Raw genomic sequence first — 439,120 nt, 5'->3', positions numbered from 1 at the left:
GTGACTGGTACTAATAGGCCGAGGACTTTCTAACGAAGGTGCTACGCGTCCACTGTGCGGTTTCTGAAACAGCACACACATGCACTTCTTTCCCTTTGGGGTGGGGGTGTGTGCGTGGAGTTTCATAGAGTTACGGTGGTTATAGCGTGGGGGAAACGCCCGGTCCCATTCCGAACCCGGAAGCTAAGCCCCATTGCGCCGATGGTACTGCACTCGACAGGGTGTGGGAGAGTAGGACACCGCCGAACACCCGTTACCGAAAGGGGACCCAATAATTGGGTCCCCTTTCGTGTTTTTATCGTGCTTTTATGAAAGGATTTTTTCTGTGTCCGACAACAACGGTGAGCGTCGATCCTTCCGGAGTGGAGGATCTACTCCCTGGTCGGGCCGGGGCGAAGGCAAAGAAGGCTCGCAGACCAATCGCGGCAACGACGACCGCAGGCAGAGCGGCGACAGGCGTGACGATTCCTCCGCCGGGCGCGGAGACGACCGCCGGCCACAGCGGAGCGGTGAACGCTCCTACCCGGATCGCGCACAGCGCGGCCGAAGCGAGGATGCGCGCCCCCGCCGAGAAGGCGATGCACGACCCGACCGCAACAACGACTCCCGGCCTCGCCGTGAAGGCGATGCGCGTCCGCCCCGCAGCGACGACAGGTCCGACCGCGGCTACCGGCCGCAGCGCGACCAGCCGTCCGGCGACCGCCGACGTGACGACTCCCGTCCCGCCCGTAGTGGCGACTCGCGACCGAATCGCGACAGCGATCCTCGGCAGAGCAGGGGTGACGACCGCGGACGGCAGTTCGGTGATCGGAACCGACCTGCGTCGGATCGGTCCCGCGGAGACGCCGGTCGCAGCGAGCGTCCGAATCGCCCGACCGGTGACCGCAGCCGCGATGACGCACGCGGCGGAGCCCGCAGCTACGGCGGCGATCGCCGTGGCACCGACGACCGCCGTGGAAGCGACGATCGCGGAGCCCGCAGCTACGGCGGTGATCGCCGCGGTGGCGAAGCCCCTCGTCGTCGTGGCGGCGAAGGCGGATTCGGCCCGGCAGGGGGACGTGACGGTTCTGCTCCCCGGCGCGATGCCCGCCCCGACGAGCCGGACCTGCCCGAGAACGTCGAAGCCTCGGAACTGGACCCGGCGATCCGGCGCGACCTCCTCAGTCTCGACAAGCTGAACGCCAACGCCGTCGCACGTCACCTGGTCATGGCGGGCAAGCTCATCGACGACGACCCGCGTCTCGCATTGGCGCATGCCCGTGCCGCACGTCAGCGTGCCGGCCGGATCGCAGTCGTCCGTGAGGCCGCCGGTATCACCGCGTATCACGCAGGCGAATGGGCCGAGGCGCTCTCCGAGCTCCGTGCAGCACGCCGGATGTCCGGTGGAACAGCACTTCTCGCTGTCATGGCCGATTGCGAACGTGGCCTCGGACGGCCGGAGAAGGCCATCGAACTCGGGCGCAGCGAAGAAGCACGTGCCCTCACCGGCGACGAAGCCAGCGAACTGCGGATCGTCGTCGCGGGTGCCCGCATGGATCTCGGCCAGTACGACCAGGCCGTGGTGACACTGCAGACCTCCGATCTCGACCCGACCCGCACCGGTACGCCCGCGGCACGGCTCTTCTACGCGTACGCCGACGCACTCGTCGCAGCGGGACGCGCGGAAGAAGGCGTGCAGTGGTTCCTGCACTCTGCGGAAGCCGACATCGAAGGCGTCACCGACGCCGAGGATCGGGTGGAGGAGCTCACCGGAGGAGACTTGTGACCTCGTCGAGCGGCGCCTTCGGCGACGCGGCGGCCGAGTACACCGGTGACTCTCTGCGTTCGCTCTACGATGTCCTCCTGCTCGACCTCGACGGCACGGTCTATCGAGGCGCGGATGCCGTTCCCGGTGCCCGCGAGGCGTTGACCGCAGGCGACAGGCTGTTCTATGTCACGAACAACGCGAGCCGTCGCCCGAGCGAAGTCGCCCGCCATCTCCGCGACCTGGGGTTCCCGGCGGACGACGCGTCGGTGGTGACGAGTTCGCAGTCCGCCGCCCGTCTGCTTGCGGAACAGGTGCCGTCGGGATCACCTGTTCTGGTGGTCGGTACCGACGCTCTGGCAGAGGAGGTCGCCCGGGTGGGATTGAACCCGGTGCGGACCGCCGACGCAGATCCCGTTGCCGTGGTCCAGGGACATTCACCCGAGACGGGGTGGCCGATGCTCGCCGAGGCGACACTCGCCATTCGTGCCGGCGCCTGGTGGGTTGCGACCAACATCGACTCGACGCTGCCCACCGAACGGGGACTGGTGCTCGGAAACGGGTCTATGGTCGCAGCGGTACGTCACGCCACCGGCGCCGAGCCCGTCGTGGCAGGCAAGCCGGCGGCTCCTCTGCTCGAGGATGCGATCCGGCGGGGTGCCGCACAACGGCCGTTGGTCATCGGTGATCGGCTCGACACCGACATCGAGGGTGCCAACGCAGTCGGCGCGGACTCCCTCCTGGTCCTGACCGGCGTCAGCACGGTCGACGACCTGTTGCGCGCTCCCGTGGAGCAACGCCCCACGTACGTCGGTGCCTCGCTCGGGTGCCTCGACGCTCCGGCGTCGGAGGTCCGGGTGATGCCCGCCGAGGGCTGGTCGGTACGGCTCGAGGACGGCGATCTGCATCTCGAGTCCACCGGGGTGGTCGGCGACGCGATGGAGGTCTTGCGCGGACTGCTCGATGTTGCCTGGTCGAACCCCGGTTTCGGCCGGCTCCGGCCGGTCGACGAGCACGCGCGCACTGTGCTCGCGGAGTGGGGCATCGCTTCCTGAATCGGGTCGTGCCGTGTGCCGGTCGTGGCGTGGATGCACTAGCGTGGTCGGTGATGAGCACGTCTATTCCACGCCCCGGCGAACACGTTCCCGGCCCACGAGTCGCGATCGATCCCGACCGTATCCACGCGGAGGTCGATGCGCTGCTGATGCGCGCGCGCGACAGCGCGGACACCTCCGACACGGCCCAGGGGATCTCCCGCCAGGCCCAGCTGCTCGACCAGGCCCACGACGTTCTCGTGCAGGCGCTGGCGACCGTGGACAAGATCTGACGTGGCGCGCCGAGCACGGGTCGACGCAGAACTGGTACGACGCGGATTGGCGCGTTCGCGGGAGCACGCGAGCGAGCTGATCGCCGCGGGCCGGGTGTTGATCGCAGGCACGGTGGCGACCAAAGCCGCCACCGCAGTCGAGCCGAACACCCCGCTGCTCGTCACGGAGGTCGCGGACGAGGTGTCCTGGGCCTCACGTGGCGCGCACAAACTCCTCGGAGCACTCGAAGCCTTCACCCCGCAGGGCCTGGAGATTTCCGGGAAGCGATGCCTGGACGCAGGTGCGTCGACGGGGGGATTCACCGATGTCCTTCTGCACGAAGGCGCGTCGGAAGTGGTCGCCGTGGACGTGGGGTACGGGCAGCTCGTCTGGAGACTGCAATCCGACCCGCGTGTCCACGTCATCGATCGAACAAATGTGCGTACCATCGACGCGGATCTCATCGGAGGACCGGTCGAATTGGTGGTGGCGGATCTGTCGTTCATCTCTCTGAAGCTGGTGTTGCCCGCGTTCGTGCGTTGCGCGGCTCCCGGCGCCGACCTGCTTCCGATGGTGAAACCCCAGTTCGAAGTCGGCAAGGACCGGGTCAGCAGCGGCGGCGTCGTGCGAGACCCCGAACTCCGGGCCGAAGCGGTGCTCGAAGTGGCACGCGAGGCCCAGCGAGCGGGGCTCCGCACCCGGGGAGTGGTCGCGAGCCCGCTACCGGGTCCGTCCGGAAACGTGGAGTACTTCCTCTGGCTGCGGGCCGGAGAGCCGGGCGCCGAGGACCTGGACCCGAACGTGATCGATCTCGTCCACCGCGCGGTACAGGAAGGACCACAGTGACAACAGGGCCGGCGCAGCCGAACCCGGGGACAAGAGGGCCGGCGCAGCCGAACCCGGGCACCCCGGCGCCGACGGGTCCCGGAGGCACCGAACGCGAGATCTTGCTCGTCTCGCATGCGGGTCGCGACGAGATCGCCACCACTGCCCTGCGGGTCGCCAAGGTTCTGGGCGAAGCGGGCATCGGTCTACGGGTACTCGAGGACGAGGCAGGCAGCAACGGGCTGGGAGTTCTCGCCATCCCGGGCAGTTTCATTCGCATCGTCGAACCCGGTCCCGACGCCGCCGCAGGCTGCGAGATGGTCATCGTGCTGGGCGGGGACGGAAGTTTCCTCCGCGCTGCCGAACTCGCACAGTATGCGTCGGTCCCTGTGCTGGGCATCAACCTCGGACGAATCGGGTTCCTTGCCGAGGCGGAAGCCGAACACCTCGAAGACGCGTTGCATCAGGTCGCCCACCGCGAATACCGCATCGAAGAACGAATGACTCTGGACGTGACCATCCGCGTCGACGACAGGATCGTCGACCGCGGCTGGGCGCTGAACGAGGCGAGCCTCGAGAACAAATCCCGGCTCGGGGTGCTCGAGGTCGTGCTCGAGGTCGACGGCAGGCCGGTCTCGTCGTTCGGTTGCGACGGGGTGCTCATTGCAACCCCCACGGGTTCGACCGCCTACGCGTTCTCCGCGGGCGGTCCTGTGGTGTGGCCGGAACTCGAGGCACTGCTGGTGATCCCGAGCAACGCACACGCGCTGTTCGCGCGCCCGCTGGTGACGAGTCCCGAATCGATCATCGCCGTCGAAACCCTCGCGGGTGGTCACGACGGGGTGGTGTTCTGCGACGGCCGGCGCACGCTCGAACTGCCCGCGGGCGGACGCCTCGACGTGGTGCGCGGCCGGCACCCGGTGCGCTGGGTACGGCTGGATTCGGCACCGTTCGCAGACCGGATGGTGCGAAAGTTCGAACTTCCGGTGAAGGGCTGGCGGGGAAGGAAGCTCTGAGATGCTCGCTGAGATCAGGATCGACAACCTGGGCGTCATCTCCGAGGCGAGCGCCCGGTTCCACGGTGGTCTCACCGTGCTGACCGGCGAGACGGGTGCCGGCAAGACCATGGTGGTCACGAGCCTGCACCTGCTGTCCGGGGTTCGGGCGGACGCGACACGGGTCCGCGTCGGCGCGAACCGTGCCGTGGTCGAGGGACGCTTCAGCGTCGACGACGGTGCCAGTCATGTCGAAAAAGAAGTCGCCCGGCTTCTCGAGGCCGCCGGCGCGCAACGCGACGAGGACGGCAGCATCATCGCCGTCCGCAGCGTGGGCAGCGACGGCCGGTCCCGCGCCCACCTCGGGGGACGCAGCGTCCCGGTGGGTGTGCTCTCCGAATTCACCGACCCGCTGCTCACCGTGCACGGGCAGAACGACCAATTGCGCCTGCTCCGCCCGGGCGAACAGCGTTCCGCGCTGGATCGGTTCGGCGGAAAGGCGATCGCTCCGCTGCTCGACCGGTATCGCACGCACCGACGTCGGTGGCTCGACGCCCGCGCCGAATTGCACGAACGTACCGAGCGGTCGCGGGAGCTGGCGCAGGAAGCCGACCGTCTCCAGTACGGACTCGACGAGATCGAGCGCGTCGATCCGGAGCCGGGGGAGGACGCCCGGCTCGTCGACGACGTCCGTCGTCTGTCCGATCTCGATTCCCTCCGCGAGGCAGCGATGGGCGCACACGCGGTGCTCGCCGGACAGGACGCCGCCGACGGTGACGAAGCCCGCTCCGCACTCGACTTGCTGGGTGAGGCACGCTCGCGCGTCGACGGCAGCGACGACCCGGCCCTTCGTGACCTCGGGCCGCGCTTGGACGACGCCATCGCGGTGGTCACCGACGTGGCCGGCGATCTGTCGGGCTACCTGGGGGATCTTCCCTCCGACCCGGGTGCGCTCGAGACCCTGCTCACCCGGCAGGCCGAACTGAAAACCCTCACCCGGAAATACGCGGCGGACGTCGACGGAGTACTCGAGTGGGCGCGCAGCGCACGAGAACGACTCTCGGGTCTCGATGTGTCCGCCGAGGCCCTCGACAAACTCGCCGCCGAGGTCGACGCCGAAGCCGCCGCCACCGCGGAGGCCGCGACGGCACTGTCGGCGGCACGCCAGAAGGTGGCGGGGAAGCTGGCGAAAGCGGTGAGCAAAGAACTCGCCGGACTGGCGATGGGCCGCGCGGTGCTCGAGGTACAGATCCGCGAACAGCAGGCCGCGGCGGCAGATTCCGCGCCGCTGCCGATCGGCGATCGCGTCCTGCACGCCGGTGAGTCCGGCGTCGACGAGGTGGAGTTCCGGCTTGCCGCGCACGGCGGCGCTCCGGCTCTTCCCCTGGCGCGCAGCGCGTCCGGCGGCGAGCTCTCGCGGGTGATGCTCGCGCTCGAGGTGGTCCTCGCCGGATCCGAGCGTGGCGCGACCATGGTCTTCGACGAGGTCGACGCCGGCGTCGGAGGCCGCGCCGCTGTCGAGATCGGCCGTCGGCTGGCTCGGTTGTCCCGCACCCATCAGGTCATCGTCGTCACACACCTCCCGCAGGTCGCCGCGTTCGCCGACACGCACCTGGTGGTGGACAAGGTGGACGATCGCGCCGGGGTGGTGAGCAGCGGCGTGCGGATGTTGTCGGACGCCGAACGTGTCGCCGAACTCGCCCGGATGCTCGCGGGACTCGACGACACCGAGACCGGTCGCGCCCACGCCGAGGAGTTGCTCGCCGTCGCGCACGCCGAGCGGGCACAGTGATCGGGCCGTCGACGCGGCGTCGTCTCGGCGCGCCTCCGATAACTGACCGGAACTCCGGAGCATCATCTTTGCCATGAAGATGCCGGCGCTGCTGTCACGTACCAACGAAACGTTGCCCGGAGTCAGCGGTATCGCGAGGGTCGATACGAACTCCGCGAAGCTGTTGCGTCGGGTCGGTCCCGGCGACGTGGTGGTCCTCGACGCGCTCGACCTCGATCGTGTCACCGCCGACGCTCTCGTCGAAGCAGGCGTGTCGGCCGTAGTCAATGCATCGGCCTCGATTTCGGGCCGGTACCCGAATCTGGGGCCCGAGGTGATCGTCGCCAACGGCATCCTCCTCGTCGACAACACCGGCGCCGAGACATTCAAGAAGATCAAGGACGGCGCCAAAGTCCGGCTCTACGAGGGTGGCGTATACGCCGGCGAGCGACTGCTGGTGCAGGGCGACGAACAGACCGAGGCCGAGATCTCCGATCGGATGATCGAAGCCAAGACGGGTCTCGTCGACCATCTCGAAGCGTTTTCCGGCAACACCATCGAGTTCATCAGGTCAGAAAGCCCGCTGCTCATCGACGGCGTCGGCATCCCGGAGATCGACCTCGACCTGCGCGACCGGCACGTCGTGGTGGTGTCCGATGGGCCCGGCCACGTCCAGGACCTCAAGGACCTCAAGCCCTTCATCAAGGAATATTCGCCGATTCTCGTCGGCGTCGGACCGGGTGCGGACGCGCTCACCAAAGCCGGATACCGGCCTGATCTGATCGTCGGTGATCCGGACGGGATCGGCACGGCGACCCTCAAATCCGGTGCCGAAGTCGTGCTGCCCGCCGACCCGGACGGCCACGCTCCCGGACTCGAACGCATTCAGGACCTCGGTATCGGCGCGATGACCTTCCCGGCGGCCGGAACGCCCACCGACCTCGCGCTGCTGCTCGTCGACCATCACGGCGCCGCGCTCGTGGTCACCGTGGGCAGCACCGTCTCGCTCGACGAGTTCTTCGACCAGGGACGCCGCGACACCAACCCGTCGGCGGTCATGACGCGCCTCAAGGTCGGACCGAAACTCGTCGACGCCAAAGCTGTCGCCACCCTGTACCGCAGCCGCGTCTCCGGCGGCATCATCGCCTTGTTGATCTTCGCGGCGCTGATCGCGATCATCGCGGCCCTGGTCGTCTCCAATCTCGGGGGCGATGTCGTCGCCCTGGCCCAGGAATGGTGGGACAGCGCCGTCGACTGGGTCCGGGGCCTGCGCGCGTGATCTCGCTGCGTCACCACGCCGTCTCGCTGGTGGCCGTGTTCCTGGCCCTGGCGCTCGGCATCGTGCTCGGATCGGGACTGCTGTCGGGCAGCGTGGTCTCCGGCCTGCGCGACGACAAGTCCGAGATGCGGCGCGAACTGCAGGAGGCCGAGGACCGTGCCGCCCGGCTCGACGGACAACTCGTCGCCGCCGACGGATTCGACGCCACCGTCGCGCCGCGCGTGGTGCGCGATGTCCTCACCGACCGCACCGTCCTCGTCGTCACCACCCCGGACGCCGATCCCGCCGACGTCGACGCACTCGTACGCACGGTGGGGGACGCCGGAGGCAGGGTCACCGGCCGGCTCGCGCTCACCGAGTCCTTCGTCGGCGCGTCCGGAGCCGACCAACTTCGCACCACCGTCACCAACGTCATCCCCGCCGGGGTGGAGCTGCAGACCGGCGCCATCGATCCGGGCAGCCTCGCCGGGGACCTTCTCGGCGCAGTGCTGCTGGTCGACCCGGCCACCGGCGAGGCTCGCGGCACACCGGAGGAACGCGCACTGGCCCTGACCACTCTGCGCAGCGGCGGCTTCATCGGCTACGACGACGGAGAGGCCGAACCGGCGCAGACGGCGCTCGTCGTCACCGGAGAACCCCCTACCGGGAGCGATACCGCCGGCGGAAACCGCGGGGCGCTCGTGGCCCGCTTCGCCGCCGCTGTCGACGCGCGCGGAGCCGGCGCCGTCCTCGCCGGTCGGCCGGGCGCTGCAGCCGGAAACGGCCCCGTCGCCGTGGTGCGTGCCGACGCGGCACTGTCCTCAGGGCTGTCCACCGTCGACAATCTCGATCGGGAAGCCGGCCGGATCACCACAATTCTCGCGGTCCGGGAACAGCTCGACGGAGGCGCCGGACGCTACGGCACCGGTCCCGGAGCGAGCGGCGTCACCGTCGGTTCCGCGGCGCGCTGAGCGCACCCGTCCGCCCCGGTGCGCGTGCTCCAACCGCCCGGGAAATGTGACGTCCACAGCACCGGAGGGCGATACAGGCGAGTCGAGTACGCCCCGGACGCAGAAGGTGTTACCGTGAAGTTCCGTGGGTCGGCAGGCCCCAGCTGCATCACATCAGTCCAAAAGCCCTGCACCTGACGTCACGGGAGCTCTTTTGCCACAGTCACGCCATTCGCGTACCGCTACCAAGCACATCTTCGTCAGCGGGGGCGTCGCGTCCTCGCTCGGCAAAGGTCTCACCGCGTCGAGCCTCGGAGCGCTGCTCACCGCGCGCGGGATGCGGGTCACGATGCAGAAACTGGACCCGTACCTCAACGTCGATCCCGGCACCATGAATCCGTTCCAGCACGGTGAGGTCTTCGTCACCGAGGACGGCGCCGAGACCGACCTCGACGTCGGCCACTACGAACGTTTTCTCGATCGCGATCTCAGCGCCGATGCGAATGTCACCACCGGCCAGGTGTATTCGACGGTCATCGCGAAGGAACGCCGCGGAGAGTATCTCGGCGACACCGTGCAGGTGATCCCGCACATCACCGACGAGATCAAACGGCGCATCCTCGCGATGGCCGCACCCGACAACGAGGGCCAGATCCCTGACGTCGTGATCACCGAAATCGGTGGCACGGTCGGTGACATCGAATCCCAGCCGTTCCTCGAGGCCGCACGCCAGGTCCGTCACGAGGTCGGCCGCGACAACTGCTTCTTCCTCCACGTGTCGCTGGTGCCGTACCTCGGCCCGTCCGGCGAACTGAAGACCAAGCCGACCCAGCACTCGGTCGCGGCGTTGCGCAACATCGGCATCCAGCCCGACGCTCTCGTCCTGCGGTGCGACCGCGACGTGCCGGCCACGCTCAAGGCCAAGATCTCGCTGATGTGCGACGTCGACCTCGCCGGGTGCATCTCGTGCCCCGACGCCCCGAGCATCTACGACATCCCGAAGGTGCTCCACAGCGAGGGCCTCGACGCCTACGTCGTGCGTCAGCTCGGCCTGCCGTTCCGCGACGTCGACTGGACGGTGTGGGGTGACCTGCTCGAGCGGGTGCACAACCCTCGCGAGACCGTCGAGGTCGCACTGGTCGGCAAGTACATCGACCTGCCCGACGCCTACCTGTCGGTGACCGAGGCGCTGCGCGCCGGTGGATTCGCGCACCGCGCCAAGGTGAAGATCCGCTGGGTCGCCTCCGACGAATGCGAAACCGAAGCCGGCGCCGAAAAGCACCTCGGTGACGTCGACGCCGTGCTGATCCCCGGCGGATTCGGTATCCGCGGCATCGAAGGCAAGCTCGGCGCGATCCGCTTCGCCCGTATCCGCAAGATCCCGCTGCTCGGCCTGTGCCTCGGCCTGCAGGGCGTCGTCATCGAAGCCGCCCGGTCCGTGGGAATCACCGATGCCTCCTCCACCGAGTTCGATCCCGACACCACAGCACCGGTGATCTCGACGATGGCCGACCAGGAACAGGCCGTCGCCGGCGAAGCCGATCTCGGTGGCACGATGCGGCTCGGCGCCTACCCGGCCACGCTGAAGAAGGGCTCGGTCGTCGCCAAGGCGTACGGCTCCGAGCACGTCTCCGAACGGCACCGTCACCGGTTCGAGGTCAACAACGCCTACCGCGACGAGATCGCGAAGTCGGGACTGGTGTTCTCGGGCACCTCGCCCGACGGCCGCCTGGTGGAGTTCGTCGAGTACCCCGCGAGCACCCACCCCTACTTCGTGGCGACCCAGGCGCATCCCGAACTGAAGAGCCGCCCGACCCGCCCGCACCCGCTCTTCGCCGGGCTGATCGCCGCGGCACTGCAGTACAAGGCCGCCGAACGGCTGCCCGTCGACGTCCACGGCGGTGACCCGGCCGCCGCCGAGCCGGTCACGTCCGCGTCCGGCTCCGGCGACGCCGAGTAGATCGATGGCGCAGCGACACGAATTCAGCACCCGGTCCAGCAGACGGATCTACACCGGCGCCATCGTGTCGCTGCGCGTCGACGAGGTGGTCATGCCCGGCGGGCAGACCGCCGAACGGGAAGTCGTCGAGCACCACGGCGCCGTGGCCGTGGTGGCCGTCGACGCCCACGACCGGGTTGTGCTCGTCCATCAATACCGCCATCCGCTCGGCCGGCGGCTGTGGGAGCTACCCGCCGGCCTGCTCGACGCCCCCGGTGAGGACCCCCTCGATACGGCACGCCGCGAACTCGCCGAAGAGACCGGACTTGCCGCCGCCGAATGGGAAGTCCTCGTCGACATCGCGCTGTCGCCCGGATTCACCGACGAGGCGGTCCGTGTCTTCGCCGCACGCGGTCTCACCTCGGTCGACCGCCCCGACCCTGTCCACGAAGAGGCGGACCTCGAGGTGGAATTCGTCCCTCTCGACGAGGCCGTCGCGATGGCGTTGCGCGGAGAGATCTTCAATGCCACGGCGGTCTCGGGCATCCTGGCGTTCGCCGCCACTCGCGCCACCGGGGGAGCGTTCCTCCGCGCCCCGGACGCGGCATGGCCGGACCGGCCGACCGCGTTCGCCCGCACTCGCGCCGAACAGTGAGAACCTAGAGGGCGTGCTCGCACGACACCTCGACGCCTATCTCGATCACCTCACCGTCGAACGCGGTGCTGCCCGCAACACGATCACGGCCTACCGGCGGGACCTGACCCGATACCTCGACTACCTCGCGGAGCGCGGGGTCGGTGAGCTCGCCGATGTCGAGGAACAGCACATCGCCGATTTCGGGGTCGCGCTCCGCCGCGGCGACCCCGAAGCCAGCCGTCCTGCGCTCGCTGCCGGTTCGGTAGCCCGCGCACTGATCGCGGTTCGCGGCCTCCACCGGTTCGCCGCCGCGGAAGGCCACACCCCGGTGGACGTCGCGCGGTCCGTCACCCCACCGAGCCAGGGCAGGCGACTGCCGAAGTCGCTCACCGTCGACCAGGTCACCGCGCTCCTCGACGCCGTCGGAGGGGAAGCGGACGGCGCGCGCGGCCTGCGTGACCGTGCGCTGCTCGAAGTGCTGTACTCCACCGGAGCGCGGATCTCCGAAGCCGTAGGGCTCGACATCGACGACATCGACACCGAGTCGCGTGCCGTGCTGCTGCGAGGCAAGGGAGGAAAACAGCGCCTCGTTCCCGTCGGGCGACCCGCACTCGCCGCGCTCGACGCCTATCTCGTACGGGGCAGACCCGCCCTCGCCGGCGGACACACGCCCGCGCTGTTCCTCAACGCGCGCGGCGGCCGGCTCTCCCGGCAGAGCGCCTGGACGGTGCTGCGAGCCGCCGCGGACCGAGCCGGAATCGACTCGAATGTCTCCCCTCACACCCTGCGCCACTCCTTCGCGACGCATCTCCTCGACGGCGGCGCCGACGTACGGGTGGTACAGGAGTTACTGGGGCATGCTTCTGTGACGACCACTCAGATATACACGCTGGTCACAGTGGGTGCGCTGCGCGAGGTGTGGGCCGGCGCGCATCCGCGCGCGAGATGAGTTACACCGCGTAGCGGCGCGTGTCCGTGCGGTAAACGGGGGCACGAGGCGGTAGCGTTCGTGTAACGGAACGGCCGCCGGACCATGGCTCCGGTGACAGACAGACTCCGGTGAGACAGAGACCGGGTCGCCAGACAGGGGGAGTACCGAACGTGGGCACACCTCAGCCACCCGCCACGGAAACTACACAGACCCGGACACCCGCATGGGCGCTCGCGGCCACCGGATCGCGGGACGCGGAGTCCGCGCCGCCGGTCGCCGATGTCGAACTCGGACCTACCGGACGGCCGCGCCGGTCGATACCCGAACCTGCCCCGCTCTCGTCCCACGGTCCCGCGAAGATCATCGCGATGTGCAACCAGAAGGGTGGGGTCGGCAAAACCACCTCCACCATCAACCTCGGCGCATCACTCGCCGAGTGCGGCCGCCGCGTGCTCCTCGTCGATCTCGACCCCCAAGGTGCGCTGTCGGCCGGTCTCGGTGTCGCCCACCACGACCTCGACATGACGGTGCACAACGTTCTCGTCGACCCGCGGGTCACCGCCGACGACGTCCTCGTTCACACACGTGTCGAGGACCTCGATCTTCTGCCCAGCAACATCGACCTGTCGGCCGCCGAGATCCAACTCGTCTCCGAAGTCGGACGCGAACAGGCACTCGGACGCGCTCTCTACCCTCTGCTCGACCGCTACGACTACATACTCGTCGATTGCCAGCCCTCGCTCGGGCTTCTCACCGTCAACGCGCTGGCCTGCGCCGACTCGGTGCTCATCCCGATGGAATGCGAATTCTTCAGTCTCCGCGGGCTCGCGCTGCTCAACGACACGGTCGCCAAGGTCCGGGACCGGCTCAACCCGAAACTGACGGTGGCGGGGATTCTCGTGACCATGTACGACTCGCGCACCCTGCACGGCCGCGAAGTGATGTCGCGCGTCGTCGAGGTGTTCGGGGATCTGGTCTACGACGCCGTCATCAACCGCACCGTGAAATTCCCCGAGACCAGCGTCGCGGGCGAACCGATCACGCGGTGGGCTCCAACCTCCGCCGGCGCGGAGGCCTATCGGGGCCTGGCGCGAGAAGTGATCCACCGGACCGGCCGCTGATCCGTGTACACCGCCACCCCGGACACGGCTCCTCCGAAAGCCACTCTTCCGGAGACCGTCGACCGGAATCTCACGCCGGGCGCCCCGGAAATCCCGGCTGCCCCGGACACCACGAATTCACCAGCGATCGCGGAGACCTCGGCGCCGGTCGCCGCGGAGCCGGACAGGCCCGCCGGTTTCCACCTCAGCCTCCGCAACTTCGAAGGCCCCTTCGATCTGCTGCTCAGCCTGATCTCCCAACGCCGCCTCGACGTAACCGAAGTAGCGCTCCATGAGGTCACCGACGAATTCATCTCCTACACCCGCCGGCTCGGATCCGAAATGGGTCTCGATCAGACCACGGAGTTTCTCGTCGTCGCGGCGACCCTGCTCGATCTCAAAGCGGCGCGGCTGCTTCCGTCCGGCGACGTCGACGATCCCGAAGACCTCGCCCTCCTCGAAGCCCGCGACTTGCTGTTCGCGCGGCTCCTTCAGTACCGGGCCTACAAACTCGTCGCCGAGCAGTTCGCCGCTCTCGAAAGCGCTGCCCTGCGCCGCTACCCGCGCGCGGTCTCCCTCGAAGAATGCTTCGAGAACCTGGTGCCCGACGTCGTCCTCGGCGTCGACGCCCAGCGCTTCGCGGAGATCGCGGCTGCCGCGTTCCGCCCCAAGCCGGTTCCCACGGTCGGTCTCGACCACCTGCACGTGCCGACCGTGTCGGTGCCCGAGCAAGCGGCCCTGATTCTCGCTGTCCTGGAACAACGCGGCGCCGGGGTCTGGGTAGGGTTCGACGAACTGATTTCCGAGTGCGAGCACGGACTGCAGATCGTCGCCCGGTTCCTTGCGCTGCTCGAGCTCTACCGGGAACGCGCCGTCACGTTCGAGCAACCCGACCCCTTGGGACCGTTGCAAGTGGCGTGGACCGGGGAGAACGACGACGCCGTCATCGACTTCGAGGAGGACTACGGATGAGCCAGGACCACGTCGCGGATGCCGCCGGTACCGCCGACGAGCGGGCCTGGGACGCGGAACTGCTCGAGATGGCCGACGACGAACTCGTCGCCGCGCTCGAAGCGTTGCTGCTCGTGGTCGACACCCCGGCACCCACCGAACAACTCGCCGCCGCCATCGGAGTCACCACCGAACGTGCGGAGACCGCACTGCGCGGCCTCGCGCAGAGTCTCACCGCGCGGGGCTCCGGCATCGACCTGCGGATCGCGGGGGACGGCTGGCGCTTCTACACACGCCGCGACTTCGCACCGTACGTCGAGAAACTGCTGCAGGGCGGCGCACGCACGAAGCTCACCCGCGCGGCCCTGGAAACGCTGGCCGTCGTCGCATACCGGCAGCCGGTGACCCGTAGCCGGGTCAGTGCCGTGCGCGGCGTCAATGTCGACGGCGTGATGCGCACCCTGCTCGCCCGGGATCTCATCGCCGAGGCGGGGACGGATCGCGAGACCGGCGGCACGCTCTACGTCACGACGGATCTGTTCCTGGAACGGCTCGGGCTGGCGTCGCTGCAGGATCTCCCGCCCGTCGGACCCCTGCTTCCGGACGTCGATGTGATCGATGCCATCTCTGAGAGTCTCGAGTCGGACCCACGATTTGAGAGAATGGGAAAGAACGCGCGTCCCGAGACACTCTCGCCCGCGGAGTTCGATCCAGAGAATTGACAGGAATCAAGTGAATACACCCGCTCGCCGTGATGGCACACCGGACCGCAATCGTAGTAACCCCCGCGCCGCGAAGGCTCAGAATCCTCGCGCTCAGCGCTCCGACAATCGGACGGACGCTCGTCCCGATCGTCGCACCGACTCCCGCCCCGACCGCCGTACCGAAGGTCGCTCGGATTTCCGGACGGATCGTCGTACGGAGGGGCGTCCCGATCGCCGTACCGAGGGTCGTTCGGATTTCCGTTCGGATCGTCGTACGGAAGGCCGTCCCGATCGTCGTACCGAAGGTCGTTCGGATCACCGGACCGATCGTCGTACGGAGGGTCGTTCGGATTTCCGTTCGGATCGTCGTACCGAGGGTCGTTCGGATTTCCGGACGGATCGTCGTACGGAAGGCCGTCCCGATCGTCGTACCGAAGGTCGCTCGGACCATCGGACCGATCGTCGTACCGAAGGTCGGTCGGACCATCGGACCGATCGTCGTACCGAAGGTCGTCCCGAGTACCGGACGGATCGTCGTACGGAGGGCCGTCCCGATCGCCGTACCGAGGGCCGTTCGGACCACCGGACCGACCGTCGTACCGAAGGCCGTCCCGAACACCGGAACGACGCCCGTCCCGATCGTCGTACGGACTCTCGTCCCGATCGGGCTGAGGGACGTACGGACTCTCGTCCCGATCGCCGCACCGACGCTCGTCCGGATCGACGGGCAGAAACCTCGACGCCGGACGCCGGGAAGAAGCCCCACCGCAAGGGCGCCACGCTGAACAAGCGCGGCCGTCCGGCCGCGCCGAAACCGGCGGCCAAGCGGCCCGTGCCCAACCCGACGATCAGCAACGCGAAGCCCGCGCGGCACCAGCACAGCGATGCCGGCCCCACCCAGCTTCCCGCAGGTGAGGGCGTGCGCCTGCAGAAGGTGCTCGCTCAGGCCGGTGTCGCCTCACGCCGGGCCGCCGAAGAACTCATCGATGCCGGTCGCGTCGAGGTCGACGGCAAGATCGTGGTCGAACAGGGCCTTCGCGTCGACCCGGAGAACACGGTCATCCGTGTGGACGGAACGCGCGTGGTCGTGAAGAAGGACCTCGTGCATCTCGTGCTCAACAAGCCGCGCGGATGGCAGTCCACGATGTCCGACGATCTCGGCCGCCCGTGCGTCGGCGATATCGTCTCCGAACGCATCGCTGCCGGTCAGCGGCTCTTCCACGTGGGCCGGCTCGACGCGGACACCGAAGGTCTGCTGCTGCTCACCAACGACGGTGAGCTCGCTCACCGGCTCATGCACCCGTCGTTCGAGGTCACCAAGACGTACCTGGCGACCGTCAAGGGCGAGTTGCCGCGCGGCGTCGGCAAGAAGCTCAAGGAAGGCATCGAGCTGGACGACGGCCCCGCCTCGGTGGACCAGTTCGCACTGCTCGAAGTCTTCAACGGCCAGTCCCGCGTGCGTCTCGAATTGCACGAGGGCCGCAAGCACATCGTCCGCCGCCTGCTCGACGCGGTGGGTCACCCGGTGATCCGCCTGGTGCGCACCAACATCGGTGCGGTCGCGCTCGGCGACCAGCGGCCAGGCACTCTCCGTGTGCTCGGACGCAAGGAAGTCGGCGGACTGTACGAGGCGGTCGGCCTGTGACCGGCTCCGCCCCGCTCGCCGGGGAGGGCCCGCTGATCGTCGCGATGGACGGACCGTCCGGGACCGGAAAATCCACCGTGTCCAAGCGCCTGGCGAAGCACCTGAAGGCGGCATACCTCGACACCGGGGCCATGTACCGGATCGCGACCCTGCACGCGCTGCGTCGCGGCACCGATCTGACGGACCCGGCCGCCATCGCGGCGGTCACCGCAGGTCTGCCCTGGTCCATCGGCACCGATCCGGCAGTCGAGGACATCCGCCTCGACGGTGAGGACGTCCGCGAGGTCATCCGCAGCGGGGAGGTCACCGCTGCGGTGTCCGCAGTCTCCGCAGTGCCCGAGGTGCGCACGCTCCTCGTCGAGGCACAGCGGCGACTCGGTCGCGCCGCGGGCCGTGTCGTCGTCGAGGGACGTGACATCGGCACCGTCGTGTTCCCCGACTCGGACGTGAAGATCTATCTCACCGCCTCTCCGGAGGCCCGCGCCCACCGGCGCAACAACCAGAACATCGCCCAAGGACGCGGCGACGACTACGAGGCTGTGCTCGCGGCGGTACAACGCCGCGACCACCTCGACTCCACCCGCGCGGTCTCACCGCTGCGCGCGGCGGACGACGCGGTCGTCGTGGACACCAGCGATATGAACATCGACGAGGTGGTTGCCGCGCTGGTCGCGGTGGTCACCGAGCAGACGGGAGCGACGCTGTGAGCGACGACGTCACCACAGAATTCGCCGGAGACGGCACATGGTCGGAAGAAACCGACTGGGATATCGACCTCACCGACGGTGACGCCTTCGAAGAGTTCGTGCCGGTTCCGACCGTCGCGGTCGTCGGCCGACCCAACGTCGGCAAATCAACTCTGGTCAACCGCATCATCGGTCGCCGCGAGGCGGTCGTCGAGGATGTGCCCGGAGTCACCCGCGACCGCGTCTCGTACGAGGCGACGTGGGCAGGGCGCCGATTCATGGTGCAGGACACCGGCGGCTGGGAGCCCGACGCCAAGGGCATGATGCAGTCCGTGGCGCAGCAGGCCGAGGTCGCGATGCGTACCGCCGACGCGATTCTCGTCGTCGTCGACGCGACGGTCGGTGCGACCAACGTCGACGAGGCTGTCGCGAAGGTGCTGCGGCGCTCGAAGACCCCGGTGCTGCTCGTCGCGAACAAGGTCGACGACGACCGCGTCGAAGCCGAAGCCGCCGCCCTGTGGTCGCTCGGGCTCGGTCAGCCCTATTCGGTGTCCGCCACCCACGGACGCGGCACGGGCGACCTGCTCGACGACCTGCTCGAGAAACTGCCCGCGACGCCGCGTGAAGGCACCGGCGGGGGAGGACCTCGCCGCGTCGCACTGGTCGGTAAGCCGAACGTCGGCAAGTCGAGCCTGCTCAACAAGCTCGCCGGCGACGAGCGTTCGGTGGTGCACGACGTAGCGGGCACCACCGTCGACCCCGTCGACTCGCTCGTCGAGCTCGGCGGCAAGCCGTGGCGATTCGTGGACACGGCGGGCCTGCGCAAGCGTGTCACGCATGCGTCGGGCGCCGAGTTCTACGCATCGCTGCGGACGCGCGCGGCGATCGAGGCCGCGGAGGTCGCGGTGCTGCTGATCGACGCGTCCCAGCCCATCACCGAGCAGGATCAGCGTGTCATCACGATGGTCGTGGAATCGGGCCGGGCGCTCGTGATCGCGTTCAACAAATGGGATCTCGTCGACGAGGACCGTCGCTACGAACTCGGCCGCGAGATCGAACGCGACCTGTCGCGGGTGCCGTGGGCAGCGCGCGTCAACATCTCCGCCAAGACGGGCCGCTCGGTGCAGCGTCTCGTCCCGGCCATGGAGACGGCGCTCGAGTCGTGGGACAAGCGCATCTCCACCGGACGTCTCAACAATTGGCTCAAGGAGATCGTGGCCGCGACGCCTCCGCCGATGCGCGGTGGCCGGTTGCCGCGTGTGATGTTCGCGACGCAGGCCGCGACGCGCCCGCCGACCTTCGTGTTGTTCACCACCGGATTCCTCGAGGCCGGTTACCGCCGGTTCATCGAACGGAAGCTGCGTGAGGAGTTCAACTTCGACGGCAGCCCGGTTCGTGTCTCGGTTCGCGTCCGGGAGAAGCGTGACCGTCGCAAGTGAGCGGTCCGCGCCCATGACCCCGTGACGGTCACAGTGCCCTGACCAGGCGATTAGCGTTTCCCGCCGTCCCTGTTGTAATCTCAACGAGCGTTCGAGAGAGCGCGGGACGGGCTGTGGCGCAGCTTGGTAGCGCACTTGACTGGGGGTCAAGTGGTCGCAGGTTCAAATCCTGTCAGCCCGACCGAGGAACAGCATGTCAGAGGCGGTTTCGGAGAAATCCGAGACCGCCTCTACTGCGTTCGAGCCCTGATTCAGCGCGGATCGCTGCCGAGTGGCGCATAGTCCTCGAACGGGTCTCGTGGAGCTCCGAGAGCCCATTTCCGGCGCAACTACGTCAGTGTCCAGCGCGAAGCCAGAGCATCGCAGATGGTGCGTTGCTGAGATTCGTTCTGATGGTGCGCGAGGAGTCCTTCGATGGTGAAAATTCCGATCATCACTTCGGCGTCCACGGTGGGGGCGGCGACTCCGGCCTTCTCGAGCTCGTAGCGGAACAGACTTCCGGTGATCGCATGGAAATTCTGATGCCATTCGGCGACGGCCGGAGAGTGCTCGACGCGGGCGTGCACCGTCGTCACCAGGTGACTCATGTCCGTGAGTTGTCCGACCACCCAAAGCAACCGGGCGGCAATGGGTTCGGCGGCGACGTCCTGGTAGCGCGGCCACACGTCGGCCATGACCGCTGTGAGAACTGCGATCAAGACGTCGTCCTTGTTTCCGAAGTACCAGTAGATAGTGTTCGGGGCCACCTCGGCTTCCTTGGCGAGTCGGCTCATCGACGTGGCGTCGTAGCCATCCTCGACGAACAGCCGCCGGGCGGCCGCCACGATTTCTGCGCGCTTCTCGTCGGCGGGTTGCGGGCGCTTGTTGCGTGCCATGGCGTGGTTCCCCTCGGGCGGTCCAGGTGCCATTCCTCGATGCCGTTCACGGCGCTGCTACTTTGTGTTGAATGTCATTCAAGATACTCGCCGGGGGGACACCGTGACTCACCCATACAGCTACGTCCGACACGACGTGACATTCCTGTCCGATGGGACCCCCTGCGCCGCATGGCTGTATCGGCCCGATGGCGTCGAGAATCCGCCCGTCGTCGTGCTGGCGCACGGCTTCGCCGCGTTCCGCGAACTGCGACTGGACGCCTACGCTGCACGGTTCGCCCAAGCCGGATACGCCGCGCTGGTGTTCGACTATCGCCACTGGGGGGCCAGCGGAGGACAACCCCGCCGCATCCTCGACATCGGTCGGCAGCACGCCGACTGGCGTGCCGCCATCGCCTACGCCCGCAGTCTGCCCAACGTCGACACGACGCGCATCGTCGGGTGGGGATCCTCATTCGGCGGTGGACACGTCTTGGACCTGGCCGCCCAGGATCACGCGCTTGCTGCCGCGATCGTGCAGGTGCCCCACGTGACCGGCCCAGCCTCGGCGTTCGCGCAAGCCCCCACACTCCTCGCCCGCCTTGTCGTGGCGGCCGTGCGCGATCAGGTAGGGGCGTGGCTGGGCCGCCCGCCCCATCGGGTCAAGTCCATCGGCATACCCGGCGACCTCGCGATGATGACCTCCCCCGGTGCCTACGCCCTGGTCGAGCGAATGGCCGGTGACCAGTTCGAGAAACTACTGGCCGAGAATGATGTGGCCGCTCGTATCGCGCTCCGAGTCCCGTTCTACTCACCGGGGAGGAAGGCAGCCGACATCACTGCTCCGACGCTGGTTCAGCTCGCCACGAAGGACGACGTCACCCCGTATGCGAAGGCTCGGAAGATCGCGGGGCGCATCCCGCGGGGTGAAGTGCGGTCCTATGACTGCACGCACTTCGAACCCTATCTGGACCCGCACTTCGAGCAGATCGTGACCGATCAGATCGCTTTCCTGGATCGCCATGTCAGAGGCGCTCGGTGACGACACCGTCGACAACGGCCTTGCCCTTCCCTCGAACCGGAGGGGCTTCACGCTGACGGAGTCCCGCGCCGCCGTACCGCTCCCGGGGTTGTCCCCGTCGCCCGCTTGAACGCACGCGCGAATGCAGCCTCGGATTCGTATCCCGATCGCGCGGCGAGTTCGGACACCGTCGCGCCCCTGTGCAACGCCACGGCCGCTGTTTCCATCCGCCACCGGGCGACGTACCGCATGGGCGGCTCCCCGACGAGTTCGGTGAACCTCGCAGCGAACGCAGATCGTGACATCGATGCCTCGCGAGCCAGCCCGGCGACACTCCACGGTCCCTCCGGAGCGCGGTGTACCGCCGCGAGCGCGCGGCCCACCTGCGGGTCCTGCAGCGCCCCGACCCACCCGTCCCGTGCTGCGGGGTCGGATTCGACCCAGCTTCGGATCGCGAGGATCACGAGGATGTCGGCGAACCGGGTCAGCACTGCCTCGCCACCGGGCCGAACCCCGCGCGCTTCGTCCGCCATCAGCGCAAGTACCTGCGACGCGGTTCCCCGCGCCGAGTCGATCCGCAGGACCGGTGGCAGTAAGGACACCAGTCTCCGAGCGGTCGGATGGTCGAATTCGACGATGCCGCATACGAGCACGGTGGGGTCACCGCCCCCACCGTGCCGCAGAACCGAATAGTGATCGCCGATCATCTGCTGTGGCAGCGTGTCGACGCGACCGGTGCGGGACGCGTCCGGCTCGCTGCGGATCAGGTGGCCCGTACCGTGGGGCACCACCGCGAATTCGCCGGGAAGCATGCGCGCCGACGGTGAGCCGGGGACATCGAGCCATGCCTCGCCCGAGACGACCAGATGGAAGCTCGAACTGTCGGCGAACGCCGGCATCTCCAGACCCCACGGCGCACTCAGCTCGGAGCGGCAGTAGAACCCCCCGCGCATCCGCAGCAGGTGCAGTGCTTCGCCGAGGGGGTCCACCGGCGTCCACGGATATGTGGCCGCACCGGTCGCGTTCGTCATAGGGCCACAATCCCGCCCTTGCGACCCGTCGTCCAGTCGCACCGGACGAACGGGCATGAAACGCGGGCTCCGGGGCATGGAGTGTCCTGAATCCGCTGCATAGCCTGGATTTTGAACCCAAAACTATGGACGCGAACGAGGAGGACAACATGAAAGTACTGGTGGTCGGTGCAACAGGAGGTTCCGGGAGGGCGGCGGTGAACGCGCTGCTCCGCCGTGGTCACGACGTCACCGTGTTCGTCCGGAACGACGCGGCACTGGGAGATCTCGCCGGTCGATCGACGGTCGTCGCCGGGGACGCCACCCGGCCGGAGGACGTCGATGTCGCGGTGCGCGGTCAGGACGCGGTGGTGGTCACACTCGGGATCAGTGAAAACCCCGTCCGTGTGCGGATGCGCGGACCGGCAGGGACGGCTCTCGATGTGCGCTCACGCGGCACGCGCAACATCGTGGCCGCGATGGGACGCCACGACGTTCGGCGCCTCGTCGTGCAGACCTCGTACGGCGTGGGGGACACCCGCGGGAAGCTGCCCCGGCGATATGCGTTGATGTTCCGGGCGCTACTCGGTCCGCAGATCGCCGACACCGAGAAGCAGGACGCTCTCGTGCGGGGCAGTGACGTCCTCTGGACACTCGTGCAACCGGTCAATCTCACGGACGAGGAATCCGGTACGGCGACGACGTCCGACACGGGGGAGGTCGCCGGTTGGCACGTGGCCCGCGGTGCGGTCGGTGAGGTCCTCGCCGACGCCGTCGAGCGGCCGGACTACGCCGGAAAGACGATTGCGGTGTCGTGAGTGTGGGAAGACGGTCACGATGAGAAAGTGCCACGCCGCGGGTCTGTCACGGCGTGGCACTGCCACACCGCGACCGAGCATTTCCCGACACAGAAGGAGTTGGTGACCGTGCCCACCACACTGAATCCGTATCTCGGCTTCCGCGACACCGCGCGTCACGCGATGGAGTTCTACCGAGACGTGTTCGGAGGTGAACTGACGATCTCCACGTTCGGAGAGATGCAGGCGAGCGAGGACCCTGCCGAAAAAGACAAGGTCATGCACTCGATGCTCACCACCGCCGAAGGCTTCGTGCTCATGGGTTCCGATACCCCGGCGGCGATGGAGTACATCCCGGGGACGAACCACTCGGTCTCGCTCAGCGGCGACGACGAGGCCGAACTCCGCGGCTACTGGGACGGTTTGATCGAAGGCGGCCGAATCGACGTGCCGCTCGAGCGGGCGCCGTGGGGAGATTCCTTCGGGATGTGCACCGATCGATTCGGCGTCAACTGGATGGTCAACATCTCCGGAGCCTCCGCGTAGGAGACCGGCTACTTCGGACGGGCGTCGAGCTCGTGGACCAGGCGCGCGGGGGCGGTGACGCGGAAGGACATATCCAGCAGCTCGGCAACCTCGCCCCAGTCCACGGTGGCGCTCTCGAGGTCGAACCCGATCCAACCCGACGGACCCATGTAGGCGGGGTGGTAGGTGCGCGCGTCCTGAAGCAGCGCTTCCCGTTCGGAGGCGTCCGGCTTGAGGATGAGCGAGCGCGGGTAGCTTCGTCCGGTCTCTTTCACGGTTCCGCCGTACACCGCGAACGCCGTCTTCGTGTGGAAGAACGGACGGCCATGTGAGATCTTCTCCCCGGCGCCGGGAAACGCCAATGCCAGCTCGCGCACCCGCGCGAGCAGCGGATCGTTCTCGTCGAACATGATCGGGTGCGACATGCGGGCAGCGTACCGCCGACTTCGCGGGGGCAGCAGCGTTCCGCGGCAGGTCGAACGCTCGTCGTGTGGCCGGCGCCGGGGGACAATTGTGTCCGTTCAGCGGAGCACGGCGATCCCCTCGCGAAGGAGTGGTGTGACTCCGTCGCCGATCTTGTCGAAGCCTTCACCGACCGTCTTGCCCTGCCGGTAGCGGAAGTAGATCCCCTCGAGGATCACCGCGAGTTTGTAGTACGCCAACGCCAGGTGGAATGCCATGTCGGACACGTCGCGTCCGCCGGCCGCGTCGTAGCGGGCGAGCAGCTCATCGTCGCTCAGGAAGCCCGGCGCCTGCGAGACCGTGGAGACGGGGAACCCGGCGTCGAGCCGCGCGAGACGCTGGTAGACGAGTAGCAGCGCCACGTCGGTCAGTGGGTCGCCGAGCGTTGCCATCTCCCAGTCGAGGACCGCGGCGACCTCGTCGTGGTCGTCGACGAGGAGATTGTCGAGCCGGAAATCCCCGTGCACGATGCCTGCGGCACCGTCGCGGGGGAGTCGTGCGACGAGCAGCCGATGCAGTTCGTCGGCTTCGGGCAGGTCCCGGCTGCGGGAGTTCTCGAGCTGGGTGGTCCAGCGTCGCACCTGCCGGCCGAGGAATCCTTCCGGCCGGCCGAAATCTCCCAGTCCGACCGCGTCCGGGTCGACTGCGTGCAGGGCTGCGAGGGTGTCGATCATGCGTTCCGAGATCGACCGTGCCCGTTCGGGTCCGAGGGGGAGGAGTTGTTCGACGGTGCGGTAGGGCGTCCCGTCCACGAGGTCCATCAGATAGAAGGGCGCGCCGATCACGTCGTGGTCCTCGCACAGGTGGTGCGTCCGGGGGACAGGCACTGCCGTTCCCGCGAGGGCGGTCAGCACGCGGTGTTCGCGCGCCATATCGTGTGCTGTCGCGAGGACGTGACCGAGTGGGGGGCGGCGCAGGACGAGCCGGTGGGATCCGTCCGTCAGCTCGTAGGTGAGATTGGAACGTCCACCGCTGATGAGCCGGGCGGAGAGGGGACCGTCGAACTGCCCGAATCCCACGGTGCTCAGGTGGGCGGCGAGCTTGTCGAGGTCGAGACCTGCGGGTGCGGCTGTGTCCGTCATCCGGATCCTTTCTGTTTCGACACACTATGGCGTGCAGCGGATCTCGGTGTGGGCGAAACGACCCGTCGATCCTGGACGAAATCCGGACTCTACGGAAACGATTGATTTACCGAATCGCGAGCTACTGGACACCCCGCCTTGCCCCGACACGCTGTGCCGCGGCTGGTTCGACCCACCAACTACTGTCGTCGCATGAGCGCCCCACACCCCCTCGACCGCGACCATCTCACCGCGGCACTCGCCGCGTTCGAGTCACGCCGGTTGCCGCTCGAGGGCAGGCGCCATGCCGCGGTGGTCGTCGCCGTCCTCGACGACCGCACCGGGGAGCCCGTGATGCCGCTGACCAAACGACCCGCACGACTCCGCGCGCACCCGGGTCAGTTCGCCCTCCCGGGCGGGCGTCTCGACGACGGCGAGACCCCCGAGGACGCCGCGCTTCGCGAACTGCACGAAGAACTCGGCCTCGCCCTCGAGCCCGACGCGATCCTCGGCCGCCTCGACGACTACGTCACCCGATCGGGATATGTCATGTCGCCGTTCGTGGTCTGGTCCGGCGCCGCCATGGCCGACCTCGTCCCGAGCCCGGACGAGGTGGACATCCTCTACGCGGTCACCGCATCCGAACTCGACGTCGCGCCGCGCTTCGTCGCGATCCCCGAGTCCGACAAGCCCGTGATCCAATGGCCCTTCCGCGGACATCTCATCCACGCCCCCACGGCAGCGGTGGTGTACCAGTTCCGGGAAGTGGCACTGCACGGCCGGCACACCCGCATCGAAGGACTCGAGCAGCCAGTCTTCGCCTGGCGCTGACGCCCCGGACGGAGACCCGGGACGAATGTGGAAGGCTGTGAGAGACCGACGGTGAAGCCGAGAAAACTGCGAAGAACAAGGGATGACGCGACGATGACCGATGCGACCACGGGCGCCGGTACGGGCAGCGCCGACCGCATCCTCACCGTTCCCAACGCCCTCAGCTTTCTCCGGCTGCTCGGGGTCCCGCTGTTCCTGTATCTGGTGCTCGTCGTCCACGCCGACGCCTGGGCGCTGATCCTGCTCATCGTCAGCAGCCTGACCGACTGGGCGGACGGCAAGCTCGCCCGGTTGCTCGACCAGACCTCACGCCTCGGCGCGTTCCTGGATCCGATGGTCGATCGCCTCTACGTCGTGACCACGCTCGTCGCACTCGTCGCCCGCGACATCATGCCGTGGTGGATCGCCGCCATCCTCATCGGGCGTGAAGTCGTCCTCGCGCCCACCCTCGCCGTCTACCGACGCAGGGGACTGCCTCCGCCGGAAGTGCTCTACCTCGGTAAAGGCGCCACCTTCCTGCTGATGTTCGCGTTACCGCTCCTACTCGCCACGGTGGCGGTACCCGCATCGGAACCGATCACGGGCCCGCTCGGCTGGGCCGCGCTGATCTGGGGCACCGTGCTCTATGTGTGGACCGCAGTCCTGTATCTCGCTCAGGCCGTCACCATCGCGCGGACGGTCCCGGTGACGGGCCGGCCCGGATGAGCCGCAAGTGGGAACGCGTGCGCCGCAACCCGGTGCCGTCGCTTCTCAAATCTCTCCTCGAGGACCATCTCGACCCCGGTTACGCCGCGGCTGCCGCCGACCGGCGCGCCGGACGACGACCGACCTCGCCCGCCACCGCCCGGGTATGGCTCGTCGTGGGAGTCGTGCTCGCCGGCCTCGTACTGGGAACCGCGTACGCCCAGAACAACGCGGGAGAAGCGGGGACCGACCAGGCGCGCGCCGAGATCCTTGCGTCTCTGCGCGCGAGCGACGAGAGGAACGCCGCGCTCGTCGCGCGTCGCGACGAACTGACCCGGACGATCCAGGACCGCCGCGATGCTCTCTTCGCCGACGACACCGAAGGCGGCACCGTGCTCGACCAACTGCGCGCGGCCGAGGATGCGGCCGCGGCGCTGCCGGTCCGGGGTCCGGGACTGACGGTCACCCTCACCGATCCCGCGGCCCGCCCGAACCTGTCCGACTCGTCCCAGCAGACAGAAGGCCGCCCGACCGCCGCGGTCTTCGACCGGGATCTGCAGGCAGTGGTCAACGCACTGTGGGCCGCGGGTGCCGAGGCCGTGTCGGTCGGCGGGGTTCGTGTGGGTCCGGGCGTGACCGTCCGTCAGGCCGGGGGAGCGATGCTCGTGGACAACCAGCCGGTCTTCTCTCCGTACGAAGTCTCGGCGGTGGGGTCTCCGGGCCGGCTGCAGACCTCGTTCGTCGTGAGCGATGCCTACCTGAGGATTGCGGGGATCGCGCAACTCTACGGGGTAGGTTTCACCCTTGCCGACGAGGACGAACTCGAACTCCCGGCCGCGCCGGCGCGAAAAATCGGATCAGCAGGGGAAGTGGGGAATCGGTGAATCGGGTCAATCATGCTCAGGCGCTGTATGCGGCGCTGGCGCTCGCGATCGGGATCGCAGCCGGCATCGTGTTCAGCCCCCAGGTTCCCGACATCGTGCAGCCGTACCTGCCCATCGCGGTGGTTGCCGCCCTCGACACGGTGTTCGGCGGTCTCCGCGCGTACCTCGATGACATCTTCGACGCGAAGGTGTTCGTGGTGTCGTTCGTGTTCAACGTCCTCGTCGCCGCACTCATCGTGTGGCTCGGCGATCAGCTCGGCGTCGGCACGCAGCTCTCCACCGCGGTCATCGTGGTTCTGGGTATCCGGATCTTCGGCAACGCCTCGGCGCTGCGCCGCAGATTGTTCGGTGCGTGACCCATGTCCGACGACACACGCGGCGGCGAACACGAACCACGCGGCGGTCCCGAACGGGACGGCCCCCAACCGGACGCCGTCGAACCGGCTCGGGACTCGGATGGCCGGGACTCGGCGGCGGCGAAGCCGGGGCCCAAGCGGACCGCGCCGGTCTTCGCAGTACTCGCCGCACTCCTCGTCTTCCTGCTCGGCACGGCGATTGCCACACAGGTGAGGAACACCGGTACGGGCGACACCCTCGATTCGGCGCGCCCGGCGGATCTTCTGGTCCTACTCGACAACCTCAATCGGAGAGAGGCCGCGCTGCGGCAGGAGATCACGGCACTCGAGCGCACACTCTCGAGTCTCGAGCGGGACGGCTCGGACGCCGCTCTTGCCGAGGCACGCGAGCGGCTCGACGACCTGTCGATCCAGCTCGGCACTGCTCCGGCGACCGGCCCGGGAGTCGTTCTCACGGTGAACGATCCGCGAGGTGGCGTCGGTGCCGAGGTCGTGCTCGACATGATCCAGGAACTGCGCGCGGCGGGTGCCGACACGATGCAGATCGCCGGTGCGGGCGGCGAGACCGTACGGATCGGGGTGGATTCGTGGGTGACGGGCTCGCCGGGCGCGATCACGGTCGACGACACGCCGCTCCGTGCGCCCTATACGGTCACCGCCATCGGTGACGGACCGACCCTTGCGGCAGCACTGAACATCCCGGGAGGTGTCGTCGACGCCGTGGCCCGAGCGGGCGGCAGCCTCACAGTGGAACAGTTTCCGCAGGTCGACGTGCCCGCCTTGCGGGAGATCAAGCCGCGCCAATACTCTCAGCCCGGATAGTGAATCCGACGTTCGCCCGGAACGTCGCCCCCGAAAGGATCTACCTTGAGTGAGTTCGAAACCCCCGGCGAGTTGCGCTACACGGCGGAGCACGAATGGGTGCAGAGGACCGGAGCGACAACCGCGCGGATCGGGATCACGGACTACGCACAGTCTCAACTCGGCGACGTCGTCTTCGTGCAGTTGCCCGAGCCGGGTGCCGACGTGACCGGAGGCGACTCCTTCGGTGAGGTCGAATCGACCAAGAGCGTCTCGGATGTGTACGCGCCTTTCAGCGCGAAGGTCACCACGGTCAACACCGACCTGGAGACCAACCCGGAACTGGTCAACAGCGCTCCCTACGGAGCCGGATGGCTGGTCGAGGTGGAGGTGGACACCGAAGGTGACCTCGACGGCGCCCTCGGGAAAACGATGGATGCGGACGGCTACCGCGGCATCACGGAAAGCTGACGGACCCGGCATGTAACGTGGCCGCGACTACCTGCACCAGTGCCCCCGCACAGGGTACGGTCAGATATGGCGTGTGCCGTGTCGATTTGATCGGGGCGAACGACTCAACGATCGCCCGGGAGTTCCCGGGCGATCGAACGGATAAGGAGAAACGGTGAGCGAGAACGGCAACGCGGGCTACGAGGAGACTCCTGCGGAGACGACTTCGGTGTTTCGCGCCGACTTCCTGAACGAAGTGGAAAGCGCCGGGGCCGGAACGGCTACGACCGACGCGCCCGTCTCAGGTGTCGAAGGGCTCCCTGCCGGATCAGCGCTGCTCGTCGTCAAGCGTGGACCCAATGCGGGTTCGCGCTTTCTGCTGGACCAGCCGACGACGTCGGCGGGACGGCATCCCGACAGCGACATCTTCCTCGACGATGTGACCGTCAGCCGCCGGCACGCCGAGTTCCGTCAGGACGAGGGCGACTTCCAGGTGGTCGACGTCGGAAGCCTCAACGGCACCTACGTCAACCGGGAACCGGTCGACTCCGCGGTACTCGCCAACGGCGACGAGGTTCAGATCGGCAAGTTCCGGTTGGTGTTCCTGACCGGTCCTCGCGGTTCGCAGGGCGCGAGTAGCTGATGACCGCAGCCCACCAGTCGGCGCCGGCCGGCATGTCGATCGGGTCCGTACTCGATCGACTGCGGCCCGAGTTCCCGGATGTCACGATCTCGAAGATCAGATTTCTCGAGGCCGAGGGGCTGATCAGCCCGGAGCGCACTCCGTCGGGCTATCGCCGGTTCTCCATCGCGGACTGCGAACGGCTGCGCTATGTGCTCACCGCACAACGGGATCAGTACCTTCCGTTGAAGGTGATCAAGGAACAGCTCGAGGCGATCGACCGCGGCGCTGCGACGGTGGGATCGGTCGAGACCCGGCCCAAGCGGCCGCGGCCGCTGGCAGTTGCCCGCGGCGAGGTCTCGCCGGAGGATCTGCGCACCGACCGGGAGATCCGCGTCAGCCGCGACGACCTGTGCGAGCGGGCCGGTGTGGATGTTGCGTTCCTGACCGAACTGGTGGGGGCGGGCCTGGTCACGCCGGGACCCGCCGGATTTTTCGACGACGACGCGGTGCTGCTCGCACGCACCGCGAAGGCAATGGCCGAGTTCGGCCTCGAGGTACGGCATCTGCGCGCATTCAAGCTCGCTGCCGACCGCGAGGCCGGACTCGTCGCCCAGATCGCGGGTCCTGTCGCGAAGGGGCGCGATGCCGGGGCCCGGCAGAGAGCGGAAGAGATGGTGCGCGAACTCGCCGCACTGTCGTTGACGCTCCACACCTGCCTGGTGAAGGCTGCCGTCCAGGGCGCTCTCGACCGCTGATCGCCCCGGGCTGCGCCGGCCGGCACCTGACGGATGTTCGGGAGCGCACTAGAATTCAGGCAATATCGATTCGGGTGGTACGCCACTGACGAGCAGCGGGACGGAGGCGCCGCGATGAGCGAGATGCGAGTGGTGGGGATCCGAGTAGAACAACCCCAGAACCAGCCTGTCCTACTGCTCCGCGAGGTCGACGGGGAGCGGTACCTGCCCATCTGGATCGGCCAGAACGAAGCGACCGCGATCGCGCTCGAGCAGCAAGGTGTGGAACCCGCCCGCCCCCTCACGCACGACCTGATCAAGAATCTCCTGGACGCATTCGGTCACGCACTCCTGGAAGTCCGCATCGTCGACCTCCAGGAAGGCACTTTCTTTGCCGATCTTGTTTTCGACGGCGACATGCGCGTGTCGTGCCGTCCGTCCGATGCCGTCGCTGTAGCCTTGCGCATCGGTGCGCCGGTCTTCGTCGACGAAGCTGTGCTCACCGAAGCAGGACTGGTCATGCCGGACGAGCGTGAAGACGAGGTCGAGAAGTTCAAGGAATTCCTCGACAACATCTCTCCGGACGACTTCAAGGCGACGGACGGCTGAGCGGTCGTTCGTCGACCGGCGACGGACGCGTTGCAGCTTCGAGCAGCAGCACAGTCCGACGCGAGTAGTGTCGAACGTTGCCTTTCCGGTGGGCGTGTTGCTGCCCCGCGCCCCACGCCGGAGCGTACGCTGGGTAAATCCGAATATGGGTTACTTGGTGAGCCTGAGAGCGCTCGACGATTGGATGTGGTGGGGGATCCGCCGGTCGGTCGTTGCGAGGTACAACAGGGCGCGCGAGAGGAAGTCACACAGTGCGAGATCGGCCGCAGGGACAGCATTCCACCGTTGACGCCGGCGACCGCGCGAGTTCGTCACCCACACCGCACGACGACGAGATCCAGCCCGGGCTGTTCCCCGACGATTCGGTGCCCGACGAACTCGTCGGCTACCGGGTGCCCATCGCGTGCCAGATCGCGGGAATCAGCTACCGCCAACTCGATTACTGGGCCCGCACCAACCTCGTGGTCCCGTCGATCCGGGGCGCGGCAGGATCGGGAAGCCAGCGGCTCTACTCGTTCAAGGACATCCTGGTTCTCAAGATCGTCAAGCGACTCCTCGACACCGGTGTCTCGCTCCAGAACATCCGCGTCGCCGTCGATCACCTGCGCAGCCGTGGGGTCCGTGACCTCGCCAGGATCACGCTGTTCTCCGACGGCACCACCGTGTACGAATGCACGTCGCCCGAGGAGGTCGTCGATCTTCTCCAAGGCGGGCAGGGCGTGTTCGGAATCGCGGTCAGCGGCGCAATGCGCGAACTGACCGGAAGCATCGCCGACTTCCCCGCCGAGCGTGCCGACGGAGGCGACGTCGAAGAGCGGCCGGAAGACGAATTGGCGTCCCGGCGCCGCAGTCGCATCAACCGCCGAATCGGCTAGACGAAGATCACCCGCGAGGGTGGTGCGGCGGCGTCGACGGAAGACCGTCGTGTTCTAGACTTGGGCTCGCGTCGCCGTCGTGCGGGAGAGTTCCGGACCTGATCCGGGCGCCGAAGGAGCAGCACCTCCCCGTCAATCTCTCAGGCATACAGGACCGTGCGAGCTACGACGTCTCTGGAAAGCGGTGGGAGCACCCACCCGCCCACGGGGAAACGCCCTCCACGGGCCGAATCTCTCAGGCGCTCGCACCGCGAGCTCACGACAGAGGGGGAGGAAACGCCCCGTGCGCCCACGCCCGGTGGTGGACCTCTCCGATCAGCCTGGGAGCTGCGATGTCAGAAGATGTCACCTCGAACTTCGCCGACCGTCACATCGGTCCCGACACCGCGGGCCTGCGCCGCATCCTCGAGGTGATCGGCGTCGACTCGCTCGACGCACTCGCCGCGCGGGCCGTTCCGGCGACCATTCTCGACGAGCGCGACGGTGCCGTCTCCGACGGGCTCGACGTCCTCGACGCCCCGAAGTCCGAACACGAGGTTCTCGCCGAGCTGACTGCTCTCGCCCGGAAGAACACCGTCGTGACCTCGATGATCGGGCAGGGTTACTACGACACGCTCACGCCGCCGGTACTGCTCCGCAACATCATCGAGAACCCCGCCTGGTACACCGCGTACACGCCGTACCAGCCCGAAATCAGCCAGGGCCGCCTCGAAGCCCTGCTGAACTTCCAGACCATGGTCGCGGACCTGACCGGCATGGAGGTCGCGAACTCGTCGATGCTCGACGAGGCCACCGCAGCAGCCGAGGCCATGACACTGCTACGCCGCGCGAACCGCAAGTCGAAGAGCAACCGGATCGCGGTCGACACCGATCTGTTCCCGCAGACCGCCGCCGTCCTCGCGACCCGCGCAGAACCCCTCGGCATCGAAATCGTCACGGCGAACCTCGTCGACGACGGCCTTCCCGAGGGCGACTTCTTCGGGATCATCCTGCAGGTACCCGGAGCGTCGGGACGGGTGTACGACGTCACCCCGATCATCGACGCCGCCCACGCACGCGGCGCGCTCGTCGCGGTGGGCGCCGACCTGCTGGCACTGACCTTGATCACCCCTCCCGGAGAACAGGGCGCCGACGCGTGCTTCGGCACGACACAGCGTTTCGGTGTCCCGATGGGATTCGGTGGTCCGCACGCGGGCTACCTCGCGGTGAAGGCGTCCGATACACGCACACTGCCGGGGCGGCTCGTCGGCCTGTCGGTCGACGCCGACGGCGACCCCGCCTACCGCCTCGCATTGCAGACCCGCGAGCAGCACATCCGGCGTGAAAAGGCGACGAGCAACATCTGCACCGCGCAGGTGCTGCTGGCCGTGCTGGCCGCGATGTACGCGTCGTACCACGGTGCCGAGGGACTGACGGCGATCGCGCGCCGTGTCGCCGGGCACGCGGATCACTTCGCGTCGGCGCTGCGTGAGGGTGGCGTGGAGGTCGTGCACGAGTCCTTCTTCGACACCGTGCTGGCCCGGGTCCCGGGCCGGGCCGACGAGGTGATCGGTGCCGCAGCAGCGGCAGGTATCAATCTCTACCGCGTGGACGCCGACCATGTTTCGGTGTCCTGCGACGAAGCCACGACGCCGGCGCACATCACCGCGGTGCTGGAGGCGTTCGGTGTCGCCGAAGGGCACTCGGGATCGGGTGGGGGCGCGTCGCTCGCCGCGCCGGCGCGGACGAGCGCCTTCCTGCAGCACGAGGCGTTCACGCGCTACCGCACCGAGACCGCGATGATGCGGTACCTGCGGCGTCTGTCCGACAAGGATCTCGCGCTCGACCGCACGATGATTCCGCTCGGCTCGTGCACGATGAAGCTCAACGCCGCTGCCGAGATGGAAGCGATCACCTGGCCCGAGTTCGCGGGCTTGCACCCGTTCGCACCGGCCGAGCAGACCGCCGGCATCCGGAGTCTCATCGCGGACCTCGAGGGATGGCTGGCGGCGGTGACCGGGTACGACGCGGTCAGTCTGCAGCCGAATGCGGGCAGCCAGGGCGAATACGCAGGGCTACTCGCGATTCGCCGGTACCACCTCGACCGGGGCGACGACCGGCGCGACACGTGCTTGATCCCGTCCAGTGCCCACGGCACCAATGCCGCATCGGCAGTGATGGCCGGGATGCGCGTGGAGGTCGTGGCGTGCCGGCCGAACGGCGACGTCGACCTCGACGACCTGCGTGCCAAGATCGCCGACCATGCGGAGCGTCTCGCGGCGATCATGATCACGTACCCGTCGACGCACGGCGTGTACGAGGAGGACATCGCCGAGATCTGCGGGGCAGTGCACGACGCCGGTGGGCAGGTGTACATCGACGGCGCGAACCTCAACGCGCTGGTCGGGCTCGCGCGGCCGGGCAAGTTCGGTGGCGACGTCAGTCATCTCAATCTGCACAAGACGTTCTGCATCCCGCACGGCGGCGGTGGGCCGGGTGTCGGACCCATCGGAGTGCGCGCCCACCTGGCGCACTACCTCCCCGGACACCCGGCCGAACCGGGCCTCGGCGGTGGCGGACCGGTGTCGGCGGCGCCCTTCGGCTCGGCGTCGATCCTGCCGATCACCTGGACGTACATCAAGCTGATGGGGGCGGAGGGCCTGCGGAAGGCGTCGCTCACCGCGATCGCCTCGGCGAACTACATCGCCCGTCGTCTCGACGAGTACTTCCCGGTGCTGTACACCGGCGAGAACGGCATGGTGGCGCACGAGTGCATCCTCGACCTGCGGGGCATCACCAAGGCCACCGGCGTGACGGTCGACGATGTGGCGAAGCGACTGGCCGACTACGGGTTCCATGCGCCGACGATGAGCTTCCCGGTGCCAGGCACGTTGATGGTCGAGCCCACCGAAAGCGAGGACATCGCCGAACTCGATGCGTTCATCGACGCGATGATCTCGATTCGCCACGAGATCGACCGGGTCGGGGCAGGGGAGTGGCCCGCCGACGACAACCCGCTGCGCGGTGCTCCGCACACCGCTGAATGCCTGGTGGGAGAGTGGGACCACCCGTATTCGCGCCGGACCGCGGTGTTCCCGATGGGGAAGGCCCGCGCAAAGGTGTGGCCGGCGGTCCGTCGTATCGACGGTGCGCACGGTGACCGGAATCTGGTGTGCTCGTGCCCGCCGCTGGAGGCGTACAGCAACTGATCTGTCCGGGGGCCGACGGGAGAACCCGTCGGCCCCCGGCAGTAGCTCTCCTATCAATATTCTGGACTGTACGGAAACCCTAGAAAACCAGAACACTCCTCACCTGAACGACGAATCCCGCCTCAGCGCATACCCGAGGGCTGATTTCAGGAGGCGCCGGCGGTGAGTTCGACGATCGTGATCTCGGGGGGAGCGCCGACCCGAACGGGCGGGCCCCAGGCGCCGGTGCCCTGCGACGTGTAGATCAAGGTGTCGCCGAACCGGTCGAGCCCGGTCACCGTGGGATTGGCGAGCGAGACCAACGGACGGAGCGGCCACATCTGTCCGCCGTGCGTGTGTCCCGACAATTGCAGGTCCACGCCGCGCTCACGCGCTTCGAGGACATGCTTGGGCTGGTGCGCGGCGAGCACCACGACCGTGCCGGGTTCGATGCCGTCGAGCGCGGCCGACATGTCAGCGGTGTGGGGTTCCGGAGCCGTGTAGTCGTGAACTCCGGCGAGCGCGATCGTGTCGCCGCCCCGCGTGAGAACAACGTGCTCGTTCCGCAATGTCTGTACCCCGAGGGTTTCCCAGTGGTCGAGCCACGAAATGCCGTCGTCGGCGTAGTACTCGTGATTGCCACTGACACCGAAGACGCCGAGAGGTGCACGCAGGTCGCGAAGCGGCTCGAGGTCCTCTCCGGCGAGGGCCACGGTGCCGTCGACCAGGTCGCCGCCGAGGACCACCAGGTCGGGTTGCTGCGCGTTCACCAGGTCGACGACGCGGCGCACGAAGTCGGCACCGCGAGCGGGTCCGACATGCAGGTCGGTCACGAGCGCGACGCGGGTCCCCTCGAATCCGGCGGGGAGCCGGCGCAGGGGTACGCGGACGTCGACCACGCGTGGACGCGCGGCCTCGACGACGCCGTAGGTGACGGCACCGACCGATGCGACGACGAGTGTCGCGGTTGCGATGCGGATGGCTCGGCGCCGGGACGGGTCGGCAGGTTCGCCGGTGCGGGGCCTCGAGCGGTCACGAACGCGCCGGACGAGCCGTGCCCCGAGAGCGAAGAGGCCGATGAGCAGGACCCCGAGCCCGAGGTACAGCACGACGGCGAGCCAGGTCCACCCGAGGAACCCGATGGGTCGTGCCCACGACGGGTCGAGCGTGGTACCCACCGAGCCGGCGGCGATGGCGAAGACCGCGAGCACTACGAGGGCGAGGTCGGCGCCGAGGGCGGCGCGACCGGTCACACCGGGCGCGCGGACGAGCCGGCGATGCAACCAATACGTGATGAGGGCGAAGAAGCTCGCCATGACAAGCAATCTGAGCACGGTCAGGACGCCAGCTTCCGGATGATGTCGGCGAGGGCGGCACCCTCGGTGGAGAGGACGGTCTCGAGCGTTCCGCCGGTGCGGTCGGCGACCGCTCGCAACGCGGAGAGGTCGTCGGCGGACTCGCCCAGGACGACGAGGTTCACACGGACGGGTTTGTCGGGGGAGGCAAGCTCGTCGACCGTGGCGAGGAGACCGGCCACGTCGGTGTCGCTGCTGTCGATCACCGCGAGAACGACGTTCGGGCGGGTCGGGTCGTACTTGTCCACCGCGTCGCGGTACGCGGCGGACAGCGCGGCACTCACGGGTTCGTCGTCGGTGAGGGTGACGGCGTCCAGTGCGCTGCCGAGCGCCGTTCTCTTCGCCGCGGTCAGGCCGTCCCGTTCCACCGCGATCCGGTATCCGGGTGCGGCGTCGGAGAACACGTACATGCCGATCACGGACGTGTCGGGGGAATGGCGGACGAGGAGATCGAAGGCGTCGCCGGTGTGCGCGAGGCGAGTGCCGTCGCCGTCCACGGTCGACATCGACTGCGACGTGTCGACGACGAAGGTGACCTTGCTGGGCGGCACCGGCTCGATACGGGTGCGGAGCAGTGCCTCGGTGACGACACGGGGGGCGGGAACGAGTGTCGAGTCCACGCGGGGAAGGCGGATGGTGTCGATGGGCGCGGGCACTTCGTCGCCGACCCGGAATCCGTTCTCGATCAACAGGTGCGTCTGCTCGGGCTTGCGCATGTAATCGACGAACTCTGCCGCGGCGCGCGAGAGGGTCTCGTCGACCCACGGGGCGTCCACAACGGCAGCCGGGAAATCCGCCACCGGGGTGGCACCGACGGGCAGGTAGCCGGACAAGCCGCGTACCGCGTCGCCGTCGAGCGAGGTGTACAACTGCTGCTCGACGACCGGCACCGCGTGGACCGGGGCCGAGACGTCGGCCCGGGTGCCCAGGGCCGCGAGTGCGTCGGTCGTCGTGGGCCCGGCGGTCGGCCCGAGCGCATTGGCGCCGAGCGCCAGTTCGGTGACGGCGGTGACAGCGGCCGGGGACTCGGCCTGTTCGACGGTGAGCGGGCCGGTGCCGGCGCCGGTGACCGCCGCGGCGACTCCTTCGAGGGCGAGCGCGGTGGCGTCGGTGCGTTCGCCGGTGGGCAGCGCGAGTGCGAGATGTCCCCACGCGTCGAGGCCCACGGCGCGCATCGCAGCCGGGTCGCGCTGGAGCTTCGGGAGATCGTCCCATCCGACCGCTGAGCTGGTCAGCGCGCGGCCGAGATCGTCGGGAACGGCGAGCACGACCGGGGAGGTGGCGAGGGAGCGGGCTTGCCCGTCGACGGCGGTGGTGGCGCGTTCGGCGGCGCGGGAATCGAGGGGCACCCACAGGGCGGGCTCGGGCCCGAGGGCGGTGTTCCACGGCGTGTCGGAGCCGAGGCTCGCGGCGACGGGAGCCGATTCGGCGGCGAACACCTGCGCGGTGACGCAGTGGTCGCGGATGACGGGAGCGACGTCGGTGCTCCACCGGTCGGCGAGTGTGGTCAGTGTCGGAGCGATCAGAGGGTCGGCGGCGATCCGGAGTACGGCGTCGCCTTCGACACATGTTGCGGCGGCGTCCGCGCCCTGCCTGTCGATTCGTTCGCGTAGCTGGAACCAGCCGAAGACGGCGACCACGAGCAGGAGGAGTGCCACGACCACCACGATCACGCTTGTGCTGATGCCTCGCGCACCGTCGCCGCGATGTCTCCCGCTCACGTGTGGGTTCGCCTCGTTTCGTCGTGAATCCGGTCGAATCCGACCGGCTACAGCAGTCTAGTGATGCCGCCGAAGGCGCTGTACGCGGTGCAGCCCGTAGTGCGGACGGGTATTACAGGGCAGGGCCCCGGTCCTTCTCGGATCGGGGCCCTGCTGCGCGAGGCGGGTGTGCCGGTGCCGGCGTTCTGTCAGGCGAACGTGGCCTTGTACTCGCGGCGGCGGCGGTGCAGGATCGGCTCGGTGTAGCCGCTGGGCTGCGTGGTGCCTTCGAGGATGAGTTCCTTGGCTGCCTGGAACGCGATGTTGCCGGCGAAGTCCGGGCCCATCGGCCGGTAGGTGGCGTCGCCCTCGTTCTGACGGTCGACGACGGGTGCCATGCGTTCGAGGGATTCGATGACGTCGGCTTCGGTGACGACACCGTGGCGGATCCAGTTGGCGAGCAGCTGGCTGGAGATGCGCAGGGTGGCGCGGTCTTCCATCAGTGCCACGTCGTGGATGTCGGGGACCTTGGAGCACCCGACACCGTGGTCGATCCACCGCACCACGTAGCCGAGGATCGACTGGCAGTTGTTGTCGAGTTCCTCACGCTTCTCGGCGTCCGACCAGTTCGGGTTCTCGGCGAGCGGGATGGTGAGGATGTCGTCGAGCGTGGCCCGGGTCTTGCCCTTGAGCTCGTCCTGCACCGCGAAGACGTCGACCTCGTGGTAGTGGGTGGCGTGCAGCGTCGCCCCGGTGGGGGACGGCACCCAGGCGGTGTTGGCGCCGGCCTTGGGCTGGCCGATCTTCTGCACGAGCATGTCGTGCATGAGGTCGGTCATGGCCCACATGCCCTTGCCGATCTGTGCCTTGCCCTGCAGGCCGGCGGCGAGACCGGTGTCGACGTTCCAGTCCTCGTAGGCGGCGATCCACTTCTGCTGCTTCATCGCGGCCTTGCGCACGACCGGGCCCGCCTCCATGGAGGTGTGGATCTCGTCCCCGGTGCGGTCGAGGAAGCCGGTGTTGATGAAGGCGACGCGCTCGGATGCGGCTTCGATGCAGGCGGCGAGGTTGACCGTGGTGCGGCGTTCCTCGTCCATGATGCCGACCTTGAGCGTGTTGGCGGGCAGGCCGAGGATCTCCTCGACGCGGCCGAACAGTTCGGTCGTGAACGCGGATTCTTCGGGGCCGTGCTGCTTGGGCTTGACGATGTAGATCGAGCCGGTGCGGCTGTTGAGCAGCGGCCCGTGCTCGTCGTCGCCGTAGAGGCCGTGGCTGGCGCACAGGCTGGTGACGAGAGCGTCGAGGATGCCTTCGGGCACCTCGTTGCCGTCGCGGTCGAGGATCGCGGGGTTGGTCATGAGGTGACCGACGTTGCGGACGAACAGCAGCGAACGTCCGTGCAGTTCGAGGTCGCTGCCATCGAGCGCGGTGTAGACGCGGTTCGGTGCCAGGGTGCGGGTAAGGGTTTTGCCGCCCTTGGAGAACGATTCGGACAGGTCGCCGCGGTTGAGGCCGAGCCAGTTGCGGTAGCCGATGACCTTGTCCTCGGCGTCCACGGCGGCGACGGAGTCTTCGAAGTCCATGATCGTGGTGACCGCGGATTCGAGGACGACGTCCTTGACGCCGGCGGCGTCGGTGCTGCCGATGGGGGATTCGGCGTCGATCTGGATCTCGATGTGCAGGCCGTTGTTGCGCAGCAGCACGGAGGTGGGGGCGGCCTTGTCGCCGAGGTAGCCGACGAGCTTCTCGGGCTGGGCCAGACCGGTGACGGTGCCGTCCGCCAGGGTGACCCGGAGTTCGGTGCCGTCGATGGCGTAGTTGGTGGAGTCGACGTGAGATCCCTCAGCGAGCGGGACGGCCTTGTCGAGGAAGTCGCGGGCCCAGGCGATCACCTTGTCGCCGCGCACCTTGTTGTATCCGGTGCCCTTCTCGGCGCCGTCGTCCTCGGGGATGGCGTCGGTGCCGTACAGCGCGTCGTACAGCGAACCCCAACGGGCGTTGGACGCGTTGAGCGCGAAGCGGGCGTTGAGGACGGGGACGACGAGCTGCGGTCCGGCCGTGGTCGCGATCTCGCTGTCGATATTCGCCGTGGTGATCTCGAAGGGCTCGGGGGCGGGGACGAGGTACCCGATCTCCTCGAGGAACGCCTTGTACGCGACGGGGTCGTGGGGCTGCCCGGCGCGGTCGCGGTGCCAGGTGTCGATGCGGCTCTGCAGATCGTCGCGCTTGGCGAGCAGCTCTCGGTTTTTGGGGGCCAGCTCGTGGATGATCTTGTCTGCACCGTCCCAGAACGCGGCTGCGTCTACCCCCGTGCCGGGGATCGCTTCGTCGTTGACGAAGTCGTAGAGCACCTTTGCGATGTGGAGTCCACCGATTTGCACGCGTTCTGTCATTAGCCTCACTCTTTCCGGTTGCGGTGCGCCCGGGGCAGCGCCACGGGTGCTTGCACGAAAAACTCCAGTTATGTTACCCGCCGGTAGCAGTAGGGGTGTCGGGTCGACACGCGCGCAGGGCGGAGCAGCGATTGAGCAGTTCCTCACGGAGGGCCGCGGCGCGAGTGGTGAGCGCCGACTGCTCGCGGACGTACTGTGCGCGTCCGGCGGCAGTCTCGATGGCGACGGGCGAGTAGCCGTAGCCGCTCAGATCATACGGGCTGGCCCGCATGTCCAATTCGCGAGCCGCCGACGCCAGCCGGAAACAGTCGAGCACCAGATCGGAGTCGACCAGCGGGGAGAGCTTGAAGCACCACTTGTAGAGGTCCATCCCCGCGTGCAGGCACCCGGGTTGTTCCCGGTCCGTCCGGCTGTCCTGGGTGAGTGCCGAGGCGTTGCGCGACGCGGCCTCCGGGGTGAAGAAACGGAACGCGTCGTAATGGGTGCATCGAAGCTGCATTGATTTCACCACGTCGTCCGTGCCCTGGTGGCCGAGCCGCAGCGGCACCGACGAGTGCCGGACGTCCTCGGTTCCGGTGCGGTACACCATCGCCCATTCGTGCAGACCGAAGCACCCGAGCTGGGCCGGACGGGACGCGGTGGCCGCGAGCAGACCGGCGACGAAGTCCACCGTGCCGGAGCGGTGTGCAAGGACCGCCTCGCTCACCCGGACCGCGGGCACGCCGTCCACCTCGAGCCGCTCGTAGCCGGGATGATCCCGGTAGTCGCGGGTCGCGGCACCGAGCAGGATCGTCCCGTAACCGGGATGCCAGAACCGCAACTTGCCGGGCCGGTAGTTGTAGTAGGTGAACAGGAAGTCGTGCACCGGGTGCGTCTCGTCGGCCGCGCGCCGCCGCAGATGGTCGGCCAGCAGGGCGTCCACCGCGGCGTGGTGACGGTCGCGGCGACCGGTCCAGTCCGCCTCCGCGAGCACGGTCGGGGCGGCACCGGGGGTGGGATCGGTCATGGGGCGCGGCGCTCCGGGGGTTCTGCGACGCGGTGGGTGGCGTCGCGGACGGTACCGACGAACTCCTCGACGAGATCTTCGAGCGCCACGATCCCGATCACGGTGCCGGCGGCATCGACGACGCCGCCGAGATGCGAACTGGTGCGGCGCAGCACCGACAGCGCCTCGTCGAGCGCGACACCCGGGCGGATCGACGGCAGCGGCCGGATGGTGTCGGCGGCGATGACGGCGTCGGGACCGGCGTTCGGATCTCCGACGAGGTCGAGGACATCCTTGATGTGCACGTAACCGTTGATCGTGCCGGTCGGTGCCTGGGCGGGGTAGCGGGAGAACCCGGTCGCGATGACCGCCTGCTCGATCGCACCGAGCGTGGTGGTGCCGCTCGCCGTGACCGGCACGGTCCGCACGGCCGCGAGGGGGATCATGACGTCGGCGACGGTGCGGTTGCTGGTGCTCAGCGCCCGGGTGAGGCGGCGGTGCTGTTCTTCGTCGAGCAGACCCTCGGAACGGGACTCACCGATCATCTCCGACAGTTCGAGGGCGGTGACGGTGACCTCGAGTTCGTCCTTGGGTTCGACACGCATCAGCCGCAGCACCCCGTTGGCGCACACGTTGTAGAACGCGATGAGCAACCGGGCCGGTCGCATGAACATCAGATGGGCGGGGACGAGCAGCATCGCGGTGCGTTCCGGACCGGCAATGGCGATGTTCTTGGGGACCATCTCGCCGAGCAGAATGTGCAGCACGACCACCAGGCTCAGGGCCAGGGTGAAGGCGATGGGATGCAGCCACGCCTCGGAGATCCCGACGAGGTGCAAGGGCCGTTCGATCAGGTGCGCGAGCGCGGGTTCGCCGACCCGGCCGAGCAGGATCGAGCAGATGGTGATGCCGAGTTGGGACCCGGCGAGCATCAGCGAGAGGTGCTCGCCGGCGTCGACGACGGTCTGGGCGCGTTTCCGGCCCTGGGCGACGAGCGTTTCGAGGCGGTCCCGCCGGGCGCTGATGAGTGAGAACTCCGCGCCGACGAAGAACGCGTTGCCGGCGAGCAGTACGACGGTGAGGGCGACGGCGATCCAGTCGTTCATCGGGCGTCACCGTCCGGTGTCTCCGAGGAGCCCGTGTCACCGAGGTGCCCGGATTCGGGGTCACCGGATTCGGGGTCGTCGTCCGGTTCGCCGGGGACGAGGAGAACCCGGTCGATCCGGTGACCGTCCATCTCGAGGATCTGCGCGTACCAGGGCCGGTGTTCCTCCCCGGGGCGGGCCGGCAGGACGATCTCGTCCCCGACGTCCGGGATGCGGCCCAGTTCGGTGAGGAACAGGCCCGCCAGAGTTTCGTAGTCTCCCTCGGGGGCCTGGTAGCCGGTCAGCTGGGCGAGTTCGTCGGTGCGGAGCAGACCCGCGCACGACCAGCCGATGCCCTGCGGGTGCGCGTCGAGTTCCGGTTCGTCGTGCTCGTCGCGGACATCGCCGACGATTTCTTCGATGAGATCCTCCATGGTGACCAGGCCGGCGGTGCCGCCGTATTCGTCGACGACCAGCGCGACCTGCATGCCGTCGGCGCGGACCCGTTCCATCACGGCGTCCCCGTCGAGACTGGAGGGCACGTTCGGAACCCGGCGGGCCAGGGTGTGGACCGGCGTGGTGGCCCGTGCGGCGGCCGGGACGGTGAACGCGTGTTTGACGTGGACGACACCGAGGGTGTCGTCGAGGTCGCCGTCGACCACCGGGAACCGGGAGTAGCCGGTGCGGTCGGAGCGGTCGATCAGGTCGAGGACGGTGTCGTTGCGGTCCAGCGACTCGATGGTCACGCGCGGAGTCATCAGATCGGCGGCGGTGCGCTCACCGAACTGCAGGGACCGGTCGACGAGTTGGGCGGTGCTCTCGTCCAGGACGCCGCTGACGGCGGACGCGCGGACCAACGAGCCCAGTTCCTGCGGCGACCGCGCCGAGCGCAGTTCGTCGGCGGGTTCGATGCCCAGGCGCCGGACGATGTAGTTGGCGCTGCCGTTGAGCCCGTTGATGGCCCACTTGAACACGAGGGAGAACCCGGCTTGCAGGCCTGCGGTGGCGCGGGCGGTCGCCAGGGGCCGCGCGATGGCGAGGTTCTTGGGGACGAGTTCGCCGAAGATCATCGAGAACGAGGTCGCCAGGATCAGCGCGACGATCAGCGACACGGTGCCGGACGCGGACTCGCTCAGCCCGACCGCGGTGAGCAGCGGGTTGAGGAAGCGCGCGAGGACAGGTTCGGCGAGGTAGCCGGTGATGAGGGTGGTGATGGTGATGCCGAGCTGTGCCCCGGAGAGCTGGAACGACAGGGTGCGGTGTGCGTGCTGCACCTGCCGGGCGCGCAGGTCGCCGTCTCGCGCTTCGGCGTCGACGGTGCTGCGTTCGAGGGCGGTGAGGGAGAATTCGGCCGCGACGAAGAGCGCGGTTCCGGCGGTCAAGGCGACGAAGCCGACCAGGCTGAGGACGGACAGGATCACGGAAGTCACATCCGCTCCCGTGGGCGCTGAGTATCGCCGGGGTGGTCACCCGGCTCGGTAGGGGAGCCCTCCGGACCGGCGGAGTCGGGCTCCGCAGTGGCTTCGGGTACTGACCTGCGGGAAGAGGGTGCCGCGGGCACCTGGTTCCTTTCGTCTGGTCCGGGACGGGGAGAGGAAGCGGCCGCCCGGACATCGTGTGAAAGTCCTCATTCTACTGAGAGGGATGCGGTGTTGTCGCCGCGGCGCCGAAGCGCACCCGGTCGGCGGTGGGTGCGACGGTTCGCCGGCCGTCGGCCTACGGTGTGGGCGGGACCGCGGAACGGATCCGTGCTCGCGCCCTCGGACGAAGGAGTATCGACCATGACTGCAGGAACCCCTGGCGGACGTATCCCGAGCCGGTGGGAGGAGATCACGGCGGCAGATCCGTCGCATTCGACCTGGTACGTGGAGCGGTTCCGGGAGTTGGCGGCACAGGGCCAGGACACCGCCGGTGAGGCCAGGCTGGTCGACGCCATGGTCGAGCGCGGGGCGCGGGTACTCGACGCGGGCTGCGGGCCGGGCCGGCTGGGCGGATATCTGCATCGCGCCGGACACCAGGTCGTCGGCGTGGACGTCGATCCGGTGCTCATCGCCGCGGCGGAGGAGGACCATCCCGGTCCGCGCTGGCTGGTCGGGGATCTCGCGGAACTGGATCTGCCGGCGCGGGGGGTGACGGGCGCGTTCGACGTGATCGTCTGTGCGGGCAACGTGATGACGTTCGTGGCGCCGCCGACACGGGATGCGGTCCTGGCGGGATTCGTCCGGCACCTCGCCGACCGCGGGCGTGTCGTGGTGGGATTCGGTGCCGGTCGGGACTACGAGTTCGCGGAATTCTTCGCCGATGCGGAACGGGCCGGACTGACGGTCGACCTGCGACTGTCGACGTGGGATCTGCGTCCCTTCACCGAGGATTCGGACTTTCTGGTGGCGGTGTTGTCGCGGGCGTAGCGACCTCGGGGGTGGGAGCCTCCGCCCGGGACAGCGCGATGGTGGTGACGAACATGACGAGCACCGCCGCGGCGACGAGGACCACGCCGGCGCCGCCGACCTGCAGGTGTTCACCGAGCACGACGACACCGAGGAACATCGCACCGAGCGGTTCGCCGACGGTGAGGGCGGGGAGAGACGCGGACAGCGGCCCCACCTGAAATGCTCGTTGTTGCAGGTAGTAGCCGCCGACACCGGCGACGACGAGCATCCAGACCTGCCAGGAGGTCAGTACCGCGACAGGCCCGTCCTCGAACAGGTCGGTGACGTGTTTGGTGAGGGCGGCCACGACCCCGTACAGCAGACCGCCGGCGGTACCGAGCAGGGTCGCGCGGACGCCGGGGGTCAGTCGCGTGGTGTGGGCCGGGGCGGCGCCGAGCGCCGCGGCGGCCGCCGTGACGGCGAGGACTGCGCCGAGGGGCAGCGCCCAGCGGGTGGCGGCCGCGTCGGTGGTCCCGGCGGCGGGGTTGCCGACGATCAGGAAGATCGCCAGCGCCGCGCAGAGCGCTGCGGCGAGCAGCCAGGTGCTGCGGGTGAGGCGGTAGCCGCCGAAATAGGCGGCGAGGGGCAGCGCGAACAGCAGCGAGCTCACCATCAGCGGCTGCACGACGAGCACCGAGCCGAGGGCGAGCGCCGCGATCTGGAATCCGTAGCCGGCGGTGTCGCCGACCGCGCCGGCCCACCAGCGAGGGTTGCGCAGCAGTGAGCTGACCAGGTTGCCGGTTTCGGGGACGGCGGCGGCGGATCGTTGCTGCGCGACCCCGGCGATCGCGGTCAGCACCGCGGCGGCGAGTGCGCACGCCACGGATGCTGCCGCGAGGCCGTTCACGGCGAGGTCAGGCGCTGACTTCGCTGTGGTCGCCGCTCCACAGGGTATGGAACTTGCCCGGCTTGTCGATCCGCTCGTAGGTGTGCGCTCCGAAGTAGTCGCGCTGACCCTGGGTCAGGGCGGCGGGGAGCCGTTCGGCGCGCAGCCCGTCGTAGTACGACAGCGACGACGCGAACGCGGGAATCGGGATGCCCAGCGTGGTGGCGGTGACCACCACCCGGCGCCAACTGTCGATGCCCGCTTCGATGGCGTCACGGAAGTAGGGGGCGAGGATCAGGCTGGGCAGGTCGGGGTCCGCGTCGTACGCCTCTTTGATGCGGTTGAGGAACTGCGCCCGGATGATGCAGCCGCCGCGCCAGATGGTGGCGAGGGCGGCGCGGTCGACGTTCCAGCCGTACTCGGCGCTGCCCGCCGCGATCTGGTCGAACCCCTGGGCGTAGGCGACGATCTTCGACGCGTACAGGGCGGCGCGGATGTCCTCGGTGAACTGGGCGGCGTCGGTGGGGGCGGCGCCGAGCGTGCCGCCGGTGAGTCCACGGGCGGCGGCGCGCTGGTCGCGGGAGCCGGACAGGGCGCGCGCGAAGACCGCTTCGGCGATGCCGGTGACGGGCACACCGAGGTCGAGGGCGGATTTGACGGTCCAGCGGCCGGTGCCCTTCTGTTCGGCGGCGTCGACGATCACGTCGACGAGGGGCTTGCCGGTCGCGGCGTCGGTCTGGCGGAGCACCTCCGCGGTGATCTCGATGAGGTACGACTCGAGGGTGCCGGTGTTCCACTCGGAGAACACGTCGGCGATCGCTGCGGCGTCGTGGCCGAGCGCGTCGCGCAACAGCTGGTAGGCCTCGCCGATGAGCTGCATGTCGGCGTATTCGATGCCGTTGTGCACCATCTTCACGAAGTGGCCGGCGCCGTCGGGGCCGATGTGGGTGCAGCACGGGATGCCGTCGACGTGGGCGGCGACGGTCTCGAGGAGCGGGCCGACGGCGCTGTAGGACTCGGCGGGCCCGCCGGGCATGATCGAGGGGCCGTTGAGTGCGCCTTCTTCGCCGCCGGAGATACCGGCGCCGATGAAGTGCAGGCCACGCTCGCGCAGCGCTGCTTCGCGGCGGATGGTGTCGGTGTAGAGGGCGTTACCACCGTCGATGATGATGTCGCCCGGCTCCATCGCCCCGGCCAGTTCTTCGATCACCGCGTCGGTGGCGTCGCCGGCCTTGACCATGATGAGGACGCGGCGGGGTTTCTCGAGTGCGGCGACGAATTCTTCGATGGTTTCGGTGCGCACGAACGTGCCGTCGGAGCCGTGCTCGGCGAGCAGCGCGTCGGTCTTGCCGATGCTGCGGTTGTGCAGGGCGACGGTGTATCCGTGGCGGGCGAAGTTACGGGCGATGTTCGACCCCATGACGGCCAGGCCGGTCACGCCGATCTGGGCTTGGGGTGTCGCGGTGTGTTCGACGGTCATGGGTACAGCTTCCCCCGAAACGGGGTGGGATCGAAATCGGCGCGGGGTCAGTGCGCGAGCAGGCGGCTCAGCTCGGTGAGCCACGGTACGGCGACGGCGACGGTGGGCACCACGAGGATCGCGGCGGCGGCGATGTAGGCGCCGGCCGAGATACGCAGGTCGGGTCCCGGATCGGCGAGGCGCCGCACCCGGAGCACGGTGCTCGGCCCCCCGGCGGCCAGGGCGCCTTTCGGGGTGGAGGTGCCGGCGCACGCGACCAGTGCCCGGGCGAGGGGGGTCGGCCCGGTCACGCGGACCGCGGAGTCGTCGGCGAGCATCTCCACGAGCGTCTGCACCGAGCCGAGAGCGGAACGGGACCGCACCCAGCGGGGGAACGCTTCGTACACGGCGGTGAACGCCTCGAGGACGAGGTCGTGGCGGGCCCGCAGGTGCGAGTGCTCGTGGCAGAGGATCGCGCGGAGTTCGGCGTCGCTGAGGTTGTCGAGCGTGCCGGCGCTGAGCACCACGCGGTGGCGCAGGCCGGGAAGGCAGTATGCGATGGGGTCGGCGGAGTCGAGGATCCGGACGTGCGGGTGGCGTCGGACGACCTCGCGGGTGTCGCGGTTGTCGAGAAGGTCGACGAGCATCCGGTGCCGGGACCGGCGACGGCGGGTACGGACCGCGACGCGCAGCATGGAGTAGATCAGGCGCGCACCGATGAGCAGGGTCAGGGCGAGCACCACGACGTAGGTGAGCCAGAGCGGCAGACCGAGCGCTTCGATTTCGCGGAGCGGCTCGGTGGTGGGCCGGCCGTCGGCCCCGGGGACGAGGAGCCGGCTGGCGATGGCGAGCCCGCTGCTGAACGCGGACAGGACCGCGGCCAGCGCGATCGCCTGCCAGAGCACGAGCGCCGCACGCGGGTTGCGGTGCGGCCAGGTGGCGCGGGCGAGGAGCCCGGGCACCGGTCCCGCGAGAAGCAGCGCGAGTATCCCGAAGAACAGCGCTGTGGGGGCGTTCATGGCATCGAGTGTGTCAGCTCGCGCGCCCGGAGCCGTGTTCGCCCAGCGTGGCGGTGGTGCCCGACTGCTGTGCTTCGAGTTCGGCGAGTGCGGCGCGCAGTGCTTCGGCTTCGTCGGCGCCGACGCGGCCGACGAAGTGGACGAGGGCGGCGGCGCGGCCGGCGGTTTCGTCGGCTTGATCGAGGGCGTCCACCATGAGGTTGGCGACGAGTTCGTCGCGGCCGTGGACGGGCATGTAGCGGTGGGCGCGGTCGTCGCGCTGCTGGACCACCAGGTTTTTCTTCGCGAGCCGTTGCAGCACCGTCATGACGGTGGTGTACGCCAGGTTGCGGCGGGTGGACAGGGCTTCGTGGACCTGCCGGACCGTCTGGGGTTCGGTGGAGGACCACAGGTGGTCCATCACTGCTCGCTCGAGTTCGCCTAGTGCTGCCATGGTCCGATTCTACGGATTTCTCCGACGTTTGTGCGTACTACCCCGGGTCGTAGCCTCGGCGGGGTCGTGATCAGGGAGTTTCGGCAATTCCGGGCGTGTGCGCCGGGGCCACGGGACCCCCGACTGCGCCGTAGACGTGCCGGGTGCCGATCGGGATGATCAGCGGCCGGCCGGACACCGGATCCTCGATCACCGACGCGTCGAGGTCGAACACCTCGGCGAGCAGTTCGGCGGAGATCACCTCCGAGGGCGGACCGGAGCGCACGATGCGGCCGTCCTTCATCACCACGAGGTGGTCGCTGTAGCGGACGGCGAGGTTGAGGTCGTGCAGGACCATCACGACGGTGCGGCCGAGTTCGCTGTGCAACCGGTCGACGAGGTCGAGCACTTCCACCGAGTGCGCGAGGTCGAGGTAGGTGGTGGGCTCGTCGAGCAGCAGGATGTCGGTGCCTTGCGCGAGTGCCATGGAGATCCAGGCGCGTTGGCGCTGACCGCCGGACAATTCGTCGACCGGCCGGTCCGCGAGGTCGGCGATGCCGGTGCGGTCGAGCGCGGCGGCGACTTCGCCCTCGTCGTCGGACGACCATTGGCGCAGCCACGACTGGTGGGGGTGCCGGCCGCGGGCGACGAGGTCGGCGACGGTCAGTCCTTCGGGGGCGAGGGGCGCTTGCGGCAGCATCCCGAGCACGCGGGCGACGTCGCGGGTGCGCATCGTGGTGATGTTGCGGCCGTCGAGCAGGATCTGCCCGGTGCGGGGTTTGAGCAGTCGGCTCAGCGACCGCAGCAGGGTCGATTTGCCGCAGCCGTTGGGTCCGATGATGGTGGTGATGACGCCGGTGGGGATCTCCAGGTCGAGGTCGTCGATGATCAGCCGATCCCCGTAGCCGAGCCCGATGTGTTCGGCGACCAGACGGGTCGCCGGGGTTGCCTCGGGGTGTTCGGTGTCCGAGGCGGCGGGGGTGTGGGTGTCGGTCACGCGGAGACCTTCCGGTTGGAGCGCACGAGCAAGTACAGCAGGAACGGGCCGCCGAGCGCGGAGGTGACGAGACCGACGGGCAGTGGTACGGGCAGGATCGTACGGGCGATGAGGTCGGCGCCGACGACGAGCAGCGCCCCGGCCAGTGCGGACGCGATGATCGGCGGCCCCGCGGACTTGACCAGACGGACTGCGATCTGGGGGGCGGCGAGCGCGACGAACCCGACGGGTCCGGCCGCGGCGGTGGCGACCGCGGCAAGGGTGCAGGCGGTGATCAGCAGCAGGGCCTGCTGCGTTTGCAGCGGCACCCCGAGGGAGCGCGCCGTGTCGTCGCCGAGGCGCAGCGCACCGACGGTGAACGACGAGACGGTGGCCCACGCGCCGAGGACGAGCAGAACCAGGGCGGCCGGGGCCACCTGGTTCCAGGAGACGCCGTTGAGTGATCCGGTGAGCCACACCTGGGCGCGGGAGACGTCGTTGATGTCGGCGGAGACCAGCATCCAGTTGGTGAGGGCGAGCAGCATCGCGTTGATGCCGATGCCGATGAGGACGAGCCTGAACCCTTCGACGCCGTTGCGCCAGGCGAGCAGGTAGATGACCGCGGCGGTGAGCAGGGCACCGGCGAGGGCCGCCAGCGGCAACCCGAGGGTGGCGAGGATGCCGACGACGGATCCGCCGCCGGTGAGGACGATCAGGGCGACCGCGGCGGCGCTCGCACCGGCGGTGATGCCGAGGATGTCGGGGCTGGCGAGGGCGTTGCGGGACAGCGACTGCGTGATCGCGCCGGCCACGGCGAGGGCGGCGCCGACGACGATCGCGCCGACCGCCCGGGGCAGTCGCAGGTCGAAGACGACGAATCGCTCGAGGCGGGAGCCGCCGCCGAAGAGCACCTCGATGACCTGGGGAACCGACATCGGGTAGTCGCCACGTCCGAGCGACACACAGGTGAGCAGGAAGGTGGCGACAGCGATCAGGGCGCACACCAGCACCATGCGGCCGCGCCAGACCACCGAGAACGGTCCGATGCGGAACGCGTGCCGGCCGGGAACGGCGGTGGAGATCTGGATCGGCGAGCGGCGCCGCGCGCCGTCGACGGGGGCCGTGAGGGGCGTGGGGGTCTCGGTGCCGGGGGTGGTGGTCACAGTGCCACCAGCTTCCGGCGTCGCACCAGGGCGATGAAGAACGGGGCGCCGATGAGTGCGAGCACGATCCCGACCTGCAGTTCGCCGGGGCGCACCACGATGCGGCCGATCACGTCGGCGAGTACGAGCAGGACGCCTCCGAGCAGCCCGGCGTAGGGCAGCAGCCATCGGTAGTCGGGCCCGGTGATCGCGCGGGCGATGTGCGGGACGATCAGGCCGACGAAGGCGATCGGTCCGCAGGCTGCGGTGGCTGCGCCGGTCAGGACGGTGATGGCGGCGATGCCGACCACGCGGGTGAGGACGACGTTGGTGCCGAGGGAGCGGGCGACGTCGTCACCGAGGCTGAGCACGTTGAGCGACGGTGTGCCCGCGATGGCGACGACGAGTCCGGCGACGAGGAACGGGAGGACCTGCCAGAGCACGTCCATGCCCCGGCCGGCGACGGAGCCGACCACCCAGAATCGGTAGCCGTCGAGGCTGGTCTGGTCGAGCAGGACGATGGTCTGGATCATCGCCTGCAGGAAGAAGGCGACGGCTGCGCCGGCCAGGGCGAGGCTCAGTGGGCTCGAGCGGCCGTTGCCGACGGAGGCGAAGCCGAACACGACGATGCTCGAGAGCATGGCGCCGGCGAACGCGAACCACAGGTATTGGGCGGGGGTGGTGACGCCGAACAGGTAGATCGCGAGCACCACCATGAACGCGGCACCGGCGTTGATGCCGAGCAGGCCGGCGTCGGCGAGGGGGTTGCGGGTGTGCCCTTGGATGAGCGCTCCGGCGACGCCGAGTGCGATGCCGACGATCAGGGCGAGCAGGGTGCGGGGGATGCGGAGCGAGTGCACGATCAGGTCGGTTTCGGCGCCGTCGTTGACGGCGAGCGCGTGGTAGACCTCGGCGAAGGACATGGGCCGCGCGCCGACGGCGATGCTGGCGAGCACGACGAGCACGAGGAGAACTGCCAGGACGGCGAGGCCGAGGAGTCGGCGGCGGCGCATCGCGGGGAGGCTGGTGTCGGCCGGTCGGGGCGTGAAGCCGTCGTGGACGGCGGCCTTGACGGTGACGGTGTCGGTGCCGCGCCGCAGGAGTGCGGCCCGGGCGCCGACCGGCGCGCTGGTGAGGGTGTCGCGGGTGACCAGGCCCAGCCACTGTTTGCCGAGGCTCTGTCCGGTGCGGCCTTCGCGGAGTCCGCGATTCCACCACAGCGCCGCTGCGGCGATGAGGACGGCTGCGGTGCCGAACACGATGCGGTCGGCCTGCCCGCCGCCGTGTGCGTCGCCGAGGGTGTCGACCACCAGGGCGCCGATGGCGAGGGGGAGGGCGACGAGTGCGAGGTCGAGGAGTTCGGCGGCGACGCGACGCCCCGTGGTGGGCGGGGTGGACGCCGGTGGGGCGGCGTCGCGGTGGGGGGTGGTGGTCACGTGCGCGGGGTGCTCCTCGGGAGGGATCGCGAGTGGGACTGCGGATCTAGGAGTTAGGTTACGGAATCCTATGTGGCGGCGGGAGGGGGTGCCCGGGGGAACGGGAACGGGAGGGTTGCGCGCTCCCGCCCGGACTGCAATGGTTAGGCTTACCTAATTAACGGGACCCGTCGATCAGGAGGTCGGATGACGACTCTGCTGCTGCCGTCACCCGCGGCCGCTCTCACCCCCGTCCGCGCGTTCGACGACACGCGCCGGCGACTGGAATCACTCACCGCGGGAGCGCCGCGCGTGTACGCGGTCGCGTGCGTGGACGAGGAACCGCGGCGACGCTGGTGGTACCTCGGGGGAATGGAACGCACGCACCGCATCGAGTTGCTCTACGCCCGGGCGCGCGAAGACGTCGAGGATCCCCGCATCGCCGCGGAACAGGTCGCCGCAGCGCTCATCCATGCGGTGACCGGACGCGTGCTCGCCCCGTATGTCTTGGACGGCCGCGTGTGGGATCCGGGACTGGACAATCTCTGGCTGCATCAGGACAGCGACGGCTGCATCGACTGGGCGGGTGTCGCCGACGACACGCTGCGGGTTCTGCCGGACGATCCTGCCGCCGACTCCGGCGACGTGGTGGTGCTGCCGTGCGAGGAGGCGATGGCCGTGTGGACGGCGCATCGCGCCGTCACTGCCCTGACGGCGGTGCACGGCGCCGTCTGCCGGTCCGCGCCCCTCGACGGTCCGCGATTCTGGGCCATGGTGGGCCGGTCCGTGGTGACCGGTGCGGCGCAACTGCCGATTCTCGGCGGCGGATCCCGGCGGGTCGCCGCGCGCCGGGGGCAGATTCTCCTCGACGCGTTCGTCGCAGCAGGGTTTCCGGTTCGAGGTCTTGTGAAATAAGGGCAGCCTTCCCTATAGTGGGGATGTTCGCGCAACAACGGACCGCGCCGGAGTCCTGAGGGCTGCAGTGATTCCCGGGTCCATACCGACGGCGGGTCCCACGAGCACTCGTGGGGCCCGCCGTCGTGCGTATCCCGTGGCCCCGGTCCAGGGATGGGTACGGCGAACGCGCCGCGCAACCGAAACACGCGACGTGACCGAAAACCGCGATGCCCTACCATCGTTCGGTGGCCACCGGCGCCCGGATCCACCGGACGCGGCCCCGCACGCAACGGAGAGACCGCATGACCGACCAGCCCCGGCTCGACCCCACCTCGCTGCACGACCCGGCCGCCGCCACAGCGCTCAACGCCAACGGGTTCGGCACCGCCCTCGGCCTCGAATTCCTCGAGATCGGCCCCGACCGGGTGGGGGCGCGCTGGACGGTGACCCCGAACCAGCACCAGCCGTTCGGAATCGTGCACGGTGGCGTGTACTGCGCGGTGATCGAGACACTCGCGAGCGTGGGTGGCTCCGCGTGGTTCGCCGACCGCGGCACCGTCGTCGGAGTCAACAACAACACCGACTTCCTCCGTGCCACCCGCGAGGGTGTTCTCACCGCGGTCGGCACGCCCGTGCATCGTGGTCGCACCCAGCAACTGTGGAAGGTGATCATCACCGACGAGCAGGATCGCCTCGTCGCCCAGGGTCAGGTGCGACTCGCGAACATCACCGACGCCGCGCATCTCGGCGGCTGACCGCCGCCGAACCCCACGCGACACCGGGATCGGGTCACACGGGCTCTCGGTAGCGATCCGCGACCCTCTGCGCCCGGCTGCGCAGGGAGGCGCGGAGCTCCGGCGGTGCGAGTGCCTCGGCCTGGGTGCCGAGTTGCCACAGCGCCCACTCCGCGTGCCGGAGATCTTGAAACGTGACGTCCAGGCGCAACCGGCCGTCGGCGTCGGGTTCCTCGGTGCGGACGGCTTCCGCCATGTCCAGCAGGTCGTCTCGTCGCACCGGGTCGACCCGCACATCGACGGCGATGTGGTCCTCGGACAGAAACCGGGCGCAGCGTTGCGCCCAGATGCGTGCCAGGTCGACCCGATCCGGACGCTCCGCCGCTTCGGGCATCTCGTGCGCGGCGAGGATCCGCGATATCCGCAGCGTCCTGTCGGAGCCGAACTCGGTGGCCAGCAGGTAGGCCTTGTCCCGCACCGTGACCAGACCGATCGGGTCCACCGTGCGCCACTGCGGTGCCCGGCCCGCGGAGGAGTAGTGAAGGCGCAGCTTCCGTCCGCCGAGGACCGCATTCCGGACCGCGACCAGGATCGGTCCCGCAACCTCGTCGCGGGCCGTGCGGCGGGAGAGCAGGTCGGTCTCGGGGTCGACGAGCAGTCGTCGGGCGGCATTGCTCGCGGCGATCCGGTGGCTTTCGGGGAGTGCATCGACGATTTTCCGCACCGCCGACGCACGAGCCGTGCCGAGTCCGAGAATCTGCCCGCCCGGACCGGAACCGGCAGCGAGCAGAGACAGAGCTTCGTCGTGGTTCAGCCCGGTCAGCTGGGTCCTGAACCCGGGGAGCAACGAGAAACCGCCGTGCCGGCCCCGTTCGGAGTACACGGGGACACCCGCCGTGGAGAGCGCCTCGATGTCGCGCAGGACGGTACGGACCGAAACCTCGAGTTCCTCGGCGAGGACGTCCGCCGTCAGCCGGCCGCGCTGACGCAGCAACAGCACCAGAGACACCACTCGGTCGGCCCGCACGCATCGGGACGTTACCGAATACCTGACACAAGGTGTCGTGATTCAGCGGAAGGCTCCATGACGCGACGCCGCATCGGCGGTGTCGCGGTCGGGGGATGCGCCCCGCAGGATCCGAATGGAGTCGAAGTGACGATCGAACGAACGGTCCTCAACCCGGTGACGTGGTCGGTGGAGATGGGGTTCAATCAGGGTGAGGTGGTCAGCGGGCACACCAGGACGCTGTACTGCTCCGGACAGACGGCAATGAATGCCGACGGCGCTCCTCAGCACGAGGGGGACATGGCGGCACAGGTCGCGTTGAGTCTGAACAATCTCGAGGGTGTGCTTGCCGACGCGGGCATGTCGCTCGCCGACCTCGTCCGGCTGAACGTGTACACCACCGACGTCGACCTGCTTTTCCAGCACTACGGCGTGCTCGCCTCACGGCTTGCGGCCGCTCGGGCAGCACCGACCACCACGATGCTCGGCGTGGTGCGACTGGCGATACCCGGCCAGATGATCGAGCTCGAAGGTACCGCTGTCGCCTGACGTGACGCCGTTCCGCTGCCCGCGCCGGGCACCCGGCGGCGCGGGCAGCAACCGAGAGGGGTGAGTGCCGGTGCCCGATCTGTGGACGATCGGCGTCTACGGCTTCGACGTGACGACGTTCCTGGAACGACTGCGTCGAGCGGAGGTGAGGATGCTGCTCGACGTGCGTCAGCGTCGAGGGGTTCGCGGACCCGACTACGCCTGGGCGAACTCGCAGCGACTACAGACCTCACTCGCCGCGAGCGGGATCGCATACCGCCACCACCTCGAACTGGCACCGACCACCGAGTTGCGCGAGCTTCAGTACGCCGAGGACGCCCGCCAGGGTGTCGGCAAACGCACCCGCCGCGAACTCGCCACCGGGTACGTCAGCCGCTACACCGCCGAGATCCTCGATCCGGCCGATCTCGAGGCGGTCGTGTCGGTGCTGCCGAGCACGGGACCAGCCGCATTGTTCTGCGTCGAAGGTGATCCCGAAGCCTGTCATCGTTCCTTGGTCGCGCGACGGCTCGTCGAGCAGCACGGCTTCACGATCGAGCACCTGCGGCCGTCGTGAGTGCCGTCGTCGGGTCAGGCGGAGCCGAGCGCATCCTCGTCCACCCGTGAGTCCTCGGCGGACCACGTGCTCGCCGGTGGATTGTCGAGGTGCCACCGCACCGATTCGGCTACCCGTTGCTGCGGGTCGCCGGGAGACCAGCCGAGAAGGTTCTCCGCCCGGCTGACGGAGACGAGCACATGCTGCGCGGGTGCTCCCATCAGCGCCAGTTCGCCGGGCAGTACCGACTCCGGTACCCGTACCGGCTCCAGCGCGGAGCCGGCGGCCGCGATGATCTGTTCCACCCATGCGATCACCGGCACCGTGGCAGGCTCGCCCAGATTCACCGCCATGCCGTCCGCGGCCCGCGTGTCCAGAGCGGCCAGTACGCCGGTGGCGACATCATCGACATGGACGCGGGTCCACAGCAGATTTCCGGCACCGACCGGGATGTGCTGCCGTCCGGCGCGGATCCGGCGCAGCACCGGGTCCTCCCGGCGCTGCGGATCGTGCGGTCCATAGACCATGGGAAGACGCAACACCACGGCGCCTCGAGGGAGCCACCGCTCCTCGACATCGAGCTTGTCGTAGGCGTCCGGGATCCCCGGCCTCCGGGCCCCGCGGTAGGGATAGCGCTCCCGGCGCACTTCGGAGTCCTCGGTCAGAGGCACCGCGGATTCGCAACGCCCCGAGGTGAGACCCGTGAACGCCTGGTACACGTCCACGCTGGACAGCACGACCGTCGGCACCTCCGGTATCGCCGGCAGGACGGCATCGACGTGGTCGGCGGTCAGCGCATAGGTGTCGACTACGGCGTCCGGATCGAACCGGCAAACATCGTCGGCGTGATCGCCCAGTGCGAGCCGATCGACCCGTAGGTGATCGACCGCCACCCAGGGGGACGGCTCGTGGTGTCCGCGGTGGACAACCAGCACCCGATCGCCGCGCTCGTGGAGTCTTTCCACGATGCGCCGGCCGATGAATGTCGTACCCCCGAGAACCAGAACCCTCATGTGCTGCCGTCCCTTCGACACTGCTGGTCACCACCGGGTGCGGGAAGCAATAGTGTCGAAGATAGCCGGATCGGCGTGACGCCAACCGTATTCGCATGTGACCGACGATCGGCGGGACCATGCCCGGTGGTCCGGGCACCGGTGGGGCGGCGGATCTGCAGCGGCCGGACGTCACGCCAATCGTCGGTGGGCGCCGAGAGCCCGAATCCGCCCGAGGTTTCCGACCGGCGACGAGGCCACTCCGCCGGGCATGCGCCCCTCTTTTGCTCGAGCAGAGCGAAAGGGTTTCCGCGCGGTTCGGGGGAGCGAAGGATGGCGGGTGCCCGTGCCGACCGCGGGAACCGACAGCGCAGATCCGAAAGGTGGCCGTATGACGATCGCCGTCGTCACGGGTAACCCCGAGCCGTACTCCCGCACTCGCGACGCCGGGACCCCGTCGCCGGGCCGGTACCTTGTCGACGCCGGCTACATCACCGACGGCCGGCACGCGGAGCATTGGACGCCGGCCCTGCCCGTGGCCATCCGAACCGGGGCGTCATGAGCACGTTCGACAGCACCGCCCTGCGGCACGCCTTCGCGCACATCCCTTCCGGGGTGGTCGCGATCTGCGCCGAGGTGCACGGCGAGCGGGTGGGGATGGCTGCGAGCACGTTCGTGCCGGTGTCGCTCGACCCTCCGCTCGTTGCGTTCTGCGTGCAACGTACCTCGGGTACGTGGCCGCGACTGTCGGCTCTGCCGCACCTGGGTATCAGCGTGCTGAGTGAGGAGCACGACGGTGCGGCGAAGGTGCTCGCCGCGAAGAACGGTGACCGGTTCGCCGGTATCGAGACCGAGATCCGTGATGGCGGTGCCCTGTTCGTGGCAGGCACGAGCGTGCGCATGGACGTGACCGTCGAACAGGAGATTCCGGCCGGTGATCACGACATCGTCGTGCTGCGCATCAACGAAATGCTTACCGACGCAGAGGTGGAACCGATCGTGTTCCATCGCAGCGCCTTCCGCCGGTTGATCGCTTCCTGACATTTCGAGAACATTCCACTCGCCGCAGAAGCCGGGTCCGGTTTCGACGTCACCGAAGGAGTCCGTGTGGATCGCGACAACCCCGTTCCCGTCGTCCGGCGCACCGAACGGAATCCGCTGACACCACGCGACGGGAGACGGGCGCGGAACATCCCCGGAGACGAAACGGCGGGGCAGGAGCAGCCCACAACCGCCGGGTCCTGGTGGCTCGTCCTGCCCAGCGTGGCAATCGGTCTCGCGGCCTCGGGCTGAGCACCGTTCGCCGAACTCCGACACACCGACTGCTGTAGCGGTCCAGGCGTGATGCTTCCATCGGAACGACGCACCCCTCAGCACAAGGGAGACCCCACCTCCCGCCGCCGGCCGCGGAGATGACCGCGGTTCATGGCGTTCCCGCGGCGGGAGATGGGGGTCAGGTCAGATTCCTGCCGTGCCGGCGCCCACGACGCCGGCGACACGCCGCAACGCCGTGTTGGTCTGTCTCGCCGCGTCGAGTGTCTCCACCGCCGGAGTGGTGGGGAGGTCCGCAACGTTCCCGCCCACCTTGGCCAGGACGGACCGTGACAGCAGGTAGTTCTCGTCCACGACCTGATCCAGCGTCGGTACCGGTGCGGGACGCGGGATATCGGCGTGGACCGTGTGCCGGTAGAGATTGACCTGGTACGGCCAGCCGTCGCGGGTATCCCACTGGGAGACCAGAACATAGAGCTCGTCGAGCGTGGAACCGGCGAGGACGTACCCGCCGTAGCACTGGGCGAGAGTGTTGTTCCGGTCCAGGTGCTCCTGGTCGTGGTCCACGTGACGGACCACGGTCGTGGTCGGAGCATCCCCGATATGGGATGTCGGCCCGTTGCGAAGGCCCTTCACGTTGACGCGGATGTCCGGTGCGGTCTGGGTGTAGGTGAGCAGCCACTGGCCTTGGACCGAGCGGAGATTCATCTCCCGGACCTTCGTCCCCGCCGGGAAGATGTCCGAGCATGCCCGGTTCCATCCCCAGTCCGTCCCGTTCCATCCCCAGCCGGACCACTTGGAGCGGTCCGCCACCTCGTTGGGACGGCAGCGGTACAGATGAACGTTCGATCCGCCGTCCACCAGCCACTTGTTGCCCATGATGTAGACCCAGCCGTCGGTCCCCATCTCCCAGGTGATACCCATCTGGAAAGCGCCCTCGTGATGCCAGTCGCGTTGTCCGGCGGGGCCCGCGTGATGCCAGCTCTGGCCGTTGTCGTCGGAATACTGGATCTCCGTCCAGAGGACCTCGGAGAGGGACCGGCAGATCGTCACGAACAGGTAGATGCGGGAGCCGATGACGAGGAGGTCCGAAGGCAGGACCGTGGCGAACCCGCCATTGGTCCACGGGTACCTGTCGTGGGTGTACGGCCACAACTGGCGGGCGTACGAGCCGCCGACGGCCCCATGGAACGTCAGTCCATTGGCGTAGTCCGCCGGGGACTTCTCGTTCGTGAAGAGCATCACCGGAGACCGCCACCCGGGGCCACCGACGCCGGCCTGGTCGAAGGTGTCACCCAGGACGACGGCCTGGCTGCCGTTGGGAAGGCTGCGGGCAATGCCCAGGTCCGTACCGCCGACACCGTACTGCGTCGACGACGTATTCGGCCCGGTCACCGGTCCGATCTTGGTCGTCGTTCCGGGAACTGCGTTCTGCTGGAAGGGAGACGGGACCTGCTCCGCCGTCGCAGTAGCCGTCGACGACGGTGTGACCGCGGGGAAACTGCCCGACGAAGGGTGCAGAGAAGTTGCTTTTCGCATGGTGGGTGCCTCAATTCGATGACCGAATGGATGGGGTACCCCGACGTTGGAGATGTCGCAGGGACGCCGACCTCCGTTAACACGTCCGGAAGTCGAGACCGACCCGACGCACTTCCGAAACCGTGCTGTGTCCTCTCCTGCGGGCGCGCCGACCCCTCGGTTTCGCAATACCGTTGAGATCAGGCCCTTTTCGAACTCGGCGCACCACTGACCTGCCAGGTCGGCTCAGGGATCTGCACGCGGTCCCGATTGTTCTTCTCGGGCAGACCCCCGGAGGTCGGGCGTACCATGCCCCCATGACGGTGGTCGCGGTCGAGCACTTGGTCAAGACGTTCGGTCCGACGCGGGCCCTCGACGGCCTCGACCTGACCGTCGAAGCGGGCGAAATCCACGGATTTCTCGGCCCCAACGGCTCCGGTAAGTCAACGGCCATCCGCGTGCTGCTCGGGCTGTTGCGCGCCGATTCGGGACAGGTCCGGTTGCTCGGCGGCGATCCGTGGCGTGACTCGGTGTCGTTGCACCGGCGCCTCGCCTATGTGCCCGGCGATGTGAACCTGTGGCCCACCCTCACCGGCGGCGAGGCGATCGATCTACTCGCCGGGTTGCGCGGCGGACTGGACGAGGCCCGCCGCGCGGACCTTCTCGACCGCTTCGAACTCGACCCGACGAAGAAAGCCCGCACCTACTCCAAAGGCAACCGGCAGAAAGTCGCGCTCGTCGCCGCGTTCGCGTCGGACGTCGAGTTCTACATCCTCGACGAACCCACCTCCGGACTGGACCCACTGATGGAATCGGTGTTCCAGGACTGCCTCGGTGAGATGTCCGCGGCCGGGAAGACGGTGCTGCTGTCGAGCCACCTGCTCGCAGAGGTCGAAGCGGTCTGCGATCGGGTCAGCATCATCCGGGAGGGCCGCACCGTCGAGACCGGCACTCTCACCCAGTTACGGCACCTCACCCGCACGTCGATCACCGCCGAAACCGGCCGTCCCGTCACCGGGCTGACCGAACTGGACGGAGTACACGATGTCCGCATCGACGGTGTGCACACCCGCTGCGAGGTCGACACCACCGCACTCGACGCGGTGCTGCGCCACCTGCTGACCTTCGGGATCACCTCGCTGACGTCCACTCCACCCACTCTCGAGGAACTGTTCCTGCGGCACTACGGCGACGAACGGGTCCGCGAGAGCGAGCGGCACCGGCGAGCCGAACCAGGAACGTCTCCGCGATGACGACGGCAGCCGCCGCGGCCCCGACGTCCACGACCGGGGCCGAACGATTCGCCGGTACCGGGCGGCTCGTCCGACTCGCGTTGCGCCGCGACCGCATCCGGTTGCCGGTGTGGCTGCTCGCCCTCACCGCGATCCTCGCGTTCTCCGCAGCCAGCGTGGCGGGGCTGTATCCCACCGTCGCCGAATTGCGGGGTTTCGCAGCCGCGTCCGCGGCGTCCCCGGTCGCGCTCGCCACCAACGGACTGGTGTCCGGCTACAGCACGGGCGCTGTAGTCGCCAGCCAGACCGTCATGCCGCTGGCGCTGGCCGCCGCGCTGATGACCACGCTGCTGGTGGTGCGGCACACCCGCCAGAACGAGGAGACCGGCGCGGCCGAGCTCATCGGAGCAGCGGTCGTCGGACGCCGGGCGCTGCTCGCCGCCGCCCTGCTCGTCGCCGTGGGCGCCAACCTCACGCTCGGTGTTCTCAGTGCGGCCGTGCTGACACTGCAGGGCCTACCGGCGGGCGGGTCGGCAGCGCTCGGCGCGAGCGTCGCGGCCGCCGGTATCGCCTTCGCCGCGGTCGCCGCAGTCACCGCGCAGGTCACCGACAGCGCCCGCACCGCCAACGGGCTGGCCGGTGCCGCCCTGGGTGTGGCGTTCCTGCTGCGCGCGGTGGGCGACATGACCGGAACGGTTACCGGTGACGGCACCCGCGTGGAAAGCGGATGGCCCACGTGGTTGTCGCCGATCGGCTGGGCCGAGCAGATGCGGCCGTACGACAGCGACGACTGGTGGGTGTTGGCGCTGCCGATGGTGTTCTCGCTGGTGCTCTGTGTCGTCGCCGTCGCGCTCACCGGACGCCGCGACCTCGGTTCCGGGCTGGTACCGACCCGGCCCGGACCGCCCCGCGCGTCACGGGCACTACCCACAGCGCTCGGATCGGCGTGGCGGATGCAGCGCACGATCTGGTTCTGGTGGGCCTTCGGGATCGTCGTCCTGTCGCTGGTGTACGGCGCGATCGCCGATCAGATCGACGACTTCCTCGGCGACGGCGAGCAGGGTGGTGATGTGCTCACCGACCTGGGCGGCGGTGTCACCGATCTGATCGACGCCTACTTCGCGGCGATCTTCGCGCTGATGGCAATCGCGGTCGCGGGCTACGCCGTCCAGGCGCTGCTGCGGATGCGCAGCGAGGAAACGGCCGGCCGGCTCGAACCGGTCCTCGCCACCGCGCTCTCCCGGCCCCGGTGGATGCTCGCACACGTGGGTCTCGTCGCCGCAGGAATCGCGACGCTGCAAGCACTCACCGGAGCGGCGATGGGTCTGGCCCACGGCGTGATCGTCGGGGATGTGCCCGGACAGGTCGCGGCGCTGACCGGGGCGGCACTGGTCTTCGTACCCGCGGTCCTGGTGGTCGCCGCCGCGGTGGTGCTGTTCATCGGGGGACTGCCCGCCTGGTCGGCCGGGCTGTCCTGGGCACTGCTCGCTTTCTGCCTCGTCGTCGGATTGTTCGGTCCGCTCCTCGGGGTGCCCGACGCCGTCCGGGACGTGTCGCCGTTCACGCATGTGCCGGCGGTCCCGGCCGCGTCGGTCACGGCCGGTCTGCTGGTCGCGCTCTCGTTGATTGCCCTGGCTCTCTGCGCGGGTGGCGTGATGCTGTTCCGCCGCCGCGATCTCACCACGTCGTGAGAATTCGCGGGCGGGTCCCTTCGAGAGCGCTCAGGCAGGCATGAAGCGAGGTCACGAGTCGGACAGCACCGGGGCGGCACGCTCGGTGCGGCGGTAGCGGGCCAGACTCAGACCGCCCAGCACGACGGCGATCACTCCCAGCACCACGGCGAACAATGCGCCGACGACCCCGTTGCCGGTGTTGGGACCACCGGCGGCATTCGCGCCGTGCATCCCACCGACGATCACACCGATCGCTCCCGTCGCCAACGCGACGACGATCCACGGCAGGGCGAGGTGCGTGCCGGAGCGGCGGGAACGCCTCAGGGCCACTGCGCCGGCGACCACGCCGATCAGCGCGAGCACGGCCGCGGTCGTGGGTACCGCCCGGCCGACACCGAGTTCGTAACCGGCGGCAACGATGGAGGTGGGCTCCGGAAGCGGGGCAACAGAGACCTCGAAGACAGACATGACGATCCTTTCGGTCGGACGGGTATCCGTCGAGATGGGGCACCTTCGATCGTCGTGCCACGGGGACGGCAGGTCATCGGCCGACGGGCGTCGGCGACTACGGCATCGGGTGTACGCCGCGCGCATCGATCCGCAACCGCGGACGTAGGTGATCGAGCCGCAGACCTCGGGTGCTGCGGGCGCGGGAAACCTATGATCACTGCATGCAGGATCGCGCTGCGTCGTTCCGCCTGCCTACCCGCGTTCAGGACCTGCTGTTGGCGCTGTTCGTCACCGTCATGCAGGTTCAGGGCACCGTGGTGCGCAACAGCGGGCAGCCCGAAGTCGTGCTGCGTCCCCTGTCCGACCTCGGGAACCTCGGCTATCTCCTGTTGATCGTCCCCGGCGCGGCCCTCGTCGTACGCCGCGACCGACCTGTCGCCGTGTTTGCCGTCACCGCGCTCAGCAGCGTCGTGTACTACGGCCTCGACTTCCCGGACGGGCCCGGGTGGCTCGCCCTGTTCGTCGCCCTCTACACGCTCACCGCGCACGGCGACGGGCACCGCACGCTCCGGCTGGCCGCCGTGGGCATCGTGGTCCTGTCCGCGGCATGGCTCATCGCCGCGTCCGACATCGAGCCACCCGCCGCCATCGGCTGGGTCTACTTCCGCATCGGCGCGTCGGTCATGAGCGCGGCTCTCGGTGAAAGCGTGCGGGCGAGGAATCAGATCGCGGCGCAGGCACTCGAACGCGCCGCGGTGGCCGAACGCACCCGTGACGAGGAAGCCCGTGCCCGGGTCGACGCGGAACGGCTCCGGATCGCACGCGAGGTACACGACACCGTGGCGCACGCCATCGCCGTCATCAACGTCCAATCCGGTGTCACCGCACATGTATTCGACAAACGACCCGAGCGCGCCCGCGAAACCCTCGAGGTCATCGAGCAGACCAGCGCGCGGGCACTGGCGGAGATGCGCGCAATCCTCGACGTACTCCGGGACGACAACGTCGGAGACGACAGAACTGCCGGCGTCGGGGGAGACACCGACGGGCGGGCCCCGAACCCGGGCCCGGCGCAGATCCAGGACCTTGCCGACCTGGCGCGCGACGCGGGCCTCGATCTGACCGTGGATGCGCCGCCGCCTCAACAGCCGGTACCCGCTGCGGTCGGCACCGCCGTGTACCGGATCGTGCAGGAATCGATCACGAACGTGATCCGTCATGTCGGAGCGACCCGCGTGACGATCACCGTCACCTACGGCGCAGACGCTGTGGAAGTGGGCGTCGTCGACGAAGGCCGAGCACTCTCGGCGACACCCGCGGTCTCGCCGTTGTCGGCCCCGAGTCGGGGGAGTGACCGTCCGGCGCAGCAGGAGAGCAGACGCGGGTACGGCCTCGCCGGGATGCGGGAACGCTGCCGCCTTCTGGGAGGGCACCTCGACGCGGGTCCCCGGCCGGACGGCGGATTCGCCGTCACCGCGTGGCTTCCGCTGACGTCGACCGAAACGGCGGCCACATGACCGGAAAGGAAGCGACGCCCAGCGGCACAATCAAGGTGCTGCTCGCCGACGACGAGCAGTTGGTGCGCTCCGGGTTCCGGCTCCTCCTCGACACCGAGGACGACATCACGGTGGTCGGGGAAGCGACCACCGGCACGGACGCGGTAGCGAAGGCCTACGCGCTGCGGCCGGACGTCGTCCTCATGGACATCCGCATGCCGAACCTGGACGGCATCGAAGCCACCCGGGAGATCACCACTGCCGGGCTGGGAAATGTACGCATCCTCATCCTGACGACCTACGACACCGACGCCTACGTGTTCGAGGGTTTACAGGCCGGTGCCAGCGGTTTCCTGCTCAAGGACGCCGGTCCGGCCGAACTCCTGCATGCCATCCGCGTGATCGCGGCGGGTGATGCACTGCTGGCGCCGCGCATCACCCGCCGCCTCATCGGCCGCTTCGCCACCCGGCAGGCGGCGGACAGGGCCGGGGAAGATCGGCTCTCCGTCCTCACCGAACGCGAGCGCGAGGTTCTCGCGCTGGTCGGGGAGGGTCTGAGCAACCAGGAGATCGGTGCCGCCCTGTTTCTCAGCCCGGCCACCGCCCGCACCCACGTCAGCCATGCCATGGCGAAACTCGGCGCCCGTGACCGCGCACAACTGGTGGTCATCGCCTACCGGAGCGGACTCGTCACCCCGTAAGCAACGACGCGTGTCACGCCCGGAGGGTTATCCCGCTTCGCGTCGCGCGACAGCCTCGCGTGCCTCGGCCGCGTCCTCCTCGGTCCGCAACCGCTGGATCGCGAGCCGACCGAACACCTGCTGCTCGGTTGCCGCCATCTGGTTGCGCCCGGTCGAGAAGAACGCCTGTGCCCACGACAGCAAGGTCGACACCTTCGACGAGAATCCCACCAGGTACAGCAGGTGCACGAACAGCCACGCGATCCATCCGAGGAACCCTGTGATCTCGAGTTTGCCGACCTTCGCGACCGCACTGAACCGTGAGATCGTCGCCATGCTGCCCTTGTCGAAGTACCGGAAGGGCGCACGCTGCGCGGGATCCTGCCCCTCTTCGACCGAGGCGGTGATCTGCTTCGCCGCATACTTGCCGCCCTGCATCGCGACCTGCGCGAGACCGGGCAGCTTGTCGAGCGACATCATGTCGCCGATGACGAACACGTTCGGGTATCCCGGCAACGAGAGATCCGGCAGCACCTCCACCCGGCCCGCTCGGTCGATGCCCGCTCCGGACTGCTCAGCGAGTTGCTTGCCCAGTGGGCTGGCCGCGACACCTGCCGACCACACCTTGCACTGCGACTCGATGCGCCGTTCGGTGCCGTCCTTCTCCTTGACGGTCAACCCGTCGGCATCCACGCCGGTCACCATCGCGTTGAGCTGGATCTGCACGCCCAGGCCTTCGAGAGTCTGGCGGGTCTTGCGGCTGAGTTTGCCACCGTAGACCGGAAGGACGTCCGGTGCCCCGTCGAGCAGGACGACCCGCGCTTCCGTGGAGTCGATGTGGCGAAAGGCCTCCCGGAGCGTGCGCCGCGACAGTTCTGCGATCTGCCCGGCGAGTTCGACTCCGGTCGGTCCCGCACCGACCACCACGAACGTGAGCAGCCGTGCCCGCTCCTCGGGGTCGTCGGACAGTTCGGCCTGCTCGAATGCGCCGAGAATGCGGCCCCGCAACTCCAGCGCATCGTCGATCGTCTTCATCCCGGGTGCGAACTCGGCGAAATGATCGTTACCGAAGTACGACTGGCCGGCACCCGCCGCCACGATGAGGCTGTCGAACGGGGTGACGGTGCGCCGCTCGAGGAGTTGCGAGGTCACCGTCTTGTTCTCGAGGTCGATCGTTTCGACGTCACCGAGCAGAACCCGCGCGTTCTTCTGCTTCCGCAGGATCATCCGCGTCGCCGGTGCGATGTCGCCCACCGACAGAATGCCCGTGGCCACCTGATAGAGCAGCGGCTGGAACAGATGATGGGTGGTACGCCCGATCAACGTGACGTCGACGTCAGCATTCTTCAGGGCTTGGGTACCGAACAATCCACCGAACCCGGACCCGATGACGACGACACGATGACGAGACTCACCCGACTGGACACTCATGCATGCTCCTTCACTGTTGTCGGCACGACCACCCCTGGGTACCCCCACGGCAGCCCGCCGACGCGGGTGGGACTGCATCCAGTCTCGCAGTTGACACGCCGCAGCACAGGGGGATCGCGCCGGATGCAGGTGTGCCGGGCGGTCAGTGCGGGCCGGGTGCCGAGTCGCCGAGCAGTCCGTACACCGGGTTGTGCTGCGCGGCGTGCCGCACCGCGTCGCCGGTCGCCGACGTGTAGATCTGCACGGTCTGCAAGGACCGATGTCCGAGCAACTGCTGCAACTCGACCATGGTGGCCCCGCTGTCGGCCAGGCTCGTCGCGAACGTGTGCCGCAGCGCGTGCGCGAGCGCTCCGCGTTTACGTTCGGACTCGATGCCGGCGCGCCGGTAGAGACGACGCACCCGGTACTGCAGGGTGCCGCGGGTGATGCGCTGTCCGTCGCTGCCCACGAACAACGGATCGGTTCCCGGGTAGCGCTCCCACACGGCCGGATCGTCGCGCTCGCCGCGCACCTGCCGTCGCGGCGCCGGGAACCGCGCGTACCGTTCCTCGAGATAACTCGAGACGATGGCCGTCCAGCTGTCCTCGAGCGGAATCTCCCGTTCGATCGCGCCCTTACCCAGCACCCGCAGCACCGGCGTGCCCGCTCCGCCGAGAATGCTGCCCACGTCGAGGCGGATCAACTCGTCCGAGCGGATGCCGGTGAGCAGCAACGTCGCGATCAGCGCGAGGTCGCGTTGCGGCCACTCCCGCGACGATTCCGCCGGGCGCTGCGCCTCGACGGTGACGGTCTCGACGAGTTGGTGAATCGCACTGGGGGAGAAGGACTTCGGTGTGTGCTGAGGTTTCTTCGGCTGGGTGATCGAGGCCATCGGGTTGCCCTCCGACACCCCCTCGGAGACCAGGAAATTGCAGAAGTTGTTCCACACCGACCACGCGCGCCGCACCGAGGCCGGCTGCCGCTCGGCGGCGAACGATGCGAACGCCGAGCGCATCGCGCGGATCGAGATGTCGCCGACTGTCAGGTCCGCGGGCGGCCGTTCCCGCAGCTCACCGAGGTGTGTGCACACCGCATGCAGGTCCAGGCGGTACGCCTTCAGGGTGTGCGGAGACCGCTTCGCGGTCTGCAGCGTTTCCAGATACGACGAGACCCACTCGATCAGACCAGGATCGTCCCGGCTCGTCATTCCCACGTCCTCCTTCGGTCACCCTGTCGTACGCATGTGCGATTCCAGTGTGACAGGAGGGAGTGACGTGACGGACCGGGCGATGAGCCCACCCCTCAGGATCCGGTGCTGGAACCGATCGACGATCCGCCCCCATCGCTGGAGCCCGAGCTCCATGCCGGGCCGAGGACCAGCGCGCCGGCCGCGCCGAGCAGGTCGGAGTTCAGGTTGCAGATGCTGACGACCGCATAAACACCTCGCGGGATGTCCTGGAACGTTCCGGACACCACGTTGTCGCGGTTGGCGCCTTGCAGGGGCTGTATCGCGGTGATCGCGTCGGCATCGCCGAGTTCCCGGAGCAAGGCGAGAACATCGATGTCGGGGTTACCGACGAGATAGTCGAGCAGTACCGGTCCGACGACCGGCGCGGCCCGAACCGCGTCGACCACCGCGGTGGTGCACGAGCCCGGCAACGTGAGCGACCCGACGAGCGGCACACGCGGCACATCGGTGGCCGTGTAGGTGATCGACAGCCCGTCGACCTGAACGGAATAACCGATCCCCCGGGCAATTGCCACTGCCGGAACGGGTTCAGCGGGCGTCGCGTCGACGAGTGCCGGCGCCGCGAGACCGGTCGCAGACACGGTCGCAAGGACGAGAACGGTTCGTGCCAGAGCATTACGAATCATCGCTGCATCCCTTGTGTCGGACCGCCCGATACCGCGTCGTTCGGCAATGCTAGCCGCGCACCTCCGTCCGCACGGTGAACTGCGCTCAGCGTGTCGGCTCCGCTAGGGCGTGATCGAAGCGAATACGAGTGCCTCACACTCTCGGAGCGGGTGAATCCTTGCTTCCCTCACCGAAACTCCCGGACGCGGTCTTTCCTTCTTCGACGACGGGTGAGGTGATGACCACCGGTGCCATCACCATCGTCGGGCTCCGATCTGCGGTCGGCACCTGTTCTTCTTCGGGCACGGCAGCGCGTGTCGGCGCGCGACCGTAGGCGATCAGGACGACGACGATCAGCACCGCGAACACGATGGGGTACGCGGATTGGAGAAGGGTGCGCACCAGTGGCTCACCGGGGGTCATGAAGACGCCGATCGCGACGACACCGTCCGGGTAGGAGCGGTACCACGCGGACAACGGCACCGCCGCAGCAATGGGAAGCAGATAAGCCCACCATCGGCCCCACCGCACCGCCTGGTCCAGGCACACCACCAGCAGCGGCACCACCCACACCCAGTGATGACCCCACGAGAACGGTGAGACCATCGGCGCGGTCAACCCACACACCGTCAGGCTCAGGAGATGGCGGCCGTGCCGGTGGGCGAGCTGCGCGGCCCACAGCCCGACGCCGGCCACTACGGCGGCGCACAGCAACCACAGCCACATCGGAGGTTCCTGCGTGTGGAGCGCCCGCGCGAGGATGCCCCGCACCGATTGGTTCGCCGGTGAGGAAATCAGCCCGATGCGGTCGGAGCGGATGATCGCCGAAGTCCAGAATTGCCACGCGTCGGTGAAGATCACCACGAAACCCGCCACGATCGTCACGGCAAAGGTCACGGTCGCGACCATGGCGGCACGCCACTGTCGCACCACCACGAGATAGGCGATGAAGAACGCCGGCGTCAGTTTCAGGCCCGCGGCCAGGCCGACGCCGATCCCACGCAGGCGGCTTTGCTCCGGACGGGACAGATCCCAGAGCACCAAGACGAGCAACACCAGGTTGATCTGACCCAGCCACAGGGTCATCCGCACCGGCTCGATCCAGGTGAGCGCCACCGCCGATCCCGCGCTGACGACCCGCATCCACACCGAATCCTCGTAACCGAGCGCGCGCCAGCTCAGCCGGACCACCAGGTACAACAGCACCAGATTGACCAGGTTCACCGCGATGGTGGTGCCCGCCGCGGAGAGCAGCGACAGCGGCACGAACATCAGCGCAGCAAACGGCGGGTACGTGAACGGCAACGAGTCGAACAAAAAGAAGGAGTACAGCGGTTCGGGGCTGCGCGCGGTCAGGCCGCCGTGCCGGTACACCAGCGCGTCGACGCCGTTGCCGAACAAGCCGTAGTAGTCGGTGAACCCCAGCAGCCGGTCGTGGGCGAGAAACGCGGCGCCGGCAAGAATCACCGCCGCAACGGGCCACCACCTCGGCACCGTCGATCTTGTTTCGTGTGTTCGACTCCTGTCTCGACTCCCCATGCGTCGAACCTAGGGGGAGGAGACCGACGGGTGCTGCACCGACACAGCGTGAGGCCGGAGTGTGCGGTTCGCCGACACCGACGCGAGGCAGGGGTCCCGGTCGTTCCGTCTCCGACGTGCGGGCGATGTGTCAGTCGCCGCGGACGGGCAACCGCCGCGGGCCCGGACCTTCCTTGGCAAGCACATCGCCCGGGTTGGCCAGCGGACAGATTTTCAGACTCAGGCATCCACACCCGATACACCCTGCGAAATCGTCCCGGAGTTCGGTCAACGCGTCGATACGGCGGGTCAACTCGTCGTGCCACAACGCGGACATCCGTGCCCAATCCTCGGCGGTCGGCACCCGGCTGTCCGGCAACGAATCCAAGGCCGCCTTGATGTCGTCGAGCGACACTCCGACGCCCTGCGCGATCCGGATGAACGCCACCCGCCGCAGTGTGTCGCGCCGGTACCGGCGCTGATTTCCGGTCGTCCGGCGACTGTCGATGAGCCCCCGCGACTCGTAATAGTGCAGCGCCGAGACCGCCACACCCGACCGAGCGGCCAACTCGCCGGGGGTCAACCACACGGCAGCAGACATCGTGAGCCTTCCGACGATCGGGATTGCACGCGTCGATCTGGGTGCACAGTACCCACATCCGAGGTGCGACGGCAGCGCTCGGCAGACACGGCAACGGCTCACCCGCGTCGGCCTCCGGGTGAGCGGGGGATGCGATTGTGCCGGGCTACTTACGCCAGAACAGGTGATGGGTGACGCCGCTCGGGCTGGGAACGACGTCGTGATGGAATCTGTCGTGCAATTCGTCCGGTGACTCCCAGAGGTGCAGGCCGGACCCGAATTCGAGCGGCGCCACTGCGATGTGCAGGGTGTCGATCAGGTCGGCGTCGAGGAATTGCCGGATCGTGGTGACCCCGCCGCCGAGTCGGACATCCTTGCCGCCCGCGGCGTCGCGTGCTTTGTCGAGGACGTCGGATGGTTCGCCGCCGACGAAGTGGAAGGTGGTGTCGGAAAGCGTGAGGGAGGGGCGGGGGTGATGCGTCAGGACGAACACGGGGGTGTGGAACGGTGGTTCGTCGCCCCACCAGCCCCGCCATTCGGGGTCGGGCCACTGTCCGAGCTTGGGAGCGAATTTGTTGCGGCCCATGATCTCCGCACCGATGTTGTGGGAGAAGTCGCGGGTGAAGTAGTCGTCGATGCCGCGGGTGCCGCCGGGATCGGCGCGGTTGGGCCAGCTCGCGGTGGCCCCGGCCCACTCGAACATTTCGCTGTGGTCGAGACCGAAGGGGTTCTCGAGGGTCTGATCTTCTCCTGCGGCGATTCCGTCGCTCGAAACGGTGAAGTTCTGTACGCGCAAAAGCTGGGACACACTGTTCTCCCGTGTCGTCTCGGATGGATACGCAGAGGTAGACCGGGCGCGGCGGGCAAACTCATCGGATGCTGCTCGGAGGATGGGGGACAGGGCGCTGTGCCGGCCGGGTCAGGGGAGTGCAGCGTGCCGATCGTGCCCTGGCCGGCCGGGGAGCGTCGACCGGATCCACCGAGGAGGAGGTGCCGAGGTCGACGGTCGCGTGTCCGGTGCAGGCGGTGCCGTCAGGATCGCGGGATTGCGGGTCGCACATTCCGAACACCGAAACTGTTGTGCAGCAGTAGTATTCATGGATAACGGTGATTATCCATCAAAATTGGATAGGGCAGATGAGGCGCATCCTCGGTTTCCCGACCCCGGGGGACGGGGTACGTTCGCGGGCCCACATGGTGCGGCCGAGGCGCGCGGGGTCGGCGCGCTGCGGTCGTCCGCCGTCTCCACGGTTGGTGCCGGAAGGGCTTGTGCGGAGATCGCAGTGTTCTCGCACGCGGCGTTCGCGTGCGCAGCGTCATCCGGGATATCGACCGCCGATGCCGATGGTCCACGAATCCCGCGAGATCCACGGGCCGGCCGCTCGAGCGTCTCGGGATTCATGTGCCGAGCGGGCCGAAGGGTTAACCGCGCCACTCGTCGGCGCATCACGTGACGCGCCGGAGTCGGGTGTGCCGGAAACGGCATGGGTTGCTCGGCGGGCGTTCCACTCCCTCCGGGGGCGGGCCTGATCCGCGTTACTTGACATAATGTAGATTATCGGCGAAACGGTGACCTGCGGAAACGGCAGTGTGTAATCCCTGAGTCCGCCGGAGACGTTGCGTATCGCTACGCAGCTGATGCGACGTCGTCGCAGCTTTTCGCATCGCGCCTCGGCGCGCGCTGGTCGCTTCCGGTCTTCCGCCCACCGGCGCCGATCGTCGGGCCGAATCGTCCTCGACGCCTGGTGGCCGGCGATCCGATCTCCGGCTCCCGCCTCGGCTGTCCGATTCGAATACACCGGCACTCGAGCCCCGGCGACCCTCCCCGCCCCATCCTGCCCGTGGACATCAAAACGTCACAGTGACGTTTTATGTCCACCCTCCGGCTTGCTGTATTTCATCGTCTCCGGCGCCCGCTCCGGAAAATGCACCAGGACGATCTTCGGTCAGATGCCGGGGTCCGTCGCCGCTCGCGTCCACACGTCACGTGACGAGCTGTGGAATGGGGAAGTTATCGGCCCGACGAGTGACAATCGACCCTCGTCGGGCCGAGGTCGACAGCCGTAAGGTTGGGCAACTTTCATCCGAGGAGAAGCCGTGAGCCACGAAGTGAAGATGATCGTCCTGTCGACCGACAACCTCGACGAGTCGATCAAGTTCTACAGCGAGGGCCTGGGAATGCGACTGAAGTTCCGGGACGGCACGCATTTTGCCGCGCTCGACGGTGGCGCGGTCACGGTCGCGCTCGCGACATCGGTCGATCATCCGATCCACGGACAGGTCGTCGTGGGCATCAAGACCGATGATGTGGATGCCGCCGCGAAAGCCACCGAAGAAGCCGGCGGCGGCATCGTGCAAGGTCCGTACGACGACGCGCACGAGCGGCGTGCGGTGGTGTACGACAACAAAGGCAACGGCTTGGTCTTCTACAGCCCGTTGAATCGTTGATCGTGAGTTGACCCGTCGGGGGGATGCGGCCGGGTGCTTCGAGGGGTCTTCCTCGCAGCACCCGGCCGCAGCGGTTCCTCCCCGCTCCTACTCCCCTGCCGTGCGTGCCGTGAACGGCAGCACGAGTCGGGAGTGGTGCGCGGCATCCCGGTAGATCTTGTGGGTCACCGGGCGGCCGACCGGAAGGTGGAAGGCGTCAGGCGGGAGCAGCGCATTGTGCTCGTCGGCGAGCGGTTCCCCGTTCGACAGTTCCACCGTCAGCTTGTGTCCCGGCAGGAACGTATTCGCGAACGGGTACAGACGCAGCACGTACTCCTCGATCGCGCCGGGCTCGACCGGCACCGCCCGCGTGTGCGGATGGTACGGGTTGCCCTGGGTGGTGCGCTCCTCGTCCAGTTCGCGGTGCGACGCTTTCAGGTACCCGGTCGTGATCAACTGGCGCTTGCCGTTGGGAGCGTAATCCCACAGTCTCAGAATGAAATTCGAATCCGGCTGATCGAGTTCGGCGAAGATGTGCGCCGCACCGGTGCCGATCATCTCCGTGGGTTCCTCGAAGACCGGGGTTTCCCACTTCAGGATCTCGACCTTGTCGGTGACCGTCAGCGGCGCCTGGTAGAAACCGTCCGGCGCGGCGTACTGCACGCCCATCGGTTCCGGTTCGGTGGACAGCTTCCCGCGCGGACGCAGATACAGCGACCGGTACTCGACATCCTTCGGGGGCCATTGGTCACCGGTGACCCGTTCGCGGGAGCCCTCGACGAAGACCTGCACCGCGGGTTCGTCCATGATCCCGTTGTCGATGCCCTTGATCCAGTAGTCGTACCACCGGAACATCTTGTCGTGCTCTTCGATGAAGGGCCGCGACTGCATGGGCGGGTACGGACCGATGTCGAGTTTCTTCGGCCCGCGCAGTGCGTCGAAGAGTTCGATCGTGCCGTCCATCGTCCACCCGCGCCCCTGATCGATCTGCAGGTAGACGGGGATGTCGATGTTCGGAGCGAGCGTGATGGGGTTGCGTTCCTCGTACCACGGTCCGTCGAGTTCGTTCATGACGATGTCGAACCAGGCTTCGTGGTGCTTGGGGTAGTTGAGCACGTGGACCAGGTTCGGCCATGCGGCGACGTCGGGGTCTTTCAGGCGCTGCGCGACGCGCTCGGCGATTTCCTCCGGAGAGTACGTCTCGAGCATCCGGGATTTGACGCCGTCGGTGAATGCCCACCCGGAGTCGCCACCGCGGCCTTCGCGGGCGGCGCGCGGCATGAACCACATGATTCCGCCGTGGTAGGTGGTCTCGTAGAAGTCGTAGTGTCCGCCGCTGACGAAGATCGCCTTGAGGTGCGGGGGCCGTTCCGCCGCGGCGAGGACCTGCATCGAGCCGAAGTAGGAGATGCCGATCATGCCGACGTTGCCGTCGCACCACGGCTGGGCGGCGACCCACTCGATGAAGTCGTAGGCGTCTTGTCCGAGGGAAACCCCGCCGGCGTTGTAGTTGCCGATGTGCTCTCCCCCGGAGTGACCCGAGCCGCGGAGGTCGCCGATGACGTGGACGTAGTCTTCGGCGACGACCCGGGCGATGTCGCCGGCTTCGATGCAGCCGTCCCACATGGGGCTGGGGCGGCGCTGCGGCGGAGTGGTGAGGGCGAGAGCCTGCAGTTCCTTGCCGTAGGGGCTGAGCGCGACGAGCGCCGGGCGGGGCTTGTCGTCGACGCCCTGATAGGCGTCGGCGGCCAACTCGATGCCGTCGCGCATCGGGACCCGCAGATCCTTGCGGATGTGGATGGTGCGGCCACCTGCGTCGAACGTTTCGAATTCGGCCATGAGGCTACGACTCCTCTTCTCTGTCAGGGTTTCTGGGTGAACTGCGTGCGGTAGCCGTGCAGCGTCGTGAAGAACGGGGACGGCTCGAGGGTGGGGTCGCCGTCGTAGCCGAGTTCGTCGGCGACGGACGCGAACGGTGAGTACACCGAGTCGGTCTCCCCCAGTCCCTGACACAGGCACCGGTGCGCGGCGTGGTGGACGCTGCTTTCGATGTCGGTGCTTTCGCGCAGTGCTTCGGCGGCTTGATCACGGTCGAGTTCGACGCCGTACGCCACGCCGTCGGCGCGTCGGTAGGGATGGCCGAGGTACAGGTGCCGGGGCCGGATCTGTTCGCGGAGGTAGCGCAGGCTCGTCCGGTACGCCTCGGGGTCCGAGTAACCGGGGAATCCGTTGGCGGCACCGTGGACCTGCACGGCGTCGCCGACGAAGACGTCGTCCTGGCCGTCGAGGACGTACGCCACCGAGCCCGGGGTGTGTCCGGGGATGGAGTGCACCGAGACGGTGACGTCTCCGCCGAGCGAGAGGGTTTCCCCACCGCGGACCAGGACGGTGGGTTCCATCTCGCCGGAGATGACGGCCTGGGTCGCCGCCGCGACCTTGGCGGCACCCTCGGGATCGCCGAGGTAGGTGCCGCGCGCGCCGAGATAGTCGTCGACGTGGGCTTGCCGGGAACGCAGCAGTGGGGCGTCGGCTTCGTGGATGACGACCTTCGCCTTGCGGCCCGTGGCCTCCCACAGGGCGTGCGCGCCGCCGATGTGGTCGATGTGCCCGTGGGTGAGCAGTATCCATCGAATGTCTTCGATGCGGCGGCCGAGGGCTTCGAGTGCCGGTGCCATGCCTTCGGCGGGTGACGATGCGATGCCGGTGTCGACGATCGCGGGTTCGGGGGCGTCGATGAAGAACGTGTACAGACCGAACCGTCCCCACGGCGAGACGATGGGGTGGATCTTCACCTCGCTCGCCATGTCACTGTTCCTGTCGGGTGGAAAGGTCGCTGTGCAGGAACTCGGCGGTCTCCTCGAAGACCCCGGCGAACTCGGGGATCCACGAGAAGTTCTGCACGAACCCGTGGTTGGCGCCGGCGTAGCGGCGGACCGTGGCCGGTACCCCGGCGTCGGTGAGTCGAGCGCCGTACAGTTCGCCCTCGTCGCGCATGGGGTCGTATTCGGCGGTGACGATCAGTGCCGGGGGTAGTCCGGTGAGGTCGTCGCGTTTGATCGGCGAGACGCGGGGGTCGGCGGGGTCGGCGCCGCTGTCGAGGTAGAAGGAGTTGAAGCCCTTCAGCCCGGCGGTTTCCACGCCGTATCCCTCCGCGTTGTCGCGCAGCGACGGGTAACGCTCGGTGTCGAAGTCGAGGTCGAGCGACGGGTAGTACAGGATCTGGTGGGTGATGCGGTCGAACCCGTCGTCGTGTGCGAGGGCGGCGACGGCGGCGACGAAGGTTCCGCCGGAGCTGTCCCCGGCGAGAGCGAGCGTGGTGCCGTCCCACCCGAGGGTGTCACCGTGGTCGGCGGCCCAGCGCACGGCGGCGAGGCAGTCGTCGAGTCCGGCGGGGAACGCCGCTTCGGGTGCGCGGCGGTACCCGACGGAGACGACCTTCAGGCCGGTGGCTTTCGCCAGGTTCCGGGCTACGTGGTCGTGGGTGTCGAGGCTGCCGAGGAAGAAGGCACCGCCGTGGAAGTACACGAGCAGTCCATAGCTGTCGGTCTCGACCGGGGTGTAGATCCGGACGGGCACGTCCCCCACCGGCGTGGTGGCGACGGTGTCCTCGACCCGGTGCAGAGGCAGACGGTCGGCGAGGGGCGGGACCTGGGATTCTTCGACGGCGCGCAGGATCTGCGGGTCGAGCGGTCCGTCGGGCGGTGCCGGCAGGTCGGCGAGGAAGTCGGCGATTCGGGGGTGGAGCGGCATGGCGCGTTCTCCTCTAGTGGGCGGCGGGCTGCTGCGAGGCGGGCTTCTGGCCCGGGAAGACGTCGTTGACTTCGTCTTCGGTCCAGCCCTGGCGGGAGATGCGCTGCAGTTCGTCGGTGACGGGCTTGCGGGTGGCCTGGAAGTCGGCGAGTGCTGCGGCGACGGTGTCGGCGTCGCGCAGGGCGTCGGCGAGGGCGCCGGCGTCGAGGATCGCGGAGTTCGCGCCCTGTCCCTGGTGGTGCAGCATCGAGTGGGCGGCGTCGCCGACGAGGACGGCGGAGTCGGAGTGCCAGGTGTCGACGGGGTCGATGTCGTAGACGGCGCGGAGGTTGACGGTGTTCATGTCGATCTCGCGGGCGATCTGCACAATGCGTTCGTCGAAGCCCTCGAGGGTGGCGAGGAGATCTTCGCGGGTGGCTTCGGGCGACCAGGTGCTGTCGGGGCACAGCGCGGTGACGTCGAAGGACACGTCGTTGCGGTGACGCAGCGGCAGGAAGTACACCTTGGTGCCTTTGCCGATGTACATGCGCAGGTTGTCGTCGGTGGCGAGGCCGTGGGTGGCGTCGGCGGAGATGACGGCGCGGTAGGCGTGCTCACCGGAGAAGACGGGCTGCTGGTCGCTGAACAGTTGCTTGCGGACGACGGATTTGATGCCGTCGGCGCCCACGACCAGGTCGGCTTCGACGACGGTGCCGTTGGTGAAGGTCAGGACGGTCTTGTCGCCGCGGTCTTCGACGGTCTCGAGTTTGTGGCCGAGTTTGACCATGCCGTCGGGCAGCACGCTCACGAGGGCGTCGATGAAGTCGCCGCGGTGGATGAGGTGGGTGTGGGTCTTGACCTCGTAGTCGTCCATGCCCGGCCAGTCTTCTTTCATGATCGGCTGACCGGTGGCGGTGAGGATCTCGAAGTAGTCGCTGGGCGAGCTGACTGCGGCGATGGCGTCGAAGGTTCCCCACTCGCGGAAGCGCTGCATGCTGGAGGGGCGGAGTCCGATGCCGGCGCCGACCTCGCGGATTTCGGTGGCCTGTTCGTACACGGTGACATCCGCGCCGAGCAGACTCAGAGCCTTGGCGGACGCGGCGCCGGCGTATCCGGCGCCGACGATGGCGATGGTCAGGTTCTTCAGGTCTGCAGACTGCATGGTCTTGTCTCTCTGGTGGGGCGCGGCGGTGCGCCGGGAAGATTGGTGGGTCAGGCCTGGATGGTGAGGAAGTCGGCCGGGTTCTCGACGAAGAGCTTGGTGATGGTGGCGTCGTCGAGACCGGCCTCGCGCAGGTCCGGAATGAGGTCTTCGAACAGGTAGTTGACGGTGTGGCCTTTGACGCCCGGCCAGCCGAGTGGGCTGCAGTTGGCGTCGACTCCGGCGAGTGCCTGGTCGAGGTGCCCTGCGCGGAGGAAGCGGAGGAAGTGGTCGAGGCGTTCTTTGCGGGGCCGGGCCCAGAACGGCGGGTCTTCGAGTTCGGTTTCGTAGCCGAAGGTGTCGAAGCCGACGCGGCCGCCCTGGGAGGCGATCCACGTGTCGCGGGTCTTTTCGGCGTTGATGCCGTCGTCGGCGTGGCCGAACAGGACCCGGTGCAGCGGCAGGCCTTCTTCGTTGAAGATGGCGATGGCGTTTTCGGCGTCGATGGCCAGGTGGGTGAGGATCGGGACGCCGGTGTCGAGGGCGGCGCGGGCGGCGGCGCGGTAGATGCGCTTGTCGAGGTCGGTCATGCGGCCGCCTCGGCTGACACCGACCTTGATGACGCCGGCGCGGCTGCCGGTGTTGCCGATGCCCACGGTGATTTCGTGGACGAACTGGGCGGTGAGGTAGTCGACGTCGGCGCGTTCGAAGAACGGCAGGGCGGTGTCGCCGCCGACGAAGCCGGTGCAGGCGATGATGTGGACGCCGGTCTTGGCGGACAGCGACTTGTAGTAGTCGATGTCGCGGCCGTTGCAGATGCCGGTGACGTCGACGAAGGTGCCGCCGCCGTACTCGTGGAACTTACGGAGTTTCGGGACGGTCTCCTCGTAGCGGACCTCGGGGGTTTTCCACCACTTGGTGTCCAGTTCGGAGCCGGGCATGCCGTATCCGATGTGTTCGTGGATGGCGACGATGCCCAGTTCCTCGGTCGCGATGGGACCCAGGACGGTGTTGACTCTCGACACAGCTACTCCCCTTCGGGAAAAGATTCGGTGGTTTCGGCGGGGGTCAGTGCACGGCGGGGTGCACCGACAGCAGGTCGCGCGGGTTGTCGACGAGGATGCGCTGGATGTCGGCGCCGGGCAGTCCCTGGGCGGCGAGCAGAGGCACGAAGGTCGACAGCACGTGGCCGAAGGGCACGTCGCGGCCGGGATGTCCTTTGGCGACGCCGGTGGCGTTGCACGACAGCAGGATCCGGTCGCCGTAGCCGGCGTCGACAAGGTCGCGGACGAGTTCGGCGCGTGCGGTGTCGGTGAGGTGCGCGGCGTCTTCGGTGCCGACGTGGTCGAGGGCGACGTACGCGCCGCGTCGCGCGATCTCGAGGGGTGCGCCGGCGTCCACGGCGTCGCGGCGGTCGAGACCGCCGACGACGATGCGATCGGCCGGCAGGTTCTCGTCGAGGGCGACGTCGAGGTCGGCGAGCGGGTCTTTGCCGTAGCGCAGGGACACGGCGACCCCGGTGGTGCGGGCCGCGCGGGCGGCACCGCGGAACAGGCTTTCCTCGGTGGCGGTCATGCCGGTGGGGTCTGCCGCGGTGGTGACCAGACCGGCGGCGCCGCGGCGTTCGATGCGGGGTACCACCATGCCGTCGGTGATCTCCGCGGCGAACAGGTCGGCGAACTTCTCGGCCGGCCACGGGGTGGGCGGGTTGGTCTGCGGGGTCAGGAAGTATCCGCCGAGCAGGTTTTCCGGCCCCATGCCGGTGGACGCGACGATGTGCACGCCGGTGGTGCGGGACAGCGCTTCGTACAGGGTGACGTCGCGGCCGTGGAACATGCCGGTGCTGTCGACGATGGTGCGGCCGCCGTGCTCGCGGAAGTCGGTCAGTTTCGCCGCGAGGGTGTCGAAGATTTCTGCGCGGTCGAAGGTGATGTCGAAGGCGTGTTCGGCACCGGGGACTACCGACAGCAGTGCCTCGTGGACCGCGACCACTCCGAGGTCCTCGGCGGGTACGGGTCCGAGGACGGTGTGGACGACGGCGTTCTCGGCCGTGTGGGTGCCAGTCATCGGCACTTCCTTTCGTCAGCGTCATGTCAGCACGACGTGGTGGCAGTCACAGTAAGCTTTAGCATTACATCATGTCAAGTGAGTGGCCGCAGCGATATTTTACTGAACGAGCTGGTATGTGGGTGTACTGCCGCTAGGATTCGGTTCCATGTCACTCCGTGCGGCGCAGAAGCAGATGACCTACGACCTCTTCCTCGCGAAGGCACTCGAGCTGTTCTCCGAGAAGGGATACGGCGCCACGACGATCGACGACATCGCCACCGCGGCCGGCTCCACCCGCACCACCTTCTACCTGCACTTCTCGTCGAAGGCGGACGTGATGATCGCGTTGCTGACCAAGGCCGACCAGATCCTCACCTCAGCGGACAAGCCGACGCTGACCGCGGTGGTGGCGTCGGGATCGCGCGAGTTGATCAGGGAATGGCTCGATCGCAAGTTCTCGCAGTGGGACGAGATCAAGCCCTACATCACCGCCTCGTACCAGGCCGCCCATGAGCAGGAGGTGGCGGCGAAGACCGAGCGCTGGTTCGAAGACTCGGTCGGACAGATGATCCAAGGACTGGACCAAGCGAACCGTTTCCCGCCGGAGCGCCGGCGGGTCCGCTGCGTACTCGCGTTCGGGCAGCTCGAGTACCTCTCGCGCCGCTACTTCTCGCTCGGCTGGGTCACGCCGCGAGAAATCTGCCTCGACGAAACCGTCGATTCGTGGTGCTACCTGCTCACCGCGGACCACTGAGGCCGGTGCGGGGAGCCGGGATCACGCGGGCGACCCGAAGGTGGACGCTTCGACGAGAATCTGCCGCAACCAGCCGATGAACTCCGCGTCCGCCAGCCGCGGGTTCCACACCATGTCGATGCCCAGCGGTGCGACCGGCAGCGGAAACTCCTCGATACGCAGAGGCGTGCGCTCGGACATGACGATCGCCACGAGGTAGGTGTGCACGGCGACCCCGCCGCTCTTGGCGACCAGATGCGGAACGAGCAGAAAATCGGAGATCAGCTGCCCGATCCGGTAATCCAGACCGTGCGCGTCCATCGCCGCATACGGAGCGACCCGATTCCGGGCGTCGTAGGTCACGTGCGGCAGCGACGCGAGCAAGTCGAGCGCGGACGCGTCCGGGTCGCTGTCCGGGTGGGCGACGACCACCCACCGGTTCTCGTAGAGCCGTTCCCGCGGATACGGCGAGGAGAACGCCCCCGACACCAGCACCACGTCGACGCCCTCGTCGGTGAAGTCGCTCGGCTGCGGCTCGACGAAGTTGCGGATGCGCAGGGTGGACTTCGGTGCGCGCTCGGCAATCAGGCGCGCCAGATGCGGCCCCAGCACGAACGCGGTGCTGGTGGTCATCGCCACCGTGATGGTCCGGCTGTCGCGGGACGGGTCGAAGCCGGGGAAATCCACCACCCGCGACGTCCGGCGCAGCACATCACGCAGCGGCCCGATCAGCTCCCGTCCCCGCGGGGTCAGCACCAGCCCGCTCCCCTGGCGCGTGACCAGTTCGTCCCCGAGGAGGCGGCGCATCCGGGCCAGTGCGTGACTCATCGCGGGTTGGGTGATGCCCACCCGCGCCGCGGCGCGGGTGACCGATTGTTCCTCGAGCAGTGCCAGCAGCGGCACCAGCAGGTTGAGGTTGACCGACGCGAGCCGTCCCAGATCGGGGTCGCTCGGATGGTCCGGCAGCTGGTTCATCCACACGGATGGTACGCATCCGCTCGGCGGGACCGCAGGATGTCGCGCCACCGGCGACCGGGCGGGCTCACCCGGTGGTGGACGCCAGGCGGCGCAGTTTCGGAATCGGGATGCGCTGGTTGACCGCCACCGCGACCGCGTGGCCGTCCTCGTGGGTCCAGCGCATCACCGCCGGGCCTTCGGGCCGGTCTCCGGTGAGAAATTCCGGTTCCCCGGCTGCCGGCAGGTGCCCGACCGCCTTGAGATTCAACCCGAACTGTTCGGTCCAGAAGTACGGCTCGAGGTCCAGTTCCGGGGCCGCGTCGCCGGTCAGCAGTGCCACGGCCGCTACCTTGGCCTGTTCGATCGCACTGTTCCACAGCGGGATCCGGCGCACCCCCGACCGCGTCGGGATGGCCGCGACGTCTCCGGCGGCGACGATGCCCGGTGCTACCCGCCCGCGCGTATCCGCCACGAGTCGGCCGCCGGTCAACAGGCCGCTGCCGGCCAGCCATTCCGTGTTGGGGATGTCACCGATCGCCGTGACGACCAGTTCCGCCTCGACCCGCGCGCCGTCGTCGAGGAGCACGGTGTGCGGGCCGTCGAGTCCCACGGCGGTCCCGTCGACCAGTTTCAGTCCCCGGGCGACCGCGGCCGTGGTGAACGCATCGGACAGGTACGGCCCCAGATGGACGCGCATCGGCGGTCCGTCGGCGACGAGGGTGACCTCGCACCCTGCCGACAGGGCCGCCGAAGCGATTTCCATGCCCAGGGGGCCGGCCCCGACGACTGCGACCGACGGCCGCGTCGCCAGCCGGTCCCGCAGTGCCAGGGCATCCTCGACGGTGCGCAGGGTCAGCTCGGGGCTGTCGGGGCCGCCCAGTCGGCGGGCCCGCGCACCGGAGGCGATCACCAGTCCGTCGTAGGACAGTTCCGAGCCGTCGTCGAAACCGACCCGCCGGGTGTGGGTGTCGAGGGCGAGCGCCGCCACCCCCAGGATCTCGGTCGCGCCGTGGGTGGGGGACGCCAGTTCGTGGGAGCCGCCGTCGACGAGCAGCGCCTTCGACAGCGCCGGTCGGGAGTAGGCGGGGTGCGGCTCGTCGCCCACGATGGTCAGTTCGCCGTCGAATCCTGCCGCACGCAGGGTGTCGCAGGCGGTCTGGCCGGCGATGCCGTTGCCGACGACGACGATGCGGCGGGCAGCGTCGGTGCGGGTGCTGTTCATGTGGGGTCCGTTCGTGCGGGCGGGTCAGGCCAGTTTCAGGGCGGCGACGGGGCAGACCCGGACGGCGGCGCGGGCGGCGGCGAGTTCGGTGCTGTCGTCGGGAAGCTCGCCGACGTCGATGATCAGTTCACCGTCGTCGTCGAGGTGCATCAGTGCGGGTGCGGCTTCTTCGCACAGTCCGTGGCCTTCGCAGCGGGGCCGGTCGAGGATGATGTTCATGCGGGGACCACCTTCAGGATGTCGAGTGCGTCGATGGAGCGGGTGATGTTGCTGGGCAGTCGCACCGGTTCGGCGGCGTCCAGACGCTGCGCGTGCGTTGCGAGTGCCGCGATGACGGCGTGGGCTTCGAGACGGGCCAGGCCTTGTCCGGCGCAGCCGTGCGAGCCGTAGCCGAAGGACAGATGGTCGGCCGGGTTGCGTTCGACCAGGAAGGCGTCCGGGTTGTCGTAGTGCCGCGGGTCGCGGTTGCCTGCGCCGAAGAGGATGGCGACCTGGGATCCGGCCGGGACGAGGACGCCGTCGATCTCGACGTCGCGGGTGACCTCGCGGCCCCAGGCGTGCAGGGGCGCCCAGAAGCGGAGCACTTCGTTGAATGCCGCGGGTACGAGGCTGGGGTTCTGGCGGACCAGGTCGAACTGGTCGGGGAAGGCGGCGAACAGGGCGACGATGTTGCCGAGGGCGGTGATGGTGGTGTCGACGCCCGCGCCGAGGTACTGGTGGATGATGTGGCCGGCGGTGCCGGGAGGGATGGTGCCGCGGGCTTCGGCGTCGAAGATGCCGCGGCCGACCGACCCGGGGGCGAGGTCTTCGGCCTGCACTCCGGCGCACCATGCGTACAGTTCGCCGGCGATCGGGAAGTTCTCCAGGGTGCGGGGATTCAGGGGGCCGATGACTTCCATGGCCGCTTGTCCCCAGCGCAGCATGTTGTCGCGGGCGGCGCCGGTGAAGCCGATCAGGTCGGCGACGACCTCGAGGGGAAATGCCCGGGCGAGGGCGTCGATCGCCTCGAAGGTGCCCTGGGCGACGAGGTCGGCGACGAGGGCCTCGGCCTTGGTGTCGATGCGGGTCTTGAGTCCGCGCAGTGCGCGTGGGGTGAGGTTCTCGGTGAGGGCGGCACGCAGCTCGGTGTGGACCGGTGGGTCGGAGGCGAGCGATGTGCCTTGGAGTGCTTCGTTGACCATCGGGTTGAAGCCGATGGTGCGGGAGGAGAAGGTGGCGGGGTCGGCGAGCGCGGCACGGATCGCGTCGTAGCGGGTCAGCGCGTAGACGTTGTTGACGGGTAGGTGCACCACCGAGCCGAGTTCGCGCAGTTCGGTGAACGTCGGGTAGGGGTCGGTGAGGATCGAGTCCGCGAAGAGGTCGATCTGGGAGATCGCGGGAGCGCTGGGGGTCATGTGTTCAGTGAAGGGACTCCCGTCACATAAAGCCAACTCATCTTTGGCATGTCAGAACATGAATGAAATCGATAGTGGAGTGTCGGTGCCTTGGTGGGGCCGCTCGGGCCCGCTCAGACCCACTGCACGAGTTGCCATACGAGACCGTTGGGATCGGCGAACTGGCAGAACCGCTCCCCCCACGGCTCGGTGTCGGGCGCGGTGACCACTGTCGCGCCGGCGGCGGCGATGCGGGCGTATTCGTCGTCGAGAGCATCGACGACGAAGGCGATCAGCATGCCCTGGCCGGCCGGACCGGCGATCGAGGCGGGCTTGAAGGTGCCGAGTCCGGTGCGCAGGAATACGACGTTGAAGCCGGCGTCGGGGTGGGTCAGGGACACGAAACCGTCGGCGGACATCGCTTCGGTGAAGCCGAAATGGGTGGTGGCGAATTCCGCGGAGGCCGCGGGGTCGGCCACGTTCAGGGACAGGGCGGTGTCGGTGATCTTCACGGGTACCTCCAGGTGACGGAGACGAGGGTGTGTTCGGGTGCGAGGGAGCCCCAAAACCTTGTGCAGTGTATAGAGTAGCTCGTATCCGACCCGCGGAGGAGAGATTTGCAATGGCGCGCGAACTGCTCGATCTGCTGTGGCGGGACCACCCCGCCGCCCCTCGAGGCGGCGCGCGGGGACCCCGGGCGAAGGTGACCACCTCGCAGGCCGTCGACGCCGCGATCGCTCTGGCCGACACCGAAGGACTAGAGCACCTCACCGTGCGTCGCCTCGCCGCCGAACTCGGCATCTCCGGTATGGCGCTGTACACGCACGTCGGCTCCCGCGACGACCTGCTGGTCCTCATGGCCGACTGTGCGCACGCCAGGCAACCGCGCGCGCCGTACGCCACCGGCCACTGGCGGGCCCGGGTGCGTGAGGTCGCCGACGCCGACCTGACCCTCTACGGCGAACACGACTGGCTCCTCGATATCGCGGACCAGCGAGTGTCGTTGGGGCCGGGGACGATTGCGAAGTACGACCACGATCTGCACGCCTTCGACCACACCGGCCTCGATGACGTGGACCGCGACGCGGCGCTGACCTTCGTCGCGGACTTCACCCGCGCCGCGGCGCGGGCCCGCCGGCCCGATCCCCGCGCGGTGGACATGGCCGAGGTGTGGTCCGCGTGGAGCGAGCGTCTCACGGTCTATGTCGGAGACGACTTCCCGCTCGCGCGGCGGGTCGGCGCGGCAGCCGGTGCGGTGCTGAACTCGTCGTACAGTCCCGGTGCGGCGTGGGAGTTCGGGATCGAGCGCCTGCTGGACGCGCTCGCCGTCCTCGTCGGCACCGCGTCGGACGATCCCGGGCCAACTGTGTAGCAGATTGCTACACTGGGAGGAACGGTAAGGCGCGTCGCGCGAAGGAGTACGTCATGACGAACGTCGTCGACAAGGTAACCAGGTTCTCGTCGGAGCTCGTCGACGCGGCCGCATCCGAAGGTGAACGGGAAAACCGTTCGGCCCGTCAGCAACTCGAACACTGGGCGCGCGTCGGCCGCGAGGTGTCCAACCAGCGGCAGGTCGCGCGGCGCCGCGTCGAGGCCGCGCTCGCCGGGCGGGTACCGCTGCGCGAACTCTCCGACGAAGAAGGCGTGGTGTTCAACGCCGAGATCGCCGCAGCCCTCGAAGAATCCCTCGCGACCGGTCACCACGTCACCGATCGCGCCGCGCGGGGCCTCGCGTCGGTGGTGCTCGACGACCAGGGCCGCGTCGTCAAGCATCTGCCTGACGGCACCCAGATCGTTCTGTGAGGCGACTCGATCTCGTCGTCGGACCCAACGGATCCGGAAAAACGACGTTCGTCGAGCAGCGTCTCGCTCCCCTGCTGCCCGGCAGCGTGTTCGTCAACGCCGATGTGATCGCCAAGCAGCGATGGCCGGACAGCCCCGAGGAACACTCCTACGAGGCCGCGCAGATCGCCTCGACCATCCGCGACACCCTCATCGACCAGGGTGAATCGTTCATCGCCGAGACGGTGTTCTCGCACCCGTCGAAACTCGACCTGATCGACCGGGCGCACCGCGCCGGCTATGTGGTGGTGCTGCACGTGGTGCTGGTGCCCGTCGAACTGTCCGTCGCCCGTGTCGCCGAACGCGTGGTCGAAGGGGGCCATCGGGTCCCCGAAGAGAAGATCCGTTCCCGCTTCCAGCGGGTGTGGCCGCTGGTGGCGGACGCGATCGAGCGGGCCGACCACGCGACCGTCTACGACAACACCGCCGCGGACGTCACCCGCATCGCCGCGCGTTTCGTCGACGGCGACCCGGTCGGGGAGGTGGCGTGGCCGTCGTGGGCGCCGACCGCGCTGACGGGAGCGCCGACCGCACCGACCGCGCAGACCTGACGGCGACCCGGCCCGACGTGCCGGGCGCGGTTCACCGCCGCGATCCGGTACCGATGCGCGGGTACCGCCGCCCTCGCCGCAGGTGCGAATCGCTCTCCTCGAGCCGGGCGCGGAGCACCGCGGCGATGGTGTCCACCGCCGGCGCCGCCACCATCTCGTGGTGTTCGACGTCGAGACGGTACTGGTGCAGCATCCCGTCGACGAGGTCGTGCCACGCGGTGACCGCCGGCACCGAGGTCGACGACCGCAGGGCGGTGAAGAACAGCGCGTCGCCGAGAAAGGTGTCCGGCGAATGACGCCGCACCGCGCGGGTGGCCGCGGCCGACCCGAGGTGCAACCGTTCGAGATGGCGCGGTGTCAGTCCGGTGGGACCGCCGAGCGTGTCCTCGAGCAGGTCCAGCGCATCGTCGTAGCTGGGGTCCGGCCCGCCGTTGGTGGCGACCCCGAGATCGCGGAGCATGTCCTTGACCTCGACCGGCGCCGAACCGCCGGGAACACCGAGATGGCTGTCGATCAGCGCGAGGGTGTCGACGGGGGCTCCGCCGCGTTGCAGTTCGACGGCGACGGCGTGTGCGACGACCCCGCCGAGGGACCAGCCCAGCAGGTGGTAGGGACCGTCCGGCTGCGCGCGGCGGATCTCGTCGGCGTAGCGGCGGGCCAGCGCCGGGATCGATTCGACGATCTCTCCCGTGCTCAGCGCCGGTAGTTGCAGGCCGTAGACGCCGCGCCCGCCGAGCCGTTCGGTCAGCCCGGTGTACGCCCAGGCCAGGCCTGCGGCCGGGTGGACGCAGAACAGCGCCGGTCCGGTGCCGGTGCGGAGCGGGACCAGGATCCGCAGCGCGTCGTCGATGGTGTCCTGCTCCCCCGGTGCGCGCAGATGGGCGGCGAGGTCGGCGACGGTGGGATGGGCGAACAGCACCTGTAGCGGGATCCGCCGGTCCAGGCGGCGGGACAGGTCCGGTACCAGCCGGGTCGCGAGCAGTGAACTGCCGCCGAGGGCGAAGAAGCTGTCGTCGACCGACACCGTGTCGAGCCCGAGGTGGTCGGCGAAGACGTCCGCGACGGTGCGTTCCAGTTCGTCGGCCGGGGCGCGGTGTGCCCCGGAGATGCCGGCGAACTCGGGGACCGGGAGCGCACCCCGATCGAGTTTGCCGGCGGGCGTGAGGGGGATCTCGTCGAGCGCGACCACGGCGGTGGGCACCATGTGCGCCGGGAGGCGGGCGGCGGCGAAGTCCCGGAGCGCGGACGGGTCGGGTGCGGGGACGGTGGTGGCCCGCACGTAGCTGACCAGCACGGTTTCGCCGGACGGTGCGGTGTAGCCGAGGGTGTGGGCGAAGTCGAGGTCGTCGTGGGCGGTCAGGACGGTGTCGATCTCCCCCGGTTCGATGCGGAACCCGCGCACCTTGATCTGGAAGTCGGAACGGCCCACGTAATCGAGCCGGTGGTCGCCGGTCCAGCGCACGACGTCGCCGGTGCGGTACATGCGGGCGCCGGGACGGTCGCTGTACGGATCGGCGACGAACCGGGTGGCGGTCAGGCCGGGCCGGTGGTGGTAGCCGCGGGCCAGTCCTGCGCCGGCGACGTAGAGTTCCCCGGCCACCCCCACCGGCACGGGCCCGAGCCGGGCGTCGAGGACGGCGGCGGTGGCGCCGCGGGTGGGACGGCCGATGGTGACGTGGTCGCCGGCATTCAGCGGCTCCCCGAGCGAGGTCATGATCGTCGCCTCGGTGGGGCCGTACGCGTCGATCATGCGATGCCCGTCGGCCCAGCGCGTCACCAGTTCCGGTGGGCACGCCTCCCCCGCGACGAGCAGCACCTGCAGGTCCGGGACCTGGGCGGGGTCGAGGGACGCCAGCGTGGTGGGCGTGACGAACGCGTGCGAGACGCGGTGGTGCCGCAGCACAGCGGCGAGGTCTTCCCCGCCGTACACCTCGGAGGGCACGAGCACCAGGGTGGCGCCCGCGCACAGCGCCATCATCTGTTCGAAGATCGACGCGTCGAAGCTCGGTGAGGCCAGGTGCGAGACGCGGCTGTCCTGCGCGACCCGCAAATGGTGCCGTTCGTCCGCGGCGAGGTTGCCGAGACCGCGGTGGGTGACGGTCACTCCCTTGGGCCGGCCCGTCGACCCGGAGGTGTAGATGAGGTAGGCGGGATGGTCAGGGCCCAGCGGTGCGGCGCGGTCCGCGTCGGTGACCGGGCCGGTACTGCGGTGTGCCAGGTCGTCGCGGATCTCGTCGTCGTCGAGGACGAGCCACTGCACCGTGCGGGGCAGGTGTTCGAGGTGGGCGGCGACGGTGACACCGAGTGTCGCGGCGCTGTCGTCGAGCATGTAGGCGATGCGGTCCGCCGGGTACGTCGGGTCGACCGGGACGAACGCGGCGCCGGTGCGGGTGGTGGCCCACACCGCGGTGATCTCCTCTGCCGAACGCGGCAACGCGAGCGCGACCACCGTGTCCGGGGCAGCTCCCCGGTCGAGCAGCAACCGGGCCAGCGCAGCGGAGCGCGCCTCGACATCCCGGTAGCTCAACACGGTGTCGCCGTCGACGAGCGCGGTCCCGGTGGGGTTCGCCGCGACGGCGTCGTCGAGCAGGTCCGGCCACAACCGTGTCGGTTCGTCCGCCGGACCGGTGGCGGGCACCAGCGCCGCCCGTTCGGAGTCGGTGAGCAGGTCCAGATCGCCGACGGGGACGCCGGGATCGGTGGTGACGGCGTCGAGGAGCCGGAGGAAGCGGTCCGCGAATCGGGCGACGGTGTCCTGATCGAACAGGTCGGTGGCGTAGACGAACGCGGCGTCCATGCCGCCGGCCGGGTCGGTGGATTCGCCGAGGAGCAGTTCGAGGTCGAAGTTGCACGACTGCGGGTCGAGCTGGACTCCCTCGACGGTCAGGTGCGGCAGTTCGAGGGCAGGCCGTTCGGTGTTGTGGAATTCGAGCGAGACCTGGAAGAGCGGGGAATGCGCGGTCGAGCGGGCCGGTTCGACCGCCTCGACGACCCGTTCGAACGGCAGGTCGGTGTGGGCGAACGCGTCGAGGTCGTCGTGGGTGACGGTGTCGAGCAGGGTGGTGAACGGTGCGGCGCCGGGGACCCGGGTGCGCAGCACGACGGTGTTGACGAACATGCCGATCAGGTCGTCGAGTGCGCGGTGCCCGCGCCCGGCGATCGGGGACCCGATAGCGATGTCGTCGCTGCCGGACAGGCGGGCCAGCAGCACGGCGAGCGCGGTGTGCACGGTCATGAACAAGGTGGTGCCGTGCGCGGAGGCCAGCCGGGTGAGCCGGCTGTGCAGCGCGGGATCGATCGGGAACCGCACGATGTCGCCGCGGAACGACTGCTGGGCCGGCCGCGGCCGGTCGGTGGGCAGGGTCAGCACGTCGGGCAGGCCGTCGAGGGTGGTGCGCCAGTACTCGGCCTGCGCGGCGGCGAGGGACTGCGGGTCGGTGGGTTCGCCGAGCCGGTCGAGTTGCCACAGCGTGTAGTCGGGGTATTGGACGGGCAGCGGTGTCCAGGTGGGGGCTTCGTTGCGGCTGCGGGCCTGGTAGGCGCCGAGCAGGTCGCGGGCGAGCGGGACGGTGGAAGCACCGTCGGCGGCGATGTGGTGCACCACGAGCACGGCGAGGTGCTCGTCGCGGTCGAGGGCGAACACCCGGGCCCGGAACGGGATGTCGACGGTGACGTCGAATCCGGTGGCGAGGAAGTCGGCGACGGCGCTGTACACGCCGTCGGCGTCGGCCGGCACCACGTCGACGGTCAGCGGGACGTCGTCGGCGTCGAGGATGCGTTGCCGCGGCCCGGCGGCGGAGGCCGGGTAGACGGTGCGCAGACTCTCGTGCCGTGCGATGACGTCGTGCAGCGCGGTGCCGAGCGCGGCCGCGGACAGGTGGCCGCTGAGCCGGATGGCGAGTGGAATGTTGTAGGAGGCGCTAGCGGGGTCGAACTGGTTGAGGAACCACAGGCGTTGCTGCGCCGGGGACAGCGGGATGTGGTCGGGGCGGGGCCGCGGAACCGGGCCGGCGGTGTCGCGGCCGGGGGCGGTGTCGGTATCGAGCCGGGTGGCGAGCATCCGCACGGTGGGGGCTTCGAACAGGGTGCGGACGGCGATGTCGCGGCCGAGCCGGTCGCCGAGGCGGGCCACGGCGCGGGTCGCGATCAGGGAGTTGCCACCGATGTCGAAGAAGTTGTCGGTCACGGAGATGCGCTCGAGGCCGAGAACGTCGGCGAAGTCGTCGGCGACCGCGGTTTCCAGGTCGCCGTCGGGTGGCTCGTAGGCGCCGGTGGCGGCCAGGTCCGGGACGGGCAGGGCACGGCGGTCGAGTTTGCCGACCGGGGTGAGTGGGATCGTGTCGAGGACGGTGACGGCGGTCGGCACCATGTGCTCCGGAAGGAGCTGTGCCAGATGGTCTTTGATGTCGTCGGGGTCGATGGCGCTGCCGGCTGCGGGGTGGACGTGCCCGACGAGCACGGTGTCGCCGCTCGGTGCGGTGTGTGCGACGGTCACCGCGAACGACACCGCAGGATGGGCGGTCAGGGCCGCGTCGATCTCGCCGAGTTCGACGCGGAACCCGCGGATCTTGACCTGGAAGTCGGCGCGGCCGAGGTATTCGAGACCGGGACCGTCGTCCGGATCGCCGGTCCACCGCACAATGTCTCCGGTGCGGTACATGCGCTCCCCCGGCGTGCCGTACGGGTCGGCGACGAACCGGGAGGCGGTCAGCGCCGGCCGGGCATGGTAGCCGCGGGCGAGCCCGAATCCCGCCAGGTACAACTCCCCCGCGACGCCGTGCGGGACCGGGCGCAGCGCGGGATCGAGCACCACGGCGTGCACTCCGCGCAGCGGACCGCCGAGGGTGAGCGGGTCGTGGGGACCGAGCGGGTCGCTGATCGCGGCCATGACCGTTGTCTCGGTGGGGCCGTACCCGTTGACGAGGCGGCGGTGTGGCGCCCAGGTGTCGCGCAGTTCGGGGGGCCACGCTTCGCCGCCGACGGCGAGGTCGACGAACGCGGTCAGGTCGGCCGGGTCGAGGGACGCGAGCGCGGCCGGGGTGAGGAACCCGTGGGTCACGCCGGTCTCGCGGAGCAGGCGACCGAGTTCGGCGCCGCCGTACACGTGCGGAGGAATCACGACGAGGGTGGCACCGGACCCGAACGCGAGCAGGTATTCGAAGATCGACGCGTCGAAACTCGGGGACGAGAAGTGCAGGACGCGGGCGCCGGGTCCGGCGCGGAACCGGTCCTGCTGCTCGCGCGCGAAGTTGTCGAGACTGCGGTGGGTGGTGAGCACCCCTTTGGGGCGGCCGGTCGAGCCGGAGGTGTAGATCACGTAGGCGGCGTGGTCGAGGCGCAGCGGCACGATGCGGTCCCGGTCGGTGATCGGTGCCGGATCGGTGGCGGCGAGCGGCCCGGTCAGGGCGGGGTCGTCGAGGACGAGCCAGCGGACCGTGCCGGGCAGGTCGGCGACGTGCGCGGTGGTGGTCAGGCCGACGGTGGCACCGCAGTCGTCGAGCATGAACGCGATCCGCTCGGCCGGGTAGCGGGGATCGGCCGGGACGAACGCCGCACCGGTCTTGGTGATCGCACACAGTGCGACGAGGGATTCGACGGAGCGGGCGATGCCGAGCGCGACGAAGGTTTCCGGCCCGATGCCCTCGTCGAGCAGGACCCGGGCCAGCCGGGTGGAGCGCTCGTCGAGGTCGCGGTAGGTGACGGTGCGGTCGGTGCCGCCGGGGGCGGGGTCGAGCACCGCGACGGTGTCGGGATGCGCGGCGGCCGTGGCGGTGAGCAGGTCGGGCAGGGTGGCGACGCTACCGCCGACCGGTCCGTGGACCGGGGTGAGGGTGCGCCGTTCGGTGGTGGTGAGTACGTCGATGCCGGCGGCGGGTGCGGTCGGGTCGCCGGCGAGCGCGTCGAGGGTGCGGGCGATGCGGTCGGCGATGGTGGTGACCTCGGTGCGGTCGAACACCTCCGGGAGGTACTTCATCCGCAGGTGTACCGCGTCGTCGGTGTGCACCACGACGCTGAGCGGGTAGTGCGCGGCGTCGCGGCCGGTGATGTCGGCGACCCGGATGCCGCCGATGTCGGTGTCGCGGTCGAGGCCGGCGCGTTCGACCGGATACGACTCGAAGACGGTGAGGGTGTCGAAGCGGGCGGCGGCACCGACGTGCCGGTCGAGGGTGCTCAGATCGATGTGGTGGTGGTCGAGCAGCGCGGTCTGTTCCGACCGGACCCGGTCGACGAGCCCGCCGACGGTGTCGCCGGGGCGGACCGCGACCCGGACCGGCACGGTGTTGATGAACAGGCCCACCATCGATTCGATGCCGGCGACCTGCGGTGGACGACCGGAGACGGTGGCGCCGAACACCACGTCGGTGCGGCCGGTGAGCGCTCCGAGGACGAGCCCCCACGCGGTCTGGACGAGGGTGTTGACGGTGACGCCGCGTGCCACGGCGATCTCGTCGAGGCGCGCGGACAGCGTCGGGTCGAGGTCGATGTCGAGGTCTTCGGAGATGCCGGCGCCGTGCGCGGACCGGTGCTGCGGGGCGAGCAGGGTCGGTTCGTCGAGACCGTCGAGGGCATGTCGGTAGGCGTCGATCGATGCGGCCGGGTCACGGTCGGCAAGCCACTGCAGGTACGTGCCGTAGCTGTGCGGACGGTCCAGGACGGCGGGGTCGCCGTCGGTGGCGTAGAGCACCAGCAGTTCGCGGATCAGGACGGGGGTGGACCAGCCGTCGAGCAGCAGGTGATGGTTGGTCAGGGCGACCAGGTGCCGGTCGGGGTGGGTGCGGATGACGGTGGCGCGCAGCAGCGGTGGGTGCGTGGTGTCGAAGCGGGTGTGCCGGTCGGTGTCGAGCAGTTCCGTCGCGGCGGCGTCGGGATCGGGGTCGTCGGTGGTGTCGACGACCGTGAACGGGACGTCGACGTGGGTGGGGACGACCTGCAGGTGGCCGTCGGGGCCGGTGGTGAACGCGGCCCGCAGGTTGGGGTGCCGGTCGAGCAGCATCTCGAGGGCGCGCCGCCACCGGGCGGGGTCGAGGGGGCCGCGCAGGTCGAGGACGAGTTGCACGATGTAGGCGTCGGGGTCGTCCCCGGCGAGCAGCGCGTGGAACAGCAGCCCGGTGTGCAGCGGCGCGGTGGGCCACACCGTGTCGAGAGGCCCGTAGCGCTGTTCGAGATCTTCGATGGTGTCCTGCGGGAGCCGCACCAGTGGCAGGTCGGACGGGGTCAGTCCCCCGGTATGCGGGTTGCGGGTGTGCCGGGTCAGCGCGGTGGCCGCGGCGGTGAACCGGTCGCTCAGTTCGGTGAGGTCGGCGGTGTCGAGCAGACCGGCGGGGGCGGACCAGTGCGCGCGCAGGACCGGTCCGTCGGGGGTGTCGACGGTGACGGCGTTGATGTCGACGACGGCGGCGGCCGGCATGTCGGGGTCCTGGGTGCCGCCGTGCGGGAACCCGGCGACGGGCAGCCACGGGATGTCGGTGCCGCCGCCGGTGCCGGCGGTGGGACGTCCGAGGTAGTTGAAGCTGATCTGGGGTGCAGGGTGGGCGGCGAGCTGGTGGCCGGTGTCGGCGTCGAGGTAGCGCAGCAGCCCGTAGCCGATGCCGTGGTCGGGGACGGCCGCGAGGTGTTCCTTGACGGTTTTGACGGCGCGGCCGGCGGCGCGACCGGCGGCCAGCGCGTCGTCGAGGTCGATGCCGGACAGGTCCAGACGCAGCGGGTGGATGGTGGTGAACCAGCCGACGGTGCCCGACAGGTCGGCGCCCGGGGCGGCGGCGGTATCGCGTCCGTGCCCTTCCAGGTTGAGCAGCACGCTGGTGGTGTCCTCACCGCGGTCGCGTCGCCATCCGGTCACGGCGAGGGCGACGGCGGTGAGCAGGCCGTGGTCGACGCTGCCGTGGAAGGCGGCGGGCACGGTGGTGAGCATCGCGTCGGTGACGGCGGTGGGCAGATCCGCGACGACGGTGGTGACGGTGTCGTTGGTGTCGCGGGCCGGGTCGAACGGCCGGTGGCCGAGCGGCGGGTCGTCGCCGGTGAGCATGTCGCGCCAGTAGTCGGCTTCGGCGCGGCACGCCGGATCGTGGGCGGCGTCGACGAGGGCGTGTGCCCAGCGCCGCACCGAAGTCCCGGCCGGGGGTGGCAGCAGCGGCCCGGCGGGGTCGTCGTGGGCGGCGACACCCCAGGCGGCGGCGAGGTCGGGTACGAGGATGCGCCACGACACGCCGTCGACGGCGAGGTGGTGGACGACGATGAGCAGCCGTCCGGCGCCGCTGGTGGCGTCGAACCACACGATCTGCAGCACGTGCCCGGCGGTCGGGTCGAGACGGTCGGCGGCGGCGTCGAGTTCGGTGGCGGCGAGGGCGAAGAAGTCGTCGGTGTCGGCGGCGCTGGTCACCGGGACCCGGTGGACGACGGTGCCGGCGGTGACGGTGCCGGGTGGGTCGACGTGCAGGCCGTATCCGGCGGGTGAGGCCGGGTCGGGGACCAGGCGGGCCCGTAGCATGTCGTGCCGGTCGAGCACGGCGTCGACGACCGCGGTGAGGGTGGCGTCGTCGAGTTCGGTGGGCAGGCGCAACAGCACCGCCTGGGAGTACCGGTCGAAGTGGCCGCCGCGGTCGAGCATCCAGTGCACGATCGGGGGCAGCGGCAGCGCGCCGACTCCCCCGCCGGGCAGTTCGGGGAGCACCGCGGGGGCGTCGGTGGTGCCGGCGACCGCGGCGAGACCGGCGGGGCTCTTGTGCTCGAACACGGCGCGCGGAGTCAGGTCGAGGCCGAGAGCTTTGGCGCGGGAGACCAGTTGGATGGACATGATCGAGTCGCCGCCGAGGGCGAAGAACGAATCGTCCACCCCGACGGTGTCGAGTCCGAGGACCTGCGCGAACAGATCGACGAGGGTCCGTTCGACGCCGTCGGTGGGTGCGCGGCCGGAACTGGTGCGGTCCGCGAAGTCGGGCGCGGGCAGCGCCCGCCGGTCGAGTTTTCCGGTGGCGGTGACCGGCAGCGAGTCGAGGACGACGAGGGTGGCGGGCAGCATGTAGGCGGCCAGATCGGCCGCGGCGCGGTCGAGGGTGGCGGTTACGTCGAGGTCGGTGCCTGTTTCGGGGACGACGTAGCCGACGATCCGGTCGGTGCCGGACCGGTCGTCGGTGTGCACGACGGCGATGGCGCGGGCGACACCGGGGCAGCGCAGCAGCACCGTTTCGATCTCGCCGAGTTCGATGCGGAACCCGCGCAGTTGCACCTGGAAGTCGCTGCGCCCCAAGTACTCGAGGTCACCGTCGCGGGTACGGCGGGCGCGGTCGCCGGTGCGGTACAGCCGCGCCCCGGGCGGACCGTACGGGTCGGCGACGAACCGGGTCGCTGTCAGGTCGGGACGCCCGAGGTAGCCGTGGCTCAACTGCTCCCCCGACACGTACAGTTCTCCCGCCACGCCGGGCGGTACCGGGTGCAGCCGGGCGTCGAGCAGATGCAACCGCAGTGCGGGCAGCGGATCGCCGATGAGGCTGGCGGTGGCGGTGGCGGCGCGGTGCCGGTCCAGAGCCAGTGCGGTGACGTGCACGGTGGTTTCGGTGATGCCGTACATGTTCACCAGCGTCGGGGCGGTGTCGTCGTATCGGCGGTACCACCGTTCGAGTTGCGCCAGGTCGAGGGCCTCGCCACCGAAGATCACCCGGCGCAGCGGCAGGGGCGCACCGCCGGCGGCGCGGTCGGCTTCGATGAGCTGATAGAACGCCGTGGGGGTCTGGTTGAGGACGGTGACCTGCTCGCGGCGCAGCAATTCCAGGAAGTCCTGGGGGGCGCGGGCGGTGTGGTAGTCGACCACGACGAGCCGGCCGCCGTGGGCCAGGGCGCCCCACAGTTCCCAGACCGAGAAGTCGAAGGCGTAGGAGTGGAACATCGTCCACACGTCGCGGTGATCGAATCCGAACATCTCCCGCGTGTCGTCGAGCAGCGTGACGACGGTGCGGTGCGGCACGACAACGCCTTTGGGCCGGCCGGTCGAGCCGGAGGTGTAGATGACGTACGCGGTGGATTCGGGGTGCAGCGGGCCGTGCCGGTCGGCGTCGGTCAGGGCGGTACCGGGCAGCACGGCGAGTTCCGCGTGCACCTCCGGGCTGTCGAGGTGGATCGCCGGTGCGGGCGTGTCCGGCAGCGACCCGGCGTGATCGTCCGTGGTGACGGTGCACACCGGTTGCGCGTCGCGGTAGATGTGGGCGAGCCGCTCGGCCGGGAAGCTGACGTCGACGGGCAGGTAGCCGGCCCCGGTCTCCAGCACCGCGAGGAGCGCGACGACGAGGTCGGAGGTGCGGGGCAGCGCGACGGCGACGAGGGTGCCCGGCCCGGCGCCGTGGCCGAGCAGCAGCCGCGCCAGCCGGTGCACCCGCGCGTCGAGGTCCCGGTAGGTGAGGCCGCCGTCCGCGGCGGTGACGGCGACGGCGTCGGGATCACGGTCGGCGCCGCGGCGGAACAGGTCGAGCAGGGTGTCGGTGCCGGGGACGCGTAGTGCGTCGGCGCGGCGGGGATGTTCGCCGGGGGCGAGCAGGTCCACGTCGCCGACGGGTCGTTGCGGGTCGGTGGTGACCGCGTCGAGCAGGCGCACGAACCGGTCCGCGAAGCCGGCGACGGTGTCGGCGTCGAACAGGTCGGTGGCGTAGGTGAATCCGCCGGTCATTCCGGACGCGTCCGGCTCTTCCTGCAGGGACAGTTGCAGGTCGAACTTGGCGACGGGCAGGTCGGTGTCGAGTGCGTCGACGGTCAGTTCGGGCAGGTCGAGGTGGGCGCGCTCGTTGTTCTGGAATTCGAGGACCACCTGGAACAGAGGGGAATGGTCGGTGGCGCGGGTGGGGGCGAGCGCGTCGACGAGTTTTTCGAAGGGCAGTTCGGTGTGCCCGAACGCGGACAGGTCGATTTCCCGGGTGCGGTCGAGGTGATCGGCGAACGACAGTCCCCCGGAGACGGGGGTGCGCAGCACCACGGTGTCGACGAACATGCCGACGAGGTCGTCGAGGGCGCGGTGTCCGCGGCCGGCGACGGGGGTGCCGACGGCGATGTCGTCGGTGCCCGACAACCGGGCCAGCAACACCGCGAGCGCGGCGTGCACGGTCATGAACACGGTGGCGCTGTGCGCGGCGGCGAGCGCGGAGATCCGGCGGTGCAGGTCGGCGTCGAGCGTGAATCGCACGATGTCGCCGCGGAAGGTGCGGTGCGCCGGTCGGGGCCGGTCGGTGGGCAGGGGCAGCAGTTCGGGGAGGTCGGCGAGCGTCTCGCGCCAGTACCGGAGTTGGGTGGCGGCCAGGGACTCGGGGTCGGTGGGGTCGCCGAGCAGTGCCTGCTGCCAGAGCGCATAGTCGGCGTACTGCACGGTCAGCGGCGCGGCGGACGGCGCGGAGCCGCGGGTCCGGTCCAGGTAGGCCCCCATCAGGTCACGGGCCAGCGGCGCCATCGATGCCCCGTCCGCGGCGATGTGGTGCACCACCACGGCGAGGACGTGCACGTCGGAGTGGTCGGTGCCGGGGTGTTCGGTGCCGGAATCGGTGTCCGGCTCGTCGGGGAGCACGCGCAGCAGTCGCACCCGCACCGGCACGGCCGAGGCGACATCGAAGCCGGCGGAGACGAACTCGAGCAGCGCGCCGGGCAGATCGGCGGCGGTGATCGGCACCGGGGTGGGGTCGGCGAGAACCCGGCCGGTGTCGGTGACCACCTGATGGGGGCCGTGCTCGTCTTCCGGATACCAGGTGCGCAGGATCTCGTGCCGGTCCAGGACGTCGCCCACGGCGGCGATCAGGGCGGGCAGATCCAGGCGGCCGGTCAACCGGATCGCGAGCGGAATGTTGTACGCGGCGGAGTCGGTGTCGAACTGGTTGACGAACCACATCCGTTGCTGCGCCGGGGACAGCGGAAGGCGCTCCGGACGCGGCCCGGCGGTGAGCGGCACCCGCCCGTGGCCCCCGTGGTCGTCGAGGACACGCACCGCCAGCGCCCGCACCGTGGGTGCCTCGAACAGCGCGCGCACCCCGGCGTCGGTACCGAGCGCGGTGTTGATGCGGGCCACGACACGCGTCGCGATCAACGAGTTGCCGCCGAGATCGAAGAAGTTGTCGTCGACGGAGACGCGCGGGTGGCCGAGGACCTCGGCGACGATCCCGGCGAGGACCCGTTCGACGTCGGAGGTGGGCGCCCGGTAGTCGCCGCCGGTGGCGGCGAGGTCGGGGACGGGCAGGGCGCGCCGATCGAGCTTCCCGACCGGGGTCAGCGGAATCTCGTCGAGCACCACGACGGTGGCGGGCACCATGTGCGCCGGGAGGGACGCGGCGAGATGGGTGCGCAGGGTGTGCGGGTCCGGGTCGGCGGCCGGTTCGGGCAGCACATAGGACACCAGTACGGTGTCGCCGCTCGGTGCGGTGTGCCCGAGGGTGTGGGCGAACACCACCTCGGGGTGGGCGGTCAGTGCCGCGTCGATCTCGCCGAGTTCGATGCGGAACCCGCGCACCTTGACCTGGAAGTCGGAGCGGCCGAGATATTCGACGGTGCCGTCGGAGCGCCAGCGCACGATGTCGCCGGTGCGGTACATCCGCTCCCCCGGCGCGCCGTACGGGTCGGCGACGAACCGGGCGGCGGTCAGGTCGGGGCGGTGATGGTAGCCGCGCGCCACACCGGCACCCGCGATGTACAGTTCGCCGGCCACCCCGGTCGGGACGGGCCGCAGCCGGTCGTCGAGCACCACCTGGTGGAAGCCGATGGCGGGGCCGCCGACGGTGACGGTGTACCCGGGTTGCAGGGGCGCGCTGACGCTGGTTTCGATGGTCGCTTCGGACGGACCGTACCCGTTGAACATCTGCCGGCCCGGCGCCCACCGGGTCACGAGGTCCGGGGGGCACGCCTCCCCCGCGACGACGAGCACCTGCAAGGTGTCCAGGCCCGCCGGGTCGAGCGAGGCGAGGGCGGTGGGTGTGACGAAGGCGTGGGTGACCCGTTCCTCGCGCAGCAACCGGGCCAGTTCGTCGCCGCCGTACACGTCCGGCGGCACGATCACCAAGGTGGCGCCGGCGCAGAACGCCTTGGTGAACTCGAAGATCGAGGCGTCGAAGCTCGGGGACGCCAGGTGCGAGACACGGGCGGTGTGGGTGAGCGTGAAGTGGCTGCGCACCTCGGCGTGCAGGTTGGCCATGCCCCTGTGGGTGACCACCACGCCCTTGGGCCGGCCGGTCGATCCGGAGGTGTAGATCAGATAGGCCGGGTGGTCGAGATGCAGCGGCGCGGTGCGGTCGAGGTCGGTCACGGGCGCATCGGAGGTCTCCTCGATGCGGCGGCGCACGCCCGGATCGTCGAGGATCAGCCACGGCACCGTGTCGGGCAGCGCGGCGGCATGGTCGGTGGTGGTGATGCCGATGGCAGCGGAACAGTCCGCGAGCATGTAGGCGATGCGGTCGGGTGGGTACGCGGGGTCGACGGGGACGAACGCCGCACCGGTCTTGGTCACCGCCCACACCACGGCCGCCGACTCGACCGAACGCGACAACCCGAGGGCCACCACCGATTCCGGTCCGATGCCGGAGTCGATGAGCAGCCGCGCGACGCGCGTGGACCACTCGTCGAGTTCGCCGTAGCTCACCTCGCGGCCCCGGAACGACAGGGCGACCGCGTCCGGCACGATGGCCGCGATCGACGACAGCAGTTCCGGCCACGACTGGGGGGAGACCGGCGGCAGGCCGCGGGCGGGTGCCAGCGCGGCGAGTTCACGTCCGGTGACGATGTCGATGTTGCCGACCGGCACGGTGGGAGTGGTGCCGATGGTCTCGACGATCCGCACGAACCGGTCGGCGAACGACGCCACGGTGGTCTCGTCGAACAGGTCGGTGGCGTAGGTGAACGCGGCGCGGATCCCGGCGGGTCCGTTCTCGTCGGCGGTTTCGGCGATCGACAACTGCAGGTCGAAGTGCGACAGTCCCGGTTGCAGGTCCAGCACCGAGGCGGTCAGCCCCGGCAACCGGACGTCGGGCCGCTCGGTGTCCTGGAACTCGAGCAGCACCTGGAACAGCGGTGAATACGCCGTGGACCGGGGTGGGTCGAGGACTTCGACGAGGCGCTCGAACGGGACGTCCGCGTGCCCGAAGGCGGCGAGGTCGGCGTCCCGGAGATGGCCGAGCAGGTCGGCGAACGTGTCGGTTTCGTCGACGTGGCTGCGCAGCACGACGGTGTTGACGAACATCCCGACGAGGTCGTCGAGGTTGCGGTGGCCACGTCCGGCGACGGGGGTGCCGACGACGACGTCGGTGGTGGCGGCGAGCCGCGCGAGCAGCACCGTGAGCGCGGCGTGCACGACCATGAACACCGAGGCGTCGTGGCGGCGGGCCACCGCCACCAGCTGCCGGTGGGTGGCCGCGTCGACGGTGAACGGCACCTGGGCGCCGCGCAGGCTCTGCTGCACGGGGCGTGGCCGGTCGAGGGGCAGTTCGAGCAGTTCCGGGGTGTCGTCGAGGGTGGTGCGCCAGAACTGGAGTTGCCGGGCGGCGACCGAGGTGGGGTCGTTCTCGTCGCCGAGGATGCGGTGCTGCCACAGGGTGTAGTCGGCGTAGTGCACGGGCAGCGGGGCCCACTGCGGTGGCTGCCCGGCGCGGCGGGCGGTGTACGCGGCCATGATGTCGCGGGCCAGGGGGCCCATCGAGAACCCGTCCGCGGTGACGTGGTGTACCACCAGCACCAGGATGTGTTCGGTTTCGGAGACGGCCAGTACCCGGATGCGGGTGGGGATTTCGGTGGCCACGTCGAATCCGGCGCCCACGATGCGGGCGATCTGCGCGTCGGGGTCCGCGGCGTCGGGGGTGCCGTCGAGCGGCACCACCGCGAATTCGGGCGGGGCCGCGGCGGCGGGCACCACCACCTGCACGGGACCGGCGTCGGTGAACGGGTAGCGGGTGCGCAGGGATTCGTGCCGGGCGACGACGTCACTCACGGCGTGCCGCAGCGCGGTGAGGTCGAGGTCCCCGGACAACCGGAGGGCGACGGCGATGTTGTAGGCCGGTGAGCTGGTGTCGAACTGGTTGATGAACCAGATGCGCTGCTGCGCCGGGGAGAGCGGGATCGGGTCGGGCCGGGGGCCGGCGACCGGTGCGGGCCGGGTGGCGGCGGCGCGGTCGGGGGCGCTCAGGTGCGCGGCGAGGTCGGCGACGGTGGGATGGTCGAACAGGTCCCGGATCCCGACGTCGGTGTCGAGGGTCGCGGCGAGCCGGGCGGCCAGGCGCATCGCGAGCAGCGAGGTGCCGCCCAGGTCGAGGAAGTTGTCGTCCGCGCCGACGGTCGGGCTGCCGAGCAGGTCCGCGAACGCCGCGGCGACGAGTTCTTCGTGCGGGGTGCGCGGGGGCCGGTAGGGGGCGGTGGCTCCGGTGCGTGCCGGTTCGGGTAGCGCGCGGCGGTCGAGTTTGCCGTTGGGGCCGACGGGGAGCCGGTCGAGCACCGTCAGCGCGGCGGGCACCATGTAGCCCGGCAGGCGGGCGGCGGCGAACGCGGTCAGGTCCGCGGTGTCGACGGCGCGGTCGGGTCGCGGCACGACGTATGCGGCGAGTTGGTCGTCCTCGCGCCGGTAGACGACCACGACGGCCTGCGCGACATCGGGGTGGCTGCGCAGCACCTGTTCGACTTCACCGAGTTCGATGCGCAGGCCGCGCACCTTGACCTGGAAGTCGGTGCGGCCCAGGTACATCAGGGCGCCGTCGCGGCGCCAGGTGGCGAGGTCGCCGGTGCGGTACATGCGGCTGCCGGCGGGTCCGTACGGGTCGGGGACGAACCGTTCCGCGGTGGGTGCGGGACGGTCGAGGTAACCGCGGGCGAGCTGGATACCGGCGAGATACAGTTCGCCGGCCGCACCCGGGGGCACGGGATGCAGGCGCGCGTCGAGTACGTAGGTGCGGGTGTTCCACACCGGGGTGCCGATGGGTACCGCACCGGTGTCGGCAGGGCCGGTGGGCCACGCGGTGACGTCCACGGCGGCTTCGGTCGGCCCGTACAGGTTGTGCAGCGCGGCGCCGGGTAGCGCCGCGCGGGTGGCGGCGGCGGTGGTCGCGGGCAGCGCTTCGCCGGAGGCGAACAGCAGCCGCAGCGACCGGCCGCGTCCGGCGGTGACGGCGTCGACGAACACTTCGAGCATCGACGGGACGAAATGCGCGACGGTGACGTGTTGTTCGTCGATCAGTTGCAGCAGGTAGGCGGGGTCGCGGTGGCCGCCGGGGTCGGCGAGGACGAGATGCGCCCCGACCTGCAGCGGCCAGAAGAACTCCCACACCGACACGTCGAACGTGGCGGGGGTTTTCTGGACTACGGTGTCGGCGGCGGTCAGCGGGTACGTGTGCTGCATCCAGCGCAGCCGGTTGACGATGGCGTCGTGTGCGACCGCGACACCTTTGGGCCGGCCGGTCGAACCGGAGGTGAACAGCACGTAGGCGAGGGTGTCGCCGGTCGGGTCGGGCCGGTGCTCGACCGTGGGGGCGGTCGCGGGTGTGGTCGCGGTGTCGAGGCTGTCCAGGTCCAGGACGGGGGTGCCGGGCGGCAGGGTGAGGTGGTCGCGGTCGCGGGTCAGCACCGTCACCGGGTGCGCGGTGTCGAGGACGTAGCGCAGTCGCTCGGGTGGATGCTCGGGGTCGAGCGGCAGGTAGGCGGCACCGGTCTTGACGATGGCGTACATGCCGACGAGCAGGTCGAGGGAGCGGGGTACGGCGAGCGCGACCACCTGTTCGGGTCCGGCGCCGGCGTCGACAAGCACATGGGCGAGGCGGTTGGCGGCCGCGTCGAAGTCGGCGTAGTCGAGGGTGCGGCCGTCCGCTGTGACGGCCGGGGCGTGCGGGGTCGCGGCGACTTGTGCGGCGAACAGTTCCCCGAGTGTCGCGTCGCTGCGCGGCGCGGTGGTGGTGTTCCAGTCGTGGAGGATGCGGGTGCGCTCGGTGGGGGTGAGCAGATCGACGTCGCCGACGGGGGTGGCGGGTGCGGCGACGAGCGCGGCGAGCAACCGCACGAAGCTGTCGCCGAAGGCGACGGCGGTGTCACGGTCGAACAGATCGGTCGCGTACGACAGGGCTCCGGCGAGGGTGACGGGGGTGCCGTCGTCGCCGGGAACATCGCTCAGGAGCAGATGCAGATCGTATTTGGTGGTGGCGGTGTCGATTTCGGCGATGTCGATGGTCAGGTCGCGCAAGGCGAGGTGTGCGGTCTCGTTGTTCTGGAATGCCAGCATCACCTGGACCAGTGGTGAGTACGCCTCCGAGCGGGCGCCGGCGAGGGTGTCGGCGAGCCGGTCGAACGGCAGGTCGGCGTGCGCGAACGCGTCGAGGTCGTCGTCGCGGACGGCGGTGAGCAGGTCGCTGAATGCCCGGTCGCCGCGGATGGTGCTGCGCAGGGCGACGGTGTTGACGAACATGCCCACCAGGTGGTCGAGCGCGGGGTCCCCGCGACCGGAGACCGGGGTGCCGATGGTGATGTCGTCGCTGCCCGACAGGCGTGCCACCAGCACCGCGAGGGCGGCGTGCACGACCATGAACGGGGTGGCGCCGGCGGTGCGGGCGAGCGTGTCGACCGCACGGTAGAGCTGCGGGTCGAGGTCGAAGCGGACGGTGTCGCCGCGGAAGGATTGCCGCGGTGGGCGGGGCCGGTCGGTGGGCAGGGTCGTCAGGTCCGGGGCACCGGCGAGCCGGTCGCGCCAGTAGTCGAGTTGCGTCGCGGCCCGTGACTGCGGATCGGCGGGGTCGCCGAGCAGCCGATCGAACCACAGGGTGTAGTCGGCGTACTGGACGGGCAGCGGTGTCCACGCCGGGGCGTCGCCGTCGATGCGGGCGGCGTAGGCGGAGACCAGATCACGAGCCAGCGGCGCCATCGACGCGCCGTCCGCGGCGATGTGGTGCACCACCACCGCCAGCACATGGTCGTCGTCGGCGGTAGTGAACAGGCGGATCCGCACCGGCAGGTCGGTGGTGACATCGAAACCGGCGGTGGTGAATTCGGCGACGGCGGCGTCGAGGTCGGCGGCGTCGATCGGGACGGCGGTCAGGTCCGGCTCGAGGTCGCCGGTGGGCACGACCCGCTGGATCGGTCCGTCGGGGGTGGCGGGAAAGACCGTGCGCAGCGTTTCGTGCCGGTCGAGCAGGTCGGTGACGGCCGCGGTGAGCGCCGCGGTGTCGAGGGGGCCGGCCAGGTGCAGTGCCACCGGGATGTTGTAGGCCGCGGAGCCGGGGTCGAGTTGGTTGACGAACCACAGCCGCTGCTGCGCGGCCGATACCGGGATCCGGTCCGGGCGCGGCCCGGCGATCAGTGGGATGCGGTCGGTGGGGGCCTCGCCGAGCTGTGCGGCCAGGGTGTGCGCGGTGGGCGCCTCGAACAGTGTCCGCACTCCCAGGTCGGCGCCGAGCGCATCGTTGAGCCGTGAGATCACCCGGGTGGCGATCAGCGAGTTGCCGCCGAGGTCGAAGAAGCTGTCGTGGATGCCGATGCCGGGGACGCCGAGTTGGTCGGCGAACACCTGCGTGATGGTCTCCTCGGTGGCCGTCGCCGGTGCCGTGCCGGCCGGGCCGGCGGTTCCGAACACCGGTTCCGGTAGGGCGCGGCGGTCGAGTTTGCCGACCGCGGTGAGCGGGATCTCGTCGAGTTCGACGAGCGCGGCCGGCACCATGTGGGCGGGCAGGCGGCGCGCCAGGTGCTCGAGGAGTGTGTCGTGGTCGACGGTGCGGCCGGGTTCGGGCAGCGCGTAGGACACCAGGACGGTGTCGCCGGACGGTGCCGTGTGGCCGAGGGTGACGGCGAACGCGATGTCGGGATGGTCGGTGAGGGCGGTGTCGATCTCGCCGAGTTCGATGCGGAACCCGCGGATCTTGACCTGGAAGTCGGAGCGGCCCAGGTATTCGGCGGTGGCGGCGCCGTCGGGGGTGGGCCGCCATCGCACCACGTCGCCGGTGCGGTACATGCGGCTGCCTGCGGGGCCGTGCGGGTCGGCGACGAACCGGGTTGCGGTCAGTCCCGGGTTGCGGTGGTAGCCGCGGGTCACGCCGGGTCCGCCGACGTAGAGTTCGCCGGTCACCCCGGTGGGGACCGGGCGCAGCCGCGCGTCGAGGATCACCTCGTCGACGCCGCACACGGGCGTGCCGATGGTGATCGGTTCGCCGGGGACGAGCGGGTCGGTGATGTTGACGACGATGGTGGTTTCGGTGGGGCCGTAGCCGTTGAACATGCGCCTGCCGGGAGCCCACCGGGTCACCAGTTCCGGGGGGCAGGCCTCGCCCGCCACGGTGATCGCCTGGCAGTCGATCCCGCTCGGGTCGACGGAGGCTAGTGCGGCGGGCGTGGAGAAGGCGTGGGTGATCCGCTCGTCGCGCAGCAACCGGGCGAGTTCGTCGCCGCCGTACACGTGGGCGGGGATCACCACCAGGGTCGCGCCGATGCCGAACGCGGTCATGTATTCGAAGATCGAGGCGTCGAAGCTCGGCGACGAGAAGTGCGAGACGCGGGCCGTGGGCTCGGGGGCGAGCCGCGAGTGCAGTGTCATCGACAGATTCGCCAGGCCGTGGTGCGGAACCACGACCCCTTTGGGGCGGCCGGTGGAGCCGGAGGTGTAGATCAGGTAGGCGGGATGGCCGGTGCGCAGAGGCGCCCGGCGGTCGATGTCGGTCAGTGCGGGCGCGTCGGTGCCGGCGATGCGGGTGCGCACCGCCGGGTCGTCGAGGACGAGCCAGTCCACGTCGTCGGGCAGCGCGTCGCGGTGTGCCCGTGTCGTCAACCCGAGGGTGGAGCCGGAATCGCCGAGCATGTATTCGATCCGGTCGCGGGGATAGGCAGGGTCGATCGGCACGAACGCGGCACCGGATTTCGCGACCGCCCAGATCGCGGCGACGGATTCGAGGGATCGGCCGATTCCCAGCGCGACGTATCGCTCGGGGCCGGCACCGGCCGTGACGAGCATTCTCGCGACCCGGTTGGACCACTCGTCGAGTTCCCGGTAGGTCAGCGTGTCGTCTCCGCAGGCCAGCGCCACCGAGTCGGGCACGATCGCCGCGACGCCGGTCAGGATCTCCGGCAGCGTCTGCGGGGAGGTCGCGGGACGGCCACGTGCGGGCAGGAAGCCGTCGAGTTCGTCGGCGCCGACGACAGGAAGATCACCGAGCGGGGTCGCGGGGGTGGTGACGGCGGTATCGAGGACGCGGGCCAGGCGGGTGACGAACCCTCGCGCGGTGTCTTCGTCCACTGCGTCGGGCCGGTACCGGCCGTGGATGTGCACCCCGTCGCCGCCGGCGGTGAGGCGCAACATCAGCGCGGTGGTGTCGCGCTGCGGGAGTGCTGCGGACGAGTCGGTGAGGCCGACGGCCACGGGGACGGCCACGCCGGTGAGCACCGCGGGGTCGACGTCGGCGTGGGTGGCGGCGTCGCGGGCGAGCCCGCGCATCCGGTTCAGGTACTGCTCGAACGGCACGGTGGGGTCGACGTCGCTGCGCAAGGGCAACACGGCGGTGCCGGACGGGGCGCCGACGAGGGTGTCCCGGCTGCCGGTGAGGACCGAGGTGACCACCGACGTCGCGGCGACCAGCACGGACTCCGGGTCGGCGGCGTGGTCCCGGAGCAACTGTGCGGTGCCGGGCGCGACGGGCAGGTCGGTGTCGAACTCGGCAAGCCCCGTCTCGGCAGCGGCGGAGTCCGGGCCGGCGGCTGCGGGCCGCGGCAAGGCGAGGTGGTCGGGAGCGTCGGCGAGGACGGCCTGCCAATAGGTGGCGGCCTCGGCGGCGCGCGCACGCTGGACACCGATCGCTGCAGTCTCCGGGTCGATCCCGGCGACGGGAGCGTCGCCGTCGGCCTGCAGGAATGCGGTGAGCAGTCCCACGAACCGGCGATGGTGCGCGCGCAACTCCGGGTCGTCGTACCGGTGCGGATTACCTCGGAAATCGATGAAAGTCGTAGCTGGGGTGCCACTTTGGTAGATGTTGACGAGCAGGTCCTCGACCGGTCCGGACGTCATGATGTGGAATTCGCCGCGCAGGTCGCCGAGCAGGATCTCCTGCCGGAAGAGCATCACGTTGATGGTGGGACCGGCGTACGCATGCGGGGCGGTGGTGCCGGATTCCCGGCGGATGTCCTCGATGCTGCACCGCTGGTGCCGCAGCGCCCCGGTCAGTTCCAGCTGCACGCGCCGCACCAGCGCGGTGCGGGTGTCGTCCGGGTCGATGTGCAGGTGCAGCGGTGCGGTGTTGACGAGCATGCCGCCCGACCGGCGGGCCGAGGCGGTGGTGCGGGCGGAGACCGGCAGGTTCACCACCACATCGTCGGTGCCGGACATCCGCGCCAGGTAGCACCCGAACGCGGCGACCACCGCGGCGGTGGACGACGATCCGGCGTCCTCGTCGACGGCGGTCAGGGCAGCCACCAGGTCGCCGGGCAACGGGATGCTCGACAACAACGACACCGGGGCGAGCGGGCCGGTGCGGGTGGCCAGCGACGAGCCGTCCTCGAGGCCGGCGACGCGCTCCATCCAGTAGTCCCGGTCGGAGGCGTACCGGGAGGAAGCCCGGTAGTCGCGGTCCCAGTCGTAGAGGGTGCGCAGGTCGGCGGCGCGCGACGGTTCGGGATCGCGTCCCTCGACGGCCGCGGTGTAGAGCGCGGCGATGCGGTTGACCATGGTCATCGCCGCGTAGCCGTCGAGTGCGACGTGATGGATCCGGCCGTACCAGAGATAGCGGGCATCGCCGACCCGCAGCAGCGTCATGTTCACCAGCGGGTCGTGCGCGAGGTCGACCGGACGGGAGTAGTCCGCCGTCATCCACCGGTGCGCGGCGTCGAGCGGGTCCGGGTCGGCACGGAAATCGACCAGATCGATCGGTTTCGCTGCCAAGGCCGGGTCGACGTACTGGTACGGCTCGCCGTCGACCTCCACGACCCGGAGGTAGGCGGACTGGAACTCGCCCCCCGCGACGTACCCGGCCTGCCGTACCCGGTCGATGTCGAGTTCTCCGGGCAGATCGACGTACTGGGCGATGCAGATCGGCACCTCGGGTGCGAGTTGCTGCGCAAACCAGATCGAGCGTTGTGCGGACGAAAGCGGAAAAGCATCGAGTGGTAGCTGCAGACGACGCTGTCGCAACGACATGTCCCCTCCGAGAGCGATGTTGGCGTAAACGGCGCGCCCCCGACATCGCGTCGGGGCCGATGCTCGTCGAACTTCTCTCGCCGAGACCGGCCCCCGTGTCGTGTTCCCGGGTGTAACCGGGAGCACTCCCCCAAGTTAGACCAGAATGGCGCGGGATTGCCCGCATTCGGTCAGAGGTAGCCGGAAATACATCGGATATCGAAATTCGATCTTGGATGTGCGCGGAATTCTTTACCGAACATTTCCTCGACCCTGTCACAACAATTACGCGAAATGTCCCGGAAGCGTGCCGGCGGCGCACCTGATCTTCCGGTGTGGGGTAAATGTCCCGAATGCTCGGAGATATCAGCGAAATCCCCCGGAGCGGAGGGGTGAATCCCTATCCTCAGGTTTTGGTACCCCCGTACGCGTCAGAAGGTTTCCCGCTGCCGCGCACGTCCGCGTCACGCACTCCCGCCTCACCGTGTGCCCGGGCCCCGTCGCCCGCGGATCACGCTGCTCGCCGCCTTCCCGCACGACTTCTCACAGCCGACCCGAAGGAGCCTCAGATGCCGCGTCGCCGGACCGTTCGTATTCTCGGCGCCCTGTTCGCCACCGCACTGGCCGTCGCCCTGCCCGCGCAGGCCGCCGCCGAGCCCGCCCCGCCGGGCCTGCCCCTCGACCAACTGCGGGCCGCTGCCGCACCCGACCCGGACGCCCTTCGCGCCGTGGACGACATGCTGGGCGCCGGAACGGGGTCGGCGCTGTTCGCGCCCCCGCCGCGCAACACTCCGCAGCCGTTCATGCAGCCCGCCCCCACCCTCGGACCCGGCTGCGGTGGCGGCATCGTGCCGTACGCCATGACCACCGGATGGGTGCAACCGGGCCCCAACGTGAACCCGGACGTGCAGATCGGGCAGCTGAAGATCTTCGTCGCACCGACCATCCCCGTCACCCCTGCGGCCGCCGACCTCAAATTCGTCTGGCTCAACATGGAGACCTTCCGCGGCGGCATCGAGACCCTCGACGACAAGGCCGGCGGGGTGCCGCAACTGTCGAAGACGGTCAACACCGGCACCGGCCCCGTGCTGGCGGCGCTGTTCGGTTCGATCAACTACACCAATGGTGCGTTCTGCCAGGTGGTGTTCACGATGGGCGGGTTCTTCGCCTGACGCCCGGCCGGGCGGGTTCGGTCAGCGGATCCGCTCGGCGTCCCGGGCGAGGGACACCAGATCGGTACACAACCGGCCCAGTTCCACCGCATCGGCGCCCTCGGCAACCGCAGTGGCGACATCTTCGGCGGCGCAACGCACCAGATAGGCGCGGTCCGCCAGCGATTCCACCTCGGCGGCGGTGAGTACCACCGCGTCCTCGGGCAGCCCCGCCTCGCGGGTGGTGTTGCGTTGCTCGTACGCGCGTTGCCGGCACGACTGCCGGCAGTACCGGCGGCGCCGGCCCGTCCCGATCTCCGGGACCGGACGTCCGCACCACAGGCAGCTGCCCGGCGGACGGGTGCGGTCGGTCATGTCCGGACACTTTACCGACGCTGAGGAGGCGGCCGGTAATGTGGTGTATCCGGCCTCGAGGCGGGCCGCGGGAACGGAATCGGCCCCGTCGACGTTGACATGAGGTGAACGTTGATCCCGCGTGGGCGCCCGCCTGCAAGGCGGACCCACCAGCGGGTGGAGCACACAAGAGAGGACACCACCATGGCAGATCGTGTACTGCGAGGCAGCCGGCTCGGCGCGGTGAGCTACGAAACCGACCGTGACCACGATCTGGCGCCGCGGCGGATCGCGCGCTATCGCTGCGACAACGGCGAAGAGTTCGATGTTCCGTTCGCCGACGAAGCCGAGATCCCCGGCACCTGGATGTGCAAGAACGGGCTGGAAGGCACCCTCGTCGAGGGCGCGGCACCCGAGCCGAAGAAGGTCAAGCCGCCGCGCACGCACTGGGACATGCTGCTCGAACGCCGCTCCGTCGAAGAACTCGAGGTCCTGCTGCAGGAACGCCTCGATCTGATCAAGGCGAAGCGCCGCGGCGCCTGACAGGCCGCCGGCACCACCTCCGAATGCCGTTGCGGGACTTGTTCCCGCAACGGCATTGGCCTTTCTGTCTGCGGTATCGCCCGGCACGATTTTCAGTCCCGGACGCAATTGCATTGCGGAGTGGCACAAATCCATCAATTGTCGGCACCCCGTTCGGCTGCGTGCAATCATGAGCGAATACCAACCGACGAGTCGGGCACCGTCGAACACTTCACGATCCGACCCCCACCCCGGGGGCTGCACAGGGGTGAGCGCACGTGAACGACAGGCAAACCGCGGCGGACACGACGACCGCACCGACACCGGAAACCGAACTCGATGCTCTGCGCACCGAACTCGACCGAGTCGACCGCGCACTGCTCGACGACGTCCGCGACCGGCTGGCGCTGTGCGCCCGCGTGGCGGAACTCAAACGGCGCCACAACATCGCGGTGCTCCAACCCGACCGGATGCAGACTGTGCATCGCCGCGCCCAGGACTACGCGCACCGTAACGGACTGTCCGGTGACTTCGTGGAAGCGCTCTACACCCTGCTCATCGGAGAAGCCTGCCGGCTCGAAGACGACATCGTCGCCGCCGCGGGCGCCGACGCCGGTCCGCGCCCGGCGCTCTCCGGGGACCCCCAGATCTGAGGCCGCCATGTCTGCGCCGCCACCGACCCGAACCCTGCTGGTCGACAACTACGACTCGTTCACCTACAACCTCTACAGCGTGCTCTCCCGCGTCAACGGAGTTCCCCCGGTCGTGGTCACCAACGACACCGTGTGGGACGAACTGGGGCTGCACCGGTTCGACAACATCGTCGTCTCCCCCGGCCCGGGACGCCCCGACCGGCCCCGCGACTTCGGGATCAGCGACCGCATCCTCGCCGACTCCGGGCTCCCGGTCCTGGGCGTGTGCCTCGGCCACCAGGGGTTGTGCCACCTGTTCGGCAGTGCCGTGGTGCCCGCACCCGAGCCGGTGCACGGCCGGATCAGCCGGATCGTGCACGACGGGACCGGTCTGTTCGCCGGGATCCCGTCCCCGTTCGACGCGGTCCGCTACCACTCGCTGATCGCCGAGCACGTCCCCGACCAGCTCGTCGCCACGGCCTACACCGACGACGGGCTGCTGATGGCGGTCGAGCACCGGAACCGGCCGCTGTGGGGAGTGCAATTCCATCCCGAATCGATCTGCACCTGCTACGGCACCGAACTGCTCGGCAACTTCCGGGCCGCCACCCCGGCCCGGACACCGATCACCGTCAGCGCCCCGCCGCCACCGGAACCCGCCCCACCCCGATATGTGCTCGACACCCGGGTCCTCGACTTCCACCCGGCGCCGCACGCCGTCTACGAAACGCTCTTCGCCGACGGCCCGCACAGCTTCTGGCTCGACGGCTCCGTCACCACCGAACCCGGCTCCCGGTTCACGGTGATGGGCGACGGGTCCGGCCCCCGCGCCGAGTTCGTCACCTACAGCGTCGCCGAGACCCTGGTGCGCGAACACCGTGCCGGTGCTCCCGTCGCCGAATACCACCGCACCTTCTTCGACCACCTCGATGCGCGGCTCGCCGAACGGCGCATCACCCCCCGCGACGATCTGCCGTTCGCGTTCGCACTCGGATACGTCGGCTACCTCGGTTACGAACTCAAGGCCGACGCCGGCGGGCAACTGGTCCACACCTCCCCGATCGCCGACGCCTCGATGGTGTTCGCGGACCGCGCGGTCGTCCTCGACCACGAGGCGGGCCGCTGTTATCTCCTGGCGTTGTCCGACGAACCCGACGATCCCGCTTCCGTCGCGTGGTTCGACGCCACCGCCGCGGCGCTTGCCGCGCTCGCCGACACCGATGTTCTCGCCCCGACGGCGGTGCCGCTGCTGCGTGACGAAGACGATCTGCAGATCCGGTTGCGGCACACACCGGCGCACTACCTGGAGATGATCGAGCAGTGCCAGAGCGAGATCCGCAGCGGCGAGACGTACGAGGTGTGCCTGACCAACACCGCGACCGTCGACCGGACCATCGACCCGCTGCGCACCTACCGCACTCTGCGGGAGATCAGCCCCACCCCGTACAGTGCGCTGCTGGACTTCCCGGAGGTGGCGGTACTCAGCGCCTCCCCGGAACGGTTCCTGCGGATCGGCACCGACGGCATCGTGGAGTCGAAACCGATCAAGGGCACCCGGCCCCGGGGCCGCAGCGCAGCCGAGGACGCCGCACTGCGCGACGGTCTGCTCGTCAGCGAGAAGGACCGCTCCGAGAACCTGATGATCGTCGACCTGGTGCGCAACGACCTCTCCCGGGTGTGCCAACCGGGTTCGGTGCACGTGCCGAAACTCTTCGACATCGAAACCTATTCCGCCGTACACCAACTCGTCTCCACCGTGCGCGGGACCCTGCGCCCCGACGTTACCGCCGTGGACTGTGTGCGCGCCGCATTCCCCGGCGGGTCCATGACCGGCGCACCGAAACTGCGCACCATGGAGATCATCGACAAATTCGAGGACGGTCCGCGCGGGGTGTATTCCGGGGCGATCGGCTACCTGTCCCCCACCGGCACCGCCGACCTGTCGATCGTGATCCGCACGATGGTCGCCACCGACCATCAGGTCACCTTCGGTATCGGCGGCGCGATCGTCGCGCTGTCGGACCCGGACGACGAACTCGAGGAAACGCTCGTCAAATCGCTGGTGATGCGGCGCTGCCTGGCCGAGACCGACGCCGATCCCGCCGACGGCAACGCCGCACTCCGCGCCCGACCCGACGGCACCGCGCCGTGACCGCCGGCGGACCAGGCCGCGTCGTCGTGGCGGGGGGCTGCGGTGCGGTCGGCGCGATGCTCACCGCGGCCCTGTCCGGCGACGGCCACCGCGTGCTGGCGATCGACCCCGGCGCTCCGGCCCCGACGACCAGCACAGCCGGCGCCGCGGTGCTGCCCGGTGACATCGCCGCGCCCACCCCGGACGTCGCGGCGGCGGTGCGCGCGGCGCCGACGGTGATCCTCGCCGTCCCCGACGCCGTCGCCGTGGCCGCGCTGCCCGCCCTGGCCGGGTTGCTGCACCCCGAGGCGCTGCTGGTGGAGACGTTGTCGGTGAAAACCCCGTTCGCTGCGGCGCTTGCGACCTGCCTCCCGGACCGGGAGGCGCTCGGTATCAATCCGATGTTCGCTCCGGCGCTCGGCTGGGCCGGGCGCCCCGTGCTCGCGGTGCGGCACCGGGACGGTCCCGCAGTCGGGGTGTTCGTCGACGCGGTCGACCGCTGGGGTGCGCGGGTCGTGGAGGTCGGCGCCGCCGAGCACGACCGCGCGACGGCGACCACTCAGGCGCTGACCCACGCGGTGGTTCTCGCCTTCGGCGGCGCCCTCGACCGGCTGGGACCACCGACGGCCGCGACCGCCGCTCCCCCGCCGCACGTGCTGCTGCGGGCACTGCTCGCCCGGATCGCGTCCGGCACACCGGCGGTGTATCACGAGATCCAGGTGGCCAATCCGTACGCCGTGGACGCCCGCCGCGCCCTGCGCGCCGCCCTGGACGACCTCGACGCGGCCGAGGACCCGGACCGGTTCGCGGCGCTGACCGCACGCGGCTACCGCGCCCTCGGCGACGACCGCGAGCAGTACCGGGCACTGTGCGGGGAACTGTTCGGCCTGCTCCCGTCGGACCTGCACGAACCGGACGCCGTGCGAAACGGGGTGTCGCCGTGACCGATCGCGAGGCAGCGAAGCTGCGGGCCCGGCTGCGGCCCCCGGAGCTTCCCGGCAACGACACCGGCGACCCGGTCGCCGCCGCGGTGATTCGCGGCCTGACCCGGTCGTGGCCGCGGCGCGCTGCGGTGAAGAAATCCGAACCCGACCTGGATGCGCTGTTCGAACCCGCGCGCGACGATTTCCCCGACACCCTGCTGCCGTTCCACACCCATCCCCGGTACCTCGCACTCGACGAGCCCGCCCGCGCGCGGCTGCGGGCGTGGGGGTGGATCGCCTACAACAAGAACGTCATCGACATCGAGCAGTACGTGGTCAATCCCGGTTTCGGGCTGATCACCTCCGACGTGTTCGGTCTCGCTCCGCCGGACACCGTGGTCGTCGGGGTGATGCAGGCGATGGTCGACGAGCAGTACCACACCCTCATGCACCAGAACGCCAATGCGCTCACCCGCCGCGGGCGTGGCTGGGCATTGCCCGACGCGGTGCTCCCCGCGTGCCGCACCCTGCGCGCACACCGCGCGGAGTTGCAGCGCGCCGTCGATCCGCGGCACGCGGCGCTGGTGCAACTGGCGTTCACCACGGTCGCCGAGACGTCGATCAGCGCGTATCTCGCGCTGTTCACCGGCGACGAGACCGTGCAACCGGTCAACCGGGCCACCGTCGCGGTCCACCGGCGCGACGAACTGTGCCACGCCACCCTCACCGGGGAATTGTTCACCACGGTGTTCGCCGAACTGGACGCCGCAGACCGTGAGTTGTTGTTCGACGCGCTCGCCGCCGGGGTCGATGCCTTCACCGGCGGCGACATGACCACCTGGGCGGCGATCGTCGCGCACGAACAGGTCCCCGGCGGCCGGGAACTGATCGCGGACACCGCCGCGGCGACCGCGCACCAACCGGTGGTACAGGACTGCAGCGCGATCCGCCGCCTGTGTGCGTCCGTCGGCGCCGGCGACACGTTCGACGCGCACCGTGCCCGGCGAGGCCGGTCCTGACCGTGCGCGGCCGGTTCCGTCCGGGCCGCGGCCGGTCCGGCGGTCAGTTGCGCTGCAGCAGCGCCCGCACCCGCTCGTAGCGGCTGCGCAGCCCCCACAGCGTCACCCGCAGCAATGCCTCCTGCACGATGTTCCCGCTCATCTTCGACTCGCCGATCTCCCGTTCGGTGAACGTGATCGGCACCTCGGCGACGGTGAACCCCGCCTGCAGCGTCCGCCACGCCAGATCCACCTGGAAGCAGTAGCCGTGGGAGGCGATCGCGTCGAGATCGAGGGTTTCGAGCACCTCGCGGCGGTAGGCGCGGTATCCCCCGGTGATGTCGCTGACCTTCACCCCGAGCGCGAGACGCGAATAGATGTTGCCGCCGCGCGAGAGCACCTCGCGGTGCCACGGCCAGTTCACCACGGTGCCACCCGGCACGTACCGGGAGCCGAGCACCAGATCGGCGCCCGCGTCGACGCGCTCGAGCAGCAGATGCAGCTGTTCGGGGGCGTGGCTGCCGTCGGCGTCCATCTCCACCAGCACGGTGTAGTCGCGGTCCAGTCCCCATCGGAACCCGGCGATGTAGGCGGCGCCGAGCCCGTTCTTCTCGGTGCGGTGCATCACGTGGATGCGGTCGTCCGCGGCGGCGAGGCCGTCGGCGATCGCACCGGTGCCGTCGGGGCTGCCGTCGTCGACGATCAGCACGTCGGTGCCGGGCAGGGCGGCGTGCAGCCGCTCGACGATCCGACCGATGTTGTCGCGCTCGTTGTACGTCGGAATGATCACCAGGGTGCGGGCGCTGGGTGCGCTGTCGTTCCCGGCCGGCGTCGCCGATGCCATCAAAGGTCCTCCCTGTCGAACCGGCCGGGGGCCGGTGCTCCTGCGGTGCCGGACGCGGGGTGTGCTCCCGGACCGGCGTTCTGACGTCGGCTACGCACGAGGGCGAGACCGGCGGCGACCACGGCACCGACACAGAGCACGAGCTCCGGGATCGGTCCGAGCCGACTTGCCAGCGTAACGTCTGCCCGCAACGGCACCTGCGCCACCAGGGCTGCGGGCTCGAACAGCGGGGTGCGTTGCTGCACCGACCCGTCCGGATCGACGATGGCGCTGACCCCGCTGGTGGCGGCGACCACAACGGTGCGGCCGTGTTCGACCGCCCGCACCCGTGACATCGCCAGCTGCTGATACGTCATCTCGGTGTCGCCGAAGGTCGCGTTGTTGGTGGGCACCGCGAGCAGTTGCGCACCCGCGTCCACCGAGTCGGAGAACGCCCGGTCGAAGGCGACTTCGTAGCAGGTCGCGACCCCGATGGTGATGCCGTCCGCGGTGACCGCCCCGTCCCCGTCGCCGGGTACGAAGTTGCCCGCCCGGTCGGCGTACTCGGAGAACAGACGGAAGAACGAGCGGTAGGGCAGATACTCCCCGAACGGCTGGATGATCCGTTTGTCGTGCTGCTCTCCGGGTCCGGCTTCCGGGTCCCACACGATCACCGAGTTGCTGGTGGTGCCGTCGTCGTTGCGGAGCACCGTGCCGACCAGGATCGGCGCCTGTACCGCTGCCGCCGCGGCCGTGATGTCGCGGGCGGCGTCGGCGTTGCGCAGCGGGTCGATGTCGGATGCGTTCTCCGGCCAGATCACCACATCGGGTTGCGGCACCGCGCCGGCGCGCACGTCCGCGGCCAGTTCCAGGGTCCGCGCCACATGGTTGTCGAGCACCGCTTTGCGTTGCGCGTTGAAGTCGAGGCCCAGTCGCGGCACGCTGCCCTGGATCGCCGCGACCGTCACCACCGGCGAGTCGGCGGGGTCGGTGCGCAGCAGCGGCCATACCGCCAGCGCGGCCAGTGGCGCGAGCGCTGCCCACGCTGCGGCCCGCACGGCGCCCCGCCGGTCGAGGCGGGCACCGTTGCTGCGCACGACGACCGAGACCAACGCGGCGAGACCGGTGCCGGTCAGCGCCACGGCAAACGACACGAGCGGGGCGCCGCCGAGCGCGGCGAGGGACACGAGCACCCCGTCGGGCTGCCCGAACGCGAGCCGCCCCCACGGGAATCCGCCGAACGGTACCGACGCGCGCGCGAATTCGGTGGCGCTCCACGCTGCCGCGATCCACAACGGCGCAGCGGGCAGGGTGCGCAGATGCACCGCCAGTGCCCCGAACAGGCCGACGAACACCGCCTCCGCGGCGGCGAGCGCCAGCCACGGCAGCGGCCCCACATAGACCCCTACCCAGGGCAGCAGCGGTACCAGGAACCCGAGTCCGGCGAGGTAGCCGTATCCGAAACCGGCGCGTCGCCGCATCGGTTGCACCGTGAGTACCGCGGTGAGCAGGGCGATGCCGACCGGTGCGAGGAACCACAGCGGTCGCGGCGGGAAGCTTGCGAACAGCAGCACTCCGGCGAGCAGCGCCGCGGCCATCCGCAGGCCCACCACGGTGGCGGTCCGCCTCCGTGTCGGGCCGGCCGGTGCGGTCACCGTGCGTACACGACGTGGCCCCGGTGCACGCTGCGCACCAGTACCGGATCGTCGGTGCCGTCGGCGAGGTCGGGCAGCGGCGCGACCCGCGAGCGCGGGTCGGTCGACCAGCGCTGCACGCTGTCCTTGGGGGCGCGTATCACCAGGTCCCCCGCCTCCCACAGCGCGTACGACGCCGGGGCACCCGGATCGAGAGTTCCGGCCATCCCGTCGCGCACGCCACCGGCGCGCCACGCACCGCGGGTCGAGGCGGCGAATGCGGCTCGCGGTGAGATGCCGCTTCCGGGGGTGCGGTGATGCACTGCGGCGCGCAGCATCTGCCAGGGCCGGGGCGGAGTCACCGGCGCGTCGGAACCGAACGCGAGGGACATCCCGGTCGAGGCGATACCGGCGAACGCGTTGAGGGTCGCGGCGCGCGCCGTGCCCAGGCGCTGGGCGTACATCGCGTCGGGTCCGCCCCACAACGCGTCGAACATCGGTTGCATGCTGGCGATCACGCCGTACCGGGCGAGCTGTTCGGCTTGTGCGCCGGTGATGGACTCGACATGCTCGAGACGGTGGCCGCGTGCACCGACCGCCGGTCCGCCCAGTTCTGCGGCGACCGCGTCGAATGCCGCCACGGTGGCGGCGACGGCGGCGTCCCCGATGACGTGGAATCCGGCCTGGATGCCGGCGGTGGTGCAGGCCCGCACGTGGTCGGCGAGTTCCTCGGTGCTCAGGTACGCGGTGCCGTGGCAGTCCGGCCGGTCTGCGTACGGTGCGGCGAGCCACGCGGTGTGCGAACCGAACGCGCCGTCCACGAACAGGTCACCGCCGAGTGCGTGCGCACCCGTCGCGGCGAGCAGGGCGGTGGCGTCGTCGGCGGTGCGGACCGCCTGTCCCCAGTAGCCGCGCACCTCCACCGGGTGGTCGGTGGCGAGCAGTTCGGTGAAATCGTCGCGGCCGGAGATGTCGGGGCCGCCGCATTCGTGGACGGCGACGATGCCGTGCGCGGCGAAGTCGTCGAGCGCGGCGTGGCGGGCCTCGGCCCGTTGCGCTGCGGTGAGCCCGGTGCGGGCCGCGGCGCGCACCGCGTGGTGGGCTGCGGCGGTGACCGGGCGCTGCGGGTGGTAGCCGCCGAGCATGTCGAGCGCGCCGGCGGCCACGCGCAGCGCCGTGGAGGCCGCCGCCGAATGTGCGTCGATCCGTCCCAGGTACACCAGGCGGCCGGGTGCGGCGGCGTCGAGTTCGTCGGTGGTGGGCGGGGTGGGATCGGGCCAGCGGGTTTCGTCCCAGCCGTGCCCCCAGATCACGGCGTCGTCGCGGCCGGCGGCGTACTCCCCTACCCGGCGGAGCACGTCGTCGCGGTTCGCGGCGCCGGTGAGGTCCAGTCCGGTCAGGGCGAGCCCGTGGGCGGTGACATGCACGTGGGTGTCGACGAATCCCGGTGCGACGAACGCGCCGTCGAGGTCGACGATCTCGGCGTCGGGGTGCAGGACGCGTCCGGTGCGGTCCTGCCCGACCCACACGATCGTTCCGTCCGTGACGGCCATCGCGGTGGCGTCGGGTGCGCTCGCGCTGTAGATGCGGCCGCCGACGAAGAGCTGGGTGTGCGGTGCTGGACTCACAACTGCCCAGTCTGCCCCGTCACGGGCGGCGGGGCTGCCGCGGGGTCTCGACGATCTCCCCTTCGAGGATTTCGCCGTCCACCACGTCCGGCCGGGTCGTGCCGACGGGGCCGCGGCCGGGGCCACCGGGCAGATGGGGCGCCGCCCCGACGACGGTGTTCTCGACGACCTGACCGTCGACCACCACCAGGCGTTGTCCGCGCCAGGTGGCGGCGTGGGTGCGGGCGGTGCGGGCGGCCACGGCGCGCACCACCGGGCGGAGCAGTGCGCGGCTCGGCAGCAGCAGCACGATGCCCAGGACGGTGGTGATCAAGCCGGGAAGCAGCACGAGGCCGGCTCCGGCGCCGATGAGCGCACCGTCGGTGAGCATCTTGTCGGGTGAGCCGGTGGGCGGGAGGGGGCCACTGCGGAGCCGGCCGAGTCCGCGCAGCGCGCGGCGGCCCTGGGCGCCGAGCACCAGATACCCGGCGACGTTGACAGCCAGGAAGATCAGCACGGTGGCGAGGGCGCCGACGGTGGAGCCGAGCCAGGCCAGCACAGCGATCTCCGCGGCGACGTAGACGACGAACAGCAACAGGTACACGCGGGGTCCTTCCGTACGCCGGGTCCGGCGCGAACGTCTCTCGGGCGAGGGACTCGTCTGTTCAACGTACGAGAAGCCGAGTTTGCTCCCGGCGCGGCGCACAGACGCGGAGCCGATCCGGTCGGCGTGCTCGCCCCATGATCGAATGGCGCGCATGGATGTGGGCGACTGGGCCGTGCTGCTGGCCGCGGCGACGGCCGCCGGATGGGTCGATGCGGTGGTCGGCGGCGGCGGGCTGATCTTGTTGCCGGCGCTGCTGCTGGTCGCGCCGCAGTTGGCGCCGCAGGCGGCGCTGGGCACCAACAAGCTCACCGCGATCTTCGGGACCGGCGCGGCGGTGTGGACCTTCGCGCGCCGGATTCCGTTGCGGTGGTCGGTGCTGGCGCCGGCCGCGCTGGTCGCGGCGGTCTTCGCCGGGGCGGGCGCGGCCGCGGTGTCGCTGATCGACCGCGAGGTGTTCATCCCCATCGTGATCGTGGTGCTCGTCGGGGTGGCGGTGTTCGTCGCGGCCCGGCCCAAGCTCGGCTCCGGAACGGAGCAGCACCGCCCGAGCGCGACACGCATCGTGACGGTGATCGTCGGCGCAGCCGCGGTGATCGGGTTCTACGACGGCATCCTCGGCCCGGGCACCGGCACCTTCCTGATCCTCATCTTCGCGGCGATGCTCGGCAGCGAGTTCGTCAAGTCCGCCGCGATGGCGAAGGTGATCAACCTCGGTTCGAACGTGGGCGCACTGGCGGTCTTCGCGATCGGCGGGCACGTGTGGTGGACCCTCGGGCTGACCATGGCGGTGTGCAACGTCGCCGGGTCGATGCTCGGCTCCCGGATGGCGTTGCAGCGCGGTGCCGGGTTCGTGCGGGTGGTGCTGCTGGTCGTGGTCGTCGCGATGGCGGTGCGGCTCGGCTTCCAGCAGTTCGGGTGAGACAGTCGCTACGGTAGGCCGGTGACCGGTGTGGACGACGATTTTCTGGCCCTGCCGCTGCGGGCCGCCGCCGATGCGGCACTGTCGGTGGCTCGCGCCGCCGGGGCCACGCATGCCGACGTGCGGGTGCAGCGGGTACGCACCCACTCCCTGACGCTGCGCGACGGAGCGGTGCAGGCCGCGGTGGACGGCACCGACTGTGGGCTCGCGGTGCGGGTCCTCCTCGACGGCACCTGGGGGTTCGCGTCGCACCCGGTGCCGGGACCGGCGGGGGCGGCGGACGCGGCGGCGCGGGCGGTGGCGGTCGCCCGGGCGGTGCGGCCGCTGAATCGGGACCCGGTGCAATGGGCGGACGAGCCGGTGTACCGGGACGCGGTGTGGACCTCCTCGTACGAGATCGACCCGTTCGCCGTGCCCACCGCCGACAAGGTGGCGCTGCTCGGCGATTTCTCCCGCCGCCTCCTCGACGCGGCCGGCGTCGACCACGTCACCGCCGGCGTGGAGGAGGTCAAGGAGCAGACGTTCTACGCCGATCTGGCCGGATCGTCGATCACCCAGCAGCGGGTGCGGGTGCACCCCCAACTCGAGGCCGTCACCGTGGACCGCCGGGCGGGCACCTTCGAGTCGATGCGCACCCTGGCGCCGCCGGTCGGGCGCGGCTGGGAGTACCTGAGTTCCGACACCCACTGGGACTGGACGGACGAACTGGACCGGCTCCCCGGCCTGCTGGCCGAGAAAGCGCAGGCACCGTCGGTGACGGCCGGTCCGACGGACCTGGTGATCGACCCCACCAACCTGTGGCTGACCATCCACGAATCGGTCGGGCACGCCACCGAGTACGACCGGGCGATCGGCTACGAGGCCGCGTACGCCGGCACGTCGTTCGCGACCCCGGACCGGCTGGGCACGTTGCGGTACGGCAGCGACGCGATGCATGTGACCGCCGACCGCACCACCGCGCACGGCCTCGCCACCACCGGGTTCGACGACGACGGGGTCGCCGCCCAGTCGTGGGATCTGGTGCGCGACGGGGTGCTCGTCGGCTATCAGCTCGACCGGGCGTTCGCGCCGAAACTCGGGGCGGCGCGATCGAACGGCTGCGCCTACGCCGACTCCGCCCACCACGTGCCGATCCAGCGGATGGCGAACGTCTCGCTGCAACCGGACCCCGTCGTCGATCGCAGCACCGCCGACCTGATCGCCGGTGTCGAGGACGGCCTGTACGTCGTCGGGGACCGGAGCTGGTCGATCGACATGCAGCGCTACAACTTCCAGTTCACCGGTCAGCAGTTCCACCGGATTCGCGGGGGCCGGCTCGTCGGGCAGGTCCGCGACGTGGCGTATCAGGCGACCACCACCGAGTTCTGGGGTGCTCTCGAGGTGGTCGGCGGGCCGTCCACCTGGCGACTCGGCGGCGCCATGAACTGCGGGAAGGCGCAACCGGGCCAGGTCGCCTCGGTCAGCCACGGGTGCCCGTCGGTGCTGGTGCGCGGCGTCAACGTGCTCAACACCGTGCAGGAAGGCAGCCGATGATCCCCGCAGCGGATCTCGTGGAGGTGGCGCTCGCCGCGTCCACGGCCGACGAGACGATCGTTCTGGTCGACGACACCGAGGAAGCAGCGCTGCGGTGGGCGGGCAACTCGATGACCACCAACGGATCGACGCGTGCGCGGACCGCGACGGTGATCGCGCTGCGGCACACGACATCCGGCACCGGGTGCGGCATCGTCACCGCGCCGCTGGTGCACCGCGGTGAGGTCACCGCGGTGACCGAGGCCGCCGACGCCGCGGCCCGCGCCGCCCCACCGGCCGGCGACGCCGTGCCGCTCGTCGCCGGCGACGGGACACCCGCCGACTGGGACGCACCGGCCGGACGCACCGGCATCGACGTGTTCGATCCCGTCATAGGTGCTCTGGCACACGGTTTCGACGGATCCGATGCGCTGTACGGGTTCGCGGAGCATCGGGTGCGCACCACCTGGCTGGGGACCTCGACGGGGCTGCGGCGGCGCTGGACGCAACCCGACGGGTCCCTCGAGATCACCGGCAAACGTGGCGGACTCGACGGTGCCAGCGCGTGGGTCGGGGCGGGGACCACCGATTTCACCGATGTTCGGATGGACCGGTTGCTCGAGGACCTGTCCCGACGACTGGACTGGGCCGCGACGTCGGTGTCGGTGCCGGCGGGGCGTTACGAGACGGTGTTGCCGCCCTCCGCGGTGGCCGACCTGATGATTTCCCTGATGTGGTCGATGGAGGGCCGCGGCGCGCACGAGGGTCGCACGGTGTGGTCGGGTCCGCACGGCACCCGCCTGGGCGACACACTCACCGGCCTGCCGCTGACCTTGACCTCCGATCCGGCGGCTCCGGGCCTGCAGTACGCGCCGTTCGTCACGGCGACCACCTCGACAGATGCGGCGTCGGTGTTCGACAACGGGTTGCCCGCCGGCCGCGTCGACTGGATCCGGGACGGTTCGGTGCACGCGCTGGCCTATCCGCGTGCCGCCGCCGCGGAGTTTTCCGCCGAGCCCACCGCACCGGGTCACAACCTGCTGCTCACCGGCGGTACCGGCGCGTCCCTCGACGAGATGATCGCCGGGACGGAACGCGGGTTGCTGCTCACCACGCTCTGGTATCTGCGCGAGGTCGACCCGGCGAGCCTGCTGATGACCGGACTGACCCGCGACGGGGTGTACCTGGTCGAGGACGGGCAGGTGCGGGCCGCGGTGGACAACTTCCGGTTCAACGAGTCCCCGGTGGCGCTGCTGGGCCGGGCGACCGAGGTCGGACACACCGAGCGCACGCTGCCCCGCGAATGGAAGGACTGGTTCACCCGCACCGCGATGCCGCCGATGCGGATCCCGGATTTCCACATGTCGTCGGTCAGCGCGGCGCGCTGACCACGGGTACCCGGCGGGGCGTACGGAGCCCCGCCGGGGCGGTGCCGGACCGGCGGGGCGGGTACAGCTAGAGCAGCTCGGCGAGCTGGGCGCCGATGGCCTCGGGGGCGACGGTCGGTTCGAACCGGGTGACGACCGCACCGGCGGGGTCGACGAGGAATTTGGTGAAGTTCCACTTGACCTCGTCGGTGCCGATGGCCTCGGGCCGCGTCCGGCTGACGTGCTCGAACAGGAAACCGTGATCGGGCCCGAAGTCGCCGGGCGCTGCGCTGCGCAGGTACCGGTACAGCGGGTCCGCGTCGTCGCCGTTGACCTCGACCTTGCCGTAGACCGGGAACGTCACGTCGTAGGTCAGACTGCAGAATTCCTGGATCTCCGCGTCGGTGCCCGGTTCCTGCTCCCCGAACTGGTTGCAGGGGAACCCGATGATCTGCAGTCCCTTGCCGGCGGTCGCGCGGTGCAGCGCTTCGAGGCCTTCGTACTGCGGCGTCAGACCGCACTTGCTGGCGACATTGACGATGAGCAGATACGAACCGGCGTACTCACCGAGCGAGACGGCGTCTCCTTCGGCGGTACGAACGGTGAAGTCGTGCACGGTCATGCGGTCTCCTGGCGGATGTGATGCTGCGAGTCGGAAAGCAGGGCGGGCGGAAGAAAGATCGGTGTCGAACAAGAGATCGGGGTCGAACAAGATCGGTGTCACAGCAAAGCTACGACACCCTGATCCTCTCGCCGCTGTGTCCGATGTCACGGCGGGATCCCGGTCGCTGCCGTATCCCGGTCAGGGCAGCGTGCGGCGAAACCGCGCCGGACTGCCCATATACAGCGAATCGGCGGCGCAGTCGCGCGTGACGAGAGAATTGGCGCCCACCACGACCCCGGGACCGATGGTCACTCCCGGCAGGATCACCGTGCCCGAGCCGATCCACGAGCCGTCACGGATGGTCACCGCTTCCCCGGTCAGGGTGGAGGCCCGCTGCTCGGAGCCCCCGGTCAGGTGGCTGCTCGTCAGCACCCGCACATGATCGCCGAGGAACACCCGACACCCCACGGTGATGTCGGCGACCGTGTCGAAGTAACACCCGACGTTGACGAAGGTCCCCGCACCGAGAGACAGCCGGCCCAACCCCTGCACGACCACGTTCCGGCTGATCGCACACGGTGCGGCGGCCTCGACACCGGCTGCGAGCAGCCATCGGCCGCGCCGGGTCTCGGGGACCAGCGGACTGTTCGCGAGCGCGACGGCAACCGCCTGGGAGTAGTAGGTGTGCCGCATCGGTCCCCCGTTGCCGTCGGTTACTGCGTGTCGGTAGTTCCGGTGTCGGTAGTTCCGGTGTCGGGATCGAGGGAACACGCCAGCCCCACCGTCCCGGTGCGGCCGCGGCGCAGCACACTGGCCCCCACGGTGATCCGGCCGAGCAGTCCGTACTTGCGGGCGATCACCGAACGCGCATGGGCGGTCTGCTCGGCGTCGAGGATCACGCCGGTGCCGGGGACCGCCGCGGACTTCGCGTTGCCGCGCGCGTCGCACACCGCCAATGTCAGGCGCGGATCGCGCCGCAGCCGGCGCACCTTGTAGGCATCCGCCGCCGTCCACACCAGCAGCCGGTCGCCGTCGGGTGCCGCCCACACCGCGGTGCCCACCGGGGTCCCGTCCTTCCGGAAGGTGGTGAGCAGGATGTACTTGGCCTCGGAGAGCTCTGCGAACGAGGGGCGCTCGGAGCGAGTGTCGGACATGGCCGACACCCTACGGTCTTTTCCCGGCCCGGACGTGCATCGACACCGGACGGGACGCAGCGGAAGATGTGGTCGGTGACCGCACGACGATCTAGCCTGGTGACATGCCCGACGCCGAGGTCGAAGTCCACCTGTCCGGTGGCGTGGTCACCGCAGCGCAGTTGCGTGCGCTGGCGGAACTCGCCGAGTCGCACGGCGGCGGCGAACTACACCTGACCGAGCGGGCACAGATCCTGCTGCGCGGTGACGCCGAACCGATCGTCTCGCGGCTCGACGCGATCGGGCTCACCGTCGACGCGCCGACCCGGCCCCGCGTCCTCGCCTCACCGCTGAGCGGCCGCCTCGAGGGGCACCGTGACATCCGTCCTCTCGTCCGGGCGGTCGCGGCGCGGCTGCACGCTTCCCCCGACCGCGCCGCCCGGATCTACGGCATCGACGACGGCACCGGCGACATCGTCGCGCTGGCCCCGCACGTCGCGGTCCTCGCGCGACCCGACGGGCGAATGGCGTTGGTGCGCGACGGCGTCGACACCGGCCTGCGCATCGACCCGGACACCGCCGCCGAGATCCTGCTCGCCGGGACCCCGCCCTCCGGGGAACCCGATGCGGCGGAACCGTTGCCGTCGCCGCCGCCGGCTCCGATCGGGTGGCTCGACCAGACCGACGGCGCGGTCACGCTCGCCGGCGGTCTCCCCGGCGGGGTGCTGCCGGCGCGGCTCGCCGAGTTCCTTGCCGCGGTGGAACGGCCGGTCGTGATCACCCCGTGGCGATCGGTGTTGCTGTGCGACCTGGACGAGTGGACCGCCGAGCAGGTGGTGCGGGTGCTCGCACCGATGGGGCTGGTGTTCGACGCCCGGTCCCCGCAACTGGACTGACCGCGCCGGAATTGCCCGGTCGATCCTCCGGAACCGGTCCGCCGACGCTCCTCGCCGCCTACCGTGAAACGGGTGACCCGCGCCGACAGTCCTTCCGGGCCCCGCGACCCCGATGACGACACCTACGACGTGATCGTGCTCGGAGGTGGGCCCGCCGGCGAGAACGCCGCGCAGTATGCCGTCGCCGGAAGCGACCGCACCGTCGCCCTTGTCGAACACGAACTCGTCGGTGGGGAATGCTCGTACTGGGCGTGTATGCCCTCCAAGGCGCTGCTGCGCCCCGCCCAGGTGCTCGCGACGGCGCGGCACGTGGCAGGTGTGGGCGACAAGGTCAGCGCACAAGGCGTCGATGTGCCCGCCGTCCTTGCCCGCCGCGACGGCTTCACCAGTCACCGGGACGACAGCGGGCAGGTGGAGTGGGCCCGCTCCGCGGGCATCGATGTGGTGCGCGGGCGCGGCTGCCTCGCGGGGGAACGCACCGTCACCGTCACCGACGCCCACCCCGATCAGCCCCGCACCCTCCGTGCCCGGCATGCGGTGGTGCTGGCTACCGGCACCGTCGCCGCGATTCCCGACACGACCGGCCTGCGTGCGGCGTTGCCGTGGACCTCGCGCGACGCCACCAATCTGCTGGAGATCCCCCGCCGTGTGCTTGTGGTCGGCGGTGGCGTCGTCGCGTGCGAAGCCGCCACCTGGTTGCGGCAACTCGGCGTCGAGGAGTTGACGATGGTGGTGCGCGGATCGCGCCTGCTGCCCCGCGTCGAGCCGTTCGCGGCCGACATGGTCTCAGAGGCGCTGCGGGCCCACGGCGTCACGGTGCGTCATCACGCGGCGGTGAAGCAGGTCACCCGGCCCGACGTGCGGGAAACCGGCATCGGCCGGATCCATGGTGGCACGGTCACCGTCGACCTCGACGACGGCAGCACTCTCGACGTCGACGAGATCGTGGTGGCGACGGGCCGTCGCGCCACGACGGCGGCGCTCGGGCTCGACACGGTCGGTCTGTCCGCCGACGCGGCCGTCACCGTCGACGACCATCTCACCGTCGAGGGCGTGGACGGCGACTGGCTCTACGCCGTGGGCGATGTCGCCGGTCGTGCCGCACTGACCCACATGGGCAAATATCAGTCGCGGGTGTGCGGCGACGTGATCGCCGCCCGGGCCGAGGGTCGCCCCCTCGGTGGGCCCCGCTACCGGGCGAGCGCCGACCATCACCAGGTTCCCCAGGTGATCTTCACCGACCCGGAGATCGCTGCGGTGGGGCGCACCGCCGAGCAGGCCCGCGCCGACGGCTTCGACGTGGAGGTGCTCGAAGCGGACATCGACGTGGCCGGCGCCGCGTTGTCGCGCGACGACTTCACCGGCCACGCCGCGCTGGTCGTGGACCGTGCCACCGACACCCTCGTCGGGGCCACCTTCGTCGGCACCGACGTGAGCGAACTCGTCCATGCCGCCACCGTCGCCCTCGTCGGGCACGTCACCCTCGACACGCTCTGGCATGCGGTGCCGTCCTACCCGACGGTCAGCGAAGTGTGGTTGCGGCTGCTCGAATCCCGCCGGGCCTGAAACACGCTCGATCGCAACAATATTCGCAAGGGCTGAGGTGTCGGCCCGGTCGTCGCATCCGGGCCGTTTACCGTCGCTGTCCGCGGGTAGACGTCCCGGCAGAGAAGCGTCACGCAGCAATCCTGCATGACACCTCGAGTGAGGAGGCGACCGTGATCGACATCAGCAGGGCCGTCGGCAACGCCGGTCAGGCGGTGAGCGGCCTGGTCCGCCGCGCCGCCGACCGGCCCGTCGACGCCGGACGACCGCAGACCGTCACCGTGGCTGCGCCCCGCGCGCAGGTCATGCAGTTCTGGCGGGATCCCGACAATCTGACCCGGCTGTTCGGCGACCGCGTCCGGGTGGAGACAGCGGAGGAGGCGAACCGCCTGCGGTGGCACTGGGACACCGGCGGAGATCCCGTGACCTGGGACACCCGCGTCGACGTCACCGAGGAAGGACTCGCCTTCATCGGTGAGGACGACGCCGACGCGCCGGGTCCGCGTCTGGTGCTGGCCGTGGCCGATGCCCCTCGTGGGCGCGGCACCGAGATGACCCTGCGTGCCGACACCCCGGCACCCGACCTGGTGACGGGAGCGCTGACCTTCACCGCGCTGTACCGGGCCCGGGCACTGATGCAGACCGGGGAGATGCCCACACTCCACGGAAGTCCGAGCGCACGCGGCACGGAAGGAGACCGATGATGAAGGCCCTGTGCTGGATGGGTGTCAACGACCTGTCCGTCGAAACAGTCGACGACCCGGGGTTGGTCAACCCGCACGATGTGATCGTGCGGGTGCGCCTGACCACCACCTGCGGTTCCGACCTGCATTTCCTCGGTGGGTACCTGCCCGGCATGCGGGAAGGCGACGTCATCGGCCACGAGTTCATGGGCGAGATCGTCGAGACCGGCCCCGAGGTGACGTCGGTGCGGGTCGGTGACCGCGTCGTCGTGCCGTCGTTCATCGGGTGCGGCAGTTGCCCGTACTGCGAGGACGGGATGCACGCGGTGTGCGACACCACCAACCCGAACGCCGCGATGCAGCAACCTGTCCTCGGCTACCCCACCGGCGGGATTTACGGCTACACCCATCCGTTCGGCGGCTACCAGGGTTCCCACGCCGAGTACATCCGAGTGCCCTTCGGCGACGTGAACTGTTTTCCGGTGCCCGACGGTGTGAGCGACGAACAGGCCCTGTTCCTGTCCGACGCGGTGCCCACCGGCTATATGGGCGCCGACTTCTGCGACATCTCGCCGGGCGACACCGTCGCGGTGTGGGGTGCGGGAGCGGTCGGGCTCATGGCCGCCGCGAGCGCGAAGATCATGGGCGCCGAACGCGTGATCGTGCTCGACAGGTTCCGCGACCGCCTCGATCTCGCCGAGCAGAAGGTCGGCGCCGAAACGGTCGACTACACCGTCGCCGACAGCGTCTACGAAACGTTGCGTGAGCGCACCGGCGGTCGCGGGCCGGATGCGTGCATCGACGCGGTGGGCATGGAAGGGCACGGTACCGGCGTCGGCCAGGTCTACGACAAGGTGAAGCAGGCACTGCGCATGGAGTCCGACCGCGCGACTTCGCTGCGGGAGGCGATCCTGGCGTGCCGCAAGGGCGGTGTGGTCTCCGTCCTCGGCATCTACGGGCTGACCGACAAGTTCCCGATGGCCGCACTGACCAACAAGAGCCTCACTCTCCGCACGTCGCAGCAGCACGGCCAGCGCTACATGCCGCAGTTGTTCGAGCACGTGACGGAGGGCCGGCTCGATCCGAGTTGGCTCATGACCCACGACCTGCCGCTCAGCGAATCGGTGCGCGGCTACGAGATGTTCAAGAACAAGGAGGACAACTGCCTGCGGTCGGTGTTCCGCCCGTGAGCATCGCGGTTCGACCCGAGGTTCCGCGCTTCGTCCGCGATTGAGGTCATCTTTGGTGGATCAGTGCCCGCATAGCGGGCAGTTTTCAACCTGATCGGAGCTGACCCGCGACGACCGGAGACATCGCCCGCCGACACCACCAGGCCAAACACCGCCCAGCGCAACGCGCCGGTCCCGAGATCACCGCGAAATGTAGAGCCGCTCCATCGGTCTGGTGCCGTCGGACAACGTCCAGTCCGCAGGCCGCCGCTCGAGCAGTGTCCAGCCGGTGCGCTCGTACAGTGCGATCGCCGACGTGGACTGCTCGATGACGTCGAGCATCAGGACGCCCCGCTCGCGCGCCTTGTCCAGCAGACGTTCGCCGACGTGCGATCGCCTGGCGTCCGGTCGCACGAACAGCCGGGATACCCACAGTGCGTCCTCGCGCCCGACCAGAGCGAGGTGCCCGACCACCCGCCCCGCCCGCTCTGCGATCCACGCGCTGTCGAGGTCCGCGGGGCTCAGCCACCCGACCGGGTCGTCGGGCGACCGATGCGGGTAGCCGTCGACTGTGTGAACCTCGGACAGCGCCTCGACGCACTGTGCGAGGTCTTCCGGGCGGCGGGGCCGGATATTCACCGGCCGGACGCTACCGCTGTGAATCCCCCGCCGCGAATCACCCGCGAGCGGCGGCCGCGGACGGGCGTGCCGCGCTGCACCGCCGCGGACGCCGGACCGCGGCACTCGAGGAGATCGCCCCGAGCGAGCGGGCCCCCATTCTGCGCCGCTACCTCGACCTCGCCCCGGGTGCGCGGCCACACTTCCCGATCGACCGGCGCGCCGCACCCGCCGAGTTCGCCGCGGTCGCCGACCGGTACCCGGTCTTCCGGATCCACGCCCTCTAACGCGGCAGTCGCCGCCAGATCGCCCGGGGCAGCAGCCGCATCCCGAAGAACACCGGACGCAGCAGGGCGGGCACCCACACCTCACCGCGACCACGGCCCAGGGCGCGCACCACCGCGTCGGCGACCTGCGGTGGGGTGCTCGAGAACGGTGCCGGACTCATCCCCTCGGTCATCCGGCCGATCACGAATCCGGGACGCACCAGGAGCAACGACACTCCGCTGCCGTGCAGCGCGTCCGCCAGCCCGGAGGCGAACCCGTCCAGGCCTGCCTTCGCCGATCCGTACACATAGTTCGCGCGGCGCACCCGCACACCTGCCACCGACGAGAACACCACCATCCGGCCCGATCCCTGCGCGCGCAGCAGGTTCGCCAGCCGGGTCAGCAACGCGACCTGCGCCACGTAATCGGTGTGCACGATCGCCGCTGCGTGTGCGGCATCGGTTTCGGCGCGGGCCTGGTCGCCGAGAATCCCGAACGCGAGTACCGCGAGATCGATCGGTCCGTGTGCGGCGACCAGGTCGTCGAGCACCTGCTGGTGGGTGCCGAGCGCGTCGGCGTCGAATTCTGCGGTGTGCACAGCGTCGGCACCGGCGGCCAGCACCGAGTCCCGGGGTCCGGCCAGGTCGTCGGCGCGGCGCGCGGCGAGGATCACGGTGCGCCCCGGCGCGAGCCGGCGAGCCACCTCCACTCCGATCTCGCTGCGGCCCCCGAACACGACGATGGTTCCCTGTGCGCTGTTCATTCCGCCAGTGTCGCGGGAACGGCTCGCGCAGGTGTCGCCGGGTCCCTCGTTCCGCGGCGGCGGCGCCCGGCCCTCTAGGCTTCCGGGCATGGTTCACACCCCCGGCGCGCTCGGCGACCGTGCGCTGCAGTTCCTGTCCGAATACCACCTCGGCACCCTCACCACGCTGCGGTCCGACGGCACCCCGCACGTCGTCGCTGTCGGGTTCACCTGGGATCCCGACGCGCAGGTGGCGCGGGTGATCACCAACGCCGGGTCGCAGAAGGCCCGCAACGCCGCCCGCGGCGGCTACGGCGCGGTGTCGCAGGTCGACGGGGGCCGCTGGCTCACCCTGGAAGGTCCCGCGCGGGTCCGCGACGACGCCGACGCCGTCGCCGAAGGGGTCGCCCGCTACGCCCGCCGGTACCGGCAGCCGCGGGAGAACCCGACCCGGGTCGTCGTGGAGATCGCCGTGGCCCGCGTGATGGGTTCGGTGCTGGACTGACCGGCGCGCCCGGTCTCAGGCGGGCAGCACCGTCAGGCCGTGCGGCCGCAGGTTCACCGGCTCGCAGCCGTCTGCGGTGACCACCACGATGTCTTCGATGCGTGCCCCCCACTGCCCGCGGAAGTAGATGCCCGGTTCGATGCTGAAGGCCATGCCCGGCTCGAGCGTCTCGGTGTTGCCGCCGACGATGTACGGCTCTTCGTGGACCGACAGGCCGATGCCGTGCCCGGTCCGGTGCACGAACACCTCCCCCAGCCCTTCGGCGGCGAGCAGATCGCGCGCGGCGGCGTCGACCGCTTCGGCGGTGACCCCGGGCCGCACCGCGTCGACCGCGGCCTGCTGCGCCGCTTCCAGCACCGCGATGCGGGCGGCGATCGCCGGGTCGGGTTCGCCGATGCTGTAGGTGCGGGTCGAATCGGAGTTGTAGCCGGGCTCGACGGGACCGCCGATGTCGATGACCACGATGTCGCCGGGTTCGATGACCCGATCGGACACCTCGTGGTGCGGGTCGGCGCCGTGCGGGCCCGACCCGACGATCACGAAGGCCGCCTCGGTGTGCCCCTCCTCGAGGATCGCGGCGCTGATATCGGCGGCGACCTGCGCTTCGGTGCGACCGGCCCGCAACCACTCCCCCATGCGGGCATGCACGCGGTCGATGGCGGCACCCGCGCGGCGCAACGCGTCGATCTCGTCGGCGTCCTTGAGCATCCGCAACTGCCGGATCACCGGGGTGGCCAGTACCGGGGTGCCGCCGAAGCGCGCGGCGAGCGGCACCAGATGCAGCGCCGGCATCGCCTCGGCGACCGCGACCGCGGACGCACCCGGCAGCAACTCGGCGACCAGCGCATACGGGTCCTGTCCGTCGACCCAGTCGCGGACCGGCACCGCGAGTTCGGCGACGGCCGACTCGTTGAGGGACGCCAACTCGAGGCGCGGCACCACCACGGTGGCGGCCGACCCGTCGGTGGGGATCACCAGGCAGGTCAGGCGTTCGAACGACTCGGCGCGTGAACCCACCAGGTACCGCAGGTCCGGTCCCGGGGTGATCAGCAACGCGTCGAGCCCGGCGGCGGCCCCCAACTCGGCGGCGCGAGTCAGGCGTGTTCCGTAGCGGGCGGCGGGAAATCGGGAGTCGGCGGTGCTCATGATCCCCAGCGTATCGGTCGCGCACGGATGGCAGGATGTGGTCCGTGACCCCATCCGAGACGTCCCCGCCGCCGACCGCCCCGCAACCGGTGGTGCTGCTGCTCGACGGTGCCAGCCTGTGGTTCCGGGCCTTCCATGCGTTGCCCGAGTCGATGACCGCGCCGGACGGCACGCCCGTCAACGCGGTCCGGGGTTTCGTGGACATGGTCGCGTCGCTGATCCGGCGGCACCGGCCCAGCCGACTGGTGGTGTGCCTGGATCTGGATTGGCGCCCGGCGTTCCGGGTCGCCGCGGTGCCGAGCTACAAGGCGCACCGGGTCGCGGCCGGGTCCGACGGCACCGTCGAAGAGGTCCCGCCCGCGCTGCTTCCGCAGGTCCCGGTGATCCTGGACCTGCTCGCCGCCGCCGGAATCGCGACCGGCGGCGCCGCCGGATTCGAGGCTGACGACGTGCTCGGCACGCTCGCCGCGCAGGAACGCACCGACCCGGTGATCGTGGTCAGTGGTGACCGCGACCTGCTGCAGGTCGTCACCGACACACCGGTGCCGGTGCGGGTGCTGTACGTGGGCCGCGGACTGGCCAAGGCAGAACTGTTCGGTCCCGCCGAGGTCGCCGAGCGCTACGGCGTTCCCGCCGATCGCGCCGGCGTCGCCTACGCCGAACTGGCGGTGCTGCGCGGCGACCCGTCCGACGGGTTGCCCGGCGTCAAGGGCGTCGGCGAGAAGACCGCCTCCGGATTGCTCATGCAGTACGGATCGCTCGCAGCGGTCCGCACGGCGGTCACCGACGAGACGTCCCGGCTCTCGCAGGGCATGCGCGCGAAACTCGCGGCAGCCGCCGACTACCTCGACGCCGCGTTGCCGGTGGTGCAGGTCGCCACCGACGCGCACGTGCAGATGTCGCGGCCCGACGTGTTGCCGACGGTGCCCGCCCACCCGGACCGGCTCGACGAACTGGCGCGCCGCTGGGGTGTGGAACGGCCGGTGACCTCGCTCGTCGCGGCGCTCGCCGGTCAGTGACCGGCGGCGGCCCGGTCAGTTGGGGCGGCTGACCTCGTAGGTGCCCGCGTCGTCGGTGAAGGTCAAGGTCACCGAGCGGTACTGGCCGTCGACGGTGACGGTGCACGCGAAACTGTTGCCCGCCTCGACTTCCTGGCCGGTCGGGCAGGACACGTCGCCGACCTCGGTGGCACCGTACGACTCGGTGAGCACCTTCGCCACGCCCGCTTCGGCGGCTGCCGCATCGAGGGTGGTCTTGGCGCCGAGGGTCGCGACGGCGATCACCGCGCCGATGACGAGGACGAGCGCGACGACGCCGCCGATGATCAGCGGCAGTTTCGATTTCTTCGGCGGCGGGGTGGGCTGGCCCCACTGCTGCGCGCCGGCGGGCGGCGGTCCCCACTGCTGTCCGGGCTGCGGCGGCGGGGGCTGCTGGCCCCACTGCTGCGCCCCGCCGGGCAGTGGGCCCCAGCCGGGTGTCGCGGCCGGTCCGGGCTGCGGTGCGCCCCACCCCGGTTGTCCCGGCTGCGGTCCCCAGCCCTGCGGGCCGGGTTGCTGCGGAGACTGTTGCTGGGGCGCCGGTCCCCAGGGCTGCTGCGGCGGACCACCGGGCTGTCCCCACTGCCCGGCGGAAGAGCCGGGCTGGGCGCCACCCTGCTGCCACGGTGACGGGCCGGGATTCGGCTGGGCGGGGTGCTGCTGTCCCCAGCTACCGGGCGGGGGCGGCGGTGCCCAGGACTGTCCGCCGGGAGCGGCGTCCCACGCCCGGCCGGAAGCCGGGTTCGCCCACGGATCGGACGGTCGGGACGGTTGCTGTCCGTCCGGGTCCTGCGGTTCGTTCGGCCCGGTCATCGTCGCCTCCAGCTGCCCTTCACGTGTTGTCTCACCGTAGCGCCACCGGACCACATGGCACCGGTACGGCAGCGCGTATCAAATCACACCAGCCGGACCGGTCGCGCCCCGGAGGGTCGCGGCGCCGACGCTCACGCCGAGGCCGGATCGATGGCGACCACGCCACGCCGGATCGCCCCGACCGCCCGGCCCGCGGTCCGCACCAGTTCCGGGTCGTCGGCGCACGTCCGGACCTGGTCGAGAATATCGATCAACTGCCGGCACCACCGCACGAAATCGCCCGGGGACAACTCCCGGCCTGCGACGTCGGCCGCGATCAGCGCCTCGGCGAGCGAACCGGAGTTCGCCCAGGTGTATGCGGCGGTGACGAACCCCAGGTCGGGTTCGCGGGTGGGCGGCAACCGGTGCCGCACCTCGTCGGCCCGCAACGTGTCGCACATCCGGATGGTCTCCACGAGCGCAGTGCGGATCGGCCCGGTCGGGCCACGCACGGTGACCACGTCGTCGGTGCGCGACTCGTAGATCACCGACGACGCCACCGCCGCCAGCTCGGCCGGGGACAGCCCCGCCCAGATGCGTTGCCGCAGGCATTCCGCGACCAGCAGATCGGCCTCGGCGTACACCCGGGCGAGCCGGTCGCCGGCATCGGTGGTCTCCGGGTCGTCGCCGCCGGTGAGGTAGCCGCGCTCGGTCAGGAGCGCGACAATCCGTTCGAACGTGCGCGCCAGCGAATCGGTGGTCGCCTCGGCGCGGCGCCGCTGCTGCTCGGTTTCTCGCAGCAACCGGTGGTACCGCTCACCGAGCCGCGCCAGCGACTCGAGGTCGGGTTCGTCGCGCGCCGGGTGGCTGCGCAACCGGCGCCGCAACGCGTCGATCTCCCGGTTGTGTCCCTTGGATTTGCCGCGCTTCGGGCGGCGCGGTGCCGACAACCCCTTGGACCGCAGCGCCGACGCGATGTCGCGGCGACCGCGGCCGGTGCGATGGTCGATGTGCCGCGGCAGCCGGAGCCGTCCGAGCACTTCCGCCGGTGACGGGAAATCGCCCGCCGACAACCGTCCGGACCACCCGTCGGTGGTGACCACCGTCGGACGCGGGTCGGTGACGTCCTGATCGGGGATGACGACGACGGCGAGCCCGGTGCGTTTCCCGGCCGGCACGGTGATGATGTCGCCCGCGCGCAACCCGACGAGCGAGGCTACCGCCGCCTGCCGGCGGTCCTGCCGGCTGCGTCGTTCGTGCTCGCGCTCCGCGGCGGTCAGATCCGCGCGCAAGGTCAGGTAGTCGAGGATCTCGCTGTCGGCGCCGCCGAGTTCTTCGCGCAGCTTCGCCAGCGTCGCCTCGTTGCGTTCGATGCTGCGGGTCAGGCCCACCACCGATTTGTCCGCCTGGAACTGCGCAAACGACATCTCGAGCAGTGCCCGGGACCGGTCCACGCCGACCGCGTCGATGAGATTGACCGCCATGTTGTAGGACGGCTTGAACGAACTGCGCAGCGGGAAGGTGCGGGTGGAGGCGAGACCGGCGACCGTCGTCGGCTCGACACCGGGCTGCCACAACACCACGGCGTGCCCCTCGATGTCGATGCCGCGGCGCCCGGCACGGCCGGTGAGCTGGGTGTATTCACCAGGGGTCAGTTCGGCATGGGTTTCACCGTTGAACTTGACGAGTTTTTCGAGCACCACGCTGCGGGCCGGCATGTTGATGCCCAGCGCGAGGGTTTCGGTGGCGAACACCGCGCGCACCAGGCCCCGGACGAACAACTCTTCGACGGTGTGCCGGAACGCGGGCAGCATGCCCGCGTGGTGCGCGGCGATACCGCGTTCGAGGGCGGTGCGCCACGTGCTGTAGCCCAGGACTTCGAGATCGGCGGCGGGCAATTCGCGGGTGTGCTCGTCGACGATCCGGCCGATCTCGGCGGCTTCCTCGTCGGTGGTCAGATGCAACCCGGACCGCAGGCATTGCAGCACGGCGGCGTCGCACCCGGCGCGGCTGAACACGAACGTGATCGCCGGCAGCAACCCGTCCCGGTCCAGCCGGGTGATGACGTCGGGGCGCGGCAGCGGACGGAAGTTGCGTGACCCGAAGCCGCGGCCTCCCCGACCCTGCCACCGATCCGCGCCGTCTGCGCTCAGCCGGCGGCGCACCGCGGCGAGCAGTTCGGGATTGACGACGATGCCGCGGCGACGTTCACGCCTCGGCAGGTCGGCGGGTTCGGCGCTGGTGTCGAACAGGTCGTAGATCCGGGGTCCGACCATCATGTGCTGATGCAGCGGGATGGGCCGCACCTCGTCGACGACGACGGTGGTGTCGCCGCGCACGGTGGTCATCCAGTCGCCGAATTCCTCGGCGTTCGAGACCGTCGCGGACAGGCTCGCGAGCCGCACGTCCTCGGGCAGGTGCAGGATCACTTCCTCCCACACCGCACCGCGGAACCGGTCGGCGAGGAAGTGCACCTCGTCCATCACCACATGCGTCAAACCGATCAGCGAGGTCGACGATGCGTAGATCATGTTGCGCAGCACCTCGGTGGTCATCACCACCACCGGAGCATCCGCGTTGATGGACTGGTCGCCGGTGAGCAATCCCACTGCGTCCCTGCCGTGCCGGGCACACAGATCGGCGTACTTCTGGTTGCTCAGCGCCTTGATCGGAGTCGTGTAGAAGCATTTGCTGCCGGCCTGCAACGCCAGGTACACCGCGAACTCGCCGACCACGGTCTTCCCCGCGCCGGTCGGCGCGCACACCAGCACCGAATGGCTGTCCTCGAGTGCGCGGCACGCGTCCTGCTGGAACGGGTCGAGGGGGAAGTCGAGGGACGCGGCGAAATCGGTGAGCCGGGGTCCGGGGCTCTGCGGGACGGCCGGTTCCACGTGCGGGTGCTCGCTCACAGAGTGTCCGAGAAGTCGGTCCGGGTCGGGCCGGACGGTTCGACCGGTGCCGGTGCCGGGATGGTGGAACTCTCGTCGTCGTCGAGTTCACCCCAGCCTTCCGCGCGGCGACGGCGCGCACGCCGCCGGTCGGTGATCCGGGAGATCTGGATGGCCACTTCGAGCAGCAACGTCAACGCCATCGCCAAGGCGATCATCGAGAACGGATCCTGGCCGGGGGTGGCGATCGCGGCGAACACGAACATCGCCATGATCAGGCCGCGGCGCCACGCCTTGAGCTTCTCGTACGGCAGCACGCCCACCGCGTTGAGGGCGACGATCACCAGGGGAATCTCGAAGGACACCCCGAAGATCACCAGCAGATTGATGATGAAACCGAAGTATTCGGAACCGGACAGGGCCGTGACCTGCACGTCGTTACCGACGGTGAGCAGGAACGACAAGGCGTGCGAGACCACCAGGTACGCGAGCACGGCGCCGGCGACGAACAGCACCGCCCCGGAGACGACGAACCCGATCGCGTACCGCCGCTCCTTGCTGTAGAGGCCGGGGGTGACGAACGCCCACAGCTGATAGAGCCAGACCGGGCAGGCCATCACGATGCCCGCGGTCATCGCGACCTTCAACCGCAACATGAACTGTTCGAACGGGCCGGTCGCGAGCAACCGGCAGGCCCCGTCGGTGCTCAGATCCGCGCGCGACGACGGCGGCAGCGCACAGTACGGTCCGCGCAGGATCTCACCGAGGCTGTCGAAGCCGAACACGCCGCGGCTGTACCAGAGGAACCCGAGGATGCTGGTGAGGAGCACCGCGGCGACCGCGATGAGCAGCCGCGTGCGCAGTTCGTACAGGTGCTCGACCAGCGACATCGTGCCGTCGGGGTTGGTCTTGCGCCGACTGCGGCGGGGATCGAACGGGATGCGCACGGTGCGGTTCTCAGCTCCTGATAATGGCCGCCGGGGTTCGAAATCCGGGCCCCTCGGGACCAGCGGAACCGGGACACCCGTGTGGGTGCCCCGGAGGGGAGAGCACGGTCAGTAGGACCGCGGTTCGCTGTGAGGCGCGTTCTGCTGCTGCGGCGGAACGACGGTGGGCTCCACCGGCTGCGGCTGCTGCTGCACCGGCGGCAGGGGCTGCTGGACCTGCGGCTGCTGCGGCGCGGCGGAACGCGCGTCGTCGTTCTGCATTTCCTTGACTTCGCTCTTGAAGATTCGCAGCGAACGACCCAGACCGCGTGCGGCGTCGGGCAGCTTCTTCGAACCGAACAGGATCACCACGACCAACGCGACGATGGCCCAGTGCCACGGGCTCATTGCACCCATTTACAACCTCCACAAATCGGCTGGTGTCGATGCTACCGGACCCGTACGGCCCGTTTTCGCGGGTGAACCGAATCCGCAGGGAGTTTGCGCAAGGTTCACACGAACGTTTCCTGCCGGCGCGTTCACGCGGGCCGTCCCGCGTCGTCGAGCGCCGCATACGCCTCGAGGGCCTCACCGGCGCGGGTCCGCACCGCGGACACCAACTCGGCGGGCGCGAGGACCGTCACGCCGCTGCCCAGGCCCACCAGCAGTCGCACCATCCAGTCCCGCGACGCATATCGCAGTACCGCCTCGCAGCTACCGTCCGGGAACACCTCCACGTCGGTGAGCGGGTAATAGTCCAGCAGCCACGTGTAGCCCGGTTCGAGACGCAGCCGGGCGGCGGGCAGTGCGGGGTCGCCCTCGAACAATTCCAGGTGCTCGTCGCCGCTCAGCGCCTGCTGCGGCGGCTGCGCCGCCTCGTCGAGCACCGTCGCCTCGTCGATGCGGTCGAAGCGGAACAGCCGCACTCCCTCGGCGGTGCGGCACCAGGCCTGCAGATACGTGTGCTCGTCGATCAGCACGATGCGGATGGGGTCGACGACACGTTCGGACACGGTGTCGCGGGAGGCTGAATAGTAGGTCAGGTGCAGTGCCCGGCCGCGGCGCACCGCATCGCGCACCCGTCCCGCCACGGGATTCTCCGTGACCGCGGCACCGGCGCCGTCCGGGGTGTGCGCGGTCGCGGCGGTGCCGGCGGCCGCTTCGATCTTCGCGATCGCCGATTGCGCCGCCGCGGGTTCCACCACACCGGGCATCTCCAGCAGCGACCGCAGCGCGACGAGCAGCGCGGTCGCCTCGGTGGAGGTCAACCGCAGCGGCCGGTCGATGCCGGCGGTGAACGTGACGACGATGCTGTCTTCGGAGAACGACAGGTCGATCAGGTCGCCGGGTCCGTACCCGGGCAGCCCGCACACCCACAGCTGGTTGAGGTCGTCCATGATCTGTTTGGGGGTGACTCCCAGGTCGCGGGCGGCTTCGGCCGCACTGATCCCCGGGTGCGCCTGAAAGTAGGGCACCAGGTTCAGCAGCCGGGCCAACCGCCCGGACAGTCGTGCACTCATGGCGCGTGGTCCCCCTCCGTGTCGTCCCCCGCTGTCTCGTCCCTCTCGGCGGCGGCCCCGTCGCCGACCACCCGTGCCAGGATGCGTTGCACTTCGGCCCGCAATTCCGCCGGTTCGAGCACCAGCGCGTCGGCGCCCTGCCCGGCGATGATCCGCCCGATCCATTCCCAGGACCGCACCGGCACCTCGAGGACCGTGCCGTCGCGGGGGGCACTGCCGTCGTGGCCACCGATCTGCCGCTGCTCGATCTCGTCTCCGAGGCGGCGTAACTCGTAGGCCTTCCCGGCTGCCACCCACACCCGCGCGGAGCCGGAGATCTCCCCCTGGCTGGTGGTGGCGAGGACCCGGGCCCGCAGGTCGATCCCCGCGGGGATCTGTACCGCTCCGGCCGGACCGATCGCGGTGACGTCGTCGCCGATGCGGGAGAGCCGGAACGTGCGCGGCGCATCCCGATCGCGGTCGTGGCCCACCAGATACCACCGGCCGTGCACCGTGACCACTCCCCACGGGTCGACGGTGCGGGTGGTCCACGGTTCGGTGGGCGAGCTGCGGTGCGAGAACCGCACCGCGCGCCGCGCATCGATCGCGGCGAGCAGTTCCTGCAGTGCCGGTTCCGAGCCGCGGGCCCGCGCCGGGATCGGGGCGACCGTCCCCGGATCCACGTCGACCTGCACCCCGGCGGCCCGCAGTTTCAGCAACGCGCCTTGCGCCGCCGAGGTCAGTTCGGGCGACTCCCACAACGCGGATGCCACCGCGACCGCGGCCGTTTCCTCACGGGTCAAGTCGATTTCGGGCAATTCGTACGCGTCGCGGTTGATGCGGTAGCCCTCGACGGTGGAGAACCGGGACGGCATCCCCGTTTCCAGGGGCACCCCGAGATCGCGCAGTTCGTTCTTGTCGCGCTCGAACATCCGGCTGAACGCCTCGTCGCTCGCGCACTCCGAGTATCCGGCCACCGACGTGCGGATCTTCTCCGCCGTCAGGAATTGCCGGGTGGACAGCAACGCGATGACCAGATTGACCAGCCGTTCGACTTTCGAGATCGCCACGGCCCAACCCTAATGCCCCGTCGCCCCGGCGCCGCCCCGGAATCTCTCACCGGAGCGCGCAGAACCGTCACATCGACGCGATGAGCCGCTCGACCCGCTCGTCCACGGACCGGAACGGGTCTTTGCACAACACGGTGCGCTGCGCCTGATCGTTGAGCTTGAGATGCACCCAGTCGACGGTGAAGTCGCGGCCGGCGGCCTGCGCCGCGGCGATGAAATCGCCGCGCAGTTTGGCCCGGGTGGTCTGCGGCGGGGTGTTGACCGCCGCCTCGACCGCCTCGTCGTCGGTGGCGCGTGCCGCCAGGCCCTTGCGTTGCAGCAGGTCGAAGACTCCGCGGCCGCGTTTGATGTCGTGATACGCCAGGTCCAGTTGCGCGATCTTGGGATCGGACAACTCCATGCTGTACCGGTCCTGGTAGCGCTGGAACAGTTTGCGCTTGATCACCCAGTCGACCTCGGTGTCGACCTTCGCGAAATCCTGCGTTTCGACGGCGTCGAGCACCCGTCCCCACAGGTCGACGACCTGCGAGACGTACCGATCCGGTGTGCGGGTGTCGAGGTACTCCACCGCACGCGCGTGGTATTCCCGCTGGATGTCGAGGGCGCTGGCCTGCCGGCCACCGGCCAGCCGGACCGGTCGCCGGCCCGTCAGGTCGTGGCTGACCTCGCGGATCGCGCGGATCGGGTTGTCCAGCGCGAAATCGCGGAACTGCACCCCCGCTTCGATCATCTCCAGCACCAGCGCCGCGGACCCCACCTTGAGCATCGTGGTGGTTTCGGACATGTTCGAATCGCCCACGATCACGTGCAGGCGGCGGTACTTCTCGGCGTCCGCGTGCGGCTCGTCGCGGGTGTTGATGATGGGGCGGGACCGGGTCGTCGCCGACGACACCCCTTCCCAGATGTGCTCGGCGCGCTGCGACAGGCAGAACGTGGCTGCCTTCGGGGTCTGCAGCACCTTCCCGGCTCCGCAGATCAGCTGCCGGGTCACCAGGAAGGGCAGCAGCACGTCGGAGATGCGGGAGAACTCCCCCACCCTCGCGACCAGGAAGTTTTCGTGACAGCCGTAGGAGTTGCCCGCGGAGTCGGTGTTGTTCTTGAACAGGTAGATGTCGCCGCCGATGCCCTCTTCGGCGAGCCGCTGCTCGGCGTCGACGAGCAACTCTTCGAGCACCCGCTCCCCGGCATGGTCGTGTTCGACGAGCTGGAGCAGGTTGTCGCACTCGGCGGTGGCGTACTCCGGATGCGACCCGACATCGAGGTACAGCCGCGCACCGTTGCGCAGGAACACGTTGGAGCTGCGCCCCCAGGACACGACCCGCCGGAACAGGTAGCGGGCCACCTCGTCCGGACTGAGCCTGCGGTGCCCGTGAAAGGTACACGTGACGCCGAACTCCGTCTCGATACCCATGATTCGTCGCTGCACACTTCGACAGTACCGCGCGGGTCCGACCACCATGGGTCGCAACGACATCTACGGTTCAACGTGTGACCCTTCGCGAGCGCCGCCGGTCCGCCGACCGGGCCCTGTTCCACCGCAGCGGAGCGCTGCGCGCCTCCCCCGCGGATCCGTTCTTCCGCGACCTGGGGCGCGCCGCGAACCACAGCGTGCTGTGGGTGGGGTGCGCCGCGGTGTGCGCGGCCGCCGGTGGCCGGGCCCGCCGCGGCGCCGTCCGGGGACTGTTGTCGGTCGCCGCGGCCAGCGGCCTCGCCAACGGCGTCCTCAAACCGCTGTTGCCGCGGCGGCGTCCCCCGGCGCGCACGGACCCGAAGTTCGCCCGCCGGATCGTGCCGACCCCGCGGTCCTCGTCGTTCCCGTCCGGGCACGCGGCCTCTGCCGCGGCGTTCGCGACCGGGGTCGCCCTGGAATCGCCGGTCGCGGGTGCGGTGCTCGCCCCGGTCGCGGCGGCGGTCGCCTACTCCCGCGTGCACACGGGGGTGCACTGGCCCAGCGACGTGGTGGTCGGCGCCGCGGTCGGTGCGGCCGTGGCGTTGTCGACGCGCCGCTGGTGGGCGGTGCGCGACGACGAGCCCGCCGCGGTCCGCACCGTGGTCGCCGCGCCCGCCCTCGACGGCGGCGACGGCTTACTGCTGGTGGTCAATCCGGGTGCCGGGAGCAGCGACGAGACCGCGGAGTTGTTGCGGCAGGGACTTCCGCGCGCCGAGCAGATCGCGCTCGACACCGACACCGACCCGGCCGGTCAACTCGACACACTCGTCGCCACCCACCGGCCCCGGGCCCTGGGAGTGTGCGGCGGCGACGGCACCGTCGCCGCGGTCGCGGCTGCGGCACGGGCACACGACCTGCCGTTGGCGGTGTTCGCCGGGGGCACCCTGAATCATTTCGCCCGGGATCTCGGCTCCGACGATCACGCCGCCACGATGCGGGCGGTGACCGGCGGGCACGCCATCGCGGTCGGACTCGGCGAGGTCACGGTCACGGGCGCGGCCGGCACCAGCACCCGCGTGTTTGTCAACACCGCCGGCATCGGTGGTTATCCCGACACCGTGCGGCTGCGGGAACGGTGGGAACCGCGCATCGGCAAGTGGCCGGCGGCGGCACTGGCGATGATCGACGTGTTGCGGACCGCGAAACCGATGCGGGGCCGGCTCGACGGCGCCCCGGCGGCCTGGTGGCTGCTGTTCGCAGGAAACGGCCGGTACACGCCCCGTGACCAGGTGCCGATGTCGCGGACGGCGCTCGACACGGGCACCCTCGATGTCCGGTATCTGAGCGCGGATCGCCGCTGGTCGCGGGTGCGGCTGATCTACGCCGCGGCCACCGGCACACTCGGGGCGTCCCCGGTGTACCGGCAGTACGACACCGCCACCCTGACGGTGCGCGTCGAGGGACCCGCCGTGGCATTGGCCACCGACGGAGAAGCGCCCGGCGACGGCACCGTCTTCGGTTTCCGGGCGCTACCGTCCGCGTTGCGGGTGTACCGGCCGCCGGCCGATCAGTCCGCGCTCTGACTCGACGTGCTGTCCGGGCCGGAGTCGGACTCCCCCGCCCCGGACTCCCCCGCCCCGGATTCGTCGGTGCCGGATTCGGTACCGGCCGGCAGCAGTGCCTCGAGCGCGGCCCCGGAGATCCGGCGGAACGCCCGGCGTGGCCGCGCCCTCTCGAGCACCGCGACCTCGAGTTCGCCGCGGCCCAGAGCCCGCGGCGTCGCGTCGTTGCCGACCGGTTGCTGCAGGGCCCGCACCGCCACACCCACGGCGTCTTCGAGCGACATCCCGGGACGATACGACGACCGCAACGCCGTGAGGATCGGTTCGGTGTTGCCCCCCATCACCACGAACTGCGGCTCGTCGACGATCGACCCGTCGTAGGTGATCCGGTACAGCTGCGACACCTCGTCCCCCTCGGCGCGAGCCACCTCCGCCACACAGATCTCCACCTCGAACGGCTTGGGCTGATCGGTGAAGATCGACCCGAGGGTCTGCGCGTAGGCGTTCGCGAGTGCCCGCCCCGTCACGTCCCGCCGGTCGTACGAATAGCCGCGCATGTCGGCGTGCATGATGCCGGACCGGCGCAGGCTTTCGAACTCGTTGTACTTGCCCACCGCGGCGAATCCCAGCCGGTCGTACAGCTCGCTGATCTTGTGCAGCGCCTTCGACGGGTTCTCCGCGACGAACAGCACGCCCTCGGAGTAGATCAGCGCGATCACGCTGCGTCCCCGGGCGATGCCCTTGCGCGCGAGCTCCGAGCGATCGCGCATGATCTGCTCGGCGGACGCATAGTAGGGAAGCGTCACAGGTCACCTCCAGCGGTACGTTCGGCCACGATCTCCCGGGCCAGCGCGGACAACGTTTCCTCGGGCACCTCCACGGCGCCTGCCGCGGTGATCACCACCGCGGTCGGATAGATCCCGCGGGTGGTGTCCGGCCCCCCGGTACCGGTGTCGTCGTCGGCCGCGTCGTACAACGCCTCCACCGCGTTGCGCAACGCCGCCGGCTCGTCTGCCTCCGCCCGGTACAACTTCTTGAGCGAAGACCGGGCGAACAACGATCCGGACCCCACCGCGTGGTACCCGGCACGTTCCTCGTACCGGCCGCCGACCACGTCGTACGACACGATCCGGCCGGCGCGCATCGCGTCGGTCGCGTCCAGATCGAATCCGACGAGCAGCGGCACCACGGCCAGGCCCTGCATGGCCGCACCGAGGTTGCCGCGCACCATCGACGAGAGGCGGTTGGCCTTGCCGTCGAAGGTCAGCGGTACGCCCTCGATCTTCTCGTAATGCTCGAGTTCGACCGCGAACAACCGCACCAATTCGACCGCCAGCCCGGCGGTACCGGCGATACCCGCCGCCGAGTACGAGTCGGTGACGAACACCTTCTGCACGTCGCGGGAGGCGATCATGCTGCCCATGGTGGCCCGCCGGTCCCCGGCGATCAGCACACCACCGGCGAAGGTGAGCGCGACGATCGTGGTGCCGTGCGGAGCCATGTCCACCCGGTCAGCCGCTTCGAACCGGAACCGGTTCTCCGGCAGCAGCTCCGGAGCGTGGATCCGCAGGTGATCGGAAAACGAGGACAGAGGTGACGCGAGGTGCAGCCGGGGCTGCACCTCGCGAGAAGAAAACGACGACCGGTCCGCTGTCACTGGCCACCCTTCTGTACGTATGCCCGCACGAAGTCCTCGGCGTTCTCCTCGAGCACGTCGTCGATCTCGTCGAGAAGATCGTCGGTTTCCGAAGCGAGCTTCTCGCGACGTTCCTGACCGGCACCGCCGTCGCCGACGCCCTCGTCGTCGTCTCCGCCGCCACCGCGTGTGGTCTGCTCTTGCGCCATAGCCGCCGACCTCCTCCTGTATCCGTGCGATTCCCGTCACCGGTCGACGATCGGTGAGGCCACCGCTACTTCAGACCCCCACCCTACCGAGCCGCACCCCTCCGGGGCGACGACACGACGAGGCTCGCGTGCTTACCGTCCCGGTGGGTCGCGGTCAGTGCGTGAGCTGATCGACCAGTTCGGCGGCCGACTGCGCATTGTCGAGCAGTTCCCCGACGTGGGCGCGGCTGCCCCGCAACGGTTCGAGGGTGGGGATGCGGACCAGCGATTCCCCACCGAGATCGAAGATGACCGAATCCCAGCTCGCGGCGGCGATGTCGGCGCCGAACCGGCGCAGGCACTCGCCGCGGAAGTAGGCCCGGGTGTCCGACGGCGGGGTGTGCACCGCGTCGAGCACCTGCTGTTCGGTGACGAGCCGCTGCATCGAGCCCCGCGCGACGAGCCGGTTGTAGAGCCCCTTGTCGAGTCGCACGTCGGAGTACTGCAGGTCCACCATGTGCAGTCGCGGCGCCGACCACGCCAGGTTCTCGCGCTGCCGGAATCCCTCGAGCAACCGCAGCTTCGCCGGCCAGTCCAGCAGATCCGCGCACTCCATCGGGTCGCGTTCGAGCAGGTCCAGCACCATCGCCCACTTCTCGAGAATGTCGAGAATGCGCTTGTCGTCGGTGCCGTCGTGGAACCGCGCGGCCCGCTCGTGGTAGATCCGTTGCAGTGCCAGCCCGGTCAGTTCCCGGCCGTCCGTGAGCGCGACGGTCTTGCGCAGTGTCGGATCGTGGCTGATGTGGTGCACGGCGGTCACCGGGCGAGCGAGCTGCAGGTCGCTCAGGTCCACGCCCGCTTCGATCAGGTCGAGCACCAGCGCCGTGGTGCCCACCTTGAGGTATGTCGACATCTCCGCGAGGTTGGCGTCGCCGAGGATCACGTGCAGACGCCGGTACTTGTCGGCGTCGGCGTGCGGTTCGTCGCGGGTGTTGATGATCCCGCGCTTGAGGGTCGTCTCCAGACCCACTTCGACCTCGATGTAATCGGAGCGCTGCGACAGCTGGAACCCGGCCTCGTCGCCGTTCTGGCCGATCCCGACCCGGCCCGACCCGCAGATCACCTGGCGGGAGGCGAAGAACGGGGTCAGGCCCGCCACGATCGACGAAAACGGGGTCTGGCGTGCCATCAGGTAGTTCTCGTGGGTGCCGTACGAGGCGCCCTTGCCGTCGACGTTGTTCTTGTACAGCTGCAGTCGCGGTGCGCCGGGCACGCTCGACGCGTGCCGGGCGGCGGCTTCCATCACCCGCTCGCCGGCCTTGTCCCAGATCACCGCGTCGAGCGGGTCGGCCACTTCGGGCGCGGAATATTCGGGGTGGGCGTGGTCGACATACAGCCGGGCCCCGTTGGTGAGGATCATGTTCGCGGCACCGACCTCGTCGGCGTCGATCACCGGGGCGGGACCGTTGAACCGGCCCAGATCGAAGCCGCGGGCGTCGCGGAGGGGGGATTCCACCTCGTAGTCCCAGCGGGTGCGCTTGGCGCGTGGCACCCCTTCGGCGGCGGCATAGGCGAGCACCGCCTGGGTGGAGGTGAGAATCGGGTTCGCTGTGGGGTCGTGAGGCGAAGAGATCCCGTATTCGACCTCGATACCGATGATCCGCTGCATAGCGTCGAGCCTAGGCGATGCGGGTGCGCGCGGCGTCGGGACGCCGATCCGATGGGCCGAGGGCCGGTGCCCGCGCGTGGCGGGCACCGGCCCTCGGTGCCGATCGGAACTCTCGGTGTTCCTACAGGTACTGACCGGTGTTCGACTCGGTGTCGATCGCCCGGCTGGCGCTGGCGTTCTTGCCGGTGACCAGCGTGCGGATGTAGACGATGCGTTCGCCCTTCTTGCCCGAGATCCGGGCCCAGTCGTCCGGGTTGGTGGTGTTGGGCAGGTCCTCGTTCTCCGCGAACTCGTCGACGATCGAGTCGAGCAGATGCTGCACCCGCAGACCCGGCGCGCCGGTCTCGAGCACCGACTTGATCGCGTATTTCTTGCCGCGGTCGACGATGTTCTGGATCATCGCGCCGGAGTTGAAGTCCTTGAAGTACAGGACTTCCTTGTCGCCGTTGGCGTAGGTGACCTCGAGGAAGCGGTTCTCCTCCGACTCGGCGTACATGCGGTCGACGACCCGTTCGATCATCGCCCGGATGCACGCGGCGCGATCGCCGCCGAATTCGGCGATGTCGTCGGCGTGCACCGGCAGGGTCTCGGTGAGGTACTTGGAGAAGATGTCGAGTGCCGCTTCCGCGTCGGGCCGCTCGATCTTGATCTTCACGTCCAGCCGGCCGGGCCGCAGGATCGCCGGGTCGATCATGTCCTCGCGGTTGGACGCGCCGATGACGATGACGTTCTCGAGTCCTTCGACGCCGTCGATCTCGCTGAGCAACTGCGGCACGACGGTGGTCTCCACATCGGAGGACACCCCCGAGCCGCGGGTACGGAAGATCGAATCCATCTCGTCGAAGAACACGATCACCGGAGTGCCCTCGGACGCCTTTTCCCGCGCCCGCTGGAAGATCATCCGGATGTGTCGCTCGGTTTCACCGACGAACTTGTTGAGCAGTTCGGGGCCCTTGATGTTGAGGAAGAAGGACTTGGCGTCCTTGGAATCCTCGCCGCGGGCCTCGGCGATCTTCTTCGCGAGAGAGTTCGCGACCGCCTTGGCGATCAGCGTCTTTCCGCAGCCGGGCGGCCCGTACAGCAGCACGCCCTTCGGGGGCCGCAGCGCGTACTCGTGGAACAGGTCCTTGTGCAGGAACGGCAGTTCCACCGCGTCGCGGATCTGCTCGATCTGCCGGCCCAGGCCACCGATGTCGCCGTAATCGACGTCCGGGACCTCCTCGAGCACCAGGTCTTCTACCTCGGCCTTCGGTACGCGTTCGAAGGCGTACCCGGCCTTGCTGTCGACCAGCAGGGAGTCGCCCGGCCGCAGCTTGAAGTTGTCCGGTCCGTCGGTCTCGTCGGTGTTCGAGGTGCTCGCCGGGTCGAGGGTGCGGGCCGCCGCGGCGGCCAGGGGCGCGGCCAGCCACACGACGCGTTCCTCGTCGGCGTGCCCGACCACCAGCGCGCGGCGCCCGTCGTCGAGCAGTTCGCGCAAGGTGGTGATCTCGCCGACGCGCTCGAACTCGCCTGCTTCGACGATGGTCAGAGCTTCGTTGAGCCGTACGGTCTGCCCGGGACGGAAGTCCTCGAGTTCGAGATTCGGCGACACCGCCACCCGCATCTTGCGGCCCGAGGTGAACACGTCGACGGTGTGGTCGTCGTAGGTCTCGAGCATCACTCCGTAGCCGCTGGGCGGCTGTCCGAGCCGGTCGACTTCCTCCCGCAGCGTGATCAACTGCTGGCGGGCGTCCTTGAGGGTCTCGAGCAGCTTGCCGTTGCGCACGGTGAGGGACTCGAGGCGGGCTTCGAGGTCGCGTACCCGATCGGACGGTTCGGCGAGCATGCGGCGCAGCGTGGCAACCTCCGCGCGCATCTCTTCGATCTCCCGTGCCGCCGCAACCGCATCCGGATTCTGTGAGTTCATGAGCGACTCCCTCCATGTGGTTATTCCACGCTACCGGGCGTTGGCCGAATGTGTACGACGACACGAAATCGTCGGGTACCGAACAGGTGTCGGTGTGCTCGACCGGCACCTCCCCGGCACCCGGTCAGCGCTGTTAGGCTAACCTAACTATCTGTTTCGTCCCTTGTCCCGAAAGGACCCACTCCGTGACCACCCGAACCCTGTTGGCCGCCGCCGCGGTGGCCGCCGTGGCACTGCTGCCCGCCTGCTCCGACTCGTCGTCGGACACCACCACCACCGACAGCACAGCGACGAGCGCGACCACCACCGCCACCACGACGACTGCCACCGCGGCGGCCCCGGTCGACGCGGCGGTCCTGCAGCAGCCGGTGGACGTGTTCTTCGACCCCGCCGCGACCACCGACGACCGCGTCGCCGTCGTCGAGGACGGCGACGAGCACCGCGCCGAACTCGACCAGTTCACGGGCGTGCTCGCCGGCTACCCGCTCACCGGCACCGTCGGCGAGGTCACCGTCGTCGACGACGACACCGTCACCGCGACCACCGAGGTCGCCGGGCCGCACGGCGGCGCCCCGATGCCTCTGCAATTCAGCCGCACCGACGACGGGCGCTGGGTCCTCGACGACGACGCCGCCTGCTCGATCCTCGAAATGGGCCGGATCACCTGCGCATAATCGCCCCCCGGCCCCCCGGCCCCCCGGCCCCCCGGCCCCCCGGCCCCTCGGACTCCCGGCCCGACGGACTCGCAGCCGCTGGGTCAGCCCTTACCGGCCCGGCGCTGCGGCTTCGGGGTGACGGTGCCCTCGGCGAGTTTGCGCGCCGACACCAGGAACGCCGTGTGCCCCTGCATCCGATGCTCCGGCCGCACGGCCAACCCCACCACGTGCCAGCCCCGCACGATCGACTCCCACGAGCGCGGCTCGGTCCAGCACGCCTGCTCCCGCATCGCCTCGACCACCTTCGACAACTGCGTCACCGTCGCCACGTACACGATCAGCACCCCGCCCGGTACCAGCGCGTCGGCCACCGCCGGCAGCGCATCCCACGGCGCGAGCATGTCCAGCACCGCCCGGTCGACGTGTCCGTGCGCCTCGAGGTCGTAGTCGGCGACATCCCCGAGCGTCAGCTTCCAGTTGGCGGGCCGCTCCCCGAAGAACGTCTCCACATTGCGCACCGCGTGGACCGCGTGGTCGTCGCGCACCTCGTACGAGATGACGGTGCCCTCCGGGCCGACGGCCCGCAGCAGCGAGCACGTCAGTGCGCCCGATCCGGCGCCCGCCTCGAGCACCCGCGCACCGGGGAACACATCACCCTCGTGCACGATCTGCGCTGCGTCCTTCGGATAGATCACCTGCGCGCCCCGCGGCATCGAGAGCACGTAGTCGACCAGCAGCGGTCGCAACGCCAGATACGGGGTGCCGTTCGTGGAGGTCACCACCGAGCCCTCGTCCGCGCCGATCAGCGCGTCGTGCACGATTCCGCCGCGATGGGTGTGGAACTCCTTGCCCGCCTCGAGCACCACGGTGTATTTGCGGCCCTTGGCGTCGGTCAACTGCACCCGGTCCCCGACCTGGAAGGGTCCGCTGCGCCCGAGTCCGCCTTCTGCCATCACCGTGTCCACCTTCGTCCGATCACCGCGCCGACCTCGGCGCGCGGGACCCCGCATGGTGCCGGTCCCGGGTCTCTAGCGTGCCAGGTCGCGCCCGGCGGCCGACCACGCCCCCCACCGACCACGCCCTCACCGGCGGCGGCGCACCCGGTGTGCGCCGCACGGCGCCGCGACTGCCATCATCGGATCCGGCGCCCGGTTCCCACCGGGCGCCGTGCCGTCCCATCCCCACAAGGAGTTCCTGCAGTGAGCGCCGCCGCGTACTACGTGCCCGTCCCCGTCCCCGCCGATCCCGGGGCCGACCCCGACGTGAGCATCGAACGTTTCCGGCCCACCGAGCACACCGTGAGCACCTGGGGACCCGACCTGCAGCACGGCGCGCCGCCGTCCGCGTTGCTCGCCCGCGCGCTCGAACGGCACCGGCCGCGCCCGGGCACCCGGCTGACCCGCATCACCGTCGACCTGCTCGGTCCGGTTCCGCTCTCCGACCTCGAGGTGCGCACCCGGATCGACCGGCCGGGCCGCAAGATCGAACTGGTCGTCGCCGAACTGTGGGCCACCGCCCCCGACGGCACCGCCCGGGCGGTCGCGCGGGGCACCGGCTGGCGGCTCGAGACCGTCGACCTGCCCGACGTCGCTCGCACCTCGGAGCCGCCGCTGCCGCCGGTCGACACCGTTCCCGCGGGCTCGGTCGGTCACCCGGCGTGGTCGGGCGGGTACATCTCTACCCTCGAGTGGCGGGTCGTCACCGAGTTCGGGGTGCCGGGCCCCTCCGCGGCGTGGGTGTGTGCCCCGCTGCCGCTGGTGGACGGCGAAACCCCCACCGGGCTGGACCGGCTGATGACCGTCGCCGACGTCGCCAACGGTGTCGGCTCCAAGCTCGACCCCACCCGCTGGCTGTTCCTCAACACCGAACTGACCGTGCACCTGTTCCGCGCTCCCGACCCCACCTGGGTCGGGATTTCCGCCGAGACGTCCGTGGGTCCTGACGGCGTCGGTATGACCGCCGGGGTGCTCTACGACGAGGCCGGTGCACTCGGCCGCATCGCCCAGAACGTGCAGGTGCGGTCCCGCTGATCGCGAGACCGCACCTGAGGTGAGAGACGGGATGTGCCCGCCGGTAGTTCTTCTCCGGAGAGCTATTCGGCGGCGCGCATCGCGCGGCACGACCGGATGTTCGACGCGAGGATGGCGTGCGCCCCGATCTCGGCGAGACGATCCATCACCGCGTTGTGGCCCTTGCGGGGCACCATGGCCCGCACCGCGACCGACGAGTCGTTCGCCAGCGGGGAGATCGTCGGGGACTCGAGTCCCGGCGTGACCTGCACCGCCTGCTCGAGCAGGTGCTTCGGGCAGTCGTAGTCGAGCATCACGTACTGCTGCGCGAAGACCACGCCTTCGAGCCGGGCGATGAGCTGATTGCGGGCCCGATCGGCACGATCGGAGCCTTCCCGCTCGATGAGCACACCTTCCGAATCGCACAGCGAGTCACCGAACGCCACGAGATCGTGCTGCCGCAGCGTGCGACCCGACCCGACCACGTCGGCGATCGCGTCGGCCACCCCGAGCTGGATGGAGATCTCCACCGCCCCGTCGAGCCGGATCACGGTCGCGTCGAGACCGCGGGACTCGAGGTCCCGGCGCACCAGATTCGGGTACGACGTGGCGATCCGCAGCCCGTGCAGGTCCTCGACCGTCCAGTCGCGTCCCTTGGGGCCGGCGTACCGGAACGAGGACCGCCCGAACCCGAGCGAGAGCCGCTCCGCGACGGGCGCACCCGAATCGAGGGCCAGGTCACGGCCGGTGATCCCCAGGTCCAGCTCACCGGACCCGACATAGATCGCGATGTCCTTCGGGCGCAGGAAGAAGAATTCGACGTCGTTGACGGGATCGATGACTGTCAGATCCCGCGAATCGGTGCGGCGCCGGTACCCGGCCTCCTGCAGAATCTCGGCGGCAGACTCGGACAACGAGCCCTTGTTGGGAACTGCGACGCGCAGCATGACGAACGTCCTTTCGGAAAGGGAGGGAAGAATCGACGAGGTCCACGGGCACGGACGGCAGCCACCTCGAAGCGGCGGCGCCGGCCGTCACAGATGCTTGTAGACGTCCTCGAGCTTCAGACCGCGCCCCACCATCAGAACCTGCACCCAGTACAGCAACTGCGAGATCTCCTCGGAGAGCTCCTCATCGGACTGGTACTCGGCGGCGATCCATACCTCGCCGGCCTCCTCGATCACCTTCTTGCCCTGCGCGTGGACACCGGCGTCCAACGCGGCGACGGTGCCGGACCCCTCAGGACGGGTCACAGCACGTTCGGACAGCTCGGCGAACAGGGAATCGAAGGTCTTCACAGGGGTTGATTGTTTCATGCCGCGCCGCTCCCCCCGAATTCAGGACACCACCGCGCCCGGCGCGCGGCTCACCACCCGAGGTTCCGGGCGCTGACGAACCGCCGCGTCGCCCCGCTGATCGGATCGGGGAACTCGAGCGCACGTGCCAGCAACCGCAGCGGATCGGTGAAGTCGTCCGGGTCGCGGCGCCGGAACACCGGATAGAAGTTGTCCCCCACGATCGGGATCCCCAGCGCCGTCAGGTGCAGACGCAACTGGTGCGTGCGCCCGGTGCGGGGGTGCAGCCGGTACCGGGCCCGATCTCCGTGTCGCTCCAGCAGTTCGATGCGGGTCTCGGAGTTCGGGTCGGTGAAGCTCTGCACGGCGGTCAGCTCACCGTGCTGCTTGTCGATGCGGGTGCGCACGACCTGCGGGAATGCGAGCTCCGGCCGGAACCCGGCGACCGCCTCGTACTCTTTGACCACCAGGTGCCGCTCGAACAGTTCCTGGTAGGGCCGCCGCCAGCGCGGGTCGGTGGTGCACAGCAGCACACCGGCGGTCATCCGGTCGAGCCGGTGCACCGGCACCAGATGCGGCAGGTCCAGTTCCCGGCGCAGCCGCACGACCACCGTTTCCCGGATGTGGGTGCCCCGCGGGATGGTCGCCAGGAAGTGCGGTTTGTCCACCACCACCAGTCGGTCGTCGCGGTGCAGCACCTCCACCGGAAACGGCACCGGCACCTCCGGCGGCGGGTCGCGGTAGAAGTACACGAACCGGGTCGGCTGATAGCGGGTGCCGGCGTCCACCGGTCGGCCGTGCTCGTCGACGAGTTCACCGGCGCTCACGCGGGCCTGCCAGTCCTCCGCCGGGTGACGGGACTGCAGAAATTCGACGATGGTGGCCGCGTCCGTCTCGGCGGGCATACGCAGCCGGTCCGGGCCGAGACCGTCCCGCACCGGCAGCGGGGCTCCGCGCACCTCAGGCCTCGACGGGGTCCGGTACGCACCCCGCGCAGACCAGCGTCAGGTCGCGGCCGTCGCGATCGGGATGGTTGCGGTACCGCGACGTCGGCGTTCCGCACTCGGTGCACCGGCCCAACACTGTTGCGGCCGGGCTGAATTCGACGTTCATGCGGCCGTCGAAGACGTACAGCGAACCTTCCCACAGCCCGTCGTCGCCGAAAGTCTCGCCGTAGCGCACGATTCCGCCGTCGAGCTGATACACCTCTTCGAAACCGCGGTTGCGCATCAACGCCGACAACACCTCGCACCGCACCCCGCCGGTGCAATAGGTCACCACCGGACGGGACTTGAGATGGTCGTAACGGCCGCTGTCGAGTTCGGCGACGAAATCGCGGGTGGTCTCCACCTCGGGCACCACCGCATTCCGGAACCGGCCGATCTCCGCCTCGAACCGGTTGCGGCCGTCGAAGAACACCACCTCGTCGCCGCGCTCGGACACCAGTTCGTGCACGGCGCGTGGCGAGAGCGGGGTGCCGCCGCCCACCACACCGTGGTCGTCGACCTTCACCTCGTGGGGCACCCCGAACGTCACGATCTCCGGGCGCACCTTGACCGACAGGCGCGGGAAGTCGTCGCCGGTGCCGTCGGACCACTTGACGTCGGTGTCCTTGAACGCCGGATAGCCGCGCAGTCCGCGCACGTAGCGCTTCACCGCGGCGATGTCCCCACCGACGGTGCCGTTGATGCCGTGCTCGGAGATCAGGATCCGGCCCGTCAGCCCCAGCGACGACGCGAGGGTGTGCTGCCACAACCGGATCGCCTCCGGGTCGGGCAGCGGCGTGAACGCGTAGAACAACACGATCTTGGGAATCGCCATGTCAGCGCGATCCCGATCCGTGCAACTCGCGCAGGTCCGCCACGGTCAGCCCCTCGAGCGTCGACCGGAACACCCGGCGCGGCGAGCCGGGCACCTCCACCAGCGACGGCACCACCAGTACCGCGCAGCCCGCGGCCTCGGCGGACGTCGCGCCGGTCGGGGAATCCTCGATCGCCAGGCACTGCGCCGGATCGAGCCCGAGCAACTCCGCGGCCCGCCGGTACGGCGCCGGGTCGGGCTTGCCCGCCGGCACCTCGTCACCGCACACCGTGTGGTCGAAGCGGTCCCGGCCGAGCGTCTCGAGCGCGACGTCGCACAACCGGCGGCCGGTGTTGGTCACCAGCACCTGGCCCAGTCCCGCCGCACGTACCGCATCGAGTGCCGCCTGCGCGCCGGGCCGCCACCGCAGACCCTGGGCGAACAACCCGGCCATGTACGCGTTGAGCCAGTCCTCGGCGGCGGTCTGCTCGTCGGGGGTCGGTTCGAGACCGAGACCGGCGAACGCTCGCCACACCGACAGGTCGAGCGGTCCGCCGATCGTCGCGCGCCGGGTCTCCTCACTCATCGGGCCACCGAGATGCAGCGACAACTCCCGCATCCCGATGTCCCACAACTGCTCGGACTCGAGCAACGTGCCGTCCATGTCCCACAGCACCGCTTGCAGTCGGGTGGCCCCGATCGACGGTGCAGCGCAACCGGATTCGAGCTGATCAGACATTGAAATACTTGGCCTCCGGGTGGTGCAGCACGAACGCGTCGGTGGACTGCTCGGGATGCAACTGCAATTCCTCCGACAGTTCCACGCCGATACGTTCGGGCTCGAGCAACTCGACGAGCTTGATGCGATCCTCGAGATTCGGGCACGCGCCGTACCCGAACGCGAACCGGGCCCCGCGATAGGCGAGCTTGAAGTACTCGGCGATCTCGTCGGGATCCTCGTCGGCGGCGGTGCCGCCCCCGGCGAACGCGAGTTCCTGCCGGATCCGGCGATGCCAGTACTCCGCCAACGCCTCGGTGAGCTGCACGCCGATACCGTGCACCTCCAGATAGTCGCGGTACGCGTCCGCGGCGAACAACTCGTTCGCGAAGTCGGCGATCGGCTGCCCCATCGTCACCAGCTGGAACGGCCACACATCGACCTGCCCCGACGCGAGCGCATCCTCCCGGGACCGCACGAAGTCGGCGATGCACAGGAACCGGGACCGCTGTTGCCGCGGGAACGTGAACCGGAACCGCTCCGGCGCGTCCGGGCGGGGCTCGGTGAGTACCACCACGTCGTCACCCTCGGACACCGCCGGGAAGTAGCCGTACACCACGGCGGCGTGCTGCAAGATCCCCTCGGTCGCCAACCGGTCCAGCCAGTACCGCAACCGCGGCCGGCCTTCGGTCTCCACCAACTCTTCGTAGGTCGGGCCGTCGCCGCCCCGTTGCCCGCGCAGACCCCACTGTCCGAGGAACAGCGCGCGCTCGTCGATCAGCGACGCATAGTCGGCCAACGGGATGCCCTTGACCACTCGGGTACCCCAGAACGGCGGGGTCGGCACCGGAAGATTCGCTGCGACATCGCTGCGCGCAGGCACCACCACCGGTGCCTCCGCCGCCTTGCGCTTCTCCGCGATCCGCTTGCTGCGCTCGTGCCGCTCCTTGCGCTCGGCGGCCTTCCGGGCAGCTTCCAGCGCCTCCGGGCTGTCGGGCGCCGGAGCCTCACCGCGCTTGACGGCCATCACCTTGTCCATCAACGACAAGCCCTCGAACGCATCGCGGGCGTACGACACCTGACCCTCGTAGACCTCCGCGAGATCGTTCTCCACATAGCTGCGGGTCAGTGCCGCGCCGCCGAGCATCACCGGGAACTGCTCGGCCACCCCGCGGGCATTGAGTTCCTGGAGGTTCTCCTTCATCACCACGGTCGACTTCACCAGCAGACCGGACATCCCGATCACGTCGGCTCTCTTGTCGACGGCCGCGTCGAGAATCGTGGCGATGGGCTGCTTGATCCCGAGGTTGACCACCTCGTAGCCGTTGTTCGACAAGATGATGTCGACCAGGTTCTTGCCGATGTCGTGCACATCGCCCTTGACGGTCGCCAGCACGATCCGGCCCTTACCGTCGGCGCCGGTGGACTCCATGTGGGGTTCGAGGAACGCCACCGCCGTCTTCATCACCTCGGCGGACTGCAGCACGAACGGCAACTGCATCTGCCCCGACCCGAACAGCTCACCGACCGTCTTCATCCCCGACAGCAACGTGTCGTTGATGATCGTCAGCGGCGGTGTCGTCGTCATCGCCTCCGTCAGATCGTCCTCGAGGCCGTTGCGCTCGCCGTCGACGATGCGCCGCTCGAGCCGTTCGAACAGCGGCAGCGCCGCCAGTTCCTGCGCGCGCGACTCCCGCGCCGACGCCGCCGACACACCCTCGAACAGTTCCATCAGCTTCTGCAGGGGGTCGTATCCCTCGCGGCGACGGTCGTACACCAGGTCCAGCGCGACCTGCCGCTGCTCCTCCGGGATGCGGGCCATCGGCAGGATCTTCGACGCATGCACGATCGCCGTATCCAGCCCCGCTTCGGTGCACTCGTTCAGGAACACCGAGTTGAGCACCTGCCGGGCCGCCGGATTCAAACCGAACGACACATTCGAGATGCCGAGCGTGAAGTGGATTTCGGGATGTCGCCGGTGCAGTTCGCGGATCGCGCTGATCGTCTCGATCGCGTCGCGGCGGACTTCCTCCTGCCCCGTCGAGATCGGGAAGGTCAACGCGTCGACGATGATGTCTTCCGGCGCGAGCCCCCAGTTCTCCGTCAGATCGGTGATCAGGCGCTCCGCGATCCGCACCTTGTGTTCGGCGGTACGGGCCTGACCCTCCTCGTCGATCGTCAGCGCGACCACGGCCGCGCCGTGCGTGACGACGAGCTGCATGATCCGCTGGAACCGCGAGCCGGGGCCGTCGCCGTCCTCGTAGTTCACCGAGTTCACCGCGCACCGGCCACCGAGGTGCTCGAGACCGGCCTGGATCACGTCCGGCTCCGTCGAGTCGATCATGATGGGCAACGTCGAGGCCGTCGCGAACCGGGACGCCAGTTCTGCCATGTCGGCGGCACCGTCGCGTCCCACATAGTCGACGTTCAGGTCCAGCATGTGCGCGCCGTCGCGAATCTGGTCCTTCGCGATATCGAGGCACTTCTGCCAGTCCGCGGCGAGCATCGCCTCCCGGAACGCCTTCGACCCGTTGGTGTTCGTGCGCTCGCCGACCATCAGGATCGACGCGTCCTGCTCGAACGGCACCGCCGTGTAGAGCGACGACACACCCGGCTCCGGCACCGGCGTGCGCGGGGCGGGCGTCACCTCACGTACCGCCGCGGCCACCTGCCGGACATGCTCGGGAGTCGTGCCGCAGCACCCGCCGACGAACGCGAGCCCGTAGTCGGCGACGAACCCGGCCAACGCCGACGCCAGTTCCTCCGGACCCAGCGGGTATTCGGCGCCGTTGGGCCCCAGCACCGGCAGCCCCGCGTTCGGCATCACCGACACCGGGATCCGTGCGTGCTGCGTCAGGTACCGCAGGTGTTCGCTCATCTCCGCCGGGCCGGTCGCGCAGTTCAGCCCGATCAGGTCGATGCCCAGCGGCTCGAGCGCCGTCAGCGCCGCACCGATCTCCGAACCGAGCAGCATCGTGCCCGTGGTCTCCACCGTGACATGGGTGACGATCGGCAGTCGCCGGCCCGCCTGCTCCATCGCCAGGCGGCTACCCACGATCGCGGCCTTCGCCTGCAACAGGTCCTGGCAGGTTTCCACCAGGATCGCATCGGCGCCGCCGTCGATCATGCCCAGAGCGGCCTCCGCGTAGGCATCCCGCAACACCGCGTAGGGCGCGTGCCCCAAGCTGGGCAGCTTGGTGCCCGGCCCCATCGAGCCGATCACCATCCGGGGCATCCCGTCGTCGCTCGGGCCCATCTCGTCGGCCACCTCACGGGCCAGACGGGTGCCCCGTTCGGACAGGTCACGGATGCGGTCGGCGATGTCGTAGTCGGCGAGATTGGGCAGGTTGCAACCGAAGGTGTTCGTCGAGACCACATCTGCGCCGGCCTCGAAATACGCCCGATGGATCCCCCGGATCACATCGGGCCGAGACTCGTTGAGAATCTCGTTGCACCCCTCCAAACCGCGGAAATCGTCGAGCGAAAGATCCGCGGCCTGCAACATCGTGCCCATCGCCCCGTCTCCGATGACAACGCGCCGCTTCAACGCATCGAGCAAGACAGAGTGCAATGGGGTGGACATGCCCACCAGACTAGTGGGCGGACGAACCGGCCCGGGTCGTAGGCTGGACGAGTGAATGCACGCGAGAACTCCGACACCCCGGACCAGGACGTACCCGTCCTCCGTGATCCGGTGCTCGTTGCCGCGTTCGAAGGATGGAACGACGCAGGCGACGCCGCCAGCGGAGCCGTCGAACACCTCGAACTGATCTGGGACGCCGAACCCTTCGCCGAACTGGACTCCGAGGACTACTACGACTACCAGGTCAACCGTCCCCAGGTCCGGCTCGTCGACGGCGTCAGCCGCGAACTCGACTGGCCCGCCACCCGGCTGTCGGTCTGCGCACTGCCCGGCAGCGACCGCGACATCGTGCTGCTGCGCGGCATCGAACCCAACATGCGCTGGCGCAGCTTCTGCGACGCCATCATCGAACTCATCGACGACATCGGCGTCCACACCGTCATCCTTCTCGGCGCCCTGCTCGCCGACACCCCCCACACCCGGCCCGTCCCGGTGACCGGCACCGCGTACAGCGCCGAAGCCGCCAAACGCTTCAACCTCGAAAAATCGCGCTACGAAGGACCTACCGGGATCACCGGCGTCCTCCAGGACGCCTGCGTCCGCGCCGGCATCCCCGCCGTGTCCTTCTGGGCAGCGGTCCCCCACTACGTCTCGCACCCGCCCAACCCCAAAGCCACCGTCGAACTCCTCCGCCGGCTCGAAGACATCCTCGACGTCGAAGTTCCCCTCGGCGAACTGCCCGTCCTCGCCGAAGAATGGGAAGAGGCCGTCACCGAGATGACCGACGACGACGAAGACGTCGCCGACTACGTCCGCGGACTCGAAGAACGCGGCGACGCCGAAGCCGAATCCGACATCACCGACGACATCTCCAACATCGACGGCGACGCCATCGCCGCCGAATTCGAGCGCTACCTGCGTCGACGCGGTCCCGGCGGACTCGCCCAGTGAGCGCCCTGCGCGCGGCACTCCCGCGCGCGGCGCTCTACACAGGCGGCTTCCTCGGCCCGTTCGGCGGCAGCGTCGTCGTCTCGATGCTTCCCGAGATGGGCGCCGACCTGGGCGTCACGGCCGCCACCGCGGCCACCTCCGTGACCGCCTACCTCGGCGTCTTCGCCGCCGCCATGCTGTTCTCCGGCACCCTCGGTGCCCGCTGGGGCCGGGCCCGCACGGTCCGCCTCGCCTACCTCGCCTACGCGGTGGTGTCCGTCGCCGCCGCGCTCGCCCCCACTCTGACCGTGCTGCTCGGTGCCCGCATGCTCCAGGGCGCGGCCAACGCCTTCACCACACCGCTGCTGCTCGCGGCCCTCGCGTCCCTGACACCGCAGAATCGGCTCGGTCGCGCACTGGGTCTCTTCGGTGCCCTGCAAGCCGCCGGGCTGACCTTCGCGCCGCTCGTCGGCGGGCTCGCCGCCGAGATCGACTGGCGATGGGCCTTCGTGGTGCTCGCCGCCGCCGCACTGGCGCTCGCGTGCATCGGACTACCGGGCACCGTCGACGAGGACACCGCCGGCGAACCCGCCCGGCTTCGCGACGCGCTGCGTCCCCGCATCGTCCGCATCGGCATCGTGGCGCTGCTCGGCTGGGGTGCGATCGGCGGACTCAACTTCCTCCTCGCCTTCCGTGCCGAGGACGTGTTCGCTCTCACCCCGTCCGAGCGCGGCGCGCTGCTCACCGTCCTCGGTTTCGCCGGCATCCTCACCGCCCGGCGCGTCGGGATCCTCGTCGACCGGATCGGCGCGCGGCGCACCGTCCTCATCGGTGCCTTCGCCGGCGCAGTGCTGGTGGTCACCGTCGGTACGGTGACGAATCTCATGGTCGTCGCCGTCGCCTGGTTCCTCGCGGGCGTCGCCTCGCAATGCGTGCTCGTCGGCGTCAATGCCGCCGTCCTGGGCGATCCCGGAGCCAACCGCGGCGGCGCGGTGTCGGTGGTGCAGGCCTTCCGGTTCGGCGGTGGCGCGTTCGCTCCGCTGGCGCTCACGCCCGTGTACTCGGCGGATCCGACCGCTGCGTTCCTCGTGCCCGCGGTGCTGCTCGCCGTCGTCACCCCGCTCGCGATGCCTGCGTCGCCGCGACCTGACAGTTCCGGCAAGGACGGGGTGAGGTCTTCCTGATCGGCATGTAACGCGCCGGCAGCCGATCCGTCACCGACGCGGCCGACCCTCGAAGTATGACATCGACCCAGCCCCAACCGGAGACACCGCGTCGGCGGCTCCTCGTCGTGGGCAACGGCATGGCAGGTGCTCGCACCGTCGAAGAGATCCTCGCGCGAGGTGGTCGAGACCTCTTCGACATCACCATGATCGGCGACGAGCCGTACGGCAACTACAACCGGATCATGCTCTCGCACGTCCTGTCCGGCGAAGCGACCGCCGACGACGACGATCTCGTGCTCAATCCGATGAGCTGGTACCGCGAGCACGGCATCACCCTCTTCGCGGGCGACCGCGCGGTCCGCCTCGACCGGTTCGCCAAGACGGTCACCTGTGAATCCGGCCGGGTGGTGGGCTACGACGTGCTTGTCGTCGCCACCGGATCGTCGACCTTCTTCCCCAACATGGACGGCCTGCGCGAAGCGGACGGCCGCCTCGGGCGCGGCGTGTTCGGTTTCCGCACCCTCGCCGATACCAACGGCATGCTCCAGATGGCGGAGTCCCGCGACGACGTGTCGGCAGTGGTCGTCGGCGGCGGCCTGCTCGGCCTCGAGGCCGCGTACGGGTTGCGCACCCAGGGACTCGAGGTGACGGTCGTGCATTCGCCCGGGCACCTGATGAACCAGCAACTCGACGAGCGCGGCGGCCGCGTCCTGCGCACCGAGATCGAGAAACTCGGGATCACCGTGCACACGGGTACACGCACGATCGGCATCGAGCGCGACGGCCACGGCGAGGTGGTCGGGGTCCGATTCGCCGACGACACCGTCGTCCCGGCGGACATGGTGGTCGTCGCGGCAGGTATCCGCCCCAACACCGAATTCGCGCGCACCGGCGGTCTTCTCGTCGAACGCGGCCTGGTCGTCGACGATCAGTTGCGCTGCGACGGCGAATCGAGCGTGTACGCCGTCGGGGAATGCGTGCAGCACCGCGGCGAGGTGTACGGACTCGTCGCACCCGTGTGGGAGCAGGCCGTCGTGCTCGCCGAGCATCTCACCGGCACCGACCCGCACGCCGCGTACGAGGGCTCGCGGACCACCACCAAGCTCAAGGTCGCCGGTATCGACGTCGCCGCGATGGGCGTGAAGGGACCCGAACGTGAAGACGACGAGTTCGTGCAGTTCTACGACCCGCGCAGCGGTGTGTACAAGGCCGTCGTCGTGCGTGACGACCAACTGATCGGCGCGATGCTGCTCGGCGACATCGGCCGGGCGTCGATGCTCGGACAGGCCTTCGACGGAATGATCGAGGTCCCCCAGGATCGCGCGGCACTGCTGTTCGATATCGGAGAGCCCCAGGGCGCCGACGTGGCGGCAGATCTGCCCGACAGCACCCAGGTGTGCAACTGCAACGGCGTCACCAAGGGCGACATCGTCGCCTGTGTCCGCGGCGGAGCGGCCAGCCTCGCGGACGTCTGCGCCACCACCCGGGCGGGCAAGGGCTGCGGGTCGTGCAAGGCGCTCGTGGGTGACATCGTCGCGTGCGCGGCCGGCGGCGCACTCGCCGAGGACCCCGCCGCGAACTGGTATGTGCCGTGCATCCCGCTGACCAAACCCGACCTGATCGCCGCTATCCGCGAGCACGACCTGCGCGCGGTGTCGCAGGTGTTCGCGAAACTCGCGACCGGGGGCAGGGAGGATGCCTCCGCGAAGATGCCGCTGGCGTCGCTGTTGCGCACACTGTGGGGCCCCGACTGGGTCGACGAGCGTGGCGCGCTCTATATCAACGACCGTGTGCACGCCAATATCCAGCGGGACGGCACATTTTCGGTGGTGCCTCAGATGAAGGGCGGGGTGACCACACCGGATCAGTTGCGCCGGATCGCCGATGTCGCCGACAAGTACCGGGTGCCCATGGTGAAGGTCACCGGTGGTCAGCGGATCGATCTCCTCGGCATCAAGAAGGAGGACCTGCCGAAGGTCTGGGCCGATCTCGATATGCCGTCGGGCTTCGCCTACGGCAAGAGTTTCCGCACTGTGAAAACCTGCGTGGGCAGCGACTTCTGCCGGTTCGGTCTGGGCGACTCCACGAATCTGGGTATCGCACTCGAGGAACGCTTCCAGGGGCTCGAGACACCGGCCAAGCTCAAACTGGCGGTGGCGGGGTGTCCCCGCAACTGTTCCGAGGCGCTGTGCAAGGACCTCGGGGTGGTCGCCGTCGGCGACGGGCGGTGGGATATCTACGTCGGCGGCGCCGCCGGTGCACACGTCCGCAAAGGTGACCTTCTCGCGACCGTGGACTCCGCCGACGAGGTGCTTTCCGTGGCGGGACGGTTCATCCAGTACTACCGCGAGAACGCGCAGTGGCTCGAGCGGACCTACGCCTTCGTGCCGCGCATCGGTCTGGACCGACTACAGGACCTGCTGATTCGAGACGAGGAGAACCTGGTGTCCGGACTGGACGAACGCGTCGAGATCGCCGTCGCCGGCTACCGTGATCCCTGGCTCGACCGTTCGGACCCGAAGTCTCCCGCGCAGTTTGCGCCGTCGCTGCCGTTGCTGCCTCTCCCCCAGGTCCCCGTTCGATGACCGCCGTGGACGACAGTGCTGTCGTCGACCTCGGACCGGTCTCGGGTCTCACCCGCGGCGAGGGGCGCACCTATACGGTCGACGGGCGGCAGATCGCCGTGTTCCTGTTGTCCGACGGTTCGGTCCGCGCGACCGACGCCGTGTGCCCGCACAAGGGAGGGCCGTTGGCCGACGGGCAGATCGACCACACCGGTGTGGTGTGCCCGCTGCATCAGTACGCGTTCTCGTTCGACACGGGTGCGTGCGCCGCGCACGGGATCGGATCGGTACGCACCTACGCGGTGCAGGTGAGCGAAGGCCGAATCCTGCTGTCCTCGTCCTTCTCGGGATCGCAGTAACACTCCTGCTATCGTCCTTCCCCCGAGGGAAGGGTGCCCACAGTGGGATGTGTCGTCGTCGAACACGAGTCGGTCCTTCCCGCCACGATCCCCGCGGTCTGGGCCCGCATCACAGATCCCGGCGGTATCAACGACGAACTCGCTCCCGTGCTGTCGATGCGCATGCCGCGTGCGGTCCGGGGCCTGTCCATCGACGAGGTGCCGGTCGGCGTGCGCCTGGGCCGTGCACCGCTCCTGCTCTTCGGGGTACTGCCGGTCGAATTCGATGACCTCACCGTCGCTGCCGTCGAACCCGGTCGCCGGTTCCACGAGAAGTCCAGCATGGTGCTCCTGCGCCGCTGGGAGCACGAACGCGAACTACAACCGCTGCCGTCCGGCGGAACCCGTGTCCACGATCGCCTCACCTTCGAGTTGCGCGCGCCCTTGTCGGGTGTACCGATCGTCGATTCCGTGGCGCACCGCGTGATCGCGGGACTGTTCGCTCACCGGCATCGCAGGCTCGCCCGCTACTTCGACAGACCTCCGGCGTAGGTTGCGAGTGACGTGAAGTGTTGGTGAGTGGCGGGATCGAGACGAGTTGGTGGTGGAAATGGCGGATATTTCTGTTATTTGTTTATTCCGTCCGATCCAGAATATCCAGGGTCGCGTCCTCCGCCGAACCCGCATGTCGGGTGCGCCCTACTCCCATGTCGTCGTCCTTCCCCGCCGCGAATACCGTTCCCCCTGAAAAGGATCAAGCTGCCTATCCTTCATCCACGCACTCCCCTGGCCCGCCGGCCCGGAGTCGTTCCCGTCCACCTCGTGAAAGCTACCGTGAAGCTCGACGCGTCGGAATACCCCAGGCGGTGCGCCACCCGCTCGACCGACAGCCCCGCACCGAGAAGTTCTTCGGCCACCGCGCTGTACGTCTCCGCCACGACCTCCCGGTACGACGTTCCTTCCTCCTCGAGCCTCCTCCGCAGCGTCCGCACGCTGAGCCCCAACTCCCCCGCGACACGCTGTTGCGTCGCACCCGACGACGCGGCACGAAGCAGGATCTCACGGACCCGGAATGCGGTTCCACTGCGGAATCGCCGCCGCTGAAGGAGTTCTGCGCACTCTTCGAGCAGCACCGACGACGCGGCCGCGCTGGCGGTGGGCATCGGACGTTCCACCGCCGCCGCGTCCACCACGACCGTGTGCGGCCCGGATACAGACACCACCTCGTAGCCGTGTTCACGCACCATCGGTGCGATGCGACCGAACAGCGACTCGTTCACTTCGATCCGCCGCACCTCGACCGGGTTGCCCCACAACGCCGTCCAGTGCGCCAGGATTCCGGACAGGTCGCGTTCGAGAAGGAATCCCCGTACATCGCGCGGCACCTCACGATCGTCGAGCGAGAACCGCACCTCACCGTCGGCGTACGCCAACGTTGCCCGCGAGAACGCGTACGAGAGGTCGAAGTAGCGCGTTCCCACCTCGATCCCCTCTCGGACGGTCGCACAACTCATCAACGCGTACCCGTAGATGCCGTGCACGGCGGCCTGATACGACGCACCGAGCGTGAACCCGCACCCTGGAGCATCGTCGAGTTCCGCCACCAGATTCCGGATCAGCGCAAGTTCCTGTTCGTCCGTGATCTCGCTCGTGGGATCCGAGAGTCCCTCGGCCGGTAGTCCGGTGCCGCGGAGAACCAGATGGGTGTCGATACCGCGTTCCCGGGCGAAGTCCACGAGAAGCCGTGCGCTGGTCGCGGCACGGCGAGGGACCAAGGTCGTCACGACGTGCCATCATCGGCCACGTGGCCGAAATTCACAAGAAACAGCCGCTTTCGGCATGGATCTGCGGCGATCCGCTTTCTAGCGTGAGCACACGGCAATACCCGCTCGAGAGTTAAGGACGGCAACACATGACCCGAGGTGCACAGGGCAAGCGCGTCGCGATCACCGGCGGCGCACGCGGTATCGGACGATCGACCGCGGAGGCCCTTCTCCGCGCCGGAGCACAGGTCGTCATCGGCGACATCGATACGGCCCTGGTGGACGAAACGGCTGCCGCGCTGACCGCACGGTTCGGTTCGACCGTCCTAGGGTTGCCACTCGACGTCACCGACCGCGGCTCGTTCGAGCAGTTTCTCGATCTCGCCGCAATCGAACTCGGCGGACTCGACGTCGTGGTCAACAACGCCGGCATCATGCCGACCGGACGGTTCCTCGACGAGTCCGACGCGGTGTCCGACCGCCAGATCGACATCAACGTGCGGGGCGTGATCATCGGCTGCAAACTCGCGGCCGCGCGCTTCACCGAGCAGGGGCACGGTCACATCGTCAACCTCGGGTCCATCGTCGGCATCGAGGGCGCACCGGGGATCGCCGTGTACTCGGCCACCAAGCATGCGGTGATCGGTCTGGGCTCCGTGCTGCGGCAGGAACTCGCCGGTTCCGGCGTCACGGTCTCGACGATCGCGCCGGGATTCGTACGCACCGAACTGATCGCGGGCATCAAGCCCAACGCGTTGATCCAGCGCGTCGCGATGGTGGGTCCCGAGGATGTCGCCCAGGCGATCACCGCGGTGATCGGCTCGGGACGTCCGGGTCTGCGTTACGTGCCCCGGACCGCGGGCGCCATCCTCGCCGTCCTGCGTTTGATGCCGGAGGCGGCCCGGCACCGGATCTCCGGCGCGTTCGGACTGCAGTCCGTCGTTCTCGAATCGGACGAGAACGCCCGGGCCGCCTACCGGAATCGCACCGAGTCCACCCCCGCTGTCTCTCCCGTCGCCGACAGTCCCGTCATCGAGAGTGAGACGCAGCGACCGGTGCGGTAAATGCCCGACGCGTTGCCGGCCGCGGATCAGTCCGCGGTCGGCAACGCGCGCAGCGACGTGACGGTGGCATCTAGTGCGCGAGCCGCTTCGGCGCCCTTCGTCACGAAGTGGCGGGTGTAGTACGAGACGTGCTCGTCGTGCTCGTGGAAGTGATGCGGAGTGAGCACGACGGAGAACACCGGTACATCGGTGTCGAGCTGCACGCGCATCAAGCCGTCGATGACGGCGGTGGCCACGAAGTCGTGGCGGTAGATCCCGCCGTCGACGACCAGTCCCGCGGCGACGATGCCGGCGTACCGGCCGGTGCGCGCCAGACGTGCGGCGTGCAGGGGGATCTCGAACGCCCCGGGGACCTCGAAGTAGTCGATGTTCTCGGCGGACCATCCGAGCGAGACGATCTCGTCGGTGAACCCGGCCTTGGCCTGGTCGACGATGTTGCGATGCCATGTGGCCTGGATGAATGCGATCCGGCCGGCGCTGTCAGTCATGCGAAAGACGCTAGCGCATGGATTGTTCGTCTTCGTCGAGGGCACCGGGTGGACCGCCGCATCGGAAATTCGAGAAAAAGCCTTTTCCGTCGTGCACAGAGTGACTACTGTGGTGGATGTGACACAACTGGACTCCCTGGCCACCGTCGAGAATCCGGCCGGGCCGCGCCCCGAACGCCACATCGACATCTACCGGCGCGCCGCCGCGGGTCTCGAAGCCTGCCTGCCGCTCGGATGGAGTCTGAGCGCCGACCGGTCCCGCTCCCCCGAGGCGCCCCGCCGGCTCCTCGTCACCGCACCGGACGGCGAGTCGGTGTCCTTCGCGGTCATACCTTCGCGCGGAGTGCTCAGCGGTGACGTCGCGCGCATCACGGCCGAATTGACCGAATCCGACCGGGGATTCGTCTGTGCCCACTATTTGTCCGATCCGGTCCGTCGCCAGCTCGACCAGCACGGCATCTCCTATGCCGACGCCACCGGCAACCTCGCCCTCGTGGCGGCACGCCCGGCCATCTGGGTGCGTAACCGCGGCGCCGACGCCGATCCGTGGCGTGGCCCGGGCAGACCCTCCGGAGTCCTCACCGGTGAACCGTCCGATCGGGTGGTCCGCGCGCTGGCGGACCACGAGGGCGAGATCACCGTTCCCGAGCTGATCAAGCTGTCGGGAGCGTCGACCGGCGCCACCTACCGCGTCGTCGAGGTCCTGGTCGAACGCGAACTCATCCGCCGCATTCCCCGCGGTGCCATCACCGAAGTGCGGTGGGAGCCGATGCTGCGTGCGTGGGCCGACGACCGGAAGGTCTGCCCGATCCGCCGTTTCGCGGCGCCGGACGGCGTGGCAGCAATCCGCAACCGGCTCGCCGAGCACGTCGATATCCCCTACGCGCTCACCGGAGTAGGAGCGACCGACTACGCCGAACCGGCGCTCCTCGAGGTCTACGCCGACGATCCGGACGAGTTCGCGGCCGTCCTCGGTCTGCGCCCGGTGGACCGGGGAGGCGACGTCGTCGTCGCGATCCCCTGGTCGCCCGTCGTGTTCGATCGCATGGACCGTCGCGGAGGATTGCGGTACGTCGCACCGTCCCACGTCTACGCCGATCTGCTCGCCGGCCCGTTCCGCAATGCCGACGCGTCGGAGCACCTGGTCACGCAACTGACCGCCGACGACGCCCGGTGGCGGCGCCCGATCCGCTGACGGCGGATCGCGCCCCTTCCAATGCCTCCGGACGCAAGTCCGTGAGGTGTACGGTTCGGGGAGGGCGGGCCCCGGCGGACAGGTACCGCCCGGAGCCGTGAACCCGTTGACGACGACCCCGACTGCAGGAGGTACGGACGACATGGAAACGGTGTCGACCGTGGGAGATCTGCCCCCGGCCCTCGGCTCTGAAGCATTGCGGCAGCGTTTGGAGGGCCGCCGGCCGGCAGTGTTCCTGGATTACGACGGCGTACTCACACCCATCGTTTCCCGCCCCGAGGACGCGGTCTGGTCCGACAGCATGCGCCGGACCGTGCTCGATCTGGCGGACCGGTGCTCGGTGTGCATCGTCACCGGGCGCGACCGCCAGGTCGTGCAGCAACTGATGGGCGTCGACGACCTGATCGTCGCCGGAAGCCACGGGTTCGACATCTGGAGTCCCGAGCAGGGGCCGGTGGTGCACGAGGCGCTCACCGACTTCACGGACCTGATCGCGGAAACGACCGCCACCCTGCGTGAGAGGCTCCACGGTCTCGACGGTGTCACCATCGAAGCCAAACACGCGTCGGTCGCCGTGCACTACCGGCAGGCCGCACCGGATACCCGCGCCCGCGTCGACGAGATCATCCACGAATTGCGCGACCGGAACAGCGATCGTCTGACTCTGGTCCCGGGGAAGATGGTCTACGAGTTCACCCCGGCGATCGACTGGAACAAGGGCAAAGCCGTCCTGCACCTCATCGACGTTCTCGGGCTCGACTCCGACGACATCGTTCCGCTCTATCTCGGCGACGACATCACCGACGAAAGCGCGTTCCGGGCCCTGCGCGGCCGGGGTATCGGCATCCTCGTAGGCCGTCCCGACGACCCGGAGATGGCGGGCCGCACCACGGCCGCCGATTTCGTGCTCGACTCGGTGCAGGACGTCGAGAAGTTCCTGACCGGCCTGGCCCGCTGATCCGTCGCCCACCGCTACTCGCCCTGGAGGTAAGCGTGTCCGACCCGGAGTTCACTCTCGAATACACCACCTTCGATGCGGACGAAGAAGGACTCCGCGAGGCGATGACGTCCACCGGCAACGGATACTTCTGCACGCGGGGCACGGCGGAGTGGGAGGACATGGGCGAAGTCCACTATCCCGGCACGTACTCCCACGGCTGCTACAACCGTGAGACCACCATCATGGGGGGTCGCCCCGTCCTCAACGAGGATCTGGTCAACCTCCCCAACTGGCTGGTGCTGAAAATGCGCATCGAGGGCGAAGACGCGATCCGGCTGTCGAACGTCGAAATCCTGTCGTACCGGCACATCTACGACATCCGAACCGCCACCGTGATGCGCAAGATCCGGTTCCGGGACCGGAAGGGCCGTGAAACCACCCTGCACAGCCGGCGCTTCGTGAGTATGGCGCACCGGCACCAGAGCGGCCTGTCCTGGACCATCACCCCCGAGAACTGGTCCGGCCGCATCGAATTGGTGTCGGCGCTCGACGGACGCATGACCAACCGAGCGGTCGCGCGCTACCGCGAACTCGAGGGTCGCCACCTCGATCCGGTCTCCCCCCGAACCTTCAGCGCCGACACGATCGCCCTGAAGGTGCAGACACGGCAATCCGACATCTACATCGCGCAGGCTGCCCGCACGCAGGTCTTCTACGAAGGCGAGCAGGACTGCCTCGACGTCGAGCGCGACCTGTACCAGATGGAGGACTACATCCAGCAGGTGCTGGCGTTCGATGTCACCCAGGGCACGCCCGTGCGGGTCGAGAAACTCGTGGCGATGTTCACCGCCCGCGACGACGCGATCACCGAGCCCCTCGCCGCGGCCGGACGCCACGTGGTGCGGTATCCGGGCTTCGACGAGGCCTACGCCGAGCACGAGGCCGCATGGGACGAACTGTGGGACATCTGCGATATCCGGGTGCCCCGTGAACCCCGCGTCCAGATGTTGCTGCGGTTGCACGTCGCGCACGTGCTGCAGGTCTGTTCGCGGCACACGGCGCGGCACGATGCCGGCGTGCCGGCGCGCGGGCTCAACGGCGAGGCGTATCGCGGGCATGTGTTCTGGGACGAGTTGTACGTCTATCCGTTCCTCGACCTGCGCATGCCCGACGTGACACGAGGCCTGATCGGCTACCGGTACCGCCGGTTGGGTGAGGCCCAGGCCGCGGCGCGGGACGCCGGGTACGACGGTGCGATGTTCCCCTGGCAGAGCGGTAGCGACGGCACCGAGGAAACCCAGACCGTTCACCTCAATCCCCTGTCGGGACAGTGGGATCCGGACCTGAGCCGCAACCAGCGCCATGTGAGCGCAGCGATTTTCTACAACGTGTGGCGGTACTACCAGGCGACCGACGACTTCGATTTCCTCGCCGATTTCGGCGCCGAGTTGATGCTCGAGATCGCACGGTTCTGGTCGTCCATCGCCCGGTACAACCCCGAACGGGACCGCTACGAAATCCACGGCGTGATGGGGCCCGACGAATTTCACGAGCGATACCCGGACGTCGAGGCAGCGGGACTGAACAACAACGCCTACACCAACGTCATGGTCGCGTGGATCGCCGGAAAAGCACTCGACGTGCTCGAACGCCTGTCCGCGAGTCGCCAGACCGCGCTGCGCGCCCGCTTGCGCGTGACCGACGAGGAGCTGGAGACGTGGTCGGAGATGACCACCAAGATGTACGTGCCGTTCCACGACGGGGTGATCAGCCAGTTCGAGGGATACGAAGACCTCGAGGAACTCGACTGGGACCACTACCGGCAGAAGTACGGCAACATCCAGCGGATGGACCGCATCCTGCGGGCGGAGGGCAAGGACCCGAACCGGTACAAGGTTTCCAAGCAGGCCGACGCGGTGATGTTGTTCTTCCTGTTCGACTTCAACGAGTTGCAACCGTTGTTCGCGCGACTCGGCTACGACGTCGACCGCGCACTCGCTGTGCGGACGGTCGAGTACTACGACCAGCGGACTTCACACGGGTCGACGCTGAGTTTTCTCACCTACGCCGGCGTGCTGGCGGCGTTCGATCCGGAGTCGTCGTGGGAGCGGTTCATGGTGGCGCTCGAGAGCGATGTGAGCGACCTGCAGGGCGGCACCACCAAAGAAGGCATCCACATGGGGGTGATGGCCGGAACGCTGGACCTGGTGCAGCGCTACTACGTCGGCGCCCGTATCTACGGCGGCGCGCTGATGTTCCGCCCTCGCCTGATGGACCGGCTCGACGGGGTGTCGTTCTCGATGCGGTATCGCGGCACTCCCCTGCGCGTGCGCATCGTCGGCGACAAGTTGACCGTCCTCGCGGAGGTCGAAGGTTTCCGGGTGCCGGTGCGGGTGGGCGTCGCCGACAACATCGTCGAACTCGGGGCGGGCGCGTCGCACGTGTTCCATATTCCGCCGGTGCCGGCGGCACCGGATCGCCACGAGCTACCGGCCTGACCGGACGACGGGAGCGACGATGAGGGAGCACGGACTGCGCGGCGCGATCTTCGATGTCGACGGGGTGCTCGTCGATTCACCCCACGAGCACGCGTGGCGGGAGAGCCTCCGCGACCTGATGCTCGGCGAATGGGCTCCGATCCGGGACCGCAGTTCGTGGTCGGAAGACGCGTTCACTCCCCTGGTGTACCAGGAGGTGATGTCGGGCCGGCCGCGCATGGAGGGCGCCGGTGCCGCGTTGCGGTACTTCGGGATCCCGGATGACGACGAACACCTCCGCACCTATGCGGATCGCAAGCAGGATCTGTTGATCCGCTTGATCGACGACGGCAGGTTCCGGGCGTACCCGGATGCCTTGCGGTTCGTGCTCGCGATGCGGGCCGCTGGGGTCCCCCTCGCCGCGGCGTCGTCGTCGAAAAACGCGTTCCGGTTCCTGCGGGCCGTCCGGATGGACGTGTTCGCGCGGGACGAGGGCCTCGACATCGCCTCGATCGACGAAGGCGCCACGCTGAGCGACATGTTCGACGCAGACCTCTCCGGTCGCGATTTCGCCCGCGGGAAGCCCGATCCCGAAATATTTGTCACTGCGGCCGCCGAACTCGGTGTCCCGGCGGAAGCATGTGTGGTCGTCGAAGACGCGGTGAGCGGAATCGAAGCCGCCGAAGCCGGACACATGCTCTCGATCGGGGTCGCGCGCGCGGACGACGAGGTCGGCCTCGCCGAGGCCGGTGCCGACCTCGTGGTCACCTCGCTCGACCAGGTCGACATCGCCCGTCTCGTCCGCGGTGAGCCCGTCTTGCGGCGTCCGGAAACAGATCTCGCCTGAACGGGGCCCGCGGGACTGCGGCTCACGACGAGAATCGTGCGGCGTCCGTCCCGCGCCATGTCCACTGGGTGACCTCCGGCATGTCTTCACCGTGGGTGCGGATGTAGCGGTGATGCTCGGCCAGCGTGTTCAGCAGGTGTTCGCGGGCGTGACCGGCGATGGGACGGATGCGGTCCACCCGGTCGATGACGTCCTTCGCGAGATGGAATCGGTCGATCCGGTTGAGGACGCACATGTCGAACGGTGTCGTGGTGGTGCCTTCCTCGATATAACCGCGCACGTGGATGTTGTCGTGGTTGGCGCGGCGGTAGGTGAGGCGGTGAATCAGCCACGGGTATCCGTGGTAGGCGAAGATGACCGGCTTGTCGGTGGTGAACAGGGCATCGAAGTCGGCGCCGGGCAGACCGTGGGGATGTTCCCGGTCGTCTTGCAATCTCATGAGATCGACGACGTTGACGACGCGGATCTTCAGGTCCGGGAAGTATCCGAGAAGAATGTCGACCGCCGCGAGCGTTTCCTTCGTGGGTACGTCTCCGGCGCATCCGAGAACCACATCCGGTTCCGCGCCGTCGTCGGTCGAAGCCCACTCCCAGATGCCGATTCCCTTGGTGCAGTGGGTGACGGCCGCATCCATGTCGAGGTACTGCAATTCCGGTTGCTTGCCCGCGACGATCACGTTGACGTACTGGCGGCTTCGGAGGCAATGATCGGCGACGGACAGCAGGGTGTTGGCGTCCGGCGGCAGATAGACCCTGATGACTTCGGCTTTCTTGTTGACGACGTGGTCGATGAAGCCGGGGTCCTGATGGGAGAAGCCGTTGTGGTCCTGCCGCCACACGTGTGAGGTCAGCAGGTAATTGAGCGACGGGATCGGTTTGCGCCACTCGATGCGGTTGGTGGTGCGCAGCCACTTCGCGTGCTGGTTGAACATCGAATCCACGACGTGGACGAATGCCTCGTAGCAGGAGAAGAGCCCGTGCCGTCCGGTGAGCAGGTAGCCCTCGAGCCAGCCCTGGCACATGTGTTCGGAGAGCACTTCCATTACGCGTCCGTCGGGCGCGAGATGGTCGTCTCCCGGCACCGTCCGGGCATTCCAGGTCCGGTCGGTGGCCTCGAGAACGGCGTTGAGCCGGTTCGAATTGTTCTCGTCCGGCGCGAACATCCGGAAGGTGCTCGGATTGCGCACCATCACGTCGCGGAGGAAGTCGCCGAGCACCCGGGTCGCTTCGGCGGTCTCGTTTCCGGGTGTGCCGATGCGGACGGCGTAGTCGCGGAAATCGGGGCACGCGAGATCCCGCAGGATCGCGCCGCCGTTGGTGTGGGGGTTGGCGCTCATCCGCCGTGCGCCCGAAGGATGCAGGTCACGGATCTGCGGGACGGGAGCCCCGTTGTCGTCGAACAGTTCTCCCGGTCGATAGCTCCGCATCCACTCTTCGAGGATCATGCGGTGCCCGGCGTCGTTGCGGGCGTTGCCGAACGGCACCTGGTGCGCGCGCCAGCTGCCTTCGATCGGAGTGCCGTCGACCTCGGCGGGACCCGTCCACCCCTTGGGCGACTGCAGCACGATCATCGGCCATGCCGGACGCTCGGTATCGCCGGTCCGGCGCGCGCGCTCCTGGATCTCGTCGATACGGTTCAGTGCCCGGTCGAGTGCCGACGCGAAGGCCCGGTGCATCTCGGCCGGGTCGGAGCCGGCCACCACGATCGGGTCGTGGCCGTAGCCGCGCAGCAGAGAGTCGAGTTCCCCGGGGTCGATGCGCGCAAGCACCGTGGGGTTGGCGATCTTGTAACCGTTGAGATGCAGGATCGGGAGGACGGCGCCGTCCCGGCGCGGGTCGACGAACTTGGTCGAGTGCCAACTCGCGGCGAGCGGACCTGTTTCGGCCTCGCCGTCGCCGATCACCGCAGCGACGACCAGATCGGGATTGTCGAACGCAGCCCCGTAAGCGTGGGCGAGCGAGTACCCCAGTTCGCCGCCCTCGTGAATGGAACCCGGCGTTTCGGGGGCGACGTGGCTCGGAATGCCTCCGGGGAAGGAGAACTGCGTGAACAGGCGAGCCATCCCGGCCTCGTCCTGTGAGACCTCCGGATAACGCTCGCTGTAGGTGCCTTCGAGCCACCCCGCCGCGACCGGGCCCGGGCCACCGTGGCCGGGGCCCATCACGTAGATCATGTCGAGATCGCGGGCGGTGATGACCCGATTGAGGTGCGCATAGATGAAGTTGAGTCCGGGGGTGGTCCCCCAGTGCCCCAGCAGACGGGGTTTGATGTGATCGGGCCGGAGTGGTTCCCGCAGAAGCGGATTGTCCATGAGGTAGATCTGACCTACCGACAGATAATTCGCTGCGCGCCACCATGCGTCGAGGTCGTGGAACTCGGAGTCGACCGGAACTGCCGCCTCGCTGCCCGTCGCTGTTCGTGGTGACTCCGCTGTACGTGACTCCATTGCTCTCCTCGGTCGCCCGGCGGCAGATCGGTCCGTGCCCGGACCGGGTACCCGCCGGGTGCGCGCCTCACGCATGGGTGCGACGCGCCACCGCGACGGCGTGCACCGAGTTACTGCGCCGGCCCTGGGAGTCCGCCGGTCGCGGGGACGGAGCCGAAGCGTCCCGCCTGGAAATCCTCGAACGCGGCGATCACCTCCGCCTTCGTATTCATCACGAAGGGCCCCGCCATCGCCACGGGTTCACGAATCGGCTTGCCGCCCAGAACGAACACCTCGAGCGTGTCGGTACGCGAGTCCTGCTCGTCGGCCGCGTCGATCGTCAGGGTGTCGCCGCGCCCGAAGACCACCGTCTGCCCGGAGTGGATCGGACGGCGGTCGGCACCGGCGGAGCCGTCTCCCGCCAGCACGTACGCCAGGGCATTGAACTCCGCATTCCACGGCACCGTCACGCGCGCACCGCGCGCCAGGCTCACGTGCAGCAGGGTGATCGGGGTGTGGGTGGAGCCCGGTCCGCGGTGCCCGTCGAGGTCGCCGGCGATCACCCGGATGAGCGCTCCACCGTCCGGGGAGGACAGCAAGGCGACGCGGTCACGGGAGATGTCCTGGTAGCGAGGCGCAACCAGTTTGTCTTCACGGGGCAGATTCACCCACAGCTGCACGCCGTGGAACAGGCCGCCGCTGGTCACCAGGCGCTCCGGCGGCGTTTCGATGTGCAGGATGCCGCCACCGGCCGTCATCCATTGGGTGTCACCGTTCGCGATGGTGCCTCCTCCCCCGTGCGAGTCCTGGTGCTCCATGGTTCCGTCGATCATGTAGGTCACGGTTTCGAAGCCGCGGTGCGGATGCCACGGGGTGCCTTTCGGTTCGCCGGGTGCGTAGTGCACCTCCCCCATCTGGTCCATGTGGATGAAGGGGTCGAGGTGCCGCATCTCGATGCTGGCGAAGGCGCGGTGGACGGGAAACCCGTCGCCCTCGAAGCCGCGAGGAGCGGTGGTCACCGACAGCACCGGCCGAGGCTGCGCGGCGGGCACCGGATCGGTGATGCGCGGAAGGGCAAGGATGTTGTCTACGGTCACGGCGGGCATGTGGTTTCTCCCTCGATGCGGAAATAATTGATTTCTCAACTACCTTGCCCACCTCAACACCGCGGTGTCGATTTTGTTCCCCGGTCAGCGCGACAGGCCGGTGTTGAGCCGCGCGGCCTGTCGCACGAGATGCTCGCGCTCGGCCAGGTTGGGCGCGGCGCGGGCGGCCTCGGCATACATCCGGGCCGCCGTTGCCGGGTCGCCGTCACGTTCGTGGAGATACGCCGCGACCGCCCGGTACCGGGGCAGCGAGTCGTCCAGTTCGGCGAGCGCCGCCAGCCCGGCACGCGGTCCGTCCGCCTCCCCGACCGCCACCGCCCGGTTGAGCCGGACGACAGGATTGCCGGTCAACCGCGTGAGTTCGTTGTACCACTCGACGATCTGCACCCAGTCGGTTTCCTCGGCGGTGGGAGCGTCGGCATGGAGAGCCGCGATAGCCGCCTGGGCCTGATACTCGCCGAGCCGGTCGCGGGCGAGTGCCGCCTGCAGGATGTCGATCCCCTCGGCGATCAACGTGGTGTCCCACCGGGTGCGGTCCTGCTCCGCAAGCGGGATCAGGCTGCCCTCCGCCGAGAGCCGGGCATTGCGCCGCGCGTGATGCAGCAGCATCAAGGCGAGCAAACCCTGCACTTCGGGATGATCGATCACCGCTGCCAGTGGCCGCCCGAGCCGGATCGCTTCGCCGGCGAGATCGACGTCCCCCGAGTATCCCTCGTTGAACACCAGGTAGAGCACCCGAAGCACGGTGGCGACATCGCCGGGCCGGTCGAAACGCACGCCGGAGACTGTGCGTTTCGCCCTGCTGATGCGCTGTGCCATCGTCGCCTCGGGCACCAGATACGCCTGCGCGATCTGCCGCGTGGTCAGACCGCCCACCGCGCGCAAGGTCAGTGCGACCGCCGACGACGGAGTCAGCACCGGGTGAGCGCACAGGAAGTAGAGCGCGAGGGTGTCGTCCACCCCAGCCGGTGGCGCAGCGCTGCGCGCGTCCGATGCTCCACCACCGGAACCGCGTTCGGCCCTCTCGAGGTCCTGGGCGACGAGCGCTTCACGCCGCCGACGTGCCACGTCTGCACGGGTCGCGTCGAGGAACCGCCGCCAGGCGACTGCGACGAGCCACCCCTTGGGGTCGTCGGGCGGATCGTCCGGCCACACCCTGAGGGCTTCGATCAGTGCGTCCTGGACGGCATCCTCGGCCGCCGCGAATTCTGCTCCGCGGCGGACGATGATGCCGAGCACCACCGGAGTGAGGTGACGGAGTTCGGTGTCGTTCACTTCGTTTTCGTCTACTGCGGGGTCACTCGGTGACGGTGGGTGGCGCCGTCAGGAACGGACGTACTTCGAGCCATTCGTGAATCGGCTTTCCTCCGGCGCCGGGGGCGGCGGAAAGGTCCCCGGCCAGAGCGAGAGCCCGCTCGTAGCTGTCCACATCGATCACCATCCAGCCGGCGATGAGGTCCTTGGTCTCGGCGAACGGTCCGTCCGTGACGGGTGGGCGGCCCTCCCCGTCGTACCGGACGAAGGTGCCCTCCGGGGCGAGCGCCTGTCCGTCGACGAACTCGCCGGTCTGTTCGAGTCGTGCGGCGAAGTCGTTCATATACCGGATGTGGTCGGACACTTCGTCCGGTGTCCACTGATCCATCGGTACGTCGTTGACGGCCGCCGGAGCGCCGCGGTAGTGCTTGAGCAAGAGGTACTTGGCCATCGTCTTCTCCTCGTGTCCGGTGTGACCCATTGTGGTCGCACTCACTACGGAGACGGAGCAGGTGACGGATTCTCGACATCGCGGCGCGAACTTTCTTCGGGACGGGAGCGCGACGTGGTCGCGGCGCGTGTGCGTACGGCGGTCGCGGCACACAGGATCACGACGAGTCCTCCGCCGACGACCGGCCAGGTGAGGTGTTCGTGCAGGATCAGCGCGGCCCAGCAGATGGTCATGACGGGCTGGGTGAGCTGGATCTGGCTGACCTGCGCCATGGGGCCGATCGCCAGTCCCCGGTACCACGCGAAGAAACCCAGGAACATGCTCACGATTCCCAGATACGCGAAAGCGCCCCATTCGGGGAGTGTGCCGGTGGGCATCCGATCTGCCATCGACAGCCCGGTGAGCGCAACGGTGAACGGTGTACTCAGCACGAGCGCCCAGGAAATGGTCTGCCACGCACCGAGTTCACGGGAGAGCAATCCGCCTTCGGCGTAGCCGACGGCAGCCGCGATCACGGCGCCGAAGAGCAGTACGTCGGCTCCCTCGAGACCGGCGAATCCGCCGGTCTGCAGGCTCGCGAACACGAGCGCGGCAGCCGTCCCGATACCCGCGGTGATCCAGAACGCGGCGGGCGGCCGCTCCCGTCCGCGCAGAACTGCTGCCACGGCGGTCGCGGCGGGCAGGATCGCCACCACCACGGCGCCGTGGCTCGCCGGCACGGTCGTCAGGGCGTACGACGTCAGGAAGGGGAAGCCGATCACCACCCCGCCCGCGACGGCAGTCAGCCGTATCCATTGGGAGCCGCGGGGGCGCACCTGACGGGTGAGCAGCAAGGCGATCGCGGCCAGCAGTCCGGCGACCACCGCACGGCCGGCGCCGACGAACAACGGTGTCATCGCACCCTTCTCGACCACGAAGCGGGTCATCGGGAGCGTGAAGGAGAATGCGACCACTCCGAGCAGCCCCCACCGGAGTCCGTGCTCGAGCGACGATAACGCAAGCCTACTGGGAACGATAGCGCTACTCTTGTGTCTCATGAATGATAGTAGCAGTGCGCGGATCGTCGCCGGACTCCAGCGCTGGATCGCCTCGGCGTCGCCCGGCGCGCAACTGCCGTCGACGCGGGCACTCGTCGAGCAGTACGGCGTGAGTCCGGTGACCGTGCAGAAAGCCCTCCGCGCGCTGCAGGCCACGGGCGCGGTGGAGAGCCGTCCGGGTGTCGGCACCTTCGTGCGCGCCGCCCGCCTCGCGCATTCCACCGACTTCGGCTGGCAGACCGCGGCCTTGGGCACGCCCCAGCACCGCATCCCTCGCTTCTCCTCGGCCCTGCGCAGCGTCCCGAACGACGTGATCGCCCTGCACTCGGGCTACCCGGATCGAGAACTGCTCCCGGAGCGACTCGTTCGGGGTGCGTTCGGGCGTGCCGCACGCAGCGACGCCGCCATCGCCCGCCCACCCGCAGCGGGGATTCCGGAGCTTCAGGCGTGGTTCGCCGGCGAGCTCGGCGCGGCGACTCCGCTCGGGGTGGCTGCCCCGTCCGCGAGCGACGTCATCATCACTCCGGGAAGTCAGGGTGGCCTCGGCGCCGCGTTCCATGCCCTCGTCGGAACCGGGAACCCGCTGCTGGTGGAGTCCCCCACGTATTGGGGCGCGATGCTCGCGGCGGCCCGCGCCGGGGTCCGCCTCGTACCCGTTGCCGGTGGCCCCGCCGGTCCCGATCCCGACGAACTCGCCCGGGCGTTCGAGCGGACCGGCGCCCGGGCGTTCTATGCCCAGCCCAATTTCGCGAACCCGAGCGGCGCGCAATGGTCGCCAGCGCTGACCGAGCGCGTACTCGACCTGGTCCGGGACGCGGGCGCCTTCCTCATCGAAGACGACTGGGCGCACGACTTCGGGATCACCACCGACGCGCACCCGGTCGCCGCCCTCGACGACAGCGGGCATGTCGTCTACCTCCGGTCCCTGACCAAGAGTGTGTCGCCGTCCGTGCGTGTCGCTGCCGTCGTTGCCCGCGGACCGGCCCGCGACCGCATCCTCGCCGAGGTGCAGGCTCAGTCGATGTACGTCAGCGGGATGCTTCAGGCGGTCGCCTGGGATGTCGTCTCACAACCGGCCTGGCGTACCCATCTTCGCGGGGTCCGGCACCAACTCGCGTCGCGCAGGGACCTTCTCGTCACGGCGGTGCGGGAGCACGCACCGTCCGCGCACATCGAGGCGGTGCCGCCCGGTGGCCTCCACCTGTGGGCACGGCTTCCTGACGGTACCGACCTGCCCGCGCTCGTCCGCGACTGCGAAGCCAGGGGTGTCGTCGTGGCGCCGGGCGACGAGTGGTTTCCTGCCGAGCCCACCGCTCCGCACCTGCGGCTCAACTATTCCGGAGCGAACCCCGGATCGTTCCCCGACGCCGCCCGGGTCCTCGGCGACGTGCTGGCGGGTCGCTAGTCCACCGGAGTGTGCGGCGGCTCGGTTGCGCAGAGAGCGGATCCGTCAGAGTCCGAGGTGCGTGACCGCGTTGCCCACCAGTCCGGCGTGGTGCCGGCTGTAGAGCGCGACCATGCGTTCGTCGGCGTGACCGGTTTGCGTCATGATCGTCTGAGTTGTCGCCCCGTTGCGGACCGCCTGGGTGACGAACCCGGCGCGGAGACTGTGCCCGCCGAGGGTCGCGACCAGATCGGGGCTGAACCCCGCCCGGAGCGCGCGGCGCTGGATCATCGAGTGCACCGACTGCCCGGTCAGTGCTCCCCCGCCGAGCGACCCGGAGCGGTGGACGGGCCGGAACAACGGCCGGTCCGCGTCCGTCGTGTCGACGGAAAAGCCGCGGCAGCAGTGGTTGTCGACGGGCGTGCCGTCGGCGGCGAGGAGTTCGGCGACCGCGGCGCGGCCCCCGTCGTCCCACGCGTCGAGAACCTCGCGCCAGCGCCGGTACGCGCACACCGGGCACGTGTGCGGATCGGACCCGTACGGCACGGTCACCGTGCGGCCCCGGGCTTCGCGGTCCGTCTTGGAGCGGCGCACCGTCACGTACAGCCCGTCGGCACGGTGTGGCACCACGTCCGAGACGGCCAGTGCGGACAGTTCGCTGCGGCGCAGCGCACCGGCGAGGCCGATGAGCAGCAGCGCCGAATCGCGCCGCTCGGCGGCACGATCCGGCCATCCGCCCTCGCGCGCGGTGGTCCGCATGTCGGCGAGGATGCTGCGGATGTCGTCGGTGAGCAGCGGTGTCCGCCGGGCAGGCGGGGTGGCGCGCTCACGGCGGATGCCGCGCAACAGATCCCGCACACTTTCGTGTTGCCCGGGTCGCGGGTGACCGGCGAGGGCGTGGAGTTTGTTGATCGTCGACACCCAGCGGGACAGGGTCGACGGTGCGTACGCCCAGCGGCCGTCGGGCCGGAGTTCTGCGGCTTTCTCGGTGAGAAACCATCCCACTTGTTCGGGCGTGGCGGGCAGAGGTGCGTGCCCGGTGCTCTCACACCAGCGCGTGAAGATCGCCCAATCGCTCAGGTGCGCCGCGCGGGTGTTGCCGGACGCCGCCTTGTCTCGCAGACGACGCATCGCGTCCGCGACCGTGTCCGGCACGGCCGGAGCCGACGACGCAGAAAGGTCACCCGAGACGACGTCCGGGACGGCCCGCGGATCGAGTCCGGTCACGGCGTGTTGAGTTTCTGGACGCGCAGGTCCCGGGCCAGGTGGTCGCGCTGCTCGACGACCAGACGCCGCAACGCCGCCGGCGCTTCGGAATTGGCGGCCAGCCAGGCGTCCACCGGGTCGAGGGTATCGGCGGGCGGGAAGAGCCCGACGACGATCCGGCGGGCGATTTCTATGCTCCGGTCGGCCCAGGTGTCGCGGAGCACCGCGAAGTAGTCGGCGTCGTACGGGGCCGTGAGGTCGCGCCGCGCACCCGCCCGGAAACCCCCGATGACGGCGTCGAGGTGATCGTTGGTGAGAGTACGGTCCGCGAGGACCGACGCCCAGGCGTGGGCCTTCACATCGGCGCGGGGTCGCGCGGCCTGGGCCTGCAGGTAGGCGGTGCGTCCGGTTGCGGTGTCGTCGAGGCGCAACTCCTCGGCGAGGTCGCTTTCGTCGGCGTTCCCGGTCGCGCTCAGCGCCGTCCACAGTGCCCAGCGCAGATCGGGGTCGAGCGCCAGCCCGGTAGGCGCCCCGCTGCCCTCGAGGATGCCGCGGATATCGGCGGCGCGATGATCCGCTGTCTCGGCCGCCGCGGCCACCGCCCGCGCGAAGGACAGCTGCGCCCCGCTCCCCGGTTCCGCAGCGAAAAGGCCCGCCCACACAGCCTCGAGCCAGTCGGCGCGCGCCGACGGCCGCTCGGCGGCCGGAAGATAGTGCTCGATGGCGGCCGGTGCGTTCGCCAGGACCGATGCGAGCAGTGCCAGGTTCTCCTCGCTCGGCGAGAAGCGTTGTGCCATCGACACGTACCGCGCCGCGGCGAGTTCTCCGTCGCGGGTGGCGTTCCACAGTGCCGACCACACCAGCCCGCGTGCGAGCGGGTCACGGACCCGGTCGAGGGACTCGTCGACGGTGGCGAGCGAGTGCTCGTCGAGCCGGATCTTCGCGTAGGTGAGGTCGTCGTCGTTGAGCAGTGTCAGCGGTGCGTCGGGCAGATCGAGGCGGGTGCGGCTCTCGGCGACATCGAGTTCCCGGCGCTCGGTACGGACGAGGTCGCCGGCATCGTCGAAGTCGTAGATACCGACCGCGAGACGGTGCGGGCGGGGTGTGGACTGCACGATCTCGCAGCGGTCGCCGGCCCGTTCCAGGCTCAGTGTGGTCACGCCGGTGGTCTGCAGCCAGTGCCGGGCCCATTCGGCCAGGTCGCGTCCGGACGCCGCGGACAGTTCGGACAGCAGGTCGCCGAGGGTGGTGTTGCCGAACGCGTGTGCGCGGAAGTAGCGGCGGATGCCGTCGAAGAACGCGTCGCGGCCGACGTACGCGACCAGCTGCTTCAGGACGCTGGCGCCCTTCGCGTAGGTGATGCCGTCGAAGTTGAGTTTGGCGGCCTCGAGATCGACGATGTCGGCGACGATCGGATGGGTGGTGGGCAGTTGGTCCTGCAGGTACGCCCACGCTTTACGCCGGTTCGCGAACGAGACCCAGGCGTCACGGAACTCGGTCGCTTCGGCGCTGACCAGCGCTCCCATGTAATCGGCGAAGGACTCCTTGAGCCACAGATCGTCCCACCATTTCATCGTGACGAGATCGCCGAACCACATGTGCGCCATCTCGTGCAGGATCGTGTTGGCCCGACCTTGGCGTTGCGCGTCGGTGGCCACCCCGCGGAACACATAGGCCTCGGTGAAGGTGACACATCCCGGGTTCTCCATCGCGCCGAGGTTGTACTCGGGGACGAACACCTGGTCGTACTTGGTGAAGGGATACGGGAACTCGAAGTGATCGGCGTAGTAGTCCATCCCCTGCGCGGTGATCTCGAGGATCTCGTCGGCGTCGAGATACTCGGCGAAGGAGGCGCGGCACAACACACCGAGCGGCACCTCGAGGTCGCCCCGGGTCCAGATCGCGTCGACGCGATGGTAGGGACCGGCGACGATCGCGGTGATGTACGTCGAGATCGGCAGCGTGGGCGCGAAGGTGACCGTCTGTGCGCCCACGGTGGACCGCTGTCGCTCGGCGACCTGATTGGAGAGCACCTGCCAGTGTTCGGGGGCGGCCACCACAAACGTGAACGGTGCCTTGAGATCCGGCTGTTCGAAGCACGCGAACACCCGGCGGGCGTCGGCCGGTTCGTACTGGGTGTAGAGGTAGGTTTCCCCGTCGACGGGGTCGACGAACCGGTGCAGGCCCTCCCCCGAGCGGCTGTATCGTCCGGTCGCCGCGACACTCACCACGTTGATTTCGCGCAGACCGCCGATGGTGATGCGCGCTCCGTCGTACACCACGGGGACGGATTCGCCGTTGACGGTGACGGACTCGACCGAGTCGCCGAGGAAATCGATCCAGGTCTCGTCGGTCGAGGACGTGAACTCGATCGTCGTCACCACCGGGAAGTTCGTGCGTTGCGCGTCCACCGCGCCGCGCAGGTCGAGTTCGACTTCGTACGAGTGCACGTCGACGGCGCGGGCGCGTGCAGCGGTTTCGGATCGGGTCAGGTTCGCGGAACTCACGGGCTCGATCCTGCCACTGTGACGCCGAATTCGTGGCGTCGGGCCGCTCGTCGGCGTTGCCGGGGTGCGGTCGTCACGCATGCTCGACGGTCGACGCCGGACCGGCGCCCACCGCCGAGTCCGCCGGGCCGGTGAACTGGCTGAGGTACAGCTCGTAGTACGCGCCGCGGGCGGCGAGCAACTCCTCGTGGTTGCCCTGCTCGACGATGCGCCCGTCCTCCATGACCACGATGACGTCGGCGTCGCGGATCGTCGACAACCGGTGCGCGATCACGAAACTCGTGCGATCCGTGCGCAGAGTCGCCATCGCCTGCTGGATCAGCAGCTCGGTGCGGGTGTCCACGGAACTCGTCGCCTCGTCGAGGATGAGGACGACCGGCTTCGCGAGGAATGCGCGCGCGATGGTGATCAGCTGCCGTTCACCGGCGCTGACCCCGCCGCCTTCCTCGTCCAGCAGCGTGTCGTACCCGGCGGGCAGGGAACGCACGAAATGGTCGACGTGGCTCAGCTCGGCTGCTTCGCGCACTTGCTCCGGGGACGCGGACGGGTCGCCGTATGCGATGTTGTCGTAGATGGTGCCACCGAAGAGCCAGGAGTCCTGCAGGACCATCCCGGTGCGTTCCCGCAGGTCGTCACGGGTCATGGCGGTCGAATCCACACCGTCGACGCGGATCGTTCCCGAGTCGACGTCGTAGAACCGCATGATGAGGTTGACCAGGGTCGTCTTGCCCGCACCGGTGGGGCCGACGATGGCCACCATGTGGCCGGGCTCGGCCACCAGCGACAAGTTCTCGATGAGCGGCTTGTCCGGCACATACCGGAACGACACGTCCTCGAATTCGATACGCCCGTTGTCGGTCGACGGGCTCTGCGGCCGGGCGGGATCGGGGGTCTGCTCGTCGGCGTCGAGGATGTCGAAGATGCGTTCGGCGGAGGCGACTCCGCTCTGGAGGAGGTTGAACATCGCACCGATCTGGGTGAGCGGCTGAGTGAACTGGCGGGAGTACTGGATGAAGGCCTGCACCGACCCCAAGCTCAGTGACCCCGAGGCGACCTGTAGTCCGCCGACGACGGCGACCGCCACGAAATTCAGGTTGCCCATGAACATGATGGCCGGTTGCACCAGGCCCGAGATGAACTGGGCCCGCCAGCTCGAGTTGTAGAGCTTGTCGTTGCGGGTGTCGAACTCCTGCTCGACCTCGGCCTGCAGTCCGAACACCTGCACGATGTCGTGACCGGTGAAGGCTTCCTCCACCTGGGCGTTGAGTTTTCCCGTCGAGGACCACTGCGCGGAAAAATGCGGTTTGGACCTGCGGGCGATCAGGGCCGTTGCTCCGAGCGCCAACGGGACGGTCACGAGCGCGATGAGTGCGAGCAGCGGCGAGATCCAGAACATCATGAACAGGATCGCGACGACGGTGAGGACCGAGTTGAGTGCCTGCGAGATGGTCTGTTGCAGGCTCTGGGACAGATTGTCGAGGTCGTTGGTGACGCGACTGAGCAGATCGCCGCGCGGCATGGTGTCGTAATAGCGCAACGGCAACCGGTGCAGCTTCGCTTCCACATCCGAGCGCAACCGCCGGATCGTGCCGACGACGACGATGTTGAGCAGATAGGCGCCGATCCACGACAGCAGCGCGGTGCCTAGATACAGCCCGAGCACGATCATCAGCACCCGACCGACGGCCGAAAAGTCGACGCCCACACCGGGGGTGAGGTCCATCGACGCCACCATGTCCGCGAAGGTGTCCTGCCCCTCCGCGCGAAGTCCGTCGACGGCCTCGTCCTTCGTGGCACCGGCCGGAAGCATCCGCCCGACCACGCCGTTGAAGATCAGGTCGGTGGCGTGCCCGAGAACCCGGGGCGCGATCGCGGACAGGATCACCGATCCGACGGTGGCCAGCAGCACCGTGACCACGAAACCGCGGTAGGACACCAGCCGGTGCATCAACCGTTTCACCGACGGTCCGAAGGACCGGGGCTTCTGGATCGGTGCGATGGCCGCGTGCCGTGCGGCGGGGCCCGTCACACCTGCTCCTCGACCGCGAGCTGCGAACCGACGATCTCCGCGTAGGTCGGACAGGTCTCCACCAGCTCGTCGTGCCGGCCCAGTCCGACGATCCGTCCGCGATCGAGTACCACGATCTGGTCGGCGTCGATGATGGTCGATACGCGCTGGGCAACGATGATCACCGCAGCGGACATGGTGACCGGCCGCAGCGCGGACCGCAGGCGCGCGTCGGTCGACAGGTCGAGCGCGGAGAACGCGTCGTCGAACACGTAGACGGCGGGTCTTCGGACGAGCGCCCGGGCGATGGCCAGACGCTGGCGCTGCCCACCCGAGACCGTGGTGCCGCCCTGAGCGACGGGAGTGTCGAGGCCCAGCGGCATCGCACGGACGAACTCGTCGGCCTGCGCGATACGTAGCGCCTCCCAGATCTCCTCGTCCGTCGCATCACGTTTCCCGTGCCGCACATTCGAGGCGACGGTCCCGGAGAACAGGTACGCCCGTTGCGGGACCAATCCGATCACCGATCGCAGCGTGTCGGGATCGAGTTGCCTGACGTCGGTACCGCCGACGAGCACCGACCCGGCGGTCGCATCGATCAGGCGCGGCACCAGTCCCACCAGAGTGGTCTTGCCCGAGCCGGTCGACCCTACGACGGCCGTGGTCGTGCCGGGCGCGACGAGGAAGGTGAGGTCGTGCAGTACCGGCTGATCGGCACCCGGGTATCGGAACTCGGCGGCGCGAAATTCGACGGTTGCCGGATCCGCGGCGAACCCGGCCGGGTCGGCCGGCCGCACCACCGACGTTTCGGTGGCGAGAACATCCCCGATCCGGTCCGCGCAGACGGCCGCCCTCGGGGCCATCATCGCCAGGAACGACGCCATCATCACCGAGATCATGATCTGCACGACGTAGGTGATCATCGCGCTCAGCGCGCCGATCTCGACGCTCCCGTCCGACACGGCGTGACCACCGAACCAGATGATCCCCACGGTCGTCACGTTGGTGATGAACATGACCGCCGGAAACATCAGTGCCATCATTCGCCCGACCCGCAGGGTCGCGTCGGCGAGTTTGTCGTTGGCGACCCCGAAGCGTTCCATCTCGTGGTGTTCCCGCACGAAGGCGCGCACGACCCGGATGCCCGTGATCTGTTCGCGCAGGACGCGATTCACGCTGTCGAGAAACGCCTGCATGGAGCGGAACCCGGGGATCGTCACCCGGATGATCAGGCTCATCGTCAGACCGAGGACGGGCACCGCCACCACCAGCAGCCACGCCAGCCCCGGCGCGACGCGCATGCCCAGGACGATGCCGCCGATGCACATGATCGGCGCGGTGACGAGAACGAACGAACTCATCACCAGGAGAAGCTGGATCTGCTGAACGTCGTTGGTGTTCCTGGTGATCAACGACGGAGCGCCGAACGTGCCGACTTCCCGCGCGGAGAAGGTGTTCACCCGGTGCAGGAGATCGTGCCGGATGTCGCGGCCGGCGGCGAGCGCGCCGCGGGCACCGAAGTACTGACCGGAGACGGTGCAGATCACCTGCAGCAGCACCACCACGAGCATCCACCCGCCGATGCGCATGATGTATCCGGTGTCGCCCTTCGCAACGCCGTTGTCGATGATGTCGGCGTTGAGTGTCGGCAGGTAGAGCATCGCAGCCGTCGCGACCGACTGCAGTGCTACCACCGCAACGACGTACGCGCGATAACGCGACAGGTACGCGACGATCAGACGGGTCAGCATGTGATCACCCTCACAACGGTAACCACAACTCGACGCAGATGCCGGATGTCACCCATTCGGGGACTGTGGCGACTGCCCGCGCGCGACCACATGCGGATCGACGGGTGGGCCGGTCGGATCGCACTACGGGAGGGACGTCGGAAACGACGAAGGCAAGGAGTCGTGTGCTCCCTGCCCCTTTCAAGATATAGCTCACCCCCGGTCTTGCGGCAAGACCCCCGGTGTCCTGCACAATCGCCGTTCGAGGCCAGGACCTGCACACATGCAGGGTTACGCGGCATCCACGCCACATCGCCGCCTGGCCGGCGCACCGGATCCACTTCGGACGAACGGGGGTTCTCATGATCGACGTCATCGTGGTCGGGGGCGGGCCGACCGGCATGATGTTGGCCGCCGAACTTCGGCTGCACGGATTGCAGGTGGTCGTACCGGAACAGGACACGGAGCCGACCCCGGTCGTGCGCTCGCTCGGGTTGCACGCGCGCAGCCTCGAGGTGATGGACCAGCGCGGCCTGCTCGAGCGGTTCCTCTCGCACGGAAAGAAGCACCCGGTGGGCGGTTTCTTCGCGGGCATTCCCGCACCGGCCCCGGAGGGTCTGGACACCGCACATCCGTACGTCCTGGGCATCCCCCAGCCCGTCACCGATCGCCTGCTGACCGAACGCGCATCCGAACTGGGCGCGTCGATCCGGCGCGGTTGCACGGTCGTCGGACTCGAGCAGGACGACGACGGTGTCACCGCGGTGCTGACGGACGGAACGCGGCTGCGCTCCCGATATCTGGTGGGCTGCGACGGTGGTCGCAGCACGGTGCGCACGCTGCTCGGGGTTGCGTTCCCCGGCGAACCGTCCACGGTGGACACGTTGCTGGGCGAGGTGGAACTGACCGCGACGCCGGAGACGATCGCCGCCGTGAGTGCCGAAGTCCGGAAGACGCAGCTGCGGTTCGGCGCGATGCCTGTGGGTGAGGGGCGGCGCTATCGGGTCATCGTGCCCGCTGCCGGGGTGGCCGAAGACCGCAGGGTCCCACCGACCCTCGACGAACTGCGGAACCAGATGCGGAGTGTGTCTGGTACGGACTTCGGCGCACATTCCCCGCGTTGGTTGTCCCGGTTCGGCAACGGCACCCGGTTGGCAGAGCGTTACCGCGTCGGCCGGGTGCTACTGGCCGGCGATGCCGCGCACATTCATCCACCGACCGGTGGGCAAGGGCTCAATCTCGGTGTCCAGGACGCGTTCAATCTCGGCTGGAAGCTGGCCGGCGCCGTGTGCGGGTGGGCGCCGGAGGCACTGCTGGACAGCTACCACGACGAGCGGCACCCGGTCGCCGCCGACGTACTCGACACCACCCGCGCGATGATGGAGTTGATGTCCGTCGAACCGGGCCCACAGTCTGTGCGCCGCCTGATGACGCAACTGATGGATTTCGACGTGGTGAACCGCTACCTGGTCGAGAAGGTCACCGCGATCGGAGTCCGCTACGACCTCGGCGACCCGCACGACCTGGTCGGCAGGCACATGCGGGATGTACGCCTGGAACGCGGGCGGCTCTACGAGCAGCTGCACGCCGGTCGAGGACTGTTGCTCGACCGCACCGGCCGCCTGTCGGTGGCGGGCTGGGCCGACCGCGTCGACCACATCGTCGATCCCTGCGAAGAACTGGACGTACCAGCGCTGTTGCTGCGCCCGGACGGCCACGTGGCATGGGTAGGCGAGGACCAGCGGGATGCGGAAAGTCGCCTCACACGGTGGTTCGGCGCCCCCGCCCGCTGAAGCTCCCCGCCGGCCGCGCGCACTCACCGCGCGGCAGCGACGATACGATCGCGCCGTGGCAGCGACTCGGTACGGCATCCTCGTCTACGACGATGTCGAGGTGCTCGACGCGTTCGGGCCGTTCGAGGTGTTTTCGGTGGCCGCGCGCCTTTCGGCAGGTAGTCCCCGTGGAAGCGCCGGTGCGACACTCGTGTCTGCATATCCGGATCGGTCGATCGTCACCGCCCGCGGCGGTCTGCGGGTGTGTACCGACGTATCGATTGCCACCGCACCGGAATTCGATGTGCTGCTCGTGCCGGGCGGTGTCACGCAGGTCGCCGAGAGCGATCCGGACCTGCGTGCCTGGATCGCTGCGCGATCGTCGACACCGATCGTCGCCTCGGTGTGTACCGGAGCGTTCCTACTCGCCGTCGCGGGTGTGCTGACCGACCACCGCGTCACCACGCACTGGGACGACCTCGCCGAACTCGCGCGCCGCTTTCCCGAGTTGACGGTGCTGGACGGGCCACGCTGGGTGCACGATCGCGGCATCTACACCTCCGCCGGTATCTCGGCAGGCATCGACCTCGCCCTGCACCTGGTGTCCCTCGTCGACGACGATCTCGCGCGGCGCGTGGCCCGGCAGATGGACTACCGCGGATAAGGGATCGGGGTTCGGAGCTTGACCTTCGAGTCGAGTCGAAGGTTTACCGTCGACGTGTGGGCACGATGCTGATTTCCCAGTTCGCCGAACACACCGGCGTCCCAGCGACCACCCTGCGGTACTACGAATCCGCAGGGCTGGTCCCGGCCGGCCGAACCGACAGCGGATATCGCATCTACCGGCAGCGTGATCTCGACCGCGTCGGGTTCATTCAGGCAGCCAAACATCTAGGACTCAGCCTCGGTGAGATCCGTGAATTGCTCGCGGTGTGGGAGCACGGTTCCTGCGCCGCGGTGCGTGCTCGGCTACGGCCGAAGACGGCTGCACGCCTGGACGACACCGATGCGCGGACTGCGGAGCTCATCGCATTCGCCGACACACTTCGACGGGCACTTAGCTGGCTCGACGACATGCCCGAACGCGCCGAGCCGTGCGATGCCACCTGCGTCGTGCATGCACCGGACACTCGCACTCGGGCACACCATCTGCCTCTCACCCCATCCCGCGTCGCGGACACCGGCGGGTCCGCGACCCCGATCGCCTGCTCGCTCGGCGGCGCCGACCATCGCACCCGCGCGCACCAGTGGCGCCGGCTGCTCGCCGGCGCCGTCCGCGAACCGAGCACGGCAGGGGTCCGGTTGCGGCTGCCCGTCGACCGAGCAGGTGCTCTCGCCGAACTCGCCGCAGCAGAGCAGCAGTGCTGCCCGTTCTACGACTTCACCCTGCATCTGAGTGGCAGCCGGGTGGTTCTCGAGGTCGAGGCACCACCGGAAGCTGCGGGGATGGTGCGCGAGTTGTTCGGCGAGGACACGCACACTCGTTCGGATCACTGAGCGTCGGTTCCGGGTTCGCGGCAACTCCCGCGCAGGTCGAGGTACGTCGACACTCCCACCCGGCACGGCTGCCCACTTTTTTCCCCCCGAGACTCGCCGTCCGCGGGGCCTCGTAGGCGCCAGGAAGGGGGTGCACAGTTTTTCGCACCCCTCGGCGAGTAACTCACCATAAGAGGGAATTATGACGATCAGGACGTAGACGGCTGCGGGCGCGTTTTGAACGACTCCCACGGTCTCTGTGATGGAGAGGCCTTGTTACTTATTCGTTTCGTATCAGTTTGCACCGCTAGTTTTCCCAGTTCAGTCCGTTTCATTTCATTTCGTTTCGTAATTCATTTCGTTCTTGTACGGATACAAAACGTAGATTAGAGTCGTGCATAGCCCGATAAGCGGCGTCGGACGCGCATCCCAGACACGAGGACCCCCATGAGCACCCCTTCCCCCGATACCTCCCGCCCGGAAAACGACCACGGCGGGGATCCGTCCGGGCAACCTGAAGGTGCACCCGCGCGCGTGGGCCGGCCCCGCAAGTACGCGTCGGCCGCCGACCGGGTACGTGCCCACCGCGAACGCGAACGTGCCAAAAAACAAGCGGCGCTCTCCCCCGCCGCCGCGCAGGCATCCACACCCGACGACGCGATTTCCACCCTGGCCACGACCACGACGGCGTTGCGGACTCTCACCGCGACGACACTCGAGCAGTACGCAGCAATCGCGACCCGTATCACCGAAGCGGTCGACAAGCTGACCGACGCAGAGGCCGTCGAAGCGCAGATGACCAGAGCTGCGACCGAACTGGCCAAGGTCCGCGCCGACGCCGACGCCAAGATCGCGCGACTGCGCGAACAGCTCGCGCAGGCCACCGAGGATCGCGAGAACGCCGATGCGGCGGTCGTCGCTGTCGACGCCGAACTCGCGGACGCGCGGGCCGCCCACGCCGAACAGGTCCGTCGGCTCCAGCAGTCCCATGAGGAAGAACTCACCCGGGCGAGTGACGACCATGCCGACACGCTGCAACATCTTCAGGGCCGGCTCGCCGATGCCGAGTCCGAGCACAACCGGGTCGCCGCCGAATATCGGGAGACCATCGAGGAACTCGAGGCCAGCCTCACCGGGTGCCGTCGCGCGCTCGACGACACCGCCGCCGAACGAGATCGCATCCGCACCGAACTCTCCGAGACACGCGACGAACTCGGTCGGGTTCGGGCCGCGCTCGAACGCGAGTCTGCAACCGTCGCCCGCCTCGAGTCCGAGTTCGGCGCCGAACGCGACCGGAACGCCGAGCTTCGGGATCACCTCGAGCAGGCCCGGGTCTCGGCCGCCACCTCCCGCGCCGCGGAGACGGCCTCCCGCGAGCGCAGCGACGAGCTGCGGGCCGAGTTGAGCGATCTGCGCACCGAAGTCGCCCGGTGCCGGGCAGAACTCGATGCCGCGCGCACGGAACTCGTGCGAGCACGAATGACGGCGGATTCGGTGAAGCATCCGCGCGACGATTCGGCACGCGTCGATCCACAGAAGTAACGGCCGGCCGTTGCGGACGGGGCTCCGTATTCCTTTCGGCCGCTGAGCCGTTGCTCCCGCCGGCTACGGGGCAGGTACCTCGGCGACGGGACCGGTCGGCACCGCGAACACGAAGTCGTTGTTCGCGTAGCCGAGCGGCGGTCCGACGAATTCCCCGCCGCACGTGACAAGCAGCAGCGTTTCAGGACCATCGAGCCGGTTGATTTCGTCGAGCGGGAGGTTTCCCTCCTTGCCCACGCTCAGCAACCGGTCCACGCGGTACTCGCGTGCGCGCCCGTCACCGGTCGACACGGTCAATTCGTCACCTTCGCGCACGTCGGCGAATCGCGCGGCGAACCCGTCTCCTTGATCGACGTCGTCGACGTGTCCGGTCACCACGATCGCACCGCTCCCCCCGCCGGGCATCGCAGAGTCCACCCACCAGCCGAGTCGTGAAACATCTTGCGGGGGAAGCAATGTGCCGCTCGCGTCGGTGGCGACCGGGTCGGTCGGCGCGGTGACGCCGTCGAGCGTCAGGGACACCGGTGCTGCCGGGTCGTCGGCGATCGCCGCGACCGGTGGCGGCATGTCCTTCTTGCCCTCCGTCACCGACGCCGGGACGGAGGCGGTATCCGGATCGGAGGTGGTGGCGCAGCCGCCCAGAAATACAAGGGCGGCTGCGCACACAACGGTGATGCTCGGTCGTGCCCGCATGTCAACGACCGTAAATCGATCCGGCAGGGATGGATTGCACCGGCACCCGCGCATCGGGATCGCGATGGACCGGCGGCGTACTCGGACTATCCGGAACCGGGGCATGCGGCGGCACGGTGCTGTGCGGGTGCGTCGGTTGCGGCGTCGTCGATGACGGCGGTTTCGTGGGCGGTGGTGTGGTCGTCGGTGGTTTCGTGGGCGGTGGTGTGGTCGTCGGTGGTTTCGTGGGCGGCGGTGTCGTCGTCGGTGGTTTCGTCGTCGGTGGTGGAGTCGTCGTAGGCGGTGGTGTGGTCGTCGGTGGTGGAGTCGTCGTAGGCGGCGGTGTCGGCGGCGGTGTCGTTTGGGCCGTTGCCGCCGTCGGCGCGGACTCTCCGGTATCGCCCGGGATCTGAGCGCCGGCTCCGCCGGCCACAGCCACGAGCAGTGTCGTTCCGAACAGCGCGGCGAGGAATGGAGATGCTTTTCGCATGGTGGGTGCCTCAATTCGATGACCGAATAGGTGGGTACCCCGACGTATGACATGTCGCAGGGACGCCCACGGGCGTTAACGATTCCGGAAGTCGAGACCCACCCGACGCAACTCCGATACCGCGCCGTGTCCTCTCCCGGGTGCCGGACGCTCGATTCCGCAGTATCGACAGGTCTCGTCCTTTTCGAACTCGCGCCCACACCACCGGGCTACTGTCCGGAGTGGAAGGTGGGAAGGCTGTTCTCGTTCCGTCCGGGAGGCACTGTGCAGAACGACGAGGGTGACACCGCTGACCGGCCGCTCATCGACCTGCGGCATCACAGCGCGGTCGTCGTCGATCTCGGGGTCGTTCCGGATTTCGCGTCGGTTTCCGGTGCCGAGGGCACCGGAACGTCCCGTCCCGACGAAACCGAGGGACGAGCAGACCCGGTGACGGCACTGCTGCGCCGACTGGACAGTGCCGGTGTGGGGATGGCGGTGTTCTCCCCCAGCGGACATGCGAAGGAAGCGTTGGAGACCGCGGGCCTCAGCGGCCCGCTGTCCGTCGCGGTGAACGAGACGACACCCGAGGGGGCCGCGGCACGCCTGGGTGCCAGGCCGTCGTCCGCCGTGCTCGTCACAGCCCGCGGCGAGCACGGGGTGCACCCCGGGCATCGTGCCGGGTTCGCCCTGGTCATCGAAGTCGACGGGGAGGGACGCGAGCGGGATCCGATCGTCGCGGGCGCAGACGTGGTGGTTCGGGACCTCGGCGAGATCGGACTGCGGGCAGATGATCGCCCCCTCTCGGACATCCCCGACGCCGCCGCGTCCGATGCGGAACTGGCGGCGTTCCTGCGGGTCCACGAACCGGTCCTGCTACTCGACCTCGACACCGCCACGGCGGATACCGAGCCGACCGAAAACCTTCGGAGCACTCTGGCGAGGCTGGCGGAAACATGCATCGTCGTGGTGCTGAGCGAACGAGACCTGACGGGCCTGCAGGACCGGCTCGGGATACCCGGCCTGTGGTACGCAGGCCGACACGGGTTCGAACTCGCCGGACCGGGCGGCGAGGAGTACGAACACCCTGCCGTACTCGCCGCGGCGCCCGGTGCCGACCGAGCGCCCGGTCACGCGGATGGCGGGAAAATCGGTCCCGCACCTGGGCGGGACAGGGGCACAGCACTGCACTGGGTGCTCGAACACATCGCCCGGGGAAAGTCCGTGCTGCCCGTGTACGTCGGAGGCGATCGCACCGACGAGGACGCGTTCGACGCGCTGCCCCGTGGCGGGATCGGGGTCGTGGTCCGGCACGAGGCCGGCGAGGATCGGCGGAGCGCCGCCCGGTTCGCGGTGAACGGCGCGGCCGGGGTGCAGGAGCTGCTGGATCTGGTCGGCGACATGCTCGAGCGCAACCCGCCGGATGCGTCCCGGGCCGGTGCGTGGACGCTGTTCTACGACGACTACGACCCTGATTCCGAGAAACTCCGAGAATCGCTGTGCACCGTGGGAAACGGGTTCTTCGCCACGCGCGGGTGTGCGCCCGAAGCAGTCGCCGGTCCGACCCACTATCCGGGCACGTACGTCGCCGGCCTGTTCAACCGGTTGCAGGACGACCGTCCGGGCATGACGCTCGTGAACGAAAGCCTGGTGAACACGCCCAACTGGCTGCCGCTGACGTTCCGGATCGACGGTGGACCGTGGTTCGACGTGGACGCGGTCGAACTGCTCGATTATCGCCAGTACCTCGACCTGCGCCGGGCGGTGCTCACCCGCCGGGTGCAGTATCGCGACGACGCCGGGCGGACGACGACAGTGGTACAGCGACGGTTCGTCGCGATGCATCTGGCGCATGTCGGCGCGCTCCAGACGACGGTGGTGGCGCACGATTGGTCGGGCCTCGTGGAGTTCAGGTCGTCGCTCGACGGTTCGGTCCGCAACGCGCTCGTCGACCGATACCGTGACCTGGCCGATCGACATCTCGTCCCGATGGACGCGTGCGAGGTGTCGCCCGACTCGGTGATGCTGAGCATGCGGACGAACCAGTCGCATGTCCCGGTGGCAACGGCAGCACGCACCACCGTCCGGTCCAACGGCGAACGGCACGACAGCACCTGTCAGTTCTTCGAAAGTGACGGCAGCATCGGTCATATCGTCGCTGTCCGCGTCGACGAGGGGCGAACCGTCACGGTGGACAAACTGGCCACCGTGTTCACCGGTCGCGACCGTGCGGTGTCCGATCCTGCCGACGCGGCCACCCGGCTGTTGTCGGCGTCGGGCACGTTCGACGAGATCCTCGACGGTCACGTGCGGGCGTGGGAACTCCTGTGGGACCGGACCCGGATCACTCTCCGCGATCGGCCGGATGCGTCCCGGATTCTGCGACTGCATATGCTGCATCTCCTCCAGACCCTGTCGCGGAACACCGCCGATCTCGATGCCGGTGTCCCGGCCCGGGGCCTGCACGGCGAGGCCTACCGCGGACACATCTTCTGGGACGAGTTGTTCGTCTTCCCCGTGCTCAACCTCAGGAAACCGTCGCTGACCCGGTCCCTGCTGATGTACCGGTACCGCAGACTGCCGGAGGCACGCCGCGCGGCCCGTGCCGCCGGTTACCGGGGCGCGATGTTCCCGTGGCAATCCGGAAGCGACGGACGGGAGGAGAGCCAGCAGTGGCACCTCAACCCGCGGTCCGGGCGGTGGCTGCCGGACCCCAGTGCGCGGCAGCATCACATCGGCATTGCCGTGGCCTTCAACGTGTGGCAGTACTACCAGGTCACCGGAGATCCCGCGTTCCTCGGTGAGTACGGCGCCGAGATGCTGGTCGAGATCGCACGGTTCTTCGCGAGTCTCGCCACCTACGACAGCACCCGGTCCCGATACGTGATCCGCGGGGTCGTGGGACCGGACGAGTTCCACTCCGGGTACCCCGACGCTCCGTACGACGGCATCGACAACAACGCCTACACCAACGTGATGGCGATATGGGTCATTCTTCGTGCGATGGAAGCGCTTGCCACACTTCCTGATCCGGACCGGACCGACCTGATGCACAGTCTGCACCTCGACGCGGACGAACTCGCCCGGTGGACCGACGTCACCCGGCGGATGTTCGTTCCGTTCCACGACGGGGTATTGAGCCAGTTCGAGGGATACGCCGATCTGGCCGAACTCGACTGGGACGGTTATCGCGAGCGGTACGGAAACATTCAGCGGCTGGACCGGATCCTCGAGGCGGAAGGCGACGATGTGAACCGGTACCGCGCCTCGAAACAAGCCGACGTGGTGATGCTGTTCTACGTGCTCTCGGCCGACGAACTGCGAGATCTGCTCGGACGCGCGGGTTACCGGTTCGAACCGGCCGCGATCCCCCGCACCATCGACTACTACCTCGCGCGCACGTCCCACGGATCGACCCTGAGCGCCGTGGTGCACTCGTGGGTCCTCGCACGCGGTCATCGCGACGAGGCCGTGGAGTACTTCGAGAGAGTTCTCGTCTCGGATGTCACCGATATCCAGGGTGGCACCACCCGCGAGGGCATCCATCTTGCGGCGATGGCGGGAAGCATCGACCTGCTGCAGCGGTGCTTCACCGGACTCGAGACACGAGGCGACCACCTCATCTTGAACCCGCAGTGGCCGGAAAGCCTCGGTGCGCTGGAGTTCCCGATGCGCTACCGCGGACACAACCTCCAGGTATCGGTCCACGGGCGGAAGGTGGAGGTCACCGCCGGGCCCGGAGACCACCGCCCGATCGAGGTGATGTGCCGCGACCGGACAGCCACTTTGCAGCCCGGATGCACCGTTGCGCTGAGCTGACGGGGCGCGAACCCTCGCGGGGCCGCTCATCGGGCGTGGCGGCGGGCTCTTCTGCGCAGGAGTTCGTCGCATCCCCACACCACGACCGGAAGCGGCAGCAACAGCGCGAGCTGCCACCACTCGGGCACCGCAGTACCGAACACTTCCCGGAGTACCGGCACCGTCACGATCACTGCCGCGAAGCACACCTCGAATACGATGCCCCACAGCAACAACGGGTTGGTGAACAACCCGATGTCGGCGAGTGATGCACGCTGCGTGCGGGCCGCGGTGGCGGTGCCTATCTGGCACGCGACGATCGCCAGGAACGTCATGGTGGTCGCCTGCTGCCAGGTGTGGTGCAGCGGACCGGAGCCGACGTCGGCGCCGAGCGACCATCCCCCGGCCACCAGCGTGCCGAGGAACAGCGCCAGCACCAGCACCGTCGAGACACCGCCGAGCACCAGCCAGGCACGGACCATCATGGATCGGTCGATGACCGACTGGGCCCGCGTCCTGGGTGCGCGTTCCATGAGTCCCGGCTCTGCGCGTTCACGTCCCAGCGCCAGCGCAGGCACCGTCTCCGTCCCGAGGTCGATCGCCAGAATCTGCATCACGGTCAACGGCAGAGGTATGGCCCCGCCACTCAACGCGTACAGCAGGAACGGCACGACCTCCGGGGTGGTGTGCGCGAAGATGTAGACGATGAACTTGCGGACGTTGTCGTAGACCCTGCGGCCGGCCTCGACCGCAGTCACGATGGTCGCGAAGTTGTCGTCCGTGAGAACCATCGTGGCCGCTTCGCGCGCCACATCGGTACCCGACTTGCCCATCGCGATACCGATATCGGCGCGGCGCAACGCCGGAGCGTCGTTCACGCCGTCGCCGGTCATGGCCACGATGTAGCCGGCACCCTGCAACGCGTCGGTGATCCGCAGCTTGGACTCCGGCGAACTGCGCGCGAAGATCAATTCGCCAGGAGTCGCGAGGACCGCGTCGAGTTCGCGGTCGGACATGCGGTCGACCTCGTCACCCCCGAGCACGGTCAGTCCGCCCCGCCCGATACCGACGCTCTCGCCGACACCTCGGGCGGTCAGCGCGTGATCGCCGGTGACCACGATCAGGCGTATCCCGGCGTCGTGGCATCGCGCGACCGCGTCGGGCACCTCTGCGCGGGGCGGATCGATCATGGCGGCGACACCGAGCAACACCAGGTCGTGTTCGGCGTCGTCGCGTTCGGGCAGCGACCCCGCTTCGGGATCGAGACGGCGTTCGGCAAGCGCGAGGACGCGTCGTCCCTGTCGTGCCCACGAATCGACGACACCCTCGACCTCGAGGCGATCGGCGTCCGTCAGTTCGCGGTCGCCGCCCACGCCGACCGCGATCCGTGTACAGCGGGCGAGCACGACCTCCGGCGCACCTTTGGTGTGCACCCAGGCACCGCCGGGACCGTCATCGACCGTGGACATGCGGCGCAGCACGGAGTCGAACGAGTAGAGCGCCAGGCGACCGGAATGCTCGGCGGGTACGTCGACACCCATCGCCTCGGCCGCACGGAGCAGCGCCAATTCGGTCTGGTCCCCGGTGCCTTGATCGTCACCGGATGTGTCCTTGCGGCGGATCGTCGCATTGCTGCAGCACACCGCAGCCCAGGCGAGGCGAGCAGGCGGCGTGTCGGGTGCCGGGCGCTCCGGCGACCCGTCGAAGTCGAGGACGCCGGCAGCAGTCCACATTTCCACCACGCTCATCTCGTTGAGCGTGAGCGTGCCGGTCTTGTCCGTGCAGATCACGCTCGTCGAACCGAGTGTTTCCACCGCGGAGATCCGTTTGACCAGGGCGCCCCGCCGGGCGAGGATCCGCACCCCGACCGCCAGGGCGAGCGTGATCGTCGGCAACAGTCCCTCGGGGACGTTCGCGACGAGCAACCCGATCGCGAAATCGGCGGCTTGTGAGAGCGACAGGCCCGCGAAGATGGTGCCCAGCGGAATGAAGGCGATCCCCATCCCGACCGCCACCAGCGCGATGAGCTGCGCCACCCGCTTGACCTGCTTCTCGAGCGGGCTCTCCTCGTGCCCCACTCGCTGCGACAGGGCGGCGATCCGGCCGAGTTCGGTGCGCATGCCCGTCGCGAACACCACTGCGGTGGCCTCGCCCGCCGTGCAGGAGGTTCCACTGAACACCACGTCTCGTGCCCTGATGAGGGGCACATCGGTGCTGCCGGCGTCGACGCGTACCTCGACCGGCGCGGATTCACCGGTCAGTGTCGACGTATCGATGTCCACCGCCCCGGACAACAGCCGAGCATCCGCGGAGATGCGGTCGCCCTCGGAGACGACAACGACATCACCCGGCACCAGCAGGTGCGCTTCGACCTGAGTCTCCTGTCCGTCTCGCAGCACCCGCGCATGCGGTGGCAGGTAGGCCGACAATGCTTCCACGGCTTGTTCGGCGTGACGCTCCTGCACGAAGGCAAATCCTGCGTTGAGGCAGATGACGACGACGATCGCGACGGCCAGCGGCCCCGAACCGGAGACCCAGGCGAGGAGAGCCGCCACCCACAGCAACAACGCCAGCGGATGGACGAGCTGGCGCAGCAGCTCGCGCCAGGCCGGCTCGCCTTTCTGCCGGACCAGGTCGTTCGCGCCCACCTGGGCCAAACGCCGTTCGGCCTCTCTGGCCGAGAGGCCCTCGGTGCGGGTACGCAGATCCCGCAAGAGGCGGTCGAGCGACTCCTGCGGGTCCGTGACGGAGAAACCTCCGTCCGAGACCGGTGGCGATGTCGGTGAACTCGTCATGAGGGAACCGCCTCTGCGCCGATGCGGTGTCGGTGCTGGGAGTCAGGGCCGCTGAGTGCAGAGTCAACAGGGCGACGGCGTTCCTCGTGGGAGGAACGAGGCACCACTTCGGTATCGATCGCCGTTCACGGTGCGTGCGGGCGGGTGTGTCCCGCAGCGGGCTACGGCATCGTCGTATCGGTACGGGGCAGTTCGTCGGGGAACCGGAGGCTGCATCCCAGTTCGTCGGCGGACGCGGTGCTCCAGCCGTCCCGGAACCAGGCGACACAGGTGTCGGCGACGAGGCGGACGTCGCGGGAGAACAGATAGCCGTCGGTGCAGTCCTCGAAGTGGCCGTCGAAGTGCCACAGGTCCAGGACCAGCCCGTTCGGGGTGTGGTCTCCGAGCAGCAGGTGCGACAGCTCGATACGTGAGCGGCGGAGCATGAGCACACCGTCGGCGAGCACATGGATCTGCGCGCACACGACCTCGGGGTCGTCCTCGGACGGCACATAGTCGCGCGGGCCGATCTCGAGGACGAATCCGGCCGGCCTGCCGGTGAGCGACGCGACGAGCCATTGCGCCATGTCGTCCCACGTCGTGGCACCCGAACCGGCCCCGGGATCCGGCATCTCCCCTCCTACGGTCGCACGTTGTCGCACGACCAGAATAAGGAAACGCGCCGACACGGGCGTCGGGTGATGCGGGCTCCGGGCGCCCGTCCGCCTACCCTGTCACGGTGAACGAAACAGGTCGATCCGGCACCCGGACGGTCGAGGACCCGACGGTGCGGGACGGCCGGCTCCGGCTGTTCTCCTTCGCGACCGCCGAGAAACGCACCGAATATCTGTGGGTACTCCGGGCGTTCGATCATGCCCGCGCCAACTACGTCGTGCTGCTGCACGCAGCCGACGTCGAAGCGGTGCTCGGCCGCATCAGCGGTGACGATCCGGCGGCAGCGCTGACCTCGTCGGAGATCGCTCCCCTGCTCGAGCAGTTGCACGCGTGGGGCGTGCTCGAACGCAGCTACGACGGAACCCGCGCAGCCACCCTCGCCGAGTACCGCAACCGGCACTTCGTCTACCAGTTCGGGCAGGAAGGGTTCTATGCCTTCCGTGCCGTCGACGACGTCCTGACCGGTCGCGGGCACGATGTCGCGTTGTCCCGGTTGGCGCTGGCCGATCTCCTCGCCGATCTGACCGAACTCGCCGATGCCAACGACGCCGGGGACGGCGAACTCGTGTACCGGAAACTCAACCGCCTCGATGCGACCCTGTCGGACATGGCGGAGCGGGCCGCGCGGTTCTACCTCGTCCTGGGTGACCTGGTGCGCACCACCGAGATCACCCCCGAAGTGTTTCTCACCCACAAAGACGCACTGCTGTCGCACATGCGGGAGTTCAGTTCCGACCTCGCCCGGTATGCGCCGAAGCTCACCGCCGCCCTTGCGCGGGTCCAGGCCACCGGCGCCGCGCGGCTACCTGCCCTCGCGGCGGCTCACGACGAGAGGGTCCTGCTCTCCTACGAGGAACGCGAAGCCGACTGGCGCCAGCGCTGGCGCGGGCTCGAACACTGGTTCGCGGGCATGGGGTCGGCGCCGAGCGAATCCGAGCGGTTGCGGGAGGGCACGATGAGTGCGATCGCGGCGGTGCTGGCGCTGCTGCGCCGCCTCACCGAGACCCGCCGAGGCGGGGTGAGCCGGGAATCGCAGTTGCGGCACCTGGCGGGATGGTTCGCCGCCGCGCCCAGCGAGGACGCCGCGCACGCACTGTTCGGGGCGGTGTTCGACCTCGGCCGTCCCCGGCATTTCTCGGTGCCGCATTCCGACGCCGACGTGGTGCCCGCCAACCGGTCGTGGTGGGACGCACCGCCGGTCGAGATCTCGCGCACGCTGGCCGAAACGGGCCGGACACCTTCTGCCGGTGCGCCCGGCCGAGTGCACCGCAACGACGCAGCCGTGCGGCGGTTGCGTGAAGTGCAGTGGGAGAACCAGCGACGCCGTGCCGACGCGGCGCGGTCCCTCGCCTCCGGCGGCGTGCGGGACCGTGAACTCACCGAACCGGAGACCGAGGTGCTGCTCAGCCTCATCGACGCGGCGCTGTCGGCGCGGGTACCGGTGAGCGGACGCGTCCGCGGCGACGGAACGTCCGGCACGCAGAACGGCGTGAAACTCACGTTGCGGCCCAGCACCGAATCGACGGTGGTGCGCACCGCACGCGGACGGTTGTATCTGGACGCTATGACCGTGGAGGTGCAGTGAGAGCACGCACCATCGCGCCGCTCGACCTCGATTCGTACCAGCGCGCGGCGCGCCTGATCCTCACCCACCACCTGGTGACCTCGACGTTCCCCGACCGCACCGCCCTGCCGTTGCTGCGGCGGTGGGCCACCGAATTGCGTGACGACCTGCTCGACACACTCGGCTACCGGCTCGAGGTCACCGAAACGACCGCCAGGTTGTTCACCGTGCTGGACCGGCTCGACCCGGGGGCTGGTACCGCCACCCACACCGACCGGCCCTTCGACCGGCGACGGTATGCCTATCTCGCACTGGCCGTTGCGGCGCTCGGCCGCGCAGGTGGACAGATCAGCCTGTCCGAACTGGCCGACCACGTAGCCGCCGATGCCTCCCGGATCGACGGAGTGGATCTGGCCACCGACAGGGCGACGGACCGCGACGCCTTCGTGGACGCGGTGGCGTGGCTCGCGGCGCGCGGGGCGATCTCCCTCGCCGACGGCGATGCGGGCGGATGGGCGAGCGATCCCGACAGCGGCGAAGCCCTCTACGACATCGACCGGTCGGTCGTGGCGGCGTTGTTCCGTCCGCCGCTGGCGCTGCAGCACCTGAACTCGGTGCGCGGTCTGCTCGCGAACCCGGCGGGCGGCGCCCACGTGTCCGACGGGCGGCGTTCCGCCGAGGCGACGCGACGGGTTCGTCGCGCCCTGATCCAGCGTCCCGTCGTCTACGCCGAGGGACTCGACGACGCCGAGGCAGTGCAGCTCGCGCTGCCGCGCACCACCGCCGACCTGGAAGTGCTCACCGGACTGGTGGCGGAGCGGCGTGCGGAGGGCGTGGCCCTGGTGGACACCTCCGGTCGCCTGTCGGACGTGCGGTTCCCCGGCACCGGCACCGTCGCGCAGGTGGCACTGCTGCTGGCCGGAGAGATCTGCGACCGAGTGCTCGACCCGGATCTGCCTGCACCGGCGCGGCTTCCCCTCCCCGCCGACAAGCACGACGACCTCGTCGCGGCGGTGGACGCAGCGATTCCGCGCCCGGGAGTGTTCACCGCGTTGGCGGTGACCGGCCCACCCGACCGCGTGCACGGAGACGATCTCGCCGGAGAGCGCGTCCGGCCCGAGCACCCGATGGTCGACGATGCGTGGCTGGCGAGCACCATCCGCGGGCTCGTCGACACCTACGGCCGCACCTTCGCGGCGCAGTGGCAGGCGGATCCGGTGGGCCTCACGGACGCGGCGGTGGCTCTGCTCGCGAAGCTGGAACTCGTCGCCCGGGTGCCCGGTGGCGTGCTCGCGCTGCCCGCAGCGGCGCGGTTCCGGGGCGCGACCGTCAGTGTGCGTAAACGAGATCCGCAGATCGACCTGTTCCCGGACGAGACAAGCGAGACGGAGAGTCATGAGTAGTGCCCGTTTCCGGCCCACCCGCGCCGGAATCATCAATCTGTGGGACTACCGGGATCAGGAGTTCTCGTTCGCGGACGGGCGCCTGGTGCTCCGTGGCCCCAACGGGTCGGGTAAGACCAAGGCCCTCGAGGTGCTGTTCCCGTTCGTGTTCGACGGGCGCATCGAACCGCGCCGGCTCAACCCGTTCGCGGGCGAAGAGCGCACCATGCGCTCGAACCTGCTGTACCAGGGGCAGGACAGCGCTTATTCCTATGTGTGGATGGAGTTCTGCCGCGGCCGGGTCGAGGACCCGGAGGCCGTCACGGTCGGGGTCGGCATGCGCGCCACGCGGGGAAACGACAAGGTCACGCGCTGGTATTTCGTCGTCGACGGGCGCGTGGGTGTCGACTTCTCGTTGCTCGACACCGAAGACCGGCCGCTGACCCGGAAGCAGCTGATCGAGGAAGTCGGCGCCGACGCGGTCACCGACCGGCCGGTGGAGTACCGGGCGGCCATCGATGCGCGCATGTTCGGGTTGGGGGCGCAGCGATACGACCAATTGATCAACCTGATCCTCACGTTGCGACGCCCGCAGCTGGCGAAGAACCTCGATCCCAAGGGGTTGTCCCAGGCGCTGACCGACGGTCTCCGCCCGCTCGACGACCAACTGCTGGTCGAGGCTGCCCGGTCGTTCTCCGACATGGAGGAGGTGGCGCGGACGCTCGAATCGCTGGCCGCCGCCGACGACGCGGCGCAGAGTTTCGTCGCCGTGTACTCGAACTACCTGCGGCAGCAGGCACGCTCGGAGGTCGACCAGGTGGGGATGCGCCTCGCGACGGTCCGGGCCGCCGTCGAGTCGTTGCGCTCTGCCGTCGCCGACAGAGAAGGGGCCGCCGCCGCCCGCGCACAGGCCGAGGAAACCCTCGCCGTGACCGAGCGCGACCTCGAACAGGCCCGCGCCAATCTCGACGCCCTGCAACGCTCCGGCGCATACGAGGGCAAACAACAACTCGACGACCTTGCGCAGGCGGTCGCGAACCTCGAACGCACCACCGCGGTGCAGGCCGAGCAGGCAGAGCGGGCTCAGAGCGCGGTCGCGCAGCGTGCCGACGAACTCGAGCGGGCCGAGTCCGCCCTCGCCGCAGCACTGTCGACGCGGACCCGCTGCGAGGATGCACTTCACGAGACCGCCGAAGACGCGGGCATCGACTGGCACGGTGCCGAACATCTCGATCGAACCGATCGGCTCGTCGCCGCGCTCGACGCACACGCGGAGGAACGCGACGCCGACGTGCGGGCGGTGCGGGCGGCCACCGGAAGCGTGGACGCCGCTGCGGCAGCGCGCACGCGTGCGGAGGCCGCGGCGACGCGCAGTCGCGCGCAACGCGAGTCGGCCGCCGCTGCGGTGGACGCGGCGGAAACAGTGGTTGCACTGACGCGAGCGGAGACGGCGGCCGACCTGCGAACATGGTGGACAGAACATGCGGAACGCTATGCGGTAGAGGGTATTTCGCCGGATCTGCTCGACGCATTGGACTCCGCGATCGCGGCCGCCGGGCAGGACGACGCCGCGACACCCGCCTCCGTGCTCGGCATCCACACGGCCCCCGCGCTCGAGGAACTCCGGTTCCGGCGACGCACGCTCACGTCGGAGATCGACGCGCTCGGGGTGCGGATCGCGGAGTACGACATTGAGCGGACCGAAGTGGACGCCGAACACGACGACGCTCCCCCGCCGTTCCCGGCGCGGACGGGAAGCCGGGAGTCGCTGCCGGGCGCTCCGTTGTGGCGTCTGGTGCGATTCCGCGACGACGTCACCGCAGCGGACGCAGCCGGAATCGAGGCGGCCCTGCAGGCCGCGAACGTGCTCGACGGGTGGATCTGGGCGGGTACCGGGGAGTTGCCTGCCACCGAGTCGGAACAGTTCCTCGTCGCGGTGCCGGCGCCGCATCGGCCGTCGGGGCCGACGCTGGCCGATGTGCTGGTGCCCGAACCCGATACGGAGGTTCCCGAGCGCGATGTCGCCGCCGTGCTCGAGTCGATCGCGCTGACGTCCACACCGGCCGGCGGGGTCGCAGTGTCGGTGGACGTCACGGGCGGTTTCCGGCAGGGCACTCAGGTGGGCCGGCACGTCAAGACACACGCCGAGTTCATCGGGGCGACGGCCCGCGCACGCCGGCGACAACGACGAGTCACGGAACTCGAACGTGCGGTCGCCGAAGCACGTTCGACGGCGGAGTCGTTGCGCGAGCAGCATCGCCTCCTCGGGGACCGGCTGACCGGGCTCGACGAAGCCGCCGCCGCGGTGCCCCGCACCGGGTCGGTGCTTGCCGCTTTGCGGAAGGTCACCGAGTGCGCGGGTGCACTGCGGACGTCCACCGAGGCGGCTGCGGCCGCCGACCGCGATCTCGATCAGGCGCTGGCGGAATTCGCTACCCGGCAGCAGCACCTGCGCTCGATCGCCGCACGACATCGCGCGCCCCACCTCCCGCAGGAACTCGACAGCCTGGACGCTGCGGTGCGGCACTTCCGCTCGCAGGGACAGGCCCTGCTGCGGGCGTTGCGAGAGCACGCCGCCACCGGCGAGCGGGTACGAGAAGCGCGGGTGCGGCTCGACGAGGCACGCCGCGTCGCCGACGAAGCCGCCGAACAATCGGCCATCTCCGAAGAGTCGTTCACCGCCCAGCGACAGAAACTCGAAACACTGCGCGACGCGCTCGGTGCCGGCGCCGACCGGATCGACGTGCAACTCGAACAGGCTCGGGCCCGGATCGAGTCTGCGAAGACCTCCCAGCGTGCCGCGCGCAAAGCGTATGAAGCGGCCATCGAGCGGATCGGCAAGTCGGAGGCCGCGCATACCGCCGCCGAGGACACCCTGCGTTCGGCGCTGGCAGAATCCCGCGCCGACGCCGAGCGGCTGGCGCCTTTCGCGCGGCCGGACATGCTGGCGCTCCTCGGGATCGAGCACCCGCACGCGTGGCCGGCGAGCACCGCGGCGTGGCTGGACACCGACCAACTGCTGTACCGGATTCAGCATGCGGAACCCGACGCCGACGTTCCGGTCTTCCCGTCCGAGGTGCAGGCGCTCTTCCGTTCGCTGGCAGCGGCGACGGCAACGGTCACCGCCAGTGAATCGGCTCGCAAGTCCACGCGCACCGCGCTCGCCGCTGCCGTGCAGGAGTTCGATACGGAACTCGCGCGTAGTCAGGACTACCGGTTGCAGTGGGATGCGCCCGACGGGCTGACCGTGGTGCAGGTGCAGGACGAACAGGGGTACTCGTCGGTCGGGCAGTTCGCGGTGCGTATCGCGCACGCTCGTCGCGAGCAGGAGTTGCTGCTGACCGACTCCGAGCGCCGCATCCTCGAAGATGCCCTGCTGGCGGCTCTGTCCCAGCAGATCCACGAACGCACCGTCGACGCACGAGACCTGATCGCACGCATGGGTGCCGAGATGCGGCAGCGGCACATGTCCTCGGGCAACACGATCGGCGTGCACTGGGTGCTCGCGGACGATCTGGACGACCCGGCGCGCGCGGTCTGCAAACTGCTCGACCGCGACGCTGCGGCGCTGTCGGCGGACGACCTCGCCGGCATCCGGGCGCACTTCGCATCCCGGATCCGTGCGGAACGAGCCGCGCATCCGGAGCGCTCCTACCCGGAAATCCTTGCCACGACCCTCGATTACCGCCGTTGGCGGGTGTTCTCGTTCAGTCTCATCGGCGCGGACGGGAGCGACGACAAACTCACACCTGCGCGGCATTCGGCGTTGTCGGGCGGTGAGCAGTCGGTGTCGCTGCATCTGCCGTTGTTCGCGGCGGCGCACGTGATGCTCGATTCCGCGGATCCGCATGCGCCGCGGTTGCTGGCGTTGGACGAAGCGTTCGCGGGCGTCGACGACACGGGGCGAAGCGAGTTGCTCAGTCTGTGTGTGCAGTTCGACCTGGACTTGTTCATGACCGGATTCGACCTGTGGATCACGTACGCCGGTGTTCCCGGTTGCGCGCACTACGACCTGTCGCATTCGGTCGCCGAGCACACCGTTGCCGCGACGCTGCTGGTGTGGTCGGGCGGGGAACTGCTGGCCGAGCACGACGGCTCGGACCTCGCAATTGCGTTGGGATCCCCCGGTACCCGGAAGGTGGCGCAGTCGGTGGAGGGGTCACTCGAATTCGTCTAGCCACGCGCAGACGGCGAGTGCGATTCGACGACCGAAGTAGATATGCAATTAGTTTCGCGAACATCGCAAATGTCCCGGCTCGGATTCCACGATTCACTACCGAAGCCGGCTCATTACCGAAACTCCGTGCCGGCCAAAGAAAACCCCGGCTATTTTCGCCGATTGTGTAATGAACGTCGAATTTCCCACGATGATCGGGGCATGACGCACCCGCACGGATCGGTCTCCGCAATACCCACCGGCCTCGTCGGGGCATCACCGAACACCCGCTCTCCTATTCCGGATCGAATCTCACCGAACCGAAAGGAAACACCATGCGCGTCTCCACACGGCTTTCGATTCTGACCGGTACGGCGCTCACCGCCGCCGGAGTGGCGGTTGCGGGAGCGCCCGCCGCCGCAGCCGACCCCGTCGGCCCCACGCTGACCTCTACTCCGATCTCCGTCTATCAAATTCCCGCTGTCGGCGTGCAGATCACCGGACTCGGACTTCCGGATCTGCTCTTCTCCTCTGTGAACGCCTCGTCTCCCGGAAAGGGCCGGACGACCTTCACCCTGCCCGTGAGCGACGCGCCGTGCTGGACCAGCGCTGCGCTCACGCTCGTCCGCATCAACTATGTGAATCTGGCGAACGGCACCAGCGGCTCCACGAGCCTGCGGCCCTGCACGCCATACGGTTCACTGCCCGATGCGCCCACGGTCGACACCGGATCGGGACCCGTCGCCATCACCGTCGCCATCGTCGGGGCCGAGGGCTACCCCAATGCCGGACAACCGTCGCTCCCCGGTATCGGAGGGTTCGTCGCTCCCTGATTCTCCCCGGCGCCCTGAGCACGTCCGGTCCGCGCATTCGCCCCGGGTCTATACAGTGGCCCCTGCAACGGTGTGATGCGCCGCGTCGTGTCCCCGGACTGTTTCCGGTCCGGTGCACGAAGGTGCCGGGGGTCGGTCGAGCAGGGGAATGGAGTCGGCGGGAGTGCGCGCAACCACGGTCAAGTTCGCTCGCGAGCGGTTGGGTGCGCTGGTGCGCGAAGTCAACGACGACACCGTCGCGGTCGAGATCGCCGGGAAACACCATGAGGCAGTGCTGATCTCGAAGAAGCGATATCTCGCGCTGCAGGAGGCCACGTTTCTCCTCCGCTCACCCGAACTCATGGACAGTCTCCGCAACGAGATGGCGCGTTCGCTTCTCGAAGAACAATCGAACACCGCGCCGGACGGCGCCACCGACAAGCTCGAGAAGCCGAACACATCCGCCCGGCGCCCGTCACGGGCGCGCTCCCGCAAGCAGCGAAAGAAGAAGCGGAAGAAGGCCGAGTAGCGCCGACATGACCTCGCCGGTGCGCAGCGACCCGACGCGTCCTACGAGTTGTTCAGCCGGGCGCGATAACCGAAGAACACAACCGAGACCAGTCCTGCAGCGATCATCGAGCCGCCTGCAGTCGCGGGAATGTCCGGATGGAAAGCGACGACCACGCCACCTATCGCGAGCACCGCTCCGAATGTCGCCAGCCAGATCGCGATCGCGGCGGCACGCCCTCGCGCTGCCCGGGCCGTGTCGTCATGATCGTTCGCCATCGTTCACCGCAATCAGGGTTGTTCGCCGGACGACCCGAGCAACTCGAACGGGTCACGGCACAGGATCGCAGGTTGTGTCGAGCAATGCACCCGTCGAGGCTCACCGGCGCGGTTCGTACCGCATTGCCACGGTGCCCGCACCGAATTCGTGCCGGTCCAGGAAGCGCAATTCGAGGGGCTTCGACAACCCCGCGAACAACGTCGGCCCGTGGCCGGCGACCCTGGGCTGCACCACGAACTCGTACTCGTCGATCAGCCCCAGTTCGGCCAACGCGAGGGGGAGTCGCACGCCTCCGACGAACAGACCGTTGGGCGCTTCCTGCTTGAGTTTCCGCACCGCCTCGGCCAGGTCCCCCTGGACGAGTTCCGCGTTCCAGTCGACACTCGGGAGCGTGCTCGACACGACGTACTTCTTCGCTGCGTCGATCGTCCGGGCGAACGGGTCCGTCCATTCGGGATTCTCTGCCGACGACGGCGACAATCGCCACGCCGACTCCATGAGTTCGTACGTCACGCGGCCGAAGAGCAGCGCGTCGGCCCGCTCGAGGTTCGCGGTGTGGTGGCGGTGCAACCCCTGCAACTCTTCCTCCGCAGGCACCGCGCGATGATCGCAGCATCCGTCCAGAGTGATGTTGATGGAGTACCGGAGTCGTCCCATCGGCCGAGAATACGTGAGGAGCAAGTTCCGTTCGAGCGCTTCGGCTGCACCGATACAAGAAGATGCCGAGTGTGCGATGAGTATGCCTACCCGCCGCGGTCTACTTCTTCGACCGAGGAACCCACGACGAGGAGGTGGGGCATGGGCCTCATCGAGATCGAACTGTTCACCACGCTCGACCTCGTCGGGCAAGCGCCCGGCGGCCCCGATGAGGACCCGGAAGGATTCCCGTTCGGCGGCTGGCAGGCACCGCTGCTCGACGCGGTCACCGGAGCGCAGATCGGTGCCGCGTACGAGGGCACGGACGCACTGCTTCTCGGTCGTCGAACCTATGACGTGTTCGCCGCATACTGGCCCCACCAGAAAGGCGGTGAGGACAGCGAGATCGCCACCTTGTTCAATTCGGTTCCGAAGTATGTGGCTTCCCGCGGCAACCCCGACCTCTCGTGGGCGGGGTCCACGACACTCGGACCGGATCTGGTCGCTGCGGTGCGCGAGGTCCGCGACCGGCACGAGCACATCAAGGTCGTCGGAAGCCTGAATCTGGTGCAGACCCTCCTGCGCGAGAAACTTTACGACCGCCTCGACCTCTGGGTGCACCCGATCGTGCTGGGGGTCGGGAAGAAACTGTTCGACGGCGGCGGGGTGCCCACCAACCTCACCCTCCTCGCGCCACCGGTCGCCGATCCGAAGGGCACCGTCTATCTGCGCTACGAACTCGGCGACGGCACACCGGAAACCGGCGACATGAGCGCACCCGATCGCGGGGTGGAGCCCGGAGCCTGACACCCGTACGCGCCCCGGCCCGTGAGTTTCGGGGTGCTCACGGTTCGGCGACCGTCAGCACTCCGGATTCGTCCACCACATCCAGCGACAACGTGCGGTATCCCTCGGTGTCGAACAGAACGGTGACGCGGTCGTGCTGGGTACTCAGCACCACGCCCCGGCCTAAGTGCTCATGGACGACGGGTGTCTCCGGCGAGAGCGGTTCGCCGGCGATGGTCGATCCGGCGTCCGGTGCAGGATCCGGCACGACCCCGGCCACGCAGTTGTCACACGTACCGCAGGGGTCGGGGATTGTCTCGCCGAAGTAGCCCAGCAGGAATTGCCGACGGCAACCACGTGTCTCCGCGTAGCCACGCATCATCTCGACACGTGACCGGTCGAAGCGTTCGCCGGCTTCCGCGGCGTCCCTCGCACGCTCGAGTGCCCGGCGCGCAGTGAGATCGGCAGCGATGAACCCACGGCGACCTCCGACGATCACACCGGCCCGCTCCAGGAGGTTCGCCGCGTTCGCGAGCCGCCGCCCTCGGTCACCGAGTTCCTCGCGTATCCGTCCGAGCCGCACAGGGCCCGATGCGCGAACCACGGCGAACACCCGCGAGATCAAGTCGTCGTCCGGCGAGTGCGTGGTGAAGAAGGTGGCGAGGGAAAGATCCTCCGTCCGGTAGAACATCGAGACGGTCGCTCGCTCCCCGTCCCGGCCCGCACGTCCGATCTGCTGGTAGTAGGAGTCGATCGAGTCGGGCACGGACGCGTGGACGACGAACCGAACGTCGGGCTTGTCGATCCCCATGCCGAACGCAGAGGTCGCCACCACCACCTCGCAAGTGCCGTCGAGGAATCCTTCGTGCACGTCATGGCGCTGCTGTGCGGGCATGCCGGCGTGATAGGCACAGGCGCGGATGCCGCGTTCGGCGAGACTCTCCGCGTAGCGCTCGGTGTCCTTGCGCGTAGCCGCGTACACGATGCCGGGCCCCTCGAGGGACACCACCTCGTCGATGACCGCGCGACGTTTCTCCGCGTCCTCGATGTGGCGGTGCACCGCGATATCGAGGTTCGGTCTGTCGAATCCGCCGGCCACCACGACCGGGTCGCGCAAGCGCAGCGCACCGACGATGTCGTCGCGGACCGGGGGCGAGGCCGTGGCGGTGAGGGCCGCCACGGGCGGTCGTCCGAGACGCTCGAGCGCATCGGCGAGCCGCAGATAGTCCGGCCGGAAGTCGCTGCCCCACACGGAGACACAGTGCGCTTCGTCGACCACCATCAGTGCGACGCGCACGTCGCCGAGACGCTCGATCACCTCGTCCTTCGCGAGTTGCTCGGGCGAGAGGAAGACGTAGCCCGCTTCGTGCCGGCTCACCGCCTGCCAGTGGGCCTCGTTCTCCGCCGCACGTTGCTTGGAATTGATCGCCACCGCCTTCGGGGCGCTCGTGGAGTCCAGGAAGGCGATCTGATCGTTCTGCAACGCGATCAGCGGAGACACGATCACGGTCACCCCCGGAAGCAGCAACGACGGGATCTGGTAGATCGCGGACTTGCCGTAACCCGTGGCCAACACCGCGAGAACGTCACGACCGTCGAGGAGCGGCGCCATCGCATCGAGTTGTTCGGGGTGCAGTGTCTCCCATCCGAACACGCGCCGGGCGGCGTCCTCCAGCCTGTCGCGGGGAGCGCTCGTCGAAGAGGAGTTCACGGACACGAGGGCTCCTGTCTGCGGGGTGGGGGCTGTCCACGGGATGGGGTAAACCCGGCCTACCCCGAGCGCCCCGGCGCAAACGGCCGTCTTCGGAGAATCCCAGTCGTTCGAGGACGCGGTTCAGGGGTACCCGACCGCATCACATGTGCACAGCACGTCACGATTCGAGGAGGAAGTCATGGCTGGAACTCGTCCGTTGGCGCTGGTGACCGGCGCCTCGCGAGGTATCGGATTCGAGCTGGCGAATCTGTTTGCCGAGAACGGTTACGACCTGACGGTCGCCGCCTCGTCGGAAGCGATCCACGACGCCGCCGGCGAATTGCGGAGGCGGGGCGTCTCGGTGAACCCGGTCCAGGTCGATCTGCGCACCGAGGACGGAGTGCGCGCGCTCTACGAAGCGGTCTCCGCCGACGGGCGGCCGCTGTCGGCCGCAGCACTCAACGCGGGGGCCGGGGTGGGGGGCGCATTCGTGGACGCGGACCTCGAGGATCTGCTGTCGGTGGTCGACCTGGACGTGCGCTCGACAGTGCATCTCGCGCGTCTGGTGCTGGCCGACATGGTGCGCGCCGGGGAGGGTCGTGTTCTGATCACCTCGTCGCTGGTGTCGAAGATGCCCGGTCCGTACCAGGCGGTGTACAACGCGTCGAAAGCATTCGTGCAGTCCTTCGCGGAGGGAGTGCGCAACGAACTGCGCGACAGCGGTGTGACCGTCACGGCGATGCTGCCCGGAGCCACCGACACCCAGTTCTTCGCCCGCGCGGGTCTGCTCGACACCGTGATGGGCAAGGCTCCCAAGGACGACCCCTCCGTCGTCGCGAAAGACGGGTACGAGGCGCTGATGAGAGGCGACCGCAGTGTGGTCGCGGGATCGCTGCTGACAAAGTCGCTCGCAGCACTCACTACCGTGACACCGAAGCCGGTGACCACCGCCCTGAACCGCGTCATCGCGAAACCCCGCTGACACGGCATCTCGGGCGACGGTATTCCGGGTGCCCGCCAACTCAGCGGAACGCGTCGGCCGCGGCCTGAACCTGTGCGACGTGTGCGCGCCATCGGGCGCCGTTCGTGTAAGGGAGGCTGTCGACACGTTCCGACAATCCCGCGGATCCGTCGATGGTCTCCCTGACGATGTCGGCATGTCCGGCATGCCGCGCAGTCTCGATGATCATGCGCATCAGAGCCTGGTGCAAGGTGATACGTGCATCCCTCCACCATGGGACGCGCCCGGTCGAATCCAGGTCGCATTCGTCGAAAGTCTGCGCGGCGTGTTCCCAGGAGCGACGGTAGAGGTCGTCGACGATGAACTGCTTCGACTCGGCGGGCGTCGCCCACATGTCGGCGTTCTCCGGAGCGTCGGGATGTAACCACGGAAAGTCCACGGGAGGCCGTCGTGCGAATGCCTCACCGAAATAGCCGAATTCGCAACTCGCCAAATGCTTTACCAGTCCAAGCAGGTTCGTGCCCGTCGGCGTCAGCGGACGGCGGAGGTCGTACTCCGACAGGCCTTCCAGTTTCCACAGAACCGATTCACGGAGGCTCTGGAGTTGGTAGATCAGGTCGGACTTGTAGGTCGTCGCCTCGGTCACAGAGGGAGTGTATCGGCCTATGCTGACGCGATGTTCTTTCTCTTCGGCTACGGCACCAAACGGCAGTACCTCGGCGAGGGGCACACTCGCACGTGCCCGCGCTGCCACAACACAACCCAGTGGCGAAGGCTGCGCGTGTACAAGCAGTTCACACTGTTCTTCATCCCGGTCGCGCGGTGGAATCGCCGGGAGTTCGAGGAATGCGGGATCTGCGGCACCGTCGTCGAAAGCTGACCGCCGTGAGCCCCGAAAGCTGCCGTATCAGGTCCCGCAGAAGGTCTGAAAAGACTCGGTGAACTGCCGTGGCGCGGGACCGGCGTAGTCCGACCATTCGTCGCGCCGGCCGAACGGATGCGTCACGACCTCGAGCAACGTCGTGAAGGGCGAGAGGTCTCCGTCGGTGGCGGCGCGGAGAGCAGCATCGACCTGGTGATTTCGGGGTATGTAGAGCGGATTGACCTCGTCCATCGCGTCCGCGGTCGCCGCCGGTCCCCTGCCCTGTTGCGCCAGGACCTCGTTCCAGCGTTCCAGCCAGGGGCCGATAGCCGTCCGGGGCAGGAGGCCGTCGAGAGAGGCGGAGTGCCCGCGCAGTTCCTCGGCGAGAGCACGGAAGGTCCCCGTCCAGTCGGCGCCCGATTCTTCCATCAACGACAGCAGATCGTCGACCAGCGCTCGGTCGATGTGGGTGCCGGCGACGCCGATTTTCGCGGCGATTCCCGTCGTGTAGTGGGCGTCGTAACGCTCGTCGAAGGTGTCGAGCACGCCCGTCGCGGCGGTAATCGCATCGTCCGGGGTGGGCGCCATCAAGGGCAGCAGCGTTTCGGCGAACCTCGCCAGATTCCATTTCAGGACTGCGGGCTGGTTACCGAACGCGTAGCGGCCCCCATGATCGATCGAACTGAACACCGCGGCCGGGTCGAACGCGTCGAGAAAAGCGCACGGACCGTAATCGATGGTCTCCCCGGAGATGGTCGTGTTGTCGGTGTTCATCACTCCGTGCACGAAACCGGTGAGCATCCACTTCGCCACCAGTGACGCCTGCGCCTCGACCACAGCCTCGAAAAACCGCAGATAGCGGTTGCCGTCACCCGTCGCCGGCAGTTCGGTGAGCTCCGGATAATGGCGGCCGATCGCGTACTCGGCAAGGCGCGGCAGCACCTCGCCCCGTCGCACGGCGAATTCGAAGGTCCCGACCCTGAGGTGGCTCGCGGCGATCCGGGCGAGCACGGCCCCGGGCTCGAGTCCGTTTCGGGGTACGTGTGCGCCGGTGGCCACTACTGAGAGAGCACGCGTCGTGGGAATGCCGAGCGCGTACATCGCCTCGCTGACCAGGTATTCGCGCAGCATCGGGCCGACGACGGCGAACCCGTCACCGCCGCGGGAGAACGGAGTCGGCCCCGAGCCCTTGAGATGCAGATCGACTCGCCGCCCGCCTTGGTCGGCGAGTTCACCGAGCAGCAGGGCGCGTCCATCTCCGAGGAGCGGGGCATAACCGCCGAACTGGTGACCCGCGTAGGCCATCGCCACCGGCGCGGCTCTGTCGGGAACAGCCGATCCGGACAGCACACCGACGCCCTCTTCGCTGCGCAGCACCGCGGCGTCGAGCCGAAGTTCGGCTGCCAGTTGCTCGTTGAGCACAAGCAGTGCGGGGTCAGGAGCTTGTGCACCCTTCCATGGGACCGTGAGGTCGCCGAACTCGTCGGCGAAGGTGCTCTCGAGACCGGGCACCGCCGTGCTCGCGCCGCTGAGGGTGAAATCCGGGTTCGCAGCCATCTTCCGAGAGTAACCATTACTCGACGAGCCAACCGGGAGGGTCGGTTCGGGTAGCTGCGCGCACTCAGCAGATACGTTCTCGGCTGCCGCGTCGCCGGGACGCTGCTGCGTCCCCGAATCCCGGGCTCATGGAGAGGGAGACGCCTTTTCATCGCGATGCTGCCTCTGGGGTCGTGTCCGAAGCAGCTCGGTGGGATGACCGCCGAGCCAACGTGGTAACGGCTCTTTCGGCCGGGGCGACGTAGGTGGTATGTCGAACACTGCGCGTCTGGCCGGGATCGCCTGCGTTTGTGCCGTGCTTGCGGGTTGCGGTGCCGACGACGCCTCGAATCCGCCGCAACCGACCACTTCGCGCACCACGAGCGTCGACGTCGCCACAACGGTCGATCCCCCGCTGCCGTCGGCCCCGCCGGCCACCTCCACTCCGGTGTGGGACACGGCCGAACCGTCGACGCAGGTGCCGGCGCCCGCATCGGAACCACCGGTGTCCGACACGGAGGCCTACATCGTCGATTGTCAGACCGGTCTCGGCCCGATCGAAACCTATTGGTCGGACGGCACCGTCACCGGATACACCGACTACTGCCAGTCGGTACACGACCGTGGGCTCGAAGGTGAACGCGCCGCGAATGCGCCGGTCTGCGACGGAATCGTGTGCCGATACCCGTCGGGTGAGATCGCACCCGACCCCAACGCTGTGCCCGACGACCGCTGCACGAATCAGATCAACTATGCGGGCGATCCTCGTTCCAACGCCGAAATCAACTCGATCGGCGAGCAGACGGGCCAGTGTCCCGCACCGATCTCCTGATACTTCCTCCCAGCTCTCGGTCCACTCACCGACGAACCGTCAGGGGACGACCGGGCCGTCCGAACGACGTGTCCGCTCCACCTCCGCGTTCGGCTCCCCGTGCGCAGCCACCTCGCGCGCACACCGACAGGGCTCTTACATGGGGCGGGCGCGGGGTCGCGCGCCGTTCAGGAACAACTGCGTGATCCGGCGTGCATTGTCGGCTCCTCCGGCCAAGTCCGTCGCGCGGGCCAGATGGAGGAACGCATTCATCAGGAACTGCGGGTCGCCGGTGAGTTCGTCTCCGGTCACGGCCCCCTCGAACAGTACGACCACGGGACTGAGCACCTCGCGGACGTAGAGCGCGGAGATCTCGTCGCGAGTCGTGTCGCCCACCTGGTCGAGGGCATCGTAGATGCGCTGTTCGAACGAGATGGAGGACCCGTGGTCTTCCGAACAGGCGACCGCGAGTGCGGTCAGACGGTCGTCCAGAGATCCCTCGGTGTCGACTGCCTTCCGGATACGGAGGTGCAGGTTGCCGATGAATTCGCGGGCGACCGCCCGATACAGGTCTTCCTTCCCACCGGGGAAGTGATGGTAGATCGACGGCTTCCTGATTCCGACGGTGCCGGCCACGCCGACGAGGGAGATCCCGGCGTAGCCGGTGCCGGCGAGCTGGTCGGCGAAAGCGGCCATGATCTGCGTGCGGGTGTCGGTTCCGTCGGTCATCGGTTCCTCCGAGCGCCGTAGGACTTGGTCAGGTCGGTTATTTCGAGTGCAAGGGAACTGCGCATGCACATCAGCCTACCTACCGGACGGTAGTCCGGCAACAAGACGGCGCCGCCACCGTCCTGGCCGGTCCCCGGAAAACACCGGACCAATGAACCCGCACGGGTGCGTCGAATGCGTCCGGCAACGCACCTGCGAAGATCAACCGCAGGTCACGGCCCCCTTCACGCCGCTGTGTCCTCGGGCACGAAAAGGTCACGACCGCCCCCCGAAAAGCGGCTTTCGCACCCGATTTCGGGCGGGGCGGGACGACAGCACGAAGCGCATCGAGGCCCAGTCTGCGAACGAACCGAACCCGGCGCTCGGATTTCGATGGACTCCAGACGAATTACAGTGCAGCAGAACAACTTCGGATCGAGGGCGCAGGTTGCCCGGGCGTGCCGAACACGGCGGGTTCGGCGTTGCGGCGGCAACCTCGGGCGGCCGCTCCGGGCGGTTCCGGTGGCGACGAATCGCGGTCGGCTGCGACGGCTGTCACGTCCCCGGGTCTGCAATGGCCTTCGGCACGATGCCTTGAAACGCCCCCTAGCTGCGGCGTTACCTGGTTGTGACATAAAAACCGCTGGAACGGGAATTAAACATCTCCTTTCGGTAACGCCAGCGGTCCCGTTTTGAAAGGGCCGAGCCCCAGCTTTCGGCCGAATCTTGGAGCACGACTCATGCCTGTTTCACCCTCGCGCCGTATCAAGTGCGCCATCGCCGCCACTGCCGTCATCACCTCCGGTGTCGCATTCGGTACCGCCACCGCCAACGCCAATCCGGTCACCTCTGCGGCCACCCGCTACCAGGAGCCCGGCAACCTGCTCAAGGCGCTCGACATCGACGCGCTCACCGGCTCTGGATGGTCGAAGGTGGACAATACAACCGTCGAACCCGAGGAATCCTCCGGGGAAACCGAGCAAGCCGTCGAGCCTGTGGCCGAGCCCGCCCCGGCGCCTCCGCCGCCTGTGGTCACACCCGACGAGCTGGCACGCATCGTGCCGGGCATCCCCCCCGAGAAGATCAACGAAGTCATCGCCCCGCTGAACGACGCGATGATTCGCCACGGTATCGACAACCCGGTTCGTCAGGCGGCGTTCATCGCACAGCTCGCCGTCGAGTCCGATTCGTTCCGCACGTTCGAGGAGTACGCATCCGGTCGCGCCTACGAGGGCCGCGCCGACCTCGGCAATACCCAGCCGGGAGACGGCGAGCGGTACAAGGGTCGCGGCGCCATCCAGGTCACGGGTCGCCACAACTACCAGAAGTTGAGTGAGCACACCGGTGTGGACTTCGTTTCGCACCCCGAGCTGCTGGCTACCGGGGAAAACGCTTTCACCACCGCTGCCTGGTACTGGACCTCGCGCAACCTCAACGAGGTCGCGGACACGGCCGGAATCGTTCGGGTCTCCGAACTCGTCAACGGTGGGCACCACGCCCTGGATCGGCGGATCGCCGACTTCGAGCGCGGCCTGAACGTGCTGCTGCAGCCGTAACCTCACAGGACTCCCGGTCCTGGACCACCCGGCCGATCCGGCCCGCCCTTTTGCAGGGCGGGCCGGATCGTTTTCGTCGGGCCTAGACCGCTACGTCGAAGATCTGCCCGATTGCGTACGTCACCACCATTGCCAGTGCGCCCCCGAGCACGACGCGCACCACGGCTCGTCCGCGCCGGGCTCCCCCGAGCCACGCACTCGTCGTCCCGGTGATCGCCAGCGCGACGAGCACGGACGCGAACGTCACCGGAATCCGCACCCCGTCCGGCGCGAACACGATGACCAGCAGCGGCACGAGCGCCCCGAGCGTGAACGACACCGCCGACGACAGCGCGGCGAGCCACGGATTGGCCAGCTCGGCCGGGTCGATCCTCAGTTCCACCTGCGCGTGCGCAGCGAGCGGATCCCGGGCGGTCATCTCCTCGGCCGCGGTCCGGGCCGTGCTCTCCGAGAGCCCCCAACTCTCGAGCAGATCCTCCAGCTCGGCCAGTTCGGCTTCCGGCATCACCTCGAGCTCGCGCCGTTCCGCGACCAATGCGGCCTGTTCGGTGTCGCGCTGAGTGCTCACCGAGACGTATTCACCGAGTGCCATCGACACGGCTCCCGCCGCGAGACCGGCGACACCGGCGGTCAGAATGGTCTGTTCCGTCGTCGTAGCTGCCGCGACGCCGACGACCAGGCCTGCGGTCGACACGATGCCGTCGTTCGCGCCCAGTACACCTGCGCGCAGCCAGTTGAGTTTGCCCGCCAAGGAGCCGCCGTGGGGTTCTGCGCCCTTGTGGCCTCCCGGCTCGCCCCCCTGCGACCGCGGTTCGGGCAACGACATGCCGTCAAGCTAACACCGTCCCGGGCCGAAGGATGAGCATTCGCTCTCCGTAAGCACCTCCTGCCGGCTCGCAGTGTGTGACGGTTGCGGGAGAGATCGCCGGCTCACCCGCCGAAGGCCACGCCCCGGCCCCTGTCTCGGACAATACGGCGCGAGAGGACTGCGGCGCGAGAGGACTGCGGCGCGAGAGGACACTGCCATGGCCAGCACCCGTATCGCGGTTACCGGATCCACCGGCAACATCGGCCGCGCTGTCGCCGCCCACCTCGACGAGACCGGGACCCGCATGCGTCTGGTGGTACGCGATCCTGCGCGCGCGCCGACCGGAGCCCCCGACGTCGTGCAGGCGTCCTACGGCGACCTCGAGGCCGCGACCGCCGCGTTACGCGGGGCGGAGGTGCTGTTCATGGTCTCGGCATCCGAGAGCGCGGACCGTCTCACACAGCACCGCACCTTCGTCGACGCCGCGGCTGCCGCCGGGGTGCGGCACGTGGTCTACACGTCGTATCTCGGGGCCGCCCCCGACGCGACCTTCACGCTCGCCCGCGACCATTGGGCCACCGAGCAGTACCTGCGCGAGTCCGGGATGGCATGGACATTTCTGCGGGACTCCCTCTACCTCGACTTCCTCCCCACGCTCGCAGACGAGGACGGAGTGATTCGCGGCCCGGCCGGGGACGGGCGGGTGGGCGCAGTGGCACGAGCGGACATCGCGCGCAGCGCCGCCGCCGTGCTCGCGGGGGTCGATGCTCATGCCGGCCTGACCTATGACCTGACCGGTCCGGAAGCGATGACGCTGAGCGAGGTCGCGCGCACGATCACCGATGTGACGGGGCGGGCGACCACGTACGAGGAGGAAACGGTCGAGCAGGCGTACGCCTCGCGTCGCAAGTACAAGGCCCCCGCGTGGCAACTCGACGCGTGGGTCTCGACGTACACCGCGATCGCCGCCGGTGAGCTCGCCGCGGTGACCGACGCGGTCGAGCAACTGACCGGCGCTGCGCCGCTGAGTCTCGCCGAACTCCTGGCCCCGGGTTCACACCAGGCCTAGGGAACCGGCTATGAGCGGCGAACCCGGCACCCTGTGGACGATCGGGCACCGGACATGCCCACCCGCCATCCTGCTCGACACGCTTGCGACCGCGGACATCGACCTGGTGGTCGACGTACGCAAGATGCCCGGTTCACGCCGCAGTCCGCACGTCGACGCCGACGCGATGACGTCATGGCTCGGCGATGCCGAGATCGGATACCTGCACCTGACCGAACTCGGTGGCCGGCGACCGAAGCAGAAGGACATCGACCCGCAGATCAACGCCGGGTGGAGAAACACGAGTTTCAAGAACTACGCCGACTACACGCTCACCCCCGCGTTCGAGACGGGGCTGGCGCATCTGAGCGACCTCGCCCACGACCACCGCGTCGCGATCATGTGCGCCGAGCCCATGCCGTGGCGTTGCCACCGCCTTCTGATCGCCAACACCTTGACCGCGCGGGGATGGACGGTGGTGCACCTGATGACCGGCGCGGCACCGAGGCACCACGTCCTCGGCGGGTGGGGGGCTGTACCGAAGGTCGGTGCCGACGGTGTCGTGACGTACCCCGACGCGGCGCGCGACCCCGACACTGGGTGAGACCCCGACACTGCGCTCGCACGGACCGGCGTGAAAACGACGAGCACCGGAACGCGCCGATCCCTGATCGGAACGCGACCGTCGTTGACAGACTTGTTCTGCCTCCAACCTTCGAAGGGAAGCCGGATGAGCGTCGTCAACCTCGGGAAGCAACACCCCGCCGCATACAAGCAACTGGTGAGTCTCAACGAGCAGGCCGAAGAAGCAGTCCGGCAGGCGGAGCTGGACCCGTTGCTCGCAGAACTGGTCAAGATCCGGATCTCACAGATCAACGGGTGCGCGTTCTGCCTGCGCATGCACACCCGTGACGCCGTCGAGAAGGGCGAGACCGGCGACCGGCTGGCGGTGGTGGCCGCGTGGTGGGAGTCGCAGTACTTCACATCCCAGGAGCGCGCGGCCCTCGCGCTGGCCGAGCAGGTCACGCGGTTGCCGGTGCCGGACGCACACACCTGGGACGACGGGTCGCTCACGCCCGCGCAGGCGTCCGCAGTCGGCTGGCTCGCGGTCGTGATGAACGCGTGGAACCGGGTGGCGATCACCAGCGGTTATCCCGTCGGCCCCTGAGCGTCCGGGTCCTGGCCGCTACGGACAGACAGCGGCCTCGACGTCCCGCACGAACCGGGTGGTCGCGTCGGCGAGTTCCGCGGGATGCGAACGAGGTGACCAGTGGCCCGCATCCAGCGGGTGCACGCGCAGATCGGTCACCCATCTGTCGGTGTCTTCGTACCCGACCGGCCGCACCGCCCGGTCCCGCAGATTCAGGACCAGCTGGACGGGAACCTCGGTCCGTCGCTCACGCGGACCGGCGAGCCGCCGGCGCAGATTGGCGCGATACAACTTCAGTCCGTGCGCCATGTCGTCGGGCAGGGTCGGCGCGACCGGCCCGATCGCCGCCGGGTCCGTCCGGTCGAAGAATCCGACGAAGGCAGGCCAGCGCCGGGCGAACCCTGCCCGCAGCACGAGCGCCGGCACTCCGGGGATCTGGAACAACAGGGTGTAGGACGAGGCCAGCGCCTGCTCGCCGGGTCCGAGGAGCCGCAACTCCCCTGCCCGCCGGCGCATCCACAGGCCCAGATGGTCCAGGTTCGGCCCCGATACCGAGGTGTACGACGCGATCCGTCCGGTGGCGATCGGCTCGCACACGGCTTCCCAGCACAGGACCGCACCCCAGTCGTGACCGAGCAGGTGGACCGGTTCGTCCGGGCTGACCGCGTCGATCACCGCGAACAGGTCGGCGGCGAGGTGCTCGAGCCGGTAGTCCTCCACCGCATCGGGGACGGTGGACTTCCCGGCGCCGCGATTGTCGAAGCGCACGATCCGGAAGGTGTCGGCGAGCAGCGGCGTCACCCGATCCCATAGAGCGTGCGTATCGGGCCAGCCGTGGACGAGGACGAGAGTCGGCCCGTCCGGGTTGCCTTCCTCCACGACGTGAAGCCGGGTCGGTCCGTTGGTGACGACACGACTGTTCATGTTCTCCCCCGATGTCGCGCAGCACTGGAAGTACGCATGGCGCCCAGATTAACGTGACGCGGAGTAATAAGTAACCTCGAGCGTTCGGCGCCTACGGGTTCATACGTGGGAAGCCGGTCCCGGGACGTGCCCGTCCTGCCGCGGACGCAGCATGCGCCAGGCGACGAGCGCGGACACGACCATCAGCGCGGCTCCGATCGCCGACGTAATCGTCACCCCACTGTCGAACGCGGATCCGGCGGCGGCCAGGAGGGCGTCGGCCTGCACCGCGGGCAGTGTCTCGGCCACTGCGTGCGCGCCGCCGAGCGTCTGTTGCGCGGCCGCCGCCTGCGCCGCATCGATCCCGGCCGGGACGGTGAAGTGGGACGTGTACGACGCCGTGAGAATCGAGCCGAGTACGGCGGTTCCGAGCACGGCACCCATCTCGTACGCGGTTTCCGACACCGCCGAGGCCGCGCCGGCCTTCGTCGGAGGCACGCTCGAGACGATCAGGTCGTTCGAAAGCGTCTCCGCCGCACCGATGCCCGCACCGAGCACGGCGAACGCGACGATGATCGGTGTGACGGCAGACGGCGAGGCCGTCAGGAACACGAGCCCGTAACCGATTGCGGACAGCAGAAGGGCCGCAACGATGATCGTCGACGGCCGGATCCACCGCACCAGCAGCACCACCGCCATCCCGGCGACGACCATGACGGCCAGTCCCGGAACGAGAGCGATCCCGGCTTGCATCGGGCTGTGCCCGATGACGAGCTGCAGGTGCTGCGAGACGAAGAACAGGAAACCCACCAGCGAGAACACCGACAGCAGGTTGACGATGACGGCGCCCGAGAAGGCCGGTACCCGAAACAGCCGGACGTCGAGCATCGGGTCGCTCCGGTGCAGTTGCCGCCGAACGAAGAGCACCAGCGCGAGCACCCCCACTGCTGCGGGAACGAGCGCGGCGAGACCCATCCCGTCGCCGGCGAGGCGCTTGATCGCATAGACCAGCGGTGCCAGCGCGAGCATGGACAGTCCGATGCTCACCACGTCGACCCGGCCGGGATTCGGGTCCTTCGACTCGGGAACGAACATCGGTGCGAGCACGAGCAGCGGGATCAAGACGGGCACGGCGAGCAGGAACACCGAGCCCCACCACGCGTGCTCGAGCAGGAATCCGCCCACGATCGGGCCCAGTGCGGCGCCGGCTGCGAAGCACGACGCCCAGATCGCGATGGCGAAACGTCGCTGGTCGCCGTCGAGGAAGATGTTGCGCAACAACGACAGCGTGGACGGCATGAGCATCGCGCCGAAGAAACCGAGCGCACCGCGGGCGACGATCAGCAGTTCGGCGGACGGTGCATAGGCGGCCGCAACGGAGACGGCGGCGAATCCCGTCGAGCCGATGAGCAACAGGCGTCGGCGCCCGATCCGGTCACCGAGGCTGCCCATCGCGACGAGCAGACCGGCAAGCACCAGCGGGTAGATATCGATGATCCACAACTGCTGCGCTCCGGTGGGCTGCAGTGCCGACGAGATTTCGGGCAACGCGAAGGCCAGGACGGTGTTGTCCACGGAGACGAGCAGCACCGGAAGCATGAGCACCGCGAGCGCGGCCCATTCACGAGGACCTGCCTTGGCGCTCGGTGAGAGGTCGGGCGGGGAAACAGGGGTGGTGGACATGGATCTCGTGCTTTCGAAGTCAAGGCCGGAACGTTCGTTACTGTACCAGCTGGACGGTATAGTAACGAAGGTCGTAGGATCGCCTGGTGCCACCCCCACCTGCCGCCCGCACCAAACTTGTGGACGCATTCGTGTCGGTCCTCCTCGAACACGGTGAGCGCGCCGCCACCCTCGACGCGGTGGCGGCCGCCGCCGGCGTCTCCAAAGGCGGGCTCCTCTATCACTTCCCGTCGAAAGCGGCCCTGATCGAGGGTCTTGCCGAACATGTCGAACAGCTCGCCGCCGACGACGCCGAACTCATGCGCACAGCCCCGGAAGGTCCTGCCGCGTACTACATTCACACTTCGGTGTACGCCGACACCCCCATCGACCGAGCCATCATCGCGACCACCCGCCTGAGCCAGGGCGCGAACGAACGCGCCCGGCAGGCGCTGCACCGCATCCGGCAGGGCTGGCTGGACGTTCTCACCGACGCACTCGAGGACCCCGCCGTCGCGCGAGCGGTGATGCTGATCGGCGACGGCCTGTACTACAACGCTGCGATGTCGGGAGAAACAAGCGAGACACCGCCCGAGGACGTGGACGAACTCCTCGAAGTCGTGCGACGCATGACCGACGGACGCGACTGATCAGCGACCCGCCGGTCCGCTCGATTTCGCCGGGAGACGGTGCAACTCGACGTCGCCCAGCGCACCGCCGTCGACCGTCGCGGTCATGTACGTGCAGTGCGGCTGTCTGCGCCGATCCGTGGGCGAGCCCGGATTGAGCAGGCGCAGACCGCCGGGAGCTGTGGTGTCCCATGGGATGTGGGAGTGACCGAACACCAGCACGTCCGTGTCGGGATACGCCACCTCCATGCGCTTGTCCCGGCCCGCCGAGGCGCCGGTCTCGTGCACCACCGCGAGACGAAGCCCGTCGAGCGTCACCCGCGCGACCTCCGGAAGCCGCTCCCGCAGGGCGGGTCCGTCGTTGTTCCCCCAGCATGCGACCAGGCGCCGTGCACGTTCTTCGAGGGCATCGAGCAGTCCGACGCCGATCCAGTCACCCGCGTGGACGACGATGTCGGCGCGGTCCACCTCGTCCCACACGACCGCGGGGAGCCCGCGTGCCCGCGCGGGGACGTGGGTGTCGGCCAGCAGCAACAACCTCATCGGCCCAGTGTGCCGCGCCCTGCTCGGCCATGCCGGTACTACCGCAGAGGAACACCCAGCAGCGCATCGACCGCGTCCGCGAACAGGCCGGGCGCCGACGCATCGTCGCCACCCTGCTCGACCGCGAACCGAGCCCAACCATCAAGGGCCGCAAGAGCCTTCGGGGTGTCGAGATCGTCGGCGAGGTGCTGGCGCAGGCGCGCAACGGTGTCGTCGGCGGACTGCGCCGACTTCAGTGCCGCCGCCTCGCGCCACAGCGCGAGCCGGGTGTGCGCGTCGGAAAGCACCTCGTCGGTCCAGGCCCGATCGGTGCGGTAGTGCCCGGAGAGCAGCCCGAGGCGGATCGCGGAGGGGTCGACGCCCTGCGCCCGCAGCTTGGAGACGAACACGAGGTTGCCGCGCGACTTGGACATCTTCTCGCCGTCGAGACCGATCATGCCGGTGTGGACGTAGTGCCGCGCGAAACGCCGATCACCGGTGACGGCTTCGGCGTGTGCGGAGGAGAACTCGTGGTGCGGGAAGATCAGGTCGCTGCCGCCACCCTGCACGTCGAAACCGCTGCCGATGCGGTTGAGGGCGATCGCCGCGCACTCGATGTGCCAGCCCGGGCGGCCGTCACCGAACGGTGACGGCCACGCCGGCTCTCCCGGCCGCTGCGCGCGCCACAGCAGCGCGTCGAGCGGATTGCGCTTGCCCGCACGGTCGGGATCGCCGCCGCGCTCGGCGAAGAACCGCATCATCGTGTCGTGGTCGTACCCGGATTCGTAGCCGAACTGCTCGGTGGCGTCCACCCGGAAGTACACGTCGGGGTACTCGGGATCGTCGACCGTGTAGGCGGCGCCCGATGCGACGAGCTTCTCGACGAGTTCGACGACCTCGTTCACCGATTCGACGGCGCCGATGTAGTCGCGGGGCGGCAGCACCCGGAGCGCTTCCATGTCTTCGCGGAAGAGCGCGGTCTCGCGCATTCCGAGGACCATCCAGTCCTCGCCGTCGCGCTCCGCGCGTTCGAACAGCGGATCGTCGACGTCGGTGACGTTCTGCACGTAATGCACGTCGTGTCCGGCGTCGCGCCAGATGCGATTGACGAGGTCGAAGGCCAGGTAGGTGGCTGCGTGCCCGAGGTGGGTGGCGTCGTACGGGGTGATGCCGCAGACGTACATCGTCGCGGTCGCGCCGGGTGTGACGGGGCGCACCGCGCGATCCGCGGTGTCGAACAACCGCAACGGGGGCCCCTCACCGGGGACGGACGGGATCGCGACGTCGGACCAAGACTGCATGGATACGAGAGTAGTGGAGCGGCGCGACGCCCCTGCCGGGGCACCCGGCGGTCAGGATCTCAGAAGGCGGGCCACGGAATCCGGCGCTCGCCGAGCGGCCGGGGCATGACGGGATGCTCGAGGAGGGCCTCGATTCGCCGGCGCAGCGCCTCGACCTCGTCGGCGGTGATGTACTCGCGCAGCACGTCGGCGAATTCACCTTCGAGGCGGCGCGCGAGTTTGTCGAGGTCGGTGAGCAGTGCGGGGTCGATGGGGTCGCCGGCCCACCCCCACAGCACCGTCCGGAGCTTGTCGTCGCGGTGCAGGCAGATGCCGTGGTCGATCCCGTAGACGTTGCCGTCGACACCTTCGAGGGCGTGCCCGCCCTTGCGGTCGGCATTGTTGAGCACGAGATCGAGCACCGCCATCCGGTGCAGGCGCGGGTCGTCGGCATGGATGAGCAGGACGTCGTCACCGTCGAGGTCGCGGGCCCGGAGGATCGGCAGCCATCCCTCGGGCACAGCTCCGGCCGGGTAGAGATCGACCACGTCCAGCCGGTCGGCCGGGCCGTCGGATGGATCGCGGGTGTCGATCCAGCGTTGCACCATCCCCGGGCCGAACGGACCGTCGCGGAGCACCGTGAGCGGGATGACGCCCCAGCCGAGCGCTTCACAGATCAGGTACGACGCGACCTCCCTGCCGGCGAGGGTGCCGTCCGGGAAATCCCACAGTGGCCGTTCGCCGCGCACGGGCTTGTAGACGCAGCGGACGACGGTGCCGCCGTAGCTCGCATCGCACACCAGCGTCGCGTTGCTGGCGTGGGCGATCTGACCGATGACGGTGAGTTCACCTTCGGTCAGAACGGTGCGCAGGTCGGCGACGGGGGTCACCGTCAGCTCTCCTCGCCGAACCAGGACGCCGGATCGAAGCCGGGAGTACGCAGGTACCCGTTGGTGCGAATGCAGATGTGGCCGTCGCCGCCGATGGGCTCACCACACAGCGGGCACGGCGCGCGGCCTGCCGCGATCACCATGTCCGAGCGCGCGGCGAATTCGCGGGCCTGCACCGGGGTGAGGAACACCCGAACGGCGTCGGGGCCTTCCTCGGTGTCGTCGAGGACAACGGACTCGTCGAGTTCGGTGTCGGTGACGGCAAGCAACTCCACGACCACGGCCCCGGAGTCGGAGTCCCAGCCGAGGCCCATGGTGCCCACGCGGAATTCCGCTTCGATGGGTGTCACCAGCGGATCGATGTCGACGGGCAGTTCATCCGGTACCGCCGTGCCGAACCTGCGGTGCACCTCTTCGAGCAACAGGCCCATCCTGTCGGCCAGGATCTGCACCTGCTGCTTTTCCAGCAGGACGCTCACAATCCGGGACTCGTGCACGGCCTGCAGATAGAACACCCGGTCCCCCGGTTCACCGACGGTGCCGGCGATGAACCGGTCCGGAGTACGAAACACGTGTATCGCGCGAGCCATCGCACCTCCTCGAGTCAACCCACTCTGCCATGCCGGACATTCTCATTATCCGCCCGTATTCCCTTCGGGTTCTCCACCTGCGGATTCGTCGCCGTCGGCAGCACCGCCGGGTACCTCGCCGCCGGGTACCGACTTGGGAGCGGCCGGCCCGGCGAGCCCGGACAGGTCCGAACCGGTGTCGTTGATGCGCAGCACGAACGGTCGCGTATCCGTGTACCGGACGACGGAGATCGACGCGGGTTCCGCGACGATCCGCTGGAATCCGTCGAGGTGGGTGGCGAGCGCATCGGCGAGGATCGACTTGATCACGTCGCCGTGCGTGCAGGCCACCCAGACGACGTCTTTGCCGTGCGCGTCGGCGAGGCGCCGGTCGTGTTCGCGGATCGCCGCGACCGCGCGGGCTTGCACCTGGGCCAGGCCCTCACCGTCGGGGAACACCGCCGCCGACGCGTGCTGCTGAACTACTTTCCACAGCGGCTCCTGCAGCAGATCCTTCAGGGCCCGGCCGGTCCATCCGCCGTAGTCCACCTCCGCGAGCCGATCCTCGACCACCGGGGTCAGTCCGCGGTCGTGGCTCAACGGCTCCACGGTCTGCCGGCACCGGAGCAGCGGCGACCGCACGATCTCGGTGATCTCGAGCCCGGACAGCCTGGTGACGAGATTCTTCGCCTGGATGTGGCCGACCTCGTCGAGTTCGACACCCGGGGTACGGCCGGCCAGAACATGCGAGGTGTTGGCCGTCGATCGTCCGTGGCGCAGCAGGATTACCGTCATGGATCCAGCCTAGAGGCCGCGCCACGCGGCGTCGCCGCAGACAGTCGGCGGGTCACCGGCCGATCACGTCGCAGAGATCACGCCGGTGCCGAGTAGCGCGAGCACCACGACGCCGAGCGCGACGCGGTAACCGACGAACCAGTACATCGAGTGGTTGACGAGGAACCTGAGCAGCCAGGCGATGGCCGCGTAACCGACAGCGAACGCGATGAGGGTAGCGACGAGCAACTGCGGTCCGGATGCGTTGAGTCCCTCTCCGACCGGCTCGAATGCGTCGGGCAGGCTGAACAGACCCGACGCGACGACCGCGGGAATCGCGAGCAGGAACGAATACCGGGCCGCGGCTTCTCGGGTGAGGCCGAGGAACAGGCCCGCCGAAATGGTGCCGCCGGAGCGCGAGACGCCGGGAATCAGCGCCAGCGCCTGCGCCGACCCCATGATCAGACCGTCCTTGAGGGTGAGCTGCTCGACGCCGCGACGCTGCTTGCCGAAGTACTCGGCTGCCGCGATCACGATCGAGAAGACGATGAGCATCGTCGCGACGAGCCAGAGGTTGCGGGCAACCGTGCGGATGTCGTCCTTGAAGACGATGCCGAGGATGCCGATGGGGATGGTGCCGAGAATGACGTACCAACCCATCTTGTAATCGTGGTCGGCGCGCCGCTCGCGGTTCACGAGCCCGCGGAACCAGGCCCGGATGATGCGCCAGATGTCGCGGGCGAAGTACACGAACACCGCGGCTTCGGTGCCGAGCTGGGTCACCGCGGTGAACGATGCTCCGGCGTCCTCCCCGAAGAAGACCTCGGAGACGATGCGCATGTGACCGGACGACGACACGGGAAGAAACTCGGTCAGCCCCTGGACGATTCCGAGCACGATCGTCTGTAGCCAGGTCATCGATTCGCCGATCATGCGGAGACCTCCGTGTGCCCGGCCGAGCAGGAGAGGGCGCGGCGCTGGTTCCTCACTCGCGGAAGGCTACGTGGCAACGGTGCTCTCGGCGCGCCGGAACACCCTCGGTACGCCTCGGCACTAGGCTTGCCACCCGGGGAGCGCGGTGCGGTACCGCACGATCCCGATGCCGGGGAGGTAGTGCGGTCGCTATGGAATACAGGACTGTCGGTTCGAGCGGGTTGCGCGTGTCGCGGCTCGGCTTGGGCACTTTGACGTGGGGTCGCGGCACCGATGGGGACGAGGCGGCGGCGCAGCTGTCGGCTTTCGTCGACGCCGGGGGCACGCTCGTCGATACGTCTCCGGCCTACGGCGACGGGGTGTCGCAGCGCATCCTCGCGGAACTGCTCGACGACGTCGTCCCCCGGGACGAACTCGTATTGTCCGGTAGCTCGGGCATCGACACGACCAAGATCGGGTCCGGGCGCGTCGACTGTTCGCGCGGCGGGTTGCTCACCCAGCTCGATACGACGCTGCGGGAACTCGGAACCGACCACCTCGATGTGTGGCAGGTCGCGACGTGGGATCCGCACACTCCGATCGAAGAAGTCGCCTCCGCACTCGAGTTCGCGGTCGCGAGCGGTCGCGTCCGGTATGTCGGGGTGCGCGGTTACCTCGGATGGCAACTGGCGACCGCCGCTGCGGCGGCACGGCGACCGGCCCCGATGGTGTGTACGCAGGTCGAGTATTCGTTGCTCGCGCGCGGCGTCGAGGAGGAACTGGTCCCGGCCGCGGCCCATCACGGTGTCGGAGTGTTCGCGGCGGTGCCCCTGGCCGGCGGCGTGCTGACCGGCAAGTATCGATCGGGAATGCCGGCGGATTCGCGCGGCGCGGACGAGGTGCACGCCGAGGAAGTGCGTCGCTACCTCACCGAATCCGCGGTACGCGTGGTCGATGCGGTGGCAACGGCAGCGGACGGGCTGGGAACGTCGCCGCTCGCGGTGGCGCTGGCGTGGGTCCGGGACCGGCCGCAGGTGGCATCCACTCTGGTGGGTGCGCGCGACCTGGCACAGCTCACCGGGGTGCTCGTGGCCGAAGAGCTCGCGCTGCCGCCGGCAATCGCTGCCGCGCTCGACGATGTGAGCGCATAACCGGCTGCATCGCCCTCGCCGAATCAGCAAAGGTTAGGCTACCCTCTCCGTAGGTAGGATCATTCGGAATGCAGGGAGGTCGGCCGATGGCCGCAATCGAGGTCGCCGGATTCGCCGAGCGCATCAAGATCGATACACAGCAGGCGCACCGGGACACCGAGAACTCCGTGTTCGTCTCCGAACTGCTCGCCGGCACGCTCACCGCCGAAGCCCACGCCGAATTGATCGCGCAGTCGTGGTTCCTCTACGACGCGCTCGAACGCATCGGCCGCACCTACACCGCCGATCCGATCGTCGGGCCGCTGCTCTCGGACGACCTGCTTCGTATCCCTGCCCTCGAAGCCGACCTCGACTTCCTGATCGGCCACGACTGGCGCAGCCGGATCACTCCCCTCCCCGCGACCACCGCGTACGTCCAGCGTCTCGAGCAGGTAGCGGCGTCCTCGCCGGAAGCGTTCGTCGCCCACCATTACCTGCGCTACCTCGGTGACCTGTCCGGCGGACAGATCATCCGCCGGATGCTCGAGCGTGCCTACGGCTACGAACGGGACGGTCTGCGGTTCTACATCTTCGACGCCATCCCCAAGCCCAAGCCGTTCAAGGACGCCTACCGCGCCACCCTGGATGCCGCCCCGCTCGACAGCGACCAGCAGCAGGCAGTGATCGACGAGACAATCCTCGCCTACGGCCTCAACCGTGCGCTGTTCGAGGACCTTGCTGCACGCATCGACCGCTACCGGGTTCGGGCCTGACGATGCTCGTCTCGCCCCGCACGACGCTGACCGTGCTGCTGCTCGTAGTCGCCACCGCGTTCGCCGGTGCGTGTAGTTCACCCGCCGGAGACGGCCCGTCCAGTTCCGTTGCGACAGGTCACCGCACCGCCGTGGTCGACGACCGCAACCCCCGTCCGATCGGAGCAACCCCGTCGCCGACCCTGCCCGCCACCGTGCGCGGCGCCGACGGCGTGGATGTCACCGTCACCGACGTCTCCCGGATCGTCGTCGCGGACCGCTCCGGAACCCTCGCCCAGACCGTGCACTCACTGGGTCTCGGCGGCAACATCGTCGGGCGGTCGACCGCGATTTTCCCTGCCGGCGAACACATTCCCAACGTGACGCCGGGCGGCCACAGCCTCAACGCGGAAGCCGTCCTCGCGCTGAGCCCGACGGTCGTGCTCACCGACAACTCCATCGGCCCGCTCGCGGTGCAGGAACAGATCCGCGCAACCGGAGTGCCGGTGGTGTTCGTCGACCCCGAGCGCAACCTCGACACCGTCGCCCCCGGCATCGAGATGGTCGCCGCAGCCCTCGGCGTGCCCGAAGCCGGCGCGGCGCTGACCCGGCGCACTCTCGACGAGATCACCGCGGCACGCGACTCCGTCCCGTCCGACCATCCCGATCTCACCGTCGCGTTCCTGTACCTGCGGGGTTCGGCGATCAAAATGCTCGGCGGACCGGGATCGGGCGCAGATGCCCTGGTCGCCGCCGCGGGCGCACGCGACGCCGGCATCCTCGCCGGCCTCGAATCCCAGTTCGTGCCCATCACCAGTGAGGCGATGATCGCGTCCTCACCCGATGTCATCCTGATCATGACGCACAGTCTCGAATCCGTCGGTGGCCCCGACGGTCTCGCAGCCCTTCCGGGCGTGGCGCAAACGCCCGCCGGTAAGACGCAGAACATCGTCGACATGGACGATTCGGTGTTGCTCAGTTTCGGACCCGACACCGGAAAAGTGCTCGGGGCACTCGTCGAAGCGCTGTACCGGACGGATACCGCATGACCGCGGGTCGCCCCGGCGGCCCCCTCAGCGGCACCGCCGACGATCCGGTGGCCCCCGGCGGGACGGTCGAGAAAGCAGGCATCGGACGCACCACGATGGTCTTCGTGGGCCTCGGCGCAGCACTGCTGATCCTCGCTGTCGTGTCCGCATGTCTCGGGCAGGTGCCCACAAGTCCCGCGGAAGTGGTCGGAAGCCTGCTGCACCGCATCGGTCTGGACCTCGGGTCGATGCCCGCGCATCCCGCCGGCGAAGTGACGCTGTGGGAGGTGCGGTTCCCGCGCGTGGCGCTCGCCATGCTGGTCGGGGCGGCGCTCGGCTGCTCCGGGGCGCTTCTGCAGGGCATCTTCGCCAATCCCCTCGCCGAACCCGGCGTGATCGGGGTGTCCTCCGGAGCCGCGGTAGGCGCGTCCGCGGTCATCGTGCTCGGCGGCGCGTTCACCTCCGGATGGTCACTCGCGTGGGCGGCACTGCTCTCCGGTCTGGTCACCACCGCGCTCGTCTACATGCTGTCGCGTTCCGACGGACGTACCGAGGTCGTCACCGTCATCCTCACCGGGGTCGCAGTCAACGCCGTCGCCGGAGGTCTCATCGCCTTCTTCACCTTCGTCGCCGATCCCGCCGCCCGCGACCAGATCGTCTTCTGGCAACTCGGCAGCCTCGGCGGGGCCACCTGGGACACCGTCTCCGTGGTGGCGCCCCTGACCCTCGTGGGCGTCGCGGCCGCCGTCGTGCTGGCTCCCAAACTCGACCTCCTCGCGCTCGGCGAAAACGTGGCCCGGCATCTCGGCGTCGAGGTCGAACGGGTCCGCCAGATCTCGATCGTCGTGGTGGCGGTGCTGGTCAGCGCCGCAGTCGCCTTCACGGGAATCATCATGTTCGTGGGTCTGGTGGTCCCCCACCTGATGCGCATGCTCCTCGGCCCGGCGCATCGCGTGCTCGTCTGCGCGAGCGTTCTGGCGGGCGCCGTCGTTCTACTCGCAGCCGATCTGGGCGCGCGCACCCTCGTCGAGAACGCCGACCTGCCACTCGGGATGATCACGGCGCTGATCGGCGGTCCGGCCTTCTTCTGGATGTTGCGCCGCACCCGCGCCGAACAGGGGGGCTGGGCATGAGCCGGCTGCTGCACCGACGGGAGGACCGCGCGGTACCGGCACGATCCGGGCCCGGCACCACCACCGTGCGCGCCACCGGGGTACGGCTGAGCCGGGGCACCCGGGAGATCCTCCGCGGCGTCGACCTCGAGGTGCGGGTCGGTGAGGTGCTCGCGCTCGTCGGCCCCAACGGTGCCGGCAAATCCACCCTGCTCGCCGCACTGACCGGTGACCTCCCGATCAGTGGCGGACGCATCGAGGTCGACGGACGACCGCTCGCCGACTGGTCTCCCCTGGCGCTTGCCCGCAGGCGCGCGGTGCTGCCGCAGCACCACGCCGTCGGTTTCCCGTTCACCGCCCGGCAGGTGGTGCGCATGGGACGTGCGGCATGGTCGCGCACCCCGCGGCAGGACGACGACGACCGGATCGTCGCGGACGCCTTCGCCACCTGCGACGTCACGCACCTCGCCGACCGGCCCTTTCCTGCGCTCTCGGGCGGCGAACGGGCCCGGGTCGCGCTCGCGCGGGTACTCGCGCAGGACACCGAAACGCTGTTGCTCGACGAACCCACCGCAGCCCTCGACATCGGCCATCAGGAATCGGTGATGCAGGTCGTTCGGGATCGCGCCGACCGAGGCCACGCTGTCGTCGTAGTCCTGCACGACCTCGGCCTGGCGGCCGCCTACGCAGACCGGATCTGCGTGCTCGAGAACGGCCGGATCGCGGCCGACGGCCCACCCGCCGCGGTCCTGACCGAAGACCTCCTGGCCAGGGTCTACAACTATCAGGTGCGCGTGACGCAGCACCCGGAAACCGGGACTCCGCTCGTGCTCCCGCGGCGCGGCAGCACATCCTCCACGATGTGAGCCGGGCGTCACAGGCACCGCGATCGCCCCGAGCCGGGTGCGGCGAGGCAACGGCGATCAGGAACACTGGAAGCTACGCGCCGCCGCGGAACGGGTCGGCGCGTGAAGCGACGCGACGACGAGGAGCGAGAACGATGGGCAGACCGGGTATCCGTGGGACCGCGCTGGTGTGGGGAGTCGCGGTGGCGGTACTCGCCGGCTGCTCGTCGGAGAACGCGTCCGACACTCTCCAGACCATCGAACCCGCCACCCCCGCGTCCGCCCCCAGCGTGGCACCCGAGGCCGCCGGCAACGTTCGCCCGTTCGACTACCGGGTCGATGCCCTGACCGTCCAGCCCGACACCGGCACGCTGGTCGCCCTCGCCGACGACGGAACCCGTCTGCTTCTCCTCGACGACGGCGCCGCCGAACCCCGCGTCGTGGACCTTCCGGCCGAGGCGGCCACCGTGGTCGCCGGACGTGACGGCACCGTGCTCGCACCCGGGTCCGGCGTCGTGGCGCAGGTCGACACCACCGACGGTGCGGTCACCGAAGTTTCCGTCGACGCGGACGCTCTCTCGGCTGCGGTCCTGACCGACGGGCGGTGGGCGGTGGGCACGGCCGACGGCCGGGTCCTGGTCGTCGCGCCGGGCACCGGCGAGGTCGAAGAGACCATCTCGGGACTCGCCTCGACCGACCTGATCGCCGTCAGCGGCGACTCGGTCGCCGCTCTCGACCGCAGGCAGACCTCGCTCACCTCGGTCGATATCGAGGACGCGCATCTGGGTGCGGCATTGCGGGCCGGACGCGGCGCGACCCAGCTGGCCACCGATCCGTACGGGCGCGTGCTCGTCACCGATACGACCGGCGAGGAACTGCTCGTCTACACCATCGACTCGCTCATCCTGCGGCAGCGCTACCCCGTCGGCCCCGCTCCGTACGCTGTTACCTACGACGAACAGCGTGATCTGGTATGGGTGACGTTGACCGGAAGCAACGAGGTGGTGGGCTACGATCTGTCGACCGGGACCGCGGAGGAACGCCATCGTTTCGCGACCGTGCGACAGCCGAATTCGGTTGCCGTCGACCCGGCTGATGGGACGCTGGTGATCGCCTCGGCGACCGGCGACGGACTGCAGAGGATCCCGATCGAAGGGTAGAGATGGCAAACGAGCGATTCAGCCGGTTCACCCGACTCCCCGTCGACTGGGACACCAGTAACGACGAATACGAATACGCACCGCTGCGGCTCCCGCGCGACGTGTCGCGGGTGAGTGCGTCGCTTCGCCTGGCGATCTCCGCCGAGTTCCACGGCTGGGAGTTGACGCGCCTGCGGCTCTATCCCGACGGCAGTCGCCGGGTGTTGCTGCGTCGCCGCAAGACCGGCCAACCTGTTCCCCACCCCACTGTCCGCTGATCCGAACCCCGGCCGCCGCCGGGCCCGCAGGGAGTTGTCCGTGTACCGCTTGCTTCTTCGGCTGATGTTCCTTCTCCCCCCGGAACGTGCGCACCACCTCGCGTTCTTCGCGATGCGTCTGGTGACGCGGTTCGCGCCCACCCGGGCACTCGTCTCGAAGGTTCTCGTCACCGACGACCCGATCCTGCGCAACACCGTCGCAGGGGTGGACTTCCCGGCGCCGCTCGGGCTCGCTGCCGGTTTCGACAAGGACGCCACGGGTGTGGACGTATGGGGTCCGCTGGGCTTCGGATTCGCTGAAATCGGCACTGTCACCGCGCAGGCACAACCCGGCAATCCGGTGCCCCGGCTCTTCCGGCTCCCCGCGGATCGTGCGCTGGTCAACCGAATGGGCTTCAACAACCACGGCGCAGGTGAGGCCGCCAACCGGCTCCGGCAGCGCCGCCGCACCGTCCCGATCGGCGCAAACATCGGCAAGACGAAGGTCGTGCCCGCAGAGGACGCGACCGCCGACTACACCGAGAGCGCGCGCCTGCTCGGGCCACTCGCCGACTTCCTCGTCGTCAACGTCTCGTCCCCGAACACTCCCGGACTTCGCGACCTGCAGGCCGTCGCGTCCCTGCGCCCACTGCTCGCTGCCGTCCTCGAGACCGTGACGGTGCCGGTGTTCGTGAAGATCGCGCCGGACCTGTCGGACGACGACATCGACGCCGTCGCCGATCTCGCGCTCGAACTGGGACTTGCCGGCATCGTCGCCACCAATACCACCATCCGCCGCGACGGTCTCCGCACCGACCGGGCGCGCATCGACGAGATCGGCGCCGGCGGTCTGTCGGGCCCCCCGGTGGCGGCTCGCTCGCTCGAGGTTCTGCAACGGCTCCACCATCGCGTCGGTGACCGTCTCGTGATCGTGTCCGTCGGCGGCATCGAAACCGCGGAGCAGGCGTGGGAACGCATCCTCGCGGGAGCCTCACTGGTGCAGGGCTACACCGGGTTCATCTACGGCGGCGGCCTGTGGGCACGCCGCATCAACAAAGGCATCGCGCGCAAACTGCGTGCCCACGGCTACCGGTCGATCGCCGATGCCGTCGGCGCCGGAGCCCGGGTGTAGCCCCCGGCGGAACCGTCACGGCGGGTGACATCGCAGCACATCACGTGCCTCGACGTCACCCGCCGTTGTAGATCTAGGCGACCTCGTAGGTCCCGGTGAGAAGTCCGCGCGCGATGGCGTGGCCGAAGACGTTGAAGCCGAGGAACGCCGGGCTCGAATCGGCCGTGACACCATCGAGAACGTCGACGTCGAGTGCGTGCACCGCGACGATGTAGCGGTGGTAGCCGTGACCGGCCGGGGGCGCAGCGCCGATGAATCCGTGCGCGCCGCCGTCGTGACGGAGCGTCACGGCGGACTCGGGCAAGCCCGGCGCTCCGGGAGTCCCGGCGCCCGTGGGCAACTCGGTGACAGTGGCCGGAATGTTCGCGACGGCCCAATGCCAGAATCCCGAACCGGTGGGTGCATCCGGGTCGAGCACCGTGACGACGAAACTCTTGGTCTCCGCCGGAAACCCGGACCAGGACAGCTGCGGCGAGACGTCGCCGCCGCCGGGGATCCCGAACGCTCCGCTCGCCTGAGGAAGTTTCCATTCCTCACCCTCGGCGAAGTCTTCGCTGGTGACCTCGAACGTCGGCAACGCGGGCAGGAACTTGTACGGGTCGTAATCGAAGGCCATACCGGTCCTTTCGTGATCGGGATACAACTGGGTCAGGCGTGCATGAGGAAGTGTTCCATGACGCGGGTGCCGAAGTGCAGTGCGTCGACGGGGACACGCTCGTCCACCCCGTGGAACAGAGCAGCGAAGTCCAGGTCGGGCGGCAACTGCAGAGGCGCGAAGCCGAAGCACCGGATACCCAGTCGCGCGAACGCCTTCGCGTCGGTCCCGGCGGAGAGCATGTACGGCACGGTGCGCCCGATGGGGTCGTGCGCGAGGATCGCAGCGTTCATCGCGTCCACGAGATCGCCGTCGAAGGTGGTTTCGTACGACTCGAGGCTCGTGATCCATTCACGCGTGACATTCGGCCCGATCAATTCGTCCACGGTGCGTTCGAATTCGGCGAGGCGACCGGGAAGAATTCGGCAGTCGACCATCGCATGCGCGGTCCGGGGGATCACGTTGGCCTTGTAACCCGCGTCCAGCATGGTCGGGTTCGCCGTGTCGCGCAGGGTCGCGCCGACGATCCGGGCGATCGACCCGAGCTTCGCGAGGGTGCCGTCGAGGTCCGGGGACGACGGATCGAGGTCGAGTCCGGTCTCCTCCCCCACCACAGCCAGGAACTCCGCGACCGAATCGTTGACGACGAGCGGGAACGTGTGGGATCCCAGTCGGGCGACGGCTTGCGAGAGGACGGTGACGGCGTTGTCCTCGTGGAGGAACGAACCGTGGCCCGCGACACCGGTTGCGGTCAGCCGCAGCCAGCCCATTCCCTTCTCTGCCGTCTCGACCATGTAGAGGCGGCGTTCGCTGCCGTCGGGGCGCGGGACGGTGAGCGAGAAGCCGCCCACTTCCCCGACGGCCTCGGTGACGCCGTCGAACAGGTCGGGCCGGTGTTCGACGAGCCACTGCGACCCGTACTTGCCGCCGGCCTCCTCGTCGGCGAGGAAGGCGAACACGAGATCGCGGGGAGGAACGATGTTCTCGGCTTTGAAGTACCGCGCGACCGCGATCATCATGCCGACCATGTCTTTCATGTCGACCGCGCCGCGCCCCCAGACGTAGCCGTTCTCCACGGCACCGGAGAACGGGTGCACGCTCCAGTCGGCGGGTTCGGCCGGCACGACGTCGAGGTGCCCGTGCAGCAGCAGCGCACCGCGGGCAGGGTCGGCGCCCGCGAGACGAGCGAAGACGTTGCCGCGACCCGGCGCACCGGACTCGACGTAGACGGTCTCGTACCCCACCTCTTCGAGCAGCGAGGCCACCCATTCGGCACACTCGCGCTCGCCGCGGGTGGTCGCGGGATCGCCGGTGTTGGACGTGTCGAAACGGATCAACCGGGAGACGAGGTCGACGACCTCCGACTCTGCCCGGGAAGGACGGTGAGCACTCGGATGTGTGGCCATGCATGCATGTCTACCATTGCCCCGGTCCTGGATCAGTGCAGGTGAGGGTGCCGATTTGGGGCGGGCGCCTCGGTGGGATAGTCTTTCACAGCACCCGCCGGAGCGGGCGCAAGCATGAGTCCGAGTGGCGGAATGGCAGACGCGCTAGCTTGAGGTGCTAGTGTCCTATTAACGGACGTGGGGGTTCAAGTCCCCCCTCGGACACTCTGCGTTGAGACAGACGATGAAGGCCCCGAACCGCAAGGTTCGGGGCCTTTGTCGTGGGGCCGGCAGCTCCCGGTTCGTGGCTCCCGATCGGCCCCGACGGCCGTTCCTCCGCGATGTCGAGGCGTTTTGGGAATCGGCCCCGGCATGCGCTACTGTTTCTTCAGCGCCCGCGGGAGCGGGTGCTACCGGCATGTCCCTCGTGGACGTCGGTCCGAGTGGCGGAATGGCAGACGCGCTAGCTTGAGGTGCTAGTGTCCTATTAACGGACGTGGGGGTTCAAGTCCCCCCTCGGACACTCCCGGCAGTTCCACGAACTGCAACCACACGAGGTCACGAACTCGAAAGAGATTGTGGCCTCGTTTTTCGTACGTCCGCACCCGAATGCCTCGCACGAATCCGACCGCATGTCGTCGCCTTCATCGTCCTTCACTCCTCTGACTGCGCAGCGATCGTCCGGCTCGGTACCCCCACGCACAGCTGACAGCCGGACACGCTCCCAGTCTGGGCGTGAGCACCGTTCGGCGAGCTCGGGAGCGCATCCGTTTCCGGCCGGATCGCCGAGCGCCGGCGAGACCGCCGGAATCCCGGCCCGCTCCGTGAGGGGGTTTTGGGGTTTGGATTCTGCATTTCCAGGGTTTCCGTATGGTGCGGTATTTCATTTCTCGCTCTGCCGGTTGCCGAGTTCGGTCGGAAGTCGACGTCAAGGGCACATGCCCGCCCGGAATCGGAGTAATCGGAGCGGTGCAGGGGTACCCGACGGCATGTCAACCAGCTCTCGAGGCCCAGGCGAGTCGAATCCCGACTACTCCCCCTCCCCGCAGCGCAGCGGCGCCTCTATCCCTTCGTCGGGCACAACGCCGGACCCCGACTCCCCTGGTGATCTGCACCCCGACCTCGAACGGCGTAAAGGCATCAGGCACACCCGGACCGGTGCTCTCTGGAGTGCACTGCTGGCCGGCATCCTGATCTTGCTGTTGCTGTTGGTGTTCATCCTGCAGAACCTCGACAGCATCACGCTCGAACTGTTCGGGTGGGACTTCTCGCTGCCGCTGGGTGTGGCACTACTGTTCGCCGCGATCGCCGGAGCGGTGATCGTCGGACTCACCGGGGGCCTGCGGATCCTGCAGCTTCGGCACGCAGCCAACCGGCAGCGCACACTCACCACCGGACAGTAGGACGGAGACGAGTACGGCGGCCGAGAACATCAGCCGCCGTACCGCTGCGTGAGTTCGGCCCCGATCCGCGCGAGCTCACGCTGCACGGTGTCAGGAGCGAGCACCTCGACCGCCCCACCCCAACCGGCCAGATTGCGAGCGATGTCACGCGGGCTGGGTGCAGCGATCCGGACCCGGCTGCGCCCGTCGTCGCACTCGGCGTCGACGTGGCAGTGGCGACCGAAGTGGTCACGCAGGATCGGGACGTAGCGGGTCTCGATGAGGACGGTCGCCCAAGTCCCGGAACGCTTCTGCTCGACCTCGCCTACCACCTCGTTCCACGCCCGGTCGAGCGCGAAGTCGTCGGGACGTTCTGCGATCTCCTCGGTTGCTTCGACCTCGGCGATCCGATCGACGCGAAAGGTGCGCTGCCCACGCTCGGTGCCCGCGATCAGGTACCAGGTCTCGTCCTTGTCGACGAGGCCCCACGGAGCGACCGAGCGCACCGAGCGGTCCCCCAGCGCGTTGGTGTAGGTGAGTCGCACCTTCCGGCGACGCACCACGGCATTCTGCAAGACGTCGACGGTGTGCGGCCGCGGCCGGTCGAGCCGGCTCCACCCCGTGCGGTCACTCATCACGGCACCGGCAGCCGCTTCCGCGTCGGCCCGAAAGGTCTGAGGAAGGGCGCGGACGAGCTTGCGCAGAGCGGTCCTGGCCTCCCCCGAGATCGCGGCCGACGGACCGACCAGCAGAAACAGCGCCTGCGTCTCTGTGGCCGACAAGCCACTCAGGTCCGTGCGGGCGCCGCCGACCAGTGCCCAGCCACCACCACGCCCGGGTTGCGGGTAGACCGGAATCCCGGCGATCGACAGCGCTTCGAGGTCACGTCGGGCCGTCGCCACCGACACCTCGAGTTCGTCGGCGAGCTGCCCGGCGGTCACCCGCCCCCGCTGCTGGAGAAACAGCAGGGCCGCGACGAGCCGGTCTGCGCGCATGGCCCCAACTATCCCCGTAAAAGTGCTCAGTTGATGAGCACTTCGAGGAGAAGAGTGGATCTCACCGGAAAGAAACGAGAAAGGAACTGCTGCCATGCTGCGAGGACTGACCACCACCAATTTCGTCGTCGACGACCTCGACTCTGCCGTGAGCTGGTACAGCGAACTGCTGGGCATCGAGCCCTACTTCGTCCGTGAAGCAGAGGGGACGACGGCGTACGCAGAATTCCGCATCGGCGACTTCCAGCACGAACTCGGATTCGTCGATCGGCGGTTCACCCCTCCGGGCCGGGGCAGCGCGGAACTCGGTTCGGCGCTGACCTACTGGGCCGTCGACGACGTCGAGGCGGCATACGAACGCTTGCTGTCGATGGGGGCCACGCCGCATGAGGGAGTGACCGAGCGCGGACCGGGGTTCGTCACCGCGTCGGTCGTCGATCCGTTCGGCAACGCGCTCGGCGTGATGTACAACCAGCACTATCTCGACGTCGTCGAGTCGACGAAGGGCTCCTGACATGGATGTCGTGGCGAGCAACGCCGAGGAATGGCGCGCATGGCTGGACACCCACGGCCGGTCCGAGACCGAAGTGTGGTTGATCATCGCGCACAAAGGCAGCGGAAGGCCGAGCCTGCGATATCACGAGGCGGTCGAGCACGCACTCTGCTACGGATGGATCGACGGTCTGCACCGCAAACACGACGCACACAGCTCGCGGCTCCGGTTCAGCCCCCGGCGGCCGAGGAGCACGTGGAGTGCGCTGAACCGGGAACGCGCCGAGCGGATGGTCGCGCAGGGTCTGATGACCGAGGCAGGGCAATCAGCGATCGACCTCGCCAAAAAGCGGGGCACCTGGCAGCCGACGCCCGGCACAGCGCCCGTCGATCGGCGCGAAGGGGCGCAGGTCCGGGACCGTCGCCGCTGAGTCGGATCATCGGACGAGTGAGGCCCCGAACCATGTCGGTTCGGGGCCTCACTCCGTGCTGTCGGCGTCCGCGACAACCGTTCAGGGTCGGCGTCCCTTGCGGAAGTAGCGGATCGGTCCGAAGAAGTTCACCGCGATCACCAGCGCCCACTTGAGTTTGCTGCCGTTGACCTTCTCCGCCGGACGTGTCGCGAGGTCCGCCCAGGCCGTCGCCGCCAAGGACAACTGCACCGACGCGAGTGTCAGAACCAGTGCCTGCTTCCACGGAGGCATCTCGGCAAACCTGGTCTTCTTCGACGTCCGTGTCGTCACGGTCCGGCTCATCGTTCCTCCTGGTGTGGCATAGCGATATCGGGCGCGACAACCACGCCCGATATCATTATTGGTACAGCACCACACGGAAAAGGCAGATGAACCCCCAAAGCGACACCCTGACTTCGACCAGCGAGACCTTCGGTACCGATCGCATCGATCCCGTCGACCTCGAAATCTGCCTGAGAGTTCTCGACCAGGCCGCCGAACTCCACGCCGAGCATCCGGACGCCGTGACCGTGCAGCGCGCGGTCGGGCACATGTTCAAGAAGTTCAAGCAGATGCGGCGTAAGGAAACCCGTGGGCGCAAGGCCGCGGCGGACCGCGAGGTGATCTCGGCGACGGCCACCGGGTCTCCCCAGCGGATCGACGACGAAACCGCCGGGGTCCCGATCACGTCCTCGACGAGCGGTGCGAGTGCGGGGACGCTGCTGCGTCCGCGCCCCTGCTACATCTGCAAGGACCGCTACACACAGGTGGATGCCTTCTACCACCAGCTCTGCCCGTCGTGCGCGGCCGAGAACCACGCCAAACGCGACGCCCGCACCGACCTGACGGGTCGCCGCGCGCTGCTCACGGGCGGTCGCGCCAAAATCGGTATGTACATCGCGTTGCGACTGCTCCGCGACGGCGCCCACACCACCGTGACCACCCGGTTCCCCAACGACGCGATCCGCCGTTTCTCCGCGATGGAGGACAGCGGCGACTGGCTGCACCGATTGCGTGTGGTCGGAATCGACCTCCGCGATCCCGCCCAGGTCGTCGCACTTGCCGAGGACGTGGCCGCGCAAGGCCCTCTCGACATCCTCATCAACAACGCGGCCCAGACCGTGCGCCGCTCCCCCGGTGCCTACTCGGCGCTCGCCGACGCCGAATCGGGCCCCTTGCCGGCGGGACCGCTTCCCGAGGTGCTCACCTTCGGGAAGCCCTCCGACGCGCATCCGGCGGCGCTGACCGGTGCACTGCCCGCGGAGTTGTCCGGTGACGCGCTGACCTCACTCGCGCTCGTGGCCGGGTCGGCGACACCCGAAAGGGTCGCCGCCGGCATTGCGGTCGACGCGGGTGGCCTGCTTCCCGATCTTGTGCACACCAACAGCTGGGTGCAGACCGTCGGGGAAGTGGAGCCGCTCGAGCTTCTCGAGGTTCAGCTGTGCAACTCGGTGGCACCGTTCATCCTGGTCAACCGGTTGCGGCCGGCCATGGCGGCCTCCCCCGCCCGCCGTAAGTACGTCGTGAACGTCTCCGCGATGGAGGGCCAGTTCGCCGGCCGCCGGTACAAGGGCGCCGGACATCCGCACACCAACATGGCCAAGGCCGCGCTGAACATGCTCACTCGCACCAGTGCCGAGGAGATGCTCGAGGACGGCATTCTCATGACGGCAGTCGACACCGGCTGGATCACCGACGAGCGTCCCCACCACACCAAGATGCGACTGGCGGAGGAAGGGTTCCACGCTCCTCTCGATCTGGTCGACGGTGCGGCCCGCGTCTACGACCCGATCGTGCAAGGCGAGGCCGGTACGGATCTGTACGGCTGTTTCCTCAAGGACTACCGTCCCGCCCCGTGGTGATGCTCCGGGTGCCGGCCCGCGTCTGAGACCGGGCCGACACGAACACGGTTTGGAGGCCCGTTGCACACCGTCAGGTGACGCGAACGGACCTCGGCACGGAGATAATGGACAAGGTCGTCGCCGTTCCACCGCCCGAGGAGAGTTATGTCTGTCGCTGTGGTCCATACCGATAGCCCGGAGGGTCGTGCCGCACTCGTCGCCGCAGCGCGTGAAGCGGCCGATCGGGACGAGCGGCTTGTCGTCCTTCACGTTCTCGACGACGACGGTGCTGTCGCCCGGGCACAGGAGGAGAAGGTGCGCGCCGCCGTCCGCGAGGTCCTCGGGAACGACGACTGGGATCTGTGCACCGAGGTGCACGACGGTGATCGGGTCGGCGCCGTGATCGATCTCGTGGCCCGCACCGGAGCAGAACGAGTCGTGGCGGGAAGCCGCGGCAAGAACGCGGTCGGCAAGTTCCTCCTCGAACGCCCGCTACAGCGGTTGCTGATCGAGGTCGGGGTTCCGGTCCTGGTCGTCAAGGCAGCGTGAGCCGGATTCGGGAGTGCCGGTAGTTCACCCGACGCCCTGAGGCGTCACGCTCGCGGTCGGTTCTGCGACGTCCCACGGATGTGACGCGCTTCGCACCCGGACTTACCCGGCAGTAGGGTGAGTCACATGACTGCCTCACGTGACCTCGACATCGTCGTCTACGGCGCCACCGGATTCGTCGGGCGGCTGACCGCTGCCTATCTCGCCGCGCACCTGCCTACCGGCGTCGCCGTCGGACTGGCCGGCCGGTCCGCCGATCGACTCGAGAAAGTGCGTGCGGAGTTGGGCACCGACTGGCCGCTGATCGAAGCCGACTCCGACGACCCGGTCTCCCTGGCGTCACTGGCACGCGCGACGCGCGTGGTCATCAGCACCGTCGGCCCGTACGCCAAATACGGTCTGCCACTGGTCGAAGCGTGTGCCGAAGCCGGAACCGACTACGTCGATCTCACCGGCGAAGTGCTGTTCCACCGGGAGAGCATCGATCGATTCGACGACGTCGCCCGGCGCACGGGTGCACGCATCGTCCACTCGTGCGGTTTCGATTCCATCCCCTCCGATCTGGGCGTCCACGCGCTGTTCCGGGCGGCGGAGGCGGACGATGCCGGTGCCCTCACCGACACGACGTTCGTACTGACGTCGCTGCGCGGCGGGGTCAGCGGGGGCACGATCGACTCGCTGCGACTGCAACTCGACGCCGTGCGCAAGGATTCTGCCGCCCGCAAGATCGCGGCCCGGCCGTACTCCCTGTCCCCCGACCCCGCACAGGAACCCGACCTCGGGCGCCAGAACGACTTCGCGATGGTCGACGGCAAGTCGATCGCCCCGGAACTGTCGGGCTGGAAGGCGCCGTTCGTCATGGCGTCCTACAACACGCGGGTCGTGCGCCGCAGCAACGCGCTCACCGGGTGGGCGTACGGGAAGAAGTTTGCGTACCGGGAGGTCATGAGCGTCGGCTCGTCCGCGTTCTCTCCGGTCCTCGCCGGCCTGGTCGCGGCGGGGAGCGGAGCACTTGCGGCAGGATTGGCGTTTCCGCCCACCCGTTTCCTGCTCGACAAGGTGCTGCCCGCTCCGGGTGAAGGCCCGTCCGAGAAGACCCGGGAATCGGGCCATTTCACCGTCGACCTCTACACGACAACAGAATCCGGCGCACGCTACACCGCACGGTTCGCAGCGCAGGGCGACCCCGGCTACAAGGCGACCGCTGTCATGCTGGCGGAGTCTGCGCTCTCGCTCGCCTCGGGTGGGTCCGCCCTGCATGCGGGCGGCGGAGTCCTCACGCCTGCGGTCGCATTCGGCGACGTACTGACCGAGCGCCTGCGCGACGCCGGTTTCGAAATCTCCGCACGCCGCCTCCCCTGACCGAGGTCAGCCGCTGGTCCTGGCGGCGTTGCCGGCGTCGACGGGGATCACGACGCCACTGAGGTGAACGCTGTCCTCGGCCGCCAGGAACAGCACTGCCCGCGTGACTTCGAAGGGATCGAGCCACGCGACGGGTTGCACGTGGAGGGAGCGGAAGACCGGTTCGACGTCGTCGGCTGTCGGGGATTCCAGATCCGGACGCATGTGGCCGTAGAGCGTCTCGTTGTGGATCATGGGGGTGCTGATGTTGCCGGGTGCGACAGCGTTGACCGTGATGCCGTGCCTTGCGAGATCGAGTGCGGCACTCTTGGTCAGGCCGATCACGCCCCACTTCGAGGCGGAATAGGCGGCAGTGTTGGTGCCGCCCTGACGGCCCAGCATCGAGGAGACGGTCACGATCCGGCCGTAGCCGCGTTCGATCATTCCCGGCGCGACCGCTCCGATGGTGTTGAACACTCCGGTGAGATTGCTGCCGAGGACTTCGTCCCACTGTGCGGTCGTGGTGTGCTGAACCGATCCCATGAGCGTCACCCCCGCGTTGGCGACCGCGATATCGATCCGGCCGAACGCGGAGATACCCGCCTCGACAGCGGCGTTCATCGCGTCCCGATCCCCCACATCGCCGTGCACGACCACGGACCGTGTCCCGGCCTTCTCGACCATGCGAGCGGTCTCCGCAAGATCGTCGGCAGTGGCCATCGGGTAGCTGAGAACGTCACGGTCCTCGCAACGATCGAGGAGAACGACGTCGGCTCCACGCTCGGCGAAGGCCACCGCGTGCGCACGGCCCTGTCCTCGTGCGGCGCCGGTGATGAATGCAACTCTGCCTTCGAATCCGTTCACGCGATTCCTCCAAGTCGTTCCGGTGTGCCCGTAGATCCGCCAGTAAGCCACGGGGCCCCGAACCGTCTCCCGCCGGTCTCACACATCGGGATTACCGGGCGGTGCCGAAACGGCTTTCCCAGATTTTCCGGTGGACGCTGTTGCTGTCGGCGGAACGGGTTATGCTCGACCGGTCGCCGCGAGCAGTGGTGACATCGACGACATCCGAGGACGGTAGCGTGCACGCGACGAGCATCGAGGCGGCTCCGGCCACCATGCTTGCGCTCATGCCGTTCTGGCCTACGCGTCGTGGCGCGTGTTTCGACTGTCTGTGTTGCACCGAGGTCTGTTGCTGAGCGGTTCGACCGCTCCTTTCGGTTCTCACCACCGAGCACAGCTCGGTTACTTTCGGACTTCGGAGCTCTGCTCATGTTCAATTTGCTCGTATTCACCCTTGTCGGCGTCGGTGCGCAGCTCGTCGACGGCGCCCTGGGCATGGCGTTCGGCGTCACCGCGACCACCCTGCTGATCTTCAGCGGTGTCGGTGCCGCTCATGCGAGCGCGGCGGTGCACCTCGCAGAAGTCGGGACCACGCTGGTCTCCGGCGCGTCGCACTGGCGGTTCCGCAACATCGACTGGAAGGTCGTGCTGCGACTCGGTGTTCCCGGGGCGATCGGCGCGTTCCTCGGTGCGACGGTGTTGTCGAGTCTGTCGACCGAGGCAGCGGCACCCGTGACTGCCGCCATCCTGCTGGCGATCGGCGTGTACGTCGCTCTGCGATTCTCGGTGCGGCCACCGGCGGTCGCGCACGCCCGGACCTCGCCGCACACGGCGAAGTTCCTCTCCCCTCTCGGCTTCTTCGGCGGCTTCGTCGACGCGAGCGGCGGTGGGGGCTGGGGTCCGATCACGACCAGCACATTGCTGTCGCGCGGCAAAACCGCCCCCCGCACCGTGATCGGCTCGGTGAGCGCGTCCGAGTTCCTCGTGGCCGTCTCGGCGAGCATCGGTTTCCTCGTCGGCCTCGGGCACGAGTCCCTCGGCAATCTGCTGGTGGTCGCCGGTCTGGCTCTCGGCGGCGCCCTGGCGGCTCCGTTCGCCGCATGGCTGGTGAGCCGGGTACCGGCCACGTTGCTGGGTACTGCCGTCGGTGGGGTCATCGTCCTCACCAACGCCTACAAGCTGCTCGGCGTCGCCGACGCCGGACCGATCGCGTCGGCCTCGGTGACGTGCGCGATCGTGGGCGCCTGGATCGCGTTGCTGGCAGTGTCGTGGAAGCGTTCGCGCCTGACTCCGGCCGAGTCCTCCGGGGCGTTGGAGCGCCTCGGTGTGCCCACGCCTGTCCCCCTGCGCGAAACTGTGATCGACGGCGCGGGGAATCCGCGCCAATAACTGGTTCGGCCGAGCAATGTCCGCTCCCCTCGCCATACCCCACCACCGGACCCGCCTGATCGCTACTATCCCCGGCGTGACACAAAACCGAATACACATTGTTGCCGCTCTCCTTGCGGGCGGACTGGTACTCGCGGCGTGTTCGGCGGGCTCCCCCGCGGAGGCCGAAACCGGTGGTCCTCGCGATCTCGCCGCCTCCGACTCCCCGGAGAGCAGCGGACCGGACTACGTGGCCGCGGTACGCGCCCGTTTCGTGGATTGCGAGGCGATCGGTGCGACGGTCACTCCCTATGTCGCCGGCCTCGTGTCCACACCGTCGGACAGGTTCGACCCGTCCCGGGTGTACTGCACGTGGGGAAACCCGGGTGCGTCCGATGCCGGCGGCTCACGCGGCGTCGAGATCCTCATCGAACCGGGCAACGGTGTCGTCGCGACCGCTTCAGCCGCGACCACCGGACTCGAGATGATTCCCGACGAGCAGATCGAATCCTTGGGCGGCCTCGCCTACAGCATGTCCGTCTCGACCGCGGGGACCGCCTTCTCGGCGACGAAAGTCGAACTGCCCCAGGTATCGGTGTCGATCACCGTCGGGGGCAGCGGCGCGCAGCCGACACCGAGTGGACCTGCCGCTGTCGAGATCACGAAGAAACTGCTCGGGTTGTAACGCCGAGCGACCGCGGCACCGTCCACGACCCGATCAGACTGACGCGAGGGTGTCGCCGTCGACACCCCAGTGCTTCTCGAGCGCGTCCCGTCCCGCGGCACTGACCGCGAGACCACGACCGCGGCGAGCGGGCAGGACCCAACCGGCTGCGAGGGCGTGACTCGCGAGGACGGCGCCGAGTCGTCCTGCGAGATGTGGCCGCCGCTCCGTCCAGTCGGGACACGCCCGGCAGAGCGGTCGGCGGGACGACGCGCCTGCCGCGAGGTCGAGGCCGATGTCGCCGAGCCGGTTGAGCCCGAGATCGGTCGCCTGCAGCCCTCTTTCCTCGCACAACCACCCGGCCCGGACCATTGCGTCGGTCAACGCGACGCCGAGACGCCCGGCGAGATGGTCGTAGCACAGCCGTGCCTGCGCAAGGTCTTCGGCCTGACGAGATTGCCGGTACGACACCACCGGAGCAGAGGGGCACAGATGGCCGAGCTGTTCGAGCGCAGCGGCGATGGTGGGACCGGCGATGCGGTAGAAGCGTTGCCGGCCGCGTACCGTGCCCACGATGAGGCCGGCGTCGCAGAGAATCGCCAAATGCCCACTCGCAGTGGATGGGCTGACCCTCGCAGCCGCAGCCAATTCCGATGCCGGCCGACTCGATCCGTCCATGAGCGCATTGAGCACGACCGACCGCGCGGGGGCCGACAGCGCGTGCCCGATCACCGAGAAGTCTTTACTCACAACACAACTGTAGAACGGGGAAAGTTCGGCGCACGCCGAAACTTTGCAGGGATACGGTGCCGACATGACTCGACACCACTACAGCGCGCATATCGAATGGCAGGGCACGACAGGAGCAGGGTACGGCGGGTATTCACGCACTCACACCGCCACCGCTCCACCGGCAGCCCAGCAACTTTCCCTCAGTGCTGATCCGGCGTTCCGCGGGGACGCGGACCTGCTGGACCCCGAGCAGCTCCTGGTCACCGCCGCCTCGTCCTGCCAACTGCTCTCGTTTCTCGCGGTTGCTGCTCAGGCCGGTCTCGACGTGCTCTCCTACGAGGATGCCGCCACTGCGGTGCTCGACACCGGTAGCGCCCCTCCGCAGATAGCCGAAATCCGGCTCGCACCGATGATTCGCGTCGCTCCGGGAACCGATCACGAGAAGGTCCGCGCCGCTGCCGCCACCGCGCACCGCGGGTGCTACATCGCGAACACGCTGAAGTGTCCCGTTCAGGTCGAGGTGACGGTGATCGACGCATGAGCGCCCTCCGCGATATCGAAGTAGCACTCCCCGACGAGCCCGGTGCCCTCGCACATTTCGGTGAGCTTCTGGGCCGGGCCGGAGTGAGTCTCGAAGGCGGTGGAGTCTTCACCTTCCGAGGTACAGCGATCGCCCATTTCCTCGTCGGCGACGCCGAGACCGCGAGCCGCGTGCTCGGCACGGCAGGCATGGGGCCGGTGACGATCCGGCCCGTGGTGATGCTCGCGCTCGATCAGGAGGTGCCCGGTCAGCTGGGTGCCTTCACGCGCTGCCTTGCGGACGAAGCGATCAATATTCTCGTCCAGTACAGCGACCACGACCACCACCTCATCATCGTCACCGACCCAGCGCGACACGAGGACGCCCAATACGTCGCCGCAGCGTGGACGGCCGGGTCGCAGCGAAGCGGGTGACTGCGCGATCGGCACGCCCCTGCGCACCGATCGCCCGATACCCGCCACGAGGCCACACACGGTGCACTACCTTGAAGCCAGAGCGCGACCGAATTCGATTGCCCGACAAGGACAATCGGTGCATTCGCGTGGATTGTCCGCACTCGGCCGGACACGAAACCGGCATTTCACCTCGAGGGAGATCTCATGTCCACTGTTCCCGCACGCCGCGCCTGGAACCCGTTTCCGGAACTGTCCGACTTCTTCGATTCGATCGGCGGGTTCCGCCCGACTCTCGGCAACAACATCATTCGCGTCGAGGACGAACTGGCAGACGGCCGCTACATCGTGCGCGCCGAAATGCCCGGTCTCGATCCCGACAAGGACATCAACGTGCAGGTGAACGACGGGCGGCTCGAGATCTCGGCCGAGCGCACCGACAAGAAATCGGACAACGGCCACTCCGAGTTCACCTACGGTTCCTACCGGCGCAGCGTCACCCTCCCGCGCGGAGCCAAGGAGGACGACATCGACGCCTCGTACGCCCAAGGGATTCTGACCGTGTCCGTCGGTATCGGCGACACCGACTCGTCCGCGAAGAAGATCGAGGTCAAGAAAGCGGACTGACGCGGACGTCAGCCTCTGCTTCCGCGTTCCTGGTGAGGACACCGCGTGCGATGAGAGCTTGCGCGCAGATATAGGTGATCATGATCCAGAAACCGGTGGCGGGCAGGGAGAACCCGTCGACGAAGGCGTTCAGCGCGATCAGCGAATCCGAGACCACGAAGACGACCGCGCCCCACGCGACGGTCCGGGACACGCCCGTCGCGAGAACCGCCATCGTGGCGATGCACACTCCGTAGATCGTCACCGCGACGACGAGAGCCCCGGCGCCCGGCGCACACACCGCGATCAGAATCACCACTGCCGCGGCGTACGGCGCGAGAAGCCACCGGTTCGTGCGGATCACGCTGCGGTGGCGGTAGGGCAGGAACGCGGCGATATACGTGATCTGGGCACACAGGAAGAACCCGATCAGCACGAGGAATGCTGTGTCGCCGTCGAACAGGTCCGGGGCTGCGTCGCCGAGCCACGAAAACACCAGCGCGAGAAGCGTCAGTGTCACCAGCCGATCCCGGGGACGCGCGGTCCGGGCGGCCACTCCGAGCGCGAGCAGCGGCATGAGCAGCCACTGAGTGGACTCGGTCACGAAGGAATCAGGGTCCACCAGCTGGGCGACGAGGTGCGCCACTGCGACGGCCGCGAAGGCGACGAATGCGGCGGTAGCGGCCGCAGTGCGGTTCACCGCTCGCCGCCGTCACCCGTGGACACCGCGCTGCCGACGTTCGTAGCCGTAGCGCCGGCAGACTCTTGTTCGCCCACACCGTCGAACGCGTCGAGAATTCGTTGCGCCGCCAGAGCCGCGGTGAGCGATCCGTCTTGCACCGCCGCCTCGACGTCGCCCCGGATCGCCTTGACCCGCGGTGCGGATTCGAGACGCCGCAGCAGCTGGTCGTGCACCATCGTCCAGGTCCAGTCGATCTGCTGACGACGCCGGTTCTCTTCGAATCGGCCCGCCTCGGTAAGCACGCGACGGTGCTCGAGGACGGTGTCCCAGAACGTGTCCAGGCCGCTGCCTTCGAGCCCGCTCATCGTGATGACCGGAGGTTTCCACAGCGCGTCGTGCGGGTGCACGAGCCGCATGGCCCCGGCGAGTTCCCGGGCGGCGACGCGGGCGTCGCGCTCGAACTTGCCGTCAGCCTTGTTGACGGCAACGAGATCGGCCAGTTCGAGCACGCCCTTCTTGATGCCCTGCAACTGGTCGCCGGTGCGCGCGAGTGTCAGGAAGGTGAAGCAGTCCACCATGTTCGCGACCGTCACCTCGGACTGCCCGACACCGACGGTTTCGACGAGAATCACGTCGAATCCGGCCGCCTCGAGCAGCACCATGGTTTCGCGGGTGGCCTTCGCGACACCGCCGAGTGTTCCGGCGGTCGGCGACGGCCGGATGAAGGCATCGCGTTCCACCGACAATCTGGCCATGCGGGTCTTGTCACCGAGAATCGATCCGCCGGTGCGGGTCGACGACGGGTCGACCGCCAGGACCGCCACGCGGTGCCCCTTGCCCAGCAGGTACATGCCGAGGTTGTCGATGAACGTCGATTTGCCGACACCGGGAACGCCGGTGATGCCGACCCGGATCGCCCCGCCCGCCTCCGGGAGCAGGCGCAACAGCAACTGCTGCGCCTGCTCCCGATGGTCGTTGCGGGTGGACTCGACCAGGGTGATCGCCTTCGCCACGGCGGCTCGCTGTCCCGCGAGCACCGCGTCGGCGAGAGCGTCGGTATCGACCGGAGGTCTGCCCATGTCCGGTCTATCCCTGGACGTGGTGGCCGAGCTGGGCTGCCAGCTTCGTGAGCAGGCCGGCGGCCGCGTCGGCGATCACGGTTCCGGGCGGGAAGATCGCCGCGGCACCTGCCTGGTAGAGCTCGTCGAAATCCCCGGGCGGAATGACGCCGCCCACCACGATCATGATGTCCTCGCGGCCCACCTCGGCCAGTGCCTGCTTGAGAGCAGGAACGAGAGTGAGGTGACCCGCGGCCAACGACGACACACCGATGACGTGCACGTCGTTGTCGGCCGCCTGCTGGGCGACCTCTTCGGGCGTCTGGAACAGCGGTCCGACATCCACATCGAAGCCGAGGTCGGCGAACGCGGTGGAGATCACCTTCTGTCCGCGGTCGTGGCCGTCCTGTCCCATCTTCGCGACGAGGATGCGGGGCCGGCGGCCCTCCTCTTCAGCGAACTTCTCGACGAGTTCCGTTGCCGTGGTGATGTTGGTCGCCTTTCCGGCCTCGTCGCGGTACACCCCGCTGATCGTGCGGATCTCGGCCTGGTGCCGCCCGTAGACCTTCTCGAGGGCGTCGGAGATCTCTCCGACAGTCGCTTTCGCGCGTGCCGCGTCGATCGCGAGGGCCAGCAGGTTGTTCTCCATGCCACCCTCGGTGGACGCGGCGGCGCGGGTCAGCTCGGCGAGCGCGGCCTGCGTTGCCGCCTCATCGCGGTCACTGCGAAGCCGCTCGAGCTTCGCGATCTGCTCGGCGCGCACCTTGGAGTTCTCGACCTTGAGCACCTCGATGGTGTCCACCTCGTCGGGAACATACTTGTTGACGCCGATCAGCGGCTGGCGCCCGGAGTCGATACGGGCCTGGGTGCGCGCGGCAGCTTCCTCGATGCGCAACTTCGGGATGCCTTCGGAGATGGCCTGTGCCATTCCGCCGGCTTCCTCGACCTCGGCGATGTGCGCGCGGGCCCGGTTGGCGAGCTCGTGGGTGAGCCATTCGACGTAGTGCGAGCCACCCCACGGATCGATGGGCCGGGTGGTGCCCGACTCCTGCTGCAACAACAGCTGCGTGTTGCGGGCGATACGGGCGGAGAAGTCGGTCGGCAACGCGATCGCCTCGTCCAGCGCGTTGGTGTGCAGCGACTGGGTGTGACCCTGTGTCGCAGCCATCGCCTCGACGCAGGTACGCGTGACGTTGTTGAACACGTCCTGCGCGGTCAGCGACCACCCCGAGGTCTGCGAGTGGGTGCGCAGCGACAGCGACTTGGCGGACTTCGGTTCGAACTTTTCGACCAGTTCGGCCCACAGGAGCCGGCCGGCGCGGAGCTTGGCCACCTCCATGAAGAAGTTCATTCCGATCGCCCAGAAGAACGACAGCCGTGGTGCGAACTTGTCGATGGCCATGCCTGCGTCCAGCCCGGCACGGATGTACTCCACACCGTCGGCGAGGGTGTACGCCAGCTCCAGATCGGCCGTCGCTCCGGCCTCCTGGATGTGGTAGCCGGAGATCGAGATGGAGTTGAACTTCGGCATCTTCGCGCTGGTGTACGAGAAGATGTCGGAGATGATCCGCATCGACGGCTTCGGCGGATAGATGTAGGTGTTGCGGACCATGAACTCCTTCAGAATGTCGTTCTGAATGGTTCCGGCGAGTTGTTCGGGCTTGACGCCCTGCTCTTCCGCGGCGACGACGTACAGCGCGAGAATCGGCAGCACCGCGCCGTTCATCGTCATCGACACGGACACCTGGGACAGATCGATGCCGTCGAAGAGTTGCCGCATGTCGAGGATCGAGTCGATCGCGACACCGGCCATACCGACATCGCCCTGGACGCGCGGATGGTCGGAGTCGTAGCCGCGGTGGGTCGCGAGGTCGAAGGCGACCGACAGGCCCTTCTGCCCGGCCGCGAGGTTGCGGCGGTAGAAGGCGTTGGACTCCGCGGCGGTGGAGAATCCGGCGTACTGGCGGATGGTCCACGGCTGGTTGACGTACATCGTCGGGTAGGGGCCGCGCACGAAGGGCGCGATCCCCGGGTAGCTGTCGAGGGGGTAGCCCTCGGCGACGATCGCGTCGCGGTCCGCCCGGGTGTAGACCGGCTTGACGTCGATCCCCTCGGGCGTGGACCACACCACTTGGTCCTTGGTGTACAGGTTGGCGGTGGCGACGGATTCGGTGAGTGCGTCGGCCTGCTCCGCAGTGGGAGCGGACGGCACCGGCGCCGCCGGGTCGGTCAGCGGGATGTCGGCGAAGCTGCCGATCTCGTGTTCGATACTCACTTACGCTCCCAGGGTGTCGAGCAGGTCGGTCAGCGCGGCAACCGCGTCGATACGGGCGGTGAGGAAGCCGTCGGGACGGCTCTCGCCCTGCACATCGCCGACGGCTTTCTCCGGTCCGGCGAGCAGCACGGTCGTGATTCCCGCGGCGCGCAGCGCGGCGGTGGCGGTCGCGGCTTCCTGGCCGTACCGGGCATCGGTGCCGCAGAGGATCGCGATACTCGCGCCGGATCCGCTGACGGCGGCGGCGACGGCATCGCCCGTGAGATCGAGCGGACCCGGGTTGACGGTCTCGATGCCGCCCGATGCCATCAGGTTCGCGGCGAAAGTGCTGCGGCCGTTGTGTTCTGCGACGGGTCCGAGCGGTGCGAGCAGCACCTTCGGCCGGGCGCCGTGTGCGGCGAGGTAGACGTCCGAGCGGTCACGCAGCGCCTCGAACGGCGCCGCATAGCGCGCGGCGAACGTGCCGGCGTCCGCGGCTCCGGCGGGGAGCGGGGCCTCGGCGAGATTGGGGAACTCGTTGATGCCGGTGAGCGCGGTCCTGCGATGCGCGATGTCGTCTTCCCTGTGCGCACGGGTCGCGGCGATGCGTTCGGCGACCAGCCCCGACTCGAGGGCGGCGCGGTATCCACCGGCAGCTTCGATCTCCTGGAAGAACTCCCAGGCCTTGGCGGCGATCTGCGCGGTGAGTTCCTCGACGTACCAGGATCCGGCGGCGGGGTCGAGAACGCGGCCGAGGTTGGATTCCTCGAGGAGCAGCAACTGGGTGTTGCGGGCGATGCGTGCGGCGAACCCTTCGGACACGCCGAGCGCGCCCGTCGGCAAAGCGGCATCGAACGGCAGCACGGTCACGGCGTCGGCACCGCCGATGCCCGCGCCGAATGCGGCGAGGGTGGTGCGCAGCATGTTCACCCAGGGGTCGCGCTGGGCCATCATCGCGGCCGAGGTGACTGCGTGCTGGGGAGCGTTGCCGGCTTCCGGTGCGCCGACCACCTGGGCGATACGTGCCCACACTTGCCGGCCCGCGCGGAACTTCGCGATGGTCTGGAACTGATCGTCCGTCGCAGCCAGGCGGAACTCGATCTGTCCGAGCGCCTGCTCCGGCGAGAGTCCGGCGGTGATCAGTTCGCGAACGTACGCGAGACCGGCGGCGACCGAGGCGGCGAGTTCCTCGGCGTCCGAGGCACCGGCGTCATGGAATGCGGTGCCGTCGACGGTGAGGGCCCGAACCGTGCCGGTGCGCTCTGCCGCCACGACCGCGAGTTCGATCGCTTCCGGCACGGTGATGTCCCCGCGGCCCGAGAATTCGCTGGTCAGCGGCGCGGCGCCGAGAAAGAGGCGTACGGCGTCCGGGTCGGCGAGGTCGCTGCGGGAGTCGACCACCGCGTACAGCGCTGCGGTGGCCGCAACGGTGTCGGCCCGGGCGTCGAGTGTTACCGGCGCGAGGTCGAGCAGCACGTTCTCGAGGGCTGCGCCGAGAGACTCGACGGGAAGGTCGGTGCCGCCGACACGCAGCCACAGTGCACCGACGCCGTTTTCGAGTCCGTTGAGGATGCGCTCGTTGACCTTGGTGGCGGTGCCGTAACCGGTCGCCGCCGCGGCGCCGCCGAACTGCGCGGACACCAGCCAACCGGTGGTGACGTCGCGGGTGGAGGAACCTCCGCGTACGAACGGGAACTCACCGGGCAACGGGACTTCGGGACGTTCGTCGCGAATGCCGTAGAGGGGGTTTACGGTGACACCGTCGTACGTCGTGGTCTCGAGCAGTCGCTGCGGCTCGGGGCCGAGTTCTGCCGGGTCGACACGCCGAGACTTCGCGAGCACTCCCGCGACCGCGTCCTGCCACTGCGCATATGCGCGCGCGGCGTCCTCGGCTTCTGCAGCTAATGACACGTGCGATTCCTCCTACTGCGGCATGCAGGATCTGTTCGGCGGCGTTGTGGGCCGGAGGCGGATGATCCCGAAAAGGTTAAACCTTTGTCGCTGTGATGCTAGCCGCACACTCTGGACACTCACTGTGGGGATTCCCACAGATTCTCTAACGATCGATAAATGTGGTCCGCAGTGTGTGATCGGGCACGCCGGTCGCGGCGCCTCCGGAAGTACCGCGCCCCGCGGGTACGCTCAGACCCCGTGACGAGGATTATCGGAGACCGCAGGATCCTCGGTCTCCTCCTCTTGCTCGCCGGCCTGATCGCCGTGGCGCTGCTGGTTCCGCTCCCCTCCGTAGGACAGATTCGGGAGTGGTCCCAGTCGGTGAACGGCCCCACGCTGATCCTCACGTTCTTTGCGGTCCACACCCTGGTGACGATCGCTCCCGTGCCGCGAACGGTGTTCACGCTCAGCGCCGGTGTGCTCTTCGGGAGCGTGACCGGAATCGCGGTGTCGGTCGCCGCAACGACCGCAAGCGCGATTCTGGCGTTTCTTCTGCTGCGCGCGGTGGGACGCACCGTCGTCGAGGCGCATCTGACGCACCCCGCCGCCAAAGCGGTCGATCTGCGTCTGGCTCGCCGTGGCTGGCTCGCTGTCGGGTCCCTGAGATTGATCGCGGCTGCACCGTTTTTTGTCGTCAACTGCTGTTGCGCGGTGTCGTCGGTGCGATTCGTGCCGTACACCCTCGCCACGATGGTCGGCATCCTTCCCGGCACCGTCGGTGTCGTGTTGCTCGGCGATGCCCTCACCGGCCGGGCCGATCCTGCGTTGATGGTCGTCAGCGCCGTGTGTATCGCGGTCGGCATCGGTGGCCTCCTACTCGAAGCCCGACTCCCCGAACCGGCGGGTTCCGCTCTGGACGCTGTCGTCGATCCCCCGGCACACTCGCCCCGGAGCGAGTGACATGCCCCGGTCGATACTGAGTATTGCCCCGGCTCTGCCGCACTCCCCTTCACACTGGGAGCGATGACGGGGAGCGGAGCGGGAAGATGACGAGATACGAGTCCATTCGCGTCGAGACCGAGGATCGCGTGACCACGGTGGTCATGGCGCAACCGGGTCGTCGCAATGCCGTCGACGGTGCGATGGCTGCGGAACTCGCGCGGGCATTCGAAGAGTTCGACACCGACCCCGGCACCGACGTCGCCGTCCTGTACGGCGAGGGCGGGACGTTCTGCGCCGGCGCCGATCTGAAATCGATCGGTACAGAGAGAGCCAACACCGTCGCGGTGGAGGGTCACGGCCCGATGGGCCCGACGCGCCTGAGCATGTCGAAACCGGTGATCGCGGCGATCGAGGGCTATGCGGTGGCCGGTGGTCTCGAGCTTGCGATCTGGTGTGACCTGCGGGTTGCCGCGTCGGACGCCGTGTTCGGCGTGTTCTGCCGGCGCTGGGGAGTACCGCTCATCGATGGCGGCACCGTGCGCCTACCGCGACTGATCGGCGAGAGCCGGGCCATGGACATGATTCTGACCGGCCGGCCGGTGGGTGCGGACGAGGCGCTCGGTTTCGGCCTGGCCAATCGTGTGGTCGAGCCCGGCACCGCGCGAGCAGCCGCAGAGCAGCTTGCCCGAGAGCTGACGCGCTTTCCGCAAACCTGCATGCGCAACGACCGCCGGTCGGCTCACAACCAGTTCGGACGCACAGAGCGAGAGGCCATGGCACTCGAGATCCGGGTCGGGATGGAATCTCTCGCGGTCGATACGACCCACGGCGCTGCTCGGTTCAGCGACGGAGAAGGCCGCCACGGCGACTTCTCGTAGACCGGCCCGGCTGGACGGGCGTGCGCCACGGGGTCATTTTGCCGGGGTCTTGCGGGGCCGTCCCCGGCGCGCCGGCCGGGCAGGAGACGGGCTCGCCGGCTCCGTCGACGGTTGTTCCTCGGCCCCCGATGCGCCGGACGAAGCGTCGCGCCAGCTGATTTCGATTTCGATTTCGATCTCGTCGCCCTCGACCTCGATCTCCAGCTCCCACCGCACTCGGTCGGCGACCTCCATCGTCACCGAGTCACCGGACGATCCCAGCTCCACCTCCGAGCCGTCGGCGAGAGCACGGCCGAGTTCGATCAGCCGCTCGGACGCTTCCTTACGAGAAAGCTCGGACGTCTTCTTGATCTCCAGCTTGGGCACGACGACTCCTGACCTCAGCGCAGTGTGCACTCACCGTAACCGCCGCGAGGTATGTGACCGGCCCGAACGAGAAGACGGACGGCGGGTCAGCGGCCGCACGAACCTTCGCGACCTCTGCCTGCATCGCCCTCGCTCGTGGGAAACTCGATCTCGGGATGGGTATCACACCGGGTACCGGTGTGGCTTCCCGGCCGCTCCGGCGACCCCGACCGAACGGCGGTGCACACCGCATGAGCGAACACCCACCTGCCGGCGAATCGTCCGGGGAAGTAGTGGCTCCTCGGCGGCTGCTGGGTCTCCTGCTGGCGATGGCGATGTTCGTCCTCGTCGTCGATACCTCACTGATGAACGTGTCCATCTCGTCTGTGGTTCGCGATCTCGACACGACCGTGAGCGGTGTTCAGTCGGCGATCGCGCTCGAGGCACTGGTCTCGGCCGCGTTCATCCTGATCGGCAGCAAGATCGGCGACCTCATCGGACGGAAGCGGGCCTACGTACTCGGCCTGCTGGGCTATGCCGTCGGTGCGACAGCCATGGCACTCGCACAGACCCTCACGGCGGTCATCGTCTTCTGGGCCGTCCTGGGCGGTATCGGCGCGTCGCTGCTGTTACCCGCCATGCAATCCCTCATCCACGGAAACTTCGAAGGGAAGGCGCAGAAGAAGGTCTACGCCCTGGTCGGGGCGGCCGCCGCGATCGCCGCTGCGGTCGGGCCACTGCTCGGCGGGTTCATCACCACGTTCCTGTCGTGGCGGGTGGGCTTCGTCCTCGAGGTTGTCCTCATCGGGATCGTGTTGTGCGGGATCGGACTCGTCCGCGACGTGCCGTACACCGGTCCGCGGACGATCGACCTGGTCGGCGCCGCCCTCTCCGTCGTGGGAATGGGTGGCGTCGTACTGGGGATTCTGGTGTGGCAGGAAGGCGGCGAGTTCGTCGGCGTGCTCCTCGTGCTCGGCGCACTCTCGCTGGTCTGCCTCGCGGGCTGGCTCGTGCGCCGCAAACATCGAGGGAAGACGACGTTGCTGGACCCGGATCTGTTTCACTCCACGATGTTCCGGCTGGGAATCACGGGACAGATGCTCCAGCAGATCGCCCTGGGCGGGACGATGATCGCGTTGCCCATCTACCTACAGATGGTGCTCGAATACAACGCGCTGCAAGCGGGACTGTCGCTCGCGCCGCTGTCTCTCAGTATGTTCGCGGTGGCGTTGCTCGCAGGCAACAAGGCCGGCGACCGGCGCCCCAGCAGCATCATCCGCGGAGGATTCGTGCTGTTGACGATCGGCATCGCCGCGCTGATACCGATCGTGCCGCGAGCCGAATTCGGATGGGGGCTCATACTTCCCCTGATGATCGCCGGATCCGGCCTCGGTTTGCTGGTGTCCCAGCTCAACAACTACACACTCGCACCGATCGACGAAGAGCGCATCAGCGAAGCGGCGGGGGTCAACTCCGCGTCGGGGTCGTTCGGACTCTCGTTCGGACTCGCATTCGCAGGTGCTCTGATGCTGGCGACACTGTCCTTCACGTTCACGTCCATGGCGGAATCGAGCACCGTACTCCCTCCGGCCGAGCAGCGTCAGGTCGCGCACGTGCTCGAGGACGACGCGCAGGTCATGAGCAACACACAACTCGAACAACTGCTCGTAGAACAGCCGCCGGTGATTCGAGACGAGATCGTTCGGATCAACACGGACAGCCGTCCTCGCGCTCTCCAGGTTGCCTTGCTCGTTCCCCTTGTCGCAGGCCTCGCCGGGATCGTCACATGCCTACGGATGGGGCGCATACCCGATCCGGAATCCCACGAACCGGCGGACAGCACCTAGGCGGTGGTGTCCCCGGTCAGACCGGCCCTGCGCCGGGTCGCCTCGGTGATCGCGGACCAGTCCTGACGGGCCTGCCCGTGGGCCAGCGCATCGATGAACACATCTTCGAGCACGCTTCCGAACGGCAGTGTCACATCGGCCTCCCGCGCCTGGGCGCGTGCGAGACGCACATCCTTCAGCCCCAGAGCCAGTCCGAATCCGGTCGGCTCATACGTGCGACGAGAGATCATCCGCCCGTAGCCCTCGTAGACGGCACCGGGGAACAAGCTGTCGTTCATGATGTTCATCAGCAACTCCGGTGATCCGCCCACCTTCTCCGAGATGGTCGTCGCCTCGGCCATGGCCTGGAGTGCGTTGGCGATCAGATAGTTGCCGAGAATCTTGACGATGTTGGCCTGCTTGGGGTCCTCGCCGATCCGCCACGTCCGGCGTCCGATCGCCTCGAGCAGCGGAGCCACTTCCTCCACGGCGGAGGAGTCACCCGCGGCGAGCACCGTCAGGTTGCCCGCGTCCGCAACTTCCGCGCGCCCGAAGACCGGGGAGGCCACGTAGCGGACGCCGATACCTGTCAGCGCCTCCGCAGCGTGGGTAGCCATTTCGGGGCTCACCGTGGCGAGGTTGACGTGGATGGCACCCGGCGGCATCGCAGCGAGAGAGTCGGGAGACAGTACGGTGCCCGCGAATGCGTGGTCGTCGGCGAGTGCACTACACGAGATGGGCACACGCAACGCCTCCGCCGGCGAGTCGACTTCCGTGGCACCGTACTCGACCACAGCGCCGGCTTTGCCGGGGCTTCGATTCCAGACGGAGACGGTGTTTCCGGCTCGTGCCATATTGCGGGCCATCGGTGTACCCATCGTGCCGAGGCCGAGAAATCCGATCTCCACAGCAAAGTCCTTCCCATCGGGAAAGCGTGTTGGCGGCCGGTTCAACTCTAGCGCCGCCTCCGTGCGGGCGCGGGCGCTCGACGGAAGCGGGCGAACGGTCGCGGCGGCTCGTGAGACCCGAGAGAAGCAGTACCGCCGGATCACGCAGGGTCGTGGATCAGTCGTTCTGCAGTGCGTCGATCGCGGCTGCGAGTTTGGCGGCGGCGTCCTCCGCGACCTCACGCAACCCCTCGGTGTCGGCCACCTGCACCATGATCTGCGGGTTCATCGCATCGATGATGATCACGTCGTCGTTCTCGGGGTCCCGACGCACCACGACATTGCAGGGCAGGAGAATTCCGATCTGCCTGTCCGTGGTCACGGCGCGATGCGCGAGTGGCGGATTGCACGCGCCGAGAATCACGTAGTCTTCGATGTCCTCGTCGAGCTTGGCCTTGAGCGTCGCCTTCATATCGATCTCGGTGAGAACACCGAAACCCTGCTCCGACAATGCTTTTCGAGTCCGGTCGAGTGCGTCGTCGAAGGTGGTCGCGAGAGTGGTCGAGAGTGCGAGGGTCATGGGTGTTTCCTTTCCGGTCCGGCGTCGGGCCCGCTTTGCGTCAGGCGGGCGCCGCCTCTCAGTATACCCCTCGGGGTATCCCCACTCCCCGTTCGGACGCCCGGCCCACCGGGCCGACCGAGGGTGCGCGACGAACTCGGACCCCTACTCCGGCGAGGGCGACGCCGACGTCCTCGACGGCCCGGACCAACTCACGACCACCGACCGCACCCCCGAACATTCCAGCATCGACCGAATCGGCCCGCCTGCGCACAACTGACGGTCGAGTTCTCTCTGTTGCGCGCCCAGATCACGGCCGTCGGGTACCCCGACGAGGATCTCGACAGGGGCAGTACTGCGCCCACCCTCGAGCAGGAGTTGTTCCTCGTGGACGGCATGGACCGGGACGTCCTCGTTTCCGGCAGCATCTCCGACGACGAGCGCGACGTAGTCGGCTTCGTCGTCGTGGTAGACGACGAGATGGCTGGGGCGCGTCGTTGCGGGCAAGGAAACGTCCACGTGCTCGCCTCGACGCACCTCCTGCAGTTCCCCACCGAGGCTCACCCGCCGGGCAGTCCAGCTGAAGAATCCGGTATCAAGCTCCTTCATCGCTCGCCCGCTCTCCTCGTGGTCACTCGTACGAGAGTTATTCGTCGCCGGAACGCGGCGGGACGGGTGAGTGTTTCTGCGGACCTCCGCCGTCACACGTCAGCGCGAGCGGCGCTTGTCGCGTAACCGGGTAGCGAACTCGCGCGCCTTGCGCTGGTTCTCCGGTTTGGACGCTTCGCGCTTGACCACCTGAATTGCCTTGACGGCCACGCCGCCCTTGATGACCCTGCTGAGCATTCCCATCGTGTGCCTCCTGTCGTGCGGACATCGAATCCGATACTTCAAACGGTACGAGCCGACACCGGACTGCGCGACCTACCGGTAGTACTCCGGACCCACCAGGAGGCAAGGCAATGCTCCCGCAGTGACGACGGACGATCATCACGATCCACAGAAAGGACACGATATCCAGGTCCGAAGGTCCCTGATCGCGCGACGATCATCCCTTGTGCTGGGCCGACTTCCTGCAGAGAATCACCGCATGGGGAACTTCGGGGTGCCCGCCGACCTTTCGGACGACGAGATCGTAGAAGGCCTCTATTTCTGGCGAAACAGACTGCGCCACTTCGCTTCCGAAGGAGACACCGTCGCCGAGGAAGAGGCTCGCGCCGCCCTCGGACAATTCACGAGCGAGGCTCAGCGGCGCGGACTTCACTGAGGCGGGCGACCGCTCCCCCGGCTGTCGTCCGACGCCGCCCGGCGTTCGCTGCGCCCACCGCCGTGGCCGGATCGACCGTCGTCGATGCGTGGGAAACATGGGGGATCGCTAACGGTTTCCGGTTTCTCTCGGCGAGTCGAGTGGGCTCACCCGAACGGCCACAGTGGGTTCTGCGGAATCCTGCCCTTCCGACGGAACCGTCGGATCCACCACGAGAACAGGGACCGGACAGTGCGCCGTGAGGTACTCCGCCACACTGCCGAGCATCCGGGTCGACATCCCGCGGCCCCGCTTCCCGACGACCAGCACGTCTGCACGGTGGTTCTCGGCGTACCAGCGCAGGCACTCTCCGGGCGGACCTGCAAGAACCGCGTAACCCACCGGAACGGTCCCGGCGCCGGAGGCTGCCGCGGTCAGACGCTGCTTCGCCCGGTCCACCATCGTCGAGTCGGGGTCGTTGGCGTCGTCGTAGGACACGACCGCGACCAGCTCGAGAACTCCGCCGCCGCTCCCGAACAAGCGCAGCGCCGAGTGCAGCGCGTGCTCGGCCTCGACGGAAGCGTCGTACCCGACCATTACGCGGAGTCCGGACGCCTTCGCGGCGTCGGCGCCCCAGCTGTCGACGGACGTCACGTCGACGGAGCGGGGATTGCGTTCGACTCGCTCGTACGCAATGGGGACGAACAACGGCCCGAGGATCACCGCGATGAGTGTCCATCGACCGTCGTGTCCGCGGCGCGCCATCCATAGACCCGTCAGCAATCCGACGCACACCCACACGACGACGAAGACGGCAAATACGGTCCAGTTCACGATCTTCTCCTCGTACACGATGCAGCATCACGGTGTGTCCGCGTGCGGACCTCGGGAACAGTGCGCACCTCGGGGACAGTGCGCACCTCGGGGACAGTGCGGAAGTCGGGGACTGTGTCCCGCGCCGAGCTCGGCCGAACTCTGCCTCCCGGCGCCGCGCCGAGCCCGATCTCAGGCATGACGCTCACCCTTCTGGTAGACGTCGGGGATCCCGTCTCCGTCGTCGTCGACCGTCTCCAGTGCGACGATCCTCCGGTAGGTGCGGTTGCGGACGACAAGCACCGACGAAGCGCACAAGGCACTGAGCAGCGAGCCGCACAGGACGGCGACCTTGATGTGGTCGGCGGCAGGAGTCCCCGCGCCGTACGCGAGATCCCCGATCAGCAACGACACCGTGAATCCGATACCGCCGAGCAGCGCGACACCGAACACATCGACCCAGCTCAGTTCGTCGTCCAGGTGCGCGCGGGTGAAGCGCGCCACCAGGTAGCTGACACCGAAGATTCCGACGACCTTACCGATGACCAAGCCCGCAATCACGCCGATGGAGATGGGATCGGTGAGGGCATCGGCCAACCCCGTGAGGCCGCCGACCGTCACGCCGGCGGCGAAGAACGCGAACACCGGTACCGCGACTCCGGCGGACAGCGGGCGAATCCGGTGTTCGATGTGCTCGGCCACCGGAATCTTCTTACCGTCGACCATCCGTGACACCGGAACCACGAACCCGAGCAGGACGCCGGCAATCGTGGCGTGCACCCCGGATTCGTGGACGAGCCACCAGGTGACAGCAGCCAAGGGCACCAGCACCCACCATGCGTTCACCCCGCGCTGCAGGGCGAACCCGAACGCCAGCAGGGGAAGCAACGCAGCGCCGAGAAAGAGCAGCTTTACATCGTCGGTATAGAACACGGCGATCACCGTCACCGCCAGGAGGTCGTCCACCACGGCCAGCGTGAGCAGAAACGTCCGCAGCGCCGACGGCAGGTGTGCGCCGATCACAGCGAGGATGGCCACCGCGAACGCGATGTCGGTCGCGGTGGGGACCGCCCAGCCGTTGAGCGCCTCCGCACCGCCGCGCGCGTTGATCGCAACGAAGATCAGCGCGGGGACCACCATGCCGCCGAGCGCGGCGGTGACAGGCATCGCGGCGCGGCGCAGATCCCGCAGACTGCCTTCGACGAATTCGCGCTTCAGTTCCACACCGACGACGAAGAAGAAAACCGCGAGCAGCCCGTCCGCCGCCCACGTGCCCAACGACAAATCCATGTGGAGGGCCGACGGACCGACGGTGGTCTCGCGTAAGGCGTGGTAGGAGTCGGACCACGCGGTGTTCGCCCAGATGAGCGCGGCGACTGCCCCGACGAGCAGCAGGATGCCGCCCACCGTTTCTTTGCGCAGAATGTCCGCCACACGCCGGGATTCCTCCCAGGAACCACGGGACAGGAACGGAAGGCCGGAGAAGATGCTCGACATCACACGTCCTCGGAAGACAGCGCGGCCGACTGTCGTGCGGGGCAGCATCGGCCGGGCCGAGAATTCACGACGGGAGTCAACGCGCCGGGCATCCCGGCAGGCGGGGTTGGAGATACAACACGACGGTACACACAGTCCTCCGGCTCGAGAGTGAGATCATCACCTTGCCGACCAGACTTCCCGGCGCACCGGAAAGGACAGTACCGCACTCGTACGGTGCGGACGGTCGTCGCCCTCCTGCGCCTCGCACATGCTGGAGCAGGCCGTCGCGAGCAACCGGCACTCCCGTGCGGTGATCCCGTATCTCTGGCACCATCATGGCGTGACGACCGATCGGATCGAAGTACAGCGGACCGTCAAGTCCGATCCCGCAGCGATTTTCGCGGTGCTGTGCGACCCCCAGGGGCACGTTGCCATCGACGGTTCCGGCATGTTGATGGACGCGGAGGGCCCGGTGGTGACCGCGGCCGGCGATAAATTCGTCGTTCACATGGACCGGGAGGCCCTCGGTGACATTCCGATGGGTGAATACGACGTCACGGTCACGATCAGAGACTTCCTCCCTGAACGCGAGATCTCCTGGACCATCCTGGGAAGAGTGCGACCCCAGATCGGGCACATCTACGGCTACCGGATCGAACCCGTCGACGACGGTTCTCTCGTGACGTCGTACTACGACTGGTCCGAGATCCACCCGACGTGGCGCGAGGCGGGCATCTTTCCGGTGATCTCCGAGGCGACTCTCAAATCGTCGCTCGGTATCCTGGCGCGCACCGTGCGCCGGGGTTATCCGCACTGATCACGGACCCGGGGGTGCGTCACGTCCCGTGCCTGCCTCGGGCATGATCTCGACGTAGCCGTCCGTCCCGTTCACGCGAATGAGCGAGCCGTCCCGGATCGTCCCGGTGGCGTGCTGCACGCCCACCACGGCCGGCACGCCGTACTCCCGTGCCACCACCGCGCCGTGGGTCATCAGTCCGCCCACCTCGGTGACCAACCCGCCGATCGAGACGAACAATGGGGTCCAACTCGGATCGGTATACGCGGTGACCAGGATGTCGCCCGGCTCGAGGTCCGCCTTCGCCATGTCGTCGACCACCCGGGCTCTCCCCTCGACCACCCCGGCGGAGACCGGCATGCCGGTCAGTGCGCCGTCGGGGACGTCCTCACGCCGGTACTCCCCCACGATGACCTCCCCGTCGGACGTGAAGACCCGAGGGGGCGTGAGAGACGTGTACGTGCGGAACAAGTCTTTCCGCTCCCGCACAAGGGCGTCGCACTCTCGATGCGTGCGCACGATGTCGCGCAGTTCCTCGAACCTCAGGTAGAAGATGTCGTCCCGGTGGCGGAGTACACCTGCGTGCACGAGGCGCTCGGCTTCGGCGGACAGTGCTCGTTTGTACACGAAATAACGGCTGACCATGGCGTACTTCGGGTATTCCCGGTACCCCGAGAAAGTCCGGAGACGGTCGATCATCCGTTCGGTCTCGTCGGCTTTCCGATTCCCGTCCGGCAGCGTCCGTAGGCGTCCGAGCAACTCGCGTGTCTTTTCTTCCGCCTCACGCCGGCCGTGTTCGAAACGCCGCCTCGCAGCGCCGGGAGCAAAGTTCTCGACGTTGCCGACGATCACCGGCACCAGAGCCGTCGGCCGTTCGCTCCAGCGTGGCCTCGTGATGTCGATCTCGCCGGCACAGCGCATCCCGTACTCGGCGAGATACTCGTCGATCGCGGCTTCGGCCTGCCGACCGCCGGGGATCTCACCCAGTTCCCGCCGGAAACGTTCGTCGTCGCCACCCGATCGCGCCACATGCCGAAGGAACTCCACCACCTCCGGGTACGGCCGGATCGCGTCCGCGACGTCGAGGAGCGCCAAACCCATCTCGGAGGTGACGTTGTGGGGAACGGATTGCGCGAGCGTGTCGGCAACGTTCCTCTTACCGAGCCACTCGTGGAGATGGGCGTCGAGCCACCGCGCCGATTCCGTCGCGGAGGTGATCACCCGAAGACTTCGCGGATCGAACAACAGCCGTCTCAGCTCCTGGATGTCGCATTCTATGAAATCGAGCAACGCCGTCCCGGATCTGCCACGGATCTCGCGCTGCAACGCGTCCAGAGAGGCCTCCGCGTGCGCGATCAACTCGGTGACGACCTCCGGGTCCGCGTCGAGCAGGTCGGGTGCGTCCGGCACGGGACCGCCCGGCTGCTCGTCGGTGCCCGATCCAACGAGATCCGCGCGGGCGAGAACGGTGTGCAAGGCATCCCCGATGAGTGGATCGGATCTTCCGAGGCCTTCCACCAGGGCGGCACGGGTCGCCGGTGCGGACAGCGCAGCGGTGACATCGACGAACAACCGTCCTCCCGCATCACGCATGGGTGCCGGACTCGTCAACTGCCACACGGAGATTCCCAACGGCTTCATGGCGTCGGTCATCATCTGCTGATGTCCGACCGACACGTAGACGTTTTTTTCTCCGTCCCGTACTGCGGGGAGCGGGAACAGGGTGGTGACGGGCCGGCTCTGGACGACGCGGAAGTCGTCGCCCACCAGACACCATTCGATGTCCTGGGGGCAGCCGAAATGAGCCTCGATGTCCCGCCCTAGACGCGCGAGACGAAGGATCTGCGCGTCGGACAGGACGGGGATGTTCCGCCGCTCCGGTTCGACTTCCCGGACGCGCGTTCCCCCGGTGGGCGCAGCCCACAGAGCGTGCCGTTTCCGGGCAACCGCCCTGGTGACGACATCGCCTGCGCGCACGCTGTAGACGTCCGGGTTCACCGAGCCCGACACGAGCGCCTCACCGAGCCCGAAGACTGCTTCCACGGAAACGACCGTGCGATCGGAGGTAACCGGGTCGGCGGTGAACATAACCCCCGCCGCGTCCGGGAACACCATCTTCTGCACGACCACAGCCATACGGACCTGCCGGTGGTCGAATCCGTTCCGCATTCGATAGGTGACGGCCCGCTCGGTGAACAGCGACGCCCAGCATCGCGTTACGCACCGAAGGATCTGGTCACGGCCCGAGACGTTGAGGTACGAATCCTGCTGTCCGGCGAAAGACGCCGTGGGCAAGTCCTCGGCGGTGGCACTGGACCGGACCGCGAAGGCGGCATCTCCACCGAACCCGCCGAGCGCCGCGAGGACCGCGCCCGCGACATCGTCCGGAACGCCGTGATCTTCGATGGAGTCGCGGAGCGTCCCGCTCGCCACACGGATCCCGTCGCGGTCGTCCGGGTCGAGTAGCGACAGTCGATCGAGCAGGTCACCGAATGACGGAACGGCGTCCATGGCACGCGTGAATGCATCCGCTGTGACGCAGAAGCCGTCCGGCACACGCGTCCCTGCGACCCTCGTGAGTTCTCCTAGATTCGCCCCTTTTCCTCCTGCCGGCGCCCCCTGTTCCCGCCCGACCTCACCTAGACCCAGTACGTAGTTCATGCCCGCTCCTCTCGCTGCGCGCCCGAGCACTCTGCGAGCGAGTATGGGCCGAAAATCCGGGTCTCATGAGGTCGCCCGATGCGGTATAACGTGAAAGGGGGATAGCGAGACGTGTATACCCCGTCCTAGCGGGCTTGGGGTTCCGGAGCGTCCGCTGAACGCACACGGCGCCAACGTATCCGAGGTTTTCGGGCGCCGGAAACGTATCGCGATGCCAGGATTCTCTCACCACCCGGCCATTTTCGTGCGTGCCTGTTGCGCCACTGAACCGTCCGAGGAGAGATATGCACCGGAAACTGTCCCGCCTGATCGTCACCCCGCTCGTCACCGTCGCGGCCGCATCACTGAGCGTGGGTGTGGCGCACGCGGTCCCGTGGAACTCCGTCGACTTGTTCCCGCCGAAGGATCCCGTCGAGACACCGTTCTGCAGCATCGATTACGTCGATCCCAACGACTTCGGTCGTTTCGACAGCAGTGACGTCACCGTGGCCTCGCCCGCACCCGGGCAAGTGATCTTCACGTTCCACACCCATTCGCAGTCTGCAGCGCCGTACACCCAGAGGGCGCATGTGGTCTGGGCAAACCTCGACACGGGTTTCAACGGCGTCGGCGAGGCAACGGCGCGTATCGACGCTGGTGACACGATCATCGAGTTGCCTGTCCAGAACACGGAACCGGGCCGGATCACGGCCGTCACCGGTGTCACCAACACCGCAGACAACGGGCAGAACGTTACGTACTACGACTGCTCCACCGAATACACCGTGCCCTGACGAAGCACGCCGCCGTCCTGACCCCTGGTCAGGACGGCGGCGCCGTGATTACGTCCGCACGAGAAGCCGACGCCACGTCGAACGCGGTGTCGTCGAATGCCGCAAGCTCCTTCAGCATCCGCCGGGTCGACCACGGCCAGTTGAAACTGTTACGGCCGTTGGCGTCGAAGAAGTAACTCTGGCAGCCTCCGGCGTTGTACACCGTGCCGGCGAGTGCCTTCTGTACGCGCGTGTTGAAGGAGTCCTGCGCGGCGCGGCGGGGCTCGACGCGGGTCCATCCCTCCTGCCGCGCACGGGTCAGCACCTGGAGGACGTAACCGAGTTGCGCTTCGAGAATCGTGAATGCCGAGGTGTGGCCGGTGCCGAGCGACGGGCCGAGCAGAACGAATGCGTTCGGGAACCCTGCGACCGTGGTTCCGAGATATGCTTGCGGACTGCCCTTCCAGTGGTCGTCGAGGCTACGGCCCTGCGCGTCGAAGATTCGGCTCGCGACCGGCATGTCGAGAATGTGGAAGCCGGTGCCGAAGATGATCGCGTCCACGGCGGTTTCGCTTCCGTCCGCCGCGACCACGACGTTCCCGCGCACGGACGCGACGGCCGTCGGATGAACCTCGACGCCGGGTCGGGCCAGGGACCGGTAGTACTTGTTGGAGAACAGAAGTCGTTTACAACCCAGCGTGTACCGAGGCGTCAGCGTCTCGCGGAGTCGGGGTTCGCTCACCTGAAGTCGGAGCCATATCTTGCCGAGTTGCTGAATCACCTTCATGATCCACGGGTTTCGGAAGCCGAGTCCGAGCGCCTCCATGAGGCCGTACTCGACGCGCCGGAGAGCGTCGTGCGCGCCCGGCACACGCCGGAGTACGGTGCGCTCGAAGGCGCGCAGGGCGTAGTCCGGCTTGGGCAGCACCCACTGGGCCGTGCGCTGATACACGTGCAGGGCTTCGACCTTCGGCTGGATCTCGGGGATGAACTGCACCGCGGACGCACCCGTGCCGACCACCGCCACGCGCTTTCCGGTCATGTCGTACCGGTGGTTCCACCGCGAGGAATGGAACACTTCGCCCGGGAACGTGTCGAGTCCGGGGACGTCGGGGACGAGGGGTTCGTTCCAGGGACCTGCTGCCGCGATGAGCGCGCCGGCCGTGATCACGCCGGCGGAGGTCTCGATGATCCATCGGTGGGTCTGTTCGTCCCACTGGGCGCGACGCATCTCGGTACCGAAACGCACGCGGGGAAAGATGCGGTGTTCCCCGGCCACTCGCTCGATGTAGTGCCGGATCTCCGCCTGCCCGGCAAAGAGACGGGACCAGTCCCGGTTGGGTGCAAACGAGTACGAGTACAGAGCAGAGGGGACGTCGCAGGCACATCCCGGATAGGTGTTGTCGCGCCACGTACCCGCGACAGCGTCTCCCTTTTCGAGAAGAACGAAGTCGTCGATCCCCTGTTGGCTCAACCGGACCGCCGCGCCGATACCGGAGATTCCGGCGCCCACGATCACCACCTCGTAATGCTTCACTGCCGAGCCTCCATATGCAGTTCCCCCGATGACAGGACCGAGTCGCCGTCCACGTGCACCCGTAGGTGCGAGCGGTGCCGGAAACCGATCCATCGACGAATTGTGTGTAACTCGCCGTCATACCAAGAAGTTACCAGGCACTGCAGTCTCCGACCACCGCGCCGACCACTCGCTCGGCATATGTTCTGCGGGCCCTCCGGATCCGGACAGCGTCAGCCGATTGCCGGAGGGATAACCGGGTATCTCGACGTCATGGACCAGTCGGAGACACCGCTGCTGACGGGGTTGGCGCAATACCACGAACTTGGTCGCTACGGATTCTCCCCGCCGGCGCACCGCGAGGGCCGGGGGGTTGATTCACGCGTCGTAGAGGTGCTCGGCATCGATCCGTTCCGGGCCGACGTACTCGCTTCCGGCGGTCTCGACGACCGAACCTCCAGCAACGGGTACCTGTCCCGGGCCGAGCAACTCATGGCCGAAGCAGTCGGCGCCGAACAGGCCTTCTTCTCGACCTGCGGCAGTTCGCTCTCGGTCAAGGCCGCGATGATGGCCGTGGCGGGAAACGATCCCGGCGGCTTGTTGCTCGGGCGCGATTCCCACAAATCGGTCGTTGCGGGATTGATCTTCAGCGGCGTCGTTCCCCGGTGGATCACCCCGCAGTGGGACGAGGATATGCACTTCTCCCATCCGCCTTCACCCGAACAGGTGCGGCAGACATGGGAGGAATACCCGGATGCCGCCGGAGCCCTGATCGTCAGCCCCAGCCCGTACGGCACATGCGCGGACATCGAGGGCATCGCCGCGGTATGCCACGAACGAGGCAAACCGCTGATCGTCGACGAGGCGTGGGGGGGCACATCTGCCCTTCCACGACGACTTGCCGACGTGGGCCATGGATGCCGGGGCGGACGTGTGCGTGGTGAGCGTCCACAAGACAGGTTCGGGCTTCGAGCAGGGTTCGGTGTACCACGTGCAGGGAGACCTGGTCGACGGCGCACACCTGTCCGCCTGCGCGGATCTGCTCATGACCACGAGCCCCAATGTGATGATCTACGCCGCGATGGACGGCTGGCGACGGCAGATGGTCGAGCACGGCACCGAACTACTCGGGAGCGCACTCGACCTCGCCCGTCGCACGCGGGACCGGATCGCCGCACTCGACGGACTCGATGTCCTCGAAGGCCGCCTGCTCGGTGACCAGGCCTCACACGACCTGGACCGGCTCCAGATTCTCGTCGACGTCGACGCGCTCGGCGCCTCGGGCTATCAATGCGCCGACTGGCTCCGCGAACATTGCCGGATAGACATGGGATTGACCGATCACCGCCGGATCCTCGCAACGATCTCGATTGCCGACGAACAGGACACGACGGACCGTCTGGTCCGTTCCCTCGAGTTGCTGGTGCAGGCAGCCGAATCCTTCGATCCCCCGCCGAAAATGTATCTGCCGGGACCCGACGAGATCCAGCTCGAGTCGGTGATGTCGCCGCGAGATGCATTCTTCGGCCGTGCGGAAATGGTCGCGGCGGACAAGGCGGCCGGCCGCATCGCCGCTGAGCAGATCACCCCGTATCCCCCGGGCATCCCAGCGGTGGTCCCCGGCGAGCGGCTCGATCGCGCAGTTGTCGACTACCTGCGCAGCGGGCCGGGCGCGGGGATGACTCTCCCCGACGCAACCGATGCGACTCTCGAAAAGCTGCGGGTGGTCGTCGAGGACTGACATCGGTCCCGGAAAGACGGAATCACCTGCCCTCCGCCGCGGTCGAGCGCAGCGGTCGGGTCAGGCCGGCTGGACGGCCGCGGACAAGAACAGGGACGCGAGCATCGCAGGCGCGCGATGCACGCTGACGCAGGGGATTCCTGCCGTCCGGACGTCGTAGATGACCTTCGCCTCCGTCGGAGTACACATACCGTCGAGGACCTCCTCGGTGGCCACCGCACCCCACACATCTCCGGTCGCGGGAATGTCTCGCATCGTGAGCCACCCGTGTTCGTCCGCCCAACTCTGCACCGCGTCCCAGTGAGCGCGGGCCGCAGCATCGCACGGCGTGCCCACCAGCACCACATGTCTCTGTGGAGACGTCATTGTCACCCTCACCTTCTCGTGCCGGCCGTCTGTGTCCGGCGCTGTGTCAGAACGTCGGACACCCTCCCCGGGTATCAGTACAGATACCCGGGGAGGGTGTCCGGGTAAACCCGAGAGTGAGGTGGTGCCGGCCACGATCCGCGGTGGGAACGCCGCCGCCGCGACGTGGTCACGCCGTGGCGGACCCCGAGTCGACAAGTCGGGTCGCAAGCTCGGTGAGAGGAGTGTTGGTGTCCTGCGACAGCCGCCGCAGCATGTCGAAGGCACGCAGCGCGTCGACACCGTAGCGCTCCATGATGATGCCCTTGGCCTGGCCGATGACATCTCTGCTGGCGAGAGCGGAGGTGAGTTGTTCCTGAACACGGGCAGCCGTGATCGCCGTGGCGGCTTGTGCGGCCAGGGCGTCGACGAGGGCCTCGTCCTCGGCATCGAACGCATCCGCGACGCGGGAATGGAGATTCAACGTCCCGACTTCGTCGCGGTGGGTGTACAAGCGCACCGAGAGGCAGCTGAGGACTCCCGCGTCGACCGCGGCCGACGCGTACGCCGGCCAACGTGTCTCGGTACGCAAGTCCGCGCACCGGACGATGGGGTCGGACCTGGCAGCGTCGAGGCACGGACCCTCGCCCAGTTGGATTTGCATTGCCTCGAGCTGCGCGGCCAAAGGCGAGGTGGCAGCGGTGGATCGAAATTGTTCCCGATCGACCGAGAGGAGAATGCCGATACCGTCGGCCGCACCGATCAGTTCTGCCGCCGACGCAGCGATCCGATACAACGTGCTGTCGAGATCCTCGGGAACGAAGAACTCACGCGCCAGCACTCCGATCCGTCGGCTGATCTCCGCCGAGGTAGGAAAACCGGCCGGAGCGCCTTCGCCCCGTTCCCACCCGTCCATACTCGATAGTCTCCCACGGTGTAGCGCAGGGAGCAGGTAATGCTCCCTAGCTCCCGAATTCGCGTTCCGAAGTGTCGGTGCGCTCTTCGGCGATCCATCGGGAGAGCATGACGAGCGGAATCCCGGTGTCCTGCGAAAGTTTGATGAGCATGCCGAACGCACGGTCGGCGGGAATGCCGAATCGTTCCATCATCATGCCTTTGGCCTGGCCGATGATGTCCCGGTTCAACACTGCGGAATGCAGCTTCAGTTCGTCCCGTCCGGCTGCGATTGCGATGGCCGCGTGCGCCGCGAATGCCTCCCCGACCGCAATCGATTCGCCGCCGAAGACGTTCGGTGATGTGGCGAACAGATTCAAGGCCCCCGCGGTGCTGGCCGAGGTGTACAGCTGGAACGACAGAATGCTGCGCACCCCCGCCTCGAGCGCTTCGGGGGTGAATCGAGGCCATCGGGTCTCCGACACGAGATCGTCGCTGAGGGTGGTGAAGGCACCCATTGCGGCATCGACGCACGGTCCTTCCCTGAGCCGCTCCTGCGCACGGTCGAGTTCGACGGGCAACAGCGACGTCGGGGCATGGGATTCGAACGTGTTCTCCCCGCTGATGAGCAGGATGTCCGCGCTCTCGACGCCGGGAATCAAGTCGACCGCAGAGCCGGTGACCGTGCGCAGTACACCCTCGAGGTCGCGCTGCCCGGACAGAGATCGCGCCAGTGCTGCCAGCGAATCCACCAAGTTGTTGTCGATCGGCTCTGCCATGAGAGCGCCCTCTTCCGCATCGACCACGATGTCGCTGACGAGGCGAAAAAGTGCCCGGGCCAAGTGCCCGTGACCTCCACGCTACCCCTGATTCGTGCCCAGAGACCTGTAGCGCTGCGCGTGCTCCGGAACCCGGAGCGGACCTGTCTTGTCCGATGCGAGCGCAGCCCCTCGTGGTTCCGGGAGCTCGGTCAGGCGGAGGGGTCGCCGCCGAGTTGGGCGGGACCCGCCTCGACAATTCTGGACGCGACCTCGGCGAGCGCGATATTGCTGTCCTGGGACAGCTTGCGCAGCAGTTCGAAAGCGCGTACGGAATCGACGCCGAACCGCTCCATGATCATGCCTTTGGCCTGACCGATGATGTCGCGGCTCGCCAGTGCCGACGAGAAGTTCTGGTGGTCACGTGCGGCACTCAACGCCATTGCTGCCTGTGCGGCCAGCACCTCGGTGATCGCCTCCGCGTCCGTGTCGAAAGCATTCGGCTTGAACGAGAACAGATTCAGCGCACCCATCGAGTCCTTCTCGACGTAGAGCTGGAACGACAAAGTGCTGAGCACTCCTGCCTGGACCGCTTCGCGGGAGAAACGCGGCCACCGTGTCTCGGTCCGAAGATCATCCGTCCTTACGATGAGATTCTTGTACGCAGCATCGAGGCATGGCCCCTCGCCGAGCTTCTCCTGCACGGCATCGAGTTCTTCCGGCAAAGTCGAGGTAGCGGCGTACGATTCGACCTTCCTCCTGCCGGTCACCACGAGGACGTCGGCGCAGTCGGCGTCCGGCACCAGTTCGACCGCAGCGGTGGTGACACCGCGCAACGTATCCGCGAGACTGCTGGGACGGTAGAACTCGCGTGCCAGCTTCGCCATCTGGCGACCGAGGTCCTGGGGTTCCGCCGACGCATTCATGAGTAGGTCCTTTCTTCGGCTGGAAAAGGCACACCGTACGCCGACCGTGCGGGAGGTTGCCTACACATGCCGCCAGCCGCCTGCCACCGAGGTGATGTGTCCGCCTCGCGTCGTCCGACCGCTCGGACGTCGACCACTGTGTCGATCCCGCGCCGGCCCCTTACCTTCGACCGTTGCCTTCATGAGCGGGACCTTCCATCGCGGATCAGGGGTTCCCGGGTCGGTCTCGAAGGAAACGTCCCAGTGCCGATCACGCTGTGGGAGACGACGGTGTGCATTCCGAGCGGTCCCCTTACCGCGGACGACGGGACCGGCCTCGGTGGAGGTCAGACGGTCAGCAGCACCCTGATCGCGCGGCGTTCGTCCATCGCTCGGTAGCCCTCCGCTGCCTCTATGCCGCCGGGCCCGGAAACAGTTTTCGCGGCGACGTACCTCCTCGACGCCGCTCTCGGGACGCTCGGGGTCGTCACCGGCATGATCAGTGGAGTCACCGTGCGCGGTCCCGGCGGCGCCCGTCCAGCCACGCGGACGACCCCCGAAGCGGCGGTGCTCCAGCGCATCCTCGCCGAGTTCCGGGAGCAGGACGTGGGCGCGGTGCCGATGGAAGTGTCGTCTCACGCCATCCCCAAGGCCTCGTGGACGGCGTGTGGTTCCGCACCGTTGCGTTCACCAACCTCGGACCCGATCATCTGGACTTCCACGGAACGATGGACCGCTACTTCGCCGCCAAAGCCGCCCTGTTCACCCCGGACCGCGCAAAGGCCGCCGTCGTCAATCGCGACGACGAATACGCGAGGCGATTGGCGGCGACCGCGAGGATACCGGTGTGGACCCACTCGACGAACGACACGCATGCGGATCTGTACGCCGACGAAATACGTTGCGGTGCCGACGGAACCGACTTTTCTCTGCACACACCCGACGGGTATGCCCGAGTCCGCCTTTCCCTTCTCGGACCGCACCAGGTGGGTAACGCGTTGACCGCTCTCACGTCGCTCGCCGCCACCGGTGCCGACGTACTGGGTGCGGCGGCGGGCCTCGAGACTCTGCACGGCGTCCCCGGGCCGCCTCGACGCCGGCCAGGATTTCCTCGCCCTCGTGGACTACATGCACAACACGTCGGGCCGGAAAGAGTTGTTGCCGTTTCTGCGCTCGCTGACGGCCGGCGGGCTGTTCATCCTCGTGATCGGCGCGACCGGCGACCGGGATCCGAGCAAACGGTTCCCGCTCGGGCACACTGCCGCCGCGTACGCAGACGTCGTCGTCACCGACGAGAGTCCCTTCTCGGAGAATCCGCAGCGCCTCAGGGCCGAGGTTGCCGAGGGGGCTCGCGAAGCCGGGAGAGCCGAGGCCGTCGTCGAACCGGATCGCCGCCGAGCCTTCGACCTCGCGGTCTCGTACGCCACCGGCGGGGACGTCCTCGTCGTCGCCGGCCGCGGCAGCCAACTTCACCAGACCTTCGGCCACACGACGAAGAAGTTCGACGACCGCCGTCAACTGCGGGCAGCACTACAGCGCGCTGCAGACGTCGAACCCCACGGCTCGATCTGATCCGGTGACGAGCAAGCGCCGACTGCTATCCGGCGTCCGGTACCGGCACTCCAGCCTGCCTGCGCGGTTGTAACTGGGTGGCGCTCGCCAGTCCGATGACGAGGAATCCCGCCGCGAAGAACAACGACCACCTGGTGGCGTCCGCGAAACCTTCCGACAGGGCCTCGGCGGTCTCGGGACCGGCCGGACCGAGACGGCCGTCGTCGCCCTGATCGCGGATGATCGGAATGGTGCTGCCTGCCGAGTCCCGGGTGCTGTCGACCAAGCCGGACTGCACCTGCGCCGGTAGAGGACTCGATTCGAGGCGGTCGGTGAGGCTGTGCGCCAAGCCGAGCGAGAGCACGGTCCCGAGGATGGCCGTGCCCAGGGCTGCGCCGAGCTGCCGGGAGGTGCTCTGAATGGCAGACCCCTCCCCCGACTCCGCTGTCGGGATATCGACCAGCACGGTTCCGGTGAGCTGGGCGGACGCGAGGCCCAAGCCCATGCCGTAGATCGCGAGCAGCAGCGCGAGCAGGACGGAGCTCGCCGACGGGCGGAGGTACAGCGCGAAGGCGAGCACCCCGATCACTTCCAGCGTCAGACCCAGCATGACGGTACGGGGAGCTCCGAGTTTCCCGGTGACGAAGCGCGCCGAAGCCCCGGAAGCGAACGCGCCCAGCGCCATTACTGCCAGCACATAGCCGGCGCCGAGGGTACTGAGTCCGTAGGCGTTCACGAGGAACAGCGGTAGCACCAGCAGGAGCCCGAATTCTCCGATCGCCACCGTCATCGCGGTGGTGTTTCCCCAGCTGAAGGTGCGGATCCGGAACAGGGTCAGGTCGAGGATTGCGGACCGCCGGAGGCCGGCACGGTGTCGCTCCCACATCACGAACGCCCCGAGGGTGACAACTCCCACCACAGCGACAACCGGGGTCGCCGAGATCGGCGCGGTCTCCGGCCACGTCACCCCGAAGACCCTCAGATCGGCGATCGGTTTCCACCAGCCGATCTTCTGCCCCTCGATGAGGGCGAACACCAGCGCGCCGAACCCGATCGCACTCAGAATCGGCCCCAGGACATCGAGTCCGGGAACCGTGGTCTTCGACCGGGTCTCGGGCACGAACAGCACCGCTCCGATGATGACGAGGATGCCGATCGGCACATTCACGAGGAAGATCCACGGCCAGGTGAACGAGGTCGTCAGCCAACCTCCCAGCAACGGACCGACGGCTGCCATCCCCGAGATCACCGCACCCCACACGCCGAACGCGACTGCTCGGTCCCTGCCGCGGAAGGTGGCGTTGACCGTCGAAAGTGTGCAGGGAAGAACGAGGGCACCTCCGATGCCCTGAACGACGCGGGCAGAGATCAACGTGGTGGAACTGTCCGACGCCGCTGCGGCCAGGCTTCCGCAGATGAACACGAGCACCCCGATGATGAACAGCATTCGGCGACCGGCTCGGTCGCCGAGCCTTCCCGTCGTGAGCAACAATGCCGCGAACACGACCGAATAGATGCTGTTGATCCACTGCGCGTCGGTCAGATCCAGGTTCAGGTCGTCGATGATGACCGGGAGGGAGACGTTGACAATCGTGCCGTCGACGACGATCAACGACAGTCCCAGGGCCAGGACGCCGAGTCCGATCCACTTCCGGCGGCCCACGTCGACTTCAGGATCAGGGGTTTCCATCGTCATCGGAGGCTTCCTTTCCCGGCTGCGGAGTTCGTCGCCCTGGACAGCACCGCACCATCGACGGAACTCAGGGAGTGAGCATCACCTTGATCGCTCGACGTTCATCCATTGCGCGGTAGCCCTCGGCTGCCTCGTCGAGAGGCAGAGTCAGATCGAATACGGCTCCTGGGTCGATGGCGCGGTTCCAGATCAGGTCGATCAACTCCGGCAGGAAGCGCCGTACCGGGGCGGGCCCGCCGTGCAGATGCACCTCGGCGAAGAACAGTTCTCCGCCGGGCAGCGATACGTCATGGGACACACCGACATACCCGACGTGCCCACCCGGCCGTGTCGAGCGGATCGCCTGCATCATCGACTCCTGGGTGCCGACGGCCTCGATCACCGAGTGCGCTCCCAGTCCGGAAGTGAGGTCCTTGATTCTCCCGACGCCCTCGTCCCCGCGCTCCTCGACGATGTCGGTGGCTCCGAACTCGCGCGCCAGCTCTTGACGATCGGCGTGGCGGCTCATGGCGATGATCCGTTCGGCGCCGAGCTGTTTCGCTGCCATGACCCCCAGTAGCCCCACTGCACCGTCACCGACGACTGCGACGGTCTTACCGGGGCCTGCCTCCGCAGCAACCGCGGCGAACCACCCGGTTCCGAGTACATCCGACGCTGCCAGGAGCGAGGGGATGAGATCCGGGTCGGGTGGGCCGGGCGTCCGGACGAGTGTGCCGTCGGCCAACGGGACGCGCGCGTACTCGGCCTGGGTGCCTATGGCACCCATCGGTACGGCGTGCACGCACCGGGACTGATAACCGGCGCGGCAGATCTCACAGGTGTTGTCGGATGCGAAGAACGAACCGACCACGAAGTCCCCGACCGCGACGTCGGCAACCGCATCGCCTATCCGGGTGACCGTTCCGACGTACTCGTGACCCATCGGCATGTGGTCGACAGGGTCTGCGCCGCGGTAGGGCCACAGATCGGAACCACAAATGCAGGTGGCGGCCAATCGGATGACGGCGTCGGTCGGCTCGAGTATCTCCGGATCCGGACGGTCCGCGATCCGCACCTCGCCGGGCCCGTCGAGAATGACTCCACGCATGAGATCTCCTTCGTCTGCCGACACGGATTCCGGTTCACCCGTTTCGGGTTCGGGGTTCCGCCCGCGTCCGAAAGGTCAACTTCGGCGATCAACGACGCGAACGTGCACTCCGTTCGGGTGCTGCTCACGCAGCCCGCGGCGTTCCCGCTACCGATCACGGCTGCACTGCTCTCCAGGTCACAGTACGGGCAATTGCCGTTCGGAAAGTGCATCCCCGACGATGCCGCCTGATCTGATGGACAGCACGACATCGGGCGATGACGGCCGCCCTCGCCGTCCGGGACATACGTGGGAGGGCTCGGCCGAAGGAGGACGTCATGCAGATCGTGCGCAGCTCGCTCGATACCGGGATAGGCCCGGAGGACTGGTTCAGCGGTGATGTCTACATAGACCCGGTGGCGGCAGCGCCGCCGCCGTCGCGAGTGTCGGCCGCTCTCGTCCACTTCATGCCCGGCGCCCGCACGCACTGGCATCTGCATCCCCTCGGCCAGACCGTCTTCGTCACGGACGGGGTCGGGTTGTGCCAGCGCCGGGGTGGCCCGGTCGAGGTGATCCGGCCCGGGGATCGCGTGTGGTTCGAAGCCGACGAGGAGCACTGGCACGGCGCCGCGCCCACCCGCCTGATGATTCACCTCGCCATCAACGAAACGGACGACGAGCACGATACGGTCCACTGGCTCGAACCTGTCACCGACGAGGAATACAACCGGGTGCCCGAAGGCGAACTCTGAACAAGCCTCAATCCTTGACTTTGATCAAACAAGGTTTCACACTTGACCGATGTTCGTCTTGACGGTCGATCAACGAGGCAGTCGCCGCGACATCGACCGCGTCTCGGGACTCCTCGCCGACCTGCGTGACCCACGATTGGTCCGTCCGTTCGACCGCACAGCCGGCGACGAAGTTCAGGCCGTCGCCGACGATCCCGGTGTGGTGGTCGACCTCGTGCTGGAACTGCTCCGGCGAGAGCGCTGGAGCATCGGAATCGGGATCGGCCCCGTCGAGACTCCCCTGCCGAAACAGACCCGCGCCGGTCGCGGACCGGCATTCGAACTCGCCCGACGTGCCGTCGAACGCGCCAAGAGTTCCATCGGGCAGGTCGCCGTGGAGGGCGACGACGCCGAGGCCGCAGCAGATGCCGACGCCGCCTTGACCTTGCTCGCGACCCTCGTCCTCCGGCGCTCCCCCCAGGGACACGAAGCCGTGGCACTCGCTCGCACCGGATCGACGCAGGCCCGGATCGCCGACGAACTCGGCATCAGCAAGCAAGCCGTGTCCCAACGCCTGGCCGCGGCCGGGTGGCAAGCCGAGATCGCAGGATGCGCGCTCGCTCACCGACTGCTGGAAAGGGCCGATCGTTGACTGTCGTCTCGCTGGTGTGCCTCGCCGTTGCCGCCCTCGCGCCCGCGCTCTCTCTCCGTCCTACGCTCCCGGCGTGGCTCGGCGCGGCAGTGACGACCACGGCGCTCGGCGGTGCAGCCCTGGCGGCCACCGCCACCGCGCCCGTGCACGGCCTCGCGCTGGCAGTGACACTCGCGCTCACCACCCTGGCCGCCGTCACCGGCGGCGGACCGGCCGTACTCGTCGCCTTCCGTGTCGCCCGACGCCAACCGGATGCCGGACCCGATCCCGCTCCCCCGCCCGGGCCGCTGCGGGGCGGACGGGTCATCGGCGTGCTCGAGCGCGGCGCCGTCGCGGTGTCGATCCTTGCCGGGTGGCCCGAAGGCATCGCGATCATCATGGCCGTCAAGGGTCTCGCGCGGTACCCGGAGCTACGCGAGCCGAACGCCTCGGAGCAGTTCATCATCGGCACGGCCACCAGTGTGCTGTGGGCGTGTGCCGCGTGTGGCGTCGGTACCGCGCTCATCACCTGATCCGCGCTCACCCGGATCCAGGGCCTCCGCATCGGGCTGGCATACTCGCTCGGACAACCGAATATGCCATCGAACTGCAGCGGGAGAGTTCCGCACACGTGCGGGCGCCGAAGGAGCAACCTCCCCGGGAATCTCTCAGGCCCCCAGACCGCCGCCGGCGAGGCTCCTCTGGAAAGCAACCCCGCGGGGTTCACCGAAGGTGTAAGTGGGTCCACGGATCCGCGAAAGCTCTCAGGTCACATGACAGAGCGGGGAACCGACCACCCGCCGGTGCGCGATGCACCCTGTCCGGAGGAAGTTCCGTGGCTCCGTCTGTCGACGCACCCTCACGCGTGCCTGTCGTTCCGCTTCTCATCGATAACCGCCCGGCCGATCAGTCGGCACATACCCGCCGAAGGCGGCTGGGTATCGCAGCGATCGTGGTCTCCGCAACGGCGATGGGCACCGCCGGGTTGTTCGGCCGCATGGCCACCCCTCCCGGCGCCGTACTCGGCGAAGCCCTCACCTTCGGCCGGATGCTCGTCGGCGGGCTGGGGATGCTGGTGATGCTGGCACTGTCGCGACGTCTCGGGAAACTGCGACGAGCCCGGCTGTCGTGGTCGGTGGTGCTCGGCGGCGTGTTCCTCGCCCTGTCCCTTGCCACCTATCTCTCCGCGACCGTGCTCACCGACCTGTCGCGCGCGGTGGTCCTGCACTATCTCGGCCCGGTTCTCGCGACCGTGTTCGCGAGGATGTTCCTCGGAGAGACGATCACTCGCCGAGATGCGGTGTCCCTTGTCGCCGCGTTCACCGGGATGCTCCTGGCCGCGGGTCTGATCGGCGGCGCGCCCGCCCCGAGTTCGGACGAGCAAGTGCTGGGTACCGTGCTCGGTGTCGTGTCGGGAGTGTTCTACGGCGCCGCGCTGCTCTGCTACCGCTATCGCTCGGATATGCCCGCAGACGTACGCAGTTTCTGGACCTTCGCATTCGGGGCGGCAGCGACCGGGCTCGTCGTGGTGGTCACCCGACCCGATCTTTCCGGAATGACCCCGGGCAACTGGGTATGGGCTATCGGGTTCTTCGTCGTCTGCGGGTTGTTCGCCTTGGGCCTGCTCGTCGTCGCCGGCTCGTATCTGCGTGCGGCCGAACTCGCCGGACTGTCCTACCTGGAAGTCGTGGTCGCTCTGCTGCTCGGTGTGGCGGTGTTCGGTGAATCCGTGTCGCTCCTCGCGGGCGTGGGCGCCGGTCTCGTCATCGTGGCGATGGCACTTCCGCTCACATCTCCTCGCCGCCGGTGACGTGCATGCGCACGCCCCGGCGGCCGGGCAGGATTACTGCCTCGGGAGTTCCTCGCCGACCTCTGTCTCCAGAGACGGAACGCGCTCTTCGGGCGCGGGGTCTGCGGCCGGCAACGCGGACGACTGGCTACCGCGCGTGACACCGGCCGGCTTCTCTCCGGAGACGACCGGGACCGCGGGGTCCACCGGCTTGCGTGCCACTGCCTCGGCTTCGGCGACCGCTTTCGCCACGACCGGGTCGGTCTTCATGTCGAACCAGTCGCTGACCTCTGCCGAGTCGTCCTCGGGACGCTGGAGGTCTTCGTCGACCGGGCTCGGCTCGAAGCGGAAGACACCGTCCTCACCGCGAGCACCGAGCGCGCCTGCGAAACCCTTGAGGGCGTCGCCGAAGTCGCTGGGCACGAGCCACACCTTGTTCGCGTCACCCTGCGCCATCTGCGGCAGCGTCTGCAAGTACTGGTACGCGAGCATCTCGGGGGTCGGCTTACCGGCCTTGATGGCTGCGAACACCTTCTCGATCGCCTTCGCCTCGCCCTGCGCCTCGAGGTACTGGGCGGCCCGATCACCCTGCGCCCGCAGGATGCGGGACTGCCGTTCCGCTTCCGCCTCGAGGATCGCGGCCTGCTTCGATCCCTCGGCCGACAGGATGCGTGCCTGCTTGTCGCCCTCTGCGGTCTTGATCGCGGCCTCGCGGTGGCCTTCGGCCGTGAGGATCGTCGCGCGCTTCTCGCGGTCCGCCTTCATCTGCTTTTCCATCGACTCCTGGATCGACGGCGGCGGATCGATGCTCTTGAGTTCGACGCGCGCGACCCGCAGACCCCAGCGGCCGGTCGCTTCGTCGAGCACGCCGCGCAACTGACCGTTGATCGAGTCACGGGAGGTGAGAGTCTCTTCGAGGGTCATACCGCCGACGACGTTGCGCAGGGTCGTCACCGTGAGCTGTTCGACGGCGGCGATGTAGTTGCTGATCTCGTACACCGCGGCTTGCGGGTTGGTGACCTGGAAGTAGACGACCGTGTCGATGCTCAGCGTCAGGTTGTCCTTGGTGATGACCGGTTGCGGCGGGAACGACACCACCCGTTCGCGCAGATCGACTTTCGCGCGGATACGGTCCACGAACGGCACCAGGAACGTCAACTGTCCCGACGCGGTTCGGAAATAGCGTCCCAGCCGCTCGATGACCGCGGCTTCTGCCTGCGGGATCAGGGCGACGGACTTCACCACCACGATCACGACGAGTACCACCAGTACGGCGAGTACGATCAGCGCTTCCATAGGTCAGACACCCCTCCATACGACGGCGGTCGCGCCGTCGATCTGCATCACGGTCACGGTTGTTCCGGGTTCGTACACTTCGGTGGCGTCCAACGGCCGGGCAGTCCACACGTCGCCGTCGATTTTCACCCGGCCCGCGTGCTCACCCACTTGCTCGACGACGAGCGCGTGCTTGCCGGGTAGCGCGTCGACGCCCGTCGTGAGCGCGGGCGGCGCGGAATAGCGGCGGCGCAGGATGGGCCGGACTCCGAGCAGCAATACCAGCGAGAACAGTGCGAACACCACGGCGTCGAGCCACACCGGCAGATCCGTTGCAGCCGAGACACCGGCGGTAGCCAGCGCCGCACCGCCGAGCATCAGCAGGACGAAGTCACCGGTGAGCGCTTCCGCCGCAGCCAGTGCCACGCCGGCGATAAGCCATATCAATGCCGCCACAGCAACCATCGAACCATAAATCGGACATTGCGGCAGAGAGCCAGTTCACAGGCTTGCCGAGCGGTTGCCGCGCACACACCCGCCGCGACGAGCACAATGCTCAGCACGTCGGCGAACCGTCCGTGCGGAGGGAACGCGACCGGGCGGGCGCCGCCGGCCCCACCCTTCCCCGAATCCGAAAGGGGCATGATGAGCACCCCCACGAGTTCACTGACCGCCGAGGACCTGGAGTTCCTCAGACGCCCCCTGCACGGATTCGTGAGCGTGGCCGCAGGACCGCTCCCGCCCCAGCCCCGACCGGTCTGGTTCGAGGCCACCGACGCGGGCACCGTCGACTTGTTCACCGCCCCCGACTCGCTGAAGATCCGCCGCCTGGGGCGCGACCCCCGCGCCTCGATCGTGGTCGCCGCACCGGTCGGGGAACGTGAACGGTGGGTGTCGATCGCGGGCCACACCACGATCGAGGCGGACGGAGCACACGAGTTGTGTTCCCGCCTGGCCGCGCGCTATTGGGATCTCGACGATCCGGTTCGTGCCGCCGATCTCGCCGGGATCCTCGCCGAAGACCAGGTCCGTATCGTCATCCATCCGGACACCGTGCGGCGGTACAGGTATTGAGCGCGCCCGAATGTGCCGTCGACCTTCGGTGCGGGGCGCTCACTCGCCGTCGACGGGTTCGGTGACAAAATCCACGAGTCGCTCGACCGCGCCGATCAGCGGGGCTTCGAGGTCCCGGAACGACGACACCGCGCCGTAGACCCGCCGCCAGCCTTCCTGCGGCGTACCCCAGCCGAGTTCACGGCACACGCCGGTTTTCCAGTCCAGGCCGCGCGGAATCGTCGGCCAGGACTCGATCCCGACGGCCTTGGGGCGCACCGCTTCCCACACGTCGATGTAGGGATGGCCGGTGACCATGACGTGCGGGCCGAGGTTCGCGGTCAGCCGCTCTTCCTTCGATCCGGTGACGAGATGGTCCGCCAGGACACCGACCCTCCGTCCCGGACCGGGACGGAACTCGGCGAGCCGCTCGGCCAGGTTGTCGAGCCCTTCGAGTTGTTCGACGACGACGCCCTCCACACGGAGGTCGTGTCCCCAGACCTGTTCGACGAGGGCCGCGTCGTGCACACCTTCGACCCAGATGCGGCTTCCGCGGGCCACGCGTGCCCGCAAGCCCTCCACTCTGGTCGACCCCGAGGCCGATCTCGCCGGGGTCTGCGCCGCCGGTCGCGGCTTGGGCCGCACCAGAGTGACAGGTGCACCGTCGATCAGAAACGCGGCAGGCCGCATCGCGAACAGACGGGTGCGGCGTTGCCCGTCCTCCAAGCGCACGAAGTCGCCGTCGTAGGTGCGTTCGATGCCGACGATCGCGCCGCACCACCCCGACGCGGCGTCTTCGACCACGAGATCCTTCTCGGCCTCGAGTTCCGGGACGGTCTTCTTCCGCTTGCGGTTGTGTCCGGCATAGATGTCGCCGTAGCTGTCGCGTGGACTCACGCCGGTCAACGTTAGGACAACGGCACCGGCGGGCGGTCGTCGCCACGCCGGAGAACAGTGCGTCCTATGCTCGTTCCGTGAGTTCCCCGAGTCAGAGCCTGACGCTGTGGGCCGGAGCATGGCTCTCCGGTCGCGCAGCGCCCGACGAGGTCATCGATGCCCTGCACGAATGGGCGCCGATGCATCTCGTCGCTGCCGCCGAGGCGGACGCGAAACACCGCGCCGGGCTGACCGGCCAGGACCCGCAGGACGGCGCCGCGGTACTGCTCACCGTGATCCGGCGGGCCGACCCCGCGGGAGGTTCGGGCATCCGACTGCTGTTGCCGTCTCCGGGCGATGTGCGCGGCCTGCCCGTCGGCATCGCCTTCTCCGCAGCAGCAACGGCTGCCGGGGAGGGTGTACTCGTCGGCGCGCCGGGAACGCCCGGACTCGGCCTGGTCCCGACCGTCGAGGGACCCGATGTACTCCGCTGGACCGTGTTCGCCGTCCCGGCGGTACCCGAACTCACCGACCTACCAGGCCTCGGCGAAGCCGAATTCACCATGCGCGAAGCGGTGCGCGACGCCGCCGCCACGCTCACCGGTATCCGCACGGTCGGCGACGACGGGCGCAGCACCGACCCGCGTGCCGAGATCGCGGCCGAGATCGCCGAGTACGCCCGTCACCGGTATCCGGACTCGATCCCGCAGCGTGCCGTGCGGATCCTCGATTCCGCCGATCAGGTCGCGGCAATTCTCACCGTCGCGGGGCGCGGCGGTGGTCTGCGTGCCGGTTCGGCGACCACGCTGGACGCCCGCGAATCCGCGCTGCGTCCCTTGTGGACCGCGGTGCGGCACGCGCGAGTCGGCGCAGTCGACGCCGCTCTGCGCGCGCCCCAGCACGGCTGAGTTCTCACCCCGCGCGACTGGCAGTGACCAGCAGGTAATCCCAGTCCATCGCTCCCCCACCCAGATCGTGCCGGCGCGCCAGTTCGGCAAGTTCGCCGTCGAGCGCGGCGACTCGCTCGGGATCGCCCGCGAGTGCGCGGTAGACCGCAATCGTCGGCCCGTAGTTGGTCTTGAAGAAGTCGCGGAACGCTTCGCCCGTGGGGAAACGGTCGACACGTAACGAACCGGTGCTCGCCGTCAGATCGGTCACCCGGTCCCCCAGCAGGGTCCGCACATGGTCTTCGTCGCCCCAGAGCGGGGGTGGTTGTGCCCCCGGGGGTGGTGCGGGCGCGTACGGCTTCATCGTGGCGAACATCCGGCCGATGAAACCCGCGGGCGTCCAGCTCAAGAGCCCGATCCGGCCTCCCGGACGGGTGACGCGCACGAGTTCGTCCGCCGCTACCTGGTGGTGCGGCGCGAACATCACCCCGACGCACGAGAGCGTCACGTCGGCACTCGCGTCGCCGAACGGCATCGCCTCCGCGTCCGCCTCTTCCCAGGTCACGGTGGCGCCGGCGTCCTCGGCATCGCGCCGGCCGATGTCGAACAGTTCGGGAGTCAGGTCCGTCGCCACGACGGTGGCCCCGGCCAGTGCGGCGGGAATCGCGGCGTTGCCCGAACCGGCCGCGACGTCGAGCACCCGGTCGCCCGGGCCGACCCGGCACGCGGACACGAGGATCTGTCCGAGCGACGGGATCACTCCGGACGCGACGGCCGGATAATCGCCGAGCGCCCACATGGCCCGGTGTTTCGCCTTGAGGTCGCGGTCTGCATCGAGTGCCGAGCGGGATTGCGTCATCACACATCTCCTTCAACGGAGCGTCCGATCCGTCGTCGACAGATCTCGGAGGCGCACGTCAACGGTATGAACACCCGCGGATTGCTTCCAGTTCGGAATCTGTACCGCCCGGCAGGCCTACCATTCGAAGCATGGGCTCGCCCTACCACCAATTCTGTCCCGTCGCGAAAGCGATGGAACTCTTCGACGAGCGGTGGACACTTCTGCTGGTGCGCGAATTGGTGCTCGGCAGCGAGCGATTCAACGACCTCCGCCGCGGACTCCCCCGGATGTCGCCGTCGTTGCTGTCCACCCGCCTGCACCAGTTGACGGTCGCGGGGATCGTGCAACGGACCGTCGACGGTTCGGAGGTCCGTTACGTGCTCACACCCGCCGGACGTGATCTGGAACCGGTGGTGTCCGCGCTCGGCACGTGGGGATCGCGGTGGACGGGCCGGCTCGGCGACGAAGACCTCGACCCCAAGCTGCTGATGTGGGATATGCACCGCAACGTCGACCACTCCGCGATCGAGGAGACTCGGGTGGTCGTGGAGTTCGTCTTCACCGGCGCCCCACGCGGGTCGCGGCGGTGGTGGCTGGTCATCGTTCCCGGAGAGGTCGACGTCTGCGACACCGATCCGGGCTTCGAGGTCTCCGTCACGGTCACGGCTGGGCTGCGGGATCTGACCGAAATCTGGCGCGGAGAAAACGACTGGCCCGAGGCGCTGCGGACCGGAGCCGTGGTGGTGGAGGGCCCGGTGGGGCTGCGGCGGTCCCTCCCGAGCTGGTTCGTCTCTCCCCTGGCCGGGGCGAATCGCAGTGGTGAGCCGGCGCTCTGAGCCGTGAGTGCTCAGTCCTCCGCTGTGGGCGCCGGCCGAGAGGGCCGCGCCGGGGGTTCGCAGCACCGGACTGCGCACAGCGTGCCGTTGCACCCCACTCCGAACTCCGGTTCCGTTCCGCGCCGGCGCGGCGATGCCGTACCGAGGCGTTCCTGCACGAGCTCACGGACCATCTGCGCGAAACGGGGATCGGTCCCGGCCGTCGCCGCGCGCACGAACTCCATGCCGAGTTCGGCCGCACGGTCCCGGGCTTCGGTGTCGAGATCCCAGACCACCTCGAGGTGGTCGGAGATGAATCCGACCGGAACCACGATCACCGAGGTCACTCCCCGCTCGTGGAGAGCATCGAGATGGTCGACGATGTCGGGTTCGAGCCACGGCACCCGGGGCGGGCCCGAACGCGACTGCCAGACCAGGTCGTAGTCGTCGACACCGAGCGAATCCGCGACCAGGCGCGCGGCCTCGGCCACCTGGCGGCTGTAGAGACGCCCGCCGGCGTCCGGCGGTCCACCGGTCGCATCGGCGGACGTCGGGATCGAGTGAGCGGTGAAAACGAGGCGCGCGTCCGCTGCCTCGTCGGATAGTTCGGCGCGGGACGCGCGCACGGCATCGGCGACCGCGTCGAGGAACAGCGGGTGATCGTAGAACTGCCGGATCTTCGTCAGGTCGGGGGCGTCGTCGACCGCGCTCCGCGCCCGGCGGATGTCCTCGTGATACTGCCGGCATCCCGAGTAACCGCCCCACGCCGAGGTCGCGAAGACCAGCGCGTTGCGAATTCCGTCGTCACGCATGGCCGCGACGGTGTCCTCGACCATCGGATGCCAGTTACGGTTTCCGAAGTACACCGGCAGGTCGATGCCGTGCGCCTCGAACTCGCCGCGCACGGCATCGATGAGGGCCCGGTTGAGCGCGTTGATCGGTGAGACACCCCCGAAGTGCAGGTAGTGCTGCGCAACGTCGTCGAGACGTTCCGGCGGGATCCCCCGGCCCCGGGTGACGTTCTCGAGGAACGGCCGGACATCGTCCGGGCCTTCGGGGCCGCCGAACGACAGCACCAGCAGCGCGTCGAACGATTCGGGGGTGCTCACCATGGGAGTGCTCTCCTGACCTGTCAGGCGCCGAGGCCGACCTGTGAGTGGAAACCACCGTCGACGTACACGATCGACCCGGTGGTACCGGGCAACCAATCGGACAGTACCGCGCACACGGTCTTCGCGACCGGAGTCGGGTCTTCGACGTCCCATCCGATCGGGGACGCGGCGGACCAGCCTTCGTTGAGCCGGTTCATCTCGGCTCCCGGTCCGGTGGCATCCCCGGCGATCGCCTTCGCCGCAAGGGTCTTGATCGGGCCGGCGGCGACGAGATTCGAGCGGATTCCGCGCGGGCCGACCTCCTTGGCGACATACCGGTTGACCGATTCGAGGGTCGCCTTGGAGACGCCCATCCAGTTGTAGAACGGCACCGCGCGTGACGGATCGAAGTCCATGCCGACGAGAGAACCGCCCTCGTTCATGACCGGCAGCACCGCCTTGGCAAGTGCACCGTACGAATACGCGGAGACCTCCAGGGCGACGGCGACGTCGCTCCACGGGGCATCGAGGAACGGGCTGCCCAGGCACGAACGCGGCGCGAAACCGATCGAATGCACGACGCCGTCGATCCCTTCGGGCGCGAGTTCACGCAGTTTGTCGGCGAGCCCGGCGAGGTGCTCGGTGTTCTGCACGTCGAGTTCGATCGCCGGCGGCACCGGCTGCGGCAGACGCTGCGCGATGCGGTCGATCAGCCGCAACCGGTCGAAGCCGGTGATGATGATCTTCGCGCCCTGTTCCTGTGCCGCTTTGGCGGTGTGGAACGCGATGGAGGCATCGGTGATGATGCCGGTGACGAGAATGGTCTTGCCCTCGAGCAGTCCGCCCATGAGTGTGTCGATCCTCCAGTGAGATTCGGATGTGGTCCGGGTGTGGCGGCGGGTCAGTGACCCATGCCCATGCCTCCGTCGACGGGGATGACAGCGCCCGAGACGTAGGCGGAGTCGTCTGAGGCGAGGAAGCTCACCACGCCCGCGACATCGTCGGGCTTGCCGAGACGCTGCATCGGGATGAATTTCTTTGCCATGTCGCGCAGATCGTCGGACAGTTCCGCGGTCATGTCCGTCTCGATGAACCCGGGTGCGACGACGTTGGCGGTGATCGAGCGTGAGCCGAGTTCGCGGGTCACCGACCGGGCGAGTCCGATCACGCCGGCCTTCGAGGCTGCGTAGTTGATCTGCCCGGCCTGGCCTGCCATACCGACAACCGAACCGAGGAAGATCATCCGTCCCCACCGTGCGCGCAGCATCGCCCGGTTGGCGCGCTTCGCGCACCGGAAGGATCCGGTGAGGTTGGCGTCGAGGACGCTGGTGAACTGGTCCTCGGTCATGCGCATCAGCAGGGTGTCGTCGGTGACGCCGGCGTTGGCGACCAGCACCTCGACAGGGCCCTGATGCTCTTCGACCTCGGTGAATGCGCGGTCGACCGACTCGGCGTCGGTGACGTCGCACACGACACCGAACAGGTCGTCGGGGACACCGGAACCGCGGTGGGTGACGGCAACCTTGTGTCCGTCGGCCTGCAGGCGGCGAGCCACCGCGAGGCCGATACCGCGGTTTCCTCCGGTGACGAGAACGGACCGGGGCGTGCCCGCGGGGCGCGTGGACGCGGCGGGGCTACTTGCGTCAGTCATGGCGACAAACCTATCTGGTGGTGGATCGCACACGGACAGGGCTCCGTGAGCGGCGACAAGAAGGGTCAGGGCAGGCGCTGGCGAAGCACCATGGCGGAGAGGAGGCCTGCGGCGACGCAGAGAGCACCGAGCATCAGCCACGGCCGGCTCGCATCGCCGCGCGTCGTTTCGAAGCCGATCTGCTCCTCGAGAGTGTTGTAGGCGTCCTCGAGTTCCTCGAGACTCGACGCGGTGAAGAAGCTGCCCCCGGACAGGTTCGCGATCTCCTTGAGAGACGGATCGTCGACAGGGACCGGGATGCGCTCGTCCTCGATCGTGACCGTTCCGGTCGCGGTGCCGAACGAGATCGTCGAGACCGGGATTCCCTTCTCGGCTGCCTGCCTCGCCGCGGTGAAACCTCCCCGCGGGTCGTCGGGGCTCTCCGGCACGGTCTGCTTTCCGTCCGAGAGCAGCACGATCCTGGCGGGCGGCGCCTGATCGCTGCCGCCGAGCACAGCGGCCAGGGTGTCGATGGACTGCATCGCAGTGAATATCGCTTCGCCGGTGGCGGTGCGCTCACTCAGTTGCAGGTGGTCGATTGCCGTCTTCGTCGCTTCCCGGTTGGTGGTCGGTGACACCAGCACCGACGCGGTACCGGAGAACGCGACGAGACCGAGGTTGATCCCGGGAGTCAGATCGTCCGCGAACTGCTTCGCCGCTTCCTGCGCGGCGGCGAGCCGGGACGGTGCGACATCGGTCGCCTCCATCGACAGCGACACGTCGATCACCGCGACGACCGTCGCGCGATTACGCGGCACCCGTTGCTCGGCCGTAGGTCCGGCGAGGGCGACCGTGAGGAAGACCAGGCCGGCCAGCAGCAGCGCGACCGGGATGTGGCGGGCACGTCCGGGCCGGTCGGGAGCGACCTTCTCGAGAAGTTCGAAGTTGGTGAACCGCAGCGTGTGAGAGAGCCTGCGGCGCTGCACCAGCACGTAGCCGACGCCGAGGGCGGCAACCACGACCAGGAACAGCAACCACCACGGTGAGGTGAAACCGGAAATGCTCACCGGCCCACCCTCCCCACGCCGCCGGCTGCGTAACTGTGCCGGCGAGCCGCGACGAAACGAACCACGTCGCTGATCCAGTCCCGGTCGGTCCGCAAACTCAGCATCGGGGCCCCGCAACTGCGCATCGCCTGCTGCACGGCAGCGCGATGCTCCGCGGCAGCCTGGGCGTAGTCGGCGCGAAGCTGCGGTGTCGTCGTGAACTCACGGGTGCGTCCGGTTTCGGGATCGTGCAGGACGACGTCTCCCAGGTCGGGCAGTTCCAGGTCGCGGCGGTCCAGCACCTCGACTGCCAGCAGGTCGTGCCGGCCGGAGAGGGCACGCAACGACCGCTGCCAGTCGAGCGGTCCCAGGAAGTCGCTGATCACGACGGCAAGACCGCGCCGGCGCTGGGGCCGCCGCAGCGCCTCGACGACACCGCGCAGATCACCGCGGGTCCCGTCCGGTGGGTGCGGGATGGTCGCGATGGTGCGCAGCATGGATTGGGCGTGGGCCCGTCCCCCGCGCGCGGGAATCCGCACCGTGTCGCGGCCGGTGGACACCACGGCGCCGATCCGGTTGCCGCCGCCGATCGTCAGATGCGCGATCGCCGCGACCGCTGCGACGACCAGATCGCGCTTCTCGCACGCGGCCGTGCCGAAATCGAGGCTCGCGGACAGATCGACCGCGAGCCAGGTCTCGAGTTCGCGATCCGCGACGGTCTGCCGCACGTGCGGATGGGTGGTGCGGGCGGTGACCGACCAATCCATCTGGCGTACGTCGTCGCCCGGCTGGTACTCCCGGGCATCGCCCGGTTCGGACCCGGGTCCGGGAATCAGGCCCAGGTGATCACCGTGCAGGACACCGTCGAGCCGGCGCCGGACGGTCAGTTCCAGGGTGCGCAGCGCAGCAGTCAATGCGGGGTCGCGCAGCTCGCCGGAACGGAACGTGGGTGGCGACCCGTCGCGGGCGGGTTCGCTCACCGTTGCCCTGCACCTCCGTGCGGTCCGGGCGCGGGCACCACAGGAGCACCGGGACGCACCGCCGCGGGGGGACCCGCCGGCACGGGTGCCGTGGCCTGGGGCGCGACCTGCGGCAGACCGACCGTCTGGAGGATCTCGGCGATGATCCGGTCCGGTGAGACGTCGTCGGCCAGCGCGTCGTACGACAACACCAAGCGGTGACGCAGCACGTCGGGGATCACGTCGATGATGTCCTGCGGGATCACGTAGTCGCGCCCGCGGACGAGAGCGAGCGCGCGGGCTGCGGAGATGATGCCGAGGGTGGCACGCGGAGAGGCGCCGTAGGCGATCCATCCCTGCACGTCGTGCAGACCCAGTTCGGCCGGCGAGCGCGTCGCGAAGATGACCCGCACCACGTAGTCGACGAGCGCATGGTGCACGAACACGCGACTGGCGATCTTCTGCAGTCGCAGCAGTTCCTCCCGGGAGAGCACCTGCTTCGGTTCCGGAGCCGCGACTCCCATCCGGTAGACGATCTCGCGTTCTTCCTCGACCGAGGGGTAGTCGACGAGGACCTTGAACAGGAACCGGTCTCGCTGCGCCTCGGGCAGCGGGTAGACGCCTTCGTTCTCGATGGGGTTCTGCGTCGCCATGACCAGGAACGGGTCGGGCATCGGGAACGTCTTGCCACCGATGGTGACGTGCCGTTCCGCCATCACTTCGAGCAGCGCCGACTGCACCTTCGCCGGGGCGCGGTTGATCTCGTCGGCGAGCACGAAGTTCGCCACCACCGGGCCGAGTTCGGTGTCGAACTCTTCGCGGCCCTGCCGGTAGATCCGGGTTCCGACGAGGTCGGTGGGTACCAGGTCGGGAGTGAACTGGACGCGGGAGAAGGATCCACCGACAACTTTGGCGAACGTCTCGACCGCGAGGGTCTTCGCGACACCCGGCACGCCTTCGAGCAGGACGTGCCCGCGGGCGAGCACTCCGACGAGCATGCGTTCGACGAGGAGGTCCTGGCCGACGATCACTCGCTTGACCTCGTAGATGGCGCGCTCGAGAAGGCGGACGTCGTCTGCCGGGTCGTACGCCTTCTCCGGTGCGGCCACAGGCTCCTTCGACGTGGACACGGCGGGAGCGGACGCACTCGTCGCACCGGCGGACGGGCCGTTTCCGGCAACGGGAGGGTTCGCCGCGACACTGCCCCGTGTGGGAGCGCCGGCGTCCGCCCTGCCGCTGCCCGGTCCGGCCGTGCCCTGCGGCTCCACGTCGTGGCCCTGACCGGCGGCGTTGTTCGAGCCGGCCCCGCCCTTCTGTGCGCCCGCTGCCGTACCCGACGTCCCGCCCTCGCGTGAGGTCACCAAGAATCCACCGCTTTCGCCTACGTTGATCCACTGGAAATCGCCTGCTGCACCACTATGGCAGGTGTCGATTCAGTGTGCCGTAACGCCAGGCCCGCGGCGTGGGCGAGTCCCACGCCCGGACAGTGCGATCACGATCACTTCACCGTCAGGACACCATGCGCACCACATACGGTGTCATGCCGTCCCAGCGTACCGGCGAGATCATGACGTGCGAACCCGACTGCGGCGCCTCGAGCATCGTGCCGTCGCCGAGGTACAGGCCCACGTGCTGGCTCGCATTGGGGCCGTAGAAGATCATGTCGCCGCGTCTCATCTCCGACGACGGGATCTGGGTGCCCGCTGTGTACTGATATCCGGTGTAGTGCGGCAGGGAGATGCCGATACCGGCGAACGCATAGATCATCAGCCCGGAGCAGTCGAAGCCCACCTTGCCGAAATCTCCGTAACTGTCGGCGACACCGCCGTCCCGTATTCCGCGGGTCGGTCCGTTCTCGTCTCCCCCACCCCACGCATACGGCACGCCGATCTGGGACAGCCCACGGTCGATCACGGTCTCGACCGCCGCGGCGCCGGTGAGCGACGGCGTCGACCGGGTGCGCGGCGACGACCGCGGAGTCTGCGGTGTGGGCGTGCGAGGTGTCTCGGTGACTTCGTCTGCCGGGTTCACCTCGCTACCCGGGCTCGGTGTCACGTCGGGATCGAGGTCCTCGTCCGGTACGGCGGCGTTCACGGCCGTGTCGAGGGCAGGTGCGCTCTCCCCCAAGTCGGCGTGGGGGCGTCGTCCGTTGGCGAGTTCGGCTGCCCGTGCGAGCGCGGCGTCGTCGGCTGCGACCCGCTGGGCCGCCGCTGCCGCTTCCTCACGCGCCACCTCGGCGGCAGCGGCACGGGCCGCCTCCTCCGCCACGCGGCGGCGATCCCATGCCACGTACTCCGCGCGCTGACCCTCGAGACCGGCAACGTTGGAGCGCGCGAAATCCAGTTCGGCCTGGGCTCCCGCTCGTGCCTGCTCGATGCGGCTCTTTTCTGCGGCTTCCCGGTCGAGGGCATCGCGGGCGACGGCGATCGCAGCTTCCGCGTCCACCTTGCGCTGCTCGGCGGCCGCCTCTGCGGCGTCGGCCTCCTGTTTCGCGGCGCGCGCACGGGAATGGGAGTTCGCCTGTTCGGTGCGCGCGCGTTCGAGTGCGTCGAGCACCGCGTCGCGCCCGGTCGAGAGCATGCGCATCACTTGCGCGCGGTCGAGCAGGTCCTCGGGGCCGTCGGTGGTCAGGAACGCGGCGAGTGATGTCGCGTTCGATCCGCGGGTATAGCTCTCCCGCGCGAACGAGTCGAAGTCCGCCTGCGCGTGTGAGATCTGGGCGCCCGCGTCCTGGAGGGCGAGCTGGGAGGACGCCACGGCCTGCGCGGCTGCTGCCACGGCGTCCTGGGCGGAATGCAAGTCGACGAGGGCGCGGTTGACGTCCTCGCGTTTGATCGCGACCTGGGCGTCGAGTTCGGCGAGCTGCTGATCTGCGTGGGAGATGCGCACGATCAGTTCACCGATGCGGTCGATCCCGGAGTTCACGGCCGCCCCGGCCGCGTCCAGTTCCGTGTCCGACGGATTGGGCGGTGGTGGTGGCACCGCGGCCGCAGTCGACCCCACTGCGACGAGCACCGTCGTCAAGAGGCCGATTCCCGCGAGCAACCGGGAGGCGCGGACGACGTGGCCCGAACGGGTGCTGCGAAGAGAAGACCGCCGACGTCCGGCAGTGGTAGGCGATGCCGGTGCGCCGGTAGGCGACGACCGTCGCGGAATCCCCCCGTGGAAACCGAATCGTCTCACTTGCGCTCTCCCTCGGTCGTGCCGACCTGAGAAACAGTCGGGCCCGACGCCTCGGGGAGCGCACAGCAAACACCGCTCGCGGGGTCCCCGCGATCGGTCGCTGTACCGGTCTCCGGTCGCGGGCAGCGCCCCACGACTGGGCTTGTGACACACCTTCCCCAAGAGCGTCATCTGAACCGTACGACACACCAGGCGCGTCTCGCGCGACAGTTACGGATTTCGATTACGGAACGCGACCTTCGGGGCGCACTCCGGCGCCGGACATCGACACCGGAGCCGGCGAGAAGACAGGCGGCGGCGCCGTCAGGAGGTCGTGGGTGTCGTGTCCTCGGCGGGGACCTGCTCGTGTTCGGCCGCATCGGATCGGGCGGCACGCCGGATCTTCGCCCAGTACGTCGCGCCCGATGCCGCAGCGACGACGAGCACGAGCAGGATCGTCAGCATCGTCCACGGTGGCGAGGGCTCGATCACGGAATCGACGAAGTTCTTCGTCGAGACCACCGGGTTGCCGGTATAGGTGCGGTCCTCGGCGGCTTCGAGGGTGACCCGGTCCAGGCTGTCGCTGAACGTGCCCACCCACCCGGGGCTGAGGACGAGCACGGTGCCCCCGTCTTCGGCTCCGACCTCGGTGGCGAGGTCACGGAGCTGGGAGTCCATGCGCGGATCTCGATCGATCACCACGACACTCAGGTCGATCCCGTGTTCCTGCGCCCGCGCCACCTCCGCGACCAGATCGTCGACCTGTTCGGGAGGCGCGGAGACCTGGTCGTCGCTCAGGTCGGCGAGGATCGCCTCGACCGTGACACCCGGAGGGAGATCTGTGGCCGACGGCCCGGGAATTCGTAGCAGTGGCGCAGACATTTCTCTCCGGTAGTGCTGGTCGGGAGCGTGTGCGAGCCCGGCTTCGCCGCGTCGAGCAGTCGGCACAGGGAGCACACGCTCGCAGGGCAACACCGAACAGTACGCGATCGCGCGCGGGTGGCGCAGCCGCGCCGAGGTCGGCGGGCGCGTCCGATGTGGCGTCGCGCACCCCTGAGAGCGCCGTATTCTCTGTACACTCCCGGCTTTATTACAGGACAAGCGTACTGTTAGACTCTACGGTGAGACGCCACGGCGGCACCGCACAGGAAATTCCTCCTCTGTGGACGCTGTGTGCCTCGCTTCAGCCGTCGACACAGCCCCGTCGGCGGCGAGCCGAAACGACGAGTGGAGCTGACGTGAGCACCAATACTGATTCGTTCGGCGCCAAGGGGACCCTGCAGGTCGGAGATAACTCGTACGAGATCTTCCGCCTGTCGGCCGTCCCCGGCACCGAGAAACTCCCTTACTCCTTGAAGGTTCTCGCCGAGAACCTGCTGCGCACCGAAGACGGTGCCAACATCACCGCCGATCACATCCGCGCCATCGCCAACTGGGATCCCGCAGCCGATCCCAGCATCGAGATCCAGTTCACGCCTGCCCGCGTGATCATGCAGGACTTCACCGGCGTGCCGTGCGTGGTCGACCTGGCCACCATGCGCGAGGCCGTCACCACCCTCGGCGGCGACCCGAACAAGGTCAACCCGCTCTCCCCCGCCGACATGGTCATCGACCACTCGGTCATCCTCGACGTCTTCGGCCGCGCCGACGCGCTCGAGCGCAACGTCGACCTCGAGTACCAGCGCAACGGTGAGCGTTACCAGTTCCTGCGCTGGGGCCAGGGCGCGTTCGACGACTTCAAGGTCGTCCCGCCCGGCATGGGCATCGTCCACCAGGTCAACATCGAGTACCTGGCTCCGACGGTCATGACCCGCAACGGCCAGGCCTACCCCGACACCTGTGTCGGCACCGACTCGCACACCACGATGGTCAACGGACTCGGCGTCCTCGGCTGGGGCGTCGGCGGCATCGAAGCCGAGGCCGCAATGCTCGGCCAGCCGGTCTCCATGCTCATCCCGCGCGTCGTCGGCTTCAAGCTCTCGGGCGAGATCCAGCCGGGCGTGACCGCGACGGACGTCGTGCTCACCGTCACCGAGATGCTGCGTAAGCACGGTGTGGTCGGCAAGTTCGTCGAGTTCTACGGTGCCGGCGTCGCCGAGGTCCCCCTCGCGAACCGCGCCACCCTCGGCAACATGAGCCCCGAGTTCGGTTCCACCGCAGCGATTTTCCCGATCGACGGCGAAACCATCAACTACCTGCGCCTGACCGGCCGCAGCGACGAGCAGCTCGCGCTCGTCGAGGCGTACGCCAAGGAACAGGGCATGTGGCACGACGCCGACAAGGAGCCGGTCTACTCGGAGTACATCGAGCTGGACCTGAGCACCGTCGTTCCGTCGATCGCCGGCCCGAAGCGCCCGCAGGACCGCATCCTGCTCAGCGACTCGAAGCTCGCCTTCCGCCGCGACATCCGCACCTACGTGGGCGACGACCAGCCGACCGAGCACAGCCAGCTCGACGAGGCCGTCGAGGAGTCCTTCCCCGCGTCGGACCCGGCCGCTCTCTCGTTCGCCGACGACGGTGACGACACCGCGGACCGCGTGCAGTCCGCCGCCAACGGTGCCACCGGCCGGCCGTCCAAGCCGGTCACCGTCAAGACGGAGCAGGGCGAGTTCGTCCTCGATCACGGTGCCGTGGTCGTTGCGGGCATCACCTCCTGCACCAACACCTCGAACCCGTCCGTGATGCTGGGTGCAGCGCTGCTCGCCCGCAACGCGGTCGAAAAGGGCCTGGCCACGAAGCCGTGGGTCAAGACCAACATGGCGCCGGGTTCGCAGGTCGTCTCCGACTACTACGAGAAGGCGGGCCTGTGGCCCTACCTCGAGAAGCTCGGTTTCTACCTCGGTGGCTACGGCTGCACCACGTGCATCGGCAACACCGGTCCGCTGCCGGAGGAGATCTCCAAGGCGATCAACGACAACGACCTCTCGGTCACCGCGGTGCTCTCGGGTAACCGCAACTTCGAGGGTCGCATCTCGCCCGACGTGAAGATGAACTACCTCGCGTCGCCGCCGCTCGTCATCGCGTACGCGCTCGCCGGCACCATGGACTTCGACTTCGAGGCCGACGCCCTGGGCAAGGACAAGGACGGCAACGACGTCTTCCTCAAGGACATCTGGCCGTCCGCACAGGAGATCGACGACACCATCAAGTCGGCGATCAGCCAGGACATGTTCCGCAACTCCTACGCCGACATCTTCAAGGGCGACGAGCGCTGGCAGAACCTGGAGACCCCGGCGGGCGACACCTTCGCGTGGGACGAGAACTCGACCTACGTGCGGAAGCCTCCGTACTTCGACGGCATGACGATGGATCCGGCTCCGGTCACCGACATCAAGGGCGCTCGTGTGCTCGCGCTGCTCGGCGACTCGGTCACGACGGACCACATCAGCCCCGCGGGTCCGATCAAGCCGGGCACCCCGGCCGCTCAGTACCTGGACGAGCACGGCGTCGAGCGCAAGGACTACAACTCGCTCGGTTCGCGTCGCGGTAACCACGAGGTGATGATCCGCGGCACGTTCGCGAACATCCGCCTGAAGAACCAGCTGCTCGACGGTGTGTCCGGTGGCTACACCCGCGACTTCACCCAGGACGGTGCACCGCAGGCGTTCATCTACGACGCGTCGCAGAACTACCAGAAGGCCGGCATCCCGCTGGTCGTCCTGGGCGGCAAGGAGTACGGCTCCGGGTCGTCGCGCGACTGGGCGGCCAAGGGCACCAGCCTCCTCGGCGTCAAGGCCGTCATCACCGAGTCCTTCGAGCGCATCCACCGCTCGAACCTCATCGGTATGGGCGTCGTCCCGCTGCAGTTCCCCGCCGGGGAGTCTGCGGCAAGTCTCGGACTGGACGGCACCGAGGTCTTCGATATCACCGGTATCGAGGCGCTCAACGAGGGCACCACGCCGAGCACCGTGCACGTCACCGCAACGAAGGACGACGGCAGCAAGGTCGAGTTCGACGCGGTCGTGCGCATCGATACGCCGGGTGAAGCGGACTACTACCGCAACGGCGGCATCCTGCAGTACGTGCTGCGCAACATGATCCGGGGCTGACATCCCGATCGGCCGCCCACATCCGCGGGTGGCCCACGCTGTGAAGTGACGGCGGGCCCGGGACGTCTCGTCTCGGGCCCGCCGTCCACATCGGGAAAGGACGGTCGCGGTGCCCAAGGTCAGTGAGCACCACCTCGCCGCGCGCCGAAGTCAGATCCTCGACGGCGCCCGGCGTTGCTTCGCCGAATACGGCTACGACGGCGCCACCGTGCGCCGCCTCGAGGAGGCCACGGGTCTCTCCCGCGGCGCAATCTTCCACCATTTCAAAGACAAGGACGGGTTGTTCCTCGCGCTTGCGCAGGAGGACGCCAAGCGGATGGCCGACGTGGCCGCCAACGAAGGCCTGGTGCAGGTCATGCGCGACATGCTGTCCTCGCCCGACCAGTTCGACTGGCTCGGTACCCGGCTCGAGATCACGCGGCGCCTGCGGACCGATCCGGAGTTCGCCAAGGAGTGGACCCAGCACTCCGCGGAACTGACCGCTGCGACCGTCGGGCGTCTGGAACGGCAGCGCGAAGCCGGTCGCCTGCGCGACGACGTGCCCACCGAGGTTCTGGTGGGCTACCTGGACCTGGTGCTCGACGGGCTCATCGCCCGCCTCGCCTCCGGGCATGCCGAAAAGGAACTGTGCGCGGTCCTCGACCTCGTCGAAGAATCGGTGCGTCGCCGGGACTGATCCCGGCGACGTCCGTCACGCGCTCTTGTCGGCTGTTGCCCTGCGGCGATTCGGCCCACCTCGCCCGCGAAGCTGGACATCCGACTCCACCAGCACGTTGTGGACGAAACCGTAGGAACGTCCGGTTTCGTGGGCGAGGGTGCGAATGCTTGCACCTGCCTCGTAGCGGCGTTTGAGTTCCGCTTGCAATCGGTCCCGCGAATCCCCGGTGATCCGGGTTCCCTTCGCGAACGTCGTCTGGCCACGATCGGGATTTCGCACCATCGGTTCCTCCCGGCACCTCGACAAAGGTCCTGGTTCAAGGCTAAAGGACCGAAACGATCACCGAAGCGGATCGGATCGGATCATGCGAGCTGGATGAGCTCCAGGTAGTCCTGGGACCAGTGATCCTCGGTGCCGTCCGGCAGCATGATGACCCGTTCCGGGTTGAGAGCCTCGGCCGCGCCGGGATCGTGTGTCACGAGCACGACCGCCCCCTCGTAGCTGCGGAGCGCGTCGAGCACCTGCTCACGGGAGACGGGGTCGAGGTTGTTGGTCGGCTCGTCGAGGAGCAGCACGTTCGCTGCCGACGACACCAGACCCGCAAGCGCAAGCCGGGTCTTCTCGCCGCCGGACAGCGTGCCGGCCGGCTGATCGAGTTGCGGCCCGGTGAACATGAACGCACCGAGCAGACCGCGCAGATCCTGTTCACCCGCGTCGGGCGCGGCGTGGCGGATGTTCTCCCACACCGACGCCGAGTCGTCGATCGTGTCGTGCTCCTGAGCGAAGTAACCCACCTTGAGCCCGTGACCCGGCACGAGTTCGCCGAGATCGGGCTTCTCCGTCCCGGCGAGCAGACGCAGAAGCGTGGTCTTACCGGCGCCGTTGAGACCGAGGATCACCACGCGGGTGCCCCGGTCGATGGCGAGGTCGACACCCGTGAAGATCTCGAGCGACCCATAGACCTTGGTCAGGTTCTTCGCCATGAGCGGGGTCTTGCCGCACGCGGCAGGCGTGGGGAACCGGATCTTCGCGACCTTGTCCGCGACCCGCACGTCGTCGAGATCGTTGAGAAGCTTGTCGGCGCGCTTGGCCATGTTCTGCGCGGCGGTGGCCTTGGTGGCCTTCGCTCCGAGCTTGGCAGCCTGCTTGTGCAGGGCCGACGCCTTCTTCTCCGCGTTGGCGCGCTCCCGGCGCCGACGCTGTTCATCGGTAGCGCGGGCGTCGAGGTACTTCTTCCAATCCATGTTGTAGATGTCGGCTTCGCCGCGCACCGCGTCGAGGAACCAGACTTTGTTGACGACATCGGCGAGCAGATCCACGTCGTGGCTGATCACGATCAGGCCGCCGTCGTGGCTCTGCAGGAAGCCTCGCAACCAGGTGATGGAGTCGGCGTCGAGGTGGTTCGTCGGCTCGTCCAGCAGCAGGGTCGTGTTCGACTTGCCGCCCGAGCCGTCGGACGCCGCGAACAGGATGCGCGCGAGTTCCACGCGGCGGCGCTGGCCACCGGAGAGCGTGTGCAGGGCCTGGCCGAGGACGCGGTCGGGCAATCCGAGGCTGTTGCAGATGCGGGCCGCCTCCGACTCGGCCACGTATCCGCCGAGCGTCGAGAAGCGTTCCTCGAGAGATCCGTACTTCCGGACGGCACGGTCGCGGATCTTCTCGTCGACCGATTCCGCCATCAGTGCCTGTTGCTTCTCCATGCCCCGCAACAGTTCGTCGAGTCCTCGAGCGGACAGCACCCGGTCCTTCGCGAGGACGTCGAGGTTGCCCTCCTTGGGGTCCTGCGGGAGGTAACCCACTTCCCCGGATCGGATCACGGTGCCGGCATACGGCTCGCCTTCGCCCGCGAGGATCCGCAGCGTGGTGGTCTTGCCCGCGCCGTTGCGCCCCACCAGACCGATCCGATCGCCGGCCTGCACCCGCAGCGCCGACCCGGGCGCGGAGAGCAGGGTCCGCACACCTGCGCGGACTTCGAGATCGGTAGCGGTGATCACAGGCAAGAACTCCTAGACGACGACGGGGTGGGTGCCATGAACCGCGAGGCGGGGCACACGAACTACCCAGTTTACCCTGTTCGTCCGCGTTCCCAGCCGTGAGATGCACTACTACGCACGCGCGAACGCCGCTGCGGATGCCGCGTCCGGGCGCGCTTCGGCAGACTGCGCCGGCGCCCGCCTACTCTGTGGTCGTGCCTGTCTCCTCCCCCACCGACGTGCTGGTCGCCGGACTCGGTCCCGCGGGGCGGGCAGTCGCCGCCCGCGCCGCCCGCGCCGGTCTCGACGTGATCGCCGTGGATCCCCAACCGTCGCGGCGGTGGACGGCGACATACGGGGCGTGGCGGGACGAACTCCCGTCGTGGCTGCCGGAGCGCGTCACCGCGGCGGAGGTCGCCACCCCTGCGGTATGGGCCTCGACGCTCCACGAGTTGACCCGGCCGTACCGGATCCTCGACACAGCCCGGCTCCAGGACTGCCTCGATCTCGAGGAGGTGTCCGTGGTGCGCGGGCGGGTGGACACGATCGACGCGCACAGCGCGGTCCTGAGCACCGGCGACCGGATTCGCGCCCGGTACGTGATCGACGCGCGGGGGGTGCCCGCAGGCCCGGATCGCGCCGCGCAAACCGCCTTCGGGCGGGTGCTCGACGACGCCACCGCCGCATCCGCCCTGGAAGGGCAGCAGGCCTGGTTCATGGATTGGCGGCGCGACAACGGCACCGACTCCTCCGATGTCCCGTCGTTCCTGTACGCGATGCCGCTGGGCGGCGGGCTCGCCCTCCTCGAGGAAACCTGCCTGGTGGGGCGGCCGCCTCTGACGCTCCCGGAGTTGCAGCGACGACTCGACGTCCGGCTGGCGGCGCGGGGCATCGCGACCGGGGACCCGGAACGGACCGAGAAGGTGCGGTTCGCTGTGGAAGGCATCCGTAGCGAGCGCGGGGTGGTCGGATTCGGCGCGCGGGGCGGACTCATGCACCCCGCGACCGGCTATGCCGTCGCGACGGCCCTCTCCACGGCGGACGCCCTCGTCGCCTCCGTGCTCGCCGGGTCCGATCCGCGGCAGGTGCTGTGGCCGGCGTCCGCCCGTGGTGTCGCCGCGCTGCGTGGCCTGGGGCTTCGTGTGCTGCTCCGGCTCGACGCGCAGTCCGCCGCAGCCTTCTTCGACGAGTTCTTCGGTCTGCCCACCGAGCAACAGCGGGCCTACCTCTCCGGCCGCACCGATCTCACGGCCGTCGCCGGCACGATGTGGACGCTCTTCCGACGTCTGCCGGGACCCCTGCGCGGCGCTGTTCTGCGCTCGGCGTGGTGACGCACGTCTCTGCGACACCCGGACCGATTTCGGCTTCTTTTCAGCGCATGTCCGGATCGTCGATCATGATGGAGAGATGCGGTCGATTTGGAAAGGTGCCATCGCGTTCGGCCTCGTCAACGTGCCGGTCAAAGTGTATTCGGCAACCGAGTCCCACGACATCAAGTTCCACCAGGTGCACGCCAAGGACGGCGGACGCATCAAGTACCAGCGTGTGTGTTCCGAATGCGGGGAAGTAGTCCCGTTCCAGGAGATCGACAAGGCGTACGACTCCGACAACGGTGAGCGGGTCGTCCTGACCGACGAGGACTTCGAGAAGCTGCCCGCAGCGGAGAAACACGAGATCCCGGTGCTGGAATTCGTGCCGTCCGAGCAGATCGACCCGATGCTCTTCGAGAAGTCGTACTATCTCGAACCGGATTCCACGTCGCCGAAGGCGTATGCCCTGCTGGCCGCGACCCTCGACCAGAGCGACCGGATCGCGCTGGTGCATTTCACCCTGCGGCAGCGCACCCGACTCGCCGCGCTGCGCAACCGGGACGGACTGCTGGTGTTGCAGACGCTCCTGTGGCCGGACGAGGTCCGCGCCGCCGAGTTCCCGTCGCTCGACGGGGTCGAGAAACCGAAGCCGCGAGAACTGGCGATGGCGGAGACACTCGTCGAGTCGATGTCGGGCGATTTCGATCCCACCGAGTTCACCGACGAATACCAGGTCGAACTGCGGGCCCTGATCGACGACGCCCTCGCGCGTGGCGGCGAGAAAGTGTTCCAGGTCGCCGAGCCGGACTCCGGCGGTGAGGACGCCGAAGTGCTCGATCTTGTTGCCGCGCTCCAGCGCAGCGTCGAGGCCGCGGGCACGGGGTCCGGTCGCACGTCCGGTAGGGCGTCGGAGGAAAAGTCGTCCGGGTCGTCCTCTGCGAAGAAGACCACCGCGAAGAAGACAGCAGCCAAGAAAACACCGGCCAAGAACGCCGGCGGCAAGGACTCGTCGAGCGACGGGTCTGCGGCGAAGAAGACGACCGCAAAGAAAACACCGGCGAAGAAGACTGCCGCCAAGAAGTCCCCGGCGAAGAAGAGCAGCGAACGCAAAGGCGCGTGACGCCGCGGGTCCTGCGACGGCCGCCCTCGTCGGTTCAGTCCATGGACTCCCCGAGGCGGTGCAGCAGGACGGTGAGTTCGCGAATGTCCGCGGTCTCCCACCCCGACAGCCGCTGACGCCACAGTTCGGTCTCGTCGCCCAGGATCTCGTCGAGTTTGCGTCGGCAGTCCGGGTCGAGTGCCACCAGGCGGGCACGCGCGTCGTCCGGGTCGGGGATGCGTTCGACCAGCCCGAGGCGTGCAGCGCTGTCGATGCGGCGGGTGAGCGTCGATTTCTCGATCGCCAACTCTGCGAGCAGATCCGACATCGCGACCGCGTCGGCACGGCGCAGCATCAGCAACATCGGGTAGCAGACCGGGTCCAGCTTCGGGTGCACCGCGCGGGCCCGCTCGGCGATCAGCCTTCGGAAACGCCGTACCACCGCGATCATCTCGTGCTCGAGCGCGACGACGGGATCGGCGGCTACCTCGGCGCCCGGTCCGGGCTCGACGGCCCCGCCCGGTCCGGGCTCGACGGCCCCGCCCGGTCCGGGCGGGACGCTACCGCCGTCCTCGTCTGCTCGGATATCCGTGTCGGTCACGAAGATCCGCAACTGTCACACGGTGAAGCCGAGCGCGCGCAGCTGCTCGCGACCGTCATCGGTGATCTTGTCGGGGCCCCACGGCGGCATCCACACCCAGTTGATGCGGAGGTCGGGGCACAGGCCGCTGCGCACGAGCGCATTGCGTGCCTGGTCCTCGATCACATCGGTGAGCGGGCACGCGGCCGAGGTGAGAGTCATGTCGACCGTGACGGCGTCTTCGGACTCGGAGATGCCGTACACCAGCCCGAGGTCGACCACGTTGATGCCGAGTTCCGGGTCGACGACATCGCGCATCGCCTCTTCGAGCTCGTCGAGCCGGACCGGATCCAGCGGTGGCACCGTGTCGGCGACCAGCGTCGTGGTGTCTCCGCTGGTGTCGTCGGATGCGGGTGTTGTGGCGCTCTCGGGGTTCGAGGTGCCGGGGGCGGGTTCTGTCATCGGTTCTGTCCTCCGCTCGAAACGGTGTCGGCGTCGCCGGTCCCGAGGCCGGCAGCGTCGCTGCTCCGGTCCACGATCTGCGCGACGGCGTCCTTGAAAGCCATCCAGCCCAGCAGTGCGCACTTGACGCGTGCCGGGTACTTCGACACACCGGCGAAGGCTATGCCGTCACCGAGCACGTCCTCGTCACCTTCGACGGTGCCTCGGCTACCCACCATCTCGACGAAGCTGTCGACCGTCGCGAGTGCGTCGGCGACGGGCATCCCGATCACCTGATCGGTGAGAACCGAGGTGGCGGCCTGGCTGATGGAACAGCCCTGACCGTCGTACGACACGTCGGCCACAGCACCGCCGTCGAGATGCACGCGCAGTGTCACCTCGTCGCCGCACGTCGGATTGACGTGGTGCACCTCTGCGCCGTACGGCTCTCGCAACCCGCGGTGGTGCGGGCGCTTGTAATGGTCCAGGATGACCTCCTGGTACATCTGCTCCATCCGCATCAGCCACGCTCCCCGAAGAATTCCTGGGCGCGCCGCACGGCTGCGCCGAGCGCCCGAACCTCGTCGAGCGTGTTGTACACCGCGAACGACGCGCGAGCGGTCGCCGCGACCCCGAAGCGGCGGTGCAACGGCCACGCGCAGTGGTGACCCACCCGGATCTCCACGCCCTCGTCGTCGAGGATCTGCCCGAGATCGTGGGCGTGGATGCCGTCGACGACGAACGACACTGCGCCGCCACGCTGCTCGGCGGTGGTGGGCCCGATGATGCGCACGCCGGCGATGTCACCGAGTTCGGTGAGCGCCGCGGCGGTCAACTCGTGCTCGTGGGCTGCCACCGCGTCCATGCCGATGTCCTGCAGGTACCGCACTGCGGCACCGAGCCCGACGGCCTGCGACGACATGGGCGAGCCGGCCTCGAATCGCTGCGGGGGTGCCGCGAACGTGGTGGCGTCCATGGTGACCGTCTCGATCATCGAGCCACCGGTGATGAACGGCGGAACGTCGGCGAGCAGGTCGCGGCGGCCGTACAGCACGCCGATCCCGGACGGGCCGAGCATCTTGTGCCCGGAGAACGCGGCGAAGTCGACGCCGAGTTCCCGGAAGTCCACCGCCGCGTGCGGCACCGACTGGCAGGCGTCGAGCACGACGAGCGCTCCGACCGTCCGTGCCCGCCGGACGATCTCCTCGACGGGTGCGACGGCGCCGGTGACGTTGGACTGATGCGAGAACGCCACCACCTTGACGGCGTCGGTGAGCTCGAGCGAGTCGAGGTCGATCCGGCCCTCGTCCGTGACGCCGTACCAGCGCAACGTCGCGCCGGTACGCCGCGCGAGTTCCTGCCAGGGCACGAGGTTCGCATGATGCTCGAGCTCGGTGACCACGATCTCGTCACCGGGGCCGAGCGCATGCGGGAAACGATCGTCGGCGAAGGCGTACGCCACCAGGTTGAGCGCCTCGGTGGCGTTCTTGGTGAACACCACCTCGTCGGCGTCGACACCGACGAAGCCGGCGATGACGGCGCGGGCACCTTCGTAGGCGTCCGTCGCTTCCTCCGACAACGCGTGCGCGCCTCGGTGGACCGCGGCGTTGCAGGTCGTGAGGAACTCACGTTCGGCGTCGAGGACCTGGACGGGCCGCTGCGACGTCGCACCCGAGTCGAGGTAGACCAGTGGCTTGTCGTCGCGCACCGTCCGCCCGAGGATCGGGAAGTCGGCCCTGATCCGGGCGACGTCGAGCGTCCGCACCGGCACCGTCATCCGATCACGCTCCCTGTGTGTCTGCGGCTGCAGCGTGGGTGAAGCGCTCGTAGCCGTTGGTCTCGAGTTCGTCGGCGAGTTCGGGGCCACCGGACTGGACGATGCGGCCACCGACGAACACATGGACGAACTGCGGCTTGATGTACCGCAGGATCCGGGTGTAGTGGGTGATCAGCAGAACGCCGCCGTGCTCACGTTCCTGGTAGCGGTTCACGCCTTCGGACACCACACGCAGGGCGTCCACGTCGAGGCCGGAGTCGGTCTCGTCGAGGATCGCGATGCGCGGCTTGATGAGTCCGAGCTGGAGAATCTCGTGGCGCTTCTTTTCGCCGCCGGAGAAACCTTCGTTGACGCTGCGCTCACCGAAAGCGGGGTCGATGTCGAGTTCGGTCATCGCTCCCTTCACTTCCTTGATCCAGTGACGGAGCTTGGGAGCCTCGCCCCGGGCCGCCGTCACGGCGGTGCGCAGGAAGTTCGACATCGAGACGCCGGGGACCTCGACGGGGTACTGCATCGCGAGGAACAGTCCGGCGCGGGCACGCTCGTCGACGGTCATCGCCAGCACGTCTTCACCGTTGAGGGTGATGCTGCCGGAGGTCACCTCGTACTTGGGGTGCCCGGCGATCGCGTACGACAGGGTGGACTTGCCGGAGCCGTTGGGCCCCATGATGGCGTGCGTCTCGCCGGAGCGGACGGTGAGGTCGACGCCCTTGAGGATGTCGATGGGCTCGGCGTTCGCATCGGTCTGGGCGACGCGAACGTGCAGGTCCTTGATCTCGAGGACGTTCTCAGGTGTGGACATCGATCAGTGGTTCCTTAAAGAAGAAGTATCGGGGTTACGGGTCGTGCGGAGCCGGTCAGACGCCGACTGCCTCGAGCTCTGCTTCGATGGCGGCCTCGAGACGCTCGCGAATCTCGGGCACCGTGATCCGCTCGAGCAGCTCGTGGAAGAAGCCGCGCACGACGAGGCGGCGCGCCTGATCTTCCGGGATACCGCGCGACCGCAGGTAGAACAGCTGCTCGTCGTCGAAACGGCCGGTCGCGGAGGCGTGGCCGGCACCGACGATCTCGCCTGTCTCGATCTCGAGGTTGGGCACCGAATCTGCGCGGGCACCGTCGGTGAGCACGAGATTGCGGTTGAGCTCGAACGTGTCGGTGCCTTCGGCCGCGGCACGGATGAGCACGTCGCCGATCCACACGGTGTGCGCGTCCGGCTTTCCCGAACCGGGATCGCCCTGCAGAGCGCCCTTGTAGACCACGTTCGACTTGCAGTTGGGCTGCGAGTGGTCGACGAGCAGACGCTGTTCGAGGTGCTGTCCGGCATCCGCGAAGTAGAGTCCGAGCAACTCGGCGTCGCCGCCGGGCCCGTCGTACTTGGTGGTCGCGGAGACGCGGACCAGATCACCGCCGAGCGCGACGGTGAAGTGACGCAGCACGGCGTCGCGGCCCAGCCGTGCGTGATGCGCGGCGACATGGACGGCGTCGTCGGCCCAGTCCTGCACCGCGACGACCTTGAGCTGCGCGCTGTCGCCGACGATGAACTCGACGTTCTCGGCGTACGTGCCGCTCCCCCGCTGGTCCACGACCACGGTGGCCCGGGCGAACGCCTCGAGGCGGACCTGCAGGTGCCCGTAGGCGACCTTGCCCTCGCCCGGCCCGGTGACCGTGACGACGACGGGATCGGCGATCTCGGTTTCGCGGCCGACGGTGACGACGGTCGCGGACTCGAACGATGAGTACGCCTGTGCGGCGACGCGGTCGAACGGGACACCGCCCTGGCCGAGTCGTGCGTCGTCGCGGCCCACGGTCTCGATCCGGACGCCGTCGACGGGAGCGACCTCGACGGTGGCGGTGCCGTCGGCGACGGCACTGCCGTCGTGCAGTCCGCGCAGGCGGCGCAGCGGCGTGAAGCGCCAGATCTCGTCGCGTCCGGAGGGAACTTCGAAAGCGTTCACGTCGAACGACGTGAACACCTCACCCTTGTTGGTTGCCGGCTTGCCGGACGGGGCGCGGTTCTCGCCGCGCACCGCGTCCTGGACACCGGTGGCGCCTGTCGGCGCACCGGTGGTGGGAATGTTCTTCGCTTCCGCAGTCATTTAGCCGACTGCCCCTTCCATCTGCAGTTCGATCAGTCGGTTGAGCTCGAGGGCGTACTCCATCGGCAGCTCCTTCGCGATGGGCTCGACGAATCCGCGAACCACCATCGCCATCGCCTCGTCCTCGTTGAGGCCGCGGCTCATGAGGTAGAACAGCTGGTCGTCGCTCACCTTGGACACGGTGGCCTCGTGACCCATGGTCACGTCGTCCTCGCGGATGTCCACGTACGGGTAGGTGTCCGAGCGGCTGATCTGGTCGACGAGCAGTGCGTCGCACTTGACGGTCGACTTGGACCCGTAGGCGCCCTTGTTGACCTGCACGAGACCGCGGTACGACGCGCGTCCGCCACCGCGGGCCACCGACTTCGACACGATGGTCGACGACGTGTGCGGAGCCAGGTGCAGCATCTTCGCGCCCGTGTCCTGGTGCTGGCCCTCACCGGCGAACGCCACGGAGAGCACCTCACCGCGGGCGTGCTCGCCCATCATCCACACTGCCGGGTACTTCATCGTCACCTTGGAACCGATGTTGCCGTCGATCCATTCCATCGAGCCGCCGGCCTCGACCTTGGTGCGCTTGGTCACCAGGTTGTAGACGTTGTTCGACCAGTTCTGGATCGTCGTGTAGCGGCAGTGGCCGCCCTTCTTGACGATGATCTCGACCACGGCGGAGTGCAGCGAGTCGGACTTGTAGATCGGCGCGGTGCAGCCCTCGACGTAGTGCACGGAGGCACCCTCGTCGACGATGATCAGGGTCCGCTCGAACTGACCCATGTTCTCGGTGTTGATCCGGAAGTACGCCTGGAGCGGGATGTCGACGTGCACACCCGGCGGAACGTAGATGAACGAGCCGCCCGACCACACCGCGGTGTTGAGCGCCGAGAACTTGTTGTCACCGGCCGGGATCACCGTGCCGAAGTACTCGCGGAACAGCTCGGGGTGCTCGCGCAGACCGGAGTCGGTGTCGAGGAAGATGACGCCCTGCTGTTCGAGGTCCTCACGGATCTGGTGATAGACGACCTCGGACTCGTACTGGGCTGCGACACCGGAGATCAGCCGCTGCTTCTCGGCCTCGGGGATGCCCAGCTTGTCGTAGGTGTTCTTGATGTCCGCGGGCAACTCGTCCCAGCTCGCGGCCTGCTTCTCGGTCGAGCGCACGAAGTACTTGATGTTGTCGAAGTCGATCCCGTCGAGATCCGACCCCCAGCCCGGCATCGGCTTCTTGTCGAAGGTGCGCAGTGCCTTGAGGCGAATGTCGAGCATCCACTCGGGCTCGCTCTTCTTGGCCGAGATGTCCCGCACGACGTGCTCGGACAGGCCTCGTTGCGCGGCAGCGCCTGCGGCGTCGGGGTCCGACCAGCCGAACTGGTAGTGACCGAGAGAATCGATCGTCTCTTCTTGCGTCAGCGGTGCGCCGGTGGACGTCTGGTCCGAGGTGACGGTCATGCGAGCTCCTTCCGGAGTCTGTGGTGTGGTCGGCGTGGGCTGCGCGCCGACTGTCATCGGGTAGTTCACGAAGTCGGGGGTGGTTCCTGCAGGCGTCAAGAGCTCGGCGGCTCCTTGGCCGGGAGGACCGGCACGTGGGTGGTGCAGAACGCGTCGCCGTTGGCGATGGTCGCGAGCCGCTGCACGTGGGTTCCGAGGATCTCCACGAACGCCTCCTCTTCCGCTTCGCACAGTTCCGGGAACTGCTCGGCCACGTGGGACACGGGGCAATGGTGCTGGCAGATCTGTACGCCCGGGCCGACCCGGCGGGTGGACGCCGCGAATCCCGATGCGGAGAAGGCTCCGGCGATCTCTTCGGCGGTTTCTTCCACGTCCTGACCGGCGGGGTCGATCCCGCTGAGGATCGACTGGACGCGCCGTCGCGCGAAGTCCTCGATTGCGGCTTCGCCGCCGATCTCACGCAGGTGGCGCATGGCGGCAGTGGCAAGATCGTCGTAGGAGTGGCCGAGCCGCGCACGGCCGACGGCCGTGAGCTGGAAGCGTCGCGCGGGTCTGCCCCTGCCGCGGCCCTGCCGGCGTGACGGTGCGGCGGCCTCGGCTTCACCCGATTCGATCAGGGCGTCGAGGTGGCGACGCACTCCTGCCGCGCTGAGTCCGAGTCGCTCCCCGATTTCGGGTGCGGTGATGGGTCCGTGTTCGACGAGAAGCTTCACCACCGCGGCGCGGGTCTGACCTTCGTGTGCATCGCGACCGGTCGCAGCAGCGCGCGCGACAGGCGCGTGACCTGTGCGTTCTGCTTGCACGTCGAGTGCGGTCGATGATTTCACAACACCAGTGTGACGGAATTCAGGAAACTGTTCCACCAAGGGTGCCCTTCCTCACCCTTCGATCCCGGAGCCGTCCGGTGCCGCGGACGCCGCCCGTTACGCTGCTCGGGTGCCGTCGAACCCACCCCTCAGTCCGAGCGAGAACCCGGTCGCGGCGGGTCGACCCGGCATCGGGCCGCGCATCCTCGACCTGACGCGACGCGCACTCGGACTCGACCGTCCGAGTCCCCGGGCCGACGTCTCCGTCGTGCTGCACGGCGACGAGACCGAGGGTCGTGGGCTCGATCCGGTCGAGACCACGCAGCTGCACCGGATCAGGCTGTTCGGTGCGACCGGCGCCGTACTGATGGCGATCGGTGCGCTCGGCGCCGGGGCGCAACCCGTCCTGCAGAATCCGGTGCAGGGAGTCCGCGGACTCGGCCTGGCCGCACGGATGCCCAGTGCGGCACTGACGGTGACGATGACGGGCATCGTGCTCGTGGTGCTCGCCTGGCTTCTGCTGGGCCGATTCGCCATCGGCCGCCGCGACCCGGACGGACAACCACGCCGGCTGACGCGCTCCCAGCTCGACCGGACGCTGTTGCTGTGGATCGTGCCGCTCGTCGTCGCACCGCCGATGTTCAGCAAGGACGTGTATTCCTATCTCGCGCAGAGCGAGATCGCCGCGCGCGGACTGGATCCGTATGCCATCGGTCCCGCCGGTGCGCTCGGAGTCGACCATGTGCTGACGCGGACGGTGCCCAACATCTGGCGCGACACCTCGGCGCCCTACGGCCCGGCATTCCTGTGGCTCGGCGAGAAGATCGCGGCACTCACCGGCGAGAACATCGTCGCCGGAATCTTCGTACACCGGCTCTTCGCGCTGGTCGGGGTCGCATTGATCGTGTGGGCGCTGCCTCGGCTGGCGCGACGCTGCGGGGTCGCGTCCGTGAGCGCACTGTGGCTCGGCGCCGCGAACCCGCTCCTGCTCTTCCACCTGGTTGCCGGCGTCCACAACGAGGCACTGATGCTCGGCCTCATGCTCACCGGCGTGGAACTGGCGCTGCGCGGCGTCTACGTCGACACCCCGGACGGCCGCGCGTACCGCAACCGCGCGACGGCCTGGATCGCCGCGGGTACCGCGCTCATCGCGCTCTCCGCCATGATCAAGTTGCCTTCACTACTCGCACTCGGTTTCGTGGGCATGGCCCTCGCGCGGAGGCGAGGCGGCGGCGTCCGCGCAGTTGTGACCACGGCGGTGATGCTCGGGATCGGCGCCGTACTGGTGATCGGCGTCGTCAGCTGGGGCAGTGGCCTGGGCCTGGGATGGACGCAGACTCTCGGCACCGCCACCGAGGTCCGCAGCTGGATGTCGATTCCGACACTGCTCGGGATGGGCACGGGGCTCGGCGGGGTCCTGCTCGGTCTCGGCGACCACACGACGGCTGTGTTGTCCATCACGCGCCCTATCGCCGCCGTGGTCGCCGCGTTCATCACGGTGCGGATGCTGCTGGCAACCCTGACGGGACGGATCCACCCCGTCGGCGCGCTCGGCGTCTCGCTCGGCGCGATCGTGCTCCTGTTCCCGGTGGTGCAGCCCTGGTACCTGCTCTGGGCGGTGATTCCCCTGGCCGCGTGGGCGACCCGCCCGATCTTCCGCATTCCCACGATCGCGTTCTCGTCGGTGGTGAGCGTGATCCTGATGCCGAACGGTGGCGAGTATCAGCCGTTCATCATCGTGCAGGCCGCCATCGCCACCATCGCGGTGGTGGGTCTGCTCATCGTCGCGACGCGCAACATCCTGCCGTGGCGGGGTGAGGAGCGCGCACCGGCGCGCCCGCCGGAAACCGCCGACGCCTAGGCTGGAACCCTGTGACCCCGAGTTCTCCCTCCGCCGCAGTGCCGGCCGTGCGCCTGGACGGCGTTGTGAAGACCTATGGGGGCGTCACCGCGGTGGACCGCCTCGACCTGACGGTCGAACGCGCCCAGGTGCTCGCCCTGCTCGGCCCGAACGGCGCCGGGAAGACGACCACCGTCGAGATGTGCGAGGGGTTCGTGACGCCCGATGCGGGCTCCGTCCGGGTGCTCGGACTCGATCCGGTCGCCGACTCCGACGCGCTGCGGCCACGGATCGGCGTGATGCTGCAAGGCGGCGGCGCCTACCCCGGGTCCCGTGCGGGCGAGATGCTCGAGCTCGTGGCCGCCTACTCGGCAGATCCCCTCGATCCGGACTGGTTGCTCCATCGTCTCGGCCTGGAGGAAGCGCGGCGTACCCCCTACCGGCGGTTGTCCGGAGGCCAGCAGCAGCGTCTCGCGCTGGCGTGCGCCCTGGTCGGCCGACCCGAACTGGTGTTCCTCGACGAGCCCACAGCCGGTCTCGACGCACAGGCCCGGCTGCTGGTCTGGGAATTGATCGACGCGTTGCGCCGCGACGGCGTGAGCGTGCTGCTGACCACGCACCTGATGGACGAAGCCGAAGAACTCGCCGACGAAATCGTGATCATCGATCACGGCAGCGTCGTGGCGGCGGGAACCCCGGAAGAAGTCATGCGCACCGGCGCGGAGGGCCAGTTGTGGGTGACGGCCCCGCCCGCTCTCGACGTGGCACCGCTGCAATCCGCGCTGACCGGCACCTGCCGGGTCCGCGAAGCACTCCCCGGCCGCTACCTGATCGAAGGTGCGGTCGAACCGTCCGTCGTCGCCGCGGCAGCGCAGTGGTGCGAGAAGCTGGGTGTGCTGGCCACCGAGATCCGGGTGGACCAGCGCAGCCTCGAGGACGTGTTCCTCGAACTGACCGGACGGGAGCTGAGAGGGTGAGCGTGACCCACGACCGACTGGCGAACAATCGATTCGCCGAGGGGACCTTCACGCCCCGTCCCACTCCGAATGCGCCGGCGAGGATGCTCGCGGCGCAGACGCGGATGGAGCTGAAACTACTGCTGCGCAACGGCGAGCAGTTGCTGCTGACGATGTTCATCCCCATCACGCTGCTGATCGGTCTCACCCTGCTGCCGATCGCCGATCTCGGTGAGGACCGTGCCGCCCGCGTTCTTCCCGCCGTGATGATGGTGGCGATCATGTCGACCGCCTTCACCGGGCAAGCGATCGCCGTCGGATTCGACCGCAGATACGGTGCATTGAAAAGAATCGGTGCGACCGCACTCCCGAAGTGGGGCATCATCGCAGGTAAAAGCGGTGCTGTCGGGATCGTAGTGGTGCTGCAATCAATTCTCCTCGGAGGAATCGGCGTCGCGCTCGGATGGCGGCCCACCGCGGTGGGACTGCTCGTCGGCGCCGTCGTGATCGCGCTCGGAACGGTGATGTTCGCGACCCTCGGACTGTTGCTCGGCGGCACGCTGCGGGCCGAGATCGTGCTCGCGCTGGCGAACATCGTCTGGTTCGTGCTCCTCGGAATCGGCAGCATCGTGCTGCTCGACGATGTCGTTCCTGACGCGCTGCTGCATGTCGTGCGCCTCGTGCCGTCGGGCGCGCTGACGCTGGCGCTCGACACCGCCGTGGCGGGCGGCGTGGACTGGCTGTCGATCGCCGTTCTGGTGGTGTGGACGGCGATCGGCGGGACCGCCGCTGTGAGATGGTTCCGGTTCACCTGATCGGCCCAGCACCCAACTACACGTTGTAGTGGACGACGCCGTAGCATCGGGGCCGTGTTGTATCGCGGCTACCTGAGCCTTGTCGACCGTCTCCCCTTGCCGTCTCTCCGGGCGCAGCGGATCATCGCGTTCCTGACGATCCTCACCCAGGGCGGCATCGCAGTGACCGGTTCCGTGGTCCGCGTGACCGCGTCCGGGCTCGGCTGCCCCACCTGGCCGCAGTGCTTCCCGGGATCGCTGGTCCCGGTCGGGGTGTCGAGCAACGTCCACACCCTGCACCAGGTCGTCGAGTTCGGAAACAGACTGCTCACGTTCGTGGTCGTCGCTGTCGCGGCGGCCATCGTCCTCGCTGTGACCCGGGCGCGCCGTCGCAAGGAAGTGATCGCGTGGGCGTGGCTCATGCCCGCCGGCACCGTGGTCCAGGCGATCCTCGGCGGAATCACCGTCCTCGCGGGCCTGGTGTGGTGGACCGTGGCGATCCACATGCTCGCCTCCATGCTGATGGTCTGGCTCGCAGTCATCCTCTACGCCAAGGTCGGAGAACCGGACGACGGGATCGTCGTGCAGGTGCTGCCCCAGCCGTTGCGCTGGCTCACCGCTCTGTCCGCCGTCGCGCTGGCGGGCGTCCTCGTCCTGGGCACCATGGTGACCGGTGCGGGACCACACGCCGGTGACAAGAGCATCGACAACCCGGTGCCTCGCCTCGACCTCGACATCACGATGCTGGTCCACCTGCACGCGGAAGCACTCGTCGGCTATCTCGCACTGCTCGTCGGCCTCGCGTTCGCCGTGTACGCCCTCCACGCCCCCGAAGCGGTCAAGACCCGACTGAAGGTCGTCCTCGCCCTCGTCGCCGCCCAGGCATGTATCGGACTCGTGCAGTTCTGGACCGACGTGCCTGCCGTGCTGGTCGTGCTGCACGTCGCCGGCGCCGGGCTGTGCACCGCCGCGACCGCCGCCGTCTGGGCCGCCGGACGGATCCGGACCACCGCACCGGTGCCCGAACCGGTCACCGTCTGACTCCTCACAGACCGTCCCCCATACAGACCTCGGGGCCGTCCACATCGTCGATGTGGACGGCCCCGAGGTCTGTGTCGGGCAGGTGTCAGGAGCGAATCGGGTGCTCGTTGCGTGCCTTCGGGAACCGCGCCTGACGGGCGACCCAGCCGGCCATCTTCTTCCAGTGCCCGGGCTGCGGATTGACGATGCTGGTCAGTTCCCGGTCCCACTCGGAGACGGTGACGTCCGGCAACGCGTCGATGACGGCGTGGGCGGTCGGCAAGTCCTTCGCGACTCGATCACCGAGCGTCCCGTCGGCGGCGACGACGGTGACCCGGACCCCGGACCGGCCGATCGGCTGCAGCACGGCCTTGCCGGAGCCGCCGTGCTCGGCGACGAAGGTGCGAATGGACGAGACGATGGCGGCCGGTGCGGCCGCGACCTCTGTTTCGGCGCTCATGAAAGCAGAATACTGTGACGGAATGCGCGCAATCGAAGTGGCACAGTTCGGAGGTCCCGACGTCCTCGTTCCGGTGGAACGTCCCGACCCGCAGCCCGGCCCCGGCGACCTGCTCGTCCGCACCGACGCCATCGGCGTGAACTTCATCGACACCTATTTCCGCACCGGTATGTACCCCACCGACCTGCCGTACGTTCCGGGCTCGGAGGGCACCGGCACGGTCGTCGCAGTCGGCGAGGGCGTCGAGGACGGGCGGATCGGCACGCGGGTGTCGTGGTGCGCGGCCCCCGGCTCGTATGCGGAACTCGTCTGCGTCCCCGAGGCCGTGGCGGTACCGGTCCCGGACGGCGTGCCCACCGAGCAGGCGGCGTCTGCGCTGCTGCAGGGCATGACCGCGCACTACCTGATCGAGTCGGTGTATCCCGCCCGGGCCGGCGACACCGTGCTCGTGCACGCGGGTGCCGGCGGCGTGGGTCTGCTGCTCACCCAGTTGGCCGCAAAGAAGGGCGTACGGGTGATCACCACCGTCTCGTCCGATGCCAAGGAAGCCCTGTCCCGCGACGCCGGTGCGGCCGAAGTCCTGCGCTACGACGACGACATCGCAGCCCGGGTCCGGGAACTCACCGGCGGTGAGGGCGTCGCCGCGGCGTACGACGGGGTCGGTGCGGCAACGTTCGAGGCGTCCCTCGCCTCGGTCCGTATCCGCGGCATGGTCGCGTTGTTCGGTGCGGCGAGCGGCCCGGTTCCGCCGTTCGACCTGCAGCGCCTCAACCCCGCGGGTTCACTGTTCGTCACCCGCCCTACCCTCGCGCACTACACACGCACCCGCGAAGAGCTGCTCTGGCGGGCGGGGGACGTGTTCGCGGCGATCGCCGACGGATCCCTGCACGTCCGTGTCGGTGCGACCTACCCGCTGGCGGACGCCGCCCGGGCGCACACGGATCTCGCTGCCCGCCGGACGACCGGCTCCGTCGTCCTGATTCCCTGAGCAACGACCGCACAACGCAAAGCCCCCGCTCCGGTGTGGAGCGGGGGCTTCGTCGTGATCAGGGGATCCGGGATCAGAAGTAGGAGCCGATCGTCGGCAGGGCCAGCACCGAGTCGACCGCGAGGCCGAGGCATACCAGCGCCAGGTAATTGTTGGACTGCAGGAACAGCTTGAGCGGCTTGACCGACGCGCCGCCCCGCACGCTGCTGTAGAGCTGGTGCGCGACGAACAGGAACCACGCTCCGGCGAGGACGGCGAACACGGCGTAGATGATGCCGGCGGCGGGCACGATCACGAGGGTCGCGATCACGGTCGCCCAGGTGTACAGGAGGATCTGCTTGGTGACGTGCTGCTCTGTCGCGATCACGGGCAGCATCGGCACGCCGGCCGCCTTGTAGTCCTCCTTGTACCGCATCGCCAGCGCCCACGTGTGCGGCGGCGTCCAGAAGAAGATGACGAGGAACAATACGACCGGTTCCCAGCTGAGCGATCCGGTGACGGCGGCCCAGCCGACCATCACGGGCATGCATCCTGCCGCGCCGCCCCAGACGACGTTCTGCCAGGTACGACGCTTGAGCACCATCGTGTAGACGAGGACGTAGAACGCGATGGTCGCGACGACCAGCAGACCCGACAGCAGGTTCGCCCGCCACCACAACCACGCGAAGGAAGCCACACCCAGCAGGACGCCGAAGACGAACGCATTGCGGGTCGGCACGGTCTGACGTGCGAGGGGACGAAGCGCGGTCCGCTTCATCACCTTGTCGATGTCGGCGTCGACCACACAGTTGAGCGAATTGGCGCTCGCCGCACCCATCCAGCCACCGAACAGGGTGCTCAGGATCAGGACGATGTCGACGTGGCCCCGGTCGGCGAACAGCATCGCGGGGATGGTTGCGACCAGCAGCAGCTCGATGACACGCGGCTTCGTGAGCGCGATGTAGGCGAGCACGGTGCCCGAGAGACGTCCCCACGCGGTGTCGGGGCGGGGAGCGCCTGGCGCTTCGGGGGCGCCGAATCCGTGTCCCTTCGGCCGTTGCCCTGCCCGCACACTGTCTCCTTGCACCACGCGAATCCGCACTTTCGCTCGCCCGTTCACGGTCGCCCGGGTCCGGACGCTCCTTCTACTACAAACGATGGTAGACGGCGGACCCGCCCCGACCGAATCGACCCGCTCCGCGGCGCGCACTACTCTTAAGGAGCGCGCGGGCCAACTTCTACCCGCAGGCACCCCGTACACCCCATGTCAGGAGAACTCTGCTCGTGTCGATCACAGACGAGATCCGCACCCTCACTCAGCCGGCGCATCCGGCCGACTGGACCGACCTGGACACCAAGGCGGTCGACACGGCCCGCGTGCTCGCCGCCGATGCGGTGCAGAAGGTCGGCAACGGGCACCCCGGCACCGCGATGAGCCTCGCTCCGCTCGCCTACACCCTCTACCAGCGCGTGATGCGTCACGACCCGACCGATCCGAAGTGGGTCGGTCGCGACCGTTTCGTGCTGTCGTGCGGCCACTCCAGCCTGACCCTGTACATCCAGCTGTACCTGTCGGGATACGGCGTCGAACTCGCCGACCTCGAGGCGCTGCGCACGTGGGGCTCGCTGACCCCGGGACACCCCGAGTACGGGCACACCGCGGGCGTCGAGATGACCACCGGACCGCTCGGCCAGGGCCTCGCGTCCGCCGTCGGTATGGCCATGGCCGCCCGTCGCGAGCGCGGCCTGTTCGATCCGGACACCGCTCCGGGTGAGAGCCCGTTCGATCACTTCGTCTACGTGATCGCTTCCGACGGTGACATCGAAGAGGGCGTCACGTCCGAGGCTTCGTCGCTCGCCGGCGTGCAGGAACTCGGCAATCTGATCGTCTTCTACGACGCCAACAAGATCTCGATCGAGCACGACACCACGATCGCGCTCGGTGAGGACGTGGCGAAGCGGTACGAGGCGTACGGCTGGCACGTGCAGACCGTCGACGGCGGCGAGAACGTCACCGGGATCCTCGAGGCCGTCGAGGCCGCCAAGGCGGTCACCGATCGTCCGTCGCTCATTTCCGTGCGCACGATCATCGGCTATCCGGCTCCGACCAAGATGAACACCGGCGACGTGCACGGCGCTGCGCTCGGCACCGACGAGGTCGCCGCCGTGAAGAAGGTGCTCGGCTTCGATCCCGAGAAGAACTTCGACGTCGATCCGGCTGTGATCGAGCACGCCCGTGGCGTCATCGAGCGCAACGCCAAGGTGCGCGAGGCGTGGCAGGCCGACTTCGACGCGTGGGCTCGGCGGGAGCCGCAGCGCAAGGAACTGTTCGACCGTCTGTTCGCGGGTGAGTTCCCGGAGGGCTGGGTCGACGCCCTGCCGCTCTACGATCCGACCGACAGCGGTCCCGCGACCCGCAAGGCGTCGGGCAATGCGCTCGCGACGCTCGGCCCGATCCTGCCGGAACTGTGGGGCGGTTCCGCCGACCTCGCCGGCAGCAACAACACCACGATCCCCGGTTCCGACTCGTTCGGTCCCGAGTCGATCTCCACCGACGAGTGGACTGCCCAGCCCTACGGCCGGACCCTGCATTTCGGTATCCGCGAGCACGCGATGGGTTCGATCCTCAACGGCATCGCGCTGCACGGCCCGACCCGCGCCTACGGCGGCACCTTCCTCGTCTTCTCCGATTACATGCGGCCCGCGGTCCGTCTCGCCGCGCTCATGCAGACACCGGCGATCTACGTGTGGACCCACGACTCGATCGGACTCGGTGAGGACGGCCCGACGCACCAGCCGATCGAGCACCTCGCCGCGCTGCGCGCGATCCCCAACCTCGCGGTGATCCGTCCGGCCGATGCCAACGAGACGTCCTTCGCATGGAAGTCGGCTCTCGAGAACAAGACGGGCCCGACCGCGCTGGCACTCACCCGCCAGAACGTGCCGGTTCTCGAAGGAACCCGGGAGAAGGCCGCCGAGGGTGTCGCCCGCGGCGCATACGTGCTCGTCGAAGCGTCCACCGGAACCCCCGAGGTCGTGCTGCTCGCAACCGGTTCGGAGGTCGAACTGGCCGTGGCCGCGCGCGAGACCCTCGAGGCCGAGGGTGTGCCCACCCGCGTCGTCTCGGTGCCGGTGCTCGACTGGTTCCTCGAGCAGGATCAGGCATACCGCGACGAGGTGCTGCCGCCGTCGGTTCGTGCCCGTGTCTCCGTCGAGGCCGGTCTCGCGCTCCCGTGGTACCGGCTCATCGGCGACGCCGGCGAGGCCGTGTCGCTCGAGCACTTCGGCGCTTCCGCCGACTTCAAGACCCTGTACCGCGAGTTCGGAATCACCGCAGAAGCCGTTGTCGACGCTGCGCACCGCTCGCTGACCACAGTGAAGGGATGATCGGATGACTTCGCAGACCACCGCGCAGAACGAGGTACTCGCCGCCCTCTCCGCCCAGGGCGTTTCGGTGTGGCTGGACGACCTGTCGCGTGAGCGGATCGAGTCCGGCAATCTCGCCGAACTGATCGCCACCCGGAGTGTCGTCGGCGTCACCACCAATCCGTCGATCTTCCAGGCGGCGTTGTCCAAGGGACACGCGTACGACGCGCAGGTTCGTGAGCTGGCAGCGGGCGGTGCGGACGTCGAGGAAACCATCCTCGCCGTCACCACCGACGACGTCCGCTCGGCGTGCGACGTGCTCGCTCCCGTGTACGAGGCGACCGGCGGGCTCGACGGCCGCGTGTCGATCGAGGTCGATCCGCGCCTCGCTCACGCCACCGACGAGACCGTCGCGCAGGCGCTGGAGTTGTGGCGCGTCGTCGATCGCCCCAACCTGTTCATCAAGATCCCCGCGACCATGGCCGGGCTGCCGGCGATCGCACGCGTGATCGGCGAGGGCATCAGTGTGAACGTCACGCTGATCTTCTCCGTCGAGCGATACGAGCGGGTCATCGAGTCGTACCTGGACGGGCTGACCGCGGCCAAGGCCGCCGGCCACGATCTCTCGAAGATCCATTCGGTGGCATCGTTCTTCGTCTCCCGGGTCGACACCGAGATCGATGCGCGTCTCGAGGAGATCGGCACCGACGCGGCCCTGGCGCTGCGCGGCAAGGCGGGCGTCGCGAACGCCCGGCTGGCGTACGGCTCGTACCGCAAGGCCTTCGAGTCCGGTGCACGTTTCGAGCAGCTCGCAGAGGCGGGTGCGCTCCCGCAGCGTGCCCTGTGGGCGTCGACCGGGGTGAAGAACCCGGAGTACTCCGACACGATGTACGTCACCGAGTTGGTTGCTCCGAACACCGTGAACACGATGCCGGAGAAGACCCTCGAAGCGGTCGCCGACCACGGGGAGATCACCGGCGACACCGTCACCGGCAACATCGCCGCAGCGCAGCAGGTGTTCGACGCGCTCGCTTCCGCGGGGATCGACCTTCCGGACGTGTTCCGCAAGCTCGAAGAAGAAGGTCTCGAAAAGTTCGAAGCGTCCTGGAACGAGCTGCTGACGGCCACGTCGGAGCAGCTCACCGCCCACGCGCCCGGCGCGGAGGGCTGAACGTGAGCGAATCCGGGACGGCGGAGTGGGTGAACCCGCTGCGGGACAGCAGGGATCGCCGGCTACCCCGTATCGCGGGTCCGTGCGCTCTCGTCATCTTCGGCGTCACGGGCGATCTCGCCCGGCGCAAGCTGATGCCGGCGGTGTACGACCTGGCCAACCGCGGGCTCCTGCCGCCCGGATTCGCTCTTGTCGGATTCGCCCGCCGGGAGTGGGACGACGCCGAGTTCGGTGAAGTGGTGCATGACGCGGTGCGCAACAATTCGCGCACCCCGTTCCGCGAGGAGGTCTGGCAGCGACTCGCCGAAGGCATCCGCTTCGTCCAGGGCTCGTTCGACGACGACGCGGCGTTCGCCGAGCTCGCCGAGACCCTGCACAAGCTCGATCAGGAGCGGGGTACCGGCGGAAATCACGCCTTCTACCTGTCGGTTCCGCCCGACGCGTTCCCGGTGGTGTGCGGGCAACTGGCACGCTCGGGTCTCGCGGCGGCGCACGACGACTCGTGGAGCCGGGTGGTGATCGAGAAACCGTTCGGCCACAACCTCGAGAGTGCGCGTGAGCTCAATGCGGTCGTCGGCGAAGTGTTCTCCGAGGATTCGGTGTTCCGCATCGACCACTATCTCGGCAAGGAGACGGTTCAGAACATCCTGGCGCTGAGGTTCGCGAACCAGTTGTTCGATCCGATCTGGAACGCGCACTACGTCGACCATGTCCAGATCACCATGGCCGAGGACATCGGTCTCGGCGGACGAGCGGGATACTACGACGGGATCGGGGCGGCGCGCGACGTCATCCAGAACCATCTGCTGCAGTTGCTGGCGTTCACCGCGATGGAAGAGCCGATCAGCTTCGCGCCGTCCGAACTGCGCGCCGAGAAGATCAAGGTGCTGTCCGCGACCCGGCTTGCCGAACCCCTCGACGAGACCACGGCACGCGGTCAGTACACCGGTGGCTGGCAGGGCGGCGAACGTGTCGTCGGACTGCTCGAGGAAAAGGGCTTCGCGGCGGATTCGACGACCGAGACGTATGCGGCGATCACCCTCGAGGTGGACACCCGGCGGTGGGCCGGGGTCCCGTTCTATCTGCGGACCGGAAAACGGCTGGGCCGCCGGGTCACCGAGATCGCCGTCGTGTTCAAGCGTGCGCCCCACCTGCCGTTCGACACGACGATGACCTCCGACCTCGGCCAGAACGCACTCGTGATCCGGGTGCAGCCCGACGAAGGTGTCACGATGCGCTTCGGGTCGAAGGTGCCCGGCTCAGAGATGGAGGTGCGCGACGTGAGCATGGACTTCAGTTACGGTCAGGCGTTCACGGTGTCCTCCCCCGAGGCGTACGAACGACTGCTGCTCGACGTGCTGCTCGGAGAACCGTCCCTGTTCCCCGTGGACGAAGAGGTCGAGTTGTCCTGGAAGATCCTCGATCCGGTTCTCGACCATTGGGCCACGAAGGGCCGGCCCGAACCGTACGAGGCGGGAAGCTGGGGCACGGCGTCGTCCGACGAGATGCTGCGCCGCTCCGGCCGGGAATGGAGACGGCCGTGAGACTGCAATTGCGCAACACCTCCGCGGTGGACGTCAGCAAGAAGCTGGTCGAACTTCGCAGGACCGGCGGAATCGTCACTCAGGGCAGGGTTCTCACACTCGTCGTGTGCGCCGGCGAAGCCCGGGGAATCGAGGCGGCGATTTCTGCCGCCACCGATGCCGCCCGCGAGCATCCCTGCCGCGTCATCGTCGTCGGGCGGGGGCGGGCCGAAGGCCCCTCGCGCCTCGACGCGGAGATCCGCGTCGGTGGTGAGGCCGGCGCGTCCGAGGTGCTGATCCTCGCGCTCCACGGCGAACTCGCCGAGCACCAGGAGTCGGTCGTGGTGCCCTTCCTGCTGCCCGACACGCCTGTCGTGGCGTGGTGGCCCGGCCAGGCGCCGCCGGTTCCCGCACACGACCCCGTGGGCAGGTTGGCGGTGCGCCGGCTCACCGACACCACGAACGCCCTCGATCCGCGCGCCGATCTGTTCTCGCGGTTGTCCGGATACACCCCGGGTGACACCGACCTGGCATGGGCCCGGATCACCTACTGGCGCGCGCTGCTGGTCTCCGCGCTCGAACAACCGCCGTACGAGCAGGTCGTGTCAGCCCATGTCTCGGGCCTGCAGACCGAACCGGCCATCGACCTTCTCGCGGGATGGCTCGCGAGCCGCATCGACTGCCCGGTGCAGCGCGCGACCGGCGACCTGCGCGTCGAACTGCGCACCACCACGCAGACGATCGTGCTCGGCCGTCCGCAGGAGGGGCGTGTCGCGACGCTCGAACGAACCGACAAACCTGCGTCCTTGATCACGCTGGCACGGCGGGACTCCGCGGAGTGCCTCGCCGAAGAACTGCGCCGGCTCGACCCCGATGTCATCTACGAGGCCGCGCTGTCGGCCCTGCCGAAGGTGGAATATGTCTGATCCCGCCAAGACCCCGACCGAGGTATTGACCTTCGCCGACTCCGATGCCGTCGCACGCGCCGCGGCAAAGGCTTTCGTCGATGCGGTGGTGGCAGCACAAACCGAACGGCTCCAGGCCCACGTGGTGCTCACCGGCGGCGGAACGGGCATCGCCGTGCTCGAACACGTCGGGCGTGAGCAGGGCGGGATCGACTGGTCGGCCGTCAACGTGTACTTCGGCGACGAGCGGTTCCTGCCCCCGGGCGACCCCGAGCGCAACGAAGTACAGGCGCGGGCTGCGTTGCTCGACCACGTGCCGATCGACGAGGCGCGCATCCACACCATGCCTGCTCTCGGTGAGGACGGATGCACCACGCCGGCGGAGTCCGCCGAGCGCTATGCCCGACTCCTCGCAGCACAGTCCGCAGACGGGTCCGTGCCCGAATTCGACGTGCACCTGCTCGGCATGGGCGGCGAGGGGCACATCAACTCCCTCTTCCCGCACACCGCTGCGGTGCGCGAAACGGAGCGATTCGTCGTCGGAGTGGACGATTCACCGAAGCCGCCGCCGGCGCGGGTGACCTTGACGCTGCCCGCTGTGCAACGCGCCCGTCAGGTGTGGTTGCTGGTCGCCGGCGAGAACAAGGCCGACGCCGTAGCCGCGTCGGTCGGCGGAGCGGACCCGGAGGACATTCCCGCCGCCGGAGCGCACGGGCGCGAGCGCACCGTGTGGTTCGTCGACCCGGCTGCGGCCGCGAAACTTCCCACGTCCTGATCGGCGGCGGTTCCGCGCCGCCGAGTTATCGAGGGTCGCTGTCGCAGTCCGGATCGTCGGCCGGGATCTGCGGTGCGGTGTCGTCGGTGCCCTCCCTGACGCAGCGAAACTTTATGGACGAGCGGGGTCCGCGCGTCGCGCGTGAGGCAGCGAGCCGAGAGCGTCCGGGAACACATCGCGTCGTTCGTGGATCCATGCGGGTGGGCTCCTCCTGTGGTGGGCCGCCGTCGTTGTCGGCCCTTGTCACGTTCGACGCACCACCGGACCCTGCGGTTCCCACGCCGCAGGAAGAACCGGCGCTCCCCAAGCTCGGTCTCGCTGTCCCTTACAGCCCTCGCTCGATCACCGCGGCGGTGACCCGGTCGTCGATCGACGAGACCGGATTCTCACGCCCCACCCACACCTCACCGCCGAAGTACTTCTCGATGATCTTCTCCGCCGTCCGGGTGGCGACAGCCTGCGTGGTCAGCGTGGGGTTGGGGCCGCCGAGGCTGTTGGCGAGCGCCGAGTTGTCGGTGATGAACAGGCGCTTGACCCAACGTGATTCCGCATCGGCGTCGAGTACCGAGTTGTGTTCTTCGAGGCCCATCCGCATGCTCGACTGCGAATGCAGAATCAACGGCGGCCAGTCGCATCGGTGCACCGACTTGGCGCCCGCCGCGCGCATCAGTTCGACAGCCTTCCGGGTCGAGTATTCGCGATTGCGCTTCGTGCGCGCCGATCGATTTCTGTGGGCCATGGTCACTTTCGGCGCGAGTCCGCCTTCGCTCGGAAGCAGCACCGGCGACAACGTCACCCGGTTCTCCGGTTCGACGTCGTCGTCGGTGATGACGAGTGCCGCGAGCACCCGGTCGGTGTCGGCCATCGTATTCAGCAGATCGCGGCCCACGAGCCTTCCCATGGTGTCCGCTCCCGCGGAGTCGACCACGCCCCCCGCTCTTCCGTATCCGTGGATCCCGGAATCGCTGAAGTTCAGTGCGTACGCGATGAGCGCCGGTGGCAGACCGAGTTGCTCGACCCCGCCGTAGCCGGGAAGGTCGACGCGTGCATTCGAGCCGGGGCCTCTGGTCTGGCCCGTGTACTCGTCGAAGACCCCGAATACGCCGTCCATGTGGTGATCGGTCAAGCCACGGCCGACCCATCCGTTCGGGTTGGGGAGACCGGAACCGAGCCACAGTCGCGGCGACTCGACACATCCTGCGGCGAGAACGACGACGGGAGCCGTGGCCTCGTGCTCCGCGCCGTCGGCGGTGGTCGTGAACCGCACCCCACGCGCGGTGGTCTCCCCGTGGACCTCCTCGAAGAGGATCTTCGTGACGACGGCGTCGGAGACGAGTGTGACGGCACGGCCGTGGGGCGACCACGCGTCGGCGGTGAGCATCATCGGAACGTACGAATTATCGGTCGAGCGCTTGGCTTTCAGATTTCGTGGCGCTCCGAGCGGCAGGTAGCAACCCTGATAGCAGTGCCCACACATGGTGCATCCGCGTGCGTCGGGGTAGTGCAGCAGCGCGGGGTCGCGGGTGCGTCCGGCGGTTCCGCCGGGCTGCAGGATCGCGTTCTGCTGCGCACGGTACGACGGTCCTGTCGTGTCGAGCGTGGTCTGGTGTGTCAGGCCGAGGGCGGCGGCGCCACGGAGGAACACCTGCTCCTTGGCGCCCATCGGCGCCGTCTGCACCGGGAGTGTCGCCTCGACCCATTCGTAGTAGCGCCGCAACTCGTCGTAACCGAACGGGAACAGATGCGCGGTGTCGTACATGTCCCGGTCGGGACCGTCGTATCCGGCGAATGCACCTGCTGCCGCCCGAGGCGAATTACCGAAGAAGTGCAGGGTGGTGCCCCCGACGCCGGCGACCTGCCACACATACGATTGCTGAGGAACGTCGCGCAGCCACGGCGTCCGGGATCGATCACCGGGTCCTTGCCGCAGAAATCCTGTGATCGGGTTGTTGGCGTCGTCCTCGAAATGCGTCCACTCGTTCTCCGGGTCGGCGAAGCGTGGCCCGGCTTCGAGGACGAGGACATCGAGCCCGCGGGCGGCGAGTTCCTTCGCGACCACGGGGCCGCCCCCGCCCGACCCGATCACGATTACGTCGGTCATCTACGCCTCCACCTTGTCGATCCCGCGGTAGTACCCGATCACTTCGTCCCACCCATCGCTCGGCCCGGCGTAGTTGCTGAGGTCCCAGCCGACGGGACGGCCGGTCGTCTTCCGTTCGACCGGATCGAACGCCGACACCTCCGAGAACGCGGCGAACGCGGCGAGGGTGGGCAGCGCGTTGACCACGAACCTGATGATGAAATTCTCGAAGCGTGGGTCGGTGTCGAGCCACTCGAACACCAGCGCCTTCTTCGCAAAGTCCAGGTTGGCGAACGGCGCCGCGAACGGCCCGTTCGAAGCGCCCGGATCGGCGGTGGCAGCAAAGATGTTGAGCAGCACCGCAACTCCGGCTGCGCCCGGAAGGGGAACTCCCACTCCTCCGAACAGCGGAATCGCGAGCGCTCGGTCGAGGGTGCGCTCGAGTGACGCTGCCGTGCCCGGAGTCACCCCACCCGGCCGGTCCGTCGCCACCCCCTGATGATGCGAATAGGGGTCGTTTCCGGGAACCACGAACGAGAGCACACCGTTGATGGTGTCCCGGATCGGTGGTGCCGGGGCCGCGGGTTGAGCCCCCGCCGCGGGCGCGCCCACCACGCCCAGCGCGGCCAGTGCGGCACCACCGCCGATCAAGCCGGTCAGAAACTGCCGTCGGTTCCATGAACCGTCGTGTTCGCAGGCCACGCCGCCCCCCTCCGCCGGTGCAAAGACAACTTATGGGAGTGTACGGACGAACCGGTCGGAATTCGGGAGATGGGGCGACCGGCCGGGACCTACCGGCCGCGCCGGTTCGGTCACCCGTCGGCGGTCCGGTGGACCACACTGGGAGGGTCTACGAGAGGGAGAATCCGATGGGCACGCCGACCACGGTGATGGGGGAAGTACGGCCGGAAAGCGACTGTCCCGACGACGCGTCGCTGGTCGGACTGGTCTACCGTCGCAGTTTCGCGTTGCCCGCAAGCGAGATCTGGACAGCACTCACCGAACCCCGCGAATTGTCCCGCTGGTACGGCACATACACCGGAGATCCCTCCACCGGGCGGGTGCGGTTGACGATGGTGGACGAGCACGATTCGGCCACCGCCGACGTGCGCATCGTCGAATGCACTCCCCCGTCCCGTTTCTCCGTCGACGTCGACGGATGGTTGCTCGCCGTCGCGCTGCACACCGTAGGCCGCGTCACCACCCTCGACTTCACGCACTCACACGTCCCACGATCGGAAGCCGGTGAGATCGGTCCGGTCTGGCAGTACTACCTCGATCGCTTGGACGCCGCCTTGACCGGAGGCCGGCCGCCTCGGTGGAGCGACTACTTGTCGCTGGTCGACGAATATCGGTGAGACCTCTCCTCCGGGCCGGTCAATGATGGACGGGCCGTAGCAGATCCGGCGTGTTGTTCCGGGGCGAGTTGACGGCGGTACCGACCTCGTACGGCTCGAGATGAGGTTCCGGGATCGAGTTGAGCAGCGCCTCCACATCGTCACGGTCGGTCAGCGCCACGTCCAGCCACGGGTCGACGAACGTCTCCGGAAGCACCACGGGTGAGCGGTCGTGGATATGCCCGGCCGCATCGGTGGCCGGGCGCGTCAGCACCGTGCACGTCCACAACCAGCGATCCGGATCATCCTCGGGCCGTTCCGGATCGGGCCACAACTCGTAGAGCCCGGCCATCGAGATCGGCGCGTCGGCGTGCAGGAAGAAGGGAATCTTCTTGCCCTCCTCGTTCTTCATCCACTCGTAGTAGCCGTCCGCCGGCAGGATGCATCGCCGCCGGGACGCAGCAGCCTTGAACGCCGGTTTCTGCGTGATCGTCTCCGAACGGGCGTTGATCATGCGCGAGCCGATCTTCGGGTCCTTCGCCCACGACGGCACCAGACCCCAACTGACCCGGGACGACACCATGCGCACCGGATCACCGCCGGGCGTGTCGCGTGGGACGCGCTCGAGCACCACGTTGACCCGCTGGGTGGGGGCGACGTTGTAGGACGGTGGCAACTCCTCACCGACCGCCGTCACGGCATCGTAGGCCGCAAGCAGGTCGTCCCGGGTACTCGTGCTTGCATATCGTCCGCACACGACATCGGCCTCTCTGGTTGCGACGCTCCGTTTGTTTCACATCTTCCCACCGCGATACGGCCGCACCCGGCACTCTCCGGCAACGGACGCAGCCCGGGACGTTCACCCCGGTCGATCCCCGAGCGAGGCCAGTCGGGAACGCACTCGGCGACGTTCCGGTTCGGTGCCGGCGAGGTCGAGCGCACGCCGGAACGCGGACCCGGCCTCGGCATCACGGCCGAGGCGGACGAGAAGGTCGGCCCTGGCCGTGTGGTACGGGTGATGCTCGCGCAGGACCGGTTCGCCGGCCAGGCCGTCGAGCAGTGCCAGGCCCGACTCCGGGCCGTCGCACATCGCCACGGCGACCGCGCGGTTCGCGGCAACCAGCGGCGACGGCGTGAGTGCGAGCAGCACCCCGTAGAGCGCAACGATCTGTCGCCAGTCGGTGGACTCGGCGTCGGGCGCCTCGTCGTGCAGCGCGGCGATCGCCGCCTGCACCGCGTACGGGCCGGGGTGCCCGCCGGTCAGCCCGGTCACCACCAGCGCACGACCCTCGTCGATCATCGCCGTGTCCCACCGGGTCCGGTCCTGGGCGTCGAGGAGCACGATCTCACCGTCGGAATCGGTGCGGGCGTGGCGACGGGCATGGACGAGCAGTTCCAGCGCGAGCAACCCGGCCACCTCACGTTGCGAAGGCATGAGCCCGTGCAGGATCCGCACCAGCCGAAGCGATTCGTCTGCCAGATCGGGCCGTTGCAGATCGGTGCCACTACTGGCCGCATACCCTTCGGTGAAGATCGAATACAGGGCACCGAGAACCACCGGGAGCCGTTCGTCGAGTTCGTCCGGACGAGGCACCCGGAACGGGATTCGCGCGCCACGGATCTTCTTCTTGGCCCGCACGATCCGCTGCGCCATCGTGGCGTGCGGAACGAGGAACGCGCGCGCGACCTCGCCGGTGGTCAGACCTCCGAGACAACGAAGGATCAGCGCGACACGGTCGTCGGGAGCCAGTGCCGGGTGGGCACACGTGAAGAACAGTTCGAGTCGTTCGTCGGGCAATTCGTCGCCGCGCGGATCCGAGGGGCCGCGCCGCTCGATGTCGATCGCGAGTTCGGCCAGACGTTGCGTGTAGACGCGGTCGCGGCGTACCCGGTCGAGTGCCCGGCGACGGGCGGTGGTGAGCAGCCACGCGCCCGGCCGGTCGGGCACCCCGCCGACCGGCCAGTGCACGAGTGCCGCCTCGAGGGCGTCCGATGCGGCTTCCTCGGCCAGGTCCAGATCGCCGAAACGGTGCACCAGCGCCGCGAGAAGCCGCCCGTGCTCCTCGCGGAACACCGCTTCGGCCGAGACACCCGCATCGGGCACGGCTAGTCGCCGAACTCGGCGATCGGGCGCACCACCACGGTGCCGCCGTCCCGGGCGCCCGGACACCGGGACGCCCACTCGATCGCGACGTCGAGGTCCGGTACATCGATGACGTCGTAGCCGCCCAGTACCTCCAGGGTCTCCGCATACGGGCCGTCGGTGACCGTGCGACGACCGTCCGGCGCGACCTGTACGGCGGTCGCGGTGGTGAGGTCCTGGAGTGCGTGGCCGGTGACGAGCACCCCCGCGTCCCGCATCGCCTTTTCGTAGTCCTGCCAGTCCTCGACCGTGCAGGTGCTCTCGTCGGCCGCCGATGTGTAGATCAACAGCATGTACTTCATGATCGTCTCCTCGTGGTTCGGTACGACGATTCGCCGTACACCATGACGACGAACTCTCCCTACCGAAATCGACACGCGCGCGAGATTTTCTTTCGGCGGCCGGTCAGCCGCTGTTCCGGAGCGCGGTGGCGAGTCCGTTCATCGTCAGCTGGATTCCCCGGCGAACCTGTTCGGTGTCCTCGCCCGCCCGGAATCTGCGCAGGAACTCGACTTGCAGGTGGTTGAGCGGTTCGAGGTACGGGAACCGGTTGTGCAGTGACCGTTCCAATGCAGGATTGTCGGCGACGAGCGAGTCGTAGCCCGTGATCCGCTGGTAGGCGTCGACGGTCCGGGCGTGTTCCTCCACGATCCGGCCGAACACCCGTTCCCTCAGATCGGTGTCCTCGACCAACTCCGAGTAGCGCGCGGCGATTCCGAGATCGGATTTGGCCATCACCTGCGCCATGTTCGAGAGCACCGTGCGGAAGAACGGCCAGCGCCGATACAGGGTTCGCAAGGACTCGAGCTTCTCGGGATCGTCGCCGACCCACTCGGCCACCGCGCTGCCCGTGCCGTACCAGCCCGGCAACATCACCCGGCTCTGTGTCCACGCGAGCACCCACGGGATCGCACGCAGGTCGGCGATGGCCGCGGTCGGTTTGCGCGACGCCGGCCGGCTGCCGATGTTGAGCGCTCCGATCTCCGCGACGGGCGTCGAGGTCGTGAAGTACTCGACGAATCCGGGCGTCTCGTGAACCAGACGCCGGTAGGCGTTTCGGGCCAGCTCCGCGAGTTCGTCGAAGATCCGGTAGGCAGCCGACGCATCCGCGCCGAGCCCTTCGACGTCGAGCAGTGTGGATTCCAGGGTTGCGGCGACGAGCGCCTCGAGGTTGCGACGGGCGAGCACGGGTTCGCGGTATTTGGCGGCGATCACCTCTCCCTGTTCGGTCACCCGGAGCGAGCCCCGCACCGCACCGGGCGGCTGGGCGAGGATGGCGTCGTAACTGGGACCGCCGCCGCGGCCGACGGTTCCCCCACGGCCGTGGAACAGACGCAGGCGAACACCCGCGGCGCGGGACGCCTCGACGAGGTCGAGTTCTGCTCGGTACAACGCCCAGTTGGCGGCGAGATATCCGCCGTCCTTGTTGGAGTCGGAGTAGCCGAGCATGACCTCTTGCAGCCCGTCGTGCGCATCGACCAGGCTCCGGAATTCCGGTACGGCGAGGGCCGCTGTCAGCGTCGACGCGCCGCTGCGCAGATCTTCGATGGTTTCGAACAGCGGAATCACCTGCACGCTGCTCCGCGGATATCCGGAGTCGAGGTCGAGCAACCCGACTTCCTTGAGGAGGACTTCCACCTCGAGCAGATCCGAGACCGAGGTGCACATGCTGATGATGTAGTGCTCGATCGCGGCGGGCCCGATGCGGCGCACGACGCTCGCTGCGGCGCGCAAGATGCCGAGTTCCTTGGCCGTTTCGTCCGACAACTGCGCGTCGGAGGTGGTCAGGGGCCGCCGGATGCGTAGTTCGGAGGTGAGCAACGCGACCTTGTCGTCCTCCGGCAGGGTCGCGTAGTGGTCTGTCACACCCGCCCAGGAGAGCAGTTCGGCTACCACGCGCTCGTGGACGTCGGCGTTCTGCCGCAGGTCCAGTGGAGCGAGGTGGAAACCGAAGACCTCGACTGCGCCGCGCAGGCGGGCGAGACGATCGTCGGCGATGACCGCTCCCCCGCCGGCGCGCAGCGACGCGTCGACGACCGACAGATCGGCGAGCAGTTGCGCGGGGGTGCGGTACGGCTCGCGCGACGGCTCGACGGTGTGTGGGAGGTCGACGTCCGGGAGCAGCCGGGCGCCGGTCGCGGTGAGGCGCCCGCGGATTCCCCGCACGGCCCGCCGGTACGGCTCGTCGCTGTGCGCGGGGTTCTCGTCACCGGAGATGTCGGCGAGTTCCTGCAGCCGGGCGGTGATGGTCGTGGTGCGCACCGACATCGACAACTCTCGTTCGAGCACGGCGAGTTCGGCCAGGTGGTGGCGCAGGGAGGTCCCACACGCGCGGTCGGCGGCCGTGGTGACGACCGCCGCGTCGACGTTGGGGTTTCCGTCACGGTCGCCGCCGATCCACGTGCCGGGACGCACGAGGGGCCGGGTGAGCACTGCGGCATCGGGCCACCGCTCCCGGAGCGCACGGCGCACCTCGGCGTTGAGGGTGGGCACGACCTCGAAGAACGCCAGATCGTAGTAGCGCAGACCGTTGTCGATTTCGTCGCTGATGCGAAGCCGCGCCAGCCGGATCAGTGCGGTCTGCCAGAGGGTGAGGATGTGCCGGTACAGGGCACGGTCGATGCTGTCCCGCTCGTAGGGGTCGACGGTGCGGTCGCGGCGCCGCATCAGGTCGGTGACGGCGGTTTGCACGTCGAATACGGTGCGGCGGCGGGTTTCGGTCGGGTGCGCGGTGATCACCGGTGCGACGAGTGCGTCCGCGAGCGCATCGGCGACCCCGTCCGCATCGAGCGGGACCGCATCGAGCTTGGCGTAGGTGGCGGCGAGAGCGCTGTCCTGCGGGGGATCACCGGCCTCGAGATGGACAGCGCGCCGGCGTTCGCGATGAAGGTCCTCGGCGAGGTTGGCGAGCAGCCCGAAGTGACTGAACGCACGGGCGACCGGCAGCAGATCTGCGGTCTCGACGGCAGCGAAACGCTCGGCGAGATCGGCGCGGTCCATCTCGGACCGCCGGATCCGGAAACTCGCGACCCGCGCGGCTTCGACGAGTTCGAACACCTCGTCGCCGGCCTGATCGCGGACGACATCACCGAGGATGCCGCCCAGCAGGCGGATGTCGTCACGCAGGGGTTCGGTGGCCGAAGCCGGCACGGTATCCGTCATTCGGCCAGTATCGGCGCCCCGGGGCCGATATGCGACCGCTGCCGATCAGCTGAACTTGATCTGCAATCCGATACCGAGAATGGCGATGACCCACACGATGCCGGTGAACACGGTGAGCCGGTCGAGGTTCTTCTCGGCTACCGACGAACCGGACAGGTTGGATTGGACCCCGCCGCCGAACAGGCTCGACAGACCGCCGCCCTTGCCGCGGTGCAGCAGCACCAGCAGGATGAGCAGCAGGCTCGTGACGATCAGCAGAATGTCCAGGAACAGTTCCATGTCGGCGTTCGGTGTCCTTCGATGGTGGGTGACGTCGGCCGTCAGCTTACCCGGTCCCGGCGAATCCCAGAATTGCCGCACCCGGTTCGCCGTCCTCGCGGATCGTGGGCCTTCAGGGCTCGTCGTGGGTATACCGGTCGCGACCCGCGAACGCCCCGACCACAGCTTGCCCGGCCCCGCACACCGCGACCAGCAGCAGGACCGTGGTCCAGGTGCCGGTGAGGTCGAAGATCGCGCCGGCGAGCACCGGCCCGCACGCCGCGAGCAGGTAGCCGAGGCATTGCGCCATGCCCGAGAGTTGCGCGGTCTGGGCGACTGTGCGGGTGCGGAGACCGAACAGCGACACCGCGATGATGAACGTCGCGCCACTGCTCATCCCCGCGACCAGGACCCACAACAGGACGAGGTGCGGCGCCCACAGCACACCGATCATCGCGACGACGAGGGCCGAACCGGCGACAGCGGTGAGCCGACTCTGGTCGGTGCGGCGTCCCATCAGAGCGGTGGCGCCCAGACCCGCCACGATGCCGACCACCTGATAGACCGACAGGTGCCATCCGGCGGCCGCGCGGTCGACACCCAGACCGGTCTCGATGGACGGCAGCCACGTCACCAGCAGATAGAACGTGGTGGACTGCAGACCCATGAACGCGGTGACCTGCCACGCGGTGGCGGAACGCCACATGGACACGCCGGGTGTCGTGTCCGGGGCGGCCGGCAGCGGTGTCGGCAGGACCCGTCCGCGCACGACCCACACGGCCGCCGCGACCAGCGACACCACGGCCCACAACGCGAGCGCGGCACGCCAGTTGCCTGTCAGGGCGACGAAGGGCACCGCCAAACCGGAGCCCAGTCCGGCGGCGCCGGTCGTCACCGACGAGTACACGCCGGTCACCGTCGAGATGCGCGTGGGATGGTCGCGTTTGACGACTGCCGGCAACAGCACGTTGCCGATGCCGATTCCCACACCGATCGCGATCGTGCCGCCCCACAGCCACAGCGCGCCGGGAATCGACCGCAGCAGGATTCCGGCCGTCAGGACCAGCATCGCGACGAGCACCATGCGCTGCGTCCCGTAACGGATCGCGGGGCGGTGAATCCACGGGGAGACCGCCGCGAAGCACAACAGCGGCACGGCGCCGAGCACGCCGAGCGCCGTGTTGCCGAGCCCGGTGTCGGCGCCGATGTCCTCGAGCAGCGGCCCGATCGCGGTGATGGCCGGGCGCAGGCAAGCGGCGACGAGCAGCACCGCTGCCAACCCGAACACCACGCTGCGGGTGCTCGGGCCGGTGTCGGCGGGGGCGGTCATACGCGTGATGCCTTTCGGTTCGGGTGCACACTCGGAAACGCCGTGGGGCGCAGGATCCGAAGATCCTGCGCCCCACGATCGAGTGAGCGGTACTGCTGCTCGGGTCGGCCTACAGGAGCGGGCCGCCCGCCGCGATTGCGGAGAGCTGAGCGAACTCGTCGGCCTTGAGCGAGGCGCCTCCGACGAGGCCACCGTCGACATCGGTCTGCGCGATGAGCTCGCCGATGTTCTTGGCGTTGACCGATCCGCCGTAGAGGACACGGACCGACGATGCCACCTCGGGCGAGGCGAGTTCGGCGAGGGTGGAGCGCACCGCCGCACAGACTTCCTGGGCGTCGGCGGCCGAGGCCACCTTGCCCGTGCCGATCGCCCACACCGGCTCGTACGCGACGACGATCTTGGCGATGTCGTCGGCGGACAGCCCGGCGAGCGAGCCCTTCAGCTGGGCGACGTTGTATGCGACGTGGTCGCCGGCCTCACGGATGTCGAGGCCCTCGCCGATGCACACGATCGGAGTCAGGCCGTGCTTGAGCGCGGCCTTCGTCTTGTCGCGCACGATCTCGTCGGTTTCGGCGTGCATCGTGCGTCGCTCGGAGTGCCCGACCACGACGTAGGTGCAGCCGAGCTTGGCGAGCATCGCACCGGAGATCTCCCCGGTGTACGCACCGGAATCGTGGGCGGAGACATCCTGCGCACCATAGGTGAGCTTGATCTTGTCGCCGTCGATCAGCGTCTGTACCGAACGGATGTCGGTGAACGGCGGGATGACCGTGACATCGACCTTCTCGAGGTACTTGTCGGGCAGCGTGAACGCGATCTTCTGCACCAGCGCGATGGCCTCGAGGTGGTTCAGATTCATTTTCCAGTTGCCCGCGATCAGCGGTGTGCGTGCCATCGCGCTCAGGCCTCCAGAACCGAGATGCCGGGCAGTTCCTTGCCCTCGAGGTATTCGAGGGAGGCACCGCCGCCGGTGGAGATGTGTGAGAACCCGTCGTCCGGCAGGCCCAGCTGGCGCACTGCCGCAGCGGAATCGCCACCGCCGACGACGCTGAACGCACCCTTGCCGGTGGCGTCGACGATGGCCTCGGCGACACCCTTGGTGCCCGCCGCGAACTTCGGGAACTCGAACACGCCCATCGGGCCGTTCCAGAACACGGTCTTGGCCGCCGAGAGCAACGACGCGAACCGCTGCACCGACTCCGGTCCGATGTCCAGACCCATCCAGCCGTCCGGAATCTCCGTGACCGGGACGGTCTTCGCTTCGGCGTCGGCCGAGAAGCTGTCGGCGATCACGACATCCTGCGGAATGTGCAGGACATCGGCGTAGCGGTCCAGCAGTCCCTTGCAGGTCTCGATCATCGACTCTTCGAGCAAGGAATTGCCGACCGAAATGCCCTGTGCCGCAAGGAATGTGAAGCACATTCCGCCACCGATGACCAGCGTGTCGACCTTCGGCGCGAGCGCCTCGATCACTGCGAGCTTGTCGGAGACCTTCGATCCGCCGAGCACGACCGCGTAGGGACGCTCGGTGTCGGTGGTGAGCTTCTCGAGCACTGCCACCTCGGCAGCGACGAGGCCACCGGCGTAGTGCGGGAGCAGCTTCGCCACGTCGTACACCGACGCCTGCTTGCGGTGCACGACACCGAAACCGTCGGAGACGAAAGCACCGTCGTCGCCGACGAGCTCGACGAGATCGCGGGCGAGCGCCTGACGCTGCGACTCGTCCTTGCTGGTCTCCCGCGGATCGAAGCGGATGTTCTCCAGCAGGAGGATGTCGCCGTCGGTCAGGCCCTCGGAGCGAGCCAGAGCGTCCTGCCCGACGACGTCGCCGGCGAGCTGGACGTTGCGGCCGAGCACCTCACCGAGCTTCGCCGCGACGGGCGCGAGCGAGAACTTCGGATCCGGCTCGCCCTTGGGCCGGCCGAGGTGCGCCACGACCACGACCTTGGCGCCGGCTTCCGCCAGTGCTTCGATCGTCGGGGCGGACGCGATGATGCGGCCGGGATCGGTGATCGTCGCGCCGTCCAAGGGGACGTTGAGGTCGGAGCGCACCAGCACACCGCGCCCCTCCACCCCGGCGTCGAGCAGATCCTTCAGGGTCTGAACTGCCACTGTTCGGGTGTCCTGTCCGGTTCGGGGTCTCAGAGCGACTTGCCGACGAGGCCGATGAGGTCGACGACGCGGTTCGAGTAGCCCCACTCGTTGTCGTACCAGGCCACAACCTTGACCTGATCGTCGATGACCTTGGTCAGCGGCGCGTCGAAGATCGAGGAGTGCGGGTCGGTGACGATGTCCGAGGAGACGATCGGATCGGTGTTGTACTTCAGGATGCCCTTGAGCGGTCCCTCTGCTGCGGCCTGCATCGCGGCGTTGATCTCCTCGATCGACGCCTTGGTGCGGAGGTTGGCGGTGAGGTCGGTGACCGAGCCGGTCGGGATCGGCACGCGCAGCGCGTAGCCGTCGAGCTTGCCGAGCAGCTGCGGAAGAACCAGGCCGATGGCCTTGGCGGCACCCGTGCCGGTGGGAACGACGTTCAGGGCTGCGGCGCGGGCGCGACGCAGATCCTTGTGCGGGCCGTCCTGGAGGTTCTGGTCCTGCGTGTAGGCGTGGATCGTGGTCATGAGACCGCGCTCGATGCCGAAGCTGTCATCGAGGACCTTGGCGATCGGTCCGAGGCAGTTGGTGGTGCACGAGGCGTTGGAGATGATGTTCTGGCTGCCGTCGTACTTGTCGTCGTTGACGCCCATCACGATGGTGATGTCCTCACCCTTGGCGGGCGCGGAGATGATGACCTTCTTGGCACCTGCGTCGAGGTGCCCCTTGGCCTTGGCGGCGTCGGTGAAGATACCGGTGGACTCGACGACGACGTCGACACCCAGGTCGCCCCACGGAAGCGCGGCCGGGCCTTCCTTGATTTCGAGCGCCTTGATCTTCTGCTCGCCGACGATGATGAAGTCGCCTTCGACACGCACATCCTTGTCGAGGCGACCCAGGATCGAGTCGTACTTCAGGAGCGTTGCGAGAGTGTCGTTGTCGGTCAGGTCGTTGACGGCGACGATCTCGATGTCAGTGGTGCCGAGCGCTTTCTGCGCTTCGACTGCGCGGAAGAAGTTGCGCCCGATACGTCCGAACCCGTTCACGCCTACGCGGACAGTCACAGTGGAGCTCCTTTGCCCAGATCTCGATAATTGTGCTGATGATTGTGCCGTTGTGACCCCTACCCTAATGCGCCGGGGCCACCGTGTGAGATCCGCCCTGTGTGACGAACTCCCCACAAGCGTGCGCCTCTACGCGTCGTCCAGCAACTCCGCGGTCACCGCCGACTCGGTATCGGGAATCCCGAGGTCCTTTGCTCGGCGGTCGGCCATCGACAACAGACGCCGGATGCGTCCGGCGACCGCGTCCTTGGTCATCGGCGGGTCCGCGAGCTGCCCGAGCTCCTCGAGGGAAGCTTGGCGATGCTCGACCCGGAGCGTGCCGGCAGCGGCCAGATGATCGGGAACGTCGTCGCCCAGAATGTTGAGAGCACGCTCGACGCGGGCCGCAGCCGCGACTGCCGCGCGCGCGGATCGGCGCAGGTTGGCGTCGTCGAAATTCGCGAGCCGATTCGCGGTCGCCCGCACTTCCCGGCGCATCCGGCGCTCCTCCCAGGTCAACCGGGTGTCCTGGGCTCCCATCTGGGTGAGGAGCGCTCCGATGGCTTCACCGTCGCGGATCACCACGCGGTCGGCTCCGCGTACCTCCCGCGCTTTGGCCGTGACGCCGAGGCGGCGCGCCGCACCGACGAGGGCGAGCGCGGCTTCGGGTCCGGGGCAGCTGATCTCCAGCGCCGACGACCGTCCGGGCTCGGTGAGCGAGCCGTGTGCGAGGAAGGCTCCCCGCCATGCCGCGGCTACGTCGGACACGCTGCCACCGACCACCTGGGCGGGCAGTCCTCGCACCGGGCGTCCGCGGCCGTCGAGCAGTCCGGTCTGGCGCGCGAGGGCCTCGCCGTCCTTTCCGACCCGCACCACGTACCGCGAACTCTTGCGCAGGCCACCCGCGCCGAGCACGTGGACGTCGGCGGCATAGCCGTAGAGCTCGAAGATCTCGCGGCGCAGCCGACGCGCGATCGAACCGAGGTCGACCTCGGCTTCGACGACCACGCGGCCGGCGACGATGTGCAGCCCGCCGGCGAAGCGCAGAAGGGAGGACACTTCGGCCTTGCGATTGCTGGTACGGGTGACCGACAGCCTGCTCAGCTCGTCCTTGACCTCCGCTGTCATTGCCACGAGATGATCTCCCTCCGGTCGCCGATTCCGGCGCGGGCGCTGCCGCGAATCGGTGACAGATACGTTTCCAGTGCGACCGCCAGCTTGGCGGGGTCGTGTCGTTGGGTTCCGTCTTCGGACACGTCGGCATACGAGACGTCCGCGCCCAGGTGCGAAGCCGCGCGACTCAGGTGGTCCCGTTCCCGTCCCGGAGTCACCGAGGCCGCATCGACGACGATGTGGTCGACCCGGAAGTCCGGGGCGTGCTGCGCGAGGACGTGCAGGTGCCGTTCCGCGGAGAAGCCGGCGGTCTCTCCCGGCTCGGCGGCGAGGTTGAGCACGAGGACCTTCGTCGCCGAGGTGTGCGTCAGGGCCTCGTGGAGTTCCGGGACGAGCACGTGCGGGATCACGCTCGAAAACCACGAACCCGGTCCGAGCACCACCATGTCCGCTTCGCACACGGCGTCGACCGCGAGCGGGCACGCCGGTGGATCGGCGGGGATCAGCCGGACCCGCCGTACCTTGCCGGGGGTGGTCGCGACCGCGACCTGCCCGCGGATGCACCGGCTCACCCGGGGGTCCGTTTCGAGGCCCGAGACGTCGGCTTCGATGTCGAGTGCGATCGGCGACATCGGAAGCACCCGTCCCCGCAGTCCGAGGACCTTGGCGAGCATGTCCAGTGCCTCCACCGGATCGCCCACCACCTCGGTGAGCCCCGCGAGGATCATGTTGCCCACCGAGTGCCCCGCGAGGGCGCCGGTGCCGCCGAAGCGGTGCTGCACGACCTCGGTCCACACACGAATGTCCGGGGTGTCGGCGGCCAGCGCCGCGAGGGCCATCCGCAGGTCTCCGGGCGGGATCACACCGAGTTCGGCGCGGAGCCGGCCGGACGATCCGCCGTCGTCGGCGACCGTCACCACGGCGGTGACGCGATCGGTGAGCCGCCGGACCGCGCTCAACGTGGCATACAGTCCGTGCCCCCCGCCGAGGGCGGTGATCGCGGGCCCGGAGCGAGCGTCGCCGGGCGGTGGAGTCGTAGGGTGCGCGGTCACTCGCGCCCCAGATCCCGGTGCACGACGTGCACCGCGAGCCCGGGCTCCCGCTCGAGGCGCGCGGCGAGTGCTTCTGCCATCGCCACGCTTCGGTGTTTGCCGCCGGTGCATCCCACCGCGATCGTCATATAGCGCTTCCCCTCCCGACGGTAACCGGCCGTGGTCAATTCCAGGAGCCGGTGATAGGTGCGCAAGTAGTCTTCGGCACCGTCGCGGGACAGTACATAATCGCGGACCGAGGGGTCCTGCCCGGTATACGGGCGGAGTTCCGCGATCCAATGGGGATTCGGGAGGAACCGCACGTCGCACACGAGATCCGAATCCATGGGGAGTCCGTACTTGAAGCCGAACGACTCCACCGTGACCCTGATCGTGTCGGACGCCGCGTCGCCGAAGGCCGCTTCGATCTTGCGGCGCAGTTCGGGCCCGGACAGCGTGGAGGTGTCGATGACGAGATCGGCGGCGCCCTTCACCGGAGCGAGCTGAGCCCGTTCGGCGGCGATGCCGTCGGAGAGGGTCCGGTCGGCGGTGTCCTCCTGCAGCGGATGACTGCGCCGGACCTGCTCGAACCGGCGGATCAGGACGGCATCGGTGGCGTCGAGGAACAGCACGCGGGTGCTCACCGGCCTCGCGGCGAGATCGGTCACAACCCGCCCGAGATCGCCCGTGAACAAGCGACTGCGCACGTCCATGACCACCGCGAGCCGTTCGAGGGGAGGCTCGGCGTGCACCGCGAGATCGACCATCGAGATCACGAGCTGGGGCGGCAGATTGTCGGCGACGTACCAGCCGAGGTCCTCGAGCGCGGTCGCAGCGGTGCTCAGTCCCGCACCGGACAGTCCGGTCACGAGGATCACCTCTGCACGCGCTTCCTTCTCCCCTGCCGGACTCGTCCCGTGCTCGTCCCGCTCCCGGGACCTACGATCCACTTCCGTCACTGTTCAGCCTCCGCTCGCGACGCCGACACGCCGACCGGGTCATCATCGCCCACGGACGGGACCGGCGCACCCGGGTCGGCGTCCTTGCTGGAACCCGGCGGGGTGCGCTCGGCGTGCAGCGCATCGAGAACCGCCTGTGCGGTGGTCTTGCCGATACCCGGCACAGCGGTGATCTCCTCGACGTCCGCCTCGCGCAACCGCGCGACCGAGCCGAAGTGGGTGACGAGCGCCTTGCGACGGGTCTCCCCGAGGCCTTTGACCCCGTCGAGCGCCGAGGCGGTCATACGGCGGGAACGCTTGCTGCGGTGGAAGGTGATCGCGAAGCGGTGCGCTTCGTCGCGGATGCGCTGCAGCAGGTAGAGCGACTCGCTGGTGCGCGGCAGGATCACCGGGTCTTCCTCCCCCGGTACCCACACCTCCTCGAGTCGCTTGGCGAGGCCGATCACGGCGACGTCGGTGATCCCCAGTTCGTCGAGGACCTCTGCGGCCGCCGCCACCTGCGGGGCACCGCCGTCGACGACGTAGAGGTTCGGCGGATAGGCGAATCGGCGGGGGCGGCCGGTCGCGGGATCCAGCGCGGCTTCGGGCGCGAAATCGCCGCCGTTGCCGGCATCGGCCGGTGTCGTGTCGCGTTGGTGACGCAGGAACCGGCGGCGCGTGACCTCCGCGATGGACGCGACGTCGTCGGAGTGCCCGTCGCCGGCGGCATGCTTGATGCCGTAGTGCCGGTAGTCGGACTTGCGGGGCAGTCCGTCTTCGAACACCACCAGCGACGCGACCACATCGGTGCCCTGCACGTGGCTGATGTCGACGCACTCGATGCGGAGCGGCGCCGAATCGAGGTCGAGTGCTTCCTGGATTCCCTGCAATGCCGCCGAGCGCGCGGTGAAATCACCGGCGCGTCGCAGCTTGTGTTGCGCCAGCGCCTCCTTCGCATTGCGCTGCACCGTGTCGGCAAGGGCCTTCTTGTCGCCGCGCTGCGGCACCCGCAGGCGCACCGGGCCACCGCGCAGACCGCCGAGCCAGCGCGTCATCTCCTCCGGTTCCGGGGGCAGTGCGGGCACCAGGACCTCCCGCGGCACCGCACCGCCTTCGTGTGTCTCCTCGTCGGCCGGCGCACCGGATACGAGTGCGGCTTCCTCGCCGTAGAACTGCGTGAGGAACTGTTCGACGAGCAAGGAGACCTCTTCCACGTCGCCGACGTGCTCGGTCGCTTCGCCGGGGGTGTTCCTGTCGTCGGGGCGGTCGAGCACGTCGCCGGATTTCTCGACGACCCAGCCACGTTGGCCTCGGACCCGTCCGCCGCGCACATGGAACACCTGCACGGCGACCTCGAGGTCGTCGTCGGCGAACGCGACGATGTCGGCGTCGGTCCCGTCACCGAGCACGACCGCCTGCTTCTCGAGCGCCTTGCGAAGCGCTCCGAGATCGTCGCGGAGCCTGGCTGCGGTCTCGAAGTCGAGTTCGTCGGCGGCCGCCTGCATCTTCAGTTCGACTTCGCGGACCATCTTGTCGGTACGGCCGGCGAGGAAGTCGCAGAACGCTTCGACGATGCGGCGGTGTTCGTCGGCGTCGACCCTGCCGACACACGGGGCCGAGCACTTGTCGATGTAGCCGAGCAGGCAGGGACGGCCGATCTGGGTGTGTCGTTTGAACACCCCGGCGGAACAGGTGCGGGCGGGAAAGACGCGGAGCAGCAGGTCGAGGGTTTCGCGGATCGCCCACGCGTGGGAATAGGGCCCGAAATACCGGACGCCCTTGCGGCGCGGTCCTCGGTACACGAAGAGGCGGGGGTATTCCTCGTTGAGGGTCACCGCCAGCATGGGGTACGTCTTGTCGTCGCGATAGCGGACGTTGAACCGAGGATCGAATTCCTTGATCCAGTTGTACTCGAGTTGCAACGCCTCGACCTCGGTGCGCACCACGGTCCACTCGACGCTGCCGGCGGTGGTGACCATCTGCCGGGTACGCGGATGCAGCGATGCGACGTCGGCGAAATACGAGTTCAGACGCGAGCGGAGGTTCTTCGCCTTACCGACGTAGACGACCCGGCCGTGCGGGTCTCGGAACTTGTAGACCCCCGGTTCCGTCGGAATGGTGCCGGGAGCCGGGCGGTATGTGGAGGGGTCGGGCACGAGTCCAGGTTAGTCGTCGCCGACGACACCCCGGCTGTACCGGGCTTCGAGTTCCCGGAACCGGTCCAGGGCGTCGACCGCACTTCCGCCGTCCCTCGCCTGCACCGCGACCACGGGCACGTATTCGTCGTACGGCAGTTCGAGACGCGCCCACGGCGCGCCCTCGGGGAACGACAGACCGCGAACCTCGTCCCACGGGACGTGTCTCTCGGCCACGACGTTGCGCACCGCGACGCCGTCCGCGCCGGCACGGAACCGGGGCCGGGTGAACAGCAGCAGGGCGCCCGACAACGCGATCCCGATCGTGAGAATGGCGATCTGGTCCGCCAGTCGCAGATGCACGCCCGAATCGCCGCCGCCGCGCAGGACCAGCGCGGCGCCGATATGTACGGCGAGGACGAAGACGGCACCGAGGATCACCCACAGGCGCATCTTCGCCGGTCGGACCTCGAGTTCCCATCGGGTGTCGGCAGAGGTCATGTCCGGGCCTCCCGCAGCCGGCGCAACGTCACGGCGGTGTCGAGTGCGGCCGCGCATGCCTGCTCGCCCTTGTCCTCGGCCGAGCCGGGCAGTCCCGCGCGGTCACGCGCCTGCTCCTCGGTGTCGGTGGTGAGCACCCCGTTGCCCACGGGTGTGCTCTCGTCGAGAGCAACCCGCGTCAGTCCGTAGGTGACCGCGTCGCACACGTACTCGAAATGCGGAGTTCCGCCGCGGATGACCACGCCCAGTGCGACCACCGCATCGTGGGTTCGTGCCAGTTGCTGTGCGACGACGGGAAGTTCTACAGCCCCCGCGACCCGCTCGACCGTGACGTCGGTGATGCCGGCGCGATCGGCGACGCGCAGGGCGCCGGCGATCAGGGCACCGGAGATCTCGGCGTGCCAGCTGCCTGCGACGACGGCGAGGCGGAGGTCCGCGGCGTCACCGAGTTGCAGGTCGGGCAGACCTTCCCCGCTCATCAGGCGTCCCCGGCTTCGAACTCGTCGAGTCCGACGAGGTCGTGGCCCATGCGGTCGCGCTTGGTCCGCAGGTAGGTGAGGTTCTCGCGGTTGGCGCGCAGCGGCATCGGGACCCGATCGGTGATCTGCAGACCGTAGCCGTCGAGGCCGACGCGCTTGGCCGGGTTGTTGGTCAGCAGGCGCATCGAGGAGATACCCAGGTCGACGAGGATCTGCGCGCCGATGCCGTAGTCGCGGGCGTCGGCGGGCAAGCCGAGCTGGAGGTTCGCGTCGACGGTGTCCGAGCCGGCGTCCTGAAGCTGGTAGGCCTGGAGCTTGTGCATCAGGCCGATTCCACGGCCCTCGTGTCCGCGCATGTAGAGCACGACGCCCCGGCCTTCCTGCGCGACCATCTCGAGAGCCGCATCGAGCTGCGGTCCGCAGTCGCACCGCAGTGAACCGAAGACGTCGCCGGTGAGGCACTCGGAGTGCACCCGCACCAGGACGTCTGCCCCGTCGCCGTCCGGTCCGGCGATATCTCCCATCACCAGCGCGACGTGCTCGACCTCGTCGTAGATGCTCTGGTATCCGACGGCCGTGAAGCTCCCGTGCCGGGTGGGGATTCTCGCCTCTGCGACCCGCACGACGTGCTTCTCGTGCCTGCGGCGCCACGCGATGAGGTCGGCGATCGAGATCAGTGCGAGTTCGTGCTCGTCCGCGAAGACACGCAGTTCGTCGGTGCGGGCCATTTCGCCCTCGTCCTTCTGCGAGACGATCTCGCAGATGACACCGGCGGGACGGAGATCGGCCATGCGGGCGAGATCGACGGCGGCTTCGGTATGCCCGGGGCGGCGCAGGACACCGCCCTCCTTGGCACGCAGCGGCACGACGTGGCCGGGCCGGGTGAAGTCGTCGGCGCGCGAGTCTGCATCGGCGAGCAGGCGCATGGTCGCCGCACGGTCGGACGCGGAGATGCCGGTGCCGATGCCTTCCTTCGCATCGACGGTGACCGTGTAGGCGGTGCCGTGCTTGTCCTGGTTGGTCGAGTACATCGGAGGCAGCCCGAGCCGGTCGCAGTCGTCGCCGTCGAGCGGGACGCACAGGTACCCGGAGGTGTATCGCACCATGAAGGCGACGAGTTCGGGTGTGGCTTTCTCCGCCGCAAAGATGAGGTCACCCTCGTTTTCACGGTCTTCGTCGTCGACCACGACTACCGCTTTACCGGCGGCGATATCGGCGACCGCGCGCTCGATGGTGTCGAACCTCGTCACTTGCCTGGGCTCCAAATCTCGTATCCGGACGACTCGTGCTTCGCGTCCACTTGTCGTGTCCACCCTACGACTACCTAACGGGCGTTCTGCAGTCGCTCCACGTACTTGGCGATCACATCGACCTCGAGGTTGACCAGCGTGCCGGGCTCGGCTGAACCGAGAGTGGTCAGCGACAAGGTGGTGGGGATCAGCGAGATCTCGAACCACTCGTCACCCGGATCGCCACCGAGCGCGGAGACGGTGAGGGACACTCCGTCCACGGTGATCGATCCCTTTTCGACCACGTATCGAGAGATGCTGTCCGGCAGCGAAATTCGCACCACCGTCCAGTTCTCGGACGGCGCCCGGGAGATCACGGTGCCGGTGCCGTCGACGTGTCCCTGCACGAGGTGCCCGCCCAGCCGGCTGTTCAGCGCGGCAGCACGCTCGAGGTTGACCCGGCTTCCCGCGGCGAGCCGCGCCAGCGAAGACCGGTTCAGTGTCTCCTGCATCACATCCGCCGTGAAGGAGTCGCCGGCCTGCACGTCCACCACCGTCAGGCACACGCCGTTGACGGCGATCGAGTCGCCGTGTTTCGCGTCGGAGGTCACCACCGGGCCGAGCACGGTGAAGCGCGCTGCGTCCGCGAGATCCTCTCGCGCCACGATCTCACCCAGTTCCTCGACGATGCCGGTGAACACGTTCGGGCTCCTTCACTCCCGGCCGAGGCCGGGTTCGGTTCACAGATCCCGTTCCGGGACCGGTCTCACAGATCCCGTTCCGGGACCAGGGTCAACAACACGTCCGCGCCGACGGTGTCGATGCGCTCCCGACGAAACCGTAGCGCCTCGGTGATGCTGTGTACGCCGGCGTCCTGCACAGCGGGCGTTCCCGCACCCAGGAACATCGGCGCGAGGTAGGCCTGTATCCGGTCGACACTGCGCGCGGCGAGGAACGCCCCGGCAAGTCGCGGCCCGCCCTCGAGCAGCACGTCCGGGTGGTCGGCGAGGGCGTCGAGGACGTCCCCGATGTCGCGGGTACGCAGCACGAGCGTCGGCGCCGCGTCGTCGAGCACACGTGCCGAGGTCGGGATCTCCCGCATCCCCACGACCACGCGCAGCGGTTGGTGCGGTGCGAGATCTCCGTCGGGCAGCCGGGCGGTCAGCCACGGATCGTCGGCCAGAACCGTCCCGGTGCCGACGACGATCGCGTCGAGCCGACTGCGCTCGTCGTGCACCCTGGCACGCGCTTCCGGTCCGGAAATCCACTGGCTGGTTCCGTCCTGCGCGGCGCTCCGGCCGTCGAGCGTCGCCGCGTACTTCCACGTGACATGGGGCCGGCCGGTGCGTGCCCGGTGAAGCCAGGCCCGCAACGGGCCGTGGATGACGGCGTCGGCCCCGAGTCCCGGATGCACCGTGATCCCCGCGGCACGCAGGGTCTCTGCTCCTCCCCCTGCCACCGGACCGGGGTCCGGGACGGAGTAGTACACCGTCGCGATTCCGGCGTCGATGAGCGCGCGGGCGCAGGGTCCGGTGCGTCCGGTGTGGTTGCACGGCTCGAGGGTGACCACGGCGGTGCCGCCGCGTGCCCGGTCGCCGGCCGCAGCCAGGGCCCGCACTTCCGCGTGCGGACCGCCCGGAGGCGCTGTGGCACCTACCCCGGCGACCTGCCCGTTCGCGTCGAGGATCACGGCGCCGACCGGCGGGTTCGGGCTGGTGGTTCCCCGCACGGCCTCCGACGCATCCAGCGCGAACTGAAATGCCTCGGTGACTTCGGGGGGCGTCACGTCGCGAGTGTCAGGTGCGGCGAGGCGGCTGCCGCCTGTGCGCGCAGCTTGCGCACCGCCTCGGCCGGATCCTCGGCACCGTAGACGGCGGAACCGGCCACGAAGCAGTCCACGCCGGCCTCCGCCGCCGCTTCGATGGTGTCCGCGTTGATTCCGCCGTCGATCTCCACCAGGAGGCGCAGTTCGCCGGAGTCCACCAGTCTCCGCACCGCGCGCGCCTTGTCGAGTACGTCGGGAATGAACGCCTGGCCGCCGAAACCGGGTTCGACGCTCATGACGAGCAGCGTGTCGAACTCGCGGAGGATCTCCAGGTAGGGCTCGATGGGGGTGCCCGGTTTGACGGACAGTCCGGCCTTACCGCCTGCGGCGCGGATATCGCGGGCCACGGCCACCGGATCGTCCGTCGCCTCGGCGTGGAACGTCACGTTGTGTGCGCCCGCTTCGGCATAGGGCGGGGCCCACCGGCCCGGGTTCTCGATCATCAGATGGCAGTCGAGCGGGATGTCCGTCGCCTTCAGCAGCGACTGCACGATGGGCAGACCGAGAGTCAGGTTCGGCACGAAATGGGCGTCCATCACATCGACGTGGAGCCAGTCGGCACCGGCGACGGCCTGCGCCTCGTCGGCGAGACGAGCGAAATCGGCGGACAGAATCGAGGGGGCAATCATCGGGTGGGCCACATCGATCGAGTCTAGACGAGCGCGTCGCACGTGCCGGTCACCAGCACGGACGCTCCGCCCGGCGGCGTCGCCGCGGATCGAGACGAAACAGAAACGACTGCCCGGCAGTGTATTCGGACAGTCTCCCGAGATTCGGGTTCAGACCCGGCGGAACGACGACGTGAACCGCGACAGTCGCCCTTCACTCGGCAACACCTCTTCGACCATGAAGGTCACGGTCTGATCGATTCGTTCGAGAGACTGGAGCACACGGGACAACGTGCTGTCGTGCGGGATGTCGTACTCGTCGGTGGCCTGCATGTCCTCCTGCACCGCGGAGGGCGTCTCCCCTGCCAGCGCTTTCAGCAGGGCCTCGAAGTTGTCCTCACCGATATCCTGGATCGCGCCCCACTGCGAGTCGGTCAGGACGTTCTCGTCGGCCGAGAGACGCTCGGTGGCGGACACCAGATGCCGCGTGTAGAACAACAGAGCCCACAGTGCGGTGAGCCGCCCTTCGATCCCCCGGACATCGAGCGCCCCGGAAGAACGGCGCAGCGGGACGGCGGTGGCCTCGACCTTCTGGACCAGCGTGGTCAGCGCGAGTTCCCGGCGTGCGAGTTCCTGCCTGTCCAGGGTCCCCGTGGATCCGGACCGCAGGTGTGCGAGACAGATGCCGGTGACGTCCTGGACGGTCCGCACCAACTGAGACGTGTCCGACGACAAGCGGGTGCGGGTACGGGTGGGCAGAACGACCGCGGCGACCACCAGCGCGAGCCCCGCTCCGATCACCGTCTCCACGACACGCAGTTCGATGGTTTCGGTATCCAGTCTTCCCAGCAGGTCGTAGAGCAACGCGACGAACGCCGTGATCCAGAGCGCCGACAGGACGGACGACACAGGACGGAAGTACGTCGACGCCAAGATGCACAGGGCCAGCAGCGGGAGGACCACGGGAGTGTCGGTCCCGACCACGATCGCGAAGCCGAACCCGATCGCGGCTCCGGCCACGGTTCCGACGATGCGCTGCATCCCCTTGAGAAACGTCTCCCCGTCCGTCTCACCCAGTACGAAGAACGCCGGCAGCGCGGCCCAATACTGGTAGGTCTCCGATACGGACCCTCCGATCCAGAGGGCCAGCCCGGTCGCGAGTGCGGCCTGCACCGCGCGTCGGATCGGCCCGGCGTTCGTGCCGGCCGGCGCGCGTCCTCCGCTCGGAGCGGAGGACGATTCCTGCTCACCCGCAGCAGATCCCGCTCCGACCGCGGAAGTCGAGCCTGCACCATCGGTGTCGCCGGGGCTGCCGATGAGGTCTTCGGGGCGGGCGGTATGCAACGCGTCCACAGCAAACCGGAGTTCGCGCACGGCATGATGCAACCGCTGCGCCGGCAGAGGCCAGTCGATGGGATCGGGCACGTCGTCGGGTGGACGGATCGCGTCGTTCTCGTCTCCGGAATCGCCCATCCACGCCGGAAGGTCCGGATAACTACGAATGTGGAGCTGGAGCTGTTCGAGTTCGCCGGCGAGCCGAGCCCGGACCGGGATGGGCATGCCCGACCCGGTCGCATCCCGAGCCGCCGCAGACAGATTGACCGTTGCGAGCTCGACATCGAAGAGACGTATTCGCAGGTTGTTCTGCTGCTCTGCGGAGAAGTGCAGGGCCGGGTCCTGTTTGGTGAGCTGACCTCCCAGAAAGGACGCGGTGTGGTGGAGTTGGTCGAGTCCGCTGTGCATACGTTTGCGCAGATCCGGATCCCACCGGGCTGCCGACACCGTATCGACGAGGGGATCGATGCTGTGCGCAACACTGTTCTCGAACGCCCGGACGCCGCTCCGTACGAGCCCGACGTGTCCGTGACCGAGCGGAATGAACTGAACGAGTACCGACGCGGTGACGCTCACCAGCCCCGTCAGTGCGTACAGCCAGAAATCGTCAGGGCTCAGCCGAAGCAGCAGGCTGAAGTAGAACGTCATGAACAACACGCGGCCGAGCCCGGCCCCTTGTGGTCCGAACCGGGACAGCAACACACCCACGAAGGCGAGGGCGGCGACGGCGAGCACCGACGGCAACCGTTCGCGTGGAACCAGGGTGATCAAACCGACCGCGACGACCACGGGGACGAGCGTCAGCATCCCGCCGAACTTGGCGAGTCCCGGGCGCGCACCGCTTTGCGCCGCAACCCCGCCCGCGAACATCGCGATCATTCCGCCGAAGATGGCCGTGGGCATCGGGGCTTTCCCTGCGAGTTCGAGGCCGATCGCCACCACCGCCACCGAGACCACCGCCGCGATGAGCACGCGCAAGGACCCGAATAGCCGGATGTAGCCGGGATCGATGAGCGTGAACCGGTTGGCGAAGAAGGCTCGTACGCCGCCGGTGGCGGGCTTCCGGGTTCCCGGAGCAGTGGTTTCCGGAACATCCGCCCAGCCGGGCGCGTACACCGGCTGATAATCGAGGTCCCGGCCGACCGCATCGGTGAACTGTTGCGCCCGGTACGCGAACGGCAGCCACTCGACGTACCGTTCGTAGGCCTCGTCGAGATCGGTGAGTGGTTCGAGGTGAACGAGTTCGCCCATCTTCCGATTCACCCGGGCGAACCGGGCAACCCACGGATCCTCGCTCTCGACAGGAGGCGCCGAGCGATGTCCGTCCGTCCGGTGCAGCTCGATGTCCTCCCCGATCAGCCGGCGGAACTCCCCACGCGACCTCGTCTCGGGAACATCGGTGCTCGTCCACCCGAGCAGAGGATGCATGTAGTCCGCGAACTTCAGGAACTGGTCGGTGAGCGGAAGCAGCATCGGCTCGACAGTCACCGGGTGGGATCTGGGCAACCCCCACCGAAGTGCCCCGACGACCCCGCTCAGCATCCGGATCGAATACGGCAGCGAGAACGTGTCGCGGCCGCTCTGGAAGTAGTAGGCGGAGTGGTGCAGCCGGACACCGTCGGTGTAGCTGCTGAAACTGTCGGCGATGGACGAGAGTTTGGAGTCGAGGTCGCGCGATTCGCCGCCCGGGAAGTACGGCTTCAGGCTCGCGACCGGGTCGCCGACGCTGTTTCCGGGATTGTAGAACTGCGCGGACAGACCGCGCAGGGCGCTGATCACTCCGTAGACCCCGAGAAGAAACGTGAGAATCAGGAAGACGAGCACGACACCGGTGAGAGTCTCCAGGACCGAGATGATCCGGGATACATCGGTGTCGGGAACGACTTGGGACGTGCCCACCGTGGAGAGCTGGGCTGTACTGAAATAAATTGCGCCGAAGGCATCGTCGGTGCCGCCGTTGTACAGGAAGTCTTGCTTTCTCATCATGCCGACGTAGATGAAGGCGTATCCCAGGATCGTGCCGCCCACCCACATGCCCACCGTGACGATGAGCTGAATGCCCGTGACCTGACGGAGTACGGCGGGTCGCCGTCCGCGTGACATCTTTCGCGTCACTCGTCTGATGACACGCCAGACCCACGACGTCACAGCGCGCGTGAGAAAGCCTGCGTCGTCGTAATTGAGGGCGGTGAGGAATACATCCAGCAGCGTCAACCCAAGGATGATGATCCCGAGCCACTGGACAGCGTCCACGGCGCAAGTCTAGGGCTACACGACCGTACGGGTACGGGATAACAGGATCGACAGCGAAGAACGGACTATCCGGGCGATCGCGAGGTGTACCGCGAGAACCTGTTCATGAGCGGCCCGTTCGAGTTGACGCGATTGACCCGCGTGACACAAACACGGTGTATATGCTCGCGTCGGACTGCAAGTCTCGTCCTTCCGGCGACAGTGCGCCGGCGTGCCGAGAAAAGCGTGACTGACCGGTGCAAGGATCGGAGGTCGCTCGATGCATACCGCTCGACACCATGCAGGGCGAAGCCCGCAGGCCCCATCTCCAGGTCGGCAGAAGTCCGAAATGCCTTGTTCAGCAGAGCCGTTCGCGACTGATCACACACCTCGCCCGAAAGCGCAGGCCCGTCGATGACCTCTACGACCTTGTCCCAAGACGTGATCAACACCGGTGACACCGCGTGGGTGCTGGTGTGCGCAGCCCTTGTGCTGTTCATGACACCGGGCCTGGCGTTCTTCTATGCCGGCATGGTGAGCAAGCGCAACACCCTCGTGATGTTGCAGCAGAATCTGATCGGGCTCGGCATCATCTCGCTCACCTGGTTCGCCTTCGGGTACAGCATCGCGTTCGGTAACGACCGAGGCAACGGGATCGTCGCCGATCTCGGATTCGTCGCACTCACCAACATCGACGACGCCCCCAAGCCGGACCTCCACGTGGTGACCGAAACCGTGGCGATCCCGACGCTGGCGTTCTTCGCGTATCAGTTGATGTTCGCGATCATCACCCCGGCGCTGGCCACCGGCGCAGTGGCCAATCGCCTCAAGGCCTTCGGGTGGGCAGTGTTCATCGCCATCTGGTCGGTGATCGTGTACGCACCCGTCGCGCACTGGTTGTGGGCCCCCACGGGATGGTTGACCAAGATGGGAGCGCAGGACTGGGCAGGTGGAATGGTTGTCCACGCGTCGGCGGGGGCTGCCGCACTCGGTCTGTTGATCGTCCTCGGGCGGCGCAAGGTGCGGCCCAACCGGGCACCCCTGCCGCACTCGGTCCCGTTGGTGATCGTGGGAGCGGGAATACTCTGGTTCGGCTGGTTCGGTTTCAACGCCGGTGACGGACTGCAGGCCAACGGAGTTGCCGCGCAGGCGTTGGTCAACACCCAGTTGGCGGGTGCCACTGCGATGCTTGTCTGGCTGGTGTTCGAGCGGTACCGGGAAGGCCATTCGACCGTGCTCGGCGCCGTGACCGGCGCGGTCGCCGGATTGGCGACCATCACTCCCGCCGCGGGTTATGTCAGCAGCTGGGCCGCGGTGGTCATCGGCGCCCTCGCCGGAGTGGTGTGCTACCTGGCACTCGGCCTGAAAAGGCTTCTGCACGTGGACGATGCGCTCGACGTGCTGGCGGTCCACTTCATCGGCGGCGTGTTCGGCACCCTGTGCGTCGGGTTCTTCGGAGAAGAAGCCATCAACTCGATCGGCCGAGACGGTCTGTTCCACGGTGGTGGATTGACACTGCTGGGTTATCAGGTCGTCGCACTGGCCTCGGTGATCGCCTACGCGCTGGTGCTCACCCTGGTGATCGCCTTCGCGATCGAGAAGACGATCGGACTTCGCGTCAGTGCCGAGGAAGAAGAACATCTCGACCTCAGCCAGCAGGGGATGAGCGCCTACCAGGAGGGCCCCACTCCCCCCGATCCCACGGCCGACGGGGCAACGGTTTCCGCGGCTCCGAAGCCGTTGGAGCCCGGGAACACGCTGTACCTGGTCACCGCGGTTCTCGACTCGGGTGGGGCCGCGGGCGTGGAACGGGAAGTGCTCGCCGCAGGTGCCCGCCGCGCGATGTTGTCCGAGGTATTCGTCACGACGGCTTCGTCGGTCGACCAGATGGTCCGAGGACAGAAACGAACCATGGATGTCACCCCACGGGTCCGCGCGGAAATCCTGACCCCTGCGGAGTCGCTGACCAGCGTGCGAAGCGCCCTGTCGGCGTTGGGCGACGACCTCGTCGAAATGACCGTCGTGCCGGTCGAGAGCGGATAGCACACCCGAGCAGTCGAGGGGCGTGCGGCGACTGTGCGCCGCACGCCTTATCGATGTCACGACCGGATTCGGCGATGATGTGTCCGCCGTCGAAGAACCACGACGCTGGTACGGAAATCCGGTCGGCCGTAATTCTGGACCTCGTGAAATACGTCCGGGCTTGCCGTTACCCGATACGGCGACCCGACCGCCGGCGGTCCACGCGCAATTCACCGACTCTCGCTCGTCTCCGAAACTGAACACACGACAAAGAATTGCGATCCGTCCGTTTCGGTCTTTGTTCCGTCCGGAAATTGTGCAGCCGATTCGCACCACCGAGTCGACCATTCTTCGGATCCGCCGAAATGCAGTCTTCCACGGATCCGGCACACGAAGCCTTTCGTTCCCCGGTGGAGGGTCGGAGCAGCAGACGCGCGTCACTACAGCGTCGGGCGCCACCCATGCAGGCTGAACGACTGCACATATGAATAGATATTCAATTCACGGACGACGACAACGACCGCTGTTCCTAATATCTGGAGGTTCGCCGGGTGTCGCCGCGCTTATCGGTCTCGGCGTCGGCGCTGCCGCGTCCGATGAAAAAACCAAAGGCCGAACTTCATTGCGGCTCCGGCGTATCGTCCGAGACAGCGAGCTCCGGCTCGTCGCCGGGAGATGCTCATCGAATCGGAACCTACGGCATTGCGGGAGCAGAAATGGATTTGACTCCACGAGAAATCGAAAAGCTTTACGTGTACCAGGTTGCAGAACTTGCACGCCGACGACGCGAACGGGGCACGAAGCTCAACGCCAGCGAGGCGACTGCGCTCATCAGCGAGGCGATCCTGGAAGGCGCTCGCGACGGACGCTCCGTTGCGGAAGTCATGGAGCTGGGAAGAACCATCGTCGCGGAGAAGGACTGCATGGGAGGCGTACGGGAACGCCTGCCGCTCTTGCAGGTCGAAGCGACGTTCGTCGACGGGAGCAAGCTGGTCTCCTGCCACGACCCGATCGGGAACTGACGTGGCCGAACCCGCCGGGAAAGACGCCACCACGATTCTGGTCGCGGGCCACGAAAGCGCCGAGGGCGCGGACGTGCGATACCTCGAGCAGGCTCGCAACCGGTGGTTCGTCACCCCGATCGGCCGGCCGCTCCACAATCTGCTCACCCGCCATCTGTCGTCCGGAGACGGCCCGATCGTGGTCGTTCCTATGACGATGGGGCGTAATCCGACCTTGGTGGCCGACACTGCCAAGACGGTGCGGTGGCTGGCAGCGGGCGCACCGGAACGTCTCGCGCTGGCGGCCCCGTTCGGCAGCTCTGACCATCTGATCTCGTGGCTGCGCCTGGCGGCCACGGGTATTCGGAGCCGCTCGTCCGACGCCGCGATGGTGATCCAGGCTCCTTCCTCCGACCCTTTCGACGAGGCGGAACTGCACCGCGTCGCGCACCTGGTGCGCACCCACGGAGCAGGCAACGTAGTGGAGGTTGCCACGACACACACCGACGACGATCTTGCCGACGTTCTGCAACGGCTGCGACGGCTCGGCCACCCACACGCCGTAGTCGTTCCGGCAGGCTTTCGCCGGGAGTCCCCTGTTCCTTTGGACGACAGCAGGTTTACCGGCTGTGAGTTCTACGGACCGTTGATGAGCGAACAGGCAGCGATCCGCATCATCGATGCGCGCATCCGCGACGCAGTGCACGAACTCGCCCACGGCCGTACCGGAGTCGAGTCCGGCCTGATGGCGGACCACGGCCACGGCTACGCCCATTCGCACGCTTTCGACGACTCGCCGGACAGCGCGCACGGCCACGGACACGGACACGGACACGAGCACGCAGATCGGAGCCGTCCCGGCGACGATCCCGGCACCGAACACAGCCACCGACACCCCGCTACCGCGTCTTCACACTGACCGGCAGATCGACCCGACGGCGCGCTGCAGCACGCAACCGCTCCGCGAGGAAGGAATCATCATGGTAGCCAAGCCCACATACGACCACAGCGAAGACGACATCGAGATCAACGCGGGGCGCCGCAGCGTCACCCTGCAGGTGAGCAACACCGGAGATCGTGCAATCCAGATCGGGTCCCATTTCCATTTCTTCGAGGTCAACAAGGCGCTGCTGTTCGATCGTGAACTCGCCTACGGAATGCACCTGGATCTGCCCTCCGGGCTGGGGGTGCGCGTCGAGGCCGGCGACACCCGCGAGGTGACCCTCGTCGCGTACGCCGGCAACCGCCACGTCATCGGCTTCAACAACCTCGTCGACGGCGGTCTGGACTCCGAGGGCACAAAGATCCGTGCCATGGCGCTCATGAAGGAACTCGAGTACCAGGACGGCACACCCCAGGCGCGAGAGAGCAAGAGCACCTCGAAGAAGAAGAAGGGCGCAAAGTAATGGCAATCATCTCGCGCAAGCAATACACGGACCTCTTCGGACCCACGACGGGTGACCGAGTCACCCTCGCCGACACGAACCTCGTCATCGAGATCGAAAAAGACTTCAACGAGGGCAACTACGGCGACGAGATCGTCTACGGCGGCGGCAAGACGGCGCGCGACGGAATGGGCGCCGACCCCCAGGGAACCGATGCCCAGGGAGTGCTGGACCTCGTCATCACGAACGCGATCATCCTCGATCCGGTGCTCGGCGTCCTCAAGGGCGATATCGGAGTACGGGACGGAAAGATCGCCGGTGTCGGCAAATCCGGCAACCCGCATCTTCAGAAGGGCGTCGATCCCCGACTCGTCGTCGGGCCGGGTACCGAACTCCTCGCCGGTGAACATTGCATCGCGACGGCGGGCGGCTTCGACTCCCACGTGCACTACATTTCCCCGCAACAGGGGGTGACGGCCCTGGCGAACGGAATCACCACCTTGTTCGGTGGCGGCACCGGACCGACGGACGGCACCAACGGTGTCACCACCACCCCCGGCGTCTGGAACCTCCACCGGATGCTCGAATCCGCCGAAGCCATGCCGGTCAACATGGGCTTCCTCGGAAAGGGGAACGGATCCCTGCCGGAGGCGCTCTGTGAGCAGATCGAGGCCGGCGCGGCAGGTCTGAAGGTGCACGAGGACTACGGCGCCACACCCGCCGCGATCAGCAACGCACTCGACGTCGCGGACCGCTACGACATCCAGATCTCCGTACACACCGACACCCTCAACGAGTCGGGCTTCGTCGAGAACACTCTGGATGCGATCGACGGCCGGACGATCCACACGTTCCACAGCGAGGGCGCCGGCGGCGGACACGCACCCGACCTCATCAAGGTCACGGGTCACCCGAACGTGCTGCCGTCCTCGACCAACCCGACGCTCCCCTACACGGCCAATTCGGTGGACGAACTGCTCGACATGGTGATGGTGTGCCACCACCTGTCGCACGACATCCCGGAAGACGTCGCATTTGCGGACTCCCGCGTGCGTGCCGAGACGATCTCCGCCGAAACGGTGTTCCACGACGAAGGCATCATCTCGATGGTGTCCTCCGATTCACAGGCCATGGGCCGTATCGGCGAGTCCTTCATGCGTGCGTTCCAGATCGCACACCACTGCAAGGACAAGCGCGGCAAGCTGCCGGAGGACTCACCGGACAACGACAACTTCCGCGTGCTGCGCTACCTGGCGAAAATCACCATCAACCCCGCGATCACCCAGGGCGTCTCGGACTACATCGGGTCGCTCGAAGAAGGGAAGATGGCCGACATCGTGCTGTGGCCGACGACGTCGTTCGCCGCCAAGCCCAAGGTGATCGTCAAAGGCGGCCTGATCAACTGGGGTCTGATGGGTGAACCGAACGCGTCGCTGCCCACGCCGCAGCCGGTGTACTACCGCCCGATGTTCGGTGCGCAGGGCAGGGCATTGCAGTCCACGAGAGCCACGTTCATGTCGAAGGCGGCGATCGCGAACGGTGTGCCCGAAAAGCTGGGGCTGGAGAGTCAGGTGCTGCCGGTGAAGAGGTGCCGCAACATCGGAAAGCAGCACATGGTGCGCAACACCGCCACCCCGGTCGTCGAAGTCGATCCCGAGACCTACGACGTCACGTACGACGGAAAACCGGCGGCGATCGATCCTGCGCAGACCCTCCCGCTCACGCAGATGTTCTTCCTGGCCTGAGGGGACACGGTGACGTCCGATATTCGCCAGTTGCTGACGAGTCTGCAGTTCTCGGACTCGGCGTTCCCGAGCGGCTTCTACACCATGTCGCACGGACTGGAGGGTTACAGTCAGGCCCGCCTCGTCGACCCCGGTGAGGTGCAGGACCTGTTGTGTTCGTTGCTCGTCCACACGGTCGGGCCCGGGGACGCGACAGCCCTCGCCGCCGCACATCGGGCGGCGGGGGTGGGCGACTGGGACCTCGTCGAGGAAATCGATCACCGCCTGTTCGCGTCCAAGTTGAATGCCGAGATGCGACGGGCGTCCGTACGCAGCGGTCACCAGCTCGCGGACCTTGCCGACGTGGTGCTCGGCAGCGACGCGCTGGACGAGTACCAACGGCGGGTGAAGGCGCGGGCCACGCCGGGATGCCAGCCGGTGGTGTCCGCTCTCATCTACTCGGCGACCGGCGTCGGAACGGGCATCGCGGTGGCCTCCGATCTCTCCGCATTCGCGGTGAGTTTCGTGGGCGCCGCGCTGCGCCTCCGGCTGACCGATCACCGGCAGGCGCAGGTGATTCTGCACGCCGTCGGCCCGGTGATCGAGCAGGTGGCACACGACGCCGCCGAACGTGACGTGCACGATCTCGGTGGCTTCGCACCGATGGCCGACATCATGTCCGCACAGCACGAACGGGCCGAGGCGCGCCTGTTCGCCAGTTGACCGCGCATACCGAAGAGCGGCCGGCCGACGTGCCGGCCCCGTGAAGATCCGAGGGGAACGAAAAACTATGGGTGACAATGCATTGAGGATCGGTATCGGGGGACCGGTGGGATCGGGGAAGACGGCACTGACCGAAGCGCTCGTGCCCCTGCTCATCGCAGCCGGACGCACTCCGGGTGTCATCACGAACGACATCTATACCCAGGAGGACGCGCAGCACGTCCGGCGCGAACTCGACGGGGTGCTCGACCCCGAACGGGTGGTGGGCGTCGAGACCGGCGCGTGCCCGCACACGGCCGTGCGCGACGACCCGACGATGAATCTCGCCGTCGGAGAGGAATTGCTGCAGCGATTCCCGGATATCGACACGCTGATCTACGAATCCGGTGGGGACAATCTCACTCTCACGTTCTCGCCCTCGCTGGCCGACGTCTTCGTGTTCGTCCTCGACACGGCGGAAGGTGAGAAGATGCCGCGTAAGCGGGGTCCGGGCATCACCGACAGCGACATCCTGGTGATCAACAAGATCGATATCGCACAGTATGTCCGGACGGATCTCGGCGTGATGGAGAGTGACGCCATCCGGGTACGCGATGGCGCCCCCGTCGTCCTCACCAACTCGCTCACCGGCGAAGGCTTGGACGTGCTCCTCGACCAGATCTTGTCGTTGTGGAACGGCGCACGGACCGAACTCGTCTGATGACGGCCGACATCTCGACGGGCAGGGCTCTCGATCCCGGGGCGGATCCGAACGCGCCCCGGGGCTTGGCACCCGTGAGCCCATTACCCGTCCGCCCGGTGCACCCCGGTGGATATCGGCTCCAGCCGGACTACTTCGAGCCCGTCCGGGTGCCGGCCGAAGTACTCCGGTATGCGGGCGGTGACTCGCCTCTCCCGGTCGGGAGCCCGGGCAAGGTCGGTATCCTCCAACTCGGTTTCGAGCACAACCACGACCGGGACCGCACCGAACTCGTGCAGCACTATCAGAAGTCACCGCTGCAGATCATGCGCCCGCTGTACTTCGATCCGTTGCGCCCCGATGTTCCGTACACGTACGTGATGTCCTCGGGCGGCGGCATTCTCCAGGCGGACAGGCTGCGCACCGATCTCACATTCGGGACAGGCACCTCGGCACACGTGACGACGCAGGCGCAAACCAGGGTGTACCGGATGGACTACGACTACGCGTCGTCCGTCACGAACATCTCGGTGGGGGCCGGTGCGTACACCGAGTACCTGCCCGAACCCGTGGTTCCGTTCGCCGGATCGCGCTTCTACCAGCACACCTCGGTGACGCTCGACGAATCGGCCACGCTCCTTCTCGGGGAGACCGTATATGCCGGACGGCTCGCCCGCGACGAGCGCCACAGGTACGAGGTCTACGCGTCCGACGTCGAAGTCCGGCGGCCCGGCGGACGCCTCGTGGCACTCGACCGGGTCCGGCTGTGTCCCGGCGAGGATCACGATTCCGCCGCGGCACCGAGTCTCGGCGTCCTGGCCGACCACGACATCCTCGCGATGTTGTACGTGTTCACTCCGCTGGTGCCGGTCGCCGTGCTCGCGGATCTGCTCCACGACGCGCTGGCCGCCACTCTGCCGGACGGCTTGTTCGGTGTGAGTGCGCTGCCGAACGACGCCGGCGTCTGGATGCGCTTGGTCGCCAACGATCCTGTCACGGTGGCCCGCGCCACTCACGCGGCGGCGGGAGCGGCTCACGAAGCACTCACGGGGTTCGCCGCTCCGGCGATCCGCAAGATGTAGGGGCGCTCGACGGTCACCGATCCATACCGGATGCACGGCGAAGGAGCTGGACATGACTACGGGAACTGCACCGCAGGATTCCATGGCCTCACCGCGCTCCTGGCTGGTGGGGTTCGGCCACGGTCCGTCACAGATCTATTTCCAGGCGAACATCTACACCTCGCTGCTCATCATGGTGGCCTTTCTCGTCGCCAGTTGGCAGATGGCAGTGCTGGTGGCGATCGCGTGTGTGGCACAAACCTTTACCGGGTGGGTCATCCGCACGAAAGCGTCCGACCTGATCTTCGGTATGCAAGGTTTCTCCGGGGCCCTGGTCGGCGCTGCGACCTTTGCCACCCTCGGCAGTCAGTGGTTCTCGTACCCCATCGCACTCGTCGGCGGGGCGCTTGCCGCACCGGTCACGTGGCTGGTCAATGCACTGTTCATGCGGACACCGCTGAAGATCTACGGACTCCCGTCGACGACGGCACCGTTCTGCATCGTGGCGACGATCATCCATTTCGGTTTCGAACGCTGGTGGGTCGAATCGTCGTCGATGACCATCGACTCGACCACGGTGGCGTTCTTCCGGTCGTTGCTGACCAACGTCTCGGAGGTGGTTCTGGTCGACAATGTCTGGGCCGGTGCCCTCATCCTCATCGGCCTGTTCATTGCGAATTGGAAGGTCGGTCTGGCGGGTTTGCTCGGTAGTGTCGTCGGCACGCTGTGTGCCCTCGCACTGGGCGAGAGCCTCACCGAGACAGGAAACGGTCTGAGCGGGTATTCCGGTGTGCTCACCGCGATCGCGCTCTCGGTGACCTTCTTGAAGGAGAGTGTTGTCTCCTGGGTCCTCGCGCTGATCGGCACCGTCGTCACCGCAGTCGTCACCCTGTGGATGCACGACCTCGGGGTTCCCACCTACACGTGGCCGTACATTCTCACCACGTGGGTGTTCCTGGTGATCGCGCACTACATTCCCTCTGCCGAGCGTCCCTGACGACAGCACGCGCAACGAACCGCGTTCGGAGGAGCATCCACGACATGAGCGCCACCGGAGAAGCGGGACCCCTGTTCCCGGACCGCAATCTCGCCTTGGAACTGGTCCGCGTGACGGAAGCCGGCGCACTGGCATCCGGCCGGTGGGTCGGACGCGGCGACAAAGAAGGCGGGGACGGTGCGGCGGTCGACGCGATGCGCATCATGCTGTCGACCGTGACCATGAGGGGCGTCGTCGTGATCGGCGAAGGCGAGAAGGACGAAGCACCGATGCTGTTCAACGGCGAGTTGGTCGGCGACGGCACCGGACCGGAGTGCGATTTCGCGGTCGACCCGGTAGAGGGCACCACACTGATGGCCGCCGGCGCGCCGAATTCGCTGAGCGTCGTGGCGGTAGCCGAGCGCGGGGCCATGTTCGACCCCTCGTCGGTGTTCTACATGAACAAGATCGCGGTGGGCCCGGACGCGGCAGACGCCGTGGACATCACCGCTCCGGTGTCCGAGAACATCTCGCGCGTCGCCGCCGCGCTCGGCACGTCGGTCGCGGACCTGACCGTGGCCGTGCTCGACCGGCCGCGTCACACCGAACTGGTCGACCGGATCCGCCGGGCCGGCGCGCGGGTGCGGTTGCTGCCGGACGGGGACGTCGCCGCGGCCATTGCCGCTGCGCGTCCCACCTCCGGTATCGATATGGCGATGGGCATAGGCGGCACACCGGAAGGCATCCTCGCGGCAGCGGCGGTGCGGTGCCTGGGAGGAACGATTCAAGCGCAACTGACTCCCCGGGACGCCGGCGAACGCGGGCAGATTCAGGCCGCGGGGCACGATACCGATCGGGTCCTCCACACGACGGACCTGGTCGGCGGCGCGAACGTGTTCTTCGCCGCCACGGGAGTCACCGACGGGCCGCTGTTGCGTGGCGTGCGGTACTTCGGCGGAAACCGCGCGGGCACTCAATCGATCGTGATGCGCAGCAAGTCCGGCACCGTCCGGATCATCGAGGCCGAGCACCGACTGGATTTTCCCGGTCCCCACAGCGAGGCCGCACGGACGTGAACCGGAGCAACGGACCGGGGCGCTCCCCCGGCGAACTCGGATTCAGATCGACGTGCCGATCCACAACCCGATTCCTGCGGCGGCGAGGGCCAGCACCAGCATCACCACACCGCTGATGAACGAATCCCCGTATCGGCGCTCCTTGATCAGTTGCACCGTCTCGTAACTCGCCGTACTGAATGTGGTGTATCCACCGAGGAATCCGGTTCCGATGACATAGCTGGCGTCGGTGGAGACGAGATGCTCGACCGTGAGTCCCGTGAGGAATCCCAGGACGAGCGATCCCGACACGTTGATGATGGTCGTCGCCCACGCGAACTTCGTCTTCATGTGTGCACGGATGAAACCGTCCAGGACGAAGCGCACGACTGCTCCGACCCCACCCGCGATACTCAGCGTGATGAAGATGAGCGGCGTCACGATGTCATCCCTCCCCCGGCGGGCGGCGTCATGCGCGCGTTGACGCTACTGGCAACCGCAATTCCCGCCCAGGTGGCGCACGCACCGACGATCAGTGTCCCGACCACGTACACCACGCCCTGCCAGATGTATCCGTCCCGGAAGAGCACCGCCGTGTCGGTCGCAAGCGAACTGTAAGTGGTGAAACCGCCGCAGAATCCGGTTCCCAGAAGGAGCTTCAGATTCTTCCCCGTGGGCTTCGCGCTGTCGATCCGGGTGACGGCTTCGTACAGATAGCCGAGGAGAAATGCACCGACGATGTTCACGACGGCGATCGCGATCGGGACTTCGCCGAGTTTCGGGATAGCCAGCGAAACGCCTTCGCGGCTGCCGGCCCCGAACAGGCCTCCGATCGCTACCAGTCCGATCGAGGCCCATTGCAGATAGGCGGGCCGCCCGTTACTCATTCCCGCGCTCCCGCATGTCGGGTGCGCGAGGACTTCGGCCGAAGATCCATCCTCCCAGGCTAACCGAGCGAGCCGGGTACCACGGCGCTTTGCCTACGTGCTCCGGGCGACCGCGTCGAACCGATCGATGTCCTCACGACGGCATACGCGGCTTCCGGCGGTCAACAGCGCTGCGGTGCCGCACGCGACACCCAGCGCCAGCGCGTCGCGCAGCGTGCGTTCCTGCAGTAGTCCGACGACGAGTCCGGCGACCATGCTGTCACCGGCACCCACGGCGCTCCGTACCTCCACCTCCAGCGCGGGCACCTCGACGGCGTCGTCGGCGGTGACCATGATCGCGCCGTCGGGGCCCAGCGACACCACCACAATCTCTGCGACCCCGCGCTCGACCAGTTCGCGCGAGGCCTCGATCCGGTCGTCCGTGCCGGGCAGGTCACGGCCGACCCACTCGCACAGTTCGCCCAGCGACGGCTTGACGAGGAACACCCCGGACTCGATGCTCGCCAGAGCCTCTCCCGACGAGTCGAGCACGAAGCGCGCCCCGGCGGCGTGGGCGACTTCCGCGACCCGGTGGACGAACGCCCCGGAGACGCCGGGCGGGAAGCTGCCGCTGGCCACGAGATACTGTGCGCCCTGGGCTGCTTCGGTGAGCACCGCCAGGCAACGCTCCTGTTCGTCGCGAGTCAGGTCCGGCCCCGGTGTGACGAACCGGTATTCGTGCCCGGTCTTGCGGTCGATCGCGGTGAAGCATTCGCGGGTGTCGTCGACGATGGGCACGACATACGCGTCGACGTGGTCGTCGTCGAGCAGCCCGCTCATCTGCCGGCCCCGTGCGCCACCTACCGGGAACACCGCTCCCGCCGACGCACCGAGCACACGCGCGACCTTGGCGACGTTGATGCCTCCACCCCCCGCGTCGTAGAACGGCTCCTCGCACCGGAGCTTGCGGGTGGGTACGACTTCCTCGGCGAAGGTGGTGACATCGAGGGCAGGATTCATGGTCAGCGTGACGATATCGGGCATACCGAAACCCTAGCCGTGCGACAGGACACCCGACGGGTCCGGCAGAGTCCTCGTACGTGTTGTCCCGTCGGGATGTCTCAGTCGCGCGGTTTGCGCAGAGCCGCCATGAACATCGCGTCCGTGCCGTGCCGGTGCGTCCACAACTGCACACCCGGTCCGTCACCGAGTTTCGGCACACCCGGGAGGAGTTCCCTCGTGTCGAGTTGTTCGACCCCGTACCGGCGGACCGCGTCGGACACCACCCCGACGGTCTCCGAGACGTGCGGCGAGCAGGTGGAATACAACACCACGCCACCGGGACGCAGCAGACCGATCGCCGCGCCGAGAAGCTCTTTCTGCAGTTTGACGAGGTCGGCCACATCTTCGGGCCTACGGCGCCAGCGCGACTCGGGCCGGCGACGCAGCGACCCGAGTCCGGTGCAGGGTGCATCGACCAGGATCCGGTCGTACCCGGGCTCGAGACCCGAGTCGCGGCCGTCCGCGACATGCACGACCACGGGGAGATCACGCGCGGTCTTGCGGACCAGGTCGGCGCGGTGCTCGACGGGTTCGACCGCATCCACCGAGAATCCGTCCAGCGCGGCGAGTGCGCCGAGCAGTGCCGCCTTGCCACCGGGTCCGGCGCACAGATCGAGCCAGCGCCCCGTGTCCTCGCCGAGCAGCGGAGCCAGCGTGAGCGCTCGTGCGACGAGCTGGCTGCCTTCGTCCTGCACCGCGGCCATGCCCTCGCGGACCGGCTCGAGCCGACCGGGATCGCCGTGTTCGATGTGCACCGCGTACGGCGACCACGGACCGATCTCGCCGCCGGTCACGAGTGCAAGCTCCTCAGCGGTGATCACACCGGGCCGGGCGACAAGATGCACGATCGGACGGGCGTCGTCGGCCGCGAGCACGTCGGCGAGTTCCCCTGCGTCGGCACCGAGGGAATGCACGAATGCCTGGGCGATCCACAGCGGGTGCGCGTACCGGAACGCCAGGTGCCCCACCGGGTCGCGCTCGGGGTCGGGTGCGAGCAGGTCGATCCACTCGTCCTCGGTTCGTTCCCCCACTCGCCTCAGCACGGCATTGACGAATCCTGCTCGGCCCGAACCGAATTCGGTGCGGACGAGGTCGACGCTGGTCGTCACGGCGGCGTGCGGGGCGACCCTGGTCCGTAACAACTGATAGGTGCCCAGCCGCAGCACGTCGAGCAGCGCGCCGTCGATCTCGTCGACGGGACGGTTGGCGGCATCGGCGATGACGGCGTCGAGCAGTCCCTGCGCGCGTGCCGCCCCGTAGGTGAGTTCGGTGGCCAGCGCCGCGTCACGAGAGTCCAGTTTGCGTTCGCGAAGGAGGGCCGGCAGCACCAGATTGGCGTAGGCATCGCGCTCGCGGACCGCGCGCAGTACGTCCCGCGCCGCGGTGCGAGCCGGATCCACCGCCGACTGGGTGGGACGGCGAGTCTGCCGTGGGGCGGTGTTGCGCCCGGTATGTCCGCCCGGCTTCTGCCCTGAACGCCGGGCCGGTTTGCGAGCTTCACTCATTGCGCACGTACTTTCGAGTCGAGTCGGGCGCCGCGCGCCCAATCTGCTGCTGCCATCGGTTTCTTGCCGGGGGGCTGAACGGTGCCGAGCCGCACCGCGGTGGACCCTGTCCCGACGAGCAGACCGTTCTTGAGGACCGCGAGTTCGCCGGGGTCGAGCGTCTCGTCGACGGGGGTCACCGGCCCGAGCTTGACTCGCAGGTCGCCGATCATGGTCCACGCGCCCGGCGCCGGGGTGACCGCGCGGACGTGGCGGTCGACCACGTGCGCAGGCCGCGTCCAGTCGACCCGTGCGGCGTCCACGGTGACCTTCGGGGCGTGGGAAACACCCTCGGCGGGTTGCGGCGCGGGAACGAGGATGCCGTCCTCGAGACCGTCGAGCGTCGATTCGAGCAGCGTTGCACCGGCCTCCGCGAGACGACCCAGCAGATCACCGGCGGTGTCGGTGGGCCGGATCATCTCGGTCACCACGCCGTACACCGGGCCCGTGTCGAGACCGGCTTCGAGCCGGAACGTGCTGGCTCCGGTGATCTCGTCACCCGCGGCGATCGCGGCTTGCACCGGTGCTGCTCCGCGCCATGCGGGGAGCAGAGAGAAGTGCAGGTTCACCCAGCCGTACCGGGGGATCTCCAGCACGGCGGGCGGGATCAACGCTCCGTATGCGACGACGGGGCAGCAATCGGGCTGGAGTTCGGTGAGACGGGCGATGAATTCGGGGTCGCGAGGTGCCTGCGGAGCAAGCACCTCGATACCGTGCTCGTCGGCGACCTGCCCCACTTCGGATCGGACCGCCTTCCGGCCGCGACCGGCGGTGGTGTCGGGCCGCGTCACGACCGCGACGACCTCGTGGCGGGGCGAGGCGATGAGCCGCCGCAGTGCCGGCACTGCGGGGCCGGGAGTACCTGCGAACACCACCCGCATGTCAGAGCACCGCCGGTGCGGGTGGGCGCACTGCGATGCGGAAGCTAACCGGCGGGTGTGTCACGAATACTGCTCCAGGGTTCGGCGACGATGGCTCCCCCATTCTAGGGAGTCGGTCGCCCACACCGACACGGTGTCGCCACCACGGCCCAGTAGTCTCGCCGGGTATGCAGCAACGACGCCTCACCACCGGCCCTCTCCTCGACGACGGCGGAACGCTCATCGAGACCGGATGGAGCGCGAGCGAGGAACGTCGGTACGACCGCCGGAAGGTCGCGGCGTCCGGTCTGCGCATCAAGGAGTGGGACTACTACTGCGTCCTGTCCGACGGCGATTCCGGCCCCTACGGCATCGCTCTGACCGTGGCCGACAACGGCTACATGGGTCTGCTCGGCGTCAGTTGGCTCGACCTCGCCGGGCCGGCAGACGTCACGGAGAACACGATGATCCCCTTTCCGCGCGGCCGTCTGGGCTTGCCCGCGAGCGCCGACTCGGGCGATGTGGTGGTTCGCCGCGGCGACGTGCACATCGAGTATCGGAACGAGGGACAGGCACGACGGCTGATCGTCGACCATCCCGGGTTCGGCGGAGGCCGCGGGCTGTCGGGTGAGCTGGTGCTGACTCAGCCGCCGATGGACCGGATGGTGATCGCCACCCCGTTCCCGTCCAGCCCGAAGGCCTTCTACTACAACCAGAAGATCAACTGCCTGCCCGCCCGGGGCAGCGTGACGGTCGACGGCCGCGAGCACCTGTTCGACCCCGCGACAGCGTTCGGCGTATTCGACTGGGGCCGGGGAGTCTGGACCTACGACAACACCTGGTACTGGGGTTCGGCGTCCGGCCTGCACGACGGACTGCCCTTCGGCTTCAACATCGGCTACGGGTTCGGGGACACCGGCGCGGCGAGCGAGAACGTGGTCTTCCATGACGGTGTCGCCCACAAACTCGACCGCGTGCAGTTCCACCTGCCGGTCGGCACGTACGACGGTGCGCCGTGGCGATTCACCAGCAACGACCACCGTTTCGAGATGGAGTTCGTGCCGATTCACGATCGGGCCGCGGACGTGAACGCTCTCGTTCTCCGTTCGACCCAGCATCAGGTGTTCGGCCGCTATACCGGCTTCGTCGTCCTCGACGGCGGTAGCCGGCTCGAGATCGAGAACCTCCTCGGTTTCGCGGAAAAGGTGCGCAACCGCTGGTGACCGGTCGATACCGACCGTTCCCGCGGTGACCGGTGCGCTCAGAAGTTGGCCTGGCGGACGACCTCCGGGATTCCGGTTCCCAGCGCAACCCGGGTGCACGTGCCCAATGCGACTCGATCGGGATCGAGGGCATGCCGGATCAGTTGCAACGTGAATTCGTCGTAGACCATGTTGAAGTGGCCGGTCCGATTCTGTGGACACAGATCCTGGACGACGAGATTGACCGCACCTTCTCCGCGCAACGCAACGTTGTCGGCGGGTTGGATCACTTCGTCGAACCGGGTTCCGATGGTGGTGTACTGCACGCCGGGAACGGTGTCGCTCGGCGCGTTCAATTCGGTGAGCAGTACCGAACCTTGGAGTTGCTCCGCAAGCGCCACCGAGAATTCGCCCTCGAGGAAGTCGGTTGCGCCGGGTAACGCGGCGATCGCGGTCGCGAGACCGTAGAAGGTGCCGCCGTAGCTGGGAGACGCCACCCCGACCCAGCGGTCGACCACGTGGGCGCCTCCGAGTTTGTTGATGTAATAGCGGGTGACGACCGCGCCTTGCGAATACCCGACGACGTCGACTTCGGTAGCTCCGGTCTCGGCCCGGACCCGCTCCACGAACTCGCCGAATTGTGCTGCGGACACCCGGATCTCACCCGTACCGTACGACTCGGCCCCGGCCGCCAAACCGTAGTTCACCGCGAAGACGCACCGCCCGGATGCAGCGAGAAGGGGTGTGAGTGCGGCGAAGTCGGAGTAGCTGTTGGAGTCGGTCCCGTGCGCAAGCACCACCGGCCGGGGGTTCTCCGGCGAGAGCACACACGAGAAGTCGTTCGTCTGCGGCGGCACCGCGCCGGGATTGTTCTCCGCGTATTCGGCAGCCTCCGCGTGGGTTACCGCCGGCGGCCCCGGCACCACGGGCACAGAGGATGAGGACCCCGTCACCCCGACGAGCGGTTGCGCACCCGCCACTCCCGCCGTGAACGCGGCAACGCACAGAGCCGCGAGCCCGGCCGACCACACTCGTCGGACCACCATGTGACGCCTCCTGTCGCAACGCGGTCGTGCCACGTCATCGAAACAAGGGTTCGATCACAAACGACTGCAACTGTATCTGTTAAAGATACTAAGCCCACCGATGATCATCGCGCTGTCACTTGAACGAGGGACAGTTTCCCGAGCCGGAACACGAGCGAACGAGCACAACAGAACCGGCCCCTCCCGTCGACGAGAAGTCGACGGGAGAGGCCGGAAAGCTGCTGTAACTATTGGGCTGTCGGCACCACCGGGTGCCGGTAACTACCGGATCGGGTAACTACCGGCGTGCTGCGACCTACGAGAGCCTCAGCCTTCGCAGAAGGCCTCTGCCACAGCGGGAGGAAGCCCGTCGAGCAGTTGCTGGGCGGGTACGGCGAGGACCGGGTCGTCCGCGAGCCAGCGTGCCGCCGCGCACTCGGTAAGGCGGTAACCGGACTCCGGTGCGGCAGGCCCGCCGTCGGTGAACGCGCCCAGGACGTGCTCCGAAAGCTGCGCGGCCGACCCGTATGTCGAGGCGCCCACCGAGAAGTCCGGCCCGAACGATGCCGAGGCATTGAACGAGCGATCGTCGCTCCATCCCCACTTCGTTCCGATGACACCCGCCAGCAGCGCGGTGCCGTAGTTCTGCGCGTACCCGTCGGCGGCCGTCCCGTATGCCGATGCCATGGCGGCGAGTACCGGCGAATTCGGATCGGTGCGCTTCTTCGTTTCGAGATAGGTGACCATGTCGTGAGTCGACGTGGTTCCGTTGCCCCAGTAACCGGGCACGTAGGTATCGGTGAGCCCGAACTCTTCCACCGTCGTCGAGATCGCCTGGGGGTACTTCGCATGAAGCCGGTTGGCGATCGCGTCGTTCGACGCGCGGATCATCTCCGTGGCGTCGGCATGATCGGCGGCGTCGCCGTACCGGAAGACGTACTCGGCCAGATACAGCTTGACGATCGAGACCCCGGCACGGGATTCGTGTTCGTTGGCGGTGCCCGCGCGGAACCCGGTCGGCGAATGCGCAAACGAGATCTGCGTGCTGCTCGGCGCCACGATCGCCCCGTTGTCGTCGAGAACGGGTGCCGGTGCCGCGGCGGCGATCCCGCTGCCGGAAGCAGCGAGTGCGGTCAGGGCGGCGACGGTGAGGGCCTGAGCAAGAGGGCGCATGGCAAGCGATCGTAGTTGCCCGGCACCGTTCGTGTGCGGTGACAGCGATGAGTTCTCGCTGTTGCGCCGGTCACACCGTGTGAGAGGCCCGACCACGAGGAGAAACATGATCATCGTCGCTGGACACATCGTCGTCGACCCGAGCGCACGCGGGAGCTACCTCGCGGGATGCGCCGATGTCGTGGAACAGGCGCGCCTCGCCCCCGGGTGCCTCGAATTCTCTGTCACCGCAGACCTGATCGATCCGTCTCGCGTCGTGGTGTTCGAGCGGTGGGACTCCCCCTCCGCCGTCGAGCGCTTCCGTGGATCCGGACCCGACAGCGACGCAGCCGCATCCGTCGTGTCCGCATCGGTCGCGGAATACGCTGTGGCCGAGGTTCGCTCGCTCACCTGACCGTGGCGGGATCAACCGATACGCGGCGGGTCCACTTGAACACGTAGAGGGCCGTCCGCACGGCGCGCGGTCCGGGTCGCCTGCGCTTCCCGCAGCGCGGCGCCCAGGTCCCGGCCCCGATGCCGGGCGACCCGCACGATCATGCGGTGCACCTCCTCGGGTTCCGGGCCGTCCGAGCCGAACGGCAGTCGCTGTCCCGGAGGCAGCGGAACGGGTCCGAGCACTTCGGCTCCGTCGGGCAGACGGGTCGCCTCGAGAAGCTCCGCGACTGCGGCGGAGCCACCGTCGAGCGCAGCCATGTGCACGGCGGGAGGGAAGCCGACTTCGGTGCGTTCGGCGACCTCCTGCCTGGCGTGACCTACCGGATCCCACCGCACCAGTGCCTGCACGGTCGGAATCCCGGAGTCGGCGACCACCACCACCTGCCCACCGTCCGCGAACGGCCGCACCAGCGCCGACGCCGCCAGCCACCGCCGCATCGCCTCCTCGGCGGCTCGGAGGTCGGCACGCCCGAGCAGCGCCCACCCGTCCAGCAACAGCGCGGCACCGTATCCCCCGTCGGCGACGGGTTCCGCGCCGACCGTCGACACCACCAGTGCGGCACCTCCCGGCGCGGTGGCTTTGACCTCGCCGCCGCCCGACGTGATCACCGGTACCCCGGGAAACGCGCGCCCGAGTTCTTCGGCGGTGCGGCCGGCACCGACGACGACGGCCCGCAGCGAACGCGCACCACAGGCATGACACCGGTGGGTGGCGTCGGCGACCCCGCACCACTTGCACGCCGGTATCGCGGCACCGTCCGGCCCCGCCGCCGCCGGCAGCGCCAACGGGCCGTTGCACCGTCGGCACCGCGCCGGGGCGCGGCACTTACCGCAGGCGAGGGCCGGCACGTACCCGCGGCGCGGGACCTGCACGAGCACCGGATGTCCCGATCCGAGTGCTGCCCGCGCCGCCGCGAACGCGATCGCCGGCAATCTGGCGGCGCGCGCAGCGGGGTCACGCTCGATCGCCTGATCGCTGTCGGCGAGCGCGGTGATCTTCGGCGCCCACGCCCGGAGCACCTCGCGCGGGGCGAGCAGGTCGTGTGCCCAGCCCGAGTCGACGAGCGCCTGCGTCTCGGCGGTCCGCGCGTGCCCGGCAATGACGACGGCCGCGCCCACGGCGTGCGCCCGCAGCGCGGCGACTTCCCGGGTGTGCGGGTACGGCGACCGGGGCTCGGAATGCAGGTCGTCACCGTCGTCCCAGACGACGAGGAGCCCGAGGTCGGGTGTGGGTGCGAACACCGCGGCGCGGGTGCCCACCACGATCCGGGCCGAGCCGCGCAGAGCCGCCAGCCATCGGCGATACCGTTCGGCCGGACCGAGACCCGCGGTCAGTCCTACCACGTGTTCTGCGCCGGCGACGTGCACGCAGGCGGCGAGCACACGGTCGAGGTCGCGCTGGTCCGGAACCACCAGCACCGCCGCACGACCGGCCGCCGCCGTGAGCGCCGCGAGTTCCGCGAGGCGGGTCGGCCAGTCTTCCCCGGGAAGTGCCTGCCACGCCGCCCGAGGTGCGCGACCCGACGAGAGAGCTTCGAGGAAGTTCTCACCGTGCCGGTAACGCGCCCAGGGACCACGATCGAACGCCGGGACCGCCGGCGGATCGACCGGTCGCGGTTCTTCCGCTTCCACCCGGGCGTGACGCGGTGGTACGGCGAGCCGGAGTACGTCGGCGCGGGTGCCGGCATAGCGGGTCGCCACTTCGTCGGCGAGCGCAGCGATCTCGGGCGTGAGAACAGGTTCGGCCGACACGACGCGGTCGAGCGCCCCGAGTTTGCCCGGGTGTTCGCTCGTCGCGGTGCGGGAGAGCAGAAACCCGTCGACGAGCCGGCCCGCGAAACGCACTCGGACGCGGGCGCCCGGCCGGGCGTCCGCGTCGAGGTGGTGCGGGATGAGGTAGTCGAACTCCCGGTCCAGGTGCGGCACGGAGAGCAGCGGCAGAACGCGCCCTACCGGGTCGACCTCGGCAGCGCGTGTGTCGGCAGCGCGCTTGTCGGCAGCGCGTGTGGCGGCAGCCACCCGGGTGCGACCGTGACCGTCAGAGTCCGGCGGCCGCGCGAAGCTTGTCGGCGCGGTCGGTGTTCTCCCACGGCAGTTCGATGTCGGTGCGGCCGAAGTGACCGTACGCAGCCGTCTGGGCGTAGATGGGGCGCAGAAGATCCAGGTCGCGGACGATCGCGCCGGGACGCAGGTCGAAGACCTCGTTGACCGCCTGCTGGATCCGCGCGGGATCGGCCTTTTCGGTGCCGAAGGTCTCGACGAACAGGCCGACGGGAGCGGCCTTGCCGATCGCGTATGCGACCTGCACCTCGATCCGGTCCGCCAGTCCCGCAGCGACGGCCGTCTTGGCGACCCAGCGCATGGCGTACGCGGCGGAACGGTCGACCTTCGACGGGTCCTTACCCGAGAACGCGCCACCGCCGTGGCGGGCCATGCCGCCGTAGGTGTCGACGATGATCTTCCGTCCGGTCAGGCCGGCGTCGCCCATCGGGCCGCCGAGCACGAACGATCCGGACGGGTTGACCAGCAGCCGGACATCGGCGACGTCCAGACCGGCGAGGTTCGGGTCCGCGAGTACGGCGTCGACGACATGCGCCCGGAGATCCGGGGTGAGCAGGTTGTTGAGGTCGATATCCGCGGCGTGCTGAGTGGAGATCACGATGGTGTCGAGGCGGACCGGCTTGTCGCCTTCGTACTCGATGGTGACCTGGGTCTTGCCGTCCGGCCGCAGGTACGGGAGCACACCGGTCTTCCGCACCTCGGTCAGCCGGCGCGAGAGCCGGTGCGCGAGGGAGATGGGCAGCGGCATCAGTTCCGGGGTTTCCGAGCATGCGTATCCGAACATCAGGCCCTGGTCGCCGGCGCCCTGCAGCGCGACCTCGTCGTCGGTCAGCGTGCCGCTACGAGCCTCGAGCGCGACATCGACGCCCCCGGCGATCTCCGGCGACTGCGCGCCGATCGCGATGTTCACGCCGCAGGAGTTGCCGTCGAAGCCCTTGGACGAGCTGTCGTACCCGATTTCGAGCACGCGGTCGCGCACGATCTTGGGGATATCGGCATACGCGGAGGTCGTCACCTCACCCACCACGTGCACCTGACCGGTGGTCACGAGCGTTTCCACTGCGACACGGGCACGCGGGTCGTCCGCGAGCAGCGCGTCGAGGACCGAGTCGCTGATCGCGTCGCAGATTTTGTCCGGGTGCCCCTCGGTCACGGACTCGCTGGTGAAAAGCCGACCGCCGGTCTTGCTCACAGAACTCCCTCTCGACTGATGTGTCTAGCTCTGGACGAACGCTGTGGAGCGGCACGCACTCCCGGTCGGGTCGAGCCCGGCCACTGTGCCGACGCTACTGTCCCGGCAGCGTCGGCGCGAGTATTAAAATCATCGGACTCTACGTCCGTTCTACCTGCGCCAGCAGCGGTCGCAGTGCATCGAGGACCCTGCTTGCCATCAGAGCCTTGGATCCGTGGGCGAGCGCCGTCTCGGAGCCGTCCGCGGACAACAACCATCCGTCGTTGTGGTCGACCTCGAATGCCTTGCCGTCGCCCACGGCGTTGACGACGAGAAGATCGCAGCCCTTGCGGGCAAGTTTCTCACGCGCATAGGTCAGGACGTCGCCGTGTTCGTCGCCGGTTTCGGCTGCGAATCCGACGATGACGGTGTCCTTGGACAGTCCACCGTCGGCACGGGAGCGCACCAGTCCGGCGAGGATGTCGTCGTTCTTCGTCAGCGCGATCGAGTCCGGTTCGCCCGCACCCTTCTTGATCTTGCTTTCGGCGAAGGCGGCGGGGCGGAAATCGGCGACCGCGGCCGACATGATGACGGCGTCGGCGGTCGCGGCATGCTTGGTGACCGCGTCCTGCATCTGCGCGGCGGTCTGCACCCGCACGACGTCCACGGCGGCAGGATCGTCGAGGCCTGCGACCGCGCCGGCCACGAGGGTGACGTCCGCGCCGCGCTGCGCGGCCAGGCGGGCAAGCGCATAGCCCTGCTTGCCCGACGAGCGGTTGCCCAGGAACCGCACCGGATCGAGAGGTTCGCGCGTGCCACCTGCGGAGACGACGATGCGCCGGCCGACCAGGTCGCGGGGCAGCGCGTCGGCACGTTCGAGCATCAGTGCTGCCAGCGCGTAGATCTCGTCGGGTTCGGGCAGACGCCCCGCTCCGGTGTCCTTGCCGGTGAGGCGACCCGAGGCGGGCTCGACCACGACACTGCCGCGACGACGCAGAGTTGCGACGTTGTCGACCGTGGCGGGGTGTTCCCACATCTCGGTGTGCATCGCGGGCACGAACATCACCGGGCACCGCGCGGTGAGAAGAGTTGCCGTGAGGAGATCGTCGGCGCGGCCGGATACCGCCCGGGCCATGAGGTCGGCGGTGGCGGGCGCGACGACGACGAGGTCGGCCTCCTGCCCCAACCGCACGTGTGGTACCTCCGGCACGTCGGCGAAGACGCCGGTGTGCACGGGGTTACCGGAGAGTGCCTCGAAGGTGGCGCGCCCGACGAATTGAAGTGCTGATTCGGTGGGAACGACCCGCACGTGATGGCCGTTCTCGGTGAACGCCCGGATCAGTGCGCACGCTTTGTACGCGGCGATCCCGCCGGCGACTCCGACGACGACGCGGCGGCGCTGTCCGGTTTCCGGAGCGCCGTCCGCGGCGTGAAGGCTCACTCGCCTTCGGTGTGCTCGAGCAGATCCGCGTGGATCTCGCGCAGCGCGATGGACAGCGGCTTCTCCTGCAGACCCGGCTCGACGAGCGGGCCGACGTACTCGAGGATGCCGTCACCGAGCTGGTTGTAGTAATCGTTGATCTGCCGGGCGCGCTTGGCCGAGTAGATCACCAGGGCGTACTTCGAGGAGGCGCGTTCGAGCAGCTCGTCGATCGGCGGGTTGGTGATACCCAGCGGAGTGTCGTAGACCGGAAGGGCGTTGCCCTCGAGGTCGATCGCTGCTGACTGCATGCTGCTCACTCGGTGTTCTCCTGAGTTTTCGCGGGATAGAAATCTAGCGTCGGCGGACTCTGCAAACGGCACCGGTCGGGCGCCCGCAAGCACGCTCCGGTCACCCGTTTTCGGGACCGACTAACAAGGATACCAATTCTTCGCACGCACGGTCGACATCATCGTTGACAACGACGACATCGAACTCGTCCTGAGCGGCGAGTTCGGTGCGCGCGGTGTCCAGGCGGCGGGCCACCACGTCCGCGGATTCGGTGCCGCGTCCGGTGAGGCGCTCGACGAGCACCTCCCAGCTCGGCGGTGCGAGGAAGACCAGGACGGCCTCGTCCATCGCGGCCCGCACTGCGCGGGCTCCCACCAGATCGACCTCCACGAGCACCGGTCGCCCGGCGGCGAGCGCCTCGCGTACCGGCGCTGCGGGTGTGCCCGAACGTTGCAGGCCTGCGTGGATGTCGGCCCATTCGAGCAACTCGCCGTCGTCGATCATGCGGTCGAATTCCTCGCGGGTGACGAAGCGGTAGTCCACCCCGTCCACCTCGCCCGGTCGTGGGGCGCGGGTGGTCGCGGAGACACTGAACATCAGATTCGGCACCCGGTTGCGCAGAAGGCGCACGACAGTCGACTTACCGACCGCGGAGGGGCCGGCCAGAACGATCAGCCGGCCCCTCCGCGCTGCGGGTGCGCTGTCCGTCACGGGGTGTGCGTCAGCTACCACGGTCTCAGGCGTCGAAATCGAACCTGGCGAGCAGGGCCTTGCGCTGGCGATCGCCGAGTCCGCGCAGACGGCGGGTCGGAGCGATCTCCAGTTCGGTCATGATCTCCTGCGCCTTGACCTTGCCGACCTTCGGCAGGGCCTCGAGCAGAGCGGAAACCTTCATCTTGCCGAGGATTTCGTCGTTCTCGGCATCCTTCAGCACCTGCTTCAGGTCGGTGCCGCCGCGCTTGAGGCGCTCCTTGAGCTCTGCCCGGGCACGACGGGCAGCAGCCGCCTTCTCCAGAGCAGCGGCGCGCTGCTCATCGGTCAGCTGGGGAAGGGCCACGGTTCCTCCGTCTCATCGTTGGAATTCAGTCTTCACCGCTGTAACCAGCGGCGATAGCGACCGTACTCACGACTTCCGTCGAATGCGAACCGCCCCCCCGCCGTGACGCTCGAAAATCCGTGCGGTAGTGCGTGCCGATTCCGGGGCCCACACGCCGCCGGAAGATCCCGCGAATTTTGCGGGCCGACCTGCCCGAACGGTGAAAAGTCGCAGGTCACGGCGTCTCGATGGACATACACGCCGCCACCGCCGGGTGAGCGCGCAAGATCACTGCCGGCCGTGGAGGGTGTCATCGAGAACCCCGGAAAAAAATCTTGCGGTTCCGCGTGTCGCGGCGCGCGGATCCGCAGGTCAAGGACCGTACACGTGCACGTACGGACCTCGACCCCCTCAGCCCTCGAGGAACTCGGTCGTGGAGGAACTAGTCCTGAAGGAACGCGAATCCTTCGACCGTGCGGGCGACAGCCTCCCGCAACGCGGAGACGGACGGTCCCGCGCGCAGCACCTCCCGGGACACGTTCGGCACCACGGCCCTCAGATTGCCCGCTGCGAGCCGTCGGACGTCGTCGGCGGTTCCGCCCTGCGCCCCCACTCCCGGCATCAGGATGGGGCCGTTCAAGGCCCGCAAGTCGGGAGCGTCGGTCAGCGTCGCGCCGACCACCACACCGACCGACCCGAGGCGGCCGGCTCCGGTATTGCACGCCGCGGCCTCGTCGACCATCGCCTGAGCGACAGTGCGACCGTCGTCGAGCCGGGCCCGCTGCACCTGCGCTCCCTCCGGATTCGAGGTCGCTGCCAGCACGAAGATCCCACGGCCCGTCTGCGCCGCCAGATCGAGTGCCGGAGCGAGCGCACCGAAACCGAGATAGGGCGAGACGGTCACCGCGTCCGAGCACAGCGGCGACTCGTCGGCGAGCCAGGTGCGGGCGTACGCGTCCATGGTGGAGCCGATATCACCGCGTTTGGCGTCGGCGACGACGAGCGTCCCGGAACCGCGCAGTACGGCGATGGTGCGTTCGAGAACTTCCAGACCCGCCGAACCGAACGCCTCGAAGAACGCGACCTGCGGCTTGACCACGGCGACGACCCCGTCGAACGCTTCCACACACAGCTCGCTGAACTTGTCGAGTCCGTCGGCGTCGACTCCGAGACCCCACGCCGTCAGCAATTGCGGATGCGGGTCGATGCCCACGCAGAGCGGCCCGCGGCTCGCGAGCGCATCCGCGAGCCGCCCTCCGAACGTGGTCACGACTGTCCGTCGACCGCGGCTTCGCGCAGTCGTGCGTGCATCCGCTGAATCGAGCTGACGCCGATGTCACCGCGGATGGCTGCCTCGATGCCCTGCACCGCCGCCGACGCACCCTGCACCGTCGTGATGCACGGAATGTTCGCCGCGACAGCCGCGCTGCGGATCTCGTACCCGTCGACGCGGGGTCCGGAATTACCCCACGGCGTGTTGATCACCATGGCGATGTCGCCGGCACGAATGCGATCGACCACGTCCGGTGCACCTTCGGGGCGTTCCTCCTCGGACACCTTGTAGACGTGTTCGCAGGGAACACCGTTGCGGCGCAGGACCTCTGCGGTCCCGACGGTGGCAGCGATGTGGAATCCGAGGTCGGCGAGGTGCTTGACCGGGAAGATCATCGACCGCTTGTCCTTGTTCGCGAGCGAGACGAACACCGTGCCCGAGGTGGGCAGCGATCCGTAGGCGGCGGTCTGGCTCTTCGCGAACGCCGTACCGAAATCGTCGTCGATGCCCATCACTTCGCCGGTGGACTTCATCTCCGGGCTGAGCAACGTGTCGATACCGGTTCCGTCGGCGCGGCGGAACCGGTTGAACGGCAGCACCGCTTCCTTCACGGCTACCGGTGCCCCGAGCGGAATCACGCTGCCGTCGCCCTCGGCCGGCAGAATCCCGGCCTCGCGCAGTTCGGCGATGGACTCACCGAGCATCACCCGAGCGCACGCCTTGGCGAGCTGGACCGCGGTGGCCTTGGACACGAACGGCACGGTGCGGCTCGCCCGAGGATTGGCCTCCAGGACATACAGGATGTCGTCCTTGAGCGCGTACTGGACGTTGAGCAGGCCCTTGACCCCGATCCCGGCCGCGAGCGCTGCCGTCGAGCGGCGCACGTTCTCGATGTCGGAGCGTCCGAGGGTGATCGGCGGCAGGGCACACGCGGAGTCACCGGAGTGGATTCCGGCTTCCTCGATGTGTTCCATGATCCCGCCGATGTAGACGTCGGTGCCGTCGCACAGGGCGTCCACGTCGATCTCGACCGCGTCGTCGAGGAAGCGGTCCACGAGGACCGGGCGGTCGTCGGAGATCTCCGTGGCGCGGGAGATGTAGTCCGCGAGCGACTTCTCGTCGTAGACGATCTCCATGCCGCGGCCGCCGAGCACGTACGACGGGCGCACGAGCACGGGGTAACCGATCTCGGCCGCGATGTCACGAGCACCGTCGAAGGTGGTGGCGGTGCCGTACTTCGCGGCGGGCAGACCGGCCTCTTCGAGCACCCGTCCGAACTCGCCGCGGTCCTCGGCGAGGTCGATCGCCTCGGGGCTCGTCCCCACGATCGGGACTCCCGCCGCCTTCAGCCGCCGCGCAAGCCCCAGCGGCGTCTGTCCGCCGAGCTGCACGATGACCCCGGCGACCGTGCCGGACTCGCACTCCGCCCGGTACACCTCGAGGACGTCCTCGAAGGTGAGCGGCTCGAAGTACAGGCGGTCGGCGGTGTCGTAGTCGGTGGAGACCGTCTCGGGGTTGCAGTTGACCATCACGGTCTCGTAGCCGGCATCCGAGAGCGTCAGTGCCGCGTGCACGCACGAGTAGTCGAACTCGATGCCCTGGCCGATGCGGTTCGGACCCGAGCCGAGGATCAGCACCTTCGGCTTGTCGGGCTGCGGCGCGACCTCGGTCTCCGCGTTCGGATCGAGTTCGTAGGTCGAGTAGTGGTACGGGGTCTTCGCCTCGAACTCCGCCGCACAGGTGTCGACCGTCTTGTACACCGGATGCACGCCGAGCTCGTTGCGCAGCGCGCGGACCGCGTCCTCGTCCGCGAACTGGCTCGGACGCAGCGCCGCGATCTGGCGGTCGGAGAAACCGTGGTGCTTGACGTAACGCAGCTCCTCGGCACCGAACGTCTCGGCGGCGCGGACCTTGTCCCCCATCCCGACGATCTGCGAAATCTCCTCGAGGAACCACGGATCGATCTTGGTGGCCTCGAAGACCTGCTCGAGGGTCGCACCCAGCTCGAACGCCTGGGCGACCTGGTAGATCCGGCCGTCGGTGGGCGTCTCGATCGCCTTCAGCAGCTCGTCGAGCGACCCCTCGACCTCCGGGCCGGTCCAGAATCCGGCACGCTTGGTCTCGAGCGAACGCAGCACCTTGCCGAAGGCCTCGGCGAAGTTGCGGCCGATCGACATCGCCTCGCCCACAGACTTCATCGTGGTGGTGAGGGTGCCGTCGGCCCCCGGGAACTTCTCGAACGCGAACCGCGGAGCCTTGACCACGACGTAGTCGAGCGTCGGCTCGAAGCACGCGGGCGTTTCCTTGGTGATGTCGTTGACGATCTCGTCGAGTGTGTAACCGATGGCGAGCTTGGCGGCCATCTTCGCGATCGGGTAGCCGGTGGCCTTCGACGCGAGCGCCGACGACCGCGACACGCGCGGGTTCATCTCGATGACGACGAGGCGGCCGTCGCTCGGGTCCATGGCGAACTGGATGTTGCAGCCGCCGGTCTCGACGCCGACCTCACGCAGGATGGCGATCGAGAGGTCGCGCATCTTCTGGTATTCGCGGTCCGTGAGCGTCATCGCCGGTGCCACGGTGATCGAGTCACCGGTGTGCACACCGACCGGATCGACGTTCTCGATCGAGCACACGATCACGACGTTGTCGCGACCGTCCCGCATCAGCTCGAGTTCGTATTCCTTCCAGCCGAGGATCGACTCCTCGATCAGCACGTTCGCGGTCGGCGACGCGGCGAGACCGCCACCGGCGATGCGCTCGAGGTCGGCTTCGTTGTACGCCATGCCGGAGCCGAGGCCGCCCATCGTGAACGACGGGCGCACCACGACCGGGTATCCGAGTTCGGCGACGGTCGCGCGGACCTCGTCCATCGTGTAGCAGACCGCGGAGCGGGCGGACTCGCCACCGCACTTGGCCACGATGTCCTTGAACTTCTGCCGGTCCTCGCCGCGCTGGATCGCGTCGAAGTCCGCGCCGATCAGCTCGATGTCGTACTTGTCGAGGATGCCCTGCTCGGACAGCGCAACGGCGGTGTTGAGCGCGGTCTGGCCGCCGAGCGTCGCGAGCACCGCGTCGATCGGAGTGCCGTTCGCAGCTTCCGCGGCGATGACCTTCTCGACGTACTCGGCGGTGATCGGCTCGATGTAGGTCGCGTCGGCGAACTCCGGGTCGGTCATGATCGTCGCCGGGTTGGAGTTGACCAGCGAGACGCGCATGCCCTCCTCGCGGAGGACCCGGCACGCCTGGGTGCCGGAGTAGTCGAACTCGCAGGCCTGCCCGATGACGATCGGGCCGGAGCCGATGACCAGGATGTGAGAGAGATCGGTACGGCGTGGCATCAGTTCTTCTCTCCCTCGAGCATGCGGGTGAAACGGTCGAACAGGTAGGAGGCGTCGTGCGGCCCGGCCGCTGCCTCCGGGTGGTACTGCACGGAGAACGCGGAACCGTCGGCGAGCTTGACGCCTTCGACGGCACCGTCGTTGGCGCAGGTATGGCTGATCACCGCGCGGCCGAACGGAGTATCGAACTCCTGGCCCGCTTCACCTTCGAGCGCGAAACCGTGGTTCTGCGCGGTGATGGCGATGCGGCCGGTCTCGTGTTCGACGACCGGGATGTTGATGCCGCGGTGACCGAACTTCATCTTGTAGGTGTTCAGGCCGAGCGCGCGGCCGAGGATCTGGTTTCCGAAGCAGATGCCGAACAGCGGCAGGCCCTGTCCGAGCACTTCCTTGGTCAGGTGCACCGCCCCGTCCGCGGTCGCCGGGTCGCCGGGGCCGTTGGACAGGAACACACCGTCGGCCTTCAGGTCCAAGATGTCGTGGAGCGTCGCGCTGGACGGCAGCACGTGCACGCGGATGCCGCGTTCGGCGAACATCCGCGGCGTGTTGGTCTTGATGCCCAGGTCGATCGCGGCAACGGTGAAGCGCGGGTCGCCGCCGGTGGGTTCGACCACGTATCCGCTGCTGGTGCTCACTTCACCGGCGAGGTCTGCGCCGAGCATCGACGGCTGGCTCTTGACCCGGTCGAGGAGTGCGTCTACATCGAGGTCGTCGCCCTTCCACACGAGAGCGTCGCCGGAGAACACGCCGGCCCGCATCGAGCCGCGGGTGCGCAGGTGCCGCACGAGTGCGCGGGTATCGATCCCCGCGAGCCCGACGACGTTCTGCCGCGCGAGTTCGTCCTGCAGCGATCCGCTCGCCCGCCAGCTCGAGACACGTCGCGACGGGTCTCGCACCACGAACCCGGCCACCCAGATCTTCGAATCTGCGGCGTCACCGGTGGGCCCGACGGACTCGTTGTCCTCGTGGTTCCAGCCGGTGTTGCCGATCTGCGGCGCGGTGGCCACGACGATCTGCCGGTGGTAGCTGGGGTCGGTGAGTGTTTCCTGGTATCCGGTCATGCCCGTGCTGAACACGGCCTCGCCGAGGGTCTGTCCGACCGCACCGAAAGGCGTGCCACGGAAAACCCGTCCGTCTTCGAGGACCAGCACCGCGGTGCCGGCTCCGAATGTTCCGCCGCTCATGCGTTGTCTCCGTTCTTCTCGACCGCACCAGAACCGGCCGTACGGGCGGAAATCTCGCGTGTCGTGTTCGTCTTCGTGATGTTCGTCGTCGCTGTGATCGTCATCGTCGTTGTGATCGTCACTTTTCGTTCTCGTCCCGAGTCTGTTCCCGAGTCCATTGTGGATAGATCGACTTGTCGTCCCCACGGAAGCCCGTGTCGACCTCGGTCCCCGACGGCAGCTGCCACCGGATCACGAGCACGCCGTCCTTCGTCATGACCTTGCCCGCCAAGCCGCGTTCGGTCCGGATCACGCGGATCGACTCCTCGGGAATCCAGATCGGCGACGCGCCGTGCCGTTCCAGAAGCACTCCCGTCCGGTACCGGCTCAGTTCGGAACTGGCGCGGAAGCCGAGGTCGCCCACCGCCACGCGGTCCTGCCAGCTCGGCGCCAGCGTGCTGCCGACGTACAGGCCCGTGCTCGGCTCGATGAGCCGCTCCCCCAGTTCCGCGGGCACCACCGGCAGTTCCCCGATCGCGTCCTGCTGTCGTCGGGCCCGGCCGCGCCAGCCCTTCCACATCAGCAGTACGAGCACGACCCACAACGCCAGAAATCCGACGGTGAGCACTATCCGGTCCATCTCGTGTTCCTACTTTCCGTCGGTCCGGGGGTATACCGCGCCGTCGCGGGCGGTGATCCGGCCGCGCAGCACTGTCGCGGTGACCCGTCCCGGCAAGGTCATGTCCTCGTACGGGGTGTTGCCGGCGATGCTCGCCAGGTCCGGCCCGTGCACCGTCCACTCGGTGTCCGGATCGACGAGCACCACGTTGGCCGGCTCACCGACCTCCAGCGGGCGCCCCTGGTCGTCGAGCCCGACGATCTCTGCGGGGCGCTCGCTCATCACCCGCGCGACACCGCGCCAGTCGAGCAGACCGGGACGCACCATTGTCTCGATAACGATGGACAACGCCGTTTCGAGGCCGAGCATTCCGGGACGCGCTTGTGAGAACTCGCAGCACTTGTCCTGATCGGCGTGCGGAGCGTGGTCTGTGGCGACACAGTCGATGACCCCGGACGCCAGTCCCCGGCGCAAGGCCTCGACATCCGAGCGCTCACGCAGCGGCGGGTTGACACGGTTGATGCCGTCGTAGGTCTCGAGCCGCGAGTCGTCGAGCAGCAGGTGATGCGGCGTGACTTCCGCACTGATGGCGATGCCCTGCGAGCGGGCCCATTCCACGAGCGCGACCGTGCCCGAGGTGGACGCGTGACAGATGTGCACGCGTGCACCGGCGTCGCGCGCAAGAAGCGCATCCCGGGCGACGATGGACTCCTCGGCGGCGCGCGGCCACCCGGCGAGGCCGAGGCGTGCGGCCGTGGGTCCCTCGTGTGCCACGGCTCCGACCGTCAGGCGGGGTTCCTCGGCGTGCTGGGCGATGAGCACTCCGAGCGAGGACGAGTACTCGAGCGCGCGGCGCATGAGCAGCGGATCGTCGACGCATTTTCCGTCGTCGGAGAACAACTTGACCTGCCCGATGCCGGAGGCCATGGACCCCATCTCGGCGAGTTGCCTGCCTTGGAGACCGACCGTCACGGCACCGACCGGATGCACGTCGACGAGGCCGACCTCCTGGCCACGACGCCACACGTGGTCGGTCACGACCGCCGAATCGGCAACCGGATCGGTGTTCGCCATCGCGAACACGGCGGTGTAGCCGCCGCGGGCGGCCGCGGCCGAACCCGAGTCGATCGTCTCCGTGTCCTCGCGTCCGGGTTCGCGCAGATGAGTGTGCAGGTCGACGAAACCGGGCAGCAGGATGCGATCGGTGCCGTCGAGGATTTCGACGTTCGCGTCGGCGTCGAGTCCCGGTCCGACGGCGAGGATCTGCTCGTCGCCGAGCAGGACGTCGACCGGATCCCCTTCGCCGTAGAGCCGGACGTTGCGGATGAGCACCTGCGGCGTCACCGGGGTATCTCCTCTTCCGTGGGTGTGTTCCGAAGCGGCGTTCACGACAGGTTGCCTTCCGTACCGACGAGCAGCCGGAACAGCACCGCCATGCGCACGTGCACGCCGTTGCCGACCTGCTGCAGGATGGCGGATTGCGGTGCGTCGGCGACCGGGAACCCGATTTCCATGCCGCGCAGCATCGGTCCCGGGTGCAGGACCACGGCATGCTCGGGAAGCACCGCGGCGCGCTTGGCGCTGAGGCCGTAGCGGATCGAGTACTCCCGGGCCGACGGGAAGAACCCGCCGTTCATCCGCTCCGCTTGCACGCGCAGCACCAGCACCGCGTCGAGTCCGGGCAGTTCGGCGTCGAGCGACTCCGCGACACGCACCGGCCACGTCTCCACACCGACCGGCAGCAGGGTGCGGGGAGCGACGAGCACGACCTCCGCGCCGAGCATGCTCAGCAGCAGAGCGTTGGAACGCGCCACGCGGCTGTGCAGCACGTCGCCGACGATCGCGACGCGGCGTCCTTCGATTCCGCCGAGCCGCTGACGCAGGGTGAGCGCGTCGAGCAGCGCCTGCGTCGGATGTTCGTGTGTTCCGTCGCCGGCGTTGATCACGGCCGGGCCCGATCCGGACTCGTTGGTCCACTGCGCGATCCGGTGCGCCGCGCCGGAGGCGGGATGCCGGACGATGAGCGCATCCGCTCCGGCTGCGTGCAGCGTCAGCGCCGTGTCGCGCAGCGATTCGCCCTTCTGGACGGAGGAACTGGAGGCCGAGACGTTGATCACGTCGGCGCTCATCCACTTGCCCGCGACTTCGAACGAGACGCGGGTGCGCGTCGAATTCTCGTAGAACACCGTCATGACGGTGCGGCCACGCAGCGTGGGAAGCTTGCGGACCTCACGGCCGAGCAACGCCTGCTCGAAACGTTCTGCTTCGTCGAGAAGCCCTGTCGCGGAATCCTTGTCGAGATCTGCGATGGTGAGCAGGTGTTTCACTGGGTCTTGCCTCCCGAGATCTCCACGGCGTCGCGGCCGTCCTGTTCGGTGAGCAGCACTCGCACGTCTTCGCTGCGCGCGGTGGGAACGTTCTTCCCGACGTAGTCGGCACGCAACGGGAGTTCGCGGTGGCCGCGATCGACCAGCACGGCAAGTTGTACGGCTTCCGGACGCCCGAGGTCGCGGAGCGCATCGAGAGCGGCGCGCACGGAACGGCCCGAGAACAGGACGTCGTCGACGAGCACGACGAGGGTGTTGTCGACGCCGCCGTCGGGCACCGAGGTGCGCTCGAGCGGGCGGTGCGGCTTGGTGCGCAGGTCGTCCCGGTACAAGGTGATGTCGAGTGAACCGACGGGCACGCGGACACCGGAGAATTCTTCGATGCGGTCGGCGAGCCGGTTCGCGAGCGTGATGCCGCGCGTCGGGATGCCCAGGAGGACGACACGCCGCGCTTCGGCGGGGGTGTCGAGCGCGGTCTTCTCGATGATCTGGTGCGCGATTCGCGCGATGGTGCGGTGCACATCCGCCGCGGAGAGAAGCTCACGCGCGGGTGCGTCGGCGGGAGACGCAGAATGGGTAGAAGCTGTGGACCCGTCCTCGGACACGGTCATGCAGCGACCTCCTTCTCCGCCTCACTGGACGGATCGTTAAAGGATGCCTGACAGTGTTCGAGCCTAGCAGCGTGCACCTGCCCGAAAGCGCGGTGCGCGGGTGAAGCGCAACACAGGACGTCGACATCCCCGGCGGTGGAAACGCGGGATGAAAAGCACGTGAGCGGGCTCCGATGGGACGATGCCCACGGGAACCCGCTCAACGAAGGTGGAACCGAAGTCCCGTCAGGACTCGTCGGAGTCCTGCGAGGGCGCCTCGGCAGGCGGCCGGACCAGGGTGGCTGCGGCTGCGGCGCGCACCTGGTCCGCGACCACCACGATCTGGCCGAGTACGCCGTTGACGAATGCCGGCGAATCGTCGGTCGACAACTGCTTGGCGAGTTCGACGGCTTCGTCGACCGCGACGACCGGCGGCACGTCCGTGGCGTGGAACAACTCCCACACCGCGATGCGGAGGATCGCTCGGTCGACGGCGGGCAGCCGATCGAGTGTCCACTCGTGCAGATGGTCGGCGATGACGCGATCGGTTTCGTCGAGGTTGTCGGCGACACCGTTGATGATGGTCTGCGCATACGGCGGGACCGGTGCGACCTGGTCGTCCGCGATGGCGAGTTCGACCCGGTCGGCCGCGAGGTCGGCGGGATGAACGTCGCGTGCTTCTGCTTCGAAGAGCAGATCGACAGCGCGTTTACGGGCCTTGTGACGGGCCCCGAGCTTTTTCTGGGTACCGGACACTCAGGAGTTCACTCGCCCCAGGTAGTTGCCGTCACGGGAATCGACCTTGAGCTTGTCGCCGGTGTTGATGAACAGCGGGACCTGGATCTCGGCGCCGGTCTCGAGGGTCGCCGGCTTGGTGCCGCCGGTCGAGCGGTCGCCCTGGAGGCCGGGGTCGGTGTGCTTGACGACGAGCTCGATCGTCACGGGCAGCTCCACGAACAGCGGAACGTCCTCGTTCGTCGCGACCTGCACGGCCATGTTCTCGAGCAGGAACTTCGCGGCGTCGCCGAGCAGCTCGGGGCTGATCGAGATCTGGTCGAAGGTCTGCGAGTCCATGAACACGTAATCGGTGCCGTCGTTGTACAGGTACGTCATGTCACGGCGGTCGACCGTAGCGGTTTCGACCTTGACACCGGCGTTCCAGGTCTTGTCCACGGTCTTGCCCGACGTCACATTCTTGAGCTTCGTACGCACGAACGCGGGGCCCTTGCCCGGCTTCACGTGCTGGAACTCGATGATCTGCCAGAGCTGGCCGTCGATCTTCAGAACGAGTCCGTTCTTGAAATCACTGGTGTCAGCCACTTACTTCGCGTCTCCTAGAGTCGGGGAAACCGCCTCAAACGACGGTTAATGTCTTGTCGGTGAGCGTGAGCAATTCCGGAGTCTGCTCCCGCACCACGAGCGTGTCCTCGATCCGCACGCCTCCGCGCCCCGAGAAGTACACACCCGGCTCGACGGTCACCGCCGCACCGGCGACAAGTGTACCGGTCGCCGCCGCCCCGATTCCCGGCGCTTCATGGATCTCGAGTCCGACCCCGTGCCCGAGGCCGTGGAGAAACAGATCCGCATGCCCGGCAGCGGCGACGACACTGCGCGCGGCGGCGTCCACCGCGGCGCACTCCGCACCCGGCGCAAGTGCCTCCCGCCCGGCGCGCTGCGCCCTCAGTACCAGGTCGTACACGTCGCGCTGCCAGTCCTGAGCGTGCCCGAGCACGTACGTGCGGGTCATGTCGGAGTGGTATCCGCCCACCTGGGCACCGAAGTCGAGCTTGACGAAATCTCCCGCCGCGAGGACCGCGCCGGTGGGCCGGTGGTGCGGGACGGCCGAGTTCTCGCCCGTCGCGACGATCGTCTCGAACGAGATGCCGTCCGCGCCGTGCTCGAACATGCGCCACTCGAGATCTCGCGCGACCTCCTTCTCGGTACGCCCCGGCCGCAAACCGCCCGCCTCGATCAGATCGGCCAGTGCGCGGTCGGCGACCGCGCACGCCTCACGGAGCAGGCCCACCTCGTATTCGTCCTTGACCATGCGCAATTCCTCGACGAGTCCCGGCGCAGGGACGAAACGCGCGGCGCTCCCGAGCCCGTCCCACCGGAAACGCTCGTCGACGGTGACGACGTGACTTTCGAAGCCCCAGGTCGCGGGCGGTTCGGTCACGGCGGCGACGAGATGCGCGGCGGAGGCCCGCGCGATGTCCGCGCGCAGGTCCGGAACCTGGGCGGCGACCTGGGTCACGTACCGGCCGTCCGTGCTGATCACGGTGCGGCTTTCGTCGGAGTCGTCGTCCGTGGCGACGACGAGAGCGGCATTCGAACCGGTGAAGCCGGTCAGGTACCGGATGTTGAGAAGGTCGGTCACGAGCAGGGCGTCGAGGTCGCGCTCGGCGAGCAGGGCACGCAGTGCGCGACGACGGGAGGCGTGGTCGGCGGACATTCGCCCAACGTACCCCGCGCCCCGGTGTGGGACGAGACACACTTTCCCGCCCGAAGCCGTTACTCTCGGGTACATGAAACCGTGGTTGGTTCGCGGACTGGGGCTTTCCCTCGTCCACGTGATCGTGCGCGCCCTACTCGGTGCCGCCCTCATGCAGTGGCCGTTGCAGGGATCGATTCTGCGATGGCTGGGTCTGGCCGTCGTCATTCTGGCGGCGGTCGTGTGGGCCGGCATCGACGGAATCCGCGACCGGAGGGCGTACCCCGACCCGGACGACGGGGAGGACCTGACGATGCGGTGGCTCGCGGCCGGCGCCGTCACCGGCATCGTGGCCGGGTTCCTCACCTGGCTCGTCGATACGCTCACCGCCATCCCGATCGGCGTGAAGTCGATTCTGTTCGAACTGACCTCCGGTGCCGCGTTCACGGTGCTCCTGGTGTTCCTGCCGGCGATGGCCGCAGTGACCGCCGGCCGGTTCTTCGCCGGTCGCGGCGAGAAGACCGACGAGAGCGACCGGACGGCGCCCCGGGAGCAGCGCGAACCGGCCACGGTTGCGAGCGCGCCGGCCGCCGACCCCGCCTGGCGCAACGACGACGCACCCACCGAGGTGTTCCCCGCGGTCGACCCGCACGCGCCACGTCCCGAGCGCTGACCTGCCGGTCGTCCCTCGCCCCCGGGCTATCGGCACGGTGACCCGCTCACGCCGCTGTGTAGCGTCGACCCCATGAGCAAGATGGACGAAGTGGGCGAACGCGACGCGTGGCGATGCTGGCTGTGTGACGAGCCGGTGGACGCCACCATGTCGGTCAACGATCCGCGCGGTCCGAGCGTCGACAGCATCACGACGGCGAAGAAGGGCGCGAAGGGCGGCCAGGAACGACTCGCGCACCGGGCGTGCAACACCAAGAAGGGTGCGGTCAAACCCGTCGTGCCGTGGCCCGACCACCTGTTCGTCGTCGATCCCGCCCCGATCATCGGTGTGGTCGAGCAACTCACGCGCAAGGGTGGCCGCGTCGCCGTCGCCCGCTGTCCGAGCAAGGCCGATGCGGTCGAGGCCGGTGACTGGCTCGTGGACCGGCTGTCGCGACTCGCCCCGGGGCTGTCGGTCACGACGCGGATCGACGCCGGTGGCGGCGGATTCCTCCTGGTACTCACCACCTGACCACCGTCCCTACCTTCCCCAAAATACCGTATCGCTCCCTATTGACATCACGATAGGGAGCGATACGGTATTTTCATGGAAGAAACGCTGCTCTCCGTCGAGCAGGTCGCCGAACGCCTCGGCCTGCACGTACGCACCGTCCGGAACTACGTCCGCGACGGCAAGCTTCCCGCGGTGCGCATCGGCAAGCAGTACCGCATCGCACACACCGACCTCGACGCCTTCACCGGCAGGGCGGTACCGGCGCCGCCGCGCGAGACGGTGCGAAGACAACGCCACACCGACGTCTCGAGCATCGTCGACATCGACGCCGTGAGCCCGGAGACGGCACACCGCCTCACCACTGTGCTGACCGCCGCCGCGGGCACTCGCGACGCCGGACCACCACTGCGGATCGACACCGTCTACGACGAGGAACGCGGGCGCATGAAAGTCGTCGTCCTCGGAGGGCTCGCCGACACCGCCCGGCTGCTCGACTACATCGAAGGGATCCTCGCGTCGTGAACTCCATCTACAAGTCCGCCACCGCCGCCGAGCAGGTGCTGCAGCGCTATCGCGAGCACCTCGCGACGTGGCCGGTGCCCTCCGAGCACGTTCGGATCCCGACCGACGCAGGCGAGACCTTCGTGGTGGCGTCCGGCCCGAAGGATGCGCCTCCCCTCGTATTGCTGCACGGCGCCGGCGCGAACACGTCGACGTGGCTCGGTGACATCGCCTCGTGGGCCGGGAGCTTCCGCACCTACGCCGTGGACCTGGTCGGTGAACCCGGACTCAGCGCGCCGGCGCGACCTCGGCTCGACACCGACGAGTCCGCCCGGTGGCTCGACCAGGTGCTCGACGGACTGGGTATCACCACGTGCGCGATGGTCGGCATGTCGCTCGGCGGATGGAGCGCGCTGGACTACGTCATCCGGCGACCCGGCCGCGTGACACGCCTGGTTCTCCTCTGCCCCGGCGGCATCGGCCGCGCGACGCCCCTGCGCATGCTGCCCGCGATGGCGACGCTGCCGCTCGGACGGTGGGGCCGGCGGCGCGCCGTCGCACGGGTCACGGGCCTGACCGGCCCCGAAGTCGCCCCTGTGCTCGACGACGTGGCACAGACGTTCGGCGCGTTCCGGCCCCGGACGGAGAAACTCCCGGTATTTCCGGACGACGCGCTCGGTACCGTGACCGCACCCGTCCTGGTGGTGGTGGGCACACGGGACGTCATGTTCGATTCCGGCGAGAGCGCCGAGCGTGCACGGCGCTGCTTCCCCGACGCGGACGTGCAGGTTCTGCCCGATGCCGGTCACGCCATCCTCGGGCAGACCGGCCGGATCCTCACTTTTCTGAGCCCCTCGCGCACCGACACGCGGTGAGTTCGGGGCGCGTCGCCGGTCGGAACACAGGTGACCTTCGCACAGAGGAGATACCGATGACCGACATGATCGATTTGTCCGTAGCGACACGCCGCATGGACCGGGTTCTCGACGGGATCGGCGACGAGCATCTGCTCGCGGCCACACCGTGCACCGAGGCGACGGTCGGGATGCTCGTCGACCACGTGCTCGGGCTGACGCTCGCCTTCACCGCGGCGGCGAGCAAGGACTTCGAGGGCCTCACCGACGCGCCACCGACACTCCCGACAGGTGAGCTTCCTGGCGGCTGGAACGATGTTGCGACCGCGAGACTGAGCGCCCTCGCCGACGCGTGGCGTGATCCCGATGCGTGGACGGGCACCACCCGCGCGGGCGGCATCGATCTCCCAGGCGAGATCGCCGGGCTCGTCGCACTCGACGAACTCGTCGTGCACGGCTGGGACCTCGCCGTCGCGACCGGGCAGCCCTATGCGTGCGAGCCCGACGAGATCGCCGCGTGCCTCGCGTTCGCCGGAACCGTGTCCGACGAACAACGCACGGAGGGTGCGCTGTTCGGCCCCGCCGTCTCGGTACCGGGCGACGCGCCCGCCCTACACAGGTTGCTCGGACTCACCGGCCGCGATCCGTCCTGGGCTCCGCCGGGCTGAAGGGGGGTCAGCCGAGCGAAACCGGCGAGGCGTATTCGTCGACCGGCAGGCTCCCGACCACGACGGCGGTCACCTTCGAACTCTTCAAGGTGAGGCTGCCGCCGTGGTTGTCGAGGAACGCGGTGTCGGCGGCGTCCCGGCCGGTGGCGATCCGCACGAGGGACGAGCGCGGGGCCAGCCGCGTCGGATCCACGACGCACCAGGCGCCGTCGACGTACGCCTCGGTGACGGCATGGAAGTCCATCGGGCTGCAGCCGGGAGCGAAGACGGAGACCAGTCGCGCGGGAATGTTTACCGCCCGCAGCAGCGCGATCGTCAGGTGCGCATAGTCGCGGCAGACCCCGGCACCGGCGAGCAGGGTGTCGGCGGCGCTGTCGGTACCGCGGCTGGCTCCCGGCGTGTAGATCAGGTGCTGTTCGACGAACTCGACGATCCGCGCGAGCGTCTCGGCATCCGGTTCGGGAGACCCGAACCGCGACGCGGCGAACCCGAAGAACTTGTCTGCCTCCGCGTACCGGCTGGGGCGCAGATACATCGACAGGTCGGCCTCGGTTACCGGTGTCGAGGGGAACGAACCGTTCACGGTGGCCGAGTAGTCGACGGTCACCTTGCCGGGTGCGCAGTCGAGCATGTGGATTCTGGTTCCGTGCTCGACCACGACCTCCCGGGCGGTGATCTCGTCGTCGTTGTGGACGACCCGCATCGACTCTCGAACCTCGGCGTCGTCCGGGTTCGCCACAGCGATCTTCATTTCGATCCGGGTCGGCTCGGTGACTTCGAACTCGAGCGCGGCGGCGACTTCACGTTTCATACGACGATCGTGCCACCCGTCGCTCTCGGGCGCCGAACCGCTAGAGCAGAATGGTCCCGGCGTCGGCCGAACCTTGGCGTGCCACCTCGGAATACGCGGCTACCAGCAAGGCCGGATCCGGTCCCTCGAGCCGTCCGGGCTTCGCGAGACCGTCGAGCACGACGAAACGCAGCAACCCCGCGCGGTTCTTCTTGTCGCTCTGCATTCCCTTGAGGAGATCGCCGAACGCGTCGGGATCGTAGGTGGTGGGCAACCCGACGGATTCGAGGATCGTCCGATGACGCTCCGCGGTGGCATCGTCGAGCCGGCCTGCGAGCCGCCCGAGTTCCGCGGCGAACACCAGACCCACCGACACGGCGGCGCCGTGACGCCAGCGGTAACGCTCGCGCCGCTCGATCGCGTGCCCGAGAGTGTGTCCGTAGTTGAGGATTTCGCGGAGATCGGCTTCTTTGAGGTCGGCCGCGACAACCTTCGCCTTGACCTCGACGGAACGACGGATCAATTCGGGAAGCACCGTACCGAGCGGATCGACCGCGGCTGCCGGATCCTCTTCGATGAGGTCGAGAATCACCGGGTCTGCGATGAATCCGGTCTTGATGACCTCCGCGAGTCCGGCGATGATCTCGTTGCGGGGCACCGTTTCGAGTGTCGCGAGGTCGACGAACACCGCGGACGGTTCGTGGAACGCCCCGACGAGGTTCTTGCCCGCCTCGGTGTTGATCCCGGTTTTCCCGCCGACGGCGGCGTCGACCATCGCCAGCAGCGTCGTCGGTACGTGGTAGACCCGCACCCCGCGCATCCAGGTCGCGGCCACGAACCCCGCGAGGTCGGTGGCTGCTCCGCCGCCGAGGCTCACGATCGCGTCGGACCGAGTGAGGCCGATCCTGCCGAGAACCTCCCAGCAGAAGCCTGCGACCGCAAGTTCCTTGCCGTCCTCGGCGTCCGGGATCTCGATGCGGTGGGCGTCGATTCCCGTCTCGGCGAGCGCCTCCCGCACCGCCTCGGCGGTCTCGGTGAGCGTGGGCTGATGGAAGATGGCGACGGTCCGGGTGCCGGACAGCGCGCCGACGAGGTCGCCGAGCAACCCACGTCCGATGACGACGGGATAGGGATGAGCTGTGTTGACGTCGATGCGTACCGGTTCGGTCACGGTGTGGTGCTCCGATTCTCTGGAGTGGTCTGGACGGCAGCGGCATCTTCCGCCGCACCGAGTTTGGCGAGGACCTGCTGGACGACGCGGCCGGGGCTGCGACCGTCGGTCCGCACCCGAATGGTCGCCGACTGCCGGTACAACGGGCGGCGGCGGCGCATCAGATCGCGATATTTCTGGGCGGGGTCTCCCCCGTTGAGCAGGGGCCGCGAGGTGTTGTTGCCGGTGCGCCGCAACCCCTCGGCCACGCTGAGTTCGAGATACACGACGGTATGTCCGGCCAGACGTTGCCGCGTCCGGTCGGACAGGATGGCGCCGCCGCCGAGCGAGACGATGCCGTCGTGCTGGGCGAGTGCCTCGGCGACGACCTTCTCCTCGATCTGCCGGAACACCGGTTCGCCGTCCTGCTCGAAGATCTCGGGGATCGTGCGGCCCGTGGTGCGTTCGATTTCCGCATCGGTGTCGAGCAACGACAGGTCGAGCGCCTGGGCGACTCGTCGGCCGATGGTCGACTTGCCGGCCCCGGGCGGACCGATGAGCACTGCACGCGGCGCCATGCCTCTACCGCGGCGGGCGCGCCGCAACACCTTTCAGGTAGTGCTCGATGTTGCTCACCGTTTCCGGGAGCGAGTCTCCGCCGAACTTCTCCAGGGCGGCTTGCGCGACGACGAGCGCGACCATCGCTTCGGCGACGACGCCCGCGGCCGGGACCGCGCACACGTCGGAACGCTGGTGGATGGCGACCGCTTCGTCACCGGTGGTCATGTCCACGGTCGACAGTGCCCGCGGGACCGTCGAGATGGGCTTCATCGCGGCGCGTACCCGCAAGGTCTCGCCGTTGGTCATGCCACCCTCGATACCGCCTGCGCGGTTGGTGGAACGGAGCACACCGTCGGCCCCGGGGCGCATCTCGTCGTGAGCGGCGCTGCCGCGTCGCCTCGCAGTCTCGAAGCCGTCGCCGACCTCGACACCCTTGATCGCCTGAATCCCCATGAGTGCCGCGGCAAGTCGCGAGTCGAGGCGATCGGCTCCGCTGACGAACGAACCGAGTCCGACGGGCAGACGGTGGACGACGACCTCGACGATGCCACCGAGCGTGTCGCCGTCGCGCTTGGCTGCTTCGATCTCGGCGATCATCGATTCCTCGGCGGCTTTACCGAACGCGCGCACCGGGCTCGCGTCGATCGCCGCGAGATCGGCGGCTCCGGGCTCGGGGCCGACGTACGGCTCGGAGGCGCCGATGGAGATCACGTGAGAGACGACCTCGGCACCGAATGCCTGCCGGAGGAAGTTGCGGGCCACGGTTCCGGCAGCGACTCGCGCCGCCGTCTCGCGCGCGCTGGCACGTTCGAGCACCGGCCTCGCGTCGTCGAATCCGTACTTGAGCATGCCCGAGTAGTCGGCATGACCGGGTCGGGGACGCGTGAGCGGCGCGTTACGCGCCTGCCCTTCGAGCAGCTCCGGGGCCACGGGGTCGGCGGACATGATGGTTTCCCACTTGGGCCACTCGGTGTTGCCGATCTCGATGGCGATCGGGCCACCGAGGGTGCGCCCGTGCCGGACACCACCGATGATGGTGACCTTGTCGGCCTCGAACTTCATGCGAGCGCCACGGCCGTAACCGAGCCGCCTGCGCGCGAGCTGGTCTGCGATGTCGTCCGATGTCACCTCGACAGAGGCGATCATCCCCTCGAGCATCGCGACGAGGGCGGGACCATGGGATTCTCCGGCAGTTATCCAACGCAGCACCCCGTCATCCTTCCACGGGCGCCGCCCGCGCGGTGACGCCACCCCTGGTCATTGCTCCACGCAGAATCCGAGCAACGCAGCGGCGCACATCGAGGGCCCGTGCGGCACCCCCGGCAGTGCAGGCTCCGCACGGGAAGCCCGGCGGCGCACGACTCCGAGGACCGCCACGACCAGCACGGTCAGCACCGACGGGAGCAGTGCCGCGACGAGCCACGCCCGGGTGCCGGCGACGGCGGTGGCGGCCCCGAGCGCAACTGCGAGTTTGACGTCGCCGGCTCCCAGCGACCGCGGGGATGCCAGGTGCACGACGAGCATCGGAGTCGTCATCAGTGCGGCGCCCGCCAGCGCCGCGGCGCCGTGGCCGGTGAACCAGGCGACGGAAACTACCCCTGCGCCACCGCCGAGGGTGAGGATGTTCGGCAACCGCCGGACCAGGATGTCGACCGTGGCCAGGCCGACACTCCACCACCCGAGAAGTGCGAAGGCGAGCGTGGCGGGGGCTGTGCCGCCGAGGGTCGCCACGGCCCCGATCACCGCACACGCGACCTCACAGATCCCTGCCGCGGGCACCCTGCCCGCCAGTCGTGCTGCCAGCGCGTACACCGCCGAACCCACCGCGGCCCCCGCGACCACACCCCCGATGATCATCACGGACGTCAGCGTGCCGCAGCGGACGGCACCCCCGGCTCCGGCCGGGATCCTTGGCGGCACTCCGGGGAGGAACAGGCGACCTGTGGACAAACTCGAACCTCAGCCTGCCGGTCCCCGGTGAAACAGTCCGGCCGCGAGGACGAGCTCGGACGGTTCAGTCCGCGCGGTCGGCGCGCGCCAGCATGTCGTCGAACTCTTCGACGTCGAGGGGGTCGGCAGTGACCTCTTTGCGCCCGTCGTAGACGTCGCGGTCGATCTCGTCGTCGGCGTTGGCGACCAGCATCGCGACGAAGGTGTCGCCGTTGACGTTGAGGAACGTCCGGAAGATGCCGGTGAACCAGTCGACAGCGATCAGCAGGCCCACCGCCTCGAAGGGCAGACCGAGCGAGGTTGCCAGGAACATCGCCACCACCGGGAAGCCGCCGGGCACGGTGATGGTGCCCATATTGAGCAGGATCGCCAGTCCCATGCCGAGAACGATCTGCCCGATGCTCAGGTCGACGTTTCCGGCCTGGGCAAAGAACATCACGACGATCATGTAGTTGAGGACGGCACCGTAGGAGCCCATCGTCAGTCCGACCGACAGCGTGAAGTTCGCGATCTTCTGGCTGACGCCGACCTTCTCCACCGTGTTCTTGAGAACCGTCGGGAAGGTCACCGCCGAACTGGTCGTGGTGATCGCGATCGCCGTCTGCTCGGCGAGCTTGGACGGCAGCTTCCACGGGTTCAACCCGGTCCGCACGCTCACCACCACGGTGAAGAACGCAAACAGGATGAGCACGCCGAGAAGCGTGGTTCCCAGGTATTTCAGGCCGGTGGTCACGACCGAGAACCCGACATCCCCCGCGAGGGAGGCCAGCAGGCAGAAGACGCCGATGGGGGCGATGTACATGACCAGCCGGATCATCGTCAGCACGATCTGCTGCACCTGATCGACAAACGTGAGGACGCGATCGTCACCCGACTTCGTGATGTGCTGGCGCAGCGCGAGACCGAATAGCAACGAGAACACGATGATGGGAACCATGGTCGCCGTCGACATCGCGTCGAAGATGTTCTTCGACACGAAGTTCACGACGGTGTCCTGCCAACCGAGGGCATCGCCGGCAGACGCCTCGAGCGCCGAATCCAGCTCGCCACCGAAGACCATGCCGTCACCCGGGCGGATGACCGAACTCAGAACCCAGGCCAGCACCGCGGCCACCAGGGAGAACCCGATCATCCATTTGAAGGTCCGGAAGGCGATCTTGCCCGTCCCGGCGCCGCTCATCGATCCGGTTGCCACGATGACCGACGCCATCACCAGCGGAACGATGGACATCTGGATCAACCGGATGAACATGTCGCCGACGAACTGCAGATTCGCAGCCCATTCTCCGACGATCAACCCGAATGCCAGTCCCGCGACGGCAGCGAGTCCGATGTGGACTCCCGAATTCTTCACCAAGTTCATCGAATCTCCCGACTCCGTGCCTCGGCCACGTTCGAACAGAACGAACGTGGCCGCGCAAACGTAAGCGGCGCTCACGTCGTCGGAGTTGCCTGCGCATTACGGCGTGGTTGCGGCGATCGGGGGTCCGAGGTCGAACTCCGACCGAAGTTCCGGTGCAGAATCGGCGGACTCTGCGAGCATCGACGGGGAGGGCTTGCCGATCATCGGAAGGAACGCTGGATATGGAGCTTTCGTCGGTCCTCGAGCACGTCGGTTCTGCGATCGACGTGGTGGGTGTCGCGGCCATCGTCCTGGGCGCCGCGTTCGCCACATGGACCGCGGTGGCGGCTCGGGTGCGCTCCCCTGGGGTCGCCGTCTACGAGCAGTATCGGCGCAGTCTGGGACGATCGATCCTGCTCGGTCTCGAATTCCTGGTAGCCGCCGACATCATCAAAACCGTGGCGGTCACCCCCACGTTCACTTCCGTCGGGGTGCTCGCGTTGATCGTGCTGATCCGAACCTTCCTGAGCTGGTCGCTGCAACTCGAGATCGACGGTCGCTGGCCCTGGCAGCGCAACCGACCGTCGGATTCCACCGCCTGACCTCGCGTGCGCAGCCTGATGTCGCTACCTCAACCTGATCTCACTTGCGTACCGGGTCATCGCGGCTCGGCCGCGCCGGACCAGGACCCGGCCGCCGTCACCCACTGCATCTCGTAGGCCGACCACTCGATCTGCCGACCGTCGACGTAGGCGCTGATCCTCCGGTCCGTGGTGTTGACGATCAGGCGGGCGCGGTCGGACTCGAGAGCGAGCAACCCGTCCGCCACCTCCACCTTCCGCCGCACGACAGTCGGTGGAAACCAGCGGGCGAAGCGCTGGAGCACATCGAGAAAGGGCAGAGGCCGGCCACCGCCGCTCGCCCAGGTGTCCGTCCACAGACACCCGGCACACTCCGCTCCGTCCGGGCGCGGGTTCCAGTACAACACAGTGTCTGCGCCACTACTCGCGAGCTCGATCATCGCGGCGGCGCGCAGCGCAACCTGACGCTCCGGCGACCATCCCGGCCCGGCCGGCTCGACATACCACTCCGTCCACCAAATGGGGACATCGATCTGCGCCCTCAGCCAGGTGGTGACTGCCGCGAACTTCTGCACGGCGACGAACTCGTCCGGGGCGCCCTGGGCGGTGGTCGCGTGCGCGTCGACGGCGACGAAGTCGACCCCCTTCCTGCCCAGATTCCAATAGACGAAAGCGTCGATGTATCGCTGGTCCACAGCCCCCCAGGGGCCCTGCAGCAGCGGAGAGCTGTCGGGGGAACCCACCGGTTTACTCGCGAACTCCACGTAGGGCCCGCCGACCAGGTTCGCGGGGTTCACCGCCTTCACCGCGTCGTAGACAAGGTTGTAGAGGTCGGTGTAGCTACGCGCGTCCCATCGTCCCAGTTCGTCGTCGAAGAACCCTTTGAACTCGTTCCAGACGACGAAATGGCGAACGTAGGGATAGCGCTCGGCCACTGTGGCACTCAGCGCCGCGAAATCGGCGAAGCGTTCGGGGCTCGGCGCAACTTCCAAGCGGTCCCAGTCGGTCTCTCCGGACTCGCCGCCCTTCATCCAGTCCGGGGCGCAGCACAGGACGATCACCGGAATGCCGCCGCTGCGGAGAATGAAGTCCATTCGCCGGTCCAGGCTTCGAAAATCGTATCGGCCGGGTGAGGGCTCCGGGTTGTCCGCTCCCCAGCCCATGATGGCCTGAGCCTGCACCATGGGTACCGACTCGATCGCCCCGCCGGCCGTGGCAACCGCCGGGGGGTCACCGTCGTCGGCGCTGAACTGTGTGTGCGTGAATCCCCAGCCGGGCCATCGGGTGTCGCCGGACCCGCCGGAAGCGTGAAGAGCGGGCGTCCACAGGCACATGGTCACAACCAGCGCGGTCACGGCCACCGCGATGGGTAACCCGACGGTGACCCACCGTGGGATCTTCATTCGGGCGGCGTCCCCTCTCCGGATGCGGGGCGTCACGGCCTCATATGCCCGGCGTCACGCATGCTTTGTTCCGTGTTCGGAGTTCGACGACGGATTCTGGGGGATACGCGCTCGGAGCACCAGGAAAAGCGCCGTGTCGAGAGCGATGAGAACGAGAAACACAGCCGAGACCGCAACGACAAGCATCATTGCCGCACCTATCACCATTTCCACCATGTCGAGCTACTGCCCTTCTCGTCGTCGGCTTCGAGCGCCCCTACCAGGGCACACACACCAGCTCGCTGTAGAGGTCGTCGATCTGCCCGGGTTCCAGGCTGGTACTGCGGTACATCTTGGGCCAGTTGTTCAGTGTGAACGACAGGGGTGGCCGGTGCTCGATGATCCGCAACTCCACCAGGGTTGCCACGAGCCCGTGACGAACCAACAGATGACGGGTCAGCGGCATCAGGGCACGATGGAACAGGTCAGGGTTGCCGACGTACAGGACGGTGGCGAACACCGGCGCGCCTTTGTATCGAAACTCCCGGTACATGACGTAACAGGAGTCCCGGCCGCGGGTCAGCACGAGGTGATGCGCTGCGAGCGCGTGTTCATGGTCGTGGTAGAGCTCGAGATCCGTGCCGGTGAGCGTCTTTTCGATCACGTCCGGGTCGGCGCTGATCCTCGTTCGGCCGGGCAGGGTCGGCCACGGCAGGTTGGGAACGAGTGTCGCAGCCGTATCGAGGAAGCGGAACTTGCGCCAGGCGAGGATCTCCCGCGGTCCCTCGTCGGGAGAAAGGACCGTGAAGTGGTAGTTATCCTGCGACAACATTGCCTCGAGCAGCGAAAGGCTCCGGGATCGGTAGTCGGGCAGCACGCACCACGATCCCATGTTGCAGAACCGCTCGACCCGGCCCGCTACCACCCGATCGGAGTACAAGGCCAACAATGTGCCGACGACGCGCTGCCCGTCCCGGAGCATGAATCCGTGATTGGGTGCCTCCACCTTCCACGGCACCGCGGAGCACGAGAGCGCCCAGGGAACTCGGTCATTGTGGTTGGCGTGCAAGAAGTCCGCCACCGCACCCACATCGGCATCGGTGATCGGAGCCAACTCCACGCTCTTCGTAGTGCTCATGACTCCAACTCGAATCCGGCCGGAACTGCTGTGTCACAAGGGCCCTCACATGCTTTCCGCCACCACGCCTGCCCGGAGGGCGGCAGACTGCCGATCGGGTCGTAGAACGGGTAGACACGGCTCAGTGCGTCGGGGACCGTTCCGTCCAAGCCGGTGCGGTAATTCTTGCTCCAGTGTGAGATACCGCGGATCCGGTCGTAATAGACCACCTGATCGACCCACCGTTTGCCGACGTAGGGAACATCGCACACGATCCTCGGAGTCGCGAACCCGGGCAGGTAGCCCATGATCTCCAACTGCAGCTGCTGAGCTGCCCACAGCGAGGTCCGCCAGTGCTCGGCGTGCGGGATCATGTCGCACATGTAGAAGTAGTAGGGCAGGATGTTCGCCTCGCCCTGCAACGCGAAGCACAGGTCGAGCAGGTCCGTTGCGGTGGCATTCACCCCGCGCATCAGCACCCCCTGGTTTCGCACATCCCGCAGCCCTCCGTCGAGCAGTGCCCGCGTCGCCTCCGCGACCAGTGGAGTCACGGACTGCGCATGGTTGATGTGGGTGTGCAACGCCAGATTGACGCCTCGGGCCGCGGCGAGTTGCGCCACGCGCGCAACTCCGTCGACCACCTTCGGTTGCAGCCAGTGCTGCGGCAGCGCGGCAAGCGCCTTCGATGCCAATCGGATATCGCGGATGGTGTCGATCTCGAGCAACTGCAGGACAAAGGATTCCAGCCGCGGCCACGGGACGTTGGCGACATCACCGCCGGACACCACGACATCCCGCACCGTCGGCGTGGCTCTCAGGTAGTCCAGCATCCGGTTCTGCCGATCAGCCGGATGGAGGGTCAGTTCGGCCTTGTCGATCGTCGGTGTGGAATTTCCGACCAGATCCATCCGTGTGCAGTGTCCACAGTATTGCGGACAGGTCGACAACAGTTCGGCGAGCACCTTGGTCGGGTATCGATGAGTCAGTCCCTCGACCACCCACATGTCGCTCTCGTGCAACGAATCTCGCTCGGCGTAGGGGTGTGAGCTCCATTCCGAATCGCGATCGCTGAGTACCGGCAACATGTAACGCCGAATCGGATCGGCATAGAAGGCCTCGGTGAGCCCGCGACGCCCCTGCCCCCAGTGAGGAGCCATGGTGTTCAGCATCTGCGGCGGCAGCAACATCGACATCGTTGCGCGTTGCTGCTGGTCGGAGTGCAGGTCGTCATAGAAGCGCTCGTCGAGGAGGTCCCCCACGACCGCGCGCAGCTGCCCGATGTTCTTGACAGAGTGCGAACGCTGCCACTGCGGATCCCGCCACTCGGCCTCGGTGACCGTTGCCCAGCCCGGGTAACGTCGCCAATCGGGTTCGGACAACTCTTTGCGCACATACGTGTACGGCTGATCGGCGACAGCGCCGAAGCCCGCCTGCTGGGACTCGATGTAGGTGGTCATCGTGACAGAACCTTTCGCGTAACGGCCGCCGGTTCGGCGCCGTGGATCAATTCGGTCGCGACACGTCGACCCGACCTGATCGCACCCTCCATCAGCCCGAAGAACTCCAGGCTGGTTTCGGTGCCGGCCCAGTGGACGCGGCCGTGCGGTTCGGTCAGTGTCGGCCCCAGTCGCAGCCAGTCCCCCGGGCCGAACAGCGCGGCATAGCATCCCCTGCTGTATTTCTCGGCCGGCCAATCGGTCACGGTGCAATTCGTCGGCGGCGGCAACTGCGGGAAGAGCCGGCGAGTATGAGCCAGCACCGCGTCCATCTGCTCTGCCGTCGACAGCCCGGAGAAGGTCGCCGCCGCCGCACCGGTGACGAATCCGGTGAGCACGCCCGCAGATTCATCCGGTGGTGAATCGTCGACCGTGGACAGCAACGGCCCGTCCGTACTCACCGACCATCCGGACAAGCCACTCTCACGCCACACCGGAGCCGGATAGCTCAGGTGTACTTTGACCGCGCAGCCACGGCCGGTGGCCGTCGTCGCTCGCGGCGCCCGCAGAGCAGGCCGAAACTCGATCTGCTGCGCCAGCAACGGCGGAACGGCGACGACGACCCGGTCGGCTCGATACTCGGACGGTGCGCCTTCGGCATCCGGAACGCAGTGCACCACGACCCCGTTGTCGTCCTGATCGATCGCACCGACCGGATGACCCAACCGCACGCGCTCACCGAGCCGGTCGGCGAGCGCCAGGCACAACAGGTGTGCGCCGCCGTCGATCCGCCACTGCTGAGCCCCGCCCTCGAACGCGTTGAGGTAACGGATCCCTCCGCCGGAGCGCAGGTAGAAGGCCATGTGGAGAACGGAGATCGCTGCGGGATCGGCCGCCATCATCTCGCCGAGAAACAGCGGGAAGAAGGTTCGGGCGTCCTGATGCCCGACCTCGTCGGCCAACCAGCGCGCGGCAGACAGCCGGTCGAGACGTTCTGCCTGCGGGCTCTCCCACGGCGCGTCGGTCCGGACCGACGCGGCGAGGTCCTCGAGCCGATCGAACAGATCACCGAGCGCGACCACGTCCAGCGGGGGCACCCGACCCGCAGTCGTCTTCCGCTGATCCGACACCAAGAACGTGCTGTCCCCGGTCATCGCTGTGGAGGCCAGGTCCAGTCCGTACTGCTGCACCTGCGCGAGGAGTTCGGTGTGCCGTACGCCCAAGTAGGCAGCACCCCCGTCGGCGACCACGCTCGCGGACACCGGGATACCGTGCATCCGGCCGCCCACCCGGTCGCGCGCCTCCAGGACCGTGACCTCCGCGCCCGCCTCCACGAGGTCGACGGCGGCGGTCAGCCCGGCCAGACCGGCACCGACGACGACAACGCGCATGTTGCCCCCGTTCATGGTGCCACTGCAGCAACTTTGGCGAACAACCCTGCGGGCGAGGGGTTGTCGAGGAAGTCCTCGTACAGCAACTCCGTCCCGAAGTCTCGGGCGATCGCACTGAGCACCCGGGTCGCCAGCAGCGAATCACCGCCGAGCTCGAAGAAGTCGGAATGCTCGTCCACCGCATCTGCATCGAGGACCCTGCGGAAGATGTGGACAATGTGGTCGGGGCTCATCGGACTACTCCCTTGTTGTCGTGGTGCACTGCGGCACGCTGTGTTGCCGCCCGATCAACTTTTCCGCTGGACGTGTATGCCAGCGCGGCGACGAATTTCACCCGAGTGGGCACGAATTGGTTGGGGAGGCGCTCACGTAGGTAACGCTTCAGCTCGGCCGGGGTCGTCTCCCCTGCCGGAACTACGTACGCCGTCAGCGCTGTGCGCCCGAGTAGCCGTTCACCGACCACGACGGCACCCGCGACCGCGGGGTGACCGGTCAACTGTAGCTCGACTTCTGCCGGATGTACGCGCACACCAAGAACTTTCACTTGCTCATCGATGCGACCGCGTGCATACAACAGCCCGCGTTCCCCGCGGGTGACCAGATCTCCGGTCCGGAACCACCGGGCCGGGCCGGATCCGTGATCGGCGACCGGGAAGCCGGTTGCGGTGAGTTCCGGCAATCCGAGGTAGCCGGTGGCGAGGGCTTCGCCCGAGACGAGCAGCTCGCCCTCGTCGGTGACGTGATCGCGCACGTGGGGCAACGGGCGCCCGAGTGGCGCCTCGGCGTCGTTCGCCGCGACTTCCGGTTCTGTGCCGGGGCCGCTCAGCTGCACCGCGTGGGTCACCATCGTCGTTTCGGTGCATCCGTAGGTGTTGAGCAACCGGACATGCCCGATGTCGAGATCACGCCACTGCTGCAATCGGGTGGGATCGATCCGCTCGCCGCCGACCACCACCAGCCGGACGCCGGCCGGCAGCCCCACCTGCTCCTCGTGCAGGAAAAGTACAAGTTCGTGCCAGAACGCCGTCGGCAGGTCGAGCACGGTGATATCCCGTTCCGCCAGCATGCGCAGGAAGGGCGGGAACGCCCCGGAATGGGCCGCGTCATCGAACACCAGAGCCGCGCCGGCGGTCAATGCGGGCAGAATCTCTTCCAAGCAAGTGTCCCAGCCGAGTGAGGCGAATTGGAGCACACGGTCCTCCGGGGTGAGCGCGAAGAGGTCGCGCAGCGCCCGCACCGTGACGGCGAGGGCCTGCCGCGAGACCACCACCGGCTTCGGTGCCCCCGTCGATCCCGAGGTGCACAGCACGTACGCGGGATCGTCCCGGTGACATGACGGCTGCAGCAGTTCGGCGTCCGCGACGATCCGGTCGTCGTCGGGCATGTCGGTCCGCAGGGTCGTCGGCTCGTGTGGATCCCGGTCTGCCGCGAACAGACGATCCACGCCGAGTGCCGCGGCGAGCGCCTGCGTGCGGGCTACCGGGAGTGCGGCGTCGATCGGGCAGTAGGCGGCACGGGCATGGAGTATTCCGAGCAGCTGATCTATCACCGCGGGTGTGTGCGACACCAGCACGCCGACCCGACCTGACGGAGTATCGGCGCCGAATCCGAGTTCCCGGTAACGCAATGCGGTAGTTCGGACCCGATCCGCAAGGTCTCGATAGGTGATGACGGACCCGTTGTGCACGATGGCAGCACCCTGGGGCCGATCTCCGACCGCGGTGACGAAGTCCGCCACCACATCGCCGGCGATATCGGTGTCGGCAGAGCCGGTACCGATACGGGGAAAGACGGTGTGAGACATGATTTCCTAGTGGTCTAGTAGGTACGGTCCCGGTTCGAGGTGGTCCTTGCCGCTCCTCATGACGTCAGCAACACGAAACGCTCGAGGACGACGAGGACGAATCCGATGAGCAGCGGTACGGCGGCGAATGTGAGTGCGCGGAGGCGTTTCTTCTCGTCGGGCCCGAGGCGAATTCGCCACGCCTCACGCACGCCCAGAATGCCCGACAGCAGGACCACGAAGACCACACCGGCCGGGGTCCACGGTGTATGCCACACCTGCAATCCGGTGGGTGGTGGAACGAATGGTTCGGCTTCGTCCCCCGCGGGCCGATCGAGGGCGTAGATGGACGCGTCCGGGTTTTCGACGACCACCCGAACCCCCGGGGCGCCGGCGAGCGCGTGACGGAATTGCTCACCCCAGCCGATGGGATAACCCTGGCCGAACGTCACGAATGCCTCCTGACTTCGTGTGGTGATCAGGTAGCCCCCGGGCCCTTGATCCCTCAGGGACTGCAACACCCCGGTCACGTCGGCCGGATCGACCGGCGCCATCGTGTTCGTCCAATGGACGCGCTCCACGTCGCGATAGCCGAGCGGCATGAAGGGGGTGGAGCCGAGCTCGGGCACAGCGGTGACGTACAGGAACTTCACACTGCCGGACGTGTGCTCGTAGACCGTCCCCACCGCACTGACCGCCCCTTCCGGGATACGTTCGAATGCCTCGTTGCCGTAGCGGGTGACGAAGAAGGAGAACATCATGACCAGCGCGCATACGCCCGCCATGCATCGCGCAAGGAGCGATGGGCGAGATGCCGGCCGGGGGAACAAGGCCAATGCGGCAAGCGCACTCGCGGGCGCGAGCGCAAACAGGTATATGCGCAAGGCCATTTCGCCGCCGTAGCTCTGCATGAGCGCCAGACCGACCGGGGCCACGAGCAACACGAGGAGCACGCGGTCCTCGATGCCGCGCCGCCGCCGGCGGAGCAGTCCCACCCCGGCGATCAGGAAGACCAGCAGGGCCGCGAGCACCCGGGCGCGCACGACCAACAGATGTTCGGCGGCGCCGAGGCCGGCTCGGTCCGCGATGTTCGAGGACACGGTCCCGCCGATATTCCCGACCCCGCTCATCAACTCGCCGAGCTTGCCTCCCCAATATTCGTGGGTCATAAAGCTGATCCACGCCAGAACGATCACCACGAGGAGCACGGGGAGTCCGGTGAGAGTGCACCGACGCGCGACGACCAGCCCGGCGGCGCTCACGATCATGGCGAAGGGGGTCAGCTGGTGGCTGACGGTGGCCGTGGCGAACAGGCCCACCACAACCGCAAGCACAACGATGCGTTCCGACGACGCTGCCTTTCTGGGCGGGAGCTCACCCCGTGAACGGTCGCCCCAGAACCACCGCCACAGTTTGCCCGGCCGGCGCAGCGGCCTCGGCAGGTCCTCCGACGTTCCGCGGGGTGTGCGGAACCACATGACGAGAAAGCCCACGAAAAGCAGGTAGAGCAGCAGGGTCCAGCCCTGAGGGGCGAAATAGTCCTGCCCGATCCAGTTGAGAAGACAGAAGAACAACGCCGCCAACCACTTTGCCTGCCAAGACATCCGGAGGGTGCTCAGCAGCAGCCCGAGCGCAACCAGGTACAGCAGATTGTGCACCACCGGTGTCACGAAGAGGACGGTGTGCAGCGCCGCCATCTCGCCCGACCCGAGCACGAACGCGGCGAGCCCGAAGAAGCCTGGCCAGGACCATCGGGCGTCGAGGCCCGGCGCCGTGGTCCCGGTGCGATCGACGAACTCGACGAAGCCGGCGTGGACCCAGCTGATCGCGAAGCGCGGCTCGGACTCGAGCAGCATCGTGATGCCGTGCAGCATCATGACGAGTAGCACCAGCTGGGTACAGAGCAGCCAGACGCAGGGCCGCCGCAGGGACAGCGTCCCGATGTAGCCGACGGTGAGTAGTCCCACCCCGAGCAACGTCGGCACCGGCAGGACCGAGATCAACCCGAGACCGGTCAGGGCGTCGAGATCGACACTCCGCAACTTGACGAGGTACAACGCGACCGCCGCGACGGTCAGAACGCAGAGAAACGCCACGCGGACGGCCCGGCTGCCGACCAGTCGCGACCTTGCCTGTCGCGCTCCGTCCTCGCTGGGCCGAGGACGGTGGGTTTCCCGGCCGGGCCGGCGCGTTTCCCCGTCGATCAGGGACATGTCGATCAGGGACATACGGTCTCCCCGCCGTCGGCGATCGGCGGGGTGTATCGCCGACGCCACCCGAGAAGCTGTCCGAGCTCTGGGAGCACCGCCAGCATTGCGATGAGCTGGCCGAGCAGAACCGCCGCGCCCACCGCCGTCAGCCTCGGGTCGCCGAAGTGCAGGAAGAACTGATGGTAGTGCTGCAGGGCGACAACCAATCCCAACACGGCCACTGCCCGAAGGGATTGCACCGCGATGATGCGCCTGCGCTTGGTCCGCGCCCGCAGCGTGCCGAGGTAGATGTCCACGACTGCGCTGGGCAGGCTGGCGAGGGCGAGTAATTGGAGTAACGGCACCGCGTCGAGGTATCCGGTACCGAGCAGCCCGAGGGAGTACGGCGCCGCGAGACCGATCCCGACAACACCGATCATCAGCAGCCCCAGAGCCCGGGTCAGCGCAGAGCGGCAATCGCCGGCCAGACTCGACGGGTCGCACACACCCTCCACCGCCATGGACGTGGCCATGTTGACGGCCACGAGATTCATCATGGTGGCGACGGACCAGACCAGAAAGAAGTACGCGTAGGTGTGCGGCTCGACCCGTACTGCGACCAGAATCGGGACAAGGAACATGATTCCGTACAGAAACAGCGAACCGAGATAGTCTGCCGCGAAGAACCGGCCCGTCTGCGAAACCGTCAACTCGGTCTCTACCGTCGACCTGCGTACATGTCGCGGCAGGAGTGTGCCGAAGATCAGCAGGTTGACCGGGAACATGACGATGATCATGGGAACGATCCAGGAGAAGAACACTCCGGACCGGGGCATCGATTCGGCCAGCACGACCAGAAGGACCAGCTTGGCAACGGCGAACGCCGCATTCCAGACGGGCACCCAGACCGCCGCCCGCAGTCCTGTCAACACGCTGTCCTGCACGGTGATCACACTCGCGGCCACCGCCGCGGCGATGAACCACACTCGCGTGTCCGGCTCGCGGAGGATGTCGTACGCGGGTCCTCCGAGCGTGTGGAGTGCGAACAGTAGTGCCACGGCGAGGACGGCGACCGCGGCGGACGTGACGACGTAGACGAGCGCGACGACGGTGAACGTTCGCTTTCCGGCCTCGGGGATGAAGCGGTTCAGCGTGCCGGCGAAGTTGACCGACACCAGACCGGTCAACAGCATCAACGCCGAAATGGCGGCCGATCCGCGGCCGACGTCCGAGTCGTCGTAGTAATGCGCCGCGAGGATCCAGTACGCCAGACCCAAGGCACCCGAGATACCGGTATTGAGGACGAGGGCATAGGCGTTCCGCAGGAAGGGCGGACCGCCCCGACGAACACCTACGCCGCCCTGGGCAACCCTGGGATCGGCCGTGGGAAGGTCGTCGGTGACTCGGGTCGCGACCGCACGCTCATACACGCCCCAGTACCCCCTTTCCGGCCCGTCGGGTGCTGCGCACAGCTGCCCAAGCTGCCGTCAGCAGGCGGTCGCGGCGGAAGATCTGCTTGTCGCCACCGGTCATGATCGAGGCGAAGGTGCTCGAATCGGTACTGCGACGGATGGTGAGACGCGGAAGCATGAAGATGTCGTCGGACGAGCTCGCTGGGATGTTCCTCACGGCCGCGGCGCAGCGATAGCCCGCCGCCCGGGCCGCGTGCCGTACCCGCGGGGTGGAATAACCGAAGGGGTAGGCAAGGGTTCGCACCGGGGCGCCGATGCACTCTTCGAGCAGTGTCCGGCCGAGGCGGAGTTCCTCGCGCAGCGCGGCGTCTGCGAGCTGGTCGAGCTCTGGATGGCTGTGGCTGTGGGCCCCGATCTCGATTCCCGCCGCCGCGAGCTCCCGGACCTGCGCCCAGGTCAACATCCGGTCCAGTGGAGTACCGGCGGCATCCGAACCGGCGTCGGCGATCCAGCCGCTCGTGACAAAAACCGTCGCCGGAAAATCGTAGCGCCGGAGAATCGGCCAGGCGCATTCCGCGAAGTCCGCGTAACCGTCGTCGAAGGTGAGAACCACCGGCCGTTCGGGCAGCGCTTTTCCGGTCTCGAAGGCACCGGCGAGGTCCGAGAAGGTCATTCCGGTGAAGCCGTGATCCACCAGGAAAGCAAGCTGTTCGTCCAGTGCTCGTGGAGCGACGGACAGACGTCGTGTTGCGGCTGAAGGGTTTTCGCCCACCGCGTGGTACATGAGGATCGGAACCGACTCGGTCATCTCGCCTCCGCCATCACGGGCCGCCGGCGGAGTGGCGCGCCACCGCGCGCGTATCCGGCCGCAGCAGCGAGCAGGCCGACAGAGATCGCGTAGGAGCGCTCGATCCCGGTCACGTCTCCGCGCAGCGCGTCACCGAACCCCCGCGCCACACCGCGGCTGAGGGTACGAGTGGTGTAACTCCGCTCGACCGAGAGCCCGTCCGCGACGCCCACGCTGCGGGTCACGGCTGCCTTCGACAACCCTTCGGCAAAGCACCGAGAGCGGAAGTAGGAGAATGTCTCCCGCGCGGCCGGCACACGGTGCCAGATCACCGCACTCGGCTCGAAGACGAACGTCCAGTCGGGCCGGTGCTGGTTGACCCGGACACAGAATTCCGTTTCCTCGCAGCCCAGGGGGCGGCTCTGCGCCGAGGTCCGGCCGATGTGACTCGGGAACCCGCCCGCCACCGAAAAGACCTCGCGACGGAAGGAGGCGTTGCCGCCCAGAAGGTTCCGGACCGGGCCGGGTTCCCTCCCGGTGAACGTACAACCCAGGACCCAGTCGAACTCTTTCGGAAACCACCGAGGCCGGGAGGACTCCCAGAGCGGCAGGGTCGTGCCGCCTACGCCGACGATGTTGTCGTCCGTGTACGCGTCGTGAAAGTGCCGAAGCCAGTCTTGGTGGGCCACAGCGTCGTCGTCCAAGAAGGCCACCACGTCACTGGAGGTCACTTCGACGCCTGTGTCCTTACCGCCGGACAGCCCGCGTTGCTTCCGGTTCTCGACGACCGTCACGTCAGGTAGAGCACTGCGTAGACGGTCGTAGAGATCAGGATTGTGGTCGACAACGACTACGATCTCCTGTGCCGTCATCGTCTGGCTCCGAACCGACGCAACGGCGGCGAGAACGTCGTCCCACCGATCGAATGTGTAGGCGCAGATCACCACACCCAGAGTGAGGGTGCACCGGGGGGTCGCAGCTGTCATGCAGCACCTGCCTTCGTTGTGGAGTGGGACGGCGATTGCGGAAGGTCGCCGTCACCCGCCGAGGGACGACGGCGAAGATGGGGTTCGGCACTCCGTGTTTCGGCACCCGGCCTGCCGATCGGCACCAGCCACAGGAAAGCTGCGGCAATGCCCACAGCGGCGATGCCTCCATGCGGTGACCACACATCGGCCGCCAACATCGACTGCGCGACCAGGGTGTTGACGACTGCGGCGCCGGCAGCCCCCACCATCAAGGCGAGAGCAGCGTTGACGGCCGGCAACAGGCGGGCGATCGCAACCAGAGGTGCCGCAATGAGGAAGGACACCACCCACAGTCGACCCGCGAGCCCCGAAGTGTGAGGCGCGTTCAGCGCGATCGCGATCCCACCGAGCGCCGTCACTGCCGCCGCAAGCAGGCGGTAGCGAATCTGCGGGGACGGTCGTGGCGGGCACAACGCCCTGACAAATCCGTCGGTGGCATCACGAGGCACTACGGACTTCCTCTCCGGCGGAACGCGCGCCGATCGGGGCGCTCGCCGACGAAATCGGCGCAAGCCCGGGAACGGTGCGCAGCCACTGCACGGTGCGCTGGATCCCCTCGGCAACATCGACCGCGGGCGACCACCCGAGATCCTGTTTCGCCCTTCTGGTGTCCAAGGCGATGGCCTGTAGTTCACCGGTTCGGGCTTCGGCATACAGGGGCGGTGCCGGATCCTGTTGCAGCGAGGCAATCAGCCGGTGCACTTCCGTGACCGTGGTCTGTCGCCCGGTTCCGATGTTGTAGGTACCCGTCACGGAACCGGGTGCATGGGCAGCCCGCACGAAGGCCTCGACGACATCGTCGACGTAGACGTAGTCGCGGGCGGCGGTCCCGTCCCCGTACACGGTCACGGGACGACCGCTGATGAGGGCGCTGCCGAAAACTGCTATCACTCCGGCTTCCCCATGTGGGTTCTGACGCGGGCCGTAGACGTTGGCCAGCGCCAGAGAGATCGGTTCCAGTCCATACATTCCGGCGTATGCGCCCAGGTAGAGCTCACCGGCGAGTTTCGCCACCGCATAGGGCGACAGCGGAGCGAGAGGTGAGCCTTCCTCCACCGGCAGGCGTGCCGGTGTGCCGTAACGAGAGCCGCCCGAAGCGGCGTAGACGACCCTGCGGACGCCCGCCCGCCGACTCGCTTCACAGAGATTGATCGTGCCCAGCACGTTGCTGCGCGCATCGAACTGCGGGTCGGTGACCGAAGCCCGTAGATCGACCTGCGCGGCCAGATGGAAGATGACATCCGGGTTGATGCCCGAAACGACGTCGACGAGCTCAGGATTCTGAATATCGAGCTTTACCAACGTGAATCGGCCTGCGCCGCTCGCATGCTCGCCGCGGAGAGCCCGATCGAGGTTGGCCGCAGCACCCGAACTGAGGTTGTCGATCCCGACCACGTGATGCCCCTCGGCGAGAAGGCGATCGACCAAGGTGGATCCGATGAACCCCGCAGCGCCGGTAACGAGTGTCCGCATTTCTCTCAACCTCCTGTCCGGTGCCGGGCACATGCCGGCGGGGTCGCGGATTCCGGGGCACGAGGCGGCGAAGTCGCGGCGAACGCGTTCATCGGGCGGCCGGAGGAGCCTGGACGAGTTGCGCGTCGCTGCCGCGGGACAGAGCCTGCGCGAGGTAGCCGGCGAGTCCGGAGTCGTGTCCACGCAAGACGGTGCGCAGTACCCTGACCCCGTCACGGATGGCATGGAGGTTCGATTTGCCCGACCGCCGAGGCATTTCCAGACTCGGAACCTCCGCGATCCGCAGACCGCCCTGCATAGCGTGCACCACCATTTCTGCCTCGATTTCGAAACCCGGTGCAGAAAGGGACAACAGGTCGAGGTAGCGACGGTGAAATGCGCAGAAGCCGTAGCACAGGTCGGTCAGCTCCGCGTCGTAGAGCGTGTTGAACACGCGCAGCAGGAAACGGTTGCCGAGTCGACGGATAGGGGTTATGTCCAGCGACCCGCCACCCACGATGAACCTCGAGCCCTTGACGAAGTCGTATCCGTTGGTGAGAAAGTGCAGGTAATGCCGAATCTCCTGGGGTGCCATGCTGCCGTCGGCGTCCATCATGACGATGATGTCGCCGGTAGCGGCCAGGAACCCGGTCCTGAGGGCACTACCCTTGCCGATACCTTCCTGGGGGATAACCTTGATGTCGGGCCGGTAGTGACTGGCGGTGATGAGGGTTGCGTCGGTCGAGTTGCCGTCGACCAGGATGATCTCGTCGACCTCGTCGGCGATCTGCTCCAGCACCCAGGCGATGTTCCGTGCCTCGTTCCTGACCGGGATGATCAAGCTGACCGTGGATGTCGCCTCGGGCACGGTTCGGCTCCGCTTGGGGCGGACGTCACCGATGTTCCGGTCTACGATTCGTGCCGCCTTCCCGACTTGGACTTGGACGGTTGCGTCCACCGATCGCGCCGGTGAATCTTCGTCTACAAATCCGTTCTGCTGGCGTACATCTGTCATGTCGGACTCCGATCTGCGTTCGATTCGCGGCAACGTACTGAGGTTTCTCACCGGGGATGTGGATGTGGTGCGAGGGGCGGTTCGGGAGATCGGCGTCGCGCGACGGAAACTTGGCCCCTCCGGTAGCTGGTCCTGCAGCATCGTCATGCACCACCCCGTCGGGAAATCCGTCGTTAAACTATCTCGTATGCGAGATTAGGGCAGTGAAACATTCTTCCAGTCTGTTTTTGGGATAATTCTAGGTAAACGGACCGGTTTCTCGAAGTCCCCCGGGCTTCTCGGAGTCGAAGGCGTCCCGGTGACTGCCCGACGTGATGCCCGCGGGTCCCGTGGCTGTGAGCGTGGCCGCTGCCCCGCACGATCGGTCCGCTCGCGGGTCGCGGAGCCACTCGGTCGCGGAATCACACGGTCGCGGAGTCACACGGTCGCGTCTACCGACCGGCGGCGAGTTCGTCGCGGCAGCGCAGAAGGTACGCCCGCTCGACGGCATTGTCGGTGCGCGCCGCGGCGCCGGCGTACGCAGCCGCAGCGGCGCGCGGCCGGCCGAGCCGGCGCAGCAGAGCCGCGCGGGCGGCATGGAAGACGTGGTAGCGGTCGAGATCCAGTTCGTCGACGATCCGCAGGGCCACCTCGGGCCCGTCGGTCTCCGCGAGGGCGATGGCCCGATGGAGCGCCACGACGGGAGTGGGATGCAGGGCCAGAAGGTGGTCGTAGAGCTGCACGATCTGCGACCAGTCGGTCGCAGGAGCGGTCGCCGCGTCGGCGTGCACGGCAGCGATTGCGGCCTGGAGCTGATACGGACCGGGCCGGTTCAGTTCGATGCAGCGCCGGACGAGGACCTGTCCTTCCCGGATCAGGTTCCGGTCCCAGCGGGTGCGATCCTGGTCGGCGAGAAGCACCATCCGCCCGTCGGCGGTGGTCCGTGCGGCGCGACGCGACTCGCCGAAGAGCATCAACGCCAGCAGTCCCGTGCTTTCGGGGTCGTCGGGCAGGAGTTCGATCAACTGCCGGAGGAGCCGGATCGCCTCGGCACTGAGGTCGGTATCGCCGAGTGTTGCTCCCCTCCCGGCGGTGTGCCCCTCGGTGTAGATCAGATAGAGCACCGCGTGCACCGCGCCCAGCCGTTCCGGAAGGTCGGCCGCGGACGGCGTGCGGTAGGGAATCCTGGCGTCGCGGATCTTCGCCTTGGCCCGTGAAATACGCTGCGCCATCGTAGGTTCGGGAACGAGGAATGCGCGCGCGATCTGCGCGGTACCGAGACCGCCGAGCAGGCGGAGGGTCAGTGCCACCCGGGTCGCCGGGGCGAGCGCGGGATGGCAGCACGTGAAGATCAGTCGCAACCGGTCGTCGGGCAGGCCGGGTCCGGGGAGACCGTCGTGGACGTCGCCCTCCTGCACGCCGAGAAGCCTCGCTGCGTCGGCGTGTTTCGCGTCCCGCAGGACCTCCCGCCGTGCGTGGTCGATGGCGCGGCGTCGCGCGGTGGTGATGATCCACCCCGCCGGACTCGGCGGGATCCCCTCCCCCGGCCAGCGGTTCACCGCGACGGTGAACGCCTCCTGCACCGCGTCTTCGGCGAGGTCGAGGTCGCCGAAGACGCGGGTGAGCACCGAGACTGCACGTCCGTACTCGTCGCGGAAGATCCGTTCGATCTGTGTAGACGTCACCGACATCGGAGTCAGCCGCACGATCCCCACTGCAAGGGACGCACCTCGATCGGCAGCGTGGTGGCCTCGGCGAGTTTGCGTCCCCAGACAAGTGCAGCGTCGAGATCCTGGGCCTCGATGACGTCGAAGCCTCCGAGGTGTTCCTTCCCTTCGATATAGGGCCCGTCGGTCGTTACGACGCCCTGACCGCCGGCCCGGACGACGGTCGACGTGCTTGCCGCGTGAAGGCCTCCGGAGAAGACCCACGCTCCGGCCTCGCGCAGTTCGCGTTGGAGGACCTCCAGCTTCCGCATGATCGGCTCGAGTTCCTCGGGCGGCGGCGGATCGCCGTCGGGCTGATAGATGCTGAGCAGGTACTGGACCATTGCCGAATCCTTCTCGAGGTGGCCGGCTGTTCCGGCCGTTCATCTACTACACGAACGATAGGCGGCAGATTCGACATCCGGCCGAGAAGACGAACGGTTAAGTGGGCACGAGGACGACTCATTCCGCCTAGCGTGAGGTCATGGAGTGGTCGAAGGCCCTCGGCATCCCGGCTGCGGCCCTGGCCGCGGTGGCGTCGTACGACATGCTGCAGCGGAAGCACTCGCTGTTGCGCAATTTCCCGGTCGTCGGGCACGGACGACATCTCCTCGAGGCCGTCGGACCGGAGTTGCGGCAGTACATCATCACCCGCAACGACGAGGAGCGTCCGTTCACCCGCGACCAGCGCCGATGGGTGTACGCCTCGTCGAAGCAGGAGAACAACACCTTCGGGTTCGGCACCGACAACGATGTGGAATACACCGACGGATACACGATCATCAAGCACCGCACGTTCTCACAGGTCCCCGCGTCCGGCGCGCCACACAGCGGTGAGGCACTCGAGGTGCCCTCGGCGAAGATTCTCGGCGGACCACGAGGCCGGGCGAAAGCGTTCCGGCCTCGTTCGTTCGTCAACATCTCGGGAATGAGCTTCGGGTCCCTGTCCTCGGCCGCGGTCACCGCGCTGAACATGGGAGCCGCGTCGGCCGGATGTATGCACAACACCGGCGAAGGTGGGCTCTCGCGCTATCACCGCCACGGCGCCGACCTGATCTTCCAGATCGGTACCGCCTATTTCGGGTGCCGCGACGAAGAGGGCCGGTTCGACCTCGGCCGGCTCGTCGCACTCACGGAGTCGGCGCCGGTCAAGGCCATCGAGATCAAGCTGAGCCAGGGCGCCAAACCCGGGCTCGGCGGCCTGCTGCCGGCTACCAAAGTCACCCCCGAGATCGCCGAGATCCGCGGCGTCGCGATGGGCCACGACGTGGTCAGTCCGTCCCGGCACACTGCTTTCCACGACGTCGACAGCATGCTCGACTTCGTCGAACGCGTCGCCTCGGAAACCGGCCTTCCGGTGGGAATCAAAGCGGCCGTGGGTGATCCGACGTTCTGGCACTCGCTCGTGGAGTCGATGCGCAGCGGCGAGCGGGGCGTGGACTTCGTGACCATCGACGGCGGCGAGGGCGGCACCGGCGCCGCTCCGCTCGTCTTCACCGACGCAGTGTCGTTGCCGTTCCGGAGCGGCTTCGCGCGGGTCTATCGTCAGTTCGCCGAAGCAGGCCTCGCCGACGACGTCACGTTCATCGGATCGGGCAAGCTCGGCATGCCCGACAATGCCGTGGCCGCATTCGCCCTCGGTTGCGACATGCTCAACGTCGCCCGTGAACCGATGTTCGCACTCGGCTGCATTCAGGCACAGAAGTGCCACACCGACACCTGTCCGACCGGAGTCGCCAGCCACAATCGATGGCTCGAGCGGGGCCTGGATATTCCGTCCAAGGCCGACCGGGTCGACGGCTATCTGCGGGCGCTACGGCGCGACGTCCTCAAAGTGGCCGAGGCGTGCGGGGTGGCACATCCGAGCCTGATCGGTGCCGACGACGTCGAAGTCGCCGACGGCAACCGGCATTCGGTGACCCTCGCCGAACTCTACGGTTACCGGACGGACTGGGGGCTGCCGAGCCCCGCAGGTCGCGAGGCGATCACCCGGATCATGACGGCCGGCGAACCCGAGGCCTCCGGCGGCGCGGGGTCGCCCGGGGCCGCGACGAAACCCCCGGGAACCTAGCGGGCCGAACGGTAAGTCGCCGGTAACCGGTGCTCGGTGCCGCTGCGCGACCCCTCCGCCGGTCTCAGGCGTAGTCCAGCCCCACCGCGCGCGCCATGGCTTCTCGGGGTGCGGGCCGGCCGGTGAACTGCTCCACCTGCCCGAACGCCTGGTTGAGGAGCATGTGCAGTCCACTGATGACCACCGTCCCGCGGGCCTCCGCCGCCGAGGCGAGCGGCGTCGGCCACGGATCGTAGATCGCATCGAGAATGTACGGAGCGCGGGCGAGTGCGTCGGCGTACGGCGCTGCCGCAACAGCGGGCACGGTGCTCACCAAGGCGTCCGCCTCCGCGCACATCTGTCCGAGGCCGGGAGCATCGAACGGCACCCACCGGGCCTCGATGTCGTCCCCGAGACAATCGAACGTGGCCCGGGCGCGACCCTCGTCGCGCGCGACCACCGTCACGCTGCGGACACCGAGGTCGGTCAGTCCGACGAGCGCGGGACGCGAGGTGCCGCCCGAACCCACCACGACCGCGGATCCACCCCTCAGGTCGCGTACCCCGCCGGAGCGCAGCGCTCCCGTGACGCCGTCGACGTCGGTACAGTCCGCGCGCCACCCTCCGGGGACCCGCACGAGGGTGTTCGCCGACCCGATCGTCACGGCGCGCTCGGTGCGCTCGGTCGCGAATTCCAGGGCAGCGAACTTGCCGGGCATCGTCACCGAGACACCGACCCACTCGTCCCCGAGACCCGACACCAGACCGGGCAGTTCCTCGCCGGTGCACTCGATCCGGTCGTAGGTCCAGTCCGTCAGCCCGAGCGCCCGGTAGGCCGCGAGATGCAACAGCGGGGATTTCGAATGTTCGATCGGCTTCCCGAGGACCGCGGCCCTGCGGGCCACCGCGTTCAGATCATCTGCCACTGTTGAGAATTCCGCTTTCCAGAGCCTTCTGCGTGTTGACGAGGTGTTCTTCGTAGTTGTTCGCGAACAGGGTCGTGCCCTTCTCGTCGATCGTCACGAAGTAGGTCCACTCACCGGGTTCGGGGTTCTCTACCGCTTGGAGGGCGCCGATGCTCGGCGACGAGATCGGTGTCGCCGGCAAGCCCACGCTCGCGTAGGTGTTCCACGGGGTCACGAGTGCCCGGTCCGCGTCGGTGGTGGCGAGTTCCGTTTCGTCGAGTGCGTAGTTCACCGTGGAGTCGAACTGCAGCATCTGCCCGATTTCGAGGCGGTTGAGAATGACGCGGGCGACCTTGGAGAAATCGGCAGGCAGCGCTTCCCGCTCGACGAGCGACGCAGCGACCAGCAGTTCGTAGGGGGTCAGCCCGACCTTCGCGGCAGCTGCGGTGATACCGGTCTCGTCGTATTTGGCGGCGCTCGCGGAGACGAGGCTGCGCAGCACCTCGACCGGTTCGGCGCTCGGGTCGATATCCCAGCTTCCGGCTGCGATCAGCCCTTCGAGCTGGCGTGCCCGGTCGGGGACGTTCGCGACCGCTTCGCGGGCCCACTCCGGGACTCCCAGAGCTTCGAGGTCGGGGCTCGCGCCCGCTGCTTCGAGTTCCTCGTAGGTCAGGCAGGTCGGCGTGCCACCGTCGTCGTAACAGCTTGCTTCGGAGATGAGCGTGTAGATGCCCTTGCGCACCGCGCCGGTATTGACGTCGCGGATGTCGTGAAGCTGCCGGCCCTCGGAGACGACGAATGCGCCCACGCGGCTGGTGCCGCTCACCAGCGCCGTAACAGCGTCGACCGCCGGGACGTTGGTCGGCACCCGGTAGTAGCCCGGGTGCAGGGCGTTCATGCCGGAGTTCTGCACGGCGGCTTCGTAGAACGCCGCGGAACTGGCGACGACGCCCTTGTCCACGAACTCGGTACCGATCTCCTGTGCCGTGTCTCCCGGCTGCACCTGCACGACGACCTCGGGCCCGGCAGGCCCGGTGAAGTCGGGTGCGGGATCGGGCCCGGCAAGCTTGGTGTAGGCGAAGTAACCACCGCCCACGAGGACGACGAGCACCAGCGCCGCGGCAAGCGACCCGAGGATGCGTCCGCGCTTCTTGCGGGCGACGGCGCCTCCGGTTCGTTTGCCCCGGGGCGACGGCGCGCCGACAGCCGCGGGTACTGCGCGTGTCTCGGCGTAGTCCTCGTCGTCGTACGCGGACGAGTCGTAGTCGTCCTCGTCGTAGTCGTCGTACTCGTCGCGCGGGGCGGCGGCGGAGTCGCGGCCCGGGGCGGCTGCGGGGTAGGGATTGTTCCCGTCCCGAGGCGCGGGGTGGCGGCTGTAGCCGTCGCCGTCGTATCCGTCTCCGGTGTCGTCGTAGGCATCGCCGGTGTTGTCGTAGCGGTACCCCTCGCGCTGTGCGTAGGAATACCCGTCGGCGTATTCGTCGTCGGCGTAGCCGGGTCGTTGTCCGCTCTGCTCGGGCGCATAGCCGGAGCCGGGTGCATGACCGGGAGGCGGACCGTCGAACGCGCCCTCCTCGAAATGCAGCACGTTCGTCTCGTCGTCGTCCGGCGAACGCGTCGGGTGCGGTTGCTGCGGTGGAGTGTCGTAGCGGTAGTCGCCTTCGCCACGCCGATCCGCCGGTCCCCTGTAGCTACCGGCGTACGGGTCGGAGAACAACCCCTGTCTTGTGGGTTCGGAACGGTCGTCGGACTGCCCGTGCCGGTTCACCGGCTTCCCCCGAGGTCTCCGTCGGCTTCGTTCACTGCTGCGCTCCGCTCGTCCAACCAACCCTGCAAAATGGCCACGGCCGCGGCCTGGTCGATCACCGGCCGCGCGCCCCTTGCGCTCACCCCGCTCTCGCGGAGGGCACGCGCCGCAGTGACCGTGGTGAAACGTTCATCGGCCATGCGCACGGGAACGTCGGGCAATTGCCTGCGAATGCGGCGAGCGAAGTCGCTCGCCAGTTTCGCGGCCTTGCCGGGCTCACCGCGCAGCGTCTGCGGCAGCCCGACGATAACCTCCACGGCCTCGTATTCCATAACGATTTGGACAATGCGCCGGATATCCGGCGCGTCGGGACCGCGGTCTTTCGAGCGCGGCACGGTCTCGACGGGCGTGGCGAGGATGCAATCGGGGTCGCTCGAAGCGACCCCGATCCGCACGCTCCCGACATCGATCCCGATTCGTCGGCCTCGGCCGGGGTCGTCGGCCCCGGGTCGATCCGGGCCCGGCAGGTCAGCCACGCTCAGCCGGCCAGCTCGCTGAGCCGGGCGCGGAAGGCATCGAGTGCGGCACGGATGCCGGACGGATCCGAGCCCGCCCCCTGTGCCATATCGGGCTTGCCGCCGCCGCGTCCGCCGATCGCGGGTCCGAAGCTCGCGACGAGATCGCCGGCCTTGATGCCCATCGCCTGCGCGGGCTTGCTGGTGGCGACGACGAACGGAACCTTTCCGTCGGCACTGCCCAGGAGCAGCACGACAGCGGGCTCGGAGCCCAGCCGGCCGCGGATATCGGATGCCAGGGTGCGCAGGTCGTTGCCGGTGACGCCTTCGGGTGCCGCCTCGGCCACCACGAGCAGGTCGCCGATTCGCTGCGCCTTGCCGGCGTAAGTGCCCGCTGCCGCCGCGACGTTGGCCGCCTTCGTCTTCTCCAGTTCCTTCTCTGCCGCCTTGAGCCGCTCGATCAGCGACTCGACGCGTCCGGGCACCTCCTCGGAGGGAACCTTCAGCGTCGACGACAGGCCTGCGAGCAATGCCCGTTCCTTCGCGAGGTGGCGGTAGGAATCGAGTCCGACGTAGGCCTCGACCCGGCGCACACCCGACCCCACCGACTGCTCACCGAGGAGCGTGACGGTCCCGACGTGCGACGAATGCTGGACGTGGGTGCCGCCGCACAGCTCCATCGAGAAGGGGCCACCGATCTCGACGACACGCACCTCGTCGCCGTAGTTCTCGCCGAAGAGCGCCATCGCGCCCATCTTCTTGGCCTTGTCGAGGTCGGTGACGAACGTGTTGACCGGGTAGTTCGCCGCGACCGCCTCGTTGGTGACGACCTCGATGTCCTGCTTCTGCTGCTCCGACAACGCACCGGGCCAGGAGAAGTCGAACCGCAGGTAGCCGGGCTTGTTGAGCGAACCGGCCTGCACGGCGTTGGGTCCGAGGACCTCCCGCAGCGCGGCATGCACGAGGTGGGTGCCGGAATGGCCCTGTGTCGCGCCCTTGCGCCATTCGGGGTCGACCTGCACGAGCACCGCGTCGCCCTCGGTCACCTGTCCTTCGACCACGGTGACCTTGTGCGTCCACAACTGCTTGGCGATCTTCTGGACGTCGTCGACCTTGATCTTCAGACCCGGCCCGGTAATCGTTCCCACGTCGGCGATCTGGCCGCCCGACTCCGCATAGAGGGGGCTGCGGTCGAGGATCAGTTCGACCTTCTGCCCGGCGGATGCGGTGTGCAGGCGTTCGCCCCCGGTAATCACGGCGAGCACGTGCGCCTCGGTTACGAGTTCACCGAAGCCGGTGAACTCGGTGGGGCCACGGTCGAGGAGTTCCTTGTAGACCGTCAGGTCGGCGTGCGCGTGCTTGCGGGCCCGCGCGTCGTCCTTCGCGCGCTGGCGCTGTTCCGCCATCAGCGACCGGAAGCCGTCCTCGTCCACGGTCAATCCGGCCTCGGACGCCATCTCGAGCGTGAGGTCGATGGGGAAGCCGTAGGTGTCGTGGAGGGTGAATGCGGCGGTTCCGCCGAGCACGGTCTCGCCCTGTGCTTTCGCGGCGTCGACCGCCCCTTCGAAGAGCTTGCTGCCGGTGCCGAGCGTCTTGAGGAACGCGGTCTCCTCACCGACCGCGACCGTCTCGATGCGCGAGAAGTTGGTCGCGAGTTCGGGGTAGGACGGCGCCATCGTGTCGCGGACGACGGTCATGAACTCGGCCATCGTGGGACGGTCGGCGCCGAGCAGACGCGCCGAGCGCACGATCCGGCGAAGCAGACGACGCAGAACGTATCCACGGCCGTCGTTGCCGGGGTTGACGCCGTCGACGATGAGCATCGCGGCCGTGCGGGCGTGGTCGGCGATCACCCGGAAGTGGACGTCGTCCTCGTGCTTGGCGCCGTACACCGCGCCTGTCAGTTCGGCGGCTTTGTCGATCACGGGACGGAGCAGATCGGTCTCGTACACGTTCTCGACGCCCTGGAGCAGGAACGCCACCCGCTCGACGCCCATACCGGTGTCGATGTTCTTCTTCGGCAGCGGTCCGAGGATCGGGTAGTCGTCCTTGGAGCGGCCTTCGCCGCGCTCGTTCTGCATGAAGACGAGATTCCAGATCTCGATGTAGCGGTCTTCGTCGGCCTCCGGGCCGCCCTCGACGCCGTACTCGGGGCCGCGGTCGTAGAAGATCTCCGAGCACGGGCCGCACGGGCCGGGGATTCCCATGGACCAGTAGTTGTCCTTCATGCCGCGCCGTTGGATGCGGGCCTCCGGCACGTTCATCTTGTCGCGCCAGATCGCGAACGCTTCGTCGTCGTCGAGATACACGGTGACCCAGAGCTTTTCCGGATCGATGCCGTAACCGCCGTCGTCGACGGAGCCGGTGAGCAGCGACCACGCGAAGGCGATGGCCTCTTCCTTGAAGTAATCCCCGAACGAGAAGTTGCCGGCCATCTGGAAGAACGTGTTGTGCCGGGTCGTCTTGCCGACCTCTTCGATGTCGAGCGTGCGCACGCACTTCTGCACCGATGTCGCACGGGTGTACGGCGGGGTCTGCTGCCCGAGGAAGAACGGCACGAAGGGAACCATGCCGGCATTGACGAACAGGAGATTCGGATCGGCGAGGATCAGCGACGCGCTGGGTACCTCGGTGTGGCCGGCCTTCACGAAGTGATCGAGAAAGCGCCTACGGATCTCGTGGGTCTGCACGTCATGGTCCTTTGTCGTGTGACGGTTCCGGGAACTGCCCGGTGTGGCCTGCCGGCCGCGCGAAACGGCCATCGTTCAGCTTAACGTCCCGGCGCAACCGGCTTCCGGTCGGTACGACGGGCGTCACGCCCGCCTACCGCTCGCCTCGCACGATGCGGCGGAGCTTCGGCACCCGCGACGCCAGTTCACGTTCGGCTCCGTGGTTGGTCGGCCGGAAGTAGTCGACCCCGACCAGTTCGTCGGGCGCGTACTGCTGGGCGAGCACGCCGTCCGGATGGTCGTGCGGGTAGCGGTACCCGACGGCGTTGCCGAGCTTCTGCGCGCCCTGATAATGCCCGTCACGCAGGTGCGCGGGCACCATCCCGGCCTTGCCCGCTTTGACATCGGCGATCGCCGCTCCCAGCGCAGCGGTGACAGCACCCGACTTGGGGGCTGTCGCGATGTGGATGGTGGCCTGGGCGAGAGCGAGCTGAGCCTCGGGCATCCCGACCTGCTGCACGACGTGTGATGCGGCGACGGCGGTCTGCAACGCGGTGGGGTCGGCCATTCCCACTTCCTCGCTGGCCTGGATCATCAGGCGCCGGGCGATGAAGCGGGGGTCCTCCCCCGCGACGATCATCCGCGCCAGGTAGTGCAGGGCGGCATCGACGTCGGAGCCGCGCAGCGACTTGATGAACGCGCTCGCGACGTCGTAGTGCTGGTCGCCGTCGCGGTCGTAGCGCACCGCGGCCCTGTCGATGCTCGACTCGACCGTGGACAGATCGATGACGGCGTCGCCGTCGCCGGCCCGGTCCGACGCCGTCTCGGCGGACGCCTCGAGCGCGGTGAGCGCGCGTCGCGCGTCGCCGCCTGCGAGACGTACGAGGTGATCGAGCGCGTCGTCGGTGATGTCCACCACGCCACCGAGTCCGCGTTCGTCGACGCGGGCGCGTTCGAGCAATTGCCGGATGTCCTCGGTGCCGAGCGGTTGCAGTTGGAGCACCAGCGAGCGCGACAGCAGCGGAGCGACGACGGAGAAGGAGGGGTTTTCGGTCGTCGCCGCGACGAGCAGCACGATCCGGTTCTCCACGGCGGCGAGCAGCGCATCCTGCTGGGTCTTCGAGAACCGGTGGACCTCGTCGATGAACAGCACCGTCTGCTCGCCGTGGGCGAGGCGGCGGCGCGCCACATCGATGACCGCACGCACGTCCTTCACACCGGCGGACAGAGCCGAGAGCGCTTCGAACCGCCGGCCTGTCGCACCGGAGATCAATGACGCGAGCGTCGTCTTCCCGGTCCCGGGCGGGCCGTACAGCACGACGGACGCCGCGCCCGAACCTTCCACGAGGCGTCGGAGCGGAGCGCCGGGTTCGAGCAGGTGCTGCTGGCCGACCACCTCGTCGAGACTCGCGGGACGCATGCGGGCGGCGAGCGGAGCGGAGGGCCCGGTCGGCGCTGCGGGTGCGCGGCGTATCTCCGGTTCGGGTTCGGGTTCCTCTGCGCGGGGCGCCTCGAAGAGGGCGTCCGGTTCTGCCGAAGGATCCTCCGCACCGAATACGTCACTCACCACTCCGACGCTACAAGCTCCCACCGACCGTCGCGGTCGCAGTACCCGGTGAACAAGCGGCGACATTTCGGTGCATATCTGCCGTTTGCCCTGAATCGGGACCCTCGGCATGGTCAGATCGACGCCGTGCCCCTACTTCGTGTGACGCGTCGAACACTCCTGCGAGCCGGCGCGGTGGTCGCCGGCACGTCTGCCCTGGCCGCGGCGACCGCTCCCGGCGCGTCGGCGGCTTCGCCTGTCTTCGCACACGGCGTGGCCTCCGGTGACCCGCTTCCCGACGCGATCGTCCTCTGGACCCGCATCACTCCCACACCCGATGCGGTCCCCGGCTCGGGCGTGGGCCCCGCGACCACGGTGCAGTGGGAGATCGCCCGGGACGCCGACTTCTCCGACACGGTGGCCTCGGGATCGGTGTCGACGACAGCCGACGCGGACCACACCGTGAAGGTCGATGCGACAGGCCTGGCCGCCGACACGGAGTACTACTATCGCTTCCTCGCCGGCGGGGCCGTCTCCCCCACCGGGCGCACACACACCGCACCGGCCGCCGACGCGCACGTCGAGCGTCTCCGGTTGGGCGTCGTATCCTGCGCGGACTGGGAGGGCGGCTACTTCGCGTCGTACCGGCATCTCGCCGCACACGGCGACCTGGACGCGATGGTGCATCTGGGCGACTATCTGTACGAGTACGCGGCCGGCGAGTTCCCCGTTTCGACGGGATCCGAAGTACGGGCGCATCGTCCGTCGCACGAGATCGTCACCACCGCCGATTACCGGATGCGGCACGGCCAGTACAAGACCGACCCCGATCTGCAGCGGCTACACGCCCTCGTGCCGTGGATCGTGGTGTGGGACGACCACGAGTCCGCGAACGACGCGTGGTCGGGCGGTGCCGAGAACCACGACCCGGCGACCGAGGGCGACTGGGCCGCGCGCAAGGCCGCGTCGGTCCGGGCCTACTACGAATGGATGCCGGTCCGGAGGGAAGGCGATCGTCTGTACCGGCGGCTCCGGTTCGGTGACCTCGCCGAACTGTCGATGCTCGATCTGCGCACGTACCGTTCCGAGCAGGCTCGGCCGGTAGACGGGAAGACTGTCGACGAGCCCGGCCGCACCATCACGGGCAAGGACCAGATGGCCTGGCTCACCGCGGGCCTGACGAGTTCTCCGACTCGATGGCAGCTCGTCGGCAACTCCGTGATGTTCGCACCGCTCCTGCTCCCTCCCCTCGACGTGCGCACGACCGGTGCGCTCACCGCACTGCTCGGTGCGCCGTCGAACGGAGTGCCGTTCAGCACCGACCAGTGGGACGGGTACCCGGCCGACCGTCGGCGTCTGCTCGACGCGATCAGCGGCGCGGGACGACGCAATGTCGTGTTCCTCACGGGCGATATCCACACGTCGTGGGCGATGGACATTCCCGCCGATCCGGCCGACTATCCGGGTGCGGGCACCGTCGCCACCGAGTTCGTGGTGCCGTCGGTGACGTCGGCCAACATCGACGAGTTGCTGGGGGTCCCGCCGCGCACGGCATCACCGGCGCTGGAGGAGGTCGTGCGGTCGACCAACCGGCACGTTCGGTTCGTCGAACTGGACTCGCACGGCTTCGGGGTGCTCGAGGTGACCCCGGATGCGGTGCAGATGGAATGGTTCTTCCTCGGCGACCGTACCGACCCGTCGACCGGCGCACGACGAGCAGCGGGCTTCCGTGTGCTGAACGGCACCGCACGCGTCGAACCCGTACCGCCGGTGTGACCCGGACAGGTGGGCGTCAGGCGGCTTCGCGTGCCTCGAGCTGTTCGAGCACCTCGCGCGCATGTCCGGCGACGTCGTCGTGGCCGGTGTCGGCCGCGAAATCGGCGAGCAGCATCCAGCGGGAACGCAGCGCTTCGATTCGCGGCACCGACAGTTCGTGCTCGCGTACCGAGGCGATCCGGGCGTGGTCCTCGGGCAGGAAGAGATGGGTGCTGAGCCAGACGCACGCCAGCAGCGCGTCCAGAAGGCGTTCGGCCAGCACTTCGTCGTAGGCCAGGTGCGGCCACATGCCGACGACCTCGGCGCGCCACGCGTCGGCCATCGCCCGCATCCGCTCCACGGTCATGGGAACGGCACACACGCACAGGGGGAATGACGTCAGGGCGAATGCGATATCGAGGGTCGCGTCCCGGAAGCCTCCCCACTCGTAGTCGAGGAACTGCACGCCGTCGTCGCCGACGACGATGTTGTCCGGGCACAGGTCCGACGGGCTGAAGGCCCGGTGACGACCGCCGGTGAACAGCTTTGCGGCGCGTTCGGCCCGTTCCCGGACCGAATCGGGCACGGTGAGACCGAAATCGGTACCCAGCAGTTCGGGCACACCGCGCACTGCGTCGATCGCCTGTTCGGACACCGTGTCGGCGACATGCGAGACGTCGGCGCGGCGCAGCAACGCCGCGAAGTCCTCTTCTCGTCCCACGGTCGCGGCGTGCATCCGGCCGAGAGCCTGCGCAAGCGCCATGAGCGTGTTGCCGACGGTCTCGCTGTCACCACTGCGCATCAGGGTCGCGAGAGGGGTCGCGTCGCCGAGATCGCTCAGGACGAGCAACCGGGTCGCGAAGTCGTACGCGAGCAGTTCCGCACCGGGACGGTGGTCCTTGGCGAGGGCGGTCGCGAACTGGTAGGAGACCGCTTCGCGCAGGAACGCGATCTGCTCGTCTGTCGCGGAACCGTGGAGGTCGACGTGGCCGGCACCGCGCGACGGCGGCACCTGCTTGAGCACGAGTGTGCGTGGCAACGAGAAGGGGTTCGCGGCGACCCGCACCCGGAGAACGACCGACCTGCCACTGCCCCCGAGGTCGACGGGATCCGCCAGTTTGACCGGCGCCCCGGTACGACGAGTGAGCAGCTGCTCGGCTGCCTGCACTACCTCTGACACGGGGTCCGCCAATGTTGCAGTCATCACGAACCAATCTACAGGTTCCCGGTCACTAAATGGGCTCGCAGAAGACCTCGGTCACTCAGGACCTTCGATGGTCACGCGCGAGAGGGCACATCCGCTTTGTCCGGACCTGCACCGTCCGGGCAGCACATCGGGTATCTCACGAGATCGACGACCGGGTGCCCGCGGAGGTGTTGCCGATGTCCACGGGGTTTCGATCGCCCTGATCGGAACGTCCTCCCGCAGCGGAGAATTCTTCGTCGATCGGCGCGACATCGACCGATACCTCGATCGTGCTGTCCTGCGCTTCCGTATAGATCACGCCCCGCAACGGCGACACATCCGCGTAGTCACGTCCCCACGCCACGGTCGTGTACCGCTCGTCGCCGAGTTGATCGTTCGTGGGGTCGAAGTCCAGCCACGTGCCGTCCGGCAGCCACACCGACGCCCACGCATGCGTCGCGTCCACCCCGACCATGCGTTCCTTCCCGGGCGGCGGGTCGGTCGCGAGATATCCGGAGACGTAGCGTGCTGCGAGCCCCTGGGAGCGCAGGCAGGCGATCGCCAGGCGCGCGAAGTCCTGACACACGCCCGATCCGGCCGCCAGCACTTCCGCAACGCGGGTGGACACGGATGTCGACCCCGACCGGTAGGTGAAGTCCGTGAAGATCCGGTGTGTCAGGTCGACGATCGCCTCGGCGATCGGCCGCCCGGCCGTGAACGTCTTCTCCGCGTAGGCACGCACGTCGTCGTCGATCTCCGGCGGATGCACGTCGAGTACGAAGTCGACGGCCAGCGCACCGGCGGGGCCGGCCGGGCGGGCCGTCTCCCACGGCGCCAGACACGCCGGCGTCCGCAACCGCCCCGGGTGCGGAGGTGAGACCGCGACCTCGGAGCGTCCGACCACTTCGAGCACCTCGTGCGTGTCGGTGACGTGGAAGAACAGGTCGCGGTTGCCCCACAGGTCCGCGCCGGTGGACATGTCCGCAGGCGCGGGACTCACGGTGACCTCACTGGAGAGCACCTGCTGCCGGTCGGTTTCGCGGGGAAGCAGGTATCCGCGTCCGTAGGAGGAGGTCACCGCGCCCGAGTAGCGGTAGGTGGTGCGGTGCGTGATGCGGTACCGCCGCACACCGGGCTCGCTGGATCCGTCGGCGACTGTCATGGCAGGTCTCTCCGCTCTGTGCCGCCCCACAGGGGCCGGGTTCCGCCGGGCAACGACAGCGGTCCCTTCATCAAGACGACGGCGAGTTCCGTCAGCCCGGCGTGGGTGGAGTCGAGCAGGCGCGCGAACTCCGCCCGGCCACCGTCGGTGACGGTCTCGAGGTCGGACGGGTCGCAGCGGCGCAATGTCGCGAGGAGTTCGTCGACGAGCCGTTCCGGCAGGGACGAGCCCGACGAGTGCGGCAATGCCACCAGGTTCTCGCGCAGCCGGTCGAGGAGGTACGCGAGCGAGCGCGGATTACCCGGATCGAACAGGAGCAGCTGGGCGACGGCGGCGACCCGCACCGTGGTGTTGCGTCGCCGGAACGTCACCGAACTCTCCGCCGCGGCGAGCACCGACTCCATGAGCGCGCGTTCGGTGGGCCGGGTGTGCTCGCGGGTCAGGGTCGAGGACAGCAGTGACACCAGCGCCAGGCCACGCTCGAGGCGTTTGCCGATGTCCATCACGTACCAGCCCAGATCGCGCACCATCGATTCCGCGCCGAGGCCGGACAGGGCGAGCATGCCGTTGAGCACCGCCGACTGGGTCGCGCCGAGCTGCGCGCCGTCGTCTTCCGGATCGACCGCGAGGTCGTCGAGGGCGCGCTGCACGTCGGCCAGGACCGTCCAGGTGTCGTGCGAGAGCTGGTCGCGCACGGCGCGGGCGGCGCGCTCGAGCCCACCGAACGACTGCGCCAGCGAGCCCGGCCGCGCACGATCCACGGTGAGGGCGCGGAACTCCGCCACGACGTTGCGATGGTCGTCCACCATCGCGACACCCTCGCTGAGCTGTGAGGTCGCGACAAGTGTGCCGAGCAGAACAGGCAAGCAGTCGCTGCCCTCGAGCCATGGCCGGTTCCGGTAGTCCTGGTAACGCTCCCTCATCGAAATGAGCAGCCGCGCCGTGTCTTCCGCGCGCTCGCCGTAGCGGCCGATCCAGAACATGTCGTTGAGCACGCGCGGCGAGGCCACCACCTCGGTGGAAGGCGCCGCGAAGCGCGGCAGCGATTCCGGAGCGGTAGAGCCCGCCGCGTCGGTGGTGGCGCCACCCGCGACAGTCCGTACCCAGACATCCTTCGCCGCCACTCGCGGTTCGGTTTCCGGCGCGGCGCCCGGTACCAGCACCTCACACAGTCCGCCGGGCATCGGCGTGTATCCGACGCGCTGCGCAACGGTGAACAACCGAAGACTCACGGGAGACGCCGTCACGGCCGTTCCGTCGAGGCTGGGCGCGTGGGAGTACTCGACACGTTCCTGCGCCACCCAGTTGACCGGTTGCGCCTTCACGCGGGCGAGCAATTCCTCCCGCTCCGCGGCGGTCAAGGTTTCGCCGACAACGGTTTCCGCGGTGACGGTGGAGCGCAAGACCAGATCGGGAAGGCGCGAGGTGAGTTCCGAGAGTCCGGAGGCGGTTCCGCCCCAGTGGGTCTCCTCCGATTCGAGCAGGAGGTCCTCGTCGAGCAGCGCCCGGGCGAGTGGTCGAAGGTATCCCGCGAGCGCGGGGTTTTCGAGGACTCCGCTGCCCAGCGGGTTGACCAGTGACACTCCACCGCGACGAACGACTTCCACGAGTCCGACCACGCCCAGCCTCGAATCACGCCGGAGGTCGAGCGGGTCGGCGTAGTCGGCGTCGATGCGCCTCATCACCACGTCGACGCGGGTCAACGACCCCAGCGAACGCATCCACAGCCTCCCCTCCCGCACGGTCAGGTCGGCCGACTCGACGAGCGGCACGCCCAGCACGCTCGCGAGATGCGCTTGGTCGAAGGCGGTTTCGGATTGCGCACCCGGACTGAGTACCACCACGAACGGGTCCTCGACACCGCTGGGCGCGACATCGCGCAGCGCGAGCCTGAGCGCGTGACCGAACGGTGCGAGGGGCCGCGGGCCGGCGGTGGTGTAGATCTCCGGCATCGCATGGGCGACGACCCGACGATCCGCCATCGCGTAGCCGAGACCGGACGGCGCCTGGGTGTGGTCGCGGATCGCACGGAAGCTACCGTCGCGATGCCGCGCCACATCCACCGCGTGGATGAAGAGTTGATGCGGCCCCGGAAGAGTGACTCCGTGAGCCGCTCGCAGGTATCCGGGATGGCCGAAGACCAACTCCGGAGGCAGCAAGCCCGTGGTGAGTGTGCGCTGCGGGCCGTACAGGTCTGCCAGCAGTGCGTCGAGCACGCGCGATCTCTGCACGAGCCCTCGTTCGAGGACCGCCCAGTCGTCTGCGGCGAGAACCAGGGGTAAGGCGTCTACTTCCCAGCGCACCGGGCCGGTCGGTTCTCCGTCCGGGCCCACCGAGTCGACCGGGTTGTAGGTGATGCCGTGATTGTCGACCAGGGTGCGTACACGTCGCCGGTAGCGCTCGAGCACCGCGGGCGAGCGGCCCTCGAGCACCCCGGCGAGTTCGCTCCAGTGCTCCCGGATCTCACCGGAAGCGGTGTGTAGCTCGTCGTACTGCGGACTGAACGGGGTGTCGTACTCCCCGACCGGATCCGCCTCGGCCACGTCGTGCATGAAGCGCCGCCCTCTCGATCTTTCCGTCGGCGCACCGTCGTTCACGACTCGCTCGACCGTCGCACCGGCGACGGGTCAACTCTGCCAGGTGGAGTTGCTCAACGTGTATTCGCGGCGGACCCGGCGGCGTGCGGGGTGCCGCACGTCACTGCTCCGGGACCGAAGGTGACTATGCCGGCGACTTGTGGGTGACCTTGCTGAAGCTCTTCGCGGTTGCGCGGTCCACGCCGGCTTTCACCATGCCGAAGATCAAGCCCTGCAACGCGGCTGCGATGAGCACGTCGCGGGTGCTCTGTGACAGGTCTTGTGGTTCCGGCTTCGGGCGATTCTGCCCCACTCGCTTCCACACCTGCTGGAAGACCGCTCCCGCGAGCACACCTCCCCCGACACTCGCCGCCAGGGCAAGGGGCTTGTACATCATCACGCTTGCGTCGGGCATGTGCAGGTTCCTCCTCCGGTGCGGTGCCGACGGTGGCACCGCGATCTCCCGACCGAGGTACCCGCCTGCTCCGGGGCGCAAACGGCGAGCACGACGACGCCGAGAGCGCTCGCATTGTGAGCGGCGGGTTCGTGGAGGGGTTTCGAGTCGGCGTTGGATTCGGTATTTCTAGGACTTCCGTCCGATTCGAACTCCGCCGGTCAGAGGAAAACTGCCCCCCCAGAGAAAGCGGAGGCCGCACGCCCCTCAGGACGTGCGGCCTCGACCCAGCCGGATCAGCCGGTAGCCGAATCAGCTCTTGGCGGGAGGTGCAGCCTTGTCCGCCTCGGGTTCGGGCTTGTAATCGATACCCGACTCCTTACGCTGCTCCGGAGTGATGGGCCCCGGAGCGTCCGTGAGCGGATCGACTCCCCCACCCGACTTCGGGAACGCAATGACCTCGCGGATCGAATCCATCCCGGCGAGCAGAGCGGTGATGCGATCCCAGCCGAAGGCGATGCCGCCGTGCGGGGGCGCGCCGTACTTGAACGCGTCGAGAAGGAAGCCGAACTTCTCGTTCGCCTCCTCCTCCGAGATGCCCATCACCTTGAACACGCGTTCCTGGATGTCGGGACGGTGGATACGGATCGAACCGCCGCCGATCTCGTTGCCGTTGCACACGATGTCGTACGCGTACGCAAGCGCCGATCCGGGGTCGGTGTCGAACGTGTCCATGAATTCGGGCTTGGGCGAGGTGAAGGCGTGGTGCACCGCCGTCCACGCCGAATGCCCCAGTGCCACATCGCCGCTCGCCGTCGCGTCTGCGGCCGGTTCGAACAGCGGCGCGTCGACGATCCACACGAACGCCCACGCGTTCGGATCGATCAGGTCGAGCTTGCGGGCGATCTCCCCGCGTGCCGCGCCGAGGAGTGCACGCATCGGCTTGGTGGCGCCGGCGGCGAAGAAGATGCAATCGCCCGGCTTCGCGCCCACGTGTGCCGCGAGTCCGGCGCGCTCGGTGTCGGTGAGGTTCTTGGCAACCGGACCGGTGAGTTCCCCGTCCTCCCCCACCAGCACGTACGCCAGACCCTTGGCCCCGCGCTGCTTGGCCCATTCCTGCCACGCGTCGAGCTGGCGTCGCGGCTGGCTCGCGCCACCTTCCATGACGACCGCACCGACGTACTCGGCCTGGAAGACCCGGAAGGTGGTGTCCTTGAAGAATTCCTTGCACTCGACCAGTTCGATCCCGAATCGAAGGTCGGGCTTGTCCGACCCGAAACGACGCATCGCATCCGCGTACGTCATCCGCGGGATCGGCGTCCGGATCTCGTAGCCGACGAGACGCCACAGTGCTTCGAGCACGTCTTCGGCGAGCAGGATGACATCGTCCTGCGTCACGAACGCCATCTCGATGTCGAGCTGGGTGAACTCGGGCTGCCGGTCCGCACGGAAATCTTCGTCGCGGTAACAGCGGGCGATCTGGTAGTACCGCTCGATGCCGCCGACCATGAGCAGCTGCTTGAACAGCTGCGGGGACTGCGGCAGTGCGTAGAAGTTCCCGGGCTGCAGGCGGGCGGGTACCAGGAAGTCACGGGCGCCCTCGGGCGTGGAGCGCGTCAGCGTGGGGGTCTCGACCTCGACGAACTCGTGCTGGGCCAGCACTGCCCGTGCGGCGGCGTTGACCTTGCTGCGCAGCCGGATGGCCTTGCCCGGGCCTTCCCGTCGCAGGTCGAGGTAGCGGTACTTGAGGCGGGCTTCCTCGCCTGCCTGGTCGTCGAGCTGGAACGGCAGCGGAGCGGACTCGTTCAGCACCTCGAGTTCGGTGGCATTGACCTCGATGGCGCCGGTGGGAATCTCGAAGTTCTGGTTTCCCTCGGGCCGCATCTCGACCACGCCGGTTACCTTGACGCAGTATTCGGCGCGCAGACGGTGCGCCTGTTCGAGCACTCCCGGGTCGCGGAAGACCACCTGCGCCACCCCCGACGCATCGCGCAGGTCGATGAAGATGACCCCGCCGTGGTCGCGGCGCCGAGCGACCCAACCGGTGAGGGTGACAGTCTGCTCGGCGTGCTCGGCTCGCAACGAGCCGGCGAGATGGGTGCGCAGCACGGAAGTCCTTTCGAAACGACAGCGACGGGTTCGTCGGGTGTAATCCTACGAAAGACAAGAACAGGGCGGGCACACGCATGCCGAATCGCCTCGTGACAAGCTTGTGCGACTTCTGGGCACTGCGACGAGAGAGCGATGCGATGACCTTCAACGAGGGCGCACGGATGAACCCGGGCCGAGTCCGTACCGGGGGCGGCGGACGCGGCGGCAAGATCGCGCTCGGCGGCGGCACCGGCGGCATCCTGATCCTGATCCTCGCGCTGCTGTTCGGTGGAGATCCCGGGTCGCTGCTCGGCTCCGGCGACCCCGGCGAGTCCACCGGGTACGGGGCAGGCGGCACCGTCGAAGGATGCGAGACGGGCGCCGACTTCAACGCGAAGGTCGACTGCCGCATCGTGGGCACGGTGGGGAGCCTCGATCTCGTGTGGGATGAGAATCTCGCTCAGCAGACCGGAGTGCCGTACGTGCAACCCGAGGTCGTGCTCTTCGCCGGCGCGACCTCGACAGGCTGCGGCAATGCCACCAGCGATATCGGCCCCTTCTACTGCCCGGCCGATGAGACGGCATATTTCGACACCAGTTTCTTCGACGACCTCGTCACCCGCTTCGGCGCCAGTGCCGGACCACTCGCGCAGGAGTACGTGGTCGCACACGAAGTCGGGCATCACATCCAGAACCAGCTCGGTGACCTCGGACGTGCGCAGGCAGACCCGCGCGGGCCGGAGTCCGGTGCGGTGCGCACCGAATTGCAGGCCGACTGCTACGCAGGGGTATGGGCGTACTACGCGGACACGATGCCGGATCCGAACACCGGGCAGCCGTTCCTGTCGCCGCTCAGCGACACCGACATCCGCGACGCCCTGTCGGCGGCGTCGGCTGTGGGTGACGATCGGATCCAGTCCGCCGCGTCGGGTCGCGTCAACCCCGAAGCGTGGACCCACGGTTCGTCGGAGCAGCGCCAGAAATGGTTCCTCGCCGGTTACCGCACCGGACAGGTCGACGCGTGCGACACCTACTCGGCGCGCGACTTGGATTCTCCGGACGCGCTGCGCTGACCGGAGACGCCGTTGCGCACCGTCACCGTCATCTGTGCGCGATCGGCGTCGAGGTCGGCCAGCCGCCGCATGCGCAGCGACACCGGCCAGCGCCCGGGACGCCGTGCCTTGAGGTAGAAGATCCGGTCGATCGACGCCCCGGGAAACGGATTTTCGGAGGGCACGCACCGGACGTCGTGCAGCACCAGCCCCGCACCCACCCGGTTGGTGAACCAGCAGTAGTCGCGGGAAGTGTTCTCCTTCAAGTGCAGTTCGACCATGTCCCCGACATCGACGGTCACATCGTGCGGGCCGGTGCTGATGTGCTTCATGATCTCAGCGTACGAGGTCCTTGTGACGCAGACCACTGTTCTCGCGAGTACCACCGGTTCCGGAACCGGATGTGTGGCAACGCACTCTCGCGGGCACCCGACCGAGATGAACGACGAATCACTCGGCATCACACGTACGGACGCGGAGGTCGGCGGGTATCTGCTCGCCCTCGCGGACGGCAAGGCCTACAACGAACTGACCGAGGCCGTCGGCGCGCTCATCTCGAGCACCGATTCGCACCCGCCTCCCTACAACGGCGTCTACCGGTGGGTCGTCAGCAGCATCGCGGACGTTCTGGTGAGCAAGCTCGGACCGGGACTACGCGGCGACGAGGGTGTCGCTCTCACGATCCGCACCACGGGAGGCGCAGAGGTCGACCTCAGCAGCCTCGAAGAACCTGAATCGAGCGTCATGAAGGCCGTCGCCGACGTGCTCGCCGGTGGCGCTTCCGAAGCGCGTGTGAAACTGGGTCCCGTCGGATTGGGCATGGACTGGATGAGCCGTCTCGAGATGCTCGTCGAAGCGGTGCTGTGGCTCGACAAGCTTCTCGACGCCCCCGCCACGAGCACACCCGACACCCTTCCCTGGTGATCCCCCATCACAGGACTTTCCGGATCCGGTCTGTGATCGGCGCGCACGGACGTGCCTGAGCGAGACCGGCAATCGTGTGCCCGGCGACCGAACCGGCGGTCCGCGCCCTGGGAAAATCCCCGGGAT

General features: G+C 68.3%; 392 protein-coding genes, 3 tRNA genes, 1 rRNA gene, 3 pseudogenes and 2 riboswitches. Of the genes and pseudogenes, 173 read left to right on the top strand and 226 right to left on the bottom strand.

Annotated elements, in window-relative coordinates; translation table 11 throughout:
* Positions 1-131 precede the first annotated feature (131 nt).
* The 19 genes and pseudogenes from rrf to ACLQ3J_RS04195 all read left to right on the top strand — a co-directional run bounded on the left by rrf (position 132) and on the right by ACLQ3J_RS04195 (position 19,063).
* A 5S ribosomal RNA gene (gene rrf / locus ACLQ3J_RS04285) occupies positions 132-248 on the top strand.
* A gap of 77 nt (positions 249-325) precedes the next feature.
* The gene (locus ACLQ3J_RS04280; RefSeq protein ID WP_169622366.1) at positions 326-1,765 is read left to right on the top strand and encodes a hypothetical protein; all 1,440 of its coding nucleotides are present in this window, start codon (positions 326-328) and stop codon (positions 1,763-1,765) included.
* Complete coding sequence (locus ACLQ3J_RS04275; protein ID WP_425902255.1) at positions 1,762-2,799, top strand: HAD-IIA family hydrolase; 1,038 nt, start codon at positions 1,762-1,764, stop codon at positions 2,797-2,799. The genes ACLQ3J_RS04280 and ACLQ3J_RS04275 overlap by 4 nt, the downstream gene beginning before the upstream one ends.
* Before the next feature lie 53 nt (positions 2,800-2,852).
* The gene (locus tag ACLQ3J_RS04270; protein ID WP_169622364.1) at positions 2,853-3,071 is read left to right on the top strand and encodes a hypothetical protein; all 219 of its coding nucleotides are present in this window, start codon (positions 2,853-2,855) and stop codon (positions 3,069-3,071) included.
* Between the two features lies 1 nt (position 3,072).
* The gene (locus ACLQ3J_RS04265; protein WP_425902254.1) at positions 3,073-3,897 is read left to right on the top strand and encodes a TlyA family RNA methyltransferase; all 825 of its coding nucleotides are present in this window, start codon (positions 3,073-3,075) and stop codon (positions 3,895-3,897) included.
* 98 nt (positions 3,898-3,995) lie between these two features.
* Positions 3,996-4,892: an NAD kinase gene (locus ACLQ3J_RS04260; protein WP_296550984.1), complete on the top strand. Its 897-nt coding sequence runs from the start codon at positions 3,996-3,998 to the stop codon at positions 4,890-4,892.
* A 1-nt stretch (position 4,893) separates the two neighbouring features.
* Positions 4,894-6,663 (top strand): DNA repair protein RecN, encoded by a 1,770-nt coding sequence (gene recN / locus ACLQ3J_RS04255; RefSeq protein WP_169622361.1) that lies wholly within the window; start codon positions 4,894-4,896, stop codon positions 6,661-6,663.
* Positions 6,664-6,736: 73 nt separating this feature from the next.
* Positions 6,737-7,921, top strand: coding sequence for a putative cytokinetic ring protein SteA (gene steA, locus ACLQ3J_RS04250; RefSeq protein ID WP_169622360.1), 1,185 nt, complete (start codon positions 6,737-6,739; stop codon positions 7,919-7,921).
* A complete protein-coding gene (locus tag ACLQ3J_RS04245; RefSeq protein WP_169622359.1) occupies positions 7,918-8,871 on the top strand; it encodes a copper transporter in 954 nt (317 codons plus the stop codon). Before steA ends, ACLQ3J_RS04245 begins: the two co-directional genes overlap by 4 nt.
* Before the next feature lie 193 nt (positions 8,872-9,064).
* A complete protein-coding gene (locus ACLQ3J_RS04240; protein WP_169622358.1) occupies positions 9,065-10,810 on the top strand; it encodes a CTP synthase in 1,746 nt (581 codons plus the stop codon).
* Positions 10,811-10,814: 4 nt separating this feature from the next.
* Positions 10,815-11,444: an NUDIX domain-containing protein gene (locus ACLQ3J_RS04235; protein ID WP_425902250.1), complete on the top strand. Its 630-nt coding sequence runs from the start codon at positions 10,815-10,817 to the stop codon at positions 11,442-11,444.
* A 13-nt stretch (positions 11,445-11,457) separates the two neighbouring features.
* On the top strand, positions 11,458-12,375 hold the full coding sequence (gene xerD, locus ACLQ3J_RS04230; RefSeq protein WP_296550977.1) for a site-specific tyrosine recombinase XerD: 918 nt from the start codon (positions 11,458-11,460) through the stop codon (positions 12,373-12,375).
* Between the two features lie 152 nt (positions 12,376-12,527).
* Positions 12,528-13,478, top strand: coding sequence for a ParA family protein (locus ACLQ3J_RS04225; protein ID WP_378528663.1), 951 nt, complete (start codon positions 12,528-12,530; stop codon positions 13,476-13,478).
* A 126-nt stretch (positions 13,479-13,604) separates the two neighbouring features.
* Complete coding sequence (locus tag ACLQ3J_RS04220) at positions 13,605-14,429, top strand: segregation and condensation protein A (protein ID WP_425902290.1); 825 nt, start codon at positions 13,605-13,607, stop codon at positions 14,427-14,429.
* Positions 14,426-15,130 (top strand): SMC-Scp complex subunit ScpB, encoded by a 705-nt coding sequence (gene scpB, locus ACLQ3J_RS04215; RefSeq protein WP_425902248.1) that lies wholly within the window; start codon positions 14,426-14,428, stop codon positions 15,128-15,130. The genes ACLQ3J_RS04220 and scpB overlap by 4 nt, the downstream gene beginning before the upstream one ends.
* A 613-nt stretch (positions 15,131-15,743) precedes the next feature.
* Positions 15,744-16,757 (top strand): annotated as a pseudogene (locus ACLQ3J_RS04210) (pseudouridine synthase); the annotation flags it as partial.
* A 44-nt stretch (positions 16,758-16,801) separates the two neighbouring features.
* Complete coding sequence (gene cmk, locus ACLQ3J_RS04205; RefSeq protein ID WP_169622385.1) at positions 16,802-17,464, top strand: (d)CMP kinase; 663 nt, start codon at positions 16,802-16,804, stop codon at positions 17,462-17,464.
* Positions 17,461-18,882, top strand: a complete 1,422-nt coding sequence (gene der / locus ACLQ3J_RS04200; RefSeq protein WP_169622354.1) for a ribosome biogenesis GTPase Der — start codon at positions 17,461-17,463, stop codon at positions 18,880-18,882. The genes cmk and der overlap by 4 nt, the downstream gene beginning before the upstream one ends.
* A gap of 107 nt (positions 18,883-18,989) precedes the next feature.
* Positions 18,990-19,063: transfer RNA gene (locus tag ACLQ3J_RS04195), tRNA-Pro, on the top strand.
* Between the two features lie 148 nt (positions 19,064-19,211).
* On the opposite strand, the gene ACLQ3J_RS04190 is transcribed toward ACLQ3J_RS04195, so the two are convergent.
* The gene (locus tag ACLQ3J_RS04190) at positions 19,212-19,757 is read right to left on the bottom strand and encodes a TetR/AcrR family transcriptional regulator (protein WP_169622353.1); all 546 of its coding nucleotides are present in this window, start codon (positions 19,755-19,757) and stop codon (positions 19,212-19,214) included.
* Positions 19,758-19,860: 103 nt separating this feature from the next.
* On the opposite strand from ACLQ3J_RS04190, the gene ACLQ3J_RS04185 reads away from it, so the two are divergent.
* The gene (locus tag ACLQ3J_RS04185) at positions 19,861-20,778 is read left to right on the top strand and encodes an alpha/beta hydrolase (protein ID WP_169653172.1); all 918 of its coding nucleotides are present in this window, start codon (positions 19,861-19,863) and stop codon (positions 20,776-20,778) included.
* A 47-nt stretch (positions 20,779-20,825) separates the two neighbouring features.
* Here the strand turns inward: ACLQ3J_RS04185 and ACLQ3J_RS04180 are convergent, their stop codons facing one another.
* Positions 20,826-21,788, bottom strand: coding sequence for an AraC family transcriptional regulator (locus ACLQ3J_RS04180; protein ID WP_425902247.1), 963 nt, complete (start codon positions 21,786-21,788; stop codon positions 20,826-20,828).
* A gap of 149 nt (positions 21,789-21,937) precedes the next feature.
* On the opposite strand from ACLQ3J_RS04180, the gene ACLQ3J_RS04175 reads away from it, so the two are divergent.
* The gene (locus ACLQ3J_RS04175) at positions 21,938-22,585 is read left to right on the top strand and encodes an NAD(P)-dependent oxidoreductase (RefSeq protein ID WP_422424994.1); all 648 of its coding nucleotides are present in this window, start codon (positions 21,938-21,940) and stop codon (positions 22,583-22,585) included.
* A gap of 108 nt (positions 22,586-22,693) precedes the next feature.
* A complete protein-coding gene (locus tag ACLQ3J_RS04170) occupies positions 22,694-23,110 on the top strand; it encodes a VOC family protein (RefSeq protein WP_169622349.1) in 417 nt (138 codons plus the stop codon).
* 8 nt (positions 23,111-23,118) lie between these two features.
* Here the strand turns inward: ACLQ3J_RS04170 and ACLQ3J_RS04165 are convergent, their stop codons facing one another.
* Both ACLQ3J_RS04165 and ACLQ3J_RS04160 read right to left on the bottom strand, forming a co-directional pair.
* Positions 23,119-23,514 (bottom strand): MmcQ/YjbR family DNA-binding protein, encoded by a 396-nt coding sequence (locus tag ACLQ3J_RS04165; RefSeq protein ID WP_169622348.1) that lies wholly within the window; start codon positions 23,512-23,514, stop codon positions 23,119-23,121.
* Positions 23,515-23,610: 96 nt separating this feature from the next.
* Positions 23,611-24,633: a phosphotransferase family protein gene (locus tag ACLQ3J_RS04160; RefSeq protein WP_425902246.1), complete on the bottom strand. Its 1,023-nt coding sequence runs from the start codon at positions 24,631-24,633 to the stop codon at positions 23,611-23,613.
* 192 nt (positions 24,634-24,825) lie between these two features.
* Between ACLQ3J_RS04160 and ACLQ3J_RS04155 the strand changes: the two genes are divergently transcribed.
* The 11 genes from ACLQ3J_RS04155 (at position 24,826) to gcvP (ending at position 34,649) form a co-directional block, all read left to right on the top strand.
* Complete coding sequence (locus ACLQ3J_RS04155) at positions 24,826-25,443, top strand: NUDIX hydrolase (RefSeq protein ID WP_169653170.1); 618 nt, start codon at positions 24,826-24,828, stop codon at positions 25,441-25,443.
* 93 nt (positions 25,444-25,536) lie between these two features.
* Positions 25,537-26,148 (top strand): CDP-alcohol phosphatidyltransferase family protein, encoded by a 612-nt coding sequence (locus ACLQ3J_RS04150; protein WP_169622345.1) that lies wholly within the window; start codon positions 25,537-25,539, stop codon positions 26,146-26,148.
* The gene (locus ACLQ3J_RS04145; RefSeq protein WP_169622344.1) at positions 26,145-27,011 is read left to right on the top strand and encodes a DUF881 domain-containing protein; all 867 of its coding nucleotides are present in this window, start codon (positions 26,145-26,147) and stop codon (positions 27,009-27,011) included. The genes ACLQ3J_RS04150 and ACLQ3J_RS04145 overlap by 4 nt, the downstream gene beginning before the upstream one ends.
* Positions 27,008-27,367 carry a small basic family protein gene (locus tag ACLQ3J_RS04140; protein WP_072698117.1) on the top strand — a complete coding sequence of 120 codons (360 nt, stop codon included), beginning with the start codon at positions 27,008-27,010 and terminating at the stop codon, positions 27,365-27,367. Before ACLQ3J_RS04145 ends, ACLQ3J_RS04140 begins: the two co-directional genes overlap by 4 nt.
* 3 nt (positions 27,368-27,370) lie before the next feature.
* Complete coding sequence (locus ACLQ3J_RS04135) at positions 27,371-28,189, top strand: DUF881 domain-containing protein (protein ID WP_378528667.1); 819 nt, start codon at positions 27,371-27,373, stop codon at positions 28,187-28,189.
* Positions 28,190-28,234: 45 nt separating this feature from the next.
* Complete coding sequence (gcvH, locus tag ACLQ3J_RS04130) at positions 28,235-28,639, top strand: glycine cleavage system protein GcvH (protein WP_072698118.1); 405 nt, start codon at positions 28,235-28,237, stop codon at positions 28,637-28,639.
* A gap of 154 nt (positions 28,640-28,793) precedes the next feature.
* A complete protein-coding gene (gene garA, locus ACLQ3J_RS04125; RefSeq protein ID WP_169622341.1) occupies positions 28,794-29,261 on the top strand; it encodes a glycogen accumulation regulator GarA in 468 nt (155 codons plus the stop codon).
* The gene (locus tag ACLQ3J_RS04120; protein ID WP_072698120.1) at positions 29,261-29,998 is read left to right on the top strand and encodes a MerR family transcriptional regulator; all 738 of its coding nucleotides are present in this window, start codon (positions 29,261-29,263) and stop codon (positions 29,996-29,998) included. The genes garA and ACLQ3J_RS04120 overlap by 1 nt, the downstream gene beginning before the upstream one ends.
* 114 nt (positions 29,999-30,112) lie before the next feature.
* The gene (locus tag ACLQ3J_RS04115) at positions 30,113-30,586 is read left to right on the top strand and encodes a bifunctional nuclease family protein (protein WP_072698776.1); all 474 of its coding nucleotides are present in this window, start codon (positions 30,113-30,115) and stop codon (positions 30,584-30,586) included.
* Between the two features lie 251 nt (positions 30,587-30,837).
* Complete coding sequence (locus tag ACLQ3J_RS04110; RefSeq protein WP_169622340.1) at positions 30,838-31,461, top strand: MerR family transcriptional regulator; 624 nt, start codon at positions 30,838-30,840, stop codon at positions 31,459-31,461.
* A 72-nt stretch (positions 31,462-31,533) separates the two neighbouring features.
* A riboswitch (glycine riboswitch) is annotated at positions 31,534-31,628 on the top strand.
* Positions 31,629-31,793: 165 nt separating this feature from the next.
* Positions 31,794-34,649, top strand: coding sequence for an aminomethyl-transferring glycine dehydrogenase (gcvP, locus tag ACLQ3J_RS04105; RefSeq protein WP_425902243.1), 2,856 nt, complete (start codon positions 31,794-31,796; stop codon positions 34,647-34,649).
* Between the two features lie 146 nt (positions 34,650-34,795).
* Here the strand turns inward: gcvP and ACLQ3J_RS04100 are convergent, their stop codons facing one another.
* The 6 genes from ACLQ3J_RS04100 to ACLQ3J_RS04075 form a co-directional block, all read right to left on the bottom strand.
* Complete coding sequence (locus ACLQ3J_RS04100; RefSeq protein ID WP_425902242.1) at positions 34,796-35,962, bottom strand: metallophosphoesterase; 1,167 nt, start codon at positions 35,960-35,962, stop codon at positions 34,796-34,798.
* Positions 35,963-35,964: 2 nt separating this feature from the next.
* The gene (locus ACLQ3J_RS04095) at positions 35,965-37,704 is read right to left on the bottom strand and encodes a substrate-binding domain-containing protein (protein ID WP_425902241.1); all 1,740 of its coding nucleotides are present in this window, start codon (positions 37,702-37,704) and stop codon (positions 35,965-35,967) included.
* Between the two features lie 188 nt (positions 37,705-37,892).
* Positions 37,893-40,076: a malate synthase G gene (locus ACLQ3J_RS04090; protein ID WP_169622337.1), complete on the bottom strand. Its 2,184-nt coding sequence runs from the start codon at positions 40,074-40,076 to the stop codon at positions 37,893-37,895.
* 73 nt (positions 40,077-40,149) lie between these two features.
* On the bottom strand, positions 40,150-41,082 hold the full coding sequence (locus ACLQ3J_RS04085) for a 3-methyladenine DNA glycosylase (protein ID WP_169622336.1): 933 nt from the start codon (positions 41,080-41,082) through the stop codon (positions 40,150-40,152).
* Positions 41,079-42,167: a hemolysin family protein gene (locus ACLQ3J_RS04080; RefSeq protein WP_169653165.1), complete on the bottom strand. Its 1,089-nt coding sequence runs from the start codon at positions 42,165-42,167 to the stop codon at positions 41,079-41,081. The genes ACLQ3J_RS04085 and ACLQ3J_RS04080 overlap by 4 nt, the downstream gene beginning before the upstream one ends.
* Entirely contained in the window at positions 42,164-43,576 is a 1,413-nt protein-coding gene (locus tag ACLQ3J_RS04075) for a hemolysin family protein (RefSeq protein ID WP_422425232.1), read from the bottom strand. The genes ACLQ3J_RS04080 and ACLQ3J_RS04075 overlap by 4 nt, the downstream gene beginning before the upstream one ends.
* 351 nt (positions 43,577-43,927) lie before the next feature.
* Between ACLQ3J_RS04075 and ACLQ3J_RS04070 the strand changes: the two genes are divergently transcribed.
* Positions 43,928-44,554 carry a class I SAM-dependent methyltransferase gene (locus ACLQ3J_RS04070; RefSeq protein WP_169653163.1) on the top strand — a complete coding sequence of 209 codons (627 nt, stop codon included), beginning with the start codon at positions 43,928-43,930 and terminating at the stop codon, positions 44,552-44,554.
* On the opposite strand, the gene ACLQ3J_RS04065 is transcribed toward ACLQ3J_RS04070, so the two are convergent.
* The 7 genes from ACLQ3J_RS04065 to ACLQ3J_RS04035 all read right to left on the bottom strand — a co-directional run bounded on the left by ACLQ3J_RS04065 (position 44,508) and on the right by ACLQ3J_RS04035 (position 51,845).
* Entirely contained in the window at positions 44,508-45,422 is a 915-nt protein-coding gene (locus ACLQ3J_RS04065; RefSeq protein ID WP_422425233.1) for a DMT family transporter, read from the bottom strand. The two genes, ACLQ3J_RS04070 and ACLQ3J_RS04065, sit on opposite strands and share 47 nt — an antisense overlap.
* A gap of 7 nt (positions 45,423-45,429) precedes the next feature.
* Positions 45,430-46,881 carry an NADP-dependent phosphogluconate dehydrogenase gene (gndA, locus tag ACLQ3J_RS04060; RefSeq protein ID WP_169622331.1) on the bottom strand — a complete coding sequence of 484 codons (1,452 nt, stop codon included), beginning with the start codon at positions 46,879-46,881 and terminating at the stop codon, positions 45,430-45,432.
* Positions 46,882-46,928: 47 nt separating this feature from the next.
* Positions 46,929-47,879: a M48 family metalloprotease gene (locus ACLQ3J_RS04055; protein ID WP_422425234.1), complete on the bottom strand. Its 951-nt coding sequence runs from the start codon at positions 47,877-47,879 to the stop codon at positions 46,929-46,931.
* Positions 47,880-47,892: 13 nt separating this feature from the next.
* On the bottom strand, positions 47,893-48,312 hold the full coding sequence (locus ACLQ3J_RS04050) for a BlaI/MecI/CopY family transcriptional regulator (RefSeq protein ID WP_169622329.1): 420 nt from the start codon (positions 48,310-48,312) through the stop codon (positions 47,893-47,895).
* A 70-nt stretch (positions 48,313-48,382) separates the two neighbouring features.
* Positions 48,383-49,288: an ABC transporter ATP-binding protein gene (locus ACLQ3J_RS04045; protein WP_425902239.1), complete on the bottom strand. Its 906-nt coding sequence runs from the start codon at positions 49,286-49,288 to the stop codon at positions 48,383-48,385.
* A complete protein-coding gene (locus ACLQ3J_RS04040) occupies positions 49,285-50,280 on the bottom strand; it encodes a FecCD family ABC transporter permease (protein ID WP_425902289.1) in 996 nt (331 codons plus the stop codon). Before ACLQ3J_RS04040 ends, ACLQ3J_RS04045 begins: the two co-directional genes overlap by 4 nt.
* A gap of 146 nt (positions 50,281-50,426) precedes the next feature.
* The gene (locus tag ACLQ3J_RS04035; RefSeq protein WP_425902238.1) at positions 50,427-51,845 is read right to left on the bottom strand and encodes an iron chelate uptake ABC transporter family permease subunit; all 1,419 of its coding nucleotides are present in this window, start codon (positions 51,843-51,845) and stop codon (positions 50,427-50,429) included.
* Between the two features lie 186 nt (positions 51,846-52,031).
* Here ACLQ3J_RS04035 and ACLQ3J_RS04030 point away from each other — a divergent pair, with 186 nt between their 5' ends.
* Complete coding sequence (locus ACLQ3J_RS04030; protein WP_425902237.1) at positions 52,032-52,739, top strand: hypothetical protein; 708 nt, start codon at positions 52,032-52,034, stop codon at positions 52,737-52,739.
* Between the two features lie 284 nt (positions 52,740-53,023).
* The gene (locus ACLQ3J_RS04025; RefSeq protein WP_169622324.1) at positions 53,024-53,476 is read left to right on the top strand and encodes a PaaI family thioesterase; all 453 of its coding nucleotides are present in this window, start codon (positions 53,024-53,026) and stop codon (positions 53,474-53,476) included.
* Positions 53,477-53,510: 34 nt separating this feature from the next.
* On the opposite strand, the gene ACLQ3J_RS04020 is transcribed toward ACLQ3J_RS04025, so the two are convergent.
* A complete protein-coding gene (locus tag ACLQ3J_RS04020; protein ID WP_425902236.1) occupies positions 53,511-54,482 on the bottom strand; it encodes a helix-turn-helix transcriptional regulator in 972 nt (323 codons plus the stop codon).
* 132 nt (positions 54,483-54,614) lie between these two features.
* On the opposite strand from ACLQ3J_RS04020, the gene ACLQ3J_RS04015 reads away from it, so the two are divergent.
* Together ACLQ3J_RS04015 and ACLQ3J_RS04010 are read left to right on the top strand one after the other, a co-directional pair.
* Positions 54,615-55,010: a RidA family protein gene (locus ACLQ3J_RS04015; protein ID WP_425902288.1), complete on the top strand. Its 396-nt coding sequence runs from the start codon at positions 54,615-54,617 to the stop codon at positions 55,008-55,010.
* A gap of 70 nt (positions 55,011-55,080) precedes the next feature.
* Positions 55,081-55,566, top strand: a complete 486-nt coding sequence (locus tag ACLQ3J_RS04010) for a DUF488 family protein (protein WP_169622322.1) — start codon at positions 55,081-55,083, stop codon at positions 55,564-55,566.
* 14 nt (positions 55,567-55,580) lie between these two features.
* Here the strand turns inward: ACLQ3J_RS04010 and ACLQ3J_RS04005 are convergent, their stop codons facing one another.
* Positions 55,581-56,558, bottom strand: a complete 978-nt coding sequence (locus ACLQ3J_RS04005; protein WP_296549278.1) for an NAD-dependent epimerase/dehydratase family protein — start codon at positions 56,556-56,558, stop codon at positions 55,581-55,583.
* A gap of 319 nt (positions 56,559-56,877) precedes the next feature.
* Between ACLQ3J_RS04005 and ACLQ3J_RS04000 the strand changes: the two genes are divergently transcribed.
* The 3 genes from ACLQ3J_RS04000 to ACLQ3J_RS03990 all read left to right on the top strand — a co-directional run bounded on the left by ACLQ3J_RS04000 (position 56,878) and on the right by ACLQ3J_RS03990 (position 57,830).
* Complete coding sequence (locus ACLQ3J_RS04000) at positions 56,878-57,099, top strand: hypothetical protein (RefSeq protein WP_296549277.1); 222 nt, start codon at positions 56,878-56,880, stop codon at positions 57,097-57,099.
* The gene (locus tag ACLQ3J_RS03995) at positions 57,096-57,578 is read left to right on the top strand and encodes a flavin reductase family protein (protein WP_296549276.1); all 483 of its coding nucleotides are present in this window, start codon (positions 57,096-57,098) and stop codon (positions 57,576-57,578) included. The genes ACLQ3J_RS04000 and ACLQ3J_RS03995 overlap by 4 nt, the downstream gene beginning before the upstream one ends.
* A gap of 66 nt (positions 57,579-57,644) precedes the next feature.
* The gene (locus ACLQ3J_RS03990; RefSeq protein ID WP_296549275.1) at positions 57,645-57,830 is read left to right on the top strand and encodes a hypothetical protein; all 186 of its coding nucleotides are present in this window, start codon (positions 57,645-57,647) and stop codon (positions 57,828-57,830) included.
* Positions 57,831-57,995: 165 nt separating this feature from the next.
* Here the strand turns inward: ACLQ3J_RS03990 and ACLQ3J_RS03985 are convergent, their stop codons facing one another.
* Positions 57,996-59,204: a DUF4185 domain-containing protein gene (locus tag ACLQ3J_RS03985; protein WP_425902235.1), complete on the bottom strand. Its 1,209-nt coding sequence runs from the start codon at positions 59,202-59,204 to the stop codon at positions 57,996-57,998.
* A 440-nt stretch (positions 59,205-59,644) separates the two neighbouring features.
* On the opposite strand from ACLQ3J_RS03985, the gene ACLQ3J_RS03980 reads away from it, so the two are divergent.
* A complete protein-coding gene (locus ACLQ3J_RS03980; protein WP_169622318.1) occupies positions 59,645-60,580 on the top strand; it encodes an ABC transporter ATP-binding protein in 936 nt (311 codons plus the stop codon).
* Complete coding sequence (locus ACLQ3J_RS03975; protein WP_425902234.1) at positions 60,577-62,250, top strand: ABC transporter permease; 1,674 nt, start codon at positions 60,577-60,579, stop codon at positions 62,248-62,250. The genes ACLQ3J_RS03980 and ACLQ3J_RS03975 overlap by 4 nt, the downstream gene beginning before the upstream one ends.
* Positions 62,251-62,301: 51 nt before the next feature.
* Here ACLQ3J_RS03975 and ACLQ3J_RS03970 read toward each other — a convergent pair whose 3' ends face one another.
* Positions 62,302-62,700 (bottom strand): DUF6223 family protein, encoded by a 399-nt coding sequence (locus ACLQ3J_RS03970; protein ID WP_425902233.1) that lies wholly within the window; start codon positions 62,698-62,700, stop codon positions 62,302-62,304.
* A gap of 203 nt (positions 62,701-62,903) precedes the next feature.
* Here ACLQ3J_RS03970 and ACLQ3J_RS03965 point away from each other — a divergent pair, with 203 nt between their 5' ends.
* Positions 62,904-64,199, top strand: coding sequence for a sensor histidine kinase (locus tag ACLQ3J_RS03965; RefSeq protein WP_425902232.1), 1,296 nt, complete (start codon positions 62,904-62,906; stop codon positions 64,197-64,199).
* On the top strand, positions 64,196-64,879 hold the full coding sequence (locus ACLQ3J_RS03960) for a response regulator transcription factor (RefSeq protein WP_169653149.1): 684 nt from the start codon (positions 64,196-64,198) through the stop codon (positions 64,877-64,879). The genes ACLQ3J_RS03965 and ACLQ3J_RS03960 overlap by 4 nt, the downstream gene beginning before the upstream one ends.
* Before the next feature lie 27 nt (positions 64,880-64,906).
* On the opposite strand, the gene ACLQ3J_RS03955 is transcribed toward ACLQ3J_RS03960, so the two are convergent.
* The 6 genes from ACLQ3J_RS03955 to ACLQ3J_RS03930 all read right to left on the bottom strand — a co-directional run bounded on the left by ACLQ3J_RS03955 (position 64,907) and on the right by ACLQ3J_RS03930 (position 71,029).
* Positions 64,907-66,289 carry an NAD(P)/FAD-dependent oxidoreductase gene (locus ACLQ3J_RS03955; RefSeq protein WP_296549269.1) on the bottom strand — a complete coding sequence of 461 codons (1,383 nt, stop codon included), beginning with the start codon at positions 66,287-66,289 and terminating at the stop codon, positions 64,907-64,909.
* Positions 66,290-66,431: 142 nt separating this feature from the next.
* Positions 66,432-67,475: a tyrosine-type recombinase/integrase gene (locus tag ACLQ3J_RS03950; RefSeq protein WP_169653147.1), complete on the bottom strand. Its 1,044-nt coding sequence runs from the start codon at positions 67,473-67,475 to the stop codon at positions 66,432-66,434.
* 95 nt (positions 67,476-67,570) lie between these two features.
* The gene (locus ACLQ3J_RS03945; RefSeq protein WP_169653146.1) at positions 67,571-68,143 is read right to left on the bottom strand and encodes a hypothetical protein; all 573 of its coding nucleotides are present in this window, start codon (positions 68,141-68,143) and stop codon (positions 67,571-67,573) included.
* Positions 68,144-68,276: 133 nt separating this feature from the next.
* Positions 68,277-69,617, bottom strand: a complete 1,341-nt coding sequence (locus tag ACLQ3J_RS03940) for a glycosyltransferase 87 family protein (protein ID WP_422424723.1) — start codon at positions 69,615-69,617, stop codon at positions 68,277-68,279.
* A gap of 175 nt (positions 69,618-69,792) precedes the next feature.
* Positions 69,793-70,242, bottom strand: a complete 450-nt coding sequence (soxR, locus tag ACLQ3J_RS03935; protein WP_169622309.1) for a redox-sensitive transcriptional activator SoxR — start codon at positions 70,240-70,242, stop codon at positions 69,793-69,795.
* A gap of 145 nt (positions 70,243-70,387) precedes the next feature.
* Positions 70,388-71,029 carry a dihydrofolate reductase family protein gene (locus tag ACLQ3J_RS03930; RefSeq protein ID WP_425902230.1) on the bottom strand — a complete coding sequence of 214 codons (642 nt, stop codon included), beginning with the start codon at positions 71,027-71,029 and terminating at the stop codon, positions 70,388-70,390.
* A 1,307-nt stretch (positions 71,030-72,336) separates the two neighbouring features.
* Between ACLQ3J_RS03930 and ACLQ3J_RS03925 the strand changes: the two genes are divergently transcribed.
* Positions 72,337-72,669 carry a VOC family protein gene (locus tag ACLQ3J_RS03925; protein WP_169622382.1) on the top strand — a complete coding sequence of 111 codons (333 nt, stop codon included), beginning with the start codon at positions 72,337-72,339 and terminating at the stop codon, positions 72,667-72,669.
* Between the two features lie 87 nt (positions 72,670-72,756).
* Here the strand turns inward: ACLQ3J_RS03925 and ACLQ3J_RS03920 are convergent, their stop codons facing one another.
* Genes ACLQ3J_RS03920 through ACLQ3J_RS03895 form a run of 6 tightly spaced genes read right to left on the bottom strand, consistent with a single transcriptional unit; the run spans position 72,757 to position 79,585 of the window.
* Positions 72,757-74,487, bottom strand: coding sequence for a CocE/NonD family hydrolase (locus ACLQ3J_RS03920; protein WP_296551091.1), 1,731 nt, complete (start codon positions 74,485-74,487; stop codon positions 72,757-72,759).
* Between the two features lie 23 nt (positions 74,488-74,510).
* Positions 74,511-75,452, bottom strand: a complete 942-nt coding sequence (locus ACLQ3J_RS03915; protein ID WP_296551092.1) for an MBL fold metallo-hydrolase — start codon at positions 75,450-75,452, stop codon at positions 74,511-74,513.
* A 1-nt stretch (position 75,453) separates the two neighbouring features.
* Complete coding sequence (locus ACLQ3J_RS03910; RefSeq protein ID WP_296551093.1) at positions 75,454-76,398, bottom strand: alpha/beta hydrolase; 945 nt, start codon at positions 76,396-76,398, stop codon at positions 75,454-75,456.
* A 13-nt stretch (positions 76,399-76,411) separates the two neighbouring features.
* Complete coding sequence (locus ACLQ3J_RS03905; protein WP_296551094.1) at positions 76,412-77,539, bottom strand: FAD-dependent oxidoreductase; 1,128 nt, start codon at positions 77,537-77,539, stop codon at positions 76,412-76,414.
* A 50-nt stretch (positions 77,540-77,589) separates the two neighbouring features.
* A complete protein-coding gene (locus ACLQ3J_RS03900) occupies positions 77,590-78,543 on the bottom strand; it encodes a phosphotriesterase (RefSeq protein WP_425902229.1) in 954 nt (317 codons plus the stop codon).
* A 43-nt stretch (positions 78,544-78,586) separates the two neighbouring features.
* The gene (locus ACLQ3J_RS03895) at positions 78,587-79,585 is read right to left on the bottom strand and encodes a phosphotriesterase (RefSeq protein ID WP_425902228.1); all 999 of its coding nucleotides are present in this window, start codon (positions 79,583-79,585) and stop codon (positions 78,587-78,589) included.
* 148 nt (positions 79,586-79,733) lie between these two features.
* On the opposite strand from ACLQ3J_RS03895, the gene ACLQ3J_RS03890 reads away from it, so the two are divergent.
* Positions 79,734-80,321, top strand: a complete 588-nt coding sequence (locus tag ACLQ3J_RS03890; protein ID WP_296551098.1) for a TetR/AcrR family transcriptional regulator — start codon at positions 79,734-79,736, stop codon at positions 80,319-80,321.
* A gap of 21 nt (positions 80,322-80,342) precedes the next feature.
* Here ACLQ3J_RS03890 and ACLQ3J_RS03885 read toward each other — a convergent pair whose 3' ends face one another.
* The 5 genes from ACLQ3J_RS03885 to ACLQ3J_RS03865 form a co-directional block, all read right to left on the bottom strand.
* Complete coding sequence (locus ACLQ3J_RS03885; RefSeq protein ID WP_296551099.1) at positions 80,343-81,275, bottom strand: LysR family transcriptional regulator; 933 nt, start codon at positions 81,273-81,275, stop codon at positions 80,343-80,345.
* Between the two features lie 67 nt (positions 81,276-81,342).
* Entirely contained in the window at positions 81,343-82,479 is a 1,137-nt protein-coding gene (locus ACLQ3J_RS03880) for an NAD(P)/FAD-dependent oxidoreductase (RefSeq protein ID WP_378528228.1), read from the bottom strand.
* A gap of 24 nt (positions 82,480-82,503) precedes the next feature.
* The gene (locus tag ACLQ3J_RS03875) at positions 82,504-82,698 is read right to left on the bottom strand and encodes a ferredoxin (protein ID WP_072698150.1); all 195 of its coding nucleotides are present in this window, start codon (positions 82,696-82,698) and stop codon (positions 82,504-82,506) included.
* Complete coding sequence (locus ACLQ3J_RS03870) at positions 82,695-83,873, bottom strand: cytochrome P450 (RefSeq protein ID WP_296551102.1); 1,179 nt, start codon at positions 83,871-83,873, stop codon at positions 82,695-82,697. The genes ACLQ3J_RS03875 and ACLQ3J_RS03870 overlap by 4 nt, the downstream gene beginning before the upstream one ends.
* Before the next feature lie 113 nt (positions 83,874-83,986).
* Positions 83,987-84,364 (bottom strand): VOC family protein, encoded by a 378-nt coding sequence (locus tag ACLQ3J_RS03865; protein ID WP_425902225.1) that lies wholly within the window; start codon positions 84,362-84,364, stop codon positions 83,987-83,989.
* 110 nt (positions 84,365-84,474) lie between these two features.
* On the opposite strand from ACLQ3J_RS03865, the gene ACLQ3J_RS03860 reads away from it, so the two are divergent.
* From ACLQ3J_RS03860 to ACLQ3J_RS03850, 3 genes are read left to right on the top strand one after another with little or no spacing between them, the layout of a single operon-like run.
* Positions 84,475-85,224, top strand: a complete 750-nt coding sequence (locus ACLQ3J_RS03860) for a TetR/AcrR family transcriptional regulator (protein WP_425902223.1) — start codon at positions 84,475-84,477, stop codon at positions 85,222-85,224.
* Between the two features lie 53 nt (positions 85,225-85,277).
* Positions 85,278-85,655, top strand: coding sequence for a TA system antitoxin ParD family protein (locus ACLQ3J_RS03855; protein WP_169653141.1), 378 nt, complete (start codon positions 85,278-85,280; stop codon positions 85,653-85,655).
* On the top strand, positions 85,652-86,245 hold the full coding sequence (locus ACLQ3J_RS03850; RefSeq protein ID WP_422425059.1) for a zeta toxin family protein: 594 nt from the start codon (positions 85,652-85,654) through the stop codon (positions 86,243-86,245). Before ACLQ3J_RS03855 ends, ACLQ3J_RS03850 begins: the two co-directional genes overlap by 4 nt.
* 31 nt (positions 86,246-86,276) lie before the next feature.
* Here the strand turns inward: ACLQ3J_RS03850 and ACLQ3J_RS03845 are convergent, their stop codons facing one another.
* Positions 86,277-108,338 (bottom strand): non-ribosomal peptide synthase/polyketide synthase, encoded by a 22,062-nt coding sequence (locus tag ACLQ3J_RS03845; RefSeq protein ID WP_425902221.1) that lies wholly within the window; start codon positions 108,336-108,338, stop codon positions 86,277-86,279.
* Positions 108,339-108,886: 548 nt separating this feature from the next.
* On the opposite strand from ACLQ3J_RS03845, the gene ACLQ3J_RS03840 reads away from it, so the two are divergent.
* Positions 108,887-109,489: a hypothetical protein gene (locus tag ACLQ3J_RS03840; protein ID WP_425902219.1), complete on the top strand. Its 603-nt coding sequence runs from the start codon at positions 108,887-108,889 to the stop codon at positions 109,487-109,489.
* A gap of 21 nt (positions 109,490-109,510) precedes the next feature.
* Here ACLQ3J_RS03840 and ACLQ3J_RS03835 read toward each other — a convergent pair whose 3' ends face one another.
* Complete coding sequence (locus tag ACLQ3J_RS03835; protein WP_425902218.1) at positions 109,511-109,843, bottom strand: hypothetical protein; 333 nt, start codon at positions 109,841-109,843, stop codon at positions 109,511-109,513.
* 183 nt (positions 109,844-110,026) lie between these two features.
* Between ACLQ3J_RS03835 and ACLQ3J_RS03830 the strand changes: the two genes are divergently transcribed.
* The 5 genes from ACLQ3J_RS03830 to ACLQ3J_RS03810 all read left to right on the top strand — a co-directional run bounded on the left by ACLQ3J_RS03830 (position 110,027) and on the right by ACLQ3J_RS03810 (position 115,049).
* Positions 110,027-110,365: an RNA polymerase-binding protein RbpA gene (locus ACLQ3J_RS03830; RefSeq protein ID WP_169622300.1), complete on the top strand. Its 339-nt coding sequence runs from the start codon at positions 110,027-110,029 to the stop codon at positions 110,363-110,365.
* Positions 110,366-110,622: 257 nt separating this feature from the next.
* Positions 110,623-110,997, top strand: a complete 375-nt coding sequence (locus ACLQ3J_RS03825) for a chorismate mutase (protein WP_425902216.1) — start codon at positions 110,623-110,625, stop codon at positions 110,995-110,997.
* A 7-nt stretch (positions 110,998-111,004) separates the two neighbouring features.
* Positions 111,005-113,128: an aminodeoxychorismate synthase component I gene (pabB, locus tag ACLQ3J_RS03820; protein WP_425902214.1), complete on the top strand. Its 2,124-nt coding sequence runs from the start codon at positions 111,005-111,007 to the stop codon at positions 113,126-113,128.
* Positions 113,125-114,051: a prephenate dehydrogenase dimerization domain-containing protein gene (locus ACLQ3J_RS03815; protein WP_425902213.1), complete on the top strand. Its 927-nt coding sequence runs from the start codon at positions 113,125-113,127 to the stop codon at positions 114,049-114,051. The genes pabB and ACLQ3J_RS03815 overlap by 4 nt, the downstream gene beginning before the upstream one ends.
* Positions 114,048-115,049, top strand: coding sequence for an AurF N-oxygenase family protein (locus tag ACLQ3J_RS03810; protein WP_425902212.1), 1,002 nt, complete (start codon positions 114,048-114,050; stop codon positions 115,047-115,049). The genes ACLQ3J_RS03815 and ACLQ3J_RS03810 overlap by 4 nt, the downstream gene beginning before the upstream one ends.
* A gap of 43 nt (positions 115,050-115,092) precedes the next feature.
* Here ACLQ3J_RS03810 and ACLQ3J_RS03805 read toward each other — a convergent pair whose 3' ends face one another.
* From ACLQ3J_RS03805 to ACLQ3J_RS03790, 4 genes are read right to left on the bottom strand one after another with little or no spacing between them, the layout of a single operon-like run.
* Positions 115,093-115,872 (bottom strand): polyprenol monophosphomannose synthase, encoded by a 780-nt coding sequence (locus ACLQ3J_RS03805; RefSeq protein WP_425902211.1) that lies wholly within the window; start codon positions 115,870-115,872, stop codon positions 115,093-115,095.
* Positions 115,872-117,449 (bottom strand): apolipoprotein N-acyltransferase, encoded by a 1,578-nt coding sequence (gene lnt / locus ACLQ3J_RS03800; protein ID WP_425902285.1) that lies wholly within the window; start codon positions 117,447-117,449, stop codon positions 115,872-115,874. Before lnt ends, ACLQ3J_RS03805 begins: the two co-directional genes overlap by 1 nt.
* A 53-nt stretch (positions 117,450-117,502) precedes the next feature.
* A complete protein-coding gene (locus tag ACLQ3J_RS03795; protein WP_425902210.1) occupies positions 117,503-119,113 on the bottom strand; it encodes an amidohydrolase in 1,611 nt (536 codons plus the stop codon).
* A gap of 19 nt (positions 119,114-119,132) precedes the next feature.
* Positions 119,133-119,696: an FxsA family protein gene (locus tag ACLQ3J_RS03790; protein WP_169622295.1), complete on the bottom strand. Its 564-nt coding sequence runs from the start codon at positions 119,694-119,696 to the stop codon at positions 119,133-119,135.
* 154 nt (positions 119,697-119,850) lie between these two features.
* Between ACLQ3J_RS03790 and ACLQ3J_RS03785 the strand changes: the two genes are divergently transcribed.
* Genes ACLQ3J_RS03785 through ACLQ3J_RS03775 form a run of 3 tightly spaced genes read left to right on the top strand, consistent with a single transcriptional unit; the run spans position 119,851 to position 123,518 of the window.
* A complete protein-coding gene (locus ACLQ3J_RS03785; RefSeq protein ID WP_169622378.1) occupies positions 119,851-120,618 on the top strand; it encodes a TSUP family transporter in 768 nt (255 codons plus the stop codon).
* Positions 120,619-120,639: 21 nt separating this feature from the next.
* Entirely contained in the window at positions 120,640-122,151 is a 1,512-nt protein-coding gene (locus tag ACLQ3J_RS03780) for a TldD/PmbA family protein (protein ID WP_425902208.1), read from the top strand.
* Positions 122,148-123,518 (top strand): metallopeptidase TldD-related protein, encoded by a 1,371-nt coding sequence (locus tag ACLQ3J_RS03775; RefSeq protein WP_425902207.1) that lies wholly within the window; start codon positions 122,148-122,150, stop codon positions 123,516-123,518. The genes ACLQ3J_RS03780 and ACLQ3J_RS03775 overlap by 4 nt, the downstream gene beginning before the upstream one ends.
* A gap of 67 nt (positions 123,519-123,585) precedes the next feature.
* Here ACLQ3J_RS03775 and ACLQ3J_RS03770 read toward each other — a convergent pair whose 3' ends face one another.
* From ACLQ3J_RS03770 to ACLQ3J_RS03760, 3 genes are all read right to left on the bottom strand, one after another.
* On the bottom strand, positions 123,586-124,119 hold the full coding sequence (locus ACLQ3J_RS03770) for a glutathione peroxidase (protein ID WP_425902206.1): 534 nt from the start codon (positions 124,117-124,119) through the stop codon (positions 123,586-123,588).
* Between the two features lie 180 nt (positions 124,120-124,299).
* Complete coding sequence (locus ACLQ3J_RS03765) at positions 124,300-124,794, bottom strand: acyltransferase (RefSeq protein ID WP_296549538.1); 495 nt, start codon at positions 124,792-124,794, stop codon at positions 124,300-124,302.
* 20 nt (positions 124,795-124,814) lie between these two features.
* Positions 124,815-125,255 (bottom strand): PPOX class F420-dependent oxidoreductase, encoded by a 441-nt coding sequence (locus ACLQ3J_RS03760; RefSeq protein ID WP_425902205.1) that lies wholly within the window; start codon positions 125,253-125,255, stop codon positions 124,815-124,817.
* 104 nt (positions 125,256-125,359) lie between these two features.
* Between ACLQ3J_RS03760 and ACLQ3J_RS03755 the strand changes: the two genes are divergently transcribed.
* The 4 genes from ACLQ3J_RS03755 (at position 125,360) to ACLQ3J_RS03740 (ending at position 129,548) form a co-directional block, all read left to right on the top strand.
* Entirely contained in the window at positions 125,360-126,130 is a 771-nt protein-coding gene (locus ACLQ3J_RS03755; protein ID WP_169622290.1) for a precorrin-3B synthase, read from the top strand.
* Between the two features lie 72 nt (positions 126,131-126,202).
* A complete protein-coding gene (locus ACLQ3J_RS03750) occupies positions 126,203-127,696 on the top strand; it encodes a dihydrolipoyl dehydrogenase family protein (RefSeq protein WP_425902203.1) in 1,494 nt (497 codons plus the stop codon).
* A 152-nt stretch (positions 127,697-127,848) separates the two neighbouring features.
* Positions 127,849-128,379, top strand: a complete 531-nt coding sequence (locus ACLQ3J_RS03745) for an SRPBCC family protein (protein WP_425902201.1) — start codon at positions 127,849-127,851, stop codon at positions 128,377-128,379.
* On the top strand, positions 128,379-129,548 hold the full coding sequence (locus ACLQ3J_RS03740; RefSeq protein WP_169622376.1) for a zinc-dependent alcohol dehydrogenase: 1,170 nt from the start codon (positions 128,379-128,381) through the stop codon (positions 129,546-129,548). The genes ACLQ3J_RS03745 and ACLQ3J_RS03740 overlap by 1 nt, the downstream gene beginning before the upstream one ends.
* Positions 129,549-129,728: 180 nt before the next feature.
* Here ACLQ3J_RS03740 and ACLQ3J_RS03735 read toward each other — a convergent pair whose 3' ends face one another.
* Together ACLQ3J_RS03735 and ACLQ3J_RS03730 are read right to left on the bottom strand one after the other, a co-directional pair.
* The gene (locus ACLQ3J_RS03735; protein WP_425902199.1) at positions 129,729-130,166 is read right to left on the bottom strand and encodes a GNAT family N-acetyltransferase; all 438 of its coding nucleotides are present in this window, start codon (positions 130,164-130,166) and stop codon (positions 129,729-129,731) included.
* A gap of 262 nt (positions 130,167-130,428) precedes the next feature.
* A complete protein-coding gene (locus ACLQ3J_RS03730; RefSeq protein WP_425902198.1) occupies positions 130,429-131,175 on the bottom strand; it encodes an SDR family NAD(P)-dependent oxidoreductase in 747 nt (248 codons plus the stop codon).
* An 88-nt stretch (positions 131,176-131,263) separates the two neighbouring features.
* Between ACLQ3J_RS03730 and ACLQ3J_RS03725 the strand changes: the two genes are divergently transcribed.
* Complete coding sequence (locus ACLQ3J_RS03725) at positions 131,264-131,659, top strand: PPOX class F420-dependent oxidoreductase (RefSeq protein ID WP_169652060.1); 396 nt, start codon at positions 131,264-131,266, stop codon at positions 131,657-131,659.
* Positions 131,660-131,674: 15 nt separating this feature from the next.
* Here ACLQ3J_RS03725 and ACLQ3J_RS03720 read toward each other — a convergent pair whose 3' ends face one another.
* A complete protein-coding gene (locus tag ACLQ3J_RS03720) occupies positions 131,675-132,805 on the bottom strand; it encodes a M24 family metallopeptidase (protein ID WP_425902196.1) in 1,131 nt (376 codons plus the stop codon).
* Positions 132,806-132,840: 35 nt separating this feature from the next.
* Here ACLQ3J_RS03720 and ACLQ3J_RS03715 point away from each other — a divergent pair, with 35 nt between their 5' ends.
* A complete protein-coding gene (locus ACLQ3J_RS03715; protein WP_169622285.1) occupies positions 132,841-133,824 on the top strand; it encodes a 5'-3' exonuclease in 984 nt (327 codons plus the stop codon).
* A 15-nt stretch (positions 133,825-133,839) separates the two neighbouring features.
* Here ACLQ3J_RS03715 and ACLQ3J_RS03710 read toward each other — a convergent pair whose 3' ends face one another.
* The 7 genes from ACLQ3J_RS03710 to pafA form a co-directional block, all read right to left on the bottom strand.
* A complete protein-coding gene (locus tag ACLQ3J_RS03710; RefSeq protein WP_425902195.1) occupies positions 133,840-134,655 on the bottom strand; it encodes a DUF4333 domain-containing protein in 816 nt (271 codons plus the stop codon).
* Between the two features lie 131 nt (positions 134,656-134,786).
* Positions 134,787-137,543 (bottom strand): DEAD/DEAH box helicase, encoded by a 2,757-nt coding sequence (locus ACLQ3J_RS03705; protein ID WP_425902194.1) that lies wholly within the window; start codon positions 137,541-137,543, stop codon positions 134,787-134,789.
* Complete coding sequence (tatC, locus tag ACLQ3J_RS03700; RefSeq protein WP_425902193.1) at positions 137,540-138,469, bottom strand: twin-arginine translocase subunit TatC; 930 nt, start codon at positions 138,467-138,469, stop codon at positions 137,540-137,542. Before tatC ends, ACLQ3J_RS03705 begins: the two co-directional genes overlap by 4 nt.
* Before the next feature lie 108 nt (positions 138,470-138,577).
* Positions 138,578-138,865, bottom strand: a complete 288-nt coding sequence (tatA, locus tag ACLQ3J_RS03695; protein WP_169652063.1) for a Sec-independent protein translocase subunit TatA — start codon at positions 138,863-138,865, stop codon at positions 138,578-138,580.
* A 122-nt stretch (positions 138,866-138,987) separates the two neighbouring features.
* Positions 138,988-139,968 carry a helix-turn-helix transcriptional regulator gene (locus ACLQ3J_RS03690; protein ID WP_169622280.1) on the bottom strand — a complete coding sequence of 327 codons (981 nt, stop codon included), beginning with the start codon at positions 139,966-139,968 and terminating at the stop codon, positions 138,988-138,990.
* Positions 139,965-141,017: a helix-turn-helix transcriptional regulator gene (locus ACLQ3J_RS03685; protein WP_169622279.1), complete on the bottom strand. Its 1,053-nt coding sequence runs from the start codon at positions 141,015-141,017 to the stop codon at positions 139,965-139,967. Before ACLQ3J_RS03685 ends, ACLQ3J_RS03690 begins: the two co-directional genes overlap by 4 nt.
* A gap of 67 nt (positions 141,018-141,084) precedes the next feature.
* Positions 141,085-142,443, bottom strand: coding sequence for a Pup--protein ligase (pafA, locus tag ACLQ3J_RS03680; RefSeq protein WP_296549363.1), 1,359 nt, complete (start codon positions 142,441-142,443; stop codon positions 141,085-141,087).
* Between the two features lie 62 nt (positions 142,444-142,505).
* On the opposite strand from pafA, the gene ACLQ3J_RS03675 reads away from it, so the two are divergent.
* Positions 142,506-143,990, top strand: coding sequence for a phosphatase PAP2 family protein (locus ACLQ3J_RS03675; RefSeq protein ID WP_425902191.1), 1,485 nt, complete (start codon positions 142,506-142,508; stop codon positions 143,988-143,990).
* On the opposite strand, the gene prcA is transcribed toward ACLQ3J_RS03675, so the two are convergent.
* From prcA to arc, 5 genes are all read right to left on the bottom strand, one after another.
* Positions 143,975-144,775: a proteasome subunit alpha gene (prcA, locus tag ACLQ3J_RS03670; RefSeq protein WP_425902190.1), complete on the bottom strand. Its 801-nt coding sequence runs from the start codon at positions 144,773-144,775 to the stop codon at positions 143,975-143,977. The genes ACLQ3J_RS03675 and prcA overlap by 16 nt on opposite strands.
* Positions 144,772-145,626, bottom strand: a complete 855-nt coding sequence (gene prcB / locus ACLQ3J_RS03665; protein ID WP_169622276.1) for a proteasome subunit beta — start codon at positions 145,624-145,626, stop codon at positions 144,772-144,774. Before prcB ends, prcA begins: the two co-directional genes overlap by 4 nt.
* The gene (locus ACLQ3J_RS03660) at positions 145,623-145,814 is read right to left on the bottom strand and encodes a ubiquitin-like protein Pup (protein WP_296549362.1); all 192 of its coding nucleotides are present in this window, start codon (positions 145,812-145,814) and stop codon (positions 145,623-145,625) included. Before ACLQ3J_RS03660 ends, prcB begins: the two co-directional genes overlap by 4 nt.
* Before the next feature lie 154 nt (positions 145,815-145,968).
* On the bottom strand, positions 145,969-147,462 hold the full coding sequence (dop, locus tag ACLQ3J_RS03655; protein WP_169622274.1) for a depupylase/deamidase Dop: 1,494 nt from the start codon (positions 147,460-147,462) through the stop codon (positions 145,969-145,971).
* A gap of 121 nt (positions 147,463-147,583) precedes the next feature.
* On the bottom strand, positions 147,584-149,368 hold the full coding sequence (gene arc / locus ACLQ3J_RS03650) for a proteasome ATPase (RefSeq protein WP_425902188.1): 1,785 nt from the start codon (positions 149,366-149,368) through the stop codon (positions 147,584-147,586).
* 185 nt (positions 149,369-149,553) lie between these two features.
* Between arc and ACLQ3J_RS03645 the strand changes: the two genes are divergently transcribed.
* Entirely contained in the window at positions 149,554-150,042 is a 489-nt protein-coding gene (locus ACLQ3J_RS03645) for a nuclear transport factor 2 family protein (protein ID WP_169622272.1), read from the top strand.
* Between the two features lie 83 nt (positions 150,043-150,125).
* Here ACLQ3J_RS03645 and ACLQ3J_RS03640 read toward each other — a convergent pair whose 3' ends face one another.
* On the bottom strand, positions 150,126-150,977 hold the full coding sequence (locus tag ACLQ3J_RS03640; protein WP_425902187.1) for a tRNA (adenine-N1)-methyltransferase: 852 nt from the start codon (positions 150,975-150,977) through the stop codon (positions 150,126-150,128).
* A gap of 246 nt (positions 150,978-151,223) precedes the next feature.
* On the opposite strand from ACLQ3J_RS03640, the gene ACLQ3J_RS03635 reads away from it, so the two are divergent.
* Entirely contained in the window at positions 151,224-152,054 is an 831-nt protein-coding gene (locus tag ACLQ3J_RS03635; protein ID WP_378527783.1) for a thioesterase family protein, read from the top strand.
* A gap of 62 nt (positions 152,055-152,116) precedes the next feature.
* On the opposite strand, the gene hisG is transcribed toward ACLQ3J_RS03635, so the two are convergent.
* The 6 genes from hisG to metH all read right to left on the bottom strand — a co-directional run bounded on the left by hisG (position 152,117) and on the right by metH (position 159,429).
* The gene (gene hisG, locus ACLQ3J_RS03630; protein WP_169622269.1) at positions 152,117-152,980 is read right to left on the bottom strand and encodes an ATP phosphoribosyltransferase; all 864 of its coding nucleotides are present in this window, start codon (positions 152,978-152,980) and stop codon (positions 152,117-152,119) included.
* 87 nt (positions 152,981-153,067) lie between these two features.
* Positions 153,068-153,349 (bottom strand): phosphoribosyl-ATP diphosphatase, encoded by a 282-nt coding sequence (locus ACLQ3J_RS03625; protein ID WP_206037218.1) that lies wholly within the window; start codon positions 153,347-153,349, stop codon positions 153,068-153,070.
* A gap of 50 nt (positions 153,350-153,399) precedes the next feature.
* Positions 153,400-154,287 carry a pseudouridine synthase gene (locus ACLQ3J_RS03620; RefSeq protein ID WP_425902186.1) on the bottom strand — a complete coding sequence of 296 codons (888 nt, stop codon included), beginning with the start codon at positions 154,285-154,287 and terminating at the stop codon, positions 153,400-153,402.
* 1 nt (position 154,288) lies between these two features.
* Positions 154,289-155,149 carry a rhodanese-related sulfurtransferase gene (locus ACLQ3J_RS03615; RefSeq protein ID WP_425902184.1) on the bottom strand — a complete coding sequence of 287 codons (861 nt, stop codon included), beginning with the start codon at positions 155,147-155,149 and terminating at the stop codon, positions 154,289-154,291.
* A 1-nt stretch (position 155,150) separates the two neighbouring features.
* Entirely contained in the window at positions 155,151-155,867 is a 717-nt protein-coding gene (locus ACLQ3J_RS03610; protein ID WP_296549358.1) for an HAD family hydrolase, read from the bottom strand.
* On the bottom strand, positions 155,860-159,429 hold the full coding sequence (gene metH, locus ACLQ3J_RS03605) for a methionine synthase (RefSeq protein WP_422424911.1): 3,570 nt from the start codon (positions 159,427-159,429) through the stop codon (positions 155,860-155,862). The genes ACLQ3J_RS03610 and metH overlap by 8 nt, the downstream gene beginning before the upstream one ends.
* Positions 159,430-159,480: 51 nt before the next feature.
* Between metH and ACLQ3J_RS03600 the strand changes: the two genes are divergently transcribed.
* The 5 genes from ACLQ3J_RS03600 to ACLQ3J_RS03580 are packed head-to-tail and all read left to right on the top strand — an operon-like array spanning position 159,481 to position 164,979.
* Positions 159,481-160,380, top strand: a complete 900-nt coding sequence (locus ACLQ3J_RS03600) for a PAC2 family protein (RefSeq protein ID WP_378527778.1) — start codon at positions 159,481-159,483, stop codon at positions 160,378-160,380.
* Positions 160,377-161,543, top strand: a complete 1,167-nt coding sequence (locus ACLQ3J_RS03595; protein WP_425902182.1) for an MFS transporter — start codon at positions 160,377-160,379, stop codon at positions 161,541-161,543. Before ACLQ3J_RS03600 ends, ACLQ3J_RS03595 begins: the two co-directional genes overlap by 4 nt.
* A gap of 56 nt (positions 161,544-161,599) precedes the next feature.
* Complete coding sequence (gene nirB, locus ACLQ3J_RS03590; protein WP_425902181.1) at positions 161,600-164,110, top strand: nitrite reductase large subunit NirB; 2,511 nt, start codon at positions 161,600-161,602, stop codon at positions 164,108-164,110.
* Positions 164,107-164,448, top strand: a complete 342-nt coding sequence (locus ACLQ3J_RS03585; protein ID WP_425902180.1) for a Rieske 2Fe-2S domain-containing protein — start codon at positions 164,107-164,109, stop codon at positions 164,446-164,448. Before nirB ends, ACLQ3J_RS03585 begins: the two co-directional genes overlap by 4 nt.
* Before the next feature lie 33 nt (positions 164,449-164,481).
* On the top strand, positions 164,482-164,979 hold the full coding sequence (locus ACLQ3J_RS03580) for a hypothetical protein (RefSeq protein WP_240952582.1): 498 nt from the start codon (positions 164,482-164,484) through the stop codon (positions 164,977-164,979).
* A gap of 218 nt (positions 164,980-165,197) precedes the next feature.
* On the opposite strand, the gene ACLQ3J_RS03575 is transcribed toward ACLQ3J_RS03580, so the two are convergent.
* The gene (locus ACLQ3J_RS03575; RefSeq protein ID WP_422424905.1) at positions 165,198-166,211 is read right to left on the bottom strand and encodes an AraC family transcriptional regulator ligand-binding domain-containing protein; all 1,014 of its coding nucleotides are present in this window, start codon (positions 166,209-166,211) and stop codon (positions 165,198-165,200) included.
* Positions 166,212-166,339: 128 nt separating this feature from the next.
* Here ACLQ3J_RS03575 and ACLQ3J_RS03570 point away from each other — a divergent pair, with 128 nt between their 5' ends.
* The gene (locus ACLQ3J_RS03570) at positions 166,340-167,254 is read left to right on the top strand and encodes an SDR family oxidoreductase (RefSeq protein WP_425902179.1); all 915 of its coding nucleotides are present in this window, start codon (positions 166,340-166,342) and stop codon (positions 167,252-167,254) included.
* 26 nt (positions 167,255-167,280) lie between these two features.
* On the opposite strand, the gene ACLQ3J_RS03565 is transcribed toward ACLQ3J_RS03570, so the two are convergent.
* Positions 167,281-167,742: a 6,7-dimethyl-8-ribityllumazine synthase gene (locus ACLQ3J_RS03565; protein WP_169622258.1), complete on the bottom strand. Its 462-nt coding sequence runs from the start codon at positions 167,740-167,742 to the stop codon at positions 167,281-167,283.
* 112 nt (positions 167,743-167,854) lie between these two features.
* On the opposite strand from ACLQ3J_RS03565, the gene ACLQ3J_RS03560 reads away from it, so the two are divergent.
* From ACLQ3J_RS03560 to ACLQ3J_RS03545, 4 genes are all read left to right on the top strand, one after another.
* Entirely contained in the window at positions 167,855-168,937 is a 1,083-nt protein-coding gene (locus tag ACLQ3J_RS03560) for a helix-turn-helix domain-containing protein (protein ID WP_296549372.1), read from the top strand.
* A 142-nt stretch (positions 168,938-169,079) separates the two neighbouring features.
* Entirely contained in the window at positions 169,080-169,895 is an 816-nt protein-coding gene (otsB, locus tag ACLQ3J_RS03555) for a trehalose-phosphatase (RefSeq protein WP_425902177.1), read from the top strand.
* A gap of 35 nt (positions 169,896-169,930) precedes the next feature.
* The gene (locus tag ACLQ3J_RS03550) at positions 169,931-172,375 is read left to right on the top strand and encodes a glycoside hydrolase family 65 protein (protein ID WP_169652073.1); all 2,445 of its coding nucleotides are present in this window, start codon (positions 169,931-169,933) and stop codon (positions 172,373-172,375) included.
* 19 nt (positions 172,376-172,394) lie between these two features.
* Positions 172,395-173,201, top strand: coding sequence for an HAD family hydrolase (locus ACLQ3J_RS03545; protein WP_425902175.1), 807 nt, complete (start codon positions 172,395-172,397; stop codon positions 173,199-173,201).
* A 22-nt stretch (positions 173,202-173,223) separates the two neighbouring features.
* Here the strand turns inward: ACLQ3J_RS03545 and ACLQ3J_RS03540 are convergent, their stop codons facing one another.
* The 5 genes from ACLQ3J_RS03540 to ACLQ3J_RS03520 form a co-directional block, all read right to left on the bottom strand.
* Positions 173,224-175,647 carry a phosphoketolase family protein gene (locus ACLQ3J_RS03540; protein WP_425902174.1) on the bottom strand — a complete coding sequence of 808 codons (2,424 nt, stop codon included), beginning with the start codon at positions 175,645-175,647 and terminating at the stop codon, positions 173,224-173,226.
* 110 nt (positions 175,648-175,757) lie between these two features.
* Positions 175,758-176,732, bottom strand: a complete 975-nt coding sequence (locus tag ACLQ3J_RS03535; protein WP_425902173.1) for a pirin family protein — start codon at positions 176,730-176,732, stop codon at positions 175,758-175,760.
* A gap of 84 nt (positions 176,733-176,816) precedes the next feature.
* Complete coding sequence (locus tag ACLQ3J_RS03530) at positions 176,817-178,007, bottom strand: RNA polymerase sigma factor (RefSeq protein WP_425902172.1); 1,191 nt, start codon at positions 178,005-178,007, stop codon at positions 176,817-176,819.
* A gap of 22 nt (positions 178,008-178,029) precedes the next feature.
* On the bottom strand, positions 178,030-178,437 hold the full coding sequence (locus ACLQ3J_RS03525) for a YciI family protein (protein WP_169622251.1): 408 nt from the start codon (positions 178,435-178,437) through the stop codon (positions 178,030-178,032).
* 44 nt (positions 178,438-178,481) lie between these two features.
* Positions 178,482-179,474 carry a DMT family transporter gene (locus ACLQ3J_RS03520; protein ID WP_425902170.1) on the bottom strand — a complete coding sequence of 331 codons (993 nt, stop codon included), beginning with the start codon at positions 179,472-179,474 and terminating at the stop codon, positions 178,482-178,484.
* Between ACLQ3J_RS03520 and ACLQ3J_RS03515 the strand changes: the two genes are divergently transcribed.
* A complete protein-coding gene (locus ACLQ3J_RS03515) occupies positions 179,473-180,879 on the top strand; it encodes a PLP-dependent aminotransferase family protein (RefSeq protein ID WP_296549676.1) in 1,407 nt (468 codons plus the stop codon). The two genes, ACLQ3J_RS03520 and ACLQ3J_RS03515, sit on opposite strands and share 2 nt — an antisense overlap.
* Before the next feature lie 45 nt (positions 180,880-180,924).
* Here ACLQ3J_RS03515 and ACLQ3J_RS03510 read toward each other — a convergent pair whose 3' ends face one another.
* From ACLQ3J_RS03510 to ACLQ3J_RS03495, 4 genes are all read right to left on the bottom strand, one after another.
* Positions 180,925-181,989 carry a tyrosine-type recombinase/integrase gene (locus tag ACLQ3J_RS03510; protein WP_296549687.1) on the bottom strand — a complete coding sequence of 355 codons (1,065 nt, stop codon included), beginning with the start codon at positions 181,987-181,989 and terminating at the stop codon, positions 180,925-180,927.
* 92 nt (positions 181,990-182,081) lie between these two features.
* On the bottom strand, positions 182,082-184,571 hold the full coding sequence (gene pepN / locus ACLQ3J_RS03505) for an aminopeptidase N (protein ID WP_425902169.1): 2,490 nt from the start codon (positions 184,569-184,571) through the stop codon (positions 182,082-182,084).
* A 73-nt stretch (positions 184,572-184,644) separates the two neighbouring features.
* Positions 184,645-186,519 carry an ABC transporter ATP-binding protein gene (locus tag ACLQ3J_RS03500; protein ID WP_425902282.1) on the bottom strand — a complete coding sequence of 625 codons (1,875 nt, stop codon included), beginning with the start codon at positions 186,517-186,519 and terminating at the stop codon, positions 184,645-184,647.
* A gap of 77 nt (positions 186,520-186,596) precedes the next feature.
* Entirely contained in the window at positions 186,597-188,330 is a 1,734-nt protein-coding gene (locus ACLQ3J_RS03495) for an ABC transporter ATP-binding protein (RefSeq protein ID WP_425902167.1), read from the bottom strand.
* A gap of 341 nt (positions 188,331-188,671) precedes the next feature.
* On the opposite strand from ACLQ3J_RS03495, the gene rox reads away from it, so the two are divergent.
* The 4 genes from rox to ACLQ3J_RS03475 all read left to right on the top strand — a co-directional run bounded on the left by rox (position 188,672) and on the right by ACLQ3J_RS03475 (position 193,099).
* Positions 188,672-190,102, top strand: a complete 1,431-nt coding sequence (gene rox, locus ACLQ3J_RS03490; protein ID WP_425902166.1) for a rifampin monooxygenase — start codon at positions 188,672-188,674, stop codon at positions 190,100-190,102.
* 55 nt (positions 190,103-190,157) lie between these two features.
* Positions 190,158-190,745: a DJ-1/PfpI family protein gene (locus ACLQ3J_RS03485; protein ID WP_296549668.1), complete on the top strand. Its 588-nt coding sequence runs from the start codon at positions 190,158-190,160 to the stop codon at positions 190,743-190,745.
* A 65-nt stretch (positions 190,746-190,810) separates the two neighbouring features.
* Positions 190,811-191,578: a MerR family transcriptional regulator gene (locus tag ACLQ3J_RS03480; protein WP_425902280.1), complete on the top strand. Its 768-nt coding sequence runs from the start codon at positions 190,811-190,813 to the stop codon at positions 191,576-191,578.
* A 426-nt stretch (positions 191,579-192,004) separates the two neighbouring features.
* Positions 192,005-193,099 (top strand): hypothetical protein, encoded by a 1,095-nt coding sequence (locus ACLQ3J_RS03475; RefSeq protein WP_425902164.1) that lies wholly within the window; start codon positions 192,005-192,007, stop codon positions 193,097-193,099.
* Positions 193,100-193,162: 63 nt separating this feature from the next.
* On the opposite strand, the gene ACLQ3J_RS03470 is transcribed toward ACLQ3J_RS03475, so the two are convergent.
* Entirely contained in the window at positions 193,163-193,792 is a 630-nt protein-coding gene (locus tag ACLQ3J_RS03470; protein WP_296549665.1) for a class F sortase, read from the bottom strand.
* Positions 193,793-193,821: 29 nt separating this feature from the next.
* On the opposite strand from ACLQ3J_RS03470, the gene ACLQ3J_RS03465 reads away from it, so the two are divergent.
* Positions 193,822-194,184, top strand: coding sequence for a hypothetical protein (locus ACLQ3J_RS03465; RefSeq protein ID WP_425902163.1), 363 nt, complete (start codon positions 193,822-193,824; stop codon positions 194,182-194,184).
* Between the two features lie 341 nt (positions 194,185-194,525).
* On the top strand, positions 194,526-198,059 hold the full coding sequence (locus tag ACLQ3J_RS03460; protein ID WP_425902162.1) for a trehalose-phosphatase: 3,534 nt from the start codon (positions 194,526-194,528) through the stop codon (positions 198,057-198,059).
* A 26-nt stretch (positions 198,060-198,085) separates the two neighbouring features.
* On the opposite strand, the gene ACLQ3J_RS03455 is transcribed toward ACLQ3J_RS03460, so the two are convergent.
* Positions 198,086-200,833, bottom strand: coding sequence for a cation-translocating P-type ATPase (locus ACLQ3J_RS03455; protein WP_425902161.1), 2,748 nt, complete (start codon positions 200,831-200,833; stop codon positions 198,086-198,088).
* A 161-nt stretch (positions 200,834-200,994) separates the two neighbouring features.
* Positions 200,995-201,444, bottom strand: coding sequence for a hypothetical protein (locus ACLQ3J_RS03450; RefSeq protein WP_169622240.1), 450 nt, complete (start codon positions 201,442-201,444; stop codon positions 200,995-200,997).
* A gap of 155 nt (positions 201,445-201,599) precedes the next feature.
* On the opposite strand from ACLQ3J_RS03450, the gene ACLQ3J_RS03445 reads away from it, so the two are divergent.
* The 5 genes from ACLQ3J_RS03445 (at position 201,600) to ACLQ3J_RS03425 (ending at position 209,930) form a co-directional block, all read left to right on the top strand.
* Entirely contained in the window at positions 201,600-203,072 is a 1,473-nt protein-coding gene (locus ACLQ3J_RS03445) for a TIGR02677 family protein (protein WP_425902279.1), read from the top strand.
* Positions 203,069-204,454: a TIGR02678 family protein gene (locus ACLQ3J_RS03440; RefSeq protein WP_425902159.1), complete on the top strand. Its 1,386-nt coding sequence runs from the start codon at positions 203,069-203,071 to the stop codon at positions 204,452-204,454. Before ACLQ3J_RS03445 ends, ACLQ3J_RS03440 begins: the two co-directional genes overlap by 4 nt.
* Complete coding sequence (locus ACLQ3J_RS03435) at positions 204,447-208,610, top strand: TIGR02680 family protein (RefSeq protein WP_425902158.1); 4,164 nt, start codon at positions 204,447-204,449, stop codon at positions 208,608-208,610. The genes ACLQ3J_RS03440 and ACLQ3J_RS03435 overlap by 8 nt, the downstream gene beginning before the upstream one ends.
* A gap of 314 nt (positions 208,611-208,924) precedes the next feature.
* Positions 208,925-209,422, top strand: coding sequence for a hypothetical protein (locus tag ACLQ3J_RS03430; RefSeq protein ID WP_425902157.1), 498 nt, complete (start codon positions 208,925-208,927; stop codon positions 209,420-209,422).
* 163 nt (positions 209,423-209,585) lie between these two features.
* Entirely contained in the window at positions 209,586-209,930 is a 345-nt protein-coding gene (locus ACLQ3J_RS03425) for a type II toxin-antitoxin system Phd/YefM family antitoxin (RefSeq protein ID WP_425902156.1), read from the top strand.
* Positions 209,931-209,971: 41 nt separating this feature from the next.
* On the opposite strand, the gene ACLQ3J_RS03420 is transcribed toward ACLQ3J_RS03425, so the two are convergent.
* Together ACLQ3J_RS03420 and ACLQ3J_RS03415 are read right to left on the bottom strand one after the other, a co-directional pair.
* Positions 209,972-210,187, bottom strand: coding sequence for a hypothetical protein (locus tag ACLQ3J_RS03420; protein ID WP_425902155.1), 216 nt, complete (start codon positions 210,185-210,187; stop codon positions 209,972-209,974).
* A 100-nt stretch (positions 210,188-210,287) separates the two neighbouring features.
* Entirely contained in the window at positions 210,288-210,845 is a 558-nt protein-coding gene (locus ACLQ3J_RS03415) for a dihydrofolate reductase family protein (RefSeq protein WP_422423993.1), read from the bottom strand.
* 141 nt (positions 210,846-210,986) lie between these two features.
* Between ACLQ3J_RS03415 and ACLQ3J_RS03410 the strand changes: the two genes are divergently transcribed.
* Positions 210,987-211,631 carry a dihydrofolate reductase family protein gene (locus ACLQ3J_RS03410; protein ID WP_425902154.1) on the top strand — a complete coding sequence of 215 codons (645 nt, stop codon included), beginning with the start codon at positions 210,987-210,989 and terminating at the stop codon, positions 211,629-211,631.
* Positions 211,632-211,668: 37 nt separating this feature from the next.
* Here the strand turns inward: ACLQ3J_RS03410 and ACLQ3J_RS03405 are convergent, their stop codons facing one another.
* Positions 211,669-213,321 (bottom strand): RecQ family ATP-dependent DNA helicase, encoded by a 1,653-nt coding sequence (locus ACLQ3J_RS03405; RefSeq protein WP_425902153.1) that lies wholly within the window; start codon positions 213,319-213,321, stop codon positions 211,669-211,671.
* 181 nt (positions 213,322-213,502) lie between these two features.
* On the opposite strand from ACLQ3J_RS03405, the gene ACLQ3J_RS03400 reads away from it, so the two are divergent.
* The gene (locus ACLQ3J_RS03400; protein ID WP_425902152.1) at positions 213,503-214,285 is read left to right on the top strand and encodes an SDR family NAD(P)-dependent oxidoreductase; all 783 of its coding nucleotides are present in this window, start codon (positions 213,503-213,505) and stop codon (positions 214,283-214,285) included.
* Between the two features lie 40 nt (positions 214,286-214,325).
* Here ACLQ3J_RS03400 and ACLQ3J_RS03395 read toward each other — a convergent pair whose 3' ends face one another.
* Positions 214,326-214,910, bottom strand: a complete 585-nt coding sequence (locus ACLQ3J_RS03395; RefSeq protein WP_169652097.1) for a DUF664 domain-containing protein — start codon at positions 214,908-214,910, stop codon at positions 214,326-214,328.
* 30 nt (positions 214,911-214,940) lie between these two features.
* On the opposite strand from ACLQ3J_RS03395, the gene ACLQ3J_RS03390 reads away from it, so the two are divergent.
* A complete protein-coding gene (locus tag ACLQ3J_RS03390; protein WP_378527751.1) occupies positions 214,941-215,144 on the top strand; it encodes a zinc-ribbon domain-containing protein in 204 nt (67 codons plus the stop codon).
* A 27-nt stretch (positions 215,145-215,171) separates the two neighbouring features.
* Here ACLQ3J_RS03390 and ACLQ3J_RS03385 read toward each other — a convergent pair whose 3' ends face one another.
* The gene (locus ACLQ3J_RS03385; RefSeq protein WP_425902151.1) at positions 215,172-216,683 is read right to left on the bottom strand and encodes a protein adenylyltransferase SelO; all 1,512 of its coding nucleotides are present in this window, start codon (positions 216,681-216,683) and stop codon (positions 215,172-215,174) included.
* Positions 216,684-216,933: 250 nt separating this feature from the next.
* On the opposite strand from ACLQ3J_RS03385, the gene ACLQ3J_RS03380 reads away from it, so the two are divergent.
* Positions 216,934-217,494, top strand: coding sequence for a hypothetical protein (locus tag ACLQ3J_RS03380; RefSeq protein ID WP_425902149.1), 561 nt, complete (start codon positions 216,934-216,936; stop codon positions 217,492-217,494).
* A 135-nt stretch (positions 217,495-217,629) separates the two neighbouring features.
* Here the strand turns inward: ACLQ3J_RS03380 and ACLQ3J_RS03375 are convergent, their stop codons facing one another.
* Complete coding sequence (locus tag ACLQ3J_RS03375; protein WP_425902148.1) at positions 217,630-218,202, bottom strand: TetR/AcrR family transcriptional regulator; 573 nt, start codon at positions 218,200-218,202, stop codon at positions 217,630-217,632.
* A 719-nt stretch (positions 218,203-218,921) separates the two neighbouring features.
* Between ACLQ3J_RS03375 and ACLQ3J_RS03370 the strand changes: the two genes are divergently transcribed.
* Complete coding sequence (locus ACLQ3J_RS03370) at positions 218,922-219,737, top strand: glycoside hydrolase family 19 protein (protein ID WP_425902147.1); 816 nt, start codon at positions 218,922-218,924, stop codon at positions 219,735-219,737.
* An 82-nt stretch (positions 219,738-219,819) separates the two neighbouring features.
* Here ACLQ3J_RS03370 and ACLQ3J_RS03365 read toward each other — a convergent pair whose 3' ends face one another.
* Positions 219,820-220,563 carry a VIT1/CCC1 transporter family protein gene (locus ACLQ3J_RS03365; RefSeq protein WP_425902146.1) on the bottom strand — a complete coding sequence of 248 codons (744 nt, stop codon included), beginning with the start codon at positions 220,561-220,563 and terminating at the stop codon, positions 219,820-219,822.
* Between the two features lie 199 nt (positions 220,564-220,762).
* Between ACLQ3J_RS03365 and ACLQ3J_RS03360 the strand changes: the two genes are divergently transcribed.
* The 3 genes from ACLQ3J_RS03360 to ACLQ3J_RS03350 all read left to right on the top strand — a co-directional run bounded on the left by ACLQ3J_RS03360 (position 220,763) and on the right by ACLQ3J_RS03350 (position 222,761).
* On the top strand, positions 220,763-221,614 hold the full coding sequence (locus ACLQ3J_RS03360) for an SDR family oxidoreductase (RefSeq protein ID WP_425902145.1): 852 nt from the start codon (positions 220,763-220,765) through the stop codon (positions 221,612-221,614).
* A gap of 10 nt (positions 221,615-221,624) precedes the next feature.
* Positions 221,625-222,197: a DUF488 family protein gene (locus ACLQ3J_RS03355; RefSeq protein ID WP_425902143.1), complete on the top strand. Its 573-nt coding sequence runs from the start codon at positions 221,625-221,627 to the stop codon at positions 222,195-222,197.
* A 126-nt stretch (positions 222,198-222,323) separates the two neighbouring features.
* Positions 222,324-222,761 (top strand): carboxymuconolactone decarboxylase family protein, encoded by a 438-nt coding sequence (locus tag ACLQ3J_RS03350; RefSeq protein ID WP_169622223.1) that lies wholly within the window; start codon positions 222,324-222,326, stop codon positions 222,759-222,761.
* 18 nt (positions 222,762-222,779) lie between these two features.
* Here ACLQ3J_RS03350 and ACLQ3J_RS03345 read toward each other — a convergent pair whose 3' ends face one another.
* The gene (locus ACLQ3J_RS03345; RefSeq protein WP_425902141.1) at positions 222,780-223,667 is read right to left on the bottom strand and encodes an alpha/beta fold hydrolase; all 888 of its coding nucleotides are present in this window, start codon (positions 223,665-223,667) and stop codon (positions 222,780-222,782) included.
* 99 nt (positions 223,668-223,766) lie between these two features.
* A complete protein-coding gene (locus tag ACLQ3J_RS03340) occupies positions 223,767-225,329 on the bottom strand; it encodes an MFS transporter (protein WP_425902139.1) in 1,563 nt (520 codons plus the stop codon).
* Between the two features lie 86 nt (positions 225,330-225,415).
* On the opposite strand from ACLQ3J_RS03340, the gene ACLQ3J_RS03335 reads away from it, so the two are divergent.
* Positions 225,416-225,958 (top strand): TetR/AcrR family transcriptional regulator, encoded by a 543-nt coding sequence (locus tag ACLQ3J_RS03335; protein ID WP_169622220.1) that lies wholly within the window; start codon positions 225,416-225,418, stop codon positions 225,956-225,958.
* Here ACLQ3J_RS03335 and ACLQ3J_RS03330 read toward each other — a convergent pair whose 3' ends face one another.
* The 6 genes from ACLQ3J_RS03330 to ACLQ3J_RS03305 all read right to left on the bottom strand — a co-directional run bounded on the left by ACLQ3J_RS03330 (position 225,959) and on the right by ACLQ3J_RS03305 (position 230,902).
* Positions 225,959-226,480, bottom strand: coding sequence for a metallophosphoesterase family protein (locus tag ACLQ3J_RS03330; RefSeq protein ID WP_169622219.1), 522 nt, complete (start codon positions 226,478-226,480; stop codon positions 225,959-225,961). It lies immediately after the preceding gene.
* Positions 226,481-226,518: 38 nt separating this feature from the next.
* Entirely contained in the window at positions 226,519-227,760 is a 1,242-nt protein-coding gene (gene mshC / locus ACLQ3J_RS03325) for a cysteine--1-D-myo-inosityl 2-amino-2-deoxy-alpha-D-glucopyranoside ligase (protein WP_425902137.1), read from the bottom strand.
* Positions 227,761-227,819: 59 nt separating this feature from the next.
* On the bottom strand, positions 227,820-228,629 hold the full coding sequence (locus ACLQ3J_RS03320; RefSeq protein WP_296550125.1) for an SCO1664 family protein: 810 nt from the start codon (positions 228,627-228,629) through the stop codon (positions 227,820-227,822).
* Between the two features lie 2 nt (positions 228,630-228,631).
* Complete coding sequence (locus ACLQ3J_RS03315; RefSeq protein WP_169622216.1) at positions 228,632-229,219, bottom strand: DUF3090 domain-containing protein; 588 nt, start codon at positions 229,217-229,219, stop codon at positions 228,632-228,634.
* Between the two features lie 45 nt (positions 229,220-229,264).
* The gene (locus ACLQ3J_RS03310) at positions 229,265-229,993 is read right to left on the bottom strand and encodes a histidine phosphatase family protein (protein ID WP_296550128.1); all 729 of its coding nucleotides are present in this window, start codon (positions 229,991-229,993) and stop codon (positions 229,265-229,267) included.
* Positions 229,994-230,056: 63 nt separating this feature from the next.
* On the bottom strand, positions 230,057-230,902 hold the full coding sequence (locus ACLQ3J_RS03305) for an undecaprenyl-diphosphate phosphatase (RefSeq protein ID WP_378527787.1): 846 nt from the start codon (positions 230,900-230,902) through the stop codon (positions 230,057-230,059).
* 194 nt (positions 230,903-231,096) lie between these two features.
* Here ACLQ3J_RS03305 and ACLQ3J_RS03300 point away from each other — a divergent pair, with 194 nt between their 5' ends.
* From ACLQ3J_RS03300 to ACLQ3J_RS03265, 8 genes are all read left to right on the top strand, one after another.
* Positions 231,097-232,035, top strand: a complete 939-nt coding sequence (locus ACLQ3J_RS03300; protein ID WP_169622213.1) for an aldo/keto reductase — start codon at positions 231,097-231,099, stop codon at positions 232,033-232,035.
* 86 nt (positions 232,036-232,121) lie between these two features.
* The gene (locus ACLQ3J_RS03295; RefSeq protein WP_169622212.1) at positions 232,122-232,787 is read left to right on the top strand and encodes a heme oxygenase (biliverdin-producing); all 666 of its coding nucleotides are present in this window, start codon (positions 232,122-232,124) and stop codon (positions 232,785-232,787) included.
* A gap of 2 nt (positions 232,788-232,789) precedes the next feature.
* On the top strand, positions 232,790-233,815 hold the full coding sequence (locus ACLQ3J_RS03290; RefSeq protein ID WP_425902135.1) for a heme/hemin ABC transporter substrate-binding protein: 1,026 nt from the start codon (positions 232,790-232,792) through the stop codon (positions 233,813-233,815).
* Between the two features lie 95 nt (positions 233,816-233,910).
* Entirely contained in the window at positions 233,911-234,927 is a 1,017-nt protein-coding gene (locus ACLQ3J_RS03285) for a FecCD family ABC transporter permease (RefSeq protein WP_169622367.1), read from the top strand.
* Positions 234,924-235,772, top strand: a complete 849-nt coding sequence (locus ACLQ3J_RS03280) for a heme ABC transporter ATP-binding protein (protein WP_425902133.1) — start codon at positions 234,924-234,926, stop codon at positions 235,770-235,772. Before ACLQ3J_RS03285 ends, ACLQ3J_RS03280 begins: the two co-directional genes overlap by 4 nt.
* Before the next feature lie 134 nt (positions 235,773-235,906).
* Positions 235,907-236,911 (top strand): hypothetical protein, encoded by a 1,005-nt coding sequence (locus ACLQ3J_RS03275; RefSeq protein WP_422424813.1) that lies wholly within the window; start codon positions 235,907-235,909, stop codon positions 236,909-236,911.
* Positions 236,912-236,913: 2 nt separating this feature from the next.
* Complete coding sequence (locus ACLQ3J_RS03270; protein ID WP_169622208.1) at positions 236,914-237,168, top strand: DUF5703 family protein; 255 nt, start codon at positions 236,914-236,916, stop codon at positions 237,166-237,168.
* Positions 237,169-237,208: 40 nt separating this feature from the next.
* The gene (locus tag ACLQ3J_RS03265; protein WP_169622207.1) at positions 237,209-238,279 is read left to right on the top strand and encodes a quinone-dependent dihydroorotate dehydrogenase; all 1,071 of its coding nucleotides are present in this window, start codon (positions 237,209-237,211) and stop codon (positions 238,277-238,279) included.
* Between the two features lie 73 nt (positions 238,280-238,352).
* Here the strand turns inward: ACLQ3J_RS03265 and ACLQ3J_RS03260 are convergent, their stop codons facing one another.
* Together ACLQ3J_RS03260 and ACLQ3J_RS03255 are read right to left on the bottom strand one after the other, a co-directional pair.
* Complete coding sequence (locus ACLQ3J_RS03260) at positions 238,353-238,895, bottom strand: YbhB/YbcL family Raf kinase inhibitor-like protein (RefSeq protein WP_296550139.1); 543 nt, start codon at positions 238,893-238,895, stop codon at positions 238,353-238,355.
* 32 nt (positions 238,896-238,927) lie between these two features.
* A complete protein-coding gene (locus tag ACLQ3J_RS03255) occupies positions 238,928-240,280 on the bottom strand; it encodes a M20/M25/M40 family metallo-hydrolase (protein ID WP_169622205.1) in 1,353 nt (450 codons plus the stop codon).
* Between the two features lie 118 nt (positions 240,281-240,398).
* On the opposite strand from ACLQ3J_RS03255, the gene ACLQ3J_RS03250 reads away from it, so the two are divergent.
* The 3 genes from ACLQ3J_RS03250 (at position 240,399) to ACLQ3J_RS03240 (ending at position 241,662) form a co-directional block, all read left to right on the top strand.
* Positions 240,399-240,484 (top strand) — tRNA-Leu (locus ACLQ3J_RS03250).
* Between the two features lie 212 nt (positions 240,485-240,696).
* A tRNA-Leu gene (locus ACLQ3J_RS03245) sits at positions 240,697-240,782 on the top strand.
* A gap of 466 nt (positions 240,783-241,248) precedes the next feature.
* A complete protein-coding gene (locus ACLQ3J_RS03240; protein ID WP_425902131.1) occupies positions 241,249-241,662 on the top strand; it encodes a LapA family protein in 414 nt (137 codons plus the stop codon).
* 29 nt (positions 241,663-241,691) lie between these two features.
* Here the strand turns inward: ACLQ3J_RS03240 and ACLQ3J_RS03235 are convergent, their stop codons facing one another.
* The gene (locus tag ACLQ3J_RS03235; RefSeq protein WP_425902130.1) at positions 241,692-242,636 is read right to left on the bottom strand and encodes a helix-turn-helix transcriptional regulator; all 945 of its coding nucleotides are present in this window, start codon (positions 242,634-242,636) and stop codon (positions 241,692-241,694) included.
* 94 nt (positions 242,637-242,730) lie between these two features.
* Between ACLQ3J_RS03235 and ACLQ3J_RS03230 the strand changes: the two genes are divergently transcribed.
* Positions 242,731-243,150 carry a VOC family protein gene (locus ACLQ3J_RS03230; RefSeq protein WP_425902128.1) on the top strand — a complete coding sequence of 140 codons (420 nt, stop codon included), beginning with the start codon at positions 242,731-242,733 and terminating at the stop codon, positions 243,148-243,150.
* Between the two features lies 1 nt (position 243,151).
* On the top strand, positions 243,152-243,559 hold the full coding sequence (locus ACLQ3J_RS03225; RefSeq protein ID WP_169621961.1) for a YdeI/OmpD-associated family protein: 408 nt from the start codon (positions 243,152-243,154) through the stop codon (positions 243,557-243,559).
* Positions 243,560-243,640: 81 nt separating this feature from the next.
* On the opposite strand, the gene ACLQ3J_RS03220 is transcribed toward ACLQ3J_RS03225, so the two are convergent.
* Positions 243,641-243,883: a PLDc N-terminal domain-containing protein gene (locus ACLQ3J_RS03220; protein WP_169621960.1), complete on the bottom strand. Its 243-nt coding sequence runs from the start codon at positions 243,881-243,883 to the stop codon at positions 243,641-243,643.
* Positions 243,884-243,969: 86 nt separating this feature from the next.
* Here ACLQ3J_RS03220 and ACLQ3J_RS03215 point away from each other — a divergent pair, with 86 nt between their 5' ends.
* The 3 genes from ACLQ3J_RS03215 (at position 243,970) to ACLQ3J_RS03205 (ending at position 247,332) form a co-directional block, all read left to right on the top strand.
* Positions 243,970-245,442 (top strand): SDR family NAD(P)-dependent oxidoreductase, encoded by a 1,473-nt coding sequence (locus ACLQ3J_RS03215; protein ID WP_425902126.1) that lies wholly within the window; start codon positions 243,970-243,972, stop codon positions 245,440-245,442.
* 144 nt (positions 245,443-245,586) lie between these two features.
* Positions 245,587-245,970 (top strand): universal stress protein, encoded by a 384-nt coding sequence (locus tag ACLQ3J_RS03210; RefSeq protein ID WP_296550145.1) that lies wholly within the window; start codon positions 245,587-245,589, stop codon positions 245,968-245,970.
* Positions 245,971-246,096: 126 nt separating this feature from the next.
* Positions 246,097-247,332: a saccharopine dehydrogenase family protein gene (locus tag ACLQ3J_RS03205; protein ID WP_425902124.1), complete on the top strand. Its 1,236-nt coding sequence runs from the start codon at positions 246,097-246,099 to the stop codon at positions 247,330-247,332.
* A gap of 6 nt (positions 247,333-247,338) precedes the next feature.
* Here the strand turns inward: ACLQ3J_RS03205 and ACLQ3J_RS03200 are convergent, their stop codons facing one another.
* A complete protein-coding gene (locus ACLQ3J_RS03200; protein WP_169621956.1) occupies positions 247,339-248,175 on the bottom strand; it encodes a mycofactocin-coupled SDR family oxidoreductase in 837 nt (278 codons plus the stop codon).
* A gap of 91 nt (positions 248,176-248,266) precedes the next feature.
* A complete protein-coding gene (locus ACLQ3J_RS03195; RefSeq protein WP_296550149.1) occupies positions 248,267-248,443 on the bottom strand; it encodes a hypothetical protein in 177 nt (58 codons plus the stop codon).
* A 140-nt stretch (positions 248,444-248,583) separates the two neighbouring features.
* On the opposite strand from ACLQ3J_RS03195, the gene ACLQ3J_RS03190 reads away from it, so the two are divergent.
* The gene (locus ACLQ3J_RS03190; protein ID WP_425902122.1) at positions 248,584-249,543 is read left to right on the top strand and encodes a sulfite exporter TauE/SafE family protein; all 960 of its coding nucleotides are present in this window, start codon (positions 248,584-248,586) and stop codon (positions 249,541-249,543) included.
* Between the two features lie 76 nt (positions 249,544-249,619).
* Entirely contained in the window at positions 249,620-250,207 is a 588-nt protein-coding gene (locus ACLQ3J_RS03185) for a hypothetical protein (protein WP_296550152.1), read from the top strand.
* Positions 250,208-250,240: 33 nt separating this feature from the next.
* Here the strand turns inward: ACLQ3J_RS03185 and ACLQ3J_RS03180 are convergent, their stop codons facing one another.
* On the bottom strand, positions 250,241-250,936 hold the full coding sequence (locus ACLQ3J_RS03180; RefSeq protein WP_425902120.1) for an ArsR/SmtB family transcription factor: 696 nt from the start codon (positions 250,934-250,936) through the stop codon (positions 250,241-250,243).
* A 64-nt stretch (positions 250,937-251,000) separates the two neighbouring features.
* Between ACLQ3J_RS03180 and ACLQ3J_RS03175 the strand changes: the two genes are divergently transcribed.
* From ACLQ3J_RS03175 to ACLQ3J_RS03165, 3 genes are all read left to right on the top strand, one after another.
* The gene (locus tag ACLQ3J_RS03175) at positions 251,001-251,459 is read left to right on the top strand and encodes an OsmC family protein (RefSeq protein ID WP_425902119.1); all 459 of its coding nucleotides are present in this window, start codon (positions 251,001-251,003) and stop codon (positions 251,457-251,459) included.
* Positions 251,456-251,872 (top strand): hypothetical protein, encoded by a 417-nt coding sequence (locus ACLQ3J_RS03170; RefSeq protein WP_425902117.1) that lies wholly within the window; start codon positions 251,456-251,458, stop codon positions 251,870-251,872. The genes ACLQ3J_RS03175 and ACLQ3J_RS03170 overlap by 4 nt, the downstream gene beginning before the upstream one ends.
* Positions 251,873-252,058: 186 nt before the next feature.
* Positions 252,059-252,478 (top strand): Hsp20/alpha crystallin family protein, encoded by a 420-nt coding sequence (locus ACLQ3J_RS03165; protein WP_169621950.1) that lies wholly within the window; start codon positions 252,059-252,061, stop codon positions 252,476-252,478.
* On the opposite strand, the gene ACLQ3J_RS03160 is transcribed toward ACLQ3J_RS03165, so the two are convergent.
* From ACLQ3J_RS03160 to mutA, 4 genes are read right to left on the bottom strand one after another with little or no spacing between them, the layout of a single operon-like run.
* Positions 252,462-253,157 carry a lysoplasmalogenase gene (locus tag ACLQ3J_RS03160; RefSeq protein ID WP_425902115.1) on the bottom strand — a complete coding sequence of 232 codons (696 nt, stop codon included), beginning with the start codon at positions 253,155-253,157 and terminating at the stop codon, positions 252,462-252,464. The genes ACLQ3J_RS03165 and ACLQ3J_RS03160 overlap by 17 nt on opposite strands.
* Positions 253,154-254,218, bottom strand: a complete 1,065-nt coding sequence (gene meaB / locus ACLQ3J_RS03155; protein WP_425902113.1) for a methylmalonyl Co-A mutase-associated GTPase MeaB — start codon at positions 254,216-254,218, stop codon at positions 253,154-253,156. Before meaB ends, ACLQ3J_RS03160 begins: the two co-directional genes overlap by 4 nt.
* Before the next feature lie 7 nt (positions 254,219-254,225).
* Positions 254,226-256,472: a methylmalonyl-CoA mutase gene (gene scpA, locus ACLQ3J_RS03150; protein WP_425902111.1), complete on the bottom strand. Its 2,247-nt coding sequence runs from the start codon at positions 256,470-256,472 to the stop codon at positions 254,226-254,228.
* Positions 256,473-258,362 carry a methylmalonyl-CoA mutase small subunit gene (mutA, locus tag ACLQ3J_RS03145; RefSeq protein WP_425902109.1) on the bottom strand — a complete coding sequence of 630 codons (1,890 nt, stop codon included), beginning with the start codon at positions 258,360-258,362 and terminating at the stop codon, positions 256,473-256,475.
* Positions 258,363-258,602: 240 nt separating this feature from the next.
* Between mutA and ACLQ3J_RS03140 the strand changes: the two genes are divergently transcribed.
* Both ACLQ3J_RS03140 and ACLQ3J_RS03135 read left to right on the top strand, forming a co-directional pair.
* On the top strand, positions 258,603-259,304 hold the full coding sequence (locus ACLQ3J_RS03140; protein WP_296549529.1) for a TVP38/TMEM64 family protein: 702 nt from the start codon (positions 258,603-258,605) through the stop codon (positions 259,302-259,304).
* Between the two features lie 86 nt (positions 259,305-259,390).
* Positions 259,391-260,164, top strand: a complete 774-nt coding sequence (locus ACLQ3J_RS03135; RefSeq protein ID WP_296549528.1) for a crotonase/enoyl-CoA hydratase family protein — start codon at positions 259,391-259,393, stop codon at positions 260,162-260,164.
* A 33-nt stretch (positions 260,165-260,197) separates the two neighbouring features.
* On the opposite strand, the gene ACLQ3J_RS03130 is transcribed toward ACLQ3J_RS03135, so the two are convergent.
* Positions 260,198-260,530: an amphi-Trp domain-containing protein gene (locus tag ACLQ3J_RS03130; protein WP_425902107.1), complete on the bottom strand. Its 333-nt coding sequence runs from the start codon at positions 260,528-260,530 to the stop codon at positions 260,198-260,200.
* Positions 260,531-260,760: 230 nt separating this feature from the next.
* Here ACLQ3J_RS03130 and ACLQ3J_RS03125 point away from each other — a divergent pair, with 230 nt between their 5' ends.
* On the top strand, positions 260,761-262,356 hold the full coding sequence (locus ACLQ3J_RS03125) for an MFS transporter (protein ID WP_425902105.1): 1,596 nt from the start codon (positions 260,761-260,763) through the stop codon (positions 262,354-262,356).
* Here the strand turns inward: ACLQ3J_RS03125 and ACLQ3J_RS03120 are convergent.
* The 4 genes from ACLQ3J_RS03120 to ACLQ3J_RS03105 all read right to left on the bottom strand — a co-directional run bounded on the left by ACLQ3J_RS03120 (position 262,353) and on the right by ACLQ3J_RS03105 (position 264,627).
* Positions 262,353-263,243 (bottom strand): NAD(P)-dependent oxidoreductase, encoded by an 891-nt coding sequence (locus tag ACLQ3J_RS03120; RefSeq protein WP_169652119.1) that lies wholly within the window; start codon positions 263,241-263,243, stop codon positions 262,353-262,355. The genes ACLQ3J_RS03125 and ACLQ3J_RS03120 overlap by 4 nt on opposite strands.
* Before the next feature lie 157 nt (positions 263,244-263,400).
* Positions 263,401-263,802: a DUF302 domain-containing protein gene (locus ACLQ3J_RS03115; protein WP_425902103.1), complete on the bottom strand. Its 402-nt coding sequence runs from the start codon at positions 263,800-263,802 to the stop codon at positions 263,401-263,403.
* A 144-nt stretch (positions 263,803-263,946) separates the two neighbouring features.
* Positions 263,947-264,390: a hypothetical protein gene (locus ACLQ3J_RS03110; RefSeq protein ID WP_169652121.1), complete on the bottom strand. Its 444-nt coding sequence runs from the start codon at positions 264,388-264,390 to the stop codon at positions 263,947-263,949.
* A 99-nt stretch (positions 264,391-264,489) separates the two neighbouring features.
* Positions 264,490-264,627, bottom strand: a complete 138-nt coding sequence (locus ACLQ3J_RS03105; RefSeq protein WP_425902102.1) for a hypothetical protein — start codon at positions 264,625-264,627, stop codon at positions 264,490-264,492.
* Positions 264,628-264,871: 244 nt separating this feature from the next.
* Between ACLQ3J_RS03105 and ACLQ3J_RS03100 the strand changes: the two genes are divergently transcribed.
* On the top strand, positions 264,872-265,048 hold the full coding sequence (locus ACLQ3J_RS03100; RefSeq protein ID WP_169621939.1) for a hypothetical protein: 177 nt from the start codon (positions 264,872-264,874) through the stop codon (positions 265,046-265,048).
* Between the two features lie 108 nt (positions 265,049-265,156).
* On the opposite strand, the gene ACLQ3J_RS03095 is transcribed toward ACLQ3J_RS03100, so the two are convergent.
* Positions 265,157-265,861 (bottom strand): universal stress protein, encoded by a 705-nt coding sequence (locus ACLQ3J_RS03095; protein WP_169621938.1) that lies wholly within the window; start codon positions 265,859-265,861, stop codon positions 265,157-265,159.
* A 171-nt stretch (positions 265,862-266,032) separates the two neighbouring features.
* Positions 266,033-267,337: a Na+/H+ antiporter NhaA gene (gene nhaA / locus ACLQ3J_RS03090; RefSeq protein ID WP_425902100.1), complete on the bottom strand. Its 1,305-nt coding sequence runs from the start codon at positions 267,335-267,337 to the stop codon at positions 266,033-266,035.
* Between the two features lie 322 nt (positions 267,338-267,659).
* Between nhaA and ACLQ3J_RS03085 the strand changes: the two genes are divergently transcribed.
* Positions 267,660-268,136 carry a polyketide cyclase gene (locus ACLQ3J_RS03085; protein WP_425902099.1) on the top strand — a complete coding sequence of 159 codons (477 nt, stop codon included), beginning with the start codon at positions 267,660-267,662 and terminating at the stop codon, positions 268,134-268,136.
* Here ACLQ3J_RS03085 and rph read toward each other — a convergent pair whose 3' ends face one another.
* Positions 268,137-270,776, bottom strand: a complete 2,640-nt coding sequence (gene rph / locus ACLQ3J_RS03080) for a rifamycin-inactivating phosphotransferase (protein ID WP_425902098.1) — start codon at positions 270,774-270,776, stop codon at positions 268,137-268,139.
* A 284-nt stretch (positions 270,777-271,060) separates the two neighbouring features.
* Between rph and ACLQ3J_RS03075 the strand changes: the two genes are divergently transcribed.
* Positions 271,061-271,549 (top strand): hypothetical protein, encoded by a 489-nt coding sequence (locus ACLQ3J_RS03075; protein ID WP_422424297.1) that lies wholly within the window; start codon positions 271,061-271,063, stop codon positions 271,547-271,549.
* A 28-nt stretch (positions 271,550-271,577) separates the two neighbouring features.
* Here the strand turns inward: ACLQ3J_RS03075 and ACLQ3J_RS03070 are convergent, their stop codons facing one another.
* Positions 271,578-273,065 carry a flavin-containing monooxygenase gene (locus ACLQ3J_RS03070; protein ID WP_425902097.1) on the bottom strand — a complete coding sequence of 496 codons (1,488 nt, stop codon included), beginning with the start codon at positions 273,063-273,065 and terminating at the stop codon, positions 271,578-271,580.
* Positions 273,066-273,317: 252 nt separating this feature from the next.
* Here ACLQ3J_RS03070 and ACLQ3J_RS03065 point away from each other — a divergent pair.
* Positions 273,318-274,785: pseudogene (locus tag ACLQ3J_RS03065) on the top strand (aminotransferase class I/II-fold pyridoxal phosphate-dependent enzyme).
* Positions 274,786-274,845: 60 nt separating this feature from the next.
* On the opposite strand, the gene ACLQ3J_RS03060 reads toward ACLQ3J_RS03065, so the two are convergent.
* From ACLQ3J_RS03060 to ACLQ3J_RS03045, 4 genes are all read right to left on the bottom strand, one after another.
* Positions 274,846-275,151, bottom strand: coding sequence for a hypothetical protein (locus ACLQ3J_RS03060; RefSeq protein WP_425902096.1), 306 nt, complete (start codon positions 275,149-275,151; stop codon positions 274,846-274,848).
* A 169-nt stretch (positions 275,152-275,320) separates the two neighbouring features.
* A complete protein-coding gene (locus ACLQ3J_RS03055; protein ID WP_425902095.1) occupies positions 275,321-276,046 on the bottom strand; it encodes an ANTAR domain-containing protein in 726 nt (241 codons plus the stop codon).
* Positions 276,047-276,092: 46 nt separating this feature from the next.
* Positions 276,093-276,866 (bottom strand): GAF and ANTAR domain-containing protein, encoded by a 774-nt coding sequence (locus ACLQ3J_RS03050; protein WP_425902093.1) that lies wholly within the window; start codon positions 276,864-276,866, stop codon positions 276,093-276,095.
* 128 nt (positions 276,867-276,994) lie between these two features.
* Entirely contained in the window at positions 276,995-277,708 is a 714-nt protein-coding gene (locus tag ACLQ3J_RS03045; RefSeq protein ID WP_169652128.1) for a GAF and ANTAR domain-containing protein, read from the bottom strand.
* A 257-nt stretch (positions 277,709-277,965) separates the two neighbouring features.
* Between ACLQ3J_RS03045 and ACLQ3J_RS03040 the strand changes: the two are divergent.
* Together ACLQ3J_RS03040 and ACLQ3J_RS03035 are read left to right on the top strand one after the other, a co-directional pair.
* Positions 277,966-278,640, top strand: a pseudogene (locus ACLQ3J_RS03040) (Mur ligase family protein); the annotation flags it as partial.
* 76 nt (positions 278,641-278,716) lie between these two features.
* Complete coding sequence (locus tag ACLQ3J_RS03035) at positions 278,717-279,259, top strand: glutamate ligase domain-containing protein (RefSeq protein WP_425902092.1); 543 nt, start codon at positions 278,717-278,719, stop codon at positions 279,257-279,259.
* 25 nt (positions 279,260-279,284) lie between these two features.
* Here ACLQ3J_RS03035 and ACLQ3J_RS03030 read toward each other — a convergent pair whose 3' ends face one another.
* Positions 279,285-280,934: a DHA2 family efflux MFS transporter permease subunit gene (locus ACLQ3J_RS03030; protein WP_169621917.1), complete on the bottom strand. Its 1,650-nt coding sequence runs from the start codon at positions 280,932-280,934 to the stop codon at positions 279,285-279,287.
* Between the two features lie 64 nt (positions 280,935-280,998).
* Positions 280,999-282,018, bottom strand: coding sequence for a zinc-dependent alcohol dehydrogenase family protein (locus ACLQ3J_RS03025; RefSeq protein WP_169621916.1), 1,020 nt, complete (start codon positions 282,016-282,018; stop codon positions 280,999-281,001).
* 317 nt (positions 282,019-282,335) lie between these two features.
* Here ACLQ3J_RS03025 and ACLQ3J_RS03020 point away from each other — a divergent pair, with 317 nt between their 5' ends.
* The 4 genes from ACLQ3J_RS03020 (at position 282,336) to ACLQ3J_RS03005 (ending at position 285,169) form a co-directional block, all read left to right on the top strand.
* The gene (locus ACLQ3J_RS03020) at positions 282,336-282,749 is read left to right on the top strand and encodes a (R)-mandelonitrile lyase (RefSeq protein WP_169652129.1); all 414 of its coding nucleotides are present in this window, start codon (positions 282,336-282,338) and stop codon (positions 282,747-282,749) included.
* A gap of 49 nt (positions 282,750-282,798) precedes the next feature.
* On the top strand, positions 282,799-283,380 hold the full coding sequence (locus tag ACLQ3J_RS03015; RefSeq protein ID WP_169621915.1) for a hypothetical protein: 582 nt from the start codon (positions 282,799-282,801) through the stop codon (positions 283,378-283,380).
* Entirely contained in the window at positions 283,377-283,892 is a 516-nt protein-coding gene (locus ACLQ3J_RS03010; protein WP_169621914.1) for a hypothetical protein, read from the top strand. The genes ACLQ3J_RS03015 and ACLQ3J_RS03010 overlap by 4 nt, the downstream gene beginning before the upstream one ends.
* Positions 283,893-283,962: 70 nt before the next feature.
* Positions 283,963-284,053: riboswitch (glycine riboswitch) on the top strand.
* Positions 284,054-284,194: 141 nt separating this feature from the next.
* Positions 284,195-285,169 carry a DMT family transporter gene (locus ACLQ3J_RS03005; RefSeq protein WP_378527706.1) on the top strand — a complete coding sequence of 325 codons (975 nt, stop codon included), beginning with the start codon at positions 284,195-284,197 and terminating at the stop codon, positions 285,167-285,169.
* A gap of 33 nt (positions 285,170-285,202) precedes the next feature.
* On the opposite strand, the gene ACLQ3J_RS03000 is transcribed toward ACLQ3J_RS03005, so the two are convergent.
* Together ACLQ3J_RS03000 and ACLQ3J_RS02995 are read right to left on the bottom strand one after the other, a co-directional pair.
* Positions 285,203-286,444: an SPFH domain-containing protein gene (locus ACLQ3J_RS03000; protein WP_169652130.1), complete on the bottom strand. Its 1,242-nt coding sequence runs from the start codon at positions 286,442-286,444 to the stop codon at positions 285,203-285,205.
* 3 nt (positions 286,445-286,447) lie between these two features.
* Complete coding sequence (locus tag ACLQ3J_RS02995) at positions 286,448-286,888, bottom strand: NfeD family protein (protein WP_169621912.1); 441 nt, start codon at positions 286,886-286,888, stop codon at positions 286,448-286,450.
* 180 nt (positions 286,889-287,068) lie between these two features.
* Here ACLQ3J_RS02995 and ACLQ3J_RS02990 point away from each other — a divergent pair, with 180 nt between their 5' ends.
* Positions 287,069-287,497, top strand: coding sequence for a pyridoxamine 5'-phosphate oxidase family protein (locus tag ACLQ3J_RS02990; RefSeq protein WP_425902089.1), 429 nt, complete (start codon positions 287,069-287,071; stop codon positions 287,495-287,497).
* Positions 287,498-287,536: 39 nt separating this feature from the next.
* On the opposite strand, the gene ACLQ3J_RS02985 is transcribed toward ACLQ3J_RS02990, so the two are convergent.
* The gene (locus ACLQ3J_RS02985; RefSeq protein ID WP_425902087.1) at positions 287,537-288,373 is read right to left on the bottom strand and encodes a DUF3097 domain-containing protein; all 837 of its coding nucleotides are present in this window, start codon (positions 288,371-288,373) and stop codon (positions 287,537-287,539) included.
* Between the two features lie 77 nt (positions 288,374-288,450).
* Here ACLQ3J_RS02985 and ACLQ3J_RS02980 point away from each other — a divergent pair, with 77 nt between their 5' ends.
* On the top strand, positions 288,451-289,260 hold the full coding sequence (locus ACLQ3J_RS02980; protein ID WP_169621909.1) for a hypothetical protein: 810 nt from the start codon (positions 288,451-288,453) through the stop codon (positions 289,258-289,260).
* A 4-nt stretch (positions 289,261-289,264) separates the two neighbouring features.
* Here the strand turns inward: ACLQ3J_RS02980 and ACLQ3J_RS02975 are convergent, their stop codons facing one another.
* Positions 289,265-290,098, bottom strand: coding sequence for a class I SAM-dependent methyltransferase (locus ACLQ3J_RS02975; protein WP_425902085.1), 834 nt, complete (start codon positions 290,096-290,098; stop codon positions 289,265-289,267).
* A gap of 131 nt (positions 290,099-290,229) precedes the next feature.
* Here ACLQ3J_RS02975 and ACLQ3J_RS02970 point away from each other — a divergent pair, with 131 nt between their 5' ends.
* On the top strand, positions 290,230-290,916 hold the full coding sequence (locus ACLQ3J_RS02970) for a winged helix-turn-helix transcriptional regulator (RefSeq protein ID WP_169621907.1): 687 nt from the start codon (positions 290,230-290,232) through the stop codon (positions 290,914-290,916).
* A gap of 11 nt (positions 290,917-290,927) precedes the next feature.
* Here ACLQ3J_RS02970 and ACLQ3J_RS02965 read toward each other — a convergent pair whose 3' ends face one another.
* The 8 genes from ACLQ3J_RS02965 to ACLQ3J_RS02930 form a co-directional block, all read right to left on the bottom strand.
* Entirely contained in the window at positions 290,928-292,007 is a 1,080-nt protein-coding gene (locus ACLQ3J_RS02965) for a ferrochelatase (protein WP_296549519.1), read from the bottom strand.
* A gap of 20 nt (positions 292,008-292,027) precedes the next feature.
* Entirely contained in the window at positions 292,028-292,834 is an 807-nt protein-coding gene (inhA, locus tag ACLQ3J_RS02960) for an NADH-dependent enoyl-ACP reductase InhA (protein ID WP_169621905.1), read from the bottom strand.
* 53 nt (positions 292,835-292,887) lie between these two features.
* On the bottom strand, positions 292,888-293,637 hold the full coding sequence (gene fabG1 / locus ACLQ3J_RS02955) for a 3-oxoacyl-ACP reductase FabG1 (protein ID WP_169621904.1): 750 nt from the start codon (positions 293,635-293,637) through the stop codon (positions 292,888-292,890).
* A 65-nt stretch (positions 293,638-293,702) separates the two neighbouring features.
* Positions 293,703-294,683 (bottom strand): VWA domain-containing protein, encoded by a 981-nt coding sequence (locus ACLQ3J_RS02950; protein ID WP_169652135.1) that lies wholly within the window; start codon positions 294,681-294,683, stop codon positions 293,703-293,705.
* Complete coding sequence (locus tag ACLQ3J_RS02945; protein WP_169621902.1) at positions 294,680-295,642, bottom strand: DUF58 domain-containing protein; 963 nt, start codon at positions 295,640-295,642, stop codon at positions 294,680-294,682. The genes ACLQ3J_RS02950 and ACLQ3J_RS02945 overlap by 4 nt, the downstream gene beginning before the upstream one ends.
* Complete coding sequence (locus ACLQ3J_RS02940) at positions 295,639-296,751, bottom strand: MoxR family ATPase (RefSeq protein ID WP_346765179.1); 1,113 nt, start codon at positions 296,749-296,751, stop codon at positions 295,639-295,641. Before ACLQ3J_RS02940 ends, ACLQ3J_RS02945 begins: the two co-directional genes overlap by 4 nt.
* 379 nt (positions 296,752-297,130) lie before the next feature.
* A complete protein-coding gene (locus ACLQ3J_RS02935; protein ID WP_425902083.1) occupies positions 297,131-298,645 on the bottom strand; it encodes an NlpC/P60 family protein in 1,515 nt (504 codons plus the stop codon).
* A gap of 462 nt (positions 298,646-299,107) precedes the next feature.
* Complete coding sequence (locus ACLQ3J_RS02930; protein ID WP_169621900.1) at positions 299,108-299,665, bottom strand: DUF6676 family protein; 558 nt, start codon at positions 299,663-299,665, stop codon at positions 299,108-299,110.
* Between the two features lie 356 nt (positions 299,666-300,021).
* Between ACLQ3J_RS02930 and ACLQ3J_RS02925 the strand changes: the two genes are divergently transcribed.
* Complete coding sequence (locus ACLQ3J_RS02925; RefSeq protein ID WP_169621899.1) at positions 300,022-302,832, top strand: aconitate hydratase AcnA; 2,811 nt, start codon at positions 300,022-300,024, stop codon at positions 302,830-302,832.
* A 109-nt stretch (positions 302,833-302,941) separates the two neighbouring features.
* Positions 302,942-303,508 (top strand): TetR/AcrR family transcriptional regulator, encoded by a 567-nt coding sequence (locus ACLQ3J_RS02920; RefSeq protein WP_169621898.1) that lies wholly within the window; start codon positions 302,942-302,944, stop codon positions 303,506-303,508.
* A 15-nt stretch (positions 303,509-303,523) separates the two neighbouring features.
* Here ACLQ3J_RS02920 and ACLQ3J_RS02915 read toward each other — a convergent pair whose 3' ends face one another.
* Positions 303,524-303,772, bottom strand: coding sequence for a helix-turn-helix domain-containing protein (locus ACLQ3J_RS02915; RefSeq protein ID WP_169621897.1), 249 nt, complete (start codon positions 303,770-303,772; stop codon positions 303,524-303,526).
* A gap of 80 nt (positions 303,773-303,852) precedes the next feature.
* Positions 303,853-305,484: an ABC-F family ATP-binding cassette domain-containing protein gene (locus ACLQ3J_RS02910; protein ID WP_169621896.1), complete on the bottom strand. Its 1,632-nt coding sequence runs from the start codon at positions 305,482-305,484 to the stop codon at positions 303,853-303,855.
* A gap of 194 nt (positions 305,485-305,678) precedes the next feature.
* Here ACLQ3J_RS02910 and ACLQ3J_RS02905 point away from each other — a divergent pair, with 194 nt between their 5' ends.
* Both ACLQ3J_RS02905 and ACLQ3J_RS02900 read left to right on the top strand, forming a co-directional pair.
* Positions 305,679-306,794, top strand: coding sequence for a lycopene cyclase family protein (locus ACLQ3J_RS02905; protein WP_346765334.1), 1,116 nt, complete (start codon positions 305,679-305,681; stop codon positions 306,792-306,794).
* A 76-nt stretch (positions 306,795-306,870) separates the two neighbouring features.
* Positions 306,871-307,893 carry a Ku protein gene (locus tag ACLQ3J_RS02900; RefSeq protein ID WP_169621894.1) on the top strand — a complete coding sequence of 341 codons (1,023 nt, stop codon included), beginning with the start codon at positions 306,871-306,873 and terminating at the stop codon, positions 307,891-307,893.
* A gap of 34 nt (positions 307,894-307,927) precedes the next feature.
* Here ACLQ3J_RS02900 and ACLQ3J_RS02895 read toward each other — a convergent pair whose 3' ends face one another.
* The 8 genes from ACLQ3J_RS02895 to ACLQ3J_RS02860 all read right to left on the bottom strand — a co-directional run bounded on the left by ACLQ3J_RS02895 (position 307,928) and on the right by ACLQ3J_RS02860 (position 315,039).
* Complete coding sequence (locus ACLQ3J_RS02895) at positions 307,928-308,473, bottom strand: MarR family winged helix-turn-helix transcriptional regulator (RefSeq protein WP_425902080.1); 546 nt, start codon at positions 308,471-308,473, stop codon at positions 307,928-307,930.
* Between the two features lie 15 nt (positions 308,474-308,488).
* Entirely contained in the window at positions 308,489-308,914 is a 426-nt protein-coding gene (locus ACLQ3J_RS02890; RefSeq protein WP_169621893.1) for a metal-sulfur cluster assembly factor, read from the bottom strand.
* Positions 308,911-309,414, bottom strand: coding sequence for a Fe-S cluster assembly sulfur transfer protein SufU (sufU, locus tag ACLQ3J_RS02885; RefSeq protein WP_169621892.1), 504 nt, complete (start codon positions 309,412-309,414; stop codon positions 308,911-308,913). The genes ACLQ3J_RS02890 and sufU overlap by 4 nt, the downstream gene beginning before the upstream one ends.
* Positions 309,414-310,670 (bottom strand): cysteine desulfurase, encoded by a 1,257-nt coding sequence (locus tag ACLQ3J_RS02880; RefSeq protein ID WP_169621891.1) that lies wholly within the window; start codon positions 310,668-310,670, stop codon positions 309,414-309,416. The genes sufU and ACLQ3J_RS02880 overlap by 1 nt, the downstream gene beginning before the upstream one ends.
* A gap of 4 nt (positions 310,671-310,674) precedes the next feature.
* Positions 310,675-311,472, bottom strand: a complete 798-nt coding sequence (gene sufC / locus ACLQ3J_RS02875; RefSeq protein WP_169621890.1) for a Fe-S cluster assembly ATPase SufC — start codon at positions 311,470-311,472, stop codon at positions 310,675-310,677.
* A 55-nt stretch (positions 311,473-311,527) separates the two neighbouring features.
* On the bottom strand, positions 311,528-312,766 hold the full coding sequence (gene sufD, locus ACLQ3J_RS02870; protein ID WP_169621889.1) for a Fe-S cluster assembly protein SufD: 1,239 nt from the start codon (positions 312,764-312,766) through the stop codon (positions 311,528-311,530).
* Positions 312,767-314,212, bottom strand: a complete 1,446-nt coding sequence (gene sufB, locus ACLQ3J_RS02865) for a Fe-S cluster assembly protein SufB (protein ID WP_169621888.1) — start codon at positions 314,210-314,212, stop codon at positions 312,767-312,769.
* Between the two features lie 95 nt (positions 314,213-314,307).
* Positions 314,308-315,039, bottom strand: a complete 732-nt coding sequence (locus tag ACLQ3J_RS02860) for a helix-turn-helix transcriptional regulator (RefSeq protein ID WP_378529071.1) — start codon at positions 315,037-315,039, stop codon at positions 314,308-314,310.
* Between the two features lie 169 nt (positions 315,040-315,208).
* On the opposite strand from ACLQ3J_RS02860, the gene mptB reads away from it, so the two are divergent.
* Genes mptB through ACLQ3J_RS02840 form a run of 4 tightly spaced genes read left to right on the top strand, consistent with a single transcriptional unit; the run spans position 315,209 to position 319,649 of the window.
* Positions 315,209-316,879 carry a polyprenol phosphomannose-dependent alpha 1,6 mannosyltransferase MptB gene (mptB, locus tag ACLQ3J_RS02855; RefSeq protein ID WP_422424839.1) on the top strand — a complete coding sequence of 557 codons (1,671 nt, stop codon included), beginning with the start codon at positions 315,209-315,211 and terminating at the stop codon, positions 316,877-316,879.
* An 11-nt stretch (positions 316,880-316,890) separates the two neighbouring features.
* A complete protein-coding gene (locus ACLQ3J_RS02850; protein WP_425902078.1) occupies positions 316,891-317,835 on the top strand; it encodes an ABC transporter ATP-binding protein in 945 nt (314 codons plus the stop codon).
* Positions 317,832-318,629: an ABC transporter permease gene (locus ACLQ3J_RS02845; RefSeq protein ID WP_169621884.1), complete on the top strand. Its 798-nt coding sequence runs from the start codon at positions 317,832-317,834 to the stop codon at positions 318,627-318,629. The genes ACLQ3J_RS02850 and ACLQ3J_RS02845 overlap by 4 nt, the downstream gene beginning before the upstream one ends.
* Before the next feature lie 54 nt (positions 318,630-318,683).
* A complete protein-coding gene (locus ACLQ3J_RS02840; protein ID WP_169621883.1) occupies positions 318,684-319,649 on the top strand; it encodes a COX15/CtaA family protein in 966 nt (321 codons plus the stop codon).
* An 85-nt stretch (positions 319,650-319,734) separates the two neighbouring features.
* On the opposite strand, the gene ACLQ3J_RS02835 is transcribed toward ACLQ3J_RS02840, so the two are convergent.
* Positions 319,735-320,088, bottom strand: a complete 354-nt coding sequence (locus ACLQ3J_RS02835) for a hypothetical protein (RefSeq protein WP_169621882.1) — start codon at positions 320,086-320,088, stop codon at positions 319,735-319,737.
* 22 nt (positions 320,089-320,110) lie between these two features.
* Between ACLQ3J_RS02835 and ACLQ3J_RS02830 the strand changes: the two genes are divergently transcribed.
* On the top strand, positions 320,111-321,076 hold the full coding sequence (locus ACLQ3J_RS02830) for a quinone oxidoreductase family protein (RefSeq protein WP_169621881.1): 966 nt from the start codon (positions 320,111-320,113) through the stop codon (positions 321,074-321,076).
* Between the two features lie 73 nt (positions 321,077-321,149).
* Here the strand turns inward: ACLQ3J_RS02830 and ACLQ3J_RS02825 are convergent, their stop codons facing one another.
* Complete coding sequence (locus ACLQ3J_RS02825; RefSeq protein ID WP_169621880.1) at positions 321,150-322,127, bottom strand: heme o synthase; 978 nt, start codon at positions 322,125-322,127, stop codon at positions 321,150-321,152.
* Between the two features lie 212 nt (positions 322,128-322,339).
* On the opposite strand from ACLQ3J_RS02825, the gene tkt reads away from it, so the two are divergent.
* The 5 genes from tkt to pgl are packed head-to-tail and all read left to right on the top strand — an operon-like array spanning position 322,340 to position 328,795.
* Positions 322,340-324,442 carry a transketolase gene (gene tkt / locus ACLQ3J_RS02820; protein ID WP_425902076.1) on the top strand — a complete coding sequence of 701 codons (2,103 nt, stop codon included), beginning with the start codon at positions 322,340-322,342 and terminating at the stop codon, positions 324,440-324,442.
* Positions 324,443-324,446: 4 nt separating this feature from the next.
* A complete protein-coding gene (gene tal, locus ACLQ3J_RS02815) occupies positions 324,447-325,592 on the top strand; it encodes a transaldolase (RefSeq protein WP_169621878.1) in 1,146 nt (381 codons plus the stop codon).
* Between the two features lie 2 nt (positions 325,593-325,594).
* Entirely contained in the window at positions 325,595-327,136 is a 1,542-nt protein-coding gene (zwf, locus tag ACLQ3J_RS02810; protein ID WP_169621877.1) for a glucose-6-phosphate dehydrogenase, read from the top strand.
* Complete coding sequence (gene opcA, locus ACLQ3J_RS02805; RefSeq protein ID WP_346765167.1) at positions 327,133-328,041, top strand: glucose-6-phosphate dehydrogenase assembly protein OpcA; 909 nt, start codon at positions 327,133-327,135, stop codon at positions 328,039-328,041. The genes zwf and opcA overlap by 4 nt, the downstream gene beginning before the upstream one ends.
* Positions 328,034-328,795, top strand: coding sequence for a 6-phosphogluconolactonase (pgl, locus tag ACLQ3J_RS02800; RefSeq protein ID WP_296550754.1), 762 nt, complete (start codon positions 328,034-328,036; stop codon positions 328,793-328,795). The genes opcA and pgl overlap by 8 nt, the downstream gene beginning before the upstream one ends.
* Positions 328,796-329,120: 325 nt before the next feature.
* Here the strand turns inward: pgl and ACLQ3J_RS02795 are convergent, their stop codons facing one another.
* Positions 329,121-330,896 carry a GMC family oxidoreductase N-terminal domain-containing protein gene (locus ACLQ3J_RS02795; protein ID WP_169621874.1) on the bottom strand — a complete coding sequence of 592 codons (1,776 nt, stop codon included), beginning with the start codon at positions 330,894-330,896 and terminating at the stop codon, positions 329,121-329,123.
* Positions 330,897-331,577 carry a hypothetical protein gene (locus ACLQ3J_RS02790; RefSeq protein ID WP_169621873.1) on the bottom strand — a complete coding sequence of 227 codons (681 nt, stop codon included), beginning with the start codon at positions 331,575-331,577 and terminating at the stop codon, positions 330,897-330,899.
* A 167-nt stretch (positions 331,578-331,744) separates the two neighbouring features.
* Here ACLQ3J_RS02790 and ACLQ3J_RS02785 point away from each other — a divergent pair, with 167 nt between their 5' ends.
* Positions 331,745-332,233 (top strand): SRPBCC domain-containing protein, encoded by a 489-nt coding sequence (locus ACLQ3J_RS02785; RefSeq protein ID WP_169621871.1) that lies wholly within the window; start codon positions 331,745-331,747, stop codon positions 332,231-332,233.
* Between the two features lie 19 nt (positions 332,234-332,252).
* On the opposite strand, the gene ACLQ3J_RS02780 is transcribed toward ACLQ3J_RS02785, so the two are convergent.
* The 20 genes from ACLQ3J_RS02780 to ACLQ3J_RS02685 all read right to left on the bottom strand — a co-directional run bounded on the left by ACLQ3J_RS02780 (position 332,253) and on the right by ACLQ3J_RS02685 (position 355,689).
* Positions 332,253-332,969, bottom strand: a complete 717-nt coding sequence (locus ACLQ3J_RS02780; RefSeq protein WP_169621870.1) for an SOS response-associated peptidase family protein — start codon at positions 332,967-332,969, stop codon at positions 332,253-332,255.
* A gap of 102 nt (positions 332,970-333,071) precedes the next feature.
* Positions 333,072-334,316 carry an RNA polymerase sigma factor gene (locus tag ACLQ3J_RS02775; protein ID WP_425902075.1) on the bottom strand — a complete coding sequence of 415 codons (1,245 nt, stop codon included), beginning with the start codon at positions 334,314-334,316 and terminating at the stop codon, positions 333,072-333,074.
* A gap of 2 nt (positions 334,317-334,318) precedes the next feature.
* Entirely contained in the window at positions 334,319-334,657 is a 339-nt protein-coding gene (locus ACLQ3J_RS02770) for a YciI family protein (protein WP_425902074.1), read from the bottom strand.
* 103 nt (positions 334,658-334,760) lie between these two features.
* Positions 334,761-337,517 carry a phosphoenolpyruvate carboxylase gene (ppc, locus tag ACLQ3J_RS02765; protein WP_425902073.1) on the bottom strand — a complete coding sequence of 919 codons (2,757 nt, stop codon included), beginning with the start codon at positions 337,515-337,517 and terminating at the stop codon, positions 334,761-334,763.
* Between the two features lie 45 nt (positions 337,518-337,562).
* Positions 337,563-337,796, bottom strand: a complete 234-nt coding sequence (gene secG, locus ACLQ3J_RS02760) for a preprotein translocase subunit SecG (RefSeq protein WP_072698320.1) — start codon at positions 337,794-337,796, stop codon at positions 337,563-337,565.
* A 112-nt stretch (positions 337,797-337,908) separates the two neighbouring features.
* The gene (locus ACLQ3J_RS02755; protein WP_378527797.1) at positions 337,909-339,105 is read right to left on the bottom strand and encodes a CynX/NimT family MFS transporter; all 1,197 of its coding nucleotides are present in this window, start codon (positions 339,103-339,105) and stop codon (positions 337,909-337,911) included.
* A 109-nt stretch (positions 339,106-339,214) separates the two neighbouring features.
* Positions 339,215-340,000, bottom strand: coding sequence for a triose-phosphate isomerase (gene tpiA / locus ACLQ3J_RS02750; RefSeq protein ID WP_169621862.1), 786 nt, complete (start codon positions 339,998-340,000; stop codon positions 339,215-339,217).
* A gap of 5 nt (positions 340,001-340,005) precedes the next feature.
* On the bottom strand, positions 340,006-341,217 hold the full coding sequence (locus ACLQ3J_RS02745; RefSeq protein WP_169621861.1) for a phosphoglycerate kinase: 1,212 nt from the start codon (positions 341,215-341,217) through the stop codon (positions 340,006-340,008).
* A gap of 29 nt (positions 341,218-341,246) precedes the next feature.
* Positions 341,247-342,263: a type I glyceraldehyde-3-phosphate dehydrogenase gene (gene gap / locus ACLQ3J_RS02740; protein WP_169621860.1), complete on the bottom strand. Its 1,017-nt coding sequence runs from the start codon at positions 342,261-342,263 to the stop codon at positions 341,247-341,249.
* A 129-nt stretch (positions 342,264-342,392) separates the two neighbouring features.
* A complete protein-coding gene (gene whiA, locus ACLQ3J_RS02735) occupies positions 342,393-343,376 on the bottom strand; it encodes a DNA-binding protein WhiA (protein WP_296550762.1) in 984 nt (327 codons plus the stop codon).
* Entirely contained in the window at positions 343,367-344,407 is a 1,041-nt protein-coding gene (locus tag ACLQ3J_RS02730; protein ID WP_296550763.1) for a gluconeogenesis factor YvcK family protein, read from the bottom strand. Before ACLQ3J_RS02730 ends, whiA begins: the two co-directional genes overlap by 10 nt.
* Positions 344,404-345,264: an RNase adapter RapZ gene (gene rapZ, locus ACLQ3J_RS02725; protein ID WP_296550807.1), complete on the bottom strand. Its 861-nt coding sequence runs from the start codon at positions 345,262-345,264 to the stop codon at positions 344,404-344,406. The genes ACLQ3J_RS02730 and rapZ overlap by 4 nt, the downstream gene beginning before the upstream one ends.
* Before the next feature lie 77 nt (positions 345,265-345,341).
* A complete protein-coding gene (gene uvrC, locus ACLQ3J_RS02720; protein WP_169621854.1) occupies positions 345,342-347,480 on the bottom strand; it encodes an excinuclease ABC subunit UvrC in 2,139 nt (712 codons plus the stop codon).
* A gap of 9 nt (positions 347,481-347,489) precedes the next feature.
* Entirely contained in the window at positions 347,490-347,960 is a 471-nt protein-coding gene (locus ACLQ3J_RS02715) for a PH domain-containing protein (RefSeq protein WP_169652143.1), read from the bottom strand.
* Positions 347,957-348,439 carry a 6,7-dimethyl-8-ribityllumazine synthase gene (ribH, locus tag ACLQ3J_RS02710; RefSeq protein ID WP_169621852.1) on the bottom strand — a complete coding sequence of 161 codons (483 nt, stop codon included), beginning with the start codon at positions 348,437-348,439 and terminating at the stop codon, positions 347,957-347,959. The genes ACLQ3J_RS02715 and ribH overlap by 4 nt, the downstream gene beginning before the upstream one ends.
* Positions 348,439-349,689: a bifunctional 3,4-dihydroxy-2-butanone-4-phosphate synthase/GTP cyclohydrolase II gene (locus ACLQ3J_RS02705; RefSeq protein ID WP_169621851.1), complete on the bottom strand. Its 1,251-nt coding sequence runs from the start codon at positions 349,687-349,689 to the stop codon at positions 348,439-348,441. Before ACLQ3J_RS02705 ends, ribH begins: the two co-directional genes overlap by 1 nt.
* A gap of 74 nt (positions 349,690-349,763) precedes the next feature.
* Positions 349,764-350,369: a riboflavin synthase gene (locus ACLQ3J_RS02700; protein ID WP_169621850.1), complete on the bottom strand. Its 606-nt coding sequence runs from the start codon at positions 350,367-350,369 to the stop codon at positions 349,764-349,766.
* Between the two features lie 65 nt (positions 350,370-350,434).
* Positions 350,435-351,454, bottom strand: coding sequence for a bifunctional diaminohydroxyphosphoribosylaminopyrimidine deaminase/5-amino-6-(5-phosphoribosylamino)uracil reductase RibD (gene ribD, locus ACLQ3J_RS02695; RefSeq protein ID WP_425902070.1), 1,020 nt, complete (start codon positions 351,452-351,454; stop codon positions 350,435-350,437).
* Entirely contained in the window at positions 351,451-352,134 is a 684-nt protein-coding gene (gene rpe, locus ACLQ3J_RS02690; RefSeq protein WP_169621848.1) for a ribulose-phosphate 3-epimerase, read from the bottom strand. The genes ribD and rpe overlap by 4 nt, the downstream gene beginning before the upstream one ends.
* A 138-nt stretch (positions 352,135-352,272) precedes the next feature.
* Complete coding sequence (locus tag ACLQ3J_RS02685) at positions 352,273-355,689, bottom strand: FUSC family protein (protein ID WP_425902069.1); 3,417 nt, start codon at positions 355,687-355,689, stop codon at positions 352,273-352,275.
* Between the two features lie 393 nt (positions 355,690-356,082).
* Here ACLQ3J_RS02685 and ACLQ3J_RS02680 point away from each other — a divergent pair, with 393 nt between their 5' ends.
* The 10 genes from ACLQ3J_RS02680 to glpX all read left to right on the top strand — a co-directional run bounded on the left by ACLQ3J_RS02680 (position 356,083) and on the right by glpX (position 366,315).
* Complete coding sequence (locus ACLQ3J_RS02680) at positions 356,083-357,711, top strand: ammonium transporter (RefSeq protein ID WP_296550767.1); 1,629 nt, start codon at positions 356,083-356,085, stop codon at positions 357,709-357,711.
* Positions 357,712-358,406: 695 nt separating this feature from the next.
* The gene (locus ACLQ3J_RS02675; protein WP_169621845.1) at positions 358,407-358,712 is read left to right on the top strand and encodes an urease subunit gamma; all 306 of its coding nucleotides are present in this window, start codon (positions 358,407-358,409) and stop codon (positions 358,710-358,712) included.
* 1 nt (position 358,713) lies between these two features.
* Positions 358,714-359,610 (top strand): sirohydrochlorin chelatase, encoded by an 897-nt coding sequence (locus ACLQ3J_RS02670; protein WP_425902068.1) that lies wholly within the window; start codon positions 358,714-358,716, stop codon positions 359,608-359,610.
* Between the two features lie 61 nt (positions 359,611-359,671).
* On the top strand, positions 359,672-360,097 hold the full coding sequence (gene ureB / locus ACLQ3J_RS02665; protein ID WP_296550769.1) for an urease subunit beta: 426 nt from the start codon (positions 359,672-359,674) through the stop codon (positions 360,095-360,097).
* A complete protein-coding gene (gene ureC / locus ACLQ3J_RS02660) occupies positions 360,097-361,821 on the top strand; it encodes an urease subunit alpha (RefSeq protein ID WP_169621841.1) in 1,725 nt (574 codons plus the stop codon). Before ureB ends, ureC begins: the two co-directional genes overlap by 1 nt.
* A 9-nt stretch (positions 361,822-361,830) precedes the next feature.
* The gene (locus ACLQ3J_RS02655; RefSeq protein ID WP_425902067.1) at positions 361,831-362,523 is read left to right on the top strand and encodes an urease accessory protein UreF; all 693 of its coding nucleotides are present in this window, start codon (positions 361,831-361,833) and stop codon (positions 362,521-362,523) included.
* 67 nt (positions 362,524-362,590) lie between these two features.
* Positions 362,591-363,223, top strand: a complete 633-nt coding sequence (gene ureG, locus ACLQ3J_RS02650; protein ID WP_169621839.1) for an urease accessory protein UreG — start codon at positions 362,591-362,593, stop codon at positions 363,221-363,223.
* A complete protein-coding gene (locus tag ACLQ3J_RS02645; RefSeq protein WP_296550771.1) occupies positions 363,223-364,284 on the top strand; it encodes an urease accessory protein UreD in 1,062 nt (353 codons plus the stop codon). Before ureG ends, ACLQ3J_RS02645 begins: the two co-directional genes overlap by 1 nt.
* A 52-nt stretch (positions 364,285-364,336) precedes the next feature.
* Entirely contained in the window at positions 364,337-365,260 is a 924-nt protein-coding gene (locus ACLQ3J_RS02640; protein WP_425902066.1) for an urea transporter, read from the top strand.
* A gap of 44 nt (positions 365,261-365,304) precedes the next feature.
* Entirely contained in the window at positions 365,305-366,315 is a 1,011-nt protein-coding gene (glpX, locus tag ACLQ3J_RS02635) for a class II fructose-bisphosphatase (RefSeq protein ID WP_425902065.1), read from the top strand.
* Positions 366,316-366,357: 42 nt separating this feature from the next.
* On the opposite strand, the gene crcB is transcribed toward glpX, so the two are convergent.
* The 5 genes from crcB to fmt all read right to left on the bottom strand — a co-directional run bounded on the left by crcB (position 366,358) and on the right by fmt (position 370,647).
* Positions 366,358-366,735, bottom strand: coding sequence for a fluoride efflux transporter CrcB (crcB, locus tag ACLQ3J_RS02630; RefSeq protein WP_169621833.1), 378 nt, complete (start codon positions 366,733-366,735; stop codon positions 366,358-366,360).
* Complete coding sequence (locus tag ACLQ3J_RS02625) at positions 366,732-367,181, bottom strand: fluoride efflux transporter FluC (protein ID WP_169652149.1); 450 nt, start codon at positions 367,179-367,181, stop codon at positions 366,732-366,734. Before ACLQ3J_RS02625 ends, crcB begins: the two co-directional genes overlap by 4 nt.
* 93 nt (positions 367,182-367,274) lie before the next feature.
* Positions 367,275-368,204 (bottom strand): 1-phosphofructokinase family hexose kinase, encoded by a 930-nt coding sequence (locus ACLQ3J_RS02620; RefSeq protein ID WP_296550773.1) that lies wholly within the window; start codon positions 368,202-368,204, stop codon positions 367,275-367,277.
* A gap of 77 nt (positions 368,205-368,281) precedes the next feature.
* Positions 368,282-369,727, bottom strand: a complete 1,446-nt coding sequence (locus tag ACLQ3J_RS02615) for an RsmB/NOP family class I SAM-dependent RNA methyltransferase (protein ID WP_425902063.1) — start codon at positions 369,725-369,727, stop codon at positions 368,282-368,284.
* On the bottom strand, positions 369,724-370,647 hold the full coding sequence (gene fmt, locus ACLQ3J_RS02610) for a methionyl-tRNA formyltransferase (RefSeq protein WP_169621827.1): 924 nt from the start codon (positions 370,645-370,647) through the stop codon (positions 369,724-369,726). Before fmt ends, ACLQ3J_RS02615 begins: the two co-directional genes overlap by 4 nt.
* A 167-nt stretch (positions 370,648-370,814) precedes the next feature.
* Between fmt and ACLQ3J_RS02605 the strand changes: the two genes are divergently transcribed.
* Positions 370,815-371,849 (top strand): DUF2804 domain-containing protein, encoded by a 1,035-nt coding sequence (locus tag ACLQ3J_RS02605; RefSeq protein ID WP_425902062.1) that lies wholly within the window; start codon positions 370,815-370,817, stop codon positions 371,847-371,849.
* 38 nt (positions 371,850-371,887) lie between these two features.
* Here ACLQ3J_RS02605 and ACLQ3J_RS02600 read toward each other — a convergent pair whose 3' ends face one another.
* Positions 371,888-372,874 (bottom strand): esterase/lipase family protein, encoded by a 987-nt coding sequence (locus ACLQ3J_RS02600; protein ID WP_169621825.1) that lies wholly within the window; start codon positions 372,872-372,874, stop codon positions 371,888-371,890.
* Between the two features lie 306 nt (positions 372,875-373,180).
* Positions 373,181-374,026, bottom strand: coding sequence for a hypothetical protein (locus ACLQ3J_RS02595; RefSeq protein WP_422425394.1), 846 nt, complete (start codon positions 374,024-374,026; stop codon positions 373,181-373,183).
* A gap of 106 nt (positions 374,027-374,132) precedes the next feature.
* Between ACLQ3J_RS02595 and ACLQ3J_RS02590 the strand changes: the two genes are divergently transcribed.
* Positions 374,133-374,420: a putative quinol monooxygenase gene (locus tag ACLQ3J_RS02590; RefSeq protein ID WP_169621823.1), complete on the top strand. Its 288-nt coding sequence runs from the start codon at positions 374,133-374,135 to the stop codon at positions 374,418-374,420.
* An 11-nt stretch (positions 374,421-374,431) separates the two neighbouring features.
* Here the strand turns inward: ACLQ3J_RS02590 and ACLQ3J_RS02585 are convergent, their stop codons facing one another.
* The 16 genes from ACLQ3J_RS02585 to ACLQ3J_RS02510 all read right to left on the bottom strand — a co-directional run bounded on the left by ACLQ3J_RS02585 (position 374,432) and on the right by ACLQ3J_RS02510 (position 392,205).
* Positions 374,432-376,480 carry a primosomal protein N' gene (locus ACLQ3J_RS02585; RefSeq protein ID WP_425902061.1) on the bottom strand — a complete coding sequence of 683 codons (2,049 nt, stop codon included), beginning with the start codon at positions 376,478-376,480 and terminating at the stop codon, positions 374,432-374,434.
* Between the two features lie 19 nt (positions 376,481-376,499).
* Positions 376,500-377,714 (bottom strand): methionine adenosyltransferase, encoded by a 1,215-nt coding sequence (metK, locus tag ACLQ3J_RS02580; protein ID WP_296550777.1) that lies wholly within the window; start codon positions 377,712-377,714, stop codon positions 376,500-376,502.
* Positions 377,715-377,853: 139 nt separating this feature from the next.
* On the bottom strand, positions 377,854-379,134 hold the full coding sequence (coaBC, locus tag ACLQ3J_RS02575) for a bifunctional phosphopantothenoylcysteine decarboxylase/phosphopantothenate--cysteine ligase CoaBC (protein WP_169621819.1): 1,281 nt from the start codon (positions 379,132-379,134) through the stop codon (positions 377,854-377,856).
* Positions 379,131-379,424 (bottom strand): DNA-directed RNA polymerase subunit omega, encoded by a 294-nt coding sequence (gene rpoZ / locus ACLQ3J_RS02570; protein WP_169621973.1) that lies wholly within the window; start codon positions 379,422-379,424, stop codon positions 379,131-379,133. Before rpoZ ends, coaBC begins: the two co-directional genes overlap by 4 nt.
* Before the next feature lie 100 nt (positions 379,425-379,524).
* Positions 379,525-380,076, bottom strand: a complete 552-nt coding sequence (gmk, locus tag ACLQ3J_RS02565) for a guanylate kinase (protein WP_296550808.1) — start codon at positions 380,074-380,076, stop codon at positions 379,525-379,527.
* A 64-nt stretch (positions 380,077-380,140) separates the two neighbouring features.
* On the bottom strand, positions 380,141-380,461 hold the full coding sequence (gene mihF / locus ACLQ3J_RS02560) for an integration host factor, actinobacterial type (protein ID WP_006551450.1): 321 nt from the start codon (positions 380,459-380,461) through the stop codon (positions 380,141-380,143).
* Positions 380,462-380,882: 421 nt separating this feature from the next.
* On the bottom strand, positions 380,883-381,710 hold the full coding sequence (pyrF, locus tag ACLQ3J_RS02555; protein WP_169621817.1) for an orotidine-5'-phosphate decarboxylase: 828 nt from the start codon (positions 381,708-381,710) through the stop codon (positions 380,883-380,885).
* Positions 381,707-385,054: a carbamoyl-phosphate synthase large subunit gene (gene carB / locus ACLQ3J_RS02550; RefSeq protein WP_425902059.1), complete on the bottom strand. Its 3,348-nt coding sequence runs from the start codon at positions 385,052-385,054 to the stop codon at positions 381,707-381,709. The genes pyrF and carB overlap by 4 nt, the downstream gene beginning before the upstream one ends.
* The gene (gene carA, locus ACLQ3J_RS02545) at positions 385,054-386,238 is read right to left on the bottom strand and encodes a glutamine-hydrolyzing carbamoyl-phosphate synthase small subunit (protein WP_169621814.1); all 1,185 of its coding nucleotides are present in this window, start codon (positions 386,236-386,238) and stop codon (positions 385,054-385,056) included. Before carA ends, carB begins: the two co-directional genes overlap by 1 nt.
* Positions 386,239-386,356: 118 nt before the next feature.
* A complete protein-coding gene (locus ACLQ3J_RS02540; RefSeq protein ID WP_425902057.1) occupies positions 386,357-386,857 on the bottom strand; it encodes a transporter in 501 nt (166 codons plus the stop codon).
* A 9-nt stretch (positions 386,858-386,866) separates the two neighbouring features.
* A complete protein-coding gene (locus tag ACLQ3J_RS02535; RefSeq protein WP_169621812.1) occupies positions 386,867-388,180 on the bottom strand; it encodes a dihydroorotase in 1,314 nt (437 codons plus the stop codon).
* Between the two features lie 41 nt (positions 388,181-388,221).
* A complete protein-coding gene (locus ACLQ3J_RS02530; RefSeq protein WP_169621811.1) occupies positions 388,222-389,163 on the bottom strand; it encodes an aspartate carbamoyltransferase catalytic subunit in 942 nt (313 codons plus the stop codon).
* A complete protein-coding gene (gene pyrR / locus ACLQ3J_RS02525) occupies positions 389,160-389,774 on the bottom strand; it encodes a bifunctional pyr operon transcriptional regulator/uracil phosphoribosyltransferase PyrR (protein ID WP_169652154.1) in 615 nt (204 codons plus the stop codon). The genes ACLQ3J_RS02530 and pyrR overlap by 4 nt, the downstream gene beginning before the upstream one ends.
* 225 nt (positions 389,775-389,999) lie before the next feature.
* The gene (gene nusB, locus ACLQ3J_RS02520) at positions 390,000-390,509 is read right to left on the bottom strand and encodes a transcription antitermination factor NusB (protein WP_169621809.1); all 510 of its coding nucleotides are present in this window, start codon (positions 390,507-390,509) and stop codon (positions 390,000-390,002) included.
* On the bottom strand, positions 390,510-391,073 hold the full coding sequence (efp, locus tag ACLQ3J_RS02515) for an elongation factor P (protein ID WP_169621808.1): 564 nt from the start codon (positions 391,071-391,073) through the stop codon (positions 390,510-390,512).
* A 34-nt stretch (positions 391,074-391,107) separates the two neighbouring features.
* Positions 391,108-392,205 (bottom strand): M24 family metallopeptidase, encoded by a 1,098-nt coding sequence (locus ACLQ3J_RS02510; protein ID WP_296550779.1) that lies wholly within the window; start codon positions 392,203-392,205, stop codon positions 391,108-391,110.
* A gap of 73 nt (positions 392,206-392,278) precedes the next feature.
* Between ACLQ3J_RS02510 and ACLQ3J_RS02505 the strand changes: the two genes are divergently transcribed.
* The 5 genes from ACLQ3J_RS02505 (at position 392,279) to ACLQ3J_RS02485 (ending at position 395,372) form a co-directional block, all read left to right on the top strand.
* Positions 392,279-392,857 (top strand): B-4DMT family transporter, encoded by a 579-nt coding sequence (locus ACLQ3J_RS02505; protein WP_296550780.1) that lies wholly within the window; start codon positions 392,279-392,281, stop codon positions 392,855-392,857.
* An 81-nt stretch (positions 392,858-392,938) separates the two neighbouring features.
* The gene (locus ACLQ3J_RS02500; protein ID WP_378527840.1) at positions 392,939-393,367 is read left to right on the top strand and encodes a hypothetical protein; all 429 of its coding nucleotides are present in this window, start codon (positions 392,939-392,941) and stop codon (positions 393,365-393,367) included.
* A 75-nt stretch (positions 393,368-393,442) separates the two neighbouring features.
* Positions 393,443-393,871 (top strand): helix-turn-helix domain-containing protein, encoded by a 429-nt coding sequence (locus ACLQ3J_RS02495; protein WP_169652158.1) that lies wholly within the window; start codon positions 393,443-393,445, stop codon positions 393,869-393,871.
* Positions 393,868-394,725: an alpha/beta fold hydrolase gene (locus tag ACLQ3J_RS02490; RefSeq protein WP_425902056.1), complete on the top strand. Its 858-nt coding sequence runs from the start codon at positions 393,868-393,870 to the stop codon at positions 394,723-394,725. Before ACLQ3J_RS02495 ends, ACLQ3J_RS02490 begins: the two co-directional genes overlap by 4 nt.
* Before the next feature lie 56 nt (positions 394,726-394,781).
* Entirely contained in the window at positions 394,782-395,372 is a 591-nt protein-coding gene (locus tag ACLQ3J_RS02485; protein ID WP_425902055.1) for a TIGR03086 family metal-binding protein, read from the top strand.
* A 7-nt stretch (positions 395,373-395,379) separates the two neighbouring features.
* Here the strand turns inward: ACLQ3J_RS02485 and ACLQ3J_RS02480 are convergent, their stop codons facing one another.
* The 6 genes from ACLQ3J_RS02480 to ACLQ3J_RS02455 form a co-directional block, all read right to left on the bottom strand.
* Entirely contained in the window at positions 395,380-396,183 is an 804-nt protein-coding gene (locus ACLQ3J_RS02480; protein ID WP_169621801.1) for a transglutaminase-like domain-containing protein, read from the bottom strand.
* 40 nt (positions 396,184-396,223) lie between these two features.
* Complete coding sequence (gene aroB / locus ACLQ3J_RS02475) at positions 396,224-397,333, bottom strand: 3-dehydroquinate synthase (RefSeq protein ID WP_425902054.1); 1,110 nt, start codon at positions 397,331-397,333, stop codon at positions 396,224-396,226.
* A complete protein-coding gene (locus tag ACLQ3J_RS02470) occupies positions 397,330-397,890 on the bottom strand; it encodes a shikimate kinase (RefSeq protein ID WP_169621798.1) in 561 nt (186 codons plus the stop codon). The genes aroB and ACLQ3J_RS02470 overlap by 4 nt, the downstream gene beginning before the upstream one ends.
* Before the next feature lie 4 nt (positions 397,891-397,894).
* Positions 397,895-399,082, bottom strand: coding sequence for a chorismate synthase (gene aroC / locus ACLQ3J_RS02465; protein ID WP_422423887.1), 1,188 nt, complete (start codon positions 399,080-399,082; stop codon positions 397,895-397,897).
* Between the two features lie 48 nt (positions 399,083-399,130).
* Positions 399,131-399,730, bottom strand: coding sequence for a prepilin peptidase (locus ACLQ3J_RS02460; RefSeq protein ID WP_425902278.1), 600 nt, complete (start codon positions 399,728-399,730; stop codon positions 399,131-399,133).
* A 157-nt stretch (positions 399,731-399,887) separates the two neighbouring features.
* Positions 399,888-401,186 carry a dicarboxylate/amino acid:cation symporter gene (locus ACLQ3J_RS02455; RefSeq protein ID WP_296550782.1) on the bottom strand — a complete coding sequence of 433 codons (1,299 nt, stop codon included), beginning with the start codon at positions 401,184-401,186 and terminating at the stop codon, positions 399,888-399,890.
* A gap of 221 nt (positions 401,187-401,407) precedes the next feature.
* On the opposite strand from ACLQ3J_RS02455, the gene ACLQ3J_RS02450 reads away from it, so the two are divergent.
* Positions 401,408-401,767: a DUF1622 domain-containing protein gene (locus ACLQ3J_RS02450; RefSeq protein ID WP_296550783.1), complete on the top strand. Its 360-nt coding sequence runs from the start codon at positions 401,408-401,410 to the stop codon at positions 401,765-401,767.
* Between the two features lie 56 nt (positions 401,768-401,823).
* Here ACLQ3J_RS02450 and ACLQ3J_RS02445 read toward each other — a convergent pair whose 3' ends face one another.
* The 16 genes from ACLQ3J_RS02445 to ACLQ3J_RS02370 all read right to left on the bottom strand — a co-directional run bounded on the left by ACLQ3J_RS02445 (position 401,824) and on the right by ACLQ3J_RS02370 (position 418,767).
* Positions 401,824-403,149 carry a xylan 1,4-beta-xylosidase gene (locus ACLQ3J_RS02445; RefSeq protein ID WP_296550784.1) on the bottom strand — a complete coding sequence of 442 codons (1,326 nt, stop codon included), beginning with the start codon at positions 403,147-403,149 and terminating at the stop codon, positions 401,824-401,826.
* Between the two features lie 54 nt (positions 403,150-403,203).
* On the bottom strand, positions 403,204-403,338 hold the full coding sequence (locus ACLQ3J_RS02440) for a hypothetical protein (RefSeq protein WP_425902051.1): 135 nt from the start codon (positions 403,336-403,338) through the stop codon (positions 403,204-403,206).
* A 67-nt stretch (positions 403,339-403,405) separates the two neighbouring features.
* Positions 403,406-404,266, bottom strand: a complete 861-nt coding sequence (locus ACLQ3J_RS02435) for a hypothetical protein (RefSeq protein WP_296550785.1) — start codon at positions 404,264-404,266, stop codon at positions 403,406-403,408.
* Entirely contained in the window at positions 404,263-405,702 is a 1,440-nt protein-coding gene (locus tag ACLQ3J_RS02430; RefSeq protein WP_425902049.1) for a KamA family radical SAM protein, read from the bottom strand. Before ACLQ3J_RS02430 ends, ACLQ3J_RS02435 begins: the two co-directional genes overlap by 4 nt.
* Positions 405,699-407,087, bottom strand: coding sequence for a flavin monoamine oxidase family protein (locus tag ACLQ3J_RS02425; protein ID WP_296550787.1), 1,389 nt, complete (start codon positions 407,085-407,087; stop codon positions 405,699-405,701). Before ACLQ3J_RS02425 ends, ACLQ3J_RS02430 begins: the two co-directional genes overlap by 4 nt.
* The gene (locus ACLQ3J_RS02420) at positions 407,084-407,305 is read right to left on the bottom strand and encodes an acyl carrier protein (RefSeq protein ID WP_296550788.1); all 222 of its coding nucleotides are present in this window, start codon (positions 407,303-407,305) and stop codon (positions 407,084-407,086) included. Before ACLQ3J_RS02420 ends, ACLQ3J_RS02425 begins: the two co-directional genes overlap by 4 nt.
* Positions 407,302-408,876 carry an AMP-binding protein gene (locus tag ACLQ3J_RS02415; protein WP_296550789.1) on the bottom strand — a complete coding sequence of 525 codons (1,575 nt, stop codon included), beginning with the start codon at positions 408,874-408,876 and terminating at the stop codon, positions 407,302-407,304. Before ACLQ3J_RS02415 ends, ACLQ3J_RS02420 begins: the two co-directional genes overlap by 4 nt.
* 56 nt (positions 408,877-408,932) lie before the next feature.
* Positions 408,933-411,083: a hypothetical protein gene (locus tag ACLQ3J_RS02410; RefSeq protein ID WP_425902048.1), complete on the bottom strand. Its 2,151-nt coding sequence runs from the start codon at positions 411,081-411,083 to the stop codon at positions 408,933-408,935.
* A complete protein-coding gene (locus tag ACLQ3J_RS02405) occupies positions 411,074-412,474 on the bottom strand; it encodes a hypothetical protein (RefSeq protein ID WP_296550791.1) in 1,401 nt (466 codons plus the stop codon). Before ACLQ3J_RS02405 ends, ACLQ3J_RS02410 begins: the two co-directional genes overlap by 10 nt.
* Positions 412,467-413,264, bottom strand: coding sequence for a polysaccharide deacetylase family protein (locus ACLQ3J_RS02400; RefSeq protein ID WP_296550792.1), 798 nt, complete (start codon positions 413,262-413,264; stop codon positions 412,467-412,469). The genes ACLQ3J_RS02405 and ACLQ3J_RS02400 overlap by 8 nt, the downstream gene beginning before the upstream one ends.
* The gene (locus ACLQ3J_RS02395) at positions 413,261-414,229 is read right to left on the bottom strand and encodes a glycosyltransferase family 2 protein (protein WP_296550793.1); all 969 of its coding nucleotides are present in this window, start codon (positions 414,227-414,229) and stop codon (positions 413,261-413,263) included. Before ACLQ3J_RS02395 ends, ACLQ3J_RS02400 begins: the two co-directional genes overlap by 4 nt.
* Positions 414,226-414,720, bottom strand: a complete 495-nt coding sequence (locus ACLQ3J_RS02390) for a hypothetical protein (RefSeq protein WP_296550794.1) — start codon at positions 414,718-414,720, stop codon at positions 414,226-414,228. The genes ACLQ3J_RS02395 and ACLQ3J_RS02390 overlap by 4 nt, the downstream gene beginning before the upstream one ends.
* Positions 414,710-415,744 carry an NAD-dependent epimerase/dehydratase family protein gene (locus ACLQ3J_RS02385; RefSeq protein ID WP_296550795.1) on the bottom strand — a complete coding sequence of 345 codons (1,035 nt, stop codon included), beginning with the start codon at positions 415,742-415,744 and terminating at the stop codon, positions 414,710-414,712. The genes ACLQ3J_RS02390 and ACLQ3J_RS02385 overlap by 11 nt, the downstream gene beginning before the upstream one ends.
* Before the next feature lie 88 nt (positions 415,745-415,832).
* Positions 415,833-416,738, bottom strand: coding sequence for a glycosyltransferase family 2 protein (locus ACLQ3J_RS02380; protein ID WP_296550796.1), 906 nt, complete (start codon positions 416,736-416,738; stop codon positions 415,833-415,835).
* Between the two features lie 431 nt (positions 416,739-417,169).
* The gene (locus tag ACLQ3J_RS02375; protein ID WP_425902277.1) at positions 417,170-418,408 is read right to left on the bottom strand and encodes an RNA polymerase sigma factor; all 1,239 of its coding nucleotides are present in this window, start codon (positions 418,406-418,408) and stop codon (positions 417,170-417,172) included.
* A gap of 5 nt (positions 418,409-418,413) precedes the next feature.
* The gene (locus tag ACLQ3J_RS02370; protein ID WP_169621792.1) at positions 418,414-418,767 is read right to left on the bottom strand and encodes a YciI family protein; all 354 of its coding nucleotides are present in this window, start codon (positions 418,765-418,767) and stop codon (positions 418,414-418,416) included.
* Positions 418,768-418,907: 140 nt separating this feature from the next.
* Between ACLQ3J_RS02370 and ACLQ3J_RS02365 the strand changes: the two genes are divergently transcribed.
* Entirely contained in the window at positions 418,908-420,494 is a 1,587-nt protein-coding gene (locus tag ACLQ3J_RS02365) for an FMN-binding glutamate synthase family protein (protein WP_425902047.1), read from the top strand.
* Positions 420,495-420,558: 64 nt separating this feature from the next.
* On the opposite strand, the gene ACLQ3J_RS02360 is transcribed toward ACLQ3J_RS02365, so the two are convergent.
* From ACLQ3J_RS02360 to ACLQ3J_RS02340, 5 genes are all read right to left on the bottom strand, one after another.
* Entirely contained in the window at positions 420,559-421,398 is an 840-nt protein-coding gene (locus ACLQ3J_RS02360; protein WP_169621790.1) for a shikimate dehydrogenase, read from the bottom strand.
* Positions 421,388-423,094 (bottom strand): endolytic transglycosylase MltG, encoded by a 1,707-nt coding sequence (mltG, locus tag ACLQ3J_RS02355; protein ID WP_206038672.1) that lies wholly within the window; start codon positions 423,092-423,094, stop codon positions 421,388-421,390. The genes ACLQ3J_RS02360 and mltG overlap by 11 nt, the downstream gene beginning before the upstream one ends.
* 47 nt (positions 423,095-423,141) lie before the next feature.
* Positions 423,142-423,660 (bottom strand): Holliday junction resolvase RuvX, encoded by a 519-nt coding sequence (ruvX, locus tag ACLQ3J_RS02350; RefSeq protein WP_169621788.1) that lies wholly within the window; start codon positions 423,658-423,660, stop codon positions 423,142-423,144.
* A 2-nt stretch (positions 423,661-423,662) separates the two neighbouring features.
* Positions 423,663-426,329 (bottom strand): alanine--tRNA ligase, encoded by a 2,667-nt coding sequence (alaS, locus tag ACLQ3J_RS02345; RefSeq protein WP_169621787.1) that lies wholly within the window; start codon positions 426,327-426,329, stop codon positions 423,663-423,665.
* Between the two features lie 133 nt (positions 426,330-426,462).
* On the bottom strand, positions 426,463-427,875 hold the full coding sequence (locus tag ACLQ3J_RS02340; RefSeq protein WP_169621786.1) for a replication-associated recombination protein A: 1,413 nt from the start codon (positions 427,873-427,875) through the stop codon (positions 426,463-426,465).
* Between the two features lie 141 nt (positions 427,876-428,016).
* On the opposite strand from ACLQ3J_RS02340, the gene ACLQ3J_RS02335 reads away from it, so the two are divergent.
* Positions 428,017-429,630 (top strand): alkaline phosphatase D family protein, encoded by a 1,614-nt coding sequence (locus ACLQ3J_RS02335; protein WP_296550798.1) that lies wholly within the window; start codon positions 428,017-428,019, stop codon positions 429,628-429,630.
* A gap of 16 nt (positions 429,631-429,646) precedes the next feature.
* Here the strand turns inward: ACLQ3J_RS02335 and ACLQ3J_RS02330 are convergent, their stop codons facing one another.
* The 5 genes from ACLQ3J_RS02330 to aspS all read right to left on the bottom strand — a co-directional run bounded on the left by ACLQ3J_RS02330 (position 429,647) and on the right by aspS (position 437,036).
* The gene (locus tag ACLQ3J_RS02330; RefSeq protein WP_169621784.1) at positions 429,647-430,813 is read right to left on the bottom strand and encodes a kinase; all 1,167 of its coding nucleotides are present in this window, start codon (positions 430,811-430,813) and stop codon (positions 429,647-429,649) included.
* Positions 430,814-430,952: 139 nt separating this feature from the next.
* Positions 430,953-431,957, bottom strand: a complete 1,005-nt coding sequence (locus ACLQ3J_RS02325; protein WP_169621783.1) for a transglutaminase family protein — start codon at positions 431,955-431,957, stop codon at positions 430,953-430,955.
* Positions 431,954-434,509: a circularly permuted type 2 ATP-grasp protein gene (locus ACLQ3J_RS02320; RefSeq protein WP_425902044.1), complete on the bottom strand. Its 2,556-nt coding sequence runs from the start codon at positions 434,507-434,509 to the stop codon at positions 431,954-431,956. Before ACLQ3J_RS02320 ends, ACLQ3J_RS02325 begins: the two co-directional genes overlap by 4 nt.
* A 169-nt stretch (positions 434,510-434,678) precedes the next feature.
* Entirely contained in the window at positions 434,679-434,948 is a 270-nt protein-coding gene (locus tag ACLQ3J_RS02315) for a DUF4235 domain-containing protein (protein ID WP_169621781.1), read from the bottom strand.
* Positions 434,949-435,239: 291 nt separating this feature from the next.
* Entirely contained in the window at positions 435,240-437,036 is a 1,797-nt protein-coding gene (gene aspS / locus ACLQ3J_RS02310; RefSeq protein ID WP_169621780.1) for an aspartate--tRNA ligase, read from the bottom strand.
* A gap of 140 nt (positions 437,037-437,176) precedes the next feature.
* Between aspS and ypfJ the strand changes: the two genes are divergently transcribed.
* Positions 437,177-438,091 (top strand): KPN_02809 family neutral zinc metallopeptidase, encoded by a 915-nt coding sequence (gene ypfJ, locus ACLQ3J_RS02305; protein ID WP_240952456.1) that lies wholly within the window; start codon positions 437,177-437,179, stop codon positions 438,089-438,091.
* Here the strand turns inward: ypfJ and ACLQ3J_RS02300 are convergent.
* Positions 438,049-438,402: a protease inhibitor I42 family protein gene (locus ACLQ3J_RS02300; RefSeq protein WP_296550800.1), complete on the bottom strand. Its 354-nt coding sequence runs from the start codon at positions 438,400-438,402 to the stop codon at positions 438,049-438,051. The genes ypfJ and ACLQ3J_RS02300 overlap by 43 nt on opposite strands.
* 106 nt (positions 438,403-438,508) lie before the next feature.
* On the opposite strand from ACLQ3J_RS02300, the gene ACLQ3J_RS02295 reads away from it, so the two are divergent.
* The gene (locus tag ACLQ3J_RS02295; protein WP_378527821.1) at positions 438,509-438,994 is read left to right on the top strand and encodes a hypothetical protein; all 486 of its coding nucleotides are present in this window, start codon (positions 438,509-438,511) and stop codon (positions 438,992-438,994) included.
* Positions 438,995-439,120 lie beyond the last annotated feature (126 nt).

It is taken from the genome of Rhodococcus sp. DT1, from assembly GCF_049844875.1.
Lineage (GTDB): Bacteria > Actinomycetota > Actinomycetes > Mycobacteriales > Mycobacteriaceae > Rhodococcus.
The sequence above is the reverse complement of the archived record's forward strand: the minus strand, read 5'-3'. Positions and strand labels throughout refer to the sequence as shown.

Bases quoted from the DNA above. Each gene is read 5' to 3' on its own strand.
- ACLQ3J_RS04270 (WP_169622364.1), top strand. From the start codon at position 2,853: ATGAGCACGTCTATTCCACGCCCCGGCGAACACGTTCCCGGCCCACGA.
- recN (WP_169622361.1), top strand. From the start codon at position 4,894: ATGCTCGCTGAGATCAGGATCGACAACCTGGGCGTCATCTCCGAGGCG.
- steA (WP_169622360.1), top strand. From the start codon at position 6,737: ATGAAGATGCCGGCGCTGCTGTCACGTACCAACGAAACGTTGCCCGGA.
- ACLQ3J_RS04235 (WP_425902250.1), top strand. From the start codon at position 10,815: ATGGCGCAGCGACACGAATTCAGCACCCGGTCCAGCAGACGGATCTAC.
- scpB (WP_425902248.1), top strand. From the start codon at position 14,426: ATGAGCCAGGACCACGTCGCGGATGCCGCCGGTACCGCCGACGAGCGG.
- cmk (WP_169622385.1), top strand. From the start codon at position 16,802: ATGGACGGACCGTCCGGGACCGGAAAATCCACCGTGTCCAAGCGCCTG.
- ACLQ3J_RS04190 (WP_169622353.1), bottom strand. From the start codon at position 19,757: ATGGCACGCAACAAGCGCCCGCAACCCGCCGACGAGAAGCGCGCAGAA.
- ACLQ3J_RS04180 (WP_425902247.1), bottom strand. From the start codon at position 21,788: ATGACGAACGCGACCGGTGCGGCCACATATCCGTGGACGCCGGTGGAC.
- ACLQ3J_RS04175 (WP_422424994.1), top strand. From the start codon at position 21,938: ATGAAAGTACTGGTGGTCGGTGCAACAGGAGGTTCCGGGAGGGCGGCG.
- ACLQ3J_RS04165 (WP_169622348.1), bottom strand. From the start codon at position 23,514: ATGTCGCACCCGATCATGTTCGACGAGAACGATCCGCTGCTCGCGCGG.
- ACLQ3J_RS04160 (WP_425902246.1), bottom strand. From the start codon at position 24,633: ATGACGGACACAGCCGCACCCGCAGGTCTCGACCTCGACAAGCTCGCC.
- ACLQ3J_RS04155 (WP_169653170.1), top strand. From the start codon at position 24,826: ATGAGCGCCCCACACCCCCTCGACCGCGACCATCTCACCGCGGCACTC.
- ACLQ3J_RS04150 (WP_169622345.1), top strand. From the start codon at position 25,537: ATGACCGATGCGACCACGGGCGCCGGTACGGGCAGCGCCGACCGCATC.
- ACLQ3J_RS04145 (WP_169622344.1), top strand. From the start codon at position 26,145: ATGAGCCGCAAGTGGGAACGCGTGCGCCGCAACCCGGTGCCGTCGCTT.
- ACLQ3J_RS04135 (WP_378528667.1), top strand. From the start codon at position 27,371: ATGTCCGACGACACACGCGGCGGCGAACACGAACCACGCGGCGGTCCC.
- ACLQ3J_RS04120 (WP_072698120.1), top strand. From the start codon at position 29,261: ATGACCGCAGCCCACCAGTCGGCGCCGGCCGGCATGTCGATCGGGTCC.
- ACLQ3J_RS04115 (WP_072698776.1), top strand. From the start codon at position 30,113: ATGAGCGAGATGCGAGTGGTGGGGATCCGAGTAGAACAACCCCAGAAC.
- gcvP (WP_425902243.1), top strand. From the start codon at position 31,794: ATGTCAGAAGATGTCACCTCGAACTTCGCCGACCGTCACATCGGTCCC.
- ACLQ3J_RS04090 (WP_169622337.1), bottom strand. From the start codon at position 40,076: ATGACAGAACGCGTGCAAATCGGTGGACTCCACATCGCAAAGGTGCTC.
- ACLQ3J_RS04085 (WP_169622336.1), bottom strand. From the start codon at position 41,082: ATGACCGATCCCACCCCCGGTGCCGCCCCGACCGTGCTCGCGGAGGCG.
- ACLQ3J_RS04080 (WP_169653165.1), bottom strand. From the start codon at position 42,167: ATGAACGACTGGATCGCCGTCGCCCTCACCGTCGTACTGCTCGCCGGC.
- ACLQ3J_RS04070 (WP_169653163.1), top strand. From the start codon at position 43,928: ATGACTGCAGGAACCCCTGGCGGACGTATCCCGAGCCGGTGGGAGGAG.
- gndA (WP_169622331.1), bottom strand. From the start codon at position 46,881: ATGACCGTCGAACACACCGCGACACCCCAAGCCCAGATCGGCGTGACC.
- ACLQ3J_RS04055 (WP_422425234.1), bottom strand. From the start codon at position 47,879: ATGAACGCCCCCACAGCGCTGTTCTTCGGGATACTCGCGCTGCTTCTC.
- ACLQ3J_RS04050 (WP_169622329.1), bottom strand. From the start codon at position 48,312: ATGGCAGCACTAGGCGAACTCGAGCGAGCAGTGATGGACCACCTGTGG.
- ACLQ3J_RS04040 (WP_425902289.1), bottom strand. From the start codon at position 50,280: ATGGTGCTGGTGTGCGCCCTGATCGCTGTCGCCACCTTCCTGCTCACC.
- ACLQ3J_RS04030 (WP_425902237.1), top strand. From the start codon at position 52,032: ATGACGACTCTGCTGCTGCCGTCACCCGCGGCCGCTCTCACCCCCGTC.
- ACLQ3J_RS04025 (WP_169622324.1), top strand. From the start codon at position 53,024: ATGACCGACCAGCCCCGGCTCGACCCCACCTCGCTGCACGACCCGGCC.
- ACLQ3J_RS04005 (WP_296549278.1), bottom strand. From the start codon at position 56,558: ATGAGGGTTCTGGTTCTCGGGGGTACGACATTCATCGGCCGGCGCATC.
- ACLQ3J_RS03995 (WP_296549276.1), top strand. From the start codon at position 57,096: ATGAGCACGTTCGACAGCACCGCCCTGCGGCACGCCTTCGCGCACATC.
- ACLQ3J_RS03980 (WP_169622318.1), top strand. From the start codon at position 59,645: ATGACGGTGGTCGCGGTCGAGCACTTGGTCAAGACGTTCGGTCCGACG.
- ACLQ3J_RS03975 (WP_425902234.1), top strand. From the start codon at position 60,577: ATGACGACGGCAGCCGCCGCGGCCCCGACGTCCACGACCGGGGCCGAA.
- ACLQ3J_RS03970 (WP_425902233.1), bottom strand. From the start codon at position 62,700: ATGTCTGTCTTCGAGGTCTCTGTTGCCCCGCTTCCGGAGCCCACCTCC.
- ACLQ3J_RS03965 (WP_425902232.1), top strand. From the start codon at position 62,904: ATGCAGGATCGCGCTGCGTCGTTCCGCCTGCCTACCCGCGTTCAGGAC.
- ACLQ3J_RS03960 (WP_169653149.1), top strand. From the start codon at position 64,196: ATGACCGGAAAGGAAGCGACGCCCAGCGGCACAATCAAGGTGCTGCTC.
- ACLQ3J_RS03955 (WP_296549269.1), bottom strand. From the start codon at position 66,289: ATGAGTGTCCAGTCGGGTGAGTCTCGTCATCGTGTCGTCGTCATCGGG.
- ACLQ3J_RS03950 (WP_169653147.1), bottom strand. From the start codon at position 67,475: ATGACGAGCCGGGACGATCCTGGTCTGATCGAGTGGGTCTCGTCGTAT.
- ACLQ3J_RS03945 (WP_169653146.1), bottom strand. From the start codon at position 68,143: ATGATTCGTAATGCTCTGGCACGAACCGTTCTCGTCCTTGCGACCGTG.
- soxR (WP_169622309.1), bottom strand. From the start codon at position 70,242: ATGTCTGCTGCCGTGTGGTTGACCCCCGGCGAGTTGGCCGCTCGGTCG.
- ACLQ3J_RS03925 (WP_169622382.1), top strand. From the start codon at position 72,337: ATGATCGTCCTGTCGACCGACAACCTCGACGAGTCGATCAAGTTCTAC.
- ACLQ3J_RS03920 (WP_296551091.1), bottom strand. From the start codon at position 74,487: ATGGCCGAATTCGAAACGTTCGACGCAGGTGGCCGCACCATCCACATC.
- ACLQ3J_RS03915 (WP_296551092.1), bottom strand. From the start codon at position 75,452: ATGGCGAGCGAGGTGAAGATCCACCCCATCGTCTCGCCGTGGGGACGG.
- ACLQ3J_RS03910 (WP_296551093.1), bottom strand. From the start codon at position 76,398: ATGCCGCTCCACCCCCGAATCGCCGACTTCCTCGCCGACCTGCCGGCA.
- ACLQ3J_RS03905 (WP_296551094.1), bottom strand. From the start codon at position 77,539: ATGCAGTCTGCAGACCTGAAGAACCTGACCATCGCCATCGTCGGCGCC.
- ACLQ3J_RS03895 (WP_425902228.1), bottom strand. From the start codon at position 79,585: ATGACTGGCACCCACACGGCCGAGAACGCCGTCGTCCACACCGTCCTC.
- ACLQ3J_RS03890 (WP_296551098.1), top strand. From the start codon at position 79,734: ATGTCACTCCGTGCGGCGCAGAAGCAGATGACCTACGACCTCTTCCTC.
- ACLQ3J_RS03885 (WP_296551099.1), bottom strand. From the start codon at position 81,275: ATGAACCAGCTGCCGGACCATCCGAGCGACCCCGATCTGGGACGGCTC.
- ACLQ3J_RS03880 (WP_378528228.1), bottom strand. From the start codon at position 82,479: ATGAACAGCACCCGCACCGACGCTGCCCGCCGCATCGTCGTCGTCGGC.
- ACLQ3J_RS03875 (WP_072698150.1), bottom strand. From the start codon at position 82,698: ATGAACATCATCCTCGACCGGCCCCGCTGCGAAGGCCACGGACTGTGC.
- ACLQ3J_RS03870 (WP_296551102.1), bottom strand. From the start codon at position 83,873: ATGACCCCCAGCGCTCCCGCGATCTCCCAGATCGACCTCTTCGCGGAC.
- ACLQ3J_RS03860 (WP_425902223.1), top strand. From the start codon at position 84,475: ATGGCGCGCGAACTGCTCGATCTGCTGTGGCGGGACCACCCCGCCGCC.
- ACLQ3J_RS03855 (WP_169653141.1), top strand. From the start codon at position 85,278: ATGACGAACGTCGTCGACAAGGTAACCAGGTTCTCGTCGGAGCTCGTC.
- ACLQ3J_RS03845 (WP_425902221.1), bottom strand. From the start codon at position 108,338: ATGTCGTTGCGACAGCGTCGTCTGCAGCTACCACTCGATGCTTTTCCG.
- ACLQ3J_RS03840 (WP_425902219.1), top strand. From the start codon at position 108,887: ATGCCGCGTCGCCGGACCGTTCGTATTCTCGGCGCCCTGTTCGCCACC.
- ACLQ3J_RS03835 (WP_425902218.1), bottom strand. From the start codon at position 109,843: ATGACCGACCGCACCCGTCCGCCGGGCAGCTGCCTGTGGTGCGGACGT.
- ACLQ3J_RS03830 (WP_169622300.1), top strand. From the start codon at position 110,027: ATGGCAGATCGTGTACTGCGAGGCAGCCGGCTCGGCGCGGTGAGCTAC.
- pabB (WP_425902214.1), top strand. From the start codon at position 111,005: ATGTCTGCGCCGCCACCGACCCGAACCCTGCTGGTCGACAACTACGAC.
- ACLQ3J_RS03805 (WP_425902211.1), bottom strand. From the start codon at position 115,872: ATGGCATCGGCGACGCCGGCCGGGAACGACAGCGCACCCAGCGCCCGC.
- lnt (WP_425902285.1), bottom strand. From the start codon at position 117,449: ATGGCCGCGGCGCTGCTCGCCGGAGTGCTGCTGTTCGCAAGCTTCCCG.
- ACLQ3J_RS03785 (WP_169622378.1), top strand. From the start codon at position 119,851: ATGGATGTGGGCGACTGGGCCGTGCTGCTGGCCGCGGCGACGGCCGCC.
- ACLQ3J_RS03775 (WP_425902207.1), top strand. From the start codon at position 122,148: ATGATCCCCGCAGCGGATCTCGTGGAGGTGGCGCTCGCCGCGTCCACG.
- ACLQ3J_RS03770 (WP_425902206.1), bottom strand. From the start codon at position 124,119: ATGACCGTGCACGACTTCACCGTTCGTACCGCCGAAGGAGACGCCGTC.
- ACLQ3J_RS03765 (WP_296549538.1), bottom strand. From the start codon at position 124,794: ATGCGGCACACCTACTACTCCCAGGCGGTTGCCGTCGCGCTCGCGAAC.
- ACLQ3J_RS03760 (WP_425902205.1), bottom strand. From the start codon at position 125,255: ATGTCCGACACTCGCTCCGAGCGCCCCTCGTTCGCAGAGCTCTCCGAG.
- ACLQ3J_RS03755 (WP_169622290.1), top strand. From the start codon at position 125,360: ATGCCCGACGCCGAGGTCGAAGTCCACCTGTCCGGTGGCGTGGTCACC.
- ACLQ3J_RS03740 (WP_169622376.1), top strand. From the start codon at position 128,379: ATGAAGGCCCTGTGCTGGATGGGTGTCAACGACCTGTCCGTCGAAACA.
- ACLQ3J_RS03730 (WP_425902198.1), bottom strand. From the start codon at position 131,175: ATGAACAGCGCACAGGGAACCATCGTCGTGTTCGGGGGCCGCAGCGAG.
- ACLQ3J_RS03725 (WP_169652060.1), top strand. From the start codon at position 131,264: ATGGTTCACACCCCCGGCGCGCTCGGCGACCGTGCGCTGCAGTTCCTG.
- ACLQ3J_RS03720 (WP_425902196.1), bottom strand. From the start codon at position 132,805: ATGAGCACCGCCGACTCCCGATTTCCCGCCGCCCGCTACGGAACACGC.
- ACLQ3J_RS03715 (WP_169622285.1), top strand. From the start codon at position 132,841: ATGTGGTCCGTGACCCCATCCGAGACGTCCCCGCCGCCGACCGCCCCG.
- ACLQ3J_RS03710 (WP_425902195.1), bottom strand. From the start codon at position 134,655: ATGACCGGGCCGAACGAACCGCAGGACCCGGACGGACAGCAACCGTCC.
- tatA (WP_169652063.1), bottom strand. From the start codon at position 138,865: ATGGGTGCAATGAGCCCGTGGCACTGGGCCATCGTCGCGTTGGTCGTG.
- ACLQ3J_RS03690 (WP_169622280.1), bottom strand. From the start codon at position 139,968: ATGAGTGCACGACTGTCCGGGCGGTTGGCCCGGCTGCTGAACCTGGTG.
- ACLQ3J_RS03660 (WP_296549362.1), bottom strand. From the start codon at position 145,814: ATGGCGCAAGAGCAGACCACACGCGGTGGCGGCGGAGACGACGACGAG.
- dop (WP_169622274.1), bottom strand. From the start codon at position 147,462: ATGCAGCGGATCATCGGTATCGAGGTCGAATACGGGATCTCTTCGCCT.
- arc (WP_425902188.1), bottom strand. From the start codon at position 149,368: ATGAACTCACAGAATCCGGATGCGGTTGCGGCGGCACGGGAGATCGAA.
- ACLQ3J_RS03640 (WP_425902187.1), bottom strand. From the start codon at position 150,977: ATGGCAGAAGGCGGACTCGGGCGCAGCGGACCCTTCCAGGTCGGGGAC.
- hisG (WP_169622269.1), bottom strand. From the start codon at position 152,980: ATGCTGCGCGTCGCAGTTCCCAACAAGGGCTCGTTGTCCGAGTCTGCC.
- ACLQ3J_RS03625 (WP_206037218.1), bottom strand. From the start codon at position 153,349: ATGAAACAATCAACCCCTGTGAAGACCTTCGATTCCCTGTTCGCCGAG.
- ACLQ3J_RS03615 (WP_425902184.1), bottom strand. From the start codon at position 155,149: ATGGCGATTCCCAAGATCGTGTTGTTCTACGCGTTCACGCCGCTGCCC.
- ACLQ3J_RS03610 (WP_296549358.1), bottom strand. From the start codon at position 155,867: ATGTCTGATCAGCTCGAATCCGGTTGCGCTGCACCGTCGATCGGGGCC.
- metH (WP_422424911.1), bottom strand. From the start codon at position 159,429: ATGTCCACCCCATTGCACTCTGTCTTGCTCGATGCGTTGAAGCGGCGC.
- nirB (WP_425902181.1), top strand. From the start codon at position 161,600: ATGACATCGACCCAGCCCCAACCGGAGACACCGCGTCGGCGGCTCCTC.
- ACLQ3J_RS03585 (WP_425902180.1), top strand. From the start codon at position 164,107: ATGACCGCCGTGGACGACAGTGCTGTCGTCGACCTCGGACCGGTCTCG.
- ACLQ3J_RS03570 (WP_425902179.1), top strand. From the start codon at position 166,340: ATGACCCGAGGTGCACAGGGCAAGCGCGTCGCGATCACCGGCGGCGCA.
- ACLQ3J_RS03565 (WP_169622258.1), bottom strand. From the start codon at position 167,742: ATGACTGACAGCGCCGGCCGGATCGCATTCATCCAGGCCACATGGCAT.
- otsB (WP_425902177.1), top strand. From the start codon at position 169,080: ATGGAAACGGTGTCGACCGTGGGAGATCTGCCCCCGGCCCTCGGCTCT.
- ACLQ3J_RS03545 (WP_425902175.1), top strand. From the start codon at position 172,395: ATGAGGGAGCACGGACTGCGCGGCGCGATCTTCGATGTCGACGGGGTG.
- ACLQ3J_RS03540 (WP_425902174.1), bottom strand. From the start codon at position 175,647: ATGGAGTCACGTACAGCGGAGTCACCACGAACAGCGACGGGCAGCGAG.
- ACLQ3J_RS03535 (WP_425902173.1), bottom strand. From the start codon at position 176,732: ATGCCCGCCGTGACCGTAGACAACATCCTTGCCCTTCCGCGCATCACC.
- ACLQ3J_RS03525 (WP_169622251.1), bottom strand. From the start codon at position 178,437: ATGGCCAAGTACCTCTTGCTCAAGCACTACCGCGGCGCTCCGGCGGCC.
- ACLQ3J_RS03515 (WP_296549676.1), top strand. From the start codon at position 179,473: ATGAATGATAGTAGCAGTGCGCGGATCGTCGCCGGACTCCAGCGCTGG.
- ACLQ3J_RS03520 (WP_425902170.1), bottom strand. From the start codon at position 179,474: ATGAGACACAAGAGTAGCGCTATCGTTCCCAGTAGGCTTGCGTTATCG.
- ACLQ3J_RS03510 (WP_296549687.1), bottom strand. From the start codon at position 181,989: ATGCGTCGTCTGCGAGACAAGGCGGCGTCCGGCAACACCCGCGCGGCG.
- ACLQ3J_RS03500 (WP_425902282.1), bottom strand. From the start codon at position 186,519: ATGCACCGGCTGGTGTCCTACCGCGGTTTCGTGGTCACGGTGCTGCTG.
- ACLQ3J_RS03495 (WP_425902167.1), bottom strand. From the start codon at position 188,330: ATGCTGACCCGTCTGATCGTCGCGTACCTGTCGCGTTATCGCGCGTAC.
- rox (WP_425902166.1), top strand. From the start codon at position 188,672: ATGATCGACGTCATCGTGGTCGGGGGCGGGCCGACCGGCATGATGTTG.
- ACLQ3J_RS03480 (WP_425902280.1), top strand. From the start codon at position 190,811: ATGCTGATTTCCCAGTTCGCCGAACACACCGGCGTCCCAGCGACCACC.
- ACLQ3J_RS03475 (WP_425902164.1), top strand. From the start codon at position 192,005: ATGAGCACCCCTTCCCCCGATACCTCCCGCCCGGAAAACGACCACGGC.
- ACLQ3J_RS03470 (WP_296549665.1), bottom strand. From the start codon at position 193,792: ATGCGGGCACGACCGAGCATCACCGTTGTGTGCGCAGCCGCCCTTGTA.
- ACLQ3J_RS03465 (WP_425902163.1), top strand. From the start codon at position 193,822: ATGGATTGCACCGGCACCCGCGCATCGGGATCGCGATGGACCGGCGGC.
- ACLQ3J_RS03455 (WP_425902161.1), bottom strand. From the start codon at position 200,833: ATGACGAGTTCACCGACATCGCCACCGGTCTCGGACGGAGGTTTCTCC.
- ACLQ3J_RS03450 (WP_169622240.1), bottom strand. From the start codon at position 201,444: ATGCCGGATCCCGGGGCCGGTTCGGGTGCCACGACGTGGGACGACATG.
- ACLQ3J_RS03435 (WP_425902158.1), top strand. From the start codon at position 204,447: ATGAGTAGTGCCCGTTTCCGGCCCACCCGCGCCGGAATCATCAATCTG.
- ACLQ3J_RS03430 (WP_425902157.1), top strand. From the start codon at position 208,925: ATGCGCGTCTCCACACGGCTTTCGATTCTGACCGGTACGGCGCTCACC.
- ACLQ3J_RS03420 (WP_425902155.1), bottom strand. From the start codon at position 210,187: ATGGCGAACGATCATGACGACACGGCCCGGGCAGCGCGAGGGCGTGCC.
- ACLQ3J_RS03415 (WP_422423993.1), bottom strand. From the start codon at position 210,845: ATGGGACGACTCCGGTACTCCATCAACATCACTCTGGACGGATGCTGC.
- ACLQ3J_RS03410 (WP_425902154.1), top strand. From the start codon at position 210,987: ATGGGCCTCATCGAGATCGAACTGTTCACCACGCTCGACCTCGTCGGG.
- ACLQ3J_RS03400 (WP_425902152.1), top strand. From the start codon at position 213,503: ATGGCTGGAACTCGTCCGTTGGCGCTGGTGACCGGCGCCTCGCGAGGT.
- ACLQ3J_RS03390 (WP_378527751.1), top strand. From the start codon at position 214,941: ATGTTCTTTCTCTTCGGCTACGGCACCAAACGGCAGTACCTCGGCGAG.
- ACLQ3J_RS03385 (WP_425902151.1), bottom strand. From the start codon at position 216,683: ATGGCTGCGAACCCGGATTTCACCCTCAGCGGCGCGAGCACGGCGGTG.
- ACLQ3J_RS03380 (WP_425902149.1), top strand. From the start codon at position 216,934: ATGTCGAACACTGCGCGTCTGGCCGGGATCGCCTGCGTTTGTGCCGTG.
- ACLQ3J_RS03375 (WP_425902148.1), bottom strand. From the start codon at position 218,202: ATGACCGACGGAACCGACACCCGCACGCAGATCATGGCCGCTTTCGCC.
- ACLQ3J_RS03370 (WP_425902147.1), top strand. From the start codon at position 218,922: ATGCCTGTTTCACCCTCGCGCCGTATCAAGTGCGCCATCGCCGCCACT.
- ACLQ3J_RS03365 (WP_425902146.1), bottom strand. From the start codon at position 220,563: ATGTCGTTGCCCGAACCGCGGTCGCAGGGGGGCGAGCCGGGAGGCCAC.
- ACLQ3J_RS03360 (WP_425902145.1), top strand. From the start codon at position 220,763: ATGGCCAGCACCCGTATCGCGGTTACCGGATCCACCGGCAACATCGGC.
- ACLQ3J_RS03355 (WP_425902143.1), top strand. From the start codon at position 221,625: ATGAGCGGCGAACCCGGCACCCTGTGGACGATCGGGCACCGGACATGC.
- ACLQ3J_RS03350 (WP_169622223.1), top strand. From the start codon at position 222,324: ATGAGCGTCGTCAACCTCGGGAAGCAACACCCCGCCGCATACAAGCAA.
- ACLQ3J_RS03345 (WP_425902141.1), bottom strand. From the start codon at position 223,667: ATGAACAGTCGTGTCGTCACCAACGGACCGACCCGGCTTCACGTCGTG.
- ACLQ3J_RS03340 (WP_425902139.1), bottom strand. From the start codon at position 225,329: ATGTCCACCACCCCTGTTTCCCCGCCCGACCTCTCACCGAGCGCCAAG.
- ACLQ3J_RS03330 (WP_169622219.1), bottom strand. From the start codon at position 226,480: ATGAGGTTGTTGCTGCTGGCCGACACCCACGTCCCCGCGCGGGCACGC.
- mshC (WP_425902137.1), bottom strand. From the start codon at position 227,760: ATGCAGTCTTGGTCCGACGTCGCGATCCCGTCCGTCCCCGGTGAGGGG.
- ACLQ3J_RS03315 (WP_169622216.1), bottom strand. From the start codon at position 229,219: ATGGCTCGCGCGATACACGTGTTTCGTACTCCGGACCGGTTCATCGCC.
- ACLQ3J_RS03310 (WP_296550128.1), bottom strand. From the start codon at position 229,993: ATGACGGTAATCCTGCTGCGCCACGGACGATCGACGGCCAACACCTCG.
- ACLQ3J_RS03300 (WP_169622213.1), top strand. From the start codon at position 231,097: ATGGAATACAGGACTGTCGGTTCGAGCGGGTTGCGCGTGTCGCGGCTC.
- ACLQ3J_RS03295 (WP_169622212.1), top strand. From the start codon at position 232,122: ATGGCCGCAATCGAGGTCGCCGGATTCGCCGAGCGCATCAAGATCGAT.
- ACLQ3J_RS03290 (WP_425902135.1), top strand. From the start codon at position 232,790: ATGCTCGTCTCGCCCCGCACGACGCTGACCGTGCTGCTGCTCGTAGTC.
- ACLQ3J_RS03285 (WP_169622367.1), top strand. From the start codon at position 233,911: ATGGTCTTCGTGGGCCTCGGCGCAGCACTGCTGATCCTCGCTGTCGTG.
- ACLQ3J_RS03280 (WP_425902133.1), top strand. From the start codon at position 234,924: ATGAGCCGGCTGCTGCACCGACGGGAGGACCGCGCGGTACCGGCACGA.
- ACLQ3J_RS03275 (WP_422424813.1), top strand. From the start codon at position 235,907: ATGGGCAGACCGGGTATCCGTGGGACCGCGCTGGTGTGGGGAGTCGCG.
- ACLQ3J_RS03270 (WP_169622208.1), top strand. From the start codon at position 236,914: ATGGCAAACGAGCGATTCAGCCGGTTCACCCGACTCCCCGTCGACTGG.
- ACLQ3J_RS03260 (WP_296550139.1), bottom strand. From the start codon at position 238,895: ATGGCCTTCGATTACGACCCGTACAAGTTCCTGCCCGCGTTGCCGACG.
- ACLQ3J_RS03255 (WP_169622205.1), bottom strand. From the start codon at position 240,280: ATGGCCACACATCCGAGTGCTCACCGTCCTTCCCGGGCAGAGTCGGAG.
- ACLQ3J_RS03240 (WP_425902131.1), top strand. From the start codon at position 241,249: ATGTCAACCAGCTCTCGAGGCCCAGGCGAGTCGAATCCCGACTACTCC.
- ACLQ3J_RS03235 (WP_425902130.1), bottom strand. From the start codon at position 242,636: ATGCGCGCAGACCGGCTCGTCGCGGCCCTGCTGTTTCTCCAGCAGCGG.
- ACLQ3J_RS03230 (WP_425902128.1), top strand. From the start codon at position 242,731: ATGCTGCGAGGACTGACCACCACCAATTTCGTCGTCGACGACCTCGAC.
- ACLQ3J_RS03225 (WP_169621961.1), top strand. From the start codon at position 243,152: ATGGATGTCGTGGCGAGCAACGCCGAGGAATGGCGCGCATGGCTGGAC.
- ACLQ3J_RS03220 (WP_169621960.1), bottom strand. From the start codon at position 243,883: ATGAGCCGGACCGTGACGACACGGACGTCGAAGAAGACCAGGTTTGCC.
- ACLQ3J_RS03215 (WP_425902126.1), top strand. From the start codon at position 243,970: ATGAACCCCCAAAGCGACACCCTGACTTCGACCAGCGAGACCTTCGGT.
- ACLQ3J_RS03210 (WP_296550145.1), top strand. From the start codon at position 245,587: ATGTCTGTCGCTGTGGTCCATACCGATAGCCCGGAGGGTCGTGCCGCA.
- ACLQ3J_RS03205 (WP_425902124.1), top strand. From the start codon at position 246,097: ATGACTGCCTCACGTGACCTCGACATCGTCGTCTACGGCGCCACCGGA.
- ACLQ3J_RS03195 (WP_296550149.1), bottom strand. From the start codon at position 248,443: ATGAGCGCAAGCATGGTGGCCGGAGCCGCCTCGATGCTCGTCGCGTGC.
- ACLQ3J_RS03190 (WP_425902122.1), top strand. From the start codon at position 248,584: ATGTTCAATTTGCTCGTATTCACCCTTGTCGGCGTCGGTGCGCAGCTC.
- ACLQ3J_RS03175 (WP_425902119.1), top strand. From the start codon at position 251,001: ATGACTCGACACCACTACAGCGCGCATATCGAATGGCAGGGCACGACA.
- ACLQ3J_RS03170 (WP_425902117.1), top strand. From the start codon at position 251,456: ATGAGCGCCCTCCGCGATATCGAAGTAGCACTCCCCGACGAGCCCGGT.
- ACLQ3J_RS03165 (WP_169621950.1), top strand. From the start codon at position 252,059: ATGTCCACTGTTCCCGCACGCCGCGCCTGGAACCCGTTTCCGGAACTG.
- meaB (WP_425902113.1), bottom strand. From the start codon at position 254,218: ATGGGCAGACCTCCGGTCGATACCGACGCTCTCGCCGACGCGGTGCTC.
- ACLQ3J_RS03135 (WP_296549528.1), top strand. From the start codon at position 259,391: ATGACGAGATACGAGTCCATTCGCGTCGAGACCGAGGATCGCGTGACC.
- ACLQ3J_RS03125 (WP_425902105.1), top strand. From the start codon at position 260,761: ATGAGCGAACACCCACCTGCCGGCGAATCGTCCGGGGAAGTAGTGGCT.
- ACLQ3J_RS03115 (WP_425902103.1), bottom strand. From the start codon at position 263,802: ATGACCCTCGCACTCTCGACCACTCTCGCGACCACCTTCGACGACGCA.
- ACLQ3J_RS03110 (WP_169652121.1), bottom strand. From the start codon at position 264,390: ATGAAGGAGCTTGATACCGGATTCTTCAGCTGGACTGCCCGGCGGGTG.
- ACLQ3J_RS03105 (WP_425902102.1), bottom strand. From the start codon at position 264,627: ATGCTCAGCAGGGTCATCAAGGGCGGCGTGGCCGTCAAGGCAATTCAG.
- ACLQ3J_RS03100 (WP_169621939.1), top strand. From the start codon at position 264,872: ATGGGGAACTTCGGGGTGCCCGCCGACCTTTCGGACGACGAGATCGTA.
- nhaA (WP_425902100.1), bottom strand. From the start codon at position 267,337: ATGTCGAGCATCTTCTCCGGCCTTCCGTTCCTGTCCCGTGGTTCCTGG.
- rph (WP_425902098.1), bottom strand. From the start codon at position 270,776: ATGAACTACGTACTGGGTCTAGGTGAGGTCGGGCGGGAACAGGGGGCG.
- ACLQ3J_RS03075 (WP_422424297.1), top strand. From the start codon at position 271,061: ATGCACCGGAAACTGTCCCGCCTGATCGTCACCCCGCTCGTCACCGTC.
- ACLQ3J_RS03060 (WP_425902096.1), bottom strand. From the start codon at position 275,151: ATGACGTCTCCACAGAGACATGTGGTGCTGGTGGGCACGCCGTGCGAT.
- ACLQ3J_RS03055 (WP_425902095.1), bottom strand. From the start codon at position 276,046: ATGGACGGGTGGGAACGGGGCGAAGGCGCTCCGGCCGGTTTTCCTACC.
- ACLQ3J_RS03045 (WP_169652128.1), bottom strand. From the start codon at position 277,708: ATGAATGCGTCGGCGGAACCCCAGGACCTCGGTCGCCAGATGGCGAAG.
- ACLQ3J_RS03030 (WP_169621917.1), bottom strand. From the start codon at position 280,934: ATGACGATGGAAACCCCTGATCCTGAAGTCGACGTGGGCCGCCGGAAG.
- ACLQ3J_RS03025 (WP_169621916.1), bottom strand. From the start codon at position 282,018: ATGCGTGGAGTCATTCTCGACGGGCCCGGCGAGGTGCGGATCGCGGAC.
- ACLQ3J_RS03020 (WP_169652129.1), top strand. From the start codon at position 282,336: ATGCAGATCGTGCGCAGCTCGCTCGATACCGGGATAGGCCCGGAGGAC.
- ACLQ3J_RS03015 (WP_169621915.1), top strand. From the start codon at position 282,799: ATGTTCGTCTTGACGGTCGATCAACGAGGCAGTCGCCGCGACATCGAC.
- ACLQ3J_RS03000 (WP_169652130.1), bottom strand. From the start codon at position 286,444: ATGGAAGCGCTGATCGTACTCGCCGTACTGGTGGTACTCGTCGTGATC.
- ACLQ3J_RS02995 (WP_169621912.1), bottom strand. From the start codon at position 286,888: ATGGTTGCTGTGGCGGCATTGATATGGCTTATCGCCGGCGTGGCACTG.
- ACLQ3J_RS02990 (WP_425902089.1), top strand. From the start codon at position 287,069: ATGAGCACCCCCACGAGTTCACTGACCGCCGAGGACCTGGAGTTCCTC.
- ACLQ3J_RS02975 (WP_425902085.1), bottom strand. From the start codon at position 290,098: ATGACGCAATCCCGCTCGGCACTCGATGCAGACCGCGACCTCAAGGCG.
- ACLQ3J_RS02970 (WP_169621907.1), top strand. From the start codon at position 290,230: ATGGGCTCGCCCTACCACCAATTCTGTCCCGTCGCGAAAGCGATGGAA.
- ACLQ3J_RS02965 (WP_296549519.1), bottom strand. From the start codon at position 292,007: ATGGTGAGCACCCCCGAATCGTTCGACGCGCTGCTGGTGCTGTCGTTC.
- inhA (WP_169621905.1), bottom strand. From the start codon at position 292,834: ATGGGCGGACTGCTCGAGGGCAAGACCATTCTCGTCACCGGCATCATC.
- fabG1 (WP_169621904.1), bottom strand. From the start codon at position 293,637: ATGACTGACGCAAGTAGCCCCGCCGCGTCCACGCGCCCCGCGGGCACG.
- ACLQ3J_RS02930 (WP_169621900.1), bottom strand. From the start codon at position 299,665: ATGTCTGCGCCACTGCTACGAATTCCCGGGCCGTCGGCCACAGATCTC.
- ACLQ3J_RS02915 (WP_169621897.1), bottom strand. From the start codon at position 303,772: ATGGTGCGAAATCCCGATCGTGGCCAGACGACGTTCGCGAAGGGAACC.
- ACLQ3J_RS02900 (WP_169621894.1), top strand. From the start codon at position 306,871: ATGCGGTCGATTTGGAAAGGTGCCATCGCGTTCGGCCTCGTCAACGTG.
- ACLQ3J_RS02890 (WP_169621893.1), bottom strand. From the start codon at position 308,914: ATGACAGAACCCGCCCCCGGCACCTCGAACCCCGAGAGCGCCACAACA.
- sufU (WP_169621892.1), bottom strand. From the start codon at position 309,414: ATGCGGATGGAGCAGATGTACCAGGAGGTCATCCTGGACCATTACAAG.
- ACLQ3J_RS02880 (WP_169621891.1), bottom strand. From the start codon at position 310,670: ATGACGGTGCCGGTGCGGACGCTCGACGTCGCCCGGATCAGGGCCGAC.
- sufC (WP_169621890.1), bottom strand. From the start codon at position 311,472: ATGTCCACACCTGAGAACGTCCTCGAGATCAAGGACCTGCACGTTCGC.
- sufD (WP_169621889.1), bottom strand. From the start codon at position 312,766: ATGACTGCGGAAGCGAAGAACATTCCCACCACCGGTGCGCCGACAGGC.
- sufB (WP_169621888.1), bottom strand. From the start codon at position 314,212: ATGACCGTCACCTCGGACCAGACGTCCACCGGCGCACCGCTGACGCAA.
- ACLQ3J_RS02835 (WP_169621882.1), bottom strand. From the start codon at position 320,088: ATGAGCGCCGAAACAGAGGTCGCGGCCGCACCGGCCGCCATCGTCTCG.
- ACLQ3J_RS02830 (WP_169621881.1), top strand. From the start codon at position 320,111: ATGCGCGCAATCGAAGTGGCACAGTTCGGAGGTCCCGACGTCCTCGTT.
- tal (WP_169621878.1), top strand. From the start codon at position 324,447: ATGACTTCGCAGACCACCGCGCAGAACGAGGTACTCGCCGCCCTCTCC.
- pgl (WP_296550754.1), top strand. From the start codon at position 328,034: ATGTCTGATCCCGCCAAGACCCCGACCGAGGTATTGACCTTCGCCGAC.
- ACLQ3J_RS02795 (WP_169621874.1), bottom strand. From the start codon at position 330,896: ATGACCGACGTAATCGTGATCGGGTCGGGCGGGGGCGGCCCCGTGGTC.
- ACLQ3J_RS02785 (WP_169621871.1), top strand. From the start codon at position 331,745: ATGGGCACGCCGACCACGGTGATGGGGGAAGTACGGCCGGAAAGCGAC.
- ACLQ3J_RS02770 (WP_425902074.1), bottom strand. From the start codon at position 334,657: ATGAAGTACATGCTGTTGATCTACACATCGGCGGCCGACGAGAGCACC.
- ppc (WP_425902073.1), bottom strand. From the start codon at position 337,517: ATGACGGATACCGTGCCGGCTTCGGCCACCGAACCCCTGCGTGACGAC.
- secG (WP_072698320.1), bottom strand. From the start codon at position 337,796: ATGGAACTGTTCCTGGACATTCTGCTGATCGTCACGAGCCTGCTGCTC.
- ACLQ3J_RS02755 (WP_378527797.1), bottom strand. From the start codon at position 339,105: ATGACCGCCCCCGCCGACACCGGCCCGAGCACCCGCAGCGTGGTGTTC.
- tpiA (WP_169621862.1), bottom strand. From the start codon at position 340,000: ATGGCACGCACACCGCTGATCGCGGGCAACTGGAAAATGAATCTGAAC.
- ACLQ3J_RS02715 (WP_169652143.1), bottom strand. From the start codon at position 347,960: ATGACCTCTGCCGACACCCGATGGGAACTCGAGGTCCGACCGGCGAAG.
- ribH (WP_169621852.1), bottom strand. From the start codon at position 348,439: ATGAGCGGGGAAGGTCTGCCCGACCTGCAACTCGGTGACGCCGCGGAC.
- ACLQ3J_RS02680 (WP_296550767.1), top strand. From the start codon at position 356,083: ATGACCTCTACGACCTTGTCCCAAGACGTGATCAACACCGGTGACACC.
- ACLQ3J_RS02675 (WP_169621845.1), top strand. From the start codon at position 358,407: ATGGATTTGACTCCACGAGAAATCGAAAAGCTTTACGTGTACCAGGTT.
- ureB (WP_296550769.1), top strand. From the start codon at position 359,672: ATGGTAGCCAAGCCCACATACGACCACAGCGAAGACGACATCGAGATC.
- ureC (WP_169621841.1), top strand. From the start codon at position 360,097: ATGGCAATCATCTCGCGCAAGCAATACACGGACCTCTTCGGACCCACG.
- ureG (WP_169621839.1), top strand. From the start codon at position 362,591: ATGGGTGACAATGCATTGAGGATCGGTATCGGGGGACCGGTGGGATCG.
- ACLQ3J_RS02645 (WP_296550771.1), top strand. From the start codon at position 363,223: ATGACGGCCGACATCTCGACGGGCAGGGCTCTCGATCCCGGGGCGGAT.
- ACLQ3J_RS02640 (WP_425902066.1), top strand. From the start codon at position 364,337: ATGACTACGGGAACTGCACCGCAGGATTCCATGGCCTCACCGCGCTCC.
- glpX (WP_425902065.1), top strand. From the start codon at position 365,305: ATGAGCGCCACCGGAGAAGCGGGACCCCTGTTCCCGGACCGCAATCTC.
- ACLQ3J_RS02625 (WP_169652149.1), bottom strand. From the start codon at position 367,181: ATGAGTAACGGGCGGCCCGCCTATCTGCAATGGGCCTCGATCGGACTG.
- ACLQ3J_RS02620 (WP_296550773.1), bottom strand. From the start codon at position 368,204: ATGCCCGATATCGTCACGCTGACCATGAATCCTGCCCTCGATGTCACC.
- ACLQ3J_RS02615 (WP_425902063.1), bottom strand. From the start codon at position 369,727: ATGAGTGAAGCTCGCAAACCGGCCCGGCGTTCAGGGCAGAAGCCGGGC.
- fmt (WP_169621827.1), bottom strand. From the start codon at position 370,647: ATGCGGGTGGTGTTCGCAGGTACTCCCGGCCCCGCAGTGCCGGCACTG.
- ACLQ3J_RS02605 (WP_425902062.1), top strand. From the start codon at position 370,815: ATGCAGCAACGACGCCTCACCACCGGCCCTCTCCTCGACGACGGCGGA.
- ACLQ3J_RS02600 (WP_169621825.1), bottom strand. From the start codon at position 372,874: ATGGTGGTCCGACGAGTGTGGTCGGCCGGGCTCGCGGCTCTGTGCGTT.
- ACLQ3J_RS02595 (WP_422425394.1), bottom strand. From the start codon at position 374,026: ATGCGCCCTCTTGCTCAGGCCCTCACCGTCGCCGCCCTGACCGCACTC.
- ACLQ3J_RS02590 (WP_169621823.1), top strand. From the start codon at position 374,133: ATGATCATCGTCGCTGGACACATCGTCGTCGACCCGAGCGCACGCGGG.
- rpoZ (WP_169621973.1), bottom strand. From the start codon at position 379,424: ATGCAGTCAGCAGCGATCGACCTCGAGGGCAACGCCCTTCCGGTCTAC.
- carB (WP_425902059.1), bottom strand. From the start codon at position 385,054: ATGCCACGCCGTACCGATCTCTCTCACATCCTGGTCATCGGCTCCGGC.
- carA (WP_169621814.1), bottom strand. From the start codon at position 386,238: ATGAGCGGCGGAACATTCGGAGCCGGCACCGCGGTGCTGGTCCTCGAA.
- ACLQ3J_RS02540 (WP_425902057.1), bottom strand. From the start codon at position 386,857: ATGGACCGGATAGTGCTCACCGTCGGATTTCTGGCGTTGTGGGTCGTG.
- pyrR (WP_169652154.1), bottom strand. From the start codon at position 389,774: ATGACCGTGTCCGAGGACGGGTCCACAGCTTCTACCCATTCTGCGTCT.
- ACLQ3J_RS02510 (WP_296550779.1), bottom strand. From the start codon at position 392,205: ATGTCCGCCGACCACGCCTCCCGTCGTCGCGCACTGCGTGCCCTGCTC.
- ACLQ3J_RS02505 (WP_296550780.1), top strand. From the start codon at position 392,279: ATGAAACCGTGGTTGGTTCGCGGACTGGGGCTTTCCCTCGTCCACGTG.
- ACLQ3J_RS02500 (WP_378527840.1), top strand. From the start codon at position 392,939: ATGGACGAAGTGGGCGAACGCGACGCGTGGCGATGCTGGCTGTGTGAC.
- ACLQ3J_RS02495 (WP_169652158.1), top strand. From the start codon at position 393,443: ATGGAAGAAACGCTGCTCTCCGTCGAGCAGGTCGCCGAACGCCTCGGC.
- ACLQ3J_RS02485 (WP_425902055.1), top strand. From the start codon at position 394,782: ATGACCGACATGATCGATTTGTCCGTAGCGACACGCCGCATGGACCGG.
- ACLQ3J_RS02480 (WP_169621801.1), bottom strand. From the start codon at position 396,183: ATGAAACGTGAAGTCGCCGCCGCGCTCGAGTTCGAAGTCACCGAGCCG.
- ACLQ3J_RS02470 (WP_169621798.1), bottom strand. From the start codon at position 397,890: ATGGCGCCGCGTGCAGTGCTCATCGGTCCGCCCGGGGCCGGCAAGTCG.
- ACLQ3J_RS02460 (WP_425902278.1), bottom strand. From the start codon at position 399,730: ATGATCATCGGGGGTGTGGTCGCGGGGGCCGCGGTGGGTTCGGCGGTG.
- ACLQ3J_RS02455 (WP_296550782.1), bottom strand. From the start codon at position 401,186: ATGAACTTGGTGAAGAATTCGGGAGTCCACATCGGACTCGCTGCCGTC.
- ACLQ3J_RS02450 (WP_296550783.1), top strand. From the start codon at position 401,408: ATGGAGCTTTCGTCGGTCCTCGAGCACGTCGGTTCTGCGATCGACGTG.
- ACLQ3J_RS02445 (WP_296550784.1), bottom strand. From the start codon at position 403,149: ATGAAGATCCCACGGTGGGTCACCGTCGGGTTACCCATCGCGGTGGCC.
- ACLQ3J_RS02440 (WP_425902051.1), bottom strand. From the start codon at position 403,338: ATGATGCTTGTCGTTGCGGTCTCGGCTGTGTTTCTCGTTCTCATCGCT.
- ACLQ3J_RS02435 (WP_296550785.1), bottom strand. From the start codon at position 404,266: ATGAGCACTACGAAGAGCGTGGAGTTGGCTCCGATCACCGATGCCGAT.
- ACLQ3J_RS02430 (WP_425902049.1), bottom strand. From the start codon at position 405,702: ATGACCACCTACATCGAGTCCCAGCAGGCGGGCTTCGGCGCTGTCGCC.
- ACLQ3J_RS02425 (WP_296550787.1), bottom strand. From the start codon at position 407,087: ATGAACGGGGGCAACATGCGCGTTGTCGTCGTCGGTGCCGGTCTGGCC.
- ACLQ3J_RS02420 (WP_296550788.1), bottom strand. From the start codon at position 407,305: ATGAGCCCCGACCACATTGTCCACATCTTCCGCAGGGTCCTCGATGCA.
- ACLQ3J_RS02415 (WP_296550789.1), bottom strand. From the start codon at position 408,876: ATGTCTCACACCGTCTTTCCCCGTATCGGTACCGGCTCTGCCGACACC.
- ACLQ3J_RS02410 (WP_425902048.1), bottom strand. From the start codon at position 411,083: ATGTCCCTGATCGACATGTCCCTGATCGACGGGGAAACGCGCCGGCCC.
- ACLQ3J_RS02400 (WP_296550792.1), bottom strand. From the start codon at position 413,264: ATGACCGAGTCGGTTCCGATCCTCATGTACCACGCGGTGGGCGAAAAC.
- ACLQ3J_RS02395 (WP_296550793.1), bottom strand. From the start codon at position 414,229: ATGACAGCTGCGACCCCCCGGTGCACCCTCACTCTGGGTGTGGTGATC.
- ACLQ3J_RS02385 (WP_296550795.1), bottom strand. From the start codon at position 415,744: ATGCGGACACTCGTTACCGGCGCTGCGGGGTTCATCGGATCCACCTTG.
- ACLQ3J_RS02380 (WP_296550796.1), bottom strand. From the start codon at position 416,738: ATGACAGATGTACGCCAGCAGAACGGATTTGTAGACGAAGATTCACCG.
- ACLQ3J_RS02375 (WP_425902277.1), bottom strand. From the start codon at position 418,408: ATGTCGGTGACGTCTACACAGATCGAACGGATCTTCCGCGACGAGTAC.
- ACLQ3J_RS02370 (WP_169621792.1), bottom strand. From the start codon at position 418,767: ATGGTCCAGTACCTGCTCAGCATCTATCAGCCCGACGGCGATCCGCCG.
- ACLQ3J_RS02365 (WP_425902047.1), top strand. From the start codon at position 418,908: ATGGAGTGGTCGAAGGCCCTCGGCATCCCGGCTGCGGCCCTGGCCGCG.
- ACLQ3J_RS02330 (WP_169621784.1), bottom strand. From the start codon at position 430,813: ATGACTGCAACATTGGCGGACCCCGTGTCAGAGGTAGTGCAGGCAGCC.
- ACLQ3J_RS02325 (WP_169621783.1), bottom strand. From the start codon at position 431,957: ATGACAGTCGCCGACGGATCCAGCGAGCCCGGTGTGCGGCGGTACCGC.
- ACLQ3J_RS02320 (WP_425902044.1), bottom strand. From the start codon at position 434,509: ATGCACGACGTGGCCGAGGCGGATCCGGTCGGGGAGTACGACACCCCG.
- ACLQ3J_RS02315 (WP_169621781.1), bottom strand. From the start codon at position 434,948: ATGCCCGACGCAAGCGTGATGATGTACAAGCCCCTTGCCCTGGCGGCG.
- ypfJ (WP_240952456.1), top strand. From the start codon at position 437,177: ATGACCTTCAACGAGGGCGCACGGATGAACCCGGGCCGAGTCCGTACC.
- ACLQ3J_RS02300 (WP_296550800.1), bottom strand. From the start codon at position 438,402: ATGAAGCACATCAGCACCGGCCCGCACGATGTGACCGTCGATGTCGGG.
- ACLQ3J_RS02295 (WP_378527821.1), top strand. From the start codon at position 438,509: ATGAACGACGAATCACTCGGCATCACACGTACGGACGCGGAGGTCGGC.